Genomic DNA, 345,485 nt, shown 5'->3' with positions numbered 1-345,485 from the left:
AAGGACTGAGCCCTGTTAAGTACAAAGCTCAGTCCTTGATGCAAACTTAAACTGTCTAAGTTTAGGGGGTCAGTTCATCATGATGGCTAGGGGTTTTTGCATTTATGGGTGAAAGTGGCTTACTTAGAATTAAAACATCATAAATTGTTATATCGCTTATCTCCATTGACGCATTCATTAAACTATGACTAAATGAGAGAGGAATTAATCATTATAATTTTAAGCCTGATACCAATTTTAAATAAGTTTAGAACCGTCAGCTTTAGCCGTACAAGGAGTGTACTATGTCCACCATGATTACTGATCGTACCTACCGTATTGACCGTGAAAATACCCAAGCGATGATTATCGATATCCAAGAACGCTTGACGCCGCATATTTATGACCATGAAAATATCATCAAAAAAACAGTCACTCTAATCAAAAGTCTGCAAGCGCTTGGTATCCCTATTATGCTCAATGAGCAGTATAAAAAGGGACTTGGTGAGACTTTGCCTGAAATACGTGATGTGCTAGAAAGTGACAATACCAAAAGCTTTGAGAAAGTGACGTTTAGTGCTTGCGACAATGATGATTCATGGAATCATTTAGCACAGCAGAATCGAAGCATTGTTCTATTATTCGGAGTGGAAGCTCATGTTTGCGTGCTACAAACGGCACTGGATTTACTCGATAATGGCATGCAGCCGGTCATTATTGGAGATGCCGTTGGCTCGCGTTTTCCGTACGATAAAAAGCAAGCGATTCGCCGTATCCGCCGCGCTGGAGGTGTGATTACCACGGTTGAAACCATTCTGTTTGAGCTGTGCCGCAGTAGTAAAGACCCTGCATTTAAAACCATTAGTAATTTGATTAAGTAGCTCAATTAAGCAGATTGATTGGTAATAAAACGTTTCTTTAATGGTTAATAACAAAAGATAGCGCTTTGATAGTTAGCCGCTATCTTTGTTAAATACTAAATTTTTCGCTTTGAAATAAGGCTCTTAAACAACGTTTGAAGTTGGTTTAACAGTAGCTTTAATCGCTGGCTTATCCTTTATTCTTAACACTAAAAGGGTGGCTAAAGCGACGGCAATAATCAGTACCCAACCAGTCGGTGTCCAACTGCCAGTCAGTCCTTTCACGCCTTGCATCAGCAACACCACGATGACGCCTCCGAGATTGCCCATCATCATCAGCATGGCAACTGCTTTGGCCGCTTGTGAGGCGTGCACGGTGTCTTCAGCGGCGGCAATCAGTAGCGGATAACCTGCTAGCAAGAAAAATCCCAGTACAAAACTCAGCAATAATGTTGAGGTTCCTGTCGTTAAGTACAGTAAAGGATAGGTTGCACTCGCACCAACCAGCGTTGCCAATATTAAAAATATCCGCCGTTTTTGCAGATAATCAGATAATAGCGGAATCAGTAGCGCCCCTAAAATACCGCCGACGATCAGCATCGCGGTAATTATGCCTGCCGTCGCCTCATCAATACCGCGCGGCGCAAGAATAGGCGCAATCCAGTTACTCAGCCCATTAAAATAACCCATCGCAATAAACACTGCCAATGAGATAAACCATAGCCGTTTATTTTTCAATAGCGATTCGATTTCGTGCAGTGAGATAGCGCTATCTTGTTGTTTGGGTTTTTCAACGACGACTAACAAAAATCCTACTACTGCCACCGCCGTAATAACGACATTGATAAGTAGCATGCCAGAGAAGCCAAACGCCTCGATTAATGGAGCAGGGGCAAAAGCGCCAAGGGCGGTCGCCAAAAACATCCCACCCATAATAACGCCCGTTACCGTGGCGATTTGCGATTTATCAAACCAATCCGAGGTTACTTGATTGATAGCATTGGTAATATACGGCTGAGCGATGGCGATCAGTAATTGCCCTGCAAACACTGTCCAATAATGATCAGCGCCTAACCAGCGTATTATTGAGCCTATCAGCATAAGCAACGCCGCTAAGCTGACAATTTTTTTATAGCCAATATTATCAAGTACCTTGCCAGAGTGGATGGCGAGTAGCACAAAAATAATAGGGAACATCAACGTTAATAAATTGGCAAAAAACTCATTCACGCCAAAATGCGCTTCGGTACTAATTACGATGGTCGCAAAGGTCAGCCATAAAAACTGATTGACCCCAAGTAAAAGAGAGAAGCCGGCGATAATCAGCCATTTATTGGGTGGCTTTTGCTTGGAAATCATTGAACTCGCAGTTAATGAATTGGCACGCGTTGCAGCGTCAGTGGTGAGTGGCATCGACATATCCTTGTCTGGTGCAGGTTATTATCCATTATTTTATGCATAACCTTGTCCATAGTCTTATGCATTGCCTGTTGCCCTATTATGAGCATTAGTCGAATCTTAAACAATATAAAATTAGATATTTGCCTTTATTGATGGCTTTAGAAAAACTTACATTCTTACCAGCGTGAGAAAATGTCTATTATAATAAGCGCTTTCGTATAAAGATTAGAGTTAGACAAAGCGCTAACCATTTACCATTCAAACTAGAGAAAGCCATGCCATTAGAAACCATGTCATCAAAATCGATGCCCTCGAAAGCTACGTTATCAACAACCATGCCATCGACTAAGCAAAAGCTATTAACCAATCCAAAGCTTACTGCAAATATCGATATTGATGACGTGACGCATTTTTTACTAGAGCTGGATGCGCTTAAACGTGTCAATCGACGTAGCTATGTGACGGGTACGAATCGTTTAGAAAACTCTGCTGAGCATTCTTGGCATTTAGCGATGGCATGTTGGTCAATCGCTGAGTTGTTTGAACTGGATATCAATCATGAAAAATTGCTAAAAATGGCATTGATACATGATTTGGGCGAGATTGATGCGGGTGATACTTTTTTATACGCCGATACACGTGGTGATGCACACGTTGAAGAACGTACCGGTATTGCTCGATTGCAAAGCGAGCGCGGTAATGGGATTACTGATTTAAGTGAGGTTTGGGAGGAGCAGGAAACAGGTAATAGTAAAGAGAGCCAACTGCTTAGAGTGGTTGATCGTTTATTACCGTTTTTGCTTAATCTGAACACCAACGGAAAAACGTGGATTGATGCTAACGTTACGCGCTCTCAAGTAGCTGGCGCACATGGCTTTATTAAAGACAGCTTTCCGAGTATCCATGAGTGGCTAGCAAAACAGATTGACTATGCAACTAAGCAAGGATGGTTGGTTGATAAGTAAATTGATACCGAATTTGGTTGCTAGACTTTTCATTTAATAGCGTTGTCGTTTGATCGCGTCACCTCGTTACTGATTCGCAATGGTTGACGCCGTCTAAAGCCTTTATATTGAACAGTGGGGTCAGTAATAACAGAGAGGCTACATGCACTTATTTAAAAACTATAAAACATTGTGCAAATCGCTAGCCTTTGTCAGCATGCTGGGATTAGCGCAAATGGCGCAAGCGCTTGCTCCTGTCAGCGATGGTGATAAATTGGCACACGATGCAAAAAAGCAGATCGGTATCACGGTGAGCTATGACCCTACTTATCGTAAGCTGGAATTTCCGCGTGGCGATGTAGCAATAGAGACCGGCGTCTGTACCGATGTGATTATTCGCGCTTATCGTTTGCAAAATGTAGATTTGCAGCAGTTGGTCAATCATGACATGAAGTCAAATTGGTCTGCCTATCCGAAAATATGGGGCTTAAAGTCAACGGATAAAAATATCGATCATCGCCGTGTGCCCAATCTTGAGGTATTTTTTGCGCGGCATGGGCAGTCGTTATCTACGACTGATAAAGACAGCTTTCAAGTCGGAGATATTGTAACGTGGCGTTTGCCCAATGGTAATTTGCCGCATATAGGTATCGTATCAGACAAAGCAGCTGCTGATGGTACGCCGTTGATTATTCATAATATCGGCCGTGGTACGCAAGAAGAAAATATCCTTTATGCCTATCCTATACACAAGCACTTTCGTTATTAGCCACTTTCCTTATTAGCCGCTATCTTACGACGAAATCATAACTCCCATTAAAAAGCCCAATTAAGCATGAAGATTCATACTTAATTGGGCTCATGTTTTTATCGTTAAACAGATGGTTTATTTAGAGTTAGCAACACCCAATAACTGTCCCATTTGTACTACACTATTGGCTTGCATGTTATCTTGCCAATCGGCTTTTGCGCCCTTTGGTAGTATTACAATCGCGGTCGAGCCTAAATAAAAGCGTCCAAGCTCATTGCCCTTCTCAAAGCTCATATGATGATCCGCTTCTTGAATTTCCTCAGTGCGACTGATTTTGCCAGTCGCTACCGTTTCAATACCAGCTACAATCATCGCCCCAACCATCACAACTGCCGCCTTGCCATATTCTGTATCAAATAAACAGACCAAACGCTCGTTACGGGCAAACAAATCAGGCACGTTTGCCGCCGTGGTATTATTGACGGAAAATAGCGTACCCGGTACATAACGGGTTTTTGTTAAGGTGCCAGCAAATGGCATATGCACGCGGTGATAATTGCTCGGTGCTAGATAAACGGTCGCAAAGCTACCATCCGCAAAATAGCTACCATCTTCGCTATTGGCCAGTAATTGTCCAACGTCATAGTCACGGCCTTTGGCTTGCAGCAATTTATGGTCGCGAATTTGCCCCAATTGTGAAATAACGCCATCAGCAGGACTGACAATACCGTTTGCGCTGCTATCTATGATACGGGCGTCGTCTTTTAGCTCACGGGTAAAAAAGTCATTAAAGCTTTCATAAGCATTAAAACTTTGGCGCTCGTATTCATCTAAGCTGACATTGTAAGCTTTGGCAAAACTGCGGATAAAGGTGCGCTTAACGTAAGGATGGCGGCTGGCAGCCAAACGTCCAGCGACTTTACTTAACTGCTGCTGCGGCACGAATTGTTGAAGGGTGGCAAATAAATTCATAATAAGGCTACCAAAATAGGGTTTGATGTAATAATTAATTAGGCAAGTTAATGGCTGTATTTTATCATGGTCAGGGTATGATTGTATGGCCATAAACTGTAAGCTATTTATACATAAGGAAGGCCGTAAATGAGAGCGCTGATACAAAGAGTGCGCCGTGCTAGTGTCACTGTCGATGCGCACTGCGTTGGTGAGATTGAGCATGGCCTATTGGCCTATATTGGCTTAGGTCATGATGATAATCTGCAAAGTGCGCAGCGTATGATTGATAAAATCATTACTTATCGCATTTTTGATAATGATGATGACCCTGCTAAGTTTGGTAAATTGGATAAAAATGTTCAGCAAGTAGAGGGTGGTTTATTACTGGTCTCACAATTTACCTTGATGGCGAAAACCGATAAAGGTCGCCGTCCTGACTTTGGCGAAGCGATGGCACCCGATGCCGCGCAAGTATTATTTGAGCAATTGGTAAATTATGCCAAGACTCAACATCCTAATGTGGCGACTGGTGAGTTTGGCGCTGATATGCAAGTGTCCAGTATCAATGATGGACCGTTAAATTTCATATTGGAAGTTTAAAGGTTTAACGTTTTAGAATCTTGATTTTTACAAGCTGAATATTTTAGAAGCTAAAGTTTTCACACTAAAGTCTTAAAGGCTAAAAACTTAAAAGCTAGCTATCAGGTTTTTGCAAAAGTGGATAAGGGTTGACCGCGCTGCCATTGATATAAATCCCGTAATGGACGTGCGGCGGCGTACCTTTGGCATTACCACTGTCGCCGACATAACCGATGATATCGCCGGCATTGACCCAGTCGTTCGGGCTAATATCGGCATAATCTTCTAGATGCGCATAATAATGTCCTGCGCCGCCTGGTCCAATGATGAACACCACGCGACCGCTTAACGTATTTTCGCCAACTTTACTGACGATGCCTGGTGTCGTTGCCTGCATCGGCGTGCCCCGCGCGGCAAATATATCGATGCTTTCATGAGAGCGACCTTGGCTGCGGGCGCCGCCCCACGTATCGGCTAGATGCTGTTCTGGTAATGGCGAGGGAAGGCTGTTTTCTGTGGGTAATTCTTGTTGTAATAAACTGAGATGTTGCCATTTTGCCAGTACAAACGATTGAGTTTGCTGACTGATACTCGGTAAGAGCTTGTCGAATACAAATAATAGTAGCAATAATACAGCTGCCTTGATTAATACGCTTAGTACACGGCGTAAAAAGGTTGGTTTTGAATTTGGCTGCGGGTTATTGCCATCTGCTAGCATCGATATCTCTTTAGTTTTTTGAATGAACGCTAATAGGTATTATATAAGCGAAGCTCTCCATTCTTTGTATGCCATTGTTATATCTGCTTTTTATCCCCATAAATATAACGTTGTTTTCGAAAATCACGTAGCTTTTAAATTTACATAGCTTTTAAATTCACATAGCTTTTAAATTCACTTAAAACACAAATGTTGCTACCTATGGCTAAATCTTTATGACTGACACTGCGCTGATTATTGATACCGAAACCGATCAAGGTCGTGATCCGCGTCCGATTCAAGTGGCGACTATTAATGTAGCGACGGGATTTGAGTGGATGAAATACTTTAATAGTGGGCGCTCGATATCGCCAGTCGTCATTAGAATCCATGGTATCACCGATGATGATGTCGCTGGTCTTGAGCGCTTTGAGTTAGATGCGTTTGAGCTGCCGCAGTATTTGATTGGGCATAATGTGCGCTTTGACTGGCGGGTGATTGGCAGTCCCTCTACTAAACTAATATGTACGGTGCGGCTGGCGCGTGTGGCTTTTCCAGAGTGGAGCGCCTATGGTCAGTCCAAATGTATCGAGCAGTTATTAGGTAAAGGAGAAGCAAGGAGAATGACGATTGCCGCTCATGATGCGCTCGGTGATGCACGCATGTGTTATCTGCTTTATCAGGCGTGCTGCGAGCGCTTGGAAATTGCATCGACGGATTTTGCTGCTGCCCATGCTATCGCCAATAAAGCCAATCCAGTGAGCAAAATGCCCTTTGGTAAACATAAGGGCATGCCGATTAAAGACGTGCCAATTAGCTACGTAAAATGGATGCTAGGTAACATCCATAATATACAGCCGTCGCTCTATTCTGCTTTAACCAAGCGTGTCAAAGCAGAACAAGCAGCGAAAAATACGCAAGACTAAATAGAATTGCACTTGAATGGATTAACTAAACAGAACTTATTGTTGCTTAGCTAGCCAATCCACTGCCATTTGCCAAAGCTGCGGGGCTTTAGCGTTGGTTCTGCTACTAAAATAGCGCATATGACCGATACTGTTTAAGCCAAACTCTTTTGGCTCAAAAAAGTGTTTTTCGACTGGCATTTTGCTAAAGACACGAATCATATCATCGATATTTTTGCTATTAGCAATCTCATCATCGCTAAAGCCGAGCCACAATGCTGGCATGTCAATTTCATCATAAAAATGAGTATGAATACTTTTGCCAAAAGCGGTTTTAATATAGCCTGCGCCATTGCACCACTCGCGCCATTGACGAGTGACGCCGCGTGGTAGTGGCTCGCCCATACCGATTTTATCCGCTGGCGTATAACCAAACGTTAAGTTAGTGAGCGGAATAAAGGCATCCATAAAACCCATCGCTTTGAGCTTATAAGGCATGGTCATATTTTTAATTTGCCCTGATGAGCATGCGACATTAAATACCGAAGTAAGCGCCTTATAATTTGGCATCAAACCTATCAGCTGTCCGCCAGCGCTATGACCAATCAAATGGTAAGTGGCATCGGCAAATTCATCTTGCAAGGCATCAAGGACGGCTGGCATGTCGTGGCGACCCCAACTGATTAAAGAGGCGTCACATTTCGCCAAATCAGAGGAAAGCGATTCGCCGATGCCTTCATTATCAAAGGTTAGTACACCAAAGCCACTTGCTGCTAGATAAGTGGCAAAATTGTGATAAAACTGGCGTTTGATACCGGTCGCTGGCGCGATCATGAGCGCTGCTTTTACCTCATCTTTAGGGCGATAAACGGTCGCTGCCAATGCCCGATTGCGCTCAGTCATGATGCTTAGGGCATAAATATCTGTTTGATTGTGCGGATTTTCCATGGTTTTACCTTAATGTATTTTTGTCGTCTTTTATGGGTAAGTACTTTTTTATAATTCAGTGCTTTGGGTAAATAAAAACCCTTGATATGCGCTGAGGGTTTAATAATCAGTGTTAAGCATGTCATCATTAAGCTGCGATTAATTTAATATATGGCATAACTCTGTGATAACCGCATGATGACCGAGTTACAGCGCCGCTTATGGTAAAATAAATCTTAGGTGAGAAAGGTAGGCGAAAATGACTTCTAAGTTCTATAAGCAGGTTCTATAGACAAGTTCTATGCAGTTTATTTTGAGCGCTATTTCCAAAAAAATATTAATCAGTATTTATTTTGACCAATCAACACACATCAACAAACCAACACGCATGAATAAACGTGTTTTAATAGCTAGGTATTCAATAGCACATTATTTAATAAAGATGTATTTAAGAAAAAATCGCTATAAAAACTAAGGAAGCTATATGCAAATGAAAATTAACAATGACACTTATGAAGTCATTACCAGTCAAGATATTACAAATATTGAAAAAGCGGTGGATAAATCAGTGCTAACGATGCCGTTGGTAGCGGTTTATTGTGGTTCGCGTTTGGGTAATAATGAAGTCTACGAGCAGGCAGCGCGTGAGCTTGGTCGTGAGCTCGCCGATAATGGCATGGGTTTGGTCTACGGCGGCGCGAGCATCGGACTGATGGGCGCAGTCGCCGATGAGGTCATCCAAGGCGGCGCGCAAGCGGTCGGTGTGATTCCAACCTTTATGCTCAAGCACGAGATTGCCCATGAGCAGCTGACGCGTCTGCATTTGACCGATACCATGCATACCCGTAAAACGGTGATGGCAGAGTATGCCGATGCCTTTATTACCTTGCCGGGTGGGCTTGGAACATTAGAAGAAATCATGGAAATCGCCACGTGGCGTCAGTTATATCAGCACGAAAAACCAATGATTATTCTGAATATCAATGGTTTTTATGATCGTATGATTGAGCATTTAAAATATACCGCTGACCAAGGATTTATGAAACAACAAGACCTTGAGCGCCTAGTGGTATGTAATACGATTAATGAAGCGATTGACCTATTAAAAACCGTCGTAAAAATAGACGATGCAGTCAATACCGAAAAAATGGCCGGTAATTAAGCGAACTAAGCGCTAATATATACTGTCTTTACATAAAAAAGGAGAGAAGGGCTTATCGTTAGCCTTGCTCTCCTTTTTTTGCTTTGATTTTATCGATGAAGCAAATTAAAAGTAACAAACTCTAATAAGTATCTGATGGAAATAAAAGCCGCCATTCATTACCTTTTATTAGCGTTTAATTATCTTACTCCATTTCATCAATACCATGATTCACGCCCGCCATTGCTAATGGGAAGCCGCGTTGTTGCGCCAAATGACGCGCAACTTTATCAATCGCTACGCTATCGTTTTGTGCCAAATACGCCCATTCATGTGCATAACGCTGACGGTTTTCTATTGCGTCGTTATCAACCAAACCAAGTTCAGTCAATTCATCGACGATTTGATCAGCAGCAATCAGCGTCGATGAGGCTTTGACGTTTTCTGCCCGTGCATAGCGAATATTGGAATACAAGCTCACATCAGCCACCCGCAAAGTATCGTCTTGACCAGGAATTTGCTGCCCACCATATAGTGCGTTACCGACCGTACGCGCGCTATGGAAGGTCGGCACAAACTCAGCGACATAGTCAATCGCTTGCTGGCTACGTGCTTGCAGCGGTGCTTTATCCCAGCCATCTTCGATATAGTGCAGGTATTGCGACGGCAATTCAGGTTGCGCGCTGTCTTTATTAGAGGCTACCAAACCATCATCAAATAAGGTGATAAATTTGCTCATGCCATGTATTTGAAAATAGCCCCCGGGATAAGGCGTTAGCTGCGCCATGCCTTCAGGGGTTCCGCGCTCGCCATAAACGATAATCTCTGGTATTTGTCCGCCAGTGTCATTCCAGTGGGTAATATAAGAGGACTTAAACTCGACCATGCGTGTGACTTTGACGCCGACCATATCGTCGATGACGCCAGTACGAAAACCACAAGCGTTGATTAAGTAATCTACTTCGATAGATTCAGTTTTAGTTTTAAAGTCAGTTTCAAGCTCGTTTTCAAAGCTCGCCGCTTGTTGATAATCAATACGCCATTTAGTGACATGGTGGTCAGCGTTTGAGCAGTTTTCACAGTCGACAGGCATGACTTGCTTAACCTGCGTATCGGTAAAGACATGCGCATGCTCATAGCCTTCTAAAGCCAATTGCGCAGAAGCCGCTAAGCGGAAAATATTCCAGCCATATTCTTGCACGACAATCAGCGGAAATTTAACCTTATTTAAATCCAAGTACTTAGCGACTGGTATCATCCATTCGTCAACCGTACGCGGTACTGCGACTTGTTCACGCTCAGATAAGGCAATTAATTGTTCATGGCTGTAGAGCTGATAATAATTTTCAAGCTCGCCGAGTACTTTATTATTGGCATCTTGGGCGATAAGCTCACGATAAGCAGCGGTCAAGATATCAAGGCGTGGTAGCAAATCTTCAGGCAAGCCCTCATCGCGCGTTGGGACGGCAAATACCGTTGGGCGCACATCGATGGTATAAGGATAAAGGCGCAAAATATCGATACATTGCTTGAGCAGGGCGACGCAATCTTCGTCAGGGATTTCGCGGTATAGATTGCCGCCCGCATGCAAGTGACACATCGGTGGACCATCGATAAGCGAGGTATTTTTTTCAAATACATAAGTCTCAAGCCCTAATGCTGCGAGGCGAATCGCAATCGTTGCCCCCGCTGTACCGCCACCGAGAATACCAACCCGTTTGGTGGTAGGTGCTTGATTGTTCGTAACAGAATGAGTCATTGTCGTTGTTATATCCTTAATCGCATTCCTATTATCAGTCATCAGGAATGGCTCGGCGTCTTTGTTAAATAATTCGTTTGTCAGTTTCTAAGCTTCTTGATTTCTAAGTTCTTAACTCTTATATCTGCCACGCTTATATTTTAAATAGCGTGTTTTTTTCTAATGCAAGACTACCGATATGTGTGCAACGGCTACTAAGTTCAATATTCATCTTAAGCCGCCATAGTCACGTTTACAGCCACATTTATTATTGTGTAGTAATTCTTAATTTCAATCGACTATTCTACGAATAAACTACCAATAATGGCATGGCGAATACGTAAGTAGATGCATGAGTTTTGTCAATGAATAGCAAGGAGAGGGATGACTGCAGCACAAAATCAGAGAGTGAATTTTATTTAATTTGTAATATTTATGCGCTTTTGTAAATTTATATAATGATAGAAAAGACTGACTTTATGTCTATGCTATATTAAAAACGCTTGTAGTCAGCCTTAAGCTATTTTATACATTAAGGTTTAGACCTACAGACGACAAAAAGAAATCTAAAGAATTTTCCACTATTAACAAGGAAGTTATTATGAAACACATACTTATGTTATCTGTCATTTCTGGTGCATTAGCGCTTAGCGGTTGTTCTACTTTTAACAACATGTTTGGCAATGACGATTCAGGCATGCATGATGTGCAAGCGACCACTAAAAATACTGCCCCAGTCGTCAGTAAGAATGGCATGTTGGTTGATGCAAGCAACCATATGACCCTTTATACTTTTGATAAAGATGCTATGAATAAGTCAGAATGTGGCTCTGCCTGTCTGCTCGCTTGGCCAGCATTTTTGGCGCCAAGTAATGCTAAAGCGTCAGGGCAGTTTGCCGCCTTTAAACGCGAAGATGGCAAATATCAGTGGGCGATGAATGGTAAGCCGTTATATTTTTATGCCAATGACACCAAGGTTGGTGATAAAGATGGTGATAACAAACTTGGCGTTTGGCATATCGTAAAAACCAAATAACTTTTGAATTTGCTAAAAATAATTTTTCCATAACAAAAATAAGTTTTCCATAAAAAGGCAGCCAGTGTGGCTGCTTTTTTTTGGTGATTTGTACAGTTTTTTGACATCGTATAATGTCTTCAAGACGAGCTTAAGGCGCGGTCTTATCATAGAAGCTACTTGCATCAAGCGGCAAAAACCGTTAAAATCGCGGTTTAATTTTCCCGCTGGGGAAAGGCTAAGTGAGCAGCGGTGTGGTGTTGGGTGCTGGAATAAGCCAGTGACGCAGTTGCCAGACCAGAAGATGTCCTTAGTGCCTCAGTTACGTATGTTAGTGTGATTAATAGTCAAAAACGCCATTAATCAAAAGCGCTGTACATACATCGGACATAGAGAGTTTATTATGCGTAAAGATATCCATCCTAATTACCAAGAAGTTTTGTTCCATGACACTAACGCTGACGTGTTCTTTTTAACTCGTTCAACTGTTAAAACCAAAACCACTCGTGAATACGAAGGTACAGAATATCCATACTACCCACTTGATATCTCAAGTGCGTCGCATCCATTCTATACTGGCGAACAACGCAAAACGTCTACTGAAGGTCGTGTTGCAAGCTTCAACAAACGCTTTGGTGCGTTTGGTGGCCGTAAGAAAGCTGCTGATACTGACGCTGCAGAATAATTCACACCTATTGCGTGATATTATTCTGAGTATGTGTTTTCTCAAACATGCACAGCTATAGTATTAAGAACATAAAAAAACCGCTGACTATTCAGCGGTTTTTTTTGTTTAAATTTTAACGTTAAGTAATAGAAAGCCAATTTTTATAAAATCAGGTTTTACTATACTTAGAAACTTCATTTAGTAGAAGATAAATCTAATAATTCGACAATCAGCTCTACCAACTGCTGGGCCCAATAGCCATACATAAGGCTACTTGGGTGAAAGCCATCACTGGCAAACATCACTCTGATATCGATTGGTGTGCCATTAGAATGTTCGTCTATCATGCGGGCAAAGTCGGTTGCCATGTAGGTGACACCATCGTGAGCAGCACAGACTTGCTGCAAGGTATTATCAAGGATAGAGGCTTTGGCACCGACAAAGTTATTCAACGGTGCAGGTATCGCCGGCATCTGCGCCATTGGTGGTAAGCTTAAAAAAATCAGCTCACGCACGCCAAATTTTCGTTGTACGATAGTAATAATATTTTCGATTTGCTGTTGCCATTTGTCTACAGAAACACTCGATGTCGTATCATTGACGCCAACACTCAGTATCATCACATCGATAGGTAAGTTTGGCGCTGGCATAACATATAGCCTGCGTAAAATATCAAAACTGGTGTGCCCCGTTGTTGCTTGTAATGACCAGTTCAATACTGAAAAATGAGTATTGATAGCGGGTTGCTGCGTCAAGATAGGAATCAAGTTACCAACGAGCGCTTCTTGCTGCGTCTCACTACCAACTCCAGCCGCTGCCGAATCACCAACGACCATCAGGTTTAGCATTGGCTGCGTATGCTCTTTTGGAGTATCCATAGTGCTGTTTAACTGAACCTGACCGTGCCTCTCGCCATTTGGCTCAGGCAGGCGCACCGTATCACGCTTGATTTTATGCCCTTGATAAAGGTAGACAGGAGCAAGGAACACATCCTTAGCAACAGCGGCTATTTTATTCTGCATTTTTTTAGTAGCTACCATCCTGCTCGCTCCCGAATAGTGGTGAGATTGTCTTCAATGAGTAATTTTCCGTCGATATACACATCGCGTAATAGGTTATCTTCTGGTGCAGGTAAGTCAGCAGCTTTGATGGTTGCTAATAAACCGTTGCTATTTTTTATCAGTGCCAAACGACCTTTTTTTGAGCGTTTTGAGCGGCTGGTCACAGGGTCTTTATAAATGTCAGTCCATACGCCATCGATAGAGATGGCACTGGCTTTCATCGCCCAACTCATGGTATCACGATTGACTTGCTGCAATAATCCGCCACCCATCCCAAAGGTAATATTGTCGGCGCTAAAACCTGCGTTCAAGACCACATCGATGATTTTCCCCAAGCTTTGCGGGCTGATACCATCACCTTGAATAACGCGGACATAATCGGGCAGCACTTTATAGCCTTTACTATTAACTGTCGTACCAAATTTTACTGCCAAGCGCTCTAATGCTTCGCGTACCACTTTAGCTGGATCACCACTATCTGGTCGGATAACTAAAGTCCCGCCCATATTTTTCACATCGTCTTTTAAGCTACCACCCCAAATATTATCAATGGCATTCCATAAGTCGTAGCTGTCAGAGACCACAGAAAAGCTTTTACCTGCGCCGCCAAACTGTTCAATCATATTGGCAAAGGCGGCCGTTTCACCGTCGCGTCCCCATGCCGTCATGGTGCTATGCTCAGCGGCAGGAATAGAAAACGCTGGCATATCTTTATCCATTTGATACCAGCGACTGGCAGCGACCAAAGCCGTCATCGAATCGGTACCGGCAAAATTGACCAAGTGCGCAAGACTACCGAGGGCAACCGACTCTTGGCTTGATGCACCGCGTGAGCCGAAATCATGCAAACGAAAGGTCAGCGACTCTGTATTGTCGGCAGATTTATCTAACGCTTGACGGATAATACCTTTGCAATAGTGCGAGACACTAGCGACCGTTGACGGATACCAAATCGCCCGCAGTAGCGCTGTTTCTATATAGCTTGGTAACCAATAAAACTCAGGGTCAGTATTGATAATTTGGCATACGACATTCGATACCGGTACGATGCTGCCCTCAGGAATTGCTTCGATACGTAGTGGCAGATAGCCGCCATGCTTATCGACAAGCAGCTCCCAACCGGCACGGTTAAAGGTCAAGCCATGCGCTTGAATGAGCATTTCGGCTTCATCAATATCTTGATGGGTAATCGGAGTGCTTAGGTATTCTTTAATAAAGGCTTGTAGTCCAAAAAATACCACATCATAGTCGCCTTTACGTGCCTCGATATAGCTCGACAGATACTCACTACCTTTTGGATATTGCACCCAATGAGAGGTCTTATAGCTGTCGCTATTTAAGATTAAATTGTTTAAATTACTGGTATACATCACAGAACTCCTCTGCTTTTAGATGCCGCAGCTGTTTTTTAAATAACCGTTGCGGCGGTGAGCCATTGCCGTCTATCGGCGCTGGCGTGAAAAATTTTCAATAAAAATTGAATAGTTAAATAGTAACAACCTATAAACCAACCATTTTGGTGATAATCGCATAATGGTCTTCGAACATCATGGTGGCATCAAGCTCAGCCAAGGGTAACCAAAACGCTGTGGCTGCATCATCGCCGCCTTTTACCTTGGGCAAACCTTTTGGGTCATTTTTCAACTGAAAGTAAAAGGCTTGGGTAATCGTACGCCCACGTGCCGAGCGATAGGGATCATCAAAGGTATGCTGACTATGACAAGAGCCGCGTAGTACCGGTTCAGGCACTTTAAGGCGAGTTTCTTCGCGTAGCTCGCGAATACAGGCATCAAAAAGGGTTTCTTTTGGATTCAAAAAGCCACCCGGTAATGCCCAGAGTCCGCGTCCTGGCATACTACGGCGCTCAACCAATAAAATATGCCCTGATTGTACGACTAGCGCATCAGCGGTCATGAAGGTTGGTGGGTAAGGAGCGGACTCCCATTGTCTTTTATATTTATCGACGAAATCGGCTTCTTCATGCAGGTTTTGATAAATATCAGTCTTTTTAAAGTCATTGAGGACGTTGCGGGTTGATTCAGGGGTGCGCTCAGGCGTTGGTGTGGCACCCATTAGGTAACTGTCTCGAATAGGAGTGGCGGATAGATTGTGATAATTGGGCACAGAAACCGACGCCCAATTCGGGAATAGCGACAAATAATACGAAGAGCTGTCTTTTGAATGACCAATTAGCCCAATGTCAGTTTGCAAGTCGCCGGTGACGGATTTGACGCCTGCTTGCACATATTGAAGCCAGCGCGTGTCATTGTAAAGTGCATCATCAAGCCCAACGCAGTGAATACGTGCTGCTTCTGCTGGCGAGTAGGCATTCTTTATCATCGTCGCGCGCTCATCGACGCTAAATGGATTACGCAAACTACGTGGTAAATTGGCAGAACCGATCAGCATAATGACGTTATCTGCTCGTTTTAACGCTTCATCGACCACTGCTTTATGACCACAATGAAACGGCTGGAAACGACCGATAAATACCAGATAACGATAGTGTTTGTTTTTATCTGCATTCTGCTCTGATGAATCACTCATATACGCCACTTTCCTACTGCTCATATTTCATTGGTTAAAAAAGTAATGCCGCCAATACTGACACAGCATAGGAGTTACTGACAAGTGTAAAGATGTTTAAGGGTGTATCATCATTGGCTATTTATCTGTATTCAAGTTTGTTCAGACAAAGAAGTATACGACTCTTTTAATTGGCATGCTTATCAATCCACGCGGCGACTGTTGGCCAAATCTCTTTGGCGGCAGGGCGGCTATTCAGGATACGACTATGACTATAATCGTCTAAGTCGCCATTACTGAGTGAGTATTCGCGAAAAACGTTCGTAGAATTATCAAAGTCATTAAAAAGCGACTGACAACCTTTAGTGGGCGAGATAAATTTGTCGCCCTTGGCGCTGATGGCATAAGTGGGTACGCTAATGGTTGGCATATACTGTTGATAATCCAAATAATTATTGCTTTCGACGCCAGTCATTTTTTTCTGCTGATTATGCTTATCAAAAGCACTTTCTTTGACACCATTGACATCTATATCACTTTGCTTAATAAAATGACTGTGAAAGTTTTTACGCAAGTTCCATTCGTACCATTGGCTCATGGTGTGATGGCTTTCGTTGATGGGGCCCATATTGAGTTTTTTGGCAGGTATATAGCCGAATATACGCGTAAATAGTTTAGCGGCTATAATTTTAAAATAGTTTTTCGGGGTTACTATCGCGCCGTAAACTTGGCAGGCAAACATACTGACGCTATTAATTTTATCGATATAATGTGGATTTTGAATGAGAAACATAGTTAAGCAAGCACCGCCGCCGCTGTGAGTGACACAGTGTAAATGAGTAAGAGTTAATTCGTTCAATAAATAATCAAAGGTAGCGGCAAAATCATAGGTTGCGACGGTTTCAAAGTTAAATTTGTCTTTTGGTATTGAGCTTGCCCCATGCCCGCGCCATTCCATGATATAGCAATGATGACCAAGTCCCGCTAAGTATTCAGCGATTCTTAAGCAGGTTTTTTTATCCGAAAAAGTGCCATGAGTTAAGAAAATATTTTGCCCTTTATTAGTAGTATCCTCAGAGAATTGATGGGTTTTTTCGCTATCGAATATCTCCCAAACAGCGATTTTTACATTATCTTTGGTCGTCACTAACTTGAGATTCTCAGTCATCATAAAAATATTCTCTTAAACTCAGGTAATGCTTATTAATGTATAAATATAGCGATGGATAGGTTATAGCATAATGCAAGAATCTACGCTCATGAATCTATGACGTGCGCTTTATCATCATCGTATAGACAAAAAAACTGCCCGTAATGAATTCAATCATGGGCAGTTTTTTTATGTTTCAACTAATTAAGAGTAGGGTCTAATTAAGAGTAGAGGCTAAGCGTCTTTACTAAATTCATTAAATGAAGCAATGGCTTCGGCGGCGTACATCATTGACGGACCGCCACCCATATAGACACACATGCCCAAGGTTTCAGCGACTTCTTGTTCTGTTGCACCAAGCTGTACCAAGGCTTTGGTATGAAAACCAATACAGGCATCGCAACGTGAGCCAACCGCTAAAGCGAGGGCAATAAGCTCTTTGGTCTTTTTATCCAGAACCCCATCAGCCGTTGCTGCTGCACCGAGCTGCGAGAAGGCTTTAGTGGTTTCAGGGATGTGCTTGTGTAATTTTGCCATATTGGTCGAGACGTGTTTGGTTATGTCTTTAAATGATTTGCTCATGGAATGCTCCTCGTTAAGAAAAAATAAAACGCTGATAGATTTAAAATGTGATTTATTGAATGTGAGTTTGAAGCAAACGTAGTTTTAGATGAAAGCAGCTACATTTGCTTGAACATCTAATTCAATAGAAGATAAGCAATTAAAGGTATTTGTTATATTTAATTATAATATATAAAATTATATATTAAATCAATATGCTTATTCGGTTTGATTGCTCCAGAATTGAACTGATGCGTTCATTACATTATGATTTTGACAATTCGCCTATTGTTTTTGCTTACCAAGCCCAAGCGTATTGATTGTGCCCATAGAGCGCAAAACGCTGCTTATCATTAAATAAGCGCTATAAACTTGATAAGTTAACTTATGGTCTTAATATAGAACGAACAGTAAAGGTAAATGAGTGAAATTGAGTTATAAGTAGGGCAGGCTGAAGTGAAGTGAATAGTTGCTCCTAATAACTGATATCAATAGCAGTGTGAACCATTACTATTTACTAAGGATATTTAAAGCGCAGTAGCACGGTCGGAATTATGCCTTAAGTGCGCTATAATAGAGCCAATAACGGCCAATAGATAAAACCGTCATTAAGGTTAAAGCAATAAAACGATAAGCCAAAATGATGGATAATTTCATTTATCCCAACCTCACATGACATTGACGACACAGTAGACGTGACCAATATAACGCTTGTGTCATAACACATAGGAAGCATTATGAGTGAACACAATCCAACTGATACTCAAGTAGAACCCGCTGCCGATTACGAATCAGCGCTCGATACTGAGCAAACGCAAGCCAAAAGTAACATCACCATCACTGAAGCCGCTCAAGGTTATTTGGCAGATTTACTAGCGAAACAAGATACCGATGGTATCGGCGTGCGTATTTTCGTTGAACATCCAGGTACGCCACGTGCCGAGTGCTGCATGGCTTACAATCAGCCGGGCGAAGAAGACAGCGCTGATTTAAAATTTACCTATGATAATTTTTCGGCCTTTATCGAGGCGGCGTCAGTCCCTTATTTAGAAGATGCGGTGATTGATTATAATAAAGACCGCTTTGGTGGTCAGCTGACGTTCCGTGCGCCAAACTCGAAAGTGCCAAAGGTCGGTGCCGATGCGAGTGTCGAAGAGCGTATCAACTATGTGTTGCAGTCTGAAATTAACCCAAGCTTGGCCGCTCATGGCGGTGATGTACAGCTGCTTGAGTTGATTGATGAAGAAGGCATTGGTCTGACTGCCGTATTAAAATTTGGTGGCGGTTGCCAAGGCTGTTCAGCAGTTGATATGACCTTACGTCAAGGCGTTGAAGTGCAGCTGAAACAGCAAATACCAGAGCTGACGCAAGTGATTGATGAGACCGATCATACTCGTACAGAAAACGCTTATTACAAATAAAGGCTAAATCATTGTTATAACTTTGATGAGTATACTGATTGTTTTGTCGCTTGTGCACATTTGTCATTAAGAGATGAAAAATTTGCTATTCTTTTCATAAAGAAGTTGAGTTATGATTAACTCAGCTTTTTTTATGCCTATCGTTTAGCGATAGCTTTTTTAATCATCACATATTTTTTGATAGCGAATAAATATATAGGAGCGCAACATGAGTGACGGACAACCAGCTAAGCAAAATAATCAACGCCTTGAGACCTTGGCGATTCATGCTGGATATATTGTAGAGCCGACCACAAAAGCGGTCGCTGTACCCATTTATCATACCAGCTCGTATGCGTTTGATAATACCCAGCATGGCGCAGATTTGTTCGATCTAAAAGTCGCTGGCAACATTTATACTCGTATCATGAACCCGACCAATGCGGTCTTAGAAGAGCGCGTTGCTGCACTTGAGGGCGGTATCGGTGCGCTTGCTGTTGCTTCTGGTATGGCTGCTATCACTTATGCGATTCAAACCATTTGTGAAGCGGGCGATAATATCGTTGCGGTATCGACGCTATATGGTGGCACTTATAATTTATTTGCCCATGCTTTGCCGCGCCAAGGTATCGAAGTGCGCTTTTTCGATCATAAAAATCCTGAAGCGATTCGTGATTTAATTGATGATAAAACCAAGATGGTCTTTGCGGAAAGTATCGGTAATCCACTGGGCAACATCATTGATATCCAAGCACTCAGTGATATCGCGCATGAATATGGCGTGCCAGTGGTGATTGATAGTACGGTTGCGACTCCTGCGCTCTGCCGTCCATTTGAGTTTGGCGCTGATATCGTCATTCATTCATTAACTAAGTACATGAGCGGTACGGGCACCTCTATTGGTGGGGCGATTGTTGATAGCGGAACTTTCCCTTGGGGCGATTATCCTGAGCGTTTCCCACTATTAAACACCCCAGATGAAAGCTATCATGGCGTAAACTTTGTCAAGGACGTTGGCGCAGCAGCCTTTATTGCTCGTGCTCGCGTGGCACCGCTGCGTAATACGGGCGCCGCACTCAGCCCACTCAATGCCTTTAGTATTTTACAGGGCTTGCAGACACTGGGTTTACGTATGGAGCGTCATGTTCAAAACGCCCAAGCCGTGGCAGAATATCTGCGCGACCATGATAAAGTTGCTTGGGTAAAATACGCGGGTTTATCAGACCATCCTGAGCATGAACTTGCCAAAAAATACATGAAAGGGACGCCATCAGCGATTTTAACTTTTGGAGTAAAAGGTGGACTTGAAGCAGGCGCGCGCTTTATCGATGCACTGCAACTGATTACGCGTTTGGTCAATATCGGTGATGCAAAATCGTTGGCGTGTCACCCAGCGACCACTACCCATCGTCAGCTTAACGAGCAAGAGCTTGAAAATGCTGGCGTCAGTACGGATATGGTTCGTCTATCGATTGGTATTGAGCACATCGAAGATATTAAAGCCGATTTAGAGCAAGCGCTAGCAGCTGCTTAATAAAGTAATAGTTTTCTTATATTTCGTTGGTATTATCAATCCAAACGAAAAAGCCCATATCTGAGTATATGGGCTTTTTTTATAAGCAATTTATGCTGCAAAATTGATCTAAGACATTTAGATGGTTAAACAGTTAGTACGCGGCGTGAGATGTCTTGATACTCTTGCGATGCTAGGCGTGGACCAAACTGCTGAATCACTTGCGCGGCTATTTCGCTGGCAAGTCGCCCGCATTCGGGCAAGCTGTAGTGCTGCGATAAAGCGTATAAAAACGCGCCAGAATAGTTGTCACCGGCGCCATTGGTATCAATGACATTGGCAACGGCTGGCGTCGGAATCTCATGAATCTCAATCTCTGACTCATCATTTGGCTTATGAGCGATGATGGCACCATTTGGTCCATCGGTGACGACCGCCGTTTGGCAATGCTCAAGTAAGGCACGCGCCGCTGCCTTATGTCGCTTTTTATCGGTGAATAGTTTTGCTTCTTCACTATTACAAAATATCACCGCGACTTTATTGCCGAGCATATTTATCAGACCGTCTTTAGCAAATTTCACCACCGCTGGGTCGGCAAAACTCACCGCAATTTTTGCGCCATTAATGCCGGCTTGTTGGCGTAATTGTGTCATCGCTGGTTGAATACCTTCGGACATCGCCAGATAACCTTCTAAGTATAGCCAACCTGCTTTGCTTAGTGCCTCAAAGTCGACGTTATCAGCAGTAATATCGCTTGAAGTACCAAGGAAGGTTTGCATGGTACGTTCACCATCTTCGGTCACTGCCACCACGCATGAGCCGGTCACGCCGCCTGCATGGATTGACTGAGGTGAAGTGGCAACGCCCGCTTCGTGTAAGTCCTTTAGGTAAAACTCGCCTTGCTTATCATCGCCGACGCGGCAGGCATAAAAAGGTTTGCCGCCCAAACTTGCAAAGGCATACATTGCATTGGCCGCTGAGCCACCGCCCGCTTGTTTTGATGGCGCAATCTCTGCTAGCTTAAAATACGCTAATAACTGCTGCTGCTCTTCAATTCCTGCTAGTGTCATATTGCCTTTGGTCAGGTCAGTTTCTTCTAGCGCTGCATCCGACAGCAGATATTCGTGGTCAACCAAGGCATTGCCTATCGCCATCACATCGTACATTATTTATCTCTCCTCAATGAATTTATCAATGCTTAATTTATTCGTGCTTAGCTTATTTTTTATAACTAAAAACTATTCTGCTTGCAGCTCAAGTAGGCGCTGATAAAGCGCATTCTTTTTAACGCCGGTAATATCAGCAGCTAAGGCAGCGGCTTTTTTAACCGATAAATCTTCTAACAAGCGCTGTAATAAGGTATCGTGAATACTGATATCGTCATCATCCTGCGCTACGTTCACCCCAGCGACGACCACGACGATTTCACCGCGTTGCTGATTGTCATCGGCTTTGACAAATTCAACCAATTCGCCAAGGGTGCTTTTATGCACGGTCTCAAAGGTTTTGGTCAATTCACGGCAGAACGTCACTTCGCGCTCCGTACCAAAAATAGCAGCCATATCTTCTAAACTGGCAATAATGCGGTGCGGCGCTTCATAAAATATCAAGGTTTCAGTACGTGAGTTGAGAGCCGTTAATTGTTTTTGGCGACCATGGGTTTTGGCCGGTAAAAAGCCAATAAAGCTAAAGCGGTCTGAGGGCAATCCTGCGACAGACAGTGCGGCGATGGCAGCAGAGGCACCAATAATAGGGGAGACGCGAACACCAGCGGCATGAGCGGCTTGCACCAACTGGTAACCGGGGTCACTAATCAGCGGCGTGCCAGCATCACTAATCAGGGCAACCGAATGACCTTGCTGAATCATTTCAATGATTTTTGGGGTTTGAATGGCACTATTATGTTCATGATACGCCCAAAGTTTATTATAACCTTTTTGTTTAGCAGCGCTATCAGACTCGTTTTCGGCAGCATTTTTATTATCGTATGCCGTTACTTCTTCGGTATCTTCATCCTTATTGCCTTTGGTGTTAATGCCAAAATGTGATAAAAGTTTGCCTGAGGTGCGGGTGTCTTCACAGGCAATGATAGCAACTTGCTTTAAAATATCGATTGCGTGCGGTGTCATGTCGCTTAAATTACCAATAGGCGTGGCAACGATATAAAGACAAGCTGGCATCGCGGTAGGGCTAGACATGAAAACCTCTGAGTATTAAGTATTGAGTGTTAAGAAAGAGCATTAAAAACGAATATTAAAAGCGATTATTAAAACGCGAAAGTGGTTAGTTTAGCATGATGTGCTATGATAATTCTCAAATGTTCAGCTGAACCATAGATATGATAATAAAGAGAAATGATAGTAAAGGGACGTGATGGCAAATGACAAACCTTTAAGCCTTACTTCACCGACACAGCGTCAAGGCAGCCGTTTTGAGCAGCAAGCGTGTGAGTTTTTAGAAGCGCAAGGTTTACTATTGATTACTCAAAATTGGCAGCAGCCAAAAGTTGGTGAGCTTGACTTAATCATGATCGAAAAAGGGCGGGCGTGGTCGACGCTGGTATTTATTGAAGTGCGGCAGCGGCAGCGTTCAGGATTTGGTGACGCGGCACTTAGCGTGACGAAAAATAAGCAACATAAAATTATCAAAGCGGCGCGCTATTTTTTGCAGCAGCATCCTGAATATAATGAGTATGAGTGTCGGTTTGATGTAATTGCCTATGATACCAATACTAATGCCAATAAAAATAAGACCAATGACATTAAAGAAATACTGCCAGAAAATATTCAGCCAGAATGGTTACAGGGCGCTTTTATTGCCTCAGCTTGGTAATAGATTTATTTAGATTTAATGTTTTTAAAATTAAGTGGATTTGAACGTTAAGCCCGATAACTCAGTTAAAAAATAAATAAGCACATCAAGCTATCGTTGCCAAAAGCCTAAGCGCCTCAGGTAAATATTCAGTAAAGTAGCGGCATTACAAATAGTTAATTTAATCATATTCTTATTATTACCATTATTAACTACCGGCATAATTAATCATTGTTATTATCAAGCGTGACACTTTTAATCATTAGTTAATCACTACATTATGTTCTAAGAGGTAAATCATGACACGAATGCATTTGCGCACTGCTATTTTGGGTTCATCATGCCGTAAGGCTATTGGTGTTATGCTATTGACGAGTATCGTCGTCACAGGTTGTACCACCAATTATTTGACCAATAGCACAGAAGGAACGTATGGCGTACCGATGACAGAGCGCACCATTCCGCAGCGCCTGCTCGACCGTAGTATCGAGCATACGGTCAAGATTAACGTCTATGGTCTGCAAGAAAATTTACAGCAAATCAGCCGCATGAGCATTGATAGTTTTAATAGTGAAGTGCTGCTCACAGGCGAGGTGCCAACGGAAGCCGTTAAAGCAGAAATAGAAAAAGTCGTTGGCTCCATGCCAGACGTCCGTCATGTCTACAATGAGCTTAACGTTAGCGCCTCAAGGGGCTATAGCTCAACCGTCCACGATGGTTATATTAGCTCTAAATTACTGGCAAAAGTAGCCTCTAGTAATGGCGTCAAAGCCTCACAGATTAAAGCGGTCACCAATGATGGCGTGGTTTATATTATGGGCCGTATGACACCGACGCAGCAAAGCCACCTGATTGATATTGCCAATAATACCGTCGGCATCACAGAGTTAGTGCTGCTGACCACCGTCGTTGATGATAGAGGGGTAAAGCTAGGCGATGACGATATTATGTATGAAGATAATTTAGCCAATCCTACCAGAGGTCCAGCGGTTAATAGTAGGGCAATGCCTGAAGTCACAACTCCGGTCGCGGTAGATACAACCATCAGTGCTACGCCGATTATCGTCGACGAAGATGGTACGCCCATCAATCAGCCGTCATCGAGTCCTTATATCGACCTTTATCAAAATCCTTAACTGGCTATTTTGCTGAAAGCCTTCTTTGCTGAAAAACACAAGAAACCTAAACAGTCATAACAGGAAAAGCACGATAAATCCCTAGCCAGCCAGTAAGATATAAAACGTAAAAAGTAGAAGTGACACTCTAACTAAAGAAGTGACACTCTAACTAAAGATGCTCTAAGCTCTAACTAAAGACGCTTTAACTAAAATAATAAAAAATACTAAAGCCGTCACTCTGCTATTCAGTTTTAACCAACTATCAAGTATTACTCGACGACGAGCTAATAATAGGAATACTGGCGATGAAGGATTTAAATAAAGAAACAGTACAACCTGTGCCAATAAAGAATCGCACGCCTAAACGTATCAGTGTCGGCGTGACGGCAGCATTGGCTGTTGGCGGTATTGCGCTCGCGACCCAACAGGCACAAGCGTTATCGGCGCTCGCTATCGTGAATGGTATTACTTCAAATGGTGGCGTTGGCGTCAGTAAAAATATCTTGTATGGTGATGAGCCGAATCAAGATTTAGATATTTATTATCCCAGGCCTTTAGCAAAAGCCATGAATAGCACGATTAATGATATTGCCATTCATGACAGCTATCCGATGGTGGTGTTTGTCCATGGCGGTTCATGGGAAAGTGGCAGTAAAGATGAATACGCCTTTGTTGGTCAAAGTTTGGCGAAAGCAGGTTATGTCACGGCGGTCATTAATTATCGTAAAGCGCCTGAGCACCTTTATCCTGATTATGTAGAAGATACCGCGCAGGCCATCGCCTGGAGCTATAAAAATGCCGAAAGCCTGCATGCTGATCCCAAGCGTTTGGCCGTCATAGGTCATTCTGCGGGCGCGTTTAATGCGGTCGCTGCCGTCGCTAATGAAGATTTTTTAGCGCCGTATGGGGTGAAACCAAAAGATATTGCTACCGTGATTGGTATCGCAGGTCCTTATAGCTATGACTTTCGTAAATTCAGTAGTAGAACTGCCTTTGGGGCAAGTGCGACGCCAGAGACGGTGATGCCAGACCGCCAAATCAAAGGCGCGCAGCCACCCTATTTATTATTGACTGCCGAAAAAGACAAGGTCGTCCATGTGACCAATACCATCAAAATGACACAGGCATTAAAAGCGGCAGGCGTTAAAGTGGAAACTGGCGAAATCGCAGGCGCCAGTCATGCCACCAGTATCGGTGCGATGGCACCGCCTTTACACTGGGTTAATGATGTGCGTACGCAAGTGCTTAGCTATTTGGATAAAACGCTTAAGTAGTGAATGTCAAAAATACCAAGCACCGAACATAATGAGCATCAAACATAATAATTGTTCACTGATTATAGTAAGCCTAAAGCTATGATGAATAGTTAAGCGCAGTTGCGCAAGACAGTACTGTAAGATGGTCAAACTCTTGTTATAATGACGTCACTTTAACCCTATACCCTATTTAAACTTTAAGGCAGAATATTCTATGAGCATGAACGCTGACGATTTGATTGCATTTTTACAAACTCACTTCCCAGATGCTTTTATTCAAGCTGCCAATCAAGGAACCAAGTTTGATGTACGGGTGGTTGATGCCAGTTTTGAAGGCAAGCGCGCGGTGCAACGCCAGCAGTCAGTTTACGCATTAGTAAATGATAAGATTGCGAGCGGTGATATTCATGCGCTTAATATTCAAGCCTTAACCCCAGCCGAATGGGACGTTCAATCTCAAGGCTAACACTTTTTATTTATGACTTTTATCTATGACCTGAATTTTTCATGCCGGCACTTTATATTGCGGGTTTTATCATTTCTGGTTTTTCACCATTTTTATACTTATCGCTAGGTTGTCACCTTATGGATCAATTTTTAATCACCGGTAGCAGTCGTATCGCAGGGGAAGTCACGATCTCAGGCGCCAAAAATGCCGCTTTGCCTTTACTTGCCGCTATGATTTTGGCCGAGACCCCAACGACATTGCATAATGTGCCATCGTTAAAAGATGTGCGCACCTTGATTGAATTGATCGGTGGCATGGGCATTGATATTCAAAAGCAGGGTGATACCGTCACCTGCGATACCAAAAATATCGATAATTTCTATGCGCCTTACGATTTGGTCAAAACCATGCGCGCCTCGATTTTAGTACTAGGTCCATTGCTAGCACGTTTTGGTGAAGCCGAAGTGTCATTGCCGGGCGGCTGTGCTATCGGCTCACGTCCTGTTGACCAGCATCTAAAAGCCTTTGAAGCGATGGGTGCTGAGATTAGCGTTGAGAATGGTTATGTCAAAGCGCAAGCACCAAAAGGCGGTAAGCTTATCGGCTGTAATTTCTCTTTTGACATGATAACGGTTGGTGGTACTGAAAACGTCATCATGGCGGCGGCATTGGCCAAAGGGACGACCGTACTAGGCAACTGCGCGCTTGAGCCAGAAGTGGTTGATTTGGCCAATATGTTGGTGGCGATGGGTGCTAAAATCAGTGGTATTGGTACCTCGATAATGACTATTGAAGGCGTTGAGCGTTTGCATGGTTGTGAGTATTCAGTGGTAGCAGATCGTATCGAAACAGGCTCCTACCTTGCTGGCGCCTTGATGACGCGCGGCGATGTATTGGCTAAAAACACTTCAGCACTTTTATTAACGCCCGTGTTAGAAAAATTTGAAGACATGGGGGCGATTATTACCACCGGTGATGATTGGATTCGCGCACAAATGAAAGGTCGCCCATTACCGGTTAATATTCGTACCCAGCCGCATCCTGGTTTTCCAACCGATATGCAAGCACAGGTGATGGCGATTGCTTGCCTAGCCGATGGCACCAGTACTTTTATCGAAAATATCTTTGAAAATCGCTATATGCATGTTCCTGAGCTGAACCGATTGGGCGCATCTATCCAAGTAGACGGTCATACCGCTGTCGTCACAGGTGTTGAAAGCTATACCGCGGCGCCTGTCATGGCAACCGATTTACGGGCGTCGATGTCATTGGTGATGGCTGCAGCAGCAGCGGAAGGTGAGAGCTTGATTGACCGCATTTACCATATTGATCGTGGTTATGAGCATGTCGAAGAAAAACTACGCGCGCTTGGGGTTAATATCGAGCGCATTAATACCAACGACTAAAATGGTTAATTAGCCGTTGTTATTGGTATCACCCTTTATTTAACGAAATTAATAATGCCTTTTAAGTAAGGCAACTAACTGTACATGGACACGAGTCATTATGACTGAAGCAAGCAATAGCCTTCCAACTGACGCCTTATTAAACGAAGTAAATGATGAGTTTTCAGGTTTGACACTGGCGCTATCAAAGGGTCGTATTTTAGAAGAGACGATGCCATTGTTACGTGCTGCTGGCGTTGAATTATTAGAAGACCCTGAAGCGTCACGCAAGCTTATTTTCCCAACCTCAAACCCAAATGTACGCGTCTTAATCTTGCGTGCCAGTGATGTGCCAACCTATGTTGAACATGGCGCTGCTGATTTTGGTGTGGCGGGTAAGGATGTATTACTTGAGCATGGCGCCAATCACGTTTATGAATTGCTAGATTTGCAGATTGCTCAGTGTAAGCTGATGACGGCGGGCGTTAAAGGTGCGCCGCTGCCAAATCGTCGTCTGCGTATTGCGACTAAATACGTCAATGTTGCACGCGCTTATTTTGCCAGTCAAGGTCAGCAAGTCGATGTGATTAAGCTTTATGGTTCGATGGAGCTTGCGCCCTTGGTTGGTTTGGGTGACTTGATTGTTGACGTCGTTGATACCGGTAATACGCTGCGCGCCAATGGACTTGAAGCGCGCGACCATATTTGTGATGTGTCGTCACGCCTTATTGTCAATCAAGTCAGCTACAAGCGTAAATTTGCCCTGCTTGAGCCAATTTTAGATAGCTTTAAAGACAGTATTGCCAGCGCTTCTTAAATGACATTTATTCAGTACTTATAAAGCGCTCTTATTAAGCATTAGCAATCATTGATAATATCAAGCATGGCTATACAAAATTTTAAACCAGTTTGGCGCTCTAGGATAGATATAGCGTGCTAAACTGGTTTTATTGTATTTGCTTGCCAGAAAATAAAAGCTCAGTATAATCTGAGTGAAATAATCAGAAATAAGCAAACACACAATCCTTTTCTTATTTGCTCATTTTTTCATTTGCTCTTTTATTTACTCTATTATTTATAGCCGTATTTTATGCTCAACTATAGGATTAAGTTATGCGCCAACTAAGTACTCAAGATGCTGATTTTGACAGTCAACTGACCCAACTGCTTGCTTTTGAAACCGTTAACGATGTTGAATTACTAAAAACTGTTGACGATATCATTGCAAAAGTACGTCATGGCGGCGATAGCGTGGTACTGGCGTTGACCCAAGAATTTGATCAGCATCCTGCGACAACAATGCAATCCTTAGAGCTGTCTAAGGAAGCGCTTGCTGAAGCGTTTGCTACTCTTGATGATACCGTTAGAACGGCTTTGATGACGGCGGCGACACGCGTACAGACATTCCATGAGCGCCAAGTACAAGAGACTTGGCAATATGAAGATGAGCTTGGTAATCGCTTGGGTCAAAAAGTCACGCCGCTTGACCGTGTTGGCATCTATGTGCCCGGCGGTTTGGCATCTTATCCATCTTCTGTATTGATGAATGCGATTCCTGCCAAAGTAGCTGGCGTTAAAGAGGTAATCATGGTGGTGCCAGCACCGAAGGGCGTGCTTAATCCATTGGTGTTGGCAGCGGCACATTTGGCACAAGTTGACCGCGTCTTTACCATTGGCGGTGCACAAGCTGTTGCTGCCCTAGCATACGGTACCGAAACCATACCAGCCGTGGATAAAATCACGGGTCCTGGTAACAAATATGTCGCCGCAGCGAAGCGCGCGGTATTTGGTCAAGTCGGTATTGATATGATTGCCGGTCCGTCTGAAGTACTGGTATATGCAGAAGGCGAGGCGCAAGATCGTGCCGATTGGTTGGCGATGGATTTATTGTCACAAGCGGAGCATGACCGTATCGCCCAAGCTATCTTTGTTACTACAAGTGAACAGCAGCTTGCAGAAGTAGCAGAGGAAATTGAAAAAGCCTTGGCAGAATTGCCAAAAGCTGATATTGCCCGTGATTCGCTAAAAAACCGTGGCGCGCTTATTTTGGTCAAAGACCGTAAGGAGGGCATGGCGGTGATTAATCGCGTTGCCCCTGAGCATTTAGAATTGTCTGTTGATAACCCTGATGCGCTGCTTGATGATATTCGTCACGCTGGCGCTATTTTTATGGGACGTCATACGCCTGAAGCGATTGGCGATTACTGTGCCGGTCCCAATCACGTGTTGCCAACTTCGGGCACCGCGCGCTTTTCTTCACCGCTCGGTGTTTATGACTTCCAAAAGAAATCATCGATAATTTATTGTAGTGAAACGGGTAGTAAGCCGCTAGCTGAGACCGCAGATATTTTAGCGCAGCGTGAGGACTTAGAAGCCCATGCGCGTTCAGCCCGCTATCGTTATCAGGAAGATAGTTAACAACACGGTTGGATAACTCAACTTTAATAATTCGATTTTAAGTATTCAATTTTAATAATTTACGTTTAATAATTTATGTGGCTAATTAGTAGGATAACATATGAGTGAGTTAAAGATAGACACCAGACTTTGGTCATCTAAAGCGCGTAATCTGTCACCTTACGTCCCTGGCGAGCAGCCTCAGCATGAAAATTTGTGCAAATTAAATACCAATGAAAATCCATTTCCGCCGTCACCAAAAGTCGGCGAGGCAATCGCAAAAGTCTTAGAGCAGCAAGCCGATGAGCTGCGTTTATATCCTGCGCCTGAATCTGACGACTTGCGCGCCGCATTGGCACAGTTATATAACCTTGATATCAATCAAGTCTTTGTCGGTAATGGCTCAGATGAAGTATTGGCGTTGGTATTTGCCAGCTTCTTCCTAAAAGAGCGCCCTGTTTTAGCGCCTGATATTAGCTATAGCTTCTATCCTGTTTATGCGCAAACTTTTGGTATTGAACTGGTACAAATCGCCCTAGACGCGGATTTTAGTATCAGCCCTGATGCTTATCGCCAGCCTTGCAGTGGTATCATCATTGCCAATCCTAACGCGCCAACCGGTTTGTTATTATCGCTCGCTGATATTCGCAAACTTGCCGGTGAGCATTCAAATTCAGTGATTGTGATTGATGAAGCGTATATCGATTTTGCTCAGACACAAGAAAATAGCTTACATACAGAAGTGTCAGCGGTTAGCTTGATTAATGAGTTTGATAATGTGCTCGTGACCCAAACCTTTTCAAAATCACGCTCACTGGCCGGTTTACGTGTCGGCATGGCGTTTGGTAATGCCTCATTAATCGAAGCACTGACGCGTATGAAAAATAGCTTTAACAGCTATCCACTCGATAAATTAGCCCAAGCGGGAGCGACCGCCAGTGTTTTGGATGTTGAGTATTTTACTCAAACTTGCCAGCAAGTGATCGACTTACGCCAAGCGCTCACCGCCGAGCTGACGGCGCTCGATTATGATGTATTGCCATCGCACGCCAATTTTGTATTTGCCCGCCCAAAAGATGGTGACGCAAGTGCAGTAGCTAGTACGTTACGCGAGCAGGGTATCATTGTGCGTCATTTTGATAAACCGCGTATCAATGAGTATTTACGTATTACCGTTGGTACGGTAGCACAGAATGCGCGTTTAATTGATGGCTTAAAAGCCTTGCAAACAGAAGCTGAAAGCGTTGCGGATTGATAGGATGTTTGTGATTTATACTTTAATAATCTAAAGCCAAATCGCAAAGTTATATAAGTAAAAAAGCCTGCTAACGTCATGTTGAGCAGGCTGTTTTATTGGTTTTTTATTTATATTTTAAATAAAGCTTAAGTTCCTTTCTTAATATTATCTTGAGTTAAAACGCCTAAAAGGTTGCCAACTTTATCCAAGCACTCTTGATATTCAGCATCACAGTCAGAAGCAACCGTGATACCACCGCCTGCCCATAAGCTGACTTGACCTGCTTTTCCTAATTTATGCTGGGCTTGTAGCGTACGAATCAAGACATTCCATTGACCACTGCCATCGAAGTTCATATATCCTAATGTGCCACAATAAGCACCGCGCGCTGCACCTTCTAACTCCGAAATAATTTCGACAGCGCGCTTTTTCGGTGTCCCTGTGATGGAACCGGCGGGCAAACTGCCAAACAATACTTTGAGAGGATGGGTATCTGTCTTTAGCTCAGCGGTGATGGTGCTGACCATATGATGCACATTGCTAAAGCTTTCAATCGCAAATAATTGTGGTACTTTGACGCTACCAATCTTGGCATATTTACCTAAATCATTGCGCAATAAATCAACAATCATGACGTTTTCGGCACGGTCTTTTTCGCTATCAATAAGTTGCTGTTTATAAGCATTATCTTGTTCAATATTTAGTCCACGCGGCATCGTACCTTTAATAGGCTTAGTACGTATATGGTGCTTGCCAGTGTTACCGTCTTTATTAAAGGTAAAAAACAGTTCAGGCGAGCAGCTTAACAATTCAAATTGATTGTCCTGCGTATCAACGCTCATTTCACTATCAAAATTATTGACCGCTAAATACCCTGCAAAGGGCGCTTGGGTATTACGATGCAGGGCAGGTAAATAGTCGATAAGCTTCGGTGTGACATTATCAGTGAGGCTTTGATTAAAAGCGCCTTGCCATTGTTGGGTGAGATTGATTTGATAGCAGTCACCTTGTTGCAGATAGTCTTGCGTCTTGTCGAAGGCTTGTTGATAATCTTGCTTGCTCCATTGTGCTTTTAATAATAAAGGCGTGGTTTTATATGACTCTTCGAACGCTGGTTTTTTAAAAGTTTGGTTAGATAACTTACTGTCCAATTTATCTAAATATGAGATAAGCGCTTTAATTAGTGCGCTTTTTTGTTCGTTCTCTTTATCAGCTTCAGTGAAGCTGTCTTTTATAGTTAGCTGCCAACAGGTTTGCTTAGCATTTGGTGTTAGATAAATATCATAATGCCCTAAGGTAGCACAAGGCTGCGCTGCTAGTTCTATTTTGGCAGCTGGACTAAGCTCATGAGCGGCAATATCATAACCAATAAAGCCTATCAAGCCATGCTTATAATTTGGCTGTTGATCGATTTCTGTAGTTGAGGAGGAGTTGTTATTATGAGTATCATCTATATCATAAGCCTGACTATAAGCAATCAAATCCTCTTGCCAGTCGCTATAACTCATATAGGCGCTAGTAATCGCTTGATTGGTTTTATCGTGACTAGGTGAGCCATCACGATAGTTTTTCATGACTTTATAAATAGGTGCTTGTTTATCAGAGTATGCTGCGTCATCAGTAAAGTAATAAACGGACCAGCTCATTTTTGGCAATAGACCAATCACAGGGTGGCCATCGTTATTTAGCCAAACCAATTGCCAGTTTGCGTTAGGATTTTGTGCGCATAGATAACGCTGTAGTTGTGGCAACAGCTCTGCGGCAGACAGGTCACTAAAACGCCAGCTAGGGTAAGTAGCTGGCGATGATGCAGATGCTGTCTGCTTATTTTTAAGATGCGGTGCTACAGGCATAGTTAGGCGTCAAACTTTTTAATAATTAGAGTAGCGTTAGTGCCACCAAAACCAAAGCTATTGCTCATAAGCGTTTCAAGCTTAACGTCACGCTTTTCAGTGACAATATCAAAGCCTTCAGCAGCAGGGTCTAATTCTGTAATATTGATACTAGGCGCGATAAAACCTTCTTGCAGCATCAGTAAGCAATAAATCAATTCTTGCGCGCCGACTGCACCCAAGCTATGACCGGTCATGGACTTGGTTGAGCTGATAGCAGGTACTTTACTAGCATCATCACCAAATACTTTTGCAATGGCTTTAAGCTCAGTTATATCGCCTAGCGGCGTACTGGTACCATGGCTATTGATATAATCAACGCTCTCTAAACCTGCTTCAGCAAGGGCAAGTTGCATACAGCGGACAGCACCTTCACCACTTGGGGCGACCATTTCAGCGCCATCAGAGCTTGCGCCATAACCGACGATTTCAGCCAAGATATTGGCACCGCGCGCTTGGGCATGCTCAAGACTTTCAACCACCACCATCGCGCCGCCTGCTGCAATCACAAAGCCATCACGATTTTTATCATAGGCTCTAGAAGCAAGCGTTGGCGTGTCGTTATACTGCGTACTGACCGCGCCCATGGCATCAAACATACAAGACTGCGTCCAATGCTCCGCTTCACTACCGCCAGCAAGTATCACATCGGCTTTACCAAGTTGGATAAGCTCGGCGGCATGACCGATACAATGCGTTGACGTTGCGCAAGCAGAGCTCAATGAATAAGAAACACCTTGGATTTTCAAACCCGTTGCAAGCGCCGCTGATACCGAGCTACCCATGGTTTTTGGCACCGCCATCGCACCAACACCGCGTAGACCTTTTTCACGCATCGCATCGACAGCATTGACGATATTTTCAGTTGACGCTCCGCCTGAGCTTGCGACCACACCCACGCGTGGGTTATGGTTAATGGTCTCAAGCGAGAGGCCCGACTGCTCAATGGCGTCCAAAGCGCTGACATAAGCATAAAGGCTGGCGTCACTAAAAAAACGCTTCAATTTACGATCGATGCCCGACGTATCAAGTTCTGATTGATTAATACTACCGCTAACGTGTGATTTAAAGTCATGCTCAGCATACGATTCATTGAATGTAATACCTGAGCGCCCTTGTTTAAGAGCATCGGTGACAGTCGCCAAATCATGTCCGATACAAGAGACAATCCCTGCTCCAGTGATAACAACGCGGCGCATATACTATTCCTTATGAGTAACGATTTTTTGATAATTACCTTTAACAATCGCTTTTAAATATTTACTGCTATTATTCAACACCCCAACCTTTCACCTTTAATAAAAAGCTTTAAGGAGGGTTTGAGACGCTAAATGCTTATTTGACAGTGATTACAGTGTTTTTACAGTCATGCTAATGGTTAGCATAAAACGTTATTCTATATAAATCCTGCGTGATAATTCAAAGTACAACTGTACTTTGAATTATGGCCTATGATAACGTATCAAGGGTTTAAAATCTTGGCGTAAGTGTAAAATAAACACAAAATCATGCTTATTATTAAAAATAACTGTTCGGTATTATCATAGGTCTAGCACTATATCTATATGGTGATAAAGAGGCCATGAAATTATAAAATCCGGCTGAGAATAGCATAAACTCATTCACGCCGTAGCGTATTTAGTTATATACTAAAGCCGAAAATAGCCATAAGTGAGCGATACTTTTAGATACAAAACTGGCAGTGATGATAACATTGTTGGCACTGACAGTAATCATTCGCGTTCGCTAGAATGACAGTCAATTTAGGAAGTATCTATTTAAGAGTTATCTATAAATAATATTAATAACAAACAATCATCATATTAAGGATATTAAGATGGCAAAGCGTAGCACTCTATATAAAGGCATCAGCAGCGTTGGTTCTTTTACTCGCAATAACTTAGAACGTATGGGCGCAATGATTGATAGCGTCAACGCCAAGAGCGGCAAACCGCGCCAATTTAAAGCGGTGAATCTAGGCGATGAAGATTATCAACAAGATTTATTCCGTGAGCAAACGTTAAAAGCAACGCAGCAACTATTGGGCACGCGCTTCGCCACTTACGGTAAGTATGCCAAAAAAGTAGTGCCAAATAGTTTGTTTGAATCAACGGTCGATGGTGCTTTTGCCCAGGTCGCTAAGCTTGCTGCCAATTGGAGTCAGATTGATCTGCCAAATCAGCATCGTTTTGCCAATATCGCAAGCTTAGATAACGAAGAGCGCTATGCACTGGCCACTGATATTGCCAACCAAAACCGTGCTTTGGCGACGTTAGGTGGTTTGACAGGTCTAGCTGGCTTGCCAGGTTTACTCGCGGATACCTTGTGGTTGTTATTGGTATCATTGCGTACCGTTTATCAATTAGGTGCTGTTTATAATAAGCCGTTAACGGGCAAACAAGGCGTCAAGATGGCTTATGAGCTGCTTGCCAATGCCGATTTAAGTAAGATGCAAGAAAAACAAGCCTTGCTAGCGGGTCTTGGTATCGGTAAAGGCTTACTCGATAACGCGCAAAGTAGCGGTCTGCATAATGAGCTGAAAAACTTAGGCTTGCAGAATAAAAGCGTCAATTTTTATGCTGAGCAAGTAGATAGTATTGCCAGTCAAGTTGGTATTGATTTAGACCAAATTAATTTGTCATGGATACGTCGATTCTTACCGGCGACCGCTGTAATTATCGGTATGCGTTATAACAGTCAGCTGATTGATGAAGTGATTGGCGTGGCGCAAGCGACTTTTGCTCCAGAAGCCAAACTTGCTAACCGTGCGATTACCGACGATAGCGGTAGTGAAGCCGAAGTGAGTAAACCTGCTAGCGCTGATAATAAGCAAGATACTGAGAAAAATACTCACAAAGAATCAAGCAAAGATGCTGACAGCAAAAAAGAGTCCGCTAATGCTAATGCTAAAGAAAAAGAGTCGGTTAAAAAAAGTGCTAAAGAGGACACTCAAGAAACTGAAAAAAAGAGCGACAAAAAAGAGCCGAAAAAGGATGATGCTGATAAGACAGCTGATAAGACAGCTGATAAGAAATCAAGCAAACCCGATAACGCTGCTAACAAGCAAACTAAATAGAATTTTTCTAATACTTAACGCTATTGGCGTTAAGTATTAATTGCTCTTTAATCTGTTCTTTATTCATTTTATTTTAGATAACTTGTTTATCTAAGAGTAGAGATGGCGATACTGTCTTTTTTTTCATTACGTTATTTTTCATTACGCTTATTTCTCGTCGAAAATTAGTTATTATTTGAAAAATAAGCTTGAAAAATAACATAGTGTCGCCATTTACCTTTTATAAATTGCTGTCTGTTTATTTCTAAATATCTTATCTGAACGATGTATGACGCTACTTTTGATACCATATTTAGCAAGCTGATTTTTAGCGAGTTTTAACTAAAAACAGATAAAGTGGTATAGTGGTGGGCGTAATGCATATCTACCAATTGTTGTAAAGTACAATCACTCATAAGTGGTTGAAATAGCAGCAACAACTCTTTATAATACACTGTCCTAAAAATGGGTGTGCCAAAATCTGTCGTTAAAGTCAGATGGATGGTGCGTTTCCCTATTTTTTTGTTTTTTACCAAACGGGAGAAGGATGCCTCATGGCAACAACTAACCAATTGATTCGTAAAGGTCGCAAAACCATCAAGGAAAAGTCAAAAGTTCCTGCGTTGGAAGCGTGCCCACAACGTCGTGGTGTATGTACTCGCGTATATACTACTACCCCTAAAAAACCTAACTCAGCCATGCGTAAAGTATGTCGTGTACGTTTGACTTCAGGCTATGAAGTATCAAGCTACATCGGCGGCGAAGGTCATAACCTACAAGAGCACAGTGTTGTTCTTATCCGTGGTGGTCGTGTAAAAGATCTACCAGGTGTACGTTATCACACTGTTCGCGGTGCACTAGATTGCGCAGGCGTTAAAGACCGTAAGCAAGGTCGTTCTAAATATGGTGCTAAGAAGCCTAAAGTTTAATAACCAAACGTTATTAACTGAGATTCTTTGTATCACCCATTAACTGTGCATGGGTCAGGTGTTAACGGTAGCTTTGTTAAATTAATGATTATTAAATTAACGATTTGCTGTTATAACATACCGCCGTGCAGTAAGGCTGACTGACAGCTCGATATAACGCCATCCAATATCAATTGGTGCGAGATTGTGAATGTCAGACACTCCTGAAGAAAAGGATTATTATTATGCCAAGACGTCGCGTCGTTGCTACCCGTGAGATCCTACCGGATCCTAAGTTTGGTAGCCAAACTGTTGCAAAATTTATCAACCATGTCATGAGTCATGGTAAAAAGTCTACTGCTGAGCGTATCGTATACGGTGCTCTTGAGACAGTTAGCGAAAAACGTAAGATCGAAGACCCAGTCGCTTTCTTTGAAGAAGTTCTAGAAAACGTCCGTCCAATGGTCGAAGTAAAAGCTCGCCGTGTTGGTGGTGCAACCTACCAAGTACCAATGGAAGTACGCCCCTCCCGTCGTACTGCCTTGGCTATGCGTTGGTTAGCTGAAGCTGCTGCTAAGCGTTCTGAAAAATCAATGGCTTTGCGTCTTGCAGGCGAATTGAATGATGCTGCTGACGGCAAAGGTAATGCTATGAAAAAGCGTGACGAAGTTCACCGCATGGCAGATGCTAACAAAGCATTCTCTCACTACCGTTTCTAAGCTAGCATTACTTTTTTAATTCTAGCCTAGACGCTTAGGATTAACGGCTCCGGTCAGTTAATCCTTGTATTGTTGATTTATTCTATTGATTGCCGCCATCATCATTGGGTTGTTTAATGATTACCATCGTAAGGTGAGTAAAGCGTTAAACCACCTAGATGGCGGACATCTGTCAAGATGCTGTTCTGAAAGGGATACTACTTTAAGAAGCCTGCAAAGTTACAACGCTTGCAACGCTCACAAAGAAAGTTTCCTGAGTTTGATGCCGCACTATTCTTATATTTACTCTTTTTTTGTCCGTATTTGGCCCAATAATAAGTAAGTAATATAACGAAGCCGATGGCTTTGTCATAGAGAGTATGAGGTAGAGACACAACACATTAATATATACACGAATTTCCTTAGGAAAACACTATGGCTCGTAAAACTCCCCTAAAGCGCTATCGCAATATTGGTATCTCAGCGCACATTGATGCTGGTAAGACGACCACTACTGAGCGTGTTTTGTTCTATACCGGTGTTAGCCACAAGCTTGGTGAAGTTCATGATGGCGCAGCTACCATGGACTTTATGGAGCAAGAACAAGAGCGCGGTATTACTATTGCTTCTGCGGCGACAACTTGTTTTTGGTCAGGTATGGCCAAGCAGTTTGATGAACACCGTATCAACATCATTGACACCCCAGGTCACGTTGACTTCACGATTGAAGTAGAACGTTCTATGCGTGTACTTGATGGCGCGTGCATGGTTTACTGTGCAGTAGGCGGCGTTCAGCCACAGTCTGAGACCGTATGGCGTCAGGCAAACAAATATAAAGTGCCACGCTTAGCATTCATTAACAAAATGGATCGTGTTGGTGCTGATTTCTACCGTGTGGTAGAACAGATCAAAACTCGTCTAGGCGGCAATGCAGTACCATTGGTTATCCCAATTGGTAAAGAAGACAACTTCGAAGGCGTGGTTGATCTAGTGACTATGAAAGCCATCTATTGGGACGAAGCGTCTCAAGGTATGGAATATGAAGAGCGCGAAATCCCAGCTGAATTACAAGAAAAAGCGGAAGAATTTCGCGAGTATCTAGTAGAAAACGCTGCTGAAGCGACCGAAGAGCTGATGGAGTTGTATCTAGAGAATGGTGAATTGTCAGTAGATCAAATCAACACTGCGATTCGTCAGTTGACAATTGATAACAAAATCATTCCATTGCTTTGTGGTACTGCCTTTAAAAACAAAGGCGTACAAAAAATGTTGGATGCGGTTATCCAGTATCTGCCAGCACCAATGGACGTTCCTGCTATCAAAGGTATTCTTGATGACAAAGACGAGAGCGAAGGCACTCGTGAAGCATCTGATGAAGCACCGTTTGCAGCACTAGCGTTTAAAATCATGAACGACAAGTTCGTCGGTAACTTAACCTTCGTTCGTGTCTATTCTGGTGTTTTAACGCAAGGCAGTAGTGTTTATAACCCTGTTAAAATGAAGCGTGAGCGCGTTGGCCGTATCGTACAGATGATGGCAGATGCTCAGGTAGAGCTACAAGAGATCCGCACGGGTGATATCGCAGCGCTAGTTGGCATGAAAGATGTGACTACTGGCGATACGCTATGTGATGAGCAGAATGTTATCACGCTTGAGCGTATGGAATTCCCAGATCCTGTTATCAGCTTAGCAGTTGAACCTAAGACCAAAGCTGACCAAGAAAGAATGTCTATCGCTTTGGGTCGTTTGGCAAAAGAAGATCCATCATTCCGTGTACATACTGACGAAGAGTCTGGTCAGACGATCATCAGTGGTATGGGTGAGCTACATTTGGAAATTCTTGTTGACCGTATGAAGCGTGAGTTTGGCGTTGAAGCAAACATCGGTGCGCCGCAGGTTGCTTATCGTGAAACAATTCGTAATACTGTTGAACAAGAAGGCAAATTCGTACGTCAAACCGGTGGTCGTGGTAAATTCGGTCACGTTTGGTTACGTCTTGAGCCTATGGACCCAGCGGGCGACGTTCTATATGAATTCGCTGAAGAAGTTGTTGGTGGTACGGTACCAAAAGAATTCCACGGTGCGGTTGATAAAGGTATTCAAGAACGCATGAAAAACGGCGTACTTGCTGGTTACCCAATCGTTGGCGTAAAAGCGACCTTGTATGATGGTTCTTACCATGATGTTGACTCGGATGAGTTATCATTTAAAATGGCTGGTTCTATCGCTTTCCGTAAAGGCTTCATGGCGGCTAACCCAACCCTACTTGAGCCAGTAATGAAAGTAGAAGTTGAAACGCCTGAAGATTACATGGGCGATATCATGGGCGATCTTAACCGTCGTCGTGGTATGGTTCAAGGTATGGAAGACTTACCTGGCGGCACTAAGCAGATTCGTGCTGAAGTACCATTAGCGGAAATGTTTGGCTATGCCACACAAATGCGCTCAATGTCACAGGGCCGTGCAACGTATTCAATGGAATTCCAAAAGTACGCTGAAATTCCAAAATCAGTTTCAGAATCTATCATCTCTAAATTCAACAATAAAGATGAAGACGAGTAAATAAATCTTGTTAAAATGACAATATAGGGCATATCTTTATATTGTCAGTAGAGAAAGCGCCAATAATTGGTTAAAAGACTTGTTATTGGCCGCGATTTTCTTATAATATCTGCACATTAGTATGTGCACCCTTTTAACAATTATTTTAATGTGGCCAGTAATGCTTTAACCCTAGTACGTAAACTATCGTACTTATATCAGTTAAGCACTGACCCCAAAAAAAAGAGGAAATACCCATGGCAAAGGCCAAGTTTGAACGCAGCAAGCCACACGTCAACGTCGGTACCATCGGACACGTTGACCACGGTAAAACAACCCTAACCGCCGCTATCGCAACCGTAGCAGCAATCACCTCTGGTGGCGAAGCCAAAGACTACGCGTCTATTGACTCAGCACCAGAAGAAAAAGCACGTGGCATCACCATCAACACCTCACACGTAGAATATGACACCCCATCACGTCATTATGCTCACGTCGATTGCCCAGGTCACGCCGATTATGTTAAAAACATGATCACCGGTGCAGCCCAAATGGACGGCGCCATCCTAGTTGTATCAGCAACTGACGGCCCTATGCCACAAACCCGTGAGCACATCCTGCTTTCACGTCAGGTTGGCGTACCGTACATCGTCGTATTCATGAACAAATGTGATGCTGTTGATGACGAAGAATTGCTTGAGCTAGTAGAAATGGAAGTTCGTGAATTATTGAACGACTATGACTTCCCAGGCGACGACACCCCAATCATCAAAGGTTCTGCTACTGAAGCCCTAAAAGGCTCACAAGAAAAATACGGCCAACCAGCCGTTGTAGAACTGCTAAACGTTCTTGACACCTACATTCCAGAGCCAGAGCGTGACATCGACAAAGCATTCCTAATGCCAATCGAAGACGTATTCTCAATCTCAGGTCGTGGTACTGTTGTGACTGGCCGTGTTGAATCTGGTATCGTTAAAGTTGGTGACGAAATCGAGATCGTCGGTATCCGTGACACGCAAAAGACCACCTGTACTGGTGTAGAGATGTTCCGTAAACTGCTTGACGAAGGTCGTGCAGGCGAAAACTGTGGCGTACTACTACGTGGTACTAAACGTGAAGACGTACAACGTGGCCAAGTACTAGCTAAGCCAGGTTCTATCACTCCTCACACCAAGTTTGACGCTGAAGTATATGTATTGTCAAAAGAAGAGGGTGGTCGTCACACACCATTCCTAAACGGCTATCGTCCACAGTTCTACTTCCGTACCACTGACGTAACTGGCGCAATCCAATTACAAGAAGGTACTGAAATGGTTATGCCTGGTGATAACGTTGAGATGGGCGTAGAGCTTATCCACCCAATCGCTATGGACAAAGGTCTACGCTTCGCTATTCGTGAAGGCGGCCGTACCGTAGGCGCTGGTGTTGTTGCTAACGTACTTAGCTAAGTAACCCAGTAACTATTGATGCATTAATACTATTAGAGCAATCTGACAGTGTTAGTTAGCAAGTAAAAAGCCATCCTCTTAGAGGGTGGCTTTTTTTTGCGCTTTATTTCAATAAATGATTAAAATGAATCGTTGCAGAGTAGGGCAGACAGGAAAGCCATACTAACTCAAACGTATTTATAAAATACGCTTTGAAAGGGGGCTTACTATCTATTGTAATTTTTAAGCGAGCTTGCTATATTAACGCTGCAGCTTATAAGCACCTTTTATGTTAAATTTTTAAGATTATGATGCATACAAAGTGTTTAAATAATAAGCTTTAAGAGCAGCGACATGAGAGTGATAGAAGAATTTTATTCCTAAATGCTTGCATTCTATGCTCAATATTGTATAATGCTGTCCTTTACACCCATAGGCGATTGGCTCAATTGGTAGAGCATCGGTCTCCAAAACCGAGGGTTGTAGGTTCGAGTCCTACATCGCCTGCCATCTTTTTATCACATCTTTGTCATACCCCATCATCTCCGAAGTGAGTTCTTTATGAGCAATAGTCAAGATAACCTCGATAATAAGTTATCTGATGCCAAGGCACTTGATGGTGGAATACTGTCTAAAGATAAGCATATCTCAGCGGGCAATCAAACGACTGCTGTTGAAGTTGCTAAGACAGGTTCAATAAAAGATGTGATCTTGTGGCTACTTGCCGCAGCTGTTTTAATTAGTGCAACTTTAGTTAATCAATATCTACCTGGCTATTGGCAACCTGCTAATGACCTCTGGGTACGTATTGGTATTATTGTTGCGCTTTTTGTGTTGGCATTGGTTTGTTTGGCAATGACGCATCAGGGTACTGCTTTTAAAACCCTATTAAAAGATGCTGCTGTCGAATTACGCCGTGTGACATGGCCTGGCAAAGACGAAACTTTTCAGTACACATGGCAAACGATTGTCATGATTGCGATTGTTGGTTTTCTTGTTTGGCTACTAGACAACTTTTTTAATTGGTTCGTTGGCATATTTATTGGCTAATCACGCGTATTGGCATGATTTTTCAAGATGTATTGATAACGACTTAAATTTAATGATCAGGAGCGTGATATGCGTTGGTATATTGTCCAAGCATTTTCAGGATATGAAAAGCAAGTACAGCGTTCATTAACTGATCGTATTAATCGTAGTGAATTCGCTGAATTTTTCGGCGATGTATTGGTACCTACTGAAGAAGTCGTCGAAATGAAAGACGGCAAAAAACGTAAGAGCGAGCGTAAGTTCTTTCCGGGTTATGTATTGATCCAGATGGAAATGAACGACAATACTTGGCACATCGTAAAAGATTGCCCACGTATTATGGGTTTCGTCGGCGGTACGCCAGAAACACCAGCGCCGATTACCGAAGTAGAAGCTGATCGCATTTTAAACCGTTTAAATCAGACTGAAGCCGACCCACGTCCTAAGACTCTATTTGAGCCCGGCGAAGAGTTGTTGGTTATCGATGGTCCATTTACTGACTTTAAAGGGTTGGTTGAAAAAGTGGATTACGAGAAGTCTAAACTACATTTAACCGTAAACGTATTTAATCGTCCGACTCAGGTCGAGCTTGAGTTTAGTAAAGTTGAGAAGCTAGACTAAACCCGTAACAAATTCATCAACCGGGGAGCTGTTAGTCAATAAGGTTTATACCACGTTGATTTGGCGCTATTACCCATTTAGGAGAGTATCTCATGGCTAAGAAGATTGATGGTTACATCAAACTGCAAGTGCCTGCAGGCAAAGCAAATCCTTCACCACCGATTGGTCCAGCATTGGGTCAAAAAGGCGTGAACATCATGGCGTTCTGTAAAGAATTTAACGCTGCGACCTCAAACCAAGAGCCGGGTCTACCGATTCCTACTGAGATCACTGTATACAGCGATAAGTCTTTTACCTTCATCATGAAGTCACCACCAGCTGCATACTTACTACGTAAGGCTGCTGGTATCGCTAAAGGTTCTGGTACACCAAACACCGCTAAAGTCGGTAAAGTTGACCGTGCTCAGCTAGAAGAGATCGTTAAGACTAAAGATGCAGACTTAACTGCTGCTGGTCTTGATGCTGCTGTCCGTACCATCGCTGGTACTGCACGTTCAATGGGTATTACCGTGGAGGGTGTGTAAATGAGTAAACTTACTAAGCGTCAAAAATTAATCGCTGAGCGTGTAGAAAGCGAAAAGCTATATACTATTGAAGAAGCGGTTCAAATCCTAAACGATTTACCAGCTCTTAAATTTAAAGAGTCTATCGATATCGCAGTAAACTTGGGTGTTGATCCACGTAAATCTGACCAAGTCGTTCGTGGCGCTACCAACCTACCTGCTGGTACTGGTAAAACCAAACGCGTTGCGGTATTTGCTCAAGGCGCTGCTGCTGAAGCCGCCAAAGAAGCTGGTGCTGACATCGTTGGTATGGATGATTTAGCGGATCAAATCAAAGCCGGTAATATGGATTTTGATGTGGTTATTGCTGCTCCTGATGCCATGCGTGTTGTTGGTCAATTAGGTACTATCCTAGGTCCACGTGGCCTAATGCCTAACCCAAAAGTCGGTACTGTAACCCCTAACGTTGCTGAAGCGGTTCTTAACGCTAAAGCGGGTCAAGCACAGTATCGTGTTGATAAAGCGGGTATTATCCATACGACTATCGGTCAAGTTGGCTTTACTGCTGAGCAAGTCATCCAGAATGCTGAAGCACTGATTTCAGATTTGAGACGTGCTAAGCCTGCTACTTCTAAAGGTACTTTCTTGAAGAAAATTACCTTGTCTAGCACGATGGGTCCTGGTCTAAGTATTGATCCAGTTCCATATCGCACAGCGAAATAATTAAATAAATACCTTTATTTGACGATTTCAAATAGAGGTATAAAAATATTTTAAAGAATTAGGTCAGCGTAGCAAACGCTATGCTGTCTAAGACCGTAGGTAGAAAGCGGTTTCGCGCTATCATTTATAATCTTCGGATTATTTGTAATAACAATGAGCTGCTTTTGTTAATCGACGACAGATGAAAATCTTAGTTGTCCTACGCAGACGGTGGCCCACCCAGTTTAAGACTAGAGCGAGTAGGGCAACCTATTACTCAACGTCATTCTGATAACGGTGCCGTAATCAGTCGTTATGATTAAGTTTTATCTTTATAAGACTTATGAATAACGTGTCGTATCAAGTCAGTTTTAGTGAGTTATTCAAATTGTTTAAAACCTCGGTTTTAGAATATTGAATAATTAGCAGATTGATTAGATTAAAGGAGTCAACTTATGGCATTAACGCTAGAGCAAAAACAACAAGTTGTGGCTGAAGTGTCTGAAGTTGCTGCTAATGCTTACTCAGCAGTAGCTGCCGAATATCATGGTATTGGTGTTGCAAAGCTTACTAAGCTACGCGAACAAGCCCGTGAAAAAGGCGTCGTTTTGAAAGTGGTAAAAAATACCCTAGCAAAACGTGCGTTTGAAGGCACTAAGTTTGAGAGCATGTCAGACCGTATGACTGGTCCATTACTTTTGGCTTTCTCTATGGAAGATTTGGGATCTGCTGCTCGAGTCGTTTTCGACTTTAGCAAAGATAACAAAGCTTTAGAGACCAAATTGGTATCAGTCGGTGGTGTTGTTTATGGTCCAGAAGAGCTAGAGCGTGTATCGAAGCTACCAACTCGCGACGAAGCACTATCTATCTTGATGGCTACTATGAATGCACCAGTTACCAAGCTTGTTCAAACTATGAACGCTGTTCCTAGTAAGCTTGTTCGCACGGTAGCAGCAATCAAAGACGCAAAAGAAGCGGCATAATTGCTTGTTTTAACGTAACTTTGACATCGCAGATTGCACTTTATTGCTAACCCTATTTGAAAATTTAGCAAGCAATCCAAGCGATATTAAAATCAATTAATTTTTATCAGATAACGGAGAGTTCTCATGGCACTATCTAAAGATGACGTGTTAAACGCAATCGCTGAAATGTCAGTAATGGATATCGTTGAATTAATCAGCGCTATGGAAGAAAAATTCGGCGTAACTGCTGCTGTTGCCGCTGCTGCACCTGCTGCTGCCGGTCCTGCTGCTGCTGCTGAAGAGCAATCAGAGTTTGATGTAGTTCTTGCCAGCTTTGGCGAGAAGAAAGTTGGCGTAATTAAAGCCGTACGTGAAGCTACTGGTCTTGGCTTGAAAGAAGCGAAAGATTTGGTTGAAAGCGCTCCAGCTCCAATCAAAGAAGGCGTAAACAAAGCTGAAGCTGACGAGTTGAAAAAGAAACTTGAAGAAGCTGGTGCAACTGTTGAACTAAAATAAGCCTCGCTTATCTTAGTGTTGTACAAAAAAAGCTGGTAATGCCTTGCATTGCTAGCTTTTTTTTATTATAATTCGTAGCTTGACCTTTTGTGTCTGCCAACAGTCGCATGCAACATCACGGTGGATACCCATCAAAAGGACAGACGATAGCTATGCAAGTAAACACAGCGCAAGCACACTTAGTAATTTTTGAAGTCAGTTAATATAAGCTAAACGTCGATCGATGTTTGGCGTTTTTTTGTGTCCGCATGCTTTCCTATTAACACTATAGTTTGTATTGATTTTAACAGTCATTGCTCTAAAATTTATAGTTACTCCAATTAGCATTAATTCTGAAACGTTATAAATCTTAGGTTATTTATTTAGCATGGTTTTACTGTCAGTAGGTAGGCTCGTAGACGGTAGATATCAGCGACGATATTACTTATGATGGTAGATAGTGAGTAGTTTGCTGTTTAGTGCTAGATAGTGTAAGAATTGAATTTTATAGGCAACACCCTTGTTTAAGATATCAACAACGCTTTAAAGGTATTACCCACACTTTAAGTGAATTTATCAACAGAATCAATAGTATTTAAATACCAGTGCTTGGTCTTAAGTACTACAGAGTGTACGACATTGAAATTTGCAATGTCAGCACCCATATAGGCATGTTTAGATGCCGATTTTACGCTTAAATAAGCTGGGTTAATCATGCACTATACGCGTGAATTAATCATCAGTCATTAAATGAGCAGGAATAACCGTTTTATATTATCGTTTACGTCGCCAAGTTTGCATAATATTAATATCAACTAATATTGATGCACGCTGGCCACGCTTTCAATTTGTTTCCACGTTTACTGTAAGGACTCTCGATGGCATATTCTTATACTGAAAAAAAGCGTATTCGCAAAAGTTTTGCTGAATTGCCTACTGTGATGGACATTCCCTATTTGTTGTCTATCCAAGTAGATTCTTATGAGCAATTTTTGCAAGAGCATAAAAAGCCAAAAGCTCGTGAGAATACTGGTTTGCAAGCTGCGTATTCCTCTATTTTCCCAATTGAGAGTCACTCTGGTAATGCTGAGTTACAATTCGTTGAATATTATTTAGGTACGCCTGAATTTGATGAGCGTGAGTGTATCTTACGTGGCTCGACCTTTGCTGCGCCGATGCGTGTCAAAATTCGCCTCATCATCAAAGACAAAGACAGCAAAGATAAAGACAGCAAAGCGGCAATCAAAGATATCCGTGAGCAAAGCGTCTATATGGGCGAGATGCCATTGATGACTGCCAACGGCACCTTTATTATCAATGGTACTGAACGTGTGATCGTATCGCAGCTGCATCGTTCACCGGGTGTATTCTTTGACCATGATAAAGGTAAGTCGCATTCAAGTGGTAAGGTGCTATATAACGCCCGTATCATTCCTTACCGTGGTTCATGGTTAGATTTTGAGTTTGATGCCAAAGATTTGGTTTTTGCTCGTATTGACCGTCGTCGTAAGCTATTGGCTTCTATTATTCTACGCGCACTAGGTTTGAGCACGTCTGAGATCTTAGACCTGTTCTTTGAAAAAGTAACCGTTTATAAAGGCGAAGAGCAGTTCGAAATTGATCTGGTTGCTGACCGCTTACGTGGCGAGATGGCACAGTTTGATATCGTAACGCCTGAAGGCGAAGTGGTTGTCGAGCAAGGTAAACGTATTAATGCTCGCCGTATCCGTCAGCTTGAAGAAGCGGGTATGACCAAAATCTCTATCCCTGATGAATACTTATACGAGCGTATTTTAGCGGAAGATATCGTCGTTAATGACGAAGTTATCGCTAAAGCTAACACGCTGATTGACCATGAGTTGTTGGTCAAATTAAGTGCATTTGAAGCCAGTGAGTCTATCAAAGAATTCAGCATTCTGTTCACTAACGATATCGACCAAGGTAGTTATATTGCCGATACGCTACGTGCAGATAGCACCTCAAGCCGCGAAGAAGCTTTGATTGAGATTTATAAAGTCATGCGCCCAGGTGAGCCACCAACGGTTGAAACTGCTGAGAAACTGTTTGACAGCATGTTCTTTAACGCCGATCGTTATGACTTGTCTAACGTTGGTCGTATGAAGTTTAACCGCCGTTTAGGTCTTGAATTTGTCGATACCGATGACGCTGATATTCAGCGTGAACGTAGCGTATTGACCAATGCCGATATCGTCAACGTCTTAAAAGAATTGATTGAAATTCGTAATGGTCGCGGTGAAGTCGATGACATTGATCATCTAGGTAACCGTCGCATTCGTTCAGTTGGCGAGATGGCTGAAAACCAATTCCGTGTTGGTCTAGTGCGTGTTGAGCGCGCCGTAAAAGAGCGTCTAAGCTCAGCGGAATCTGATAACTTATCGCCACAAGATTTGATTAACTCAAAACCTGTTGCGGCTGCGGTCAAAGAATTCTTTGGTTCAAGCCAGTTATCACAGTTTATGGATCAGAATAATCCATTGTCAGAAGTGACGCATAAACGCCGTGTATCAGCATTAGGACCCGGTGGTCTGACCCGTGAACGTGCAGGCTTTGAAGTACGTGACGTCCATGATACCCATTACGGTCGCGTCTGTCCGATTGAAACACCTGAAGGTCCAAACATTGGTTTGATTAACTCACTAGCAACCTTTGCTAAAACCAACAGCTTTGGCTTCTTAGAAACGCCATATCGCCGTGTGGTTGACGGTAAAGTAACCGACGTTATCGAATATCTGTCAGCGATTGAAGAAGTCGGTACGGTTATTGCACAGGCTGATTCGCCAGTGACCGCAGAAGGCGCGTTATCTGATGAAATGGTCAGTGTGCGTAGCTATGGTGAATTCGTCCGTATGCCGCCAGAAAAAGTGACGCATATGGATGTATCACCAAGTCAGGTAGTATCGGTAGCAGCAGGTTTGATTCCGTTCCTTGAGCATGATGATGCTAACCGTGCCCTGATGGGCTCAAACATGCAACGTCAGGCGGTTCCTACGCTACGTGCTGATAAGCCGTTAGTAGGTACAGGTATGGAGCGTCACGTTGCGCGTGACTCTGGTGTTTGTGTCATCGCTAAGCGTGGCGGTGTGATCGAAGACGTTGATGCATCACGTGTTGTCGTTCGTGTAAATGAAGATGAAATGGTCGCTGGTGAAGCGGGTATTGATATCTATAACTTAGTTAAATATACACGTTCTAACCAAAACACTTGTATCAACCAACGTATCATCGTAAACCAAGGCGATGCTATTGCTGTAGGTGATATCTTAGCTGATGGTCCTTCAACGGATCTTGGCGAGTTGGCACTAGGTCAGAACATTCGCATCGCATTTATGCCGTGGAATGGTTACAACTTCGAAGATTCAATCTTGTTATCTGAAAAAGTGGTAAAAGAAGATCGTTTCACCACCATTCATATTCAAGAATTGACATGTGTGGCACGTGATACCAAGCTTGGAACCGAAGAGATTACTGCGGATATTCCAAACGTTGGTGAAGCGGCGCTATCAAGCCTTGACGAAGCAGGTATCGTTTATATCGGTGCTGAAGTGGATGCTGGCGATATCTTAGTTGGTAAAGTCACGCCAAAAGGTGAGACGCAACTAACGCCAGAAGAAAAACTCCTACGGGCTATCTTTGGTGAAAAAGCAGCTGATGTTAAAGACACGTCGCTACGTGTTCCAACATCAAGCAAAGGCACGGTTATTGACGTGCAAGTCTTTACCCGTGACGGCGTTGAAAAAGATGCCCGTGCAAAAGCGATTGAAAAATCACAACTTGATAGCTATCGCAAAGATTTAAAAGAAGAGCTACGCATCTTTGAAGAAGCTGCTCGTGGTCGTATTGGTAATCTATTAGATGGTCAAAAAGTCAGTGGCGGTTCTGGTCTAAAAGCTGGTACGGTTATGGCATTGGCTGATATGAAAGACATGAGCCTTGAGACCTTGCTTGATATCCAACCGGTTGAAGAAGAAATATCTGAGCGTCTCACGCAAATCGCCGAGTACTTAGTCGATAAGCAAAAAGACATCGATGTGAAATTTGCTGAGAAAAAACGCAAATTGACCGCTGGTGATGACTTGCAGCATGGCGTACAAAAAATCGTTAAAGTATATCTAGCAGTTAAGCGTCGTATTCAGCCTGGTGATAAAATGGCGGGTCGTCATGGTAACAAAGGTGTGGTATCGCGCATTATGCCGGTTGAAGACATGCCTTATGATGAACATGGTAATACCGTTGATATCGTCTTGAACCCACTCGGTGTACCATCGCGTATGAACATCGGTCAGGTCCTAGAAACTCACTTAGGTATGGCAGCGAAGGGCTTGGGCGAAAAAATCGATGGTATGCTCAAAGCACAAGCAGCGATTAAAGATTTACGTGATTTCTTAGACCAAATCTATAACAAAGTGGGCGGCGAGCAAGTAGATCTTGATAGCTTAAGTGATGATGACATCATGGCGCTATCTGATAACTTACGCGGCGGTGTACCGATGGGCACGGCAGTATTTGATGGTGCACATGAGCATCAAGTAAAAGACTTGCTAGAGCTTGCTGGTATGGCACGTGATGGTCAGCAGACCTTGTATGACGGTCGTACTGGTCAGAAGTTTGACCGTAAAGTAACTGTTGGTTATATGTATATGCTCAAACTTAACCACTTGGTTGATGACAAAATGCATGCGCGTTCTACCGGTTCTTACTCACTAGTCACGCAGCAGCCGCTTGGTGGTAAAGCTCAGTTTGGTGGTCAGCGCTTTGGTGAGATGGAAGTCTGGGCACTAGAAGCATATGGCGCGACTTATACCTTGCAAGAAATGCTAACGGTGAAGTCGGATGACGTTGAAGGCCGTACCCGTATGTACAAAAACATCGTCGATGGTGAGCAATATATGGATCCAGGTATGCCTGAATCGTTTAACGTGTTGACCAAAGAAATCAAATCACTGGGTATCAATATTGAGTTAAAGCAAACCCATTAAGCACGGCTGACTGAAGCTACCTTTAACATAGCTTTAGTTAATTATTATTCTTAGTGGTCAATCTAGAAGCAGTACGCGCATCGCTGCTGCTTTTAGTGATTTGTCTCAACCCTATTCATTGCCTTCATTCATCTTAGCCGCGCTCCTAGCACGCTGTCAGATGATTATAAAGATAACGGAGAAGCAACTTGAAAGATTTACTCGATATCATGCAAAGCCCTACCGGCAACGGTAACCAAGAGTTTGATAGTATTCAAATTACCTTAGCCTCACCTGATGTGATCAAATCATGGTCACATGGTGAAGTTAAAAAACCAGAAACGATTAACTATCGTACGTTTAAGCCTGAGCGTGATGGTCTATTCTGTGCCAAAATCTTTGGTCCAGTAAAAGACTTTGAGTGTTTATGTGGTAAATACAAACGCCGTAAGTTCCAAGGCGTTATTTGTGAAAAATGTGGTGTTGAAGTCACGACTGCTAAAGTTCGTCGCGATCGCATGGGTCATATTGACTTAGCGAGCCCTGTTGCGCATATTTGGTTCTTAAAATCATTACCAAGCCGCATTGGTTTGTTACTTGACATGACGCTTCGTGATATCGAACGCGTCCTATATTTTGAAAGCTATATCGTGACTGAGCCGGGTTTAACTTCTCTAGAGAAGTACCAGTTGCTTGATGATGAAGATTACTATAAAGCGCTTGAAGAATTTGGTGATGAATTCGTTGCCAAGATGGGTGCAGAAGCCATCCAAGACTTATTAAAAGATATCGATTTAGATATCGAAATTGATGAGTTGCGTGAAGCGATTCCGCAAACGGGTTCTGAAACCAAGCTTAAAAAGATGTCTAAGCGTCTTAAATTATTAGAAGCGTTCCGTGATTCTAATAATAAGCCTGAATGGATGGTCATGACCATCTTGCCAGTACTACCACCAGATTTGCGTCCGCTAGTACCACTAGAAGGCGGCCGCTTTGCAACATCAGATCTAAATGATTTATATCGCCGCGTTATTAACCGTAACAACCGCCTAAAGCGTCTATTAGAGCTAAGTGCTCCTGATATCATCGTACGTAACGAAAAACGTATGTTGCAAGAATCAGTCGATGCTTTGCTTGATAACGGTCGCCGCGGCCGTGCGATTACCGGTAGTAATAAGCGTCCATTGAAGTCTTTGGCAGATATGATCAAAGGTAAGCAAGGTCGTTTCCGTCAAAACTTACTCGGTAAACGTGTTGATTACTCTGGTCGTTCGGTCATCGTCGTTGGTCCAACTCTACGTCTACATCAGTGTGGTCTACCGAAGAAAATGGCACTTGAGCTATTCAAGCCATTTACTTATAACAAACTATTATCACACGGTTTAGCAACGACGATTAAAGCTGCTAAAAAGATGGTAGAGCGTGAAGAGCCACAAGTGTGGGATATGCTGGCCATGGTTATCCGTGAGCATCCAGTACTCTTGAACCGTGCGCCAACGCTTCACCGTTTGGGTCTGCAAGCATTTGAGCCAGTATTAATCGAAGGTAAAGCAATCCAATTACATCCTTTGGTCTGTACCGCGTTCAATGCCGACTTTGATGGTGACCAAATGGCCGTTCACGTGCCATTGACCTTAGAAGCACAGCTTGAATCACGTGTATTGATGATGTCGACTAACAACATCTTGTCGCCTGCCAACGGTGAGCCAATTATCGTCCCATCACAAGACGTTGTATTAGGTCTGTACTATATCAGCCGCTCGTCAATCAATTCTAAAGGCGAGGGCATGATTTTTGCCACCGTTAATGAAGCATTGCGTGCGATTGGTTCAAATGATTTGCATGTAAACGCTAAGATTAAAGTACGTGTGACTGAAACTCATATCGACGAAGAAGGTAATGAGACTAAAGAAGTCAAGTTACAAGATACCGTCGCTGGTCGCCTACTTATCTGGAACATCATGCCTAAAGGTATGTCGTTCGATGAGTGTAACGAAGAGATGACGAAGAAAAATATCTCTAAATTGATTAACTCTTGCTACCGTAAAGTTGGCGTGAAAGAAAGTGTTATGTTTGCTGACCAATTGATGTATCTTGGTTTTGCTCAAGCAACACTATCTGGCGTATCTATCGGTATAGATGATATGGTCATTCCACCATTGAAAAAGCAAATCATTGAAACCGCAGAAGGCGAAGTTCGCGAGATCGAAGATCAATTCGAGCAAGGTTTTGTGACTGCCGGTGAGCGTTATAACAAAGTGGTTGATATCTGGTCACGTACCAATGACAAAGTCGCCAAAGCGATGATGGACAACCTAGCCACTGATAAAATCATGAATGCTAAAGGTGAGGAAGAAGAGCAGAAATCATTCAACTCTATCTTTATCATGTCAGATTCTGGTGCTCGTGGTAGTGCAGCACAGATTCGTCAGTTGGCAGGTATGCGTGGTTTGATGGCAAAACCGGATGGCTCAATTATCGAAACGCCGATTAAAGCCAACTTCCGTGAAGGTTTGACCGTACTTCAGTACTTTATTTCAACGCATGGTGCGCGTAAAGGTCTTGCGGATACCGCACTGAAAACCGCTAACTCGGGTTACTTGACTCGTCGTTTGGTTGACGTGGCACAAGATTTGGTTATCACTAGTGAAGACTGTGGTACTGAGCAAGGTTTGCTCATGAAGCCACATATTCAAGGTGGTGAGATCATTGAGAAGTTGGGCGAGCTAGTACTAGGTCGTGTAACCGCTCGTGATGTAACCTATAATGATAATGCTGATAAAGTATTGATTCCAGCGGGTACCTTGATAGATGAGCATTGGGTAAATGTGCTTGATAGCAATGCGATTGATGATATCTGGGTTCGTTCAGTGATTACCTGTGATATCGAACATGGCGTTTGTTCACAGTGTTATGGTCGTGACCTTGCACGTGGTCATCAAGTTAATATCGGCGAGTCAGTCGGTGTTATGGCAGCACAGTCTATCGGTGAACCTGGTACTCAGTTAACGATGCGTACTTTCCACGTTGGTGGAGCGGCGAGCTCTGCGTCTGTGGACAACAGCATCTCAGCACGTAATGCTGGTCAAGTGCATTTTGAAAACATGAAAACGGTGCAACATACCGATGGTCATTTGGTTATTGTGTCGCGTTCAGCTGAACTGGCATTGACTGATGAGCTTGGTCGTGAGCGTGAGCGCTATAAAGTTCCTTATGGTTCAAGCGTGCTTGTGAAAAACGAAGAGCAAGTTGAAGGCGGTCAAACCATTGCTAAATGGGATCCGCACACGCATCCAATTATTACCGAGTTCGCTGGTACTGCACGCTTCAGTGATATTACTGATGGTTTGACGGCAACGGTAAAAGTTGATGATGCGACCGGTATGAGCTCGTTTGAGATTCTTGCTACTCGTGACCGTTCAAGTTCAGCCAAAGACTTACGTCCGGCGATTATCTTGAACACTGACGAAGGTAAAGAAGTGGTTTACTTCTTGCCAGCTGAAACCATCATTCGTGTCAGCGACGGTGAAAAAGTAGCAGCCGGTTCGATCTTAGGCCGTGTACCACAAGCGTCTTCAGGTACCAAAGATATTACCGGTGGTCTACCACGTGTTGCTGATTTGTTTGAAGCACGTCGTCCGAAAGATCATGCCATCATGGCAGAGATGTCAGGTGTCGTGAGCTTTGGTAAAGAAACTAAAGGTAAAAACCGTTTCATTATCACCAATGAAGATGGTGAGATTCATGAAGAGCTGATCCCAAAATGGCGTCAAATCAACGTCTTCGAAAACGAGACCGTTGCTCGTGGTGAGGTTATCGCTGATGGTCCACAGAATCCGCATGATATCTTACGTCTGAAAGGACAAACCGCACTTGCTGACTATATCGTTAATGAAGTACAGGACGTTTATCGTCTGCAAGGCGTGAAAATCAACGATAAGCACATCGAAGTTATCATTCGTCAGATGCTGCGCAAAGTTGAAGTAACGGATGGCGGCGATTCAAGTCACTTTAAAGGCGACCAAGTCGAATACGCTGATATCAAAGCCTTGAATGCTAAACTAGAAGCGGAAGATAAATTCCCAGTTAAGTATGAGCGTCAACTACTGGGTATTACCAAAGCAAGTCTGGCAACAGAAAGCTTTATCTCAGCAGCGTCGTTCCAGGAAACCACGCGTGTCCTAACCGCAGCTGCTGTAACTGGTAAAGTGGATGAGCTACGTGGTCTGAAAGAAAACGTCGTTGTTGGTCGCTTGATTCCTGCCGGTACTGGTCTTGCTTATCATAAAGCCCGTAAAGAGAAAGCGGAGCAAAAACTGCAAGATAAAGATTTGAATGCAGCGTTTGATATGACAGCAAGTACTGATAGCACAGACTTTGCAAGCTTCGATGAAGCGTTTGCCCAAGAGCTTAATCAAGGCAATCATTAATCTAAATCAAGCTTAGTTTTTTCCTTAATAAAAAAGCCAGCCTAAGTTGCTGGCTTTTTTGCGCCTTTAAGAAAGTGAAGCATAACGGGTTATTTTCTTAGGAAGTTACTTAAGAAAATAGTACACTGCAATAAAGTAGCTTTATAAAACAGTCATGGCTGTTTGAATAACAGTTCATCATCATTAATAATTAAAAAGGAAAGGCGCATGGCAGGTAAGACTCGCGTTGCCAAATACCAAGCTGATCGTACCAATCAAAAGCTATATTTTTGTCGTTTGGCTTGTCAGGCGGCAAGTAATACCAGCGATAAACAGTTATATCAAGCCCATTGTGAAACAGCTATTTTTCATTTATATGGGACATATCTTGCTTTTGTGCAAGAGCTTGGGCATTTTTATGGCTTGAATATGACAGCGCCGACATTGACAGATATAGAAGAAGCACTTAGCACACGTACTCAAGTATCGCCTGAAGTGCAGCGCTTACAACAGCTACAGCAACAAGGTTTTTTAGCCAATATAGAGCATGCTTATCAGCGTTGTCTCTATGCGGTATTGCCTGATAATGTGATAAGTGACAAGGCAGATGATGAGAATAAAGAAGCGCCTGACCTGATTGTGAATGTGGTGACGTTATCAAATCAGTGGTTGCCAGATGAGGCAACCATCCGTGAATGGCGTCAGCAGTTTGCGGAGCTGATTGAACAGCTGCGTGCGGGTATGATAGAGTTTTAATATCATTAGCAGATTAGCAGCCATTATAATTAATAGGCTTTCACTACATAAACGAGTTTTAAGAGCGCATAAAAATGTCCTACGCGGTAGACTGAGTAGGACATTTTTTATTTAAGTATTAAGCAAAACCTTAGTTAATTTATTCTGGCATCGGTGGCATACGTTCAACTGGTGTTGCTGCTAAGGGTTTGTTTTGAGAATTGCTGTCGTTATTACGGCTTTGTTTGGGTTTTTCAGGAGCTAGACGATTTTGAATTTGCTCTTCAGCCGGTTTAGGCGTCGGCGGCTTACGTTGCTGGGTTGTGGTCTTAACGGGCTTTGCTGCTTTGCCGTCATCGGCAGCATCGTCTTCAAGCTCAGCAGCCCCTTCATCCATCATCTCTATAATAGTCTGTTTTTGTTTCTTTGATTTAGCACGGTTATTAATAGAGACCCATTGGCTAGGGGTGTCCTTAAGCTGGGCTTTCATAAAGTCCATCCATACTGGCAGCGCTGCTACGCCACCATACTCACGGCGACCTAGCGTTGATGGCTGATCAAAACCCATCCAGACGACGGTGGCATTGGTAGGATGAAAACCTGCAAACCAGGCATCTTTCGCCTCATTCGTCGTCCCCGTTTTACCACCAATATCATCACGCCCTAAGGCTCTGGCTTTAAAAGCCGTACCGCGCTGGATAACATCGCGTAAAATATCTGCCATCTCGAAAGCCACTCTGGGCTTTAAAATACGCGGCGCTTGCTCAGCACGGACGTACTGTATGACTGGGGCTTTTAGGCGATCTGAATCTGGGCTTGCATCATAAATATTCAAATCAAGCGCTTTATCATCTTTTGCTTCAGTATCACTGTTCTTTGCATCGATATCAGCATCAGGCTCTTTGTCTACTGCTTTATCTTTAGCGCTAACCTTTTCACCTTTAGCAGCAGCCTTATTATCTGCTTCTATTTTTGCCTCATAATCTTTAATCAGCTTTTTGTTAACATCTTCAAGCTGCTCATTGAAACATAAGGCACAAGCCCGCTGCGGATTGGCCTGAAATAACAGTTTATTATTATAGTTATAAATTTGGTCGATGAAGTAAGGCTGGATACGGTGCCCACCGTTAGCAAAGGTTGAATAAGCTGTTGCCATTTGTAATGGCGTTGCTTGCCCAGCGCCTAATGCCAATGATAAAGTTGTAGGTAGCTTTTCTTTATCAAGACCAAACTCATCTAATAAATCGCGCGCATCAGAGATACCAATGGATTGCAGCAAACGAATAGACACTAAGTTACGAGATAAATAAAGCCCGCGGCGCAAGGTAATGTCACCCAAGAAACGCCCATCAGAATTCTTTGGCTTCCAGTCACCTACTTGAATAGGGCGGTCTGAGACAATACTATCTGGACGATAGCCTTTTTCTAATGCAGCGGTATAAACAAGCGGTTTAATCGTCGAGCCGGGTTGACGCCAGCCTTGCAACGCGCGATTAAACTTACTGTGATTAAAGTCAAAACCACCCACTAAGGCTCGAACCGCGCCCGTTTCAGGATTTAGAGAAACTAAGCTGCCTTGCACTTTAGGGATTTGACCCAACTGCCAACCACCGTTAGTAGTAGGCATTAGGCGTACGATATCATTTTTGCTCACAATCTGACTGGCGTTATTTGGAAAATATCCGATTCGATCGGCAGAAATGTATTTGCGCGCCCAGCTCATACCAGACCAGCTAACCGTTACATTCTCACCAGAGGGCATGCTCGCTTCAAAACTGCGAGAATTTACCTTGGTCACTTTGGCCGGAGACATATTGCTATAACGGCTAAAGTTCTCAAGCGGTTCGCCATTGGCTTCTGCCCCGCGCCAGCCATGACGGTGTTCATAAGCAACCAAACCTGCTAGTACCGCTGATTCTGCCGCTTTTTGCGCTTCGCTATCAACAGTCAAACGCACACGCCAACCGCCATGCATGACCTGCTCGCCATAACGGTCAACCAAGGCTGAACGTGTTATTTCTGCTAGATAGGGCATATTCATATCAAGTTTTTCTTGATAAAGGTTAATGCCAATAGGGGCGTTAATGGCTTCGTCGTGCTGAGCTTTATCGATATAACCAAGCTCATGCATGCGTCCAATAATCCAGTTACGGCGGGTGAGGGCGCGGCTAGGATTAGCAACAGGATTGTATTTAGAAGGCGCTTTTGGCAGGCCTGCTAGCATGGCCATTTCAGCAACGGTCAGGTTCTCTAAAGATTTACTGTAGTATTTTTTGGCCGCAGCGCGGATACCATAAGCGCCTTCACCTAAATAGATTTTATTGACATATAAGGTAAGAATCTCATTTTTACTGAGCTCGTCTTCAATTTTACGCGCTAAAAACAGCTCTGTGAGTTTACGATTTAAAGTACGTTCTGAGCTTAAAAAATAGTTTTTGGCAACCTGCATAGTAATGGTAGAGCCACCAGTTTGACTATCGTCGTCGGTCACAACTTCGGTGACAGCGCGACCAAGACCTTTAATACTAATACCGCTATGTTGAAAAAACGACGAGTCTTCTGCTGCTAAAAAAGCATTGGTTAGACCTTTAGGGATTTCTTCAAAAGTAACCGGTAACGACAGACGATTGCCGTACTGACCAATGAGCTTGTCATCACTACTATAAATCTGTAATGGCATTTCCAAACTTGCGGTTTTAATTTCTTGAATGCTTGGTAGGGTTGGCGATAAATACATCGCCATACCATAAAAACCAATCGGTATAGAAAGGGCTAGAATGAGCGCCAATGCTAAGCAGGCGATGAAAAGCCCCACCAAAAAGTGAATGAGACGAGCGGTAGCATTTTTTTTGGTCATAATCAGACTTATCAATTAAAATTTGCAACAGGTAGGAGATTATACCTTGAACAAAATAGGCAAGTAATAATAAATGTGTAAGTATGCCTTAATAAGCAATTTAAATGCTTGAATCTATCTGTTAAGTAAAGTATTGTACTAAATTATTACAAATAACTATCAGATTGTACACTTAATATAAGGTATAGAGTTTGTGAGGCTATTTACTTCTAAAAGTCGACATTTGATTGGTGTGGATATTTGTGCCACCTCAGTAAAGTTGGTTGACATACAGCGTCAGCAAGGCATATTTCACCTAAAATCTTATGGTATCGAAACATTACCAGAAGGCGTAGTCGTCGACAAACTTATTGTAGACACTGAAGCTGTTGGTAATACCATAGCAAGCTTAGCGCGTCGTTGCCAATCTGCTGGTAGTAGTGCTGCTACCGCTGTTTCAGGCTCAGCCGTGATTACCAAAATCATAGATATGGATATGGTGCTTAACGACGTTGAGCGTGAAGCTCAGATCCGCTTGGATGCCGATCAATACGTCCCTTATCCATTAGAAGATGTGAATTTGGATTTTGAGGTGTTGGGTCCTTCTCTTATCAACGACAATATGGTGCAAGTGCTGTTAGCCGCATCGCGCTCAGAGAATGTCGATCAAAGAGTCGATGCGCTCACCTTTGGTGGACTGCAGACCAAAGTGATGGATATCGAGTCGCATGCTATTGAGCGTGCCTTTGGTTTGATGGCTGATAATTTGCCAAATATGCCAGAGTTGGTCGCTTTAGTCGATATTGGTCATAACCAAACTACCTTATATGTCGCTAAAAATGGCGAGTTTATCTACAGCCGTGAACAGTTATTTGGTGGCGCTCAGCTCACTGAAGCGATTCAAAATCGCTACGGCTTATCGGCTGAAGAAGCGACCATTAGTAAACGCGAACGTACCTTACCAGATGATTACTATCCTGATGTGTTGACACCCTTTATAGAAAACACCATCCAACAGATTACACGCTCACTGCAGTTCTACTTCTCATCGAGCCAATACAATAGTATTGACCATGTGCTGCTTGCTGGTGGCAGTAGTTCTATTGCAGGACTTGCCGGTATGGCACAACAACGATTGGGCGTGCCTGTAAGTATTGCTAATCCCTTTATCAACATGACCATTGCTCCGCATATCGATAATGAGCAATTGGCAGTTGATGCACCAAGTTTAATGGCCGCTTGCGGTCTTGCGTTAAGGAGCTTTGACTAATGGCTCGTATTAACTTATTGCCCTGGCGGCAAGAAGAGCGCGAACGTCGCAATAAAGAATTTATCACTTTGGTGGTGGCCGTTACTTTGCTTGCTCTATTAGCGGCATTCGCTTCATGGAGTTATTTTAATAATGAACTTGATGAACAATTAGATGCCAATACACTGATTGAACAAGAAAATGCTCGCCTAGATAAAGCTTTGGTAGAGATTGATAGCTTAGAGCAGCGCCGTGAAGATATCATCTCACGTATGCAGGTTATCCAAGATTTGCAGGGTCGACGCCCTGTTCCTGTGCGCTTATGGGATGATCTTGCCAAAGCGATGCCGCCAGCGCTTTATTTAAATAATTTAAAACGCGAAGGTGATGTTCTTACATTGACAGGTCTTGCCGACAATCCAAATATTGTCTCTAGCTTGATTCGTAACCTGGATAGTAGCAAATGGATGGGTAACTCAGCTGTTAGTAATATACAGCAAAATATTACTGCCTATGAAGCTGCGCCTGCTTTAGAAAATACGGTGACCACAGGTGAACAGCCGCGTCCTGTTTATCCGGAAGACAGTTATGTTCAGTTTGTCGTGACGACCAAAGTACAGTCGGAAAAGGTTGAAGATGCTGATGCTAATACCGCGCTTGGAGGTAAGTTATGAAACTGAGCCGTAAAAAAAGTCTTGTTAAGACCAAGAAGACTGCGGTAAGTGCTAAAAAGCAATTTGATCTGAATGAGTTTCGCCGTAGCTTTGAGTCCTTGGATGCGGAGAACTATGGCAGTTGGCCACTTCCCGTCAAAGTCACCGTGATTGGATTTATTATTGCTTTAATTGCTGCATTGTCATGGGCACTGCCGATTAGCAGTAAAATTGATGAGATCACAGCTGCTGAAAGTCAACAACAGACTTTGCTTGATAGCTACCGTGAAAAAGAATCACGGGCGCGCCATTTAAAAGCCTATCAAGCTCAAGTAATTCAAATGGAAACGGAGTTTAATACTTTACTCGACCAGCTACCAAAAGACACCCGCGTATCAGAATTGGTCGAGGGTATTAATATGACGGGTGTTGGTAGTAATATCCGTTTTCAAGACATCTCCGTAGAGCCTGAGATTGAAAATGAGTTCTTTATTGAGCAACCTATTCGTATCGCAGCCTTAGGGGATTACCATCAGTTCGGTAGCTTCATCAGTGGACTTGCTGCTTTGCCGCGTATTATTACGATGCATGACTTTGAAGTCAGTAATCCGCAGCCAACTTTAGATGTTCTACCAGAGCTCAATCTGGTGCTACAAACCAAAACGTATCGCTCAAAAGAAGCGGCTCCTGAAGGTGATGAAGCCGTCGCGACTGATGCTGCCGCTACAACTGATGCTGCAGGAGGCAACTAATGAGTATCCAAAAACTGCCCATGCTGCTGATTTCAAGTGCTATTGTTCTATCGATGACCGGCTGTACTGACCGTATCGGTATGGCAGAGCAGTCGATGGCTGATATTCGTAACCAGCCAGCGCAGCCGATAGAGCCGCCGCCCAAAGCTGAACTCGTAGAAGATTTTGTCTATAGTGCCAGTGCACAGCGTAGCCCATTTTTGCCACCAAGCTTAGTGAATGTTCAAGGCCCTGTCACCTCTATAGATGGCGTGCGTCCTGACATAACCCGAGTGAAAGAACCACTTGAACAATATGAGCTATCGCAACTCGTCTTTCGCGGTGTCGTTATTTCCCCTGAAGGTCAGCAATATGCCTTAGTGCAGCGTCCTGATGGTTCAGTTGCGAGCGTTAGAGTCGGTAATTATCTTGGCTTAAATGACGGCCGTATTGTTGAAATCACGCCGACCCAGATTAACTTGATTGAAATTGTGCCAGACAGCCGCGCTGGGTTTGTAGAAAAACCCCAGTCGCTGGTCTCCCCTATAAGCTAAGTCGGCAGATTTTTTGAGGAATATATAATGACAGTACGCAATAACAAGGTAATGACGATGAACAACCGCGTATCTTCTACTTTTGCCATCTCTGCATTGGCAATGAGTATGGTAGCAGTTAGTAGCAGTGCTTATGCTGAGCAGCGCATTAATAACGTCTCTGTGGTACAAACCGCACCAGCCGTTACCCAAATGCGTTTGGGTTTTGCTGGCAAGCCAGTATTGCCTGCCGCTTATCAGCTTGATAATCCAAGCCGTTTGGTATTGGATTTTGAAAAAGTTCAAAACGGGCTTGCTAATCGATTTAATGAATACAACGTCGGTATGATTAATGATGTTACAACGTTAAATAGCGACAATACCACGCGTCTGATTGTTGGACTCAAACAAGCGGGTAGTTATACCACCGCTATTGAGGGCAATGATTTGTTGCTGACGATTAGCGACCCGAGTCGTCCTGTCATCACTAGCGACCCTGTGCGAGATGTTCTTAATAACAATGCGGGTATGACTACCACTGCAGTTGTCACACCAATAGTTGAGACTAATAGTGTAGCGGTTGCGCCGATTAAGACCAAAGTAGTCAACACTCAAGCGTCTAAAACACCAGCATCTAAAACACAAGTACCTGCTGATACCATGATAGTACGTGTTAATCCATTGCTAAGCCCACAACTTGCGGCTTCACAAGTGAGTAAGCAGTACAGTTATGATGGTTTAACGGCGGTTAATTTTGCCGCAGGCAATGACGGTGGCGGTAACGTCAGTATTGCGCTTGCCAACGAAGCCATTCCTGTTGACGTACAGCGCCAAGGCAATAAACTGGTGGTACGCTTAACCGGCAGCACCGTACCTAGAAATTTATTACGTCGCTTAAATGTTAATAGTGGTCTGGTTGATAGTATTGATACTAAAAACCAAGGGCAAAATGGTGTGATCACTATTAATGTCAAAGAAGATTATGAATATCAAGCTTACCAATCGGGTAATCAGTTAAATATCAATATCCGAAAACCTGAGCTACTCCGTGAGCCAACGCTTGAAGAGAAAGTATATAGCGGTGAAGCGCTATCTATGGAATTCCAAGACGTCGAAATCCGTAGTGTGTTAGATATCTTGGCACAATTTACCGACATGAATATCGTTGCTAGTGATTCGGTCGCTGGTAATATCACTTTGCGCCTGATTAATGTGCCTTGGGATCAAGCGCTGGATATCATTCTAAAGAGTAAGAATCTTGGTAAACGTGAAAATGGTAACGTGATTTTGGTTGCGCCATCAACTGAGCTTGCCGAACAAGAAGCACGCGATCTTGCAGCGCAGCAAGCAGTTGAATCCTATGCGCCACTACGCACTGAATACATTCGCTTAAGCTATGCTAAAGCAGCTGATGTCTCGACCCTTATCTCTCAAGGCAGCGGTTCATCAGGTGGTAGCAGCGGTACTGGCGGCGCCAATTCTGTCGATAACAATACCTTATTGTCTAACCGTGGTACGGTGACCGTCGATGAGCGTACCAATACGTTGATTATCAAAGACGTGGCTGCAAGCATTGAAAATATCCATAAGCTGATTGGCAAAATTGATATTCCAGTCCGTCAGGTAATGATTGAAGCGCGCATTGTTAGTGCTACCGATAGCTTTAGTAAAGAGATTGGCGTACGTTGGGGCATATTGTCAAACGGCGCTGCTACCAATCGTAACTTGTTGGTTGGTGGTAGTAATCAGACATTATGGGATTTAAAAGATTTTGACGTCGAAACCACAACAGTCAATGGTCAAACCGTTTCTTATCCTAAGTACGACATTAGCCGTCCTGATAACTTAAACGTCGACTTAGGGGTTGCCAACCCAGCCGGTAGTATTGCTTTTGGTTTGCTCGGCATATCTGATTTTATGTTAGACCTTGAGCTGTCAGCCATGCAAGCGGATAACCGTGGTGAAGTGATTTCGACACCAAAGATTTTGACCGCTGATAAACAGACGGCAAAAGTATCTTCTGGCACGCAAATTCCTTATCAAGAAGCATCGGCCAGTGGCGCGACCACTACCAGTTTTAAAGAAGCGGCCTTAAGTTTGGAAGCGACGCCAAATATTACTCCAGATGGCAAAATCGCTTTGCAACTGAACATCACCAACGGAACCCCAATTAGATCCCTTGATGGGCAGGTTGCTATTGCTGAAGATTCTGTCTCAACCAACGTGATTGTTGAAGATGGTCAGACCATTGTTCTGGGCGGCGTATTTAAGAATAGCAAAAGCAATGGTGTCGATAAAGTACCTTTCTTAGGTGACTTGCCTTATATTGGCCGTGCCTTCCGCCGAGATGTGCGTAATAACTCTAAAGAAGAGCTATTAATATTTGTTACGCCAAAATTGATTAATGATGGTATTAGTCGTTTAAATTAATCAGTGTTGAATTATTTATAATAGAAAAAAGCAAGCATCAGCGCTTGCTTTTTTTATGGGTAAGTTTTGTACTCGACTGGATTTTACTGACAATAATCAACGCGCATTACTAGCCAGAATAACCATGACGTTGTATCATAGCTAATTTAGCTGAGTGCGTATTATGGTTGAGGAATTACCGTCGGTATTTTTAGTGGGGCCGATGGGAGCGGGGAAGACCACCATTGGCAGGTTACTGGCTAAGCAATTAGGGCGCTCGTTTGTAGACAGTGATTGGTATATTGAGTCACAAACTGGTGCAGATATTGCTTGGATATTTGCCAAAGAAGGCGAGGCGGGCTTTCGCGAACGGGAGACACGCGCCATCGATGAGCTGACGCAGCAATCACAAATTGTCTTGGCGACCGGCGGTGGTGCGGTAATGGCGGCTGAAAATCGTGCCTTTCTTAAAGAGCGCGGCATCGTCGTCTATCTTAATGCTCCCGTTGACGTGCAAATGGCGCGTACTGCCAAAGATAAGTCGCGACCATTATTACAACAACCGAATCCTAGAAAAATATTACAAAATTTATATAGCGCCCGCGACCCCTTATATCGGCAAGTGGCGCATATTATCATGCCGACCGGTCATACCTATCCTCGACATATGGTCAATCAGTTATTGCAGCAATTAGACTCATTTTGTGAATCCACTTCTATCAGCTCAGCACCTCAAGAAGATGAATAATAACAAATAAATTTCATTAGATAAATTAGATAAAGTTTAATAAATTACACCGCTCAATTTAATTCAAGCCTCATACTTAAGGAGATTTTCATGGCAACGCCACTGTTTCATGCCAACCTAACAGTACAAACGCACAGTCATGATTATCCTATTGTCATCACTGAAAATAGCACTGCAAACAGCCCTAAAAACATTGTTAGTAAGATTGCTGAAAACACTGCTAATAACAGCGCTGAAAATAGTGCTGAAAAAAACAGCATGGCAAACCAAATTGCTCCTTATATTACGGGTCGCCAAGTCCTTATCGTTACCAATGAGACGGTTGCGCCTTTATATTTAAAGACTTTACAAGAAGAACTTGAAGCGCAGTTTACCGTCAAGGTCTGTGTACTGCCAGATGGTGAGCAATATAAAAATCAGAGCAGTATCAATCAGATTTATGATGCGCTGATGGCGGAGCATTTTAATCGTGATGTGACCCTAATCGCGCTTGGTGGCGGCGTTATCGGCGATATGACAGGCTTTGCCGCTGCTAGTTTTATGCGCGGGGTCAATTTTATTCAAATTCCAACGACCTTGTTGTCACAAGTAGATTCAAGCGTTGGCGGTAAGACGGGCATCAATCATCCCCAAGGTAAAAATATGATTGGCGCTTTTTGGCAACCGCAAATGGTTTTAGCCGATATGAGCACGCTTAAAACCTTGTCTGCACGCGAACTCTCAGCAGGATTGGCGGAAGTCATCAAATATGCACTGATTATGGATGCAGATTTCTTGACTTGGCTTGAGCACAATCTACCAGCGATGATGGCGTTAGATTTAGCCGTACTTGGCGAAGCGGTGAAGCGCTGCTGCCAGTATAAAGCCGATATCGTTGCGCAAGATGAAAGAGAATCCGGCGTGCGTGCCTTATTAAATTTCGGCCATACCTTTGGTCATGTGATTGAAACTCATGAAGGCTATGGTAATTGGCTACATGGTGAGGCGATCGCGGCTGGCATGGTACAAGCGGCTGAGCTGTCACAAAAGCTTGGCTGGTTAACAGGTAATGACGTTGCTCGTATTAAGCGCGTATTAGTATTGGCAAATCTACCCATTACACCGCCAGCTATTGACGTACAGACGGCGCTTGGTTTGATGGGGCATGATAAAAAAGTCAAACACGGACAAATCCGCCTTATTTTGTTAAAATCATTAGGTAAGGCAATCTTGACCAATGATTTTGATGCTGAGCTGTTAACCGAGGTATTGGCACAGCATCATTAATAAAGGCGATTAAAGGTTAATACTTTAATTTATAGCCTTATTTTTAAGTATCTCATTTTTTGAGTCTATCTTTATAAGTATTGCGTGATAAATAACTCTTTATCAGACTATCTTTATAAGACTTTTTCTCCCAAGGATATCCCCATGGCAGCATCACGCTCGACGACTCGCACAGCTGGGCAGAAATATCGCCGTCAAGCACTGATTTGGCTGATAGCGACACTGCTATTGGGCGTGTTTACCGCTTTAGTTTGGATGTTTAGCCAAACGCCAGCGATGGGCGCGAAAATCGAAAATGCGCCGATATCTGCACCAAAAACCCTGAGCGCAGAGCTTGAGCAGCCACTAGAGATTGAATCTTTACATGAGCTTGACACCGATGTGCAGCCAATCAGTTTTGATACCACGGTAAAAGACTTGCGCAGTTATCCTGATGAGTTTAAAGACAAGCGTTATCTGCTGGCTAATAAAGGCAGATGGACAGTGCAGGTGATGAATGTCGGTGAAAATGATGTGATCGTCAGTTATTTGGAAGGCCGCGAAGATCGCGAGAAGTTTGCTTATTTTCGTTACCTTGATGAAAATAATCAAGTGCGTTATATGCTGACTTATGGGTTGATGAGCAGTCCACAAGAAGCGGTTGGCGCGGCTAAGCTGATAGACTTTAAACTGCCTACGAATGTGCGTGTGTTGCCAGAAGAGATCAATCGTTATGTCAGTATTATCGATAATTATGAACGCCCTGACCCCGTCAAAGATTTGAGTGCTAAACGCACGCGCGCTGTGAATTTGCGCCCAACCAAACGCGAAGTACCCGTGCGTCAGAAAGCGCCAACTAACGATAATGCTAGCGAGCAAGCAGCAAGTAATGCCAACCGCGCTGCTCAAGAAGGGGCGAATAATAGTGCTGCTGAAAGTATTCGTCAGTCAGTCGATACCTCTGATACCTTATCGGTTAATGAAGAGCGCACGGTCGGTATCGAAGAGCAGACCGCGATCGCCGCGACGCCTAAAAATGCCGATAATAGCCGCAAACCTGAAGTAAGTAACAATAATGAACCGAAAAAACCACCCGTGGTTGAAGCGCCTAAACCGCCTAGTGCGAATGCAAATAACAACGCCGCTAATAAGAATGCCAATGCGGCTAGTAAAAATGCCAACGCCAGTGCTAGTAATAATACCTCAAAAAACAATGCTTCGAAAAACAATAATGATAGTATAAAAGAGCTTATTGAAGAAAAAGGTAATTAATTTGACTAGCCCATTTAGCTGTTCATGGATTGTGTTCATTGATTGAGTTGAGGACATGCCCTAAGTATTTCATTTAAAAAGTCCATGTCATATTTTATGTCGTGGGCTTTTTTCTGTTAGCAATTTTAACTACCGCTAAAATACTTAAAAACGCTTAGATGAGCGGTTTTAATAGTATTCATTCTAGAGAGTTAGTTATCAATGATTGATGGATAACATAAGTTTTTACAAAATCTATAGTGTGAGTTTATAAAAAAGACTAGATTTTTTATCAATCATTAACTAAGATAACTAAGGGCGACGTTCTGTATAGTTATCGTAAACCTCTATTTAACACCTCTACATGGAGTAAGTAAGCTTGATAAAGATGAGCCCTTACAACAATGTCGTCGTCTCAAGCGCTGCTACTTGTACCTCTATTTAAGCATATCGCAAGTGGCGCAACTCCTCATTATTAACCTGCTAAGGGTTGTTAAGGCGCTTGAATACAGAGCGTCTGATATTTAAATTTGACGGTATACCATAGTAATATTTGCTACTTTATTAGCCAGTTTTTCGGTACTTTGCTCACTTTCTATCGAATTTTTGAAAGCGTATCTGCGCTTAATAATGATTGTCCGACTCGCATTGAGTATACAACAGATAGAAGGTAGGTAAAGGCTGACGGCAACTGATAGAGAATAACGTATAAATCCTAAAAGGATCGGTGGGTGGTAACCATTTATACCACCTTATATCATCATTAAAATCCTTTTAGCTAGTAACGTTAAATCAATAGCTTTGATGACTATAGAATAAATAGAGTCGTGATAAGTATTTTTATCAGCCTCAAAACGCTCGCATTATTTTCTCTGCTTGCGCTTTATTAATCCGCTTATGTGAATATATTTAGCCCGTTCTGCCTGCGGAGTTTGGTTGATACCTCATATTGGAAGTATAGGCCGTCCGCTCACTTAAAAGGACAAGCTATGTCAATGATTTCCTCCTCTACGCATTTGGCGACGCCAGATGACTTCTCTGATAACTGCGGCTTTGGTTTGATTGCTCATATTGAGGGACAAGCCAGTCACGATTTGGTGAAAACAGCCATTCATAGTCTAAGTTGTATGACCCATCGCGGCGGCGTTGCTGCTGATGGTAAGACCGGTGATGGCTGCGGATTATTACTGGCGACGCCGACGACATTTTTTAAGCATATCGCGGCTGAGCAGGGCTTTACTATTACCGCTAATTTTGCTGTTGGCATGGTTTTTGTCAATGTAGATGAGACAAAAGCGCAATATAGCCAGCAGGTGCTCAATGAAGAGCTTAGCGCACAAGGGTTAGAAGTGGCTGGCTGGCGCGATGTGCCGCTTGATTTAAGTATCGTTGGTGAGATTGGTCGTCAGACATTACCCGGTTTTCAGCAAATATTTGTCAATGCGCCAGACGAGATAGCTGCCGATGATTTTAACCGAAAGTTATTTGTCGCACGTAAAAAAGCTGAACAACGCTTGGTTGATGATGAGCTGTTTTATGTTTGTTCATTAAACTGTCAGACGATTATTTATAAAGGTTTGGTCATGCCATCAGACCTGCCAGCCTTCTTTTTAGACTTACAAGATACGCGTTTGGCCTCGCATATCGTGGTCTTCCATCAGCGTTTTTCGACCAACACGCTACCGCGTTGGCCATTAGCACAGCCGTTTCGCTATTTGGCACACAATGGTGAACTTAATACCATCACCGGCAACCGTAGCTGGTCTGAAGCCCGCACGCCAAAATTAAAGTCCGATAAATTGCCCAATTTGAATGAGCTAACGCCTTTGGTGAATAGCACTGGCTCGGATTCATCAAGCTTAGATAATATGCTAGAAGTACTGATGTCAGGAGGCATGAGTTTATTCCATTCGATGTCGATTTTGGTGCCACCCGCTTGGCAAAATGTCGACAGCATGGATATGGATCTGCGCGCGTTTTATGAGTTTTACTCACAGCATATGGAAGCGTGGGATGGGCCAGCAGGTCTGGTGATTCAAGATGGTCGCTATGCTGTCTGTATGCTCGACCGTAATGGTCTGCGCCCGTCACGTTGGGTCACGACCAAAAACGGTTATATCACCGTGGCGTCTGAAGTCGGTGTTTGGGATTATGCGCCAAAAGACGTGTTGGCTAAAGGTCGGGTAGGTCCGGGTCAAATGCTGGTCATCGATACGCAAACGGGTCAAATCATGGATACTAAGGCGATTGCTACTTTATTAAAAAAAGCCCATCCATATCGTAAATGGCTACGCGAAGAAGCGACTCGTATCCGTGATGATGAGCGCTTAGAAGAAGAGTTGGCATCACAAGCCTGCCGCGGCGATCAGCTCAAAGCATTGCAAAAAATGTATCATATTACCAACGAAGAGCGTACCGAAATTATCCGCCCTAATGCTGAAAATGCGCAAGAGCCAGTCGGTTCGATGGGTGATGATACGCCGATGGCAGTACTGTCGCAGCAAATTCGCCATGTCGGTGACTTCTTTCGTCAGCAGTTTGCACAGGTAACCAATCCACCGATTGATCCGCTACGTGAATCAATCGTGATGTCGCTACAGACTTGCTTAGGTGCTGAGACCAATGTGTTTGCGCCGTCAGCACGCGACGCACATCGTATTATCTTATCGTCGCCGGTTTTATCAGCCAGTAAAATGCAGCAGCTTGAAACCTTGGCTGATCCAGCATTTCAGCTGGCGCGTATCGATTTAAACTACGATGCCGATCTTGAGCTATCAGCCGCCATCAAAGCCATCTGTGAGCAAGTGGCCAATAGCATTCGGGCTGGTCATACTTTGATTGTCTTGTCTGATAAAAACATTCATGCCGATAAAGTGCCTGCCAATGCCATTATGGTCACAGGTGCGGTGCATCATTACTTAATCGCCCAAGGTATTCGTACTGATGCCAATTTAATCATCGAGACTGGACTGGCGCGCGATTCGCATCAAGTGGCGGTATTGATTGGCTTTGGCGCGACCTGTGTTTATCCTTACTTAGCTTATGACGTCATTGATGATTTGGTGGCGACCGGTGAGCTGCTGGGCGATCCAATCCAAGCGCGGGTGAATTTCCGTAAAGGCTTGGATAAAGGTTTGCTGAAAATCTTATCAAAAATGGGCATCTCGACCATTGTGTCTTATCGTGGCGCGCAGTTATTTGAAGCTGTCGGTCTTTCTGAAGAAGTAGTGAGTTTATGCTTTAAAGGTGTGCAAAGTCGTATTAAAGGCGCAACCTTTGCCGATTTGGCTGCTGACCAAGCGCAATTAGCTGCTAATGCTTTCAAACGTCGTGCGCCACTTGATCAAGGTGGTTTGCTGAAGTTTGTCTTTAATAAAGAATACCATGCCTTTAATCCTGACGTCATTAATAGCCTACATACCGCAGTACGGACAGGTGATTATGACAATTATCGTAATTATGCTGATTTGGTCAATAGTCGTCCTGTTGCGACATTGCGTGATTTGTTGCAACTAAAGACAGCCAATCCTATCGATGTTAATGAGGTCGAAGATATCTCAGAGATTCTGAAGCGTTTTGATTCAGCTGGGATGTCATTAGGGGCATTATCACCCGAAGCCCATGAAGCGATTGCCATGGCGATGAATACCATCGGCGGGCGCTCAAACTCTGGTGAGGGCGGCGAAGATCCGGTACGTTATGGCACGCTGCGTAATTCAAAAATCAAGCAAATTGCCTCTGGTCGATTTGGGGTCACACCTGCTTATCTATGTTCGGCAGAAGTGCTGCAGATTAAGGTTGCTCAAGGTGCCAAGCCGGGTGAGGGCGGTCAGCTGCCGGGCGGTAAGGTCAATGCGCTAATTGCCCGTCTACGCTACTCGGTACCAGGGGTGACGCTCATATCGCCGCCACCGCATCATGATATTTATTCGATTGAAGATTTGGCGCAGCTGATTTTTGATTTAAAACAAGTCAACCCAGATGCCTTGGTTTCGGTTAAATTGGTTTCGCGTCCCGGTGTTGGCACTATTGCAACGGGGGTGGCAAAAGCCTACGCCGATTTAATTACCATCTCAGGCTATGATGGTGGTACTGCCGCCTCGCCGCTGTCGTCTATTCATCATGCTGGTTCGCCTTGGGAGCTGGGGCTTGCTGAAACCCATCAATCACTACGCGTCAACGGCCTGCGCCATAAGGTTCGTATTCAAACCGATGGTGGTCTAAAAACGGGTCTTGATGTGGTCAAAGCCGCTATCCTTGGTGCAGAAAGCTTTGGCTTTGGTACCACGCCAATGATTGCTGTCGGTTGTAAATACTTGCGTATCTGCCATCTTAATAACTGCCCGACCGGCGTTGCCACCCAAAAAGCCCAGCTACGTGATGAGCATTTCATTGGCGAAGCTGAGATGCTGATTAACTTCTTTAAATTTGTGGCGACTGAAACGCGTGAATGGCTCGCTGCATTAGGCGTACGCAGTATGGAAGAGCTGGTCGGACGTACTGACTTGCTTGACGTGTTAGAAGGTAATACCGATAAGCAGCGTCATTTGGATTTAACGCCATTACTGTTTAGTCATCCAGCCAGTAGTGGCAAAGAGCAAACCTGTCAGGTCGCGCGTAATGAGCCATTTGATAAAGGCTTGCTTGCCGAACAGATGATTAGCGATATGTTGCTCAATATTCGTCAAGGTAACGGCGGCGATTATAGCTATGCTATCGGCAACTGTGATCGCTCAATCGGCGCTCGTATCTCGGGTGAGATTGCGCAGCTATGGGGTAATCTTGGCATGAGTGATATGCCCATTAAGCTGCATCTATACGGAACCGCAGGGCAAAGTTTGGGTGTATGGAATGCGGGCGGCTTACATATTGAGCTTGAAGGCGATGCCAATGACTATGTCGGTAAAGGCATGGCGGGCGGTGAGATTGTCATTTATCCACCGAAAGATTCAAGCTTTAGTGCGCAAGAAACCGCTATCATTGGTAATACCTGTCTGTATGGTGCAACGGGTGGCAAGTTGTACGCTGCTGGCACAGCAGGCGAGCGTTTTGGGGTGCGTAACTCTGGCGCGCATGCGGTCATTGAAGGCACGGGCGATCATTGCTGTGAGTATATGACCGGCGGCATCATTACCATTCTTGGACGTACGGGTCTGAATTTTGGCGCCGGCATGACGGGTGGTTTTGCTTATGTACTTGATATGGATGGCGACTTTTTTGATCGCTGTAATCATGAGCTGATTGACCTAAACCGTATCTCAAGCGAGCAAATGGAAGGTCATCGCATTTACTTGCAACAAGTGATTGAAACCCATGTAGATAAAACCGGTAGTGCGTGGGGGCAGACGATATTGGCGGACTTTGAGCATTATGCCCGTAAGTTCTATTTGGTGAAGCCCAAAGCAGCGAACGTTGCGACCTTGCTTAAGACCACGACGGCTGATCCGCAATAAACGAGATGAGTCAGCAATAGAGTCTACGAGCAGTTTTAATACATAGCTTTAATGCAAAGTTTTAAGCAGGTAAATGACAGCCGGTATCCGTAAATTTGCCTCAGTGAGGCTGCAGGTATTGGCTGTCGTTAGCCACTATAAAATACCTCTATATAAAAGAGACAATACCATGGCAAAACGCTTAGAAAATAGTTTTCAGTTTTTAGATGTACCACGCCTTGAGCCCACCAAAAAAGACATCGCGACGCGTTCAACTGAGTTTGTTGAAATTTATCAGCCGTTTGAAAGCGAGTCAGTAGCGCAGCAATCGCATCGCTGCCTTGAGTGCGGCAACCCGTACTGTGAGTGGAAATGTCCGGTACATAACTACATTCCCAATTGGCTTAAATTGGCGGCAGAAGGTCAAATATTTCAGGCAGCAGAATTGTGTCATCAAACCAATACATTGCCTGAGGTTTGTGGACGTGTCTGTCCGCAAGACCGCTTATGTGAAGGCGCTTGTACGTTAAACGACGGCTTTGGTGCCGTAACCATTGGTAACGTCGAAAAGTATATCAACGATACTGCTTTTGCCCTTGGTTGGCGTCCTGATATGTCAGATGTAGTTTGGACGGACAAAAAAGTTGCCATTATCGGAGCTGGTCCTGCAGGACTTGGATGCGCAGATATTTTAGTCAGAAATGGCGTCAAACCCGTTATTTTTGATAAGCGCCCAGAAATTGGCGGCTTGTTAACCTTTGGTATTCCAGAGTTTAAAATGGAAAAAGACATCATGCGCAATCGCCGTGTCATCTTTGAAGGCATGGGTATGGAGTTTCGTTTAGAGACCGAAATCGGTACCGATGTCAGTATTGATGAGCTGTTAGGCGAGTATGATGCGGTATTTATGGGTATGGGTACTTATAATTATATGCGTGGCGGCTTTGCTGGTGAAGAATTAGAGGGCGTCTATGATGCGCTAGATTACTTGATTGCCAACGTCAATCGCTGTAACGACTGGGAAAAAAATCCAGAAGAATATATCGATTTAAAAGGTAAAAAAGTAGTGGTATTAGGCGGCGGTGATACGGCAATGGACTGTAACCGTAGCAGTATTCGTCAAGGAGCGCAGCAAGTGGTTTGTGCTTATCGCCGTGATGAAGAAAATATGCCCGGTTCCCGCCGAGAAGTGGTCAATGCCCGCGAAGAAGGCGTTGAGTTTTTATTCAATCGTCAACCGACCGAAATCATTGGTTTAAATGGCAAGGTGAATGCGGTCAAAGTGATTACCACGCACTTGGGCGCTCCTGATAGTCGTGGTCGCCGCCACCCTGAGCCTATTCCCAATTCAGAAGAAATTATTCCATGTGATGCGGTCATTATGGCCTTTGGTTTCCGTCCTAGCCCTGCCGATTGGTTTACAGGTCAGCAAATCACCATGGACAGCTCGGGTCGGGTCTTAGCCGCCGAAAAACAAACCTTTAAATTCCAAACCAGTAACCCCAAAATCTTTGCCGGTGGCGATATGGTGCGTGGATCTGATTTGGTTGTGACAGCGATTTGGGAAGGTCGTGAAGCGGCGGAAGGCATTCTAGACTTTTTAGAGGTATAGCATATAGCTATTATTCATAGCCAAACGCTCTCAGGCAGACGTTCTCAACTAAGCACTATTTTGGCGTGCTTTTTTGTTGTTATGTGCTAGCATGTTTTGACCTTTAACGTCTTTTATCTTTTAATAGATGAAAGGCGTTATTTTTTGATCATTGCTTTATTATTGCTATCTCAGTGGTTAAGCTAGCAGTTATCCTTTAACCGCATTTTTATTCATTTATTATAAGAGATAGCCTGCGTGAAACTGACTTTCTGGCAACGATTTACCGCACCGTTTGTGGAGCCTTACGCCCGTTATCAGCATGCGGATATTTTGCATGCCATACGCTTGGGTGTGGCCGTGCTTATCGCACTGTTGTTAAATGAGTTTACGCACTTGCCGCACGGCGAGTGGACGACTATTACCGTGTTTGTGATATTGGGTTTGTTGCAATATCAAGGGGCGATTTATACCAAGGCCAAAGAGCGGATACTCGGCACCTTATTAGGTGTGGTGGTCGGGCTGAGCTTTTTATGGTTGATTCAAGATACGGGCGGTTGGCTGTGGTTATATTACGGGCTGATTGGTATTATCAGCGGCATTATTGGTTATGTGGCGGTTAAGCAATTGGGTTATATCGGGCTGCTAACAGGGATTACCATGCTGATGATTGTTTCAAGTCCTGACCATAGCAATATTGCCCAAGATGGCTTATATCGAGCGTTTAATATTTTACTTGGGGCAGGGGTAGCGGTCGCAGCGACGTTGATTTTACCGCTTAAATCGACGTTAATGTGGCGGTTTTTATTGGCCAGTAACCTTGAAACCTGTAGCAACTTATACGCTGGGGTTGGCAACCATATTGATGCGGAAGTGTTAGTGCCTAAGCCTTTTAAATATAGTAAAGCGACCAGCTCAGCCAGTATTATTTACCCAAAGAGCAGCTCTGTACCTGATACACCGGTCAATAAATCTTTGGTCAAGGCGCTACAAAAAATCAATAAGCGTTTGCTTGCCGTACGTCCGCATATCGCGGCGACAGCCAGTGAGTCTGGGATTGAGAAGGAAACGCTAGAGACCATTCAGCGTACCCATCGTAATATCATTGGAACCATTGATTTGCTATTAAGTGCCGCGCCGCGCTTGGCAAACATCGAGATTGATGATGAAAACCACATTTTACTTATCCATTATCAGCACGAATTGACGCAAGCGATGCAGCATATGGCCGCGGTATTACGTAGCCCAAATGATGAAGTATTTCGACCGATTACGCGTATCGCGGTATCAGAATATCCAAGTGTAGAAAACTTGGGCTTTGAATGGCAAGGCTATTTTTGGCTCACGCAAACCTTACAAGTACAGTTGCAGCGGCTCAGTGATTTATTGCAAACGACCAAACCGCAATGGTTTGCCGCCTCTGGTCTACGTTATCAGCGCCGCGAGCAGCGCCGTATCGAGCATAAAGGTAGCGAAACCGATTTGCATTTATGAATAAAAGCCCAATAAAAGCCACAAAAAAACGCTGACTTTATTAAGTCAGCGTTTTTTTACGGTAGCAGTCATTAAAAAGGGCTATTAAAAACAGCTATCAACAATCAACCATTAATAATCATATTTTAACAAACAATGATTAACGACCGGTTTTTAGCTTATCCCAATATTGCTGATAAACTCGCAAGGCTTCATCGCCGACATCTTCTTGGAATTCAGCTTTTGCTAGTATGGCTTTGCTCGGATAAATGGTTGGATTGTTGCGTACTTCTTCTGGCATCAGCTCACGGGCAGCGATATTAGGCGACGCATAACCAATCTCTTCGCTGACGATTTTAGAGTTCTCAGGACGCAGTAAGTAATCAATAAATTTGTGTGCTGCATCGACTTGTTTGGCGTTTTTTGGAATGACAAAGTTATCCATCCATAAGATAGCGCCCTCAGTTGGATATTTATATACCAAGCTGGTCAAGCCTTCGTTATTGGCGATAATTGCCTCACCATTCCAACTCATACCAACCGTGGTTTCGCCTTCCATATACGGCATGCGCGAGGCGTCCGAATTAAAGGTTTTTACATTTGGCATCAAGGTTGTCAGCTTCTCATAAGCGGCTTTGATTTCATCAGGGTTTTTACTATTACCTGAATGTCCAAGGGTCAATAGCGCCATGCCAAACACTTCGCGCATATCGTTCATCAGCATCACTTGACCTTTATACTCAGGACGCCATAAGTCATTCCAGCTATTTACGGTCGCAGGATCAACCGCTTCGCCATTGATGGCGAGGCCAGTGCTGCCCCACATATAAGGAATCGAGTATTTGTTTTCTGGGTCAACCTTAGTATTAGTAAAAGAGGTATCAAGATTTTTAAAGTTGCTTAATTTGGATTTATCCAGCTCTTGTAGCAAACCTTCTTTAGCCATTTTTTCGACATAATACGTCGATGGAATCGCTAAGTCATATTGGCTAGAGTCGTCGAGCAGTTTGAGCTTGGCGTACATGGCCTCGTTAGAATCAAAGGTGGTGTAATTGACCCGAATGCCCGTTTCTTTGGTAAAGCCATCCAAGATTTCCTGCGGCATATATTCAGACCAGTTATACAGGTTCAACGTTTCTGCACTGGTAGCAGCACCGTCGGTAGCAGTGTTATCTGACTTGCTACAGCTAGCAAGCGCGAGCCCAATCGCCACGGCTAATAGCGCTTTTGGTAGTATACGAGCGCTACGAGCAGCAGAGTGGGACGATGATAAATGAGTCAAAATATCTCTCCTAAAGTAAGAATGATGCAAAGCAAAAAAATCCGTAAAACAGGCGCGATGCTAAATATTTACAGCTATATAAACTATTATGGCTATGATTGTGCATAATTTAAAGGGCAATCATGCATAGCATTTTTGATAGTATCGTTACAGTCAGTGCAAATAACCATACTATGTGAAGGGGGCTAAGTGCTGCTAAGTGACGGTAAATGATAATGAGCGTGGCTTTCTTACACATCGTTTAACAAGATGGTTTTTTAGAATAAACAGATTTACCATAGCATAATAACGAGAAAGGCAACATGATAAGCCAGTCTTATGTCAACATAGCTGCCGCCTGAGACTTTAAGCAAAATAAAAATAAGACGATTTTAACCAAATTGATTGAATCAAAAGAGGAATACAATGAATAATCGTGTAAGCGCTGGCATAGTGATGGCTTTGATTGGCATCATAGGTTTTATGATGATATTTAATTCAGGCTCTCCGACCGCTATCGTTGATTGGCCGGTTGAAACTTATATGGGTTTGGCATTTACCATTGGCTGGCTCAGCCATGTACCCAATTGGCTGGCTTATGTGCTAGCAGCGTTGGTGCTTATCTTACTCATTGTCGGATTTTATAAAATCGGCAGCTGGCTTTATGGTTTAATCATGAGACGTCGTTAAATTTTGCTAGGACATGTCCTTATTTTAAAAATGAGGACATGCCTTAGATAAACAGCGATTTTCAAAGTCTATTTATCAAGACGCTATATGAAATTGCTCAAGCACCGACTGAATACCGCGCTCCTCAATCGTACCCGTGACAAAATCTGCGCGCTCAATCAACGCTGTTTGCGCATCGCCCATTGCTACTGCATAGCCAACCAAATCAAACATCTCTAAATCATTTAATCCATCACCAAACGCCATACATTCACGTGCATCTACGCCATAATACTGACAGACGTCTTTGATACCACGCGCTTTAGATGCATTTGCTGGTAGGATATCTGCACCGATATGATGCCAATGCACCAGCTTTAAATCGTCCTGTGCAAAGTCGATATCTTGCATCTTGTCTTGTTGATTGTTAAAAAATACTGAGCATTGATAGACAGCATTCGATTGGTAATAGACTGGGTCAACGATAGAGTTGGGTGTTATGGCGTTATATTCACGCAAACGCGCATTTTCACCTGACCATGCGATGTGCGTCGCCGAGTCAAACTTATGAATCAGCTCGCTAGTTTCACATAACTGGACGATTTTGTCCGTCTGCTCAGAAGACAATGGATAATGGCTAATCAGGCCTTTATTATCAAAACTATATTGGCCATTCATACAAATAATGGCATCTAAAATATCTGCTTCGAGCAAAGCTAAAATATCCGCCGGCAATATCGCTTTAGAACGTCCCGTCGAAATCACCAATTTAATGTCAGTTTTGGCCAGAGCTTCAAGGGTCGCTTGGTTGTGCGCGGCGATAATACCGTTACGGCTGAGCGTATCGTCGATATCAAAAAATATCACTTTTGGCACTGGCAATGTATGCTTCACACTGGCTGTCGCCGCCTTGTCTACAATAAACATGAGCATCCTTTATATTTGAAAAACGAGTATGTAGGTATTCAAAGTAAGTATAAAAAGTCGTTAAAATTTGCTGAATAATTTTAAGTGTTATTACTAATAATATCGTTTGGATTTATGAGTAATTATCCATTTTATATGGTTAAAAATACAGCAATAGGGTGGTTATGGCTCATTTATGTATCGCTTTTATAACGATAATTGCTTTTCACATTCAGAATGCGCTCGCCAGCAAGCAGTTGATTTCCTACTATTTGACTTTATATAATATCTAAATATAGAGTCTTATAAATTTAGTATTGTTAATAAATTTATAAGTACACTCTAATGAAAAAATTTCGCATAAGGACACTACAATGCCTAAATCTACTGATAACACTGTTAGCCAAAAAGCCTTAGACGAGGATTTGTTTACTCTGTCGCCGCGTCATCCTGACAGTCGGCTGGAGGTGGATTGGTTGTTCTTATTCAATAAGCTACCGCCAGATCAATGGTTTAGCGCAGATTATGCTTACAAAACATCGGGCTGGCTAAAGGTACATACTAACATACGCAAGCGTCAGCGTATCTTGACACAGATAAGTGATTCTTATCAATCTGGCGAGTATGACTGGGCAGAGTATCGCTCGCAGCTACTTAAGCGCATTAATATGCACATTCTTAAGTTGCATCAGCATCATGGAGTCGAGGACGAGGGGTTTTTCCCTGAGTTTATTCGGATGTATCCGCAGTTACAGGCAGGGTTTGAGATATTGGGTCGCGACCATGTGCGCTTGGATGCGCTACTTGATAAGCTGCAAGTGCAAAACGATACGCTGGCGAGAAGTGGAGTTGAGGATAAAGCATTGGCATCGCAATTACATCAGACTCTGGTGGATGCGACTGACTTACTCTTGCAACATTTGACTGATGAGGAAGACTTGGTTGTGCCGATTTTGGGGTTGAGGCAGGGTTAGGGGTTGAATATTGTGTCTTAAATTGTTCTATTCATTCATGAAACAACGTTGCAGCTTGTAGAATACTAAAACTACTCATAAAATTCTGAGAGGTGTCTTCAACGGAATTGATATTGTGATGAACGATAAAGAACAAGCTCGTACTGATGCGATCGTAGAAGTGCTACATCATGGAGCGGGTTTAAATGATAGCAGTATCAAGGGTACGTTCAGAATTATTGGCAAAAAAATTGCGGGTGAAATTCCACTAGGTGCAGAGTCTCCCACGTTCGCTACTCCAAAGCGTATGATATTGTTCAGCTTGCAATCTAGTCGAATAAGTAATTTCTTACAGTTTTTTCTCGCGCTATTGAAGTTGTTTATAGTCATCTTAATGGTATGGGCGACATACTCCAGTGTGACATGGTGGCTGTTTCTTATGAGCGCAGTCTTGGGCGTACTTGTCAATAAGCAGCTTTGTCAGGAAAGGAAGGTTAATCTCTGTTATCAAAGCGCAGGAACAACTTTATCCAGACCCTGTCATTAAAGCACAGACGCAACGTGTATATGATGTACAAAAACATGCCAATCAATTTGCTCAGTCTCGTCTAGCCAGTCGTTTAATGTCGCTATCTATTATGTTGATGAGTGCGTATACGATGAATTTGTATACTGCTGATATGCCAACACAACTAAAGCACTTTTAATTTTTGGCACCGCTTACGTTTATGCTCGCTGTTGGGATAATGTTTTATTCCATTAGCAAAGCTGAAAATCTGCATTTATACGGTGTTACCCAAATACTCTTTAAATATATACCGTTTGGCATGAAACTGTGTTTATTCATCGTTGCATTATTGAGTGCGACCATGTTTATTGTAGATACTTTTGACATCAATATATTTAGTTAGTTCAAGTGTCAGAGTAAGCTGTACAAGATGGTATCTACGATAGCTATAACTCTAAGAAATCATGATATATGATAAAAAAATCGGTCAAAATCCAAAAATATTATTGATTACATTTCATAATGAAGTGTATCTTGTTTTAGATAAGTATTTTATAAATAAGGTTTTTTATGCATACAACGACAAGTTATACCCCAGAAGAAAAAAAAAGAAATGGCGAGCATATTCTTATCAACATGACATATATCGCCAAAAATGTCGACCTAGATTCGGGAATCGAGCTGACTCGTGCATTTGAGTATTGGCGAAGATATTTTGAAGAAAATAATATAGTTTCAGCTTTAGTCATTAGTAAAGGTTATTTCGTTCAAAGTTTTCAAGGTACAAGGCCTGCTATCAATACTGCTTTAGGAAAAATACTTGACAAGCATTCAACCATTTCCCCTAATATTGTTAATATAGAGGAAATTGAATCGCGTCAATGGAATGGGTTTTTAGTTAAATATCTAACATCAAGCGCTGAAGATGAAGAATATGCCCTAAAAAGCTTCTCAGCAGGTTCTGACTATAATCCCTATCTAATGACAAGTAATCAGATTGAAAGCTTTTTAACAGCAGTTTTTGAAGATACCAAATCTAGCAATTTTTAGACGAGTATTATCTTTTCACTATAATGATCATCTGTTTTAACTTGCCTAAAAAAGCCGTCTATACCTTGTATATAGGCGGCTTTTTGTTAAAAATACTGTGAGCTTTAAATGTTAGAGACTAGAGCGCGAAGCATAGCTATTATCACCCAATCTCAACACTCGTCACATTCTGAAAGCCTCTTGGCAACTGCCCACCACGATTACCACGAGTGCCCGTATAATTGGCTAAATCATTAGGCTTTAGCGTCACATGGCGTTTGCCAGCGGTAATGATTAGGCTGTCTTGCTGACTAAGTGGCGTGATAGCAAGCACCTCTTCACCGTCTTTTAATTTAATCATTTTATTACCTTTACCACGAGCCTGTTCAGGCAAATCATCAAGGGCAAATATCAATAGGTATCCCGCATTGGTCACAACAGCGAGATGGTCAGGCATCGCGCTTACAGTGCTGTTTTCACCTTCTGCATTTTCGTTATTAGCATTGGCAGTCATATCTGCTGGCGCATCGATACGTGCTACAGGCAGTAAGCGACTATCAGCCGCTAGATTGATAATGTTTTTGCCCGCTTTTTGATTACTATCGAGATTGCCAATAGTATTGATAAAACCATAACCTGCCGAGCTTGCAAGGATGATACGTTGATCTTCCGCGCCGATTAATAGCTGCTCAAAGCTCGCGCCTGCGGGTGGTTTGAGTACGCTGGTCAGCGGATCGCCTTGACCGCGTGCTGAGGCGAGGCTATGGGCATCGATACTATAGCTGCGTCCGGTGCTATCGAGGATGTAGATTTTTTCGTTAGATTTGCCACGGACGTGTGCTTGATAGCTATCACCTGAGCGATAAGTCATGCCAGCGGCATCGACGTCATGGCCTTTGGCAGCGCGTATCCAGCCCGCTTTCGATAGGATAGCAGTGACAGGTTCGCTTGGTACGAGATCCGACTCTTTTAGTGCTTGTGCTTCTTCGCGTTCTGCCAATTGTGACACTCGCTCGTTACCGTGTTCTTTCATATCAGCGGTAAGCTCGTCAATCATCAGATTGGTCAGGCTGTCTGGATTGTCCAAGTATTCTTGAATGATAGCGCGTTCGGCAGCGAGCTCGTCTTGCTCGCGGCGCAGTTCAATCTCTTCGAGCTTAGCTAATTGGCGCAGACGAATATCCAAGATAGCGTTGGCTTGGATTTCAGTCAGGTCATAGTCTTGCATTAATGATAATTTTGGATCGTCCTCTTCGCGAATGATGCGAATGACTTCATCAATATTCAGATAAGCAATCAACAAACCTGCGAGGATATGCAAGCGCTTATCAATTTTATCAAGGCGATATTGCAAGCGGCGCGTGACCACTGAGCGGCGACAGACTAGCCATTCTTCTAAGATTTCTTTGAGGTTTTTGACCTGTGGCTTACCATTTAAGCCAATCATATTCATATTAACGCGGTAATTGCTTTCAAGATCGGTACTGGCAAACAAATGACTCATGACGCGCTGCACATCGACGCGGGTAGACTTTAGCTCTAATACGATACGGCAGGCATTTTCGTGATCTGATTCATCATGAATATCAACAATCCACGGCAGCTTTTTATCAATCATTAGCTTAGCGATTTGTTCTTGAATCTTATTGCCTGAGACTTGATAAGGAAGCGCGTCGATAATGACGAGATTTTTTTCTTTAGGATCGATATGAAAGGTAGCGCGCATTTTATAGCTGCCGCGGCCGCTTTCATACATCGCCTGCAAGTCTTTTTTACTGGTAATAATTTCAGCAGGGGTTGGCAAATCAGGTGCTGGTATCGACTGAGTAAGCTGCTTAACCGATAGCTCAGGATTTTTTAGCAGCCGAATCGCGGCGCGTACCACCTCATTAAGGTTATGCGGCGGGATATCGGTTGCCATACCGACCGCGATACCCGTCGTACCATTTAATAAAATATTAGGCAGGCGCGCAGGTAGGGTGGTTGGCTCTTGCATAGTGCCATCGAAGTTATCTTGCCAATCGACTGTGCCTTGTCCAAGCTCTGCAAGCAAGGTATTGGCGTAAGCAGACATTTTAGCTTCGGTATAACGCATCGCCGCGAACGACTTAGGGTCATCAGGGCTACCCCAGTTACCTTGACCAGTGATGAGCGGATAGCGATAACTAAACGGCTGCGCCATCAGTACCATCGCCTCATAACAGGCACTATCACCATGTGGATGGTATTTACCCAAGACGTCACCAACCGTACGAGCAGACTTTTTCGCCTTAGCGGTTGATTTTAGCCCCAGCTCGCTCATGGCGTAGACGATACGACGTTGCACAGGTTTTAGACCGTCAGCGATATTGGGCAACGCCCGATCCATGATGACGTACATGGCGTAGTTGAGATAAGCCTGCTCAGTGAACTCCGCCACTGAGCGGGTGTCCATCGGTTCATTGGGAATAATAGGGTCAATCGTATGATCAATAACATCGGACATAAAATAGGGTTCACTTATCAGTTTTAATAGCTATAAATAATGAGTTCAGGTGTGCAAATAGGATAGTGCTATCGTAAAGGATATTGGCACAATTAAAAAGGCATAAGTCAGAATAGACGACAGGTCATGACGTGCTAAATAAACATAAAAAGGTTAGGCGCTGTAACTTCACATATTTAAAAAAGTTTCAGAGCGCCTTTGACAGTATATAGCTCAAATAGTTCACTAGAAAACCATAGAAAAGGTATTGATAGATTAATGTTTATCAATATATCGTGAGTCATTTAGATGGTATATCTGCTTAAGTAGTTGATATTAATATTAATAGATGTCGTCAAGCCATTCTAAGAACTGAAGTATCAATCTTTTATATTGAGTAGTTTGTATAAAGTGTGTATGTTAATCAGCAAAGGGCTATTTACCGCTATATTGTTGACCCATTGCTATACATTTATATCGTCTGTCGCGTGCCATCAATAGAGTTATATAGATGGTGAGCTGATAAGACGATGTTTAGTATGTTTATCACCCGGTGATAAAGATGGTTTGGCAGCAGCACACTATTATTAGGAGCAGGAAGATTATGGAAAATCAAGGTAATTTAATTCGTCGTGATGACAAAGCGTGGCTCAAAACCTATGAAAAGCTTGGTATTCGATATCATATTGATATGCCAGCCGCCAATACCTCTTTAATTGATATATTTGAACAGAATTTTGTTAAACATGCTGGTCGTACTGCCTTTGTGTGCATGGATGTAAAGCTTTCGTATGAAGATTTAGACCGTTATAGCAAACAGATTGCCGCGTATTTACAGTCGCTCGGACTAAAAAAAGGCGATAAAGTGGGGGTGATGATGCCCAATATCTTGCAGCTACCGGTTGCTGTATTAGGTGTCCTACGTGCTGGCATGACCTTGGTTAACGTCAATCCACTTTATACTACCAAAGAGCTTCAGCACCAGTTGGAAGATTCTGAGACCAAAGTGCTGTTTATCTTAGAAAACTTTGCCAAAACTTATGAAGATATTGGTAAAGATTTGGTCGATCATGTGGTGGTCACGTCGATGGGTGATTTGATGAGCCCATTAAAAGGCTTTATCGTTAATGCGGTCGTGCGCCATGTCAAAAAACTGGTTCCTGATTATACGCTTAAAAATAGCGTAAACTTTAAAAAAGCACTCAATAAATTATCGGCTAAAAAGTATAAACGTCCAACCAATATCGGGCTTGAAGATGTGGCAGTACTACAGTATACCGGTGGTACAACAGGTGTCGCAAAAGGTGCAATGCTAACGCACGGCAACTTGGTCGCCAACTTAATTCAGTGTGATACGTATCTTGGTGATGCTTTTGATAAGTTTGAAGGGCTTAATGAGCAGCCTGTTATTATGACTGCCTTGCCGCTGTATCATATTTTCTCATTCACGGTTTGTGGTATGTTCGGCTTATATCGCGGCTGTATCGGACTATTGGTGCCAAACCCACGTGATGGCGCAAGCTTAATTAAAGCTTATAAAGATTATCCACCGGCGTTTTTCCCAGCAGTAAACACGCTATTTAATGCGCTCGCTAATAGTGAGGCATTTAAAGCGCTAGACCATAGCAAGCTTGAGATGTCTATGGGCGGCGGGATGGCAGTATTAAAAGACACGGCGACTAAGTGGGAAAAAATAACCGGCAACATCATTGTTCAAGGTTATGGTCTATCAGAGACCTCTCCCGTTGCTTCCGCAAACCCGCAAGGTACCGGTGAGTTCTCAGGTAATATCGGTCTACCGATGCCTGGAACGGACATGGCTATCTTGGATGAAGAGGGTAATGAGGTCGCACTGGGTGAGCGTGGCGAGATTTGTGTTCGTGGTCCGCAGGTAATGAAAGGTTACTGGAAGCGCGAAGATGCGACAGCTGAGGTCATGACGTCTGACGGTTATTTCCGTACCGGTGATATCGGCGTGATGGATGAAGAGGGTTACTTTAAGATTGTCGATCGCAAAAAGAATATGATTTTGGTATCAGGCTTTAACGTTTATCCAAACGAAGTGGAAGATGTGATGTCAGCTCATCCAAAGATTTTGGAGTGCGGCGTCATCGGTGTCGATGATGAAAAGAGTGGCGAAGTGCCGAAGATTTTTGTGGTGCGTAGTGATGACAGCTTAACTAAAGAAGAAGTGCTGGCTTATAGCAAAGAAAATCTAACCGGTTACAAGCGTCCTCGTTATGTCGAATTCATTGACGAGCTACCAAAATCTAACGTCGGTAAGATTCTACATAAAGACTTGCGTGCTTTAGAAGAAAAGAATCGCGGTTAAATGATTTATCCCGAGTGTGGCATTTTTATTCATATTTATGAGTATTAATGCGTGCTAAGGTGGCATGAATAACCTTAAGCACTCGATGGCGCAATGATAAAAATGATAAGGTCTATGCAAATGACCTTATCATTTTTTTTATTTTTCTATGAGGGTTTGGTACTATTTATAGAGAATGGCGCGCAAAACTGCTATAGTTCCTGCCGATTATATTTTTGTATTGCACGATAAAAGTGCATGCTTAAGCAGTTAATATTATGATAAAAGTTTCGATCACGATGTTTTTAAATAATAGCTTTTGGCGTTATTGCCTTTGCAACTGGTGATACAATAGCTTTTCAGCATTTGCATATAAGCACTTTTATAATAGCGACAGTAAAATTAAGCATACTGCTTATATGTTTAAAAGTTTTTGATGTAAAAAGTTTGTGAATAGTAATTATGCTTAACGCTCAGATATTAAGCAGTTTCTTATTCACAAGTTTTTAATTTTATAAATACGTGGTTGGCGACCACGCTAAGGGCAGCATCTATATTCTATATTTTAACAGCAACATTTAGGGAAGATTATGACGGACAGTATCAATAAAGAAACCAGCAACCATAAAGCTGCGGGCACCGCTCAATCCATAGTTGAAAATGCATTTCCTACCATGCCGACCATTGATAGCGACAGTCCGTGGCTGAGTACTTATGAGCGTTACGGCATCGAGCCGACCATCGATATGCCCGATGATAGTACGTCTTTACTTGAAGTGTTCGAGCGTAACTTTAGCCGTTATGGGCACAAGCCGGCGTATATTTGTATGGGCACGTCAATCACCTTTAAGCAATTAGACTTATACAGCCGTCAAATTGCCAGCTACTTACAGTCGTTAGGATTGGTGAAAGGCGATAAAGTTGGGGTGATGATGCCCAATATCTTGCAGTATCCTATCGTGATGCTTGGTATCATCCGCGCCGGTATGATTTTGGTCAACGTCAACCCTTTATATACCAGCCGCGAGCTGTCGCATCAGCTGCATGATAGTGGCGCTAAAGCCTTATTTATCGTCGAAAACTTTGCCAAAACTTATCAAGATGCTGAAGACAAAGGTCAAGTAAAGCACGTTATCGTCTGTAAATTGGGCGATATGCTGGGCTTAGTTAAAGGTACAGTCGTCAACCTAGTCGCGCGCCATGTTAAAAAAATGATTCCCGCTTACCGTTTGCCTGAGAGCACCAGCTTTAAGCATGCGTTAAATGCCGTCTCAGCCAGCAAATATAAACGTCCTGATTTAAACCTAAGCGATGTGGCATTGTTGCAATATACTGGTGGTACGACTGGTGTTGCCAAAGGCGCGATGCTCTCGCACGGCAATTTAGTCGCCAATATGCTGCAGATTAGTGCGCTCATGGACAGTGCTTTTGAAGATGATATCGACGCTACGGATGTTCTTTTGACCGCGCTACCGCTATACCATGTGTTCTCATTTATGGTTTGCGGGATGTATAGCATGTACCAAGGTTGCGCAGGCTTGCTTATCCCGAACCCACGTGATTTGGATGGTCTCATTAAAGAGATGGGTAAATATAAACCTGCTTACATCCCTGCGGTAAACACCTTGTTTAATGGTCTAGTGCATAAAGAAGGCTTTGCTGATCTAGATTTCTCTAACCTAAAAGCATCGATTGGCGGCGGTATGTCAGTTTTACCAAGCGTGGCAAAAGAGTGGCATAAAATCACTGGTCTACCTATCGTTGAAGGCTATGGTTTGTCTGAGACCTCACCAGTGGTTGCCTTTAATCCGATGACCATCTCTGAATTCACTGGTAAAATTGGTATTCCTGCCTCTAGCACCCACGTAATTTTGATTAATGAAGAGGATAATGAAGTTGCACTAGGCGATCGCGGTGAGATTTGCGTCAAAGGTCCGCAAGTGATGATTGGTTATCAAAATCGCCCTGAAGAAACGGCTGAAGCCTTTACGGCTAGTGGTCACTTTAAAACAGGTGACATCGGTATTATGGACGAAAAAGGTTTTATCAAAATTGTCGATCGCAAAAAAGACATGATTTTGGTTTCTGGTTTTAACGTGTATCCAAATGAAATCGAAGAAGTCATGAGTGAGCATCCTGCTGTGTTAGAATGCGGCGCTATTGGTATTCCAAACGATGAGCGCGGTGAAGATCCAAAGCTGTTTGTGGTCAAAAAGGGTGATGTGACCGAGCAAGAGCTGCTTGATTTTGGCAAAAAGCAATTGACTGGCTACAAACGTCCGCGTCATATCCAGTTCGTTGATGAATTACCAAAATCAAACGTCGGTAAAATCCTCCGTAAAGAATTGCGTAAGATGGAAGGGTTAGAATAACGTTAACGCTAAATCCTGCTAAAGTAGCGGCGTAATAGCTTGGGTGAATCTTGCTATTGCGCCGCTGCCACGTTAGGATATTGTCATATTTACGTCTGCCCGCACCTCTGTGAACATAATGACCAATCTATTATTTTATAACTTTATATAAGATAACTTTATATAAGCATGATTCTATATAATCATAACTCTGCTTTTACAACATCGTCCTAGGAAATATTATGCGTATTGACAACCGTGAGCTTAACCAACTTCGCTCAATCAGCTTTGAGCGCCATTACACAAAGCATGCTGAAGGCTCAGTCTTGGTCAGCTTTGGCGATACCAAAGTATTGTGTACCGCGAGCGTTGAGGCGGGCGTACCGCGCTGGCTTAAAGGTAAAGGCAAAGGTTGGATTACCGCAGAATACGGTATGTTGCCACGCGCGACCAATACCCGTAATCAGCGTGAAGCGGCACGCGGCAAACAATCAGGTCGTACGCAAGAAATTCAGCGTTTAATCGGTCGTAGCTTACGAGCGATGATTGATTTAAGTAAGCTTGGCGAAAATACCATTTATCTTGATTGTGATGTCTTGCAAGCAGATGGCGGCACGCGTACTGCCAGTGTGACTGGTGCAGCCATTGCCCTTATTGATGCGTTAGAGAGCTTACAAAAAACCAAAAAGCTAAAAGCTGACCCATTGATTGGTTTGGTGGCTGCGGTGTCGGTTGGTATGAAAGATGGTGAAGCGTATCTTGACCTAAACTACGAAGAAGATGCCAGCTGTGATACCGATTTAAACGTGGTGATGACGCAAAAAGGTGAGTTTATCGAGTTGCAAGGGACGGCAGAAGAAAAGCCATTTACCCGCGCACAAGCAGACGATATGCTGATTCTGGCTGAAAAAGGTATCGCTGAGCTTATCAATATGCAAAAAACAGCGTTAGGTTGGTAAATTTCTCAACGCTCTTTTATGAATTTTTAATTAAATCTTCAACCATTCACTGCTCTTGAACAGGTAATTATGCATGCTAAAGCTGACTGATGACGGCGCTAAAATCACCTTGCAAGGTCAGTCGCCAGCGGCTGACAATGGGCTGTTTTGGTTTGGCTCCGCATTATTGGTTGGGGCAGTAGCGGTTGCTTTGGCAATGAGCCTGCTGCCTGAGCGCTTGGCTATTGGCGCTTTGGCACTGCTGATTGTGGGTAGTTTTATTTTCAATCGTAAGCGCCTGCAACGTAAACAAGCCATGAGCGGCGTTATTAGTAGCGGCATCTTGTGGGTGCGTGATGGCGAGCTGGTGCATGATAATTATGGCAAACGTGAGCATATCCATCTGACTGATGGCGACAAAATCACATTAATTGGCGAGCAGCTACAGATTGTCGATTGTGATGATATTCGTAAATACCTAATTGGCGGTTTTGATAATATCCAAGAAGCAAACGCGGCCAAAGCTATTCTACAAGGGCGACCGCTGAGCAAACGCCATGCCAATATCAAAATGAGCGACGATTAACGTATTGGATTATTAAGGTATCGATAGGCTTTAATGTTTTAGTCTGTTTTTCTATGAACAATATTCAAACTTATGACTGATTATCCTTCCTAAATCTCCGCTCACACTCCTAAAATTCCTATCTCGTTTTACCGCTTATCCTCAATATCATACCTTTTATCGCTTACCTTAAAGCAATAATACTTGCAGATTCCTGTACAAATGGTTTATAAGTAGGATTGAAAAATCTTATCTTACTGATCGTTCATACGGTTATTGATACTTAGCCTTGATAGCGGTTTATTAAATTAAATTGAATCGGCTATATCAATATTCATAATATGGTGACAAGGAGTTGGTCATGTCGCGTTTGTCCATTTGGTCAATCACAACGTCGTGCAGTACATTATTATTTACCTTTGGTGCAATTTTTCAGGTCAGTCAAGCAAACGCCGATAACATGAGCGCCCTGATTGCGCAAAAATCTAGCCAACCTGATTATAGCGTCCGTTACAACCCAGCGTACTCGGCGGTTCCTCCTGCCAAAATCAGCACACGCTCTAGCATTCAACGCGCTGGCAATGCTGCTAGCTATCGCTCAAATGCGGGCAGCATTGCGCAACCAAGTTATTCTACTAATAGCGCCTCTAATAACGCTTATTCCAATAGCAACTCTTTTAATAACAGCTATTCCAATAACGCCTATGCTAGCCAAAATGCTTATATCGGTAATACCCAAAACAATTATCGTTATCCGGAAGTAAAACGCCAAGCACCGTCGGTTATACCCGCATTTTTATCTGGCAATTATGACAATGTCGATAGTGAATATTTACCGCTGCTCAGCAATGCTGAAACCCAGAGCAGTCGGGCGGCGAGTGAAGTCATCAGCACCGCGCGCAAGATGGCATTAAATGAGCGTACGATTATTAAAGGTGGCTGCTGGGACTATCTCAATGCCGTTTTTAACCGGGCAGGGGTGAGCCGCGATACCATCCATAAAGGCACTTATGGTCAAGGTCCTTATGCGAGTAGCAAGGATATTGAAGTCGGTGATTGGCTCTACTATATCAATCATGGATACAATGGCGTCGAGCATAGTGGACTATTTGTTGGCTGGGTTGATGAAAGCGCCAAGCAAGCCTTGATACTCAGCTATGCGGGCGAAAATCGCCGTGAACCTGCGCGCTACCGTGTTTACGATTTGAGCAATGTTTATCAAATCATGCGACCAAACGTTTAAAAGCATTTAATCAGCTTATTGAGACCTAAAAAAGCGTCCGTCACTTATTAAAGTAACGGACGCTTTTTTATGGATTTTCAGTATAAAAATACAAAATGCTTTTAAGGAGAATTGGCGTTACCGCCAAGTACTTTTAAAAGGGTTTTACCACCACTAAAATCACGATAAAAATTAACGCAAATACCGGTACTTCGTTAAACCAACGCCAAAATTTATGCGATTTGTAATGCGGGTTATCAATGAGCTTTTTACGATAAAATCCGCATGCGCCATGATAGCCAGATAGCAGTATCACCAATAAGAGCTTGACGTGTAGCCAGCCCTGAGTTTTATAAACATCCCAGCCCAGTCCCAACATCCATAGACCAAATATCCAGGTGGCTATCATCGACGGCGTCATGATGCCGCGATAGAGCTTGCGCTCCATAATGGCAAAACGCTCATGGCTGATGCTATCGTCACTCATCGCATGATAAACGAATAGGCGCGGCAAATAGAATATCGCCGCAAACCAGCACACCATGGAGATAATATGTGCCGCTTTAATCCAATTAAAATAATCTGCCATCATACTCTCTCTTACGATTTAATATTTTATGCTCAATAATGTCGGCAAGCTTAGCGCAGATGACGCGATAATGGTAGCGGCACGCATGGCATCTATTCTGCTAAGACAACTTGCGACTGATGACCACTCATCGCGTCAAGTACTGGTACTTGCTTCGGCGCTCGTGGCGCGGCAGACTGCTTAGTCAAACCAAGCTCGCGCATCAGTCTATCGTCACCTGATTGACTGGCATTGCCCGTGGTCAGTAGCTTATCACCATAAAAGAATGAGTTGGCACCCGCCATAAATGCCAATGCTTGCTCAGAGTCAGATAAGCTTTCGCGCCCAGCAGATAGACGGACATAGCTACTTGGGCAGCAAATACGTGTGACAGCAATCGTCCGTATCCATTCAAGGACGGGCAGCTGACCTTCTGCTAAGACTTTATCGCCAATCGGCGTCCCTTGAATAGGCACCAATAAATTGACCGGAATCGACTCGGGCGCTTTGGGCATTTTAAGCAGCTCATGGACCCAGTCGATGCGATCATCACGGCTTTCGCCCATCCCAACGATATTACCGCTACAAACGTTAATACCTGAGTTGCGTACGTTTGCAATGGTATCTAGACGCTCATCATAGCTGCGGGTACTGACTACTTGCTCGTAGTAGCTTCTTGAGGTATCCAGATTATGATTGTAGTAGTCTAGTCCAGCATCTGCCAACTGTGCCGCTTGATCCGTATCTAGCATACCAAGGGTCATACAGGTTTCAAGCCCCAAGGCTTTGACTTCTTTGACCAGTTCAACCACATAAGGCATGTCTTTTGCGCTCGGGTGTTTCCACGCTGCACCCATACAAAAACGCGATGAGCCTGTGGCTTTGGCGCGTTTGGCAGCGGCAATGACTTTATCGACCTCGATACGTTTTTCTGTCTGTAGCTTAGTGGTATCGCGATGATGACCAGACTGGGAGCAATAACCGCAATCTTCTGGGCAGTTACCGGTCTTGATAGACAATAAGGTGCTGATTTGGACTTCATTAGCGGTAAAGTGTTGGCGGTGTATCGTCTGCGCTTGTAATAACAAATCCATCAACGGCAAGTCAAACAACTGAGCAATCTGTTCACGGCTGTGCTTATCAGGTGTTTGCTGCTTAGTTTTAGCGGCGTCAGTTACTAATGTGGCTAAGAAATCATCAGCCACGTTTTTATTATTAAGTGTCGTATCAGTATAGTTATGGTGATTGGCATTCGGTTCTGAGATATTAAGCAATCCTGCCATGAGATAAATCCTTTTATAACAGTATTTAGAAGTGTTAGATAACCTTTGATATTTTTGCCTTTAATAAAGTTAAGAACATAAAATTTAGGCAATAAAAAAGGTTGCCGTATAGTATACCGCAACCTTTTTAGAAAATCAGAATAGTACTAAGTAGTGAATCGTATCTAGATTCTTTATACGCTAGATAGCTGCTATCTGCTTATTTTCATTCGTTACATTATTTATTCGATTGAGTTATTATTTACCCAGTTTATGCTTAGCAACACCGACCCAATGATTGGCAAACTTTTGCGCTTTGTAAGCATAAGGTTTGGCTTGCTGGATGTAAGGTTTGCATTGTTCTGGAACGGCTGGCACGATATGTTTGGCAAGCTTATTGAACCACATCATTAGGCTATAGTCGCCCTCGATGCTCAAGTTGCCTTCTTGCACAGCAGTCATAAAGGCAGGAAGACTGCCTTTGGTCAATAGTTTAACGCCTGTTATTGAGTCTTTAAAATTAATCGTCAAATCCGCTTCTTTGGCATGACCACTATGTTGACTAAATTTACCGTTATCAAAGCTATAATAGCGCGCGATATCAGCTTCAGTGCTGGCAAGCTCGATGGTTACTTTACGATCAGCAAACAGCGCTTTAACGTCTTCATCTTCGCTATCAGCCAACATTGATAAACGATAACCAATGATTGCCAATAAAACATCTAATGGATCAGACTTAATATCTAATACAGGAACAGTAAACATAATCGAACTCCTAAAGAACCTAAAGAATGAGAAATAAGACGCAAAATAATGCGTACTTTATAACAATTGTGGCGACAAATATATAATTAGATTATAAACGATTGAACGAATGATAGGTTTCAATTCTTTAGGAGTTACGTAGAGCGTCTTAAGTATCTTGTAACATTCAATGACAGCAGTATGAATGGGGCAAACTTAATAAATTATTGAACTACTGAAAGCGCGGCTGATAGTCATCATCATAGACAGGCGTATGTTCAATATAGCGGGCAGCTTGCAGCTCACGTTGCTCATGCACGGTGCGACTGACGTCTTCGTAACGCAATGCTCTATACAGTACCCAAACGGCTAAAGGCAGCCAGCTAATACCCATAGCAACCACATAATTATGCCATTCTGACAACACCAACCAATAGGTTAATAAACTGTGAATGACTTCAACTGCCAACCAGTAAGCCATGCCACCGAACAGATACCATAGCAACCAACGCTGCGACGATAAGGCAAGCGCTAGTAACAAACCCATTAGCAGACCAGTACCCAAGATGGCGCCAGCGCTCCATGTCTCGCTAGCAAAAATAGAAAATATGGTTAATAACATTGTTCATCTCGCTCTTTATCAGGTGAATTCCAACACCGTCATTATGGAAGTTTGCGACCTAAAGCTAAAGAGGCTAGCGACGACTTTGCGACAACAGCTGACGTTTGATTTTTTTAAACCATATTAAGAAAACACTGCGTAAATTCTGCCATTATTGCCAAGAAAATTACCAACAAAAAAAGCGCCACAATCATGGGCACTTTTTTGGACTTAATATATTTTTTTAACGTAGATTTAGCTTTAAGGGCGAACGCCGCGGCGTCCCCACCACGATAAAGCAGTAACTAAAACGGCTCCTAACAGCATCAAACCTAACGTAGTTAGCCAATGAGCACCAGTAGGATACTGCCACGGCATGACATTGTTGATGGCATCGCTACTTAATGTACCTAGCGCATCAGTTTTCCATGGCCATACTTTCACAAGCGAACCGGCGATAAATCCTGTTAGCAAGGCAAGAGTTGCTTGATAGTAGCGTGATAGCAGCCATTTGAGCATACGGGTAAACAGCAATAATCCTGTTGCCATACCAGCAATAACGGTAAGAATAATGCTAAAGTTTAGGGTATGGACGGCTTCGAGTACCGAATCATAAGCGCCCATTAGTAATAGGATAAATGACCCTGAGATACCGGGTAATATCATCGCACAAATGGCAATTGCGCCAGCAAGGAATAAATAGGGTAAGCTCGGTGCGGTAGTCAATAACGGCAAGCTACTAATCACAACGGCGCTACCAGCTCCCAGCAAAAATAATGCCACCCGTCCTATATTCCAGCGCGTAATCTCAGTTAATAAGATAAAGACAGTGGCCACCACTAAACCAAAAAAGAATGACCAAATCAGTAAAGGTTCATTGTCCAATAAATGCTTAATAAGTCCAGCTAAAGTAGCAAAACTGGTGGCGATACCGAGTAATAAGCACACTAAAAAAGTAGCATCAACCTGTCGCCAGACCGCAATTAAGCCTTTAAGCCCGCCTTCTTGACGAAATATCTGCCAAAGATTGGGACCTACGCTACTTAAGGCATTAATCAAGCGCTCGTAAATCCCCGCAATCAAGGCAATGGTGCCGCCAGAAACACCGGGCACGATGTCCGCCGCACCCATGGCAATACCTTTGACATAAACACCCAATAGCTGTTTTGGATTGTCGTGATAAATAGGTGTGCTTTCTTTAATTAAATGCTCATTATCTAGATGATGGGAAGATGACGGCGCATCTGGCCGCGGTGATTGTGATGCCGTCATGGACATTCCTTTCTTATTTAACAAGTTAAAAGTAAGATGAATAGGGTAAAAGAGATATAAAGATAAAAAGCTTCAATCACAAAAGCTAGGCTAAAGACAAATCCTTAACCTAGCTAATTTTTTAGTATATTCAAGCGTTATTTAGTGCGGGCAAAGGCTGGATAGCCAAGGGCATAAAGTACGCCTTCAAGCCCTGTGACATTAACTGCGGCGTCTGCACGCGCTTGGACGATGGGCTTGGCATTAAACGCCACACCCAAATCTGCCAGTGCCATCATCGGTAAATCATTGGCGCCATCACCGACGCAGACCACTTGCGACATATCAATACCTAAGCGCTCAGCGGTATGCTCAGCAATCGCCGCTTTTTTCGCGCCATTAATAATCGGCAGTTGCACATGACCGGTGACTTCGCCTTCGTCGATATCTAGCGCATTGGCATGTACTTCATCGATGCCCAATTGCTCAGCGATATAACGGGCAAAATAGGTAAATCCGCCTGACACCAAGACGGTATGATAACCTAAGGCTTTAAGCGCGCTGATAGTTGTGCGCGCACCTATCGACAAGGTTAAACGGCTACAGATATCATCAAGTACGCTGGTTGAAATACCTTTTAATAATGCCACGCGCTGAGCAAATGATTCGTCAAAATCCATCTCACCGCGCATCGCCGCTTCGGTAATGGCTTCGACTTGCTCACCGATACCAGCGGTTTTTGCCAACTCAACGATGACTTCTTGCTCAATTAAGGTAGAGTCCATATCAAAACAGGCCAGCTTATGAGTACGAAGCATATGACCGAGCGATAAGATATGACAGTCGACAACGTCTAAGTGCTCGCCACTTATTGCGCTTTGCGAGTTTTTATAGTCTTCGGCTAAGTCATGACGTAGACGCGTGGTCAATTGGTCATCAATAATGTGCGCTGCTGCTGTCTTCTTGGCAGGGTGCATCAAAGTATCGGTGACTGGCACCAGCAAATAGCGGAACACTTGCACATCAACAAATGAGCGCTTGGCAAATGGCTGCGTGGTGTCTATATCAGCAATCTCAACATCGACAAAATTGGCATCGGCATCTTCTGCTACGGTGACCAAATGCCAGTTAGGCTGTTCATCCACCCATGACTGCACATATTGATGGATATCGAGCGAGGATACATGCGTAGGCAATACCACAATCAACGCAAAAACAGGCAAGGATTGCAGCGCATCAAAATCTTGTAGATTAGTACCCTCAGGCAATAATGACGCTACAGAATCGACCGCTTGTTGCCAGGCTTTGCTGTCTTTTGGTAACGAGTAAGATGTATTTTTTTGCATCGCTCAATTGTCCCTTGTATGCTGATATAAGATTGGGAATAATAACAGCTTTACTCGGCAGCGCCTATAGATGAGGTACAAAGTCTCACAGTCAGATAACAATGCTTATCATGCCTAAAAAGCGCCATCGAATAAAAGAAAATTCTTACAATAAATTTGTGCTATTCCCTAACGCCATAACCCTTACTATGATGATATAGTAGAGAAAATAAGCAGGGGTTTGTTGATGGGCGCGTGCGCCAAACATACTTGCACAACAAATCTGCTGTACGATGGCAAGGTCTCGTAAATGGCATTTGATTAAATATTATTTAGCGAGTGGCTGCGGTAGTAAATTGAGACAAAGTAAATGTAAAAAAGATAGCTGCGTACTCTTCCAGAAAACGAGCCATAGCCTCGTTTTTACTTCCATTTATCCAAAAAAGTTTAACATATCATGACGTATTTAGCGCCGCGGCAAGGGTTGTTTGCCATTATTCTTCTGGTTAGTTTTTGTTTGCAGACCCTGTTATTGGTCATCAGTACCGATCAGCAGCTGACCAATAGCCGTGCCCAAAAGGGTGAGCAAATGGTCGCCCAGCTTATTGATGAAGCGCGCTTGTCTTTAGAAAATAAAGACCGCGTCAGCCTTAGCGTCATTGCCAACCGCTATACCAGCGAGCAGGACGTGACCCGCATACTGATTAAAGACAATAATGGCGATATCTTAGTGCCAGTCGGTAATGCGCCGATGCAGCAAGGCGATACCATTACTGAAATCGCCACCAAAGGCGATGCGGTCATTGGTAGCGTGGCCTTGACGCTAAAAGATATTAGCAAGGGTGAGATTATCGCTATGCAATGGCCGTTTGTCATTGGCTCAATGCTGCTGCATTTATTGCTATGGCTGATTTATGGTTATATTGCGCGCCCAACCAGAGAGCAAATCAATGCGCTCAGCCGTGATATTCAAGACTTGCATCGTGAGCAGTACAGACCAATCGATCAACGTGAATTTGAGCGTGGTTATGAAAGAGATTTTGCGCGTGGCGGTGAAACTGAAACTGAATCTACATCAACAGATTTTGATAGCGCCACTAGTGGAACCATGAGCGATGCAAATAACAAAAATCCAAATGCGCGTAAATTAGACCTACCGCGTAAACTAGATATTCATAGTGCGGTAAATCAGTACGTTAGAGAACAGCAAGGTCAAAATTCTGAGCTTGATGCTACTAATGATACCACTGATAATGATATGAGTAATGCTGGCACAGACAGCATACAAGATGAAGTGGCCGCTGCTAATGCTAACGTCAATAATGACAGCCATAAAGCTAATAGTGCAGCGCGCTTGTCCGCCACTCGTCCATTCGATAGTGTCAGCGTCCAGATTGTCTTTCACGATGAATTCAATATGCTCGAGCGTCTAGCACCATCGCAGCGCCTGCCTTATTTGGCATTATGTACCCAACTCTTAAACCAAGCAGTGACTGAATTACTTAAGCAGCCATTGCTACTTGGGGTCAGCGCCCTAAATGAGCCACACTTTGATGAAACCGGTGCTTATGTCATGCTAAAAGCAGATAATAGCCACGCCAAAGTCGCATTGGCAGGCGTAATGCTTGGCAAACTGTATTTGATGCTGAATAAAATCATTCACGACAAGCATATTGAGCTATCACGTTTTGCTTTACCAGCAAAAGCGGGCGTCAGTGACAATGCCCAAGTCGAGGCGATGAGTCATCTGTTAGATAGCGTCGGTAAAAAAGAGCAAATGCTTATTTTGTTACCCAATGCTGGTCTTAAACAAATCAGTCATCATGTACAGGTACAAAACATCATGCGTCCAACGACCGTTTATGAGCGTGAATGCGCGATATTTGATGGCGGTAATGACGCCATGATACAGCGCCTAGCAGATGTACGTAATGCGGTATTGATGATTGAAGAGCCAGAAAAGACAGAGTAGATTAAAGCGTTAGACGCAGATGAACCCCTACAATTGCCTGTGCGATAAACACCAGCCTACGTTTTGATTTTGTGTGTAATGAGCTCATAGTGATAAAAAAGATTGACAACACTAGGTAGAGACTTTATAAGGCATATATATATTCACGTATTTTTAATACCCTTGCCGAAAAATGATAGGAGTTTGTCATGAGTGACGCTGATCTTGATGACGATTTTGATGACGATTTTGTTGATGACGATGATGCAAAGATGGTCGAAGAGGCTGAAACCAGTGTACGTACACGCTTAAGCAGCCTTGAAAAACGTCGCCTAATCGACAACTTACTAGAAGAGAAACGTCTGGCCAAAGAGTTAAAAGACGATCTTGACGATATCGATAATTTCGATGAAGATGGTGATGATTGGGAAGATGACGATATTTAAATCGTCATTACTATTATGGGTTTCAGCTTAATAACTAACAATAATAGCTGGTATCACGGGTTTTTAACCGAAAGTTGTTAACTGCTGAAGCGTATTACCGATTATTAATAGTAGTCATTATTAAATCATGATGTTTACTGCGTTATGCTAAGCTGGTTGTGAAGCGTTTTTAATGATTTCTATCATGCTATTAGAGTGTTAGAAATCAGATTGTCAAAAATAACGCGCCAATCATCGCTCTTAAACAGTCGGCTCTTTTAAACAATTAGCGCTTTTAAATATATAGTTCTACCGTTTTTATGTTTAGCTTTCCTGCCTTTTGTATTGCGTCACTTATTTATTGCACTTGATATAACCTATCCTCCAAGGACTACCACACTATGAATAACCCACTCAGTTTCGATGAATTATTAGACTATTTGGACAATGAAGAAAGCGCATTTGTGCTCGATAGTGTCGCCACCCATGGTTTTTTGACCGCGACTGTTATTGGTCGTCCGTTGCCAAATTGGATAGAGGCGTTGTTTGAAGGTCATGTCAGCGAAATTCCTGCAAATGTGCTCGACGGTATTCAGCGCTGGCGCGAATCAATCATGGCGGAACTCAAAAACGAAACGCCGATTGAGCTACCATTTGGTGAAGATGCTGGTAACGAAGAAGTGGCGGTCGATTTTTCAGACGATTCAGATATCGTTGCTTGGTCGATTGGTTTTGTCGATGCGATGTATGGCGATGAAGCCAGTGATTGGTTTGAAGATGAAGAGACTGCAGAAGATGTAGCCGTTTTAACCTTACCGATGATTGTGCTAAGTGGCATCGATGATGAAGATCCAGAGCTTGCGCAAATGCGTGCCGACGAAGATAAAATGGTGCAAATGGCTAATAGTATTGAAGGCAATTTAACTGAGTTGTTTTTATTGTTCCATACTAAAGACTAAGGCGGTTTATCTATAAAATTGACAGGCAAATAGATAGATAATGAAGTAGAGGGCGTTTTTTGGTACATTATGCCGATAAACGCTTTCTATCACTAAATGCTTTCTATAATCAAATACTTTCTATCAATAAATGCTGTTTGTTAATTAATATTGTCTATAAGCATTTTTCATTACTATTTACTGATAGCCTAAACCTTCAGTGAATCCCTTCAAGTCACCGATAAGGCTGTACTATGACTGTGCAACTCTCCAATCTTGAGCACCTGCCAAACTATCAGATTACCGAGCGTTTAGACGTTGTATACGGTAGCACTGTGCGCTCAAAGCATGTTGGTAAAGACTTATTTGCTGGCCTGAAAAACATTGTCGGTGGTGAGCTGACCGCTTATACCGAGCTGTTAGATGAATCACGCCAAGAAGCAATCGATCGCATGGTTATTAAGGCAGAAGCCTTGGGCGCAGATGCAGTCGTGGGCTTACGGTTTTCAACCTCTAGCATTGCGCAAGGTGCCGCTGAGCTGTTTGTTTATGGCACAGCGGTGAAAGCCGTACCGATGCCGCAGCAGTCCATGTCTTCACCCCAATCGCAGCAACCACCAAACAATCACTCAGGTCATGGTGATTTCAATAATCATAATTACGATCAGAGTTACAATAATAATCAAGGTCACAGTCAAGCAGCGCCTCAAGCACCAAAGGCTGATGATGATTTACCACGTTTCAACCCTTTTGGTTAATGAACCATAAAAAGCGCGGCAACGCTTTTTGCTGCTACGAGACGTCCGATGAATAACTCCCTCACCCAAATGCTGATGAACTACGCGCCGCTCATCGTACTGTTTGTCCTCGGGTGGTTTTTTGGCTCACGGCATGAGCGTCAGCACTTGGTACGCTTAAAAATTTCAGAAAAAGAGCTCAGCCATATTATCGTATCGACGGAGCGCTTTTATGTGCCGAAGCTTGCCGCCAACACTGAGGGTGAGCTAGTCATGGGCAGCGTGGTGATTGCACAAGATTATTTTAAAATGGTCATTGCTCGCGTTTTAAGTATCTTTGGTAAAAATCTCACCACTTATGAAACCTTGCTCGATCGCGCTCGCCGTGAAGCAGTGGTGCGTATGCGCAGCCAAGCGCAAGCGAAAGGCTATAATCATATCTACGGTTTACGTTTTGAGGTCAGTAATATCAATCAATTGGGCAGCATGGTTGAAGCCATTGCCTATGGTACCGCCGTACTTAGTACTGAAAATCCTACTAAAGCTTCAATCAGAGTCACTACCAATAGTTTTAAAAAATAAATATTTATACCGTAATAGCTATTTAATGATCTTTACTTAACGCTTAAGTTATTCAGCATCTGAATTATCACGACCCAAATTATCTAAAAGATCGTGGCTAACATTCTCATTTAATCTCGCTAAACTCCCCTTTATTCTTACAAAATCCCCATATTTCGACTTTGACTGATGAGTCGTTGAATAAAGCAAATGTATATAATTTTTACACTATATACTCGCTTTATTGATTATTACTTGTCACTTGTTAATTATTGTCGACAATTAGCAGTAGCATTATGTGAAATATGCTATAACAAATTGTTGAAAACGGCCCTTATTTAAAATTAGCCTTGTTTAAAACGAGCGATGAACGTCATTTATAAGTGTTATTAACGATAAATAGCCATTAATAAGTATGAAAAGCATTAGCAAGGATTGCTAATCAAACCGCATTTAATCATTATAAACTGACCTAGCGATAGGTCTTATCTACAGGGATGTAGTTATGGAAAGTTTGGCGCTAGTCACTTTAGTAAACTCAGTTGTTATTCCTATTTGCTTATTCTTAATCATGATGGGCATGGGTCTGACCCTTGTCACCAATGATTTTAAACGAGTGTTGAAGTACCCCAAAGCCGTTGGTATAGGCTTGACCAATCAATTGATACTGTTGCCAATCATTGGCTTTGCCTTAGCCAATATCATGCCATTACGCCCAGAGTATGCTGTCGGAGTTATGCTGCTGGTATTGTGTCCGGGCGGCACCACCTCAAACTTGTTTACCTATTTAGCCAAAGGTGATGTGGCACTTTCGGTGACGATGACCGCGATTGCCAGCGTTATTACCGTATTTACCATTCCTATCGTGCTGAGCTTTTCATTGATTTACTTTATGGGCAGTGGTAGTGAGTTTGAATTGCCAGTATTAAAAACCGTGCTTACCTTGGTATTGCTGACGATTGTGCCTATTAGTATCGGGATGTTGATTAAACGCTATGCACCAAAAGTCGCCGATCGCTCACAACTATATGTGTCTCGATTTGGAGTGATTTTTTTAACGTTTTTAGTACTGTTTTTGGGCTATGTGCAACGAGATATTATCGTCGACGCCTTTATCGCTACCGGTCCCATATCGGTATTATTGAACCTTTCAACCATGGCGCTCGGTTATTACAGTAGTAAATGGTTTGGTCTTAACTTAGCACAAAGAACTTCGGTCACCCTAGAAGTCGGTCTACAAAACAGTACCTTGTCGATATTTATGGCATTAACGCTATTATCTAACTATGACATGTCGATGATGCCAGCCATTTATACCTTGGTGATGTTCTTAAGCGCAGGGATTTTGGTGCGTATATTTAGCGCTCGGCACAATAAATTGAGAAAGTCTGAGATAGAAAGTAGTGTGTTGGCAGCACGTATGCTGTAGGCAGGAATGATTGAATATAGACGTATCCACATTATATTGAACAGACTATCGTTATTGCTTAATCATGAAACCCCATAACAGGTTTGAACCTTGTTATGGGTAATAGGCAACTTATCTATTTATAGTATTAACCAATACCAATCAAGGTCGGCGGGTTTTTTTGCTTGTCTCTAACTTGTCTTTAGCGGTTTGTTCTTTCACTTTTTCGATTTGAAATAAGAAAGTACGGTTTTTAAGTACCGCCACAAACACCACGCCGCCGACGGTATTGCCCAGCAATATCACCGTCAAAAATAGCAAGTAGCGCCCCAAACTGACGGTATTGCCATAGATTAAGGCTGAGAATATCTCGATATTGCCCACGATACTATGATGCAATCCTAAAAAGCCAATACTGCCAGTAATAAGCGTCACCAAGACGATGCGGCTAAGGGTATCGCGCGCTGAAGTCACGAGCCACGCGGTGACGCCCATCATCCAGCCTGCCAAGATGGCACTGCCAAATATCACCCACCATCTAAACCCTAAAATATGCTCGGCATAAGTATCAATGTCGCTGACACTAAACAGCTGCATATTTAAGCCTAAACCTATCATCAAAGCAGCAAATAAACAGCCGCCAACGACGTTACCTGCGATGACGATGCCCCAAAGGCGTAGCAGCTTGTGCAAGGGTTCAATTTTATTGAGCACAGGTAGGCTTAACAGCGAGGTTTGTTCGGTAAATAAAAGCGACTGACCGATGACCACGATGATAAAGCCAATCGGGTAAAGTAGGGAGGCGAGTACGATAGCGTAATGGCTCGGTAATACGCCATTCAATAGTGCAAAAGCCGATAAAATCATAAAGAAGCTGATGCCAATCTCAAGTCCAGCGGTAAAAGCGCTGGTAAATAACGAGCCAAGCGAGCGCTCAAAAGTTTCTCTGGCATCCATCACCTGCTCAACCAAGATACTGGCATAGCTTTTTGCTTGACTTAAATTGTCATCGTTGGCGACTTTTTTGATGGTTTCTTTGTCTGCCTCGCTAATATCCTCAGAGAAATCTTCGTCCTTTAAGCTTTCTGTCACCTCAGTGTCGTCTGTCATATCAGCATCGTTAACGTCTTTATCTCCAGCACTAGATTGTTGATGAGCACTATCATCAGTCGAGTGCTTATCGTCTATTTTATCAGCTTCAGAGTGGCTGCTATTGTTATAGGTGTGCTCGGTATCTTGGGACACGGTCATCTCGCTGTTTATGAGATAGTGATTTTAGGATAAAGACGCCATTTATATACTATGCGATAACTAGGTCGATATATGAAGGCTATATAAGTCATCACACCACCCATATTTTATAACACGACTAGGATTCCTTTTGTTGGAAGTTCAGTCGATTGGGGTTATTTATTGATGTTTAAGGTTATTAATGGGGCAATGCCGCCCTGTAAGGCTGATAAATGTCCTTAGCATCTAACAAAATATGGCTATCTGCGTTAAAATCACTCTATTAATTATTTTCCTTATTCTCAACGTATTTGTTTGACCACATTCATTTTTAATAAAAGACCATTCTATTATGAGCAATCCTAATATCAATACCAATACTACGACAAACACTAAAACCAACCTAACCGAATCTATTCAAGCGGCCTTGAGCCAATTAGAGAACGCCTACAACCCTGCCGAGGTCGAAGCGGGCATGTATCAAGGCTGGGAAGACAGCGGTTATTTTAAGCCAAGCTTTGATAAAGATGAGTCGTTTTCTATCGCGCTGCCACCACCGAACGTCACTGGTTCGCTGCATATGGGTCATGGTTTCAATAATGCGATTATGGATGCCCTAACGCGTTATCACCGCATGGACGGCGACAATACGTTGTGGCAACCGGGTACCGATCATGCGGGTATCGCTACCCAAATGGTGGTTGAGCGTCGTCTAGAAGCTGAAGGTATCAAGCGCCGTGATATGACGCGCGAAGATTTTATCGATAAAGTGTGGGAATGGAAAGAAGAGTCGGGCGACAATATCACCCGTCAGATTCGCCGTTTGGGCAGCTCGGTCGATTGGTCGCGTGAGCGCTTTACCATGGATGATGGCTTGTCTAATGCAGTCAAAGAAGTGTTTGTGCGTCTGTTCGACGACGGTCTTATTTATCGTGGCAAGCGTTTGGTCAATTGGGATCCTAAATTCCAAACCGCGCTATCAGATTTAGAAGTTGAAAACATTGATGAAAAAGGCAGCTTGTGGCATTTCCGCTATCATTTCACCGATAAAGACTTAACCACTCAAGACGGCAAAAACTACTTAGTTGTAGCGACCACGCGCCCTGAAACTTTACTGGGTGATACCGCCGTTGCGGTCAATCCAAAAGACGAGCGTTACGCGCATTTGATTGGCAAAACCATTACCTTACCGATTACTGGTCGCATTGTGCCTATCGTTGCCGATGATTATGTTGATATCGATTTTGGTACCGGCTGTGTAAAAATTACCCCAGCGCATGATTTTAACGATTATGAACTCGGTCGTCGTCATAACTTGCCATTGATTAATATCCTTGATGAGCGCGCTAACATTTTGCCAGCAATGGAGGTTTACGCTGACTTGCAGGTCCGTGAGCCAACGTTAGAAACCACACCAAGTGAATACGCTGGACTTGAACGTTTTGCGGCGCGTAAATTCCTTGTTGAGCAAGCAGGTGAGCAAGGTTGGCTAGAAGATATCGAAGACTACGCGCTAAAAGCGCCACGTGCTGAGCGTGGCGGTACGATCGTTGAGCCGTGGTTGACCGATCAATGGTACGTGGCGGTGAGTAAGCTTGCTGGCCCTGCGATTGACGCGGTAGAAGACGGCAGCATCGAGTTCGTCCCTGCGCAGTACAAAAACATGTATATGGCGTGGATGAATAATCTACAAGACTGGTGTATCAGCCGCCAGCTCTGGTGGGGACATCGTATCCCAGCGTGGTATGACGATGCGACTGGTGAGATTTATGTCGCGCGTGATGAGGCGGAAGTACGCACTAAATATAATATAAACGCTGATGTAAAATTACGCCAAGATGATGACGTGCTTGATACGTGGTTTAGCTCGGGACTTTGGACGTTTAGTACGCTTGATTGGGCAGACGTCAATGCTGATCCGCGCGTGCTTAAAACCTTTCACCCAACCAGCGTGTTGGTCACAGGTTTTGACATTATCTTCTTTTGGGTTGCACGCATGATCATGATGACCATGCACTTCGTCAAAAACGAAGATGGCACGCCGCAAGTACCGTTTAAGACCGTTTATGTTCATGGTCTGGTACGTGATGGTAATGGTCAGAAGATGTCCAAATCGAAAGGTAATGTCTTAGACCCAATCGATCTCATCGATGGCATTGATTTGGAAGCGCTGGTTGAAAAACGCACCAGCAACATGATGAATCCAAAAGACGCGGCCAAAATCGAAAAGCAAACGCGTAAAGAGTTCCCAGAAGGTATCCCAGCCTTTGGCACCGATGCGCTGCGCTTTACCTTTACCTCCCTTGCCAGTACTGGTCGCGATATCAACTTTGATCTAAAACGTGTCGAAGGTTATCGTAACTTCTGTAATAAAATCTGGAATGCCAGCCGCTTTGTATTGATGAATTGTGTGGATAAAGAAGGTAATGCGCAAGCGATTGACCAAGCAGCCAACATGGATGTTTGGGAATTACCAGAAAAGTGGATTATGAGTCGTCTAAACTCAACGGTTGCTAATATCCATCAGCATTTTACTCAATATCGCCTCGATATGGTCAGCCATGATATTTATGAATTTATCTGGAATGAATACTGCGATTGGTATGTTGAGCTTGCCAAAGCCAGCCTCAATGATGACTCGGTATCAAGCGAGCGTAAAGCGCAAATCCGTTATGTACTGCTGCACGTGTTAGAGACGGCGCTACGCTTTAGCCATCCCATCATGCCGTATCTGACTGAGCAAATTTGGCAGACGGTTGCGCCACTACTCAATCGTAAAAATACTGACAGCATTGTGGTGGCTGACTATCCACAAACCGATACTGCCCAAATAAGTGAACAAACTGAAGCCGATATGGCATGGCTACAAGAGCTAATCGCTAGCGTGCGTAATATTCGTGGTGAGATGAAACTCGGTAATGCGGTACGCTTGCCAGTACTCCTACAAAATATCTCTGCTGATGAAGATGTGCGTCTATCACGTATCAAAAACCAGTTTAAAGCACTTGCCAAAGTCGAGAGCCTAGAGATCGTCAAAGAAGGCGATGAAGTGCCACTATCGTCATCAAGTATGGTCGGTCAGCTACGTGTACTTGTACCGATGAAAGGTCTGATTGATCCAACGGCTGAGCTGGCTCGTCTGGGTAAGTCATATGATAAGCTGAAAGGTCAAGCGGAAGGTATCTCGCGCAAGCTTGGTAATGAAGGCTTCGTCAGTAAAGCACCTGCGGAAGTAGTCGATGCTGAGAAAGCGAAACTGGCTGAGCTAGAAGGGCAGTTGACGGCGATGACGGCGCAGATGGAAGAGTTAAAGGCGCTGTAACTCACACTTAGATATCTGTACTAGCAAAGAGCGCTGTCACAATTGTGACAGCGCTCTTTTATCTCTGAACTCTTGCTGAATTTTTCTGATTTTATGATATAACTGATGGCTAGTGAAATAAACAGAAGAGCTAATGATGAAAAGTGATGACATCATACAATCCATAAAAAATGACACATTCGCTGATAAAGAAATTATTCCTAGCGAAGTAAAAGACTATGAGATAATGAATATCCCTGATATGAGTGTTCTTAGAGGAATAGCTAAATATCGTGATAAGTTTGAAGTTTTAAGACAGACTGAAACATGGTCAAACAATGGTGTACGACAATTAGTTTTAGGGTAAATGGACAAGTTCATCACCTTTTTAAAATATATAGATAACGGTGCTTGTCGATGTATCAAGTATCAGTATATTAAGCCAGATCCTGAGAAAGAGGAAAGTTTAGGATTGGTTAATATATTAGTAAAAGTGCAACATGAGCGTCCCTTTGAAGCAAGCTATGAGTGTAAATGCACTATCTGCCGCACTGTATTCATATGTCATTCAGGCGAAGAAAGGTTCGGGATAGGATATTCTTGGCGCAGAAAAACCAGTTAAAATAGTCAAAGGAAAGACACCATGCACACCACTAAATTGTTCACTCTAATCCTCTTAATAGCAAGTCTAACGACTTGCGTCTCTTTACCCACCAATGAAGACACCTTGACTGACGCCGATCTTATTCGAGCCGCTGAGCAAAAAGAATCCGCACCAATCGAAGGCGCGCAGCAGTGGGTCATTGGCTATCATCATGGTATAGCAGTGGTCAAATCCTTCCAGTGTTCAGACCTCTGTCCGCAGAATACCTTGCGGGTGATTTATTATGACGTACCGACTGATGCCACTTGTGAGAGTATCGGCGGCGTGACCAAGTCCATATTAGTGCCAATCGCCATTACCGTGATGCCAAAAGAATACTGCTTTCCAAAGGCAATCGCTGATTATTGGGAAAGCTATCCTGCCAAATTATGGTGAATAACGATCTGCATTTACCTAACTGCTAAATAAACTACGCTTCAGTAGCAAAACCGTGCAAAATCAGTCTTGAATTGGATTATCGACTTCTTTATCTTTGATAGCTTATATAGGTAGTCCATACTTAACGACCGAATGTCTAACACTGACTGATAAAAATCCCATGACTCAACCGAAGAAAGCTTTTTACTATCGACCAAAGACCAATCAACATAATAGCGCCGCAATGCGTTGGATGTTTGTGATACTGGGTTGGGTGTTTTTTGTATTGGGTATTATAGGTATTTTATTACCAGTGATGCCGACTGCACCTTTTATATTACTGGCAGCAGGTTGCTGGGCGCGTAGCTCACGCCGCTTTCACTTTTGGCTGATTAATCATAAATATTTTGGTAAATATGTCCGTGATTGGGAAGATCGCCGCGCCGTACCGCTATATGCGAAGTGGTTGGCAACAATAATGATGACCATATCGACAACGATGTTATTTTTTAATATTCCTGCCGATATGGTATGGGTTGCATGGCTGGTAGCCGTTGTCTGTACTAGCGTAGCGATGTTTTTATTTCGTTTGCCCAATGCTTAAAATTTCTATGCTGAATGCCGGAAAACAGTGAAAATAAGGCTAAAAAACAGTCAATAGTTGCACTTAGTTACACGAAAGATGAGATAAGGCTTGCGATACTGAACTATCCTGCCTATAATACCCCCAAGCTTAAGAGCAGTTCTGCACCAAATCATTACCTCGTAGTATTAGTTATAATCCTTCGTTTTAATATTTATCGTTCAGTAGCTATTTGCAAGCGTTACCGGTCACTAGACCATTAATAAATTAAAAAGTAGGATTATATTATGTCAGATACTCAAAAAGGTACAGTTAAGTGGTTCAACGAAGCTAAAGGCTTTGGTTTTATCGCTCCAGAAACTGGCGCAGACGTTTTCGCTCATTACAGCGAAATCACTGGTTCAGGCTTTAAAACTTTAGCTGAAGGCCAAGAAGTTGAGTTCACTGTAACTCAAGGTCAAAAAGGTCCACAAGCTCATAACATCGTTGCTATCTAATCTGTCTTTATAGACAACTAGAGCAAGATGAATAAAAAACGAACCTTCGGGTTCGTTTTTTATTCGTCTGTTGTTTATATTTATCGCCTATGACTTATGATAAATGCTTTGACAATAAGACATTAAGCAAAGTCTTAGAACAAAAATGCCGACGATTATCATCATAATCGTCGGCGTTTTCGGTTTTGGTGTTTGTTCAGTAACTGTTTTAGAGTGCAGTAATTAAAGTGAAGCAATGCCGATATTAATCAGTCCTCCGCCAACGATAAGCCAAGCAAACATTATCGCCCCTAAGATAAGTGGTTTAACGCCCGCTTGTTTAATGGCGCTTAGATGCGTGGTTAAGCCCAGCGCAAACATTGCCATGGTAAGCAACACATCATCAAGGATGACCATACTACGCTCAAAGCTTGCCGTCATCGGCACCCAAGTATGCAGTAACACCACTAATATAAAGATAAAGGCAAACCATGGCACTTTGACTTGTTGTACACGCTTCATCAATGACGGTTTTTCACCATTTTTGCTACTACCTGTGGTCAAAGCAAACGATAAAATCAGTAAAAAAGGCGCGAGCATCATCACCCGTATCATTTTAGTGACGACTGCCGTATTGCCAACCTCAGTGCTAACAGCATTACCTGCGACCACCACTTGCGCCACTTCATGAATGGTTGAACCCGTATAAATGCCGTATTGCTGGGCGTTTAACCAAGGTTGCAGCCAGCCAAGCTGATATAAAAACGGATAGAGCAGCATGGCAATCGTGCCAAAGACTACCACAGTGGCGATGGCAATGGTGACTTTATGGGCTTCCGCTTTGACCACTGGCTCTGCAGCAATCACCGCCGCCGCACCGCAGATACTGGCACCAGAACCAATCAATAACGTCGTTTGCTTATCGACTTTGAGCCATCTAGTGCCTAGCCAATAGGTGAGTAAAAACGTCGAGGTTAATACCAATGCATCCGTCATAACGGCTGGCATACCGACACTAGCGACTTGGGTTAAAGTCAGCTTAAAGCCATAAAAAATAATAGCAAGGCGTAATATTTGACCTTTAGCAAAGTTAACGCCAGCATCAAGTTGCTCGGAAAAATTTGGGTACAGTGTATTGCCCAATACCATGCCAAATAAGATTGCTAGCGTCAACGACGACAGACCGACAATACGCCCGTCCGACCACGTATCTAAGCTCATATTCAGCCACAAACAAAACAAACTGCCAATCAGCACGACAATCAGCCCCAAAATATGGCGGTTATGCGGAAAGTAATTATGCATGTTTTGTGCTAAAGCGTTCATGTCGTACGCATCCTATTATTTATTAACTATAATCGAAATAAGCATAAGCTTATGAATAGACAGTATAAGTCATGTCGATTTATAATAAAAACAGATTAATAAGATATAAACTATCGATTTTTTGGGTTAAGAAACGATTTTAAAGTTTAGGTTTTTGAAAGTTTATAAGTAGCATAGGATGTCAGAGTAATTATGAAAAAAACCATACAGATGCTGCCAAAGATTACCCTTAAACAGCTATCAGTGTTTATCAGTATTTATCAAACGGGCAGTACCAGCCGTGCAAGTGAGGCGCTACATTTGTCGCAGTCAGCGGTCAGTAGCGCGCTGACAGAATTAGAAGCAAGGTTGCAGATGCCGCTATTTGAGCGCGTCGGGCGCAGGCTTAATCAGCATCCAAACGCCCATCCTATTTATATACAGGCGCAGGCTATCTTGGGGCAGGCTTTAACTCTAGAGCATTATCATAAGCATCAAGCAGGGCAAATTCATATTGGTGCCAGTACCACTATCGGCAATTATGTGCTGCCGCCGCTGCTTGCCAAGCTATATGTCGCGCTACCGGATGCTCATATCGATATGTATATTGCCAATACCCAAGAGGTGGTCGGCGAGGTTGAGCAATTGAATATTGATATTGCTTTAGTAGAAGGTATGCCGCGCCCGACAGATATGAAGGTGATTGAGCAGCGCGCTTGGCGCACCGATACCTTGATGGTATTTGCTAAGCGTAATAGTAAATGGCTGACAGAAATGGCCTATAACGATAAAGAAAAATGTTATGAGTTGAGCGCGGAACAACTGGCAAGGCTACCATTATTGGTACGAGAAGCGGGTTCAGGTACACGGCAAATTATCGATGAGCAATTATTGCAATATCTGCCGCATGCCGAGATTGTGATGGCGATTCAGCAATCAGAAGCCATCAAACATATGGTGAGCGCCGATATCGGACTTGGCTGTTTATCACAGCATGTCATTGAAGCGGAGCTTACAGTAGGAAAATTGGTGCAAGTTAAGGTCGCGGGTATAGATTTGTCGCGTACGTGGTGGCTAGTCTGGCATAAATCCCGCCATCAAAGCCCCATTTGGCAAAGTTTTATTGATATTTTGATAGAAGATTGATTTTTTAGTAAATATAGAGGCGCGGGCGAAGATATTTATTATTTTAATTGATAATAAAAAAGCGCACTGTCAGACAATGCGCTTTTTTTAATGAGTTTTTTTAATAGTTGCAAATAACTTGGGAACGACGTTAAGTCTATTTTTAGAGTTATTTATTAACTGGTTTATCCAGTCTCACGACTAAGCTATCGCAAGGCACATTGGGCAAGATATTATCTGCTGTCGCGCCACTAAGCCAAGCAGCAATACCATGACGTTCGTGACGACCAATGACCAGCAAATCAACCTCATGCTTGTGGCAATAATTGACGATACCTTCGCTGTTAGAGATGGCGGTGGTCACTTCAGAATTTACCGCATGTAAGTCGTTACGATCCAAAAACTGAGCCAATTTAGCGCGTGCTTCTTGGCAGCGTTCGTCATCAATTTCATCATATAAGCTTGAGGCAGGCACCAGCTCATAGCCGAAGCCGACCATAGTATCTTTGACGATATGCAATACCGATAGTTTGGCGTTAGGACGATTCTCGACGATACGTTTGGCCTTTTGGGCGACCACATCAGCGTCGGACATCAAGTCGGTGACCAATAAAATATGTTCGTAACTCATGAGCTGCTCCTTGTAACAGATGATTTTTACTATAGCACTACTACTGGCTGCTGTTAAGTAGGCTTTGTTAATTCCATACTATCTTTATGTGTTATTACTTTTATCCCTGTTCTGTCTTGACTTATCGAGCTCTTAGCCCCATCTAGTTTCGTTAGGCAAACTCTTTTTAGCTGCTAAATGCCATTCTATTTAAAGATTACCCAGACATTTTTTATAACGCTGCTATTGTTATGCAAACGAATTTCATAAATATAATCTCACCACTTTTGATTGCTTATCCTGACATACGTTACTAGTTATTGGCTAAATGAGCGATTGACTGGAAAACTCTCAGGATAGTCTATAGGAAAAATTATGACCGACACGTTATCTACTACTGATCTAACTTTGCACTCTGCCTTTGAGCTGATTGAGCATCGCCATATTGAGGCGCTATCGATGGATGTGCTGATCAGTCAGCATGTTAAGACGGGGGCAATGCATTATCACTTAGCGCACCCAAGTGACGAAAATGCTTTTTTGGTGGGCTTTCGCACTCAGCCAATGGATTCAAAAGGTGAAGCGCATATTTTAGAGCATGTGGCTTTGTGTGGCTCTGAGAAGTTCCCCGTCCGTGACCCGTTTTTCTCAATGATTAAACGTTCGCTCAATACTTTTATGAATGCGATGACCGCTGCCGATTGGACCGCATATCCGTATGCTACGCAAAATAAAAATGATTATTTTAACTTGTTGGCAGTTTATCTTGATGCATCATTTTTCCCCAATATTCATCCGCTTGATTTTGCCCAAGAAGGCATTCGCGTCGAGTTAGACGAAAATGATAAGCCGCAGTTTAAAGGTATCGTTTTTAATGAGATGAAAGGCGCGATGAGTGGCGAGATTGACCAGTTGTATCATACGGTCGCCCATCATTTGTTCCCAACGACTACCTATCATTATAATTCGGGCGGCGATCCTGCTGATATTCCTGACTTGACCCATCATGAGCTAGTAGAATTTCATCAAAGCCATTATCACCCATCAAACAGCGTGATTATGAGCTTTGGTAATATTCCCGTCGCTGAAACTCAAGCTAAAATCCATGAAGATGCCTTAATTCAATTTGAAGCAGGCAAAAAACATGTCTCACGTCCAGAAAAGCGTCTGTCTGCACCGATTAGCGCTGTTGACACTTATACTGCTGATGAAGCGGGTCCTGATCAAACCCATCATGTGGTTGCATGGTTATTGCCGTCAATTACCGATCCAAAGCAGCGTTTAGCCTTGCGTTTATTAGAAGGCGTATTAGTTGAGCATGCTGGTTCGCCGCTGCGTGCGTATTTGGACAGCCATCCACTCGGCAAAGCACCAAGCCCGTTATTAGGACTTGATGACAGTCATTATGAAATGGTGTTTTATACTGGATTACGTGGCTCTAATCCTGAGCATGCCGAAGCGGTAGAGCAGGGCATTATTGATTTGCTTAAAGAGGTTGCTAGCAAACCGATTGATGATGAAACTATTGAAACCATCCTGCATCAGATTGAGATAGATCAGCGTCATATCGGCGGGGATAGCATGCCGTATGGTCTAAATCTAATGCTAGAAGGCTTTAGTACCGCGATTCATGATGGCAACCCTATCGATGTTTGGGAAGTTGATGAGCACTTACAATGGCTACGTGAGCAAGTAAAAGATGCGCAGTGGTTACCAAATTTAATCAAGCAGCATTTGCTAGACAATCAGCACCGTGTGCGCGTCACAATGACGCCTGATAGTGAAAAAACAGCCCGTTTGGCAGCAGCTGAGCAGACTCGTCTTGATACCATCGAGATGGATTTGACCGCTGATGATAAAGCTATCTTAAAACAACAAGCGTTAGATTTGGCAGCGCGCCAAGCCGCGCCTGATGACTTAAGTTTGTTGCCAAAAGTCGGTCTGGAAGATGTACCAACCGATATTAGCTTTAAAGAAGGCACGCAAAAGCAGATTAATTTAAGCGGCAAAGACAGCACCTTATTTGAATATGAAGCGGGCACCAATGGCTTGTATTATTATCAAATTATTGTGCCGTTGACCGATGCGATTGGCAATCAGGATACCAGCGAGCTACCCGTTAATGAAGTGATTAATCATCCATTGCTACCGATTTACTTAAGCTTATTATCTGAGCTCGGTACCGATTCGCTAAGCGCTCATGAAATGCAAGCCAAGCAAGCGGCGCATTCATCCGGTGTAACAGCGCGTGTCAGTCAACGTACCAATATCGATGACAGTCAAGCGATTAGCAGCTACTTTGTGGTGGCAACGCGAGCGCTAAATCGTAAGCCTGAAGCAATTGATTTGCTAAAAGAAGTCATGGAGCATAGCGTCTTTAGTGAGCATGACCGTATCAAAGAAATCTTGCAGCAGCGTCAAGCCAGTTGGCAGTCAAATCTTGCCGGTTCAGGTCATTCCTATGCCATGCAAACGGCCAGTCGTGGTATGAGTCGCCAAGCGCAGCTAGAATATGTGCGCAGCGGTCTGCCAGCATTGAACGCGCTAAAAGACTTCTTAAGCCATGCCAGTACTGACGATGCGCAATGGGATAAATTAGCAACCAGTTTGATGGATTTACATCAACGTTTAATCAGCTTGCCTAAGCATGCCGTTATTATCTGTGAAGCAGAGCAAACCGAACGCTTGAGTAATTTGATTGTTGATAGCTGGAAAGACAGTCAAGCGCCAAAGATTGCTGAAAAAATAACAAACTCTGATGCGGGTATTGAGGACAATATCCCAAGCGAGTTTACCGAGTTGCAACTTGATGCGGCATTAAATGGTGAAAATACGGCTGCAATAGAAGAAGTAGCCGTTGAAAACTTGGCGTGGTTGGTTCCAACCAACGTTTATCATAATGCCAGTGCTTATACCGTACCAGCGGCTGATCATCCTGATACAGCAGCCTTAATGGTATTAGCGCCTTATCTACGCAATGGTTATCTGCACAGTGCCATTCGTGAGCGTGGCGGTGCTTATGGTGGCGGCGCGGGCTATGATGCCAACGCTTGCGCCTTTAAGTTCTTTAGCTACCGTGATCCACAGTGCGCGGAGACCTTTGTGCACTTCGATGCCAGTATCGAATGGCTATTGAATGAGCCGCAAACGGATGAGCAATTAGAAGAAGCTATCTTAGGCATTATCTCAGGCATGGATAAGCCGGGTTCTCCAGCAGGGGAGGCGATTAAAGCGTGCTTTGCTGATTTGCATCATCGCGGCGTCGACTGGCAGCGTAAAATGCGTGCGGCAATATTGGCCGTGACAGTTGCTGATTTACAGCGCGTTGCCAAGCAATATCTGCAAGGGCAAAAGCATGTCCGTGCCGTACTTGCGCCTTATGATAAGGAAGCTGCGGTACAAGAGCTTGGCTTTAAAGTATGTAAAATTAAAAGCTAGTAGCGTTTAATTGCTATACAAAAAACCGCTGCTTTCAATATTTATATTGAAAGCGGCGGTTTTTATTGTGGGTAGTATTTTTAAAAGCTGGATTAATAGCGCTTGATTGCTTGATCTTTGCCAATCAACTCTTGATGGATGGGGAAGTCTTCATGGTTATCATATTGCTTACGGTCGGCAAAGTAGCTTTTTAACGTGCGGCGTACGGCTTCAAAGGCAAGCTTATCCCACGGAATATCTTCTTCGGTGAATAAAGCGCAATCAAGACTTTCAGAGCCAATACCATAAGCGCCATCTTTTAGCTCGGTGATATAAATGCTATAGATTTGACCGATATCAGGAATATCGTATAAGCAATATAAGTGCGGGTTGGTAACGACTGCCTCCGCCTCTTCAAAGCTTTCTCGCGCGGCACCTTCTGCCATGGTTTCGCCATTTTCCATAAAGCCTGCGGGCAGCGTCCATAAGCCATATTGTGGCTCAATCGCACGGCGACATAGCAGTACTCTGTTTTTATGCACGACCAGCGAGCCACAAATCACTTTTGGATTTTCATAGTGAATATAATTGCAGTTTGGGCATACCAAACGCGGGATATTATCGGTGGTTGGTATTTTGCGTTCTGCTTCATGACCGCATTGTAGACAATAGCGCATATCAACTGCCTTATATAATAAAAAAGAGGAATAAGAAAAGGTTGTCATTATTTGAAGAATTATAATTCTTGTTTTATAAAATAATATGACTTTAGCCTATCAAGTTTTATTTGAAAATAGCCATTAAGCCTAAGATAACACAAATTCTCATCGCACTGGCAGTGATAATAAAAAGCACACATTTTTGCTAAGCTAATTGTAGCTAGCCTTACGTTTATGAAAGAAGGTATTTTTATGCGTCGCTGTCGGGGCAGCGATTACCGCGCCAGTCCAGTCACAGAAAGTATATGCAGTCGTGTTCAGATTGCGCTAGGCTAGACTGATGTTAAATAATAAATGATGGCTTTACTTTTATACCTTAAAGGATAGCTTTACCAATAACGTGGATAATGGCGACCGCGACCGATATTGTTATAAATGAGAGCAACCACCACCAAGGCGAGCGCACCGACCAGAGTAGGGGTAATTAAAAAATGCCATTTGACGCCGCCGAGCATCACGATTAATGGATTAGAGCCGGCAGGTGGATGCGGTACGCGCAGCAATAGCATCAGAGCAATCGCCGTACCGACCGCCAGTGATAAGCTCCACCATTCGATACCAAACAAGGTCAAAAATGATAGACCAGTAAAAGTGGTGATAAGATGACCGCCGACGATGTTTCTAGGCTGCGCAAAGGGGCTCTCTGGATAAGCAAAAATAAGCAAACAGCTGGCACCAAACGAGCCCAAAATCATGGCGACATTTTGCCAACTGCCTAGTAGCGCCAGTATAGCGGTTGCAAACGTACCGCCAACCCAAGCAAGGGCGATGATGACTAATGGCAATCTTTGCGGGCAATCATCAATCTTGCCCTGCATCTTATTTAATGAAAAAATCTTATCCACGACTATTTCCTAAAAAAATATGATTTTTAAAATGGTTACTTTCGTAGTCAGTATTTATATTTAATGGCTATTTATATTTAACAACATTGATGCTTCATACTGATAAAAATATAGGGCAATAATAATGTTATTCCTCCCGCAGTCTGCACGTTTTGATGAATTTTCAGTCGCTGTGCCCGACTTTATTCGTTATCCCACCATTCGAAAATTGGCAGAACGCGTGCAGCAAGAGACCTTAAATGCCGTCAGCAGTCCGGCGTTGTACGACGGCTCTAACACTTCTCGTAGCGCTCGCATTTTAGATAGCTTATATCAGACACCGATTGCCGATGCCTCGGTATTGGTTGCCATTACCCACGAGCGCCATCCTAAGCTGCTACTAACCCGCCGCGCCGCCCATATGAACAGTCATGCTGGCGAAGTCTCTTGCGTTGGCGGTAAGCATGACGCAGGCGATGGTAATAATGTCGTCACCGCCTTGCGTGAAGCCTGCGAAGAGACGGCGCTACCACCTGATAAAGTCCAGTTGCTTGGTCAATTACCCATTCAAACCTCTAAAAGCGGTATGAGTGTGCGTCCCATTGTGGCGCTGATTGCACCAGATTTATTGCTAGTGCCTGAGCTTGGCGAAATCTCACGTATCTTTTGGGCAGATTTTGAAACCTTGCTGACTCAGCCTACCGTTGAGTATGCGGTAGAATATGCGATGCAAGATCAGACCGCGACCATCCTCACACCCAGCTGGCAGGTTGATGGTGAAACGGTTTGGGGTCTGACAGGACGCGTCATTGCTAGCTTGTTGGAAACGGGCTTTGATCGGCAGCTTGAGTGGTATTACCGCATCGAGAATACGCGTAATTAACCCGCATAACGGTTGAGGTTATCGATTGAAGTATCTAAAGTAGAACCATTCTCTAACCAAAGCGCGTCTTTTGCGGATTTATTATAGTTATTGTAGAGGCGGTTGATAATGGCTTAATATATTCTATTTACTACTAATAATATTCGTTATAGATTTACTTGTTATAGATTTACTTAATGTTGAGCGGTTTTTCTGCTTCTATTATTCTGTATTTATCGTACGTTATTTATAATAATCATCATTTTTCTTCAGCCACCAGTTCATATTATCTTGGCGTTTGGCGCGGAAGGCTTCCAATTTTTCAGCCACCGTTTGATTGTGCTGGCGTGCCGTATCGAGCGCAAAAAGAATCGGCACCGAAGATAAGACGCCAAAGCGGATTTTAGATTTTGGCAAATCTAGGCCATCGCCGATATCATCACCGACCAAGGTACGGGTCACGCTGGCATTGACCATCTCAACGAAACGTCCACGGCGATTGTCCTCACCCATCAGCTGCCGCGGCAAATCGTGTAGCGCTTTGGCTAGCGGCTGACCCATTTTAAAATCAAGCTGCTGAATCGATAAATAGGTATAGAGCCATTCCCAACAAGCGGCTTCATCTTTTGGTAAGCGCTGTAAATCAACGCCCATCCAGTAGCTAGCAAGATTCCATAGATGCAGGATACCTTCGGCTTCCTCAGTGCTAATACGGGCGCCAAGCAGCCGTAACCCGCGCATAATCAATAATGAAAACTGTAAGTGGGTGGCAATCATATCGGTTTGATTGATAGGAATACCCCAGTAGTCTGTGTTCCAACTGCCATCTGGATTATGGTGTTGGTCGGCATTGGTTATGATGCCTTTAGCTGCATTGCCTTTACCTTTGAGCAAGTTTTGCCGCACTATAGTGTGAATTTGCCGCACCTTGATAGACTGCCGCCAGCCTTCTGAGCCAATCGCCAATACTTGCTCAATAGGTTGGCGGTTATTGTGCGTACTGATATTTGGCTTATGTAATGGCGGGTGTTCAGAGACGGCTAGGATATACGCATAAGTACGCATCAAACGCGGTAGGGCATCGTGCATCAATGCGCCCGTTTGAATGAGCGGCAGGGAGAGGGCGGGAATACTATAGCCTGCCATTAGCGCGACATTACGCAATAGCCAAATCAGCATCAGCGGGTAACGTCGATAAGCAACCGCACCGATTTGTGCAAGCTTGGGGTCAAACCAAGTAGGATGGCTGCTAAATTGCTCGGTTAAGGCGTTAAATGCAGGGTTATTTGTGAGATTAGCATCGAATTTACTGCTATTGCTATTGCTACTGTCGCTGATAATAAGTTGCTGTAAAGGCTTGGCAAAACGAATGCCATCAGCGGCTAAAGCATCTGCCATTGGATCACCGATATCGTAGCCAGCAACTATTTCTTCCAACAAATCTTGCGAGATAACAAAGTCTTTTGGCAATAAATAACGCTTGATACGCTTTAAGACTTGCAAGTCACTATGGTCGTCAATCGCCGTCGTGCGCCCATGACGCTGATAAGAGGGATGCGCGTATTGAGGGTCAGGCACTTGACGGATGTTAGTATCTTGCCGAGTACTGGCAACATTTTTTTTAGCGATATTGATGGGATCCATATTTATTAGCTACTCTATATCGTCTGCTTTTATGAACTAATGGTAAGCGCATTGGGCGATGCTGCTTTAAGTAACTTAGTTGTATTGAGCAACTTCATTACAAAGTCGCTCAATTAATGATTACGAATGATGGGTTAAATCCACCGAGGTATTATTAACATCGTCTTTTAGAGTGGCTTTTAGCATCAGATAACCAGCAATACCAGAAACGATTGAACCCATAATGATACCTAAACGCTCATCAAATAATGGCGTCGCGCCGCCAAAGGCCAGACCACCAATAAATAAGCTCATGGTAAAGCCAACGCCGCAAAGTAACGCTGCGCCGTAGATTTGCTTAAAGGTCATACCTTTTGGCATGGTAGAAATACCCAGTTTGAAAATTAGCCAGCACATGAGCATCACACCTACTTGCTTACCAATAAACAGTCCGGCAGCAATACCCAGTGGCACCGAATGAAACAGCTCGGCAAAACCCGCGCCCTTGAGTGAGATACCCGCATTGGCAAAAGCAAATAATGGCAGAATCCCGTAAGACACAGTGTTTTGCAAGTCGTGCTCAAGTTCTTCAAGTGGAGAGTGTTCAGGGTCAGTACGGTCAAATAATGGAATAAATAAAGCGAGTACCACCCCAGCCAAGGTTGCGTGAATGCCAGATTTGAGCACGGCAATCCACATAATGACCCCAATCAGTATGTAAGGGGTGATGCTGGTAACGTTACGGCGATTGAGTAGATATAAGAACGGTAAACAAAGAGCAGCAATAGCGAGCGAGCCGAGCGATAAGTCACTGGTATAAAATAAGGCGATGATTAAAATAGCGCCGATATCATCGAAAATAGCAATAGATACCAAAAAGACTTTTAATGAATTTGGCACGCGATTGCCAAGTAGGCTTAAAATGCCAAGGGCAAAGGCAATATCGGTCGCCGCAGGAATCGCCCAACCTTTCCAAAATTCAGGCTCATTATAGTTAAAGAGCAAGTAGACGATAGCGGGCATAATCATGCCGCCCAACGCCGCGCCAGCTGGTAAGATAATTTGCTTGACGTTGGAGAGCTCGCCGATGAGCACTTCACGCTTGAGCTCAAGACCAACTAAGAAAAAGAACACTGCCATCAGACCATCGTTGATCCAATGATGGGCGTCCTTTGCAATCGCAAAGCTGCCTATTTGAATGACAACGGGCGCATGAATAAAGGATTCATACCAAGCATTCAGAGGAGTATTGGCAATAATCATTGCCGCGATGGCTGCCAGCGCTAAGACAATGCCGCCTGACGCCTCGAGGTTAAAAAATGCTCTTATTTTTTGTATTGCCATATCATCCTCATTGACTAAATAAAACGTGCTAAATCATTCAAAAACTTCAAGTACCTATTGTTATATCTTTTGATTCGGTCTGCTTCGATTCAATTTGGTCTATTGCTTTGACTAAGCTAAATAAACCTAAGCTTAGTTAAAGCAATAGACCGTCATCAATATTGACATAGATTGATGTAACAAATAGGTGGCTCTAGTTTCTCACAATTTTATTCATATAAACAATTAAATACGTTAACGGTTTTATGCTGCGTCCGTGAAGACTCAACGACTATCAAAGGACAACCTAATAAGACAGCCGATATGACAAATCTAGCAGACTTTACTAGGTTTTTGGTTCTTTTTACGGTTTTATCTTTATAATGAGCGCTTTTACACAAATTTTAACGTCAAGTTTGCTTTTTTTATATCCTAAATTTTCAAGGTTAGTGTCATGGACATATCGCTCTCTATCGAGATTATTTTAATGCTGACAGCTGTTGCCGCGCTAGCAGGTTTCATCGATGCTATCGCTGGCGGCGGTGGTTTATTGACCATTCCCGCCATGCTACTTGCCAATATTCCGCCCGTGCTGACATTAGGAACCAATAAACTGCAAGCGGCATCAGGGGCGCTCGCAGCGTCCATTACGATGATTAGAAAAGGTGTGGTCAAACCAAAGAATATAAAAACGGGGATTATCGCGGCTTTTATCGGTTCTGTTGTTGGCACAATTGCTGTGCAGTTATCGCCGCCTGATTTATTGGAAAAGCTGATTCCATTTTTGATTGCGGCAATTGGTATTTATACTTTATTTGCGCCGAGATTGGGCGAAGTGGAGGCCTCACCGCGCATCTCAGAAAGCAATTGGCAAAAAGTAGTGGCACCCTTGATTGGGTTTTATGATGGTTATATGGGACCGGGTACGGGGATGTTTTTTGCCTTAGGAAATGTGGCGCTGCGTGGTCGCCAAATTATTGAAGCGACGGGCGCGGCAAAAGTGTTGAATTTATCTACCAATATTGGCTCGCTCATTTTCTTTATCTTGGGCGGTAATGTATTATGGAAAGTGGGGTTGGCAATGATGGTTGGGCAGACGATAGGGGCGTATTTTGGCTCACATATGGTCGTTAAAGGTGGCAGCAAACTTATTCGCCCTATGATTGTACTGGTTTGTCTAGCGATGCTAACCAAGTATGTATTGGGTTAATAGTGATGATTATTATGATTATGTTGAGGCTGAAATAGTCTGTTTAAATTAAAAGAGCCGTGTCTATAATCTTCTACAGCTAGAATAAATTTTCTTCGCTTGCTGTGTGCTTCGCACTCCAGAGGCTTCAAAAAACTTATTCCAGCAGTAACGTCCCGTTTTTAAGGTATTTCGTCTATATATTAATGCTAAAAACCTTATTCAAGACAGAAAAAAACCTCAGTTCACAAATTGACCGAGGTTTTTTTATTATTAAACTTTCATCTTTGGCTATTTTATATTCACACTAGCCACATTGAAGTTAGCCACTATTAAAACTAGCCACGTTTAATATCGTCGTACTCACTGCCCATAATGCCATCGCTAAAGACTTCAGAGAATTCGCGCTCGCTGTCTGCATCGATATGCCCATCAAACATCTCTTTTGCACCCGCATCAGGATCGTTGTAAATTGCCAAATCCATTTCACCTTCTGATTTTGCAACGATGACTGTAACAGCAGCATCGCCGCTGACGTTGACGGCAGTACGTAACATATCAAGGATACGGTCAACCCCTAAAATCAGACCGATACCTTCAATGGGTAAACCGACTTGGGCAAATACCATGGATAGCATAATCAGACCTACGCCCGGAACACCTGCGGTGCCGATAGAAGCAAGTACTGACATCAAAATAACGGTCAGGTATCCTGTAATGCCTAATTGAATACCATACAGATTGGCGATAAAAATAGTCGCCGTACCTTGCATGATCGCCGTACCATCCATATTAATGGTGGCACCAAATGGAATGGTAAAAGAAGCTACTGAATTACTAACGCCCATACGCTTGGTGACTGTACGTAAGGTAATAGGAATCGTCGCATTTGAGCTTGAAGTACTAAAAGCAAATATTTGCACTTCGCGCATTTTTGCCAAAAAGGTTTTAACCGATAGCCCTGAAGTCAGCTTAAGTATCACCATCATCGTGACAAAAAAGTGAAAGAAGAGTGCACCAACCAATACTGCGACATACCCTAGCAGTGACCAGATAAGGTCTAAGCCCAGCTCAGCCATCGCTTTGGTTAATAGTGCAAAGACGCCATACGGTGCAAGATTCATAATGATCGTCACCATTTTTAAGATAACTTCATTAATCAGCTCTAAGCTTTGTACCAAACCTTTGGCAGGCTTACCCACCATCAAAATACTAATACCGATTAACATCGCAAAAAAGATAATCGATAGCATATCGCCATTTGCCATCGCACTGATAGGGTTAGAAGGGATAATATTAGAGAAAACGTCGATAAGGGGGGGGTGCTGACTCGGCTTCGAATACCGCTTTAGTTTCGATTTGCATGCCTTTACCAATACCAAATAGTGAACCAAGCCCGATAGCCGTAGTAATCGCTAGTGCTGTAGTCACCATATAGATAAAGAATGTTTTGCCACCAATACGTCCTAATAGACGAATATCACCGATACCGCAGACACCGCAGATAAGCGAAATCAAGACCAGCGGTACAACCAGCATTTTGAGCGAGTTTACAAACAGCTTACCAACAATGGCAAAAAAACCATTGGTCACATAGTCGTTAACAAAGCTGCCTTCAGTGTTCAATCCCGAATAGTTTATAAATAAACCCAGTATGATACCCAGCACCATGGCAACAATAATCTTACCCGTCAGTCCCATATTCTTCCACATAACTACGATCCTTGGTTGCCGTAACGCACAGTCATAAATACGATATCTTAAGCCGCATGGGTATCGTTTTTACGCCTGTTTTTATTACGTCTAAAAGTTTTACCTGTCATCGAGGTCAGGTTTTGGGGACAATATAAAAGAATTGTTGGGGGTACTGCAAGAAATATTTATGACTTAGACAATGCGAGCGGATAAATTCACGGTGTTTCAGATTTATTTAGCATTAGAAACTTTTAGATTCAATGGAATAAGATAAGCCGTTCTTACGTATATTTGCGTGTGAATTTGCGTGTAATAGCTGCTTAATAAATTCTCTAAATCAAAAAGTGATAAATAAAAAAGCGAGACTATCCATTGGATAGTCTCGCTTAAGTTGAAAAATAAAATTTATAAAAGCGCCAATTATGAGTCAGTTAAACCTTATCATTTTCGTCACGACGTAAACCGTCCTTCCATTCAGGGTGACTATTTGCTTTTTCTACCTCACTGTCCGTTATGTCTGTCATTACCGTCACCGTTTTACCTAAACTATTCTCTGCTGTGGCACTATTTGGATCGGTCTTGTTAAGGCTATGGTTGTGACCCATGCGTTCGCTTAAATGCGATTCTGCATCACGGTGACGCGGGTCGAGTGCTTGTGCTTCAGGGTCTGATTCTGCAAAATCGGTTTGTGCCTGAACTTCTTTTACCGTGTCTTGCTCGCTGACCATTTTGACATCGCCATCGCTCTCATAACCATGGTCAGGATTGGCATCACCGGTTGCTTCTTGTTTATCATCTGCTGCAGGCTCAAGGTTATCAGTCATTGGCTCAGCTGTTTGCGCAGTATTATCAGCTGCGATGCCGTTTCTTGCTTGTGCATCGTTTTTCAATTGCGCGTAGTCAGTCAGCTTATAGACCGCATTTTCTAAACTGTGCGGATTGTGACGTTCTTGTGCTTTAGAGAGATGCTTATCGAACACATCGGTCAATAACGAGTCATAGCGGATGGCGTTATATTGAATAAGTACTTCAGCTTCTTCTTCAGTAATATCACCGTTTTGGCTGGCATAGACCACGTGATCTTCAAAGGTAAGACCTTCAAAGTTGTCTTTATGCTCCGCCTTTTTAAAATTCTGCCATAAAGGTTCAACGTCAAGCAGCGTTTGATAAGCGTGCTCCATGCGCCCCGTGACATCATCAGGTTCGGTATTGTAATACACCATAGTTTTGAGATAATCACGGAATGGATTGGCTTCAAAGTCGTCCATAAATGTATCGCCCAATTGGCGTTTTAACTCATCGCTGACCGGTGCAAAAATACGACCACTTGGGAAAGTCACAAAGCTGACCACACTCGCCGCCATGCGATTTGGGAAGTTGGTAAATAAAGATAAAAAGGCTTCTTGAATGGTATAAAGGCTATTTTTTAGTGCCACTTCTGCATGCAAGCGTTCGGCTTTTGACTTAGAGCCATATTGATAAAATTGCAAAATTGCTGTACAGATAAATAGATGCGCGTGGATATCCGCTAAGCGTCCAGACAGCATCTCTTTACGTTTTAAGTCACCTGCCAATAAGCCTAAAGACATATCGGCGGTTAGGGCAAAGCCTGCGCTCAAACGATTGATGTCTTTATAATAAGGAAGGGTAAAGCTATCGGCAAAGCTTGGCGCATGGCTGCTGCCGCCGACATAACCTGCGACAAAGGCTTTGGCACCGCGATTAAAGGTATAGCCCAAGTGTTTAAAGAATAAATTATCAAATTGCTTGAGCGCGCCTTCTTTATCATCACTTTGTAGCAGTTGCAGCTCATCAAATAGATAAGGGTGACAACGCATTGCCCCTTGACCAAATATCATCAACGAGCGCGTTAAGATATTGGCACCCTCAACGGTGATAGAGACAGGAATCGCTTGATAAGGAATCGCTAAAAAGTTACGCGGTCCCATTTGTACCGCACGACCACCGACCACATCCATGCCATCATTAATGACTGAACGCATAGTCTCAGTGGCATAGTATTTTGCCATTGCCGTCATCACCGATGGCGTCCCGCCTTGGTTGAGACCGCAGGTGACCAAATGACGAAAGGCCTCGAGCATATAAGTATTACTGGCCATGCGGCTGGTGGCATCTTGCACGCCTTCAAATTTGCCGACAGAGATTTTAAATTGCTCACGTACTTTTGCAAATGCACCAACGGTCAAATAGGTGACTTCACTGGCAGACGTTGATAGCGCTGGCAAGGAGATACCGCGGCCAACGCCCAAACATTCCATCAGCATGCGCCAACCGCGACCAGCATTTTCAACACCGCCGATAATATAATCTAGCGGGATAAAGACGTCTTTACCATCGACCGTACCATTCATAAATGGCGAGCCAATTGGATGGTGACGTGGACCGGTAACAACCCCTTCATGGCTAGCAGGAACGAGCGCACAGGTAATACCGTAATCGGTCTTTTTAGGGTCGCCAAGTAAGCCTTCTGGGTCATGCATCTTAAAGGCTAAACCAACGACGGTGGCGATAGGGGCTAGAGTAATCCAGCGCTTAGAGAAATTCATGCGTAGACCGAGTACTTGCTCGCCTTCATGCATACCATAGCAAACCACACCGGTATCAGGAATAGCACCAGCATCAGAGCCAGCTTCAGGACCGGTCAAACCAAAGCATGGGATTTCCTCACCTCTAGCCAAACCCGGTAACCAGCGCTGCTTTTGCTCCTCTGTTCCGTAGTGCATCAATAGCTCACCAGGACCGAGCGAGTTCGGTACCATACAAGTCACTGCGGCAGTCGGCGAGCGCGACGCAATCTTACTCATGACACGACTTTGGGCATACGAGCTAAATTCCAGTCCGCCATATTCTTTAGGGATGATTAAACCCAAAAAGCCATTGGCTTTAATAAAGCGCCACGCCTCTGGTGACAGCTCTTTATCTTCATGATGGATTTGCCATTCATCGAGCATGGCACATAACACTTCTACTTCATTATCAATAAAGCTTTGCTCTTCTTCTGATAGTTCAGGATAGGGGTATTTGGCAAAGGTGTCCCAATCTGGCGCGCCCATAAACAGCTCTTTTTCCCACCAGCTGGTACCGGCATCGAGTGCTTCACGTTCGGTATCGCTCATGCTTGGCATGGCACCGCCCAAGGCTTTATATACAGGCTTGGTAATCAATGACTGACGCAGCGGAGTAAATAACAATACTAGGCATAAGAGCGCGATTGGTATGCCTAAGATGAGCGACCATGGACTGATAAATGCGGTGACGAGGACGGTAACAAGGGCCACGACACTGCCAGTGACACGCGATAAGGATAATAAAAAGATGGCCAAGACCACGGCTAACTGAATGATTATTGCTAAAATAAATAAGCCAATGCCCATGACTGTCTCCTTTATAACGCTGAATGCACAAGCGTAAAATTTAAATGAATAAAAAATGATGGAATAACTCTAATTGTTGTTTTATTTTTCCATCAGGGGTGTTGTGCTTTATTTATAACAGTTTATTAAAATTAATAAGCGCAAACCTACTATTAAATAAATCTATCAATAGTAGATTTGCCAATAAATAGTAAGTATACCGATAACTGTCACAGCAAAAATAAAGTTAACTACTAATATGAAACAGTTGTTTATAAGTATCAAGAGCCAAAATGCTACGCTATGTCGATAATATGTATCAAGATTTGCTTATATAATCAGCGGCTATCGAGCTTTAGCCAAAAGGTGGCAAGCAGCTCTCGGCATATGAGAGCGTTTCATTGCGTCCGACGATGATATGGTCAACCAATGACAAATCTATTAAGTCACAAGCCTTTTTTAGCTCGTAAGTTAATAAGTTATCTGCTGTTGAAGGGGTCGCATTGGTATGCGGGTGGTTATGAGCGACGATAAGTTGACTGGCGGCGTAGCTCAACGCATGCCGTAAGACGTGTTTGATGCAGACCGAACAAGAGGAAATCCCGCCAGTAAACAAGATCTCAAAATTGATTAGATTTAACGCATTGTCCAGACACAGTACGGCAAAGACTTCACGGTGCTCACCGCGCAGCTGGGTACTAATATAGTCTTTGACCATTTGCGAGCGCCCAAGGGCATGACCAGTTTTAAGCTGACTGTCTAAGTAGCGCGTGCCCATCTCAAGCGATGCCAGTATTTGCGCATATTTAGCGGGACCAATACCGTGACAAGCAAGTACCGTCTCTTGTGGCGCGGCCAACAGCTCTGCTAGGCTACCAAACTGCTCTATCAAATGGCGGGCGAGTTCAATGGCGGATTGAGACTGGGTGCCCGTCCGCAGGAATATCGCTAATATCTCAGCATCAGATAAATGGGCGGCGCCAAACTTCAGCAGTTTTTCACGCGGTCTATCATCTTCATGCCAGTCTTTAATTGCCATTGTTCCTCCTTGAGCAGGGCTAGGTGCCAGATAAGTGAGATAAATCCACAAAACTTCCCCTAACTTATCGCATAATTGTTACTATAAGCGCAATTTTTATCTTTCATTTTTTTACTGATGCCATGCTTATGTCAAATATTGTCCTTGCTGTCACCGGCGGTATCGCCGCTTATAAATCTGCTATATTCGCCCGCTTATTAATCAAGGCAGGCTTTGATGTGCGCGTCATTATGACCACAGGCGCCCAAGCTTTTATCACGCCACTTACCTTGCAAGCCTTGACTGGAAATGAGGTGCATATCTCATTGTTAGATGAGCAAGCAGAAGCGGGAATGGGGCATATTGAGCTTGCTAAATGGGCAGATTTAATTGTCATTGCACCTGCCTCAGCCAATACTCTGGCACGGCTTGCGATGGGTATGGCAGATGATTTATTGACCACTGTCTGCTTGGCGACGACTGCTCCCGTTATCATTGCGCCAGCGATGAATCAGCAAATGTGGGCGCATCCGGCGGTGAATCTCAATGTGCAAACCCTGCGCGATATGAATTATCAAATTATCCAACCAGCCAGCGGTGAGCAGGCGTGCGGTGATGTCGGCGCAGGGCGTTTACCTGAGCCTGAAGAGTTGTTAGCTGAAGTGCTGCTATTTAATGCTATGCAAACCACGCCGCAATTATTGGCAGGTAAACGCGTGGTGATTACCGCAGGACCAACAGTAGAAGCTATCGATCCGGTGCGCTATTTGTCTAATCACTCTACTGGCAAAATGGGCTTTGCTTTAGCACGTGCTTGTGTTGCCGCTGGTGCAGACGTTATTTTGATTGCTGGTGGCAAAGTTGCCCTGCCAACACCGCTCAATGTCACGCGCATTGACGTCCTATCAGCCAAAGACATGCTGATAGCAGCGCAACAATGTGTCGATGGTACGCATAGTGCGCTACAGTATTTGCCTGAAGAGGACGATGAGCATTCTCATGAACACAGCCATGACCATGCTCATCACCATGGCGACTGTGATTGCGGTGAAGAACATCAACATGAAAATGCTGAGATTATCAATGATAGCAGCTTAAAGGTTGCTGATATCTTTATTGCCACCGCAGCGGTCGCCGATTATCGTACTGAAGAAGCGGCACCGCAAAAAATCAAAAAGACCCAAGATGCAATGACCCTGAGCTTGGTTAAAAACCCTGATATTTTAGCGACGATTTCACTTGCCCATCCAGAGCTGTTTGTCGTTGGTTTTGCGGCAGAAACGCAAGATGTCGAGCACTATGCACGTGGCAAACTGCTATCTAAAGATTTAGATTTAATCGCTTGTAATGATGTCTCACGCGCAGATATTGGTTTTGCCAGTGATGATAATGCCATGCAAGTATTTTTCTCAGAGCGTTATGAGCACGATAGCATAATCCTGGAGAAGGCGAGCAAAGATGAGATTGCCGAGCAGTTGGCGACTATTATTGGTGAGACCATTTGGCAACGTCATCAATCATAACCAATCATAAGAAACCGCCTAGTTATGCTGATTGCACTATTGTCAATATCAGTCGTCAATATCGCTATTAGGTTGTAAGTTCTATGACAAATATGGCAAATATTGTGGATAGCGATAGTACCCAAACATTATTACTGTTTGCAATTTTCGCGCTAGCATCATTGCTGCATGGTATCAGCGGGCTGGGTGTAACGTTAGTAACCACCACCGCGCTTGCCAGCATCTATCCTTTACCGCACGCTATTGTCTTGGTGATTTTTCCCTCATTATTACTCAATGCCATGACTTGGTTGGCGGGTGGCGGGCGCACGATTTGGCAAAATTTTATCTATTACGGCAGGCGCTATTGGTTGCTTGCGTTAACCAGTTTGCTCGGTAGTATGCTTGGTGCCAAGCTACTGCTATGGATCGATAGTGCTTATATTTTGTTGATATTGGCAGCAGTTATTGGTTTTTATGTCGTCAGTAGCTTGCTCGATAAGCAAATCCGTCTGCCCAATACCAAGCCTGTACTGATTATCGTTGGACTTAGTGCTGGTATTATTGGCGGTGCGACCAATGCCATGTCGACCATATTAATGATGTATTTGTTGTCCGCAAGCGATGATAAAAACACCATCGCTAAAGTCGGCAATATGTGTTATTTCTTGGGAAAGGTTGCGCAAATTATTGTCTTGCGTGAACCTATCATGGCACTCAGTAGTGGTGAATGGCAGCTGATTACTCTACTGAGTGTATTGTCTATCGCTGCGCTGTTAGTTGGTATTCGCTTGCGTCGCTATTTACCACAGGCACGCTTTCGTCAGCTTATCTTATTGATTCTCACCGTGCTAGGTATTCGTGTCGGCTGGCAGGGAATAACGACATTGCTATAAACTGAGCAATTAAATAAATTTACCGATTGAACAAATTTAACAGTATGGTAGCAACGATACTGATTATTATCATGGTTACGACTGGAAAGTAAACTCGCGTATTGCCTGAGGTTTGTTTAATATCGCCTGGCATATTACCTATCCACGAAAACGCATTTGGAAACAGCAGCCAAATAACGCCGATAATAACCAGCAAAATTCCTACACTTATTAATATTTTTGCCATCTACCACCTCACTAACCTTTTTATGTTATTTTTTCTTATCTTTCATTTCGCTACACGCTACTCATTCAATTCTGTAAAAAATATCTGCTGTGCCAAGCGAAAAGTATTACAGTGCGCTTCAACCACGTCTTCGATATCTTCTGAATAGCCGCCGCCCATGACGATAGCAATGGGAATATTGGCCGCTTTAGCTTGTTGCAAGACATACTCATCACGCGCCTTACAACCCTTTAGCGTCAGACTAAGTTTGCCCAATTTATCAGTTGCTAACACATCGACTGCAGATTGGTAAAATATCATATCTGGCGCAAATTCATTGATTAAACGCGGCAGCGTATCCTCTAATATCTGTAAATATTCTGCATCACCCGTATCGTTATCCAGCTCGATATCTAAGTCTGATACTTGTTTACGAAACGGATAATTCTTAGCGCCATGCATACTAAACACAAAAACGCGCGGCTCATCCGCCATGATACTGGCGTTGCCGTTACCTTGATGCACATCTAAATCCACTATCAATATTCTATGTGCCTGTCCACGATTTAATAATAAATTGCTGGCAATACAAACATCATTAAAAACACAAAATCCCTCGCCATGATCGGCAAAAGCATGATGAGTGCCGCCCGCGATATTCATCGCCACGCCATATTGCTGCGCGAATAACGCACATTCATAAGTGGCATGGGCAATATAACGACCACGCTCTACCAATTCTGGTGTCATCTCAAAGCCAATGGCGCGCGCTTCTTTCCGTGGTAAGGTCTGGGTCTTAAGCTGCCGCCAATAGTCCGCTGTATGCGTGGTTAAAATTTCCTCTTCACTTAGACGCTTTGGGGCAAAAAAATTATCGCTAGTGATAGTACCTTGAGCCAATAAGCGCTCAGGAATCATAGTGTATTTTTTCATGGGAAAGCGATGTTTTTCAGGTACGGAATAACGAAAAATATCAGAGTAGGCAATTTTTAGCATAATATTGAAGCATGTCTTTTTAAAAGTGATTTAAGGATAGAAGGATAGAGAGGTTTAAGTATTCTGAAAGTAGGGTATTGGTGAGAAAATGTAAGAGCGACAAATATCTAGCTTGCGCAATGTATTACTGAACAAACTGCGTGGGTAAGAAAAAGGTTCGCGCATCCTCTTGCTGATGTAGCGTCATCAGTAAGTCTGGCAATTCTGCAGCAGGGTTTTGATTATTGACCAAGTCACTAAATATCTCGTAAGTCACCGTGGTCATCGCAATCACGCTTTGTAGTAAATGTTCAATGGTGTTTTCATCCATACCGACCGCTTCGACATCAATGGCGTTTTTGTAGCGTATCTCGCCATCATTGATGTCCATTTCAAGATTACCAATCAGCATGTCGTAATTGATTTGGGTAATCAGTAACATCGCAGCGCTTTGATGGCTTTCGGGTATTAAGAACGGCAAAATACCATAGACTGCCAGTAGGTTGTTGTGTTCTTGCACGCGAAATAGGTAGCCGCAGTCGAGCTTTTTATTGCGCATTCTTAAAGACAAATAGTGTGATTGCTGGCTGTCATTATTGTTATTGTCGCTGTCACTGCTTTTTGGTCGATAATGGTTATAATGCCATTGTTGCTCGTCGAAATACTGCTTAAGATAATTGATAATGGGGGTGTCATTCAGCTCATTTTGTTTCGCCATATTGTCAATGTCATTATCAAAATAATCGTTAGTATCAGCGCTGCTATCTAACCGACTATCAAGATTACTACTAAGGCTGCTATAAATGACGTCATCGAAACGGTTATCAAAGTTGCGGTTTAGGTTATGATTTAAGTCAGGGATAGAGCCGCTAACATCCGTATCATCGTGGTTATTATCCTTACTGTCTTTAGAATAATTTTCTACACTATCACTCTCATTTCCTGAAGGATGAGGGTTGTTTTTATCCTGTTTTGTTAGATTTAAATCTGAACCCAAACCTAAGTCGTTAGCTATCTTCATATCATCAATAGCAGCCTGTTCAGCTGATACATTAAGCAGCTGTTTTATTCTTTGCCATAAGCTGAGTTTATAAGATTGGCTCATAGATAGTAGGCTAGCTAATAAAGGGTGGAAGTTTAAAAACTAAATAATAAACCGTACGCTAAAAAAATTAATCTGTGCTAAATACCAATCCTGCTTTAATACTCGGCTGGGCATAAAACGCTTGCAGCATCTCTGTTATATGCGCCGTAACCCATGAGCTTTCAAGGGCCTCAGTGACAACAGGTAGTAGGGCTGTACTCAATTGCGTTATTGCCTGCTCATCAATATGTAAACTTGCTGCTATATTGGCCATGCTATCGTCGTGATGGTTGGTATACCACGTATCGACACCCGCTGCTACAAGGCTATGCAAGTAAGGTGATAGGCGCAAACGGTTATAGCTTTGCTGGATGCTGTTTTCAATATGCTCAATGCTGCTATCGTCAGGCTCATCACGTAAATAGGTCTGGATTTCGCTAATCGGCTTATCTTTGATACGCCCCCAACCCGTAACCAATAAACGCGCAACCTCTTCATTGGATAAATGCGCTTGGGCATTGGCTTCTGCTTTATGCGCTAAATCTTTAATATTGCGATGTAGGTACGTCTGCAGTTTTTCATCAAGATTGCGATTGGTCGCTTTTTCAAACGAGCTGCGTCCAAATTTCATGAGCTTACCGGCTGCCCCTGCTTTATCTAGCGTAGACTCCATAAAATCATTGATAGCGTGATAGAGTGTTTGGGTCAACAAATCTGCAAAGGTTTCATTGCCGACCAGCGTATGAACCAAGATATTACGCTGCTCTTCATGACTACCCACGTAGCTGGCTAAAAGCTCAACTTGGGTATCATCGACCAATTCTGATAAAGGCACATTATCATTAACCGGATGATAAATAATAGCATGCAAAATATCGCGAATATCGCTGCGAATTACTTCGCTAACCGGCTGCTTAAGAAGCCAGTCATTAATAAGATGCTGCAAATCATCGCTACTGATATATTTACTCAGTGGCTGCTCGCCAAACCACTGCCAAGCTTGCATCGATAGCGGCTGCGCTTGCGAGTGCAGCCTTTGCTGCATAAAGGCAACTTGTGCCTCGATTAAGCTGTTTATAGTTAGCATGGGCGTGTCTGATTTTTGAGCCAAGTTTTGATTCGGTTTTTGAATATCTTTTGAAGTCTGCATAGGTTTTGAGGTCATAGTAATCGACAATTTGTTATACTGTGTGGTTGTGGTAAGCATGAAGTATTATGCCATGAACCTCATCTGTGTTTGTGATGAATATTGCCTGCTGCTTAATAAATAATGAGAGGTTTGGATGACAGCTCTGAATACAGCTTTACTTGCGCTCGATGAGCTGACGGTTCAGCGTGGTGAAATTCCTTTATGTGAAGGGGTGACACTCAATTTGGCTGCCGGAAGTATCTGTCACTTAGTTGGTGCTAATGGTACGGGTAAAACGACACTACTGATGCAGCTGGCTGGATTATTGCCAGTGCTGAGCGGTGAGGTTGTTTATCAAGGAGCGGTAAGCTTACCCGTGCAGCCTTTATATGTATCGCACCAGTTAGGCATTCATCCAAATCTTACCGTCGCCCAAAATCTTACCTTTTTGCTCAATTTATATGGCATTAGCCCAAGTATAGCTGATGTTGATGACGCTCTCACGTGGGTAGGATTGCAGGGTTTTGAAACCATTAGCTCAAGCCATTTATCTGCCGGTCAAACACGGCGTATTACCCTTGCACGCTTATATTTACTAACGCCTGAAGTTACCCCTTTATGGTTGCTTGATGAGCCTTTTACCGCGCTTGATGTCGATATGGTGGCGCGCATGGAAGACAGATTGCGCGAGTTTGCTACGGCTGGCGGTGCGATATTAATGACCAGTCATCAGGCCGTCGGCGTTGCCAATCAAGTGCTCGATTTGTCCGATTATATGGTGTAAATACTATCAATATAAGTGCCATAAGCATCAATCTAACTGCAACAAGCATCAATCTAACTGCAACAAGCATCAATATAAGTGCGACAAGCATTAGTGGAAGAGCGAATAGATGATAGACATAGATACTCCAGTACAAATAGAGAATACAAGCTCAAATGCTAACACTTCAAGTGCTAGTGCAGCTGCTGTGCGCGGTATCAGCTTTATGCAGCTATGGCAGCGAGAATGGCAGGTCAAGCAGCAAGGAGCAGTACAGTGGTTATATCCTTTGGTACTGTTTTTAGTGATTATTACCTTGTTTCCGCTAGCCGTTGGTAGTGAGCCTGCTTTATTACAACGCCTTGGGGTGTCTGCAGTTTGGATCGCAGCTCTGTTGTCACTGGTAATGGGCGTTGATGGTTTGTTTAAGCCTGCCCTTGATAATGGCACCTTAGCACAATTGGTCGTCGCTAAAGCGTCGCTGCCATTATGGGTGCTAATTCGTTTGGTTATCCATTGGATTTTTAGTAGCGGCATTGTGGCGGCATTAAGTTTGCTCGCCGTGCCTTTATTTCAGCTTAGCTGGTTTGAGGCGTGGATATTGATGGCATCTATTATCACTGGCAGTCCGATGCTACTTATGCTGTCAGCGGTTGCCAGTAGTCTGACGCTATCGCTAAAAAATGGCGCGGTGTTGGTGCCTTTGATTGCCTTGCCGATGCAGTTACCCGTATTGATTTTTGCTACTGGTGCGGTTGATTTATTTGCCACTGGTCTTAACGGCTTGCCGATTTTGGCTTTATTATTGGCGGGTAGTATTATTTCCGTGTTGGTAATGCCATGGGTGATTGCCTTGACCTTAAAAATGGCATGGCTGAATTAGAAGCACATGTTGGCATGTCATTCTTTTTCTTATTAAAACCCTTTATATTAACAGCATGGTGAAAACTGGCAACTTTGCTATAATAGTCTATTAAACAAACAGTCACGTGTAGATTCTATCCAGCGTTTAACGCCAGCAGGTTAGCGGGTAGTCGTATGAATCATGCGTTTTACTCGATAATCACTAGCTGCGTAATAGGTTTATTCCCATGCCCAACCTGAATAATGTCTCATCTCCTAGCCTGTGGCAACGTATCTGGCAAGTTTTCTTGACCACGGTGGGTACCAAGGAGTTCTTTCGTATCTTTTCGCCTTGGGTCAAGTGGTTAGCGATATTAGCCGGTTTCTGTCTGATCGTAGGTAGCGTTTGGGGCTTAGCATTTGCGCCGCCTGATTATCTGCAAGGTAACAGCTATCGCATCATCTTTATCCATGTACCGGCAGCCAGTCTGGCTATCTCCATTTATTTTGCTTTAGCCGTGCTGGGCGTAATTTATCTGGTATGGAAAATTAAGACAGCGAGCCTTGTAGCACAAGCGCTTGCTCCGATAGGGTTTTTGCTCTGTGTTATTAGCCTGCTGACGGGTTCTATTTGGGCAAAGCCTACGTGGGGCACTTATTGGGTTTGGGATGCGCGGCTGACTTCGATGCTGATTTTGGCGTTTTTATATGCCGGTGTAATGGCGCTATTTGCAGCCTTTGAGCATACAGCGAATCGCGGTAAAGCGGCTGCTATTTTGTCTATCGTTGGCGCAGTCAACTTGCCCATTATCAAGTACTCAGTACAGTGGTGGAATACTTTGCACCAAGGCTCAACCTTTACGCTGACTGCGGCACCAAAAATGTCGGCGGATATGTGGATGCCACTACTATTGATGATTATTGGCAGTTATTTACTGGTCGCGACATTAGCCATTTATCGTACCAATACGCTGATTTTATATCGCGATCAAGGTAAAGCGTGGGTAAAAGAATACATTCGCGGACAAACTAAATAATGGCTAGGAAAATATGATGCAGCCTTACTTTTATAGCGTCTCTGAGTTTATTGCCATGGGTGAGCATGGCGTTTTTGTCTGGTCATGCTGGGCAATTACGGTCGGCATGATGTTGGTTTTTATTATCTATAGCCGTCGTCAAAGACAAACGCTTATTAAGCAGCTAACGATTCAGCAAGCGCGTCAGGCACAGCGCGCTGCTAAAGCACCTAACCCTGCGACCAAACAATCTTCTTAAAAAAATTATTGTTAGTATTGGCTTCTTAGCTTATAAAATGATAATGACTCGCGGCCAAATATATCACCTTATCAGTAGTCAGAGGGCTTATTGATTTGGGTAAAAAATGCTACCATATAGGTATTAGAAAAGTACGGTTGGACAGGCCTGTTATCCAGTCAGTCTGATATGAATTTCTTTAATATTTTCTGTTTTGCAGACGCGCAGTTTGTAAAGCAGCGACTCATCAATGAGGTAGTAGTATGAACGCAGTTCGTCGCAAAAAACTGATGTGGGTTATGTTTACGCTTGCAGGGGCGGCGATTGCCGTGGTGTTGGTAATTTATGCCATTGGGCAACAGACCGATTACTACTTTGACGCTACTGCCATTGCGAAGGGTGAAGCGCCGCAGGACAAGCGTATCCGTGCTGGCGGTATGGTGGTTGCTGGTAGTGTCCAACGTGCGCCAAATGACCCGTTAAGTATTGAATTTGCTATCACCGACTTTCAGTCCACAGTGCCAGTTACTTATCAAGGTATCTTGCCAGATTTGTTCGCTGAAAACTCAGGGGTGGTTGCAACCGGCAAAATGCAAGGCGATACCTTTGTCGCAGGTGAAGTATTGGCTAAGCATGATGAAAATTATATGCCACCAGAAGTTGCCAAATCGATGAAAGAAAACAATCGTAGCAGCGCGGTCCCTTCTTCTGAGCAATATAACCCCGCTGAAAAAGTTCATAAGACCAATACTTTGCAGCAGTAATAGCGCTGGCAATAATAATTATCAATAGTTATCGTAAAAAGCGTCAAATATAAAAAAGCCAGTGACTTTTATCACTGGCTTTTTTGTTTCTAGTATTTAAATAAGTATGATTTATTAATCATCCCATTCTGGTGAATAATCCGGATGCTTAATTTTACGCCCGTCACTACGCGCTAAGCTGCCAATTTTCTCAATTTCATCCGCACTGAGCGTTACCTTAACAGCATCTAAGTTGCCTTGTAAGTGCTCAGGATTAGAGGTTTTTGGAATCGCAATACGCTGCTTATCAGATAAAATCCACGCCAGCGATACTTGCGCTGGAGTGATACCATGTTTATCAGCGATTTCCTTAATCACTTCATTATCAAACACATCACCGCGGGCAAGTGGCGAATACGCTTCCAATAAAATATGGTGATTATTTAAAAAGGTCTGCAACGTTTTTTGCTTAATAAAAGGGTGAAACTCCACCTGATTGACTGCAATAGGCACATCAGCATAGCGCTTGGCTTCGATAATATTAGCAATATTAAAGTTAGACACCCCGATATTGCGGGTCAGCCCTTGTTTCTGTAGCTCACAAAGCGCTGGTATAGTCTCAGATAACGGCACACGATCATCGGGCCAATGTAGCAGCAGTAAGTCAACATAATCGGTATCTAAGTTTGCTAACGAACGCTTTGCAGCAGCAATAAGTTTTTCTGGCTCAAACTTCATGTCATCAGGAAATATTTTGGTCGTTAAAAAGAACTTATCGCGAGCGACCCCTGATTGCTTAATGCCTTTTCCCACCTCTTTTTCATTATCATAAGCTTGGGCGGTATCAATATGCTCATAGCCCATTTTTAGTCCTTGGCTGACGACATCGATACAGTCTTGACCGGTTGATTGCCACGTACCCAGTCCTAGTACCGGAATGTTGGCTTGTCCAGCGCTGCGAATATTATAAGTTTTAGAACGCATATTATTATCCTTGTTGTTTTTGTGATTTATTAATAGCTCTTATATTTATTAATAGAGAATTCAAGCAGAAATATGATGTTCTCAATCTTTATTAAGCTTAGCCACTATAAAAAGAAAATACGTTGATTGAAAGAGCAGGTGACGCTTTCCTACAAACCACAAACAGGCTGTAACGTCATTTTATAGTTATTAAAGCCGCTAATAGGTCATTCGAGTGTGTTGCCAAAAATAGGCATTGCTGAAATTACAAAACCTTACTATAGTAAGGGGTATATATAAAAGCGGTGTAATGCTAGAGTATAACCAAACAAATGACAAATTTATTTATCCATAAAAAGTTATCTATTTACAGATATATAGATTCTTATTGACGCAGCTATCAATAAAGTAATGGTTAACAAGCTAACGATTAACAACATAACGATGAACAAAGCCAAGTTGCACAATCTTCTAGCAACTTCATTCAATTAGGAGAGGATGTGTCCAATCTTTCAAAGGCAAGTACTGTACAAGACAGTCATTTAAAGAACGGTGCAGACAGTCAACATCAAAACCCTATTTCGTGGTTTATCTTTGGTTTGATGGCAAGCGTGACCTTTATTGGTATTCTCTCAGAGCTGATGCCATCTGGTATTTTGCCGCAAATGACCGCTGGCTTAGGTATTGAGCAGACTCGGGTAGGGTTTTTGGTCGGTATATACGCGCTGGCATCAGCGATTTTTGCCATTCCGCTTATTAGTATGACGTTGTGGGTCAATCGAAAAATTCTTTTGATGGTTTTATTGGCAGGCTTTGCCATTTCTAATATCGTCGTCGGTCTTACCTCATCTTATGCGCTTATCGTCACCATGCGTATCATTGGCGGTATTTGTGCAGGGATTATGTGGCCGATGATTGCCGCCTATGGGACGGCATTGGTGCCAGAAAACCTACATGGCAAAGCTATCACTATCATTATGGCGGGCAATACCTTTGGGGTAAGTCTGGGTCTACCGATTATGACCTATATTGGCACCCAAGTTGGCTGGCGTACCTCATTTATCGTACTGGGTGTATTGGGTGCGGTGATTGCACTGCTGGCTATGAAGTTTTTGCCATCGGTGCAAGGCGAAAAGCTGACCCAAAGTAACTCGCCAATAGCGGTGCTCAAAATACCTGGCGTCTGGATTGTTTTAGCACTTACTTTTTTAGCAGTCGTAGCCCATTACAGCACCTACACCTATATCACGCTATTGGTCGAAACCATTAAGTTCGTTGGCGGTATCAGCTTAGCGCTATTTATCTTTGGGATAGGTTCGGTCATCTCGGTCATCTTATCGGCCAAGATTATTGACACCCATTTACGCGGTTTAATCGTTGGGATGTTAGCTTGCGGCGTGGTTGCCATGCTGTTATTTGTCTTCTTTAGAGGGACAAATGGTTTTGCGCATTTGGCTTTTTTACTGTGGGGACTGGCGTTCGGACCTCTGGTAACTATGTTTCAAACGGCTGTTAGCCATCAGGTGACGGAAGCAAAAGCGGTCGCGACCTCGGTACAATCGAGCGTATTTAACTTTTCAATTATGATTGCCACATGGCTTGCCGGTTTGATTTTGGTGCATATGCCAAAAACAGGTGTCTTGGGTATCCTCTACCTGTCTATTCTGTGTTTCGTACCTGCCATTATTATTACGATAATCTCTAAAAAAACCCTAGATGCACCTGCTGTCTAATAGCACTTAATAACTCAGCTTTAATCAACAATTTTAAATAACTAACTTTTAGCAATAATAGGAGTTTGTCATGATTAAATTTACCAATGCCACTATATATCGCAATAGCGATGCTAATGAAATCCTCGTCAAAGACGGTGTTATTCATCAAATAGGTAAGGGTTTACTGGCTGCTACAGAAGAGATCGACCTAAAAGGTCGGTTGGTTGTACCGCCTTATGTAGATTCGCATCTGCATTTAGATTATGTCTATACCGGCGGCGGTGATGAGGCGAAAAATGCTTCAGGTACGCTATTTGAAGGGATTGCGCGCTGGCACGATGTCAAAAAAACGCAATCTTTTGAAGATGCCAAAGCGCGAATGCTAAGAGGCATTCAGGAAGAGGTTTCTAAAGGTGTGCAGTACATTCGTACCCATATCGATGTCTGCGACCCTGATTTAATAGGGCTCAAAGCCATGCTCGAGCTGCGCGAAGAGTTAAAAGACAACGTTACCATTCAGATTGTGGCCTTTCCACAAGAAGGCATGTACGCCTATAAAGGCGCTGTCGAGTTGATGGAGGAAGCGTTAAAAATGGGCGTGGACTGTGTTGGCGGTATTCCGCATTTTGAATGGGCGTATGAATTCGGTCAAGATTCTGTGCGTAAGACGGTAGAGCTTGCGCTTAAATATGACAAGCTCATTGACGTCCACTGTGACGAAACTGATGACCCGATGAGCCGTCACGTACAATTATTAAATGCATTGGTGATGATGGAAGGTATCGGCGCGCGCTCGACGGCGAGTCATACTTGCTCATTTGGCTCAGCAGATGATGCTTATGCATTTCGGATGATGGGGTTATTTGAGCAGTCAGGCATGAACTTTATCGCATTGCCAACCGAAAATGCTTACTTGCAAGGTCGTCAGGACACATATCCAAAACGCCGCGGTTTGACGCGGGTCAAAGAGTTTTGGGAAAATGGTATTAACGTCAGCTTTGGTCAAGACTCTATTAACGATCCGTGGTATCCAACCGGTAACGGCAATATGATGAATATTTTGGATAACGGTATTCATTTGGCGCAAACCATGTCACTGCCGCAGCTTGACGTTTGTCTCGACTTTATCACGATAAATGGCGCAAAAACGCTAAATATCGAAGATGAATACGGTTTGGATGTTGGTAAGCCAGCTAACTTTTTGGTATTGGATGCCGATAGTCCGTTTGAAGCGGTACGCCAACGTGCCGACGTTCTCGCTTCTATTCGTAACGGTAAATATTTATTTAAAAAGTCTGAACCAAGCTATGATATCGAATTGGATGTTTTTAGAAAAACCAAATAGTCTTATTTACCAAAAATAGAGAAAGAATAAATAGCAACCAGCTAAAGTATTAACGAAAAAGCCCATTATTTTAAATAATGGGCTTTTCTATTTAACTTCTAAGATACTTTATTGGCATAAAGTATCTTAAATCATGAGGTCGGCAATTACTGAGCAGCAGCTTCGGCAACTGGCGCGCTAGCTGCCGTAGGAGCATTAGCAGTTGCAGTTGCAGGAGCTTTAGCAGTAGCAGTGTTCTCACCCCAGATTTTTGGGTATTTATAGCCAGGGAAGCTATCGTGAGCATACTTTTTAAAGGCGTCTGAGTTATAGGCGTTAGTGACGTCTTTAACCCATTTTTTGTCTTTATCAGCAGTTTTGATGGCTGACCAGTTCACATAAGCGAAGCTTGGCTCTTGGAATAGTGCCTCAGTCAGCTTGATACCCGCATCGGTCGCATAGTTGCCATTGATGATAGCAAAGTCAACTTCGTCACGCGCACGTGGTAGCTGTGCCGCTTCTAGTTCAACGATTTTGATGTCGTATTTGCTGTTATCAGCGATATCAGTTTTTGAAGCGGTCAATGGGTCGATATTGTCTTTTAAAGTAATCCAACCTAGCTCATTCATCATCACTAACGCACGCGCAAAGTTACTTGGATCATTAGGCGCAGAAACGCTCATGCCTTTGTATACGTCTTTGATGTTGGTCTTTTTGCCTGAGTAGATGCCCAGTGGCGCTGTTGGTACTTGAAAAACTTCAACCAAATCAAGGTTGTTTTCTTTTTTGAAGGTATCAAGATAAGGCTTATGCTGGAAGATATTAATATCTAAATCGCCATCAGCCAAGGCGATATTTGGACGCACATAATCGGTAAACGTTACTAGCTCAACTTCATAACCTTGTGCTTCTAAAGAGCCTTTTACTTGGTTACGAACCATATCGGCAAAGTCGCCTTCGGTGGTACCGATGATAATCTTGCTATGCTCAGGGTCGATATCGTTGGTCGCTGCCGTTTCTGTGGTCGTTGTTTCAGTAGCACCTTCAGTGACTGGCTCTTTAGTGGCTTCTGGCGCTGATGAATTGTTGCAACCGACCAATACAAGACCTGATACGCCAACGGTAGCCAATGCGGTCGCGAGCTGACGGCTGATATCTGTTAATTTCATGAAACTTCCTTAATAAGGGGTGGGAAATAGGGGATTGAATGTTAACAGTAAAAATCCACATTAAAAAAGCAACATTATAAATAGTAATGCTGCTAAGTTAAGGGTTGTTAAGATAGTATCAAAATTAAAGGGAATCAGTTACAAAGTCAAGCATTTGCTTAGGATGAATCGGCATTAAACCTTGAGCATTATTCATATCAAACGTTTAATATGAGCGCTTTAATAGCCAATGACTAAGGCTATTTATAGTTATTTGAGAAGTAAGTTTTAACGCTTGTCTAAACGCATCGCTATCCAATTACCAGACGCCTGAATACCGATCACCATAATTGATAGCATAATCACGATAAATACCATAACCTCAGTTTGATAGCGATAATAGCCGTAACGAATCGCCAAATCACCTAAACCGCCACCGCCAATCATACCGGCAGCTGCCGAAAAAGAAAGCAAGCTGATACATAAAATGGTAACGGACAATACCAAGCCAGAGCGCGCTTCATTGAGCAATACTTTGATAATGGTAAAAGGGCGTGCGCCCATCGATTCCGTCGCTTCAATAATGCCGCGTGGTACTTCGCGCAGATTTTGTTCGACCAAACGTGCAAAGTAAAAGGAACCGGCAATCGCTAGTACTAGCGATGCAGCAATCGGTCCGATACCCGTGCCAACGATGGCTTTGGTAAAAGGACTCATAGCAATCATCAAAATCACAAATGGGAAAGCGCGCATAAAGTTGGTGATAGCACCAAGAACGCCATACAAGGTCTTATTTTGCAAAAACTGCCGATCACTAGATAAAAATAAGAATACTCCAAACAGACCGCCGATCACGATGGCGACCGTCGTTGAGATACCAAGCATAATAAAAGTATCTACGAACGCTTGCCAAATCTCTTTGCGCAGCGCGAGCAGTTTGTCTATCGAGGCAGATAATTCAGCACCAGTTAACATGTTTACTCTCCTGCCTCTTAATCTTCATGGACCAAGCCTTTGCCAATCGGGGTGGTAGCCTGAATCAGACCATCGCGAATATCGGCAACCTCGAGCAATTGACCTTGATGTAACAACGCCGCGCGGTCGCATAGCCTGCGAATCACGCTCATTTCATGCGTGACGATGACGATGGTGACGCCAAGTTGTTCATTAATATCGCGTAGACAAGTCAATAAGCTGCGCGTGGTCGCAGGGTCAAGCGCACTGGTCGGCTCATCAGCCAATAACACCTTTGGACTTGGCGCAATAGCGCGCGCGATACCGACACGCTGCTTTTGTCCGCCTGATAACTGCGCAGGATAGTGCCCGGCACGGTCAGTCAAGTCGACGATTTCTAGACAGTCCATCACCCGCTTATGAATATCAGCGCTCGGATAACCTGCAACCGTTAAGTTAAAGGCGACATTATCAAAGACCGTACGATTGGACATCAGATTAAACTGCTGGAAAATCATACCGATATTATGACGGGCGATACGTAAATCACTAGCGGATAAAGTGGTTAAGTCCGTACCATCGACGATTACTTGACCTGAATCTGGACGCTCAAGCAAATTAATCAGGCGTAACAGGGTAGATTTACCCGCGCCCGAATAACCCATCAAGCCAAATATCTCGCCTTGCTGTACCGTTAAGGACGTCGGCTCGACAGCAGTAAACCAATGTGGCTTGCCGTCTTTATCTTTTATCGACCGATCGCTTAAGAAGCTTTTGGTCACATCGTTTAAGACAATCATGTCACTCATGGAGGGCTCAAAATTCAATAAATATTTTAATGGTTATGAAGCGGTTGTAAGCTCTTTTGGGTGTTTGAGCGTAAATTAAAATCAACATCCAATAACCCTATAATAAGGGGCGCTAATATAGCATATTCTGCAGTGTTTTGGATACGGACATCCATGACTAAAGGATAATCTTGGCTTGCACGTTATTGAGTAACGAAGCAATCGAGATAGATAGAGTATAAATTTACCGTGATTTCAAACTAATTTATATGAAATAAAGAAGAGTTATGACAGCTGCATGGACATTGGAATGTATTTCCGATCATCATTGTTAGCCGTAAGTTCTTGCCACCGAGCTTGTCAATACTGAGTTTTTTAAGACTACGCGTGTTAATGATTAATTATAGTGTTAATTATGGCTGTCATGATGATAATGAGGATCGTGCTTGACGGGTAGGACAACTAAAAATCGCGTATGACCATTAATGGTGTCGGTGAGGATGCGCCCTTGATGAGCCGTCACAATCTGGGCAACCAAGGATAAGCCAAGCCCCGAGCCTTTATTTTTTTGCTGTAGACGTACGAAAGGACTAAAAACTTCCTCACGTTTGTTCTCAGGGATGCCTTCGCCTTCATCAATCACTGCCATTACAGCATATTTTGGTAGTGGGCGGGTTGGTTCAGGTTTTACTTTCTTTATTAGATGCTTACTAAATATGCCTTCTTTACGTGGTGTATTTGCTGGCTCGCCATTGTCTTTGGCGTTCTCTTTATTATTGCCCTTAGAGTTATCTTTAGCGTCATCTTTCTCAACACTATTGTTTTTACCGGTGTTTTCTGCGTTTTTATTAATAGCATTGTCTTCAATACTGAGGAGTGATATCTCCTGATTTTCAGGAACCGCACGCCAAATAACTTTTTTGATTTTATCGGTTAAATCGCTCGTTAAGCGTTGGTAATTAGATATTAACGATGGCTCGAAAATGGCTTCGGCCTCATCGGCGCTCTTTAAATCAGTGTTTATGGCGCTGCTTATATCACTGGCTATATTACTAGGTACGTCAACAACTTCTGATGACTGTAATTTATCAGTACTTACGCTATTATTGTCATCACTATCGATATTGTCATCAATCTCAGTATCAGCAATGATGTTTTCACCATTTTTATAAATAGCAGGGGCGGGTAATAACGCTACTTCTATCGCTTCTGCTGACGTTGGCTTAGATTTTTTGTCATTAACGTCAATAGAATCGTCATTGGTAATAGTGTTTTCTACATTCTCAAGCTGGTTGACGTTATGAGCCACTTCCTCATAAGAATCAAAGTCTGAGCTATTATAATCGACAAAACTGCTGCATAGTATGGTTTGTAGTAGGAAGTCAGGGATGTCATTGGCTTCATCCAAGGTTTGCACGCCGTAAAGTAATACGGTGACAGGCGGCTTGCCGTGCAGCATGGCATTGGTCAATAAGTTGCGAATTAAATGAGTCAGCATGGATGATTGCCCATCAATAACGATGTGCTCGCCAATCAAAGTCGCTTCAGAATAATGCTGCCGTTCCTGATTGACCAAATCATATAAGTCCAGCTGCTCAACTTGTTGTAGCGCATGACCAGCATCTAAACGACTGACGAGCAAAATACTTTCGACCAAATCATTTAATCCAGACAAATCACGATTGATTGCTTGCGCACGCTTATCAAATTTTTCTTTGGTATCACTCGGCAATGCTCCAGCCAGCATATCCATCATCTCTATCTGCAAACGGATACGGGTGATAGGCGTGCGTAGCTCGTGCGAAGCGTGTGCCAATAGCAGATTATTAGCATTGATAAGATGTTCGATTTTTTGTGCTGCTTGGTTAAAACCGCGGGCCAGTGACGCAATCTCATCATTACCGCGGGCATTGACGCGCACGCTAAAATCACCATCACCAAGTTCAGCCATCTGCTGACTCATCTGATTGATACGCCAAGTGATGGTGCGAGCAATCCACCAAAGCACACCTGCCATAATAATGAGCAGCAATAAAGTACCCGTAAATAAGTTTAATGCTGCGGAAAGTACAGGTTTCTTAGGTGGTAGGCGTGATTCATATAATAGCGTATAGCCCGTACTACTATAAACTTGGGCTTGCTTGGTTGGAGAGGTTTCAGCAAATGACGGAAAAACGCGTGCTAATAGAGAGGGCGGCGCAGGCAGTTCTAACGGCAAATCGCTGTTATCACTTTGCATCAGCAAATGACCGTCGCTGTCATACAAACCCATCTTTGCTTGCAACGATTCATCAAAAATATCAAAGCTTTTTTTGACCACCGCCAACATAAAGCGTGCTTGTAGTCGGTTGTCATTACTAACGGCGATATTTAATTCGTGCAAGAAGGGGTCTATTTGACCCAGTATTTGCGTGGCTAAGATTTCTGAGCGGATACCAGCATCTTTATCATGAACCAACTGGGTCAATAAAACCATCGCTACCGCAAATAAGATAAGTGCCAGCATCACACTGGCAAATAGCTTGGCAAAAACAGAACGAAAACCCAGTTGTTGCATCAAATCATCTCTATTATCAAACGCTCATAACCACTTTATTGGTTTTACTGCAACTATCGCTTAGCCTAATGCCGTTTGATTTTATCTAGCAATTAAACTTGATCGGTGGCAAATTGATAACCGACACCGCGTACAGTAATGATACGTTTTGGCTGACGTGGATTGTCTTCAATCAGCGCACGCAAACGCGAAATATGCACGTCAATGGCGCGATCAATATTGTCTGAGCTGTCATCGTTTGGCATCGCTTGCCACAATTGCTCGCGGTTTAGTACTTTACCAGAATGGGTGGCAAAATAATGCAGCAATTGAAACTGATGCGTCGTTAGACGGACTGGTTGATCATCGATAGTGACTTCGTGGCTGTCAGGAAAGACGCTTAAACGACCAAAAGTCAGGCTGTCCGATTGACTATCTGCTTGATTTGGCTGCTCATGACGACGAATAACGGCACGAATACGAGCCAGTAATTCACGCGGCTCAAACGGCTTCGAGATATAATCATCGGCGCCCATCTCTAAACCGAGTACACGGTCAGTGGTATCGCCTTTTGCCGTTAGCATAATAATCGGCACTTTATTGGTCATATTGTTCTTGTTGCCACGTATTTTTTGGCAAACTTGCATCCCATCCATATCAGGAAGCATCAAATCTAAGACAACCAAATCGATATCACGCTCTTTGGCGTCCAATAACTCAAGACCTTCTTGACCCAATCCAGCATGGTGTACATCGTAATAATTCATGGTCAGATAATCACTGATTAACTCGGCTAAATCTGGATCATCTTCAATTAACAAAATCTGCTTACTCATGATTTTTCCTCTAGTTGTTGTTATAGTTTGTTTAAAATGGCTCTAAAAATACTGCTCTAAAAATAATTCTTTATAAATTGCTTTTCTATAAATTCTGCCTTCATAAATTTGCTCTTATAAAGAAGCACGCCCTTAATTTTTAATCAATGCTCAATCACTGCTAGCATACGCTATATTGCCTAAACAGGATGTTATTAAACAAGACATGCTTTGTTAATGTTTCTACACAATGTAACTACTGGCTTTGGCACTTATGACACCACTGCTTTTTTGCCTTCAGATTCAACCGGTAAATTTGCCAAACAAATCAAACTGTCATTGGTAATACCCGCGATTAAATACTGCTCGGTCAATGGGTCATATTCGATGACTTCAACAGGTTGGCGCGTCAAACGTTGGTCTTGTTTGATAATCCAGACGTTGGCGATCAAAGGGCGCAGTGGTTTATAAGGGGGTTTGTGTAGCACGGTTAGGTCAACGTCATGCAATGCGCGCTTAGGAACAATAGTCCCGACCTCTATTTGTCCGTAGTCAACCCGTCCCGTCACCTTCATATCAGGCCGTATTTGGTGGCGGCTGACTTCATTATCAACCACATTGACATAAACCAATAGCTGTTTTGTTTGCGCGGTGGCTGTCAGCTTACTAACCTGTCCGGTAAATTCATCTATCAAGCCTTCCGCAGTAAAGTTGACGGTCTGGCCGACAGAGATTTGCGATTCAGCCTCAATAGGCAGGGTTGCGATAAAATGCAGTTCCGTCTCATCACTGAGCTTTAATAAAGGCTGGCGAGCTTCTATTTTTTGCTCATTTTTAATATAGAGCTTTTCTACACGACCTGAAAAACTCGCCCGTACCGTAATCAAGCCATATGATTGCTCTGATTTTTTAACCCCTTGAGTATTATTTAGTTCATCATTGCTAGCTATGTCGTTAGTTTGTGGATTTGTCTTATTATTATTTGCCGTTATTTTTACCTCAGCTTGCATACTATCCATAACGGTATCATTTGCTGATGTTTTGGCTTTATCAATGGCAGTTTGCTTAGAGTTAATATCAGCGTTGTTATTATCTTCTATAGTAGGTTTTGGATTTGTAGAGGCTGCTTCATTAGTCGGCTGTTGAGAGGCGCTTGTTGGTGTAATAGACGTTGCTAAACGTCGAACTGTAAATAACGGCGCACCTTTTTCTACCCATTGGTTTTTCTTTACCAGTACTTGTTCGACAGTCAGGGCCTGCACGGCAAGCAAATTTACCTTCTTAATAGGTTCAATATGTCCCTCTAGCCCAAGGCTTGGCTGATAACGGGTTGGTTTGACACTTAAGATATGATCTCGAGTCATAGTGATGCTATCAGCGCGTATCAAAAGTGGCGTATTGAATGCTTCGCTATTTTCGGCCGTGACCGGCTCAGAGGTAGGCGGGGAAGGCTGACAGGCGACAAGGAGTAAAGCGCTTAAAATATAGGCGCTCTTTTTTAGAGGGTTAAAAGCTAAAAATATAGCGTTCAAGCCCTTTGTACCCGCAGAACCTATCATACCAATCACCTTTATCAACGAATTTTTATTATATAGTGAAACTTGCTGCGGTGAAATAATTACGCTGCCTTTTGTAATTTGAATTTTCTAAATTAAATATAGCACTGCTAGAGAATGACAAGGATATAAGATATAAACAAAAGAAATATTGCTAGAGTGATGAATTTACACCAATTTATTTGAACATAAATTCATTAAATAACTGGAAAAGGTGCTATAACTGTGCTAAAACGAACATAACAAAATATATTGATACATTTTTATGACAAAAGAAAATTATTCGGTAAGGTACATGCTATTTCTATATAATGTTTGAGATATAGCAAAACTAAGTCCTGTAGCTATCAATAGTTTGATTAAAGCCATGCTGTATTAGATGAAATCAGCTTCTACTTAATTATATATCAATAAGAAAGATGATTTTTTAGTCCAGTAGGATTTGAGTCAATGACTAAGTAGTATCGTTACTCATTGCTGCTATCGCTATCATAACGGCCTAAAATACCGCGCAATTCGCTAAGATAATTTATCATAAAGTGCGTATAGTGACGGATGGTAATGCCCTAGTAAATAGGCAGATGCTGATGGTGAAAATCTAGCTATTATGATCGATCCTGATACAGAATTTGCTGTTAATTTTCAGATAGAAAAAGCTAATTGATACATTGCGATAACAGTTCGTTAATTTAAATTAATAGATTAAATATCAATGGTTTAGATTGATATTTTGTCATGATAGATAGCGCCATGAATAAATAGTCGTTAATAGGATAGAGATAATGGAAAATAATTTTGAAGGTTTGAAAGTAATGGTGATTGATGACTCAAAAACCATTCGCCGTACCGCAGAAACCTTGTTGCAAAAAGCTGGCTGTGAAGTGGTAACTGCGATTGATGGTTTTGATGCCTTGGCTAAGATTGTTGATCATAACCCAGATATCATTTTTGTGGACATTATGATGCCACGTCTAGATGGTTATCAGACTTGTGCATTGATCAAAAACAATCCAGATTATGCCAGCAAGCCGGTAATTATGTTGTCATCGAAAGATGGTTTGTTTGATAAAGCCCGTGGTCGCATTGTAGGTTCTGATGAGTATTTGACCAAACCCTTTAGTAAAGATGAGCTTTTCGAGGCGATTAACCAATATCGTTAAGCGTAGAAATAGAAATAAATCTGTAAAAAGATATGGTCCAAGCAACTTATTTTAATCGTTTCGTCTCAACAATATATCCTAATGGATATCATCGAACATAAAGGAAATACCTATGACTACTGTTTTAGTCATTGACGACTCGCCATCTGAGATGGCGAAATTTCGCGACATGCTTTCTAAAAATAACTATCAAGTATTAGAAGCAACAAATGGTGAGCAAGGCTGTCAGATGGCCATTGACCATCTACCAGATGTCATCTTGATGGACGTAGTAATGCCTGAAATGAATGGTTTTCAGGCAACTCGTAAGATTACACGTGGTAAAACGACCGCTCATATCCCTATTATTATGATTAGTACCAAAAATCAAGAAACGGATCGGGTATGGGGTAAGCGCCAAGGTGCTAAAGAATATATTACCAAACCGATTGATGAAAGTGGTCTGGTCCAGATAATTCGTAAAGTAATGGGGTAGCTTGTGGCATCCAAAGGATTTATTGAGCTGCTGCGCATAGCAGACTTAGCCCGCGCGCGCAAAAGTGGTCGCCGCGGCGGCAAAGAGTTTGATTGGCAAGGGGTCGTATTTGAGATCGGTGGTCAGCGTTTAGTAGCGCCAATGGGCCAAGTATCAGAAATATTGACCATGCCAGAATATACCAGCTTGCCCTTAGTAAAGCCTTGGATGCTTGGTATCGCCAATATTCGTGGGCGCTTGTTACCTTTAACCGATTTGTCGCGGTTTTTACAAGTGCCTAGTCAGTTATCGCAAATGGCACAACGTAAAGTCATCGTCATTGACCATGATAATGTGTTCTCAGGGTTGCTGGTAGACAAGGTGCTAGGTATTGAGCAGTTTACGCAAGATCAATACCGTCCAGAAGCGCTTGAGTCTAGCTCACCGTTTGCGCCTTATAATCATGGTAAGTTTTTTAAAGATGAGCAGGATTGGTATGTGTTTATGCCAAGTTTGTTGGCACAGGATCTGCAATATATCGATGCCGCAATATAATAGTTGCTAGTACTTAAGTATTTTTACTACCTAATTATTAATAAATATCTTTTTTTAGTAAATATATAAACTTTAACAAACACCCATTTTAATCATCGGCTTGTTTGTTAAAAGGCTGATAGAAGAAAGCAACAAAGGCTGGCATGGTTCGATGATATGTCAGCATTCATACAGGCTTTGCGAATCACTGTTGTTTTGATGACAATATGATTTCAGAGTCAGTCACGATACGACTTTGACGATTGTTTGAAAGGAATAGGCACGATGAGTGATGTTATAAACAACCCTGTAGCTAGTACGAATAAAACAACGACAGATGCTAATAGTAAATGGAAGCTGTTATTAGGGCTTTGTGCTTTAGTGAGCGTGGCTTGTCTGTTTTGGCTGGTCAATTCCTTGTCATCGGTCAGTCAGTATTTAGCCGATTTTAATCAATCAGTCATATTACCGGTGATTGTCTTTGTTGTAGGTGTGCTGGGCATTTTATTTGCTTTATACCAATTACTAAAACAACGAGGCGGCTCAGAACGTTTACTGATTGAAAAAGAGACTTTGCGTCGTCGCCAAGAAGCGGAAGCAGAATCTGAGCGTGCGCGCCAAATTCAAGAAGAGAATGAGCGTAACCAGATTGCAATTTTGCGTCTATTGGATGAGTTGGGCGATTTAGCAGATGGTGATTTGACGGTAAATGCAACCGTATCGGAAGATTTTACCGGCGCGATTGCTGACTCTGTTAACTTCGCGATTGACCAATTACGCCAATTGGTACTGGTTATTAACAGCACGGCTGATCGCGTCTCGCAGTCTTCAGAGCAAACGCAGATGAATGCGGTTGAACTGGCTGAAGCATCGGAGCACCAAGCACAAGAAATTGCTGGGGTATCAGCCGCTATTAATGAGATGACCGTATCGATTGACCAAGTTTCAAACAACGCCTCAGAATCGGCAACGGTTGCACAGCGTTCAGTTGCCATTGCTTATAACGGTGCAGAAGTTGTACAGCGCTCGATTGAAGGTATGAACGTTATTCGTGATCAGATTCAAGAAACCTCAAAACGTATCAAACGCTTGGGCGAATCTTCGCAAGAGATTGGTGACATCGTTGGTCTGATTAATGATATTGCTGACCAAACCAACGTTCTAGCATTGAACGCAGCGATTCAGGCATCGATGGCAGGAGAAGCGGGTCGAGGCTTTGCGGTTGTTGCCGATGAGGTTCAGCGTCTAGCTGAGCGTTCAGCAAATGCGACTAAGCAGATTGAAACCTTGGTAAAAACCATTCAGGCAGATACCAGTGAAGCGGTCATGTCGATGGAATCAACGACTTCTGAGGTGGTACGTGGTGCCCGTTTGGCAAAAGATGCCGGTGAAGCCCTAGAAGAGGTGCAAACCGTTTCTAATACTTTGGCAGACCTGATTCAAAACATCTCCAACGCGGCTATGCAACAGGCAGAGTCTGCAGGTCATATTTCGCATACGATGAATATCATTCAGGATATTACCTCGCAAACCTCATCAGGTTCAATGGCGACAGCCCGCTCTATTGGTGAGCTCAGTGAAATGGCGGCTGCACTACAAGAGTCGGTAACAGGCTTCAAGATTTCTAATGATGACGAGCAGTTGGAACAAGAACAGACTGACGATGAGTATATAGATATTGATGAAAGAGTCTCAGATAGCATTTAAAAGCAATTTTCTATGTAATTAACCGCTCTTAATTTATGATTTTTATATTGAAATGTTAACCAAATAGTTGCTCTAGTCGTTATCTTACTTAGGGCAACTCTATTAATAGCAGGTCACATGAATAATCATATTAAAAAATTCAGTCCTATCCTTCATAAAGCTGACGCTCTAGCAGCAGAGGCTTTAAAAGATAATGCTGCTTTTGATACCGAGCAATGGCAACGTTATATAGAGCAAGAGATTGGCTTCATATTACCGAATGTCCAGCGTAGATGGTTGATCAATGCCATCACGCAAACAGCAGTAGATTATGGTTTGACTATCATACAGCTGTGGAATCAGTTGCCCATTAATTTTGAGCTGCGTCAGCAATTATTGGATAAAGTGCTGATTCATGAAAGTCGCTTTTTTCGCCATCAACCTTCTATCGAGTTTGTCACTGATTATGCTTTGCAGTATCAGAGGCAGCAGCTAATTGATGATAGTGTCAGTAGTCATACTGCTACAGGACTTGCTAATAATAGTGATAATATTAGCGATGATATCCGCGCTGATGAGTCGTTTCGTATTTGGAGCGTCGGCTGTGCTAGCGGGCAAGAAACTTGGTCGCTGGCAATGAGTTTGGCTGCAAAGCAGCTGACCAATTACAGCATATTAGGTACTGATGTCAGTGAGCAGGCATTAAAAAAAGCCCGCTTAGGGCAGTATGAACAAAAGCAGCGAGATTTAATTCCCTCACAATGTCAGCAGTTTATCCAACCATTGCATCCAGTAAGCGGGGTTGAAAAATTATATTTTTCTCCTGTGGCTACTAAAAAAACGATGGAAAACAGTGCTCTTACAAACTGGCAGGTGATGCCAGCTTTAAAACAGCATGTGCGCTTTGCTTTGCACAACATTATTGATAAAACCCCACCAACGCCGCATTTACAACAAGTGGTTGTCTGCCAAAATATGCTCCTCTATTTTCGTAAGTTTGATCAGCGCGATATTTTGGCACGGCTATCAGAACAGTGTGCGCTAGGTGGTTATATTATATTGGCTCCAGGTGAGGCGTTATTTTGGCGTCCTTCAAACATGCGCCGTATTGCGCACCCACAGATTAATGCGTGGCAAAAAATCAGTGCCTAAATTAACGCCTAGACGAGTTAGGATACATCTATGAAGAACCAGCCCAATGACATGGTGACGTTTGAGTGGTTATTACCACTGTTTAATCAGCAATTATCACAAGTAGTTGATGGCTGGCAATTAGGTGAAAAAAGCGCTGATTATGAAGAGATAGCAACAAGCTATCATCAGATTGGTGGCGCTTTAACCATGATTAACTTGCCTGCCTTGGCAAGCTTAGCCAACAAGCTAAGTTTGTTAACAGCAGCGGGTCGTTTTGATTCAAAAGCAGACCTTAAACATAACCCTGAAATAGGTGTTGAAGCTAGATTTGGTACAGATACAAGCCGTATCGCTCAGATGGCTCATCGACTGCTTGCGCGTGAGATTGCCTACTACGCGCGTACAGGTGGCTACCATACTGTTTTGGTCAATAAAGTCTCGTCGCAGTTAACACAAGTCTTAACCCACTTTAATATAGCGACGGATCATCTTGCATTGCTGCACGCTGAAGATGAGCATTCTACTAGCGCTCTAGATAACGAATACCTTGATATTCACCTACCTGCTATTACAGCAACAGCGAATTTAGACCGTGAGCAATATCAGCAATTGTTATTGGTTTGGCGTCAGAAAGTACAGGCATTGCTAGCAGCTAACAGCAATACTTCTTCGATATTGGCTGTTTTAGAAAAGGTCAGCCGCTATTTATGGCAAACCACAGCAGATGCAGATTTACAGCGTCTTTGGTATTTGACTGAAACTTGGCTACATGACCTAGCCCATAATGATAGCCCGTTACCTAAGCATTATGCTGGGTTATTAAGCCAGTTAGATACGCTGATAGAGTACTGCGCGCATCAAAACCAGATAGCGAGCAGTGTTATTAATAACTCAATAGAAAATATTTTTATTGAGTTAAGTAGCCTTGTTAATCATAGTGAACAGTCTCAAGCTATCCTGCATAACGTGTCGCAGTTAGATACGGAGTCACGTTTTTTACCTCGCGTATTAAGTAATATTGAAACCCTTATCTTTAACCTTGATAAACCTCATACTCTATTACAACCGCTACAAAAAATAAGCAGTCAACTTGAGAGTCGCGGTTGGACACTGTTTGAGTCACAGGCTAGCTCAATCCTAACTGATATAAAACAAAGCTTATCTGCAGAAGCCGCATCGACGCAAGAACATACGCAAGAATATACACAGCAACAGGGGCAAATTGAGCGTCGCCTCCAAGAGTTATACGATGCTATCTACAATACCGAGCAAGTTATTGCTAGTAAGATAGGAAATGCTGCTTCTTATACTTCTTTGTCTGGAGTTGTTGCTAATGATGATTTTTCTAGTGTTGAAGGTTTACAAGCAGAAACGAGCCGCCAAATTAATGCCAGTGATAAAGAGCTGCGCGAGTTACGTATTGCGGTCGAAGACCTCAAACAAGGCTTTAGTGATTATATTCAACGCCAGCAACTAGAGCTATTATCAAACTCGGCAGATTTCAATAAAATTAGCCAAGCCTTTGATAGTATGGGATTGCCAGAAATTGGTCAAGCGACAGATAAAATAGCCGATATATTTGAACAATTAAGCACCCATAAGATTAACGTGCTCAGCTGGGATGTCACTGAAGCGCTGGCAGAAGGTTTAACTTCTATTGAGTTATTACTCGATTATTTGGCGCAGCAAGTGCAAGTTTTCGATCAATCCTTACTAGAACAAGCAAATACCTATATTGATAAAGCGAATACATTGCTTAATGACTATATCGACGCGCCTGAAACGATTAATGATACTTTTTTGACCCAGAAGCTGGCTGCAAATGATGTACTGCGCTACGATGATAGCGGTGAAATTGCACCTAGTATTAATGATGACGGCGTTATTGAGTCAGTTTTAGAAACTGAGGTTAATAGTGATGATAGTGATAACGACAATAATCTTAATGACTCTAGTAGTAGTGATAAAACAGAAAGCGCTGTTTTGTTAAATGCTCGTAGTCAGCTTAAGCCTGATAACTTTGATATCGATGAAGATATTCGTGAGATTTTTATCGAAGAGGTTACAGAGGTTGTTGCTGATTTAGAAGACTTCTTACCAATTTGGCAGCAAGATGCGCAAGATTTGACGCCATTAACAGAAGTACGCAGAGGATTCCATACCTTGAAAGGTTCAGGGCGTATGGTTGGCGCTTTTAGCATCAGTGAGATGGCATGGTCTATTGAAAACCTGCTTAATCGTTTGCTAGATAAAACACTGCCAGTGACCGATGAAGTCGTCGAATTGGTCATAGAAACCACCAAACGTCTACCAATGATGCTTAATGACTTTGAAGCACAGAAATCACCAAGCTTTGATCCTGCGATTACGCTTGTACAAAGCAATAATTTAATGAGCCAGCAACCTATTAATACAGGGCTAGAAAAATCCGAAGTAATATCTTCTACAGCTGATATTGAGAAAGACAGTTCTTTAATAGAAGAAACTCTATTGTCAGATGAAGCAAGCTTAGACATTGAGGAAATAGATAGCCCATATACAGTTGATGGTTTGAACCACGCTGTGCAAGATACTGAAAAAAATATTTCTAACGCATTAATAGAGTTAGAAATACCTGCTGCATTGCAACCATTTATATCAGCAGCCCAGCCGTTGCCGATGGATGCCGACGATGCCGATCCTGATATTAAAGAGATATTTTTAGAAGAAGCCAATGAGGTCTTAGAGGAAATCGTTCCTTTATATGAGCATTGGCAGCTTACTCCTGATGACTTAACCCAGTTAACTGATATTCGTCGCGGTTTCCATACCTTAAAAGGTTCGGGACGTATGGTCGGCGCTAATACCAGTGCTGAGCTGGCGTGGTCGACAGAAAATATGCTTAACCGTATTTTAGACAATAGCATTACAGCTTCGACTGATATCCAGCAGCTGATTGGCGATGTATTAGCCGCTTATCCTATATTGTTAACTACCTTTGAAAATAACAGCCAAGATTACCCTGCTATCATGCCGTTATGGGTCGCGTGTGCTCAGGCTTATAGCAAGCAGCTTGGTAATGAGTTCAGTTACCCTGCGTTGTATCAAAAATTACTAAGCAATCCTGCACAGTCTTCTGAATCAAGTACAGATCAAAGTGCTCAGGATGGTTTTGCTGATGAGAGCAATGCTGACCACAGTAATGTTGAGAATTTCGATAACACCGATAGCACCAATAAAATTGACAGCATGTTGCAAACCATTCATTCAGTAAATGAAAAAATGGCAGAAGCCCCGATTTTTTTGACGCCACAAACTGAAGAAGAACAAGCCTTTTTTGATATTTTCATTGAAGAAGCAGAAGAGTTGTTAGAAAGTATTAACGACTTTGTTATTCGTCATCAGGATGAGCCTTTTGTTGCGGTGAGTGATGAGATTGTGCGGGCGTTTCACACCTTGAGGGCAGCGTCTGGCTCTAGCGCATTGACAGCGATTAGTGATGTTGGCGCGACGATAGAGCAAAGTTTAGAGCAGCTGCAGCAGCAAGATACGCCAATGAATGCTCAGCATTTAAAAGCCCTTGCTCAGTCTGTGACACTTATTGAGGGCTATTTAGATAATTATAAACTGGACAATTATAAGCAAAACGTTCAAGAGCAGGATGTTTCGTTAGAAGATATGCAAAGTCAGCAAGACATCGCCTCTTTGCAAGCCATGCTTGGTGAGCAGTATGGCATCAACGATAATGAGGTCATAGCTGATGATAAGCCAACGATAAACCAATTGTTGGATGATAATATCAATGAATTACTAGATGCGGAATGGCAGCTAGAAGCCGCCTTTGAGCAGCCAGACCGTGAGCAAGTTAAAGCTTATATAGCGCAGCAAATTTCACAAATAAAACATTTGACCAGCAAGACTCAAGATTTCCCGAAATTTACCACCATTCTCAACGAGCTGGGTAATGCTTATGCTTATTTAAGCCATCATCCCGAGAAGTCTCGTGATAGTGATATCCAAGCTATCTTACTCGCAGGACATGCGCAGTTAGTCGGTTTATTTGATGCTTTAGCAGGTAGCACCTCGTTAAAAATTGATGAGCAAGTGCTACAGCAATTACAAAGTATTTCTCAAGGCGACGACAATACTGATGAAGTGGTTATTAAGGATCTAGACATTCATACGGATTCAGAGGCTAATGCTAGCGTACAGAGTATCGCTGCATCAGAGCTTGAGCTTGAGACCATTGATACCGATATCGAGCTGCTAGAAATCTTTTTGGAAGAAGCACAAGAGCTTGATGATGCGCTTAATGATAGCTTTAGTAAATGGCGCGCTGACATTAGCAATATTAATACTTTAAAAGTCTTACAACGTCACCTACATACCATCAAAGGTGGCGCACGTATGGCAGGTATCCGTAGTATTGGTGACCTGACCCATGAGGCTGAAAATATTTATGAAGCGTTTGTAGAAAAAAGACGAGTGCCAACTGCACAGTGGCTTGAGATTATGCAAGTCGTACAAGACACGCTGTCATTGCAAGTAGCGCACATTGTCCGCTATCAACAATCGTTTCTTACGCCTGAGCTGATTGAGCAGCTGCAGCAATTTGAAAAGGCAACCGCACTTCCAGAGATCGTACAACTTATTGTGCCGATGCCAAAAAATCATGTTGAGGCTGAGAAGCAAATACTGGCCGATGAGTATACCCATCGTATAGAAAAAACCACAGATAGCTTAAGTCTAGATAGAATCATTCAGCAATCATGGGCAAATGGCTTGCCAGATCCTGATATCTTGGAAGTATTCTTAGAAGAAGCAGAAGCACTGACCAACCGTAACGAATATCTGCAGCTATTCTTAAGTGATGCGGGCGATATGGTCGCATTACAGGCGCTACAGCGCGACTTACACACCCTGAAAGGTGGCGCGCGTATGGTTACCGCAAGTGGTATTGCGGATCTTGCCCATGAAATGGAATCTGTTTATACCGACTTTGTCGATCGTCGCCGTCCTGCTACCAAAAAAGTCTTAGAGCTTTTGGTTGCTTGTCATGATTGGCTGGCAGATGCCGTGTTTATTTTATCGCAGCAGGTGAATCCGCCAACGCCTGATTTATTGATTGAAGCATTACAGCAGTTTAGTAAAAATCCAGATAGTTTAAAGAAAATACCAAAAGAGTCATTGCAACCGCAGCGTGATGCCATTCTTTTGGCGAAAGAAAAGCAAGAATCGACCTATATTCAAAAGGATATTAGTGAGATGCCACTGATGGTGGCTGATACTGCTGAGCAAGAACAGAACACCAATAATAATGAGATGATTCGTATCTCAGGTGGCCTGATTGAACACATGATTAATCTATCGGGTGAGTCGGCGATTAACCGTGCGCGTATCGATATGGGCATGAGTAGCTTGACCAATAGTATTGAAGAGATGGGCATGACCGTACAACGTTTGGCGGATCAGTTACGCCGAATGGAGATTGAGCTTGAAGCGCAGATTTTATCGCAAATTGATGACGAATTGGTCAATCATGAAGGCTTTGATCCTCTAGAGATGGATCAGTATTCTTCGTTGAATCAGTTGTCAAAATCTTTGACAGAATCGGCGTCTGATTTAGTAGACATTAACCATACTTTATTAGAAAAAACCCGCGATAGTGAAAGTCTGTTGCTACAGCTATCGCGCACGCAAACTGAGCTGCAAGATGGCTTAATGAACTCGCGTATGGTGCCATTTACCCGTCTAACGCCAAGGCTTGAGCGTATCGTACGTCAGACGGCCAACGAGTTGAATAAGTCGGTTGAGCTAAAGATTATCAATGCTGATGATGAAATGGATAGAACCATTTTAGAGCGCATTACTTCGCCGCTTGAGCACATGTTACGTAATGCTGTCGATCACGGGATTGAAACGGTTGCAACGCGCCTAGAGGCGGGCAAAGAGCGTAGTGGAAAAATTACTTTAGAGGTACTGCGCGAAGGTAGTGAAATCATCATTCAATTAACCGATGATGGGCGCGGAATTGATGTAGAAGCGGTACGTGATAAAGCTGTTTCTCAAGGTTTGATTGATGCAGAAGATACCTCGCTAAGCGACCTTGATATCATGCAGTATATTTTTAATGCCGGTTTAACTACCAGTAAGCAAGTCACGCAAATATCGGGTCGCGGCGTCGGAATGGACGTTGTGATCAGTGAGATTCGTCAGTTAGGTGGGTCAGTATCAGTGGTATCGGAACTTGGTAAAGGTTCTCGCTTTACGATGCGTGTGCCACTTACCGTTGCTGTTTCTGATGCTTTGGTAGTACGTGCCGCAGACCGTTACTATGCGATACCACTGGTACAGATTGAGCGTGTTGTGCGTATTAATCCAGAAAAGATTTATGACTATTATCAATCAGGCGCTGCCACGCTTAATTTTGAAGATACCGATTATCGTGTTCGTTATTTAAATGAGATTTTATCGGGTAATAAGTTAAATGAGCTGGTCGTCAATACTAATACCAGCGTGCCACTTATTATTATCAAAAACCGTAGTGGACAGAATATGGCGCTACAGGTCGATCAAATCGCCGGCTCGCGTATTGAAGTGGTGGTAAAACCTTTGGGGCAACAGTTCTCAAATCTATCAGGTATTTCAGCGGCGACCATCATGGGTGACGGTTCGGTAATGCTTATCCTTGATTTGATTGCATTGATGCGTAATGCCTCTTTAGTGAAAGAAGTAATAAAACCTGCGCTTACAGGGCGCAGTAGCACAGAGTCTAAAGCCACTATCTTAGTGGTCGATGACTCGGTCACGGTACGAAAAGTCACCTCACGTTTCTTGGAGCGTCAAGGCTTCAATGTGGTACTTGCCAAAGATGGTATCGATGCGCTTGAGATTCTACAAGAGACAACGCCAGACTTGATGCTACTCGATATCGAGATGCCGCGCATGGATGGTTTCGAAGTCGCAACCCAAGTCCGCCATAATAAACGTTTGCAACAGCTGCCTATTATTATGATTACATCGCGTACGGGTGAAAAACATCGTGAGCGTGCGCTTGAGATTGGGGTTAACGACTATATGGGCAAGCCTTTCCAAGAAAATCAGCTGCTTAGTAAGATTGAAACCCTATTGGGTAAAGAGGCTAGCTTAGTCAATGAAGGATAATTTAAGCGTGATGGCGCTAAAAGACAAACATAAAAGCGATATTAAAGTGCTGGTGGTCGCAGAAGACCATCAGCAGCGTATGGCTTTTTCTGATACGGTGCGTAGCTGTGGTTTACAGCTGGTCGACTGCGTATTACGGGTACAGTTGCAAGAAAAACTTAAAAGCTATGCAGCGTCTATCGATATTTGGCTAATCGACGGCGATTATGATAATGATATGGCGCTAGCGACCGCCGCTTCCAAACCTACCGCCGTTTTAGTAGGTTTTAGTCAAGCGCCGTATCTCAACGAGGCGCAGCAATATGCCAAGTGGCAGCGTAAACTAAAGCGTAAGCTTGCTCAAATGCTGGCTTTACCCATGTTAGTCGATAATATCCCGTATGAGAAAAATACTGCCTATGAAAATGAAGCCAATGATTGGCATTATGTTGTATTTTTAGGTGCTTCTATGGGCGGGCCTAGTGCGGTCAAAGAGTTTTTAGACCATTTGTCACCTGTACTACCTGTGAGTATTTTATTAGCTCATCATTTTAATCAAACGATGATTAGTACCCTACCGCGTATATTAAACCGCCATAATGAGTGGCGTTGTCAGCTGATTACCTCCTCGCAGCGCTTGCGTGCTGGTCAATGTTTGATTGTACCGATTGATAAACAAATAGTTTGCGATTCAACTGGGCGTATCATTTTGTTAGATCAAGCGTGGGAGGGCGACTATAAACCTGCTATTGGTCAAATTCTTAAAAATACCAGCGATGTTTATGGCAGTGAGCTTATCAATATTATCTTTTCCGGTATGGGTAACGATGGTACGCAGTATCTGGATTTAATCCAAGATAATGACAGTCAATTGTGGGCGCAAGACCCAAGTCTAAGTACTTGCCCGAGTCAGCCGCAAGCGATTATTGATTCAGGGTATTGTCAGTTTGTCGGTAGCCCCACCGCATTAGCAGAAAGACTTACCGATTATATTGCTGAAAAGGCGGCAAGCGCTTCTTCGGATTCATTTATTGTGAGCGACTTATGAAACAGATTTTAAAGCATTCGTTTGAGGCAGTGAGCTTACTGACCACCAATAATGGTATGCTCGACGTGACGATTGTCCCCGCTGTTGACCAGCCGGATTGGATTATTCCTAGCAGTTTAATTTTGAGTGTCGATGAATGTAGCGAACATACATGGAATTATGAATGGCAACAACAAGAAGTCGCTGTCTTCCATCTAATGCCGAGCCATCAAACGCCGGACAAAATGATTGTCTTAGAAGGTAATACCTCTGCGCACCGTATTGCGCTACAGACAGCAGGCGAGCTGCGCCAACTTCAGGCGCGTATCTCTGATGTCAAAGATATCGACCTGCCTGAGCATTTCATTAAAACAGATGACAAAATCGATGATGTTCAGGAACGCGTACAAGAAGATGTTGTGCTATCCTACCTATTTCAAACGGTTATGATTGATAACACGCTATACATGGTGCCGGATTTGGATAAAATCGCTCATCAATTGGTTGATTTGGACAGCTAATTTGCTCATGATTATATTGTTTAAAATAGTTTTTTATCTTCAGCCCTAAGATTGTTTAGGGTGTTTCTTTATCAGCCAATCATTATTTAGCAATATAAGTTTAACAATATCAGTCTAGCAGTATTAGTAAGCGTCAATTAGCACTTATGAGTACCAATGAACAATAGGGATGATAAAGTACACTATGAATAACATTAATTCGAATCTGACAAAGTGGTCGCTCGCTAGTCGAGTTTTTCATTGGATTAGCGCTATTTTATTACTGGTCACTTGGGTCATGATACTTTTATATGACAAGCTTGATAGCAAAGTTTATATTGGATTGCACAAGGCATTTGGGATCAGTTTATTGTTTTGGATGCTTGCACGCGTGATCAATCGTATGTTTACTAAAGCGCCGCCAGCAGTTGCTATGCCAAAATGGCAGATGCTACTCTCACAGTTATCACACTTTTTCTTGTACGCCTTATTAATCGCGATGCCAACAGCAGGCCTACTGATGTCCGTCTATGGCGGTAGAGCCGTTGACATATTTGGCTTATTCCAAATTCCCGTATTTGTGACGCCAGATAGGGGCTTAGCTCGAATTTTTAATGATTGGCACACGGATATTTTATGGCCAATGATTATTGCCTTTACCGTTATTCATATTGGCGCCGCTTTATACCATCAGTTTATCAAAAAAGACAATCTTATGGCGCGTATGAAATAGTGGGCTATAGATAAGAAAAAACGTGTATAAAAAAGCCCTAAGCATAATACTTAGGGCTTTTCTTTGTGGCAGTAAAAATATGAGTCTATCTATAATATAGTGAATACCTATAAAATAAATCAGTCTACTTTTTATGCTCAGGTAAACTGATATTCATCTCAAGTACATCTAAGCTGTCTTCAGAGCGATGATTGATATTGACATCATCAATCTGTACGCCATTGACATACTTATTGACCACTTCTAGTATTTCACGTTTCATTTTTTCGATACGGTCAGCAGTTAGGCGATTATTTAAGCGGTTTTCGCTTGCAACGATAACCTTTAGACGTTCAGTGGCCATATTGGCGCTGCCAGTGTTATTGCCGTCGTCAGTACCGAATAGGCTACTCCAAAATCCTTTTTTCTTACTCATCATTAACCCCCAAACCAGCGCTGTAGTAGACCCTTTTTCTTCACATCAATATGACGTAATGGTCGCTCTTCTCCTAAGAAACGGGCGACGATATCGTCATAACATTGACCTGCCACAGAGTCGGTATAATGAATCACTGGCTCACCGTGGTTAGAAGCTTCAAGCACTGAATGACTCTCAGGAACTACGCCAAGTAACGGCACTTTTAGAATATCATTAGAAATGGTATCGATATCCATCATCTCGTTAGCTGCTGCACGGTCAGCATTATAGCGGGTGATAATCAAATGCTCACGTACCGTTCCTTGATTTTCAATTACTTTTTTGGTTTGGCTTTGTAAGATACCAATGATACGGTCCGAGTCACGTACGGAAGAAATCTCAGGGTTGGTCACGATGATAGCTTCATCAGCATGATACATTGCCAGCTGCGCACCACGTTCGATACCAGCAGGCGAGTCACAGATGATATAGTCAAATTGCTTCGACAGCTCGTCCATAACCTCTGCTACACCGTCGTCCGTCAACGCATCTTTATCACGCGTCTGACTGGCAGGCAGGATATATAGATTTTCCAGTTGCTTGTCTTTAACCAAGGCTTGCGATAGGCGTGCACTACCATTGATGACATCGACAAAGTCATAAACAATTCGATTTTCGCAGCCCATAATCAAGTCTAGATTACGTAAGCCTACATCAAAATCGATAACAACTGTCTTATAGCCACGTAATGCTAAACCGGCGGCAAAAGAAGCACTGGTTGTGGTTTTGCCCACACCGCCTTTACCCGAAGTGATTACAACAATCTTCGCCACAATGGCACACTCCTATGAATTGATGGGATATTTATTAGATAAAAAATTTTAGATGAAATAGCATGGATGTAAAGTAGCACAATTACTCGTCGTTTACCTAGCGTATATGTGCTATCTGCGAGCGTAAGCCTAGCATAAATATACAAAAACTTATAGCGAGTCTGTATTTGAGCACAAAAACAGCGGACATATAATATTTATGCTCGCTGTAAGTACAGATATTAAATAGTTAAAGACCCATCTAATATTTGTGTTTGAAGCCCGTATGTATAGTGTAGCGTAAATAGTGGCAGAGCTAAAAATTCATCATAGCGCAGTTTTGTTAAATAAACTTACCACACTATTAATCAAGCAATTTATAGGTCGAATGAGTCTCTATAAACCCATTTATCTAAACTGATACCAACAAAACTGACTTCTAAGAAATTTTAACTTTATACACAGCTTAAGCGTTGTCCATGACGGTAAAGACTAAGCCTTCGCCTTCTAAATAACGCACTTCAACCGATTTATCAATCACATGTTCAGGCAGGTTGTCGCGTAAGCAATACGTACCAGCGACTGATACCAATGATGGGTTAAATACTTGGCAGAAAATCCGCGCGTCTTTATCGCCAGTTGCGCCTGCGACTAAGCGACCTTGGGCACGACCATAAACATGTAAGTTATTGTCGGTAATGGCTTCGGCACCGCTATTGACACTATTGGTCAAAATCAAATCGCCGCCAACATGATTGAGGCTTTGTCCTGAGCGCAGCATTTGATCATAGATGAGGCTGGTGATTTGCTCAGCGCTGATAAGCGTTTCAGCAGTCAAGGTGGTTTCGGCTACTTCAGGTATCGCGCTTGCTGCAACAGTTTGGCTATCTGCTGTTGAGCCACTATTATCGGAAGTAGATGGTGTTGATTGCGTATTATCTACAGTAGCCGCGACTTGGCTTAACTCAGTAGTGGCTTTTTTACTTGGTAAAATACGCTCGATACGCTTACCATCAGCGGGGAATATCGCCAAACGTAGCTCGCGTGCTTGGGCGTCAAGTAAACCTGTGACCACGCCGATAGGTTGCAAACCCCAAGACCAAAGCAGCTCTACCAACGCCGATAAATCCTGCTCAACTTCACTGTCAATCAATACTGGGATATTGCTGTTCTTATTACTCAGAGTGGTTTCAAGCTGGCTGGCAATCGCAGTAAAATCAGCAGTGCTAAACTGTACCCGTGAGAAGGTTAGCATCTTGCCATAAAAGGCTAGCGCCGGCGTATTGGGTGAGGCTAGGGCCTGTTGCTCATTGTCTGAAATCGTCATAATATAAATCCTCAAAAATGGTCGTATTGCGCTGTTCAAGGTGCCGTTTTTGCCTCGGCATCTAGCATCAAAGTATGGCTAGCAAAAAATCTAATTCTTATTAAAAACACTATAAATTAAGCATGTCGTGATGCTTCCACTGCTGCACCTTTATTTGGGCTTCAAACTCGTCCAAACCATCGGCGATAATGCTTGAGATTAATGTATCAAGCGCGCTGTTGTCGGTATCGATTTGAGCGACACCGCTGGCAATAGCGACCATCAAAGCGTCGATACGTTCGGCGTCAAGCAGGCGCTCGTTAAGCGCATATACCACGTTTTCACCAATATTATGCCCGACATGCTGAAGCTGGGATTCAATTAAAGTACCAGCAATGGGTATCATACGCAGGTAGCGGCGTAGCTCAGGCGTATTGGCCAAGCCTTCTTTAATGGCATTGCCCATTTCAGTGGCAATAATGGTGCCGCCGCCCGATGACTCGGTCATTGCTTGGAGTTTCGGTGCCAGCTCTTTACGCAGTAGCGATAGCACCGCCGCCTCAATTTCATTGCGATTGCGCGCGATGGTAGATTCAATAAATGATTTATGAGTGTTAGGATCGGTGAGCTGCTGCCGGAAAGTCTGAATGGTCGTTAAGATGACGCGGTCAGACAGCTCTTCTAAGAGTAAGTCGATATAAAAGTTAATGCGGTTAATCCACGGCTGCGGCAATACTTGATAACCCAACTGATATAATCGGCGTCCGATAATTACCGCGCGAAATAAACGCAGGGCACGCAGCTGCGGAAAACAGCCTAACACTTCATACCAATGTACAAAAGGGAAAAAGAACCAGCGGTAATAGACCTTTTCTTTAATGGCAATCGCCCAGCGTAACAGTAGCTCTGCAATCAAGAATAGCGTAAAGAAACCGCCGGCTGTCCGCAACGAATCATGAATATGATTTTGATACCAGTTTAATGCTTCGCTCAGGCTCAACCACTGCGCTGTATTACTACTAAAATTACTCATCAAAATAGCGTCAATACTGATTAATAATAAATCAATACTGATGGCGATAATCATGACGATATCATAGGTCAGCTTCAAGCGATTGGGCTTGGGACGGTTTGGTCTTGGTGGCGCACTGTTCGATACGTCTGAGGACTGAATACGTGCTGGCGTTGATTCTAGAGGCGCGCTGGTAGTAGAAGAGGCGGGCACAGTCATACCTTATTAAGTAGTAAATGGCATCAGTAGTGAATCGCTTTATGCCAATCACTACCAAATAAACAACGAGTTTTAATGGCTATTCACATTATCAATGAATCATGCCAAAAAACAAGCCATCTACCATTATAATTTGGTATTTTAGCCATTATCTTTTTACATAAAAATCAGTCGGCCATTTTAGCCGACTGAAAGAGTAGAGTGTTTTTCGTATTATTTTAAGCTTGGTGCGTTTTATCAACCGCCACGTCATCAACCGCTTTGTCATTAACCACTGTGTCATTAAATTCAGCAAGCATCTCCGTGATGCGTTTGTCTTTTTGTCGCCAAATTTGCTCAACCCACTCAAACATTTGTGCCTTAACTGCGTCATCGTTTTCATAACCACCGTTTTGAATGCCAGTCGACAGCTCGTCAGGTATTTCAATATGGCGAACATCGACGCCTAAGCGTTTAATATTACCTTTCCACAAATCACCATAGCTTGGCACGCCGTCAGGGTAGACGATGGTCATATCTAAAATGCCATCGACATCAGCGCCCAAAGCATTAATCGCCAATGACAAACCACCAGCACGTGGTTTTAATAGATGGGTATAGGGTGAGTTTTGTTTATCGTGTTTTTCTTGAGTAAAGCGCGTGCCTTCTAAATAGTTCAACAAGGTAAAGGGTTTGTCTTTTAATAATGCACAAGCGCGCTTGGCTTCTTCGATATCTTTACCTTGAAGAGCTGGGTTCTTAGCAACCGCTTCTTTAGAATGTCGGCGCATCATTGGAAAGTCCAAAAAGTAAAACGCCTGCCCAACGATAGGAATATAAATAAGCTCAAACTTAGTAAAAAAGCGAGTCAGCGGCAAGCGTTTTTCACTGATATATTGCACGATACTGGTATCCACCCATGATTGATGGTTACTAACGAGCAGGTATTTACCGTCCATATGGACATCGTCAGGTAGATGAATGCGCCAGTCTTTACGAGGCAAAATAGTATCGATTAACGCATTATTGCTACTAATCCAATGATTGGCGATTTTAATCACCGTTTTATCGGCGATAGGAGCGCCCGTCACGATTTTACCAACGCCCATTAGCCATAATGGAATGCTCCCACCAAAGCTATTGGCAGCGATGACCCCAGTTGCTGCCGCAAGCGACATGGCTTTTCCCAACTTTGGGGCTCGTGTATGTATTTTTTGCATAGCTGCGTTCAAGCGCATATCCAATCCCTTCCTGTTAATTTTACGAATCGTTCAGTCTCTCAAACTTTCTTTTTTTAATGGTTAGCTTTAAACCGCTATTTTTGAATTATTCTTTTTCAGAAAACCTCAAAATGGTCTTTTGATGCTGTAAAAATACTTTTGAAGATTAACGCTAGTCGAAACCTTATATAAGTTTGGTTATTATGCTGCTTATTATTATAAAACTCTCTCTTTACTCATTATTATACAGAGTGATTTTAGCAGAAAAAAATTAGAGTGTACGACTGTAAACGTGACTTGCGGTAACAAATTAGCCTTGTCCACCATCAATAACCTATCGACAGTTATGCACTTTCCATACATAGATGTGACAAAATATTACACACAAATGGATGGTAATTGCCATAATAATAACAAGGGTGGATAAACATCTAAACGATATTGCTGATCAACAGTTGTTATACGCAATATTCATAAAAAGCACAATTTATCTATCGATTTTTTAACTTAAGAGGAAATATCATGCGTAATACATTAATGATTGTAGCAGTAGCATCAGGTTTGGCTCTAAGCGGTTGTGCAACTGATCCATATACTGGACAACAGACTCTTAACAAGTCGGCACTTGGCGCATTAGCTGGTGCAGCTGGTGGCGCGACCATCTCAAAAGCAACAGGTGGCGATAAAACTGGACGTGATGCTGCTATCGGTGCTGCATTAGGCGCAGGTGTTGGTTATTACATGGATCGTCAAGCCAAGCAACTTCAGCAGCAAATGGCTGGTACTGGCGTGACAGTTACACCAAACGCTAACGGTAACATTGATTTGGTTATGCCAGGTAACATCACGTTCTCATTTGATGATGCTACTTTGAATAATTCATTTAAACCAACGCTTGATAAGCTTGCATCTACGATGAATGAGTATAATCAAAACACCATTACTATTGCTGGTCATACTGACAGTAAAGGTGCTGACGCTTATAACATGGATTTGTCACGTAAACGCGCTTATGCCGTAGCGAACTATTTAAGTGCTCGCGGCGTGGCTTCTAACCGTATCAATGTAGTCGCTTATGGCGAGTCGCGTCCAGTTGCTGATAACAACAGTGAATATGGTCGTCAGCAAAACCGCCGTGTTGAGCTAACCGTTAACGCACCAAATAGCGTTCGTTAATCAATATTGAATGACTTCAGATAAAGAATTAGAAAAGAGACCAGCGCACAGCTGGTCTTTTTTTTGCTTAAAATTTGTTCAATCTTTTAAATTTATATTTGATAATAGTTATCAATAACATTATAATTCGCAGGTATTAAATTCTGCTAGTATTTAACGATATTGTGAAATCAAGATTTTTACTCTGAACAATATCTGCTACTTACCTTGCTAAATTTTCTCCTTCTAATTCTCTAAACTTTTACTTTGCTATTTTATCTAGTGTATCTCATCGAGGACGTGTATGAATATCAGCCCAGCGACAAGCCGTAAAATTTTACCGACTACTTTAGCTGTTGCACTGGCAGGAATGCTAATGCTCTCAGGTTGTAGCAAACAGTCTGATGACACTGCAAATACGGCTGCTCAAACTGAGACGCAAGGGGCAGAAAATACCGCTACTACAACCTCTTCAGCTGCCGCCCAAGCTCATATTGATCGTCTGCTGATTAGCTATGCTGATATGGCGCACGCCGCCTATAAAGATTCTTTAGAAACCGCCAAACTTTTACAAACGGCAGTTAATACTTATGTAGAAACGCCAACCCAAGCCAATCTTGATGCTGCAAAAGCTGCGTATAAAGCCGCGCGTCAGCCGTATTCGCAGACTGAAATATTCCGCTTTGACGAAGGCTTTGTGACTGCTAATGAGAAACGTGAGCTTGGCAGTATTGATGGCTGGGAAGGGCAGGTAAATGCATGGCCGCTTGATGAAGCATTGATTGACTATGTGAGTGATAGTTATGAGGGCGAATATAACAGTCAAGACAATATTATTAATAGCGACAGCATTACCGTTGGCAGCATAAAGCAAGATACCAGCACCATTACGCCTGAGTTATTGGCTGAGATGAGTGAGATCGGCGGTAGCGAAGCCAATGTGACTACTGGTTATCATGCGATTGAGTTTCTGCTGTGGGGTCAAGATACCAATGGCGTCGGTGAAGGCGCAGGCAATCGTCCGGTGAGCGACTATGTGACAACCGATGGTAAATGTACCAGTGGTGAAACGGTCAATACTGATGCCAGTATTTGCGAGCGCCGTGGGCAGTATTTAAAAGCCGCTACCCAGTTGTTGGTTAATGATTTGACCGCGATGGAAGCTGAGTGGCAACCTGATAGCGAAAACACTTTACGTAGTGACATGATGGCACGTAAAGACAAAAATGGTCTGCGTCAAATCATGTATCAAATGGGCAGTTTAGCGCTTGGTGAGCTGGCATCTGAGCGCATACAAGTGGCCTTTGTCACCGGCTCTACAGAAGATGAGCACGAATGCTTTAGTGATTTAACTCATTTAAGCTACGCCAATAATGCCCGGGGTATTCAAAATGTCTTTAATGGTAGCTATAAAAACGTCGCCGGTAAAACGGTCGGCGGATACGGCGTTAAAAATTATCTTATTGATACCGGTAATACAGAAGCGGCTGATAAGCTCGCGGCTGACTTTGCCAAAGTAGAAGCGGCGTTTAAGGTAATTGTTGATAAAGGCGAGAAAGAAGGTATCAAGGTCGATCAAATGATTGCTACAGTAGGGCAAGCAAGCAAGCATGGTATTTCTGCTGAAGAGCAAAACAAACGCCGTGGTTGGATTGAAAGCAGTATCACAAGCTTACAAGAGCTAACCGCTGGTATCGAAAATGCGGCAAAAGCCGTTGGTATTGACAACCTAGACGCCGATGCAGGCTCACAGTTTTAAGCTAGCGCCTATTGAATAGTATTAATTGCTAGTGTTTTTGTGGCAGTGTTTTTTAGCTATTTTTATTCTGGCTTTTATGTGCCTGATAAGTCGCTATAAGTTAATGAGAATTATTTTCATAGAAAAATAATTTAGGTATAATAAACACGTTGTCGACCGCTGTTGGCAGCGTGTTTTTTTTATAGCCTATTAAAATAGTCAGATAGGTCAGGGCGCAGCAAATACTTATCGAATAGAAATACCTATCGATTAAAAGTGAAAAAACTATAGCACGTGTTTTTAATGGTTCTATACCAGAACTAAGGTTCCTTATGAGCAGCAGTAATGTGTTAACCGCCAAACAATCTATCGCGTCTTATTCCTCTTTGATATTTAACAGCTCGCCATTGAGGCTATGGATAGGGATAGCATGTGCTCTCTCATTAAGTGCTTGCCAGCCGAGTGATAATGTTGCTAATCCTGCTACAGATGACGTTAAGACTCAAGAAAGCAGCTATTCGCAAAATATAACTTCTGAACGTCTGCAGGCTATTGAGGGTTTAGCTGGCGTACCGATGCAGCAGCTTGCCAGCTTTGATGCGCAAGAAATTAAGCAAGGCGGCGATACCGGTATTAGTATCACCACTAGTGAAAGCTACTCTAAGCCTTCATCAAACATCACCGCTTCACGCAAAGGCTCTTTTTTTATTGGTAATGCATTTTTTAGGCAACCTTGGGTAGTTGCGCCGGCGAGTACCGATAGCCGCGATGGGCTTGGGGCTTTATTTAACGTCGCTGCTTGTCAATCGTGCCATATCAAAGACGGTCGCGGTCATGCGCCAATGAGTAATGAAGATGATGCCGACAGCTTGCTTATTCGTCTTGCTATGCCTGCTACTACCGATGAGCAGCGCCAAAAATTAAAAAATTCCTTGATTGAAAAAGTCGTACATCCTATGTATGGCGGTCAATTACAAGATCGTGGTATTCAAGGTGTCCCTGCTGAAGCACGAATTGCGGTACAGTGGAGCGATAAACCCGTCACCTTTGCTGATGGTCATGTCGAAACGTTACGAGCGCCGACCTTTAATTTGACCAAGCCCGGTTATGGTGCATTTGATGATGAGCTGATGGTATCGCCGCGTGTTGCCTTACCGATGATTGGGCTTGGACTACTCGAGCAAATACCAGACGAGGCTATTAAAAAACAAGTAGTAAAAGCGAGTAAGGCCAATGGCGACATTAGCGGCAAATTCAACATGGTGCTGGATCCGCAAACGGGTAAAATAGCATTAGGACGCTTTGGCTGGAAAGCTGGGCAAACCAAACTGATTACTCAAAACCAAAGTGCGTTTAATGAGGATATGGGGCTGACCTCGAATATCCGTCCGCATGAATCCTGCATGCCGACGCAGACCGCTTGTATGAATGCGACAACTGGGGCTGATGAGCAAGGTAATGGCAAGCCGCCCGTCGAAGTCAATGATGAAGTGGCAAAATTCGTCGAATTTTATACCCGTAACCTAGCCGTGCCGCATCGCCGCAATGCTAATGACAAGCTAGTACTGGCGGGCAAAAAACGCTTTTATGATATGGGCTGTCAAAGTTGCCATACGCCGCGTTATCAGTTGCCAAAAACCGACGATGACCATCTTGAGCAGCATGGGCAAGTGATTTATCCTTATACCGATTTATTGTTACATGACATGGGAAATGATCTTGCTGATCGTACCATCGCTGGCAAGCTGCCATCAAAAGATTTACAAGTTGAGTTTTTAGCCAATTCCTATGAATGGCGCACGCCTGCACTATGGGGCATTGGGCTGGCGCAAACGGTCGATCCACAAGCGACGTTTTTACATGATGGGCGCGCGCGTACCTTGATGGAAGCGGTACTTTGGCATGGCGGCGAAGCGGAAAAGCAGAAAAAAAAGGTGCTTAAGCTTGATAAACAAGGGCGCAGTGAATTAAATGCGTTCTTAAAATCATTATAAAAGTAAGATGATGGGCTTTAAAACCCATTTAAAAACCATTTAAAAGCTATTCTCCTTAAATATATAGATTTAAATAACTACTCATATCAATAGCCATATAAATACCGAGAAAACTATGAAAATAAACCCTGCATTAGCAATGGTACTATCAGCATTAAGTGCTGGTATTCTTATTAGCTGTGTCAAACCTGCTGATGAGAGCAAAGCGCCAGAAGTAGATAGCCAAGTTGCCAAAGAAAGTGCTACTTCTACGGCTACAACTGAAAAAGACAATAGTGCAGATAAGATTACCGCTGTCGATATTAGTGCTGATACTGAAAAAACCTACTTGACCCATGTGGCAAATGATATGGTTATTCCAGCTTATGCAGATGCAGCGAAGCAGAGTGATTTATTGCATGAGTTGGCACAAAAGCATTGTCAGCAGGCGCCAGTTAGCGGTGATGCGCTAAAAGAATTGCGCGACCAATGGCTGGTGCTCGCACAAGCATGGGCTGGCGCTGAGATGGTTAATTTTGGTCCAGCAACCGCGAGTATGAGTAATTTATATATCAATTATTATCCTGATGAGCGTGGTTTGGTGCACGGTGGCGTTGCCGATCTAATTGCTGCCAATCCTAAGCTTACCGCTGAGCAACTGGCTAATGAAAGCGCGATTGTGCAAGGTGTTCCAGGGTTAGAAGAAGCGTTATATGCCAATGACAGCTTGGATGCTGGGCAATGTGCTTATGTGCTGAGCGCAAGCAATGCCTTAAGCACACGCCTAAAAGATATTGAGAAAAACTGGCAGCAAAACTCAACCACTTTATTAGCGATTGATAAAACTGCTGAGAGCGATCAAGGTTTGAATCAATGGTTTAATTCTTTATTGTCATTGGTTGAGACCATGAAATCTAATGCTATCGATCAGCCATTAGGTTTAACGGGTAAGAAAAAAGGCCATTTGCCAGCTGCGACCGCAGGGCAAAGCCGCGCGATTATAAATGCTAAATTGGCCACGCTGAATAAAGCAATGACCGATCCTGTCTTAACCGCTATTCTTGGTAGCAATAATGAAAATGCAGTGGCGGATAATTTATCGACCGCGCTTGCTGATGCGACCACCTTATTGGCGCAAATGCCAGAAGACTTGGCGACTGCTGATAAAGCCACCCAGCAAGAATTGTATGATCAGCTGACGACTATTACACGCATTATTAAACGCCAATTGATTCCGACCCTCGGTATCCGTGTGGGCTTTAACAGTACTGATGGCGATTAAAAAATGCATTCTATCGACACTAAAACAGCAAGTAATTCACAAGGGCAGTCACAACAGGCGCCACAAGAGAATCAGCCTAATTCTGAGCTGTTTGCGATATCGGCATTGACCATGCTTTCTACTGTCATAGGTACAGCCGTGCTTGTCGGTATCCATCATCGTTATCGCAAGCAGCACCATCCTGATGCCAGCTTGCGCGACTATGTAGTAGGCATGCGCTCGCAACTACAGTCGCTAAGCTCAACATCAAAACGCGAGCTCGTACAGTTTCGCCATGCTTGTCAGCAAGCGACTTTTGCATGGCAACAGGCTTATCGTTTACCGATACAAGGTAAGCAAAACGCCAATCATAATAGCCTAGCTGACTTTAGCGCCGCACATACCACTACCGTATTGCCGCGCCCCGTTTGCTGGGTTAGTGGTGTGGCGTCTATGCCAAAAAATATTGCCTTAGCAAATGATGATAGCGCTGACGAAAACCACTTTGGTGTGGTCGGTATCGCCGCCGATAGACAACTCGTTTGGCAAACGACCATGCCAGAACGTGTCCACGATATTGTCGTCCAGCCTGTTCTTGACCGTGAAAGTAACTTTTCTAACCACAACCAAAATGCTAACCATAATCGAAATCGCGATGTCGTTGTCATGGGTCGGCGTCCGAGTGAAAAGTTTTGGGTATTAAACACGGCGAGTGGACAAGTAAAGTTTTCTATTAAAGCATCTACTCATCGCCACTTTTATGGGCATGCTTGCTACAGCCTAGACGGTAAACTGCTCTATGTGACCGAAAATGACACTCTAAGCTTAGATGGTAAAATCGGTATCTATGATGCTGATGATCATTATAAAAAAATAGCAGAGTTTGATTCTTATGGTATTGGTCCGCACGAGCTGATTATGCATCCTGATGGCGAAACGCTAGTGATTGCGAATGGCGGTATCAAAACCGAGCAAGCGTCGCGTGCAGAGCTCAATTTAGACAGCATGCGCCCATCATTGGTGTACCTAAATCGCCATAATGGCGATTTATTTGAGCAAATTATCCCTGAACACAATCAGATGAGCGTGCGTCATCTAGCCATGCATAATGATGGAACGGTGATGATAGGCATTCAATTCCAAGGCGAAAAGCATATCAATGTGCCGTTAGTATTGACCCATAAACGCGGTGAACCTGATTTTAAACCCCTTATGATGCCAAATAACCAATGGCAGCGTTTCCATCAATATATCGCCAGTGTAGCGGTTGATAGTGAGCGTAACTTATTATGCGTGACCACGCCGATTGGCGGTTGCGCGGCGATTTATGATTTAAACACTCGTACACTAATTGATGATGTTAGCCTGCCAGATTGTGCAGGGGCAGCAGTATTGTTTAATAATAATACTGAAAAAGCAGAAGATAATAATGAGCAATCAGGTTTTATCGTTAGTGATGGGCAAGGTCAGTTAACGGCGTTAACTGTTAATAACTTGGCAGCTGCACAACTAGATACTGTGGATAAAGGTGAGCGCGTTTTTATAGATGGCAAATATCATATGATGTCGTTCGATAATCACTTACAAGCGCTCTGAGCATGAATGTGCCGTCAGCAAATCATTCGTTTTTATTAGACAGCGCTATACATTGTTTGGCGCAAGCGGATATTGAGCTACATATCACTAAAAAGCGGGTTAAAAATATTAACTTTCGCTTAAAACCGCATAAATTACTTGTGTCTGTGCCAATATCTCTTAGCTCAGCGCAAGCCGCACTCGCTATAGAGAAACGCGTGCCATGGGCGATAGCAAATCACGCGCAAGTATTAGAGCAATATAAACGCAAGCAAATTCCTTCAAATGATGCTTCGATTGCTAATAACACGCTGCTATTGTGGGGTGTAAAGCAATCATTCACGCTGAGTGATGATGAAAAGATTGCCTACTATCGGCAACAGCTTTCTGAAGTTGTACCTGCATTATTTAAAAAGTGGCAACCGATTGTTGGCGCTCACGCTAATGAGATACGCCTAAAGAAAATGCATACGCGCTGGGGCAGTTGCAATACCCGCGCAGGCCGTATTTGGCTATCCATTTATTTGCCTGCTTATGCTATTGAATGCACCGAATACGTCATCGTCCATGAGCTGTGTCATCTGCATCATGCCAATCATAGCCGCGCCTTTTGGCAAACAGTGACAACCGCCATGCCCGATTATCAGTATTGGCATAATATGCTGGCTGGTAAGACGGGACAGTTAGACTAAAGGTCTCACGTAAACAATATAAAAAATTTCAGTAAGCCTGATATGATAAATACTAATGGTACTCCGTTTATCATTTAAACAATAAAGCTATAGTCAAGGATGTGATATGGAAAACGTCAATCAAGCGGAGTTTTGGCAGCAGCGTTATGAGCAAGACAGTATCGGCTGGGATATGGGACAGGTGTCACCACCACTCAAAGCCTATATTGACCAACTGCCTGAATCTGCTAAAGAGCAATCGATTCTAGTACCGGGTGCGGGTAATGCTTATGAGGTAGGCTATCTGCATGAGCAAGGTTTTACCAATGTTACCTTGGTTGATTTTGCCCCTGCGCCGATTGCAGCGTTTGCTGAGCGTTATCCTGATTTTCCTGTTAAGCATTTAATCTGTGCTGATTTTTTTGAGTTATCGCCTGCGCAATATCAGTTTGATTGGGTGCTGGAGCAGACATTTTTTTGTGCGATAAATCCATCACGCCGTGACGAATATGTGCAGCAGATGGCAGCGTTACTGAAACCAAATGGTAAGCTGATTGGTTTGCTGTTTGATAAAGACTTTGGACGAAACGAGCCACCATTTGGCGGTACAAAAGCTGAATACCAGCAGCGTTTTGAGCGTCATTTTGATATTGAAATTATGGAGACGAGCTATAACTCGCATCCGGCGCGGCAGGGCAGTGAGTTATTTATTAAGATGCGCGTAAAATCTTAATCTCACGCTTAATGTTTTCTCGAGCTTGTTCTTCTAGGCGGGAATGATAGTAATCAGTTAGATAAAGCGTTTGGTGCGCTAATAATCCTTTTAACACTGATATGCGTCCGACGCGGTAATTGACGTTTGAGATGTGAGCATACTCTTGGCGTACGGCTTGGGCATATTGTTGATACTCCGACCAAGATGCTCCCAAAACACTTAAATCCATATCTAGTAAATAGGCGGCATCGCTTTTTTTAGCTTTATCTAACCAATCATCAGTCTTGTCAATTTGATGGCTAGCCGTCATCATAATTAGCGCGTAGATATATTGGCATTGCTCAGCACTCAGATAAGAATTTAACGACTCTACGGCATATTCTGCACTTTTAAGCTCATTATCTACGCACGTTGGCGTATATATCACATCATGATAAAACAGTGCCAATGCGATAATATGCGGCTCATTCAAATGATGCTTAACCTGTTCGAACTGCCCAAACAGCTGCCGAATATGCTGCAAGCTATGATAAACGCGCTGGCTTTCGTTATAGCGCATGGCGATATCTTGCCACAGCGCTTTTAATATTACTGGCTCGATATCGTTACTTATAGTATATAAATGCCACTCGAAAATCTTACCAAGCTCAGTCTCTATTTGTGACAACCCGTCCATAGTTAGCCTTTGTTTAATGTCTGCCTAGGATTTAAAACCAGCGATTTACTTTTTATTAGCCGCATCTTCAAATGCTTGTTTAAACAGCTTGCCGAGCAAATTAACATCATCGACGCGGGCATAATTCAAGCGGGTGACAAAAGCGATATGACGATGTGGTCCTTCCTCGGCTAATGGCACCGCGACTGCATTTTGATTTTGTAGATGCAGCTGATCGAGCGCCATCTCTGGCACTAATGTCGTCCCCATATTGGCAAGCGCCATTTGTATCAGGGTATTTAAGCTGGCATCAGAAAAGCTCGATTTCATTTGCGCACGGTCAAAATGACAGACGGTCAAGGTTTGATCAGTCAAGCAATGTCCTTCGCCAAGTAGCATCAGATTGGCCGTTGCTAGCTCATCAGCGTTGATGGTTTTGAGCTTGGAATGGACGTCGTCTTTTGGAAAGACGGCAAAGAAATCCTCTGCCCAGAACTCAAAAGTATGCAAACCATCGACCGCATAAGGTAGTGCAATAATCGCCGTATCAATGTGACCGTAGCGTACTTGCTCAAGCAAACGCTCGGTTTGCTGCTCGACAATGGTCATACGAAATTCTGGATAGTGTTCACGTAGCGCAGGCAACACTTTTGGCAGCAAATAAGGGGCAATCGTTGGAATGATACCGACGGTCATAGGGTAAGCAAGCGGCGATTGATGGCTATGCGCGCGCGTGGTCAAATCGTTGACTTCAGAAAACACCCGCTGCGCGCGCGTCAAAATGTCCTCGCCGATAGGCGTAATCAAGACTTGCTTATTATTTCGCTCAAAAATCTGGGTATCCAGTTGTTTTTCTAACTCTGCGATACCAAGGCTTAGCGCAGACTGTGAAATATTACAGTCTTCTGCTGCACGTTTAAAATGACGGTGTTTAGCGACGGCTAAGGCAAACTCGAGTTGACGTAAAGTAATCATAAAACCTCTCTATTAATGGGTTTTTCATGCGATTTGTTTTACTCATTTATCTTGTGTAATATATCAATTTAATACTGATGTACAGATAAAAAAGTAGATAGAATAGTTTAACAAGTTTAATAAAACAAAACATCAAATTAAAAACTTTTAATTTGATTAACCATAGAATTCGCGTATAGTTTGTCAGGTAGCCCAGAGATTAGAAGGGTTAATAGAAATAAACCTAAAATAAATTTTAATTACCTTACCATCAATCAATCAAAAAAAAGGAGCCAATCATGGCGTCTATTATCAATCAAGAAATCCCAGAATTTTCAGCAGAAGCGTTTGTAAACGGTGAGTTCAAAACCATCACCTCTGAAGACGTAAAAGGTAGCTGGGCGATTTTCCTATTTTACCCAGCTGATTTTACCTTTGTTTGCCCAACTGAACTTGAAGACATGGCAGCACATTACGAAGAGCTTAAAGGTTTGGGCGTAGAAGTGTACTCAGTATCAACCGATACGCATTTTACTCATAAAGCATGGCATGATTCTTCAGAAGCAATCGGCAAAGTAACTTACCCGATGATTGGCGATCCTACTGGCCGTATTACTCGTGGCTTTAACGTCATGATTGAAGAAGCAGGTTTGGCTGAGCGCGGTACATTCTTAGTGGATCCAGATGGCTTGATTCAAGTTGCTGAAATCCATGCAGGTGGCATTGGCCGTAGTGCAAAAGACATGCTACGTAAAGTAAAAGCAGCACAGTATGTTCGTGAAAACGACGGCGAAGTTTGCCCAGCAGCTTGGGAAGCCGGTCAGGCAACATTGAAACCAAGTCTTGATCTAGTCGGTAAAATCTAAGTCAGTATTTATTAGACCAAAGTTATTAGATTAAGATTTTAGTATTATTTAAAGCGGTATTTGCTGATTGATAATGCTAAATAAAGTGCTAAAAAAAGACCCCATTAACTTATGCTAATGGGGTCTTTTTTTGTCTCAATCTTATAAGGCTTTATAATATCTAACGGTATAAACTAGCCACTAGTTAAGCATGAGATTGTAATTTATTTTTATCAATTATTTTATAAATCTCATCTTTTAGATGCAGTTTTCGCTTTTTCATTTGTTCTATTTCCTCATCGCGACTGGCATGCGTCACCAAATCTTTATCTAGCTGATTGATTTGCTGATCAAGCTGCGTATGCTCATCAAAAATAGTCGCAAAGTGGCTGTCTTTTTGTTTAAGGTCAGCAATAATTTCTCTGTTGTCTTGCCATGTATCCGTCTTTCTCATCTTGTCATCCTTGTTATGAAGCGCAAGCTTATTAAAGCAATAGCGCATTTTTAGTTAAGAGTGCTGTGATGAATTGCTATGATTGTGAGACTTCAATGTCATTAAGCCAAATCGTTATTCAGCTCAATTATAAACAGGTTTACTAGTAGCAGAAAGGGCGTTTAATAAGTACAAATAACCATCAATCTACTGATAGGTAAATAAGATTTTTTCTTATTCGCCTCATTCGATTGTAGCGAAAAAATTTACTAGATACCATGACTATCATTATCTTTTATTTGTCAGTAGTTTTGAAATTAAATGATAATAACTATTTATGATTTATTTTATAAAACATAAGGTTTGAGTTTATCGGCTTGCTCAAAACGCCCAAACCCTTGATAATAGACGTATCAAAGATGGTAAGCCAAGTATTTATAGCCTTTAAATCAGCGACTTAACTTATCACCAAACCCTATTTAAATGTCCAGCATCGTAGCTGACGTTACATATTTAATAATAATGAGGAACAAACATGATAGATCAAAGTTTATTAGATGCAGTAAAAAGCTACAGTGAAAACATGACCCGCCCACTTACCTTTGTATTGGGTAGCGGAGAACATAGCAAGCGTGCGGAGCTGATTGATTTTTTGACCAAAATTGCAGGGACTACGGATAAAATTCATTTTGATAGTACAGCTACCGATGACAGCTTACCAAGCCCAATTAGTTTTAAAGTAGTCAGCCATATTGATGATGTATTGACCGATACTGGTATTGTTTTTAGCGGTATCCCTGGTGGTCATGAATTTACGTCTCTGATTTTGGCGATCTTGCAAGCCGGTGGTCATACGTTAAAACTAGATGAAGGCATTCAAAAGCTGATAAAGCGCTTTAATAAACCGCTGCAGTTTCAAACCTATGTCTCACTCTCTTGCCACAGTTGCCCAGAAGTTGTGCAAGCACTGAACCAATTCGCGCTGTTAAACGATGACATCAGCAATGAGATGATCGATGGTGCGTTATTCCAAGAGCAAGTAGAAGCGAATAACATCCAAGGCGTACCAGCAGTGTTTTTAAACGGTAAGCCGTTTGCTAATGGTCTGATTGACACGGCTAAATTGATTGAAAAGTTACAAGAGCAATTCCCTGATTTATTAGCAGAAGCTGATGACAATGCTGAACAGTTAGAGCAGCAAGATGTGACGATTATTGGTGCGGGTCCTGCTGGCGTGGCGGCGGCAATTTATACCGCGCGTAAAGGCTTAAAAGTCACTATGGTCGCCGATCGCATTGGCGGGCAAGTCAAAGACACGCAAGATATCGAAAACTTAATCTCTGTACCTTTGACGACGGGTAGTGAGCTTTCGGCGAACTTTGAAAAGCATTTGCACGAATATGACATTACGCTCAAAGAACATGTCAGCGTCAAAGAAATCAGTGAAACTGAAGATGAAAACTATCGTATTCATCTGAATACCGGTGAGACGTTTGAGACGCGCAGTATTATCTTAGCGACCGGTGCCCAGTGGCGTAAACTGGGTGTCCCAGGTGAAGATGAAAACGTCGGTAAAGGTGTTGCTTACTGTGCGCACTGTGATGGTCCTTTCTTTAAAGGTAAAGACATCTCTGTCATTGGTGGTGGTAACTCAGGTATTGAGGCGGCGTTAGACTTGGCAGGTATTGTGAAGCATGTGACCGTCCTTGAATTTGCGGATGATTTAAAAGCCGACCAAGTATTGATTAATAAAGCCAAAGAAAAAGCAAATATTGATATCATTACCAGTGCTGCAACGCAAGAGATTAAAGCGCAAGATGGTAAAGTGACATCTATCGTTTATCAAGACCGTAGCAGCAGTGAGACCAAAGAGCTTGATGTTTCAGCAGTGTTTGTGCAGATTGGTTTGGTGCCGAATACTGAGTTTGTCAAAGGCTTTGTCGATTTAAACCGCTTTGGTGAGGTTGAGATTGATGAGCGCTGCCGCACCGATCGCAAAGGTATCTTTGCTTGTGGTGACGTTACTACCGTACCTTTTAAGCAGATTAATATTGCGATGGGTGAAGGTTCAAAAGCAGCATTATCAGCGTTTGAATATTTGGTGATGCAGTAAGTTATTTAGCTTTTACCAAAGTCTTACACCCCTAAAGTCTACTATGGTTTTAGGGGTATTTTTTTTTGCGCATTGGTTAAGGTTTAATCTGCCAATACACCAGCTACCGAGAGTAATTCACCCGCTTCATCTTCTTTAATGATTCGAGTTTCATTGAGTGCTGCTTCTTGCCAAGTTTGTAGATGAGGATTGTTTAACATCGTCTCACAATACTGTTTGGTTATTGGTTTCAATGTTATGCCCGAGGCGTCCGCATAAGTCTGCAAGCGTAGAACCACAGGGGCGAAAAAAGCATCGGCAACTGTGAATGCACCAAACAGATAGCTGTCTTTTGGGCGATTTTTTAAACAATCTGCAAATATATTTTCTATACGAGTGATGTCTTTTAAGCATGCAGCGCTTGGTTGTATTTTCGCTTTAGCTCGAATGTTCATCGGCATCTCACTACGAATACCCATCAGACCTGAATGCATCTCAGCAACGATGCTTTGGCAATAAGCACTATTTATTCTGTTACTGGTATTATTCTTAGTATTAGACTTACTCCGTCCTGTCCAAACATCTAACTCTGTCAGATAATCATTGGCGTGAATGGCAATCGCTAAGGTATCCCAGACCGTGACTTTATCGCTGTTATTATCGTTGTCTTGACCATAGACCAGAACCGGTACTTTGCCGGTTGGCGCATGCTCATTAAGAATGGCTGTCGCTGATGGATGAAACAGCTCAATCAATTGCTCATCAAAATCAATGTTAAATGCCTTGAGTAGTAGCCAAGCTCGCAATGACCACGACGAATAATTTTTATTGCCGATGATGAGTAGCGGTTTTTGCATCATAAAGTCCTATTAAGGGATATCAGTAGGATTTTATTATGTCTCCAATATTAAGAGTTGACCAGTCTATAGTTGAGTAATATATAAAAAAAGCCCATCCAAAATCTGGACGGGCGTTTTTAAAGCAGTAGTAATTATATTTAAATTATTATTAATCGTCTAATAAATCCATACGCTTTGCCGCTTCATAAATACCTGTCGAGCGGTTACCGGTACGGCAGAATATCAGCATCGGCTGCTCAGCTTGGTTAAAAAAATCCGCAAACTCTTCAACATGGTTTTGATTAAGCTCACTACCTGCAAAAGACACTTCTTTATAAGCAAGTCCTGCTTTTTTAGCAGCGGCTTCAATCTCAGCGCTGGTTGGTTGGTTTGGTTCTTCACCATCTGGACGGTTGTTAATAATGGTTTTAAAACCGTTTTCAGCAATCATAGGTACTTGATCAGGGGTGATTTGTCCGGTAATACTAATTTGATGGCTCATAAGAGCTCCTTTTTATTTTTTAGCGTAAAAATGAAACTTTTACGCTTAGATTAAAGTATTTCAATAAAGTATATCTGCTCTCTACAACAAGCCTTGCATCAGCGCACTTTGATACAGTAATTTGGCGCGTGCACCCGTGCCGCAGAACATCAGGATGGGTTTGGGCATGGTGCGATAAAAGGCTGCAAACTGCTCAACAGTCGCCATGCTTAAACGTTCATCATCAAACGGTAAATGCTGATAAGTAAGGTTGGCTTTTGCCGTTGCACTGGTAAAGTCACAGCTATTCGGCTGCGTTTCTGTCTCAGCGTCAGGTCGAATATTGAGCACAGAGCGGTAACCTAGCTCGGCAATTTTGACGCATTGGCTTGGGTAAATTTGCTTATAAATGGTTAAATCATCGGTCATAAGTTTTTCGGTCGCATATATTAAATGGCGTTAGAATTTCTGGTGTTTCTAGAGACAGTAATTTTTTAATCTGATAGTAATTTAGCATAACACAGCTTTTATCATATCTCTGTTTTGTCACTGATATTTTATAATTAAGGTCTTATCACTGATGTTTTGACACTGACAATAACGGTCATGAATAATTTAACTTGAGTTGCATAAATCCAGTGTTATCAAACATCTTTAAGCGCATTGACGGCATCCATGGTGCTTAAATAAACCTGCCCTGATAGATGAGTAATAACTGGTGTATGCTCAATGATGTCCATCACCGGTCCCTTAATAAAGCTAAAGCTTAAGTGCTTCTTTTGATTCAACAGTTCTTGATTGAGGCTGATAAGCATCTCTTGTCCGGTCAAGTCAATATGATTGACCGCTGACATAATAAGAATAATTTCATGCGCTTCGGGGTACTGGAGCGTCGCTTGTATGACCCTGCGATGCACGGATTCACTATTGCCAAAAAACAAGCTCTCATCGATACGCAGCATTAATAAATTGCTAAAGGTCACTACATCATGACGATTGATGTTGCGAAAGTGTCCTGTGCCCGCTAGCTGACCAACGATGGCGACATGTGGTTTGCTTGATTGCCAAATTAGGCTGGCAAAGGACACCATCAAACCGATGACCAAGCCAGTATTTAACCCAAATATCAGCACACCGATAAATGCCGCCAGAAAGCTTGCTGCATCTAAGCGGTCGCGTTGCCATGCTGACTTTAAGGTCGCCATATCAATGAGACCGACAATCGATGCCATGATGGTCGCGCCCAATAAAGCATAGGGCAGAGGTGCTAATAAATTGCCAAAAGCGATTAACGCTGCAATCATGACCAGTATCGTCACTAAACTTGCGACCGGCGTTTTAGCACCTGAGTCAGCATTCATCGCGGTACGTGAAAAGCCACCAGCGACTGTAAAGCTTTGAAAGAATCCGCCCGCCATATTGGCCAGCCCCAAACCCGTAAGCTCACGATTGGCATCAAAGGTTTCGCCGCGCAGGCGTGCGTAATTGCTAGCAACGGAACTGCTTGAGACAAAGATAATCAATGCCATCAAGCCTGCGCTCGGTAATAGGTTGAGCGCTTCATGAAAATCTGGCACGTATGGTAGGGTAAAAGTAGGCAGGCCCTGCGGAATAGTACCAATCGTTGCTACGCCGTGCGTTGTCCAATGCAAGCTCATGCTTAACACGATGGCAATAGCAAGTAAAATGAGCGGAAATAGACGCTCAGCCCACTTGGCATAAGAGGCCGATAACCAAGAGCGCCACACCCATTTACTTGCATAACGATTGGCAAACAACAGCGTAAAAGCAATAACACCGATAACCAAGGTTAGTGGATGCAGCTGGCGGGCATACACCTGCATACTCGATAAATAACCTATGAGGCCATTACCTGCAATAGGAATGCCCGTCAGATACTTAAGCTGACTGACAAAAATCAGTACCGCCGCGCCACTGATGAAACCTGCAGATACGCCGCGACTGATAAACTGCATAATCCAGCCAAGCTTAAGCCGACCTGCCAGCCATAACATCGTCCCTACCATCAATGACAATAAACTTGCCATTAATATATATTGCTGCGTACCCTCATTGGCATAAGGATGCAAACTACTTGCCGTCATAATCGCAGTGATGGCGACGGGCCCTACAGCTTGCACATTACTTGAGCCTATCCACGCATACACCAGCACGGGTACGATAGCCGCATAGAGTCCATAGACAGGCGGCAATCCTGCTAGCACCGCATAACCTAAGCTTTGCGGAATGACGAGCACCCCAACGACCAAGCCCGCGATGACGTCAGTCGGCAGGGCAGACAGCTGATACTGACGTAACCAAGCAGGAATCAGACGAGTAGCGATAGAAGGCATAGCAATATGTCATCACAATGAAGAAAGTTAAAGACAATTAAAAACTAAATGACCAGTTAGGCGTCTGTTTTGGCACAAAAGCGTTCATACAATAACTGCAGTACTGATAACGCATCGTCGCTTGCGATACTATAGTAGATTTGCTTGCCTTCACGGCGAGTGGTGACCAACTCGTCTTTACGCAGGATACCTAGCTGCTGCGATAAACTTGGCTGACCGACACCAACCAAGCCCTCAAGCTCACTGACACAGTACTCGCCTTGGGTCAACTGACATAAGAGTAATAAGCGATCAGGATGCGAGAGCGACTTTAATAACTGGCTGGCTTGCATGGAGGCTTGTTGCATTTGCTCAGCAATGTCTTTGGGCACAAAGTCTGCTACGTTGGCAGATGCAGGCGTGCCAGTGGGATTGGTAGTTGTGCTCAATGCTGAAGTTGAAGTAGTCAGAGCGAGCTCCTTATGAATGATATAGATGGAAAATGCAGAGTTTATAGATAAGAGTTGGCTATATATAGTTAATTATCAATGATATCGCAATTTATAGCAAGTTATCATTATTTACATTATATAAATTGATAAATTGTATGATGATTGCTATAGTGGTTGGTAGTGATAGATAGAAGTATAGGTAGCACCTAGAGGCAAATATTATAGAATAGAGGCAAATGCTATAAATTAGCACCTATTATACGGAACAATACCTTAAAAATTAAAACATTCATATAAAAGTAAAGAGGTAGCCATGCAAGTTCATTCTTTCTTACATAGCGACACAGAGACTTACACTCACGTACTCGCGGATGTGCAGCAGCAAGTGTGTGCGATCATTGATCCTGTACTAGATTTTGATGCCAAATCAGGGCGTACGGATACGGCTAGTGTCGATGAAGTGATAGCGTTCGTTCGTGAGCATGGTTGGGCGCTGGTTTATATTATAGAAACCCATGCTCATGCCGATCATATATCTGCTGCTATTCATGTAAAAGATGAGCTTGGCGGTAAACTGGTCATCGGCCAACATATCACCGAAGTGCAAAAAATATTTAAGCAAATATTTAACTTTGATACCAGCTTTCGCACTGATGCCAGTCAGTTTGATATCTTGACCGATGATGGTGAGACCTTAGAGCTTGGCGGCATTACTATCACTGCCATGTATGTGCCCGGGCACACGCGTGCTGATATGGCCTATCTTGCCGCTGACGATGAAAAAACTGTGGTCTTTGTCGGTGATACTCTGTTCGCTCCCGATGTGGGTACGGCGCGCTGTGACTTTCCGGGAGGTGACGCCAAAACCTTGTATCAGTCTATCCAAAAACTGCTGGCACTCCCTGATGAAACCATCATGTATTTATGCCATGACTATCCGAGTCAAGGTCGCAAGCATTGCTCAACCACGACGGTAGCAGCGCAAAAGCTCGGTAATATCCATGTCAAAGAGGGCATCAATGAAGCGGAGTTTGTCGAGATGCGTGAGCGCCGCGATGCCACTCTAGAGATGCCGCGGCTGATTATCCCGTCAGTACAACTTAATATTGATGCTGGTCATTTTCCCAAGCCTGAAGACAATGGCACGCGCTATTTAAAAGTACCAATTAATGCGCTTTAAGCACCAATTATATTTTTAAAGAATGAAGAATAACTGTTAAGAAGTAAGTATCACTAAGCAAAAAGTTACGCAAGCACAATACGAGCAGCGGCCATCATAATGCTAATCTGTAAGATGAAATGAGAAATATGGTGAGATAAAAAGCTGGCTGTTTTTTAGGATTAATTAATAATAACTGAGGACTTAGCCATGGAAATTAACGTTGGAAGTACTGAACGTTTACTACGTATTATCGTTGGTGTGGTCATTATCGGCTTGGGGCTTTATTTCCAAAGTTGGTGGGGTGTCGTCGGTCTAATCCCCTTGCTAACTGGGCTATTCCGTTTTTGTCCGTTATATAAAATGCTTGGGATGAACACGTGTAAGCGCTAAATAATGATTAATTTTTATTGTAATAAATGCATAAATATCAAGCATAGGCGCTTTGTTAAGATGAGTGCTAATGCTAGTGGTAATAGTAATGATAAAGGAGTTCTATAATGAGTGAGCAAAACTCTCATCTGGTCTGCCCACATTGCAGTGCAACCAATCGTGTACCCGCAACCCGTCTTAATTCAGCACCGAACTGTGGCAAATGCGGTCAGCCATTATTAATGGCTAGTCCGCATGAACTAAATGCTCAAACGGTCAATAAGGTTATTCAAAAAAATGAGATATTGACCATCGTTGATTTTTGGGCGAGTTGGTGCCAGCCGTGTTTGATGATGGCTCCACAGTTTAAAGCCGCGGCCAAGCAGTTGCCGCAAGTGGTTTTTGCTAAAATACAAACCGATAAATACGAGCAAGCGGCTGCTCCTTATAATATTCGTAGCTTGCCGACCATGGTGGCCTTTAAAAATGGCAAAGAAATCGCGCGACAGTCAGGTGCGTTACCTAGCGATCAAATCGTGCAGTGGGTTAGAAGCTTAAATTCATAAGCTTTGATTGAGCTTTTACTGCTGATTATTAGATATAAAAAAGCCAATATGCTTATCGCGTATTGGCTTTTTTAGTCTGTAAATTACTTTTTTAAAACTCTCAAACATAAACTATCGAATATTACTCACCATAAATCTTTATGCCATTGGCAAAGCTGCAACGCTGGATACGGGCAGACTGAATGATGGCATCACGCTCACCATACAGTCTTGATAATTTGGCATCACGCGCTTGAGTATTGTTGCTTTTACCAACGCCAAAGCTGATATTAGGCGAGATACCCCAGCGTCCAGCGGAAACCCCAACGCCGACACCTGAGGCAGCTATGGTTGATTGCTCATTACGTGCCGCGTCGACATAGCGATTGACACGGTTATACTCTTGGCTCAGTGCTTGGCAGTCATAACTTTGGTAGGTGCTTGGTGGTACGTATTGCGGGGTAATATTACCCGTTGAGGCGCAGCCCGAGAGAGCAAAAACGCCAGCTGTTGCGAGTAGTGTTGCTGCAGTAAGAGTTTTCATAATGGCTCCATAAGGCGACGTTGAGAGGTTTATATTTATTTAAGATAGCAAAAAACCGTGAATTAAGATATTGAAAAATATATCGTTTAGCACCGTTTAAAACAAATTACCCGGCTTGCTAAAGGCGAGCGCCACGATACCAACATAGGCGATACCTGCGATAAGAATGCCAGTTTTTTTTTGGCTGGGTGTGGCATTGTCATTAAAGGCTTTGATACTGGCACTGAGCGCCGCAACGAGCAAGATGATTTTGGCAAATACCCACTGCACCGGCGCATTGACACTCATCAATTGCACCAACATGCCAGCCCCTGAAATGATAATGACGGCATAGAGGATGTGGGTAGATATTTTTACCGCAAATGGAGGCTTTTTGTTTGTGCCTAATACCACATAGCTTTGGTATAAAAACAGCGCAATCAACAGGACAGCCATGAGCATATGTAGGTGTTTCATTGGATAAAGTTTCCTTTAAAGGTGTCGTTTGCCAGCTTATCTATATTATTTGGGAATAGCGTTTAAGAACAGCATTCAAGAATGATATTCAACGATAATGTTCAATAGTGGTTTTTCAAAGTCAGTTGTTCAAAAATAGCGACCTAGCCTTTGTTTTGTCCAGCGCATAATGGGCTGTCAGGGCTTTGACCTTGCCACTCTGTTGGCGTATAAGCATGGATAGCCAACGCATGGATTTGACCGCCTTGTGAGGTCAATAGCTCATTTGCCAGAGCATATACGAGCTGATGACGGCCAACCAAACGTTTGCCTTCAAAGGCCTCACTGACAATCGTCAGTTTAAAGTGGCTTTCTTTACCGTCAAAATAACCGGCATGATTCATAGATTCATTCACCAGTTCAATATGCTGCGCTTGCAGGGCTTGTAGCTTATTATTAAGAGCATCGGCGGTAGGCGTATTAGTAGTCATAGTCATCCTTATTTTATGCGACTGCACCATCTAAATGGCTGATTGCACCCATTATAGCAGACGCTGACAATTGTGCCGCCATGCTGTACGCAGCAGAATTGCATTAGCATGGGAAAATATTTTAGCAGCACCCATAAAAAAGCAGAGCGTAATCATTATTACACTCTGCTGTTATTAGTTGTCCACATTTTCTATTAGATTAAAATCTAATGTTCATACAAAACTAGCGACGTGATTGTTGATAAATCGGCATCACTTTAGGCATCAATGATTGCAATTGCGCAATACGGTTGCTGCTGGTTGGGTGAGTGCTCAAAAATTGTGGTGGCTCACCTTGGCTGGCGCGTTGCATTTTTTGCCATAAGGTAATCGCAGCTTGTGGGTTGTAGCCTGCACGTGCCATCAGCTCAAGACCGATTTGGTCGGCTTCTGCTTCTTGCGTGCGGCTGTGTGGACGGCTAAGACCTAAGTCACCAGCGACGTTAGCAAGCTCTGCCTGACCTTGTGACAGACCAAAGATACTAGCAGCGACACCGATACCTGTTTGCGTCGCGTATTGACGCGATAGGCGCTCACGTGAGTGCTCACGTAGGGCGTGTGATATCTCATGACCCATAATAGCGGCAATTTCGTCATCCGATAAACTCAAGCGATCTATGATGCCTGAATAAAACATAATCTTACCACCTGGCATGACGAAAGCGTTCAACTCATTAGACTTAATCGTATGAACTTCCCAAGGCCATTTTGTTGCATCAGGGCGATAGACGCCCACTTGACCGACCAAACGGTTCGAGATGTTTTTAAGGCGATTTAGCTGTGCTTTATTGGTATCAAGTAAACCGCGCGCCTTTGCTTCTTGCAGGGTTTTAGCATAACTTTGCGCCGATAACTGTAGTACTTGTTCGTTTGAAACCAGTAATAGCTGCTGACGGTCAACGCCGACGGCACCGGTGCTCGTCGTGCTAGAACAACCTGCCATTGCAAACGCTGATAATGATGCCGCCATAACGGTAGTGGTAATTAGCTTTTTCATAAAACGTCCTCGCTGTAAATGGAAAAAATAAAGTGAAACAATGCCAATATCAAAACAGTAAAGGTAAGGGCAGCTTATTATTGAAATTCTACTACCACTCAGCCATCCACTAAAACAGTAGAATTTTACCCCACCTGTCATTAGGCATAAGTATAATAATGTTAACAAGTTAAAACCTAGACAGAAAAAGTAACAATAGGCGGTAGGATTGTAAGTAAGATTTTTAAACCATGTTTGTAAGCGATGTTGGTAAAGTAAATCGTTAAAATAGCTTTTATCGCTATATTAGAATTATTCTTTATATTTATTTAAAATTATTTTGTTGATGTAGCTAATTAAAATACTGCCCAAAATCAATATGATAAGCATAGACGCTTCTCCGAAAAGGCTTAAACAGCATAGTCTTGCTTAAAATTTTTAAAAAATCTATTGACACGCCCAGAATATTTGCTAAAATAGCCAGCCTATCGAGACGTAGTCGTTGTTAACAACACTGCGATTTGATATTCAGCGGGAATAGCTCAGTGGTAGAGCATAACCTTGCCAAGGTTGGGGTCGAGAGTTCGAATCTCTTTTCCCGCTCCAAATATGGCTTGCAAAAGCACTAAAGCCTCACTTCTTATAATAAGAAGTGAGGCTTTTTTTATGTCTAAAATTTAAAAAGTAGGTTTGCAGCTCTATTAAAAGTTTATAGGCATATTAACAATTGCTGCATTACAAAATGCGACCGTTACAAAACACGGATGATTTGACACACTTATTTAATCTTAGCCGCGCATACTTATCTCTATTCAGTTAGAGATGAATAGTCAGTTAGAGATAAAAAAGTGCGTTCAATATAATAGCCTCTAGCTTTTAACAATAATAATAACGATAAATAAGGAATGAGTATGCAAGATTTTAAACATAAAGCATTCAACGAATTATTCGATTTAACCGGTAAAACAGCGATTGTGACGGGCGGCGCCAATGGAATCGGTAAGGCTACTGCTTTGCGTTTGGCGCAAGCGGGCGCAAATATCGTCATTGCAGATTTAAAAATAGAAGATGCCAATAAAGCAGCCAAAGAAATAGAAAGCTACGGCGTTAAAGCCTTGGCTGTTGAATGCAATATTTTAAAAGATGAAGATTTGGTCGCGATGGTCGATAAAACGCTAGAGGCATTTGGTTGTATCAATATCCTGATTAGTAACGCCGGCGGCGGTGGCGGTGGTCAAGAAAATCCGTTTAAAATCTCTGTTGATGATTTCCGTCGCGACTTTGAGCTAAATGTCTTTAGCGCGTGGCGCTTATGCCAGTTATGCGTGCCACATATGAAAAAATCAGGCTATGGCTCAATCGTAATCACCACATCGATGTCGAGTGTCAATAAGAGCCCAGATATGAGCGGCTATGCTGCATCAAAAGCGGCGGTCAATCATATGGTCGCCAACCTGACCCATGATTTTGGTCCTGAGGTGCGTATCAATGCCGTCGGTCCTGGTGCCACGCGCACTGCGGCGTTAGAGAGCGTATTGACGCCTGAGATTGAAGAGAGAATGCTATCGCATACGCCTATCAAACGCTTAGGCGAAGCCGATGATATCGCTGGTGCGATGCTGTATTTTGCTGCGCCTATCTCTGAGTGGGTGAGTGGGCAGACGTTATTTGTTAATGGCGGCGGTGTGCAAACGTTAGACTAAAATTAAGGTTAACGATAATAGCTAGTGTAGAGAACTTGTCATAAAAAAGCGTCACCTAACTAAATGTTGGGTGACGCTTTTCCATGGGAATTGTTTTTAACTTACTGATTAAAACTCGATGGCGGCGCAATTTTAATGCAAATAAGCCATTTTTAGAGACGCTATTTTCTAAGCGAAAAAGCGACGGTCTTATTGCCTATCCAATTAACCCAACTGACAGGAAGGAAACGCAGCTGTAATCTAATCAAGTTTGCCATCATGCCCGGTACGACTAAGAACTGCCGCTTTTCTACGCCTTTGAGCATAGATTTAACCGCATCGTCAATTTTTAATTCACCAGCCAGTTTTTTCATGCCGACACCAGCTTGCGCCATGACGCCGACTTCTGCTTGGGTAAGCGGCGTATCTATCGGTGGCGGCGCAAAGACAGTGATGTCAATACCGTCAGGCTTCCATTCAAAACCGATAGATTGCATCATACCCCAAATAGCAAATTTTGAGGCGCTATAAGAGCTGTAGCCATAACTGCCAGTGAAGGACGCCATCGAAGCAGTAACCATGACTTGATCGCCACGTGATAAAAACGGACGCATGGCAGCTAGAACATTGCGCGTGCCGAATAGATTGATAGTCAGTACGCGCTCAAACTGTTCTTGGCTCATCTCATCAAAGCTCCAAGGCCCTGTAATCCCGACGAAGTGCATCAAGATATCAGGCGATAGCTTGCTTGCAGCCTCAGCGATTTTCTTGGTTGTCGTATCGGCATCGGTGACGTCCAATTCATAGCTGATAATCGAAGCTTTGTTTTTGTTCAAGCCTTGCAGCGTGACAACGGCTTCATCAAGTGCTTGTCTATCAAACAAGACTAAGTTGGCATCTTGTTGAATCAGCTGCTTAGCTGTTTCAAGTCCGATACCAGAGGCAGCACCAGTGATATAGACATTTTTACCGGTAAAGTAACCCATCACGCGCTTTCCTTTTGCAATGATCTGTCTTTTATCGAGCTTGGCTGTTTTGCTGATTTTTTATGTAAGCTGCCAAACTTTGCCTCACCGATTAAATGACTGACTTTATGCCCAGGAATTAGCCAGTAGGGCGTCGCCTCGCTACTTGAGGCGCAGTTAGGGAAGTCAGGGTTTTTAGAGGGACCAGCAATAGTTTTCTCTATAACCATTGAAATATATTGCTCATTACTGCCTTCTAAAGTATTGCCATTTAAAATCACTTCTATACCTGTGTCTTTGGCATAACGACGGATGGCATTTACTTTCGAATTCATCGGTGCATAAGCATCCGCGCCGACGCCATTTTCTGAAGTCACTCTTATACCGTCAGGGACGCGCGCAACTAACGAATGATTGCCTTCGGTATGACCGGGGGTATGCACCAGCGCGACGCCTTCGCCCAATTGAATGCTACCCGTAAACTTAATCACTTTGTCAGGATCGACACCTTCGATACCATTTGGGCAATACCAATCTGCTTGCACAGGTAATAATGAGGTAGTACTTAACCATTCTTGCTCATGAACCAATAACTTAGCGTTGGGGAAATAGGCAGCTTTATCTTTAGTGCCTAGCCAGCGGCGGACGTCTTGAGTATGAAGGTGGTCGTAGCTAATATAATCAACGTCTTCTGGAGACAAGCCGACTTCAGCTAAGGCACCAGTGACATCACGAATGATAGGCGCAACAACACCTTCAAGCGGCGACCAACTGGGCATTTTATCCGTTAAGCGTTTAAAAAATGGCGTCTCACGATCCGCTTCGATATCAGAAGGAGAAAACAACAAAGTTTTTAATTCGCCCGAAAAGTCATGGTACTGCACGATAAAAATGCGGTTTAGGATATGGATATAGGGGAATTTATAGGTGCTTTGGGTATAGACGCCACTGTAGGCGTACCATGTCGGGTAGGGCACGCGCACCATGTCGGCGCTTTGATAAAACTGTACCGGCGCTTCATCCATAAAGCGTTCTCTAAAAGCGCTTGCTTGCTTGCGGGCTGCTTTTAGGCGCTCTTGTGGTAATGGACTTTGGCGAACGTCGTCAAAGTCGTGAATGGCTTTCATGCCGAGTGATGTTAAATCCATGTTGCATCTCCTTATGACCAATGGATAGATTTCTGCAGATTATAGTAGCAACATTATTCTGGTCTTGATAGCAGTATTTAGAATACTGCTAGGTTTACCAAGTAGGTTAATAAGGTATATTAAATAGTTTTATTAGAGCGTATCAGAATTTATCCCAATAAGGGTCATCACCAAAACGCTTGGCTATGAAATCAATGAGATAGCGGCAGCGCTGAGATAAAAAGCGGTTTTTGGGATAGACAGCATAAGCGTTTAAAGTGGGCAGTTGATACTGCTGCATGATGGGCACAAGCTCACGACTGGCTAAGGTTTTATAAGTGATAAAAGTGGGCAAAAAAGCGATACCATGTCCCTTTACAGCCATATCACGTAAAAAGTCGCCATTATTCACTTTTATTTTTGAGTTGATGGCGACTTGATGCATCTTGCCTTGCTCATCTATCAGCTCTATGGTGCTGGATTTGCTCAGACCATATTGTAAAAACTCATGCTCTGCCAAATCCTCAATGGTTTTAGGCGTGCCCATTCTACTCAGATATTCAGGGCTGGCACATAAGGCATAACGAATCAGCGCCAAACGTTTGACCTGATAACTAGAATCTTGCAGCTCTCTGATCCGAATGGCTAACTCAAAGCCTTCTTCTACCAAATCCGTATGCCGATCAGAAAAATCCAATTCAAAGTTTAAATTGGGGTGCTGATTGGCGTATTCATCGATGACATCATTTAAATGCATCAAGCCAAATGATAAGGGCGCGGTCATCTTCAAGGTGCCCTCGATACGTGTCGGCGCTCCACTGGTTTCCTCATTTAGCGCATCGACCTCGCTGAGTATATTGCTCACCTTTTGGTAATATTGCTCACCGGCTTGGGTCAAGTTGGATTGGCGTGTGGTGCGGCTGATAAGCTGACTGCCCAAACGCGTCTCTAAATCCTTGAGACGGCGGCTAACCGCTGACTTAGCAATATTGAGTTGCTCGGCAGCCTTGGTAATGCTACCAGCTTCGACAATGCGCACAAACATTGCCATATCTTCTAGTTGTCCCATCCTAGCTACCTCCTTATTTTTATTTAGCTATTATTACTTAGCTATGGTTATTTTGCGATATCGTATGATGATTATAGTCATCTCGAAATAAATCCGATAGATTAATAGCCACGTGCGACAGGCATAAATTATCCTTGCTTGCTGCTATCACAGAGGCTACGAAAAATTCATCCCATTCGCACTGTATCGGTTTTGAACTTAACCTACTATATTTAATATATCTATTTTATTTACTATTAACGATATAAAAGATAAAAGGCTGAGTTAAAAACCCAGCCTTTTATCAATAAAGCCAAATAATCGAGACTGTGGTCAATCTAAAAGCACCATCTTAAATGGATAAGTTACCCTTATTTAAGAGCTGCTTTTTTGCTGCCTTCTACCTGAACGACTAGCTTGATGTCCTTCATCATACCGCCATCGGTAAAGGTATTGATGCCCCATTTGGTTCTATCGATAGTGGTTTCAAAATCCCCACCACAAGCTTCAGTTTTTAATAAAGGATTGTCATAGCAGTTGAACTTAGTGGCTTTTAAAGTCACTGGATGAGTCTTACCAAGCAGTGTTAAATCACCTTTGACCGCTTTCACTTTATCGCCATCAAACTCCCATTTGGTCGATTTAAAATAAGCGGTTGGATATTCTTTTACGTTAAAGAAATCCGCAGATTTTAGATGACCGTCAAAAGCTTTAATGCCTGTACTCAAGCTGCCCATAGGAATCGTAATACCGACAAAGCCTTTTTTCTCTTTAGGCGCGTATTCAAGAATACCCGATAGGTTATAGAAGCCGCCGGCATTGGTCGTGGTACCAAAGTGATCCACAGAAAAGCGCACGGCGGTATGATGCGGGTCAAGCTCATAAGTTGCAGCGTGACCTAGTGTGCTAAGCAGGCCAAGCGTACCGATAGCAGCAAAAGCAAGCGCGCGATTTGTTTTTTTAATAGAATTTACAGTGATCATAAATCATCCTTTTTTTAAATGAGTAGTTAGAAGTAAGTATAGCGTCGAGTAAATATAATGCCTTGGTTAATTATTATCTCAAAGACTGAATCGGTTATAAGAATCTTCAGTTTAAAAACTATTCGTTTTAAAATTTAGCGTTAAGTATATCTTATATACCAGCACAATAAGTGTAGCAAAAAAATATGATGTTAGACGCTAAACCGTAACGAAAAATGCTTTCTTTTGTAGGGTCTTATATCGTTGCTCAAATGTTAATTGTTTCTGTACAAGCCTAAGTAACGAGCCTAATTAACGATTATAAATATGGTCGTTTTTATTATTGTATCAATAGAATCCTCTCTTGACTGTTCTCTAAATAAGAACTTACATTTGTAATTATCATGGTTTATCTATTATTAGGCAACGGCTATAATAATGCCGTTGCCTAATCAAACAAAAGTCTTTTAAATAAAATCTTTATAATTATGACTTTTATCTTATCGGAGAATAATCATGGACAAATTACAAGAGCTGAGCGCCCCAATTGGTCGCCTATTGTTATCAATGATCTTTATCTTTTCAGGTTTTACCAAAATTACTGGCTACGCCGCTACCCAAGGCTATATGGAAGCAATGGGCGTACCGGGTATGCTATTGCCTTTGGTCATTGCTGTTGAGCTGCTTGGTGGTATCGCTATTTTATTAGGCTTTAAAGCGCGCTTGGTAGCGATTTTAATGGCTGGTTTTAGCATTGTGTCAGCGTTACTTTTCCATCAATTCTGGATTGATGAATCACAAATGAACCCATTCATGAAAAACATTGCAATGGCGGGTGGTTTCTTGATGATATTTGCTCATGGAGCAGGTGCTTATTCAATTGATAACAGTAATACGCGCAGAATCTAGTATAGTAAAATGCTCAATCTAGACGGTTTTTATCATCATTAGGGAGTTGTTATGAGCGCATCAATCAATATCGCACTAATTATCGGTAGTTTGCGAAAAGAATCTATTAATCGTAAATTTGCAGAATTTATTGCGGCGCAGATGCCTGACAACGTCACTATAAAGGAAGTGCATATTGCAGACTTGCCGCTTTATAATCAAGACTATGATGATACGACTATTGACAGCTATGAGCGCGTGCGTCAGCAGCTAAAAGACGCTGACGCAGTATTGATGGTGACGCCAGAGCACAACCGCACCATGCCTGCTGCTTTGAAAAACGTCGTAGATATCGGCTCGCGCCCTTATAGAAAAAGTGTTTGGACGCGTAAAAAAGTCGCCGTCGTCACGGCATCGCCTGGCAGCTTTGGCGGTATTAATAGTGGGCTTGATGTGCGTAAAAGCATGCAAATGCTGTCGGCACAAGTAATGATCGACCCTGAAATTCATTTAAGCCGTGCAACGGACAGCTTAAATGAAGATGGCAGCGTCAGCGAACGGACTCAGAAGTTCTTACAAAGCTTTGTGACTGAGTTTGTTAAATTTGCAGGACAGTCGAGTGACTAATTCAATCTCTACCGATACTGCTAATATTAATAATAAAGCTGCTAGTCAAAATGATAGCCATCGATCAGCTTCACCTGACTCAAAGCTGCCAAGTTCAAAGCCGCCAAGTTTTTGGCAACGTCATCAAACGCCGGTACTATTAACAGTGGTGGGCGGCGCGATTGATACCATCGGTTTTATCACCTTGTTCGGTTTCTTTACTGCCCACGTCACGGGTAACTTGGTGATGGCGGGTAGTGGCTTGGTCAAAGGTGAGGACGGTCTATGGATTAAGCTTGCCGCCTTGCCGTTGTTTATTTTGACGGTCATGGTCACCAAGATATTTATTGACCATAGTAAAAATAAACAGCTGACCTTAAGCCATTTATTTTTAGCAGAAGCGGCTTTTTTGACCGCATTTATGGTGGCTGGTCTTTATTATCAGCCGTTTGTCTATGCCGGCGATATAACCGTTGCAATAACGGGTGGATTGGGTTTGATTGCGCTGGCAATTCGTAATACTGCTAGCAAAACGGTGATTAAACACATGAGCCCGACAGTGTTGATGACCGGAAATACCACGCAATTGGGTATTAATTTGACTGATTATCTACTCAATCGAAACGCCGAAAATGGCAAAAAACTGGCACACAGTTCAGTATTGGTCTTTAGCTTTTTAGTCGGGGCTTTAGTAGGTGCGCTGTTATATATGCAGCTGAGTTTTTGGGCAGTCGGTTTGTTTGTACTGCCAGTGTTATATCTGTCAATAATGGCACGCGATAAAGAGTTTTTAGAGCATATTGCTTAATAAGTTTTAGCTTAATCATTCCACTGCTTATATTATTGCTATTAGAAAGTATCGCTTATAAAAATCATTGCCCATAAAAAATCCTACCCACACAAAACATTGCCAATAAAAAACGCCATATCCGTAAAGATATGGCGTTTTTTTACTTTCTAGTTAAGCGTTTATGTTTAGCTATTTAAGGCGTGGCGTTATGAAATACTGAGTTGTCTTGGTACTCTGGATGCTTGTCGATATAAGATTTTACATAAGGACAAGTCGGTTTCACGCGCAAGTTTTTCGCAGCCGCATCATCTAAGATATATTTGACCAGATAACCTGCAATACCTTGACCACCTAACTCTTCTGGCACTTCGGTATGTTTGTATTCAATACCTTTTTCGCCTTCACTTGTCGTAAAGAATTCATAATCTTCCAAAGCAATCTTGCCATCGATATGAATCTCAAAACGCTTTTTATCAGTATTATCAATGACTTCGTAATCTAACGGTTCTCTGTTTTTTTTATCTGACTTTGCCGTATCCGACATGGTTAAATTTCCTTATATCGTAAGTATGATTAATATCTTCTAGACTTAATTTACATTCACTATCATTACATGAGCGATAATATCAGCTTATGCTACTAGTTCTGTTATGAATATAAATGGTTCTGTTATGAAAATACAGGGTTCTGTTATCCATATATTACCCTATCTTTATGACGTTATTGTTCTAAAAATAAGAATAGTTAATTGCGATTATCGTTGTTTATCTATTAGTAGACAACAATTATAATAGATCCATTGTTTAAACGAGTTAATGAATCATAAATTCTAAAACCGTCTAACTTACTAATAACTAAGGATAAATGATGAAAACGATCTATCATGCAGCAGATTCTCGTGGCGATGCCAACCATGGCTGGTTAAAAAGCAAGCATACCTTTAGTTTTGCCAATTATCATAATCCAGAACGTATGGGCTTTGGTGCGCTACGTGTCATTAATGATGACTTTGTAATCGCTGGTCAAGGTTTTGGTAAGCACTCACACCGTGATATGGAAATTATCAGCATTCCTTTATCAGGTAAGCTCGGTCACGGCGATAATATTGGTAATAATGGCATCATCGAAACTGGTGAAATCCAAGTTATGTCGGCGGGTACTGGTATCACGCACAGTGAAATGAACGGTGACGACAACGAAGCGGTGAAGTTCCTACAGATTTGGGTTATCCCAAATAAAATGAACGTTGAGCCTCGTTATCAGCAAGTTCGTATGGATGACATCCTAAAACCAAATGAGTTCAATCAAGTATTGTCGCCAAATAGCGACGATGCAGGGGTATGGATTCATCAGGACGCTTGGTTCAGTATGGGTGATTTTGATAAAGGCGTGACTCAGACTTATGAGCTCAAAAACCCTAATAATGGCGTTTATATCTTTGTCATTAGCGGTAAAGTCGTTGTAAACGGTAACACTTTGGATACCCGCGATGGTCTTGGTGTTTGGGATACTAAGAACTTTACGATGGACGTCATCGATGACGCTAAAGTATTACTAATGGAAGTACCTATGAGCTTTTAATGCTAAACAATGAGCTTTATCTATACGTCACATTATATCCAGTATCAAATAATAAGAGGTGAATCATGAGTATTGAAACCCTAGAACCGCGCTTAGCAGATGTGGGCGGCATTCCCATTGCCCGTCTGTTACCGAATAAAGGCAAGCAGCCAATCGGCGCTTGGTGCTTTTTAGACCATGCGGGACCTGCTGAATTTGGTGAAGATGAAACCGGTATGCAAGTCGGTCGTCATCCGCACACCAATTTGCAAACTTTTAGCTGGATGTTAAATGGCGAAGTACTGCATAAAGACAGTTTGGGTAATAAGCAAGTGATTACCAAAAACCAAGTCAACGTCATGACAGCGGGCACGGGTCTAACCCAAGGGATCAGCCATACCGAACAAAGCGTTTTTCCAGATACGGGCGGTTCAGCAGATGCCGCTCGTGGTCTAAGCATGGTACAGCTGTGGATTGCGCTACCGACCGATCAACAAATTGAACGTAACTTCCATCATTATCCAGAGCTGCCAACATGGCGCGAAGATAACGTCGAGATGATTCTAACGACGGGAAGCTACAACAGCGTGTCAGGCAAGCGTTATGAAGCGCCAACCATTCAATACTCAAAAATGGTCGGTATCGATGTCTATTTCTTAGAAGACGGCGAAGTTACCCTTAATTTAGAGCCCGGTTTTGAATACGGTATCTTGGTGACAGAGGGGCAGATCGAGTCCGAAGGCAAAATTTGTGAGCAAGATCAATTGTTCCGCTTCCATGATAGCGATGTTGCCAATAATGAAAGCATCAAGTTAGTCGCCAAAAAAGGCACGCGTGTGATGTTTATCGGTGGTGAGCCATTAAATAATCAAGTCTTACTATGGTGGAACTTTGTCGCGGACAATAAAGCAGAGATTGAGCAATCTATTATCGACTGGAATAATGGTCATGGGCGTTTTGGTAATGTCGATTCAGATATGAAACGTCTGCCAGCACCAGAGTTACCGCAAGGCTTTAAAGGTTAGCTTAATATTAAGCATCATTCATTAAACTGGCTTTTAAATAGAGACTTATCGTTAAGTTTATTTTACAAAAATAGCGCACAGATTTGATTTTAATGTTCATATACTAGTTTAGATTAAAAAGTAGCGATATGCAGCAATTCATCATCTCTACTCTAATCTAACATTTACTTTCATTGGATTGAATCATATTAATAATACGGAGAAACCTATGTCAGACCTAAAAACATTACAGCACTTGGCAGAAAAGCGTCGTTCTATCTATGCATTGAGCGATCAATTGCCAGTATCAAATGACGAAATCGTGAAGTTGGTTGAGCATGCGGTTTTGCATACGCCATCCGCTTTTAACTCACAATCGACGCGCATCGTCGTTTTATTTGGCGATGACCACAACAAGCTGTGGCAAATCACTGAAGATACTTTACGTGATATCGTTGATAATGAAGAGCAGTTCGCTGCGACCAAGCAAAAAATGGATGGCTTTAAAGCCGGCGCTGGTACCATTATGTTCTTTGAAGATCATAGCGTCGTAAGAGACATGCAAGCTGCTGCACCTTTATATGCGGATAAATTCCCAATTTGGGCAGACCAAACCAATGCGATGCACCAGTACATTATCTGGACTGCCTTAGCCAGTATTGATGTCGGCGCTAACTTACAGCATTACAATCCAATCATCGATAAAAAAGTCGCTGAAGAATGGAACATCGACGAACATTGGGAATTGAATGCGCAAATGGTATTTGGCGCGATTGAGAAGCTAGCAGGCGACAAAGCGTTCAAGCCAGTTGATGAGCGTATGCAAGTATTTGGTAAGTAAGCTATTTGTATAAAAAGGTTGGTTAGCAAATAGAAGTAGCTAGCACATAAAAAAAGCGCCACTCAATTTTATTGGGTGGCGTTTTTTTGTCTGTATTAGATGCCATATTAAATAGTAACGTTAAACGATAATATTAAATAGTAAGGCTAAAAATAAGGGCAACACTAAATAGCTGTTATTTAGCTTTTTTACGGCGCATCAAACTATTAGCTACCCATGCTGGACCAATTAATAAGAACTGTAAATCTTCAAAGAAAGAAGGTTTTTTGCCTTCAATTTTATGCCCGACAAACTGTCCAATCCAAGCAACCACAAAGATAGCCGCCCAAACCTTAAAGCCCCACGGTAATAACGTCATTACTGACAGACAAATAAGAATAAACATGCCCATTGCCAAAAACAGCGGCGTCGATAAACGCATATAGAATATCAAAACTAAAGCGCTCATCACCAAGGTGAACCACACTGATAGCGACATACCCATACCTAATATGCTGACAAAAATCGTCGGGACACATAACCAATGGATTTTTTTATTGACTAGGTTTTGATGGCTGACAGAATACTCACTGAGCCATTGCTCAAGTGTGCGTTTAGACATACGGCCTTGACGAGTACGAGACATACTAACCTCCCTGTTAGCAAATAAATGACCAATCATAGATAAACGACATGTAATAAATGCATAAATCTACTTATTAATACCAGTTGTAGCACTAATTGGCACAGTCTGCCATTTTATCTGGTAAACCGTACAGTCAAATCATGCCATTTATTTAACTTAATTTGTTTGTTTGTCAAATTTTTATCGCTTACTAAAATTATCCATTAATGTACTGGTTTTGCCAGTTCTACAGAGTTTTGCTCGCTGCGGTACCATTCATAAAGTCCGACAAACGAGTTTACTTGGTAGACCATGGTTTGAATGGCAAAGATATAATTGCCTGACATCAGATTAACAGTCAGCCAAACGAAGTTGGATAAAATCCATAACCACCAGTTAAATGAATAACGCAGAATCATCGCTGCTTGCGCGGTGATAGAGAGTACAAAAGCGATGACGTTAATCCAAAAGAAAGAGATAAAGCCCAAGAATTTACTATTATCATCTTCAACGACGGCATAGCCATAATTGGCAAGTAAATCATTGACGGTGGGGAATAGCGCCAAACCGATGATCATAAAAGCAATGGTTAATAGCCAAATCCAGCGACTGGCGGATTTGGGTACCATATCGCCATCGGCATCGGTATGCTTGGACCAATAAAAAATCCCATAAAGGTGACTAAAAAAGTTAAATAATGGCGCTAACATCAAACCAACTGCACCAGAAGTCGCTTGGACGACAAATTCCCCTGCGGTCGCCGCCATCCCAAAACCATTACCCAGAATGTTTTTGCGAAACGATAATGACACCACGCAAATCAAACCGATAAATGACACGGCTAAGTAAAACCAATCAAGAGTAGTGTGCTCTGTAGTCAGCCAAAATCCTGCCGACAAGGCAATGACGCCGCAAATAAACCATAGGACAATCCATTGTATCGCCCATTTTCCGGTGATGTTATCTAATAGCCGAATACGCATAAAGCCTTTTTCCTCAAAGTATGAAAACGATAATCAATGTTTCTTATTTTTTAATGTGCTGCATTTTTTACATTATTTTTTTGGCACTGCTTTTATTTAGCACAGCACTTATTTACCGTAAATGTACTGGTCAATAAGTAGCAGAGCTTGTTGATAGCGTGCATCATAATCGGGCTTATCAATCATATGCGGTTTAATGTTATGACGGGCGAAAATATCTAATAAGCGCTGCTCAAAGCGACCGCGCGCTTCAGGCGTACCCAATGAGCGCATGCCATCATCCACCCATGGGGTATTGTTATCGAGCATAATCGTATGGTCTAAGCGAAACTCATCGATACAAGCAGCCACAAAAGGATGGCTACGACCTTCATACTCTTCACAAAAAGCTTGAGTAGTGACAAAGTCAGTATCAACAATAGTAATGGGTGCAGTGGCTCGAGCGGCTGCATCGCGGATAGCCTGCGCATGATTGAGCACAATAGGACCATAATCGCTGTACTGCAAACCAATCTCGCTACCGCCTAAATCTGTACCGACATATAGCCGCCCCATCTCAAGCGCAAAGCTGGCCCCGTAATAGTTGGCAAGCTTATGCACCAATGTCGTCTTGCCCGAGCTTTCACCGCCGACGATGGCAACCGTTTTGCTATAGTCGCCACGTACTTGTGGGTGCAGCGCCGACCAATGCGCGACTGGATTACGTGCAATCGCATAAGAGTCAAATTCAGGCTGTAGGGGTGTGGTGAGCACTTGCATGATTAGCTGCTCACAAACGCCCGTCCGCGCTAACGGATGGTTCTCTGCCACAAATAATACCGTTTCTGTCGGCAATTTTAATGCATCTGTTAAGCGTTGCAATTTGGCATTGCTAGCAGCAACATCGATGTTTACATCAGAAAAGCTTTCATGTAACGGTAGCTCAATCTCATCAGTGGTATGAATATTGATAAATGGCAAATCTGCACATGCCATCTGTAGCCAACGCGCTTTATCTTGCAACGTAATATTAAAGTCTGGATGCGGCGCTGGATGCGACATAATCACGATGTTTAAGGTTTTTGCCTGTCCTGCTGCGTTCAATATACTGCGCATTTGTCCTAAATGTAGCGGTTCAAAATGTCCAATCATTAAGCCTGAGTCGTACATAGCTTTCCTTATATGCTAAAAATTACCAATCGAAAGTTGTTGTTTTAATGGTTTATCAGCATGGTATAAAGGTTTAAACAGATTTACAGGTAGGTTATTGTAAATCGGCGTTGATTGACGAAATCTTTTATTTATAAAAATAAAACTAAGTTATTAATTTAATTATCATTGTTTAAATATTTCACTATTTTTAACGCTAAATCTATAAGATTTATTTATCTGTTATAAATAGCCGAAAAGTGGATTTGTAACAAGAAGTGTAAGATAAGAGCAACAAAGCTAATCATGAAACATTTTGAAATAATTATTTAAAATCAGGGGTTTACGACAGTTTATGAGAGATTAGGGCAAGCTTAAGTAGCATAAATTCACAAAGCACGTCTACATACTCAACAGATAGAATAGGATTAGTTGCTATACTTATTCGTAAGTTCAGAAGACTTATATAGTTTTAAGACAGATTATAAAAATAACGATAAATGTTAGACGTAAAATAAGTATAAATAATAAGTAATTATAAATGATAAGAGAGGTATTTGATTTGGCTAAGTTAGCAAAATTACATAGATCGCAAAATCATCGCATGATAGCAGGCGTGATGGGTGGCATCGCAGAATATGTCGGTTGGTCACCTACATGGGTAAGATTGCTATTTGTTATTGTCTCAACGATGAGCGCGGCAGTACCTGGTATTTTAATTTATATTATCTTATGGATAATCATGCCCAAAGCAAGTAGCCAATCGTATCAATAATATTAAACTTAACACCAATACTATTTAAATAAATCTGTATCTAAATTAAATAAATCTGTATCTAAAGAAATAAAGAATAAGGCTAATATAAAAATAACAGCCCACGAAAAAACAAAAAGCCTGACTCATCAGGATATCAAAAGACATACTTTTCCTCCTGCCCAGATGCTCTGCATTTGGGTATTTTTTTATCTGGGTGTTTAATAAGTCATATCCGAAGACCTATGCGGACAGTTTAAGGATAAATAAGACTTATAACTGACTATTTAAGCTGATTAGACAAATTTAATTGCGCTAAATATAGATAAAATAGTCAATTTTTAGTAAGGTGAGCAGGCAAATAGAGTCGTTGCCAAATAGGCTATACGAGCGCTATCAATATTTTATTTCATAAAACCAATTCCACCGTGGCTTTATTAAGATGCCCCAAACTATGACAATCCAAACTATGACATCACAAGCGACAACCTCGATGACACAAGATAAAGACTCTCAACCGATGACGTTTCAAGATCTCATCCTAACCCTACAAAATTATTGGGCCGATAAGGGCTGCGTGATTTTGCAGCCTTACGATATGGAAGTTGGTGCGGGTACTTTTCACACTGCGACCTTTTTACGTTCTTTAGGTCCTGAGCGTTGGAATGCCGCTTATGTACAGCCATCACGCCGTCCGACTGATGGGCGCTACGGTGATAACCCAAACCGTTTGCAACATTACTATCAGTTCCAAGTGGTGCTCAAGCCCAATCCACCCAATATCCAAGAGTTGTATTTGGACTCATTAAGAGCCATTGGCATTGATCCACTGGTGCATGATGTGCGTTTTGTTGAAGACAACTGGGAGTCGCCAACCCTAGGTGCGTGGGGACTTGGTTGGGAGATTTGGCTTAATGGTATGGAAGTCACTCAGTTTACGTACTTCCAGCAAGTAGGCGGTATAGAGTGTTTCCCAGTGACAGGCGAGATTACCTACGGTCTTGAGCGCTTGGCGATGTATGTGCAAGGCGTCGATAGCGTTTATGATTTGGTCTGGGCAGATGGCGAATTTGGTCGCGTGACTTATGGCGATGTCTTTCATCAAAATGAAGTTGAGCAGTCTACCTATAACTTTGAGCACGCTGATGTGCCGATGATGGGTCAGATGTTTGATTTTTATGAGCAGCAAGCAGACAAGTTGGTTGCTGAGGGTTTGCCATTACCAGCGTATGAGATGGTACTAAAAGCGTCACATGCCTTTAACTTACTTGATGCGCGCGGTGCGATTTCGGTGACCGAACGTCAGCGCTTTATTCTGCGTGTACGTACGCTGGCTCGTAAAGTTGCCATTGGTTATGTCGAAGCGCGTGCCAAGCTAGGCTTCCCATTAGCCGATGAAGCCCATCGTCAAGCGGCTTTAGATAAGTATTTGCCAAAAGAAGAAGAAAGTAAGTAGCTTTAATTTTACGGGTTAACTTTGGGCACTCGATCTTGATCGGATATTTTTTCATTGAGTGCTTTAAGTTTAGTAGTGGAAATTTGAAACTGACCGTTACTAGGCCGTTTTTTATTTGCGAACTGTTGCCATATAAGCGCACCTGAACCGTTATATATTTCTTCAAATGTACCATTTGGCATTATTTTGATAATAATTGCGTGCTCAGGTTCACAGCGAAAGGCGATAGATGTAGATTGAGTGGCTTTTATCTCAACCTTTAGACCCTCTTTTGTTATAGCGTCATAGCCTTTATTGCTTGCAGTTAGCAACTCTAATCCATATGCATCCGCGACTAAGCATTCGCCTAAGCTTCCTACTAAGTGACCGTCTGGAGTAAAGTGCCGACCAGGGAACATAGCTTCTAATTCATTGACTACGCTATATAGCTGTTTAACTAGATGTTGCAGTTTTTCATGATTTATCATAATTAGCTTTTTAGTATAAGAAATTCTATCTTATGATAATATCCTCAGCTATTGATTACTATGATTTTGTTATAATCCACTTAATTTTAAACATATAAAAAATTCTTAATCAACCGAGATAACCATGAGTACTATTCTATTTGAACTGGGGTGTGAAGAGCTACCTCCAAAAAGCCTAAAACCTTTACGTGATGCGCTACAAGCGAGTGTCACTGAGCAGTTAAATGAAGCAGAGATTGGCTTCGATAATATTAAAGCTTTTGCCGCACCGCGCCGTTTAGCATTACAGATTAAAGGCATTAGCCCTAAGCAGCCTGACCGTACTGAAGAAAAACGTGGCCCGGCGATTAAAGCGGCGTTTGATGCCGATGGCAATCCGACGCGCGCAGCGATCGGTTTTGCCAAAGGTCTAGGTATTGAAGCCAGTGAGCTGATAACGATTAATACTGATAAAGGTGATTATGTCGGTTATGAGCAAGTCATTCATGGTCAAGCGACCACCGAACTGCTACCTGCGATATTCCAGACCGCGCTTGATAACTTACCCATTGCTAAACGCATGCGTTCAGGGGCGAGCCGCAATGAGTTTGTACGTCCCGTACAGTGGGCAGTCTTGATGCAAGATGATGCTGTTATTGATGCGACTATCCAAGGTCATCAGACTGGTAATCAAACGCGTGGTCATCGCTTCCATAGCCCTGATTACCATACTATTGCGCACGCCAATGATTATGAGCAACTTCTCGATGGTTTAAAAGTCGTGGCTGATTTCGATAAGCGTCAAACGCTGATTAAAAACCAAGTCAAAGCGCTAGCCGATGAAGTCGATGCTGATCCTATCGTACCGCAAGATTTGTTAGATGAAGTGACGGCGTTGGTTGATTTCCCGATTGCGCTGCGAGCAAACTTTGAGGCGCGCTTTTTACAAGTGCCGCAAGAAGCGCTTATCTCAACCATGCAGGCCGATCAAAAGTATTTTTGCTTGACCGATAAAGCAGGAAAACTGCAGCCGTACTTTATTTTTATTACCAATATTGAGTCAAAAGATCCGAATCAAATTATCGAAGGTAATGAGAAAGTTGTACGTCCGCGTTTGGCCGATGCCGAGTTCTTTTTCTTACAAGATCAGAAGCAGCCATTATTTTCGCTGACAGAAAGCCTAAAAACTCGCGTCTTCCAAGATAAGCTGGGTACGATTTGGGAAAAATCTGAGCGTATTGCCAAGCTTGCTGCTTTTATAGCAACATTAATGCAGGAGCAAGGTCGCGATATTAATATTGATGAAACGGTACGTGCCGCGATTTTGTCTAAAGCAGATTTGGCAAGCTCGTTGGTTGGGGAATATCCTGAACTGCAAGGTATCGCAGGGACTTACTATGCGCGCTTAAATGATGAGCCAGAAGCAGTCGCAGCAAGTTTGGAAGAGCAATATTTGCCCAAGTTCAGCGGTGACGTTTTACCACAGACGCCAATTGGCATTTGCTTAGCATTAGCAGATCGTTTGGACACGCTCGTCGGTATTTTTGCCATTGACCAAGCACCGACGGGTTCAAAAGATCCGTTCAGTCTACGTCGTTCAGCCATCGGTATCTTGCGTATTTTGATCGAAAAGCAATTGCCAATTAATTTGGTAGCGCTCGTTGAGCAAGCGATTAAAGGCTATAGTGACGCTGAAGGCAGCAAGATTGAAAAAATGGGTGATACGTTTACTCAGGTCATGGCATTCTTAAACTCGCGCTATCGTGCGATGTATACCGAACAGGGCGTGAGCGTCGATACCATTCAGGCAGTGCAAGCGATTAACCCGCATATGCCGCTTGATTTTGATCAGCGTATTCGCGCGGTACAGACTTTTAGTAAATTGCCACAAGCTGAAAAGTTGGCTGAGTCGAACAAACGTGTTGCCAATATCTTAGCTAAGTCAGAAGTGAGCGTCGCTGACACTGTCGATGAAACGTTGTTGTCTGAACCTGCTGAGCAAGCGTTATATCAGGTGGTTCAGCAAGCAAAAACGGCTGTAACGCCATTACTTGAAACGGCTGATTATACGCAAATATTGCAAACGCTGGTCAGTTTGGATGCGTCATTAACGCAATTCTTTGCCGATGTCATGGTCAACAGTGAGGATGCGGCGCTAAAGAACAATCGCTTAGCGCTACTTAAGCAAGTTCGCGCTTTATTTTTAACCGTTGCTGATATCAGTGAGCTGCAGCTATAGTTTGACAGCTATAGCCTAACGACACGCTGAGCATTTGTTATTGTATTGAAGACATAAAAGACTGGCTGCATGTGGCCAGTTTTTTATGCGCTTATTCTAAAGCGTTAAGTTTATAATGTCTTAGACCCTATTCGAAGGAGCACTGCCATGTTGGGCGTTATCATTGTAATTCTTATTATTTGGGCTGTGATGTGGGGCTTTTATAAATTTATGTACCCACGCGCTCCTAAAAGTATGATGCCAAAAAAAGGCGATGTGACCACGCCGCGTCCTTGCAATTTTTGTGGCAACAGTTTAGCTGAATATCGCGGTGTGTTAGAAACTAAGCCAATTTCTGCGGCAGAAAATTCCACAGCAGCTGATGAAAGTAGTAACGACGTCACAGCCAATAAAGAATTATTCTTTTGCAATTATGAGCATCAAGCGGATTTTCATGCCGGTAAGACTTATCAAGTAGATGCCTAAATTGTAAGTCATAAGTGGCAAGTTATAAGTCGATAAGCTGTTATTTACATTAAAAAAGCGCTTAGCTTCAGTGAGTTAAGCGCTTGTCTTTTTAATGCATCACTAGCAATTTAATATCGGTAGCAGCTTATAAAATAGAATGCGCATCTTTCATAATTTTATTTATCAAGGCTTCAGACTGTTTGCTTTGCTGCAGACGATCTTCTTCATTTCTCTGATTGGTATGGATTTTCTCATACAAATTCAAGCAGCATAGTACAAGTAGACTTTCTTGACTCAGGCTTGGCGCATCGCGTTTTAGGTCGAGCGCATAGTTATTGATATAAGAAACAGCCGAGTGCAACTCTTCTTGCTCATGCACGGGACAATAAATCGGATAGGTCACGCCAGCAATCGCCACATCGACCTTTTTGATTTGTGGTTCAGGAGTGCTTATAGGTTTAGCAGCGCTACTATTATTTGTCTTATTGCTATTTGAATTGCTATTTTGAGTGTTCGAATTATTTGGCATGGCTTTTTGTGCTTGCGTGTTCTCTGTTTGATTGTTTTTTGATTCAGTGACTGTTGATTGGATATTTTTGTTCTGACTGTCTACAGGGTTTGCGCGGTCATCGGTCATGATAAATCCTACAATACATGTTATTAAAGTGAGTAATTAAATATCACGGCTATAAATGTGGTAATGATAAACTTGGCGACTTAATAAATAACGTTTAATCAGCAAAAATAGTTGAGTTAAACGTGATCAATATTAATGTCTGCTTAACCTTCTGCTTGATCAATACGCGTTAAACGCTGTAAGACCACTTGGGTACGTTCAGCTGCCAATTCGTTTTTCTTCTTCAAGTCACTATTTTGCTGCTTAATATCGCTATATTGCTGCTTTAATTCGTTATTTTGTTGCTGCAGCTCATTATTTTTTTGTTGTAATTGGCTAACCTGTTTTTGCAAGTTATCTTGCTCTTCGCCTATCATGTGATGCGCTTCGGCAAGATTTTGATAACGCTTATCTAAATCGCTCAATTGTTTTTTAGCACCGTCACGCTCTGTATAACTGCTATCGAGTTTGGTTTTTAGCGTGGCAAGTTCTTTTGGGTCAGTCGCTGGTTGTTGTTTGAGGCTGCTAAGTTCAGCACTGACAAGCTGATACTGTTTTTTGATATCGAGTACCATTTTTTCTAATATTCTAAGTTGGTCATACATAGTCAGTTTTTATCCTTAACAAGTAAGCGTGAATGAATTTTGTTCTCTGCGTTTAATAATGCCATAGGTGACCGCATAATATCTATATTAACAAAGTAATTGTATGCCGCTTTGTTTCGTGACTTCTATTAACCGCCGCCTTATCAATAACATCGTGCGGTGTTTGTTTATATTTAATACTATTAATCAATAACTAGGACCTCTATTATGAATGACAATATCTCTGGCTGGAATACCTGGCTGACCGCATTTGATGACTGGACTGACGTGTCTATCAGCGAGGTACATGGCTTGATGACAGGGCTGATGACCGCCTGTGATGCGCCTGATGAACCAGTATGGGCAAAGGTGTTTGAGGAGCTGAGTTTTGCGCCGCTGCCTGATGAAGCATTAACCTTGTTGACAGAAGAAGCAGAAGACATCGTTTTTCAGCTAAAAGATAAAGACGATGCTTATTCCTATACGCCGTTGGTGCCAGATGATGAACATGACCTATACGAGCGTGTGATGGCGCTGAAACAGTGGGCAAATGGCTTTATGACTGGTTTTGGTATTACAGATTGTGGTCTGAGCAGCGACGAAAACGAGATGCTGTCGGATTTGGCTAAAATCGGTGGCATTCGTTTAGAAGATGACGAAGATTTTGAAGGTGGCGAAGAGTCTTATCTGCATATTTACGAGTTTGCGCGCATGGTGCCAGTGAGCTTTGCTACCCGTAAGCGTAAAGCTGTTAAAGATATTGCTCTGATTGCTGGACTGGCTATCGATGCCAAAACCACCAAAGAGCTACAAGCAGAAGGTAAGTTGCCAAAACCGATGCCGCCAGTGCTTGATGTGATGAATCAAAACCGTCCATCATAAACAGCATAATATGATGAATAGATGTAAAAATAGCCAAGTTTGACGCCATGCAAATGGCACTTGGCTATTAGATAGATAGCTATGAAAAAATAATAGAAGGGAAGCTATGATGACTACTGATAATGAGATGATTCATTTACGCCGCTGCGTGGAACTCGCTGCTGAAGCATTAGAGGCGGGCGATGCGCCGTTTGGCAGCGTGTTGGTTGATGGCGATGGCAATGTATTACGAGAAGATCGTAATCGTGCCAATACGGTCGATGCGACTTACCATCCTGAAATTGCTGTGGCTAAATGGGCTGCTCAAAATATGACCCCTGCAGCGCGTGCAAAAGCGGTGGTTTATACCTCAGGTGAGCATTGTGCCATGTGCTCAGCTGCGCATGCATGGGCGGGGCTTGGTCGTATTGTTTATATCAGCTCATCAAAACAGCTAAGTACATGGATGGATGAAATGGGCATGACATCAACATCGCCCATCAATTTATTAACTGTTCAAGAAGTTGCGCCGAATGTGGCAGTAGATGGTCCGATTGCTGGCTTAGATGAAGAAATCAAAGTACTGCAACAGCGCTCATTTCAAAAAGGCTAATTAAAAAATCTGCTTAAAGAGACTCATCAAACAGTATAGAGTCTTTTTATCTTGTAGTACGATAAGGATGTCTTATGACGGTAATAAATCACAATAAAGGTAAAGAGCGAGCAACGCCTAATGCTCATTATTCTCCTGCCAATTATCCCATCGATAGTATTGATTGGCTGACAAGATTAATTGCGTTTGATACGGTCAGTCGCCATTCAAACTTAGCATTGATTGAAGATGTACAAGCTTACTGTGAGCAATTGGGTCTTACGGTAGATTTAAGCTTTAATGACGCTAAAAATAAAGCCAATTTATTCGTTACGGTGCCAGCAGGTACAAACGCTGACGATGTGAATCATGGTCTGGTGTTATCAGGTCATACCGATGTCGTACCGGTTGATGGTCAAGACTGGACGTCTGAGCCGTTCATAGCGACGATACGCGGCGACAAGCTTTACGGACGCGGTGCTTGCGATATGAAAGGTTTTATTGCCTGTGCGTTGACACTGTTGCCGCAAGCGGTAAAGCTATCTAATGCAGGCAAGCTGCGTCGCCCATTGCATTTGGCGTTGTCATTTGATGAGGAAGTTGGTTGCTTAGGTGCGCCATTGATATTAGCCGATTTGAAAGCACGCGGTATCACCCCTAATTATTGTATCGTTGGTGAGCCGACCAATATGGCGATGGTCGTGGCGCATAAAGGCATCGCCGTCTACCGTTGCCGCGTGCATGGTAAGTCTGCGCATTCATCATTGACCGCAACAGGTGTCAACGCCATTAGCTATGCCAGTCGTTTGATTGGTTATGTCGATGAATTGGCGGAAGAGATTAGTCATCGCAGTGATAACGATGCGCTGTTTGATGTGCCTTATTCGACATTGTCTGTAGGCACCATACAAGGTGGGACGGCGACCAATATTGTCCCTAATCTGTGTGAGTTTACCTTTGACTATCGTAATCTGCCACATATGACTCAAGACGATATCCTTGCGCCGATTCAGGCTAAAGTTGCGGAGCTAAACGCCCAAATGCAAGCACGCGCTGCCGATACCGGCATTGAGCTGCTGCAAGAAGAAAGTGTACCGGCAATGACCGATAGCGACAGCGCTGAGCTACAAGCGTTAATAGCGGCACTAACTGGCGACGATACACGTCATAAAGTTGCTTATGCCACTGAAGGCGGGCAATTTACCAATAGCGGCATTCCAACGATTATCTGTGGCCCGGGTAGTATTGAGCAGGCGCATAAAGCCGATGAATATGTTGAATTAATTGAGATCGAGCGCTGTGATGAGTTTTTACAAAAGCTACTAAACAGCTGTGCCATCAATTGATACAATAGGCAGCAGGCCGTTCTTTTTCAATCTATATGCGCATAAAATACACCGTCTTTATGGCGGTGTTTATTTTTTAGCCATTTTGCAAATATTAAGTCGATTTTAATAAGTTGGTTTTAAGTTTTTATAAATGATGAACTAGGGGTTAGTCGATGTCTTGGCATCTGTTTGCGGTATTTTTTGCAAGTACGTTTTTTATCTCAGCGACACCGGGTCCGAATATGCTACTGGCATTCCAGTATGGGCTTAATTACGGCGTGAAGCGTACTTTATGGACGCTGGCAGGGCTCAGTCTTGGGCTTTTTATTTTACTGCTATCCACGTTACTAGGACTCGATGTTATCAGCCGTCAATCGCCATGGTTATTGACAGTTATTAAAACCGTTGGTGCTATTTATCTCATTTATTTGGGTATCACATCGTGGCGCGATAGTACCAGTAGCAGCTTGATGAGTGATGCAAATGCGCTGAGTACTGAAGTTAATAAAGAGTTGACTCTGACTACTGAGATGTCTGATAAACCTACGCCGCGCTCACTCTCTAGTGCCGCTGTCAAACCCCCGCCTAGTGATTGGTTGTTGTTTCGAACTGGTATGTGGGTGTCACTGTCTAACCCAAAAGCGATCTTATTCTTCGCCGCCTTCTTTCCCAAGTTTATCAATTTTAGTGCGCCGCTATGGCCGCAGTATATTATGCTTACCTTTGGGTTATTTTTGAGCGAGACGATTTGGCAGCTGATTTACACCCTTGGCGGTAAAAAGTTGGCAGGATGGTTGGACGTTGGCGAGCGTTTAGCATGGCTTAATCGCGGTTGCGGGGTGATATTTATGTTGATTGCAGCAGCTTTATTGGCTGAAGTGTTAAATGGTTTTTTGGCTTAACGAAGTTTGTAATTTAAAAAGGTGACTATCACCTTACACATTTATAAGTAAAATTAATATTCATGAAAAAGCCGTTCTCTATTTAATAGCGAACGGCTTTTTTATTAATTTATTTTTTCTAAAAACTTAAGCAAGCACTTCGATTAACTCACCCTTAACCATGTGCGGGCTAACAAAATCGGTAATACGCACGCTGACGATTTTACCCAGTAGTTCATCCATTTTCTCAACATCATAAGGGAACATCACGGTACGCGTATTATCAGCTGTACCGATTAAGCAATCAGGATGACGATTGGCAATTTTCTCGACCAAGACGCGAGTGGTGGTACCGACCATCTCATGGGTTTTTGCAAGGGTTGAATCGATAATCACTTGTTGGAATTCCGCCAGACGCGCTTTCTTAGTTTTGAAGCTCACATCGTCAGGCAATTCTGCTGCTGGCGTGCCCGGACGTTTAGAATAAATAAAGCTATAAGAGTGATCGAAATTCAACTCTTTTGCCAAATTTAGTGTATCTTGAAAATCTTGCTCGGTCTCACCAGGGAAACCAATGATAAAGTCACTCGATAAGTGAATATCAGGGCGAATGGCTTTGAGCTTATTAATTTGATTGATATAAACATCAATGGTATGGTTGCGTTTCATCGCTGCCAAGATAGCGTTCGAGCCACTTTGTACTGGCAAATGCAAATGTGATACCAGCTCTGGTAATTGCGCATAAGCGTCGATGATATCATCGGTGAACTCGAGTGGGTGACTCGTGGTATAACGAATACGCTCAACACCATCGACATGTGACACATAATGCAGCAGTTCTGCGAAACGGCAAATACTGCCATCATCTTTTTCGCCGCGATAGCCGTTGACGTTTTGACCGAGCAGGTTAATCTCGCGCACACCTTGCTCAGCTAGGCTGTCAATCTCAGCTAATACATCATCAAGTGGACGCGATAATTCTTCACCGCGGGTATAAGGTACGACGCAAAACGAGCAATACTTTGAGCAGCCTTCCATAATGGATACAAAGGCCTTGTAGCCTTCGACACGTGGCTCTGGCAGAAAATCAAACTTTTCAATACTTGGAAAGGATACGTCCACCGTACCGATACGATTCTTAGGCGCGATTTCACGCTGCTCATTAGATTGATCGTATAGCTCCGGCAAGCGGTGTAAGGTTTGTGGACCAAAGACCATATCGACATACGGCGCGCGTTTTTGGATGTTGTCGCCTTCTTGAGAGGCGACGCAACCACCAACACCGATAACCAAGTCTGGACGTTTTTCTTTGAGTTTGCGCCAGCGACCCAATTCTGAAAAGACTTTTTCCTGCGCTTTTTCACGAATAGAGCAGGTATTCATTAACAGTACATCGGCTTCATCGATATTGTGGGTGACCTCCATACCGTGCGAATCACCAAGCACATCAAGCATTTTGCCAGAGTCGTAGACATTCATCTGACAGCCTTGGGTGGTAACAAAGACTTTTTTTGGCGCGCCATTGACTGCTGCTTTGGCTATTGATGTTTGGACGGAACTTGGCGAGTTGAGTGCCGTAACGGCAGGCGCAGTAACCCTTGTGTCAACAGCAGCGTCATCGATGCGGGGATTAAATACAGTAACACTCATAAGCGAAGTCCATGATTGACTAAAAATATAGCGGGGTAGGCGATTAAGCGGTGGCGTATTTTATCACAACCCTGAAGCAATGTGAAAAGTTACCGTACGCCTATAGGGATAATTGTGCTAGATTATTTATAATACTATCAAATGCTTACCTAGTATTGTGGAACAATTATTAGTATTGATAAAGATTGTCGGTATTTGAAGGGTTGTAACATTTTTGTGTTACACAGGGCTATCGGATTTATTAACGAAAAGTAAAGCTTATGGTTGAATGTGCAACGAGTATAGTATGATAAAGCCAATCATATCCGCACTATTGTTTAAATGAGCGTTTTAAGTAGGGTGAAAATACCCTTTTAAACTGAGATTTAAACTATTTATCTAGCCAAATTATTTAGACTTATTATAAAGAGAGTTCGTATGACAAAGCCGCAAGTTGCTCAGAGTATCAAGGATGAAGCTGCCAATCATCAAAATAATACGCCCAACTACCTTAAAAGAACGATGCTAAAAACCAGTGTGTTGAGTGTGACAACGGCAATGGGTGCGCTGGCCATGTCGCAAGTAGCTTATGCCGAACTGACTTGGGGTAATAATACCAGTAGTAGTGTTAATAATGGTTATCCGCAAGAAGGCAAATACCAGCCCGAGCCTTACCAGCCTCAAAACTATCAGCCGGATAACTATCAACCAGACAGCTATCAACCGCAAAGTTCTCAGCCAAATAACAGTTACCAATCAAATACCGGCTATCAAGCTGATAGTGGTGCGAGCTCATTTACAGCGGCGGCGATTGCAGCAGAGCGCGGTGATGTCAACGCGCTTTATAATTACGAGCAAGCGATGAGTGGCGGTTTATTTGCCATGTATCCCACTTATTGGCGCATGAATTTAGACTTAAATTCGCAAAGCCCGGCAGCGGTCTCACAGTTTGTGCGTCAATACCCAGATACGGTAATGGCAGAAAAACTGGTTGCTGATTTTGCTGAAACCAAAGCGGGCTCCAATGATTATGCCGCCGTACGCCAAGTAGCAAATCTCATCACCAACGCTGATGACAGTGAGAAGTGTGCCGTGGCGCTTGGTTTCAATAATGGCGGCGATACCATGCGTGCGATGGCAGCCAAATCTGATGTTTGGCTAAACACCAAAAAGCAGCCAGCACTGTGTGACCAGTTGGCGCTAGAGATGAATAATAATGCGCTGATTAGCAATCAAGATAGAGTATCGCGCCTTAAGCGTATGCTGCGTAAAGGCAGAACGGGCGATATTATGGCGCTGTCTTCGCGTTTAGGTACACCGGTTCCTTACTCGTCGTTGAGTGACATTCAGCTCAATCCATCAGCATTCTTTAGCCGTTTTGCCCGCGAGCCTGCAAGCCAAATGAATCAATATCTGTACCTTTATGCAATGGGGCGTGTCGCCGAAAAGTCTTATCGTGAGGCCGCATTGCAGTTAGATTTTGATATCAAGCAAGACAATCAGCGCTCAGCGAAATTATTGACGGATGATACCCGCCGTGCTGCTTATCGTACGCTTGGCGTGCAGCGGATGAATCATAACACCGATGATGGCTTTAATGTTGAAGCGGTTGATTGGTTCCGTAATAGCTTGGACAATGACTTTAGCTTTGAAGAAGCTGAATATTATGCTATGGCAGCGATTCGTTTTAGTCGTTGGGATGATGTGGTCGAAGCTATCTCAAAAATGGATGCCGAAACCCAAAAAACCAATCAGTGGCAATATTGGCTGGCACGTGCTTATGAGCAATCAAGTGATGCCAACAAACGCAATACCGCTAAAAAAATGTATCAAAACTTAGCAAAGAGTAATGAGTATTATGGTTTGATGGCCAAGGATAAAGTCGGTCAACGTTTTGATGCCAGTCGCTTGGGTGGCAGCAATTTGCCTAACGTTAGTAGCGCCGACCGCGCCCGTGTTATGCAAAATCCACACTTTGCTCGCGCATTTGCTTTATATAACGCTGATGCCAGTCGTGCCTATGCCAATCGCGAGTGGAACTGGGCGGTGAAAAAAGCACGTGACAATCGTGATGATAATCTGATTATTGCCGCTGCTCGTCAAGCATATGATATAGACTGGCTCGATCGGGCGATTTATGCGGTTGATAATACCGATAGAGTCGACAGTTTGGCATTGTCACATCCGATGCCGCACCAATCGGCGGTCGTTCGTCACAGTCAGTCGGCGGGTATCGATCCGGCATGGGCGTATGGCATTATGCGTCAAGAGAGTCGTTTCGTGACGTCAGCACGGTCAAACGTTGGTGCTAGCGGTCTGATGCAAGTCATGCCAGATACCGCTAAATATATTGCGCGTAATTTAGGCGAAACTTATAGTGCCAGCCGTGCCAATAGCGGTGATACCAATATCCGTTATGGTACGTGGTATATGGGCGATATCTTTGGAAAATTAAACAGCCAACCAGTCTTAGCGACAGCGGGCTACAATGCTGGTCCAAATAATGCCAAACGCTGGCAGCCAACCTATGGTTCACTCGCAGCTGACCAGTATGTCGAGTCGATTGCCTTTCCTGAGACCCGTAATTACGTCAAACACGTCATGGAAAACGCTACTATCTACAGTAGTCTATTAGGTCGTGGTCAGCCTATTAGCCAACGTATGGGAACGATTCCTGCGGCGTTTTAATTTATAAATATTGCATGACAAAACCATTAGCAGGTAACTGCTAATGGTTTTTTTATATGTTGGGCTTGCATATGTGCGGCTTTTATATGTAAAGCTTTTATATAAAGTGCTTCAATATATCTTGACTATATATGGCGCTTTTAAAATTGCTCATTTAAAAGCAATCACCAGCTTCTTAAGTCTTGTTTACGTTTTTGCTATAGATTAAAAAAGGCAGTTTGCTACCATTGCTTTCATTACCGTCTGCATTTTTTGTTCATTTATTCTTAAGTGGCTGATGTTTTGAAAGCGACCTAACTTGAGTTATAGATAATAATTAAGCGTAAAAGCTCCTATTCGTCATTGCTAGATGCTCTAACTTCTTATGATTAAAAAATATTTTAAGCTGCCCATATCGTCGCGAGCTAAGCGTCAACTATCTATTCAGACAAAGGTGGGCTCGATGTCAAAGACAAGGCTGTCAGAGCATTTTAATGAATGCTTGATGAGCAAAAAGTATGAAAGTAAAGGCAATGCCATACTTGGTGTGACTGCTTTACTATTACTACAGGGTGCCATAACGCTACCTGCACAAGCTGCTAGTGCCAGCAAGACAGGGCAGCGGGTATTGATGATTGAGATGACGCCCGCGCTGTGTAGCTTACAACCGACGCGCGCGCGTATGCGTCAGTGTTTAGAAGGGTATTCGTTAACGGTTTCAGGACTTGATATGGGTTATGGCGAGCGCTGCGGACGCGGTAGTGAGCCGCGTCTAACCCCGCTACAATTAAAAGTGGTCAACCGTATCATGCCTGATACCACGGTGCGTACCCAAGCATGGCAGCGTTATGGCGTTTGTAGTCCGCTTAGCGCCAGTAATTATTTTCGTCAAATCACCAACTATGCCGGCGACTTAAAACTGCCGAGTGAGTTGAATACAGGCAACAGTTATACGGTATTAAAATCTCGTTTTGTCGCACAGATGACCCACTTAAATAGCGGTATGTCAGCTAATAGCGTTGATTTGATCTGTCAGGCAGGAACACGTCGTCAAATGGTATTGACCGACGTTCATGTATGTTATGAAGGCAGCTCATTTGGCACTTGTAGTAATGTTGTCGATAACTGTGGCAGTAAGTTTATTATTTCGGGTGGTAAATAATATCTATTCATTGATATCTAAGAACAGCCGTAGCGTTTATTTAATAAGGCTGGTTGTTATTTAACGGAAATATCATTTATTTAATTGCCTTATATTCATGTCAATAATGCTACTAAGACTGCCTTAAATATTTTTAAGGCTTATCTAACGCCTTGTTTTTAAGCCTTTCCCAAAAGCTCAAACATCTATTCGTATAAAATGTAACAATATAACCAGTATTGTCAGCAATCGCATTCGCGCTTTCTCTAGACGATTAATAGGCTGAGGTGCTACACTAGCTATCGGTTTATGACTGCTATATAGAGCGAGCAGATCGCTATCTCAAACGATATTCATCAATCAGAACCATCCATTAGAATCATTAATCAGAACTATTCATTAGAATCGTGAATTATCTAATCTATAATTAGGGAGTATTCAATGTCAATGAAACAGCCTTTACGTGTTGCCGTCACTGGTGCCGCTGGTAATATCAGCTATGCTATGTTATTTCGTATTGCCTCTGGTGAGATGCTAGGTAAAGATCAGCCAGTTATTTTGCAATTGCTTGAAATCGCCCCAGCACTTGACGCCCTAAAGGGTGTGGTCATGGAATTAGAAGACTGTGCATTCCCATTATTGGCCGGTATTGTTCAAACTGATGATGCGACCGTTGCATTCAAAGATGTTGACTATGCTCTGCTAGTCGGTTCACGTCCTCGTGGTCCAGGTATGGAACGTAAAGATTTGCTAGAAGCCAATGCTGCGATTTTCTCAGCCCAAGGTAAAGCATTGAACGACGTTGCAAGCCGTGATGTAAAAGTATTGGTTGTCGGCAACCCTGCGAACACCAACGCGCTTATCGCTCAGCGTAATGCACCAGATTTAGATCCACGTAACTTTACGGCTATGACTCGCCTAGATCACAACCGTGCGATGGCACAGTTAGCTGGCAAAACGGATAGCACCGTTAATGACGTGAAAAAAATGATCATCTGGGGTAACCATTCATCAACGCAGTATCCAGATCTAACGGCTGCAACTGTCAATGGTAAGCCAGCGTTAGATTTAGTAGATCGCGAATGGTACGAAGCTACCTATATCCCAGAAGTACAACAACGTGGTGCTGCAATCATTAAAGCGCGCGGTGCATCATCTGCTGCTTCTGCTGCCAACGCTGCCATTGCACACGTACGTACATGGGCGCTAGGTACTGATGAGAACGATTGGGTCTCTATGGGCGTTTACTCAAACGGCGAATATGGCATTGCTAAAGGCTTGATCTACTCATTCCCAGTTACTTGTGTTAACGGCGATTGGTCTATCGTAGATGGTGTTGACGTGTCATCAGATTTCTCAAAAGAGAAAATGGCAGCCACTGAGCAAGAGCTTAGCGAAGAGCGTGATGCAGTAGCACACCTGCTTCCATAAGCTGTCAATTTATTAAAGCTGTTATATAGATATTGATCTAAAAAAGCCCTCTTATTAGAGGGCTTTTTTTTTGCCTTGTATGTCTATTAATACAATTGATAACGTTAGCTAAACGTTGGTTAACAGCTATTAGAATAAAGCTTGCTACAATAAAGTGGTTAATTCAAATAATAAGTACAATCAAATCATTATAAAATTTTTTTTATTAAGGAAAAAGACTATGTTGGGTGAACCTGAATATAATATGAATGAGTTATTTGCGCAGCTAGGACTGGATAGCTCGGATGAAGCCATTGATAGTTTTATCGAAAAAAACCAATTAGCAAAAGAAGAAAAGTTGATCGAATCTACGGTATGGAATGACAGTCAGCGTGCCTTTTTGCAGGAAGAATGGAATAAAGATGCCGCATGGGTCGAGGTTATCGATGATTTAAACGTGCGTATGCATCCTGAAGCATAAAAATAATAATAAAGTATCAATCAATAAAGTATTACCCTAAATAAAAACCCACAAACGTTATTAATGCTGTGGGTTTTTTTAGGAATTAGTCTCTTATAAAGTGTGAATTAAGCCTTTTTAGGGTCATAACTATCATTCTAGCTCTGCTGTTCACGCCATTCGAGTAAATCAATCACATCGTTATGAATACCTGCTTTTAACGCCTCTAAACTCTCATAATGACGCTCGCCATGTAAATAATGCAAGAAACGTACTTGTAAGTTTAAGCCGTATAAGTCTGCTTGCAGCTTAGGGAAATGTACCTCTAAGCGCCAATCATGCTCTTTATCTACCGAAGGTCTGATACCAATATTGGCCGTACCAAATAAGCTATGCGGGCGTAAACCTGCAATCCCTGAATTTTCGCTATTTGTCAGTGCGGTCAAGCCGTTCGGTATGACATCACCATTATCATCAAGGATAACGACATCGACAGCAAAGATGCCATGTAACGCTGGTTTTATGCGTTTTAAGTCGACATTGGCAGTGGGAAAGTCCATGGTACGCCCGATTTTATCGCCACCAACGACGACGCCTGTCATCGTATAATCTCGACCCAATAAGGCATTAGCCGCATCGATGTCACCGGCCAATAATAGGTTGCGTATACGCGTAGAGCTAATGCGCGCGCCTTTACCTTTATCATCGATCACGGTATGCAGATTGGTCACATCTAAGCCATAATCACGTAAAAACTGACTGTCACCAGTACGATCATGACCGAACTTAAAGTCATCACCCAACACCAATGCTTTTACATTGAGGCGCAGTGCCAAAATATCGGCGAATGCCTGTGCCGATAGCGAGCGAAAATCGCTATCAAAGCTTGCAACAATCAAAGTCTCGATGCCGTACTTTGCGAGCAAAGCTTGCTTTTCGGCAAGATTGGTTAGGCGAGCAGGCGCGGTAGCTGGCGCAAAAAATTCACGTGGCTGCGGCTCAAATATCATGACTGCCGAGCCAATATTTTGTGCTTTAGCGGTATCGCGAACTTGTGCCAGCATTGCTTGATGACCCAAATGCACGCCATCGAAGTTGCCAATAGTCAGCACGCAGGCTGCCAAATCTACTGGGCTAGTATTGGCAGACAAAGCGCGTGGTGACGCCATCAGTTGCTCAAGAAAATAGGTGTTCATAAATTTTCAGCTATGATAGATAAGACCAGATAAAAAACGAAAAAACACATCGCGACTTAAAAACAATATTTTAAAATATCTCTCTGTATCAGATGTGTCTAAAAGAGGTGTCTAAAACCAGTCATTATAAAGTAAAATAGCCCCACTAACATCCTATAGTCTGCTGATAATCTAACAACCATGCCATGGCCTCAAAAGCTGGTTTTCATATTTGGCTTACGTTGGTCGTTTTCTGCTAAGGGCTTCTGCGACGTACGTTAGATGAATAGTGTCAGGGTTCATCATTAACATTAAGCAGCCGTTGTTTATTACTCATCATTTCTTTTTACTATCAATAATCATGGAAACGCTATGACTGATGCTGTCTCTATCGCTGCTTGTCATGATATCTCTCACTCTATAACACCTATTTTGTCAATTCATGAGCTCAACGAACACTTTACGGTACAGCGTGCTAATAAGGCAGATTTACCAGCGATTTTAGCGATTTATAACCAAAGTATCGCGGGCAAACAAGCTACTGCTAATTTAGCACCAGTGAGTTGTGAAGAGCGTCAGGTTTGGTTTGATGAGCATTTAAACAATGCCACGCGACCTATTTATATTGTTAAAGCTCTTGTTGAAAATGTAGATGAACGGATAGAACAAACAGCGTCGCCAATCGTCGCCTGGGGCAGCTTTAGCGATTTATATGCACGACCGGCTTATCATATCAGCACTGAGATAAGTATCTACTTGCATCAGGATTATCATGGTCAAGGATTGGGTGGCTTATTGACGCGTTGGATGCTGAAGCAAGCGCCGAGCTTAGGTATTCATAACGTGGTGGCGCTTATCTTTGCTCATAATCAACCAAGCTTAGGATTGTTCCGTAAGCTTGGGTTTGAGCAATGGGGTTATATGCCAAAGGTGTGCGATATGCAGGGGTTTATCGCGGATGTGGTGATGCTTGGTAAAGCAGTGAGGGCAGATAATGGCGCCACATAAAGAAAAGTTAGATAACAGTAGACCGATTTTTAACCTAAAATTTTCCATTTTCCGTCTATCTTTTGCAGCTCATAAGTCAATGATGTGGGTTCACTTTGTCCCCTTAGCATCAACTCACCAGTGATGGTGGCACGGGTTTTGTTATCACTGTATTTGGTATCAGTGAAAGTAACACCGTCAACCGTTTGCTGAAAAGCCGATTGGGTCTTAGCAAGCTCTTCCTCGAAATTTGCCATATCTACTTTATAATAAGTAGCGGCTTGTTTCGCGTCGCCATAATACAAGCTGTCTAATGCTTTTTTAACCGTATCTTCTGGCGTACCATCTTGGGTCGGATTGCTCACTAAGCTTTTTTGCTTAGCAGCAGTCGTAACAGGATTGATATTATCGTTAGCAATCGTGGTTTCATCTTTAGAGTTATCTACTGCCTGTTTACTATCAGTAGTAGTGCCTGTTAATTCTACTTGGCTCGCGTCGTTCTCAGATGTTTGCGCGACCGCTGCAGTGTCTTCAGTACTGCTTGCAGTATGAGCCGCGGTCTCTGCTTCACCCTTATCATTATTGCTACAACCACTTAAAAGTAGTGCGGTGCTCAGGATACCAACAGTTAATATGCTTGGTAAGCATAACAAGGTTGATGGTAAAGCTGATGATTTAGTCGTCATATTAGTTCTCAGAATTCATTTATTTCTTAAAGAGCAATTATGGTAACTATCAGCGGCATGCACTGTCAATTCTCATACCAAGCTTGTTCTGGTTTGGTAAATTAAAGCCTTGCTTGGTTTTTAATAATTAATGTTTAACGCTTACTGTTTTAACCATGTTTTAGATGGCGAGGACGGAATCCCGTTGCCAATAATACTATGCCATAAACCAGCGCACCGACCACACACATAATTAGTAGCGCAACCAAACGTTGCCACTGTGCTTCATTTGTTGGAAAGTAGGGTAGCATGACGTAAAGTACAGCAACCATGGCAGTGGTAGAAACTGCAAATTGCGCAAACAGCTTTTTCCAATGACTGCCAAAGCGGAAAATCTCACGCTTATGCAAGAAGTAATATAATAAGCCAGCGTTCACAAATGATGCGCCAGTCGTCGCAAGTGCCAGTCCACCATGTAACGGCATGTCAAAAAAGTAAAATATGCCAATAAAGATGACACTAAAAATCATATTAGCAAAAACGGAAATAATACCAATTCTGACTGGGGTACGGATATCTTGACGAGCGAAGAAAGCAGGGGCAAAGACTTTAATTAACATAAAGCCTAAGATGCCACCCGCCATGCTTTTTAGCGCCAGCGAGCTCATTTGTGCATCACGTAAGGTAAATTCGCCACGTAAAAACAGCGCTTGCATCAGCACATCAGACAGAATAAATAGCGCAGCCGATGCAGGTACGCCGACTAAAATGATTAAACGTGCTGCCCAATCAATGGTCTTTTTAAAGCTGATATCGTCTTTTTGCGCTTCACTTTTTGACAAGCTTGGTAGAATAACCGTACCGATAGCCACGCCAATTAAACCAAGGGGTAACTCGCTCATACGCTCAGCAGCATAGAGCCAAGACACCGAACCGCCAATCATTAATGAGGCGAAAATGGTGTTGAGCAGTAAATTAATCTGCGTGACAGAGACGCCAAAGATAGCCGGTAGCATTAATTTTAATATACGCCTGACGCCTTCATGCTGGAAGTCGATTTTCGGCATCACCAGTAGCTTTTGTTGGGACAATTGTGGTAACTGAAGTAGAAGCTGTAATAAGCCTGCGATAGCGACCGCGTAACCGAGCGCCATAATGGGCGTCTCAAACATCGGTGCAAAAACCAATGCGCCACCAATCATACATAGATTGAGCAATACGGGTGCAAAAGCTGGCGCGGCAAAACGTCCGTAGCTTTGTAAAATACCACTGGCAAAGGCGGTCATAGAGATAAATAATAAGTAAGGAAAGGTCAGGCGTAACAGCTCAGCGGTGATGGCAAATTTATCGGGCTGATCAGCAAAACCGGGCGCAAATAACGTCACGACCCATGGCGCCATTAAAATAACCACCACGGTCAACATCGACAGGATCAATAGCAGAGCGCCTGAGGTGCGACTGACTAATATCTGTACTTCTCGTAAGCTGTATTTCTCTTTGTATTCCGATAAAACAGGGACAAACGCTTGACTAAACGCGCCTTCAGCAAACAAACGTCGCAGAAAGTTCGGTATCTTAAAGGCGACCAAAAAGGCATCCATCAGACCGCCAGCGCCAAAGACACCTAGTAATACGATATCGCGTACCAGACCTAAAATACGTGACAGCATGGTCATACTACTGACCACCATGGTTGAACGAAATAACCGACTTTTTGCCATGAGAACCTATTCTGCTAATTTGTTTACTGAAGGTTGTTTACTGATGCAGTGTTGTCAAAAAACTGACGGATTATAGCACTTTCATCATACTGATAAATGGATTGAATGTGGAATATAGAATGATAAAAAATCGTTGATAAGTGGCGATAATTTTTTTAATTGCGACAAATAAATTAAAAATCAAATAGTTTTATAAATTTCATTCAAGAGACTAAATAGCTCGGAGCGTTTATCAATCATAGATTTTCTATAATTGGCTGTATCATTATGGTCGAAAGGTATATCTACAGACTCGACTCTCTTTTTAAGAGCTATAACTGTTTCGCCGTATTCTCTAAGCTTAATTTGAGCGCTACCATAGCCAAACAATAGTAATAAAGATTCTGCTTTCGTTAGTTCACTAAAGCTATCGAATAGTTTATTTTAAGAATCTAGGAATCCGTTAGATTTAGGAAGAGATGAGTCTGGAACCAGTCTACGCCGCCAATCAGTGGCAAATGCCCAATAATTCAGAGCAATGGTATTAAAATTCTCTACTTTTTCTGCGACTTCTTTTAACATCTCAAACTCGCGTTCTACTTTAGCTTTTTTAAGCTCATTACGATGTTGTGTTGAGGATAATAGAAAAGTAATAACGCCTGCTATCAATGCGCCCAAACCTATCTTCACTGCTGAATCGACCACTTCAATCCAAATCATAATGTTTTCAATCGATGATTAATCATCATTCAAGTTGAGTAAGCCCTTTATTTTAATAGAGCTGCAACCCTCTCACGCAACTTTGTCCATTCAAAATAATCACCGGGGTCAGTTTTGCGAGCGGGCGCGATATCACTATGACCAGTCAGATGCCTGCGAGTTTTTGGATAAGCGTCATAGATAGCGACGATAACTTTGGTAAGCGCTTCATATTGGGCAGTGGTAAAGGACACAAAATCTGAACCTTCAAGCTCAATGCCAATGCTATAATCATTACATTCAGGGCGACCCAAGTAGCTAGAGCGCCCAGCATGCCACGCGCGTTCATTAAAATTGACAAACTGAGTAATCGCGCCATCACGCTCTATAAATAAATGCGCTGAGACTTCTGCCCCTTTAATAGTTTGAAAATAAGGATGCGCCTCCCAGTCTAATTGATTGGTAAATAAGGCTTTAACGTAATGTAGACCGTCAGTATCGCAAGCCCCAAACTCATTGGGTGGCAAGCTAATATTGTGAATAACGATGGCATCAATCGCGACATTTTCAGGTCGTTTATTATGATTGGGCGAGGCAAGCCAAGTCGCAGCTGATAATCGACCGGCATTAATAGTCATTGACGATGCTATGGACATAATACTCTCTTTTATAATTTGATAAATAAGTACCCAGTAAATGCTGATGATTATATTTTTTATCAATAAATGGCGTATCTACCTGAAAAGCTGTCATTCAAAACGATAATTCATAATATCACTCTAATAATTCGATAGAACTCATAACGCGATACGCGTCTGACTCCTACAGTGCGAGATGTTACTCATGTCTATATATTCAAACCTGTTGCCGATAGATTGTACGCCAACAAACATTGGTAGGCGAGCTCGTTTGCCGCTCACCATAGCCGGACTGCTACTGACCGCACAGGCACAGGCATTTTTGCCGACGCCCGCATCGCTTGTGACAACAGGTGAGTTGGCACTAGATACTGCTGATGATAATTCAGCCTCTAAATCACAAAACGCTGAGCCAATATTAATGGCTTATACTAAGCCAGTTGTCGCCGGATCAAATAATACCATCAAGCCAGATAGTGTCTCAAATACCGCAGTCACTTCTCGGACATCTAACAATCAAAGTGCTAATAATAGTGATAATGGGGCGAACACCCAACAGCTATTAGCATCATGGCGTGCGCAAGCAAAAACAGAAAACCTTGCCCAACATATAACATGGCGACGGTTATTATATTTTTTTGATGATCAAAAGAATTTAATCGGCAAGAAAAAAGACAGCAGTATCGTTGATGATGCAGCATTTTTCTTAAGTAAAAATGGACAGCATGATTCAGCGGCCGAGCTTGATGCCTTGCTGGTCGCCCTTGCTGACGAGATGGCTACGACTCCAGATAACAGCACTGCTAGTAATCGTGCGACTAAAAACTCGGTACAAAACTCAGTGTTATGCCGTTTCCCAGCGCGCGTTCAATGGCTGACTGATACCCTCAATATCGAAAAAAGTGGCTTGCAAGTCGACTGTCCAGAGCTGAATGACTGGATGCAAAAGCTGGCACCCGAGCAGCTGTCTATTATGTTTGCGCAAGAATATTTAGACAATCCTATTTCAGCCTTTGCTCATACATTATTACGTATCGACTCTAAAGCCAGCGTTGCCGATCCAAGCCAAATTCATCATGCAGTGGCGCTAAATTATACGGTAGGCGGTGATTCAAGCGATAACTTTTTGGTCTATGCCATCAAATCGATGAGTGGCGGTTATGACAATCTGATTGAAATTGACCCTTATCCAGAGAAGCTGGCGAAGTATCTGCAAGAAGATGAGCGCGATGCGTGGACGTATCAATTGGATTTGACCCCAGCGGAAGTGCAGCAGATTATGTTGCATGTTTGGGAGACCAAAGATTTGAAGTTGCCGTATTACTTCACCACTGATAACTGTGCGTCTGAGATTTTACGCTTAATTGACGTGGTACGCCCGCAGCAGCATTTATTAAGCCGCCTACCTTATGCCGTTATTCCCTCAGATGTCGTGCAGTTACTTAATAGCGAAAACTTACTTGCCAGCACCAACTATACACCCGCTGATAGCACCTTGCGCCAAGCGCAGTTAAATAAGGTTAAAGAGCAGCGTGAGCAATTGGGCTATCATAATAACGCTAAGCAGACGTTAAGTGAGATTAAATCTGCCCAATTGAATCCAACGTCGAGCATAGCAGCCGACGAAAAAACGCTATTGCCACGCCGTATTGCGGTAGCTGATAATAACCCAATAGACAGGCATCCTCTGCAACTTGGGTTTATCGGGCTAGGGCAGCGCGGTGATAATAACTATATTGACTTGGGTGTGCGGGCAGGTTATCACGATACTCTTGATCGTCCGTCAGGATTTCCGCAATTCTTTGATTTAGAAGGCGCGGCTGCGACTTTGCGCCTCTATGATACCGATAATGATAAGGCCAATCAGCCAAGCAGCGTGGTTTTGCAAAATGTAACTTTGGTGCGAGGGCGCTCATTTAATCCGGTCAACTCTGCCAAAAAGGGCAAAACCTGGGGCGCAAGTATTGAAGCGACACGCGTGAACGACGGCTCGCAGCAGGATGGCAGCGATCATTTAGTCGGTAGTCTAGGCTATGAGACGGGTTGGTCGTGGGCGTTTGGCACACCTAGCGCGGGCACAGGCGAGATGCCGCCGCAGCTATGTTATACGTTTTTGGAAGGTACGGCGCAAGCAGGGCGCGGTATAAATAAAGGCTATCGTGTTGGCGCAGGCGTCAATGCTGGTTGTCGCTATCAGATTAACAATCAGTTACGTGCGCAGGCTGAATTGCAACTGCCATATTGGTATCATGGCAGCAGCGATGAGTCTAATGCTCGTGGTCATTATTGGCAGCCGATATCGACGTTAGGGCTGCAATACGACATCGATAAAAAACAAGCATTACGTATCAATGCCAACTACGAATGGCAAGATCGTATCGATGCCAAAGAAGACATACAGCTGTCCTACAGACGCTATTTTTAGCACTTGTTATTAAATTAATAACAGTCTTCTTAGTCAGTCATTAGCATAGACAGCCATTAAAAGCAGTTTTTAAATAAAGGATATATGATGAGTACGCAAAATTTACTGATTATTGGTCAAGGTGATATTGGTTTGCCAGTTACCAATAAGCTGGCGCAAGACGGTTTAAACGTCACTGGGCTGGCACGTCGTGATCGTCATCATTATGCTCTAGATGATAAAGCTAACTTTCTACAAGCCGATGCATTAACGCTAACTGCAGAGCAGCTGCAAGACTTTACGGCGTTGGCGATTATCGTCACTCCTGATGAGTATTCAACCAGCGGTTATCATGACAGTTACTTAGCCATCAGCCAGCATTTGGCAACATTGACTGATAAATTGACCAACCTTGCGCGCATTGTTTTTATTTCATCAACTGCTGTCTATGGGCAAGATAATGGCGAATGGATTGATGAAGACACCGCGCCTGTGATGCCAGAGCGTGAAGCCTCGCAAGTGATATTGCAAGCAGAACAAGTATTGCAACAAAGTTTTGGTGCTAAGACTATTATCATTCGCCCAAGTGGTATTTACGGACGCGAGCGCCTGATGCGTCTACGTAAAGCTAAAGAGAAACAAAAAGAGCCAGTGGCAACAGCGCACTGGAGCAATCGTATTATGGATCGCGATTTGGTTACTATTATTGCCAATATCATGACTATAGACACGCCAAAACCCCTTTATATCGCCACGGATTATGCGCCAGTCACCACTTTTGAGCTCGGCACTTGGTTAAGTGAGCAGATAAATGAAGTATCGCCTGTTATTGATGACAATAAAACGAAAGTAACGGGGAAGCGCTTGCACAGCAACATTCCGTTAGCTTGGCTGGACTATCCTGATTGGCAAGTAGGCTATGGTGATATTTTGCACTATCAAAATAAAGAACAACATCAAGAGTAAAATGTCATTTTGATTTTATTTTATTTTTACGACTTTTAAATTTGCAAGCCTAGGGAAAATTCATGACCCAGCCTTCTACTTCTGATAACCGTTTATCCAGTGCTAACTTTATAGCAGAAGAGGATCAGCTTGCAGAAGGTCATGCTAAGCAATCCGCTGTTTTAGCAAACAGCCAGCAGCCTGCGATTGTACATCCTAATTTTGACCCAAAGCGTTTGCCATTGGACCCTGCACGGCCATTGACTGATATTCCAGAGCCTGCACGGCGCTTAAATAGTCAGCTGCGCCGCTTATATGGCAGTTCGACCCGTTTTTATCAGCCCAATACAGACAGCTTATCGAAATGGGCATTGATGGCTTCAGAAGCATTGGCTGAGCATTTATCACTGCTCAGTGCCGCAAGACTGGTTGAGCTGCCCGAGAGTTTTTATCACAATCATAGCGAGCAGCCGTTATTAGCTTCATTAACAGACATGACTTTGCTTGATATGGCGGATATCCAGCGCGCGCTACAAGCGTACCCTAAACTGACGCGTTATGGGTTTTTAGCTGCTGATATTATAAATGAAGACAATATTAATACTGATAGTGTGCAGGCTAATAATCATATTAAGAAAGCTTTAGCATCAGAATCTCTGCTTGCACTGACCAAACGTTATAATCCTGATGAGTTACTCAATAGCGTTTATGCCGATGACTGGCAAGTGATATTGCAGCCGCAGCAATTTGATAGCGGCGAGGGTAGTTTGGCAACTGACCTTATGGCATGTAGCGTCGCCGTCCATGCTTTAAAGCAATGCAGTACGCGCAAAACGATTAACCATAGCTACAGCGGGGCGCAAATTTGTCAGCATCTGCGCAGCTACCTGCTCAGTCAGATTGTTTTTGAGCCAGCACAGCGTCATGCATACCGCCAAGTACATCTATTTACTGGGCATATTATCGTTGCTGCCTATCATTTGGGCTGGGACATACACGTCAATAGCGATGGTCAATGCTACTTTAATATCTCATCACGTTGTGGCTTATTGACGCGTTACGCGAATATGCAGGATTATGATATCAATGGTTGGTCAAGTTAAACCACCACGACTATAATGCGCTTCACAACTTTTTATTGTTTAACTTTCCATTTTCTTTTTGTTGATAGGAATGCCCTATGCTTAATGCCACAACGCCCAATAACCAACCTGCCAATAATGCGTCATTTTCATCGCATCAATTTATCCAATTGGCTTTAGATAATCAGGTCTTAAGATTTGGTGAGTTTGTCTTAAAATCTGGACGTATTAGTCCGTATTTTTTTAATGCCGGTTTGCTGGCGTCGGGTGAGATGTTATCGTTATTAGCGCGTGGTTATGCTGATGCCTTGGCTGAGCAGATGGCTGCACAAGGTTCAATGGCAAACGCTGGCGCAGCTGAGCAAGAGCTGGTTATTTTTGGTGCCGCTTATAAAGGTATCCCATTTGTGGCGGCAACGGCGCAAGCGTTATGGCTACATCATGGTATCAATGCTAAATGGGGCTATAACCGTAAAGAAGCTAAAACTCATGGCGAAGGTGGTAATTTAGTCGGTGCTGATGTCAAAGGCAAGGCGGTTTGGGTACTTGATGATGTGATTACCGCTGGTACGGCCATGCGTGAAGTGGTTGAGATTTTAGAGCAAGCGGGCGCAAGCGTTGCGGGTATTATTGTCGCTCTTGACCGTAAAGAAAAGGGTTTAGCGGAGTATTCTGCTATTCAAGAGTTGGCGTCGACATTAGAAGTACCAGTGCGTGCCCTTGTCGATATCGATGATTTAATCAGCTACTTAGCAGAAAGTAGCCCAGAAAAAGATGCGACCCAGCTTGCAAAAATGCAGCATTACCGCGCCCAGTACGGCGTATAATTTAGCGCAGTTTTTACTGTATTTTAGCTATGTCCCAACAATATTTTGAGTGAAGTTTGAGTCATGTTGGCATGTCATTAATGTCCGTTTGAACGATTAATACTATTTTAAATGATTAATACTATAACGTAAGTGAGACTTATCATGAGCCAAGAAAAGCAAAAGAAATCATTAAACATACTCGTCATCATGGACCCAATCGAGCAGGTCAATTATAAAAAAGACACCAGCCTTGCGATGATGTGGTCAGCACAAGATCGTGGGCACAGCCTTGGCTACTGTCAGATTCATGATTTATGGTTGGATCGAGGGCAGTTGATGGTGGATACCCAGCCGGTAACGGTCAAACGTGACCCTGAAGATTTTTATACCTTAGGTGAGAAAGCGACAGCACAAGTCAGCGAATATGATGTGATTTTGATGCGTAAAGATCCGCCGTTTGATATGCGTTTTATTTATGCAACCTACATGCTTGACCATGCCAAAGCCGCAGGCGTGCTGGTGGTCAACGACCCACAAGCGATACGCGATTGCAATGAAAAGCTATTTGCTACTTGGTTTAGCGATTATATGAGCCCAACGATTGTGACCAGTAAACAGGCGCATATTCGCAAATTTATTACTGAGCAGCAAGATGTCATTGTTAAGCCTTTAGATGGTATGGGCGGCACGGGCATCTTCCGTTTGACCGCTGACAGTCCAAATATCGGCGTGACGCTTGAGATTTTAACCGAGCTTGAGACGCTACCAATTATGGCGCAGCGTTATTTACCGGAAATCAAAGAAGGCGATAAGCGTGTGTTAATCGTCGATGGCGAAGTGGTCGATTATAGCTTGGCGCGTATTCCGGTGAAAGGTGAGACGCGCGGTAATCTTGCGGCAGGTGGTAGCGGTGTTGCGATGCCGCTTACCGATATTGAACGCCAAGTGGCTCAAGTCGTCGCACCGATTGTCAAAGAAAAAGGGCTGATGTTCGTCGGTTTAGACTTAATCGGTGGCCGTATCACTGAGATTAATGTCACCAGTCCAACCTGTGTGCGTGAGATTGATGACCAATGCGGTACGGATATCGCAACTGACTTTATTATCGCTATCGAGAAAAAGCTGGCCGTTTAAATAAAGCGGTTTTTGCAATGAATTAGAGAAAAACTTATGTTCATAAATAATCTTGATTGTTTGTCACAATTTTATATGATAAAACAGGATTATCGATAAATATGATGATACTGCGCATTTTATAGAATTTTTATAACACAAGGATGTACTATGAACACATTTGCAAAATCACTTTTATTCACTGTAGGCTTAGCGTTTGGCTTTAGTGCTAGCGCGGCTGACCAGCTTAACAATACCAAGTGGACCACTTACAATGATAATGGCACGCCCGATGCGGTGCTAAGATTTTCTGAAAGCAATGGTAAGCTTTCGGCAAAAATCGTTGAAATTTTGGACCCACGGGCTAAAGATAAAAAAGTCTGTGATAAATGCAAAGGTAAGTTCAAAGACAAACCTTTGACCGGAGCGACCGTATTGTGGGATTTAGAGCCGGACGCTAATGATCCTAATAAGTATGTTAATGGCGGCGGTATTGAGCCAGAGACTGGCAGAACCTTTTCTGGAAAAGCAGAATTACAAGGTGATACGTTGAAGCTACGAGGCTATAAAGGTATCTCGTTAATTGGTAAAACTCGTGTTTTAAAACGCCGTTAATCATTGCTGTTTTAATATTCACTCTTATTAAGACGATAAATTCAATAAAGCCAAGCCGCGATTGCTCACGGCTTGGATTTTTATTATTCACGCTGCATAAAATGCTGTCTATCAGGCAGCGATTTACACTATACTATGCGGGCTTTTATAGGGCTATTTTGGTTCGATATATAATGCAGTCAAAAGATAATAAGTCTTTCATATAAATAAAGAAAAGATAGGCAGGCGTTCATGAAAACACCGCATATATTAATGATGGCAGCTGGTACAGGCGGGCATGTATTTCCAGCGCTGGCGGTTAGCGAAGAATTGACCAAGCGCGGTGCTGTTATTCACTGGCTCGGCACACCAAATGGTATGGAAAATGGCTTGGTTGCACCGACTGGTTATCCTTTTCATGCGATTGATATGCAGGGACTGCGCGGTAAAGGATTGGGGCGCTTGCTTAAGTTACCTGTTAATTTGTTGTCAGCGACGATGGCGGCGATTAAAGTCATTCGTGGCAATCAGATTGATGTGGTTGTTGGTTTTGGTGGTTACGTTACCGCGCCCGGCGGTATTGCCGCGCGTTTGACCAAGAAGCCGCTGATTATCCATGAACAAAATGCCATTGCAGGTATGAGCAATCGTTATTTGGCCAAGATGGCGACCAAGGTATTGCAAGCGTTTGAAAATACCTTTGCCAATAGCCAGCTAGATAGCAAGATAGAAACGGTGGGCAATCCGGTGCGCAATGCCATTAGCGGTGTTGCCGAACCCAGTGTGCGTTACGATGTGAATGACAGCTCGCCGCTTAAATTGCTGGTGGTGGGTGGTTCGCTCGGTGCGCAAGTGTTAAATGAGACGCTACCCAAAGCACTGGCATTGATTGACCGTCCGTTTGAGGTACGTCATCAATGTGGACGCAATAACGAGACCGCCACGCAAGCGGCATACGATAGTGAAGAATTAAGCGCCCATCAATTTACCGTACAGCCATTTATTGATGATATGGCAGCAGCTTACAATTGGGCCGATATCGTGGTTTGTCGAGCCGGTGCGTTGACAGTGACTGAAATTCAAAACGTTGGTATAGCGGCAATATTTGTACCGCTACCAAGCGCGGTTGATGACCATCAGACGGCAAACGCGCGCACCTTGACGCTACACAAAGCAGGTATTTTGCTGCCACAAAATGAGTTAACTCCTAACAAGCTGAGCAATGAGCTTAATATGCTAGATAGGCGCGCTTGTTTAAAGATGGCAGAAAAGGGTCATGCGCTTGCCAACCGTCAGGCCTGCCAACAAGTAGCCGATATTATCTGGCAAGCTGTATAAAAGCTGACTGTCATATTTATTATTTTTATCACTTATTATTAACCAAATTTGTTTGTCTACAATAAAGAGAAAACCCTATGCCAACCTCTGTTAAAGCCTTAACTAAGCGTTTGATTGAAATACCAGAAATGCGCCGTATTCAGCATTTGCATTTTGTCGGTATTGGTGGCTCGGGGATGTGTGGTATCGCTGAGGTCATGAATAACCAAGGTTATAAGGTCAGTGGTTCTGATATCGCAGAGAGCCTAGTCACTAAACGTTTAGAGCAGATTGGTATTGATATCGCGATTGGTCATGATTCCAAGAATATCGCCAATGCCGATGTGATCGTCGTATCGTCTGCCATCGACCGTAGTAACCCTGAAGTCAAAGCGGCGCTTGAAGCGCGTCTGCCCGTGGTACGCCGTGCTGATATGCTCGGTGAATTGATGCGTTATCGTCATGGTATCGCCGTTGCTGGCGCACATGGTAAAACCACCACCACCAGTCTGCTGACCACCATGATGGCGGAAGGTAAGCTTGATCCTACTTATGTGATTGGCGGTAAATTAAATGCTTCGGGTAAAAATGCCGCCCTCGGCAGCAGTCGTTTTTTGATTGCCGAAGCCGATGAATCTGATGCGTCCTTCTTATCTTTGCATCCGATGGCGGCGATTGTCACCAATATCGATCAAGACCATATGGAAACCTATGGCAATAGTTTTGATAAATTAAAAGCCGCTTATATCCAGTTTTTACAAAACATGCCGTTTTATGGCTTGGCGGTGGTGTGCGGTGACGATCCTGAATTATATGCCATGATTGATGATATTGGGCGTCCGGTATTAACCTTTGGTCTTGAACCTTTTAACGATGTACAAGCCATTGATTTGGTTAGCGAAGGTACAAAAACCCACTTTACTGTCTTACGCCGTGACCGTGAGCCATTGCGTCTGACCTTGAATATTCCGGGTGTACACAATGTTTATAATGCGCTGGCTGCTATAACCATGGCAACCGACGAAGGCGTAGATGACGAAGCGATTAAGCGCGCCTTGCAGAAGTTTGAAGGCGTCGGTCGCCGCTTTGAGCAGCATGCCTCTGTAGAGATAGATGATGGTAATGTCCTGCTGATTGATGACTACGGTCACCATCCAAGAGAAGTCGATGCGACCATTAAAGCGGCCCGTCAAAGCTTCCCTGAGCGCCGCTTAGTGATGATGTTCCAGCCACATCGTTATAGCCGTACACGCGATTGTTTCGATGATTTTGTCGAAGTGCTATCAAGCGTCGATGAATTATTGTTGTTGGACGTTTATCCCGCTGGTGAAAGCCCGATTGCTGGTGCCGATACCAAAGCCTTGGCACGTAGTATCCGTTTGCGCGGTGCCGTTGAACCGACGATTATCGATAAAGCTAATATCGCACCAGTAATGCAGCGATTACTAAAAGCAGGTGACATGCTCATTACCCAAGGTGCGGGTAATGTTGGGCAAATAGCGATCGAATTGGCCGCCAATAATTTATACATCAAATAAGCCGCAAAAGAATTTTAGGAACGAGACCCATGACTATTAATCATAAAGAAAACAATAACCAAAAAAATGAAAATAACATTGATAAAAGTATTAATGTAGACGCTAAAACCACGATTACCAATCCAGAACCGGCATTGGCAGCGGCGGCACAAGCAGAGCAAGATAAGACTGAAGGTGAGCAGCCAAAATCTAACGCTGTTCCTAGTATCGCAAACAGCAAAGTCAAAGACGCCAGTCAGTTTGGTAAAGTTGCCGTCATTTGCGGCGGCAGTAGTAACGAGCGCAGTGTCTCTTTAGATAGTGGCGCGGCGGTCTTACAAGCGCTGCAAAACCAAGGCGTTGATGCCACTCATTTTGATCCGAATGAGCAAGATATTACGGAACTTCGTCAATACGATCGCGTCTTTAACGTTTTACATGGTCGCGGCGGCGAAGATGGCTTATTACAGGGCGTGCTGCAATGGTTTAATATTCCACAGACCGGTTCAGGTATTTTGGCATCAGCACTCGGTATGGATAAAGTACGTACTAAGCAGCTGTGGCAAGGCTGCGGTTTATCGACTGCGCCATTCTCATTGCTAACCGCTGATACCGACTGGCAGCAAGTGGTTAATATGTTGGGTCTACCGCTGATTATCAAGCCAGTCCATGAAGGCTCCAGTATTGGTATGACCAAGGTTAATAACCTAGATGAGCTACCTGCTGCTTATGCAACCGCCGTACAGTGCGGCGATGTGGTCATGGCTGAGCGCTGGATTACTGGTCGCGAATTCACCATTGTTATCATCGATGATGAAGCTTATCCGGTTATTCGCCTCGAGCCTGCCGATATTACCAACTTCTATGATTTTGAAGCCAAATACAATCGTAACGATACCAGTTATTATATCCCCTGCGGTCTAAGTGCTGCTGATGAAAAGCATTTGCAAGCGTTGAGCTTGGCGGCATTCCGTGCCGTTGATGCAAAAGGCTGGGGACGTATCGATGCGATGCAAGACGAAGCGGGCAATTTCTGGCTACTTGAGATTAATACCGTGCCGGGTATGACCAGTCATAGCTTGGTACCCATGGCGGCCAAAGCTCGCGGCATGGATTTTGACAGCTTATGCTGGCATATCCTAGCGCAAACCCTATAAATACCTAACCTAAAATAGCTTGTTTTGTTTTAGTCAAAACCTAACTTTAACAGCGTTTTAATGACTATAAATAATCTTTCTAAATACACGCAAATGTATCGCTAGACCTGCTATAACACAGCTTCGTGTAAACTTGTGTAAATTCGTTGTTCGTAGTAGGGGATAAGCTATTGTTTAAACGTAAAATACGTTAATATTGTAATTATTGGTCTATATTAGTGATATTTATGGTTATTTATGCAGCTTTCTCTTAAGTTATTCATTAAATAAGAAAAATGTTACGTTTTAATCACTATAACTGCACTTTATACGCCGTTTTAAACAAATAAATTGATAACATGTCAGGTTCATCGATCGCTGCGAATGTTTAGCAGATTCACCTTTAATAAAAGCACTATTAGCATTATGCGAATAGTTTTAGGCAAAAATAGGGACGAAGTTTATTATGGCTCAAACTGTCAATGACGTCGCTGACTTGATGAGTGATAAGACCCGTCGCCCGAGCTCTAACTTTCAGGTACCGACTGCGTTAAGATATTTCTTTACTGTACTGGTGTTAGGTTTGCTTGTGCTGATATTAATCATGGGTGGTAGAGCATTACGCGACGCACCGCCGGCTGCTATTCACGTTGATGATCGAGATTTGACAGTTACGCAGTACCAAGCGTTACAGCAAGTCATGAACCAACAGAGTGTCAGCAGTTTCTTCACTTCTGACTTGCAAGCGCTAAGAGATATTAGTACTGGCTTAGCTTGGGTTGACCAAGTGAGTGTTAGTCGTGATTGGCAGCGCGGTATTGTCATTAAAGCCTTACCAAAACAGGCAGTGGCAAATTTCGGTACCGAGCGTCTGGTTGATGCAAAAGGCGCCGTCTTTGTTCCTGCGGATAGTCGAGAGTTAACGCAAGAGAAATTTGCGACGTTGCAAGGCGATATAGCGCAAGCGCCCGTTATTATGCAACAAATGCAGCAAGTAAATGATTGGTATGCGCCGCTTGGTATGCAAGTTGAAGATATCATCTTGTCACCAAGAATGACCTGGTTGATTCGCTTTGATAATGGTCAACGTGTCATCGTTGATAATGAGAACACCGCGCAAAAGCTATTGAATTTAAGTCAGCTACTTGGCAATCAATTAAGCAATCGCCGCGATGAAATACAATCTGTCGATCTTCGTTACAAAAATGGATTTACTATCGCATGGAATCTGGCGCCGCCAAAAACTACTGAAACACCACAGTAGAAGACTCCATCGCAGAAGAGTAAAACATTAAGAAAGCAGTCAAAACCTTGTATTTGTCTGCTTTCTTGATATGAAAAGTTAACATATAATATCACCGCGTGTTGATAGCGCTTTTTAATGATTTAATGGGGACGTCATTTGGTCTCCTGTTTAGCGATAATTTGTCTGGTACCATGAAAAATACTGAAAATCTGGTTGTTGTCCATCTAAGTGCCACGGCAGTCTATGTCGTCATCGGCAGCGTTGTCTCTGCAAAAGACATTCGTATTATGGGTGTGGGGCAAGTTAAAAATAGTGACTTTTATCAAGGTCAAATAAAGCACCGTGAACGCTTGCAAGGCGCTATTAGACAAGCCATCCAAGAGGCAGAAGACACTGCCAATTGCCGTGTACATAGCGTTTGGTTAACCATGGCGACCCCTGAACTGTTAAGTAAAAACAGTGCCGGTAATGTCAAGGTAGAAGACGAAGTCGTCCGTGCCAAAGACATGGTACAAGCGCTGTCAAACGCCAAGTCACAAGATTTGGCGCCTGACTATTATTTGATGCATTGTTGTCAGCAAGGCATTTATATCGACAATCAGGAATTTATGGTTGATGATGCTATTGATATGGTTGCGCACAATCTCAGCGTGATGTATCACATGATGATGATGCCAGTATCTAGCCGTCAAAATATCCAAAAACTACTACAAAGCTGTGACGTCGGTATTGACCATATCGTTTTTGATGCAGTGACCAGCGCTGAATATAGTTTGATGCCTGATGAGCGCCAGCAAGGGGTTTGCTTGGTTGATATCGGTGCTAGTACCACCAGTATTTGTGTCTATAAAGAAAATAAACTGATTTTCACCCATTGTATTGCCACCGGCAGCCATGAAGTGACGATGGATATTTCAGCTGATGTTGGTATCTCTATGATAGAGGCCGAAAGGCTTAAAAAAACGCATGGTACTGTCGATATCAATAGCGTCGATCCTAGCTCATTCTTTCTCTTTAAGCCGCAAGGCTCAGGTGATGAGATTAACATCGGTACTTATAATTTAGCGCGCATTATCGAAGCGCGTTATGAGCAAATATTCACCGAAGTGGTTCGCCAATTACATGACGCCGACTTGTTAGGTTATATTGATAAAGGGCTTGTGCTCTCAGGCGGTGGCAGTGCCATTAAAGGTATGATACCTTTTGCTAAAAAGCTGTTAAGAATGCCTGTAGTATTGACCAATACTCATCCAGCTATTAGTGCTTACAATCATTTTGATAATGATGAGTCATTTAAACAGCTGAATATGCAGGTCAATGATCGTGCTTATCAAACGGCATTTGGTACATTACTATATAGTCAAAGCGAGCAGTTTCGCCGTAGTGAAAAAAGTGAACCGGAAGCGATTCAAAAAAATCGTGTCACCGGCGTTTTTCAAAGTGCCGGGCAACGTTTTGCCAGTGTACTCAAAAAGATATTATAATCCTGCTGCACTGTCACTCAGATTAAGCAGTTAACAGCATGCCGCAGTATTATAGGTAAGCATATTTAAAGCAACACCCTGTACAATAATGGCATATATTGGCTAAGCACAACTATTTAAGCCTTTGCCGTGTTTTATTTAAATACATTTATATATAGTAAGTCGATAGCGCGCCATATGAGTGTGTTACCACGTATCGACCCATCACGCTATCTGCAACTGGAGAAACCTTTTTATGTCAAAATACACCATGCCAGATGATAATCAGCTTCAAAATAACGGCCAGGCAAGCTTCACTGTATTCGGTGTGGGCGGCGGTGGCGGTAATGCGGTTGAGCATATGGTACAACAAGGGATTAGAGGTGTAACGTTTGTCTGTGCCAATACCGATAAACAAGCGCTCGATCGTCTCACCGCGCCGCATAAATTGCAGCTTGGTGCTAAGACCAACCGTGGTTTAGGTGCAGGAGCGAACCCAGAAGTGGGTCGTGAAGCTGCAGAAAGCGATGAAGAAGCGATTCGCGCCTTACTTGAGCACTCAGACATGGTCTTTATTACCGCGGGTATGGGTGGTGGTACAGGTACGGGCGCCGCTCCAGTCGTAGCACGTATTGCTAAAGAAATGGAAGTGTTGACCGTAGCGGTTGTTACGACACCGTTTAAGTTTGAAGGTGGTAAACGTATCAAGGCTGCTAAGGCCGGTATTGAGCAGTTGACCAATTTCGTTGACTCTATCATTACCATTCCAAACGACAAGCTCATGAGCGTGTATGGCAACATCTCTATGCAAGATGCTTTCAAAAAAGCAGATGATGTATTGTTGCATGCGGTTCAAGGTATTGCAGAAACCATTGCTAGCGAAGGCATGATCAATATTGACTTTAACGATATCCGCACCGCCATGACGGCTAAAGGTCATGCCATGATGGGTATCGGCCGTGCTAGCGGCGATGATCGTGCTCGTCAAGCGACCGAAAAAGCCATCCGCTCGCCATTGCTTGATGATTTACGTTTAGAAAACGCCAAAGGTCTGCTAGTTAACGTGATTTCATCTGAATCTTTATCATTGGATGAGATGAGCAAAATCAGTGTCATCGTCGAAGAAATTACTGATATCGACGACGCGCATATTTTCTATGGTTCGGTTATCGATGAAAAAATGGGTGACGATTTGCATGTGACTGTGATTGCAACGGGTCTGACTTTGGATGAAAATGCTGGAGAAGAGCCTGAAGTGGTAGAGCAGCCTGTACCATCAGTAAACAGCACGCAACCTGTTGACCCAAATTTGCATACCAGTGCGCTAAACAGTCAAAAGCAGTCTCAGGCTCAATATCAAGAAAGTCCGATTCGCTCAAATGCAACTCAAGAGCAGCCTAAAACTAAAACCAACAGTATTCAAGACTATCTTAAGCGCCAACAGAATAAATAATGATTGCAGCAGTTAATCATTAGAACAGAAAATTATATTAGATAGTTTGAATAAGAAAAAGCCAGTATTTCGATACTGGCTTTTTTGTGCCTGTTTTTCAAATTCGCCTCAAAACTTTGACTTTTTTACTTATAAACTGGCTATTTATAAAATTATAATCTGTAGAGTCGGACGTTAGTAAGCTTTTAAGCATTGATTGATCACAGACTGAGCATTTTCTAACTGATAAAAACTAACGTTAAGATGATTGCGATAAGTGTTATCAATCAAAGAGATAAGCAAATTAACGCTTTTTAGCGCTAGCGAAATAGGGGTGGGTAATGCTACACTATGGCAATTGTAACAAAATATGTGAGAAGACAGCCATGAACCAACGAACCATAAAAACAGCAATAGCCGTTACAGGTACTGGTCTTCATAGTGGTCAACCTGTTGACTTAGAGTTTCATCCACAGCCTATCAATACCGGCATCGTATTTGAACGTTCTGATATTGCGGGTAGTAATCCTATTCCTGCTAGTGCCTTTTTGGTACAAGATACCATGATGTCATCAAACCTAGTCTTTGGTGGCACGCGTGTCGGCACGGTCGAGCATTTGCTCAGCGCGGTCGCAGGTCTTGGCGTTGATAATCTATTGATTCGCGTGTCGGCGTCAGAGATACCGATTATGGATGGTAGTGCAGCGCCGTTTGTGGGTTTACTGCTCCAAGCTGGATTTTGCGAACAAGAGGCGGCAAAACGCTTTATTAAAATTGTGCGCCCGGTACGCGTAAAAGTTGACGATAAATGGGCAGAGCTGCGTCCTTATGATGGCTTCGAGTTAAATTTCGAGATTGATTTTGACCATCCTGCCATTGATAAAGACTTTCAGCATGCGCAGTTCCAGTTTTCAACCCAAAACTTCATTGAGCAATTGAGCTCAGCGCGTACTTTTGGCTTCTTACGTGATATCGAAGCCTTACGCCAGAATAACTTAGCATTAGGCGGCAGCATGGACAATGCGATTGTTATTGATGATGCCAGCGTTCTTAATGAAGAAGGCTTACGCTTTAATGATGAATTTGTACGTCATAAAATCCTAGATGCTTTAGGTGACTTATACTTGATTGGTTATCCAATTTTAGGTCGTTTTAATGCTTATAAATCTGGTCATGCGCTAAATAATATGTTGGTGCGCGAGATATTATCAGACCCTAGTAACTTTGAAATTGTAACTTTTGATGACAATGTAAGCTGTCCTATCGAATATTTACCTTTGAATAGTATAACCGTTGAAGGATGAATACAGGAATATACACGAAGTATCGAAACATTTACGCAATATTACATAAAATGGTTATAAGTAAGGCTTAACAATATTCGTTTAAATAGATATTTTCTTTTGCATTTTATGAATAACCTGCTTCAGGGTAGGTAAAATAATAGATGTGGGAAATAAAAAAATCAGCGCTCGGTGAGGTTCACATTGTGAATGGCACTGAACGCTGATTTTTTTTATGGAAGAAATTACAAAAACGCAGCTTTAGCAGGGTTAACTATGGGTTTAATTTACATAACTTTACAAAGTAAACCACGCTATTTTAGGAATTAATCAAGCGTAAAAGCGCCTTTTTGAGATTTTTATCAGTGGTGACATGCTCTGCGGCCTGTGATATAGTCCGCTTTGTGTTTTGGCTAAGAGCCTGATTTCCATGGGCTTTAAGAGGCTTTGGTAGAGATGCTGACAAGGCTTGTGATGATTTAGAATAATCATTATGAGCAGAATTTTTGGCTACTACGACGCGGATTTGCTTGAGTTGTTTAAATGTAATTGACTGCTCCGTTAGTACCTGCAAATAAGCGCTCTGTAAATAGCGAATGTGATTGGCAGCAGTCATCGAGCCCACACTGAGTATGAGTTGCTCAGAGGTTAAGCCCACGACCCAGCAGTTATTGAGGATTTCCTCAGGTAGACAATCTACTAAAAGCTCTTTTACCTCGGTCGTTGCTTGTAGATATAAACGCATATTGTCAGCAAGTGTTTGAGGTAGCGCGCTACCAGCAAAAGCTTGATGATCAATCAGTTTAGCAAGGCGGTTAGGTTGTTTTTTTGACATCGTAAGCACTCATCTAATAGGTGAAAAAATCGATATTCATCATAAATAGCGAGCTTTTGTACTAAGGATTTTATCATGTTTATTTCATGGTTATCTTCCCCAAATTAATTCATGCTTTGTCACGGACGGCGAGCAATCCTGTATTCACAATAGGTAGTAAATTTATGAAACAAGCTTTATTAATTTTGTCAGTATTGGGAATGGGTATAGCGCAGACGAGTGGTGCTGTCGAAACAACCTTTCAACCAAATAATACCTTGAGTCATACCATCACAAATATCTCTACTTCTGCGAACTACGGTTCAAGTCGCAATATTTATAGCACTAATAGCGGTGCTTATGTTTCAAGCAATGATGAAATCAGTCAAGCGATTGATAATCTCAGTGCCCATGCCAAGCAAAAAGAATATAAGCTTGCTTCGCTAACCAATCGTTTGTCTTATGAGCAGCGTCAGCAGCAAGCAAGCTCAGTGCCAGATCGTTATTCTGCTCCTGCCATTGCCGCAGCCAATGCTGCACGCGTGGCGCTTTCAAGCAGCTCTGGTTACTGTGCGCGTTATGTACGTAAAGCACTACAATCAGCGGGTTATGAATTTACGCCTAACCCATCAGCTTATCAGTATGCCTCTCGTGGCACACTTGCCCAAGCTGGCTTTGCTAAAATCAGTAACAATATGCAGCCACAAGTTGGTGATGTTGTGGTCTATGATCGCAGCTCAAAGCATCCACATGGTCATATCCAGATTTTTGATGGCAATGGTTGGGTATCTGACTTCCGTCAAAGCAGTATTAGCCCGTACAGTGGCGTTTATAATTATACAACCTGGCGCGATTCTCAATATGTTGACGATGCGTCTAACCGTGGTATCTACCTTGCTATGGCTGACTAATAAGCAAGCGTTAAATAATTATCGCACATTTTAGAATGAAGTGTTTTCTCCGAACCCAGTAATGCTCTTGATGACATTACTGGTTTTTTTTGCTTTGTATAATTTAATAATTATTTAAATTAGCCATGTATATAAACAGGTTACTTAGCCAGCGCCGCTTGCTTATCAAATACTGACCAATAATCCAGATTATGAAAATCCGGCGGGGAAGCGTGTTTGGGTGCAAAATATAATGCCGTTGTACCAAATGTCGTTGAAAAATTCAAAATCACACAAGGATGAATGTAATCAATGCCAGTATCATCGATAAAATCCTTTGCATTTGACAGTTGTCTTAAGGACAAGCTAAAGCTGCGTTCATAAAGATAAGTTTTAGTGGTAGTAATATTAGGTGTTAATGAGTCGATAAAAGGTTTGATTGTCTCTGACAATGGGTTCTGCTCTGGGTTGGCAGTACCATTACTCGAAGGGCAGTGACTGGCTGTCCAATTAATAAAAGCGCGCGTTTGCTCATCAGCTTGCAAAAGCGGTGTTGGCGGCAATGTCGCAGGGTTACGATAGCTTTTAAACTGATAAAGCGCATAACGACCGTCAGGATTGGTATTAATTTCAATATATGCTGTCGTTTTGTTCATGTCAGCATTATTAATGTCGGTTTTGCTATCTCTATTTATCGAAGAAGTGCTATCTATTAACGTCCCTGCTAAAAAGCATTCAAGGCAAGTCTGCTCCCATAAATAATCTGCAAATCCTACTTGCTTCGGTTGCCATGTTGGCCAGTCTAATTGCGCTGCTAGCGCTTCAAGTGGCAGTGTTGGCAGTGTTACGCGATAATCAAGCTGTAACTGCCACTCTGGCTGCTCAGTGCTTTGGGCTATCTGTTCTGTTTGTGTTCTCTTTGCTGTTTGAGCTAAGGTTGCGACGACTTCTACTTGAATATTTTGTAAATCCTCTATCGTCACGCCAAGCTGTTTAGCATCAGCATCTAAGGTATCCGTTGCTAGGTATAAGTTAAAAGTTTGGCTCATAAGTTGATAATATCCGCAGTTTAATAGCAATTAAGAATGAACAGTAAGCAGTAAATAGATAACATAAAAGCCGCGAGCAAATGCTGCGCGGCTTTTATTAGATATGATAAAACATAAACTAAGCTTGAACTAACAACTTACTGCGCGTGACGAGCAAGATTTGATAGCTTAGGATTGGCATGTGGGTTTTTACGCAGTAACAGCGCCATACGACCAATTGAATGTACCAAAGAGGCATTAGCGGCGCTGGCAAGCTGAGCGCCGATGACATCACGTTCTTCTTTAGTGCCGGCCGGCAACTTTATTTTGATAAGTTCGTGATCCGTCAAAGCGCGATCAATTTCTTCAGTGATGCTTGGGGTAATACCCTTGTTGCCAATCATAACGATAGGTTTTAGGTCATGACCAATGCCTTTTAGGCGTTTGATGGTAGCGTTATCGAGTTGCATAGAATTCCTAGATGTTGGTAAAAATAAAAGATGGTGCTATTAAGAGCAGATAATGACCATTATAGATAATCTGTGGTCATCTTGCATGAGATCAGCAGGATTTTGCACGATTTTACGTGATGAAAATGTTAAACTGAAAGTATGAGTACATTATAAACGCTACAGGTTTATAAAGCAGTGTTTTCGCCAAGAGAATTTAACCGTAAAAGGTTATAAGGTGCATGAAAAGCGTTTAAGCGCTCTAAAAAGCTAAATTCGTTAGAAAGCTTAAGCACCTATATAAAAAAGCCATGTAATAGACAACGGTTTTATAAATAGACAGATATTTAATCGTCATAGATAACCGCTTTATAAGACGCTAGCGGTGTTTTGCAAAGTAATAGGAGCAGTCATTTTGGTCACGCGTATTGAAAATAAAAAATTGTCAAAAAGCAGCAGTGCTTGGATGCAGGAGCACATTGACGATCCTTATGTGAAAAAAGCCCAAATAGATGGTTACCGTGCCCGTGCTGCTTATAAATTGCTTGAAATTAATGAGAAGACTAATCTGATTAAAAAAGGCATGACCGTCGTCGATTTGGGCAGTGCGCCGGGTAGTTGGTCGCAAGTTGCGGGACAACTGGTTGGTGAAAAAGGCGTCTTGATTGCCTCTGATATTTTACCAATGGACACCTTGCCCGACGTCACCTTTATTCAGGGCGACTTTCGAGAGGCAGAAGTGTTCGACTGTATCATGGCAGAAGTGGGCAACCGACAGGTCGATGTGGTGTTATCCGATATGGCACCGAATACCGCTGGCAATAGCGCCATCGATCAGCCACGCATGATGTATTTATGCGAGCTAGCCGTTGATTTCGCCCTCGCAACCTTACCAGAAGGTGGCGCGCTTATTATGAAAGTGTTTCAAGGCGAGGGTACACAAGAATTACGCAAGCAGATGCAGGCTGATTTTAGTAAAATTCGTAGTATCAAACCTGGCGCTTCAAGACCACGCTCAAAAGAGATGTTTTGGATTGCCATCAAGTAGCAGGTATGCAAACCCTTCTATTAAATGGTTTTAAGGTCAATCAGTTAAGCATATTTTCCATATGATGTTATTTCATCATCGAGAGTATTGCTGATTAAAATAAAACCGCTACAATCGTTAACTGAATAAATAGGAATGCTGCTTGAATTATTCAGGTTAGCACCACATATCATGGTATATTAACTTTGTTTTGAATCTATATCGTTTTAAATATATACCTATTAAATCAAGGCTATATTTTAGGCAAAGTTGTTTTAAATAAAGTCGTTTAACAGCAACCGCTTCATTAACTCAGTTATTTATGTTCGTTTGTCTATTGATTTTGCTCGGGGGTTTAAGCTACTTAAATCCAAGCTTGAGCGATAATTTACAACTGGGCATTGAATAATGAGACATACGTTTGCATATAGACGTCACGTGTTTAGTAAACACACCAATAAGTAAGGGATGGGAATAACTAGTGAGCGACATGGTAAAAAATACCTTATTGTGGCTGGTGGTAATCGGCGTTTTAGTGCTGGTGTTTAGCGGCTTTGATAAATCGTCTGAGCCTGATAGCCTTAACTACTCTGAGTTTGTGACCGCTGTGTCAGAAAACCAAGTAGCCAGTGTTGAAATCGACGGCGAACAAATCACCGGCGAAAAGAAAAATGGCTCAGCATTTGAGACCATTCGACCAGCCGTGGCTGATGAACAGCTCATGCCGCTATTGCGCGAAAACCAAGTTGAAGTGCAAGGTACTGCGCCTAAGCGCCAAAGTGTCTTGATGCAACTATTGATAGCCAGTTTCCCAATTTTATTAATTATTGGTCTGTTCCTATTCTTTATGCGCAATATGCAGGGCGGCGCTGGCGGTAAAGGCGGTGGTCCGATGAGCTTTGGTAAATCAAAAGCCAAAATGCTGACCGAAGATCAAATCAAAGTTAACTTTGAAGACGTTGCTGGTTGTGAAGAAGCCAAAGAAGAAGTCGTCGAAGTCGTAGAGTTCCTGCGAGACCCTGATAAATTTACCAAACTTGGGGCAACGATTCCACGTGGTATCTTAATGGTTGGCCCTCCAGGTACGGGTAAAACATTACTAGCACGAGCCATCGCTGGTGAAGCTAAAGTACCGTTCTTCTCGATTTCAGGTTCTGACTTTGTTGAGATGTTTGTTGGTGTTGGTGCCTCACGTGTGCGTGATATGTTTGAGCAAGCGAAAAAAAGCGCTCCATGTATTATCTTTATTGATGAGATTGATGCGGTCGGTCGTCATCGTGGCTCTGGTATGGGCGGCGGTAACGATGAGCGCGAGCAGACGCTGAACCAATTATTAGTTGAGATGGATGGTTTTGAAGGCAACGAAGGCGTTATCGTCATTGCTGCGACTAACCGTGCTGACGTACTAGATAAAGCACTATTACGTCCGGGTCGTTTTGACCGTCAGGTGCAAGTTGGTTTGCCAGATATCAAAGGTCGTGAGCAAATTTTGAAAGTGCATTTGCGCAAATTACCTAATACCATTGGTGTTGATGCGAATGCATTGGCGCGTGGCACACCAGGATTTAGTGGTGCGCAGCTGGCCAACCTTGTCAACGAAGCAGCCTTATTTGCCGCGCGTCGTAACAAGCGCAGCGTTGATATGAATGACTTTGAAGATGCAAAAGACAAGCTATATATGGGTCCTGAGCGTAAATCTATGGTCATCCGTGAAGAAGAGCGCCGTGCAACGGCTTATCATGAAGCGGGTCATGCCTTGGTTGCTGAGCTGCTTCCGGGTACCGACCCTGTGCATAAAGTGACTATTATGCCGCGTGGTTTCGCGCTTGGTGTTACTTGGCAGTTGCCTGAGCATGACCAAACCAGTATGTATAAATCAAAAATGCTGAGTGATATTGCGATTTTATTTGGTGGTCGTATCGCAGAAGAGGTGTTTATCAATCAGATGTCAACGGGTGCTTCAAACGACTTTGAACGTGCAACCAAGATGGCACGAGCGATGGTTACCAAATACGGTATGTCGGATGCGCTAGGTATCATGGTCTACGAAGATGATGATAACTCACAAGGTTACTTCGGCGGTGGCGGTCGGACTATTTCAGAAGCGACGCAGCAAAAAGTTGATGAAGAAGTGCGCCGTATGTTAGAAGAGCAGTATGACATCGCGCGCGAATTGATTGAAGGCAATCAAGAAAAAATCCATGCGATGGTAGATGCTTTAATGAAATGGGAAACCATTGACCGTGATCAATTGCAGGATATTCTAGCTGGCGAACAACCTCGTCCGCCAAGAGTCTATCAGCATAATGAAGTAAACTTATCAAAAAGTGATGTTAAGACTACGACTTCAACACCGCCGCCATTACCAGCGATGTAGTTTCTGGTTTAGTCTTTTAAGATTGCATCTATTTTCGATAGAAAAGCCCTTTTTAGTAAAGGGCTTTTTTGTTGCTATAATTTTAGGAAGGCTTTAGGACAGCATAAGATTTGCTGCTATCATAGGCATTATAGCTTAGTAGATTATTACTGTAGCTAAAACGATTTTTACGAACTGAATTTATAATGGATATGTTATGTCATTATTCCAACCTTTACCTAATTATACGGTGATAAGTCGAGATAAAGTATTAGATTTATCGCAGCCGTATATCATGGGTATTTTAAACGTTACACCAGATTCTTTTTCTGACGGCGGGCGGTTTAATGCTGTTGATAGCGCCCTTGCACATGCTACAGAAATGATTGCCGCAGGCGCAAGCATTATCGATATTGGTGGTGAATCTACCCGCCCAAACGCGCAACCCGTGGCGACTAGCGATGAGATACAGCGCGTTGTTCCAGTTGTCAAAGCAATTCGTCACCAGCTAGGTAATATAGGTAATGACATATGGTTATCAATTGATACCAGTAATCCGGCGGTTATGCAGGCAGCTTTTGACGTAGGCGCAGATATTTGGAATGATGTACGAGCGCTTAAGCGTGATGGCGCGGCGGCAATGGCAGCCACGCTTGATATTCCTGTCATGCTGATGCATATGCGCGGCGAGCCGACGACAATGAATAACCTTGCACAATATGACGATGTAATTGAAGAGGTCAGTGCCGAGCTGGCAGCCCGTATCGATGAGGTCACCAGTATTGGCGTTAAGCGTGAAAAGATTATTATTGATCCAGGTTTTGGCTTTGCTAAAGATTATGAGCATCATCGCGCTTTATTAAGCCAGCTGATACGATTGCAAGCACTTGGATTGCCAATGATGTTTGGTATTTCACGGAAGCGCTTTTTAGCCGAAGTGTTAAACAAGAGCGGAGTCGAAGCGGTTGCCACTACCCAAGCGCTAGAGCGTGACCCGGTTGGAACAGCTGCTGGCCTCTTTGCGCTGCAGCAGGGCGCTAGTATCATTCGCACGCATAATGTCGCTATGATGCAGCAAGCTGTGGCATTATGGCAGCAGTTATCGACTTATCATCAAGGCCTATAGGCTAATACATTTTTATAAAATGACTTTTTATAAACTGCTTTTTATAACCGATGTCTTTATAAGTACCGCTGAATTCTATTATTTATCAGCTTTATTATTTATCTAAACGGCTATTCGGTTAAATACCATCTAAACCTATGAGAATATTTTTATGACGATTAGCAATCAGCCAGAACCAAGCAATCAACCAGAGCCAACCCTTGAGCAACGCCGAATTATTTATCAAGCACGCCGCGGATTAAAAGAATTAGATTTTTATATTGACCCTTATATTAAAGAGCTATATTTAACCGCTGCCCCGCGTGAGCAGGCAACTTTTGCAGAAATGCTGACTCATGAAGACCCTGATTTATTGGATTATTTTACCAACCAAAGCCGTCCAGAAAATGAAGCCATATGGGATTTGGTCAATAAAATTAAAACATGGCGTCATAGTAAAAATTTAGTCTAATTCTTAAAGCTTTTGTTTTAAGCATACTTGGATATTCAACCATGATATCGCCAACCTCGCTACGTATTGATACTCCCATCAAGCCTGCAAGCTATTTGCGCCTATTATTTTATATACTGTTAGCGAGTGTAATGGTGATATTAGCTAGACTTGCGTTCTTGGCATTGTGGCAATATGTACTCATATTTGTGGTTACTGTCGCCGCGGTCAGCTACTTGGCGTTATCACGCCCGATATTATTGCATCTAAGCCAGCCGCCATTGGATAAAAGCGCTTATCAGCATTGGCAACTACTCATGCGTACTAGTCACGGTGATGCCCTATGGCAGGCGCAGCTTACTGCGGTCAGTAATTATCATTGGGTCATATGCTTTAGTTTTATGATCAAAGAGCCTTATCAGCGCCCTTTATCCGTGGCGGTATTTCGGGATCAAGTCAGCGCGGAACACTGGCGCCAATTAACAATTTTGGCGCATAGCATTTCTTATAAAACTGACTAAATAAACTTAGTCTCATATTTATGACTACCATTCCTTGCATCTATTTTCTTTTTAATCGCTAACGATCTACTACATCCCATAACAAAATGCCTATCTAGATAGCGAAAGAGATTTGCTATATTGCAAGAAAGCGTCAGTAGCTAATTTATTTTAGCACTTGTTTATAACGATTTATTTATAACTACTTGCCATATTTTTGGTAGATGGTTGTTTACATGGGCTAAGTGAATAAAAGCGTTTGAAGATAAATGTTTTATAATAAAAAGGAAGCGATTATGAGTTTATTAGGGAATTTAGTGAGTCAGGTTGCACGCAGTGCTATGGATCCAGAAGACGCACAGCGCAATCCCGTGAATCAACGCATTAACCCACGCCGTACTGGCGGATTGGGTGATATCTTGGGCGGCGTATTAGGCGGCGGTAATCAGAAGAGTGGTTACAATCCGCAGCAGTATGAGCGCCGCACCGATAACGGCTTTGGTTTAGACGATATCATTGGCGGTCTGACAGGCGCTAATCAGCGCGGTGGTGGTATGAGCTCAGGTAGAGGCGGACTTGGGGATATCTTAGGAAGTGTACTGGGTGGTCAAATGACTGGCGGTCAAACTTCTAGAAGTGGCTTTGGCGGTAAAGGTATGCTGATTGCTGCGCTTATGCCGATGGTGCTCAGCTGGATCAAACGTAATGGGGGCTTGAGTGGCGCCTTATCAAAGATTACCGGCATGGGTTATGACAATCAAGCGCGTTCTTGGATGAGCAATCAAGAAGCCAATGATAATTTAGATCCTAATGAAATTCACAATCTATTTGATGAAAGCGAAATCCAGCAGGTAGCCGCGCATACTGGCGCAAATGAGATGGAAGTACGTCAAGGTCTCGCTGAGCTGTTGCCTGAAGTGATGAATCAATTGACGCCCAATGGCAATTTGGATAATGAGCCTGAAGCCAATGAAGAGATTGATCAAATTATGAATCAATTATCGAGCCGCTTAGGAACGTTAAAATAAAGCGATATTAAAATAGAACGACGTTGAAATAAAATAGGGTTGCTAACTACTATTTAAGAATCTGTGTTTGAAAATTTTAGTAATAAAAAGAGTGCATGTGAATGTGCTCTTTTTTATTTGTCAAAGTAAGAAACTATTGAAGGGCGAACGTTTTAAGGAAAATAATTCTAAAAACGCTCATCCAAAGTCTCCAAGGTGTAATTTAGCGCCTCAAAGCAAATATCGGTATTAAAGCCGCGATATTGTAAAAACCGTAGCTGACGGGCTTTGTCTTTTGGTTCAGTGGGTATGTCATCGCCGTATTTTTTGGTACGTGCGCTTACTGCTAGTTTGAGCCAGTCAACACCATCGACCAGATTGTCCGCGCTATCCTCTATAAACTCGCTAAATTCTTCCGATTCTGCGTTGGCCATATCGATTAGCTCATCGATATTACTGGGCATAGCCATTTTTTTACGATAAAACTCCTGCCTAATACGCCCATGTCCGCGACCTTTACGGATATTTTCACGAATGAGCATAAGAGTGGTGCGGTAATCACTTTGATAGCCTTTCTCTTCAAACTCATCGAGTAGATCGTCGATTTTGTCTGGATCTTGCTCTTTATCGAGCAGTTTTTGCTTGAGCTCAGCCTTGCCGTATTCACGGCGCGATAAATAATAAAACGCTAGCCAACGTAAGCGGCTTTCGGCTTTAATGGCATCAATATCCGCTTGACGTTGTTCAGGAGTGCGTAAATACGCTTTGAGTGCAGAGGGTAGGTTATCGAGGTCTGCTTGATGGCTTTCAGCAAACTCTTTTTGATGTTTGTCACTGTTTATAGGATAATCATGAACGTTATTCTTAACTTCAGCGAGCATCTGCTTAATACTTTGAGCTTCTGGAGGCTGATAAACAGGCACGTCAATAGGCTCAGGGCTAAAATTCGCCGCTGGATGAAAACGCTTTTTACGTTTTTTGGATTTGGAAGGGTTTTTACTGGTAGAAGAATGAGCATCAACTGAATCTATCTCAAAGTTAGAATTGTCTTCACAATAATGGGTTGAATGCTTGCGCGTCTTAGCCGTTTTTCTAGGATTGTCTTGATAGGAGTGCTGAGAAGGTTTAGCAGATTCAGAGGATTTGATAGGTTTTTTAGATTTAGCATTAGGACTACTCGCTGAATCGGCTTCCGATTCAGCGAGTATTTCAGCTAAGGTTTTAATTTTCATAACAAGTCATGATCATTGATAACGGTGAATAATGAAGCTGTTATTGAACAGGTTCAGAAGCAAGTTCTACATCGGCTTCATTAGTATCTGTGGCTTTGGCTTCTTTTTTGGATCCAAGTTTTTCATCACGGATTTTGGCTTCGATTTCTTGTGCAATCGCAGGGTTTTCTTTTAGGAACAGTACCGAATTGGCTTTACCTTGGCCGATTTTTTCATCGCCATAGCTATACCAAGAGCCTGCTTTACCTACGGCACCAATCTCAACACCCAAGTCAATCACTTCGGCTAAGTGGTTGGTACCTTCACCATAAGTGATTTCAAACTCTGCTTGACGAAATGGAGGCGCCATCTTGTTTTTAATAACCTTGACACGAGTTTGATTACCGATAATTTCATCACCATTTTTTACTGCACCGATACGGCGGATATCCATACGTACTGAGGCGTAGAACTTAAGTGCGTTACCACCAGTCGTGGTCTCAGGGCTACCGAACATCACACCAATTTTCATACGGATTTGGTTAATAAATACCACCATACAATTTGAGCGTTTGGCGTTACCAGTAATTTTACGCAAAGCTTGGCTCATCAAACGTGCTTGCAGACCCATATGTGAGTCGCCCATCTCACCCTCAATCTCCGCGCGCGGCGTCAACGCAGCCACGGAATCAATGACAATCATATCAACTGCCCCTGAGCGTACCAACATATCGGTAATCTCAAGCGCTTGCTCACCGTTGTCAGGCTGAGAAAGTAGTAGGTCATCAGTGTTCACGCCAAGCTTGCGCGCATAAACTGGATCTAGTGCATGCTCAGCATCGATAAAGGCACAGACACCGCCTTGCTTTTGGCATTCTGCAATTGCTTGTAAGGTCATGGTCGTTTTACCCGAGCTTTCTGGACCGTAAATCTCAACGATACGACCTTTTGGTAAACCGCCAATCCCAAGCGCAATATCTAAACCCAATGAGCCTGTTGATACCACATCCACATCCATAATAGCTGAGTCATCGCCTAGGTGCATGATGGTGTTTTTACCAAACTGCTTTTCGATTTGACCAAGTGCGGCTTTGAGAGCTTTGGCTTTATTTTCGTCCATATAGGACTCCTTGTTATTAATAATAAGTGTAAATAATGAGTAAGGCTAATAAATGTACTGGTTATTTAGAACTATCCATCACAGACGCTTTGCTCAATGGGTTAGCTTACAGACTCAAACAGTAGTAAGAGATATTTTTAAACAAAGTCGAAGTGGTTAGAGATATTAGGTTGAAGACGGTGATATCGAATATATCACCCTACTATACAGTAAAATTCAATAATGAGAAAAGCAAAAAAAAGTTCATAATTTTTGCTATTAAATGAGCATAATAATAGCAGTAAGCTTAGTTAGCACGTGCTTTTCACGTGCTTTTTAAGCTATCCTATTTTATATCACTGTTGATTAGATAAGGCTATTATAACAAAATCCAAGGCCAATATTGACGGTGCTAAGAAGCTAAACGACAGTGAGTGTCGTATGGTGTTTTATAAGAATACTCATAAAATAAGCTTGGTTTTTCTCTTAGTTTCGAACTTTATAATAGGCTTATTTGTCAATAGATTTACGAGTTGTCCACAATAAAAAAACATTTTTATTTGGCGACTGTGAAACATCCTTAGCGATGAAATTAATTTGAAAAATATTAAAAATATATTATTTTTCTTTCAAATACAATTTAAGTTGTTGATTTACATAGCTTTAAAAATTGTACAAAAAATGAACGATTTTACCTAACCCTTTAAGCTACCTAGTAAAATGCTTGTCAAGTGGTGACTTATGCACAGGGTTATCCACAGCTTATGGGGAGAACTCATGAAGCCCTTGTACTACCAATGTTTGCGCAGATATAGAATATCGCCTGCAAGCCAAATATAGACTATTTCTGTTTTTGCAACTTTAAATTTAGGGATAAAATTACCGTCTAATGCCTATGTTTCACATATGGCTGGCGGGTATAGAGCTCGCATTTAAAGGCATTAATGATTTAAAAGTAGCTAGCACAGCGTGCGAAGCCTTATATATCAACAGATAAAGTAGGGCGGGATAGGTATTCAGCCACAAAAAAGCGGCTAAGTACATTATTAGTATCTTAGCCGCTATATAGCAACATCGCTAGGGTAATGCTATCGATATCAGTCTTTAATATAGATTAAATCCCAAACGCCATGTCCGCGCTCTAACCCTCGGCGCTCAAACTTGGTCATTGGACGAAAGTCAGGACGGTCAGTGAAATTACCTGCGCCTGCTTGATTGGTCAGGCCTACAAAACCATCCAGTACTTCAACCATCCAAAAGGCATAATGCTCCCAGTCAGTCGCCGTATGGAACCAGCCGCCTTGCTTTAAGCTGCGCGTGACAATCGCCATGCGCTCAGGGCTAACAAAACGGCGTTTATAATGGCGCTTTTTTTGCCACGGGTCAGGGAAGTAAAGCTGGATACGATCGATATGGTTTTCTGGTAACTGCTTAAGTAATTGGATAGCATCACCGTTAATGATTTTAACGTTGGTTAAACCTTGCGTACCTGCCATATAAGCACATTTACCGATACCTGGCTCATGGACTTCGACACCAACGAAATTGCGCGTCGGCTCCGCAGCAGCCATCTCGATAAATGAATCACCCAAGCCAAAACCAATCTCTACCGTAAGCGGCGCGTCACTGCCGTTAGAGCTATCTGCGAATAGCGCTCGCAAATCATCAATGCCATCAAGATTGCCATCACCGAAACTGTTATTGACTAGGTAATGCGCAAACTCTGGCGCAGTTAGTGCCAGTTCCGCATTTTTATTCATATGCGTACGGCGTTTCATAAAGGTATTAACGATACGAATGTGTTTACCCTCTGTAGGGTCAGTCTGGCTGCTAGCATCTGTATTCATGCTAGTGGCAGTATCAGTTGTAGCCTGAGTTGCAGGGTTCATAATGTTACTGTTATTAGGGTTTTGCTCATCAGTGGTATTAGCACCATTGATGTGGTCATTGATATTAGGATGTTGACTCATAGGATTAACAGGGCTTAATTAAGTGGGTAAATTTGCCTCATTATAAGTGAAATCGTGACCACTGTGAACGCACAATCCAATTTTAGCGAGTCTGCCATAACTTTCATCTATTCCTATGGCTTTTCTATGAAATGCAATGCCAGAAATCTATTTTTTCTATAGTCAGGTTTCATATATATGGGTTTTCTACGGAGGGCTTTTGGCGTTATCATATAATAAGTGATATTTAAAAGTAATTTTTAAACATAGCCATTTAGTAAAAATCTTTTAATGAAAAAAATTGCATAAAAAATATCTCATAAGAATCATTGCGTTAAAATTCCTACTTAATAACAAGTAAGGCTTACTATTATGTTATTTATCGAGACGGATTCGCCGCCCCCATTTTATCAAGAACAGCTCACGCCTGAAAAGCGTCAGCAGTTAGATAAATGGTTTATCAGTCAGCGTAGCCAGTCGTATTATCTTAAACGCTTTGAGGAGTTTGATAAGCAAGGTTATCTGTCGCCAAAATGGCACTGGGCGGCGTTTTTTGTCACTTTTCCTTGGCTGCTGTATCGTAAGCGTTATATGGATGCGATTGTTTATAGCGTCGCAGGCTGGTCATTTATCCAGCTTAATGTGGCGCTGGTATTGGTGGCGGTTGAGTTTGTCGCGATGCCGTATATTACCGATACTTATCAAATAGGCATACGTATCGCTATTGCGGCGCTGATTTGGCTATTTTGGTCATTTATGGTCGCACGCTGGACGGACGCTTATTATTACCGCATGGCACGGCGCGAGATTGCTGATGCTATCAATGATTATCCGCGCGATGAAGCAGCGCAAAAAGCACACTTGCAAAAAGAAGGCGGGGTCAGCTTATTTGGCTTAGGCTTAGGCTTTGGATTTTTTGCTTTTGCGTTAATGGTAATAAAGGTGCAGTTTTTACCCATTGTCGCTAAGCCCAAAGAAAATGAAGTGTTGTTTGACACCTACGATACCGCTAAAACAGCACAAAATCGTGTGGCGCTGACGTATCGGCAAACTGGGCAGTGTCCACTTAATCTGCCTTTAGATATGGGCACGCAGCAAGTAAATATTGCTGTCGATACCAAAGCTGCGGGCGTGGCAAACACCGATTGCGCAGTCATTGCCACCATTCAAAACGTTAAGTTTCCATTACGTTATTTAAATGAGCAGACGCTGGTTTTTTATCATGTGCCCGATAGCGATAATTGGCGCTGTATGACCTCGCTAAATAAAAGACAAGCGCCTCAAAGCTGTATTGAAGATTAATTGATTATTAAAAGTAAATAGTGGTTAGTTTTTAGAGTCAGCAGTCAGATCATCTTTTCCATCGGCGGGTGTTGATTGGCTTTTTAGCGCGTCATAAAAATCGCTTAAATCCATTTTGCGGGCTTTATCGATATCTTCATCAAATAAACTCTCAAGCTCCGCTATGGCTGATTGTGCCGATTCAATCATACTGGCTTCATCGTCATAAATCGCTTGCTGGCGTTCAATCAAGTCGTCGTCATAATCACGGAAGGTTTGGACGGTTTCGCGCGCTTTTTCCGGTGAGATACCGAGTAGCTGTAGCGATTCACGCGACATATCTAAAGACGATAAATAGGTCTCACGCCAAATATGACGTACACCGACTTCACGTAAACGGTAATAATGCTGGCGGTCACGGGCGCGCGCTAAGACAATCATATCGGGATAGTTTTTACGCAAATATTGAGCGGTAGTAATAGAGCGCTCCACATCGTCAATGGCGAGAATAAAGACGCGTGCTTTTTTGATACCAGCGGCGCGTAGTATCTCAGGGTTTTTTGGATCGCCATAATAGACTTGGTTACCAAATTTACGCACGAAATCGACACGATTTGCCGAGCGCTCAATCGCCGTAAATTCGATATTATGCATACGCAGTACCCGACCGATAATCTGACCGACACGCCCAAAACCGGCAATAATCACCTGATGCTCATCGTCGGGAATCGTATCGTATTCGCGGCTTGGTTTGCTTTTAGCAAATAGTGGCTCACCGATTTTTTCTAATAGTAAAAATGCCAGTGGCGTGAGTGCCATGGATATGGTGACGATAAGGTTTAGCGTATTAGCGAGTTCAGGGAGCAAGACATTCTGCGCTGTCGCCACACTGAATAACACAAAGGCAAATTCACCACCTTGCGCAAGGGTGACGCCCAATCGAATACTGGTCGGCCAGCGATTACCAGATACTTTTGCAATAGCGGTAATAACACCAAATTTAATCATCATCAACGCCATAGCACAGCCGATGATAAAAATAGGCTTTGCTAAGATGAGTTTGACATCGGTGAGCATACCGACCGACATAAAGAACAGTCCTAGTAGTAGCCCTTTAAATGGCTCGATACTGGCTTCCAATTCGTGACGATACTCAGAATCCGCTAACAAAACCCCAGTTAAAAATGCACCCAATGCCATCGATAGACCAATTTGCCCCATCAAAATAGACACGCCCATGACGATAAATAGGGCGACGGCGGTTAAGAGTTCTGATGCGCCACTAGATGCCACAAATTTAAAGAAAGGTCGGATGATGTAGCGGCTGGCAAAGATAAGCCCGGCAAAAACCGCGAAAACCTTACCAAAATAAATCAAATCGTAGCTTTGTTGGCGTACCCCTGACAAAAACGGAATGACCGCTAACAAAGGAATAACAGCAATATCTTGGAATAATAAAATCGTAAAGGCTTCGCGGCCATGAGTACTAGAAAGCTGCTGTTTTTCCGTCAGGATTTGCAGCACAAAAGCAGTCGATGACAGTGCAAGACCGAAACCAACGATAAAAGCGGTATCGAGCGGCAAGGCAAAAAACTGGTGCAACAGCCACATTAATAGCGTACCAGTCAAACCAACTTGTAAGCCACCAAGGACAAATATTGAACGCCGCAGTGCCCATAAGCGCGAGGGTTGCAGCTCAAGGCCAATGATGAACAACAGCATGACCACGCCGAACTCAGAAAAATGTAATAAGCTTTCCGCATCGCCTGCGACATCTAAACCACTGGGGCCTAATATCAGACCAGTAATCAAATACCCTAACACCGTCGCAATACCGAAACGCTTGCCCAGTGGTACAAACAGCAGCGCTGCTCCCAAGAAAATCGTAGCTTGTAACATTAAATTTGGTGAGCCGGCGGCGGCAGCGAGCATCTGGAATCCTTAGCAGTAAAGATAAAATAAGCAGTAAAACAAGGTAAGCTTCAGTAAAAAAAGGTAGGCCAATAAGCAAAAACATTTTTGCAGGTTTAATTTTTACGATAAATCTTCCACACCCCATTATCTGCCAGCGCATTGCTATAAGCATCGTTACGGCGCTTACGCGGAGTCTGGCGGCTATCGACAATTTTAAAATCGGGCAGGGCATGAACGATAAGCCCAGTGCGATAAAAGCGCACGCGCTCAGGCTCTAGCATCTCACCTTTGTTATCACGGCAAAATACATACGCGCGCAAATCGATAAATTCACGATGTGCTACCAAACGCGCCTCATCATCATTATCAAATACGGCGCTCATACGCGCAATTTCATCAGCGCTGTAATTGCCACATTTATCAGTAAGCGCACCGATCGACCCAAAGCTTTTGGATTCTTTAGCCCGGGTCTTGGTCAGATGTAGCCTTTGCACATGATAGATAAATTGCGGTATCTCAAGGCTGGCTGGTAGCGGCAGATAATCGGGCGGTAGATTAGCCGCCGGATAAAACGCCATAGCGCGCTCAAGCAGATTATGCCAACGCTGCTGATAGGCTTGGACTTCGGCTAAATTACCTTCATAAATCGGCATATCACGAATTTGACGCAAAATATCAGGCGGAAACTGCTCATCTCGAAAGCTGGCAATATCTTCTTGCAACGTTGATAGTAATGCTTTGGCATGTTTTTTACCCTCGCTTGAGATAGGGTCATCAATGTAGCTTGGAGCAACGAAAGGAGCTGAGCGTCTCGACATGGCAGAAGGTCATCAATTGGTTATGAATAAGAGTTTTAAGCCTTAAGTATACAGAATTTAGATGAAAGATATGGCGACGCGGCAAAATTTCCCATGATTTTTTAACATCCCATTACAATGATAAAAACCCGCGTGATATAAGCTTATTTAAAATTAGACATTTTTAATTATCTTTTTTAAGTTTCTTTATTAAGAGCTATTTTTGTGAATAATGGCTCAAAATATTCTCCCAATCATAATGACTGGCGCAGCTTATTAATAAATTTTGGCAAAATAATCTTAAGGATTATCTGTGCAGGACTGGCGCTGTTATTTGGGTTTTGGTTGTTGCTTGCTTCCAATATGGGACCTGCTTATCTGCCAAACATTATGGATGGCGCGCTAGATTTTTGGATTCGCATGACGTTCTTAGGGTTGGGATTAGGTATTTGGCTAATAACAGCACTTTGGATAATTTGGCTGGTACTGCGTTATGGCCAGCACTTTATAAAGAGTTAAGAGTTAATTGATAAAACGTCGCTCATAACTGACAACCAAATAGGCGACGTCTTAATTGATAATTGCATGAAGGATAGCGTTTTAACATTTGGTTTTAATGTCTGATGATTCATACTTTATTGTTAATGCCATATGCTTAATGGTTGTGACCAATATGGTTATTGCCCTCGACAGCATGCTGTGAGATATCACAAACTAAGGCATCGCTATGGGTCTTGGTTTGTGGGTGCGCTAAGCTTTCAACCTGAATGGTCGCGTGGTGAATATCAAGTTCAAGGAGGCTTTTCTCTAAATTGGTAATCAAGATACTGGATTCATAAATGCTCATTTCACCATCAACGACCACATGGCAAGATAGGGCGTTGAGACCACTGGTGATACTCCAAACATGCAGGTCATGGACTTGTCGCACTTGCGGATGGGTAAGCAGTTTGTCCTCGACCTCCACCAGTGATATTCCCTCTGGTGTGCCTTCCATCAAGATATGTACCGAATCACGGACGACGCGGTAACCACTAAACAAAATCAATATGGCGACAATTACCGAGGCCGCCGCATCCGCCCAAACCCAGCCGAAGCTCATCATCAAAAGCGCGGCAACGATAGCGGCAACCGAACCCATTAAGTCACTTAATACATGCAAATAAGCACTTTGCATATTCAGGTTGACCGGTGCTTTACCCTCATTTTTTCCTTGACTATCCTTGTTACTGCCTGCATGACTGTGACCATGTGCATCTGTGCCACGACTGCCACGGTGCATCAGCCAAGCGACCAAAATGTTGACCAACATACCAATGGTGGCAACGATAAGCATGCCTTGGGTCGCAATCTCAGGCGGCGAATTGAAGCGCTTAATTGCCTCATAAAAAATCATGATGGCAATAATAACCAACGTCGCACCATTGACCGTCGCCACTAAAATCTCAAAGCGTTTATAACCAAAGGTTTTTTGATGGGTGGCTGCTTTTTCACCAATTTTAAATGCCATTAACGTCGCGCCAAGGGCCACCGCGTCACTGAGCATATGACCAGCATCAGACAGTAGCGCCAAACTACCAGTGAGCCAGCCGCCGATGGCTTCGACAAACATATAGATAGTAATAATGATAAAACTAAACAACAAAGTACGCTGATAGCCTTTGGTATCGCGTGGTGCAACCGTCTGTTCTAGGTGTTCATCGTGGTCGTGATTGTCTTGATTGTCATCAGTATAACTGTCTTTAGTATAATGACCTTCTGCATCCTTTTGACCGTGCTTATGGTTATCAACCGCAGCATTCTCATGAGAATGGTCATGTTTTTCAGGATTTGGATGGTTTTGATTCATAACAACACTCAGGATGATAAAAGGTGAAATGGATGGTTTATAAAGCCGTGCTTGCTGTATACAAACAAGAAAGATATAAAGAATTTAGCACATTTAATAAATGCTTGCTGTATCTAGGCGGTAAACGATGAATGACCTATTTTGAATAGCGTTCTTTAGTAACGGCGAGTTATAGAGGAGTAGTTGGGCTTATAAAGAGTAATAGTTGGAAGTTACCAGCCAACAGGATCAATATCCAAGGTCAGCTTAAGATATTTGGCGCTTGGCAGAGCAAGGACGGGTTGCCACCAATGATTTAATACTCGATGCAATTGCTGTCTGTCTTTGCCTAACAGCAGCAATTGCACATGGTAGCGACTGTTCTTTTTACTCATCGGCGCATCGATAGGACCGAGGACAGCAAGATTATGCCCGTTTGGTAAAATAGCAATCGCATCTTTAAGCGCTTGCGTCGTGGCGGCGAGAGTCTTGCCTTCACAGCGTATGAGGGCAGCATAACTATGCGGTGGCAAGCCCATCATTTTACGTTCTTGCAATAGCTCGCGAGCAAATGACAGATAACCATCTTTTACCAATTTTAATAACAGCTCATTATCGGGTTGCAGCGTTTGAATCAGTACGCGCCCCGATTTATCACCGCGACCGGCACGTCCTGCTACTTGAATCATTAATTGTGCGGTATGCTCTGGCGAGCGGAAATCGGCGGATAAAAAACCACGATCAGCATTGGGTAAACAAACCAAGGTAACATTAGGGAAATGATGACCTTTGGCGACCATTTGCGTACCGACTAAGATGGCAGGCTTGCCTTCATTGATACGCTGATAGATATTTTCCCAGCTGTCTTTACGTCTGGTGGTATCGCGATCGATTTGGATAATGGGGTACAGCGCTTTACTGGTTTGCGGATTGGCAAAGATAGCATGCAGGTTTTCGCTAAGCCTTGTAGTACCCATTCCTTTGGCATCCAAATTTTGACTGCCACAATCAGAGCAAACCGTTGGAATATAAGCTTGCCAATCGCAGTGGTGGCATTTTAAATATGAGCTGCTTGAATAGGAATTAGATTGCGATTTGCTATTATAATGAACCGTTAAATGCGCGTCACAGCGTGGACAATCTGCTTGCCAGCCGCAAGCTTCGCATAGCAAAACTGGCGCATAGCCACGGCGATTTAAAAATATTAATACTTGATCGCCCGCTTCTAGCGTTTGCCGTATTGCGCCAATCAGCGCATCAGTCAGACCGGTATCATAGCGTGCGCCTTCGTCCGTCGTTTGTTGATGGGTACTTTGCAAGCGTGCATCAATCAGCTGCATGCTGGCAAGCTTGGCATTACCGGGGCGAGTTTGCAGTTGACACTCTACCAGCTTGCCATCATCGACCAGTTTTAAATGCTCAAGAGACGGGGTAGCGGTACCAAGTACGACAGGGATATTGGCTTGTAATCCACGATAAAGCGCCACGTCGGCGGCATGATAGCGCAACGTATCTTGCTGCTTATAAGAGCCATCATGCGCTTCATCCACGACAATTAAGCCCAAATCTGCAAAGGGATATAGTACCGCTGAGCGCGTTCCAATGATAATTTGCGCATGACCGGTACGGCAGTCTTGCCAACCTTGCAAGCGATGGGTATTGTTCATACCGGAATGTAGCAAGACAATATGAGCGGCAAAGCGACTGGCAAAACGCGCGCGTGTTTGCGGCGTCAGTCCAATCTCTGGCACTAATATCAATACTTGCTTGCCGGCTTCTAAGACTGCTTGCATCGCCTGCAAGTAGACTTCGGTCTTACCACTACCGGTAATACCGTTTAATAAAAATCCCGTGTAGCGCTTATCTTCATGAGCAGCAATAATCGCGGTAACGGCAAGCTCTTGCTCTTCATTAAGCTCAAGTGGCATGGTTGCCAATTTGACAGGAGCAGGTGCTTGTTTGTTTTGAATATAGCGCTCGATAAGTCCTTTTTCTTCTAACGCTTTTAAAAAACTGCGCTGCATCCCTTCTAACAGCAAAATATCTTCACTCGCACCGTGTTCGCCATGCAGTTTAAGCATATCAAATTGTTGCTTCTGCTTTTTTGCATTGGCACGAAAATCGTCGTCGCTTACATGCGGCAAAATTCGCCAATGGGTAATCAGTAAATCCAGCGGCTTACCTTGACGCACGAGAGTTGGCAACATCACCGCTAAGACGTCGCCTAGCGGGTAGTGATAATAACGCGCCAACCACTGTGCCAGCTTTAGCATACTGGCATCCAAAATAGGCTCAGCATCTAAGCATTTATTAATAGATTTAAGCTTATTGAGAGGTACATCGCTATCTGCTGCAGCAATATGAGCAATAACGATACCGATTAAGGTTTGACGACCAAAGGAGACTTCGACACGGCTACCGATAGGCGGTATGTGAGGTGAAGCGCCATTTGGCAAGGGACTCATATCTGCCGGCAAGCTATAGTCAAATACCCGATAAAGGGGCACGGGTAGCGCAACTTGTAGCAACATAAAAGGGCTTCACAGTCTTATCAGATGAATAAGGAATAGCAATAAAAGGGAAAACATAAACAGATGGAAACTAATAAGCCTAGCATGATGCTAAGCTTATTATGATTTCACGTAAAACAGTAGGGCTTAATGAAGCTCAATAGCTGTCTTATTCAATATACATAATAGATTCGATTTCAACCACACCGCCTTTAGGTAGCGCGGCGACTTGTACGGCTGCGCGGGCAGGGTATGGCTCGCTTAAGTTAGCGACGAATACTTCGTTTAACGCCGCAAAGTCATTTAAGTCGGTTAAAGAGACGTTGAATTTGACCACATCATTTAAGCTGCCGCCAGCTGCTTCACAAATGGCTTTGATGTTTGCAAATACTTGCTTCGCTTGTGCTTCAAAGCCTTCTTTTAACTCCATAGTATCAGGGTCAAAACCCAACTGACCTGAAATATAAACAGTATTACCCACTTTTACTGCTTGTGAATAGGTGCCAACGGCGGCTGGAGCTTTATCGGTTTGAATAGTTTGACGAGTCATATGATATCCTTATGATATTCTTTAATGTTTATTTGATTGAAAAGTTAGCAATAACTTTTAGGCTGCGTTAAACGCTTAAAATTAAATACATAGGCTGAAGCCTAACGTTTAAAAGGTATAGATAAAAGATATAGATTAGATTTTAACATTTATTTTAACTGCTTTTATAATTGATATAGCCGGATAATATTAGGGAATCCGAGTAGCGAGCGGAGTTCACGAATACCTTGCGCTAAATGATTGCGACTACGTACCACGATATGAATAATAGTATCGCTGCTACGCACATCGACCTTTTCAACCCCGATATTTAACTGGCGCAAATGATAAATCACTTCGCTGATTTGCTCATCGCTTAAGGCGATTGAGAGCTTAAGATAAGCGGGGAAACGAACTTTACTACCATGTTCTTCTGAGTTGCTCTGCTTAATTGCTTTATCATTGCGCCAGCGTAATTGGATAACCTGATAAGGATTGTCTTTACGGATATCGTCTAATGAAAAGCATTTATGTCGATGGACAACCAAACCATGACGGGATAAATGGCCGACGATAGGGTCGCCATAAATGGGGTGACAGCAATTGGCAAAATCAAGCTCGACGCCTGAGGCATTGACAATCAGTTGCTGCGGTTGGGTCATATCATCAACGCTTTCTTGCGATTGAATATCACAAACTTCATCGCTAAACAAACGCGTAACTACTAATTGTGGCAGGAGCGTACCTGAGCTTATCTGTTCAAATAGCGCAGATTTTTCAGTCAGTCCGCGCCATTCGATGAGGTTTTTCCAATCACTCTCACTTAAATCATCGAGGCTTTTCTGATACGTTTTTAATGCTCTATCTAAGGCTTGCATGCCATGATGCTGCTTATCGGCGGCAGATAAGTCTTTAAACCAGCGTAGAATTTCTACGCGGGCTTTATTGGTGACTACAAAGCCTAGCCATTCAGCTTTTGGCTCAGAGTGGCTATTGACTTCAATTTCGACCAACTGTCCGTTTTTCAATACCGTACCGAGTTTTGCGTGTTTATTATCAACATTGGCACCGACGGCGACATTGCCGACCATAGGCCCTACGGCGTAGGCAAAGTCTAGCGCGGTTGCGCCCTGTGGTAGCTCATAAGCGCGCCCTTGTGGACTGTAGCAGATGATTTTACTCGAGTGCAGATAATCCATAAGCTCATTAATGGTGGAGACCGCCGCTGAAAAGTCGGGGCTATCTTCATTTAAACTGTCTTCATCGTCGACCAAGTCTTTCATATTACGTAATGACGCTTGAATGACCGATTGACTGACGTCGGAGGCATGTTCTGCACCAATAACGCCAAGCCTCGCGGCGTTCTGCATTTGCTTAGTTAAAATGGTGACTTTAACAAAGTCATTATCGCGCTCATAGATAAGGGTCAGCGACTGATTGCCACCGGGCAGCGGCCGGCGAATATTATCAGCGATATGACTGTCATCAATCTGATATTTTTTAATCAGATAATAAGCAAGCTTGTCACAGGCTTCGATATTATCAAGCACAATCTCAAACGCATAGTGGCGCAGTAACGCATTGATTTCACCGCGATTACGGAAAAACTGCCGGAAGATAACGACGCGATTATCTAAGACTTTAACCATGCCATTAAGATCAAGATTATTAAGAACAATACTTAAATAACGATGAATGGCTTCTCTTTGAAAATTACGCCCAAGCCCATGTTGTAGTAGCTTATCAGAGATCTTGTTATACATTTCAGAATCAAGGTTACGATAACAAAGCACTTCGATATAGTCGGCAATGTCATTGAGACCCATTAAGCGTGCAAAGGGCACATAAAAATCCAAGGTTTCTTGTGCGGTAGTGCGCTGTTTTTCAGGACGTACCGCATCCAAAGTCGACATATTATGCAAGCGGTCAGATAGTTTGATAATCAGTACACGCGGGTCGGCGAGGGTGGCCGTCAAGATTTTATGAAATGTAGCCGCTTTATTTTCTTGTTTATTATGGGTTGATGATTTTAATTTGGTGACGCCATCGACCAGTCTTGCCACTATTTTGCCATAACGCTGCTCAATCTGCTCCGCCGTGACCTCGGTATCTTCGACCGTATCATGGAGAATTGCCGCAATAATGGTATCGCGATCCAAGCGAAAACCTGCCAATATTTCGGCAACGGCAATCGGATGAGTGATATAAGGCTCCCCTGATTTACGCTTGTCTTTGATATGCGCAATATCACCGAACTCACAGGCATCAATAATATCACTACGTTCAGCCGCAGTGAGATAACCTACTGAGCGCAGCAGATTATATTGAGCGTCATCGACTAAATGATGACTGAGTTTGGGTAAGGTTTGACTCATAAAGCGGCGATCCTATTTTCCAATACCTATTTGCCAGTTCAGGAGGATTTGTCGATGCAAGACAGTTTATCGGTGCTGGACTGTTTGGGTAAATGGTGACTGAATGAATGCTGACTGACCTAAGCTACAAAAGCTTAAAAGCAAAAAATGGGCAGACCACCCTCTAATTAATCGTAAATCGCCTTCAATGTCAACTGCTAAGCGAGTAGGCTATGCAAAAATTAAGAAATTCCCACTGAATGGTAGGAATTTCGCTATAAGCGGTCGTTAAAACTGCTCATTGCTTAGTTTTTGCTCGCTTTTTGCTCGGTATTTATACTCAATACTTATACAGTGCTATAGTTTGCTATTCTCATTCTTGTCAGGTTTACGAGTATTATAAATAATAATAGCGTTACAACCAAAAAACCACAGCCTATGCTGTGGTTATTATTTATCAAAAATGTCATCACTTAGAAAAGTGGTCAAGCAAACTAAAACCTAAAAGTGATATTTTAAAAAGCTTGATTATAAAAGGATATTAAAAACCATGATCGCCTGATAAAGCTAAATCTAAGGAGTTTGTCGCAAAGTTGTGATCTGGTTGGTTTAAAATATCACGGGTAATTTTGCCCGCCGCGATTTCACGCAATGCCAACACAGTAGGCTTGTCGTTATCAACGTCAACCAACGGTTCAGCGATACCTTTGGCTAACTGACGGGCGCGTTTGCTTGCGACCAATACCAGCTCAAAGCGATTATCAACATTATCCAAACAATCTTCAATCGTCACTCGTGCCATAAATAGCTACCTCGGTTGTTTTTATTAGTCACGGAGCTTGCCCGCCACTCAATAAAAATAATATCAAAAATACAAAAGGGGGATAGTTAGTCATTATAGCATTTTTTGCTTGGCCGCGTGGTTGCTTTTTATATCTGCTGCTAGTTATATTGAAGGCGACGCGTCCAATACTTAGATGAGAGGGCGGATAATGCCACTTTAACCTTTAAGCGTTTTTCCAACTACTCTTCTACTTTAGGATTGAGTAAGTTGGTAATGGTGCGATGATAACGCTGCTGTTGGCGTTTAAGGGTCTGTCTGTCAGCAACGATAATGGCTTTTAGCTCAGTCAAGGCCACTTCAAAATTGTCATTAATAATGACAAAATCAAAATGCACATATTGCGCCATCTCAGTGACTGCACCAGACAGACGCTGCTCGATGACTTCTAGCGTATCTTGCGCGCGCGTAGATAGACGTTGACGTAAGGTGGCGATACTTGGCGGCAAGATAAAAATCATCGTCGCATCGGTGAAGATTTTTTTCACTTGCAGCGCCCCTTGCCAATCAATCTCTAGGATCACATCAACGCCAGCTTCCAGTTGCGTACGAACACTTTGCTCTGAGGTGCCATAATAATTGCCAAACACTTCGGCATGTTCTAAAAACTTGCCTTCACCGATAGCCGTGACAAACTTATTAACGTCGGTAAAATGGTAATGATGACCATCAATCTCACCTGGACGCGGTGCGCGCGTGGTGTGCGATACGCTAACCGTCAAGTCATTGGTAGTGGCCAATAATTGCTTTACCAGTGAAGTCTTGCCTGTACCCGAGGCGGCAGTAATAATAAATAATGAACCTGTCATACAGTATTCCCTAATGAAGTGTTTTCTAATGGAGTCTGCTCTGATGCTATGTATTCTAATGAAGCATTTATTAACAAAATATGAGCTGGCAAAATTTATTCTATATTGCTAATAAAAGACCCAAAACTATTTCAGTAAATGACTAAAAACTGGTAAAAAGAAAAAACGCCATCAAGTATGGCGCTAGAGATTTTTATTGATTGTTAATAGATGCCTTATTATAAACTGCTTTTAAGGCTTTTATTTTAATTAGAATGGGCTTTTTATAATTTAGCCTTATTTATTGTCTGTTTTATCATAAAAAAGTGCTTTGTCAATGTGCGGTAAATTTGAAAAATGGCTATTTTCAAAGGCAATAAAAGCAAATTATGCTAAAGTAGAGCATTGATTTTATCCCAAGTTTTGATGTAAAGCAGTTTGACGTTGAGCTTTAACCATAAATTATCTAATGATAGGCCCTATTATGCAAATTTATCTTGCCAATCCACGTGGATTTTGTGCTGGTGTGGATCGCGCGATTGCGATAGTGAACGAAGCATTGACACGTTTTGAGCCACCTATTTATGTGCGCCATGAAGTCGTCCATAATAAATTTGTGGTGTCTGATTTGGCCAATCGTGGTGCAGTTTTTGTTGAAGAGCTGCATGAAGTGCCAGACGGCTCGATTGTTATTTTCTCGGCTCATGGCGTCTCAAAAGCCGTTGAAGATGAAGCTGAGCGCCGTGATTTGACCGTATTTGATGCGACTTGTCCATTGGTTACCAAAGTACATATCGAAGTGGCGAAATTTGCCCAAGACGGTATGGATGCGGTATTGATTGGTCATGCAGGACATCCTGAAGTCGAAGGTACCATGGGGCGTTTTAATCGTCGCCATGGCGGTGAAATTCATTTGGTCGAAAATGAAAGCGATGTCGAAGCTTTGAGTGTCCAAAATGCTGAGCACTTAGCCTTTGTTACCCAAACAACCTTATCGATGGATGATACCGCGCGCGTTATTGATGCGCTGCGTGAAAAATTCCCTAGCATTCAAGGTCCGCGCAAAGACGATATCTGCTATGCCACCCAAAATCGCCAAGATGCAGTCAAAGATTTAGCCGGTCGCTGTGAAGTGGTCTTAGTGGTTGGTTCGCCAAACTCGTCAAACTCTAATCGCTTGCGTGAATTGGCTGAGCGCATGGATTGCCGTGCCTATCTGATTGATAATGCCACCGAGATGGATAGACGTTGGTTTGATGGCATACAGAGTGTCGGTGTGACCGCTGGGGCATCAGCGCCTGAGATATTAATCCAAGAGGTGCTGCAGCAGTTGCAAGATTGGGGCGGTGATTTACCGAGCGAGCTATCAGGTATCGAGGAAAACGTTACTTTTAGTTTGCCGAAAGCTTTACGCATTCCGGTCACACAAGTAGGTAAGTAGCATGAACAAGCAGAAACAGAAATTTGTCTTAGCAGAAGCCTCTCTTGATGACGTTAATAAGCAATTGAAAATCAATATGTTCACCATTGTCATACTGATATTGGTGCTTTTTATGAATATCGCGCAGTTTATGAGAGATTATAGTCTGCTATATGGGGCGCTTATTGCCATCATGGCTTTTTTTCTATTCGTAATGGCTAAAAGTCGCACACTGCTGATGATGAGAAAACAAGAGCTCAGCAAATAAATGGTGAAGTCAAGGCAGATTTAATCATCATTATAAAGCTATCAACACAAAGCTACCGAATTATCACAGCGGTCAAAAGTACTAAATCAATAAGAAATATTGGATTAAAGATTAAGGGTGTTCATGTCAGCTTATTATCATTTTATCAAACGCGAACAGCAAGAAGACGGTGTCAGCGTTGCCCATTATCAGCCAACCAAGCATGCACAAGGCGCTTGGAATGAGCATGAACAGCATATGGCACCAGCGACAGGTTTGCTTACTGCTGAGATTAACGGTTATGCCCCGCAGGAAAATATGCGTATTGCCCGTATTAGCCTTGATATTTTAGGCTTGATTCCGCTCGATGACTTTACCATTACCACCCGTTGTATTCGTCCCGGCAGAACGATTGAGCTGGTTGAAGCGGTCATGAGCAGCCGTGGTCGTGATGCGATTATTGCGCGCGCATGGCGCTTGATGACGCAAGATACCAGCGAGATTGCCGGACTTGAAGACCAAAAATCCATTCATAAGCCTGAAGAGTTATCGAGTTGGGAAGGTATGAAAGGTTGGCCGGGTGGTTTTATCGAAAGCGTGCGCTTAGTGGCTGCTCCAGACCGTCGTCCTGGTCGTGGTATGGTATGGATCACCAACGATGTCGATATGGTAGAGGGCGTACCTACCGATGACTTGGTGCATCTACTGGGTATGGTCGATACCGCCAATGGCGTCGTACCAAGGCTGGGACTTGGCTTATCAGAATTGCAATGGATGTTTCCTAATACGGATTTGCAAATCCATATGCATCGTGCGCCGCAAGGTAAATGGCTTGGAATTGAGGCCGTGCAACAATACGGTGCTGATGGCATCGGGCTGACCAGCGCCGTGCTGCATGATATCCATGGTCCCTTTGGTCGTAGCGAGCAAATCTTAACCATCCGTCCGATGCCGCGCTAAAAGCTAGCTGCTATTTCATTAAGTACTATTTAATTATGCGTGAATCAATTCATTATCATTGAATGTAATCCATTCATTTTGAAGTTGCGATATTTAGCTAGTAGCGGTGCCGCGCTATTATTAGTCGTGCTGCTATTATTAAAAGTGTCTTTAGGCAATGAAGCCATTTGGATAAAAAAACACTCTAAGTGGTTCTAAAAAATAAAACAAAAGCATGTGGTTAATTAATTATACAAATCAATGCTAATCGGTTGTAATGGTAACTAATCAGTCGACAAGCACGACAACATCACTACACTGCCAGGTTATTATGAAAAAGAATCATTATTTTTCGAACAAACTGACCGCTATTTTAGATCTATTATTAGAAGCTTATTCAGAATAAGTTTTGTGTTTTCATCCGTTTGTTTTCAAAGGAGTATCACTATGAGCAACGATATGAGCGATAAAAAATGTCCTTATGCACCAACCCAGCTAACCATGAGCAATGGTGCACCAGTCGCTGATAACCAAAATAGTCTCACCGCAGGCAAACGTGGACCACTATTGGCACAAGATATTTGGTTAAATGAGAAGCTTGGTAACTTTGTTCGCGAAGTGATTCCAGAGCGCCGTATGCATGCAAAAGGTTCTGGTGCATTTGGTACCTTTACCGTCACCAATGACATTACCGAATATACCCGTGCTGCTATCTTTAGTGAAGTCGGTAAACAAACTGAAATGTTTGCGCGCTTTAGTACGGTGGCGGGCGAGCGTGGCGCGGCTGATGCCGAGCGTGATATTCGCGGTTTTGCTTTGAAGTTTTATACTGAAGAGGGCAACTGGGACATGGTCGGCAACAATACCCCCGTATTCTTCTTACGTGACCCGCGTAAGTTTCCGGATTTAAACAAAGCCGTTAAACGTGATCCACGTACCAATATGCGCTCAGCGACCAATAACTGGGACTTTTGGACCTTGCTGCCTGAAGCTTTCCATCAGGTCACCATCGTGATGAGTGATCGCGGTCTCCCAGCGTCGTATAGACATATGCATGGTTTTGGCTCGCATACCTACAGCTTTTGGAATGAAGCCAATGAGCGTTTTTGGGTCAAATTCCATTTCCGTACTCAACAAGGTATCAAAAACTTAACCGATGCTGAAGCGTCAGATTTGGTCGGTATGGATCGCGAAAGCCATCAAAAAGATTTGTACAATGCCATCGAAAATGGCGATTTTCCGAAATGGAAAATGTATGTGCAAATCATGCCAGAAGCTGAAGCGGATACCGTTCCTTATCATCCGTTTGACTTGACTAAAGTGTGGCCAAAAGGTGACTATCCGCTGATTGAAGTGGGTGAGTTTGAATTAAACAAAAACTCTGATAACTACTTTGTCGATGTTGAGCAAGCCGCCTTTGCTCCGAGTAACTTAGTGCCAGGTATTAGTGTATCACCCGATAAAATGCTACAAAATCGCTTGGTAAATTATGCCGATGCTCAGCGCTATCGTGTTGGCGTCAATCATCAGCAGATTCCAGTGAATAAGCCACGTTGCCCAGTGATGAGCAATCATCGTGATGGTTTGGGACGCGTCGATGACAACTACGGTGGTCGCCCGCATTATGAGCCGAATAGCTTTAGCCAGTGGCAAGAGCAGCCTGAATATGCTGAGCCGCCATTAAAGATTAATGGTGATGCCGCACATTATGATTTCCGTGAAGACGACAGCGACTATTTCAGTCAGCCCCGAGCGCTCTTTAATTTAATGAGTGCTGAGCAAAAGCAGGTACTGTTTGAAAATACCGCAAGAAATTTGACGGGTGTGCCTGACTTCATTCAGTATCGTCATATTCGCAACTGTAACTGGTGTGACCCTGTATATGGCGAAGGTGTCGCCAAAGCACTAGGCTTAACGGTTGAAGATGCGATGGCAGCTCGCGCGTCTGACCCAGCTCGTCATTTGGCCAGCTGCTTATAGTTGATAATTTAATAATGAGTCATTTTTAAGCAAAAGCAGTTTATTAACTAAATATCAAAAAACCGCCTTAGGGAACTAGGGCGGTTTTTTATGGCTAATGATTTTTTTAACCTGGTTTGATTTGTTTGCGCTTGAAATTTTCTTCCGTGCCCCTATTAGTATAAGCAGCCTAACAGTATTTATAGTGCAGTCTCAGTAACCAGATTCACTAAACTGTTGGTATTTGAAATTTTGTGATTAACGTTTGCTGGCAACAGCAGTTTTGGTAATAATAATAGGAGTTTTTATGAGTGAACAAACCCAAGCGGATAATAAAAATGCTGATAACCTTAATGTTAATAAAGACACCCCTAAATTAAAAAAACATACCTTTGAAGCAGAAGTGGCGCAACTACTGCATTTAGTGACGCATTCACTATATTCTAACGCCGATATTTTTGTGCGTGAGTTGGTCTCAAACGCCTCTGACGCCTGCGATAAATTGCGCTTTGAAGCGACCAATGATGACAGTCTTTATGAAGATGATGGTGAGTTAAGAATCCGTATCAATGTCGATGAAGACGCTAAAACCATTACCTTTACCGATAATGGTATCGGTATGAATGAAGCCGATGCGATTGAGAACTTAGGCACGATTGCTAAGTCAGGTACTAAGGCTTTCTTAGATAAATTGTCTGAATCGCAAAAACAAGACGGTCAATTAATCGGCCAATTTGGGGTTGGCTTCTATTCAGGTTTTATCGTTGCTGACACGATTAGTGTCGAAACACGCAAAGCCGGCGAGACTGCGGATAAAGGCGTACGCTGGGTATCAGATGGCACGGGTAGCTTTACCGTTGAGCCTATCACCAAAGAAACGCGTGGCACCGCTATCACTTTGCACCTAAAAGAAGAATATTCAGCAGGCGAAGACAGCTACTTAGACCGTGGCAAAATCAAGCGTTTGGTGAATAAATACTCAGACCATATCAGCTTGCCGATTCAGATGCGTAAAGAAGTTTGGCAAGAAGATGAGGTTGAAGAAGGAAGCGACACGCCTGCCAATGGTCAAATGGTCTTAACGGACGAATGGGAAACTATCAATAAGGCCAGCGCGCTATGGACACGTTCAGCCTCTGAGATTGAAGATGATGAGTATGTCGATTTCTACAAAAACATTACCTATGATATGGATGCGCCACTAGCATGGACGCATAACCGTGTCGAAGGCCGTGTTCAATATACCCAGCTGCTTTATATTCCTAAAAAAGCACCAGTTGATTTATATACGCGTGACCAGCAGCACGGTCTAAAGCTTTATGTCAAACGTGTCTTTATTATGGACGAAGCTGAACAATTATTACCAATGTACCTGCGTTTCGTCAAAGGGGTGATTGATTCAGCCGATTTGCCACTAAACGTCAGCCGCGAAATTTTACAAGAATCGCGTGATGTAAAATCTATTCGTGATGGTAACGCCCGTCGTATCTTGACCTTGCTTGCAAGCCTTGCCAACAGCGAAGATACCGATAAGCAAGAAAAATTTGCCCAGTTCTATAGCGAATTTGGTGATGTTATTAAAGAAGGTCTTGGCGAAGACATGGGCAACCAAGAGCGTATTGCCAAATTGCTGCGTTATGCGACCAGCACCAACGATAAAGTTGAGACCAGCTTTGAAGATTATAAAGGTCGGATGAAAGACGGTCAAAAAGCCATCTATTATCTAACGGCTGATAACTTGGCGGCGGCAAAAAACAGCCCACAACTTGAGCTATTTAAGAAAAAAGGTATCGAAGTTATCTTAATGACTAGTCGCGTTGATGAATGGGCGATGAACTTCTTAACCTCATTTGATGAGACGCCGCTGCAAAATATCGCCAAAGGCGCGGTTGATTTGGGCGACTTGCAGGATGAAGTCGAAAAGGCCGAAGCGGAAAAAGCACAAGAAACTTTAAAGCCTGTAGTCGATAAGCTAAAAGTGGCATTAGGCGAGCGCGCTAAAGACGTCAAAGTATCTACGCGTTTGGTTGATAGTCCAGCATGTCTAGTCATTGGTGAAGGAGAATTATCACCACAAATGATTCAGATGCTTAAGCAAATGGGGCAGGACGTACCAGAAAGCAAGCCAACGCTTGAGGTCAACCCTGATCACCCATTGATTAAAAAGCTTGAGAGTAGCGAGCAGTCTGACGCTGATTTTGAGAAGCTTGCACAAGTGATTTTTGACCAAGCATTGCTAGCAGATGGCGGTCAATTAGAAGACCCCGCTGCTTATCTCAGACGTGTCAATGAGCTATTGATGAGATAATGTTTAGTGTTTGATATAAAAGGAGGTCTTGATTCTAAGGCCTCTTTTTTTTAATAAATTTTTAATCAGTATTTAGGGTGTTTTTTAAGTGAATTTTACAAATCAGCCTTATGCTCTTGGGCGACAATCCGTTACAATCGCGATAGATTAGCGGGCTAAACTATTAAGTTAGGTTTCTTGCTTCTCAACCCTATTTTATCGTTAATTAATTCTAGAATTGCTACCGATACGCCTTATAAAAATATGTATTTATCGTTTTTCTTTTCAAAGAACACATATTAAAAAGTACTGGCAGCAAAATATTTTATTATTGATTGGCGTTATTTCTCTCGACTGGCTAGAGGTCTAAGTCTTTGTCACTTGCGTCGTTAAAAACTGTTTCGCTTCAGCGCTTCTCGCTCAATTTCGCTGCCAACATTATTGCAACCTTATGGATGTTAGTAGGGTCAACACGGGCGTTTTCTTGGGTAAAACCCACCTTTATCCAATTTGCAGTATTTGCGCTATTGGCACTGGGTAGTAATGTGCTTTTTTCGTGGCTGGCAGCAGAAAATGGCAGCGTCTTTAATGAGCAAGGATTGGTCAGCTACTTAATTTGGCCGATGATTATTCTATTGGGCGGCATCATTTTGGCACGCCGTGCGGGTAATCAAGGTCTGGTCTTTGTGCCTGTTATTCTATGGTTGGTTGCCGATACCTTATCGGCGCTGCTGCAAAGCCTTGTACAGTTTTTTGGTAGTTATGGTTGGTTGCCCGACTGGAGCTATTCACTTTTGCCTATATTGTTCTTGGTGCTGTTTTTATGGCAAACCTTGGCACTATTATGGATTTTCTCTCGGCGCTTGCGGGTTCCTTGGTGGGAGCGCATTATTGTCATAATAGGGGCAGTGGCATTATTAACCATTTGGCAGCGCAATGTCGCGGATCAACCAATATTTAAGCAAATCCCTGTTGAGCCGGTATTAGAAGAAGGGGCGTTATACGAGCAGCCAAGATTGCTGCAGCAAGCTTTGAATAGTATCGATGCGAGTACTCTAGGCAAGACCGACTGGTATTTTATGGGTGTGGCAGGATTCTCAGAGCAAAATGTCTTTCGCTCTGAGATTAATAAAGTACGTGAGCTATTTGATGTGCGTTTTGGCACCAGCGGACACTCCCTATCATTGGTTAATAACACCTATAGTTGGTTAGAGGAGCCAATCGCGACTAAGACCAGTATATTGCGCGGCTTAAAAAAAATTGGTCAGCAGATGAATGCCGATGAAGACGTTTTATTCCTCACATTGTCTTCACACGGTGATGAAAATATCATTCAACTAGCGAATCCGCCATTAGCGATGGATAATTTGGATGCTGCATGGTTACGTGAGGCGTTAGACGCTTCTGGTATTCGCTGGCGGGTCATCGTCGTATCAGCTTGTTATTCGGGCTCTTTCATCGATGAATTGGCATCTCCAACGACGGTAATAATTACCGCTTCTGCCGCTGACAAGATGTCATTTGGTTGTACCAATAGCGCTGAGATGACCTATTTTGGCCAAGCATTTTTTGCTGAAAGCTTACGTGGCAATACCAGCTTTGAAGCCGCCTTTAAAGATGCGCGTTTACGTGTCAATGAGCGCGAGATTGCGATGGGCTTTGAGCCATCAGAGCCTCAAATGGTGATTGGTAGCTTGATGGAAACGGCCTTGCCAGCATTTGAGCAAGTGTTGTTTGATAAAGCACGACCGTCATTTGCTAACGTGAATAATAGTTCTAACGCTGATATTAATCCAAATATGCCCGTGAATATTGCTCCTGCTCTTATTGATTAAGCACTGATTACTCAATTCTTAATTGCTTAGCTCGTAGTTTCTAGTTTCTAGTTTCTAGTTTCTAAAAGCTGAGGGCTTTTGAAACGTTTAAAATGGTACGCTTGTCTTATTAATGATTTGTTATTAACTGCTGATTCGCGCTCAACGCTTATTTTATCTTGGATAACAAGGATATTACTTATGAATAATTCTTATAAACACAGTTTATCTACCAACTCAAAAATCGAGCAGATCAGCGTCAATCGCTGCTTTGATGGAGAGCAACATTACTATAGTCATCAATCGGCGTCGACCAAAACGCCAATGACCTTTAGTATTTATCTGCCCGATGAAGCGCTTGCTGGTCGCCGCTGTCCGGCAGTTTTGTATCTCTCAGGGTTGACCTGTAATGCTGATAACGTCACCCATAAAGCCCATTTCCAACAGAAATGTAGCGAGCTTGGCATGATATTTATTGCCCCTGATACTTCTCCTAGAAGCAGTGACGGTCACGATGTAGCAAATGATGAGCGTTATTTTGTCGGGCAGGGCGCAAGCTACTATATTGATGCCACGCAGGCACCGTGGACAGAACACTTTAATATGCAAAGCTATATCGTTGATGAATTATACGATTTACTGCGCTCTGAGTTTCCAATTGATAGTATTGGTATCACTGGCCATTCGATGGGCGGTCATGGCGCATTACTGTTGGGCTTTAAGTTCCCAAGTAAGTTTGTCAGTGTCTCCGCCTTAGCACCTGTTTGCGCCGCCAGTGAGTCAACGTGGGGGCAAGCCGCTTATACAGAATACTTTGGTGATGATAAGTCATTATGGGCGCAAGCCGATGCCTCACAGATGATTATAGAAGTCGGTCAGCAATATGCCAGTATTTTGGTCGACCAAGGCGCGGCTGATAATTTCTTAATAGAAGGGCAGTTGCAAACGGCTAAACTACAAGAAGCTTGTGAAAAGGCGCAACAGCCGCTGACATTACGTTATCAGGCAGGTCATGACCACAGCTATTACTTTATTCAAACCGTCATTAACGACCATATTGAACATCACTGGCGCATGGCGCAAATGAGCTAAGCCCGTTATATAAGTTGACAGACGGTTACGCTGATTATTTAACCAAGCGCATTTATTGGTATAAAATAGAGCTTGATTGTATATATGCTAAGTATCTTTAAAGGTAAGATTTATGATAAACAGTCTGAAAGCATCGGCAAATGCAGGTACAACTCATACACCAAAAACAGCTCAATCATCGCTTTTGGCTATGCAAGCGGACATGGCTGCTGCTGTCAAAAATAAGCAGCAAGACAGTATTGCGCAAAAAAGTAATCTAAATTCAGATGCCCGTAACGTGAAATCAAACTCTGTAACTGCTGCTAAGGAACTCGATGCGGTGCAACTATCACGGGTGATAGAGATGGCGTGGGAAGACAGAACGCCGTTTGAGGCGATAGAGCATAGCTACGGTCTGGATGAGACGGCAGTCATTAAGCTGATGCGTCAAGAGCTAAAACCATCGTCTTTTCGCTTATGGCGTCAACGTGTTACCAATCGTGCCACTAAGCATTTGGCAAAACGTCCGTTTGACGTTGGTCGTGCTTATTGTAAAACCCAGTATAAGCCGCGCTAGTGATTTGAATTTATTACTTAATAGCCAGTTATTAACAGCAAATGCTTTAACATCAGTTATTTAACTGCTACTTAACTGCTTATAACATTCATTAAAAACCTTTTTTATTAAACTTTTATACCAACTTCAATTAGGTAGCTCAATTATGATTAGCCCCTCTAAACCGTATCTAATCGCTCCTTCTATTTTATCTGCTGATTTTGCCAGACTGGGTGAAGAAGTAGAGCGGGTATTAGAATCGGGTGCGGATGTCATCCATTTTGACGTAATGGACAACCATTATGTGCCCAATCTGACTTTTGGTAGCATGATATGTCAGGCGCTGCGTGACTATGGTATTGAGGCGCCCATCGATGTGCATCTGATGGTGTCACCAGTTGATAGCATGATTGAGCAGTTTTTAGAAGCGGGTGCCAGCATCATCACCTTCCATCCAGAAGCCAGCGTGCATATTGACCGCTCTTTGCAACTGATTAAAGATGGCGGCGCAGAATGTGGCTTGGTATTAAACCCCGCAACGCCGCTACATTATTTAGATTATGTGATGGACAAGGTTGATCAAATCTTACTGATGAGCGTAAACCCTGGTTATGGTGGTCAGTCATTTATTGAAGGCACGTTAGATAAAGTCCGCCAAGTCCGTCAGCGTATCATTACCAGTGGTCGCGATATTAGACTAGAAGTAGATGGCGGCATTAAAGCCAGTAATATCCGTGCGATTGCTGAAGCGGGCGCTGATATGTTTGTCGCCGGTTCCGCTATCTTTAACCAGGAAGATTATAAAGTGGCTATCGATGCCATGCGTGCAGAGTTGGCCTTGGCAAATGGCTATTAATCTCTATCTATAGCCATACATATGAATGATAAAGTTATAATGATAGTCAATGAAAAGTCATGCAAAGGTGAAATATGGATACGCAAAAGCCCGTTAACGCAGCAGTACCGCATCAACCTATGAAAGAGACTGAGTCGCAGCAAGCTAGCTTAGTCCCCAGAGGTATTACCATTGGCATGGCGGCTTTTGCCTTAGTACTCAGTCTGGCAGGCTATGGCTTTCGTCTGATGGTAGGCGATGATACTGGTGAAGTGTTACGCCACGCGGCAGTGATAGTACCCGCATTTATGCTCGGTATCCCGCTGCTGTTTTGGATAGGTTCACGCATATTTAACAAGGTTAAAGGCACGCATATAGAAGCTTGGAATGCCATTAGCTTGGGCTATTTAACGTCTTGTATATCGATGCTATGGCTGATGGGCACTTATAGTTAGTTGGATTTTTTAGTAGCAAAGATAGGGTTACTTAATAAAGTCACTTAATAGATATAACCTGACAATGTTTTTTATAAGCTTTTTTTACACGCTTCTCAATTATTAAGTCATACGTTGCTAGCGTGACTGGAATTTTACATGCGAATCATGCCGACCAAGATTGCCAACATTATTTATCCAAAAGACTTACCAAATGGCTTATTTACCAGCTTAATTATCACCTGTTTGCTATTAGGGTTATCCTACCTGCGTCATGGTACGGGATTGCAAGGTTGGCTGCACGTCTTTGAAAATTGGCTACTTATGCTGATAATAATACCGACGGCCACTGCCACCGTTGCCTTACCGTTTAAATATCGTGATCCTACGCTTGAGCTTAAGTTGACCTATTATCTTGGTATGTTTGTCGCTTTCTTATTTACCTTGGCAAAACTGCGTTATTGGCGTTAAATATCAGTTTTTGGCGAATAAGCACGGATAAAGTGCATTTATGCAAAAGACTTGGACGCCAGCCCTTGAATTGTAGGCGTAAAGCGTCCATTGTATGACTAAGATAGTTTTGCCCGCATGACTGTAAGACGAGCGCTTTAATGAATAACATGACCGCATTTTTACAGATATAAAACGGGATAATAAGGAAAAAATGAATGCCATACGATATTGATAATGACATAGAAGTAGATAGCGACAATAGCGATCAGTTTGCAGGATTTGCCAAAGAAACCACGCTTGAGTTGGTAGAAGCAGATGATGGTCGCTTACTATTACGTGATGCTGAACAAGATGAAGCGCCACTCATGACCATTGATTTTTCTGAAAAGCTTAAAGAAATACTTGGTAGCGATACGCAAGCGATTGGTCAGCATATGATTCATGCCGCGATTCAAGTCATCATGCAAAAGCAGATGAGCCAGTGGCATGCGCATGTGTATGATAAAGAGCCGACGCATTATAGTTAGTTAATCGCTGGTTAAAGCAAATAAATGGTAAAAAAATTGGCAATAAAAAAGGGTTTATCATTTGATAAACCCTTTTTTTGTTCAAATAATTTGTTTATAAAACGTATGTATAAAAAATACATTCCATAAAAATAGCAATTATTTGATTTTCGCTTCTTTAAAGATCACATGCTGGCGTACTTTTGGATCAAACTTTTTGATTTCCATTTTGCCAGGCATAGTGCGCTTGTTTTTGGTAGTGGTATAGTAATACCCAGTACCAGCGGTCGATACTAACTTAATTTTATCTCTCATGATAGCTTTCCTGTAAATGAGGGGTCTTCAAACGATGGGTACGGATCTAAAAAATTAAGTGGCTACAATGAATGTAGCAGAATAGCAGCTTAAGTAACAAAGATAATCGATGTCCTTAAGCTAGCAGTCGTCACTTATACTTTTTGACCTTGTGCGCGCATATCTGCTAACACTTTATCGATACCAAGTTTGTCAATGGTGCGCATACCTTTGGTAGACACACGTAGACGTACAAAACGATTTTCAGACTCTACCCAAAAACGATGGTTATGAAGGTTTGGTAGAAAGCGACGACGGGTTTTGTTGTTTGCGTGCGAAACATTATTACCCACCATAGGGCGCTTTCCAGTCACTTGGCAAACTCTAGACATGGCGAACTCCTAATCTATGAGGTATGAGTTTTTCTCATACCAGTCTGGGCAAGTTGCACGTATTTGCGGCATGGACACAGCAAGCGGCAGCTTTGCACCAAACAAAACTATATGAAGGTTGAGTTGATATGACTGTCATCTAAAGGCAAATAACAGGCTAACCAATTCAGAAAATTTTAAAGCCGACATTTATACCATAAAAGTAATGAATACTCAAATATTTTTATGATGAATGTCTGCTTCAACGCGAGCTATTATACCTGAAATGAGCGGGCTATGTGATTGATTATTTAATAGTAAAGATTCATTTTTTAGTTGTAAGAAAAATTATTCAGCACTACTAAAAAAAACACCCTTACTTCTACTATCGTCTGTACCTATCACAACTAACTCGCCATCTTTATCTAGCAAAGCTACGCCCTTTAAGGTTTCGTTCGGAGCATAGCAAGGATATTCACCAAATGTAACAGTACTATCGAAATATCTATTTGATTTAGATGATAGTGTGAATTTACCCTTCATTGTACAACCATATATATCTTTACCCGTAAAGTTACCATTGGTGCTAAGCTTGATATCTAAGCTACCTGCCTCGTCATCACCAGTGATGTATGCGATACCAGTGAATGTCTTATTAGTAATACTCACTAAGGTTTGTTTTCGATTAGAAAGTACCTCATCATATTTTAGTTCATATGTTGTAGAGTTTACAGGCAATCCAAAAACTTTTCCGCTCAGAACTTTAGATTGTTTATAATTTCCAGTGATAGTGGTATCGAGAGCACGTCTATTTTCATATGAGTAATTTTTTCCGCTTACACTAAATTCACCATTGTTACCTGTTAAAAATGTGTTGCTATTAATAAATCCTAAAACATCACCATCAGGGTAAAGGGTTGGGTTGTCAGAATAAATAACCCACAGTCTCTTGTTATCATCCACTAATCCTTCTGCAATTTCACCTTGACCAGTGACGCCTGTATAAATACCTGATACCAAATCATAAACTTCTTCAGATGGATTATTAGGTTCAGATGGATTATTAGGTTCAGATGGATTATTAGGTTCAGATGGATTATTAGGTTCAGATGGATTATTAGGTTGTGTAGAAGGGTTTGATGTTGGAGGTAAACTAGGTGATACTCCTGGTTTAGCTTCATCACTACCGCAACCGAAAAGACTTAGGCTCATTAAAGATAAAATCGCTATTTTTTTCATTCTATTTCCTTCAGGTTATATATTCAAAACAATAGAAGAGTAAACACTAACTTACTAGTAAGCAACTACTAAGTTTCTTTTCATATAATAATCCCAATAACCAAATACAACCAACTCAATCAGCAAAGTTTTGCAAAAGCGATTAGAATAGTCGGTTTCCTATGCTGCTAATCATATTCAAAATAAGCAGCACGTTTCATTTTTAATTGGGCGCATTATGTCAGACAATACCACGACTGCTACAGTAAGCATAAAGTCGAGCAAAATTTCTCAAAACACACCAGTTGCGGTGGCTATTGATACCGCGACGCTATTGATTAAATGCCGCGATCAAGCCGGTATCGTACAAGCCGTATCCGAGTTTATTCATCGTTATGGCGGCAATATTATTACGCTCGATCAGTATTCAACCGCTCATGAAGGTGGCCAATACTTTATGCGTTTGGAGTTTGCTTTAGCAGGCTTGAGCGAGATTATGGATAATTTTGAAGCCAGCTTTGGGCATACAGTGGCCAAACGCCATAATATGGCTTGGCGCTTACATAACAATGCGATTAAAACCAAGATTGGCATCTTAGTATCAAAGTTCGATCATGCCTTATTAGATTTATTATGGCGGCATCAGCGCGGCTTGCTCGATTGTGAGATTACGTCTGTCGTCAGTAACCATGAAGATTTGCGCCAAGCGGTAGAAAACTTTGGTATTACCTTCCATTATGTTCCAGTCACTAAGGATAATAAAGCAGAGGCGGAAGATCAGATTCATACGTTGATGGCAGGCAATGATTTGCTGGTATTGGCGCGTTATATGCAGATATTATCGTCTGATTTTGTTAAGCGTTGGCCGATGCAAATTATCAATATTCACCATTCATTTTTGCCCGCATTTGTCGGTGCCGACCCTTATCGTCAGGCTTATGATAAAGGCGTCAAGCTCATTGGTGCGACCGCGCACTATGTTACAGCCGAGCTAGATCAAGGGCCTATCATTGAGCAAGACGTGCATCGTGTCACTCATCGTCAGGGCGTGACCGAATTACGTGCTATCGGCCGTGATATCGAGCGTAATGTCTTGGCACGCGCGGTGAATTGGCACGTACAAAACCGCGTTATTGTGGCGGGTAATAAAACCGTGGTTTTTAATTAGCTTTTTATTACAGCGATTTTACATTGAGAAAAAAGCATATAAAAAATATTTAATAAAAAAGGCCGCGAGTATTGTCATTTAATACTCGCGGCCTTTTTTTACCATTTGCTGCTGCAAAATTGGTCTTATAACAGCATCTCTAACACAAACTTACTACCGACAAAGCCAATCGCCAATAAAATAAACGCATAAATGGTCATGTTGGCAGCGCGTTTACCACGCCAACCAGCACGCCAGTTGCCTAGTAATAGCGTGCCAAATAGTAGCCAAGATAGGACGCTAAAGACGGTTTTATGGGCAAGGTGCTGCGCCATCAAGTCTTCTACATAAACAAAACCAATCCCTAGCGCGATACTGAGTAAGACAAAGCCGACCAGTAGCATATCGAATAATAAACTTTCCATGCTTTGCAAAGACGGCAGCTTATTGACCCAAAAGCGATGAATCGATTGATGCTTCAGCTCTCGTATTTGTAGGCGTAAAAATAGCGCTTGTACCGCTGCCATCAGCAGCACACAATAGGCGGCAAGCGATAGCAGTATATGCGCTTCAAGCCCAACACTGATATCCATAATGGGACGGTAAGGGGCGCGGCCAATATAACCGATAATCATCCCTATCAACGCCGTCGGTGCGGCTAAAATACCAAGACTGACGATAGGACGGTACAAACTAAAGATAACGTAGAAAAACAAGAAAAATAAACTGATCAGGCTAATGATGTTAAACAGATTGAAATTTAGCCCGTAAAGGGTAACCACATGCGGATAGAGCAGCGCCGCATGTGCCAGCATACCGATGACTAACAAACCTAGGCTCACGCCTTTGTGGATAGGTCTATCCTGAATCAGCGCCCAACCAATGTAGATGCTGACCAAAATATAAACCATGCCAGCGACTAAAAATGCAAGTTGCAAGATAAAAAACCTCATCTCATAATGCGCGTAAAATACGCGCTTAATTTAATGCTAAAGTGGTATTATTAGAATAATTACCCAATTTATCATAAAATGGCAATCAATTGAGCACCATCTTATGTATTCCTGATAAATGCTTGGCAATTGAGCTTGAATACCTGCCATCGCATACCCTAATATTATTTATCCGCTCTTTAACTCGCGAAGCCCATCTCTATTAAGAGCTAAGTTTCAATATGAGACAGAGCTAAGTTTAATCAAGAATTATTTTAACTGAGAGTTATTTATGTTTGATACCTTAACAGAACGCTTATCGTCGAGCCTACGCAATATCGCAGGTACAGGGCAACTGACCGAAGATAATATTAAAGACACTTTACGCGAAGTGCGCATGGCGCTGTTAGAAGCCGATGTGGCATTGCCAGTTACTCGCGATTTTGTGAAGCGGGTAAAAGAGCAAGCACTTGGTGCTGAGGTGCTGAAAGAATTGGCGCCAGGACAGGCATTCGTCAAAATCGTCCATGACGAGCTGACCGAAATGATGGGCAGCGCCAACCAGCAACTTGAGATGACTGGTAAACCGCCTGTTGTTTATCTACTAGCAGGTTTGCAAGGCGCCGGTAAAACCACCACGGCTGGTAAATTGGCAAAGTTTTTACAAGAGCGCCATAAGAAAAAAGTCATGCTGGTATCTGCTGACGTCTATCGTCCAGCAGCAATTGCCCAGCTCGAGCAAGTCGCTGGGCAAGTAAATGCCAAGTTCGTTAACTCAAGTAGCGACGAAAACCCAATTGATATTGCGCTACGTGCTATCGAAGAAGCTAAAATCCAGTATCAAGATATTTTGATTATTGATACAGCGGGTCGTTTGGCTATTGATGAAACCATGATGGATGAAATCAAAGCGTTAACCGCTGCGGTCAATCCTTCTGAGACCTTGTTTGTCGTTGATGCGATGACCGGTCAGGATGCGGCAAATACTGCCAAAGCCTTTAACGATGCGCTGCCATTAACGGGTGTAATTTTAACTAAAACCGACGGTGATGCTCGAGGCGGTGCGGCGCTTTCTGTACGCGCTATCACAGGTAAACCGATTAAATTCTTGGGTCGCGGCGAAAAACTAGACGCGTTAGAGCTGTTCCATCCTGAACGTATCGCCCAACGTATCCTTGGAATGGGTGATGTACTGAGCTTGGTTGAAGAAGTTGAGCAAAAAATCGACCGTGATAAAGCCGAAAAGATGGCGAAAAAGATGCAAAAGGGCGGCGAGTTCGACCTTGAAGATCTATTGACCCAGTTCCAGCAAATGAAAAGTATGGGCGGCATGGCAGGCTTCTTAGATAAGATGCCAGGTATGGGCGGCTCTGATATGCAAAAAGCGGTCGAAGAAGCCAAGCCAGAAGAAAAAGTACGTGAGATGGAAGCATTGATTAATTCAATGACGCCATTTGAGCGCAAAAATCCTGAAAAAATTAACCCAAGCCGTAAGCGCCGTATTGCTGCCGGTTCTGGGCGTGAGATTCAAGACGTCAACCGTTTGCTCAAACAGCATAAGCAAATGGCAAAAATGATGAAAATGATTTCTAAGCCTGAAGGCATCAGTAAAATGATGAAGTCGATGCAAGGATTGATGGGTGGCGGCGCTGGAGCAGGTGGCGGCGGTCCTTTATTCGGCGGTGGTCAGCAAGGCGGTGCCAAAGATGTGAATCCACAGCAAATGGCAAAGCAAATGGGACTCGATCCAAATAGCATGCCAAGCACTGAAGAGATGCAAAAGCAGATGCAAGAGCTACAAAATCAAGCGCCAAAGAAGTTTAAAACACGCTTTTAATTGATAGATGCTTAGATTGCTATAGTATTTACTTCTTAATGAAAGCCCCAAGGCTAAAATAGCTTTGGGGTTTTTTATGTCTGTCATGCTTAAATGAATTCTGATGGAATAAGTATGAAAATTTAGAAATTAATAAAATTTGCTTATCCTAAATGCTATGATAGGCGCTGTTTTATAATGCCAAGCGAATAAGCCGAGGTTGTGATGTTTTTAGCAATGGATACCGTGTTTGATCAGTGTTCGATCGCGATTTTAGATGCCAATGGTCAGGTGCTGTCGAGTCATACTGAGACGGGTAAACGCCAGCAGACCCAGCAAATCCTGCCGATGATTGATGCCGCATTGTCTGAGGCTAAAGTTCGTCTTGCGGACATACAAGCATTGATATTCAACCGCGGTCCTGGCGCATTTAGTGGTATACGAATCAATACGGCAGTGGTGCAAGCGCTATCTGTCGCACATGATATTCCTTGTGTGGGTGTCTCAAGCCTGCAAGCGATTGCCCAATGTGCGTATAAAAAGTACGGCTTGACGCAAGTTTATAGTGCGCTTGATGCGCGTATGCAGCAGGTATATTTTGGACAATACTCAATCATAGGTGAGCCAGCAGACAATTCTATCATGCAGCCTGTATTGGCTACTGATAGCGATAGCACCGAGCAACTGCTTGATTATGACAGCCAAACAACGCTTAATCTGCCTATCGTCGGTAATGGCGCGGTGTTATTAAAAGCACATGACGGACAAGTATGCCATGAGGATGTTTGGCCGGATGCGGTAGTAATCGGACAACTGGGTATCGCACAATTCATAAAATCTGGCGGTACCGATGCCGCCAATGCCTTACCAAGATACTTGCGCAATCAAGCATGGAAAACGCTCAAAGAGCAAGGTAAAGCGTAGTTGAAGCTTTATGAAGTTAAAAGTTGTTTTTAACGACTAAGTATCTAGCATCAAGTAGGCACAAACGATTATAAAAGCAACGATCATATAGGGCAGGCAATAGCGCTGTTTTTTAGGGAAGCAACTGTGGATATACTGTTATTAATCCAAGCGGTCATCATGGGTATCGTTGAAGGTATCACTGAATTTTTACCCATCTCTAGCACTGGCTACTTAATATTATCAGCTGATTTGATGGGCTTTTGGACCAAAGAAAAAGTTGATTTGTTTGTCGTGGTGGTACAGTTTGGCGCTATCTTGGCGGTCATTTATGACTACTGGGGTCGACTATGGCAAGCACTGATGGGCTTACTGACCGGTAAAGCAGAAGGAATGAGCAACCCAAGACAGTTAGGTTTAAGCTTAATTGTCGCGACCATTCCGGTGATGATTGTTGGCTTTACCTTCGCTGATGAAATTAAGGCGTATTTATTTAACCCTATCGTTGTGGCAATTATGCTGATTATCGGTGGGCTAATGATCTTCTATGTCGAGAATCGCCCTAAAACGATTATTGCGCAAGAAGCAGAAGACGTCACTCTAAAAACGGCATTGATGATTGGTTTGATGCAATGTCTAGCCTTGATACCAGGGACTTCACGCTCCGGCGCGACTATTATTGGCGCACTATGGCTTGGCGTTTCACGCAAGGCTTCTGCGGAGTTCTCTTTCTTTTTGGGTATTCCAGTTATCGTAGGCGCGGCGTTATTAGATTTACTCAAGCATCATGATGTCTTGACCAGTAGCGAAGACTGGTTAGTGCTCGGTATTGGCACTGTGGTTTCATTTATTGTCGCCTTGCTTTGTATTCGCTTATTGGTTGCTTGGGTCAGCCGTCGTGACTTTAAAATCTTTGCATGGCTACGTATTATCACTGGTGTGTTGGTACTAATTGCCGCTTGGGGTTTTGGCTATCAAATGGCAGGCTAACTATCATTATGGTTTATGGCTTTGTGAGTCATCAAAGAGAGAGCAGTCATGAGCAGTTTGCAACCAGTATCTAGTAGCTTTACGCATTGCCAACTTGTCTACGTGAGTGAGTTACAGGACGCACAGGTTGAAAACCTGCAAGCACTGATAGCTGCCCATCAACTGCCCATTATGTTAAATCCTGAGTTGTTTACCGAAAAGCTCAGTCAAAAACGTCGCCAGCAATTAAGCCATACAGCCACTCAATCTATCTTGCTGTTGGATGAAAAAAATAAGCTTTCATGGCTGAGTGATGGGTTAAGCGTTGCACCAGAATGGGATAAGCTACAACGCCGGGTGGTGAGTGCAGGGCGTAAGTCTGAGTTATTATTACAAGCTGCTAAAATTGCATCGGATAGTACAGTCATTGATGCGACCGCAGGCTTTGGGCATGATAGTTTGATATTGGCTAGTACTGGCGCACAGGTCATTATGCTTGAGCAGCAACCTTTGATGGCATTGCTATTGCTAGCAGAACAGCAGCGTATGAGTGCACTGCCCAATTGGCAAAAGCTGATGTCACGTTTGCAGATTATTAATACCGATGCGCTCAGTTACTTTGCAATGCTACAAGCTGAGGCGATAGATGACCCTAAAGCAATCGATGTGGTATATCTCGACCCTATGTTTCCAGAGGATAGCTACCAAGATAGCAAGACGGGTAAAGGCGCTAAAGTGGGTAAGCATATGCAAGCATTGCACCAGTTAGCATGTCCACCAACGCCAGAAGAAGAAATGCAGCTGCTGCAATCTGCGCAAGCAGTTGTCAGTCAAAATGCCCAAACGTCTGGCCGCGTGATCGTCAAGCGTCCACAACTTGCGCCGCAACTTGCTCATCAACCAACAAGTGAGAGCTGGCATAACGAAGCAGTACGCTTTGACGGTTATTTTGTTTGATGGCTGTTATTCTAATAGGTGTTTTTTATAATAAGCAATGTATTTAGTGATTAAGCTTAGAATGCACAGTTAAAAATTTTATGTTTGCCAAGTTTGGATTTGTTGAATTTAGGAGCAGGGAATGTCAACGCTAATAATATGGATGATGGGTGCAGGTTTATTATTAATCAATATTATCTTACGTACGCGGATATTAAGACTAGAAGCGCGTTTAAAAGAACTCGGCAATCCGCAAGAGCAATTGGCTTTTTTGCGTCAACAAGCAGCGCAAAAAGATAAAGTTCCTGCGATTAAAGCTTTGCGCAAACAATATCCTGAGCTGTCGCTCATTGAGGCCAATAAATTGTGGCAACAAATCCAGTAGCTAGTCCATTTATCAACCAATCAATCTAATAGCTGCCGAAAAAGCAGGTAAACACATATTCAAAATATTCTATCAATGATAATTAAAATACCATGACATTTAACGAAAAACTACAAGCCTACCTGCAACTGACGCGCTTTGATAAGCCGGTAGGTATAGAGTTATTACTATGGCCAACACTGTGGGGTGTGATGCTGGCAGCGATGAGCCAGGCGCAGCAGCAAGGGGCAAGTGCGGGTCTGCCAAGTCTCAAGATATTGCTGATATTTGCGTTGGGCGCAATTTTTATGCGGGCGGCGGGCTGTGCGATCAATGACTTTGCTGATCGTAAGGTTGATGGTCATGTCAGCCGTACCAAAGGCCGTCCATTAGCAGATGGGCGTCTATCTGCTAAAGAAGCCATTGCTGCTTTTTTGGTATTGGTATTACTTAGTGCCAGTTTGCTGTTCTTTTTGCCTATTGCAGTCTTCTACTGGTCGCTTGGTGCCGTTATATTAGCGTTTATTTATCCATTCATGAAACGTTTTACCCATTTGCCGCAAGTGTTTTTAGCGGCAGCTTTTGGTTGGGCGATACCAATGGCGTATGTCGCTATACAAGGCGCACCTGATATCTGGTGTTGGCTGTTGTTTATTGCTTATATGTGTTGGACAGTGGCTTATGATACCCAGTATGCCATGGCTGACCGTGAGGACGATTTAAAGATTGGGGTCAAATCAACGGCGATATTATTTGGTCGCTATGACGTGATTATTATCTCACTGCTACAAACCGTATTTTTACTTATTATGGGTGCGGTCATGTGGCATTACTTTGCGCCAACCAGTGTAGGTGTGATACCCGTATTTGGTTTGGCGTTAGTGGCGATGATGTTTGCTAAGCAAAATAGCGCTTGTGCCAGTCGTCAAGCAATGGCCTGTTTTCAGGCGTTTTTAGCCAATATATGGGTAGGGCGTTACGTCTTTGCTCTTATCGCAATCGCTTGTCTATGGACGACTTTTAATGGATAACTTCAAGAAGCTCTCAAAGTCAAAAGTGAAAAGGAGTGCGGATATTAATGCGCCAGTCATCGATTATCAGGCAAAGCTGGCTGAGCATGGGTTAACACGCGAGCAAGTTATTGCGACCGAGCGTAAATTGGCAAAGTTTGCCAATACCATGGATTCGCTCGTACGGGTGCCGTTTACCAAACAAGGCATGGGTGCCGATGCGGCGCTCTCGACCATTCCGCTGGCAGGAGATTTGGCGGGACTGGCTTTGACAAGCTATGCTTTTGTATTAGGTCGGCAGTTGGGCGTGCCTGCGCATAAAATGATGCCTGCGGTTAGATTGGCGCTGATTGATATGGTGGTTGGTATCGTACCTGGGATTGGTACAGTACTTGATATCTTTATTCGTCCCAGTCGTAAGACATTGAGTATCGTACATGAACATTTACACGATGAGTACGGCATTACCGAAACCATGCATATGGATCGGCCATTTTTGCATCAATCATTGGAAGATAAGCAACAACAAAGCCGCTTTGCGTTCTTTTGGCGTAATCCTTTCGTTGCTTGGCTATATTTGCACATTCCTGATCTATTAGGATTAATCGTTATTGTGGTTATCGGTTGGGGCTTATGGGCGATGATAAGCTGGTTGGTCAGTCTATTTAGCAAGACCACTGGCTTTGGCTAAAGGCAAACCAAAGCAAGAAAGGCGGCAAATATTAAATATTTGCCGCCTTTCTTATTGCTGAATTTATTACATTTTAACAGATTCTAAGCCAAGTTTTTATTGATAACATTATTCGGTGATGACTTCTGCTTCTACACTAATGGCCTCAAAGCTCGTTGTTTTATTATTTTGAATAAGGTCAATGCTACTACCGCCGCCATGGCTGACCAGCTGAATATTGCCATCGTTTGAGCGATAAGTAGGGTTATTGCCTTGACCCTCTGGCGCACTCAAAGTCATTTTTGGTTTATTGGGCAGGGTGACGATAGCGTTAAGCACGCCTTTTTCTGAGGTCTCAAAAATGACAAATAACGTTTTACCGCTGGCGCTGCGATAGTTGACATCGGTGATTTGTGCGCCTTTGATGGCTTGTTCTGGATTGGGCGCTATCGCAGCACTATTTCCTGAAGTATCCGCTGCGCCAAGCTCATTTTCCAATTCACTTAAGCTCATATCTGCTTCTGTATTAACAGCAGACTTAGCAGTATCTTCATCAGCAACTTTCTGTGCATTAATATTCGAGCTTACTGGCGTCGTTTGGGTGGTTGTGTCAGCAGAATTCTCATTAACGGTCTCAGGTTCTGGCGTCTTTTGGCAAGCACTCAGTAGTGACAGGCTTAAAAGAGCAATAGAAATTGTTTTAAAGAATGGTTTTGATTTTACTAAGTTAGAAATATCGGTTTTCATAATAGACAGCTATCCATTGATTAAGGTATTGGCTAGTTTTTACTTTAATTTTAATAAATCGTTACTGGTTGCGCTTTCTTGGTAGACATCATCTAAATAGCGACGACTGGCAAGCAGCTTATCAACGACGCCACTTTGGCTTTGGATATTTAGCTTTTGTGCAAAGTCCAAAATAGAGTTCAACTGCTCTAACACCATGCTATAACTGGTGACAGATTTATCGCGGTCAATAATAACAGTAGTGGCATAATGTGGATCGAGGCTGAGGTAATCATGAATCAGCTCGGGTATGCGTATCTCTATAAGTTTATTGAGGGTAAATAGCTGTGATTCAGTGATTTGAACATGGTGCATGCGCTCATACTGTTGACCGATATCGTCCATAATGGCTCGGAATGCTTCAGGAACTTGTTCAGCGTAAAGGTATTTGATAAACGGATGCTGCGCGGTAAATTTAATAATAGCCAGTCCATCCGTTTTGTCACTTTGCGGCAATGCTTGTTCATTTTTAGACAAGGCGCTACTGGCTGATGCTAAATATTGCTTGTGCCTATGGGTTGAGTCAATTTGCAGCCGACGAGATTTCTCTTTCATGACAAAAAAGATAGGTACAATAATGATAAGGCTGAGTAAAATAAGTAGCGTAAAAAAAGACATATCAATACTCTGTCATAAAAAGCTATAAATATAAAAAAGCACGCATTTTTCTGTGCATATTTGTGTATCACAACATAACATACTTGTGCTATTTTATCCCAAGGTAGAACACTAGTTGGTAAGTGCTGCGATAAAACAATTAATAATAATGGATAAGTAATTAAGGACGATAATGGATAATGACACAATTACAAAAAGTCAGCTAGCGGCATATAAGCCAACCACGGCTTATGTAGGTACTTCTTGGGCAGTGATGCTGGTCGGGGTTTTGGCCTATCTAATGGGGTTATGGAATGCACAAAGTATGCTACTTAACGAAAAGGGCTACTACTTCGCCATTTTAGCACTGGGATTGTATTCAGCAATCAGCCTACAAAAAACCCTGCGTGACCGTGCAGAAGGTATTCCTACCACCAATCTATATTATCTAATAAGCTGGGCGGCGCTGGCGGTTTCCATTGCACTTATTGCTATTGGGTTGATGAACGCCACTGGTTTAAGCTTGAGTGAGAAAGGGTTTTATATGATGGCGTTTACCATGAGTTTATTTGCTGCTGTCACGATTCAAAAAAACACCCGAGACGAAGCGCAAATACGTGCATTAATTTCGCCGACAAGTCTTAGTGATGATAGTACCGCCAGAATATCGAATCAAAAATCAGACTCAGGAAAATCCTTGTTTGGTTCTGTTAAATCAAGAATAGATAGTCGTGATCAGAGCGATAGTGAATAATATTTTTACTGTATCTATAACGGTTATTTGATATAGCTTATTTTAAGCTATATCAAATAAATGACTCAGCTAATAAATAACTTAGTTAATAAATCAGCCTACTTTATGCAACCGCGCCCGATTGGGTGACAGCCGCGCTAAGGTAACAGCGGATAAAGGTGTAAAGCAGCCTAACATCATATCTGCTAATGCTTCAGCGCATATCGGTGCTAATGCATAACCTTTTGCCCCCATCGCAGAGAGCGTCCAAATGCGACGGCTTTGCGCAAGTCGTCCGACCAATGGATGATAATCAATCGTTTGCGTGCGCACACCGGCGCGCGCTTGCCATGCGCTGGTATCATCTGGCAAGACATTGCTTAATTCCGGCATATCCTCCAGCAATTTGTCATAATTCTGCTGATTTTCTTCACGACGGATATCAGTACTGGCGTCAGCATCTACAAAGCTCGCACCCAGTAAAAACTGCTGCTGACCCTCGGCGATTATATTTACCTCAGCATCACCACTTTGCCCGATAAAGGGCGCGCAATAACCACTATATTTAAGCGGTAATTTAGGTAGACCAGCTACTTGCTCGTCAGTAGGCGTAAACCAAGATAATTGCCCGCGAATAGTACGGCACTCAACGATACGTTTGTCTAATTGATGGCTCTCATACGCGGCGCAAATAACGATATTGTCAGCGCAGATAGTAATAGAGCTTTGACTATTATTATCAATGTTACTTTCTTTCTCGCCAATCACCGTAACTTTATCTGCAGTTTCTTTGATATTAGTAACGCTAAGCTGCTGATAAGTGATATTCGGATGCGCAAGGATGACCTTTTTTAGCGCCTGTGGATTGACCAGACCAGATTGTGGCAAATATAAATTGTCTGCTAAGTCTTTAGTTTTTAAGCCGCTTAACCGCCGCGCTTCTTTAGGAGTAATCGTGGTGGCCATTTCATTGGGATAAGCGGCAATCTGCGCAGGGCCGATATTTGTTTTGATTAGCAAGTCTAACGTGCCCGTCTGTTCGAGTATTAGTGGCGTTTGTTGAAGAACTGCTTGCTGATTAAAATAACGATATAGTCTGCCGCTATACAGATAGCCGATAGTATGCAAGTGCTCATAAACGTGGTGAATGGGCGTCATGTTTGGCGCGAGTAGGGCGCGCGGATTACCAGAGGCGCCAGCAAGTGGCGCGACCTTATCTACCATCGTCACTGCCATACCGCGATTGGCTAGCGTCCAAGCCGTGAGCAGTCCGGCAACGCCTGCGCCAATCACTACTGTGTGGCTAGGAATATGGTTAGGTGGGTTCGGCAAAACGGAGGTATTGTCATTTAGTGCTAAAGAATCAGGTAAGGAATCAGAATTGCCAGCCATGACTGCGGTCAGCATTTCACGCTTGCGTCCAAAGCCTTTTACCTTTTTAATGATAAAGCCATGAGTTTGTAACCCACGTTTGACGATACTGGCACAGCTATAAGTGGCGGCAGTCGTGCCAGTATGAGATAAGCGCTGCATCTGAGTAAATATCGACTCCGCCCACAAAGTCTCATTACAAGAAGGTGCGAAACCATCTAGAAACCAAGCATCAACGTAAGGGCGTTTAATAGCCGAATCATTATCTAAAATATTTGAGGTATCTAAAGCATCTAAACCTGCCAAACTATCGCCTGCATCGCCCAACCAAATATCAAGCGTAATACTATCTTCAATAAAAATTAGTCGATGACAGCCAGCAATTAACGGTGGGTAGTTTGCTAAAAACTCTTCAATCAATTCGGCAAGTTCGGGCGCGCGCTGTGCCCATAAGCTGAGTATCTGCGTTAAGTCGTTGAGCGGAATGGGATATTTTTCAGTGGTGATAAAGTGCAAGCGTGCACTTGTTAAATGCGGCTGCTGCGCACGAAGCTGTCGCCAAAGCTGCCATGTCGCTAAAAAATTTAAGCCCGTACCAAAGCCCAATTCAGCAACAGTAAAGCATTGTTTGTCTGCAAGGTTCGCTAGTCGTTCTGGTAGTTGATTATGAGCTAAGAACACATGGCGGGATTCTGCTAAGCCATCAGCGTGTGAGAAATAGACATCGCCAAACTCACCTGATACTGGCACTTGATTGCCAGCATCATCGTTTTGCCATGCAATATTAGCAGGGGTAATCACGTTTGGCGGCGCAGGTTTTTTAGGGGGTTTGCTGGCTTTATGAGGCTTGCGCATTGCGGGAGAGGTAGGCTTAGATATAGCTGATTTAGACTCAGGTTTAGACACAAATTTGGACATAAAGCATCACATTTATAGAGGATTTACTACCAGCGTTCACGGCGAACAAACACCAACCACGAAATAAAAATCCCGACCAATAAGCTCATTAACACCGTAAATGCGCCATATAAAAACAATTGACCTTTGCTCTCATACACCAAAACGTTCACTTGCGTCTGTAAGTCATTGACTTGACGTTGAAGCTGGGCATTACGGCTAAGCAATTCTTGATTGGCCGCAGAAAGCGCTTTATTAGACGGTTGTAGCTGCGCCGCTAAAGTGTCGCTAATATTGGTCGCAGGCTTAGCAATGGCAGTTGGGTTCGGCGCTGTAGTTGCTACGGTATTTGAAGCAGTATTTGGTGGCGTTATTTGAGTAACATTATTGGGCGCTAATACAGCATTAGGCGTCAGCGTAGCTGTTCCTGCTGCAGGGTCAGCATTGGTCACAGTTGGCGCTGCTTGTACCGATAGACTAGCAAGCAACAATAAGCTCGCAACACTAAGATTAGCGATGCGACCAAAAGCAAGCGCAATACCATGATAAGCGACATGATTAGAAACAGCACTATTTAATAATAACTGCTTAATCACGATGCTGCTACCTTATTGGCTGGCTTATCTGCTGCGCTGTTAGTAGGTGCAGGCAATGTCTGTATAAACGGCTTGATATCTACATGGCTATAAACGCCATCACGCAAATAAGGCTCAGCGCTTGCCCATGCTTGCGCGGCATCGAGGGAGTCGAAGTCAGCAATAATCAGGCTACCTGACATCTCGCTTTTACCGTGTTCAATGGGCGTTGGACCTGCGATGACGAGTCGCTGCTCGCTTTGTAATACTTGTAATCGGGTAACGTGTTCGGCGCGCGTCACCTGACGTTGGGCGCTGCTACCTGCAACATCGTGACCAATTATGGCAAATAAGGACATGGGTCTTCCTCAATTAAATAGTATGAATAAAGCGCTACAAATAATAATAAAAAATAATGGCAATATATCTCATGATACTTTTAATCAGCTTTTATAATTAAAACAGCTTCTATGATTAAAAATTGTCACGATGAGTATTTAGCAATAGAAGCCGTTTTTATTATCTTATAATAAAAACGGCTTGATAGCTTCTTGGTTGCTGGTTCTGTATTTAGGTGCTCTTATTCAACAGCTTTTATTTGTTAGTTTTGTCAGTTAACGCTGGATTGAGGTGATTTTTTAACAGCGCAAATTGGGCGACCACGAATACCAACATAATCGGAATCCAGCCGTAGGTTTTGAAGTTAATCCAAGCTTCATCAGACATGGTGAATGCCGTGATATAATGTAGGACGCCCATCATGGCAAAAAACAGTGCCCAAGCGACGGTCAGTTTTTTCCAGCCACTCAGCGTGAGTGAAAATACTTCTTTCATAGCCAGTTGCATCAGTGGCTTATTAATGGCCGCACTGACCAATAACGTTAAGGCAAAGATACCGTTGATAATAGGTGATTTCCAACGCAAGTAGATGTCGTCACGCAATAGCAATGTCCCACCGCAAAAGATGATGGTTAATAATAAAACGACCCACTGCTGCTTATCAAATTTGCCTTTTTGACGCACAAAATGGATGGCATAAATAATAATAGTGGCAACGAGCAAGGCGCCTGCCGCTGCTAAAATGCCACTGTAGCGCGCGGCAATAAAAAAAGCGATCAACGGAATGAAGTCTAATAAGGCTTTCATAGCAAATAGGATGTCCAACAAAAAACGTATGGGGTAGTTTACACGTCTACTGCTGCAAAAAAAAGCAATCAACCTGATAATCGTCCGATATGACATCGATAGCCCATATCTTCGCCATTTTTAACTCGTTTTACTGATGATATAGTTCATATCGATAGCATATTTAAATGAACAACACATTCAACACCTTAAGGCCAGTTTTATGAAAATCGACTTACATTGCCATAGCACGTGCTCTGATGGTACCTATGCGCCCACTGAGGTAGTACAGCGCGCGCATAATGCTGGCATTAATGTACTGGCGCTAACGGATCATGATACCTTGATGGGTATTGATGAGGCGCGCGTGGCGGCTGAGGCCTGCGATATGCAATTAATCAATGGGGTTGAGATTAGCTGCGAGCATACGCTTAGCGGTGGCTATGGTAAAAATAAATCTACCAATAAAATCATCCATGTGCTTGGACTGGATTTTACTGACTTTGATAAAATGCACGCTACTTTGCAACAATTACAAGACAGCCGTGCCACACGTGGTCAACGTATCACTGAAAAACTCAGCGAATTATTGACTATTGATTACGACGAGTTATGGCAAGCGGTGCTCGCTAAAGCTGGCGGTAACCCACAAGCGGTAGGGCGTGCGCATATTGGTCAAGTGTTGTTTGAGCGCGGCGCAGTGAAAACCGTGCAAAAAGCTTTTGATAAATATCTGGCGGATAATAAGCCAGCTTATGTGGCGATTGAAGCATTAACGATGCAACACGGTATCGAGCTGATTCACGCTTGCGGCGGCAAGGCGGTATTGGCGCACCCAACTCGCTATCAGCTTTCAGCCACCCGTGTACGTAAACTGATTGAAGAGTTTGCGCAGCTTGGCGGTGATGCTTGTGAATTGCCGTCAAATAGCGAACCGGTTAGCACCCGTAGAATGGTCGATCGTAGTATTGCTGAACACCAGCTTGCTGCCTCTATCGGCAGCGACTTTCATGGCAGTAATATGCCGTGGCGACGCTTGGGTGATGTGCCAAATCTTAACCCTGAGCAACAAGGCGTTTGGCAGTCGTTTGCGGCATTGGCTTAGTCCAAAATAGTCTATATTTTAAGAATAATAAGTAAGGTAAAATAAAAGTCAGATATTGATGAGTAAATTAATTAAAGAGATTGATAATTAAAGGAAAAATTGCCACACTAAATGCGTCAGTTTAAGTCTAATATAAGTCAAAGATCTTAGTTTTATACTTGGTTTATCTCAATAACTTTCACTATCTGCGGTAGCCCATTATGGCTGTATCGATATCTCATCTAGGCTACAGAAAACTCTCGCGAGTGATTTTCGAGTGGCAAGCCGCTGATAGAGCATCGCTGCTGGCGCTGTTTGTTTTAATAGAAGTCACGTCACATTGGCTATGGTGCTTGTTTGTTTGGTGGCGCCAAGATATTTATGGCTCCTACGTAGATATGGCGCTACTGTACCCCTTGTGGATTGGCGTGACGCTGATGCTGCTGTTCTTTTTTTGGATGGTCAGCCGTGCATCACCCATTAGAGAAGATACGGGCTCGTTGTATAAATGGCAGGCGATAATGGTCACGCTTTATAGCCTGTATATTGCCGTGGTGATTTTAGTCATGGGTCACAGTAGTCTGGTTGCTGGGGTTTCGTTGGTTGGCGGCGCGATGTTAGGCATGATGCTGATACGGCGGCGCTACGTATGGAAAGCCTTTTTAGGGCATATCGCCTTGATATTTTTGGTCACCTTAATTCCTTATTTTGGTTTTACGATACCCAATCTGCGCCAAATGACGATTACCTCTTTTCCATTGGATACTTATAGTTATCTTACCTTTAGCGAAACGGTGGCAATCGAAAATACCATTTCTGCCTCTATTTTTCAAAATGGAACGCTGAGCTGGGACAACTTTAATCAACTGCGTTTTTCTTCTGCATTTTTTTGGCGCACCACCCATATTTATATGGCGCTCCCAAAAGCGATTTTTATCATCTATATGTTTCGCACGCTGCTGTTAATATTGGATAACAGCAAAGCTGAAATCATGCAATATGCCAATCAAGATGAATTGACCCAGCTAAAAAGCCGGCGCTACGGTTTGACGCAAATGCAGCAAGCGCTACTGGCGATGGGAGATAAGCAAGATTTCAGTGTCATTTTGCTGGATTTAGATTGGTTTAAAAATATCAATGACAATTATGGTCACGATGTCGGCGACCAAGTCTTGTCTGAAGTTGCCCAGACGCTACTGAAATCTTTATCAGAAGAGGCGATTGTCAGTCGCTATGGCGGTGAAGAGTTTTTAATCGTGCTGCCAGATACCACGCATGAGGGTGCGATGGCTATTGCTAAGCAGCTACGCCAAGATATCGCCCAAAATGTCATCAAGAGCGATGAGGGTTCTGATTTTTATATTACCGCCAGCTTAGGGGTTTATACCCTGACACATGATGAGCGTGCTCGCATCCAAAGTGAATACAAGGCATTGGCGCTAGAAGAAGGTACGCCACCGCTTACAAAGCCGCATAAAAACCGTAAACAAGGCAATAGTGCGCATACTTCAAGCAGCAACCAAGCAGGCGCAGCAAAAACGCATGCGCAAAAAAGAATTTCCCATAGAAGAAAACGCGCTGCTAGAGAAATACTGCAAGCACAACTGCCCAGCGATATTTGTCAGCGCTTGATTTGTATTGCGGATAAAGCCTTATATGAGGCAAAAGACCGTGGCCGCAATCAAGTGGTCAGTGCCAATCATATGCTAGCAGCAGAAAAGGACAAGATTGCCGTCCTTTACGCGACTAGCTAGTTATTTGATATTTAGTTTCTTCTCTGAATCACCAAATTATTGCTTCTAATGATTAAATTATTGGTTAGGCAGTTAGGCAGTTAGGCAGTTAGGTGCTTAAATTTGCAACCAAGCTTGAAAGCACACTGGTTGCAAAGCTACCGGTCGTTAAAGTAAAACTGAGCACCAATGTCAGCTCATCATCTGTGTCCTGCCATTCCCAGCTTACCTCCTCAATCGGTAATCTTAGCGCTCGTCGTTGTGCTTTGATATCGCGCTTCTCTAATCCTGTAGCTAGCTGATGTAATAATGGATTTTTCTGCACAATATCATTTTCGATAGCGGCAGCTGCGCCACTGACTTTATCATTACCCACGCCCCATAATACCGCCGTTGGATGAATATCGCCGCTGGCAAGTCGCGCTTGCAAAGTGTCATCAATTGCTTCGCTGGCAAATATCGAGCCTGATCCGTCCAAATTAAACACTTCACCTGCAAGCCCTATATTCCAGCTACCATCGCGCACCCGCGCTGCCAATATCTCATTAAATATCAAGCTACGCGCAGCAGACAACTCCATGCTATTTTGCTCGCGCGGTACCTGTTTGCGTTTGCTCTTTTTGGGTTGCGGACGACTTTCTGGCGCTGGACGAGCAAACAATGACAATGCTTCTCTAACATTATTGCCATTACGGCCAAAACGCTGCGGACCAAAATAATTGGGCACGCCCGTTGTGCTTATATGGGCTAAATACTGCTCGACAGCATCCTTGTTACTTTTCTCAGATGATAAGTCCTGCTCGGACGCTGTAAATTTTAAGTCCGCAAACTGTATATCTCGTAAAGTAATAATAAATTGATTGGCTCGGTGCGTAGCACGATTGAGCTTTTTATTGTGCCACTGCTGCGCAAGGATAGTGACCGACTCATTGACGCCAATATCTACTGGAGCAAACTCAGACTCAGGCAATTGCTTCTTTGGTATGCGCAGGCTAAACCACTGTGTCGTTAGTGCATGACGGTCTTTAAGCCCCGAGTAACCGACATCACGCAGTGGAATCTCTGCCCATTCTGATAATAATTTAGCAAGATAAACGGTATTCATGCCGAGCTTTTCGATATGCAGCCATAAGTGCTCACCCTCGCCAGTAAAGTCGAGCGGCAATATCTCATTAACCACAAAATCTGTGGCATGGGCTTTGTAGGTTGCTTGTTTTAAAGGTGGCTGCGTCGGCTGTGGTAATTTAGCTGTATCGGTGGCGGCAGTAATATCGATAGTATTTATATTTTCGGCGTTTGAATTAGCAAACGTCTTATCATCAATAGATTTGTTATTAGGCGAATCGTTATTAAATGAGTTGTTATTAAGGTCATTATTAAGTGAGTCGTTATTTAATTCGTCTTGAGAAGTCATAAAAGGTATCTTTTGTGTTGATAAAAAATGATAAAAATAAAAAATTAAGGGTAAAGCAAATGTAAATTTACGTTTTGCAACGCAGGCAGCATACAAATAAACAGCGTCTACCAAATGGTCTTGCTACTATCAAGATATCTGGTTTTTTAAATAACGTATTTTTATCGCTAATGATTGATTTAATCAGCTTACATCAATACGTTTGCAGCAGGAAATAATAAATTTTAATAATAACCGTTAAGGATAACTTATGAGCAAGGCAACGATTCATACTGTCACCATTAGCAAAGCCGACATTCCAAGTGGTGGCATGAAATCCTATAAACAGGATGACGATAGTATCATTTTAATCACGCGCGATGAGGACGAGTTTAGCGCCTTCGATGGTAAATGTCCGCATGCTGGCGCAGATTTGGGTGAGGGTCTACGCTGCGGTAATCGCGTCATTTGCCCATGGCATCATGGTAGCTTTGATAGTCGCGATGGCACGCTATTAGAGCCGGTCGCGATGCGCGGCTTGACCCAATACGAGCTGACCGATGAGGGTGATAGCTTAACCGTCAATACCTCGGCGAAGATAGATAAGCGCGTGACCAATGACAAAATGATGGACACCCATACCATTATCGTTGGCGGCGGCGGTGCAGGCTTTATGACGGCTAATCAGCTGCGACATACGGGTTATGGCGGCAAGATTACCTTGATTAGCCAAGATGATAAACCCCCTTATAATCGTCCTTTATTATCCAAAATGTTTTTGGCAGGTAAAATGGATGAGAAATATCTAATGCTGGGCGGCGCTGATTGGGCCAGTAACAATAATATCGATTTGCGCTTACAGCAAACCGTCAGTGAAGTGTTACCAAACGCGCGTACCATCGTTATCACAGATGTAGACGGTAAACGCGAAGAGCAAACCGCGGACTTCTTAGTAGTAGCGACAGGCGCGGAGCCAAAAATACCGCCGTTTAAAGGGGCTGAGCTCGATGGTGTTTATACGCTGCGTAGTATGGATGATGCCAAGGCTATCAAAAATGCCAGTGATAATAAGCATGTGGTTATCGCCGGCACCGGTTTTATCGGTATGGAAGTGGCGTCGGCATTAATGGAGGCAGGGAAGGCTGCCTCTATTACTGTCGTTGGGCGTAATCGCCGTGTGATGGCTAATATCGTTTCTGAAAGCGTCAGTAATGCTTTAATCAAATTACACGAAGAAAAGGGCGTTAATTTTGTATTCGGTGCTGGCGTTGACGAAATCAATGCTGCTAAAGACGATACTGATAATGAAAATAGTAAAGTCAGCGGCGTCACTCTATCAGATGGCAGTACGCTTGTCGCCGATGTGGTCATTTTAGGAACCGGTGTTGCACCACGTACTGAGCTGTTAAATGAAGTAAACGCGCCAGATGGTGTGCAAGTTGATGAGACCTTGCAACTGCGTGATGGCGTCTATGCGCTGGGTGATATCGCCAAAGCCACCAATCAGATGGGACGCATGCGTATCGAGCATTGGCGGGTGGCGTTGCAACATGGTCTAGTCACCGCAGCAGCTATCTTGAATGAGGATAATGTTAATTCGTTAGCGGAGCGTATTCCTTTCTTTTGGACAGCACAGTATGGTAAAAGCCTGCGCTATAGCGGCCATGCTGCCACACCTGATAAGGGTATTTTATTTGGCTCGCCTGCTAAGCTTGATTATATCGAATATTATTTTGATGATGATGGGCAGAATACGCGAGCCAGTGCCGCAAGCTCGCTCGGACGTGACAAAGGGATGATTGCTTTCTCTGAATTATTGCGCCGTGGTCATGCGCCAACGCGCGCTCAAATCAATGCAGGATTTGATATTATCGAGCAAGCCCACGCGTTATCCCGCTAGTACTCAAAACTGATACGTATTATTATAAAGGCTGGCTTGGTTATCCGAGCCAGCCTTTTATACGATAAATTTTTATAAGATATGAACGGAAAAGGAAAACCGGTGTTATGAATAAAGATAACATAAATAAAGAAGTCTTAAATAAACAACAGTTAAATAGAACAACCGTATTTTTACGCCGAGCTGAAGTAAATGATATTGATGCGCTTGAGCAATTGCTAAATCGCTGTTATCGGCAAGCGGAAGGTTGGACCAATGAGGCAGATTTGGTCGGCGGTATTCGTACTACTAAAGATGAGCTGTTGGCCGTCATCGCTGACCCAAGACATTACGTTTTCATTTATCCGAAAACCACAACAGGCGAGCGTGATGGCGAAGAAACGGGTGAGTTATTAGGCTGTATCGCGGTCGATATAAAAGATGAGGCTGATACAAATCAGCACGCTGGCAATAAGAAAGCCTATATCGGTATGTTTGCCGTCCTGCCTGAGTTGCAGGGGCATGGCGTTGGTCATCAGATATTGCAGGCAGCTGAGACGTTTGCGCAGCGGCATTTGCAATCAAATACATCAAAGTCTACTCAAAATCCCGTACGTTTGACCATGTCTATTTTAAGTCATCGTCCCGAGCTTTTGGCATATTATCAGCGCCGTGGTTATCAATTAAATGGCAACAGTATGCCGTTTCCTATCGATGGCAATAATGGTGAACCTAAGCGCCAAGATTTAGAGTTATTAGAATTAGAAAAACTCGTAAGTTAGTCATAAACTAATAAGGCTTATCAACTTCAATTAAACTAACCTCAATTCAGCTGACTTTAAAGCAACTAACCCAAAGCCATTAACCCCAAAAACTGCCAAAGGTCATAAATAATCCGACGCTCAATAGGAGAAATGCCACGATAATTAAGCGCTTAAACCAATTAAAAGCGGGCAGGCGCGTGGCATTATCATCAGACATCAAATAAGCAAACAAGCCAATTAGGCTTGCGACCAAGGTCATGATGCCCAGACCAATCGGTAATATAGAAAAATACATCTGCCACACAAGCATCTCGCAACGGTGATTATTAAACGCATGATAGCAGTAACGTGATTGTGCTGTCTGAATTATCCGCCTCTTCAGTTTTAAAAATGCTAGTAAAATAACAGGAGGACAAGGTGGGAGATTTTAAAAGATGGGCGTTAACCGTAGTACTGATACTATTTTTTGCCACGTGTTCTAACGGGCCTTCTGAAAGTACGGTTGAGGGATTGATTGCAGCGCAATATGAGCAAGGTATTACAATAATGGAAGCTGCCAAGGCGAACGCGGGCAATGATAAAATGGCACAAGATATAAGCAGTTTGATGGAGCGCATGATGCCAAAACTTGAGCGCATTGATAATATCAACTGTGACCGCGTTGAGGGCGACAATACCTATATGTGTAGCGCTGATATCACCCAAACGATTGCAGGGAATAGTCGCACCAATAAGACCAATTTTAAATTTTATCAAGTTAAAGGAGAATGGGTACTAGGTGATTAAAACTGAGCTATGCTTGTATAAACTACTTGTAAAAAAATCATCGACATCTTCAAGCTACCGAATCTGAATTCTCTCCTAACGATTTAATGATTGATACTAAAGCTAATGTAAATTGGCATTTTTTTATTTTCTTAAGCTGCTAAGGATTTATATGGATATTTATTCTTTCTCTAAAAAGATAAGCAAGAAGGCAGTTGCATTTTTGGGTTTGTTTGTTTTGCCTTTTTTAGCCTATCCAGCTTTCGCTCAAACCTATCAGATTCAAGACTTCTCTGACGATTACTATGCCATTATTAAATCAACAAATGATGCAGATAGTGAAACCAATAGCATTGTGGAAATAAGAGACGCCAAGACTAAGAAAATTCTAATTAGTCAGCCTGCTGATATCGATATTGACTATGAGCTTGATAACAGTAAAGCGCATCAGCTAGGCGACAAAATCAGCGCCAATATTGTCAGCCTGCCTTATGGAGAAAGCAGTGTGCTGATTTATGACGACTTTAATTTTGATAATAAGTTCGACTTAGCGATTAAAGATGGGCGTTATGGCTGTTATGGCGGCCCTTCTTATCAGGTTTATCTCAAGCAAGGTAAGAGGTTCGTGCATAGCGAAGGCTTTACTGAACTGGCGCAAGGTAATTGCGGATTTTTTGATATTGACGAAGAAAAACAGACGTTGCATACCATGACTAAGAGTGGCGCGGCATGGCATCAATATTCAGATTATAAAGTCAGCAATAATAAACCAGTAGCGGTGCGTATCGTAGAGGAAGAATATAACTACAAAGGCTTACTCTCTATCCTTGAGAAAACAAGAGTCAATGGCAAGATGGTCGAAAACCAGTACCAACAGCTAGCTATGTATGAAGAAGGCGATGATTCATCGCGCTACGTTTATGGATTCGATTTAGAGAATGGCAAAAAAATGATACTCGATAGCTATGATGAGGATCATCTGTATTATGCCTTTGCTGATAAAGACGGTAAAATTGAGTTGTATTATTATGGACAGTTCATATATGACGCCAAGCAAAAAACCTTGAGCTTCACCAATAAGCCAGTGGTTTATGAAATAAATAATAAAGGTATTACGGTCAAAAATTCTAATAAGACCGTTTTCTTAAAAGCACAAAACGGTAGTGTGGGTGGAAATTTAAACAATCTTGGGCGTTTTGAGAATGTGAAAATTCGATAGGCTACTGGGATTTAAGCTTTAACTTGCTTCGTTCTAACTACGTTTTCTTTTAATTATTTGAGCATAAAGAATTGGAAGATCTTTTTACAGACCTAAAATTCTATAATCTGTTATCTTGGCGTTTAAAAGGTCATCCTTTTTGGACAAGTTTTTTAAAAGGCTACTATATTGGCCTTATCGTACTTATGATATTAACGTTAATTCGCCTATTTACAAGCGAAGCTATATTGGCAACACTTGAACAAGATATTAGGATGACTTTCATAATCGGAACGGTAATTTCAATATTATTGTTGACTCTTACGAGCATTAATCAGTTTTATTTTCCAGACAAAAAATAATAGCTAGCTTACTAATCTATAGCTATAGATTAGTAAGCTGGGTTTATAACCTAGCCTACAATAACTAGCATCTATTAATACAAATTAGCGCATGGTCACAAATTCTTCCGAGCCTGTCGGATGAATAGCAACCGTATTATCAAAGTCCGCTTTCGTCGCGCCCATTTTTATCGCCACGGCAAAGCCTTGAATCATCTCATCGACACCATAGCCAATGCCATGCAAGCCAATCACTTTTTCCTCCTCACCTAAGCACACTAACTTCATCACGCACTTTTGACGGTGCTGAGTGACGGCGCTATACATAGAGGTAAAGGTCGATTTATAACATTTGATATTTTCTTTACCATATTGCTCAACTGCATCGATTTCAGACAAGCCAATCGTGCCGATAGCAGGGTGGGTAAAGATAACCGTCGGTATTAAATCATAACTTAGATGCTCATTAGTCTTATCGTTAAATAAGCGCTCAGATAGGCGACGACCTGCCGCGATAGCCACTGGCGTCAAATCAATGCTGTTTTCGATAATATCGCCGACCGCATAAATTCCTTTAACATTTGTATTTTGGAATTTATCGACTTTGATTTTACCGTTCTCGGTCGTCTCTACGCCCGTCACTTGCAAGTTGATATTATCCGTCGAAGGCGCGCGACCAATCGCCCAAATCAAACAATCTACTGTATCAAGGCTACCATCTGCGGTACATAAAGTTAGGCTGCCATCGTCATTTTTATTAATTTCAGTGAGCATGGTATTGGTATGCAACTGAATACCGTCTTGCTCCATCTCTATCAGCAAGGTTTCAACGATAGTGTGGTCAAATGAGCGCAGCGGCGAATGTTGACGCACATACTGATGGACTTCAGAGCCAAGGCTATTTAACACGCCAGCGATTTCGACAGCAATATATCCTGCGCCGACGATAGCCACCCGTTTTGGCAACTCGTTTAAAGCAAAAAAGCCATCAGAATCGATGCCGTATTCTGCACCTTTGATATCGGGGAGGATTGGATGTCCACCCGTCGCAATCAAAATATGGTCAGCGGTAATCAGTTCACCATTGACCTCAACAGTATTGGTATCGACGAATGTGGCAAAGCCTTTTATCACTTCAACGCCGTTTTTCGCCAGATTATTGTCATAAGAACGATGAATGTTTTCGATATATTGTTGGCGGCTATGTACCAGTTTTTGAAAGTCAAAACCTTTGACCTCGATATCAAAGCCATAATCTGGCGCATATTTATGGATAGCTTCGGCAACTTGCGCGCCATACCACATCACTTTCTTAGGTACGCAGCCCAAGTTTACGCACGTGCCGCCCAACTTGTCAGCTTCGATAATGGCGCATTTTTTGCCATAGCTCGCTGCGCGGTTGATTGAGGCAATGCCGCCACTACCGCCACCAATGGAAATATAATCATAATGTTTTGTCATAGTTAAGTCTCTTTATTCAGTACGTATTGATGCATATTGGTAAAATTTTGCAGTCTATTATTTTTTAATTCTGTTATTTTAAACTCTATTGTAATGGGTATCATTATTAATCTTACAAGGTTTTGCTTATAAGGATGTGCCAGCTAGCATCAGGTTATAAAAATATTTAGGCACAAACAGCCCGCGATTTAAACTTAGCTAAATTCATCTACACCTACTTAAACCTACCTAGACTATGGCACGCCGTCTATAAAATAACAGTCCGGGAATCGATAAGCCCAGCACTAATCCTGAGGTCACAAATAAAGCTTCAAATAGATACACCATCATTTGGCTAAATAATTCGTCCGAAAAACCGAAATAGCCAATCTGTACCATACTGACCATCGCCTTATAAGCGGCGATACCTGGCATCATACAGATGACACTTGGCGAAATTAATGCTTTGGGCGGTAGGGTATATTTTTTTGAAAAATACACGCCTAAAAAGCTGGCAAGCATCGCCCCAAAAAAGCTAGCAACCACCAGATGAACGTGCTGATAGACCAGCGCTGTTTTTAGCCCAAATCCAAACGCGGTCATCAGTAAACACGGCAAAATATAGCGTTTGGGTACGCTGAACATCAGCGTCCAACCAAGGGTAATGATACATGACAGCACAACGGTTTCAATGAACCACATCTTAAAACCCCCAGTGCTGTATTCTAAGTAAAACCAGCGCCATCACGATGCCGACGCACGCGGACAAAGTCAACATATACGTAAAAACCGCACGCCCAATCCCAATATTGACATAGCCTTTTAAGATATCTGAGAAAGAGTTGATCAATGGAAAGCTTGGTACTAGTAAGAGCACACTAGAGGCAACGGCAATATCAGCATTACTACCAATATCAAAATAATAAGTCGTCGCGCCGATTAAAGAAGCGATAAAAGCGGTCACGATGACCGCTATAAAAGGGTTAAAATGGTGTTTGGCCAGATAAATACGAGTGAACATCGCTACCATACCCGCAATAAAAGTCACGCCAGTAATCGACCAACTGCCACCATTTAGATACGCAAACGCAGCACAAGATGCACCAACAAATATGCTCACTAGCCATGTCGGATAAACCGTTTTATCTAATTCATCAAACGCAAGGGTAGTGCGTTCCGTAAGCTCACGCGTCAGCTTATTGTTATCTGGCTTGTCGCTATTTGTATCGGCTTCGGTTCTGTTGATAATTTGCTGGATTTGTACCAATAAATTGACATTGATACTTTGATTGATCGTGTCTCTGGTGGTGGTGATACAGCGCTCATCACAGATAGTGGTCAGGGTAAGGGCGTTAAAGTTCAGCGAACATTCTACGCTGTTCATCCCCAACGCAAGCCCTAAGCGTTTGGATAAGTCCACCACCACGGCAGACTCAGCACCATATTGCATAAGGAGTAATCCGCAGCGCACGCATAATCGAGTAATGTGCTGTTGCTGTACGTAGCTGATAGAAGTCATTGATTAGATACGCAGGTTGGTTGACGATTGATACGCTATTATAAAGGGTCTGGATGCTGATGCGCAGGCATTATTGGACATTATATTTTATGCTACGATAAACTTCTCTGGTAAGGAGAATAAAATGCATATCGCTATCTTAACGCTGACTTTTGCGCTGCCCGGTTGCGGTTCATTAAAAGAAAAGCGTCAACGCATGGGCGGCTTGCATGCACGCTTTGGCAATACGCCAAGCGTCGCGGTATGTGAGAGCGGTGAGCGTGATCGGCATGATGCCAGCGAGTGGACGTTTGTGATAGTCGGGCTGTCTAAACGTGAGGTTGAGTCGCAATGCAGTCAAATAGAAGAGAAGATAGAACGGACGGTAGATGCGCGGGTGATGAATGTTGAGAGAGAGTTTATTTAGTGGCTAGTGGAAGCTATATGTAGTGCCATATATATCTTTAAGCTATATTATTAAGGTTTAAGGAATAATTGGAGTTATTTATGTCGCACAGGAAATTATTGAGCTCTGCACTGGTGGAAGGTAAGCTCAAGGTTGAGCTATCAAAATTTAGAGAGTATTACCAAGAAATCGAAAATAAATTTCAATCAGATAAAAAAAGTATAGAGGATATGAAAGATTCATCTATTTATGACGATATGAATGAATTTGAAAGAGATTACTACGACATTGAGCTACATCATTTAGATATTCATAGAAAGTCTTGTTTAGTTACACTCTATTCATACTTAGAAAGTTTTTTAAATTACTTTTGCGAATATTTGTATGAATTGAACGGAAGAAAATTAAAATATACTGACCTGAGTGGAACAGGGATTTTCCGAGCGAGATTATATTTACTTAAAGTTGAAGGTGTGGATTTTGATCAAATGAATGATGGATGGAATCAAATCAAAGGTTTTAACTTAATTCGGAATAATATTGTTCATGAATCAGGTAAGGTGGGAAAAGATAAGTTGATTAAGTTTATTGACACTAACGAGAATTTATCTATAAATAATTTTGATGATGTGAGAATTAAGAGTGGTTATATTCATGAATTAATTGATATTATTGAGAGTTTTATTTTAAATATTCATACACAGGTTTTTATTGAGTAAGTAGCTATTGTATATTTTTAAATAGATGAGGCTTAAGTTAATGTGCATATCAATTACATACAGCGCAGAAATTGGGCGAAGCTTTCGATACCTACATTACGATGCGTTTAACGTTAGCTATAATAAAATAAGGTGAGATTAATGTCGATGCATGAGAGCTAGTAAGATAGTTTTGCATAATATTGAACTACTAGGTTTTCTTCATTAACCGAACATTCGGGCTGCGATAACAAGCCACATTCAAATCTACTTTAAATTTTCTAGCTTTTTATTAAGCTAATGTAAATTGCTACATAATAAAGGCCACTCCCTAAAGAGTAGCCTTTATTAACAATTAACTAATTTCTACTAACTTACTTCTTTCAACCCTTGCTCTAGCATCGGCTTTAAGAATTCACCAGTATACGAGCCTTTCACTTCTGCCACTTCCTCAGGCGTACCTTCCGCGATAATCAGTCCACCACCTTTACCGCCTTCAGGGCCAAGGTCAATCACCCAATCCGCCGTTTTGATAACGTCAAGATTGTGCTCGATGACCACGATAGTGTTACCTTTATCGCGTAGGGTATGCAAGATATGCAGTAGCTTATCGATATCATGAAAATGTAAACCTGTGGTTGGCTCATCCAAGATATAGAGCGTCTGTCCGGTATCACGTTTGGCAAGCTCACGAGCCAGTTTGACACGTTGCGCTTCACCGCCTGATAACGTCGGTGCAGACTGACCCAAGCGGATATAGCTCAAACCAACATCCATCAATGCTTGCAGGCGACGATAAATCGCTGGAATGGCTGAGAAGAACTCAGTCGCATCTTCAACGGTCATATCTAAGACGTCGGCGATGTTTTTACCTTTATAAAGAATTTCTAACGTCTCGCGGTTATAGCGCTTGCCTTCACAGGTATCACACGGCACATACATATCCGGTAAGAAATGCATCTCAACTTTAATAAGACCATCGCCTTGACACATCTCACAGCGTCCGCCTTTGACGTTAAAGCTAAAGCGACCAGCTTTATAACCACGGGCGCGTGCTTCTTGCGTTTGTGCAAACATCTCACGTACTGGCGTAAAGACGCCAGTATACGTCGCTGGGTTTGAGCGTGGTGTACGACCAATTGGGCTTTGATCGATATCGACCATTTTATCTAAATGCTCAAGACCACTAATGCTGTCATGTTTATCCGCGATGAGCGTTGAGGCGTTATTTAACTGGGTGGCAGCGAGTGGCATTAAGGTGCGATTAATCAGAGTCGATTTACCAGAACCTGAGACCCCAGTGATACAAGTCATAATACCTATTGGCAAGGTCAAATCAACATCGTGTAAGTTGTTACCTGATGCGCCTTTAAGCTCAATCGTCATTGGAACTTGTTTGGGCTTAGCTTTACCTTTGACTTCCATATCGATGGTTTTGGCTTTATGACGAATAGTTGGAATCTCGATTCTTTTCTTCCCAGACATATATTGTCCAGTCAGCGATTCTTTATTGGCCATAATGTCATCGACCGTACCCTGAGCGATGATATGACCGCCATGTACACCAGCGCCGATACCAATATCAATGACGTGATCCGCTTGGCGAATGGCATCTTCATCATGCTCAACGACCAGTACCGTATTACCCAAATCACGCAAGCGCGTTAGGGTTTTGAGTAAGCGATCATTATCACGTTGATGTAGACCAATTGACGGCTCATCAAGGACATACATCACACCCATCAGACCTGCGCCAATTTGGCTGGCAAGACGAATACGTTGCGCTTCACCACCTGATAGCGTTTCAGCAGAGCGCGCAAGTGATAGATAATCAAGCCCGACACTGACAAGGAAGTTCAGACGCTCGTTAATCTCTTTAAAGATTTTTTCCGCGACTTCGCCCTTATGACCGCCAATTTTTAGCGTTTTATAATAGTCAGCTGCATCACCGATAGACAATTTAACGATTTGGGCGATGGTTTGATCGTCTACGCGAACATTGCGTGAGATCTCATTGAGACGAGCACCATCACAGACATTACAAGTGGTATCGGCCAAATATTTTGCCAACTCGTCACGCACAAGATTACTTTGGGTTTTGGCATAACGGCGCTCTAAATAAGGTAATACTCCTTCAAATGGTACCGTCTTATTGGTTTTACGACCGCGCTCATCAGTAAAGTTAAATGTCAGCTTTTCTTTACCTGAGCCTTGCATGATAAGATCTTGCTGCGCTTTTGGCAGCGCTTGCCACGGCGCATCCATATCGATTTTAAAATGATTGCAAACGGTAGATAGCAAACCAAAGTAATACGCATGACGCTTATCCCAACCATTAATCGCCCCTTGATTGAGTGATTTTTCATGATGGGTAATCAGCTTTTCGGCAGAGAAATATTGGCGTTTACCAAGTCCATCACAGCTTGGGCAAGCACCGTAGGGATTGTTAAAACTGAACATCCGCGGTTCAAGCTCAGAGACGGCGCGATCACAAACAGGGCAAGAATGCTTAGCTGACATCACTTGGTTGGCATCACCGCCTTCTTTTGGGTTGCCATCCATAAAATGTAGCGTCACCAGACCTTGACCTAAGCGTAGCGCAGTCTCCAAACTTTCAGCGACGCGGTTGCCTAAGTCATCACGGACTTTAAAGCGATCAACGACAACTTCAATCGTATGCTTTTTCTTTTTATCGAGTGTCGGTAGCTCGTCAGTATCGTAGACATCACCATCGACGCGTACGCGTACAAAGCCTTGACCAATTAATTGTTCAAGCAAGACCGTATGCTCGCCCTTACGCTCACGAATCACCGGTGCAAGTATCATGATTTTAGTGTCATCGGGCAGCGCCATCACTTGATCGACCATTTCAGTCACCGACTGTGCAACCATCGGCTCACCATGCTCTGGGCAATAAGGCGTACCAATACGCGCATAAAGTAGACGCAAATAGTCATAAATCTCGGTAATCGTACCGACCGTTGAGCGTGGGTTGTGGTTGGTCGATTTTTGCTCAATAGCAATCGCCGGTGACAAGCCTTCGATACTATCGACGTCTGGTTTTTCCATCTGTGAGAGGAACTGACGCGCATAAGCCGAAAGACTTTCGACATAGCGGCGTTGCCCTTCAGCATACAAGGTATCGAATGCCAATGAGGATTTACCAGAACCTGATAAACCCGTAATCACCACAAATTTATCTCGTGGAATGTCTAAATCGATATTTTTTAGATTATGAGTGCGTGCGCCGCGAACTTTAATATACTCGTGTGCCATCGGTGATAGATTTCCTATTTGATAAAAGGGTATATAAAAAATATTTAAAATTTAAAGGCTAAATAAAGTTGAGTGAAATGATCAATGAACAATAATAATAAATCAAAATATTAGATATGTTTAAAATTGCTATTTTAATTACTATGACTTTATAGAAATGTGTCGTTTTCACAAAACGTTAGCAATAATGCTCTCTTTTATATTATGCATCTGGTACTTGAAATGGATAAAGATAGTCTAAATAAAGGGTAACTAGTATGAGCCGTTTGTTATAGATTTAGTCGAACAATGTCATTTTATGAACATGACTTCATAAGTATTTTTTTAATGTTTTTCAATGAACATTGTCAGACAATGAGATTTTCAATGTCTTACTTTATTGTCATGATAGCCACCTTATTCAAGGTGCGATGATGCATCAAATGCACTTAGTAACAAAATTATCGCGTAAAATGAATAGCTTAAGTCAGTGTCAGCGATGATGCTGAAGTAGGGTGGCAAAAGTCTCGGCAAGCAAACGGTGAATGTCTTATACTAGTGAGCTTAATTTGTAGCCAATGCCTTGATAGAGCAGACGTGAGCATTCAGTAGTACTAGCGAGTGATAAACTAGCCATGATGAACCAGTGAGGCAAGTATGAATAGCGTAGAAAAACGAGCAATCCTCGGCGTTGGTGGCATATTTGCCTTGCGGATGATTGGTTTATTTATGATTGTGCCCGTATTTTCTGTGTACGGTGATAATTATGCGCATGCGACGCCGTTTCTGATTGGTTTAGCGGTTGGTATTTATGGGCTAGGGCAAGCCATTTTTCAGATTCCGATGAGTTTGGCTGCGGATAAGTTTCCGCGTAAGCCGATTATATTTTTAGGTCTTGTCTTATTTGCTCTCGGCGGTATCATTGCCGCTAATGCGACGGATATTTATGAGGTCATTATCGGTCGAGCGTTAGCAGGTAGTGGCGCGGTATCTGCAGTATTAATGGCGTTACTTGCTGATGTAACTCGCGAGGAAATGCGCACCAAAGCGATGGCGACGATGGGTTTGACCATTGCGACCTCCATTATGCTTGCGTTTGCCTTTGGGCCGTTATTGGTTGGCTCGCTGGGTATCTCAGGGCTGTTTTGGTTGACCGCAGGATTTGCCGTTTTGGCGATGTTGTTATTAGTGTTTGTACCCACGCCGCTACGGGTACTGCAACATAATTTGGATAATAAGTCGATTGGTCGGCAGCTGTCGGATGTCTTAAAAATTGCCGATTTAAACCGTTTACATATTGGTATTTTTGCCCTGCACTTAACCATGACCGCTATTTTTGTCATTTTGCCGCATCAGCTTAATGAGGTAATGGGTTTATCCGTACGCCAGCAAGGTTTGGTGTATCTGCCTTTATTGTTTATCGGTTTTGCAGTTGCGTTACCCTTTATTATCATCGCTGAAAAGAAACGCAAAATGCGCCAAGTATTCTTGGGCGCGATTGCATTGATGACTGCCGCTTTAGCGTTATTGGCCATTAGTAGTCAGGTCGGTGTGGGTATTATTTTAGGGCTGCTGCTGTATTTTATGGGCTTTAACTTGCTCGAAGCTACGATTCCATCGTGGATATCGAAGCGTGCGCCAGTCGCCAATAAAGCGACGGCAATGGGGCTAAATTCATCCAGCCAGTTTTTCGGTGCTTTTGTTGGTGGGGCGATGGGTGGCTTATTATTAACCCAGCCAAATCTGCTGGCGTGGGGTGTATTGGCCGTTATTATGGGCGCGGCATTGCTGCTGATTATTCCGATTGCCGATCCGCCTTACTTGTCCAGCACCACCGTTACGATTCCTAAAGATATCAATATACAGGATTGGTCACGGCAAATGCTGGCGGTAGATGGCGTCGATGAACTGGTCGTCATGGCAAAAGAGCAGGTCGCTTATTTGAAATTAGACAAAACCCAATTGACTGATTCTTCGCGACAAGAGTTGTCGCATCTGGCACAAAGCCCCCTAGATATTTAAACAAAAATTGGTTAAAGTAAATTCATATTACTGATATTATTAATCAGTTTCATTTAATAGTTATTAAAATATTCATAAGACGATTTGTCAATAAAAGGACGATACTATGCGCGGAGTTAATAAAGTTATCATCATCGGTAACCTTGGAGCAGACCCCGAGGCACGCCAATTCAGTAATGGCGGTAGCGTGACCAACATTTCGGTTGCGACTTCAGAGCAGTGGACTGATAAGCAAAGTGGTGAAAAAAGAGAAGCAACGGAATGGCATCGCATTTCATTGTTTAATCGTCTAGGCGAAATCGCGGCGCAATATTTGCGTAAAGGCAGCAAGGTTTATATCGAAGGCAGTTTGCGTACGCGTAAATATCAAGACCCCAATGGTCAAGACCGTTATATCACCGAGATTCGTGCGGAGCAAATGCAAATGCTCGATGGCGCGACCGGCGGTAGTGGAGATGCTGGTGGTTTTGGTGGTCAAAGCTCAAATCAAGGTCAAGGTGGTTATGGCAATCAGGGTGGTGGCGGCTATAGCAATCAAGGCGGTCAAAACCAAGGTGGTCAGGGCAATTATGGTCAACCAGCCAATAATCAGCAAAGTGGCTATAACCAAGGCGGCGCTCCAGCTTCGCAAGGTATGTCACAAGGCAACAATCAAAACAGCTTTAATAATCAAAATCCGTCAGCGCAAAATCAATTTAATAAACCGGCTCAAGCACCAGCACAGTCTAAACCGACAGCGATGCCAGATGGTCCTGTAGATGACGATATTCCTTTTTAGGAATACATGATTTAGTAATGTTGATTAAATTAGATAGGGTCTATGTAAATAGACCCTTTTTTATGCTGCTGATTCTTGACTTATTTAAATAGTGATAAAGAGAAATACTTAAGATTTATAAAGTAATAATATTTGAATAATATAGTTTTATGATAAATACTCATATAAAGTTAACTATCGTTTAAAACCGCTATAATTTAATAACATTTATGATTGTTATCCTATTATCACCGAATACCAATCAATACTTGTGATAGATTATATTTTTGTTTATATTACTGCTACTTACGATTTTTATTATTCATAAATCATTAGTCGTCAGGCTATGTGATTTATAACCTTGATATAAAAGTGGAGATTATGATGAGCAAAAATAATGTCATTGATTTAAATGATCTAAACGTTGATGAGCTACGCGCTATTACCGAAAATGCCCAACAACTTATTGCGCAAAAACAACACCAGCGTTTATACGACGCTTATATGCAGTTTGAAAAAATCGCTGAAGAAAGCGATGCTAGCATTGAAGAGATTCTACAAGCGGGTGAGAAACTTGAGAAAAAACGTAGCATTAAATATCGCAATACGGATAATAATGAAGAAACGTGGACCGGTCGCGGACGTAAACCAACATGGTTGGTAGATGCACTAGCAGCAGGTCGTAAATTGGAAGATTTTGCTATTTAGCCATTAAAAATCTCTTGTTAAGCTCTCATGCTATTTTGCTTTAACGCATCATTAATCATGATGGTTTAATAGATAAATCGATAGATAAAAGCCAGTCTCTTTATCGCCAGTATTTTGGTGCAAAGATACTGGCTTTTTTTCTGTCATCTGTATGCCATTGTTTGCTATGATAATGACGTTTTTGTCTTATACAAGAGTTAGGTACCGTGCCTCAAGTATCCACGTCGTCTCACAAGCGTCCCCGCAAGCTCTGGTGGCTATTTGGCTTTGTATTATTTGCACTATTTGCCGTTTTGCAAATGCCAGCAGCATGGCTACTTGAAAAATATGCTCCAGATACGCCTTATGTACAACATGTGTCGGGCAACTTATGGCAAGGCTCGGTGATTTGGCAATTGCCCGTGTCAGCAGCGCCGCTTACCGGCGCCGCTGAGTGGTCATGGCAGCCATGGCATTTATTATTGGGTAAACTAGGTGCAGAGGTTGATATCAGCTCAGAGCAGACCCGATTGAATGGTCAGGTTAAAGTAGGCACCAGCTCATGGCAAGTTCAAAACATGAGCGGTAAAATTACCCCTGAAACTTTGGCCAGTGTGGTCGATTGGCAATTGCCTAATGCGCCTATTCAAGTTAATAATGTCTCGTTAAAACGTCAGTCTGCTGCAAATGTCGCAGCAAGCACTTCAAGCGAAAACTCAGGTAAAAATGTGGCGGGCTTTAGTGAGGCGAGTGGTCAGCTGACTTGGGTTGGCGGTGAAGTCGGCTATCCTAGCGGCGGTAAGGTTTTTTATATCACCATGCCAGCGCTGCGAGCCGAGCTCAGTGCCGAGCAAAAAAACAATAAAAACCTGCTGCATATTAATCTTGTAAACAATCAAGATAAGCGCTTGGGCGACTTGTATATCGATGGCGATAATATGCTAGATGTGAGCTTAACCCAGCGCCTACTAGAAAACATGCCCGAATATAAAGGACAAGCACCGCAAGATACACCCGTGGTCAGTGTGCGGCAGCCGCTGCTCGATGGTTTGGGGGCACGCTAAATGATGAATGTTGCCGATATCTCCAGCCTTTTAAAACCTATTATTAACACCCTAAATCGCTTTGCAGTGTGGTTATTGTTATTAGCGATTGTTTGGTTATGCTGGACAGCGGCGCGCTTACTGTGGCTGCTGCTGGCCGCTCCATTAGCGCCTACATTACCGCTTGCCACATTACAGAGTACGGCGAACTCAAATACAGATTATAGTGGCTTATTTGCTATCTTTGCTGACCCTGATCCTATCGCTGCTCCAGTCCAACCGCCACCTAATATCGTGTTAAAAGGTGTGCTTATGGCAATACCAGAAAGTCTGTCTTCGGCAATGTTGGACGTCAATGGCGAAGTAAAAAACTACCGTATCGGTGACACCTTAAAAGACAGTGACTATACGCTGGTCGCCGTCGCTTGGAATGAAGTCATTATTGCTGATGCTTATGATAAAGAAATCGTCATCAAAATGCCGGAAGCTATGCCACTTGATCAAAGTGCTATGCTGGCAGGTGCGGTGAGTAATCCGCGCTTGCCAGATAATACTATGTCGCCAAACTTACCTAATACAGCGCCGCCGAACCAAGTTAATCCTGAGAGTGAGCCAAATGGCGAAGCAAGCAACGCGGGCGACCCGAAGTCGCCGATTGATGAAGCCGTCACTGAATTACAATCTAATCCCGCCAGTTATTTAAGTCGAATGGGCGTGATGGCGTCAGGTGAAAGTTATCAGGTCACAGCCGCCATGCCTGCCAAACTGCGTAATCGCTTAGGGCTTGAGCCGGGCGATAAGGTATTGACTGTTAATGGTCAAAGCGTCGGCAGTAATCCTGGACAAGATGCCAACGTCTTGCAGCAAGCAAAACAATCTGGCGAAGCACAAATAGAGGTACAGCGTGGCGATCAAGTCATTACTATTCGTCAGCAATTTTAAGCAAAAGTTAAAATTTTTTTAGCTACTGGTTTTTTAAATAAAGCTTTGCTTGCTCTTATAGTTAGCAAACTGCTAAAAACCATTAACGAGTTATTGGATTTAGTTCATATTACGTTCAGCAAACATTTTGTTTAGCAAACACGAAACTTAGCACATACGAAAATTAGTACTCTTGAAAATTAGTATATCCGCGACATCACTGTAGGTAATTATCAATATGGTCAGTCTTCAAAATTTTTCGGTCACGCCTTTACACCATATTTTGCAGCGTTTGATGCGTCTGTGCCGTCCGCTATGCCTAGCTATTCCACTATGGGCGGCAAGTACGGGGCTAGTGAGTGCAGAAAGCTGGAAGGTCAATTTACAAGATGCCGATATTAAAGCTTTTATTAATGAAGTGGCGACCATTACCAATCAAAACTTTGTCCTTGATCCGCGTATTAATGGTAACGTCACCGTCATTTCTAACAAAGCATTGTCGCGTGATGAGATTTATCAGCTATTTTTAAGTGTGATGCAAGTCAACGGTATCGCTGCTATCGATTCGGGTACGACGATTAAACTGGTACCTGATAATGTCGCCAAACAATCGGGTGTCGCAGTAGATTTACGCGGTGATAGTGTCGGTGAGACGCTAGCGACGCGAGTGATTTATTTGACCAATACGCAAGCAGCAGAAGTTCTCGGTGTGATTCGACCGCTGATGCCGCAGTCCGCTCACGCAGCAGCAGTGCCGGGCGTTAATGCGTTAGTATTGTCTGATCGCGCCGATAGTCTTAATCAGCTCACGTCGCTTATCCGTGATTTAGACAGCAACGTCAATGACAGTTTGCAAGTGATACCGCTGCGTCATGTCGATGCTGAACGTATGATGGAGCTGATTAGTGCCTTGGTGGCAAGTGCGGGTAGCGCGCAAGCCCAAGGTGGCAACAATCAGCTAAAAGTCATTGCCGATACTTCTAGCGATAGATTATTGGTAAAAGGCAGTCCTGAGATGATTGCCAAAGTCAAAGAGATGGTCAATCAGCTTGATACCACGCCAACCAGACGTTTGAGTGGTCTACGGGTCTTTCGCTTAAAATATGCCAGTGCCGGTCACATTGCAGAGATGCTGCGCGGCTTGCTTGCTAGTCAGTCTATTAATAGCTCTGGTGCGACATCAACCTTGGAGTCTGCTTCTTTAAATGATGCGGCTAGTACAGGCTCCTCACTCAATAGTGGCGGTGCTAGTGCGATTGCCAATAGTGCTACTAACAACACTACTGGCAATACTGGTGCAGCTTTATCCGCTAGCAGTTCGGGTGGTGCAGGCACCGGTATCGGTGGTCGACCTTTCAGTATTATTGCTGATGAAACCCAAAATGCCGTCATCGTTAATGCCGCGCCTGAGCTAATGTTTGAGATTGAAGATGCCGTCAATCAGCTCGATAGCCGCCGCGCTCAGGTCTTAATTCAAGCGGCGATTGTTGAGGTATCAGGCGATGATGCTACTCAGCTTGGCGTACAGTGGGCGCTAGGTAATGCCAATAGTGGTTATGGCGTGGTGAATTTTAATAACGTTGGTGCGAGTGCGGTTTCACTTGCAGCCGCTGCCTTGTCAGGTGGTGCAGGTATCAGTGCCGCAGCAGGTTCGATTGCAGGGGCTTTAATTGGAATCGGTGATAGTAAGAAAGATAGCAAAGGCAATACTCAGTTTTATGGCGCTATCTTACAAGCACTTGATTCATCGACCAGTGCCAATTTGCTGTCGATGCCTTCAATTCTAACCTTGGATAATGAAAAGGCCAGTATTTTAGTTGGTCAAAACGTGCCTTTTGTCACCGGTTCTTATACCACAGGCAGTGATTCTTCGACCAATCCTTTCCAGACGATTGACCGTCAAGACATTGGTATCAATTTAAATGTCATTCCTCATATTGGTGAAAATGGCACTGTACGTTTAGAGGTTTCGCAAGAAGTCTCGTCGGTGGTACCGGGCAGCGCGGGCAATGCTAGCGGTCTTATTACCAATAAAAGTCTGATTAATACCACGATTTTAGCCGATGATCAGCAGACCATTGCATTAGGGGGGTTGATGCGCGATAACACCACCACACGCCAACAAAAAGTCCCCGGTTTGGGTAATGTGCCCTTGTTTGGTCGCCTGTTTCGCTCCGACAATGACACGACTCAAAAGAGTAACCTAATCATATTTTTACAACCAACTATTTTACGTGACGGCGGGGCTGTCGCTAGTGTGACCGAGCGCAAATACAATCAGATGCGCGTCCTGCAACTGGTCATCGATAAAAACGGTACGATTAAACAGTTACCGCTTAGTGGTACAGAAGGCTGGAATGGCAATGTCAGTGCTGACTATGAGCTGATGCCGCTTAATCCTTTGGTGCCTAAACGTGACCAAACACCAAAGACGTCTTCGCAAGGCTTTACCAAAGTAGATAGCCCAAGCAGCAGCGGTATCACGACTTATCCATTAAAGCGCTAAAAGTGAATGGTGTATAATTTACAAGTAACCTTCCTAAACTGTAACTCTTAAAATAATATTAAACCGAAATCATATTTAAATGTACGGCATGATATAGTTGCCGTACATTAGCTTGCGTATTCATAACACAGGTAAACACAGTGAATCTTCAAGCGGCGTATAATCAAAGAGAATCTAGTAACATATTGCTTTTATAAATAATTTTCTATAGCTATTCTTAAATTACTAGAATTTTGAATAGCATGATTTTTATAAAAATAAGTAAACTTTAAGATAATAAGTAAAAACTAGCCAAAAAATATAGGCAAAAATAATGAGTAATTCCAATAATAACAATAAAAGAAAATGGCTGACCTTAGGTGCGGTTGGAATAATTCTGTTACTTATTCCGCGCCGCAGTAGCCTAAAGGCAGATAGAAATCTAGCAGATAACGCTAAAAAAAAGTTAATAATAAGACGACTAAAGAAGATCAATAAAGAATAGCAATCAGCGTTAAAATAGTGGCTTTGATTGCTACTTTTTTACTACTGATAAAAATATATTTCTATTGAAAAAATATGATAAGAATAATTAAATTTGGAGTCTATTGATGACTACGATTGACGCCTCATTTAATCCTAATGAGAAACTATCCACCATTTACCCTCTAATCGACACCCATACGCATTTTGATGCACCAGTTTTTGACGTTGATAGAAATCAGCAACTCCAAAAGGCTTATCAGCAAGGCGTACGCCATTTGGTATTAGTGGGGTATTTACAGCGGCATTTTGACCGTTTATACGAAACTAAAGAATTTATTAATAAACAGCTGCACTCTATGATAGGGCAGGCGACTGAGCAAAAAGAAACATCTGTTAATGCGCATATTGCCTTAGGTTTACATCCTTTTTATATAGAGCAGCATACTGAAGCGCATCTAAAAAGTATGGCGCAGATGCTGGATAAAAAGCGTCCATTGGCCATTGGTGAAATCGGCTTTGATACTTTTACTGAGGCAATGAAACAGCCTGAGATGTTCGCAAAGCAAGAGTATTTTTTCAAGGCACAACTGGACATGGCGGTTAGCCACAAGTTACCGGTGATGCTGCATATTCGTAAAGCGCACGCTGAGGCGTTGGCTTTATTAAAAGCGCATGACTATGATGCGCATAAGCTTGGCGGTATTGCCCATAGTTTTAGTGGTGGCGAGCAAGAGGCGAAAGCATTTGCAAAACTGGGTTTTAAGCTTGGAGTGACCGGTCAAGTGACCAATCCAAATGCCAAGAAGTTACGCCGCGCGATTCAGGCAGCTGTTGATACTTACGGCATTGACTGTTTGGTGATTGAAACGGACTGCCCGGATATGACGCCTATTATGTGTCAGGATTCGGGCATTAGTCAGTCGGCGCTCGGACAAAGCCCAGATAATGAATGGGGCGATGCGCCGGCTCATAATAGAAATGTTCCCGCTAACTTACCTTATGTATTAAGTAGCTTAAGTGAGCTACTCGATGTGCCGCTAGCGATCTTATCTGAGCAATTGTGGCACAACAGTTGCAACGCTTTGCGCACCAATTGGCGTTATCCAATCTAGTAATAGCAAAAGATGTTGATTGATAATAGAAATTCTTTAACCGAGCTTTAATTTGTTATGAGTGAAAAAGTGCAATTACAGCAGAACACAACAACACAGTCAGATACTTTAACTAGTCTAGTCGATTCAGATGTCATTGATAACAGTGAGCGCCAAATTGTTCCTAAAAGCTCTGATATGACTGATGATTCTAATGAGCAGTATGAGCGCCGCTTTAAAGGCACGCAAACTCTCTATGGCGCATCCGCTGTCGATACTTTTGCCGCAGCGCATGTTTATGTGATAGGTGTCGGTGGTGTTGGTTCTTGGGCAGCAGAAGCGCTCGCTCGCACCGCAGTTGGTACTATTACTTTGATTGATTTAGATATATTGGTTGCTTCTAATGTCAATCGTCAGCTGCCAGCGTTAGATAGCAGCTTTGGGCAAAGTAAGATTGCGGCGATGGCGACCCGTATCTGCGAGATTAACCCAAAAGTTACGCTACATTTGATAGATGATTTTTTGACTCCTGAGAACGTTGCGGCATTACTGCCCAGTCGCGCGCAAGCAAAAGCGGCGGCGCAAAATAATCCGATTGTGATTTTAGATTGCGTCGATGATATGAATGCCAAGCTTGCCATCGCGCTGCATTGCCGCTTTAATAAATTAAAATTGGTTTGTGCGGGCGGGGCGGGCGGTAAAATAGACCCAAGCCAGATTAAGGTGAGCGATTTACGTGACAGTTATCAAGATCCACTATTGGCTAAATTACGCAATAAACTGCGTCACGAAAAAGGCATTAATAGTGCGCTAAAAGAAAAGTTTGGCATCAAATGTGTCTATTCGACAGAGCCACCGCGCGTCGATAAAAGTTGCCAAACAGGCGGTTTGCACTGCGGCGGTTATGGCTCAGCGGTCGTTGTCACTTCAGTGGTCGCAATGCTAATGGTAAGCGAGGCATTACAATTATTGCTTAAGCAGGCGACGGTTAAGCCAAGCGTCTGATACGAATTAACGGAGTCCATTTTGTCTACATCTAATTTGCCAAAAAACGGTTATCCCATTGCCGCCGATGAAGTTGAGCGTATCAATAAGCTTAAAAAATATCAGGTACTTAATAATAATGAGGAACCTGCTTTTGCGCGCTTAACTGAGCTGGCTAAACATTTTTTTAATATGCCGATAGTCACTATCACTTTTATGGATGAAGAAACCCAGTATCTAAAATCGGTACATGGGCTTGGCGGTGTTTGTACGACAACGCGCAAAGTGGCTATTTGTAATTATACCGTGCTGTCGGATGAGGTTTTTGTTGTCCCTGATTTGACAAAGGATAGCCGCTTTAGCCAAAATCCCTTGATAACGGAATCACCGCATCTGCGTTTTTATGCTGGCGCGCCGATTATTATGCATGAGGAGGGCAAAACTTACCGTTTAGGCTCATTGTGCTTGATGGATATACAACCGCATCATGATTTTACAGATAAGGATGCAAAGATATTAGCGCAGTTTGCCGCTATGGCTGCCGATGCTTTGCAGCTCCAAGACCAACAGCGCAATGCAAAACATGCCAATGAGATGAAGTCTGAGTTTTTGGCCAATATGAGTCATGAGATTCGTACCCCAATGAATGGCATTATTGGCATGGTTGAGATGTTAAGCGAAACGAAGCTGAGCGCTGAACAACAAGAATATGTTGATAATATTAAAGTTTCAAATGAGCATTTGCTGGCAATTATCAACGGTATCTTAGATTTATCCAAAGTTGAATCGGGCAAAATGACCATCGATTCTATTCCAATGAATCTCTCGAGCCTTTGTAATGAAGTGGTAAGCTTATTTGCTGTTAAAGCCCGTCAGCGTGGCTTGATTTTAGATTACCATTATACGGAATCGCTATCACCTTATATCAAAGGTGATCCGGTAAGGCTCAAACAAGTGATGGTTAATTTGGTCAATAATGCCATCAAATTCACCCGTGAGGGTGGTCGAGTGACGATTGACGTTAAGCATATGCAAAACAATCCTTGTGAGGATAAATATAATTGCCATGGCTCGACAGGTTATGAAGAAAGTTTATTAGAACAGCGTATAGATAATGATAATAGCGTTCATTACGACACTGATGATAGTGGCATGGTTCATTATAAAGACATGACATTATGTATCGAAGTTACGGATACGGGCGTCGGCATCAAGCCTGAATCATTGGAGGCGATCTTTGACGCTTATGATCAGGCCAATAAATCGACCCATCGCCTTTATGGTGGTACAGGACTTGGCTTGTCTGTTTGTAAGTCTTTAGTTGAGTTGATGGGTGGCTATATCGAAGTGGACAGTGCCGTAGGTATTGGGACGACGTTTACTGTACTGTTGCCGTTACCTACTATCGATAACGCCGCTTATGAAATATGGCAAGATTCAAATGACTTTGGTATGGCAGAACCCAGTCATGAGCTTATCGGTCATATCTTGCTCGTCGAAGATGATAGCGTTAACGCCATGATTGCCAAAAAAGCGCTCAATAATAGCGGTCATACGGTCACTCATGTCACCGATGGGCAACAAGCGATTGAGATTTTTGCTTTAAATCCTGAGTTGTATGATGTTATATTGATGGATCATCATATGCCGATTATGGATGGTGTACAGGCAACTATTAAGCTACATGAGCTTTATGACCCACAAGAGCTACCGCCTATTATCGCCTTGACCGCCAATGCGATGGATGGCGAGCGCAAAAAATACCTTGATGTCGGTATGCAGGATTATTGCACCAAGCCATTTAAACAAGAACAGCTTAATGCGTTGGTGCAATATTGGCTGATGCATAAGCAATCAATGGAAGAATAGTTTTTAACCTAAAAACGCATTTAGCATTAAAAAAGCTTAACCGCTAATAAGTGGTTAAGCTTTTTTATTTTTAATAATGCATATAGAACATCAAGACGCTTAGCTAACGCGCGTTTGATAATCACCGGTGCGCGTATCAACACGGACAACTTCGCCTTGCTGGACAAATAATGGCACACGTACCACCGCACCTGTCTCTAGGGTTGCAGGTTTACCGCCACCACCTGACGTATCACCGCGAACACCAGGATCGGTTTCGGTAATTTGCAATTCAACAAAGTTAGGCGGAGTGACTGATAACGGCAAACCATTGAATAAAGTAATGGTGCAAAGCGCGTTACTGTTCTCTTTTAGCCATTTTATCGCATCACCAATCGCGGTTTTGTCGGCTTGTAATTGCTCAAAACTCTCAGGATGCATAAAGTGCCAAAACTCACCATCGTTATAAAGATAGTTCATTTCAGTATCGATAACATCCGCCGCCTCTAAGCTATCGCCTGATTTAAACGTCTGCTCAAGCACACGACCACTACGTAGGTTGCGCATTTTGACACGGTTAAAGGCTTGCCCCTTACCAGGTTTGACAAACTCATTTTCTAGAATGGCATACGGATTGCCATCGAGCATGACTTTGAGACCAGCTTTAAATTCGTTAGTAGAAAAACTTGCCACGGAACACTCCTAAGGGTTGTAAGTATTGTCATCAATAATTGGATGTGGGGGTTGCGCCTTGCTGTGCTAAAACCGCCTATGACGCTCAAGGTTTTATGAATAATTCGTACGCTTTGATAGCGGACACACTAAGAGCGTATAATATCGGCTTTTGGGCACAGGTATAAGGTTGTCATGATAAACCATTTAATCACACAAAAAAACTGGCAAACGCAATTATCCGAAGCGATAACCTCTATTGATGAGCTGCTCGAGCTGTTAAAGCTAGAATCACTGCGTTCAGAGATTTATATACCTGAGCACTTTCAGCTGCGTGTACCACGGGGTTTTGTGGCAAAAATGACGATTGGTGACAGTGACGACCCTCTGCTCAAACAAGTATTGCCCCATAAAAAAGAACAAATCGCTGTGACCGGTTATGTGGCAGACCCTCTAAGTGAAAATACGCACAATCCGGTGAAAGGTTTGTTGCATAAATACCAATCAAGAGTATTGTTAACGATTACTGGTGCTTGCGCCATCCATTGTCGTTATTGCTTTCGCCAGCATTTCGACTATAGCGCCAATATGCCAACCGCCGATGCCAAAAAGCATATTATCAATTATATCAGCGCCCATCCTGAAATCAATGAGGTGATTTTGAGCGGCGGCGACCCATTAAATGTCACCAACAGACGCTTATTTGCTTGGCTCGATATTTTAGAAGCGATTCCACAGCTGACCACCATCAGGCTGCATACCCGTTTGCCATTGGTCATTCCAGCGCGCCTAGATGATGACTTATTGGATAGGTTGTCGCAAAGCCGCTGCCAAATCGTCATGGTGATTCATTGTAACCATGCCAACGAGATTGATGCGCTAACTGCTGAATACTTGCAGCGTGCGCGCGCGGCTGGCGTCACCTTATTAAACCAAGCGGTACTGTTAAAGGGTATCAATGATAGTGTGGCGGTGCAAACGGCACTCAATCAGCGCTTGTTTGCGGCTGGAGTACTGCCTTATTATCTGCATGTGTTAGATAAAGTGGCAGGTGCGGCTCATTTTGATAGTGACGAGCGTGCCGCCATTGCGCTGTATTGGTCGTTACTTGCGGCATTGCCTGGTTACTTGGTGCCAAAATTGGTCAGAGAGTTGCCAAATAAACCCTTTAAAGTACCGATTAATATTTACAATGAGGCCTAAAATGGGCAATATAAGATATTAAAAAATTAGTGAACAAATAACGATTAAAATTGTGGTGAGTAAAAACTCATTAATGGGTCAGTTAGTTCTCATGTGCAGGATTAATGTTGCTCATGCAAGTAACGCATTAAATATCCAAAAACCTATTGATAACGTGCGCAATTACTAAGGATAGTAATGGTAAATTTATCGACGTTTCAGCAATATTTAAATACTGATACGACCAAATCGCAGACATTGATAAAATCGATTAATTTAACGAAGCCGATGAATAGCGATGAGCAGCATTTGCGTAAATGGGCGTTGCTATTGCCGATGCAAACAGAGGCGGAGCAAATAGAGCAGCTAGAACAATTGCTCACAGAATTGCGCGTGGCAAATATAGATGATCGGCAGCGCCTGACATTGCTCAGGATTGTGATGGATGCTGCCAATCAGCTGATTGCAACGTTACGTCAGCATTATATATATGAAACAGCGGCTTTTAACGATTATAAGCTCGGTTATGTGGCACAGGTTAAGTCGCTGTACTATTTAATAATTATGGTATATGACGGCGTCATACAGCGAGAGAATGCTTTTCTAGCAGATAAACAGCAGCAACCATCATCCAATCTTTGGCAGCGCTATTTTACTAATGAGAGATCCTCGCCGATTACTTTGGCCGTCGCTAGCTATCAGACGCTGCTGATCTATCAAAAGCTGTTGTTTGAAGACGCACTTTGTTATCAAAAGCCCGCCGCCTATTTATGGTCCAATATCAATCAGCTGTATTATATGGCTTGCCAACAGCAAACCGTTGATATTGACTTAAGCCCTTATATCATTACCCACTGTGCGGATAATATTCATCGATTATATAGTCAGCTATGCTTGCATAGTTTATTGAACGTACGCGCTATGCGTCGCCCCACTGTGTTAATGGTACAGCGTTTGCTACTAGAGTGGAGCGAGCATCTCGTCACCTCCGTAGAGCCGCAGACTGAGACAAAGGTATTTGTTAATTTGCACAGTGACAATCCACCGACGTATTTGACCGCTCATTCTGCCATCAACCCTTATGATGCGCATCATGATTGTTTGTTTATAGAACTTGCACCGCTAATTGCCTATTTAAAATCACGGTCTCTCAAACTTATCGAGGAAGCTCGAGAAGGGATTGAGTGTTATTTACTAAATACCGTCGCTATGACCTTGAGCTATCGCTACATCCAGTCATCATTGACGCTACCCATCAAGCAAAGTGCCGCACAAGAGGCGCAGCTCATCACTGGGTTTAATCATATTCATTACCGACTGAGTAATGGGCAAAGCTTATCAAGCTTGATAGCTGCTAAAGATTTACCTGACCATCAACAACCTCGCTATGATACCTTGCCAAAAAAACAGTCTGCCAATACCATTTCTATTAATACAATATTAAGGGTAGAAACGTTTGACAGCCATAATGACTTGTCCGACTTTCGCACCTTGCGCCTTCTAATAGATTCAGAGGAGCCAGATGCCGGTGTAAGCAATGATGGAAAAACTACGCCTAAAGCAAAATATAGCGGCAAAAAAGAAGAAGATACAGTAGATTTTGCAGAAAATGACGTGCTAGATTCTATTGCACCGATGCCTTTGAGAATCATGAGTCTTTTCTTGTTATGTCGCTCTGATAAATCAGCCTCACATGAGTGTTCAATAGGAGTGGTGCGCTGGCTAGATATGGACCGTGAAAAGCCCGAACTTGATTGGCAAGTCCTTGGCTATCAGCTCATCGCTTGTGGTATTCGCCTGCAAGATAGAGACAGTCGCAGTCGCCATTTTGTACCCGCGTTTGTCATCGGTAATGATGAGCAGCTACAGACTGGTTGTAGTCTAATAGTACCCACTTCTTATTTTCAAGAAGGCGATAAGGTTATGATGCGTATCAATACCAAACAGAAAACGCTGCGTTTAGGGCGGCGTTTGCTAATGACAGATGAGTTTAGCCAATATGAAGTGATGCAACTTTAAACCGTTATCCCTAAATACTCTGAGTAAGTTTGGGACAGTCAATACTTAAGAATTGATAATAGGTTAAGCGTATTTGGTTTAAGTTTGTTTAATAGTTTATAACATAGCATTGCAATTGTAACTTAAGCAGCAGTCAGTTAAATTATTGTTTATAATGACGAAACTGCTCCTATGATTTAAAAGGCCTCCTATGCGTACTCAGTCCATCTTAAACCTATTAGTCATCGATGCTGACCAGCTTTATGCTGAGCGTCTCGTCGACTTGTTAGGTTCATATTACGATAGTGTGAACTTAGGTTTTTTGGACGATAAGGAAGAGCTGTTAAAGTCGCTACGTCAACCATGGGATGTGTTGGTTTTTGGTCAGGCTTATGATATGAACTTTACCGATGTGGTCGGTATCATTCAAGAGCAGAATATTGATTTACCCTCAGTTTGCTTGATAAATAAAGACACTGCGGCCAACGCTCATAATGAAGAAGGCTTGCCATCAATCGTAAATAGCACGATGGTTAAGGCACTTTGTGCGAAGGAGGAAACCGCCGTTATTATGTCTATTTGCTTGCTGCATGATAATTTGCGTGGTCGTCGCCAGCTTACAACCCTACGTCATGTACTGTCTGGGGCCGAACAACGCGCAAACGTGCTCATTAAAAACTCAAAAAGTGCCGTCGCTTATATCGATCAAGGGATTCATATTTTTGCCAATGATCCGTATTTGCAACTATTTGGTTTTGAGTCGTTAAACGATGCGATAGGTGTTCCCGTTGTTGACTTAATTTCTGGCGGAGAGAATGTCAAAGGCTTTAAGCAGTTTCTGCGTCAATTTGAGAAAGGCAGTCGTAAAGACGTTGAGTTTAACTTTGAAAGCAAACGCACCGATGGCAGTACGTTTGAGGCAAAATTACAGTTAGCTTCGGCAACTCTGGACGGTGAACCGGTCACCCAAATTATTATTCAGCAAAACAACAGCAATAGCGCTGAAGTTGCGAAGCGCTTGGCAGAGGCTGAGCGTAAGGACAGCTTAACGGGTATTGATAATCGCCGCAGCTTTGAAGAGCAGTTGGCAACGCTCTATCAACAGGCAAAACAAGGCGCGTTGACGGCAGGGTTACTCTACATTCAGCTTGATAATATTGGTAAAATCAGAAGTAGTTTGGGTTTACAAGGCGTCGATATCACCGTTCAGCAAGTCGCTTATGCCTTAGATAAACTGGTAACAGACAAGATCGTGGAAGGAAACCATGTCAGTCGTTTTAGTGACACGGCTTTTACGGTGTTGGTAGAGAATCAAACCAGCGCAGCGCTTGAACAACTGGCTGAGAAAATCGTTGTGACCATCAGTGAGATGTTTATCGAGGTCGATAAGCGGACGACAAATACTACGGCAAGTATTGCTATCGTTAAGATAGAGAAAAATACCCCTGAGCCAAGAGTGTTGCTTGAGCGGGCGCTAGATGCCATCAGTCAGATTATGATTGAAACTTCCAATCATGGGGGAACCTATCATTTATATGACGCCAGTGAACATGCCAATAGTGATGATCATGCCCTTGCCGAATCTTTAGTCGATGCTATTGCTAACAATCGCTTTGAGCTGTCATTCCAGCCGATCTATGACATTAATAACGATCGCAGTGATTTCTTTGAAGTCTATCTGTGCTTGCCACTGGCAGATGCAGACAATACGATATTGACCCCTGATCAGTTTATGGCAGTAGCTAAAGTGCATAAACTGCTTGAAAAAATAGACCGCTGGATACTTATCAATGCCTGTAAGAAAATCAATGAGGTGCGTAAATCCCATCCGGATGCGCGCTTATTGGTGCAACTGACCAATGCTTCGTTGATAGATAAAAAACTGCCGAGCGTTGCCAGTCAACTAATCAATGCCGTAGGTGGTAAAACGGGTGCATTAACCTTACAGTTTAATGAAAAAGACATTGCTGACCATTTAACTGTGGCAAAATCGCAATTTGCAGCACTTAGTCAAGTTAACTGTCAGCTTGGTATCAATAATTTTGGTTCATCAGCTAAGTCGGTTGAACTTGCTAACTTTGTGCAACCTGATATGGTGCGCCTAGCTCGCAGCTATGTAGAAGGCATTGATAACCCTGAGAACTTAGAAACGGTTAAAGCACTTATCGCCCGTACGAGTGAGATTAATGTTGATGTCTTGATGCCTTATATTGAGGATGCCGCGACCATGTCGGTTGCTTGGAGCGTGGGCGCACGCTATCTGCAGGGTTATTATCTAGAAGCGCCTAGCAATAACATAAAATTATCAGGCGAGAGTTAAATCTGGCTAAATAAGTAGATTCAACTTTTAGCAACTATACATATATTTTCTATCCAGCGCTATGTATGTTTGTCAATCTTTACCTTGTATTATGGTCGAGCTAGACGCATACATAGCCCACGCCCCTCAATGAAAGATTACCACAACATGTCTATTGTCAAAAAATATCAATTAGGCGCTATGTTTGCCGCTTTGTTATTGCTCAGTGCTTGTGAGAAAACACCCCCTGATTATCGCGCTCCTGTGACATTACCACTATATACTGAGGGTGATGCTGATAATGGGGCGCTGATATATCAAGATGCTTGCGGTCAGTGTCATCAGCTAAATCCTGGACTCAATAAAAAAGGTCCGCAGTTGATGAATATTTATGGTGCGCACGCAGGAGCGCTAGAAGACTATACCTATAGTAAAGGGCTTAAGACATCAGGTTGGGTATGGGATGCTGAGACGCTTGATGCTTATATCGCTGATGCCGAGAAAGCCGTGCCAAATTCAAAAATGCTTTCAGACCCGATGCCAGATGCTAAGGAACGTGCTGATGTGATTGCTTATTTATCAACGCTACGGGCGCCAGTACCAACAACTGATGATATAAAATAATGTTTAAATTAACAGGATTTATTTCATAAACCATTCCTTTGAAAAACGAGCCAAGAATCGATAATGAGCCATACCGCTAACGACTATTTTTATAATCAGCAACGAATTGCTCAGTTAATGATGCAATTAAATCAAATCGTTCTAGACAAGCCGCAAGTAGTCAAACTGGCGCTTAGCGGTATCTTGGCAGGCGGGCATCTGTTGCTACAAGATTTACCGGGTATGGGTAAAACGACTTTAGCGCAAGGCTTAGCGCAACTACTCGGTTTGAGTTTTAGCCGCGTGCAGTTTACCAATGATATGCTACCGGCCGATATTTTGGGTATGAGTATTTTTAATCAAAGTAAACAGCAATTCGATTTTCGTCCCGGCCCTATCTTTACTCAGCTATTGCTAGCGGATGAGATTAACCGCTCCAGTCCTAAGACCCAAAGTGCGTTATTAGAGGCGATGGAGGAGCGGCAAGTCACGCAAGATGGGCAAACCTATCCATTGCCGCAGCCGTTTTTTGTGATTGCTACCCAAAACCCATTGCAGCAAGCGGGCGTCTATCCACTGCCTGAATCGCAGCTTGATCGGTTTCTATTGTGTTTGTCGCTTGGTTATCCATCGCCTGCAGCAGAGCGCGAGCTCCTAAAAGGTCAAGACCGCCGTGCGTTATTAAAGGAGTTGCCTGCGGTACTTGATACCGAAGCGGTATTATTAGCGCAGCAAGGGGTTAAGCAGGTATACGTCGCGGATATAGTATTAGATTATCTGCAAAGACTGGTCGCCAAAACACGCGCCAGCCAAGAGTATCATGGCTTATCACCGCGTGGTGTGCTGTCGCTACAGCGTGCGGCACAGGCTCATGCTTATGTGTCAGGGCATATGGAGGTGACGCCTGAAGACATCCAAGCGGTATTTGCTGCGGTCACAGATCATCGCCTCGGGCAGCGCTTTGTACCGGCGCACGTGACTGGTGGACAAGCCACGCAAACCATCGCCCAACGTATATTGGTAGATGTGGCTGTCGTTGTTTAATCGTTTAAATTTTTTATGGTAAGGATAGGGTAGTCATGAGCATTTTGCCAAAAGCCTTAACCGTACCAGCTACCTCATTATTAAGCGGTTGGTTTGCCGCGCGTGCGCCCAAAAGCGATAGTGCTACACTCAATTTGCGTAACGTCTATATTTTCTTTAGTCGCGAAGGCATGTTATTTGCGCTGTTATTGATTATCACCTTTATCGCTGGTATCAACTATGGCAATAACTTGGTATTGGGTTTGTGTTTTTATCTGATCAGTGTTTGGCTTATCAGCTTTCATGTGACCTTTGCGCACATTTCAGGTCTGCAAGTACGGTTGCTTGACATGACGATGGCAGAAGCAGGTGCGCCTGTTTGGGTCACTTTGCAGCTGCGTAATCAAAGCCGCCAGCCAAGACGGCAGTTATTATTAAGCTTTGATCAAGTAGGCTTTGATCAAGTAGGCTTTGATCAAGTTGGCTTTGAGCAGGCAGCTAAGCAAAAGAGTGAAAAGACGGGTAAAAAATCCCATAAAAATAATAAACCTAGCACTGATAATCAAAACTCAATACTGATCACACGGCTACAAGGCGAGCAAATCATTCGTTTGCCGGTACAAACACATAGTCGTGGGCAGTTGGAACTACCAAGATTAAAAATCAAAACCGTTTACCCATTAGGTATCATGCGCGCATGGTCTTATGTCTATTTTTCCCGTAGCGCGTGGGTCTATCCAAAACCTGAAACGTTCGATTGGCAGGCGCAATATGCCATCGTAAGTCAGGAGGATTTGCCAACAGGCGGACAGTATCGACCAGGCCAAGATGACTTTGAGCTACTCGATAATTATATCGAAGGCGAATCGCTAGCACGGGTTTCTTGGGGGCATGTAGCGCGCGGTCAGGGTATGTTTACCAAGCATTTTGCTGATCCGGTCGGTCATGAGCAAACGCTGTACTATACCGATATGCCAGCGGCGCATCATGAACAAAAATTAGCGCAAATGGCGTATGGGGCGCTTAAATTAGGTGAACTAGGCGTGCCATTTAACATGCGCTTACCCAATGATATGCCTTTCGATAAGCATTCTGCTACAACGATGGGTGAAGGTGAGGCGTTTGCGCAAACCTGCTTATTAAGGTTGGCAAAAGTACCATGAGCAACTTAAAAGGTTACCATGCAAATGATACAGAGATAAGTCTTGCAAGCTTTGAGCAGTTGGCCTTGGGTCAAAACAGTAATGTTCGCACGCCTCTTGTTGGTAATCATAAATGGTACCGCAAGCTACTCGCCTTGCCAGCCTACTATTGGGTATTAATTGCGCAAATTATCGTCATTTTACCTCATGCCGCGCATTTGCCGTTGTGGCTAATCGGTTTCGCAGTGGTCAGTATTTTTGCCCAGCTACCGAGTCTTAAGGCTAAGTTTAAAAAACTGACGCATTTAAAACGTGTCTATCAAAGCATGCAGATGCTCGGCTTCTTGTTGGGGCTGGCGGGGTTGTGGCTTACTTATAATACAGCGTTTGGACTGGATATGGGCGTGGCATTTTTAGTCCTGTGCCTTATTAGTAAGCTGTGGGAGCTGTATAAGCGCCGTGATGCTTATGTGGTGCTTAATCTATCACTGTTTGTACTGGCGTCGCTGTTTTTGATGGATCAAGGCATTGTTACTACTTTAGAAGTGGTTGTCGGCGCGGTCATTGTATTGTTGGCATTTATTGCGCTCAACGATGATGGTAATACTCGCGGTGATGGTCGTCTGCGTACTTTGGGCGTGCTCGGCATCGGAGCATTGCCATTATTAATCGTGCTGTTTTTATTCTTTCCGCGCTTGCCGCCACTATGGTCAGTGCAGCTGTCGGGACAGCAAGCGACTACTGGCGTCTCTGATAGTATGTCGCCCGGTGACTTTGCTAATTTGAGCCAGTCGACTGAGCTGGCTTTTCGGGTAGAATTTGCAGATAAGCGTCCGCCACAGCAGCAGTTGTATTGGCGCGGTTTGGTATTTAGCGACTTTGACGGGGTAACGTGGCGTCCTAGTCCTCAGCAACGACAATGGCAGCCGACGCAGCAAATGCCGTCTTGGATTGAGAGTGCCTTTGCAACTATCCCTGATGAAGTAAAAGTTGCGCCTACCAGCTATGAGATTATCCTAGAGCCAACACAGCAAAACTGGCTATTTGGACTTGATTATCCTTTTGCGCAGCGCCAAGACGTCAGTATTACCTCAGACTTTACCTTATTAAAGGACCAGCCGGTTACCCAACAGCTGCGCTACGATGTCTTGCAGTTTGCGCCGATGCGTATCGATCCAATTCTCTCTGAGGAGTCACGACTTTTAAACCTTACACTGCCTAATAAAGGGAATCCGCAAGCACGAGCGCTGGCGCAGCAGCTTTTTGCTCAGTCAAACTCAGACCCACTACGTTATATACAAGCACTCGAACGCTGGATTAATCAAACGGAATTTCGCTATACGTTATCGCCACCAAGGCTGAATACCAACCGTATTGATGAGTTTTTATTTGACACTAAAGCAGGTTTTTGTGAGCACTATTCTTCCAGCTTTACTTTTATGATGCGTGCCGCTGGTGTTCCAGCACGCGTCGTCGCTGGCTATCAAGGTGGCGAGCTGAGCCGCGGCGGCAATGTTTGGGAGGTGCGGCAAAAGGATGCGCACGCTTGGACTGAGGTTTGGCTTGACGGTCAAGGCTGGGTACGTGTCGATCCGACTGCATTTGTCGCCCCTGAGCGCGTCGAGCAAGGGATGGATGCGCTGACGCAGGCGCAAGGAGCGGCAATGTTCGGTGATGGTGCTAGTGCGCAAATCAGCTATCAGCAGTATCAAATGCTACAAACCTTACGCCGTCTATCAGACCAAGCCAGCTACTATTGGCAAAAAGACGTCGTTGGTTATGATCAAGACAAGCAAGCTGACTCATTGCTTAAATGGTTTAATATTAGCTCAATCATGCAGCAGATTGTCTGGTTGGCGGCGAGTGCCATTAGCGTTATGGCGATTCTTGTTTTCGCTATCTGGCAACGTCGCCGCAAACGTTGGCATCCAGTAGACCTACCACTTGCACAACTCTCAAAACGCATTGGTAAAGCGGATAAATCGCTTGCTCGTGATGATAGCGAAGGGCAATTAGCTTGGCTTGAGCGTTTGCCGATGGCAGTTGATGATAATGATACCAGTAGTCAAAATAGTGCTAAGATTGATAAAACTAATAAGCTAACCGCTAACGGTCACTCTGAAAATGTCCAAGCGAAAATTATACAGATTCAACAAGCTTATCGTCAGCTGCGTTATGGACGTCTAAGCACCCTTGCAACCAGTGATAACGAATATCGAACTGTGCTTAAACAGCTCAAGAAAGACGCAAGTGAATTGTTTTAAATAATTTTAAAAGAACCACTTAATCACTTAAATTATACAAAAAAAGCCCTAATCAAAAGATTAGGGCTTTTTTTGCATCCACCATAGCTAAAGCTGAGATCTACGCTATCAAAAGAATGTTATTTTTCAGCTAAGATGTAAGTAGTTATCTATTTATATATTAATATAGACTTTAGTTCGTTAATTTATAAGCTTATTAATAAGCTGTTACTTTCTTTATATGTAAAAAAATGAATATAATATTTTTAATAATTAGCTCTTATCCTACTGAAAAACCTGATGAACGGTTCTAATACTAAGATGAGTGACGTTGTGCTTCTGTATATATATGTATTAAAATGTAACAAACAAAAGTTCTAAATATTTATAGGCTTTTAAATCTTAATTAAGTAATTTTTAGATATAGCAGTTTAGCGTATTAGTAGTTTGTGCTCATCTATGTTCCGCCATAACCACTAAGCTATTCATCTTTTAATGAAGACAGGGAAATTCAGTATGAACCGTAATTACAAAGTTATTTGGAATGCCTCATTAAATTGTTTTATGGCCGTTGCAGAATATGCAAAAAGTCGTGGCAAGTCATCTAGTGGTGCTGTTACTTCAAGTACAAAAGTATCTAGTGGTAGCGTAGTTGCAAGTGGCGCGAATATTTTGCGTTGGAGTGCTGTGTGTACGGGACTGATTGCAGCGGGTTTTAGCATGCAAGCAACTGCGTTATGCGCAACCGGCGATGCAATCGATTGTGGTGCAGGCGCTGCGGCTACTGGCTCTAGCAGTATAGCCTTAGGTCAGAATGCTAAGGCAACCGCTGGTCAGTCGATCGCCATTGGAGGTGCAGCGGGAGGACAATTCACTACAGCTAGCGGTGATCAGTCTATAGCTCTTGGTGCTAATGTTGTGTCATCTGGTAGCTCATCAATAGCTATTGGTGGTGATGATCTAAACCAAGCTTCTAGAACTAATGTAGATGAGAATGGTACTGTCACTAGTACTGGTACTAACAATAACTCTGGTAATGTTAATACGGCATTCAGGAAGTATTCTGGTCGTGATTTAGTTGTCACTCCACAGTTTCCCAACACAGCAGCTAGTGGTCAAGCTTCAGTAGCTATTGGTGTGCAATCGGTTTCAAGTGGAGCGCTGTCCACCGCATTTGGTACTCAGACTAAGGCCAGTGGTATTGCTTCTGCAGCGTTTGGTGTATCAGCAAATGCTTCTAAAGAAGGTTCGGTAGCACTTGGAGCAGGAAGTCAGACTGATGGTAGTGCAACTAAGGTCACAAAACAGACGGTAAATGGCGTTGAGTTTACAGGATTTGTAGGTAACTCTAGCTTTGCTGGTACTGCCGCTGATGCTGGACGCCAAGTGTCTGTGGGTCTTATTGGTAATGAGCGCCAAATAAAAAACGTAGCACCAGGTGAGTTATCTGCAACTTCTACCGATGCAATAAATGGCAGCCAGATTTACGCAGTAAGTAGCAAGTTAATTGATAATATTAATGCAGTCAAAACAACGACTGATGCTGTCGTTGCCGGTACTGCTGGTTTAGTAAAGCAAGCAAATGGTACAGCACCAATCACAGTAGGCGCTCAAACAGGCGGCACAAGCGTTAGCTTTGCGAACTCAGCTAATGTAGATCGTCAATTAAAAGGCGTTGCAGATGGTACTAATACTAACGACGCAGTAAACGTTGGTCAGTTGAATACTTTGGCAAACCAAACCTTCAAGATTCAAGCTAACAATGATACGGCATCAGCTGTCAAATCTAGTGATACCGTTAAGTTCAAAAATGGGAGTAATGTAGAGATCACTCGCAGTGGTAATGATATTACTATCGCTACCTCAAGTAATCCAAGCTTCACTACGGTAACTTCTACTGGAGCTATGAGTGCGGGTTCTTTAAATACTGGGGGGGCTCTAACTGTCGCTGGTATTGCCACATTAAACGGTGGCGCTAATTTAAATAATAATAAAATTAGTGGTTTAGCTATTGGTACCGAACTTACAGATGCTGCAAACGTCGGACAATTACAAGCTGCGACTAATGGCGTGACCAATACTGCTCCTGTGGTATATAGCAAAGCGGACGGTACACAAGTTTATAAAGTTGGTAACGCGTTCTTTGACAACGCTGCTGGTACAGGTACAGCAGTTGCGAATTTAGATATCATCACTAGTATCCGCAGTGCCGATGGCAGCACCACTAGAACTACTAAACTTCGTAACGTTGCTGCTGGCAGTATTGCTACAAACAGCACGGAAGCCATCAATGGTAGTCAGCTTAATAATATCGCACAAGGCAACAGGACATTACTTGGCGGCGCAGCGGCTGTTGATGTGAATGGTGTTGTGACGTCTACCAACATTGGCGGTACAGGTGCGAGCACCATTGACGGTGCTATTTCAGCTGCGAATACCCAAGCGAACAAAGAGTTAACCTTTACAGGTAATGTGCTTAGCGACACCGGTACAAATGGTAGTCAGCAAAAACTTGGCAGCACGCTGAACATCAGTGGTGGCGCTGCTACTACAGCGACTTCAAGCAATGCCAACATTAAAACAGTGATCACTGATGGCAAGGTTGATATTCAGATTGTTGATGCCCCGACGTTTACAGGTCAAGTAAAAGCCAATGGCTTTGATGCAAACAGTCAGAAGATTGTGAATGTGGCTAATGGTGCGACCATGAGTGGCAGTAAAGACGCCATTAATGGTGGTCAGCTGAATACGGCGGCGGCAACAGCGCAAGCCACTTAGGTGGCGGCGCAACTTACAACGCGACGACTGGCGCCATCACAGCCCCAAGTTATCAGTTGGACAAAGGCACCGTGACCGCAACCAACGTGGGCGGTGCGCTAACCAACCTTGATGGTCGTATCAGCACCAACACAGATAACATAGGCATCAACACTGGCAACATCATCAAAGCCAAAACCACAGTGACTAAAGGTGACAACATTGAAGTCACCTCATCGACCAATACAGATGGTTCAACCAACTATCAAGTTGCTACTGCCAAAGACTTGACGGTCGATCGCATCAAAGCGGGCAATAGCACCTTAAACAGCGCAGGCGTTACCATTACTGATGGCACCAAAACCACCACTGTCAGCAGTGCTGGCACCAATGTCACTGACGGTATCAACAGCAGCACTTATGGCGCCAATGGCTTGAGCATCACAGGCGGTCCAAGCGTCACGACGACTGGCATCAATGCTGGCAACAAGAAGATCAGCGGTGTGTTAGCGGGAGACAGCGCAACGGA

General features: G+C 43.0%; 295 protein-coding genes, 2 tRNA genes and 2 pseudogenes. 189 read left to right on the top strand and 110 right to left on the bottom strand.

Annotated elements, in window-relative coordinates:
* Nucleotides 1-284 precede the first annotated feature (284 nt).
* Nucleotides 285-860 (top strand): isochorismatase family protein, encoded by a 576-nt coding sequence (locus AC2FA3_RS02180; protein WP_490508101.1) that lies wholly within the window; start codon nucleotides 285-287, stop codon nucleotides 858-860.
* A gap of 123 nt (nucleotides 861-983) precedes the next feature.
* Here the strand turns inward: AC2FA3_RS02180 and AC2FA3_RS02175 are convergent, their stop codons facing one another.
* Nucleotides 984-2,252, bottom strand: coding sequence for an MFS transporter (locus AC2FA3_RS02175; RefSeq protein ID WP_490508100.1), 1,269 nt, complete (start codon nucleotides 2,250-2,252; stop codon nucleotides 984-986).
* Nucleotides 2,253-2,515: 263 nt separating this feature from the next.
* Between AC2FA3_RS02175 and AC2FA3_RS02170 the strand changes: the two genes are divergently transcribed.
* Complete coding sequence (locus AC2FA3_RS02170; protein WP_265088412.1) at nucleotides 2,516-3,205, top strand: HD domain-containing protein; 690 nt, start codon at nucleotides 2,516-2,518, stop codon at nucleotides 3,203-3,205.
* A gap of 142 nt (nucleotides 3,206-3,347) precedes the next feature.
* The gene (locus tag AC2FA3_RS02165; RefSeq protein ID WP_490508099.1) at nucleotides 3,348-3,953 is read left to right on the top strand and encodes a DUF1287 domain-containing protein; all 606 of its coding nucleotides are present in this window, start codon (nucleotides 3,348-3,350) and stop codon (nucleotides 3,951-3,953) included.
* 117 nt (nucleotides 3,954-4,070) lie between these two features.
* On the opposite strand, the gene asd is transcribed toward AC2FA3_RS02165, so the two are convergent.
* Complete coding sequence (gene asd / locus AC2FA3_RS02160) at nucleotides 4,071-5,000, bottom strand: archaetidylserine decarboxylase (protein WP_490508098.1); 930 nt, start codon at nucleotides 4,998-5,000, stop codon at nucleotides 4,071-4,073.
* A gap of 36 nt (nucleotides 5,001-5,036) precedes the next feature.
* On the opposite strand from asd, the gene dtd reads away from it, so the two are divergent.
* Nucleotides 5,037-5,489, top strand: a complete 453-nt coding sequence (gene dtd, locus AC2FA3_RS02155) for a D-aminoacyl-tRNA deacylase (RefSeq protein ID WP_490508097.1) — start codon at nucleotides 5,037-5,039, stop codon at nucleotides 5,487-5,489.
* A 94-nt stretch (nucleotides 5,490-5,583) separates the two neighbouring features.
* Here the strand turns inward: dtd and AC2FA3_RS02150 are convergent, their stop codons facing one another.
* Nucleotides 5,584-6,186, bottom strand: coding sequence for a M23 family metallopeptidase (locus tag AC2FA3_RS02150; protein WP_490508096.1), 603 nt, complete (start codon nucleotides 6,184-6,186; stop codon nucleotides 5,584-5,586).
* Nucleotides 6,187-6,401: 215 nt separating this feature from the next.
* Here AC2FA3_RS02150 and AC2FA3_RS02145 point away from each other — a divergent pair, with 215 nt between their 5' ends.
* On the top strand, nucleotides 6,402-7,091 hold the full coding sequence (locus AC2FA3_RS02145) for a 3'-5' exonuclease (RefSeq protein WP_490508095.1): 690 nt from the start codon (nucleotides 6,402-6,404) through the stop codon (nucleotides 7,089-7,091).
* A 36-nt stretch (nucleotides 7,092-7,127) separates the two neighbouring features.
* Here AC2FA3_RS02145 and AC2FA3_RS02140 read toward each other — a convergent pair whose 3' ends face one another.
* On the bottom strand, nucleotides 7,128-8,018 hold the full coding sequence (locus tag AC2FA3_RS02140) for an alpha/beta hydrolase family protein (protein WP_490508094.1): 891 nt from the start codon (nucleotides 8,016-8,018) through the stop codon (nucleotides 7,128-7,130).
* A gap of 463 nt (nucleotides 8,019-8,481) precedes the next feature.
* Here AC2FA3_RS02140 and AC2FA3_RS02135 point away from each other — a divergent pair, with 463 nt between their 5' ends.
* Complete coding sequence (locus tag AC2FA3_RS02135) at nucleotides 8,482-9,159, top strand: LOG family protein (RefSeq protein ID WP_490508093.1); 678 nt, start codon at nucleotides 8,482-8,484, stop codon at nucleotides 9,157-9,159.
* Nucleotides 9,160-9,343: 184 nt separating this feature from the next.
* Here the strand turns inward: AC2FA3_RS02135 and AC2FA3_RS02130 are convergent, their stop codons facing one another.
* Nucleotides 9,344-10,897, bottom strand: a complete 1,554-nt coding sequence (locus tag AC2FA3_RS02130) for a hypothetical protein (RefSeq protein WP_490508092.1) — start codon at nucleotides 10,895-10,897, stop codon at nucleotides 9,344-9,346.
* 580 nt (nucleotides 10,898-11,477) lie between these two features.
* Between AC2FA3_RS02130 and AC2FA3_RS02125 the strand changes: the two genes are divergently transcribed.
* Both AC2FA3_RS02125 and AC2FA3_RS02120 read left to right on the top strand, forming a co-directional pair.
* Nucleotides 11,478-11,912 carry a hypothetical protein gene (locus AC2FA3_RS02125; RefSeq protein ID WP_201546508.1) on the top strand — a complete coding sequence of 145 codons (435 nt, stop codon included), beginning with the start codon at nucleotides 11,478-11,480 and terminating at the stop codon, nucleotides 11,910-11,912.
* A gap of 382 nt (nucleotides 11,913-12,294) precedes the next feature.
* Entirely contained in the window at nucleotides 12,295-12,576 is a 282-nt protein-coding gene (locus AC2FA3_RS02120; RefSeq protein ID WP_201546507.1) for a type B 50S ribosomal protein L31, read from the top strand.
* A gap of 176 nt (nucleotides 12,577-12,752) precedes the next feature.
* Here AC2FA3_RS02120 and AC2FA3_RS02115 read toward each other — a convergent pair whose 3' ends face one another.
* The 5 genes from AC2FA3_RS02115 to AC2FA3_RS02095 form a co-directional block, all read right to left on the bottom strand.
* Nucleotides 12,753-13,598: an SGNH/GDSL hydrolase family protein gene (locus AC2FA3_RS02115; RefSeq protein ID WP_490508091.1), complete on the bottom strand. Its 846-nt coding sequence runs from the start codon at nucleotides 13,596-13,598 to the stop codon at nucleotides 12,753-12,755.
* A complete protein-coding gene (locus AC2FA3_RS02110) occupies nucleotides 13,592-14,989 on the bottom strand; it encodes a nicotinate phosphoribosyltransferase (protein ID WP_490508090.1) in 1,398 nt (465 codons plus the stop codon). Before AC2FA3_RS02110 ends, AC2FA3_RS02115 begins: the two co-directional genes overlap by 7 nt.
* 130 nt (nucleotides 14,990-15,119) lie before the next feature.
* Nucleotides 15,120-16,166, bottom strand: a complete 1,047-nt coding sequence (locus tag AC2FA3_RS02105; RefSeq protein ID WP_490508089.1) for a bifunctional nicotinamide-nucleotide adenylyltransferase/Nudix hydroxylase — start codon at nucleotides 16,164-16,166, stop codon at nucleotides 15,120-15,122.
* A gap of 166 nt (nucleotides 16,167-16,332) precedes the next feature.
* Nucleotides 16,333-17,316, bottom strand: coding sequence for an alpha/beta fold hydrolase (locus AC2FA3_RS02100; RefSeq protein ID WP_490508088.1), 984 nt, complete (start codon nucleotides 17,314-17,316; stop codon nucleotides 16,333-16,335).
* A gap of 213 nt (nucleotides 17,317-17,529) precedes the next feature.
* Nucleotides 17,530-17,877 carry a carboxymuconolactone decarboxylase family protein gene (locus AC2FA3_RS02095; RefSeq protein WP_149491051.1) on the bottom strand — a complete coding sequence of 116 codons (348 nt, stop codon included), beginning with the start codon at nucleotides 17,875-17,877 and terminating at the stop codon, nucleotides 17,530-17,532.
* Nucleotides 17,878-18,593: 716 nt separating this feature from the next.
* On the opposite strand from AC2FA3_RS02095, the gene nfuA reads away from it, so the two are divergent.
* Both nfuA and AC2FA3_RS02085 read left to right on the top strand, forming a co-directional pair.
* A complete protein-coding gene (gene nfuA / locus AC2FA3_RS02090; RefSeq protein ID WP_490508087.1) occupies nucleotides 18,594-19,277 on the top strand; it encodes a Fe-S biogenesis protein NfuA in 684 nt (227 codons plus the stop codon).
* Between the two features lie 208 nt (nucleotides 19,278-19,485).
* Nucleotides 19,486-20,790, top strand: coding sequence for an O-acetylhomoserine aminocarboxypropyltransferase/cysteine synthase family protein (locus tag AC2FA3_RS02085; protein ID WP_490508086.1), 1,305 nt, complete (start codon nucleotides 19,486-19,488; stop codon nucleotides 20,788-20,790).
* 125 nt (nucleotides 20,791-20,915) lie between these two features.
* Here AC2FA3_RS02085 and AC2FA3_RS02080 read toward each other — a convergent pair whose 3' ends face one another.
* A complete protein-coding gene (locus AC2FA3_RS02080) occupies nucleotides 20,916-21,935 on the bottom strand; it encodes an adenosine kinase (protein WP_490508085.1) in 1,020 nt (339 codons plus the stop codon).
* 72 nt (nucleotides 21,936-22,007) lie between these two features.
* Nucleotides 22,008-22,967: a 16S rRNA (cytidine(1402)-2'-O)-methyltransferase gene (gene rsmI / locus AC2FA3_RS02075; RefSeq protein ID WP_490508084.1), complete on the bottom strand. Its 960-nt coding sequence runs from the start codon at nucleotides 22,965-22,967 to the stop codon at nucleotides 22,008-22,010.
* Nucleotides 22,968-23,142: 175 nt separating this feature from the next.
* Here rsmI and AC2FA3_RS02070 point away from each other — a divergent pair, with 175 nt between their 5' ends.
* From AC2FA3_RS02070 to hisC, 8 genes are all read left to right on the top strand, one after another.
* Nucleotides 23,143-23,601 (top strand): YraN family protein, encoded by a 459-nt coding sequence (locus AC2FA3_RS02070; RefSeq protein WP_490508083.1) that lies wholly within the window; start codon nucleotides 23,143-23,145, stop codon nucleotides 23,599-23,601.
* Nucleotides 23,602-23,879: 278 nt separating this feature from the next.
* A complete protein-coding gene (locus tag AC2FA3_RS02065; protein ID WP_490508082.1) occupies nucleotides 23,880-24,716 on the top strand; it encodes a BON domain-containing protein in 837 nt (278 codons plus the stop codon).
* A gap of 287 nt (nucleotides 24,717-25,003) precedes the next feature.
* Entirely contained in the window at nucleotides 25,004-25,972 is a 969-nt protein-coding gene (locus tag AC2FA3_RS02060; protein ID WP_490508081.1) for an alpha/beta hydrolase, read from the top strand.
* A 196-nt stretch (nucleotides 25,973-26,168) separates the two neighbouring features.
* Nucleotides 26,169-26,420 (top strand): BolA family protein, encoded by a 252-nt coding sequence (locus AC2FA3_RS02055; protein WP_320157917.1) that lies wholly within the window; start codon nucleotides 26,169-26,171, stop codon nucleotides 26,418-26,420.
* A 119-nt stretch (nucleotides 26,421-26,539) separates the two neighbouring features.
* Nucleotides 26,540-27,808 (top strand): UDP-N-acetylglucosamine 1-carboxyvinyltransferase, encoded by a 1,269-nt coding sequence (murA, locus tag AC2FA3_RS02050; protein WP_201546495.1) that lies wholly within the window; start codon nucleotides 26,540-26,542, stop codon nucleotides 27,806-27,808.
* Between the two features lie 100 nt (nucleotides 27,809-27,908).
* Complete coding sequence (gene hisG / locus AC2FA3_RS02045) at nucleotides 27,909-28,604, top strand: ATP phosphoribosyltransferase (protein WP_490508080.1); 696 nt, start codon at nucleotides 27,909-27,911, stop codon at nucleotides 28,602-28,604.
* A gap of 296 nt (nucleotides 28,605-28,900) precedes the next feature.
* Nucleotides 28,901-30,205 (top strand): histidinol dehydrogenase, encoded by a 1,305-nt coding sequence (hisD, locus tag AC2FA3_RS02040; RefSeq protein ID WP_490508079.1) that lies wholly within the window; start codon nucleotides 28,901-28,903, stop codon nucleotides 30,203-30,205.
* A gap of 100 nt (nucleotides 30,206-30,305) precedes the next feature.
* Complete coding sequence (gene hisC / locus AC2FA3_RS02035) at nucleotides 30,306-31,439, top strand: histidinol-phosphate transaminase (RefSeq protein WP_490508078.1); 1,134 nt, start codon at nucleotides 30,306-30,308, stop codon at nucleotides 31,437-31,439.
* Nucleotides 31,440-31,567: 128 nt separating this feature from the next.
* Here the strand turns inward: hisC and AC2FA3_RS02030 are convergent, their stop codons facing one another.
* Together AC2FA3_RS02030 and AC2FA3_RS02025 are read right to left on the bottom strand one after the other, a co-directional pair.
* On the bottom strand, nucleotides 31,568-33,274 hold the full coding sequence (locus tag AC2FA3_RS02030; RefSeq protein ID WP_490508077.1) for an anthranilate synthase component I family protein: 1,707 nt from the start codon (nucleotides 33,272-33,274) through the stop codon (nucleotides 31,568-31,570).
* A gap of 2 nt (nucleotides 33,275-33,276) precedes the next feature.
* On the bottom strand, nucleotides 33,277-34,512 hold the full coding sequence (locus tag AC2FA3_RS02025; RefSeq protein WP_490508076.1) for a beta-ketoacyl-ACP synthase II: 1,236 nt from the start codon (nucleotides 34,510-34,512) through the stop codon (nucleotides 33,277-33,279).
* A 638-nt stretch (nucleotides 34,513-35,150) separates the two neighbouring features.
* Between AC2FA3_RS02025 and AC2FA3_RS02020 the strand changes: the two genes are divergently transcribed.
* The 15 genes from AC2FA3_RS02020 to AC2FA3_RS01950 all read left to right on the top strand — a co-directional run bounded on the left by AC2FA3_RS02020 (nucleotide 35,151) and on the right by AC2FA3_RS01950 (nucleotide 56,398).
* Nucleotides 35,151-36,389 (top strand): EcsC family protein, encoded by a 1,239-nt coding sequence (locus AC2FA3_RS02020; protein ID WP_490508075.1) that lies wholly within the window; start codon nucleotides 35,151-35,153, stop codon nucleotides 36,387-36,389.
* 533 nt (nucleotides 36,390-36,922) lie between these two features.
* Nucleotides 36,923-37,297 carry a 30S ribosomal protein S12 gene (gene rpsL, locus AC2FA3_RS02015; protein ID WP_011281154.1) on the top strand — a complete coding sequence of 125 codons (375 nt, stop codon included), beginning with the start codon at nucleotides 36,923-36,925 and terminating at the stop codon, nucleotides 37,295-37,297.
* A gap of 224 nt (nucleotides 37,298-37,521) precedes the next feature.
* Nucleotides 37,522-37,995 (top strand): 30S ribosomal protein S7, encoded by a 474-nt coding sequence (gene rpsG, locus AC2FA3_RS02010; RefSeq protein ID WP_183621326.1) that lies wholly within the window; start codon nucleotides 37,522-37,524, stop codon nucleotides 37,993-37,995.
* A gap of 414 nt (nucleotides 37,996-38,409) precedes the next feature.
* On the top strand, nucleotides 38,410-40,536 hold the full coding sequence (gene fusA, locus AC2FA3_RS02005; RefSeq protein WP_490508074.1) for an elongation factor G: 2,127 nt from the start codon (nucleotides 38,410-38,412) through the stop codon (nucleotides 40,534-40,536).
* Between the two features lie 236 nt (nucleotides 40,537-40,772).
* A complete protein-coding gene (gene tuf, locus AC2FA3_RS02000; protein WP_201547280.1) occupies nucleotides 40,773-41,963 on the top strand; it encodes an elongation factor Tu in 1,191 nt (396 codons plus the stop codon).
* Between the two features lie 413 nt (nucleotides 41,964-42,376).
* Nucleotides 42,377-42,452 (top strand) — tRNA-Trp (locus AC2FA3_RS01995).
* A gap of 51 nt (nucleotides 42,453-42,503) precedes the next feature.
* A complete protein-coding gene (secE, locus tag AC2FA3_RS01990) occupies nucleotides 42,504-42,992 on the top strand; it encodes a preprotein translocase subunit SecE (RefSeq protein WP_201544317.1) in 489 nt (162 codons plus the stop codon).
* 69 nt (nucleotides 42,993-43,061) lie between these two features.
* Nucleotides 43,062-43,592, top strand: coding sequence for a transcription termination/antitermination protein NusG (nusG, locus tag AC2FA3_RS01985; protein WP_490508073.1), 531 nt, complete (start codon nucleotides 43,062-43,064; stop codon nucleotides 43,590-43,592).
* Nucleotides 43,593-43,684: 92 nt separating this feature from the next.
* Complete coding sequence (rplK, locus tag AC2FA3_RS01980; protein ID WP_068405081.1) at nucleotides 43,685-44,116, top strand: 50S ribosomal protein L11; 432 nt, start codon at nucleotides 43,685-43,687, stop codon at nucleotides 44,114-44,116.
* Nucleotides 44,117-44,818: a 50S ribosomal protein L1 gene (gene rplA / locus AC2FA3_RS01975; protein ID WP_201544319.1), complete on the top strand. Its 702-nt coding sequence runs from the start codon at nucleotides 44,117-44,119 to the stop codon at nucleotides 44,816-44,818. It begins immediately after the preceding gene.
* A gap of 434 nt (nucleotides 44,819-45,252) precedes the next feature.
* On the top strand, nucleotides 45,253-45,780 hold the full coding sequence (gene rplJ / locus AC2FA3_RS01970; protein WP_201544320.1) for a 50S ribosomal protein L10: 528 nt from the start codon (nucleotides 45,253-45,255) through the stop codon (nucleotides 45,778-45,780).
* A gap of 126 nt (nucleotides 45,781-45,906) precedes the next feature.
* Nucleotides 45,907-46,278 carry a 50S ribosomal protein L7/L12 gene (gene rplL / locus AC2FA3_RS01965; protein ID WP_201544321.1) on the top strand — a complete coding sequence of 124 codons (372 nt, stop codon included), beginning with the start codon at nucleotides 45,907-45,909 and terminating at the stop codon, nucleotides 46,276-46,278.
* An 857-nt stretch (nucleotides 46,279-47,135) separates the two neighbouring features.
* On the top strand, nucleotides 47,136-51,254 hold the full coding sequence (rpoB, locus tag AC2FA3_RS01960; protein ID WP_490508072.1) for a DNA-directed RNA polymerase subunit beta: 4,119 nt from the start codon (nucleotides 47,136-47,138) through the stop codon (nucleotides 51,252-51,254).
* A gap of 188 nt (nucleotides 51,255-51,442) precedes the next feature.
* On the top strand, nucleotides 51,443-55,663 hold the full coding sequence (gene rpoC, locus AC2FA3_RS01955; RefSeq protein WP_490508071.1) for a DNA-directed RNA polymerase subunit beta': 4,221 nt from the start codon (nucleotides 51,443-51,445) through the stop codon (nucleotides 55,661-55,663).
* 207 nt (nucleotides 55,664-55,870) lie between these two features.
* Complete coding sequence (locus AC2FA3_RS01950) at nucleotides 55,871-56,398, top strand: DUF6586 family protein (RefSeq protein ID WP_490508070.1); 528 nt, start codon at nucleotides 55,871-55,873, stop codon at nucleotides 56,396-56,398.
* A gap of 139 nt (nucleotides 56,399-56,537) precedes the next feature.
* On the opposite strand, the gene AC2FA3_RS01945 is transcribed toward AC2FA3_RS01950, so the two are convergent.
* Complete coding sequence (locus AC2FA3_RS01945; RefSeq protein WP_490508069.1) at nucleotides 56,538-59,234, bottom strand: penicillin-binding protein 1A; 2,697 nt, start codon at nucleotides 59,232-59,234, stop codon at nucleotides 56,538-56,540.
* A gap of 193 nt (nucleotides 59,235-59,427) precedes the next feature.
* Here AC2FA3_RS01945 and AC2FA3_RS01940 point away from each other — a divergent pair, with 193 nt between their 5' ends.
* The 11 genes from AC2FA3_RS01940 (at nucleotide 59,428) to AC2FA3_RS01890 (ending at nucleotide 76,549) form a co-directional block, all read left to right on the top strand.
* Nucleotides 59,428-60,483, top strand: coding sequence for a pilus assembly protein PilM (locus tag AC2FA3_RS01940; protein WP_490508068.1), 1,056 nt, complete (start codon nucleotides 59,428-59,430; stop codon nucleotides 60,481-60,483).
* Nucleotides 60,483-61,136, top strand: a complete 654-nt coding sequence (locus AC2FA3_RS01935) for a PilN domain-containing protein (RefSeq protein WP_490508067.1) — start codon at nucleotides 60,483-60,485, stop codon at nucleotides 61,134-61,136. The genes AC2FA3_RS01940 and AC2FA3_RS01935 overlap by 1 nt, the downstream gene beginning before the upstream one ends.
* Nucleotides 61,133-61,867 (top strand): type IV pilus inner membrane component PilO, encoded by a 735-nt coding sequence (locus AC2FA3_RS01930; protein ID WP_490508066.1) that lies wholly within the window; start codon nucleotides 61,133-61,135, stop codon nucleotides 61,865-61,867. Before AC2FA3_RS01935 ends, AC2FA3_RS01930 begins: the two co-directional genes overlap by 4 nt.
* On the top strand, nucleotides 61,867-62,400 hold the full coding sequence (locus tag AC2FA3_RS01925) for a pilus assembly protein PilP (RefSeq protein WP_201612418.1): 534 nt from the start codon (nucleotides 61,867-61,869) through the stop codon (nucleotides 62,398-62,400). The genes AC2FA3_RS01930 and AC2FA3_RS01925 overlap by 1 nt, the downstream gene beginning before the upstream one ends.
* A 27-nt stretch (nucleotides 62,401-62,427) precedes the next feature.
* The gene (locus AC2FA3_RS01920; protein WP_490508065.1) at nucleotides 62,428-64,809 is read left to right on the top strand and encodes a type IV pilus secretin PilQ; all 2,382 of its coding nucleotides are present in this window, start codon (nucleotides 62,428-62,430) and stop codon (nucleotides 64,807-64,809) included.
* Nucleotides 64,810-64,972: 163 nt separating this feature from the next.
* On the top strand, nucleotides 64,973-65,536 hold the full coding sequence (aroK, locus tag AC2FA3_RS01915) for a shikimate kinase AroK (protein ID WP_201612420.1): 564 nt from the start codon (nucleotides 64,973-64,975) through the stop codon (nucleotides 65,534-65,536).
* Nucleotides 65,537-65,626: 90 nt separating this feature from the next.
* The gene (gene aroB / locus AC2FA3_RS01910; RefSeq protein WP_490508064.1) at nucleotides 65,627-66,802 is read left to right on the top strand and encodes a 3-dehydroquinate synthase; all 1,176 of its coding nucleotides are present in this window, start codon (nucleotides 65,627-65,629) and stop codon (nucleotides 66,800-66,802) included.
* A 144-nt stretch (nucleotides 66,803-66,946) separates the two neighbouring features.
* A complete protein-coding gene (locus AC2FA3_RS01905; RefSeq protein WP_490508063.1) occupies nucleotides 66,947-68,053 on the top strand; it encodes a hypothetical protein in 1,107 nt (368 codons plus the stop codon).
* A 968-nt stretch (nucleotides 68,054-69,021) separates the two neighbouring features.
* A complete protein-coding gene (gene gltB, locus AC2FA3_RS01900; RefSeq protein ID WP_490508062.1) occupies nucleotides 69,022-73,485 on the top strand; it encodes a glutamate synthase large subunit in 4,464 nt (1,487 codons plus the stop codon).
* A gap of 73 nt (nucleotides 73,486-73,558) precedes the next feature.
* The gene (locus tag AC2FA3_RS01895) at nucleotides 73,559-75,076 is read left to right on the top strand and encodes an FAD-dependent oxidoreductase (RefSeq protein WP_490508061.1); all 1,518 of its coding nucleotides are present in this window, start codon (nucleotides 73,559-73,561) and stop codon (nucleotides 75,074-75,076) included.
* A gap of 237 nt (nucleotides 75,077-75,313) precedes the next feature.
* On the top strand, nucleotides 75,314-76,549 hold the full coding sequence (locus tag AC2FA3_RS01890) for an FUSC family protein (RefSeq protein WP_490508060.1): 1,236 nt from the start codon (nucleotides 75,314-75,316) through the stop codon (nucleotides 76,547-76,549).
* A gap of 139 nt (nucleotides 76,550-76,688) precedes the next feature.
* Here AC2FA3_RS01890 and AC2FA3_RS01885 read toward each other — a convergent pair whose 3' ends face one another.
* Nucleotides 76,689-77,810, bottom strand: a complete 1,122-nt coding sequence (locus tag AC2FA3_RS01885) for an ABC transporter substrate-binding protein (protein ID WP_490508059.1) — start codon at nucleotides 77,808-77,810, stop codon at nucleotides 76,689-76,691.
* A gap of 405 nt (nucleotides 77,811-78,215) precedes the next feature.
* On the opposite strand from AC2FA3_RS01885, the gene AC2FA3_RS01880 reads away from it, so the two are divergent.
* Nucleotides 78,216-78,479, top strand: a complete 264-nt coding sequence (locus tag AC2FA3_RS01880) for a hypothetical protein (protein ID WP_490508058.1) — start codon at nucleotides 78,216-78,218, stop codon at nucleotides 78,477-78,479.
* A gap of 75 nt (nucleotides 78,480-78,554) precedes the next feature.
* On the opposite strand, the gene AC2FA3_RS01875 is transcribed toward AC2FA3_RS01880, so the two are convergent.
* Nucleotides 78,555-79,385 carry a Cof-type HAD-IIB family hydrolase gene (locus tag AC2FA3_RS01875; protein ID WP_490508057.1) on the bottom strand — a complete coding sequence of 277 codons (831 nt, stop codon included), beginning with the start codon at nucleotides 79,383-79,385 and terminating at the stop codon, nucleotides 78,555-78,557.
* A gap of 353 nt (nucleotides 79,386-79,738) precedes the next feature.
* Here AC2FA3_RS01875 and AC2FA3_RS01870 point away from each other — a divergent pair, with 353 nt between their 5' ends.
* From AC2FA3_RS01870 to AC2FA3_RS01860, 3 genes are all read left to right on the top strand, one after another.
* Complete coding sequence (locus tag AC2FA3_RS01870; RefSeq protein ID WP_490508056.1) at nucleotides 79,739-80,338, top strand: hemerythrin domain-containing protein; 600 nt, start codon at nucleotides 79,739-79,741, stop codon at nucleotides 80,336-80,338.
* A gap of 115 nt (nucleotides 80,339-80,453) precedes the next feature.
* Nucleotides 80,454-80,864: a hypothetical protein gene (locus tag AC2FA3_RS01865; RefSeq protein WP_490508055.1), complete on the top strand. Its 411-nt coding sequence runs from the start codon at nucleotides 80,454-80,456 to the stop codon at nucleotides 80,862-80,864.
* A 531-nt stretch (nucleotides 80,865-81,395) separates the two neighbouring features.
* A complete protein-coding gene (locus AC2FA3_RS01860; RefSeq protein ID WP_490508054.1) occupies nucleotides 81,396-81,875 on the top strand; it encodes a BLUF domain-containing protein in 480 nt (159 codons plus the stop codon).
* Between the two features lie 142 nt (nucleotides 81,876-82,017).
* On the opposite strand, the gene parC is transcribed toward AC2FA3_RS01860, so the two are convergent.
* On the bottom strand, nucleotides 82,018-84,339 hold the full coding sequence (gene parC / locus AC2FA3_RS01855; RefSeq protein WP_490508053.1) for a DNA topoisomerase IV subunit A: 2,322 nt from the start codon (nucleotides 84,337-84,339) through the stop codon (nucleotides 82,018-82,020).
* A 583-nt stretch (nucleotides 84,340-84,922) separates the two neighbouring features.
* Between parC and AC2FA3_RS01850 the strand changes: the two genes are divergently transcribed.
* From AC2FA3_RS01850 to AC2FA3_RS01830, 5 genes are all read left to right on the top strand, one after another.
* On the top strand, nucleotides 84,923-86,650 hold the full coding sequence (locus AC2FA3_RS01850) for an AMP-binding protein (protein ID WP_490508052.1): 1,728 nt from the start codon (nucleotides 84,923-84,925) through the stop codon (nucleotides 86,648-86,650).
* Nucleotides 86,651-87,219: 569 nt separating this feature from the next.
* A complete protein-coding gene (locus AC2FA3_RS01845; protein ID WP_490508051.1) occupies nucleotides 87,220-89,001 on the top strand; it encodes an AMP-binding protein in 1,782 nt (593 codons plus the stop codon).
* A 221-nt stretch (nucleotides 89,002-89,222) separates the two neighbouring features.
* Nucleotides 89,223-89,939 carry a ribonuclease PH gene (gene rph / locus AC2FA3_RS01840; protein ID WP_201544368.1) on the top strand — a complete coding sequence of 239 codons (717 nt, stop codon included), beginning with the start codon at nucleotides 89,223-89,225 and terminating at the stop codon, nucleotides 89,937-89,939.
* Nucleotides 89,940-90,012: 73 nt separating this feature from the next.
* On the top strand, nucleotides 90,013-90,504 hold the full coding sequence (locus AC2FA3_RS01835; RefSeq protein WP_490508050.1) for a hypothetical protein: 492 nt from the start codon (nucleotides 90,013-90,015) through the stop codon (nucleotides 90,502-90,504).
* Nucleotides 90,505-90,844: 340 nt separating this feature from the next.
* Nucleotides 90,845-91,726 (top strand): hypothetical protein, encoded by an 882-nt coding sequence (locus AC2FA3_RS01830; RefSeq protein ID WP_490508049.1) that lies wholly within the window; start codon nucleotides 90,845-90,847, stop codon nucleotides 91,724-91,726.
* A 133-nt stretch (nucleotides 91,727-91,859) separates the two neighbouring features.
* On the opposite strand, the gene hemJ is transcribed toward AC2FA3_RS01830, so the two are convergent.
* From hemJ to serB, 6 genes are all read right to left on the bottom strand, one after another.
* A complete protein-coding gene (gene hemJ, locus AC2FA3_RS01825; RefSeq protein ID WP_490508048.1) occupies nucleotides 91,860-92,297 on the bottom strand; it encodes a protoporphyrinogen oxidase HemJ in 438 nt (145 codons plus the stop codon).
* 89 nt (nucleotides 92,298-92,386) lie between these two features.
* Complete coding sequence (bioB, locus tag AC2FA3_RS01820) at nucleotides 92,387-93,556, bottom strand: biotin synthase BioB (protein WP_490508047.1); 1,170 nt, start codon at nucleotides 93,554-93,556, stop codon at nucleotides 92,387-92,389.
* A 237-nt stretch (nucleotides 93,557-93,793) separates the two neighbouring features.
* Entirely contained in the window at nucleotides 93,794-94,300 is a 507-nt protein-coding gene (locus AC2FA3_RS01815) for a hypothetical protein (protein ID WP_490508046.1), read from the bottom strand.
* Between the two features lie 211 nt (nucleotides 94,301-94,511).
* Nucleotides 94,512-94,901 carry an AciT family ciprofloxacin tolerance protein gene (gene aciT / locus AC2FA3_RS01810; protein ID WP_490508045.1) on the bottom strand — a complete coding sequence of 130 codons (390 nt, stop codon included), beginning with the start codon at nucleotides 94,899-94,901 and terminating at the stop codon, nucleotides 94,512-94,514.
* A 240-nt stretch (nucleotides 94,902-95,141) separates the two neighbouring features.
* Complete coding sequence (locus AC2FA3_RS01805; RefSeq protein ID WP_490508044.1) at nucleotides 95,142-96,152, bottom strand: DUF368 domain-containing protein; 1,011 nt, start codon at nucleotides 96,150-96,152, stop codon at nucleotides 95,142-95,144.
* Nucleotides 96,153-96,289: 137 nt separating this feature from the next.
* On the bottom strand, nucleotides 96,290-97,477 hold the full coding sequence (serB, locus tag AC2FA3_RS01800; protein ID WP_490508043.1) for a phosphoserine phosphatase SerB: 1,188 nt from the start codon (nucleotides 97,475-97,477) through the stop codon (nucleotides 96,290-96,292).
* A gap of 436 nt (nucleotides 97,478-97,913) precedes the next feature.
* Between serB and AC2FA3_RS01795 the strand changes: the two genes are divergently transcribed.
* From AC2FA3_RS01795 to AC2FA3_RS01770, 6 genes are all read left to right on the top strand, one after another.
* Nucleotides 97,914-99,428: a hypothetical protein gene (locus AC2FA3_RS01795; protein ID WP_490508042.1), complete on the top strand. Its 1,515-nt coding sequence runs from the start codon at nucleotides 97,914-97,916 to the stop codon at nucleotides 99,426-99,428.
* Between the two features lie 188 nt (nucleotides 99,429-99,616).
* Complete coding sequence (locus tag AC2FA3_RS01790) at nucleotides 99,617-99,853, top strand: PA3496 family putative envelope integrity protein (protein WP_201544387.1); 237 nt, start codon at nucleotides 99,617-99,619, stop codon at nucleotides 99,851-99,853.
* Nucleotides 99,854-100,233: 380 nt separating this feature from the next.
* Nucleotides 100,234-100,791, top strand: a complete 558-nt coding sequence (locus tag AC2FA3_RS01785) for a UPF0149 family protein (protein WP_490508041.1) — start codon at nucleotides 100,234-100,236, stop codon at nucleotides 100,789-100,791.
* Nucleotides 100,792-101,024: 233 nt separating this feature from the next.
* Nucleotides 101,025-101,528 (top strand): YbjQ family protein, encoded by a 504-nt coding sequence (locus AC2FA3_RS01780; RefSeq protein ID WP_490508040.1) that lies wholly within the window; start codon nucleotides 101,025-101,027, stop codon nucleotides 101,526-101,528.
* A 48-nt stretch (nucleotides 101,529-101,576) separates the two neighbouring features.
* Complete coding sequence (locus AC2FA3_RS01775) at nucleotides 101,577-102,089, top strand: YbjQ family protein (RefSeq protein ID WP_490508039.1); 513 nt, start codon at nucleotides 101,577-101,579, stop codon at nucleotides 102,087-102,089.
* A gap of 484 nt (nucleotides 102,090-102,573) precedes the next feature.
* The gene (locus tag AC2FA3_RS01770) at nucleotides 102,574-103,497 is read left to right on the top strand and encodes a bile acid:sodium symporter family protein (RefSeq protein WP_490508038.1); all 924 of its coding nucleotides are present in this window, start codon (nucleotides 102,574-102,576) and stop codon (nucleotides 103,495-103,497) included.
* A gap of 141 nt (nucleotides 103,498-103,638) precedes the next feature.
* Here AC2FA3_RS01770 and AC2FA3_RS01765 read toward each other — a convergent pair whose 3' ends face one another.
* Nucleotides 103,639-104,721, bottom strand: a complete 1,083-nt coding sequence (locus tag AC2FA3_RS01765; protein ID WP_490508037.1) for a formate/nitrite transporter family protein — start codon at nucleotides 104,719-104,721, stop codon at nucleotides 103,639-103,641.
* Between the two features lie 337 nt (nucleotides 104,722-105,058).
* Between AC2FA3_RS01765 and AC2FA3_RS01760 the strand changes: the two genes are divergently transcribed.
* The 5 genes from AC2FA3_RS01760 to AC2FA3_RS01740 all read left to right on the top strand — a co-directional run bounded on the left by AC2FA3_RS01760 (nucleotide 105,059) and on the right by AC2FA3_RS01740 (nucleotide 110,108).
* The gene (locus AC2FA3_RS01760; RefSeq protein ID WP_490508036.1) at nucleotides 105,059-108,028 is read left to right on the top strand and encodes a valine--tRNA ligase; all 2,970 of its coding nucleotides are present in this window, start codon (nucleotides 105,059-105,061) and stop codon (nucleotides 108,026-108,028) included.
* A 136-nt stretch (nucleotides 108,029-108,164) separates the two neighbouring features.
* Nucleotides 108,165-108,374, top strand: a complete 210-nt coding sequence (locus tag AC2FA3_RS01755) for a hypothetical protein (protein ID WP_490508035.1) — start codon at nucleotides 108,165-108,167, stop codon at nucleotides 108,372-108,374.
* 276 nt (nucleotides 108,375-108,650) lie between these two features.
* Nucleotides 108,651-109,046: a hypothetical protein gene (locus AC2FA3_RS01750; protein ID WP_490508034.1), complete on the top strand. Its 396-nt coding sequence runs from the start codon at nucleotides 108,651-108,653 to the stop codon at nucleotides 109,044-109,046.
* 163 nt (nucleotides 109,047-109,209) lie between these two features.
* Complete coding sequence (locus AC2FA3_RS01745) at nucleotides 109,210-109,632, top strand: YbaN family protein (protein WP_490508033.1); 423 nt, start codon at nucleotides 109,210-109,212, stop codon at nucleotides 109,630-109,632.
* Nucleotides 109,633-109,898: 266 nt separating this feature from the next.
* Nucleotides 109,899-110,108 (top strand): cold-shock protein, encoded by a 210-nt coding sequence (locus tag AC2FA3_RS01740; protein WP_010201661.1) that lies wholly within the window; start codon nucleotides 109,899-109,901, stop codon nucleotides 110,106-110,108.
* Nucleotides 110,109-110,330: 222 nt separating this feature from the next.
* On the opposite strand, the gene AC2FA3_RS01735 is transcribed toward AC2FA3_RS01740, so the two are convergent.
* Complete coding sequence (locus AC2FA3_RS01735; protein WP_490508032.1) at nucleotides 110,331-111,413, bottom strand: YeiH family protein; 1,083 nt, start codon at nucleotides 111,411-111,413, stop codon at nucleotides 110,331-110,333.
* A gap of 192 nt (nucleotides 111,414-111,605) precedes the next feature.
* On the opposite strand from AC2FA3_RS01735, the gene AC2FA3_RS01730 reads away from it, so the two are divergent.
* Nucleotides 111,606-112,538, top strand: a complete 933-nt coding sequence (locus AC2FA3_RS01730) for a LysR substrate-binding domain-containing protein (protein ID WP_490508031.1) — start codon at nucleotides 111,606-111,608, stop codon at nucleotides 112,536-112,538.
* A gap of 148 nt (nucleotides 112,539-112,686) precedes the next feature.
* Here AC2FA3_RS01730 and AC2FA3_RS01725 read toward each other — a convergent pair whose 3' ends face one another.
* A complete protein-coding gene (locus tag AC2FA3_RS01725; protein ID WP_201544406.1) occupies nucleotides 112,687-113,148 on the bottom strand; it encodes a universal stress protein in 462 nt (153 codons plus the stop codon).
* A gap of 354 nt (nucleotides 113,149-113,502) precedes the next feature.
* Here AC2FA3_RS01725 and AC2FA3_RS01720 point away from each other — a divergent pair, with 354 nt between their 5' ends.
* Nucleotides 113,503-116,565 carry an insulinase family protein gene (locus tag AC2FA3_RS01720; RefSeq protein ID WP_490508030.1) on the top strand — a complete coding sequence of 1,021 codons (3,063 nt, stop codon included), beginning with the start codon at nucleotides 113,503-113,505 and terminating at the stop codon, nucleotides 116,563-116,565.
* Nucleotides 116,566-116,657: 92 nt separating this feature from the next.
* On the opposite strand, the gene AC2FA3_RS01715 is transcribed toward AC2FA3_RS01720, so the two are convergent.
* Together AC2FA3_RS01715 and AC2FA3_RS01710 are read right to left on the bottom strand one after the other, a co-directional pair.
* A complete protein-coding gene (locus tag AC2FA3_RS01715; protein ID WP_201609283.1) occupies nucleotides 116,658-117,221 on the bottom strand; it encodes an NUDIX hydrolase in 564 nt (187 codons plus the stop codon).
* Between the two features lie 371 nt (nucleotides 117,222-117,592).
* On the bottom strand, nucleotides 117,593-118,108 hold the full coding sequence (locus AC2FA3_RS01710) for an HPP family protein (RefSeq protein WP_227679343.1): 516 nt from the start codon (nucleotides 118,106-118,108) through the stop codon (nucleotides 117,593-117,595).
* A 124-nt stretch (nucleotides 118,109-118,232) separates the two neighbouring features.
* Here AC2FA3_RS01710 and AC2FA3_RS01705 point away from each other — a divergent pair, with 124 nt between their 5' ends.
* The gene (locus tag AC2FA3_RS01705) at nucleotides 118,233-118,970 is read left to right on the top strand and encodes an NUDIX hydrolase (RefSeq protein WP_490508029.1); all 738 of its coding nucleotides are present in this window, start codon (nucleotides 118,233-118,235) and stop codon (nucleotides 118,968-118,970) included.
* Nucleotides 118,971-119,192: 222 nt separating this feature from the next.
* On the opposite strand, the gene AC2FA3_RS01700 is transcribed toward AC2FA3_RS01705, so the two are convergent.
* The gene (locus AC2FA3_RS01700; RefSeq protein WP_490508028.1) at nucleotides 119,193-120,593 is read right to left on the bottom strand and encodes an oxygenase MpaB family protein; all 1,401 of its coding nucleotides are present in this window, start codon (nucleotides 120,591-120,593) and stop codon (nucleotides 119,193-119,195) included.
* 120 nt (nucleotides 120,594-120,713) lie between these two features.
* On the bottom strand, nucleotides 120,714-121,916 hold the full coding sequence (nhaA, locus tag AC2FA3_RS01695) for a Na+/H+ antiporter NhaA (protein ID WP_490508027.1): 1,203 nt from the start codon (nucleotides 121,914-121,916) through the stop codon (nucleotides 120,714-120,716).
* A gap of 433 nt (nucleotides 121,917-122,349) precedes the next feature.
* Between nhaA and AC2FA3_RS01690 the strand changes: the two genes are divergently transcribed.
* On the top strand, nucleotides 122,350-123,105 hold the full coding sequence (locus tag AC2FA3_RS01690; protein ID WP_490508026.1) for a TSUP family transporter: 756 nt from the start codon (nucleotides 122,350-122,352) through the stop codon (nucleotides 123,103-123,105).
* A gap of 317 nt (nucleotides 123,106-123,422) precedes the next feature.
* On the opposite strand, the pseudogene AC2FA3_RS01685 reads toward AC2FA3_RS01690, so the two are convergent.
* From AC2FA3_RS01685 to radC, 3 genes and pseudogenes are all read right to left on the bottom strand, one after another.
* Nucleotides 123,423-124,755, bottom strand: a pseudogene (locus AC2FA3_RS01685) (dicarboxylate/amino acid:cation symporter).
* Between the two features lie 455 nt (nucleotides 124,756-125,210).
* Nucleotides 125,211-128,174 (bottom strand): acyl-CoA dehydrogenase, encoded by a 2,964-nt coding sequence (locus AC2FA3_RS01680; RefSeq protein ID WP_490508025.1) that lies wholly within the window; start codon nucleotides 128,172-128,174, stop codon nucleotides 125,211-125,213.
* A gap of 334 nt (nucleotides 128,175-128,508) precedes the next feature.
* Nucleotides 128,509-129,192 (bottom strand): RadC family protein, encoded by a 684-nt coding sequence (radC, locus tag AC2FA3_RS01675; protein WP_490508024.1) that lies wholly within the window; start codon nucleotides 129,190-129,192, stop codon nucleotides 128,509-128,511.
* 128 nt (nucleotides 129,193-129,320) lie between these two features.
* On the opposite strand from radC, the gene coaBC reads away from it, so the two are divergent.
* On the top strand, nucleotides 129,321-130,694 hold the full coding sequence (coaBC, locus tag AC2FA3_RS01670) for a bifunctional phosphopantothenoylcysteine decarboxylase/phosphopantothenate--cysteine ligase CoaBC (RefSeq protein ID WP_490508023.1): 1,374 nt from the start codon (nucleotides 129,321-129,323) through the stop codon (nucleotides 130,692-130,694).
* A gap of 92 nt (nucleotides 130,695-130,786) precedes the next feature.
* A complete protein-coding gene (locus AC2FA3_RS01665; protein ID WP_490508022.1) occupies nucleotides 130,787-131,569 on the top strand; it encodes a sulfite exporter TauE/SafE family protein in 783 nt (260 codons plus the stop codon).
* Nucleotides 131,570-131,588: 19 nt separating this feature from the next.
* Here AC2FA3_RS01665 and AC2FA3_RS01660 read toward each other — a convergent pair whose 3' ends face one another.
* From AC2FA3_RS01660 to AC2FA3_RS01645, 4 genes are all read right to left on the bottom strand, one after another.
* Nucleotides 131,589-131,795: a DUF2905 domain-containing protein gene (locus tag AC2FA3_RS01660; protein WP_490508021.1), complete on the bottom strand. Its 207-nt coding sequence runs from the start codon at nucleotides 131,793-131,795 to the stop codon at nucleotides 131,589-131,591.
* 57 nt (nucleotides 131,796-131,852) lie between these two features.
* A complete protein-coding gene (locus AC2FA3_RS01655; RefSeq protein ID WP_490508020.1) occupies nucleotides 131,853-132,770 on the bottom strand; it encodes a histone deacetylase family protein in 918 nt (305 codons plus the stop codon).
* A gap of 124 nt (nucleotides 132,771-132,894) precedes the next feature.
* Nucleotides 132,895-133,854, bottom strand: a complete 960-nt coding sequence (locus tag AC2FA3_RS01650; RefSeq protein ID WP_490508019.1) for a type III secretion system chaperone family protein — start codon at nucleotides 133,852-133,854, stop codon at nucleotides 132,895-132,897.
* A gap of 67 nt (nucleotides 133,855-133,921) precedes the next feature.
* The gene (locus AC2FA3_RS01645) at nucleotides 133,922-135,040 is read right to left on the bottom strand and encodes a hypothetical protein (RefSeq protein WP_490508018.1); all 1,119 of its coding nucleotides are present in this window, start codon (nucleotides 135,038-135,040) and stop codon (nucleotides 133,922-133,924) included.
* A 76-nt stretch (nucleotides 135,041-135,116) separates the two neighbouring features.
* Between AC2FA3_RS01645 and ccmA the strand changes: the two genes are divergently transcribed.
* The 5 genes from ccmA to ccmE all read left to right on the top strand — a co-directional run bounded on the left by ccmA (nucleotide 135,117) and on the right by ccmE (nucleotide 138,586).
* Nucleotides 135,117-135,746, top strand: coding sequence for a heme ABC exporter ATP-binding protein CcmA (gene ccmA / locus AC2FA3_RS01640; protein ID WP_490508017.1), 630 nt, complete (start codon nucleotides 135,117-135,119; stop codon nucleotides 135,744-135,746).
* A gap of 109 nt (nucleotides 135,747-135,855) precedes the next feature.
* A complete protein-coding gene (locus tag AC2FA3_RS01635; RefSeq protein ID WP_490508016.1) occupies nucleotides 135,856-136,608 on the top strand; it encodes a heme exporter protein CcmB in 753 nt (250 codons plus the stop codon).
* 208 nt (nucleotides 136,609-136,816) lie between these two features.
* Entirely contained in the window at nucleotides 136,817-137,605 is a 789-nt protein-coding gene (gene ccmC, locus AC2FA3_RS01630) for a heme ABC transporter permease CcmC (RefSeq protein WP_490508015.1), read from the top strand.
* 13 nt (nucleotides 137,606-137,618) lie between these two features.
* Nucleotides 137,619-137,843 (top strand): heme exporter protein CcmD, encoded by a 225-nt coding sequence (ccmD, locus tag AC2FA3_RS01625; RefSeq protein ID WP_490508014.1) that lies wholly within the window; start codon nucleotides 137,619-137,621, stop codon nucleotides 137,841-137,843.
* A gap of 242 nt (nucleotides 137,844-138,085) precedes the next feature.
* A complete protein-coding gene (ccmE, locus tag AC2FA3_RS01620) occupies nucleotides 138,086-138,586 on the top strand; it encodes a cytochrome c maturation protein CcmE (RefSeq protein WP_201544451.1) in 501 nt (166 codons plus the stop codon).
* 114 nt (nucleotides 138,587-138,700) lie between these two features.
* On the opposite strand, the gene AC2FA3_RS01615 is transcribed toward ccmE, so the two are convergent.
* Nucleotides 138,701-139,549, bottom strand: a complete 849-nt coding sequence (locus AC2FA3_RS01615) for an aldo/keto reductase (protein WP_490508013.1) — start codon at nucleotides 139,547-139,549, stop codon at nucleotides 138,701-138,703.
* Between the two features lie 479 nt (nucleotides 139,550-140,028).
* On the opposite strand from AC2FA3_RS01615, the gene AC2FA3_RS01610 reads away from it, so the two are divergent.
* Together AC2FA3_RS01610 and AC2FA3_RS01605 are read left to right on the top strand one after the other, a co-directional pair.
* Nucleotides 140,029-141,261: an MFS transporter gene (locus AC2FA3_RS01610; protein ID WP_490508012.1), complete on the top strand. Its 1,233-nt coding sequence runs from the start codon at nucleotides 140,029-140,031 to the stop codon at nucleotides 141,259-141,261.
* Nucleotides 141,262-141,331: 70 nt separating this feature from the next.
* Complete coding sequence (locus AC2FA3_RS01605; protein WP_490508011.1) at nucleotides 141,332-142,588, top strand: amidohydrolase family protein; 1,257 nt, start codon at nucleotides 141,332-141,334, stop codon at nucleotides 142,586-142,588.
* Between the two features lie 146 nt (nucleotides 142,589-142,734).
* Here AC2FA3_RS01605 and AC2FA3_RS01600 read toward each other — a convergent pair whose 3' ends face one another.
* The 6 genes from AC2FA3_RS01600 to AC2FA3_RS01575 all read right to left on the bottom strand — a co-directional run bounded on the left by AC2FA3_RS01600 (nucleotide 142,735) and on the right by AC2FA3_RS01575 (nucleotide 150,367).
* Nucleotides 142,735-143,736 (bottom strand): MetQ/NlpA family ABC transporter substrate-binding protein, encoded by a 1,002-nt coding sequence (locus AC2FA3_RS01600; protein ID WP_490508010.1) that lies wholly within the window; start codon nucleotides 143,734-143,736, stop codon nucleotides 142,735-142,737.
* A 267-nt stretch (nucleotides 143,737-144,003) separates the two neighbouring features.
* Nucleotides 144,004-144,690 carry a methionine ABC transporter permease gene (locus tag AC2FA3_RS01595; RefSeq protein WP_201544459.1) on the bottom strand — a complete coding sequence of 229 codons (687 nt, stop codon included), beginning with the start codon at nucleotides 144,688-144,690 and terminating at the stop codon, nucleotides 144,004-144,006.
* 17 nt (nucleotides 144,691-144,707) lie between these two features.
* The gene (locus AC2FA3_RS01590; RefSeq protein ID WP_490508009.1) at nucleotides 144,708-145,478 is read right to left on the bottom strand and encodes a methionine ABC transporter ATP-binding protein; all 771 of its coding nucleotides are present in this window, start codon (nucleotides 145,476-145,478) and stop codon (nucleotides 144,708-144,710) included.
* 388 nt (nucleotides 145,479-145,866) lie between these two features.
* On the bottom strand, nucleotides 145,867-148,014 hold the full coding sequence (locus AC2FA3_RS01585; RefSeq protein WP_490508106.1) for an ATP-binding protein: 2,148 nt from the start codon (nucleotides 148,012-148,014) through the stop codon (nucleotides 145,867-145,869).
* Between the two features lie 92 nt (nucleotides 148,015-148,106).
* On the bottom strand, nucleotides 148,107-148,829 hold the full coding sequence (locus tag AC2FA3_RS01580) for a response regulator transcription factor (RefSeq protein WP_201544465.1): 723 nt from the start codon (nucleotides 148,827-148,829) through the stop codon (nucleotides 148,107-148,109).
* Between the two features lie 251 nt (nucleotides 148,830-149,080).
* Entirely contained in the window at nucleotides 149,081-150,367 is a 1,287-nt protein-coding gene (locus AC2FA3_RS01575) for an efflux RND transporter periplasmic adaptor subunit (RefSeq protein WP_490508008.1), read from the bottom strand.
* A gap of 779 nt (nucleotides 150,368-151,146) precedes the next feature.
* Between AC2FA3_RS01575 and pilG the strand changes: the two genes are divergently transcribed.
* The 9 genes from pilG (at nucleotide 151,147) to AC2FA3_RS01530 (ending at nucleotide 164,714) form a co-directional block, all read left to right on the top strand.
* The gene (gene pilG, locus AC2FA3_RS01570; RefSeq protein ID WP_201544471.1) at nucleotides 151,147-151,524 is read left to right on the top strand and encodes a twitching motility response regulator PilG; all 378 of its coding nucleotides are present in this window, start codon (nucleotides 151,147-151,149) and stop codon (nucleotides 151,522-151,524) included.
* A 112-nt stretch (nucleotides 151,525-151,636) separates the two neighbouring features.
* Nucleotides 151,637-151,999, top strand: a complete 363-nt coding sequence (locus tag AC2FA3_RS01565) for a response regulator (RefSeq protein WP_490508007.1) — start codon at nucleotides 151,637-151,639, stop codon at nucleotides 151,997-151,999.
* A gap of 3 nt (nucleotides 152,000-152,002) precedes the next feature.
* A complete protein-coding gene (locus AC2FA3_RS01560; protein ID WP_490508006.1) occupies nucleotides 152,003-152,533 on the top strand; it encodes a chemotaxis protein CheW in 531 nt (176 codons plus the stop codon).
* Nucleotides 152,534-152,797: 264 nt separating this feature from the next.
* Nucleotides 152,798-154,219, top strand: coding sequence for a methyl-accepting chemotaxis protein (locus AC2FA3_RS01555; protein ID WP_490508005.1), 1,422 nt, complete (start codon nucleotides 152,798-152,800; stop codon nucleotides 154,217-154,219).
* A gap of 117 nt (nucleotides 154,220-154,336) precedes the next feature.
* Entirely contained in the window at nucleotides 154,337-155,350 is a 1,014-nt protein-coding gene (locus AC2FA3_RS01550) for a CheR family methyltransferase (RefSeq protein ID WP_490508004.1), read from the top strand.
* A 30-nt stretch (nucleotides 155,351-155,380) separates the two neighbouring features.
* Nucleotides 155,381-162,475, top strand: a complete 7,095-nt coding sequence (locus tag AC2FA3_RS01545; protein WP_490508003.1) for an Hpt domain-containing protein — start codon at nucleotides 155,381-155,383, stop codon at nucleotides 162,473-162,475.
* Nucleotides 162,465-163,502 carry a chemotaxis protein CheB gene (locus tag AC2FA3_RS01540; protein ID WP_490508002.1) on the top strand — a complete coding sequence of 346 codons (1,038 nt, stop codon included), beginning with the start codon at nucleotides 162,465-162,467 and terminating at the stop codon, nucleotides 163,500-163,502. The genes AC2FA3_RS01545 and AC2FA3_RS01540 overlap by 11 nt, the downstream gene beginning before the upstream one ends.
* Nucleotides 163,499-164,002, top strand: a complete 504-nt coding sequence (locus AC2FA3_RS01535) for a hypothetical protein (RefSeq protein ID WP_490508001.1) — start codon at nucleotides 163,499-163,501, stop codon at nucleotides 164,000-164,002. The genes AC2FA3_RS01540 and AC2FA3_RS01535 overlap by 4 nt, the downstream gene beginning before the upstream one ends.
* A gap of 184 nt (nucleotides 164,003-164,186) precedes the next feature.
* Nucleotides 164,187-164,714: a cytochrome b gene (locus tag AC2FA3_RS01530; RefSeq protein ID WP_490508000.1), complete on the top strand. Its 528-nt coding sequence runs from the start codon at nucleotides 164,187-164,189 to the stop codon at nucleotides 164,712-164,714.
* Between the two features lie 124 nt (nucleotides 164,715-164,838).
* On the opposite strand, the gene minE is transcribed toward AC2FA3_RS01530, so the two are convergent.
* From minE to yihG, 5 genes are all read right to left on the bottom strand, one after another.
* Nucleotides 164,839-165,129 carry a cell division topological specificity factor MinE gene (minE, locus tag AC2FA3_RS01525; RefSeq protein WP_201544488.1) on the bottom strand — a complete coding sequence of 97 codons (291 nt, stop codon included), beginning with the start codon at nucleotides 165,127-165,129 and terminating at the stop codon, nucleotides 164,839-164,841.
* 2 nt (nucleotides 165,130-165,131) lie between these two features.
* The gene (gene minD, locus AC2FA3_RS01520) at nucleotides 165,132-165,944 is read right to left on the bottom strand and encodes a septum site-determining protein MinD (protein WP_490507999.1); all 813 of its coding nucleotides are present in this window, start codon (nucleotides 165,942-165,944) and stop codon (nucleotides 165,132-165,134) included.
* A gap of 445 nt (nucleotides 165,945-166,389) precedes the next feature.
* Nucleotides 166,390-167,250, bottom strand: coding sequence for a septum site-determining protein MinC (gene minC / locus AC2FA3_RS01515; protein ID WP_490507998.1), 861 nt, complete (start codon nucleotides 167,248-167,250; stop codon nucleotides 166,390-166,392).
* Between the two features lie 109 nt (nucleotides 167,251-167,359).
* The gene (locus AC2FA3_RS01510; RefSeq protein WP_490507997.1) at nucleotides 167,360-168,454 is read right to left on the bottom strand and encodes a hypothetical protein; all 1,095 of its coding nucleotides are present in this window, start codon (nucleotides 168,452-168,454) and stop codon (nucleotides 167,360-167,362) included.
* Between the two features lie 224 nt (nucleotides 168,455-168,678).
* Nucleotides 168,679-169,677, bottom strand: a complete 999-nt coding sequence (gene yihG / locus AC2FA3_RS01505; protein ID WP_490507996.1) for a 1-acylglycerol-3-phosphate O-acyltransferase, YihG family — start codon at nucleotides 169,675-169,677, stop codon at nucleotides 168,679-168,681.
* Between the two features lie 504 nt (nucleotides 169,678-170,181).
* Between yihG and AC2FA3_RS01500 the strand changes: the two genes are divergently transcribed.
* The 7 genes from AC2FA3_RS01500 to AC2FA3_RS01470 all read left to right on the top strand — a co-directional run bounded on the left by AC2FA3_RS01500 (nucleotide 170,182) and on the right by AC2FA3_RS01470 (nucleotide 178,765).
* Nucleotides 170,182-170,835 (top strand): YiaD family glycine zipper/OmpA-like lipoprotein, encoded by a 654-nt coding sequence (locus AC2FA3_RS01500; protein WP_490507995.1) that lies wholly within the window; start codon nucleotides 170,182-170,184, stop codon nucleotides 170,833-170,835.
* A gap of 283 nt (nucleotides 170,836-171,118) precedes the next feature.
* On the top strand, nucleotides 171,119-172,573 hold the full coding sequence (locus tag AC2FA3_RS01495; protein ID WP_490507994.1) for an imelysin family protein: 1,455 nt from the start codon (nucleotides 171,119-171,121) through the stop codon (nucleotides 172,571-172,573).
* Between the two features lie 311 nt (nucleotides 172,574-172,884).
* Nucleotides 172,885-174,546, top strand: a complete 1,662-nt coding sequence (locus AC2FA3_RS01490) for a di-heme oxidoreductase family protein (protein WP_490507993.1) — start codon at nucleotides 172,885-172,887, stop codon at nucleotides 174,544-174,546.
* 115 nt (nucleotides 174,547-174,661) lie between these two features.
* Nucleotides 174,662-175,807 carry an imelysin family protein gene (locus AC2FA3_RS01485; RefSeq protein ID WP_490507992.1) on the top strand — a complete coding sequence of 382 codons (1,146 nt, stop codon included), beginning with the start codon at nucleotides 174,662-174,664 and terminating at the stop codon, nucleotides 175,805-175,807.
* 3 nt (nucleotides 175,808-175,810) lie between these two features.
* Complete coding sequence (locus AC2FA3_RS01480) at nucleotides 175,811-177,382, top strand: DUF1513 domain-containing protein (RefSeq protein WP_490507991.1); 1,572 nt, start codon at nucleotides 175,811-175,813, stop codon at nucleotides 177,380-177,382.
* A gap of 2 nt (nucleotides 177,383-177,384) precedes the next feature.
* Complete coding sequence (locus tag AC2FA3_RS01475; protein WP_490507990.1) at nucleotides 177,385-178,053, top strand: M48 family metallopeptidase; 669 nt, start codon at nucleotides 177,385-177,387, stop codon at nucleotides 178,051-178,053.
* A 106-nt stretch (nucleotides 178,054-178,159) separates the two neighbouring features.
* Entirely contained in the window at nucleotides 178,160-178,765 is a 606-nt protein-coding gene (locus AC2FA3_RS01470; protein ID WP_490507989.1) for a methyltransferase domain-containing protein, read from the top strand.
* On the opposite strand, the gene AC2FA3_RS01465 is transcribed toward AC2FA3_RS01470, so the two are convergent.
* Nucleotides 178,743-179,423 carry an HD domain-containing protein gene (locus AC2FA3_RS01465; protein ID WP_490507988.1) on the bottom strand — a complete coding sequence of 227 codons (681 nt, stop codon included), beginning with the start codon at nucleotides 179,421-179,423 and terminating at the stop codon, nucleotides 178,743-178,745. The genes AC2FA3_RS01470 and AC2FA3_RS01465 overlap by 23 nt on opposite strands.
* Nucleotides 179,424-179,468: 45 nt before the next feature.
* Entirely contained in the window at nucleotides 179,469-180,377 is a 909-nt protein-coding gene (locus AC2FA3_RS01460) for a hydrogen peroxide-inducible genes activator (RefSeq protein ID WP_490507987.1), read from the bottom strand.
* Between the two features lie 278 nt (nucleotides 180,378-180,655).
* On the opposite strand from AC2FA3_RS01460, the gene ahpC reads away from it, so the two are divergent.
* Entirely contained in the window at nucleotides 180,656-181,222 is a 567-nt protein-coding gene (gene ahpC / locus AC2FA3_RS01455; protein ID WP_201544516.1) for an alkyl hydroperoxide reductase subunit C, read from the top strand.
* A gap of 184 nt (nucleotides 181,223-181,406) precedes the next feature.
* Here the strand turns inward: ahpC and AC2FA3_RS01450 are convergent, their stop codons facing one another.
* A complete protein-coding gene (locus tag AC2FA3_RS01450; RefSeq protein ID WP_490507986.1) occupies nucleotides 181,407-181,655 on the bottom strand; it encodes an HP1242/YdcH family protein in 249 nt (82 codons plus the stop codon).
* A 514-nt stretch (nucleotides 181,656-182,169) separates the two neighbouring features.
* Between AC2FA3_RS01450 and ahpF the strand changes: the two genes are divergently transcribed.
* Nucleotides 182,170-183,747, top strand: coding sequence for an alkyl hydroperoxide reductase subunit F (gene ahpF / locus AC2FA3_RS01445; protein ID WP_490507985.1), 1,578 nt, complete (start codon nucleotides 182,170-182,172; stop codon nucleotides 183,745-183,747).
* Nucleotides 183,748-183,830: 83 nt separating this feature from the next.
* On the opposite strand, the gene AC2FA3_RS01440 is transcribed toward ahpF, so the two are convergent.
* The 5 genes from AC2FA3_RS01440 to AC2FA3_RS01420 all read right to left on the bottom strand — a co-directional run bounded on the left by AC2FA3_RS01440 (nucleotide 183,831) and on the right by AC2FA3_RS01420 (nucleotide 187,828).
* The gene (locus tag AC2FA3_RS01440) at nucleotides 183,831-184,586 is read right to left on the bottom strand and encodes a glutathione S-transferase family protein (RefSeq protein WP_490507984.1); all 756 of its coding nucleotides are present in this window, start codon (nucleotides 184,584-184,586) and stop codon (nucleotides 183,831-183,833) included.
* A 148-nt stretch (nucleotides 184,587-184,734) separates the two neighbouring features.
* A complete protein-coding gene (locus tag AC2FA3_RS01435; RefSeq protein ID WP_021813753.1) occupies nucleotides 184,735-185,067 on the bottom strand; it encodes a protein tyrosine phosphatase family protein in 333 nt (110 codons plus the stop codon).
* An 81-nt stretch (nucleotides 185,068-185,148) separates the two neighbouring features.
* A complete protein-coding gene (locus AC2FA3_RS01430; protein WP_201564861.1) occupies nucleotides 185,149-185,475 on the bottom strand; it encodes a protein tyrosine phosphatase family protein in 327 nt (108 codons plus the stop codon).
* A gap of 215 nt (nucleotides 185,476-185,690) precedes the next feature.
* Nucleotides 185,691-187,400, bottom strand: a complete 1,710-nt coding sequence (locus tag AC2FA3_RS01425; RefSeq protein WP_490507983.1) for a SulP family inorganic anion transporter — start codon at nucleotides 187,398-187,400, stop codon at nucleotides 185,691-185,693.
* Between the two features lie 56 nt (nucleotides 187,401-187,456).
* Entirely contained in the window at nucleotides 187,457-187,828 is a 372-nt protein-coding gene (locus AC2FA3_RS01420; protein WP_490507982.1) for an ArsR/SmtB family transcription factor, read from the bottom strand.
* Nucleotides 187,829-188,144: 316 nt separating this feature from the next.
* On the opposite strand from AC2FA3_RS01420, the gene AC2FA3_RS01415 reads away from it, so the two are divergent.
* From AC2FA3_RS01415 to trxA, 3 genes are all read left to right on the top strand, one after another.
* A complete protein-coding gene (locus AC2FA3_RS01415) occupies nucleotides 188,145-189,011 on the top strand; it encodes an MBL fold metallo-hydrolase (protein WP_490507981.1) in 867 nt (288 codons plus the stop codon).
* Between the two features lie 189 nt (nucleotides 189,012-189,200).
* Nucleotides 189,201-189,383 (top strand): YgaP family membrane protein, encoded by a 183-nt coding sequence (locus AC2FA3_RS01410; RefSeq protein WP_201564858.1) that lies wholly within the window; start codon nucleotides 189,201-189,203, stop codon nucleotides 189,381-189,383.
* A 107-nt stretch (nucleotides 189,384-189,490) separates the two neighbouring features.
* Nucleotides 189,491-189,928, top strand: coding sequence for a thioredoxin (gene trxA / locus AC2FA3_RS01405; RefSeq protein ID WP_490507980.1), 438 nt, complete (start codon nucleotides 189,491-189,493; stop codon nucleotides 189,926-189,928).
* A 121-nt stretch (nucleotides 189,929-190,049) separates the two neighbouring features.
* Here the strand turns inward: trxA and AC2FA3_RS01400 are convergent, their stop codons facing one another.
* The 4 genes from AC2FA3_RS01400 to AC2FA3_RS01385 all read right to left on the bottom strand — a co-directional run bounded on the left by AC2FA3_RS01400 (nucleotide 190,050) and on the right by AC2FA3_RS01385 (nucleotide 192,413).
* Nucleotides 190,050-190,451 carry a hypothetical protein gene (locus AC2FA3_RS01400; protein ID WP_201609356.1) on the bottom strand — a complete coding sequence of 134 codons (402 nt, stop codon included), beginning with the start codon at nucleotides 190,449-190,451 and terminating at the stop codon, nucleotides 190,050-190,052.
* Nucleotides 190,452-190,547: 96 nt separating this feature from the next.
* Complete coding sequence (locus AC2FA3_RS01395; RefSeq protein WP_490507979.1) at nucleotides 190,548-190,907, bottom strand: SirB2 family protein; 360 nt, start codon at nucleotides 190,905-190,907, stop codon at nucleotides 190,548-190,550.
* Between the two features lie 143 nt (nucleotides 190,908-191,050).
* Nucleotides 191,051-191,377, bottom strand: a complete 327-nt coding sequence (locus AC2FA3_RS01390; RefSeq protein ID WP_490507978.1) for a BolA family protein — start codon at nucleotides 191,375-191,377, stop codon at nucleotides 191,051-191,053.
* A gap of 223 nt (nucleotides 191,378-191,600) precedes the next feature.
* On the bottom strand, nucleotides 191,601-192,413 hold the full coding sequence (locus tag AC2FA3_RS01385) for a M48 family metalloprotease (protein ID WP_490507976.1): 813 nt from the start codon (nucleotides 192,411-192,413) through the stop codon (nucleotides 191,601-191,603).
* A 510-nt stretch (nucleotides 192,414-192,923) separates the two neighbouring features.
* Here AC2FA3_RS01385 and AC2FA3_RS01380 point away from each other — a divergent pair.
* Together AC2FA3_RS01380 and AC2FA3_RS01375 are read left to right on the top strand one after the other, a co-directional pair.
* A tRNA-Gly gene (locus tag AC2FA3_RS01380) sits at nucleotides 192,924-192,998 on the top strand.
* Nucleotides 192,999-193,303: 305 nt separating this feature from the next.
* Nucleotides 193,304-194,095 (top strand): glucose 1-dehydrogenase, encoded by a 792-nt coding sequence (locus AC2FA3_RS01375; protein ID WP_490507975.1) that lies wholly within the window; start codon nucleotides 193,304-193,306, stop codon nucleotides 194,093-194,095.
* 161 nt (nucleotides 194,096-194,256) lie between these two features.
* Here the strand turns inward: AC2FA3_RS01375 and AC2FA3_RS01370 are convergent, their stop codons facing one another.
* The 4 genes from AC2FA3_RS01370 to AC2FA3_RS01355 form a co-directional block, all read right to left on the bottom strand.
* Nucleotides 194,257-195,060 (bottom strand): SDR family NAD(P)-dependent oxidoreductase, encoded by an 804-nt coding sequence (locus AC2FA3_RS01370; protein WP_490507974.1) that lies wholly within the window; start codon nucleotides 195,058-195,060, stop codon nucleotides 194,257-194,259.
* Nucleotides 195,060-196,187, bottom strand: a complete 1,128-nt coding sequence (locus tag AC2FA3_RS01365; protein ID WP_490507973.1) for an MBL fold metallo-hydrolase — start codon at nucleotides 196,185-196,187, stop codon at nucleotides 195,060-195,062. Before AC2FA3_RS01365 ends, AC2FA3_RS01370 begins: the two co-directional genes overlap by 1 nt.
* Before the next feature lie 142 nt (nucleotides 196,188-196,329).
* Nucleotides 196,330-197,235 (bottom strand): LysR family transcriptional regulator, encoded by a 906-nt coding sequence (locus AC2FA3_RS01360; RefSeq protein WP_490507972.1) that lies wholly within the window; start codon nucleotides 197,233-197,235, stop codon nucleotides 196,330-196,332.
* 350 nt (nucleotides 197,236-197,585) lie between these two features.
* A complete protein-coding gene (locus tag AC2FA3_RS01355) occupies nucleotides 197,586-198,197 on the bottom strand; it encodes a YceI family protein (protein ID WP_201544560.1) in 612 nt (203 codons plus the stop codon).
* Between the two features lie 495 nt (nucleotides 198,198-198,692).
* Between AC2FA3_RS01355 and AC2FA3_RS01350 the strand changes: the two genes are divergently transcribed.
* Genes AC2FA3_RS01350 through AC2FA3_RS01340 form a run of 3 tightly spaced genes read left to right on the top strand, consistent with a single transcriptional unit; the run spans nucleotide 198,693 to nucleotide 200,478 of the window.
* Nucleotides 198,693-199,085 (top strand): DoxX family protein, encoded by a 393-nt coding sequence (locus AC2FA3_RS01350; RefSeq protein WP_201544561.1) that lies wholly within the window; start codon nucleotides 198,693-198,695, stop codon nucleotides 199,083-199,085.
* A 51-nt stretch (nucleotides 199,086-199,136) separates the two neighbouring features.
* Nucleotides 199,137-199,691, top strand: coding sequence for an NADPH-dependent FMN reductase (locus tag AC2FA3_RS01345; RefSeq protein WP_490507971.1), 555 nt, complete (start codon nucleotides 199,137-199,139; stop codon nucleotides 199,689-199,691).
* Complete coding sequence (locus tag AC2FA3_RS01340) at nucleotides 199,684-200,478, top strand: YoaK family protein (RefSeq protein ID WP_490507969.1); 795 nt, start codon at nucleotides 199,684-199,686, stop codon at nucleotides 200,476-200,478. The genes AC2FA3_RS01345 and AC2FA3_RS01340 overlap by 8 nt, the downstream gene beginning before the upstream one ends.
* 175 nt (nucleotides 200,479-200,653) lie before the next feature.
* Here AC2FA3_RS01340 and AC2FA3_RS01335 read toward each other — a convergent pair whose 3' ends face one another.
* Nucleotides 200,654-201,004, bottom strand: coding sequence for a GNAT family N-acetyltransferase (locus AC2FA3_RS01335; RefSeq protein WP_490507968.1), 351 nt, complete (start codon nucleotides 201,002-201,004; stop codon nucleotides 200,654-200,656).
* Nucleotides 201,005-201,327: 323 nt separating this feature from the next.
* On the opposite strand from AC2FA3_RS01335, the gene AC2FA3_RS01330 reads away from it, so the two are divergent.
* The 3 genes from AC2FA3_RS01330 (at nucleotide 201,328) to AC2FA3_RS01320 (ending at nucleotide 203,865) form a co-directional block, all read left to right on the top strand.
* A complete protein-coding gene (locus tag AC2FA3_RS01330) occupies nucleotides 201,328-202,041 on the top strand; it encodes a pirin family protein (protein ID WP_490507967.1) in 714 nt (237 codons plus the stop codon).
* Nucleotides 202,042-202,106: 65 nt separating this feature from the next.
* Nucleotides 202,107-203,045 (top strand): pirin family protein, encoded by a 939-nt coding sequence (locus AC2FA3_RS01325; RefSeq protein ID WP_490507966.1) that lies wholly within the window; start codon nucleotides 202,107-202,109, stop codon nucleotides 203,043-203,045.
* Between the two features lie 208 nt (nucleotides 203,046-203,253).
* The gene (locus AC2FA3_RS01320) at nucleotides 203,254-203,865 is read left to right on the top strand and encodes a nitroreductase family protein (protein WP_490507965.1); all 612 of its coding nucleotides are present in this window, start codon (nucleotides 203,254-203,256) and stop codon (nucleotides 203,863-203,865) included.
* A 175-nt stretch (nucleotides 203,866-204,040) separates the two neighbouring features.
* On the opposite strand, the gene AC2FA3_RS01315 is transcribed toward AC2FA3_RS01320, so the two are convergent.
* The 3 genes from AC2FA3_RS01315 to nadR all read right to left on the bottom strand — a co-directional run bounded on the left by AC2FA3_RS01315 (nucleotide 204,041) and on the right by nadR (nucleotide 206,601).
* Entirely contained in the window at nucleotides 204,041-204,490 is a 450-nt protein-coding gene (locus AC2FA3_RS01315; protein WP_490507964.1) for an Mpo1 family 2-hydroxy fatty acid dioxygenase, read from the bottom strand.
* 203 nt (nucleotides 204,491-204,693) lie between these two features.
* On the bottom strand, nucleotides 204,694-205,452 hold the full coding sequence (pnuC, locus tag AC2FA3_RS01310; protein ID WP_490507963.1) for a nicotinamide riboside transporter PnuC: 759 nt from the start codon (nucleotides 205,450-205,452) through the stop codon (nucleotides 204,694-204,696).
* 108 nt (nucleotides 205,453-205,560) lie between these two features.
* Entirely contained in the window at nucleotides 205,561-206,601 is a 1,041-nt protein-coding gene (nadR, locus tag AC2FA3_RS01305; RefSeq protein ID WP_490507962.1) for a multifunctional transcriptional regulator/nicotinamide-nucleotide adenylyltransferase/ribosylnicotinamide kinase NadR, read from the bottom strand.
* 520 nt (nucleotides 206,602-207,121) lie between these two features.
* Between nadR and AC2FA3_RS01300 the strand changes: the two genes are divergently transcribed.
* Entirely contained in the window at nucleotides 207,122-207,355 is a 234-nt protein-coding gene (locus AC2FA3_RS01300; RefSeq protein WP_490507961.1) for a PspC domain-containing protein, read from the top strand.
* 433 nt (nucleotides 207,356-207,788) lie between these two features.
* Nucleotides 207,789-208,790: a glycine--tRNA ligase subunit alpha gene (glyQ, locus tag AC2FA3_RS01295; RefSeq protein ID WP_490507960.1), complete on the top strand. Its 1,002-nt coding sequence runs from the start codon at nucleotides 207,789-207,791 to the stop codon at nucleotides 208,788-208,790.
* A gap of 8 nt (nucleotides 208,791-208,798) precedes the next feature.
* Here the strand turns inward: glyQ and AC2FA3_RS01290 are convergent, their stop codons facing one another.
* Nucleotides 208,799-209,257 carry a DUF6998 domain-containing protein gene (locus tag AC2FA3_RS01290; protein ID WP_490507959.1) on the bottom strand — a complete coding sequence of 153 codons (459 nt, stop codon included), beginning with the start codon at nucleotides 209,255-209,257 and terminating at the stop codon, nucleotides 208,799-208,801.
* A 124-nt stretch (nucleotides 209,258-209,381) separates the two neighbouring features.
* On the opposite strand from AC2FA3_RS01290, the gene glyS reads away from it, so the two are divergent.
* The gene (gene glyS / locus AC2FA3_RS01285; protein WP_490507958.1) at nucleotides 209,382-211,475 is read left to right on the top strand and encodes a glycine--tRNA ligase subunit beta; all 2,094 of its coding nucleotides are present in this window, start codon (nucleotides 209,382-209,384) and stop codon (nucleotides 211,473-211,475) included.
* A 147-nt stretch (nucleotides 211,476-211,622) separates the two neighbouring features.
* Entirely contained in the window at nucleotides 211,623-211,940 is a 318-nt protein-coding gene (locus tag AC2FA3_RS01280; protein ID WP_201544578.1) for a hypothetical protein, read from the top strand.
* Nucleotides 211,941-212,067: 127 nt separating this feature from the next.
* On the opposite strand, the gene AC2FA3_RS01275 is transcribed toward AC2FA3_RS01280, so the two are convergent.
* Complete coding sequence (locus AC2FA3_RS01275) at nucleotides 212,068-212,559, bottom strand: cell division protein ZapA (RefSeq protein ID WP_490507957.1); 492 nt, start codon at nucleotides 212,557-212,559, stop codon at nucleotides 212,068-212,070.
* Nucleotides 212,560-212,702: 143 nt separating this feature from the next.
* Entirely contained in the window at nucleotides 212,703-213,143 is a 441-nt protein-coding gene (locus AC2FA3_RS01270) for a hypothetical protein (RefSeq protein WP_201544580.1), read from the bottom strand.
* A gap of 207 nt (nucleotides 213,144-213,350) precedes the next feature.
* Here AC2FA3_RS01270 and AC2FA3_RS01265 point away from each other — a divergent pair, with 207 nt between their 5' ends.
* The 4 genes from AC2FA3_RS01265 to AC2FA3_RS01250 all read left to right on the top strand — a co-directional run bounded on the left by AC2FA3_RS01265 (nucleotide 213,351) and on the right by AC2FA3_RS01250 (nucleotide 216,805).
* Entirely contained in the window at nucleotides 213,351-214,004 is a 654-nt protein-coding gene (locus AC2FA3_RS01265) for a UPF0149 family protein (protein ID WP_201609384.1), read from the top strand.
* Between the two features lie 109 nt (nucleotides 214,005-214,113).
* Nucleotides 214,114-214,596 (top strand): nucleoside deaminase, encoded by a 483-nt coding sequence (locus tag AC2FA3_RS01260; RefSeq protein WP_490507956.1) that lies wholly within the window; start codon nucleotides 214,114-214,116, stop codon nucleotides 214,594-214,596.
* A 74-nt stretch (nucleotides 214,597-214,670) separates the two neighbouring features.
* Complete coding sequence (argE, locus tag AC2FA3_RS01255; RefSeq protein ID WP_490507955.1) at nucleotides 214,671-215,921, top strand: acetylornithine deacetylase; 1,251 nt, start codon at nucleotides 214,671-214,673, stop codon at nucleotides 215,919-215,921.
* A gap of 155 nt (nucleotides 215,922-216,076) precedes the next feature.
* Nucleotides 216,077-216,805 carry a LysE family translocator gene (locus tag AC2FA3_RS01250; RefSeq protein ID WP_490507954.1) on the top strand — a complete coding sequence of 243 codons (729 nt, stop codon included), beginning with the start codon at nucleotides 216,077-216,079 and terminating at the stop codon, nucleotides 216,803-216,805.
* A gap of 126 nt (nucleotides 216,806-216,931) precedes the next feature.
* Here AC2FA3_RS01250 and miaB read toward each other — a convergent pair whose 3' ends face one another.
* Entirely contained in the window at nucleotides 216,932-218,434 is a 1,503-nt protein-coding gene (gene miaB, locus AC2FA3_RS01245; protein ID WP_490507953.1) for a tRNA (N6-isopentenyl adenosine(37)-C2)-methylthiotransferase MiaB, read from the bottom strand.
* Nucleotides 218,435-218,851: 417 nt separating this feature from the next.
* Between miaB and AC2FA3_RS01240 the strand changes: the two genes are divergently transcribed.
* From AC2FA3_RS01240 to AC2FA3_RS01225, 4 genes are all read left to right on the top strand, one after another.
* A complete protein-coding gene (locus AC2FA3_RS01240; RefSeq protein WP_490507952.1) occupies nucleotides 218,852-221,101 on the top strand; it encodes a lytic transglycosylase domain-containing protein in 2,250 nt (749 codons plus the stop codon).
* A gap of 442 nt (nucleotides 221,102-221,543) precedes the next feature.
* Nucleotides 221,544-222,242, top strand: a complete 699-nt coding sequence (locus tag AC2FA3_RS01235) for a T2 family ribonuclease (protein WP_490507951.1) — start codon at nucleotides 221,544-221,546, stop codon at nucleotides 222,240-222,242.
* A gap of 426 nt (nucleotides 222,243-222,668) precedes the next feature.
* Nucleotides 222,669-223,652: a malate dehydrogenase gene (locus tag AC2FA3_RS01230; protein ID WP_490508105.1), complete on the top strand. Its 984-nt coding sequence runs from the start codon at nucleotides 222,669-222,671 to the stop codon at nucleotides 223,650-223,652.
* A 220-nt stretch (nucleotides 223,653-223,872) separates the two neighbouring features.
* Nucleotides 223,873-224,112: a DUF2789 domain-containing protein gene (locus tag AC2FA3_RS01225; RefSeq protein WP_490507950.1), complete on the top strand. Its 240-nt coding sequence runs from the start codon at nucleotides 223,873-223,875 to the stop codon at nucleotides 224,110-224,112.
* 137 nt (nucleotides 224,113-224,249) lie between these two features.
* Here AC2FA3_RS01225 and ribF read toward each other — a convergent pair whose 3' ends face one another.
* Complete coding sequence (ribF, locus tag AC2FA3_RS01220) at nucleotides 224,250-225,287, bottom strand: riboflavin biosynthesis protein RibF (RefSeq protein ID WP_490507949.1); 1,038 nt, start codon at nucleotides 225,285-225,287, stop codon at nucleotides 224,250-224,252.
* 351 nt (nucleotides 225,288-225,638) lie between these two features.
* Here ribF and AC2FA3_RS01215 point away from each other — a divergent pair, with 351 nt between their 5' ends.
* The gene (locus tag AC2FA3_RS01215) at nucleotides 225,639-226,274 is read left to right on the top strand and encodes a GNAT family N-acetyltransferase (RefSeq protein WP_490507948.1); all 636 of its coding nucleotides are present in this window, start codon (nucleotides 225,639-225,641) and stop codon (nucleotides 226,272-226,274) included.
* Between the two features lie 29 nt (nucleotides 226,275-226,303).
* Here the strand turns inward: AC2FA3_RS01215 and AC2FA3_RS01210 are convergent, their stop codons facing one another.
* From AC2FA3_RS01210 to ampD, 4 genes are all read right to left on the bottom strand, one after another.
* A complete protein-coding gene (locus AC2FA3_RS01210; RefSeq protein ID WP_490507947.1) occupies nucleotides 226,304-226,939 on the bottom strand; it encodes a hypothetical protein in 636 nt (211 codons plus the stop codon).
* A 149-nt stretch (nucleotides 226,940-227,088) separates the two neighbouring features.
* Nucleotides 227,089-228,639, bottom strand: a complete 1,551-nt coding sequence (murJ, locus tag AC2FA3_RS01205) for a murein biosynthesis integral membrane protein MurJ (protein WP_490507945.1) — start codon at nucleotides 228,637-228,639, stop codon at nucleotides 227,089-227,091.
* A gap of 423 nt (nucleotides 228,640-229,062) precedes the next feature.
* Nucleotides 229,063-229,338 carry a hypothetical protein gene (locus AC2FA3_RS01200; protein WP_490507944.1) on the bottom strand — a complete coding sequence of 92 codons (276 nt, stop codon included), beginning with the start codon at nucleotides 229,336-229,338 and terminating at the stop codon, nucleotides 229,063-229,065.
* A 47-nt stretch (nucleotides 229,339-229,385) separates the two neighbouring features.
* Nucleotides 229,386-229,973 carry a 1,6-anhydro-N-acetylmuramyl-L-alanine amidase AmpD gene (gene ampD, locus AC2FA3_RS01195; protein ID WP_490507943.1) on the bottom strand — a complete coding sequence of 196 codons (588 nt, stop codon included), beginning with the start codon at nucleotides 229,971-229,973 and terminating at the stop codon, nucleotides 229,386-229,388.
* A 187-nt stretch (nucleotides 229,974-230,160) separates the two neighbouring features.
* Between ampD and AC2FA3_RS01190 the strand changes: the two genes are divergently transcribed.
* The 13 genes from AC2FA3_RS01190 to lpxC all read left to right on the top strand — a co-directional run bounded on the left by AC2FA3_RS01190 (nucleotide 230,161) and on the right by lpxC (nucleotide 246,317).
* Entirely contained in the window at nucleotides 230,161-232,380 is a 2,220-nt protein-coding gene (locus AC2FA3_RS01190; RefSeq protein WP_490507942.1) for an Lnb N-terminal periplasmic domain-containing protein, read from the top strand.
* Nucleotides 232,381-232,467: 87 nt separating this feature from the next.
* Nucleotides 232,468-233,325: an SDR family oxidoreductase gene (locus tag AC2FA3_RS01185; protein WP_490507941.1), complete on the top strand. Its 858-nt coding sequence runs from the start codon at nucleotides 232,468-232,470 to the stop codon at nucleotides 233,323-233,325.
* Between the two features lie 62 nt (nucleotides 233,326-233,387).
* Nucleotides 233,388-234,407: a hypothetical protein gene (locus AC2FA3_RS01180; RefSeq protein WP_490507940.1), complete on the top strand. Its 1,020-nt coding sequence runs from the start codon at nucleotides 233,388-233,390 to the stop codon at nucleotides 234,405-234,407.
* Nucleotides 234,408-234,484: 77 nt separating this feature from the next.
* Entirely contained in the window at nucleotides 234,485-235,213 is a 729-nt protein-coding gene (gene pyrE, locus AC2FA3_RS01175) for an orotate phosphoribosyltransferase (RefSeq protein ID WP_490507939.1), read from the top strand.
* Nucleotides 235,214-235,357: 144 nt separating this feature from the next.
* The gene (gene gshB, locus AC2FA3_RS01170; RefSeq protein ID WP_490507938.1) at nucleotides 235,358-236,329 is read left to right on the top strand and encodes a glutathione synthase; all 972 of its coding nucleotides are present in this window, start codon (nucleotides 235,358-235,360) and stop codon (nucleotides 236,327-236,329) included.
* 150 nt (nucleotides 236,330-236,479) lie between these two features.
* Complete coding sequence (locus tag AC2FA3_RS01165) at nucleotides 236,480-236,923, top strand: DUF2147 domain-containing protein (RefSeq protein WP_490507937.1); 444 nt, start codon at nucleotides 236,480-236,482, stop codon at nucleotides 236,921-236,923.
* Between the two features lie 231 nt (nucleotides 236,924-237,154).
* Nucleotides 237,155-238,240: an undecaprenyldiphospho-muramoylpentapeptide beta-N-acetylglucosaminyltransferase gene (gene murG / locus AC2FA3_RS01160; protein WP_490507936.1), complete on the top strand. Its 1,086-nt coding sequence runs from the start codon at nucleotides 237,155-237,157 to the stop codon at nucleotides 238,238-238,240.
* Nucleotides 238,241-238,317: 77 nt separating this feature from the next.
* Nucleotides 238,318-239,757, top strand: coding sequence for a UDP-N-acetylmuramate--L-alanine ligase (gene murC / locus AC2FA3_RS01155; RefSeq protein ID WP_490507935.1), 1,440 nt, complete (start codon nucleotides 238,318-238,320; stop codon nucleotides 239,755-239,757).
* Nucleotides 239,758-239,786: 29 nt separating this feature from the next.
* Nucleotides 239,787-240,893 (top strand): D-alanine--D-alanine ligase, encoded by a 1,107-nt coding sequence (locus tag AC2FA3_RS01150; RefSeq protein ID WP_490507934.1) that lies wholly within the window; start codon nucleotides 239,787-239,789, stop codon nucleotides 240,891-240,893.
* A 445-nt stretch (nucleotides 240,894-241,338) separates the two neighbouring features.
* Nucleotides 241,339-242,136, top strand: a complete 798-nt coding sequence (locus tag AC2FA3_RS01145; protein WP_490507933.1) for a cell division protein FtsQ/DivIB — start codon at nucleotides 241,339-241,341, stop codon at nucleotides 242,134-242,136.
* 173 nt (nucleotides 242,137-242,309) lie between these two features.
* On the top strand, nucleotides 242,310-243,602 hold the full coding sequence (gene ftsA, locus AC2FA3_RS01140) for a cell division protein FtsA (RefSeq protein ID WP_490507932.1): 1,293 nt from the start codon (nucleotides 242,310-242,312) through the stop codon (nucleotides 243,600-243,602).
* 235 nt (nucleotides 243,603-243,837) lie between these two features.
* A complete protein-coding gene (ftsZ, locus tag AC2FA3_RS01135; protein ID WP_149488760.1) occupies nucleotides 243,838-245,034 on the top strand; it encodes a cell division protein FtsZ in 1,197 nt (398 codons plus the stop codon).
* 365 nt (nucleotides 245,035-245,399) lie between these two features.
* Nucleotides 245,400-246,317 (top strand): UDP-3-O-acyl-N-acetylglucosamine deacetylase, encoded by a 918-nt coding sequence (gene lpxC / locus AC2FA3_RS01130; RefSeq protein ID WP_490507931.1) that lies wholly within the window; start codon nucleotides 245,400-245,402, stop codon nucleotides 246,315-246,317.
* Between the two features lie 298 nt (nucleotides 246,318-246,615).
* Here the strand turns inward: lpxC and AC2FA3_RS01125 are convergent, their stop codons facing one another.
* Nucleotides 246,616-247,131 (bottom strand): hypothetical protein, encoded by a 516-nt coding sequence (locus AC2FA3_RS01125; RefSeq protein WP_490507930.1) that lies wholly within the window; start codon nucleotides 247,129-247,131, stop codon nucleotides 246,616-246,618.
* A gap of 164 nt (nucleotides 247,132-247,295) precedes the next feature.
* Between AC2FA3_RS01125 and AC2FA3_RS01120 the strand changes: the two genes are divergently transcribed.
* On the top strand, nucleotides 247,296-248,021 hold the full coding sequence (locus tag AC2FA3_RS01120) for a CHAP domain-containing protein (RefSeq protein ID WP_201544627.1): 726 nt from the start codon (nucleotides 247,296-247,298) through the stop codon (nucleotides 248,019-248,021).
* A gap of 140 nt (nucleotides 248,022-248,161) precedes the next feature.
* On the opposite strand, the gene AC2FA3_RS01115 is transcribed toward AC2FA3_RS01120, so the two are convergent.
* Complete coding sequence (locus AC2FA3_RS01115) at nucleotides 248,162-249,049, bottom strand: DOMON domain-containing protein (protein ID WP_490507929.1); 888 nt, start codon at nucleotides 249,047-249,049, stop codon at nucleotides 248,162-248,164.
* Between the two features lie 137 nt (nucleotides 249,050-249,186).
* Nucleotides 249,187-249,498, bottom strand: a complete 312-nt coding sequence (locus tag AC2FA3_RS01110) for a YhbY family RNA-binding protein (protein ID WP_490507928.1) — start codon at nucleotides 249,496-249,498, stop codon at nucleotides 249,187-249,189.
* A 394-nt stretch (nucleotides 249,499-249,892) separates the two neighbouring features.
* On the opposite strand from AC2FA3_RS01110, the gene AC2FA3_RS01105 reads away from it, so the two are divergent.
* From AC2FA3_RS01105 to AC2FA3_RS01080, 6 genes are all read left to right on the top strand, one after another.
* On the top strand, nucleotides 249,893-250,525 hold the full coding sequence (locus AC2FA3_RS01105) for an RlmE family RNA methyltransferase (RefSeq protein ID WP_490507927.1): 633 nt from the start codon (nucleotides 249,893-249,895) through the stop codon (nucleotides 250,523-250,525).
* A 469-nt stretch (nucleotides 250,526-250,994) separates the two neighbouring features.
* Nucleotides 250,995-252,881, top strand: a complete 1,887-nt coding sequence (ftsH, locus tag AC2FA3_RS01100) for an ATP-dependent zinc metalloprotease FtsH (RefSeq protein ID WP_490508104.1) — start codon at nucleotides 250,995-250,997, stop codon at nucleotides 252,879-252,881.
* A 196-nt stretch (nucleotides 252,882-253,077) separates the two neighbouring features.
* On the top strand, nucleotides 253,078-253,986 hold the full coding sequence (folP, locus tag AC2FA3_RS01095) for a dihydropteroate synthase (RefSeq protein WP_490507926.1): 909 nt from the start codon (nucleotides 253,078-253,080) through the stop codon (nucleotides 253,984-253,986).
* A gap of 151 nt (nucleotides 253,987-254,137) precedes the next feature.
* A complete protein-coding gene (locus tag AC2FA3_RS01090; RefSeq protein WP_490507925.1) occupies nucleotides 254,138-254,437 on the top strand; it encodes an FAD assembly factor SdhE in 300 nt (99 codons plus the stop codon).
* Between the two features lie 41 nt (nucleotides 254,438-254,478).
* Nucleotides 254,479-254,937: a hypothetical protein gene (locus AC2FA3_RS01085; protein ID WP_490507924.1), complete on the top strand. Its 459-nt coding sequence runs from the start codon at nucleotides 254,479-254,481 to the stop codon at nucleotides 254,935-254,937.
* Between the two features lie 275 nt (nucleotides 254,938-255,212).
* Nucleotides 255,213-255,944 (top strand): YidB family protein, encoded by a 732-nt coding sequence (locus AC2FA3_RS01080; protein WP_490507923.1) that lies wholly within the window; start codon nucleotides 255,213-255,215, stop codon nucleotides 255,942-255,944.
* 167 nt (nucleotides 255,945-256,111) lie between these two features.
* Here AC2FA3_RS01080 and AC2FA3_RS01075 read toward each other — a convergent pair whose 3' ends face one another.
* The 3 genes from AC2FA3_RS01075 to trmB all read right to left on the bottom strand — a co-directional run bounded on the left by AC2FA3_RS01075 (nucleotide 256,112) and on the right by trmB (nucleotide 260,203).
* The gene (locus AC2FA3_RS01075; RefSeq protein ID WP_490507922.1) at nucleotides 256,112-257,155 is read right to left on the bottom strand and encodes a regulatory protein RecX; all 1,044 of its coding nucleotides are present in this window, start codon (nucleotides 257,153-257,155) and stop codon (nucleotides 256,112-256,114) included.
* A gap of 40 nt (nucleotides 257,156-257,195) precedes the next feature.
* Nucleotides 257,196-258,254, bottom strand: a complete 1,059-nt coding sequence (gene recA, locus AC2FA3_RS01070; protein ID WP_490507921.1) for a recombinase RecA — start codon at nucleotides 258,252-258,254, stop codon at nucleotides 257,196-257,198.
* A gap of 1,076 nt (nucleotides 258,255-259,330) precedes the next feature.
* A complete protein-coding gene (trmB, locus tag AC2FA3_RS01065) occupies nucleotides 259,331-260,203 on the bottom strand; it encodes a tRNA (guanosine(46)-N7)-methyltransferase TrmB (protein WP_490507920.1) in 873 nt (290 codons plus the stop codon).
* Between the two features lie 351 nt (nucleotides 260,204-260,554).
* On the opposite strand from trmB, the gene AC2FA3_RS01060 reads away from it, so the two are divergent.
* A complete protein-coding gene (locus AC2FA3_RS01060; protein WP_490507919.1) occupies nucleotides 260,555-261,484 on the top strand; it encodes a DUF2628 domain-containing protein in 930 nt (309 codons plus the stop codon).
* Nucleotides 261,485-261,508: 24 nt separating this feature from the next.
* Here AC2FA3_RS01060 and AC2FA3_RS01055 read toward each other — a convergent pair whose 3' ends face one another.
* Together AC2FA3_RS01055 and AC2FA3_RS01050 are read right to left on the bottom strand one after the other, a co-directional pair.
* The gene (locus AC2FA3_RS01055; protein WP_490507918.1) at nucleotides 261,509-263,395 is read right to left on the bottom strand and encodes a monovalent cation:proton antiporter-2 (CPA2) family protein; all 1,887 of its coding nucleotides are present in this window, start codon (nucleotides 263,393-263,395) and stop codon (nucleotides 261,509-261,511) included.
* A 95-nt stretch (nucleotides 263,396-263,490) separates the two neighbouring features.
* Complete coding sequence (locus tag AC2FA3_RS01050; RefSeq protein WP_490507917.1) at nucleotides 263,491-264,195, bottom strand: hypothetical protein; 705 nt, start codon at nucleotides 264,193-264,195, stop codon at nucleotides 263,491-263,493.
* A gap of 204 nt (nucleotides 264,196-264,399) precedes the next feature.
* On the opposite strand from AC2FA3_RS01050, the gene AC2FA3_RS01045 reads away from it, so the two are divergent.
* Nucleotides 264,400-264,693, top strand: a complete 294-nt coding sequence (locus tag AC2FA3_RS01045) for an Asp23/Gls24 family envelope stress response protein (RefSeq protein ID WP_490507916.1) — start codon at nucleotides 264,400-264,402, stop codon at nucleotides 264,691-264,693.
* A gap of 136 nt (nucleotides 264,694-264,829) precedes the next feature.
* Here AC2FA3_RS01045 and AC2FA3_RS01040 read toward each other — a convergent pair whose 3' ends face one another.
* From AC2FA3_RS01040 to gmk, 6 genes are all read right to left on the bottom strand, one after another.
* The gene (locus tag AC2FA3_RS01040) at nucleotides 264,830-266,023 is read right to left on the bottom strand and encodes a cation diffusion facilitator family transporter (RefSeq protein WP_490507915.1); all 1,194 of its coding nucleotides are present in this window, start codon (nucleotides 266,021-266,023) and stop codon (nucleotides 264,830-264,832) included.
* Between the two features lie 212 nt (nucleotides 266,024-266,235).
* Nucleotides 266,236-268,533 carry a primosomal protein N' gene (locus AC2FA3_RS01035; protein ID WP_490507914.1) on the bottom strand — a complete coding sequence of 766 codons (2,298 nt, stop codon included), beginning with the start codon at nucleotides 268,531-268,533 and terminating at the stop codon, nucleotides 266,236-266,238.
* A gap of 148 nt (nucleotides 268,534-268,681) precedes the next feature.
* Nucleotides 268,682-269,062, bottom strand: a complete 381-nt coding sequence (locus AC2FA3_RS01030) for a RidA family protein (protein WP_144296647.1) — start codon at nucleotides 269,060-269,062, stop codon at nucleotides 268,682-268,684.
* Nucleotides 269,063-269,226: 164 nt separating this feature from the next.
* Nucleotides 269,227-271,416 (bottom strand): RelA/SpoT family protein, encoded by a 2,190-nt coding sequence (locus AC2FA3_RS01025; protein WP_490507913.1) that lies wholly within the window; start codon nucleotides 271,414-271,416, stop codon nucleotides 269,227-269,229.
* Nucleotides 271,417-271,936: 520 nt separating this feature from the next.
* On the bottom strand, nucleotides 271,937-272,197 hold the full coding sequence (gene rpoZ, locus AC2FA3_RS01020) for a DNA-directed RNA polymerase subunit omega (RefSeq protein ID WP_201544652.1): 261 nt from the start codon (nucleotides 272,195-272,197) through the stop codon (nucleotides 271,937-271,939).
* 221 nt (nucleotides 272,198-272,418) lie between these two features.
* Complete coding sequence (gene gmk, locus AC2FA3_RS01015) at nucleotides 272,419-273,045, bottom strand: guanylate kinase (protein WP_201544653.1); 627 nt, start codon at nucleotides 273,043-273,045, stop codon at nucleotides 272,419-272,421.
* Nucleotides 273,046-273,508: 463 nt separating this feature from the next.
* On the opposite strand from gmk, the gene ispH reads away from it, so the two are divergent.
* The 12 genes from ispH to AC2FA3_RS00955 all read left to right on the top strand — a co-directional run bounded on the left by ispH (nucleotide 273,509) and on the right by AC2FA3_RS00955 (nucleotide 285,566).
* Nucleotides 273,509-274,465: a 4-hydroxy-3-methylbut-2-enyl diphosphate reductase gene (gene ispH, locus AC2FA3_RS01010; protein ID WP_490507912.1), complete on the top strand. Its 957-nt coding sequence runs from the start codon at nucleotides 273,509-273,511 to the stop codon at nucleotides 274,463-274,465.
* Nucleotide 274,466: 1 nt separating this feature from the next.
* Complete coding sequence (locus tag AC2FA3_RS01005) at nucleotides 274,467-274,712, top strand: hypothetical protein (RefSeq protein WP_201544655.1); 246 nt, start codon at nucleotides 274,467-274,469, stop codon at nucleotides 274,710-274,712.
* 123 nt (nucleotides 274,713-274,835) lie between these two features.
* Nucleotides 274,836-275,651 (top strand): thioesterase family protein, encoded by an 816-nt coding sequence (locus AC2FA3_RS01000; protein ID WP_490507911.1) that lies wholly within the window; start codon nucleotides 274,836-274,838, stop codon nucleotides 275,649-275,651.
* Between the two features lie 426 nt (nucleotides 275,652-276,077).
* A complete protein-coding gene (locus tag AC2FA3_RS00995; RefSeq protein WP_490507910.1) occupies nucleotides 276,078-277,610 on the top strand; it encodes a catalase in 1,533 nt (510 codons plus the stop codon).
* 286 nt (nucleotides 277,611-277,896) lie between these two features.
* Nucleotides 277,897-279,897 carry a molecular chaperone HtpG gene (htpG, locus tag AC2FA3_RS00990; protein WP_490507909.1) on the top strand — a complete coding sequence of 667 codons (2,001 nt, stop codon included), beginning with the start codon at nucleotides 277,897-277,899 and terminating at the stop codon, nucleotides 279,895-279,897.
* A gap of 353 nt (nucleotides 279,898-280,250) precedes the next feature.
* Entirely contained in the window at nucleotides 280,251-281,711 is a 1,461-nt protein-coding gene (locus AC2FA3_RS00985; RefSeq protein ID WP_490507908.1) for a C13 family peptidase, read from the top strand.
* Between the two features lie 180 nt (nucleotides 281,712-281,891).
* Nucleotides 281,892-282,782: an S-formylglutathione hydrolase gene (gene fghA / locus AC2FA3_RS00980; protein ID WP_490507907.1), complete on the top strand. Its 891-nt coding sequence runs from the start codon at nucleotides 281,892-281,894 to the stop codon at nucleotides 282,780-282,782.
* Nucleotides 282,783-282,894: 112 nt separating this feature from the next.
* Nucleotides 282,895-283,338 (top strand): TIGR03643 family protein, encoded by a 444-nt coding sequence (locus tag AC2FA3_RS00975; protein WP_490507906.1) that lies wholly within the window; start codon nucleotides 282,895-282,897, stop codon nucleotides 283,336-283,338.
* 145 nt (nucleotides 283,339-283,483) lie between these two features.
* Nucleotides 283,484-284,173, top strand: coding sequence for a ribulose-phosphate 3-epimerase (rpe, locus tag AC2FA3_RS00970; protein WP_201544665.1), 690 nt, complete (start codon nucleotides 283,484-283,486; stop codon nucleotides 284,171-284,173).
* Nucleotides 284,174-284,247: 74 nt separating this feature from the next.
* Nucleotides 284,248-284,607: a hypothetical protein gene (locus tag AC2FA3_RS00965; RefSeq protein WP_490507905.1), complete on the top strand. Its 360-nt coding sequence runs from the start codon at nucleotides 284,248-284,250 to the stop codon at nucleotides 284,605-284,607.
* Between the two features lie 138 nt (nucleotides 284,608-284,745).
* Nucleotides 284,746-285,057: a hypothetical protein gene (locus AC2FA3_RS00960; RefSeq protein ID WP_490507904.1), complete on the top strand. Its 312-nt coding sequence runs from the start codon at nucleotides 284,746-284,748 to the stop codon at nucleotides 285,055-285,057.
* A gap of 197 nt (nucleotides 285,058-285,254) precedes the next feature.
* Nucleotides 285,255-285,566, top strand: coding sequence for a hypothetical protein (locus AC2FA3_RS00955; protein WP_201563278.1), 312 nt, complete (start codon nucleotides 285,255-285,257; stop codon nucleotides 285,564-285,566).
* A gap of 138 nt (nucleotides 285,567-285,704) precedes the next feature.
* Here AC2FA3_RS00955 and rpmG read toward each other — a convergent pair whose 3' ends face one another.
* The 3 genes from rpmG to AC2FA3_RS00940 form a co-directional block, all read right to left on the bottom strand.
* Nucleotides 285,705-285,860, bottom strand: a complete 156-nt coding sequence (gene rpmG, locus AC2FA3_RS00950; RefSeq protein WP_010201403.1) for a 50S ribosomal protein L33 — start codon at nucleotides 285,858-285,860, stop codon at nucleotides 285,705-285,707.
* A gap of 134 nt (nucleotides 285,861-285,994) precedes the next feature.
* Nucleotides 285,995-286,231, bottom strand: a complete 237-nt coding sequence (rpmB, locus tag AC2FA3_RS00945; protein WP_010201401.1) for a 50S ribosomal protein L28 — start codon at nucleotides 286,229-286,231, stop codon at nucleotides 285,995-285,997.
* 327 nt (nucleotides 286,232-286,558) lie between these two features.
* Nucleotides 286,559-287,449 carry a hypothetical protein gene (locus AC2FA3_RS00940; protein WP_490507903.1) on the bottom strand — a complete coding sequence of 297 codons (891 nt, stop codon included), beginning with the start codon at nucleotides 287,447-287,449 and terminating at the stop codon, nucleotides 286,559-286,561.
* A 217-nt stretch (nucleotides 287,450-287,666) separates the two neighbouring features.
* Here AC2FA3_RS00940 and purU point away from each other — a divergent pair, with 217 nt between their 5' ends.
* Complete coding sequence (purU, locus tag AC2FA3_RS00935) at nucleotides 287,667-288,596, top strand: formyltetrahydrofolate deformylase (RefSeq protein WP_490507902.1); 930 nt, start codon at nucleotides 287,667-287,669, stop codon at nucleotides 288,594-288,596.
* Between the two features lie 125 nt (nucleotides 288,597-288,721).
* On the opposite strand, the gene AC2FA3_RS00930 is transcribed toward purU, so the two are convergent.
* Nucleotides 288,722-289,513, bottom strand: coding sequence for a cytochrome C assembly family protein (locus tag AC2FA3_RS00930; RefSeq protein WP_490507901.1), 792 nt, complete (start codon nucleotides 289,511-289,513; stop codon nucleotides 288,722-288,724).
* Nucleotides 289,514-289,799: 286 nt separating this feature from the next.
* Here AC2FA3_RS00930 and ffh point away from each other — a divergent pair, with 286 nt between their 5' ends.
* The 7 genes from ffh to AC2FA3_RS00895 all read left to right on the top strand — a co-directional run bounded on the left by ffh (nucleotide 289,800) and on the right by AC2FA3_RS00895 (nucleotide 296,196).
* Nucleotides 289,800-291,344: a signal recognition particle protein gene (gene ffh, locus AC2FA3_RS00925; RefSeq protein WP_490507900.1), complete on the top strand. Its 1,545-nt coding sequence runs from the start codon at nucleotides 289,800-289,802 to the stop codon at nucleotides 291,342-291,344.
* A 204-nt stretch (nucleotides 291,345-291,548) separates the two neighbouring features.
* Nucleotides 291,549-292,247: a tRNA (adenosine(37)-N6)-threonylcarbamoyltransferase complex dimerization subunit type 1 TsaB gene (tsaB, locus tag AC2FA3_RS00920; protein WP_490508103.1), complete on the top strand. Its 699-nt coding sequence runs from the start codon at nucleotides 291,549-291,551 to the stop codon at nucleotides 292,245-292,247.
* Between the two features lie 126 nt (nucleotides 292,248-292,373).
* On the top strand, nucleotides 292,374-293,216 hold the full coding sequence (locus AC2FA3_RS00915; RefSeq protein WP_490507899.1) for an undecaprenyl-diphosphate phosphatase: 843 nt from the start codon (nucleotides 292,374-292,376) through the stop codon (nucleotides 293,214-293,216).
* Between the two features lie 48 nt (nucleotides 293,217-293,264).
* A complete protein-coding gene (locus tag AC2FA3_RS00910; RefSeq protein ID WP_490507898.1) occupies nucleotides 293,265-294,152 on the top strand; it encodes a class I SAM-dependent methyltransferase in 888 nt (295 codons plus the stop codon).
* Between the two features lie 121 nt (nucleotides 294,153-294,273).
* Nucleotides 294,274-294,516 carry a hypothetical protein gene (locus AC2FA3_RS00905; protein WP_490507897.1) on the top strand — a complete coding sequence of 81 codons (243 nt, stop codon included), beginning with the start codon at nucleotides 294,274-294,276 and terminating at the stop codon, nucleotides 294,514-294,516.
* 92 nt (nucleotides 294,517-294,608) lie between these two features.
* Nucleotides 294,609-295,526: a 4-hydroxybenzoate octaprenyltransferase gene (ubiA, locus tag AC2FA3_RS00900; RefSeq protein WP_490507896.1), complete on the top strand. Its 918-nt coding sequence runs from the start codon at nucleotides 294,609-294,611 to the stop codon at nucleotides 295,524-295,526.
* Nucleotides 295,519-296,196, top strand: coding sequence for a DUF4112 domain-containing protein (locus AC2FA3_RS00895; protein WP_490507895.1), 678 nt, complete (start codon nucleotides 295,519-295,521; stop codon nucleotides 296,194-296,196). The genes ubiA and AC2FA3_RS00895 overlap by 8 nt, the downstream gene beginning before the upstream one ends.
* A 108-nt stretch (nucleotides 296,197-296,304) precedes the next feature.
* On the opposite strand, the gene AC2FA3_RS00890 is transcribed toward AC2FA3_RS00895, so the two are convergent.
* A complete protein-coding gene (locus AC2FA3_RS00890; RefSeq protein ID WP_490507894.1) occupies nucleotides 296,305-296,922 on the bottom strand; it encodes a hypothetical protein in 618 nt (205 codons plus the stop codon).
* A gap of 39 nt (nucleotides 296,923-296,961) precedes the next feature.
* Nucleotides 296,962-297,579, bottom strand: a complete 618-nt coding sequence (locus AC2FA3_RS00885) for a hypothetical protein (protein WP_490507893.1) — start codon at nucleotides 297,577-297,579, stop codon at nucleotides 296,962-296,964.
* A 172-nt stretch (nucleotides 297,580-297,751) separates the two neighbouring features.
* Between AC2FA3_RS00885 and yiaA the strand changes: the two genes are divergently transcribed.
* Nucleotides 297,752-298,312: an inner membrane protein YiaA gene (gene yiaA / locus AC2FA3_RS00880; RefSeq protein ID WP_201609451.1), complete on the top strand. Its 561-nt coding sequence runs from the start codon at nucleotides 297,752-297,754 to the stop codon at nucleotides 298,310-298,312.
* A 93-nt stretch (nucleotides 298,313-298,405) separates the two neighbouring features.
* On the opposite strand, the gene mnmC2 is transcribed toward yiaA, so the two are convergent.
* The 4 genes from mnmC2 to ispZ all read right to left on the bottom strand — a co-directional run bounded on the left by mnmC2 (nucleotide 298,406) and on the right by ispZ (nucleotide 302,280).
* The gene (gene mnmC2, locus AC2FA3_RS00875; protein ID WP_490507892.1) at nucleotides 298,406-300,580 is read right to left on the bottom strand and encodes a tRNA (5-methylaminomethyl-2-thiouridine)(34)-methyltransferase MnmC2; all 2,175 of its coding nucleotides are present in this window, start codon (nucleotides 300,578-300,580) and stop codon (nucleotides 298,406-298,408) included.
* A gap of 26 nt (nucleotides 300,581-300,606) precedes the next feature.
* On the bottom strand, nucleotides 300,607-301,155 hold the full coding sequence (locus AC2FA3_RS00870) for a hypothetical protein (RefSeq protein ID WP_490507891.1): 549 nt from the start codon (nucleotides 301,153-301,155) through the stop codon (nucleotides 300,607-300,609).
* Nucleotides 301,152-301,493 (bottom strand): YciI family protein, encoded by a 342-nt coding sequence (locus AC2FA3_RS00865; protein WP_490507890.1) that lies wholly within the window; start codon nucleotides 301,491-301,493, stop codon nucleotides 301,152-301,154. The genes AC2FA3_RS00870 and AC2FA3_RS00865 overlap by 4 nt, the downstream gene beginning before the upstream one ends.
* Nucleotides 301,494-301,728: 235 nt before the next feature.
* Entirely contained in the window at nucleotides 301,729-302,280 is a 552-nt protein-coding gene (gene ispZ / locus AC2FA3_RS00860) for a septation protein IspZ (RefSeq protein ID WP_490507889.1), read from the bottom strand.
* A gap of 202 nt (nucleotides 302,281-302,482) precedes the next feature.
* On the opposite strand from ispZ, the gene AC2FA3_RS00855 reads away from it, so the two are divergent.
* Both AC2FA3_RS00855 and AC2FA3_RS00850 read left to right on the top strand, forming a co-directional pair.
* Nucleotides 302,483-303,364 (top strand): PHP domain-containing protein, encoded by an 882-nt coding sequence (locus AC2FA3_RS00855; protein ID WP_490507888.1) that lies wholly within the window; start codon nucleotides 302,483-302,485, stop codon nucleotides 303,362-303,364.
* A 200-nt stretch (nucleotides 303,365-303,564) separates the two neighbouring features.
* Nucleotides 303,565-305,097 carry a GGDEF domain-containing protein gene (locus AC2FA3_RS00850; protein WP_490507887.1) on the top strand — a complete coding sequence of 511 codons (1,533 nt, stop codon included), beginning with the start codon at nucleotides 303,565-303,567 and terminating at the stop codon, nucleotides 305,095-305,097.
* Between the two features lie 88 nt (nucleotides 305,098-305,185).
* Here the strand turns inward: AC2FA3_RS00850 and truD are convergent, their stop codons facing one another.
* Nucleotides 305,186-306,490: a tRNA pseudouridine(13) synthase TruD gene (gene truD, locus AC2FA3_RS00845; RefSeq protein ID WP_490507886.1), complete on the bottom strand. Its 1,305-nt coding sequence runs from the start codon at nucleotides 306,488-306,490 to the stop codon at nucleotides 305,186-305,188.
* Between the two features lie 250 nt (nucleotides 306,491-306,740).
* On the opposite strand from truD, the gene AC2FA3_RS00840 reads away from it, so the two are divergent.
* Complete coding sequence (locus AC2FA3_RS00840) at nucleotides 306,741-308,369, top strand: FAD-dependent oxidoreductase (RefSeq protein WP_490507885.1); 1,629 nt, start codon at nucleotides 306,741-306,743, stop codon at nucleotides 308,367-308,369.
* A 107-nt stretch (nucleotides 308,370-308,476) separates the two neighbouring features.
* Entirely contained in the window at nucleotides 308,477-309,130 is a 654-nt protein-coding gene (locus AC2FA3_RS00835; RefSeq protein WP_490507884.1) for a GNAT family N-acetyltransferase, read from the top strand.
* A gap of 79 nt (nucleotides 309,131-309,209) precedes the next feature.
* On the opposite strand, the gene AC2FA3_RS00830 is transcribed toward AC2FA3_RS00835, so the two are convergent.
* Nucleotides 309,210-309,407, bottom strand: coding sequence for a hypothetical protein (locus tag AC2FA3_RS00830; RefSeq protein WP_227686190.1), 198 nt, complete (start codon nucleotides 309,405-309,407; stop codon nucleotides 309,210-309,212).
* Between the two features lie 122 nt (nucleotides 309,408-309,529).
* Here AC2FA3_RS00830 and AC2FA3_RS00825 point away from each other — a divergent pair, with 122 nt between their 5' ends.
* Together AC2FA3_RS00825 and AC2FA3_RS00820 are read left to right on the top strand one after the other, a co-directional pair.
* Nucleotides 309,530-309,898: a hypothetical protein gene (locus AC2FA3_RS00825; protein ID WP_490507883.1), complete on the top strand. Its 369-nt coding sequence runs from the start codon at nucleotides 309,530-309,532 to the stop codon at nucleotides 309,896-309,898.
* A 151-nt stretch (nucleotides 309,899-310,049) separates the two neighbouring features.
* The gene (locus AC2FA3_RS00820) at nucleotides 310,050-311,096 is read left to right on the top strand and encodes an XAC2610-related protein (protein WP_490507882.1); all 1,047 of its coding nucleotides are present in this window, start codon (nucleotides 310,050-310,052) and stop codon (nucleotides 311,094-311,096) included.
* Between the two features lie 425 nt (nucleotides 311,097-311,521).
* On the opposite strand, the gene gorA is transcribed toward AC2FA3_RS00820, so the two are convergent.
* The 3 genes from gorA to AC2FA3_RS00805 form a co-directional block, all read right to left on the bottom strand.
* Nucleotides 311,522-312,877 carry a glutathione-disulfide reductase gene (gene gorA / locus AC2FA3_RS00815; protein ID WP_490507881.1) on the bottom strand — a complete coding sequence of 452 codons (1,356 nt, stop codon included), beginning with the start codon at nucleotides 312,875-312,877 and terminating at the stop codon, nucleotides 311,522-311,524.
* A gap of 228 nt (nucleotides 312,878-313,105) precedes the next feature.
* A complete protein-coding gene (locus AC2FA3_RS00810; RefSeq protein WP_010201359.1) occupies nucleotides 313,106-313,558 on the bottom strand; it encodes a threonine/serine exporter family protein in 453 nt (150 codons plus the stop codon).
* A 1-nt stretch (nucleotide 313,559) separates the two neighbouring features.
* A complete protein-coding gene (locus AC2FA3_RS00805; protein WP_490507880.1) occupies nucleotides 313,560-314,375 on the bottom strand; it encodes a threonine/serine exporter family protein in 816 nt (271 codons plus the stop codon).
* Between the two features lie 124 nt (nucleotides 314,376-314,499).
* Here AC2FA3_RS00805 and AC2FA3_RS00800 point away from each other — a divergent pair, with 124 nt between their 5' ends.
* Nucleotides 314,500-314,781, top strand: coding sequence for a DUF503 domain-containing protein (locus AC2FA3_RS00800; RefSeq protein ID WP_490507879.1), 282 nt, complete (start codon nucleotides 314,500-314,502; stop codon nucleotides 314,779-314,781).
* Nucleotides 314,782-314,861: 80 nt separating this feature from the next.
* Complete coding sequence (locus AC2FA3_RS00795; protein WP_490507878.1) at nucleotides 314,862-315,479, top strand: hypothetical protein; 618 nt, start codon at nucleotides 314,862-314,864, stop codon at nucleotides 315,477-315,479.
* A gap of 348 nt (nucleotides 315,480-315,827) precedes the next feature.
* Here the strand turns inward: AC2FA3_RS00795 and uvrA are convergent, their stop codons facing one another.
* Nucleotides 315,828-318,734 carry an excinuclease ABC subunit UvrA gene (gene uvrA, locus AC2FA3_RS00790; protein ID WP_490507877.1) on the bottom strand — a complete coding sequence of 969 codons (2,907 nt, stop codon included), beginning with the start codon at nucleotides 318,732-318,734 and terminating at the stop codon, nucleotides 315,828-315,830.
* Between the two features lie 636 nt (nucleotides 318,735-319,370).
* Between uvrA and AC2FA3_RS00785 the strand changes: the two genes are divergently transcribed.
* From AC2FA3_RS00785 to AC2FA3_RS00740, 10 genes are all read left to right on the top strand, one after another.
* On the top strand, nucleotides 319,371-320,735 hold the full coding sequence (locus AC2FA3_RS00785; RefSeq protein WP_490507876.1) for an MFS transporter: 1,365 nt from the start codon (nucleotides 319,371-319,373) through the stop codon (nucleotides 320,733-320,735).
* A gap of 106 nt (nucleotides 320,736-320,841) precedes the next feature.
* Nucleotides 320,842-321,513 (top strand): single-stranded DNA-binding protein, encoded by a 672-nt coding sequence (gene ssb, locus AC2FA3_RS00780; RefSeq protein ID WP_490507875.1) that lies wholly within the window; start codon nucleotides 320,842-320,844, stop codon nucleotides 321,511-321,513.
* A gap of 363 nt (nucleotides 321,514-321,876) precedes the next feature.
* Nucleotides 321,877-322,200, top strand: coding sequence for an H-NS histone family protein (locus AC2FA3_RS00775; RefSeq protein WP_490507874.1), 324 nt, complete (start codon nucleotides 321,877-321,879; stop codon nucleotides 322,198-322,200).
* 206 nt (nucleotides 322,201-322,406) lie between these two features.
* On the top strand, nucleotides 322,407-323,243 hold the full coding sequence (gene gspN, locus AC2FA3_RS00770; protein WP_490507873.1) for a type II secretion system protein N: 837 nt from the start codon (nucleotides 322,407-322,409) through the stop codon (nucleotides 323,241-323,243).
* Nucleotides 323,244-324,164, top strand: coding sequence for a type II secretion system protein N (locus AC2FA3_RS00765; RefSeq protein WP_490507872.1), 921 nt, complete (start codon nucleotides 323,244-323,246; stop codon nucleotides 324,162-324,164).
* Between the two features lie 217 nt (nucleotides 324,165-324,381).
* On the top strand, nucleotides 324,382-326,649 hold the full coding sequence (gene gspD, locus AC2FA3_RS00760) for a type II secretion system secretin GspD (protein WP_490507871.1): 2,268 nt from the start codon (nucleotides 324,382-324,384) through the stop codon (nucleotides 326,647-326,649).
* 313 nt (nucleotides 326,650-326,962) lie between these two features.
* The gene (locus tag AC2FA3_RS00755; protein WP_490507870.1) at nucleotides 326,963-327,133 is read left to right on the top strand and encodes a hypothetical protein; all 171 of its coding nucleotides are present in this window, start codon (nucleotides 326,963-326,965) and stop codon (nucleotides 327,131-327,133) included.
* A 106-nt stretch (nucleotides 327,134-327,239) separates the two neighbouring features.
* A complete protein-coding gene (locus tag AC2FA3_RS00750; RefSeq protein WP_490507869.1) occupies nucleotides 327,240-328,226 on the top strand; it encodes a TatD family hydrolase in 987 nt (328 codons plus the stop codon).
* A 57-nt stretch (nucleotides 328,227-328,283) separates the two neighbouring features.
* The gene (locus tag AC2FA3_RS00745) at nucleotides 328,284-329,210 is read left to right on the top strand and encodes a tRNA threonylcarbamoyladenosine dehydratase (protein ID WP_490507868.1); all 927 of its coding nucleotides are present in this window, start codon (nucleotides 328,284-328,286) and stop codon (nucleotides 329,208-329,210) included.
* 21 nt (nucleotides 329,211-329,231) lie between these two features.
* Nucleotides 329,232-331,058, top strand: a complete 1,827-nt coding sequence (locus AC2FA3_RS00740) for a GAF domain-containing hybrid sensor histidine kinase/response regulator (RefSeq protein ID WP_490507867.1) — start codon at nucleotides 329,232-329,234, stop codon at nucleotides 331,056-331,058.
* 99 nt (nucleotides 331,059-331,157) lie between these two features.
* Here AC2FA3_RS00740 and efp read toward each other — a convergent pair whose 3' ends face one another.
* Nucleotides 331,158-331,730 carry an elongation factor P gene (efp, locus tag AC2FA3_RS00735; RefSeq protein WP_490507866.1) on the bottom strand — a complete coding sequence of 191 codons (573 nt, stop codon included), beginning with the start codon at nucleotides 331,728-331,730 and terminating at the stop codon, nucleotides 331,158-331,160.
* Between the two features lie 174 nt (nucleotides 331,731-331,904).
* Here efp and epmB point away from each other — a divergent pair, with 174 nt between their 5' ends.
* The 9 genes and pseudogenes from epmB to AC2FA3_RS00690 form a co-directional block, all read left to right on the top strand.
* Nucleotides 331,905-332,912, top strand: a complete 1,008-nt coding sequence (gene epmB, locus AC2FA3_RS00730) for an EF-P beta-lysylation protein EpmB (protein WP_490507865.1) — start codon at nucleotides 331,905-331,907, stop codon at nucleotides 332,910-332,912.
* Between the two features lie 177 nt (nucleotides 332,913-333,089).
* Nucleotides 333,090-334,910: a cyclic-di-GMP receptor FimW-related protein gene (locus AC2FA3_RS00725; RefSeq protein ID WP_490507864.1), complete on the top strand. Its 1,821-nt coding sequence runs from the start codon at nucleotides 333,090-333,092 to the stop codon at nucleotides 334,908-334,910.
* A 190-nt stretch (nucleotides 334,911-335,100) separates the two neighbouring features.
* Nucleotides 335,101-337,209 carry an EAL domain-containing protein gene (locus tag AC2FA3_RS00720; protein WP_490507863.1) on the top strand — a complete coding sequence of 703 codons (2,109 nt, stop codon included), beginning with the start codon at nucleotides 335,101-335,103 and terminating at the stop codon, nucleotides 337,207-337,209.
* A 147-nt stretch (nucleotides 337,210-337,356) separates the two neighbouring features.
* On the top strand, nucleotides 337,357-337,812 hold the full coding sequence (locus AC2FA3_RS00715; RefSeq protein ID WP_490507862.1) for a c-type cytochrome: 456 nt from the start codon (nucleotides 337,357-337,359) through the stop codon (nucleotides 337,810-337,812).
* 63 nt (nucleotides 337,813-337,875) lie between these two features.
* The gene (locus tag AC2FA3_RS00710) at nucleotides 337,876-338,835 is read left to right on the top strand and encodes an AAA family ATPase (RefSeq protein WP_490507861.1); all 960 of its coding nucleotides are present in this window, start codon (nucleotides 337,876-337,878) and stop codon (nucleotides 338,833-338,835) included.
* A 35-nt stretch (nucleotides 338,836-338,870) separates the two neighbouring features.
* A complete protein-coding gene (locus AC2FA3_RS00705) occupies nucleotides 338,871-339,977 on the top strand; it encodes a hypothetical protein (RefSeq protein ID WP_490507860.1) in 1,107 nt (368 codons plus the stop codon).
* Nucleotides 339,974-342,220, top strand: a complete 2,247-nt coding sequence (locus AC2FA3_RS00700) for a transglutaminase TgpA family protein (protein WP_490507859.1) — start codon at nucleotides 339,974-339,976, stop codon at nucleotides 342,218-342,220. The genes AC2FA3_RS00705 and AC2FA3_RS00700 overlap by 4 nt, the downstream gene beginning before the upstream one ends.
* Nucleotides 342,221-342,715: 495 nt before the next feature.
* A complete protein-coding gene (locus AC2FA3_RS00695; protein ID WP_490507858.1) occupies nucleotides 342,716-344,977 on the top strand; it encodes an ESPR-type extended signal peptide-containing protein in 2,262 nt (753 codons plus the stop codon).
* 71 nt (nucleotides 344,978-345,048) lie between these two features.
* A pseudogene (locus AC2FA3_RS00690) lies at nucleotides 345,049-345,485 on the top strand (hypothetical protein); the annotation flags it as partial.

Source organism: Janibacter sp. CoH_79_TC_3, assembly GCF_058197955.1.
The sequence above is the reverse complement of the archived record's forward strand: the minus strand, read 5'-3'. Positions and strand labels throughout refer to the sequence as shown.

What these genes read in the sequence shown, in the direction of transcription:
- AC2FA3_RS02180 (WP_490508101.1), top strand. Translation starts at nt 285, where the DNA reads ATGTCCACCATGATTACTGATCGTACCTACCGTATTGACCGTGAAAAT.
- AC2FA3_RS02175 (WP_490508100.1), bottom strand. Translation starts at nt 2,252, where the DNA reads ATGCCACTCACCACTGACGCTGCAACGCGTGCCAATTCATTAACTGCG.
- AC2FA3_RS02170 (WP_265088412.1), top strand. Translation starts at nt 2,516, where the DNA reads ATGCCATTAGAAACCATGTCATCAAAATCGATGCCCTCGAAAGCTACG.
- AC2FA3_RS02165 (WP_490508099.1), top strand. Translation starts at nt 3,348, where the DNA reads ATGCACTTATTTAAAAACTATAAAACATTGTGCAAATCGCTAGCCTTT.
- asd (WP_490508098.1), bottom strand. Translation starts at nt 5,000, where the DNA reads ATGGCCATACAATCATACCCTGACCATGATAAAATACAGCCATTAACT.
- dtd (WP_490508097.1), top strand. Translation starts at nt 5,037, where the DNA reads ATGAGAGCGCTGATACAAAGAGTGCGCCGTGCTAGTGTCACTGTCGAT.
- AC2FA3_RS02150 (WP_490508096.1), bottom strand. Translation starts at nt 6,186, where the DNA reads ATGCTAGCAGATGGCAATAACCCGCAGCCAAATTCAAAACCAACCTTT.
- AC2FA3_RS02145 (WP_490508095.1), top strand. Translation starts at nt 6,402, where the DNA reads ATGACTGACACTGCGCTGATTATTGATACCGAAACCGATCAAGGTCGT.
- AC2FA3_RS02140 (WP_490508094.1), bottom strand. Translation starts at nt 8,018, where the DNA reads ATGGAAAATCCGCACAATCAAACAGATATTTATGCCCTAAGCATCATG.
- AC2FA3_RS02135 (WP_490508093.1), top strand. Translation starts at nt 8,482, where the DNA reads ATGCAAATGAAAATTAACAATGACACTTATGAAGTCATTACCAGTCAA.
- AC2FA3_RS02130 (WP_490508092.1), bottom strand. Translation starts at nt 10,897, where the DNA reads ATGACTCATTCTGTTACGAACAATCAAGCACCTACCACCAAACGGGTT.
- AC2FA3_RS02125 (WP_201546508.1), top strand. Translation starts at nt 11,478, where the DNA reads ATGAAACACATACTTATGTTATCTGTCATTTCTGGTGCATTAGCGCTT.
- AC2FA3_RS02120 (WP_201546507.1), top strand. Translation starts at nt 12,295, where the DNA reads ATGCGTAAAGATATCCATCCTAATTACCAAGAAGTTTTGTTCCATGAC.
- AC2FA3_RS02115 (WP_490508091.1), bottom strand. Translation starts at nt 13,598, where the DNA reads ATGGTAGCTACTAAAAAAATGCAGAATAAAATAGCCGCTGTTGCTAAG.
- AC2FA3_RS02110 (WP_490508090.1), bottom strand. Translation starts at nt 14,989, where the DNA reads ATGTATACCAGTAATTTAAACAATTTAATCTTAAATAGCGACAGCTAT.
- AC2FA3_RS02105 (WP_490508089.1), bottom strand. Translation starts at nt 16,166, where the DNA reads ATGAGTGATTCATCAGAGCAGAATGCAGATAAAAACAAACACTATCGT.
- AC2FA3_RS02100 (WP_490508088.1), bottom strand. Translation starts at nt 17,316, where the DNA reads ATGATGACTGAGAATCTCAAGTTAGTGACGACCAAAGATAATGTAAAA.
- AC2FA3_RS02095 (WP_149491051.1), bottom strand. Translation starts at nt 17,877, where the DNA reads ATGAGCAAATCATTTAAAGACATAACCAAACACGTCTCGACCAATATG.
- nfuA (WP_490508087.1), top strand. Translation starts at nt 18,594, where the DNA reads ATGAGTGAACACAATCCAACTGATACTCAAGTAGAACCCGCTGCCGAT.
- AC2FA3_RS02085 (WP_490508086.1), top strand. Translation starts at nt 19,486, where the DNA reads ATGAGTGACGGACAACCAGCTAAGCAAAATAATCAACGCCTTGAGACC.
- AC2FA3_RS02080 (WP_490508085.1), bottom strand. Translation starts at nt 21,935, where the DNA reads ATGTACGATGTGATGGCGATAGGCAATGCCTTGGTTGACCACGAATAT.
- rsmI (WP_490508084.1), bottom strand. Translation starts at nt 22,967, where the DNA reads ATGTCTAGCCCTACCGCGATGCCAGCTTGTCTTTATATCGTTGCCACG.
- AC2FA3_RS02070 (WP_490508083.1), top strand. Translation starts at nt 23,143, where the DNA reads ATGGCAAATGACAAACCTTTAAGCCTTACTTCACCGACACAGCGTCAA.
- AC2FA3_RS02065 (WP_490508082.1), top strand. Translation starts at nt 23,880, where the DNA reads ATGACACGAATGCATTTGCGCACTGCTATTTTGGGTTCATCATGCCGT.
- AC2FA3_RS02060 (WP_490508081.1), top strand. Translation starts at nt 25,004, where the DNA reads ATGAAGGATTTAAATAAAGAAACAGTACAACCTGTGCCAATAAAGAAT.
- AC2FA3_RS02055 (WP_320157917.1), top strand. Translation starts at nt 26,169, where the DNA reads ATGAGCATGAACGCTGACGATTTGATTGCATTTTTACAAACTCACTTC.
- murA (WP_201546495.1), top strand. Translation starts at nt 26,540, where the DNA reads ATGGATCAATTTTTAATCACCGGTAGCAGTCGTATCGCAGGGGAAGTC.
- hisG (WP_490508080.1), top strand. Translation starts at nt 27,909, where the DNA reads ATGACTGAAGCAAGCAATAGCCTTCCAACTGACGCCTTATTAAACGAA.
- hisD (WP_490508079.1), top strand. Translation starts at nt 28,901, where the DNA reads ATGCGCCAACTAAGTACTCAAGATGCTGATTTTGACAGTCAACTGACC.
- hisC (WP_490508078.1), top strand. Translation starts at nt 30,306, where the DNA reads ATGAGTGAGTTAAAGATAGACACCAGACTTTGGTCATCTAAAGCGCGT.
- AC2FA3_RS02030 (WP_490508077.1), bottom strand. Translation starts at nt 33,274, where the DNA reads ATGCCTGTAGCACCGCATCTTAAAAATAAGCAGACAGCATCTGCATCA.
- AC2FA3_RS02025 (WP_490508076.1), bottom strand. Translation starts at nt 34,512, where the DNA reads ATGCGCCGCGTTGTTATCACTGGAGCAGGGATTGTCTCTTGTATCGGA.
- AC2FA3_RS02020 (WP_490508075.1), top strand. Translation starts at nt 35,151, where the DNA reads ATGGCAAAGCGTAGCACTCTATATAAAGGCATCAGCAGCGTTGGTTCT.
- rpsL (WP_011281154.1), top strand. Translation starts at nt 36,923, where the DNA reads ATGGCAACAACTAACCAATTGATTCGTAAAGGTCGCAAAACCATCAAG.
- rpsG (WP_183621326.1), top strand. Translation starts at nt 37,522, where the DNA reads ATGCCAAGACGTCGCGTCGTTGCTACCCGTGAGATCCTACCGGATCCT.
- fusA (WP_490508074.1), top strand. Translation starts at nt 38,410, where the DNA reads ATGGCTCGTAAAACTCCCCTAAAGCGCTATCGCAATATTGGTATCTCA.
- tuf (WP_201547280.1), top strand. Translation starts at nt 40,773, where the DNA reads ATGGCAAAGGCCAAGTTTGAACGCAGCAAGCCACACGTCAACGTCGGT.
- secE (WP_201544317.1), top strand. Translation starts at nt 42,504, where the DNA reads ATGAGCAATAGTCAAGATAACCTCGATAATAAGTTATCTGATGCCAAG.
- nusG (WP_490508073.1), top strand. Translation starts at nt 43,062, where the DNA reads ATGCGTTGGTATATTGTCCAAGCATTTTCAGGATATGAAAAGCAAGTA.
- rplK (WP_068405081.1), top strand. Translation starts at nt 43,685, where the DNA reads ATGGCTAAGAAGATTGATGGTTACATCAAACTGCAAGTGCCTGCAGGC.
- rplA (WP_201544319.1), top strand. Translation starts at nt 44,117, where the DNA reads ATGAGTAAACTTACTAAGCGTCAAAAATTAATCGCTGAGCGTGTAGAA.
- rplJ (WP_201544320.1), top strand. Translation starts at nt 45,253, where the DNA reads ATGGCATTAACGCTAGAGCAAAAACAACAAGTTGTGGCTGAAGTGTCT.
- rplL (WP_201544321.1), top strand. Translation starts at nt 45,907, where the DNA reads ATGGCACTATCTAAAGATGACGTGTTAAACGCAATCGCTGAAATGTCA.
- rpoB (WP_490508072.1), top strand. Translation starts at nt 47,136, where the DNA reads ATGGCATATTCTTATACTGAAAAAAAGCGTATTCGCAAAAGTTTTGCT.
- AC2FA3_RS01950 (WP_490508070.1), top strand. Translation starts at nt 55,871, where the DNA reads ATGGCAGGTAAGACTCGCGTTGCCAAATACCAAGCTGATCGTACCAAT.
- AC2FA3_RS01945 (WP_490508069.1), bottom strand. Translation starts at nt 59,234, where the DNA reads ATGACCAAAAAAAATGCTACCGCTCGTCTCATTCACTTTTTGGTGGGG.
- AC2FA3_RS01935 (WP_490508067.1), top strand. Translation starts at nt 60,483, where the DNA reads ATGGCTCGTATTAACTTATTGCCCTGGCGGCAAGAAGAGCGCGAACGT.
- AC2FA3_RS01930 (WP_490508066.1), top strand. Translation starts at nt 61,133, where the DNA reads ATGAAACTGAGCCGTAAAAAAAGTCTTGTTAAGACCAAGAAGACTGCG.
- AC2FA3_RS01925 (WP_201612418.1), top strand. Translation starts at nt 61,867, where the DNA reads ATGAGTATCCAAAAACTGCCCATGCTGCTGATTTCAAGTGCTATTGTT.
- AC2FA3_RS01920 (WP_490508065.1), top strand. Translation starts at nt 62,428, where the DNA reads ATGACAGTACGCAATAACAAGGTAATGACGATGAACAACCGCGTATCT.
- aroK (WP_201612420.1), top strand. Translation starts at nt 64,973, where the DNA reads ATGGTTGAGGAATTACCGTCGGTATTTTTAGTGGGGCCGATGGGAGCG.
- aroB (WP_490508064.1), top strand. Translation starts at nt 65,627, where the DNA reads ATGGCAACGCCACTGTTTCATGCCAACCTAACAGTACAAACGCACAGT.
- AC2FA3_RS01905 (WP_490508063.1), top strand. Translation starts at nt 66,947, where the DNA reads ATGGCAGCATCACGCTCGACGACTCGCACAGCTGGGCAGAAATATCGC.
- gltB (WP_490508062.1), top strand. Translation starts at nt 69,022, where the DNA reads ATGTCAATGATTTCCTCCTCTACGCATTTGGCGACGCCAGATGACTTC.
- AC2FA3_RS01895 (WP_490508061.1), top strand. Translation starts at nt 73,559, where the DNA reads ATGACAGCCGGTATCCGTAAATTTGCCTCAGTGAGGCTGCAGGTATTG.
- AC2FA3_RS01880 (WP_490508058.1), top strand. Translation starts at nt 78,216, where the DNA reads ATGAATAATCGTGTAAGCGCTGGCATAGTGATGGCTTTGATTGGCATC.
- AC2FA3_RS01875 (WP_490508057.1), bottom strand. Translation starts at nt 79,385, where the DNA reads ATGTTTATTGTAGACAAGGCGGCGACAGCCAGTGTGAAGCATACATTG.
- AC2FA3_RS01870 (WP_490508056.1), top strand. Translation starts at nt 79,739, where the DNA reads ATGCCTAAATCTACTGATAACACTGTTAGCCAAAAAGCCTTAGACGAG.
- AC2FA3_RS01860 (WP_490508054.1), top strand. Translation starts at nt 81,396, where the DNA reads ATGCATACAACGACAAGTTATACCCCAGAAGAAAAAAAAAGAAATGGC.
- parC (WP_490508053.1), bottom strand. Translation starts at nt 84,339, where the DNA reads ATGTCCGATGTTATTGATCATACGATTGACCCTATTATTCCCAATGAA.
- AC2FA3_RS01850 (WP_490508052.1), top strand. Translation starts at nt 84,923, where the DNA reads ATGGAAAATCAAGGTAATTTAATTCGTCGTGATGACAAAGCGTGGCTC.
- AC2FA3_RS01845 (WP_490508051.1), top strand. Translation starts at nt 87,220, where the DNA reads ATGACGGACAGTATCAATAAAGAAACCAGCAACCATAAAGCTGCGGGC.
- rph (WP_201544368.1), top strand. Translation starts at nt 89,223, where the DNA reads ATGCGTATTGACAACCGTGAGCTTAACCAACTTCGCTCAATCAGCTTT.
- AC2FA3_RS01835 (WP_490508050.1), top strand. Translation starts at nt 90,013, where the DNA reads ATGCTAAAGCTGACTGATGACGGCGCTAAAATCACCTTGCAAGGTCAG.
- AC2FA3_RS01830 (WP_490508049.1), top strand. Translation starts at nt 90,845, where the DNA reads ATGTCGCGTTTGTCCATTTGGTCAATCACAACGTCGTGCAGTACATTA.
- hemJ (WP_490508048.1), bottom strand. Translation starts at nt 92,297, where the DNA reads ATGATGGCAGATTATTTTAATTGGATTAAAGCGGCACATATTATCTCC.
- bioB (WP_490508047.1), bottom strand. Translation starts at nt 93,556, where the DNA reads ATGGCAGGATTGCTTAATATCTCAGAACCGAATGCCAATCACCATAAC.
- AC2FA3_RS01815 (WP_490508046.1), bottom strand. Translation starts at nt 94,300, where the DNA reads ATGTTTACTGTTCCTGTATTAGATATTAAGTCTGATCCATTAGATGTT.
- aciT (WP_490508045.1), bottom strand. Translation starts at nt 94,901, where the DNA reads ATGTTATTAACCATATTTTCTATTTTTGCTAGCGAGACATGGAGCGCT.
- AC2FA3_RS01805 (WP_490508044.1), bottom strand. Translation starts at nt 96,152, where the DNA reads ATGACGGCATCACAATCACCGCGGCCAGATGCGCCGTCATCTTCCCAT.
- serB (WP_490508043.1), bottom strand. Translation starts at nt 97,477, where the DNA reads ATGCAAAAAAATACATCTTACTCGTTACCAAAAGACAGCAAAGCCTGG.
- AC2FA3_RS01795 (WP_490508042.1), top strand. Translation starts at nt 97,914, where the DNA reads ATGACGTATTTAGCGCCGCGGCAAGGGTTGTTTGCCATTATTCTTCTG.
- AC2FA3_RS01790 (WP_201544387.1), top strand. Translation starts at nt 99,617, where the DNA reads ATGAGTGACGCTGATCTTGATGACGATTTTGATGACGATTTTGTTGAT.
- AC2FA3_RS01785 (WP_490508041.1), top strand. Translation starts at nt 100,234, where the DNA reads ATGAATAACCCACTCAGTTTCGATGAATTATTAGACTATTTGGACAAT.
- AC2FA3_RS01780 (WP_490508040.1), top strand. Translation starts at nt 101,025, where the DNA reads ATGACTGTGCAACTCTCCAATCTTGAGCACCTGCCAAACTATCAGATT.
- AC2FA3_RS01775 (WP_490508039.1), top strand. Translation starts at nt 101,577, where the DNA reads ATGAATAACTCCCTCACCCAAATGCTGATGAACTACGCGCCGCTCATC.
- AC2FA3_RS01770 (WP_490508038.1), top strand. Translation starts at nt 102,574, where the DNA reads ATGGAAAGTTTGGCGCTAGTCACTTTAGTAAACTCAGTTGTTATTCCT.
- AC2FA3_RS01760 (WP_490508036.1), top strand. Translation starts at nt 105,059, where the DNA reads ATGAGCAATCCTAATATCAATACCAATACTACGACAAACACTAAAACC.
- AC2FA3_RS01755 (WP_490508035.1), top strand. Translation starts at nt 108,165, where the DNA reads ATGAAAAGTGATGACATCATACAATCCATAAAAAATGACACATTCGCT.
- AC2FA3_RS01750 (WP_490508034.1), top strand. Translation starts at nt 108,651, where the DNA reads ATGCACACCACTAAATTGTTCACTCTAATCCTCTTAATAGCAAGTCTA.
- AC2FA3_RS01745 (WP_490508033.1), top strand. Translation starts at nt 109,210, where the DNA reads ATGACTCAACCGAAGAAAGCTTTTTACTATCGACCAAAGACCAATCAA.
- AC2FA3_RS01740 (WP_010201661.1), top strand. Translation starts at nt 109,899, where the DNA reads ATGTCAGATACTCAAAAAGGTACAGTTAAGTGGTTCAACGAAGCTAAA.
- AC2FA3_RS01735 (WP_490508032.1), bottom strand. Translation starts at nt 111,413, where the DNA reads ATGAACGCTTTAGCACAAAACATGCATAATTACTTTCCGCATAACCGC.
- AC2FA3_RS01730 (WP_490508031.1), top strand. Translation starts at nt 111,606, where the DNA reads ATGAAAAAAACCATACAGATGCTGCCAAAGATTACCCTTAAACAGCTA.
- AC2FA3_RS01725 (WP_201544406.1), bottom strand. Translation starts at nt 113,148, where the DNA reads ATGAGTTACGAACATATTTTATTGGTCACCGACTTGATGTCCGACGCT.
- AC2FA3_RS01720 (WP_490508030.1), top strand. Translation starts at nt 113,503, where the DNA reads ATGACCGACACGTTATCTACTACTGATCTAACTTTGCACTCTGCCTTT.
- AC2FA3_RS01715 (WP_201609283.1), bottom strand. Translation starts at nt 117,221, where the DNA reads ATGCGCTATTGTCTACAATGCGGTCATGAAGCAGAACGCAAAATACCA.
- AC2FA3_RS01705 (WP_490508029.1), top strand. Translation starts at nt 118,233, where the DNA reads ATGTTATTCCTCCCGCAGTCTGCACGTTTTGATGAATTTTCAGTCGCT.
- AC2FA3_RS01700 (WP_490508028.1), bottom strand. Translation starts at nt 120,593, where the DNA reads ATGGATCCCATCAATATCGCTAAAAAAAATGTTGCCAGTACTCGGCAA.
- nhaA (WP_490508027.1), bottom strand. Translation starts at nt 121,916, where the DNA reads ATGGCAATACAAAAAATAAGAGCATTTTTTAACCTCGAGGCGTCAGGC.
- AC2FA3_RS01690 (WP_490508026.1), top strand. Translation starts at nt 122,350, where the DNA reads ATGGACATATCGCTCTCTATCGAGATTATTTTAATGCTGACAGCTGTT.
- AC2FA3_RS01680 (WP_490508025.1), bottom strand. Translation starts at nt 128,174, where the DNA reads ATGGGCATTGGCTTATTTATTTTAGCAATAATCATTCAGTTAGCCGTG.
- radC (WP_490508024.1), bottom strand. Translation starts at nt 129,192, where the DNA reads ATGGCAATTAAAGACTGGCATGAAGATGATAGACCGCGTGAAAAACTG.
- coaBC (WP_490508023.1), top strand. Translation starts at nt 129,321, where the DNA reads ATGTCAAATATTGTCCTTGCTGTCACCGGCGGTATCGCCGCTTATAAA.
- AC2FA3_RS01665 (WP_490508022.1), top strand. Translation starts at nt 130,787, where the DNA reads ATGGCAAATATTGTGGATAGCGATAGTACCCAAACATTATTACTGTTT.
- AC2FA3_RS01660 (WP_490508021.1), bottom strand. Translation starts at nt 131,795, where the DNA reads ATGGCAAAAATATTAATAAGTGTAGGAATTTTGCTGGTTATTATCGGC.
- AC2FA3_RS01655 (WP_490508020.1), bottom strand. Translation starts at nt 132,770, where the DNA reads ATGCTAAAAATTGCCTACTCTGATATTTTTCGTTATTCCGTACCTGAA.
- AC2FA3_RS01650 (WP_490508019.1), bottom strand. Translation starts at nt 133,854, where the DNA reads ATGAGCCAATCTTATAAACTCAGCTTATGGCAAAGAATAAAACAGCTG.
- AC2FA3_RS01645 (WP_490508018.1), bottom strand. Translation starts at nt 135,040, where the DNA reads ATGCTTACCACAACCACACAGTATAACAAATTGTCGATTACTATGACC.
- ccmA (WP_490508017.1), top strand. Translation starts at nt 135,117, where the DNA reads ATGACAGCTCTGAATACAGCTTTACTTGCGCTCGATGAGCTGACGGTT.
- AC2FA3_RS01635 (WP_490508016.1), top strand. Translation starts at nt 135,856, where the DNA reads ATGATAGACATAGATACTCCAGTACAAATAGAGAATACAAGCTCAAAT.
- ccmC (WP_490508015.1), top strand. Translation starts at nt 136,817, where the DNA reads ATGCCCAACCTGAATAATGTCTCATCTCCTAGCCTGTGGCAACGTATC.
- ccmD (WP_490508014.1), top strand. Translation starts at nt 137,619, where the DNA reads ATGATGCAGCCTTACTTTTATAGCGTCTCTGAGTTTATTGCCATGGGT.
- ccmE (WP_201544451.1), top strand. Translation starts at nt 138,086, where the DNA reads ATGAACGCAGTTCGTCGCAAAAAACTGATGTGGGTTATGTTTACGCTT.
- AC2FA3_RS01615 (WP_490508013.1), bottom strand. Translation starts at nt 139,549, where the DNA reads ATGCGTTCTAAAACTTATAATATTCGCAGCGCTGGACAAGCCAACATT.
- AC2FA3_RS01605 (WP_490508011.1), top strand. Translation starts at nt 141,332, where the DNA reads ATGATTAAATTTACCAATGCCACTATATATCGCAATAGCGATGCTAAT.
- AC2FA3_RS01600 (WP_490508010.1), bottom strand. Translation starts at nt 143,736, where the DNA reads ATGAAATTAACAGATATCAGCCGTCAGCTCGCGACCGCATTGGCTACC.
- AC2FA3_RS01595 (WP_201544459.1), bottom strand. Translation starts at nt 144,690, where the DNA reads ATGTTAACTGGTGCTGAATTATCTGCCTCGATAGACAAACTGCTCGCG.
- AC2FA3_RS01590 (WP_490508009.1), bottom strand. Translation starts at nt 145,478, where the DNA reads ATGAGTGACATGATTGTCTTAAACGATGTGACCAAAAGCTTCTTAAGC.
- AC2FA3_RS01585 (WP_490508106.1), bottom strand. Translation starts at nt 148,014, where the DNA reads ATGCAACAACTGGGTTTTCGTTCTGTTTTTGCCAAGCTATTTGCCAGT.
- AC2FA3_RS01580 (WP_201544465.1), bottom strand. Translation starts at nt 148,829, where the DNA reads ATGAGTAAGCAGATTTTGTTAATTGAAGATGATCCAGATTTAGCCGAG.
- AC2FA3_RS01575 (WP_490508008.1), bottom strand. Translation starts at nt 150,367, where the DNA reads ATGATAGGTTCTGCGGGTACAAAGGGCTTGAACGCTATATTTTTAGCT.
- pilG (WP_201544471.1), top strand. Translation starts at nt 151,147, where the DNA reads ATGGAAAATAATTTTGAAGGTTTGAAAGTAATGGTGATTGATGACTCA.
- AC2FA3_RS01565 (WP_490508007.1), top strand. Translation starts at nt 151,637, where the DNA reads ATGACTACTGTTTTAGTCATTGACGACTCGCCATCTGAGATGGCGAAA.
- AC2FA3_RS01555 (WP_490508005.1), top strand. Translation starts at nt 152,798, where the DNA reads ATGAGTGATGTTATAAACAACCCTGTAGCTAGTACGAATAAAACAACG.
- AC2FA3_RS01550 (WP_490508004.1), top strand. Translation starts at nt 154,337, where the DNA reads ATGAATAATCATATTAAAAAATTCAGTCCTATCCTTCATAAAGCTGAC.
- AC2FA3_RS01545 (WP_490508003.1), top strand. Translation starts at nt 155,381, where the DNA reads ATGAAGAACCAGCCCAATGACATGGTGACGTTTGAGTGGTTATTACCA.
- AC2FA3_RS01540 (WP_490508002.1), top strand. Translation starts at nt 162,465, where the DNA reads ATGAAGGATAATTTAAGCGTGATGGCGCTAAAAGACAAACATAAAAGC.
- AC2FA3_RS01535 (WP_490508001.1), top strand. Translation starts at nt 163,499, where the DNA reads ATGAAACAGATTTTAAAGCATTCGTTTGAGGCAGTGAGCTTACTGACC.
- AC2FA3_RS01530 (WP_490508000.1), top strand. Translation starts at nt 164,187, where the DNA reads ATGAATAACATTAATTCGAATCTGACAAAGTGGTCGCTCGCTAGTCGA.
- minE (WP_201544488.1), bottom strand. Translation starts at nt 165,129, where the DNA reads ATGAGTAAGAAAAAAGGATTTTGGAGTAGCCTATTCGGTACTGACGAC.
- minC (WP_490507998.1), bottom strand. Translation starts at nt 167,250, where the DNA reads ATGACGATTTCAGACAATGAGCAACAGGCCCTAGCCTCACCCAATACG.
- yihG (WP_490507996.1), bottom strand. Translation starts at nt 169,677, where the DNA reads ATGCGCTTGAACGCAGCTATGCAAAAAATACATACACGAGCCCCAAAG.
- AC2FA3_RS01500 (WP_490507995.1), top strand. Translation starts at nt 170,182, where the DNA reads ATGCGTAATACATTAATGATTGTAGCAGTAGCATCAGGTTTGGCTCTA.
- AC2FA3_RS01495 (WP_490507994.1), top strand. Translation starts at nt 171,119, where the DNA reads ATGAATATCAGCCCAGCGACAAGCCGTAAAATTTTACCGACTACTTTA.
- AC2FA3_RS01490 (WP_490507993.1), top strand. Translation starts at nt 172,885, where the DNA reads ATGAGCAGCAGTAATGTGTTAACCGCCAAACAATCTATCGCGTCTTAT.
- AC2FA3_RS01485 (WP_490507992.1), top strand. Translation starts at nt 174,662, where the DNA reads ATGAAAATAAACCCTGCATTAGCAATGGTACTATCAGCATTAAGTGCT.
- AC2FA3_RS01480 (WP_490507991.1), top strand. Translation starts at nt 175,811, where the DNA reads ATGCATTCTATCGACACTAAAACAGCAAGTAATTCACAAGGGCAGTCA.
- AC2FA3_RS01475 (WP_490507990.1), top strand. Translation starts at nt 177,385, where the DNA reads ATGAATGTGCCGTCAGCAAATCATTCGTTTTTATTAGACAGCGCTATA.
- AC2FA3_RS01470 (WP_490507989.1), top strand. Translation starts at nt 178,160, where the DNA reads ATGGAAAACGTCAATCAAGCGGAGTTTTGGCAGCAGCGTTATGAGCAA.
- AC2FA3_RS01465 (WP_490507988.1), bottom strand. Translation starts at nt 179,423, where the DNA reads ATGGACGGGTTGTCACAAATAGAGACTGAGCTTGGTAAGATTTTCGAG.
- AC2FA3_RS01460 (WP_490507987.1), bottom strand. Translation starts at nt 180,377, where the DNA reads ATGATTACTTTACGTCAACTCGAGTTTGCCTTAGCCGTCGCTAAACAC.
- ahpC (WP_201544516.1), top strand. Translation starts at nt 180,656, where the DNA reads ATGGCGTCTATTATCAATCAAGAAATCCCAGAATTTTCAGCAGAAGCG.
- AC2FA3_RS01450 (WP_490507986.1), bottom strand. Translation starts at nt 181,655, where the DNA reads ATGAGAAAGACGGATACATGGCAAGACAACAGAGAAATTATTGCTGAC.
- ahpF (WP_490507985.1), top strand. Translation starts at nt 182,170, where the DNA reads ATGATAGATCAAAGTTTATTAGATGCAGTAAAAAGCTACAGTGAAAAC.
- AC2FA3_RS01440 (WP_490507984.1), bottom strand. Translation starts at nt 184,586, where the DNA reads ATGATGCAAAAACCGCTACTCATCATCGGCAATAAAAATTATTCGTCG.
- AC2FA3_RS01435 (WP_021813753.1), bottom strand. Translation starts at nt 185,067, where the DNA reads ATGAGCCATCAAATTAGTATTACCGGACAAATCACCCCTGATCAAGTA.
- AC2FA3_RS01430 (WP_201564861.1), bottom strand. Translation starts at nt 185,475, where the DNA reads ATGACCGATGATTTAACCATTTATAAGCAAATTTACCCAAGCCAATGC.
- AC2FA3_RS01425 (WP_490507983.1), bottom strand. Translation starts at nt 187,400, where the DNA reads ATGCCTTCTATCGCTACTCGTCTGATTCCTGCTTGGTTACGTCAGTAT.
- AC2FA3_RS01415 (WP_490507981.1), top strand. Translation starts at nt 188,145, where the DNA reads ATGCAAGTTCATTCTTTCTTACATAGCGACACAGAGACTTACACTCAC.
- AC2FA3_RS01410 (WP_201564858.1), top strand. Translation starts at nt 189,201, where the DNA reads ATGGAAATTAACGTTGGAAGTACTGAACGTTTACTACGTATTATCGTT.
- trxA (WP_490507980.1), top strand. Translation starts at nt 189,491, where the DNA reads ATGAGTGAGCAAAACTCTCATCTGGTCTGCCCACATTGCAGTGCAACC.
- AC2FA3_RS01400 (WP_201609356.1), bottom strand. Translation starts at nt 190,451, where the DNA reads ATGAAAACTCTTACTGCAGCAACACTACTCGCAACAGCTGGCGTTTTT.
- AC2FA3_RS01395 (WP_490507979.1), bottom strand. Translation starts at nt 190,907, where the DNA reads ATGAAACACCTACATATGCTCATGGCTGTCCTGTTGATTGCGCTGTTT.
- AC2FA3_RS01390 (WP_490507978.1), bottom strand. Translation starts at nt 191,377, where the DNA reads ATGACTACTAATACGCCTACCGCCGATGCTCTTAATAATAAGCTACAA.
- AC2FA3_RS01385 (WP_490507976.1), bottom strand. Translation starts at nt 192,413, where the DNA reads ATGAAAAAGCTAATTACCACTACCGTTATGGCGGCATCATTATCAGCG.
- AC2FA3_RS01375 (WP_490507975.1), top strand. Translation starts at nt 193,304, where the DNA reads ATGCAAGATTTTAAACATAAAGCATTCAACGAATTATTCGATTTAACC.
- AC2FA3_RS01370 (WP_490507974.1), bottom strand. Translation starts at nt 195,060, where the DNA reads ATGGGTTACTTTACCGGTAAAAATGTCTATATCACTGGTGCTGCCTCT.
- AC2FA3_RS01365 (WP_490507973.1), bottom strand. Translation starts at nt 196,187, where the DNA reads ATGGATTTAACATCACTCGGCATGAAAGCCATTCACGACTTTGACGAC.
- AC2FA3_RS01360 (WP_490507972.1), bottom strand. Translation starts at nt 197,235, where the DNA reads ATGGGACAACTAGAAGATATGGCAATGTTTGTGCGCATTGTCGAAGCT.
- AC2FA3_RS01355 (WP_201544560.1), bottom strand. Translation starts at nt 198,197, where the DNA reads ATGATCACTGTAAATTCTATTAAAAAAACAAATCGCGCGCTTGCTTTT.
- AC2FA3_RS01350 (WP_201544561.1), top strand. Translation starts at nt 198,693, where the DNA reads ATGGACAAATTACAAGAGCTGAGCGCCCCAATTGGTCGCCTATTGTTA.
- AC2FA3_RS01345 (WP_490507971.1), top strand. Translation starts at nt 199,137, where the DNA reads ATGAGCGCATCAATCAATATCGCACTAATTATCGGTAGTTTGCGAAAA.
- AC2FA3_RS01335 (WP_490507968.1), bottom strand. Translation starts at nt 201,004, where the DNA reads ATGTCGGATACGGCAAAGTCAGATAAAAAAAACAGAGAACCGTTAGAT.
- AC2FA3_RS01330 (WP_490507967.1), top strand. Translation starts at nt 201,328, where the DNA reads ATGAAAACGATCTATCATGCAGCAGATTCTCGTGGCGATGCCAACCAT.
- AC2FA3_RS01325 (WP_490507966.1), top strand. Translation starts at nt 202,107, where the DNA reads ATGAGTATTGAAACCCTAGAACCGCGCTTAGCAGATGTGGGCGGCATT.
- AC2FA3_RS01320 (WP_490507965.1), top strand. Translation starts at nt 203,254, where the DNA reads ATGTCAGACCTAAAAACATTACAGCACTTGGCAGAAAAGCGTCGTTCT.
- AC2FA3_RS01315 (WP_490507964.1), bottom strand. Translation starts at nt 204,490, where the DNA reads ATGTCTCGTACTCGTCAAGGCCGTATGTCTAAACGCACACTTGAGCAA.
- pnuC (WP_490507963.1), bottom strand. Translation starts at nt 205,452, where the DNA reads ATGCGTATTCGGCTATTAGATAACATCACCGGAAAATGGGCGATACAA.
- nadR (WP_490507962.1), bottom strand. Translation starts at nt 206,601, where the DNA reads ATGTACGACTCAGGCTTAATGATTGGACATTTTGAACCGCTACATTTA.
- AC2FA3_RS01300 (WP_490507961.1), top strand. Translation starts at nt 207,122, where the DNA reads ATGATAAGAGAGGTATTTGATTTGGCTAAGTTAGCAAAATTACATAGA.
- glyQ (WP_490507960.1), top strand. Translation starts at nt 207,789, where the DNA reads ATGACAATCCAAACTATGACATCACAAGCGACAACCTCGATGACACAA.
- AC2FA3_RS01290 (WP_490507959.1), bottom strand. Translation starts at nt 209,257, where the DNA reads ATGATAAATCATGAAAAACTGCAACATCTAGTTAAACAGCTATATAGC.
- glyS (WP_490507958.1), top strand. Translation starts at nt 209,382, where the DNA reads ATGAGTACTATTCTATTTGAACTGGGGTGTGAAGAGCTACCTCCAAAA.
- AC2FA3_RS01280 (WP_201544578.1), top strand. Translation starts at nt 211,623, where the DNA reads ATGTTGGGCGTTATCATTGTAATTCTTATTATTTGGGCTGTGATGTGG.
- AC2FA3_RS01275 (WP_490507957.1), bottom strand. Translation starts at nt 212,559, where the DNA reads ATGACCGATGACCGCGCAAACCCTGTAGACAGTCAGAACAAAAATATC.
- AC2FA3_RS01270 (WP_201544580.1), bottom strand. Translation starts at nt 213,143, where the DNA reads ATGTATGACCAACTTAGAATATTAGAAAAAATGGTACTCGATATCAAA.
- AC2FA3_RS01265 (WP_201609384.1), top strand. Translation starts at nt 213,351, where the DNA reads ATGAATGACAATATCTCTGGCTGGAATACCTGGCTGACCGCATTTGAT.
- AC2FA3_RS01260 (WP_490507956.1), top strand. Translation starts at nt 214,114, where the DNA reads ATGACTACTGATAATGAGATGATTCATTTACGCCGCTGCGTGGAACTC.
- argE (WP_490507955.1), top strand. Translation starts at nt 214,671, where the DNA reads ATGACGGTAATAAATCACAATAAAGGTAAAGAGCGAGCAACGCCTAAT.
- AC2FA3_RS01250 (WP_490507954.1), top strand. Translation starts at nt 216,077, where the DNA reads ATGTCTTGGCATCTGTTTGCGGTATTTTTTGCAAGTACGTTTTTTATC.
- miaB (WP_490507953.1), bottom strand. Translation starts at nt 218,434, where the DNA reads ATGAGTGTTACTGTATTTAATCCCCGCATCGATGACGCTGCTGTTGAC.
- AC2FA3_RS01240 (WP_490507952.1), top strand. Translation starts at nt 218,852, where the DNA reads ATGACAAAGCCGCAAGTTGCTCAGAGTATCAAGGATGAAGCTGCCAAT.
- AC2FA3_RS01235 (WP_490507951.1), top strand. Translation starts at nt 221,544, where the DNA reads ATGTCAAAGACAAGGCTGTCAGAGCATTTTAATGAATGCTTGATGAGC.
- AC2FA3_RS01230 (WP_490508105.1), top strand. Translation starts at nt 222,669, where the DNA reads ATGAAACAGCCTTTACGTGTTGCCGTCACTGGTGCCGCTGGTAATATC.
- AC2FA3_RS01225 (WP_490507950.1), top strand. Translation starts at nt 223,873, where the DNA reads ATGTTGGGTGAACCTGAATATAATATGAATGAGTTATTTGCGCAGCTA.
- ribF (WP_490507949.1), bottom strand. Translation starts at nt 225,287, where the DNA reads ATGAACACCTATTTTCTTGAGCAACTGATGGCGTCACCACGCGCTTTG.
- AC2FA3_RS01215 (WP_490507948.1), top strand. Translation starts at nt 225,639, where the DNA reads ATGACTGATGCTGTCTCTATCGCTGCTTGTCATGATATCTCTCACTCT.
- AC2FA3_RS01210 (WP_490507947.1), bottom strand. Translation starts at nt 226,939, where the DNA reads ATGACGACTAAATCATCAGCTTTACCATCAACCTTGTTATGCTTACCA.
- murJ (WP_490507945.1), bottom strand. Translation starts at nt 228,639, where the DNA reads ATGGCAAAAAGTCGGTTATTTCGTTCAACCATGGTGGTCAGTAGTATG.
- AC2FA3_RS01200 (WP_490507944.1), bottom strand. Translation starts at nt 229,338, where the DNA reads ATGATTTGGATTGAAGTGGTCGATTCAGCAGTGAAGATAGGTTTGGGC.
- ampD (WP_490507943.1), bottom strand. Translation starts at nt 229,973, where the DNA reads ATGTCCATAGCATCGTCAATGACTATTAATGCCGGTCGATTATCAGCT.
- AC2FA3_RS01190 (WP_490507942.1), top strand. Translation starts at nt 230,161, where the DNA reads ATGTCTATATATTCAAACCTGTTGCCGATAGATTGTACGCCAACAAAC.
- AC2FA3_RS01185 (WP_490507941.1), top strand. Translation starts at nt 232,468, where the DNA reads ATGAGTACGCAAAATTTACTGATTATTGGTCAAGGTGATATTGGTTTG.
- AC2FA3_RS01180 (WP_490507940.1), top strand. Translation starts at nt 233,388, where the DNA reads ATGACCCAGCCTTCTACTTCTGATAACCGTTTATCCAGTGCTAACTTT.
- pyrE (WP_490507939.1), top strand. Translation starts at nt 234,485, where the DNA reads ATGCTTAATGCCACAACGCCCAATAACCAACCTGCCAATAATGCGTCA.
- gshB (WP_490507938.1), top strand. Translation starts at nt 235,358, where the DNA reads ATGAGCCAAGAAAAGCAAAAGAAATCATTAAACATACTCGTCATCATG.
- AC2FA3_RS01165 (WP_490507937.1), top strand. Translation starts at nt 236,480, where the DNA reads ATGAACACATTTGCAAAATCACTTTTATTCACTGTAGGCTTAGCGTTT.
- murG (WP_490507936.1), top strand. Translation starts at nt 237,155, where the DNA reads ATGAAAACACCGCATATATTAATGATGGCAGCTGGTACAGGCGGGCAT.
- murC (WP_490507935.1), top strand. Translation starts at nt 238,318, where the DNA reads ATGCCAACCTCTGTTAAAGCCTTAACTAAGCGTTTGATTGAAATACCA.
- AC2FA3_RS01150 (WP_490507934.1), top strand. Translation starts at nt 239,787, where the DNA reads ATGACTATTAATCATAAAGAAAACAATAACCAAAAAAATGAAAATAAC.
- AC2FA3_RS01145 (WP_490507933.1), top strand. Translation starts at nt 241,339, where the DNA reads ATGGCTCAAACTGTCAATGACGTCGCTGACTTGATGAGTGATAAGACC.
- ftsA (WP_490507932.1), top strand. Translation starts at nt 242,310, where the DNA reads ATGAAAAATACTGAAAATCTGGTTGTTGTCCATCTAAGTGCCACGGCA.
- ftsZ (WP_149488760.1), top strand. Translation starts at nt 243,838, where the DNA reads ATGTCAAAATACACCATGCCAGATGATAATCAGCTTCAAAATAACGGC.
- lpxC (WP_490507931.1), top strand. Translation starts at nt 245,400, where the DNA reads ATGAACCAACGAACCATAAAAACAGCAATAGCCGTTACAGGTACTGGT.
- AC2FA3_RS01125 (WP_490507930.1), bottom strand. Translation starts at nt 247,131, where the DNA reads ATGTCAAAAAAACAACCTAACCGCCTTGCTAAACTGATTGATCATCAA.
- AC2FA3_RS01120 (WP_201544627.1), top strand. Translation starts at nt 247,296, where the DNA reads ATGAAACAAGCTTTATTAATTTTGTCAGTATTGGGAATGGGTATAGCG.
- AC2FA3_RS01115 (WP_490507929.1), bottom strand. Translation starts at nt 249,049, where the DNA reads ATGAGCCAAACTTTTAACTTATACCTAGCAACGGATACCTTAGATGCT.
- AC2FA3_RS01110 (WP_490507928.1), bottom strand. Translation starts at nt 249,498, where the DNA reads ATGCAACTCGATAACGCTACCATCAAACGCCTAAAAGGCATTGGTCAT.
- ftsH (WP_490508104.1), top strand. Translation starts at nt 250,995, where the DNA reads ATGGTAAAAAATACCTTATTGTGGCTGGTGGTAATCGGCGTTTTAGTG.
- folP (WP_490507926.1), top strand. Translation starts at nt 253,078, where the DNA reads ATGTCATTATTCCAACCTTTACCTAATTATACGGTGATAAGTCGAGAT.
- AC2FA3_RS01090 (WP_490507925.1), top strand. Translation starts at nt 254,138, where the DNA reads ATGACGATTAGCAATCAGCCAGAACCAAGCAATCAACCAGAGCCAACC.
- AC2FA3_RS01085 (WP_490507924.1), top strand. Translation starts at nt 254,479, where the DNA reads ATGATATCGCCAACCTCGCTACGTATTGATACTCCCATCAAGCCTGCA.
- AC2FA3_RS01080 (WP_490507923.1), top strand. Translation starts at nt 255,213, where the DNA reads ATGAGTTTATTAGGGAATTTAGTGAGTCAGGTTGCACGCAGTGCTATG.
- AC2FA3_RS01075 (WP_490507922.1), bottom strand. Translation starts at nt 257,155, where the DNA reads ATGAAAATTAAAACCTTAGCTGAAATACTCGCTGAATCGGAAGCCGAT.
- recA (WP_490507921.1), bottom strand. Translation starts at nt 258,254, where the DNA reads ATGGACGAAAATAAAGCCAAAGCTCTCAAAGCCGCACTTGGTCAAATC.
- trmB (WP_490507920.1), bottom strand. Translation starts at nt 260,203, where the DNA reads ATGAGTCAACATCCTAATATCAATGACCACATCAATGGTGCTAATACC.
- AC2FA3_RS01060 (WP_490507919.1), top strand. Translation starts at nt 260,555, where the DNA reads ATGTTATTTATCGAGACGGATTCGCCGCCCCCATTTTATCAAGAACAG.
- AC2FA3_RS01055 (WP_490507918.1), bottom strand. Translation starts at nt 263,395, where the DNA reads ATGCTCGCTGCCGCCGCCGGCTCACCAAATTTAATGTTACAAGCTACG.
- AC2FA3_RS01050 (WP_490507917.1), bottom strand. Translation starts at nt 264,195, where the DNA reads ATGTCGAGACGCTCAGCTCCTTTCGTTGCTCCAAGCTACATTGATGAC.
- AC2FA3_RS01040 (WP_490507915.1), bottom strand. Translation starts at nt 266,023, where the DNA reads ATGAATCAAAACCATCCAAATCCTGAAAAACATGACCATTCTCATGAG.
- AC2FA3_RS01035 (WP_490507914.1), bottom strand. Translation starts at nt 268,533, where the DNA reads ATGTTGCTACAAGTTGCGCTACCCGTGCCCCTTTATCGGGTATTTGAC.
- AC2FA3_RS01030 (WP_144296647.1), bottom strand. Translation starts at nt 269,062, where the DNA reads ATGACTCGTCAAACTATTCAAACCGATAAAGCTCCAGCCGCCGTTGGC.
- AC2FA3_RS01025 (WP_490507913.1), bottom strand. Translation starts at nt 271,416, where the DNA reads ATGAGTCAAACCTTACCCAAACTCAGTCATCATTTAGTCGATGACGCT.
- rpoZ (WP_201544652.1), bottom strand. Translation starts at nt 272,197, where the DNA reads ATGGCACGAGTGACGATTGAAGATTGTTTGGATAATGTTGATAATCGC.
- gmk (WP_201544653.1), bottom strand. Translation starts at nt 273,045, where the DNA reads ATGACAGGTTCATTATTTATTATTACTGCCGCCTCGGGTACAGGCAAG.
- ispH (WP_490507912.1), top strand. Translation starts at nt 273,509, where the DNA reads ATGCAAATTTATCTTGCCAATCCACGTGGATTTTGTGCTGGTGTGGAT.
- AC2FA3_RS01005 (WP_201544655.1), top strand. Translation starts at nt 274,467, where the DNA reads ATGAACAAGCAGAAACAGAAATTTGTCTTAGCAGAAGCCTCTCTTGAT.
- AC2FA3_RS01000 (WP_490507911.1), top strand. Translation starts at nt 274,836, where the DNA reads ATGTCAGCTTATTATCATTTTATCAAACGCGAACAGCAAGAAGACGGT.
- AC2FA3_RS00995 (WP_490507910.1), top strand. Translation starts at nt 276,078, where the DNA reads ATGAGCAACGATATGAGCGATAAAAAATGTCCTTATGCACCAACCCAG.
- htpG (WP_490507909.1), top strand. Translation starts at nt 277,897, where the DNA reads ATGAGTGAACAAACCCAAGCGGATAATAAAAATGCTGATAACCTTAAT.
- fghA (WP_490507907.1), top strand. Translation starts at nt 281,892, where the DNA reads ATGAATAATTCTTATAAACACAGTTTATCTACCAACTCAAAAATCGAG.
- AC2FA3_RS00975 (WP_490507906.1), top strand. Translation starts at nt 282,895, where the DNA reads ATGATAAACAGTCTGAAAGCATCGGCAAATGCAGGTACAACTCATACA.
- rpe (WP_201544665.1), top strand. Translation starts at nt 283,484, where the DNA reads ATGATTAGCCCCTCTAAACCGTATCTAATCGCTCCTTCTATTTTATCT.
- AC2FA3_RS00965 (WP_490507905.1), top strand. Translation starts at nt 284,248, where the DNA reads ATGGATACGCAAAAGCCCGTTAACGCAGCAGTACCGCATCAACCTATG.
- AC2FA3_RS00960 (WP_490507904.1), top strand. Translation starts at nt 284,746, where the DNA reads ATGCGAATCATGCCGACCAAGATTGCCAACATTATTTATCCAAAAGAC.
- AC2FA3_RS00955 (WP_201563278.1), top strand. Translation starts at nt 285,255, where the DNA reads ATGCCATACGATATTGATAATGACATAGAAGTAGATAGCGACAATAGC.
- rpmG (WP_010201403.1), bottom strand. Translation starts at nt 285,860, where the DNA reads ATGAGAGATAAAATTAAGTTAGTATCGACCGCTGGTACTGGGTATTAC.
- rpmB (WP_010201401.1), bottom strand. Translation starts at nt 286,231, where the DNA reads ATGTCTAGAGTTTGCCAAGTGACTGGAAAGCGCCCTATGGTGGGTAAT.
- AC2FA3_RS00940 (WP_490507903.1), bottom strand. Translation starts at nt 287,449, where the DNA reads ATGAAAAAAATAGCGATTTTATCTTTAATGAGCCTAAGTCTTTTCGGT.
- purU (WP_490507902.1), top strand. Translation starts at nt 287,667, where the DNA reads ATGTCAGACAATACCACGACTGCTACAGTAAGCATAAAGTCGAGCAAA.
- ffh (WP_490507900.1), top strand. Translation starts at nt 289,800, where the DNA reads ATGTTTGATACCTTAACAGAACGCTTATCGTCGAGCCTACGCAATATC.
- tsaB (WP_490508103.1), top strand. Translation starts at nt 291,549, where the DNA reads ATGTTTTTAGCAATGGATACCGTGTTTGATCAGTGTTCGATCGCGATT.
- AC2FA3_RS00910 (WP_490507898.1), top strand. Translation starts at nt 293,265, where the DNA reads ATGAGCAGTTTGCAACCAGTATCTAGTAGCTTTACGCATTGCCAACTT.
- AC2FA3_RS00905 (WP_490507897.1), top strand. Translation starts at nt 294,274, where the DNA reads ATGTCAACGCTAATAATATGGATGATGGGTGCAGGTTTATTATTAATC.
- ubiA (WP_490507896.1), top strand. Translation starts at nt 294,609, where the DNA reads ATGACATTTAACGAAAAACTACAAGCCTACCTGCAACTGACGCGCTTT.
- AC2FA3_RS00895 (WP_490507895.1), top strand. Translation starts at nt 295,519, where the DNA reads ATGGATAACTTCAAGAAGCTCTCAAAGTCAAAAGTGAAAAGGAGTGCG.
- AC2FA3_RS00890 (WP_490507894.1), bottom strand. Translation starts at nt 296,922, where the DNA reads ATGAAAACCGATATTTCTAACTTAGTAAAATCAAAACCATTCTTTAAA.
- AC2FA3_RS00885 (WP_490507893.1), bottom strand. Translation starts at nt 297,579, where the DNA reads ATGTCTTTTTTTACGCTACTTATTTTACTCAGCCTTATCATTATTGTA.
- yiaA (WP_201609451.1), top strand. Translation starts at nt 297,752, where the DNA reads ATGGATAATGACACAATTACAAAAAGTCAGCTAGCGGCATATAAGCCA.
- mnmC2 (WP_490507892.1), bottom strand. Translation starts at nt 300,580, where the DNA reads ATGTCCAAATTTGTGTCTAAACCTGAGTCTAAATCAGCTATATCTAAG.
- AC2FA3_RS00865 (WP_490507890.1), bottom strand. Translation starts at nt 301,493, where the DNA reads ATGTCCTTATTTGCCATAATTGGTCACGATGTTGCAGGTAGCAGCGCC.
- ispZ (WP_490507889.1), bottom strand. Translation starts at nt 302,280, where the DNA reads ATGAAAGCCTTATTAGACTTCATTCCGTTGATCGCTTTTTTTATTGCC.
- AC2FA3_RS00855 (WP_490507888.1), top strand. Translation starts at nt 302,483, where the DNA reads ATGAAAATCGACTTACATTGCCATAGCACGTGCTCTGATGGTACCTAT.
- AC2FA3_RS00850 (WP_490507887.1), top strand. Translation starts at nt 303,565, where the DNA reads ATGGCTGTATCGATATCTCATCTAGGCTACAGAAAACTCTCGCGAGTG.
- truD (WP_490507886.1), bottom strand. Translation starts at nt 306,490, where the DNA reads ATGACTTCTCAAGACGAATTAAATAACGACTCACTTAATAATGACCTT.
- AC2FA3_RS00840 (WP_490507885.1), top strand. Translation starts at nt 306,741, where the DNA reads ATGAGCAAGGCAACGATTCATACTGTCACCATTAGCAAAGCCGACATT.
- AC2FA3_RS00835 (WP_490507884.1), top strand. Translation starts at nt 308,477, where the DNA reads ATGAATAAAGATAACATAAATAAAGAAGTCTTAAATAAACAACAGTTA.
- AC2FA3_RS00830 (WP_227686190.1), bottom strand. Translation starts at nt 309,407, where the DNA reads ATGTATTTTTCTATATTACCGATTGGTCTGGGCATCATGACCTTGGTC.
- AC2FA3_RS00820 (WP_490507882.1), top strand. Translation starts at nt 310,050, where the DNA reads ATGGATATTTATTCTTTCTCTAAAAAGATAAGCAAGAAGGCAGTTGCA.
- gorA (WP_490507881.1), bottom strand. Translation starts at nt 312,877, where the DNA reads ATGACAAAACATTATGATTATATTTCCATTGGTGGCGGTAGTGGCGGC.
- AC2FA3_RS00810 (WP_010201359.1), bottom strand. Translation starts at nt 313,558, where the DNA reads ATGTGGTTCATTGAAACCGTTGTGCTGTCATGTATCATTACCCTTGGT.
- AC2FA3_RS00805 (WP_490507880.1), bottom strand. Translation starts at nt 314,375, where the DNA reads ATGACTTCTATCAGCTACGTACAGCAACAGCACATTACTCGATTATGC.
- AC2FA3_RS00800 (WP_490507879.1), top strand. Translation starts at nt 314,500, where the DNA reads ATGCATATCGCTATCTTAACGCTGACTTTTGCGCTGCCCGGTTGCGGT.
- AC2FA3_RS00795 (WP_490507878.1), top strand. Translation starts at nt 314,862, where the DNA reads ATGTCGCACAGGAAATTATTGAGCTCTGCACTGGTGGAAGGTAAGCTC.
- uvrA (WP_490507877.1), bottom strand. Translation starts at nt 318,734, where the DNA reads ATGGCACACGAGTATATTAAAGTTCGCGGCGCACGCACTCATAATCTA.
- AC2FA3_RS00785 (WP_490507876.1), top strand. Translation starts at nt 319,371, where the DNA reads ATGAATAGCGTAGAAAAACGAGCAATCCTCGGCGTTGGTGGCATATTT.
- ssb (WP_490507875.1), top strand. Translation starts at nt 320,842, where the DNA reads ATGCGCGGAGTTAATAAAGTTATCATCATCGGTAACCTTGGAGCAGAC.
- AC2FA3_RS00775 (WP_490507874.1), top strand. Translation starts at nt 321,877, where the DNA reads ATGAGCAAAAATAATGTCATTGATTTAAATGATCTAAACGTTGATGAG.
- AC2FA3_RS00765 (WP_490507872.1), top strand. Translation starts at nt 323,244, where the DNA reads ATGATGAATGTTGCCGATATCTCCAGCCTTTTAAAACCTATTATTAAC.
- gspD (WP_490507871.1), top strand. Translation starts at nt 324,382, where the DNA reads ATGGTCAGTCTTCAAAATTTTTCGGTCACGCCTTTACACCATATTTTG.
- AC2FA3_RS00755 (WP_490507870.1), top strand. Translation starts at nt 326,963, where the DNA reads ATGAGTAATTCCAATAATAACAATAAAAGAAAATGGCTGACCTTAGGT.
- AC2FA3_RS00750 (WP_490507869.1), top strand. Translation starts at nt 327,240, where the DNA reads ATGACTACGATTGACGCCTCATTTAATCCTAATGAGAAACTATCCACC.
- AC2FA3_RS00745 (WP_490507868.1), top strand. Translation starts at nt 328,284, where the DNA reads ATGAGTGAAAAAGTGCAATTACAGCAGAACACAACAACACAGTCAGAT.
- epmB (WP_490507865.1), top strand. Translation starts at nt 331,905, where the DNA reads ATGATAAACCATTTAATCACACAAAAAAACTGGCAAACGCAATTATCC.
- AC2FA3_RS00725 (WP_490507864.1), top strand. Translation starts at nt 333,090, where the DNA reads ATGGTAAATTTATCGACGTTTCAGCAATATTTAAATACTGATACGACC.
- AC2FA3_RS00720 (WP_490507863.1), top strand. Translation starts at nt 335,101, where the DNA reads ATGCGTACTCAGTCCATCTTAAACCTATTAGTCATCGATGCTGACCAG.
- AC2FA3_RS00715 (WP_490507862.1), top strand. Translation starts at nt 337,357, where the DNA reads ATGTCTATTGTCAAAAAATATCAATTAGGCGCTATGTTTGCCGCTTTG.
- AC2FA3_RS00710 (WP_490507861.1), top strand. Translation starts at nt 337,876, where the DNA reads ATGAGCCATACCGCTAACGACTATTTTTATAATCAGCAACGAATTGCT.
- AC2FA3_RS00705 (WP_490507860.1), top strand. Translation starts at nt 338,871, where the DNA reads ATGAGCATTTTGCCAAAAGCCTTAACCGTACCAGCTACCTCATTATTA.
- AC2FA3_RS00700 (WP_490507859.1), top strand. Translation starts at nt 339,974, where the DNA reads ATGAGCAACTTAAAAGGTTACCATGCAAATGATACAGAGATAAGTCTT.
- AC2FA3_RS00695 (WP_490507858.1), top strand. Translation starts at nt 342,716, where the DNA reads ATGAACCGTAATTACAAAGTTATTTGGAATGCCTCATTAAATTGTTTT.